Genomic DNA, 457,300 nt, shown 5'->3' with positions numbered 1-457,300 from the left:
GAAGGAGGCCCTGCGGGCGCTCGAAGCGGCCCACCAGGTGCGCCACGGCGACGACGGCTACCGCATCCCCACGCCCGCCGAGGACGACTGGGAGCGCCTGCGCAACGGGATCAGCCCGAAGCCAGGCGACTCGCACCGCCTCTACCAAGAAGTGCTCTTGGGCTTCTGGCAGCCGCAGCCCTCGCACACGCTCTTCGACACCAAGACCTTCAAGGCGGGCCTCGCCATCCACGGCCGCGAGCTCACGGCGGGCGACATGATGTTCCAGGTCCACCTCGCCGAGGACGGGAAGGACTTCGACGGCCTCGCCGCCGAGCTGCGCACGCGCAGCCAGCAGGAGCGCAAGCACGTCTTCTGGGCCATCGCGCTCACCGACTCCATCGACCGCGAGACCGTCGAGCTGTTCCGGTCGAAGGAGATGCTCGCGCGCAAGGAGCGCGAGACCAAGGGTGAGGACACGCCCGCCCTCATCGCCGAGGAGCGCGTTCGCCTGCGCCGCCACGGCGACGAGCTGCGTCGGCTGTTCAAGGCGGCGGCGCTCTCGGGCCGCATCTACTTCCGGGGCAACGACCGCAGCCCCAGCGACCGCGCCGTCGACGTGGGCAAGACGGTCGCCGAGGTGCTCGGCACCGTGCTGCCCGAGGTCTTCGACCGCTTCAAGGAGGCCGCCGCCAAGGCAACGGACGTGAAGAAGGGCACCGACGCGCTCTTCACCGCCGAAAACCTCCAGGGCTTGCCCAGCGTGTTCGGCAGCATCGGCCTGCTCCGCGACGAGAAAGGCAAGACCGTCTTCCGCACCGAGAGCGGCCCGCTCAAGGAGGTGCTCGACCGCATCGAGGAGCGCGCCAACTACGGCGACACCGCGAGCGGTCGCTACCTCACCGACGAGTTCGCCAAGGAGCCGTTTGGCTGGGACTTCGAAGCGGTGCGCCTGCTCGTCCTGTCGCTGCTCCGCGCCGGCAAGATCGAGGCGACCAGCAAGGGGCAGACGCTCGACACTGTCACCGGCATCGAGGCGCGCGACACCTTCTCGAACAACAACCTGTTCCGGCAGGCGTCGTTCCGCCCGAAGAAGGGCATCGAGTTCGAGGAGCTGGTGAAGGCCTCCGAGGCCTTCAAGGACACCTTCGGCAGCGAGGTGAAGGAGCTGAACGCCGGCGCGATTGTCGCTGAGCTGCGCAAGGAGGTCGCGCGCAACGAAGACACCGTCGCCTCGGCGCTCGGCACGCTCACCGCTCATCGACTGCCCGGTGGCGCAGTGCTCGACGGCGCCATCGGCCAGATGAAGGCCATCCTGCGTGGCTCCGAAGACAACGCCATCGCGACCTTCAACACGAGCCACCGCGCCATCAAGGACGCCATCAAGCGCGCCGTCGAGCTGGAGCAGGTGCTGAGCGACCCGCGCCTCCACGACCTCGAGAGCGCGCGCAAGGCGCAGAGCAGCCTGTGGAGCTTTCTGAGCCAGGAGGCGGACATCTCCGACGACCTGCGCACGCGCGCGACCGAGCTCGAAGATCTCTTGCAGCGCGAGACCTTCTTCAAGGAGCTGCCCACCATCGAGCAACACACCAGGGCGCTGGAGACGGAGTACCAGAAGCGATTCGACGAGGCGCTCGACGCCCGCGTTGCCGCGTACACCAAGGCCTTCGACAAGCTCGTGAAGACGCCGGGCTGGACGGAGATCGACGAGGGCCAGCAGCGGCGCCTCGCGGAGCCGTTCGAGCGCGGGCAGAAGCGCGACGAGGGCCGCGTGCCGATCCCGCAGCTCCGTGCCGACCGCGACGCCTGCGGCGGGCGCCTCAGTGCCGCCATCGCCGAGCTGCGACGCATCATCGACGGCGAGCGCGTCGTCACCGTGAGCGTCGGCAGCTATTTCGCCGGAGGCGTCGAGACCGAAGAGCAGCTCGAAGCTGCACTCGACGGGGTACGCGAGGAGTGCGCGCGCCTCATCGGCGCTGGCAAGAAGGTCATCGTTCAATAGGGGCCCGAGAGATGGACAAGGACACACGCAACGCCATCGAACGCGCCACCCAGAAGGCGCGGAAGCTACTCGAGGAGGATTTCTCCGCCCAGCTCGAGGGCGACTTTGATGTCCATCGTGACGGAACTGTCGCGGCGAAGGCGGGGGGGCATCTTTCGGCGAGGCAAGCGTTCGCGCGCGAGCGCATCGTTGCCGCCATCGAGCACAAGCGCTCCGCTGGGATGAATGCCGCGGATTCGGTCGCCGACTACCTGCGCGACGCCGCGTTCACCACGCTCAACCGCTTCGTCGCCCTCAAGATGCTCGAGGCTCGCGAGCTGGTGCAGGAGTGCATCACCAAGGGCGAGCAGTCAGCGGGCTACCGCGAGTTCTGCGGCATGGCGCCGGGCCTGCCGCTCCTGCCCGACAGCGCCGGCTACCGGCTTTACATCGAGTCCCTCTTCGATGAGCTATCGACCGAGGTGAAGGTCCTCTTCGACCGGCGGGATCCCTCGTCGGTGCTTTGGCCCAGGCGCCAAACGTTCGAGTCGCTGCTCGCACTGCTGAACGAGCCCGAATTTGCGCCTGCGTGGAAGGAGGATGAAACGCTCGGTTGGGTTTATCAGTACTTCAACTCGCCCGAAGAGCGGCGTGACATGCGTGAGGAATCGCAGGCCCCGCGCGATTCTCGCGAACTAGCCATCCGCAATCAGTTCTTTACACCCCGGTACGTGGTTGAGTTCCTTGTCGACAACACGTTAGCCCGGCAGTGGGTGGAGATGTACGGTGCCGCGTCGTCGTTGCTCACGAAATGCGGCTACCTCGTTGTTCCTCGCAATGAGCAGTGGGAGCCGCGAGCCGCGAAAGATCCACGAGATATTCGAGTCCTCGATCCCGCGTGTGGGTCGGCCCACTTTCTCCTGTATGCATTTGACATTCTGACAATCATTTACGAGGAGGCCTGGGCGCGCGCAGACTGGGCGCCTGAACTCGGGGGAGCCACCCTCAGAAGCGACTATCCGAACATCGAGGAGCTGCGAGCTGCCGCGCCGGCGCTAATCCTCCGCCGCAATCTTTTCGGCGTTGATATTGATGATCGCTGCGCACAGATCGCAGAGCTCGCCCTTTGGATGCGTGCGCAATCCTGGTGGACGCGCAACGGAGTCCGGCGCGAGTGCCGTGAGCCCATATCTCGCACCAATATTGTCGTGGCAGAACCGATGCCAGGGGAATCGGAGCTGCGCGTCGCGTTTGCGGAGAGCGTCTCGCCGCCTCCGTTGCGGATACTTTTTGAAGCCATCTGTGAACGCCTTGAGCTGGCGTCCGAACTCGGTGTGCTCCTTCGCATCGAGGGAGAGATGCGTCGACTCGTGTCCGATGCTGAGTCGTCCTCGCGGCAGGGGAGACTTTTTGATCAGACCGCGGAGGGCTCGTCGGACTTCTGGCATGTTGCCGAGGAAAGACTCGTTCAGCAGCTCGCAAGCTACTCCGAAGCCGCGGCCGGTCTTGTAGGCACTCGCCGTCGCCTGTTCAGCGAGAACGCAGCTCATGGCGTAGCCCTGATTGACCTCTTGCAGACGCGGTTTGACGTCGCGCTGATGAACCCGCCATTCGGAAAGGCTTCAACCCGCGGGAAGAAGTACTTCGACGATGCGTACTCGAACTTCAAGACGGACATCGGCCTCGCATTTGTTTCGCGAGTGACCGAGCTCCTGGCACCAGGAGGGCTCGTTGGTGCAATCACGTCGCGGAATTTTCTCGCGGTAGACACTTTCAAATGGTTCCGCCAGCATGTTCTGCTCGACGCGGCGCCGCCCGCCGTCTTGCTCGATCTCGGGTACGGGGTCCTTGATGCGGCGATGGTCGAGGCTGCTGCGTTCGTTCTCGAGCCAGGGCGCAGTGGAGAGTCCACTTTCTATCGGGTGCTGGAGTCGCGCGAGAAAGAGACCGCGGTTCGCGCCCACTTTCTCCACCGCGAAGATCGCCGAGACGTCACGAAGTGGACTCACTCGGTAGCGGAGTTTCGGCGAGTTCCACTGCAGGTGCTCTGTTACTGGCTGCCGAAGGCGGTCTTGGAAAAGATTGTTTCGCTTCCGCCTCTGGCTGAGTCCGGCGGGGCGGCACGCCATGGAATGCAGACCACCGATGATTTTCGGTTTCTGCGTCTTCGGTGGGAGGTAATTGGCGGTTCGGCTGGTCGATGGGTCCCGATCGCGAAGGGCGGCGAGTATCAGCCGTTCTGGGAGGATCTCACCCTTACAGTTGATTGGGGAGCGAACGGCTATCTCCTAAAAGCGTACCTGGCTGACAAGCGGCTTCGCCTCCAAGGGTCAGCGGATTGGACGCCCTGGCTCAACCACAGCGAATACTACTTCACCGAGGGTCTCACCTACCCGGAGCGAACAACGAGTGACTTCAGTCCGCGCGTCTTGCCGCCTGGTGCAGCTTTTAGCGGCACGGGCATAGCCATTCAGTGCGCCAGCCGCGAGAAGTGCCTGGCCTATCTCGGCGGTGCTTACACGCGCGTGTTCAAGATGGTGACCGAGAGCTTCGTTGGCTCCGGCGACAACGCCTTCTCGGGCTCGGCTGCGAAGCGATATCGCTCTGGCTTACTGAACCAGATCCCCGCACCCCTGGTAGATGCTGACGACGACACCCTGGCGCGCGTCGTAGAGTCCGCCTCCGTCTACTGGCACCTGGCCTCCATGGACGAAACGGCGGCTACGTTCGCCGGCACATTCGTAGGCAACGCGATCGGCATCCATGAAGCGGCGACAGATCTTGCCCGATGGAAGCTGAACGCCTTCGCCAAGGTTCTGCGGCACAACGAGGCGATCGAGAAGACGGTTCGTACGTACTATTCCCTTGCTGACGAAGAGTCGTCGCTACTGGACGACCTCGTCGGCCCGCACCCGAACTCGTACCCGGTCCTGGAACAGGCGCGTCGCGACGACGCTTTGCGGCTCTATGAAATGAGTCCTGAAGGGCTGATGGAGCGCGCTATTGCCGAGCTTGGTGCGCGCCGGCAGCTCACCAAGAAATCGTACATTTCGGATCGAAAGCTTGAGCTTGTCGCGCACCTTCTGGGCGCCTCGGCGTCGACCGTTGCCGAGGTCCTCAGTACGGACTTGTCGGCAGGCGAGGCCGAGCTCCAGGAGGCTGCGGCCAAGGAGCTGAGCTTTGCGATCGGTATTGCCTTCGCTCGGTGGCGCGCTGATGCGCGCCCCGCGCTCGACAGGACGCTCACGCTCGAAGAGTTGTTCGCGCGTCCGTCCGCAGGAGCTGCACGGCGCGAGGCGAGCAAACCGGTCGTCCTTGTCGATGACGCGGGACATGCGTCAGACATCATCACTGCGATAGAGAACGCGCTAGCCGCCCGCTGGGGTGAGCGCGCCGATCCGGTATTCGAAGAGATTGAGAGGGCGCTCTGCGGACAGGAGCGCGATCTGCGCTCCTGGATCGCGAAGCGCTTCTTCGAGCTTCATGTAAGGCGATACCAAGACGCCCGCAGAAAAGCCCCTGTGTATCTGCAGATGGGCTGCAAGAGCTCCCGGTATTCGGTTTGGCTCTACTACCCGACCATGACCCAGGAAACGCTGTTCGCCGTCTTGCAGGATTTCGTCTCTCCGAAGATCCGGCATGAGGAAGCCGTGCTCGCAGAAAAGCGCAGTTCGGCGGGTGAGAGCGCGCGCCAGCGGCGCGAGCTGCAAGGCCAAGAGAGCTTTCTGGAGGAATTGAAGCAGTTCGCGGAGCAACTGCGGATTGCGGCGAACCTCTGGGCGCCTCACCATGACGATGGGACTGTTGTGGCGTGCGCGCCACTATGGCGTCTGTTTCAAGGCCAGCGCGCGTGGCAGACCGAGTGCCGCGAAGCGTGGCACTCGCTTGAGAGCGGTGAGTTCGACTGGTCCCACACGGCTATGCACGTGTGGCCAGATCGTGTCGTACCGAAATGCGCCAAGGATCGCAGCCTCGCCATCGCCCATGGGCTTGAGGACGTGTTCTGGGTCGAGGGCACCAACGGCAAGTGGACCGCCCGCAAGACGCCGACCAAGAGCGTCGACGAGCTCGTGAAGGAGCGCACGTCGCCCGCCGTGAATTCGGCGCTGAAGAGCCTGCTCGAAGCGCCCGTGGCGAGCGGCAAGAGCACCGGGCGCAAGGGCGGTGGCCGTCGCAAGGCCGCTGCCGCCGCCGAGGGAGGAGACGCCTGATGCACCCGCTTCACGACTACGTGGCCAAGCAGCTCGCCGACAAGCTCAAGGACCGTCGCGTCGTCGTCTGGTACGACGAGCGCGGCGAGTTCCGACCCTTCGTCGATGAGGTGCGCGGTGGGCCGCGCGCGGCGAGCGAGCCCGTGGCGGTGGGCGTCGCCGGCATCAAGGCGAGCCTCGCAGAGTACGCGGGCTCGCTGTTCGAGCTTCGCGCTGTCGTCGAGCCCCTCGTCAGCGGCGACAAGCCCGACGCGCTGGTCGTCTACATCCCCGGCCTCGCCCATGACGCGAAGGCCTCGGTGCTGATGGAGTTGGAGAAGGCCGGTCGCACCTGGAAGCCCGAGCTGAAGCAGCTCGCCAAGAACGTTCTGCTCCAGAAGTACACGCTCGGCGTCGTCGACGAGATGCTGCCCTTCGATCGCAAGGTTTCCTACGAGGACCTCGCGCTCGCTGCGGCGGGCAACTCGGGCGCGGAGCCGCCGTCGATCTTGAAGAGCATCTTCCACGATGCGAGCGGCAACGATGGGCTGCTCACGGCGTGGCTCGTGAGCGACGCGCGCGACGCCGAGATCGTCAGCAAGGAGGCGACGCGCGAACTGACCAAGCTCGTCAAGGCACGCTTGGGCTTGGACCTCGTGGCCGACTCGCCGCTCGCGAAGCTGCGCGCCATCGTGCTGCGCTTCGTGCTCGCAGGCGAGTTCCGCCTCGACCTCTCGTGTGACGCGCCCGCCTCACTCGACAGCGTCGCCAAGCCACCCACGAAGGACGAGGAGTCGGCCGTGCGCGAGCTCGCCCGGCGCCTGCGCACCGGCCACGCCGACACCTACGCGACGCTCGCCGACCGCGTTGAGGAGGAGCTGGGGCTCAAGAACGCCAAGCTACCCCCCGGCGCGCTCGGTTCCATCGACACGTTTCGCTTCGAGGAGCGCGCGCTGCTCCGTCACGCCGGTGATCTCATCGCGAACGGCAAGTTCGAGGGCGCTCTCTCGCTCGTGTCCAAGCGAGAACAGAGCTTCTGGCTTGACCGTGACGTCGCTCGGAAGGCCCAGTGGGAGGCCACTCGGCGCATGGCCGAGCTCGGCCATTTAGCGGTCCAAGTGAAGGCAGCAGTCGGGAAGACCTCGGGAGATGCAGCGGCGTGGCTCGACGCCTACGTCACGCAGTCCGGGTCCGGCTGGTTTCGCCTCGACCAGGCCCAGCGACGTCTCGAGTTCGTCGTCTCGAAGCTCGATGAAGACCCTGATGAGCGCCCGCTCGCGGTCGTGCGCCGCGCCTACGAAGACGCGGTCCACACGATGGCCGAGGGCTTCACCAAGGCCCTCGGCAAGGCCGGGTGGACGGTGCCCAGCGCTCTGCACCAGACGCGCATCTGGAGCGAGGTGGTTAGCGCCAAGCCCAAGCCCGTCGCCTACTTTCTCGTCGACGCCATGCGCTTCGAGATGGGAGTCGAGCTGGCCGAGCGTCTGCCGAAGACCTCTGAGGTCGCTGTGCGTGCGGCGGTAGGCGCGCTCCCAAGCATCACGCCCATCGGCATGGCGGCACTGATGCCCGGGGCCTCGTCGAGCTTTTCGGTCGTCGAGGAGAAGGACAAGCTGGGCGCTCGCATCGACGACGCCTTCCTGCCCGACCTTCTGGCCCGCAAGAAGCACGCTGCCGCGCGTGTGCCGAAGCTGGTCGACCTCGCACTCGACGAGCTGCTGTCGTTGCAGCCGTCGAAGCTGGCGAAGAAGGTCGAGAGCGCGCAGGTCGTCCTCGTGCGGTCCCAGGAGATCGACCACGCAGGCGAGACCGGCTTCACGTTCCAGGCGCGTCAGGTGATGGACAGCGTCATCGACAACCTCAAGCTCGCTATCGGCAAGCTGGCCAAGGCGGGCGTCGAGCACGCGGTGGTGAGTGCCGACCACGGGCATCTGTTCTTCGCCACCGACCGCGACGAGTCGATGCGCACCGACGCGCCAGGCGGCGACAGCGTCGAGTTGCACCGGCGCTGCTGGATCGGGCGCGGCGGTGCGACGTCGGCGGGCTGCGTGCGCGTCTCGGCCACGCAGCTCGGCTATGCCTCGGACCTCGAGCTGGTGTTCCCGGCGGCCACAGGCGTCTTCAAGGCGGGCGGTGACCTGGCCTTCCACCACGGCGGACCGTCCCTGCAGGAGATGGTCATCCCAGTGTTGACCGTGCGCACGAAGACGCGCGACTCGGCGCGCCCGTCGGCAGAGCCGCTCGAGGCCAGCGGTCTGCCCGAGGCGGTGACCAACCGCATCTTCAGCGTCACGTTCATCTACGGCGCGAAGCAGATGCTGCTCGGCGCGACGGGCATCCAGGTCCGGCCGCTGTTGATGGCGGCTGGGAAGCAGGTCGGCGCGGTGGGCATGGCGGTGGACGCTCAGTTCGATCGGGCCACGGGCACCGTGAAGCTCGAGCCGAACAAGCCAGTGACCCTCGCCTTTTTGCTGAGCGACGAGAGTGTTGCCTCGCTGCGCGTCGTGGTGCAGGACCCGACGACCGACGCGGAGCTTTACCGATCGCCCACCGATATCCCGGTTCGACTTGGAGTGTAAGCCATGAGCCACGGAGCAGCTCCGACACGAGATGCGCTCGACGACAAGGTCAACCGCCTGTTCGCCGGGAAGGTGGTGCGCAAGGACCTCGTCCGAAAGGTGAAGGTCGGCGCCAACGTGCCGGTCTTCGTCCTCGAGTTCCTCCTCGGGAAGTACTGCGCATCGAGCGACGAAGTCGCGATCCAGATGGGACTCCAGGTCGTCAACGACACCCTCGCGAACAACTACATCCGCTCCGACGAGTCGATGAAGGCGCAGGCGATGGTGAAGGACCGCGGGCGCCACACCTTCATCGACAAGGTGAAGGTGCGTCTGGTCGACTCGGACTACTGGGCGGAGGTCACGAACTTCGGCCACAAGAACGTCCACGTGCCCGAGCACTACGTGCGCGACTACGAGCGCCTCGTCATGGGCGGCGTCTGGGCGCAGGTCGACATGCGCTTCGAGTACGACGAGGAGTCGAAGGGCAAGAACCCGTTCTGGATCGACAAGCTCACGCCCATCCAGATCGCGACCTTCGACCTCGAGGAGTACCGCCGTGTCCGACGCGAGTTCACGACCGACGAGTGGCTCGACCTCATGATGCGCAGCATGGGCTACGAGCCCAGCGAGATGTCGCGGCGACTGAAACTGCTCTTCCTCGTGCGCCTCATCCCGCTCGCGGAGCGGAACTACAACCTCGTCGAGCTCGGGCCGCGCGGTACGGGCAAGAGCTACGTCGTGCAGGAGGTCTCGCCGTATTCCGCGCTGCTCACCGGCGGCACCACCGTCGCCAACCTCTTCGGCCACATGAGTGGCCGCCAGAAGGGCATGGTGCAGATCTGGGACGTCGTCGGATTCGACGAGGTCGCCGACCTCCAGAAGATGCCGAAGGAGGTCATCACGACGATGAAGACCTACTGCGAGTCGGGCACCTTCCAGCGCGGGCAGGAAGCGGTTTCAGGGGACGCGAGCATCGCGATGTTCGGCAACACGAACCAGCCCGTCGACGTGATGGTGCAGACCGGCCACCTGTTCGCGCCGATGCCGGACATCATCCGCGATGACATGGCGTTCATCGACCGGATGCACTTCTACCTCCCAGGCTGGGAGATCCCAAAGATGCGCAACGAGATGTTCACGAGCCACTACGGCTTCGTCGTGGACTACCTCGCCGAGGCGCTCCGCGAGATGAGGAAGCACAACTTCACCGAGGTCATCGACCGCCACTTCTCGCTCGGCGCGCACCTCAATGCCCGCGACCGCAAGGCGGTGCGCAAGACCGTCTCGGGCCTGATGAAGATCCTCTTCCCGCACGGCGAGATCACGCAGGAGGAACTCGGCGAGATTCTCGAGCTGGCCATCGAAGGCCGCCGCCGCGTGAAGGAGCAGCTCAAGAAGATGGGCTCCTTCGAGTACTACCACACGTCCTTCAGCTACTCGGACAACGCGACCGGCGACGAGAAGTTCGTCGGTGTGCCCGAACAGGGTGGCCGCGATCTCATCTCTACCGATCCGCTCGCCCCTGGCACCGTCTACAGCGCGGGCGTCACAGCCGACGGGACCGTCGGCCTCTATCGGGTCGAGGTCTCCGTTTCGAGCGGCACGGGCAAGTTGAAGCTCGCGGGCGGCGTGGCGGGTGCGATGAAGGAGTCCGTGCAGCGAGCCTTCAGCTTTCTGCAGACGAAGAAGTCGGAGCTGGGGATCGCACGCGACCTCGACGTCTCCGACCTCCATGTCGAGGTCATCGACCTGCTCGCCAACCGCGTCGAGGCCGAGCTCGGCGTCGCCTTCTTCGTTGCGGCCTACTCGGCGCTGCGCAAGGCGCCCGTGAGCCCCGCGCTCCTCATCCTCGGGGACATGAGCGTCCAAGGGAATATCAAGCCCTTGCGCTCGCTCACCGAGCCGCTCCAGGTGGCGAAGGACAACGGCGCGAAGCGCGCCCTCATCCCCATCGAGAACAAGCGGAACTTCCTCGACGTGAGCGCCGACATCATAGAGCACGTCGACCCGATCTTCTTTGGCGACGCGAAGACCGCCGCGATGAAGGTCCTGGGGAGCTGAGTCGTGGAGGAAGCTCTCCGAGGCGCCGTTCGATGGTACCTCGGGCGCCACGAGGAATGGGCCGCCCCATTCTACTGCGACCCCGCGCGCGTCGGCGCCTTCGCGGTCGCGCCCGACGAACTCGCGGCAGGAACTGACGCAGCCATCTTCCGTCTCTTCGTCACGCTCGCGATGTACCAGGCGTTGCGCGACGTGGTGATCATGCGCCGGCAGCGGTCGCTGCCGCATGCGTCGATGCGGATCGTCGCCGATGTGGCCTGCGTGAAGCGAGCCACCACGCGCCACGCGTGCCCGACGCTTGGCTCCGTCAAAGCGTTCGAGAAGGGCTGCGACGTGACGAAGACGGACGAGAGGGTGGATTGCAAGACCTGCCCTGGCGTCCCTTGCCACGTGAAGGACGCCACCGTCGTCTTCAACCGCATGGGCGACATGGGCAAGCTCCCGACCTCGGCATGGCTCCGGCTCTGGAAGGGAGGCGGTGTGAACGTGCTGCTTGAGCGCGTGTGCCAGGTGGAGTCGTCACCCACAGAGCGGGCCGCGCTCCTCGTCGAGCACTTCGCGAGCATCCACCGGGTCGGGAGGAAACTCGCGACTATGTTCGTGAGCGCGCTCTCGACGCCGGCGCTCGCTTCAGGGCTCACGCCGTGGTTCCCAACCGTCGACGGCAACGAGTTGGTCGTGGTCGACACGAACGTCGCGCGCGCGGCCGATGCGCTTCGGGATCCGGGCGCGCCCAGGACGTACGACGCGCGCGAGAGGTGGGTGCGCGAGCAGGCCGCGAAGATCGACCTCCGCGAGTTCCGCGCCGACCTGCCACGTTACTCGCCGAGGTTCGTGCAGCAGGCGCTCTACGTGTTCTGCTCGAAGTCAAACCGTGTGGCTCAAGGGGACGCCTGCGCCGCGCGCACAACGCCTTGCGGGGGCTGCGTGCCTGCGCTGTGCCCCTTCGCGGCGTCGATGGAGAGCGCGGATGCAGTGGCCGGTTAAACGCCAGCGGCGCCGGCCCGCCCAAAGGCCCCCCGCCGTTAAATTCTCTCGGCTTTTCTCTCCCCAGGAGGCCCCAGAGAGCCCACGAAGGCTGTCCACGGACATGCTTCGAGCGCGAGATCGATTCTCTGCGTCTGCGTTGTCCCTGCTCGTCTCACGAGAGGGGAGGAGCAGAACCCGCGGAATCCTTGGGGAAAAGCCAGCAGCCCCGAGGATTGCTCCTCGGGGCCGCTGTTGAAACCCTCGGGCCTGCGTGCTCGCGTGCAGACCCAGGTAGCTCCCCGACGAGGACTCGAACCTCGGACCTAGTGATTAACAGTCACCCGCTCTACCGGCTGAGCTATCGGGGAATATGTCCGCTGCGCGTTGGCCCGTGTGGGCCGCCGCGACAACGAGGTGCTTTCTAAAGAACGGAGTCCGTCCTGTCAACATCCTGTTTTGACCCGCTGTCACGACTTCGCTCGGTTCCCTGGTCGGCGCTCGATGGTCTCGCCTCCACCGCCGCCGAGGCTCTCTCCCTGGTCCTCTCGGGCTCTCCCGCCGAGCGGGTGCTCGATCGGACCCTCCGGGCTCACCGGCTCCTCTCTCGCGAGCAGCGTCAGGCCCTCGCCGAGGTCGTCTTCAACGTCGGCCTCTGGCGCCGCCGGCTTTGCTTCCTGCTCGGCACTCCAGAGGCCACCGCTCCCTCGCTCATCTATGTCTTCCTGCACCGGCTCGCCGGTCTGCCCTCCGGAGATGCGGCCCGGCTCTCCGGGCTCGAGACGCCGCCGGCCCTTGTCTCCGAGGAGCCTCCGTCGCTCGCCCTTCGTTGGTCGCTGCCCGACTGGCTCGCGGCGCACTTCGTCCGTGAGCTCGGCCCCGCCGCCGAGGACTTCTGCGCCCACCTCAATGTCCCCGGTTCCATCACCCTCCGTGTGAATCCGCTGCGGACCACCCGTGAAGCCCTCGGGGAGCGGCTTCGCTCCGAGGGCGTCGAGACCCGGCCCGGTGCGCTCAGTCCCCTCGCGCTCCACGTCGTGGGGCCCAGGCCCAACCTCTATGGGCTCGACTCCCTCCGCGAGGGGCTCTTCGAGGTCCAGGACGAAGGCAGTCAGTTGCTCGGTCTGCTCGTCGAGGCGAGGCCCGGGGAGACGGTGCTCGATCTGTGCTCCGGTGCCGGAGGCAAGACGCTCCAGCTCGGTGCCGCCATGGAGAACCGCGGTCGGCTCCTCGCGTACGACCCGGATGCCGGGCGGCTCGACCGTCTCTTTCAGCGGTGTTCACGGGCGGGGGTCTCCATCGTCCAGGTGCTCCGCTCGCCTCCCGAGGGTGTGCTCGCCGACCGGGTGCTCGTGGATGCCCCATGCTCGGAGCTGGGCTCCCTGCGGCGCGGGCCTGATTCGCGCTTCCGCATCGACCCCTCGTCCCTGTCCGAGCTGCCTCGTGTCCAGCGCGACATCCTCGCGCGGGCGGGTCGTCTCGTGCGCCCCGGGGGCCGGCTGGTCTACGCCACCTGCACGGTGAACCGCGCGGAGAACGAGGACGTGGTCCTCGGGTTCCTGCGCGAGAGTCCCGGGTTCAGGCTCGTGCCTCCCGGGGCGGGGTGGTTGGACCCTTCGTGTGTCCGGGAGGGGTTCTTGTTCTGTGCCCCTCATTCGCACGGGACCGATGGGTTCTTCGCCGCCGTCCTGGAGCGGGCGGACGGGTAGGGGGTGGAACCCGAGGGGGCAGGCACCCTCACCCTGGCCCTCTCCCGGGGGGAGAGGGGAGGTTGTCCCTCGGACATGTCGTGTTCGAAGCTCGGAGACTCTCGCGCACCGGGTGCTATGAAGGCGCCCGTGCGTTGGCTCAAGCCCCTCCCGCTGCGTCCCCGCGACACCGTCCACGTCATCGCCCCCGCCGGCCCCTTCGATCGTCCCAGCTTCGAGGTCGGTCTCGGCGTCATCGGGCAGCGTTATTCGCCCGTCTTCCGGCCCGACCTTTATGAGTCCTGGCGCTACCTCGCCGGCACCGATGCGCGCCGCGCCGAGGAGTTCTCCCGCGCCCTCGTCGACCGTGAGGCCCGCGCCATCTTCTGTGCCCGCGGTGGCTACGGGTGCATGCGTCTGCTGCCCTCGCTCCCGCTCGCCGACATGGCTCCCACGGCGCTCGTCGGCTTCTCCGACGTCACCGCCGTCCACCTGCCGCTCCAGGGGCTCGGCCGTGTCACCATCCACGGGCCCGTGCTCACCCACCTGGGCAAGCAGCCGCCCGAGGTCCAGGAGTACCTCTTCCGTCTGCTCGAATCCCCAGAGCCTCCGCCGCCGCTCCAGGGCAAGGCCACCTTCGTCCCCGGTGTCGTCGAGGGCCCGCTCCTCGGGGGCAACCTCTCCGTCCTGTCCCGGCTGCTGGGCACCCCCTACATGCCATCGCTCGACGGGGCCATCCTGCTGCTCGAGGACGTGGGCGAGCGCCCCTACCGGCTCGACCGCATCTGGACCCATCTGATGCTCGCGGGCGTCTTCGACCGGGTGCGTGGCATCGTGCTCGGCGACTTCACCGACTGCGAGCAGAAGGCCGCTCCCTACAGCAGCGCGGATGTCCTGCGCTCGCTCGCCGAGGAGGCGGGGGTGCCGTGTGCCGCTGGCTTCCCCATCGGCCACGACATCCCCAACTACCCCGTCGCCCTTGGCACCCAGGTGCGGTTGGATGCTGGCGCCGCCCGCCTCACCTTCCTCGAAGGAGCGGTGCAGGCATGAGCAGTCACCCCATCGCGGAGCTCCAGGGTGTTCTCGAGGAGGCCGTCTCACTCGGCATCTTCCCGGCCGCGCAGGCCGTGGTGATGCACCGGGGTGCCCAGGTCTTTGGCGGCGTGGCCGGCAACGTCACCGGAGACACGCGTTTCGACCTGGCCTCCCTCACCAAGGTGCTCTGCACCACCGCGCTCTTCCTCCGCTCCTGGACCGAGGGCAAGGTCGGTCCCGAGACGCCCGTGGCCCGCTTCTACCCGGGCTCGCCCGTGGGGGACGCGGGTGCCACGGTGGCGGACCTGCTCTATCACCGCTCGGGCCTGCCGCCCTTCGTGCCCTTCTTCGCCGAGGCACTCACCTCCACGCCCGAGCTCCTCGAGCCTTCCTGTCCCTCGGCTACCCGCGCCCGAGTCCGTGAGGAGGTCATCCAGGCCGCCGCGCGCACCCCGCTCGTGGCTCCGCTGCGCACCGCCACCGCCTACAGCGACGTGGGCTTCATCCTCCTGGGAGAGATTCTGGCCCGTGCGGGAGGCGCGCCCCTGGACGTCCTCTTCTCGCGCCATGTCGCCGAGCCGCTCGGGCTCTCCGCTCGTTTCCACCGCCTCACGGACTTCCCCACGGATGGCCGCGTGGCGCCCACCGGAGCCACCCGTCCTCGGGAGCCCGCTCCCGGTCAGGACGGGATGTGGGGCGAGCTTCCCTCCCGTGCCTCGATGCCCGGCGAGGTGGATGACGACAACGCCTGGGTGATGGACGGCGTCAGCGGTCACGCGGGCCTCTTCGGCACCGCGGTGGACGTGGCCCGCTTCGGCCAGGCCGTCCTCGCCGGGTGCGCGGGGGAGCCCTCCATCGCTCCCGGTCCGCTCTGGTACCGCGCGCTGGCCAGCGATCCCATCCTGGAGGGCAGCACCCGCTCCATGGGGTTCGACTCGCCCTCCCAGGGCCTGTCCAGCGCGGGCCACTTCATCGGTGACACGCCTCCGGGCGCGGTGGGCCACCTCGGCTTCACCGGCACCAGTCTCTGGGTGGACCTGCGCCGCTCGCTCGTGGTGGCGCTCGTCACCAACCGCGTGGCGCATGGCCGCAAGGAAGTTCGCATCCGCGATTTCCGCCCCGTCTTCCACGATCTCGTCGTGCAGGCCCTCGGCCTCAGCGACCTCACCCCGAAAGCACATGGCTGACGACAACGGCAACGTCCTCGAAACCATCACCCCCGGCGCGGTGCGCCGCATCCACCTCGTCGGCGTGGCCGGAACGGGCATGGGCTCCTTCGCCGGTATGCTCAAGGCCGCTGGCTACGACGTCACCGGCAGCGACGAGAACGTCTACCCGCCCATGAGCGACATGCTCCGCGAGTGGGGCATCCAGGCGCTCACGCCCTACCGTCCGGAGAACCTCGACGTGGCGAAGCCGGACCTGGTCATCATCGGCAACGTCATCCGCCGGGTGAACCCCGAGGCCACCGCCGTGCGCGAGCGCCGCATCGCCCAGATGAGCTTCCCGGCGGCGCTGGGCTCGCTCTTCCTGGACCGGGCGCACTCCGTCGTGGTGGCCGGCACGCACGGCAAGACGACCACGTCCTCGCTGATGGCGCACGTGCTGGTGGAGGCGGGGAAGGATCCGTCCTTCCTCGTGGGCGGCGTCACGCAGAACTACTCGGGCAACTACCGGGTGGGGAAGGGGCCGCACTTCGTCGTCGAGGGCGACGAGTACGACACGGCCTACTGGGACAAGGGCTCCAAGTTCCTTCACTACCGTCCGAAGACGGCCATCCTCACCAGCGTGGAGTTCGACCACGCGGACATCTTCCGGGACTTGCCGCACTACGAGTCCACCTTCGACAAGTTCGTCCGGCTGATTCCCAAGGACGGCCGGCTGGTGGTGTGCGCCGCGTACCCCAACGCCGTGAAGCTGGCGCAAGCGTGCCAGGGCCAGGTCATCACCTACGTGGCGAAGGAGGGCGCCGAGGCGGACTACACCCCGCGCAACGTGCGTTTCGGCCCCGAGGGCGCCCGCTTCGAGGTGGTCGAGCGTGGCACCGTGCTGGGCACCGCGCTGCTGCCGCTCTCCGGCCTGCACAACGTGGAGAACACGCTCAGCGTCATCGCCGCGGCGCGTGGGCTGGGCCTGTCCTTCGAGGAGATCACCAAGGGCCTGGCCACCTTCCGCGGGGTGAAGCGCCGCCAGGAGGTGCGGGCGGAGATTGGCGGCATCCTGGTGGTGGATGACTTCGCGCACCACCCCACGGCGGTGCGGGAGACGATCGCCGCCATCCGCCACCGCTACCCGGAGCGCCGGCTGTGGGCCATCTTCGAGCCGCGCTCGAACACCAGCCGCCGCAACATCCACCAGGAGGACTACGCGCACTCCTTCACCGGGGCCACGAGGGCCAGCCTCAAGGTGCCCGAGCGTCACGACAAGGTGCCCACCGGCGAGGAACTGGACGTGCCCCGTGTCACCGAGGAGCTGAAGTCCCAGGGCATCGCCGCGGATCTCGCCTCGGACGTGCCCACGCTCGTCGAGCGCGTCGCGCGCGAGTCCCAGCCCGGTGACGTGCTGCTCGTCATGAGCAATGGCGCCTTCGGTGGGTTCATCGACAAGTTGCTCGTCGCGCTGCGGGCCCGCTTGGGGGCACAATAAGGCATGCGTCCCTTCCGCCTCGCCCTGGCCGTGCTCGCGCTCTCCGGTTGCGCGCAGAAGATGCCGTCGCTCACGGCTCCCGCGCTGGCCACCTCCCCGGGGGGGCTGGAGTCCGCGCCCACCCCGCTGGAGTTCACCGTCAAGCGCTACCCCGGTGGTGAGCCCTTCTCCATCGCCAGCGACCGGGGCAGCGTGGTGCTGCTCGACGTATGGGCCACCTGGTGCGCGCCCTGCCGCGATGCGCTCCCGATGTACCAGGATTTCGCGAAGCACTACGCCTCGCGGGGCCTGAAGGTGTACGCGCTCAACGTGGATGGGGACACCCGGGGGATTCCCGCCTTCCTCGAGGAGGCGAAGGTGACGCTGCCCGTGCTCCTCGACGCCAACGCCGAGGTGTCGGAGAAGGTGCTGCGGATCCGCGGTATGCCCACCACGGTGCTGCTTGATCGCAAGGGCGTGGTTCGCTACGTGCACGAGGGCTTCGCCGAGGAGTTCCTCTCCAAGTACCAGGCGGAGATCGAGGAACTGCTCGCCGAGCCCGCGAAGTAGACGAAGGAGGGAGGAGCCGTCATGTCGGATGAATCGCCCGCGACCCTGCGCCGCATCGCCGAGGAGGGGGCCCGGCTCGCGGGCCGCGTGCTCGCCGAGCGTTTCCAGGGCGAGCGCACCATCGAGTACAAGGGAGGTATCGATCTGGTCACCGACGCGGACCGGGCGGCCGAGGCGGCGGTGCTCGGCTTCATCCGCCAGCGCTACCCGGGCCATGCGATCCTGGCCGAGGAGAGTGGGGCCTCGAAGGGCTCGGGCCTGCGGTGGATCGTGGATCCCCTGGATGGCACCACCAACTACGCGCACCGGGTGCCGCACTTCTGTGTGAGCGTGGGGGTGGAGGGGCCGGACGGAGTGCTCGCCGGCGCCATCTACAACCCGATGCTGGACGAGCTCTTCTCCGCGGCGCGAGGGGAGGGGGCCACGCTCAACGGTCATCCCCTGAGGGCCTCGGGCACCACGGAGCTGGGGCACGCGCTGCTGTGCACGGGCTTCCCCTATGACGTGCACCAGCGGCCCGAGGGCCCGGTGGGGCTGTTGCGGCGCTTCATCGTCCGGGCGCAGGGCATGCGGCGCACGGGCAGCGCGGCGTTGGATCTGGCCTACGTGGCCGCCGGCCGCTTCGATGGCTTCTTCGAGTTCGGCCTCAAGCCCTGGGACGTGGCCGCGGGCTCGCTGCTGGTGAGCGAGGCGGGCGGGACGATGGTGCGCATCGACGGGGCCCCCTTCCAGGTGGGAATCGGCGACGTGCTCGCCTGCGCGCCGGGGCTGGCCGCGCAGCTCATCTCCGAGTCCCAGGGCTTCCTCGCCGACATCGGCTGGACGCCCCCGGCCCCGCGCGCCTGAGCGCCTAGAAGAAGCTCTCCGGCACGAAGATGATGTCGCCCGGCTGGAGGGGGAAGTTCTTCTCCACGCCGTCGCGGATGTCCTTCACCGGGACGCGAATCTTCAGCTGCTGGCCTTCCATCTGCCGCGCCACCTGGGTGCCGTTGGGCGAGGCCGTCTTGGTGAGGCCGCCGGCCAGGGTGAGCGCCTCGATGACGGTCATCCCCTCCTCGTAGGAGAACGTGCCCGGCTTCTGCACCTCGCCGAAGACGAAGACCTTCTTCGAGTTGTACTCGCGGATGACGACGGACACATCGGGGTGCTTCAGGTAGCGGGCGAGGCACTCGCGCAGCACGTCCGCGGCGGTCCCGGAGGTGCGGCCCGCGAGGTGGATCTTCCCGCACAGCGGGTAGTCGATGGTGCCCTCGGAGGAGACGGCCCAGACACCCGAATGATCGGGCTCCTGGTAGACGCGCACATCCACCAGGTCTCCCGCGCCGAGCGTGCGGCCGGTGTCGGAGGCCACGGGCGCCGAGGGCGGAGGAACGGTGGAGGCGTCGAGCGCCTGGGAGGAAGCGGGAGTGCGGCACGCCGTCAGCGCGCCGAGCAGCAATACGAGCAGGAATGGGGAGCGCATCACGGAGGCCGTCTCAATACACCACGGACACTCGAACATACCCTTCGTGGCGGGAGTAGTTGATTCCGGCGCCGCTCATCGAGGACGAACGGACTCCCAACAGGTAGCCAGCCCCGACGATGAGCCACTTCTCGAACTGGTATTGGGGGCCGATATCCAGCTTGAAGATCGTGTCGCGCCGGTCGCCCTCGAAGCTCAGGCGATCGAACGAGGCGAGTCCCCGCACGGAGAGCCGGCCTCCGAGCAGGGCCTGCGCTTCCATGTACCCGCGGTCATCTCGGAACATGCCCAGGTACGCCACGGGCTCCAGGGTGCGCGAATAGCCGGCCTTGATGCTGGCCGTCTGGCTCAGCAGGTAGTTGGCCTCCAGTTGGGCGAGGAGCGAGCTCGCCGCCACCGTGCCGAAATCCTTGCCCCAGCCCAGCGTGGCGGTCACGGAGATCTTCGGGGTCACCAGTCCCGATAGACCCGCCCGGGCGTGCATCAGCAGGGCGGTCGGAGTCCCGCCCTCGGCGTAGGTGCGCACGTTGAAGTCGGTGTCCATCACCACCGCCGTCTTCGGCAGGAAGCGCCAGCGGGCATTGAGACCCGCCCGCACGTTGCTGTAGTCGAAGGTGCTCACCAGGGCCGGATCGCACTCGGGCCCGTCGCAGCCTATCGGGCGCAGGGCGCCGGTCGCCTTGAAGTGCTCCAATCCCCAGGCCAGCTGGGGCGTCACCTCGAAGGCGCCGCCTCCGGGCCGGATCGGCACCTTCAGCTGCGCCTCGTTGTAGAGCGACAGCACGCCCGCGCCGAGCGCCACGCTGCTCGTCTGGTCCGAGCGCTGGAGGTGGTCCATCAGCTCCACCCCGATGGGTGCTTCCCTGTCGTAGGTGATGCCGAGGTCCGCCAGCGCTTCCACGCGGGACGTGTTGGTCGAGCCCGGAGCGAACAGGCCGGTGTAATGGACGTAGTCGGCGTAGCCCTTGAAGTCCACGTCCAGCCTGGAGCCGGGGAGCTCCAGCTTCAGTCCGGGACGGATGTGCATCACGGCTTCCCCGGAGAGCTGGTCCGACACCGCGGTGGGATCGACGTTACCCGGGGGAGGGAAGTAGCCGGCGGCGCTGTCGTACCGCGTCTCGAAGTCGAAGGTGAGGTGCAGCCGACCGTTACCCACCTTGAGGCCGTTACCGCCTCGCTCCGGGCTTCCCCGGAAGGTCGGAGGTTCCGCCTGTCCGAACGCCGGCCACGAGGCCAGCATCGCCAGCGTTGCCAGCAGGCACCAGGCCCTCGATGTGTTGGCAGGCTGCGTCATGAGACGATCAGTTCCCCGAGCCAGTGCTCATAGCACGCACTTCATCCGTGCTCGAAATGACTTTGCCCAGGCCCCGACGGTCACGGCCGCCTGGGGGGCTGGAAGTCAACCTGGCTGGAATCATCTAACCGCGCTGCTTGGCGGAGGGCGGACGCGGATGTCCTCGAGGGGCCTGGGCTGGGTGGGGTCTCCTCCGGGCAGGCCCTCGGGCTCCTCGACCTCCACCGACATGTTCTCGTCCGCTCGGAAAGCGAGCTGGCCGATGCACTTCTCCGCCTCGGAACGCAGCCCGGACACCTTCTGATGGGCGATCAGGACCTTGGTGTACTCGTGCTCGCTGGAGGTGTTGTCCTTCCTGGCCACCGCCTCCTGGAGCGCCACGTCGGACTGCTCGGAGATGCGCAGCAGGCCCTTGATCTGCGTGAGCTTCTCGTTGACGCAGTTGAGCTTCACCACGTCCCTGGCGCGCCGGGCCTCCTCCAGCTTGGCCAGCACGTCCCGGAGCACCTCCCGCATGGAGGTGAGGGAGTTGTTGCTGCGCTCGAGCTTCGTCACGTCCGGTACGTCGCTGGCCTTCTCCTGCAGGAAGGACGCGGGGCCGGCGGCCGGGGGTGTACGGGGGGTGGACTGGGCCTGCGCGAGCCCACTTGCGAGCACCACCGCTAGCATTCGGATGTAGCGCATGTCCTCTGCTCCAGGGCTGCGGCGAAATGTCCCGACCCTAAGAAAGGCGAGCCGGGGGTGTCAACGCGGGCTGTGGTCTCAGGCTTGCCTGGCCGTGAGGCGGGCATTGGCCTCGCGAACCCGCGCGGACAGGATTCGCGCGATGTTGATGACGACGAAGGTGAAGCCGTCTCGGTGGGTCTGGCGGAAGGTGGCCAGGTGTTGGGTGGTGAGTCGCAGCAGCACAGCCTCCGTGCGCGCCCGCACCGTGGCGGAGCGGTACTCCTTGTCGATGACGCTCATCTCCCCGAAGAAGTCCGGAGCGGTGAGCACGGTGAGCGGCCGGAGCACCCCACCGCCGTCGCCGCGGACCACCTCCACCTCGCCGCGAACGATGACGTAGAGGCTGTCACCCAGCTCTCCCTCCTCGAACACGAGCTCCCCGTCGGCATAGCGCCGCTGCTCGGCCAGCTCGGCCAGATGCGCCAACTCCGTGCTGGAGAGCATCTCGAACAGCGGCGATGCGGAAATGATGGCCAGCTTCTCCATGTCCCCGACCCCCCAGGATGCGGTGCGCTGCTCGGAGTCTACCCCGCGGGCGAGAAGACGAACGGGTAGGCCACCGAAACATCGTCGTCTGGTTTGAAGGGGAACACCCAGCCGCGGATGACCGTCCGGATGCAACTGGCCACCGCGTCATTGCCCAGGGTGTTTTCCTCGATTTCGATCTCCCCCGTCCGCCCGGTGGGCCTGATGCTGAAGCGCACCAGCACCTTGCCCTTGAGGTTGGGGTTGCGCTTGAGCTCCTTCTCGTAGCAGCCCTGGATGGACCGGAGGCGGTTCTTGACGTAGCGGGCGAGCGCGTCCCGGTCCACCTCCGAGCTCTCCACCTCGGGGGCGGAGCTGGTGACGCGGCCGGAGACCTCGACCTCCTTCTTGGAGCCCAGGTCCACCTTGCCGCCGCCGCTGGTGCCGAGGTCGCCGATGCCGGCCACCTTTCCGGTGTCACCTCCGCGGGGCCCGTTCTTGCCCACCGAGGCCTCGGTGGCGACGCCCACTCCGCCCGCGCCCGCCAGCGCCGAGGCGATGTCGCCGCTCCTGGTGCTGCCGCCGAGCACGTCCGCGAACGCGCCTCCGCTGCCACTGCCCGAGGAGCCGAGGATCTTCAACAGGCCCTTGCCCGCCACCTTCTTCGCCACCTCGGCCTTCCGGGCGGCGGCCTCCTCCGCGTTGGCGGGCCTGGAGGCCGTCTCGGCGGGCTTGTCGTCCGGGTTGCTCTCCTTGGGCTTCTTCTCCTCGGGGGCCTCCGCCTGGGCCTTGTCGGCGGCCTGCTGCTTGGGCTCCTCGGGCCTGGGCGGAGGGAGGAACACCCGGGCGAAGCGGTCATCCAGCTGATCCAGCTCCAGCTCGGGCTCGGGGGGCGGCTCGGAGGCGATGATGATCGCCGCGCCGGAGAAGTGGATGAGCAGCGAGGCGGCCAGGATGCCGAAGAACATCCGGTCCATGGTCCGCCACGAGCCGCCCTGGAGGTCCGGGGGAAGCTGCGGCTTCTCGGACTCGGGCGGGGGGGTGATGAACTGGAAGAGGAGGCGGAGATCCTTGTCGAGCTCCACCAGCCCGCGGGCGCTCTCCTGCAGGGGCAGGACGTACTGATCGCCGCGCTCCATGGCCATGCCCTGGGTGCGCAGCGTCTGGAAGTCCACGTCCGAGGAGCCGAGGTTCACCCGGCCCTTCATGTCCTCGTTGAAGACGAGGCTGTACTGGTTGGCCCGGTACTCGAAGACGGGGAAGCTGGCCGGCAGGTCCGGCAGCGGCAGCACGAGGGTGTTCTTGGGATCCTGCCCGACGGTGAAGTCACCGGGCTGGCGCAGGTGACGCTCCTCGAGGATGCGCCCGTCCTGGACGAGGCCGACGCGGAGGATCCTGCTGTGCTGAGGGGAAGCCATGGTTCTTCTCTGGGACCCTTCCTACCCTAGAAAGGTTCCTTCTCCACGCTCTTGACGACCTTGGGCGTGAAGCTCTCGGCCTTGTTGAGCTCGTCGAAGTTCAGGTTGGAGCGGGAGAGGACGTAGAAGGCCTGCGGTTTTTGGATGTGGCCCTCGACGGTGATGGCGTCCAGGCGGATGACCTTCTTCTTCTTGGTGTCCTTGTCCTTGGAGGCCGTGGACGTCGTGGACGAGGCGCCTTCCTGCGCGAGCGCGGGCGTGGCGAGCAGCAGGAGGAGGGCGAGGGCAGGGCGCATGGGCGGGCTCACTTCTTGTCCTCGGCCACTCTACCCGAGCCGGCGGCCTCGGGGGCAGGGGGAGGGGCACCGCCGGCCTTCTTCTTGTCTTCCTCGGCTTTCTGGGCCTTGCGCAGTTGCTCCCGCTTCTCGCGCTCGCGCCGACGCTCTTCCTTCTCGATGCCCTTCCTGGCGTCCTTGACGTAGGTGTCCACCCGCTCGTCCTTGCCGCCCTTCGCGCGGTACTGCTCGAAGTAGGAGAGGCTCGTCTGGAGCCGGACGAGGGTGTCCATGTCCGGGGGCTCGGCGTCGAGGTGGAGGATGGCGAGGTTGAACAGGGTGTCCGGCAGCTCCGGGGCGAGGCGGAGCACGTGCTGGTACTCGGCGAGGGCGCGGGCGAAATCACCCAGGCCGCGGTAGGCGTTGCCGAGGTTGAGCCGGGCGGAGACGAAGTCCGGGGCGGCCTGGACAGCGGCCTCGAGCTCACGGGCGGCGGCCTCGTGGTCCTGGGCCTCGTTGAGGAGGGCGCCGAGGTTGTTGCGCGCCTCGGCGAACTCCGGCTTCAGCTCCGAGGCCTTCTTGAAGGCTTCCAGGGCGGCGGGCTTCGACCCGAGCGCGAGCTGCACCAGCCCCAGGGCGTTGTGCGTGACGGCCTCGCCGGGGGCGAGGGTGCGGGCGTTCTCGAGCACCATCCTGGCCAGCTCGTATTTGCGCTCGCGGTAGTACACCTGGGCGAGCAACTGCATGGCGCGCACGTTGCGTTCCTCGGCCTTGAGGACGCGCTTGGCCTCGGTGGCGGCCGCGTCGAGCTTCTTCTGGCACAGCAGGGCCTGGACGAGCGCGATGCGCGGGGCGACGGCGCCCGGCGTGGCCTGGAGCTGCTCACGCAGCGAGGACTCGGCCTGGGCGGCGCGTCCGGTGCGGCACTGGAGGCGGGTGAGGTTGTCCCAGGCGGCCTGCTGGTCCGGCTTCAGCGTCAGCGCCTGCCGGTAGGAGCGCTCGGCCTCGTCGTTGCGGCCCATGCGCTCCTGGACGATGCCGAGGTTCGTCCATGCGCGGTCGTCCTTCGGGCGGCGCTCGGCCTGGGTCTTGTACGAGGACTCCGCCGCGGGAGGCGCCTTCTTTCCGGTGTCCCGGGTCGGCTGCTTCTCCAACGTGGCGGCCGGTGGGGTGCCCGTGTCCGGGGTGCTCGTGTCCGGGGTGCTCGTGTCCGAGGGTTTCGTGGGCGGGGCGTCCGTCCCGGCCTCCGGGCCGGGCCCGGGCGTGGTGGCGCAGGCCAGCGAGAGCAGCAGCAGGCCCGGGGCGAGCAGTCGGCGCATGCTCACTGTCCACCTTCCAGGGGGCCCTCGGGGTAGAGCAGATCCGAGGCGATGGCGTCCTTGGGCTCCTTGAGCACCGGATACTCCTTGGGCCGGAAGCGGTGGAGCGATTCGAGCGTCTTCTTCGTCCACTCGTTGGAGATACGGCTCTTGCGTGCCTCCTGGAGGGTGGCGGCGTAGCTCTCGACGGCCGCGTCCTCCAGCGTCGCGGTCTGCTGGGAGAGCAGATCCTGGTAGGCGACCACGGCCTCCTCGCCGAGCCGCTTCACGTCGGGTGGGACGGGCGTCTCGATGATGGTGTTGGCGAAGCGCTCCAGGGCGTAGCCACGGCGGTAGAGCGCGGCGAGCGTCCACTCCAGCCGCTTGTAGGGGAAGACGCGGGCGTAGGCGTCATTGACGGACTTCACCGCGGTGCGCTTGGCGGTGAAGCTGCGCTCGAGGGCCTTGCCCTTGCCGCCGATCTTCAGCGCGTCGAACCTGCGCAGCTCCGCCTCGGCGAGGTGGAAGCGGCTGTAGGCGGCGGCGTCCGCGGCGCGCGGGTGGGTGTCCGGCTGGAGCTTGCGGCGGTCGAACTCGTCGGCGGAGGCCGCGTAGGCGCGCAGGGCCTCCTTCTCGTTCTTCTGCTTCGCCCACGCGTCGCCGATGCGGCGCCGGGCCTCCACCACGAGCTCCACCTGCGCGGGCTGGGAGGCGAACTTGCGCACGAAGGACTCCAGCGCGCGGATCTCCCCCTTCCAGTCCTGCTGCTTCTCGAGGATGAGCGCGGCCTGGTACTGGTTGCGCGGGGCGTCCTCGGCCTTGGGGAAGAGCTCGGCGTAGCGTTGGAAGGCGGCGGCGGCCTCGGCGTAGCGCTGCTGACCCTCGAGCAGGCGCGCGGCGTTGAAGAGCGCGGCCTCGCGGTCCTTCGAGGCGGGGTAGTCCTTCACCAGCTTCTGGTAGCTGTCCACCGCCTTGTCGAAGTCGTACGAGTTCTCCGCGTTCACCGCCACGCGGAAGAGGGCTCCGTCGGCGAGCGGCGAGGAGGGGTACTCGCGGAAGATGCGCTCGTAGAGCTTGAGGGCCGAGTCGAAGCGCTGGGTCTTCTCATAGGCCACGGCGGCGTTGTTGAGGGCCTTGTCGGCGAACTCGTGGCGCGGGGCCTCGTCGACGAGCTCGATGTACTTGGCGGCGGCCTCCTCGTACTTCCCCTCGGCGAGGAGCTGGTCGGCGAGCTTGAAGCGGCCGGCGAGCTTGAAGCGGACCAGGTCCTTGTGGAGGTCGCTCGTGGGATCGATGACGTCCTTGTTGTTGGCGAGCTTGCCGCTGACCTCCTCGACGCTCTTCCAGTCCTGGTCGATGAGGAAGCTCTCCACGATGAGGTTGGTGGAGAAGCGGGCCACCTCGTGCTGGGGCCAGGCCTTCACGATGGCCTCGAAGCGCCGGCGCGCCTCGGGGAAGTCGTCGTGGGCGTAGTACAGCTCCGCCGCCTTGTAGGCGAGGGTGGGGTTGCGCTCGCTCGTGGGGAGCTTCGCCACGTGGATGTCCGAGGCGGCCACCAGCTTCGCCTCGAGCGGGGTGAGCGGGGTGGGCGTGACGGCGCGGCCCTCGGGGCGCTCGGTGGAGCGCAGCGGCGTGGGCTCGGGCTGCTTGCCCGCCTTGATGTCCACCTCGAGCTGCTTCTGCCAGGCGAGCACCGCGCTGAAGGCCGACTCGGCGAAGTACTTGTTGCCCAGGGTCGAGTCGCGCACCGCCTCGTAGTGCCGGGCCGCCTCGGCGAACCGCAGCGAGTTGTAGAGACACTCGGCGGCGTAGAACTCGATCTCGTAGGCGTTCTTGCTGCGAGGGAAGCGCTCCAGGTACTTGCCGTAGCCGGTGGCGGCCATCTCGAAGCTCGCCTTGGCCTGGTCGACCTTGCCCTCCTGCTTGAACACGAGCGCCTGCTGGTGGTGGTAGATGGCGCTGGAGTAGAGGCTCTTCTCCGTCAGGTCGTTCGCGGTGGCCAGCACGTCCGGATCGCGCTGGTGCTTCTGGTACCAGGCGGAGCCGGGCGAGTAGAGCTCGGAGAGCTTCTGGGCCTCGGCGGAGGACTCGGTCAGCTTGCGGTCGCGCTCGTACGCCTGGACGATCCTCTGTTGGAGCAGGGGGGCGTCCGGTGCGAGGGGCTCCTTTTCCAGCACCAGCCGCCAGGCCGCGATGGCCGCCTCGTGGTTGGTCTGGTCGAAGTAGACATCCCCCAGGCGCCGATACAGCTCGGGCTCGTAGGGGCGGGGGCCGATCCGCGCGAAGTACGCCCGGGCCTTGTCGAGGCCGCCCCACTGCTCGTCGGCGAAGGAGATGGCCGTGTACTGGAGCGCCTCGGTGCGCAGGTCTCCGCCGGCGTCACTGCCCGTGGCGGCACGCTGGGCCTCATAGAAGTCCACCAGCGCGATGAAGCGATCGACCGCCTCGTCGAAGCGGTCCAGGCGGTAGTACGTCCACCCCAGTTTGTAGAGGGCCCTGTCGTAGAGCGGGTGCGAGGTGTTGCGGATGGCGGCTTCGTACGCCTCGGCCGCCTGGGGGAGCGTGTCCGGGTTGTCGAAGTAGTACTCGCCGATGCGGACCCACGCCTCGGTGGCGAAGCGGCTCTTGGGGTAATGGGTGATGATCTGCTGATAGGCGACGCGGCCCTCTTCGAAGGCCCGCTGCTCCTGCAGGCAGTAGCCGAGCAGGTACCAGGCGCCGTCGTTGAGCCGGTAGTCCGGGAAGCGGGAGAGCAGCTGCCGGTAGAGCGCGATGGACGGGTTGAAGTCCACCTGCGGCTCGGCGGGGGGCTCGGCGTTCTCGGGGAGGGTGCGCAGCTTCTCCTGGTGTTCGCGCATGGCGACGTTGTGCGCGTCGCTGGAGCGCTCGAAGTACAGCTCCGCCAGACGGAACATCACGTCCGGCGTGTAGCGCTGCTCGTCGGGGTAGCGCCGGAGGAACTCCTCGAAGCGCGCGATGGCTTCCTGCCGCTCCTGACGCTCCTGGACCTCCAGGTGCGAGAGCGTCTGCTCGTACGCCTCCGACAGCCGATCGCGCCGCTCCTGGTACTTCTTCTCGATGAGGCGCTGCACCTCGCGCTTGTATTCGCGCGACTCCTCCTCGTAGCGCTGGACGGCCTCGCTGAGCTCCTCCAGCAGCTTCTCCTGCTCGGGCGTGCGGCCCAGGCCCGCGAAGCGCGAGCGCACCGGTTGCTGCTGGGGCGCGGCGGCGGCCGGCTCGGGACGCGCCGGGTCCTGCGCGGCGGCCCGCGCGGTGGCCAACGTCAGGAGGGTGAGCAGCAGGGGGCGGCGCATCTAGTTCACATCCTTGAGGACTTCCTCGAACTCCTTCTCCAGGGAGCGCAGCTCCTCGTCCTTCTGCACGGACAGCTGCTGGATTTCTGTCGTCTTGTCCTGCTTGCGCGTGAAGGCCACGTCCACCAGCCCCACGTCCGCCTTGAGGACCAGGTCATAGAACTGCTTGCGTACCTTCTGGATGCTCTCGAAGGCGATGCGGCCCACCAGGTGGCGCGCGCTGCCCGTCACGCTGGCCACCTCCTGGTGGTAGTCCTGGAGGAGCTTCTGCTCGGCCAGCACCTTGTCGCGGATGACCCTGCCGCGCTGCTCCACCTGGGCACGCAGCACCTGCCGGGCCACCTCCACCCGGGCGCGCAGGGCGTCGGAGCGCTGGCGCGTCTCGTGGGTCCGGGCCACCAGCGCCGCGTCGTCTCCAGACAGCCGCTGCTCGGCCGCGGCCATGAGCGCGTGCTCGCGGCGCAGGGTCTCCCGGTACTGCTCGCGCAGCACGTGCTCTCCCGAGACGTAGGCGTTGGAGGAGGCGCGCTCGTCCGCCAGGCGCGAGCGCAGCCGTTGCAGCTCGTCCTGGAGCGCCCGCGCCGTCTGTTCCTCGTTGCGCAGCTGGGTGAGGAACTCCTTCTCCTCCTCGGGAGTGGCCTGGCTCTCCTCGCGCGTGTCGTCCAGCCACTTGCGCACCGCGGTGGCGATGGCGTTCATGCTCTGCAGCTCGAAGCCCAGCTGGAAGGCCTCGCGGTCCAGCTCGTCCACCCGGTCCTGCATCCGCTGCTGACGTGCCTTCAGCTCCTCCTGGTTGGTGGGAAGGGTGGCCAGGCGTTTGCCCAGGGCCTCCCGCTCGTGGCGCACGCCCTCCAGCGCGGTGCGCTCCTCGGGGGTGAGCTTGTCGCGCAGCACGTCCCCCTCCACCTGCACCAACCACTGCTCCGAGCGCACGAGCGCGCTGTCCACCGCGTCCGCCCGGAGGTAGCCCTCCTGCAATTCGGGGAACACCTCGAGGCCGCGCTCGTCCAGGGCCAGGAGGATGCGCGTGGCGATGGCCTTCGACTCCTCCACGCCCTGCTGGCTGCTGTCGATGTCCTTCTGCATCCGCAGCGCGTCCGCCACCTCCTTCTGCGTGGTGGCGAACTTGAGCGCCATCGGCGGCAGCAGCGTGGTGATGTCCAGGGTGCGCTCGTTGCGCGCCAGCAGGTTGTCGAAGTACGCGATGGGGTCCTGGTTCTCCCTCAGCAGCCCGTCCACCTGGTCGCGCACCGGCTTGTAGGTGCCGATGACGCCCTCATACGTGGAAGTGGCCTCGTCGTAGTTCCTCAGCTTGAGCTGCAGGTGTCCCTGGAGCAGGCGGGCCTCGGGGGCGAGGGTGGACTCGGGCCCCACCAGCAGGAGCATGTCCGTGGCGTTCTTCGCCTTCGCGAAGTCCCCCTTCTTCACGTGCACCCAGGCCATCTCGTAGAGCGAATCCACGAAGGACTCGCTCTCGCGCGGAACCTCCGCGTAGCGGTCGAGCGCCTCGTCGTAGCGGCCCAGCTCGTAGAGCAGCCGCGCCAGCGAAAGACTGGCCAGCTCCTTCAGGCGCACGAGCTCCGGCTGCTCGGGCGTGCCGGCCGCCAGGGGGCGGAACTGCTCCACGGCGCCCGCGTAGTCGCCGGCCTGCACGGACAGCACACCCAGGAAGTACGCGCTCTGCTTCTGGAAGCGTCCACCGGCCGTCCGGGCCAGCGGCTCGAAGGCGGCTCGGGCCCGCTCCCGCCGCTGGTCATCCGGCAGGTCCGTCCGCTTGAAGAGCCACTTGGCGTAGACGTACTCGAGCTCCGGAGGCAGCTGGCCGCCCGACAGGCTCCGGGCCCGTTCGATGTACTCGTCGAGTCCCGTGAACTGGTTGAGCCGACTGGCGACCTCCAGGTAGCGCACGAGCGCTTCCCGGTAGTGGCTCGTGTGGGGGAGCGTGAGCAGCTCGCGCAGGTAGATGCGCGCGGCGATGTAGTTCTGCTGCTGGTAGAGCGAGTCCGAGAGGTAGAAGAGCGCGTCCGGGTAGCGCGGGTTGTCGCGGAACCGGGGGTCTCCCACCAGGTCGTAGAAGAGCACCGACGCGGCGGGCCAGTCGCCCAGCAGGTATTGAATCTCCCCGTCGGAGAAGCGCCGCAGCTGCATCTCCGTCTCACCGGGCTCGGGACGCTGGGTGTACTGCGTCTCGACGAAGCGGAGGTTCTCCTCGGCCGCCTGGAGCTGACCGGACACCTGCTGCAGGCGCGAGGACAGCTCCTTGACGGAGGGGCGGGAGACGGGCGAGGCCTCCGCGGCATGCGCGGAACCAGGAGCCACGAGCGTGGCCGCCGCGAGCAGCAGGGCATGGAGGCGCGACGTACCCAAGGCCGGCCCTCTACTTCGTTTCGGTGGGGGCCGTGGCGGCGGGAGCCGGTGGGGCGGCGTCCGAGGCGGGCGCCGTCTTCTGCTTCCCCGCGTCGCGTGCCGACTCGATGTCGTAGCGTACCGCGGGACGATCCTGCAGGTCCGTGGTCAGGCCCCCCTTCTCGAACCCCACCACGCGCACGGTCGTCACCTTCCCCGGCTCCGCGTTGAAGGTGTAGCTGGATTGCACCTTGAAGCGGTAGCCCTCGAGGTAGCTGAACAGCCCGTAGCCATGGCCCCGGTAGACGAGCCGCACGGCGACCTGGTGCTGGCCCGGCACGATGCGGCCGTTGAAGATCTCCAGCTCCGGGCGGCCGGTCAGGTCCCCGTCCTCGTCCGTGCGGGTGAAGATGGGCGCGCCGTCCAGCGCGTACGCCACCGACTCCAGCACGAACGAGTCTCCCATCTCGTTGCGGTGGACGAGCACCGCGCGCGCTCCGGTGGAGAGGTCTCCGCCCAGCACCGTCTCCTGCAGCACCTGCAGGCGCGCCTTGGAGCGGAAGACCTTCTCCTTCAGGTCGACGACCTGCTCCTCGAGCGTCCTCACCCGGGTGTTGAAGGCCTCGTCGGCCGTCTGGGCCTGGGTGTTGGCGGGAGCGGGCGCCGGGGCCGCGGGGGTGGGCGAAGCGGGCTGTGGCGTGGCAACGGCACCAGGGCCCTGCTGCGCGAACGCAGGGGCCCACAGGGCCGTGCCGACCAGCGCCAGCACTCGGAGGATGGAGGTTGCGGAGCGCACGAAGGAGCGACCTCGTCTGGGGCGGACCCGAGGGCCCGCCACGTGCCTAGCCGCCCTTCTTCAACTCCGTCAACACCAGCTTGGCCACGGCCTTGAGCGTGTCGAAGACGCCCACGCCGGTGGGGGCGACCGCCTGGTACTCGGGGATGTTGCGCGGGTTGAGCGCCTTGCGCATCTCCTCCACGGTCACCGCGTTGGGTAGGTCACGCTTGTTGTACTGGATGACGTAGGGGATCTTGTTCAGATCGTAGCCCTGCTCGGCCAGGTTGACGCGGAGGTTCTCCAACGACTCCATGTTGGCCTCCATGCGCTCCACCTGGCTGTCGGCCACGAACACCACGCCGTCCACGCCCTTGAGGATGAGCTTGCGGCTGGCGTCGTAGAAGACCTGACCCGGCACCGTGTAGAGGTGGAAGCGCGTCTTGAAGCCGCGGATCTCACCCAGCGACAGCGGGAGGAAGTCGAAGAAGAGCGTGCGATCCGTCTCGGTGGAGAGCGAGATGAGCTTGCCCTTCGTTTCCGCGGCGGTCTTGTTGTAGATGTACTGCAGGTTCGTCGTCTTCCCGCACAACCCGGGACCGTAGTAGACGATCTTGCAGTTGATTTCGCGAGACGAGTAGTTGATGAAGGACATGGCTTCCCGGGTTACTCGCTGAAGAGGTTGTCGATATCGTCGTCGGAAATCTCGGCGAACGGCGAGCCGACCCCGGGACCATCCGTCTTCTTCACCAGACTCTCGAAGATCTTGGTCAGCTCGTCGCTGGCCTTCTTGATGCGCAGGCGCACCAGACCGAGACTGGTCCGATTGTCGAAGATGACGACCAGGACCACCCGGCTTCCGACGATGGTCATGTAGAGCGAGTCCTTGGCCCCCTCGTGGAACTGGTGGGGGAACTCGTTCTCGCCAATCAACTTCGCGAGGCCGCCCATCGCCGCCACGTTACCGGCCGTCAGCGAGGCCAGCGAGGTGGTGTCGATGTTCTGCGTCTGTCCCGCGGAGGAGATGAGCTGGCCGTTCTTGTCGACGAGGAACACCACCTTCGCGTTCGCGTCCTTGGTCAGCCGGTCGCAAACCGCGTTGATCTTGGTGAACTCCTCTTCGTACATCACCAATTGCGTGCCCATGGGCGTTTACGCTCCTAAGCGTCTCGCTCGACCTTGTACTTCCGCGGCCCCCGAGGGTTCCCCGTAGGTTTCCGGAATGAATTTCGGAGGTTAGGTGCGGCGCTCCCGACCGGGGGAGCTTTAGCAAAGCCCTTCCAACCCGGCAAGAAGCCACCGCCTTCCGTGGAAGCCCGTGCTCCGGGGGCTGGCGTGCAGGCACGTGCCCACAGTGGTTGCCTGCTCAGGTCCGGCGAGAGTAGGGAGGCGGTCATGCGAGGGGGGACCATCCAGGGCATGGGACCACGGATTTCCATGCGCTTCCAGTTTCCGGGGGCCCTGTCGGGTATTCACTATACTCCGGCCGTGCCGGTTCGCTCGCCCACCTTTTTATCCGCCCTCCTACTTGTGCTCACCCTGCTGGGGCCGATCAGCGCCTCGGCGGGGTCCGAGGACGCGGAGTGGGGTTCGCTGCGACTGCGCTACGGGCTGGCCTTCCGCGAGGGCGCGCAGGAGTCCGTGCCGGCGGTGACGTACGGGGGCCTGACGCCCAATGACGTGGCGCTGTGGGCCGCGGTGTTCGGCGGGGGGTGGTGGGGGGCGTGGGCCGGCGTGCAGCGCGAGGGCCTCGGCTTCTCCCGGGAGACGGAGCTCATCACGAGCGGCGGCCTGCTGCGGGCCTCGGTGGGGCCGGCGGCGCGTGTCTTCCTGGGGCCGGTGCGTGCCGAGCTGAGCGCCGGTTACGGCTTCGCGCAGCTGCCGGCGTTCTCCGGCTCGGGACAGGTGCGGCTCGTGCCCACGGTGCGCCATGCCGCGCTGGTGGGAGCCCGCGTCCTCGTGCCTCTGCCCGGGCATCTGCGCGTGGAGGTGCGCGGCGAGGTGCCCGTGGCACTCGGCTCCACGTCGAGTGGCTTCGCGGCTGGTGGCGCGTTGCTCGTCCCGGTGGTTCGGCGGGACGGGTGGGGTGGGGCGCTGGTGCTCGACTATCAGTATGTGCGCGACGTGCTGACGAGCGCGGAGGGGTGGACGTCCCGACAGGTCATCAGCCGCGCGGGAGTGGCCCTCGAGCTCTCCCTGGGGGGTGGGGATGTCCGCGCGCGGCCGGAGACGGGCGAGCTCTTCCTGTCGGTGGTGGACGCGGACTCCGGCAAGGCCCTGCCCGAGGCCCGGGTGGTGTTGACGGCGGAGGGGGTGGATCAGGCGCCCCGCGTGGCCGGCCTGGACGGGCGGTTGCCGGGTGTGGTGCTGCCTCCGGGCGAGGTGCTCGCGCGGGTGAGCGTGGGTGGCTATCTGCCCGCGGAGGAGCGCTTCACGGTGACGAGCGGTGGGCGCGAGGAGCGGGTGGTGCGCGTGCGCCAGGAGCCGCGCGTGGGCTCCCTGCTCGTGACCGTGGTGGACTCGCGCGGTGGGAAGCCCCTTCCGGGCGCGGCCGTGTCCGTGGGGGGAACCGAGGTGCTCACCGACGCGGAGGGTCGAGCCCGCGTGGAGGGACTCACCCCGGGTCCGCTGTCAGTGGATATCTCCGCCGAGGGTTTTCGAGCCACCCAGGAGGCCGTGGTCATCGTCGCCGGAACGGAGACGGGGTTGCCCGTGTCACTGGCCTCCAGGCAAAAAGCAGCGCTCGCCACCCTGTCGGGACAGGTACGAAGCGTGCGGCGGGGCAGGCCGCTCCGGGCCTGGCTGATCATTCCGGAGGCGAAGCTCCGCCGCCGCACGGATGCCCGGGGGTCTTTCCAGGTCCAGCTCAAGCAAGGTAGGTATCGTCTCGTCTTCTCGGCTCCCGGGCACCTGTCCCAGACCAAGGTCGTCACCGTGCAGGACGGCGAACAAGCCATCTTCAACGTCGATCTCTTCCCCAAGAACCGGTGAGCACCCTCCGCCCTCGACTCCTGTCCGCGCTGTGCCTGCTGCTGGCCACTGGCTGCGGGGAGGAAGAGCCATTGCCTCGCGCACCCGCTCCCTCCGCCGAGGTGGAGAAGCCAGCACGGGCGCAGGTGGTGGACGCGGGCGTGGTGGAGCTCGCGCGGCTCACGACGGTGACGGGCGAGGTGCGGCTCGAGCGCGGAGGGAAGCAGGCGCCCGCGGAGCGGGGCCCGCTGTGGCGCGGTGACGCGTTGGAGACGGGCGCGGACGGAGGCGCCACGGTGCTCTTCGCCGACGGGCGCACGGTGGAGGTGGGGCCGGAGGCGCGCTTCCTGCTCGATGAGGATGCGAGCGGCGTGGTGGTGGCGGTGTCGCGAGGCTTCGTGCTGTCTCGGGTGCCGGCGGAGCGGACGCGGGGAAAGGCGGGCCCGCGGGTACAGCTCACCGTGCTCACGCCCTTCGGCCTCACCCGCACGGGCTCGGAGGAGAGCGAGGTTCGGGTCGAGGTGGGGCAGGACGAGGGCCGTGTGGAGGTGCTGCTCGGCACCGTGGAGGTGGTGGCGAAGAACGGGAAGTCGGTGCGGGCCACGCGGGGGCAGGTGCTGTCGGTGAAGCCCGAGGGCGTGACGACGCGGGTGCTGGAGCTGGCGACCGTCCAGGTGACGGTGCATGCCGGGACGGGCCGTACGGAGTGGCGCCAGAAGGGGAGTGCCCGGTGGCGCGGGGTGGACCGCGACGGCGAGGCGCTGAAGGCCGGAGACAGCGTGCGCGCACGCCAGGGCTCGGCGTTGCTGACACTGGAGGGCTCGGAGTCCACGCTCTCGCTCGGCCCGGGGGGGGAGCTGGTGGTGGAGGGAGTGGAGCGGCGCGGCTCGACGGACGAGGCGCGGTTGGCGCTGCTCAAGGGCGAGCTGGGGCTGATGCTGGCTCCGGGCCGCGCCAGCCGGGTGGTGTTGCCAGGGCTCTCGCTGGAGAGCGACGGGGCGGCGCGGCTCGACGTCCGGCGCACCGGGGATGGCTTCACCGTGGACTCGCGCGCGGGTGACGTGACGCTGGTGCGCGGCGAGGCCCGAGAGTCCCTGCGCGCGGGCGAGCGGGCCACCGTGGCGGGAGCGGCCACCGCGCGTGTCGAGGCCGTGGAGCAGGCCCCTCTCGCGCTGTCCTCGACCGCGGGCCAGCAGGTGTTCCACAAGCGTCCGTCGGAGGTGGCCCTCACGTGGGAGGAGGCCGGCGAGGTGCGGGTGGAGGTGGCCTCGGACGCCGGGTTCAAGAAGCCGGTGCTGGCGGGTGTGGCCCGGCGCGGCTTCGTCAACGTGATGGCTCCCGTGAAGGGCTCGCTGTACTGGCGGGTGCGGCGGCCGGAAGGCGCGGAGGTGGCGCGTGGCAGTGCGTTCTTCGGTCCGGAGCGCTCCGCGAAGGGCGCGCTGGGCCGGCTGCGCAACCGCGTGCCCGAGGGGCCGGAGAAGACGACCATCTTCTTCCAGGACAAGCCCCCGGCCGTCACCTTCACCTGCCAGGCCGAGCCGGGCGCGGCGTCCTACAAGGTCGCGGTGTACCGGAGCGGCGCGCTCGGTCAGCCCGTGGCGGAGCGGTCCGCTTCCGCGCCCCAGGTGCCGCTCGAGGCGGGCGTCCTGAAGGAGGGCAGCTTCGTCTGGTCCATCACCCCGGTGGCGGCGGATGGAAGGCCGGTGCGCGGCGGGAGGATGAGCAAGCTGGAGCTCGTCTTCGACAACTCGGTGCCCACGCTCATCGTCAACGCGCCTCGGGAAGGGCAGCGGGCGGGGCGTCGCGTCCGCGTGTCCGGAGTGGCCCCGGTGGATGCGAAGCTGTTCGTGAACGGACGGCCCCTGTCCCTGGATTCGAAACACCGGTTCGATACCTGGGTATCCTCCGAGGGACGGCCGCCCCGCGTCGTATTCAAGATGTCTCGCCCCGGTGCACCGGACGTGTATTCGGTGCGCACCCTGAAGTGAGGCCCCGCATGACGACCCCCCAAGCCAGGCCGGAGACCGGAGGGAGCACCGAGGCTCAGCCCCGGCCCTATGGTCAGTACGTGCTGGTTCGCAAGCTGGCCGAGGGCGGCATGGCGGAGATCTTCCTCGCCAAGCGGCTCGGGGCGGATGGCTTCGAGCGCAACGTCGTCATCAAGCGGATGCTGGCCAACCTGTCGGGCCTGCCGGACTTCGTGGAGATGTTCCGCGACGAGGCACGGCTGGCGGCGCGGTTGGTGCACCCCAACGTGGTGCAGATCCACGAGCTGGGCTTCGCCGACGGCTGCTACTTCATCTGCATGGAGTACCTGCCGGGGGAGGACTTCTCCACCACGGTGCGCACGGCGAGCTTCCGGGGCGAGTACGTCCCCATTCCGCTGGTGCTGCGCGTGCTCGCCGACGCGGCGCGCGGTCTGCACTACGCCCACGAGTTCACCGACGAGTCGGGCCGGCGATTGAACATCGTCCACCGCGACATCTCACCCTCCAATCTGTACGTGACGTACGAGGGACAGGTGAAGGTGCTGGACTTCGGTATCGCCAAGGCCGAGTCGCGCCTGGCCCACACGCGGACCGGCGTGGTGAAGGGCAAGTACGTCTACATGGCGCCGGAGCAGGCCCGGGGCGCCGAGGTGGATCGACGCGCGGACATCTTCTCGCTGGGCGTGAGCCTCTACGAGGCCCTCACCCACGTGCGGCCCTTCGCCCGGGACAACGATCTGGCGGTGCTCAACGCGTTGATGGAGGGCGACTACCAGCCACCCCGGGCGCTGCGGCCCGAGCTGTCCCCGGAGCTGGAGGCGGTGGTCCTCAAGGCCATGTCGCATGAGCCCGCGCACCGCCACGCCACCGCCGCGGAGTTCGCCGACGACCTGGAGCGCATCCTGGCGCGCGAGCCCCAGCCGACGACCGGAGCCCACCTCGCCGCGTACCTGCGCACCAGCTTCGGAGAGCAGCGCTACGCGGAGAAGACTCGCATCCCCACGCTCGCGACGCTGGGGATGGTGGGGATCCCCGTGTCGCTGTCGTCCGGTTCCTTCCCGACGTACTCCGGGGCCACGCCCACCGCGTCCTTCGAAACCCGGACGAGTGTCGTCCCTTCGCGGTCCGGGACGGGCATCCCGACGGTCCAGCGCTCGCGTCGCGGGGGAGTCGTCGCCGCGCTCGTGGCGGGCTGCCTGCTGCTGGCGGGTGGGGCGTTCGTGGTGGGGCGCGAGCTCGCACCCGTGAGCGCTGCCACTCCGCCGCCGTCGAATCCCGTGCCTTCGGCGAGCCCCGAGGTGCCCGCCGCCGCGTCACCAGGAGCCGCCGTGGCTCCGGCCGCCGTCGCCGAGGCGCGGCCGGTCACCCCGCCGCCCGTGCCGGCGGAACCGGCTCCCACGCCAGAGGCCGTCGTGGCCGCCGCTCCGCCAGAGGTCCAGGCCGAGCCGCCACCTCCGGTGAAGGCATCGGCGCGTAAGACGACGAAGTCGCGCGTGTCACTGGAGGCCGCGGACATCCAACGCGTGGTGTCGCGCAACCGGGCGCGCATCATGACGTGCTTCGAGCAGTACAAGCGCGACCTGCCCGCGGACGAGGGGGATGTGCAGGTGCGTTTCACCATCTACTCCTCGGGCAAGGCGAACGCGGCCACGCAGGGGCCCCTGGCGAAGCGGCCCGTGGGCAGGTGTCTGGAGAAGCAGGTGGAGCGCCTGCGCTTCCCCGCGCACCGGGACAAGGAAGTGACGGTGGTGCTGCCCTTCGGCTACCGCGTCACACGGTAGCCCAGGGGTCTCACAGCTCTCGCCGGGCGCTGAGCGCCTTGGCCAGCGTGGCCTGGTCGGCGTATTCGAGGTCTCCGCCCATGGGCAGGCCCTGGGCGATGCGGCTCACGCGGATGCCCATCGGCTTGAGCAGTCGCGTGAGGTAGAGCGCGGTGGCCTCGCCCTCCACGTCCGGGTTGGTGGCGAGGATGATCTCCTCGACATGCCCGTCTCCCAGACGCGTGAGCAGCTCCTTGATGCGCAGCTGCTCGGGGCCCACGCCGTCCAGGGGCGAGAGCACACCGTGCAGCACGTGGTAGCGCCCCTTGAATTCCCGGGTGCGCTCGAGCGCCATCAGGTCCGCGAACGTCTCCACCACGCACAGGACGCGCTCGTCACGGCGGTTGTCCCGGCAGAAGCCGCACAGCTCCGCATCGGTGAGGGAGAAGCAGCGGGTGCACAGGTGCACCTTCTCCTTCACCTCGCGGATGGCCTGGGACAGCTCCTGGGCGTACTCGCCCGGAGAGCGGAGGATGTGGAACGCCAGACGCTGCGCCGTCTTCTCCCCGATGCCAGGGAGCTTCGCGAGCTGGGCGACCAGGCGGTTGAGCGGATCAGGAGTCATTCGGTATCAAGTAATGCCGGGGATCTTCACGCCGCCGGAGATCTTGCCGAGCTCGCGCTGCATCTTCTCACGGCTGCTCGCCAGGGCAGCGTTGACGCCGGCGGTGACCAGGTCCTCGAGCATGCCCAGGTCGTTGGGGTCCACGAGCGACTTGTCGATCTTGATGCTCTTGATTTCCTGCACGCAGTTGGCGACCACGGTCACCCGGCCGTCACCGGCCTTGGCCTCGACGGTCTCGTCGGCCAGCTCCTTCTTGCGCTGCTCGATCTTCTCCGTGAGCTTGTTGGCCTGACGGATGAAGTAGTTCAGGTCGATGCCGGGCATGAGCTTCCTCGTAGGACGTGCGAGCGGGCATCGGAGACCGCTCGGCTGAGTCGAAGCGCGCACCCTAGCGTCGGGCGCGCCCGTTGTCAGGGGCTCTCGTCAGGGAGGTCGTTCGTCGGGGCGGCCACCGGGCGCACGGGCTGCTCGTACACCTGGATGTGTTCGATCTCCCCCCCCAGGTACTTGAGGGTGGCCCGGAGCGCGGGATGGGAACGTACCCGGCCCTCGGCGCTCTTCTCGTACGCGGCGCGCTCCTGGGCGTCCTGCTCGGCGATGCTGATGAGACCCGTGCCCGGAGCACCCGGTACGTCCGCCGCCGACTTGTCGGCCTCGGCACAGTCCTGCACCACGAGCTTCGTGGGACGACCGAAGTGCTCGGAGAGAGCCTTCTCGACGATGGGGCGCCCGCTACTCCCGGACACCGTTGTCTTGTGGAAGCCCTGGCTCGGAGGGTAGGCGAGCGCCACCTCGCCCTCGCGGATCCACAGCAGGCGTCCGCAGGCGAGCGACTTGGCATGTCGTCCGGACGCCGTGCGCACGGTGTCCACGGCCGCGCGCCACCGCTCCTGGAGGGGTCGCCGGGGGTTGTCGCGGCCCGAGGCGGCCATGGGAGCCGCGGAGCGCGAGGCGTGGTGGACGTCGAAGGGCCGGACGGACTCGGTCTCTGGCTCCGGCTCGGCGAGAGGGACGGGCGGCTCGTCCGGGAGGCACTCGCCGGAGGCACATCCGCCGGCTGGACCCTCCTCGGCGAAGAAACGCTCGTCCTCGACGGGAGGGGGGGGCTGCGTGGGCAGGCGCACGTTCGTCACCCGCACCACGGGCTGGGCGGGGGCGGGAGCCTCGGGTGGACGCGAGACCGGGGCGGCGGGAGCGGGGCCACCTCGGGACATGCCCCACGGAGACGAGGCCGGAGCCGCGGCGGCATTGCGAGGTGCCGGGCCAGGCGGAGCGGACGCCGGACCGGGACCTCGGGCCTCCGCGAGGCGTGACGGGGCCGGAGCCGCCGCCGGAGTCACGGCGGGCTCGGGCGCGCGAGGCGCGGGGGGAGGACGGGCAGGCTCTGGCGGACGCTCAGTGGGCGCGAAAGTTGGGCGAACTGGAGCGACCTCCGGGCGCCCCAGCAGCAACCTTGCGAGCGTCATCGGAACCACCGAGTCCGGCGGCGAGGCGATCCACCCGGGCGAGGAGCTCCGGGATGGAGCCGACCGGCGAGAGCTGGATGGCCTTGAGCAGCGCCATCTCCAGCGCGAGCCGGGGCTGGGCCGCGCGCGACACGTCCCACACGCACCCGTGCACGATGTCGAAGAGGCGGGAGATCTGCGCCGGGTCCGCCTCCTTCGCCAACGCGGTGAGGGCGTTGCGCTCGGACTCGGCGAGCTCCGCGGGGGCCTCGCCCAGCGTCTTGGCCACGAAGAGGTGGCGCAGCTGCAGCGCGAGCTCCTCCGTCAGCCGCTTGAGGTCCGTACCGCGGTTGAAGACCTCCTCCACCCGCTCCAGCACGCGCTTCGCGTCCTTGCGCACCAGCGCCTCGGCGAAGTCCTGCACCACCGTGCGGTCGATGGCGCCCAGCGCGTCGGCCACGGCCTCGTTGGTGGGCTCGGCGCCACAGGCGGAGAAGATCTGATCCAGGAGGCTGAGCGCGTCGCGCATGCCGCCCTCGGACTGGCGTACCACCATGGAGAGCGCGGTCTCCGAGATGGCCACCTTCTCCTGCTCGCAGATGTACTTCAGCCGCTCGAGCATCACCTTCGCGGGGATGCGCCGGAAGTTGTGCCGCTGGCAGCGCGAGAGGATGGTGTCCGGGAGCTTGTGCGCCTCGGTGGTCGCGAAGATGAACTTCACGTGCCCGGGCGGCTCCTCCAGCGTCTTCAGGAGCGCGTTGAACGCCGCCCCCGAGAGCATGTGGACCTCGTCGATGATGTAGATCTTGTGCCGGTCGCGCTGCGGCAGGTACTTGGCGTTCTCGCGAATCTCGCGGACGTTCTCCACGCCGTTGTTGGAGGCACCGTCGATCTCCGCCACGTCCACCGAGGTGCCCGCGGCGATCTCCGTGCAGGCCTGGCAGACGCCGCAGGGATTCGAGGTGGGCCCCTTCTCGCAGTTGAGTGCCTTGGCGAGCAGGCGGGCGGCGGTCGTCTTGCCCACGCCTCTCGGGCCGCAGAACAGGTAGGCGTGCGCCACCCGGTTCATCTTGATGGCGTTGGCGACCGTCCGGACCACGTGCTCCTGGCCGGTCATGTCGTCGAAGGTCTGCGGGCGCCATTTACGGGCGAGGACGAGGTAGCTCATGGGGGGCCGGAATCTAACCACGTAGAACACGCGAGCGCACGAGTTCCATGCGCTGGCCGCTCTACTTTTGAAGTCCTCCCCAGGGAGTCCAGGAAGGGGATGCCAGGAGTCGGGTGCTTCACTCGGCGTCCGATCGCGGCCGGCGTCGTCCATTCGTCGTCTATTGTTGGAACCCGTTCAGATGACCGTGCCCGCGCCCCTTTCCGCTCCTCCGCCCTCCGTCGCTCCCGTTCCCGGGTCGCCACCCACCGTGGCGCGCCGGCGCTGGTCGCACGTCCTGATGTTGGGCGTGGTGGGGCTCGTGCCCGCTGTCGTCGCGGTGGTGCAGCTCGGCCGCATCCACCCGGACGAGGTGTACCAGCTGCTCGAGCCGGCCTGGTTCCGTGCGCATGGCTACGGGGTGCTGGCCTGGGAGTGGCGCGCGGGCCTGCGCAACTGGGCCCTACCCGGAGTGGCCTCGTGGCTGCTGCGGCTGGCGGACGTGCTGGGCCTCACCCATCCGGTGGCGTACCGGGGATTGCTCGCCGTTGCCCAGGCCGTGCTGCATGGGTGGATGCTGTGGTCCGTGTACCGCTTCGCCGAGCGCCGCGCCGGATCCACCGGAGCGCTGTTCTCGGCCCTGGCCGTGGGCCTCTACGGGCCGGTGATCGTCTTCGCGGGGCGGACGCTGGGTGAGTCCCTCTCCACCGCCTTCCTGGTGGTGGCCCTGGAGGCACTGGACCGCACCGAGCGGCCGGTGCGAGCGGGCCTGGTGGGGGGGTTGGCGCTGGGGCTGGCGGTGGTGGCGCGCTACGGCTCGGCGGTGGTGGTGCTGGCGGCGCTCCTCTGGCTGATGGTGGAGCGGCGCTGGCGGGTGCTCGCCTTCACCTGTCTCGCGGGGATGGGCGTCGCGCTCGGCCTGGGCGCGCTCGATTGGGCGACGTGGGGCAAGCCCTTCCACTCCTTCATCGCCTACGTGGACTTCAACGTCCTCTCCGGGCAGGCCGCGAGGCAGTTCGGTGCTTCACCGCCGGGCTTCTACCTGGGGCCCTTCCTCTCCGGACTGCCCCTCTGGATATGGGCGGTGGCTCCCCTGGGACTGCGCTCGCTCCACCAGCGGCGCGCCGTCTCGCTGCCGCTCTCCTGCGCGGTGGCCTACCTCGCGGCGCTCACCGCCACCGCTCACAAGGAGGAACGTTTCCTCTACCCGGGACTGGTCCTCCTCGTCATGGCCGCGGCCCCATCCCTGGCCGCCTTCATGCTGAGCCGGAAGGCGGCCCGCATGCGCCAGGCGGTGGGCTCCCTGGCGTTGATGGCCACGGTGGTGAGCGGGCGCTTCTATCCGCCGGTGGACCTGCGCGGAGACCAGTTCCGAGGCATCGTCGCGGCCACCCGGGACGAGGGCACCCGCGGACTTCTCATCGTCAACGAGGGGCTGTGGGGGGCGGGGGGCTACTTCTACATCGGCAAGAACATCCCCTGGGCGACCTGCGACTGGCCTCGGGACGCCAACTTCCAGGGGGCCATGAGGGACAGGCGCTTCAACCGCGTCGTCACCTTCGAGGGCCGGGCCCTCGCCGAGCTCCAGGCGGCCGGCTTCCGGGTGGTGGGGCAGGTGGGCAGGGAGACGGTGCTCGCGCGCGACTGATACCGGCCAAAAAAAGAAGGAGCCGATTCCCCTTTTCAGGCGAATCGGCTCCTTCACAAGAACGGCCGGGACACACGCGGAGGTGCGCTACCGTTGCTTCCTTCCGGACCTGGCGGGGTTCACGTCCCCACGTTGTCCCGACCACAAGCTCTTCAATGACTGAAACAACTACGGAGAGGGTGGGATTCGAACCCACGATACCCTTTCAGATATACACGCGTTCCAGGCGTGCGCCTTCAACCGCTCGGCCACCTCTCCATGAGACACTCTGCGGAGAGCGTAGGATTCGAACCTACGATACCGTTCCCGGTATGCCTGATTTCGAGTCAGGTGCCTTCGACCACTCGGCCAGCTCTCCAATATTCACTTGTCGCGTTTCTTCTCGCGCAGTCGCTCGAAGAAATCCTTCAGCATCTGGCGGCTCTCGTCCGCCAACACTCCACTCATCACTTGGAGCCGGTGATTGTGCCGGGGCTCCTCGGCCAGGTTGTAGAGCGAGCCAACGGCTCCGGCTTTCGGATCCTTCGTTCCGAAGACCAGACGGGTGACCCTCGACTGGACCAACGCTCCAGCGCACATCGCGCACGGCTCCAGCGTCACATACAGGGTGACACCCGTGAGCCGCCACGCTCCCAGCGCCTTGGAGGCCGCGTCCAGCGCGAAGATCTCCGCGTGGGCCAGAGGGTTCCGGTCTATTTCCCGCCGGTTGAAGCCGACCCCGATGACCTTGCCATCGTGTACGGCGACCGCTCCGACAGGAACTTCCCCGAGCCCAGCGGCTTCCCGCGCGAGCGCGAGCGCCTGCTGCATGAAAGCTTCGTCCAGACTCATGGAGAATGGGGTGAGGGGAAAGGGTGGCGCTCCCTGGAGGATTCGAACCTCCGGCCTTCGGATTCGTAGTCCGACGCTCTATCCAGCTGAGCTAAGGGAGCTTGCCGTTTCCTTTTCACCGCTCTACCACAACCGCAGCCTCTGTACCACAACCTCTTTCGCGCTACCACAACCAAGATGAGTGGCGGAGAGAGAGGGATTCGAACCCTCGATACCCTTTCGAGTATGCAGGTTTAGCAAACCTGTGCCTTCAGCCTCTCGGCCATCTCTCCTCTGCCTTTACTGTCAAAGAACCGCATACCACAAGAACAAAATCGGAGGAGGTAGGATTCGAACCTACGGGAAGCTTGCGCCACCTGCGGTTTTCAAGACCGCTGCCTTCAGCCGCTCGGCCACTCCTCCAACTGCTTGAAGCCGTGCGGACCACCGAACCGCGTGGGCCGCCCTTCTACAACATCCGGGGCCCATTGCAACAACGTTGTGGGGCCCCGGATGCTGACAGCACTCCGGCGACTACATCGGCCGGAGTTCCTTGAGGCCTCCCATGTAGGGCACCAACGCCTCGGGGATGACGACGCTTCCGTCCTCGCGCTGGTAGTTCTCGAGGATGGCGATGCTCGTCCGCCCCACGGCCAGGCCGCTTCCGTTGAGCGTGTGGACGAGCTGGGGCTTGTCCCCCTTCTGGGCGCGGTAGCGGATCTTCGCGCGGCGCGCCTGGAAGTCGCCGCAGTCCGAGCAGGAGGAGATCTCCCGGTACGCTCCCTGGCCGGGCAGCCAGACCTCGATGTCGTAGGTCTTCCGGGAGCCGAAGCCCATGTCTCCGGTGCACAGCAGCATCACCCGGTGGTGCAGCCCCAGGCGCCGGAGGATGTCGCAGGCGTCGTCCGTCATCTTCTCCAGCTCGTCCAGGCTGGACTCCGGAGTGGCGAACTTCACCAGCTCCACCTTGTGGAACTGGTGCTGGCGGATGAGGCCGCGGGTGTCACGGCCCGCCGAGCCGGCCTCGGCCCGGAAGCATGGGCTGAAGGCGCAGTAGCGCCGCGGCAGCGTCTCTCCCTCGAGAATCTCGTCCGAGTGGTAGTTGGTGACGGGCACCTCGGCGGTGGGGATGAGGAAGCGCTCGAACTCACCCGCCGTCTTGAAGGCGTCCTCCTCGAACTTGGGCAGCTGGCCGGTGCCCATCATCGCCTCGCGGAGCACCAGGTAGGGAGGCAGCAGCTCGACGTACCCCTTCTGGGTGTGCACGTCGATCATGAAGGTCACCAGGGCGCGCTCCAGCCGGGCGAGCGCTCCCTTGTAGAAGGTGAAGCGCGAGCCGGACACCTTGGCGGCGCGCTCGAAGTCCAGCATCCCCAGCTTCTCGCCCAGCTCGAAGTGCTGCTTGGGGGTGAAGGGCAGGTTGGGCTTCTCGCCCCAGCTGCGCACCTGGACGTTCTCGTCGGCGCTGGCGCCCACGGGCACGGACTCGTGGGGGATGTTGGGGATGAGGAGCAGGATGCGGCTGAGCTCCTCCTCCACTTCCTTGAGGCGCGCCTCCTTCTCCTTGATGGTCTGGGAGACGGTGCGCATCTCCCCGCGCAACGCCTCGAGCGCGGCCGGGTCCTCCTTGGCCTTGCGCTTCATCTCCTCGTTGGCCGTGTTGCGGCGCGCGGAGAGTGACTCCATGGCCACGTAGAGATCGCGCCGTTCCGACACGAGGCTCTTGAAGGGGCCGAGATCCAGGCTGCCGCCCCGGGACTGAAGCCGGGCGACCACCGCATCGAAGTTCTGCGCGACGTACTTGATATCCAACATGGCGGGGCGGGTTCTAGTCACCCCGCGAGGGCCCGGCAAGGCTGGAAGCACCCGGGCGCCCGGAAACGGACGCCCGGGTGGGGGCAGGTGCCTACTCGAGGAAGCTGATCTCGTCCTCGATTTCCTTGCGGTTCTCGGCCTCGGGCTTGCGCGTCAGGTACTCCTGGAAGGCCTTGAGGGCATCCTTCTTCTTGCCCTTCTCCTTGTAGGCGTAGCCGAGGTCATGCCAGGTGTCGGCGTTGTCCGGCGTGGCGGTGGTGGCCTTCACGAACCACTCGATGGCCTTGGTGTACTGGTTCTGCTCGCTCCAGGCGCGGCCCAGCTTGTAGTAGACGGCGGTGAGGCTCGGGTTCGCCTTGAGGGCCTGCTCGTAGGCGCGGGCGGCCTCCCGCCAGCGCGTGGCGCTGAAGTGCGCGTCACCGATGAGGGCGGAGGCATGGCTGCGCTTGGGATCCGCCTTGAGCGTCGCCTGGAAGGCGGCGATGGCCTGATCGAACTCGTTGCGCTCCAGGTAGGCCCTGCCCAGGGCTTCGTGGGCGTCGGCCATCTTCGGCTCGAGCTTCACGGCCTCCTTCCACTGCTCGATGGCCTCCGGCAGCTGCCTGGCGTCCCGGTAGATGACACCGAAGGCGTAGTGATAGCCGGCGTTGGTGGGGGCTCGCTCCACGGCCGTCTTCATGTTGTCGATGGCCTCGGCGTAGGCGTCGTCCCCGCCCTTGCCAGGGGGCGTCTTGCCCGGATTCACCTTCTGCTGGGCCGCCTTCACCTGGGCCATGTAGAAGTTGGCCTCGGCGTTGGAGGGCTCGCTCTTGAGCGCCAGCATCAGGTTGACCTCGGCCTCCTTGAGGCTGTTGATGGCCCGGGCCGGGTTCTTGTCCTCCGTGGCGGCATTGGCCTTGTCGAAGAAGACGGCGCCCAGGGCGATGGAGATGCCCGCCGAGCGTGGCTCCTCCTGCTTGGCCTGCTGCAGCTCGGTGATGGCCTCGTCCAGCTTGCCCTGACGCCACAGCACGATGCCCCGGTGCAGGCGAGCGCCCTTGAGCGTGTAGGGATCCAGCTCCAGCGCGGTGTCGGCCTGCTTCTGCGCGGTCTCCAGATCTCCGGCGCGCAGCGCCAGCTGGGACAACCCGAAGTGGGCGGCGGCGAGGTTGGCATCCAACGCGACGGCGCGCTCGAACGCCTCGCGGGCCCGGGCATCGTCGTTCTCGGCGAGCGCCAGCTCACCCAGCCCCACGTGGACCAGGGCGTTGTCGGGCGCCTTGACGGCGACCGCCTCGAGCTGCTCCCGGGCCTGATCCGTACGGCGCAGGCGCAGGTGGAAGCGGCCGAGGGCGACGCGGGCCTCGGTGAACTCGGCGTCGGCCTTGAGGGCGCGGGTGTAGTGCTCCTCGGCGGAGATGTTGCTGTCGCGCAACTCGTCGACGCGGCCGTGGAGATACTCGATGCGGGCGTTGTTGGGGAAGGCCTTGACGGCCTCCTGAACGACCCGCTGCGCGTCATCCAGCTTGCCGAGCGTCATCAGGGAGGTGATGTAGCCCTCCGTGGCCTCTCCGTTCTTCGGCTCGGCCTTGGCCACCGCCTCGTAGAGGGGCAGGGCGTCCTTGAACTGGCGCTGGGCGTACAGCACACGCGCCAGGTAGCTCTTGACGAGCAGGGAGCTGTCCTTGTCCATCGCGGCCCGGAGCTCCTGCTCGGCCTCCGGGAGCCTGGCGAGCTGGAAGAGGGCAACGCCCTTGAGGGTGCGAGCGCGGGAGAGCTCCGCCGGCCCCAGCTGCGACTGCTGCTTCTCGTCGAGCGCGCGCTCGGCGGCCTCGAGGCCCTTCTGCGCGTCCTTGCGCAGCATCAGCTCCACGGAGGCCAGCTCCACGGCGGAGACGATGTGGGTGGCGTCCGCCTTGAGCGCGGCCTCGTAGGCCTTGGCGGCCTCGTCCGCCTTGCCGCCGGCCTGGTAGAGGTCGCCCAGGGCATGGTGCGCCTTGGCCAGATCGGATTTCTTCTGCAGCACCCGGTTGAGCGTGTCGATGGCCTTCGCGCTGTCCTTCTTGGCGGCCTGGGCCTCGGCGAGCAGGAGGGCCAGCTCGATGTCCCCCTTGTTGGACTCGCGGCTCCAGGCGTCCTGCAGCAGTTGGAGGGCCTTGCCCGCATCGCGCGAGGCGAGGGCGTTGCCGGCGAGGTACTTGGTGTACTCGACGTTCTTCTCACCCAGCAGCTCCAGGCTCGCCATCTCCGCCTCGGAGCGGCAGCGGCCCAGGTCGGCGCCGTTGGCGGCCGAGTAGCGGCGCTGGAGGTAGAAGACGGCCTGGCACCAGATGGCCCGTACCTCGGGGTACTCGTTGCCGGCCAGCACCTTGCTGGTCAGCGTGTGGGCCTGCTTGTAGCCCTGGAAGGAGTCCTGGAGCAGCGCCTTGCGCGCGGCCTCCACGTCCGCGTAGGCCTGGGAGCCGGGCTTGACCTGGGCGGGGAAGAACTTCTTCATCCCGAAGGCGCCATAGCGCGTGGCGCTGAAGCTGAAGCCCACGCCGAGCACCGCCAACGCCGACGCGGCGGCGATGACCACCGGCAGGCGCTTCTTGACGTGGCCGAGGAAGATCTCCATGCGCGAGGTGCTGTCCACCACGGAGACCTGGGCCATGCGGCCGCCATAGAGCTGGTTCAACCGCTCCATGTTGGCGGCGGTGGCGGCGGGCTGGCCGGCCTTGGAGCCGGACTCGGCGGGAATCGGGGGCGCCGCGGCGGGGACCGCGGGCGTGCCCGGCCCCTCCATCAGCTTCTGGATGGCCGAGGCGAAGATGGACACCGTTCCGATGGGCGCCCACGAGTCACCATCGGTGGAGACGTCCTCGTTGCCCAGGAGCTGGCCGTCCTCGAGCATCTTGACGACGACACCCTCCTCGAACGGGCCGAAGACCTTGCCCGAGCGGCGACGCACGTGGAAGCGGCGCACGTTGGCCTTGGGCTTGTTGCCTCCGTTGTCCTTGGCCGCGTCGTCGATGAAGCTCAACATCTCCAGGCCGTCGGCCGTGCCCGCGGCGGGCGGGGGCGGCAGCGGCGCGGAGAGGTCCGCCTCGAGGTCATCGCCCCCAGGCTGCGCGGGCGCGGAGGGATCGAACTCGAGTGCGTCGGGGATGGAGGGCGCGGGGGTCCCGAAGTCCACGTCGTCGAAGCCCCCGATGGAGGCAGGCGCCATGGGCGCGGCCGGTGGAGGCTCCGAGAAGTCGATGCCAACGTCCACCGTGGCAGGCGCGGCCGCCACGGGAGGCAGGGCGAACGGATCATCCGCCTCGGGAGCGGCGGCGAACGGATCCTCGGCCGGCGCGGGAGGCAGTCCGAACGGATCCTCGGCCGGCGCGGGAGGCAGGGCGAACGGATCCTCGGCCCCAGGAGCGGCGGCGTACGGATCCTCGGCCGGCGCGGGAGGCAGTCCGAACGGATCATCGGCCCCAGGAGCGGCGGCGTACGGATCCTCGGCCGGCGCGGGAGGCAGTCCGAACGGATCCACCTCGGACGTGTTCGGCTGATACGAGCCGAACGCGGCATCTCCCCCGAAGTCGGAGGCGGAGGCGTACGGGTTGCCGGCGGGCGGAGGTGGCAGGGCGATGGCGCCCGCCTGGGGCTCGGCGGCGTACGGGTACGGCTCCTCGGCGCCAGGAGGAGGCGGCGGCAGGGCGATGGCGCCCGCCTGGGACTCGGCGGCGTACGGGTCCTCCGCGTACGGGTTGCCAGCGGGCGGAGGTTGCGTGGCGGCGTACGGGTCCCCACCGCCGTAGTCGAAGTCACCCGCGGTGCCCATGTAGCCATCGGAGGTCCCGCCACTCTGTGGGTACGCGCTGCCCGCGTACGGGTCGCTGGCGCCGGGCAGTGGAATGGCCTCGCCGAGATCCGCCGAGGGCGCGGCGGCGCCGGGCAGCGGGATGGCCGCAGGGGCGGGAGGGGCCACGTTGTCGCGGTAGGCCGCCGTCGGCAGGGGCATGGAGACGACGCGCGTGGTCTCCGCCTCCGGGGGCCGCTGGAAATCATCGTAGGCCGCGTAGGGGTCCGCCCTGGGCACGGCGGTTCCGGGCAGCGGGATGGCGGCGGACTGGGGCGCGGCGGTGCCCGGCAGGGGCACGGCGGCGGGGGTGCTCACCGTCTCGGCGGGCCGGATGGGGAAGGTGTTCTGGCACCGGGCGCACTTGAGCTTCGCGCCGCCCGGGGGGATCCGCTTGTCATCGATGTTGTAGTTCGTCTGGCAAGACGGGCAGGAGACTTTCATGGGTTTCCTTCAGCGGGGGCCATCGGACGCGAGCGGCCGCACTGACCCGCGGCGGGCGCAGGTTATCAGAGGCATTTTCCAGGCGGCAAAGAACGCGACGTCCCGAGTCGACACATCCCCGGCGGCAGGGCAGGCGGGCGGGGGACCGGCTCCCGGCTCATGGCGGTCACGCTCCTGTTGCCCGTCGTAGCGGCGAAGGTGGTAGACCCGGGGCTCCATGGAACCCATCGTCATTCTGGGCGCGGGCCTCGCCGGGCTCTCGGCCGCTCACTTCCTGCAGCGTCCCTGGCGCCTCATCGAGAAGTCCGAGCGGGTGGGTGGCCTCATCAAGACCGAGGCCATCGACGGGTGCTACTTCGACCCCACCGGCCACTGGCTCCACCTCAGGGACCCGGAGATCCAGGAACTGGTGGACACCCGCTGGCTGCCGGGCCAGATGGTGTCCATCCAGCGCAAGGCGGGCATCTACTCGCGGGGCGTCTTCACGCGCTTCCCCTACCAGGTCAACACGCACGGCCTGCCGCCCGAGGTGGTGGCGGAGAACCTCCTGGGTTACGTGGAGGCCGTCTACGGGGAGAAGGGCCGGGAGCTGCGTGAGCGCGAGCCGCGCAACTTCACCGAGTTCATCCTGCGCTACATGGGGGAGGGGTTCGCGAAGAACTTCATGATCCCCTACAACAAGAAGCTGTGGACGGTGGACCCGTCCGAGCTGTCCGCCGCCTGGGTGGGTCGCTTCGTGCCCCGGCCCACGTTGAAGGAGGTGGTGGACGGGGCGTTGGGCGTGGGCAGTGACGCGCTGGGCTACAACGCCTCCTTCCGCTATCCGCGCGAGGGCGGCATCGAGAGCCTCGCCCGCGCCATGCTGGCCCACCTGCGAGGTGGGGAGCTGAGCGTCAACACCGAGCCCACCGCCATCGACTGGAAGGCCCGGCGGGTGACGCTGTCCGACGGGCGCACGCTCGGCTACTCACAGCTCGTCTCCTCCATCTCGTTGCCCGGGCTGGTGCGGCTTCTGGCGAAGGGGGCCTCGGGCGTGCCCGATGAGGTGCTGGCCGCCGCCGGACGTCTGCGCGCCACCACGGTGACGTACGTGTGCGTGGCCGCCCGCGGGAAGAACCGGCAGCCGTGGCATTGGATCTACCTGCCCGAGCCCGAGTTCAAGACGTACCGCATCGGCTCGCCCTCGGCGGTGTACGCGCCGCTGGCCCCTCCGGACACCGCCACCTTCTACGTGGAGTACAGCCACCACGGCGAGCTCTCCATGGCCCAGGCCGAGACGTACGCGGTGGAGGATCTGGTGCGCTCGCACATGGTGCACTCGGCGGACGACATCCTCTTCGCCCATGCACGGGAAATCCCCCACGCCTACGTCCTCTACGATGAGGCGTACGGGCCCGCGAAGACGGAGATCCTCCGCTTCCTGGAGCACGCGGGCATCCTCACCGCGGGACGATACGGGCAGTGGGAGTACTCCTCCATGGAGGACGCCATCCTCGCCGGGCGGGCCTGCGCGCGCAGGTTGAACGGTTGATGGATTGACCGTCGACGGGGCCCTTGGGGGCGTGCTACGTCGCACGTCCGTCCATGGCCCCGTATCTCTCCATCGTCATCCCCGTCTACAACGAGGCCTCCATCGTCGTCTCCGCCGCGGCGGAGCTCACCCAGGGGTTGGATGCTCGCGGGTGGGACTACGAGGTCATCTTCGCGGAGAACGGCTCGCGCGACGCCACGCCGCGAATCCTCGAGGAGATGTGCGCGAAGAACCCGCGCCTGCGCTGGTTCCACTCGGAGCGGCCCAACTATGGCGTGGCGCTCAAGGCCGGCATCGAGAAGGCCCGGGGCACCTACGTCTTCTGCGATGAGATCGACCTGTGCGACCTGACCTTCTATGACACCGCGCTGCCGGTGCTCGAGAAGGGCGGGGCGGACATGGTGGTGGGCTCGAAGGCGGCCAAGGGCGCAAGTGATCAGCGGCCGCTCGTGCGGCGCGTGGCCACGCGGGTGCACAACAAGCTCTTGCGCGTGACGTTGGGCTTCCAGGGCACGGACACGCACGGGCTGAAGGCCTTCCGGCGCGAGGCGCTGCTCCCCGTGGTGGCCCGGTGCGTGGTGGACATGGACGTGTTCGCCAGCGAGTTCGTCATCCGCGCCTGGCGCGAGGGGCTGCGGGTGGTGGAGATCCCCATCAAGCTCCACGAGAAGCGCCAGCCGTCCATCCACCTCTTCAAGCGCGTGCCCAACGTGCTGAAGAACGTGGGCAAGCTGTTCTACGTCATCCGCATCCGCGGCACCTGAGGAGGCGAGGGTGGCGCGGCGGCTCGCATCCATCTCCGTCGATCTCGACTCGCTGCCCCACTACTGCCGCATCCACGGGCTGCCCGAGTCGCTGCTGGACGCTCGGGCGCGAGGGCTCGTCTACACCACGGCGGTGCCCCGGTTCAGGGACCTGCTGGCGTCGGTGGGTGTGCCGGGGACGTTCTTCGCCATTGGCGAGGACGTGGCGGCGGACGCGGGGGCGGCTCGAATGCTGCGCGCCTCGCACGAGGCGGGCGTGGAGGTGGCCAGCCACAGCTTCTCGCACGACTACGCATTGACCCGGCGCCCGCTCGAGAGCATCCGCGAGGACCTGCGGCGCGCGGACGAGGTGCTCGAGGCGGCCACGGGCGTGCGTCCGGTGGGCTTCCGCGCGCCGGGTTACACGCTCAACGCGGCCCTGTACGCTGCGACGGTGGAGCGCGGCTACCGCTACGGCTCGTCCACGTTCCCCGCGGCCCCGTACTACACGGCGAAGGCGGCGGTGATGGGGGCGCTGGCGTTGCTGGGACGTCCCTCGCGGGCGGTGCTGGACTCGCCCCGGGTGTTGCTCGCGCCTCGCACGCCCTACCGGCCCGAGCCGGACCGGCCCTACTCGCGGGGCAGGGGGGCCGTGTTGGAGCTGCCCATGACGGTGACGCCCGGAGTGCGCTTCCCGTTCATCGGCACCTTCGCCACCACGCTGCCGATGCCGGCCGTCCGGGCCTTGTACCGGGCCTGCCTCGGCGAGCCGTTCTTCAACTTCGAGCTGCACGCGGTGGACGTGCTGGGCGCGGAGGACGGAATTCCCCCCGAGCTGGTGCGCCAGCAGCGAGACTTGCGAGTCCCCGTCGCGCACAAGCTGGAGCGTTTGAGGACCCTCTTCGGCTGGCTGAAGTCCGACTACGACGTGGTGACACTGCGCGACGCGGCGTCCCACCTCGCCGTCACCGTGTAGCCCTTCCGGCCCTCAGGGGATGGGCCCCAGGGCGGTCCTGGCGTTCCTGTCCGGGGTGCCCGCGGCTCGTGCCTTCTCCAACACGGGCCGCACCTCGGGGAGCAGATCCGCCGGGGCGAGCTCCAGGGCCTTCTCCAGTCGAGACACGGCCTCGGCGGGTTGGCCCCGGGCCAGCAGGAGCTCCCCCATTCCCAGCAGCCCCTCGGCGTAACCCCGGGGCGAGGGCCTCGACTCCTTCTCCCAGAGCGCCAGTGCCCGCTCCAGCGCGCGTCCGGCCTCGTCCCAGCTCCCGAGTCGCACCAGCGTCCGGCCCAGGCTGTCGAGCGACTCCGCCACCAAGGGGTGCTCGGGTCCCAGCGCCTTCTCGCGCAGGGCCAGCGCCCGCTCGAGCCGGGCCCGTGCCTCCTCGTACTTCTTCATGTCCCGGTTCACGTTGCCCAGCCCATTGAGCGAGACGGCGATGTCGGGGTGCTCGGGTCCCAGTGCCTTCCGCTGGATGGCCAGGGCGCGCAGGTACCGTGACCGGGCCTCCTCGTGCTTCCCCTGGGCTCGGAGCACCTGGCCCAGCTCGTTGAGCGTGCTGGCCACATCCGGGTGCTCGGGGCCCAGCACCTTCTCGCGCAGGGACAGCGCTCGCTCGAGCCGTGCCCGCGCCTCCGGATACCGGCCCAACCCCCGGAGCGCACTGCCCAGGTTGTTGAGGGTGCTGGCGATGTCGGGGTGCTCCGGCTCCAGGAGCTTCTCCCGGATGGCCAGCGCCTGCTCGTACAACGTCACCGCCTCCTCGTACCGGCCCAGTGGGTCCAGCGCCGTTCCCAGGTTCGTGAGCGAGCTGGCGACGTCGGGATGCTCCAGCCCCAGCACCTTCTTGCGGATGGCCAGCGCGTGCTCGAACCAGTCCCGGGCCTCGTCGTACCTGCCCATCGCGCCCAGCGCGGTGCCCAGGTTGCTGTAGGAGAGGGCCACGAGCGGATGATCGGACCCCAGCGCCTTGCGCCGGATGAGCAGGGCGTTCTCGTACGAGGCCCGCGCCTCCTTGTACTTCCCCATCTCCCCGAGCACGGTGCCCAGGTTGTTGAGCGAGGCCGCCACCTTCGCGTGCTCGGGCCCGAGGGCCTTCTTGCGCAGCTCCAGCGAGCGCTCGTACCGGGTCCGGGCCTCCTCGTACCTGCCCATCTCCTGGAACACGATGGCCTCGGTGTTGAGGGCTTCCGCGCGGATCCGATCGTCATCCGCGACCTCCATGGCCGATTCCATCGCCAGCTGCAGGCCCGTCGTCTCCGCGTGGCGAGCCTGCCGCCACACCACCTGACGGAACAGCAGCACCCACGTCTCGGCGACCAGCGCCAGGTTCCTGCTCCGCGCCGCCACGGGGATGGCCTGCCGCGCCAGGGCCTCGGAGCCCGCGTAGTCCCCGGCCAGCTCCTTCAAGTACGAGACCTGGTACAGCGCCTGTGCCAGGAGGGGCTCGTAGCCCACCTTCTCCACCTGCCGCAGCAGCTCCTCGCTGGACGACAGCGCCTCGCGGTACCTCCCGGCCTCCCGCAGCGTGTCCAGCCGGTCCACCTTCTCCTGCAAGGTCGCCACCCTGGCTCGCACCGCCGCATCCTCGGGCGGCGGGACCGTTGCCGTCAGGGCCTTGGCATCCGCACAGGCGTCCAGGGAGGGCAGGGACTGCACCGCCTGCACGGCCTTCGACAGGTTGCCCGCATCGGGGCCCTGGGCGAATACCTCCGTCAGCGCGCGCAGCTGGCCGCGCCGCCGCTCCAGGCAGTACACCTGCAACACCAGCGGATCCTGCGGCGACAGCTCCTGCTCCTGGCCGACCTCGCACGCCTCGGTCCGCATCCGCACCCACGTCCCCGCGTAGCCGTCGAGCAGCGCGGACACGCGCGTGAAGGTGTCCCGCGCGTACGGCAGCCGGGTGTCCAGGAAGGCTTGCTTCATCCGTGCCTTCACCGTGTCGTCCCACGTGCCGGTGAGCCTGCGCTCCAGGTGCGCGCACGCCGACTCCTGCGCCCCGAGCGGGAACCAACTCCAGAGCGTCAGTGCCGTCAGTCCCGTCACCAGCGCCGTCACGGCCATCGCGCGTCGGCGGCTCCGGCGCCGCGCCTCGGGGTCGTCCGCCAGCGCCGCCACCAGCTTCTCCATGGAGGCGGGGCGCCGCGAGGGGTCCGCCCTCAATCCCTGGAGCAGCGTGTTCGCCACCCACGCGGGCACTTCCGTCTCCTCGGGAGGGGGCTTCACCCGGCCCTCGAGCTGGGCCTGGATGGACTCGGCCTGCGTGGCGCCCGAGAACGGGTGTTGCTGGTAGAGCGCCTCGTAGAGGGCCACGCAGAAGGCGAACAGATCGCTGCGCGCGTCGGCGGAGCCGGCCCGTAGCAGCTCGGGAGCCATGTAGCGGGGCGTGCCCAGCAGCGTGCCCTGCAACGTGAGGGGGCTGTCCAGGGCGCCCTGTGGCAGCTGCAACGGTGGAGTCGAGGGCGCGGCCAGGGGAGGGGAGGACTCCGCTCGCGCCAGGCCGAAGTCCGTCACCCGCACCCGCCCGTCGTTCCCCACCAGGACGTTCTCGGGCTTGAAGTCGCGGTGGACGAGGCCCGCTTCGTGCGCGGCCGCCAGCCCGCGTGCGGCGGCCAGGTACACCGTCAGGATCTCCCGCCAGGTGCGTGGGGCCTGCTCGCACCAGCGCCGCAGCGTCTGCCCCTCCACCATCTCCATGGCGATGAAGATGGAGCCGTCCTCGAGCGTGCCGACGTCATAGATGGCCACCACGTTGGGATGCGAGAGGCGGGCCATGGCCTGGGCCTCACGCAACATGCGCGCCTCGAGGTCATCCTGGGACTGGCCGGTGTCCCACTCCCGGCGGAGCAGCTTGAGCGCCACGCGCCGGTCCAGCCGCGAGTCGTAGGCGGCCACCACCTCGCCCATGCCTCCGCGGCCGAGCGGGTTGAGCACGGTGTAACGGCCCGCCAGGGTATTGCCGGGGGCCCTGGGCAGGGGCCCGGTCGCGCGGGGCGTGGAGGAGGTGGGCTCGCGGAAGGGCCGTGGCGCGAGGCTGCGGACCTGGGTGGCGGCGTTCCCCAACTGCTCGAGGTCCTCGCGGGTCTCCGGCGGCGGCGAGGAGAGGCTCCGGACGAGGGTGGGTTCCTCCTCCATGGCGCCGGTGCCCGACTCCTCCTTCGCCCGCGGCTCCATGTCCTTCATGTGCCTGCCTCCCCTGTTGGGTCCTGTCGCCGGGAGGACAGTCATACCTTGGAGGACCTGCGTCTCCAATCCGTCGAGAAGCTGCTGGAGAAGTTCCCTCCCGAGCCGGAGAAGTCGCGGCGGGGCGGGGGCCGGGTGTTCGACGTGTGACGCGGTCTCGTCTCACTGGCGCGCGTGGGCAGGTCGGGTATGTCCCAGGATCCGGTGGCGGCGCTGATCGACGGCTGGGCGCTGTTGGCCCAGCCTTCACGGACCGCTCCGGCGTGGGCCTGCTGGGGGCCACGGCCGCCGCCCTCCAGAACACGCAGGAACTGCTCGCGCGGATGGACCTGTACGCCGGCAGCCTGCCGCGTCAGATGAGATGGAGCGGGCGGTGGACGTGCTGGTGCGCATGGGCGCGGTGCGCACGAGCACCCGGGCGAACCCCACCATTGAAGCAGGAGGGAACTCTCAGTCGCCGATGAAGCCCCTCAGCGTCGCGATCCGCTGCTGGTGGGCCTGGATGACGGGCGAGGTCCTGCTGAGCAACAGGGCGAGGGCTGTGTCGTCGCGGTACTTCTCCAGACCCTGGTCGATGAGCTCCGCGCCCCGCTCCTGGTCCTCCTTCACCTGCTCCAGGAAGGCCTTGTCGAAGTCGCGGCCGCTCAGGCCCGCCAGCTCGTTGCGCTTCTCGAGGAACTGGTTCACCTGCTTGTCGAACTTCTTGTCGTACTTCTCCTCCCCCTGCTCCATCCCCTGCATGACGCCCTCGGCACCCGCACCGCCGATGGCCTGGTCCTGCGTGGACAGGTCCACGGCGGCCAGCGACATGGCCTTGGATTGGGCCAACGTCAGCAGGTCCTGCTGGCTGTTCTGGTGGTTCCGGATGAGATCCTGGGCGAAGGCCTTCACTTCGGGGTGACTGGACTTCATGAGGGCGAGGTGGCCCAGGGCGATCTGCTCCTGGTTCAACAGGGAGAGTTGGTCCGTATAACGGACCTTCTCCGCGAAGGCCTCGCCGATCCTCTCGCCCCGGCTGCGCGCCTGCTTCGCCTCGTCATGGGCACAGCCCGCGCCCATCCCCATGAGCGCCAGCAGCCCCGCGCCCCACAACAATCGCCGCATCCTCATGTCCGCAACCCCCTTGGCCAGATGAACGATGCAAAGCTGATGCGCGGCTCGGAGGCCCGCAAGCGCCGAGGGCGGGCGGCCCGGCGGGGGCCCGGTCCCCACCTGCCCGCTCCCTCCCCCCGCGCCCGGGGACGCACCCGGAACGGCCGCCAGTCGGCACTCGGGCCCCGTTTCCCTCCCGGTGCGGGTCACGATGATATAGACACGCCCCATGCTCGAGCAGCTCGGCGACAAGGTGAAGCAGGAGCTCCGGGAGTGGACGGAGCGCATGGTGGGGCCGGAGCGCAAGGAGCGCCTGCAGGCGCTCGCCCGTTCCGGCAACGAGTACGGGGTGGATCCGTTCGGCTTCAACCTCGACTACAGCCTGTCGGCGCTCGCCCCCTTCTTCTGGCTCTACCGCCACTACCACCGGGTGGAGACCTACGGCATCGAGAAGGTGCCCAAGGGGCGCGTCCTCCTCATCTCCAACCATTCCGGCCAGCTCCCCATGGACGGGGCGATGATCGGCGTGGCGCTGTTGTTGGAGGCGGATCCGCCGCGCGCCATCCGCAGCATGGTGGAGAAGTGGGTGCCCTCGCTGCCCTACGTCTCCACCTTCATGGCGCGGGTGGGGCAGATCGTCGGCACCCCGGAGAACTGCCGGCGCCTGCTGGAGGCGGACGAGGCCATCCTCGTCTTCCCCGAGGGCGTCCGCGGCCTGGGCAAGCTGTGGCCCCAGCGCTACCAGCTCCAGGACTTCGGCCTGGGCTTCATGCGCCTGGCCCTGGAGACGAACACCCCCATCGTCCCCATCGCCGTGGTGGGCGCCGAGGAGCAGGCCCCCGCGCTCATGGACGTGAAGCCCGTGGCGAAGCTGCTCGGCTTCCCCACCTTCCCCGTCACCGTCACCGGGCTGCCCCTGCCGCTGCCCACCAAGTACCGCATCTACTTCGGAGACCCGCTGCGCTTCACCGGCCGCCCGGACGACGAGGACTCCGAGCTGGACAAGAAGGTCCGCACCGTGAAGACCGCCATCCAGACCATGCTCAACCAGGGCCTCAAGGAGCGCCAGGGCGTCTTCTGGTGACGGGCCCGGCACGCGCGCCATGAATCAGGATCCTTCCAAGAGACCGGCCGTCGTCGTCACCGGCATCAGCGGCAACCTGGGCCGGACCCTCGCCAAGCTGCTGCACAAGCACGAGCGCATCATCGGCATCGACCGGCGCCCCTTCGTGGGCCGGCCGAAGGACGTCGAGATGCACCAGTTGGACCTGCGCAAGAAGAAGGCGGAGGACGTCTTCCGCAAGAACGACATCCGCGCGGTCATCCACATGGGCATCATGCACGACCCGCGCATGAGCGAGGAGGAGCACCACTCCTTCAACGTGGTGGGCACCACGCGCCTGCTCGAGTACTGCGCCAAGTACGGCGTGTCCAAGGTGGTGGTCCTCTCGTCCGCCAACGTCTACGGACCCAGCCCGGACAACTCCAACTTCCTCACCGAGGACGCTCCGCTCATGGCGGCCAGCCGCTTCTCGGGCGTGCGCGACCTCATCGAAGTGGACATGCTCGCGCACAGCTTCTTCTGGAAGCACCCCCACATCCAGACGGTCATCCTCCGGCCCGTCCACATCGTGGGCCCCACCATCAAGAACGCTCCCAGCAACTACCTGCGGCTGCGCCGCCCGTGGGTGCTGGCGGGGTTCGATCCCATGGTGCAGCTCATCCACGTGGAGGACGTGGCGCGCGCCATGGTCGAGGCCGCCCTGCGCCCCGAGCCCAAGGGCGTCTACAACGTGGTGGGCCCCGGTGAGGTGCCCCTGTCCGCCATCCACCGCGAGCTCGGCCACAGCCCCATCCCCGTGCCCCACCCCGTGGCCCGGCCGCTGCTCGGCGTCCTCTTCAAGTACCGGCTGGCCAACTTCCCCCCGCCCGAACTGGACCACATCCAGTTCCTCTGCAACGTCGACGGCTCGCGCTGGCAGAAGGACGTGGCCTGGAAGCCCCGCCACTCCATGCGGGAGACGATCCGCTCCGTCGTGGGCGAGTAGGAGCTTCCCCGGGCGCTCGTGTCAGGACCCCCGAACCCCGGGGCTCCGAGGGCGCTCTGACACGGCTGTCAGGGCCCCTGGCTTTTCCGACACACCGCTTCACGGGGGGGGCGCGTTCAACCCCTTGATTTCACGAGGCGGAGCTGGCGCCAGGAGACTGGCACCCGCCTTGCTCAATGGCCGGACATGGTTAGGGGGTTCCATGGGGGAGCCTCCGGCGCCCACCGTCTCGGCCGGCCCCGAGGCGGTGGGCGATTTTTTTGCCCGGCTTGCCTCAGGGCAGCACGCCGTCGAAGGGTCCCCCGAGCTGCCGCTCCAGGAGCCACGTCCCGTTGCGGAAGACGAACTCGGAGGTGACGGTGGCCTTCTGCTCGGATACCGAGGGCAGGCGCGTCCAGCGGATGATGCTGGTGACGATGGCCCGTTGGCCCTCCTCCGCCATCTCGACGTTCTCGATCTCGTAGTCGGTGATGTTCAGGTCCCGCTCGGCCTCGCTCTCCCGGAGGGCCTTCTCGAAATCCTGACGGCGCTCGGGGACGATGTGGCGGGTGGCGAACCGGAAGTCCTTCCAGCGCACACGCTGGTGGAAGGATTCCACCACGGGGCGAAGGCTCTCGATGTCAGTGGTCTTCTTCGTGTGGGCGCAGGCCCCACCAAGAGTGAGGGCGAGGAGCACAGCAAGCAGGCGATTCACCCGGAGGACGGTAGCACCCATCGCGGAGGGGGCGAAACGGGAGCAGTCCCGGTGCTATGGTCCGTGGCCGCATGGCCAAATCGTTGGTGGAGCGCTACGAGCAGCTCCTCGCCCAGGATCCTGCATCGTCGGTATTCGTAGAACTGGCCAAGGCCTTGATCGCCAAGGGCGAGCATGCCCGTGCCATTTCGGTGTGCGAGCAAGGCATTTCCCATCATCCCAACTCGGTCACGGGGCGGGTGCTGTGGGGCAAGGCCCTCATCCTCATGGGTCGCCCCGCGGAGGCGATGGCCCAGTTCGATCAAGCCATCGCGATCGACAAGGAAAACCCACACGCCTACAACCTCATCTCCGAGGTGCTGCTGCAGCGGGGCCTGTTCCGCTCGGCGCTGCCCATCCTGCGCAAGGCCCTGGCCCTGCAGCCCAACGATGGGCGCGTGCGCGGATGGATGGAGCAGGCCCAGGCCGCGCTCGCGGGTGGACCCGCTCCGGCCTTCGGTGAGCTGAACGCGCTCGAGCCCCAGGCCGAGGCCTCCGCGTCGGAAGCTCCTCCCGAGGCGCCCGCGGACGCGGCCCCTGCTTCCGAGGAGCCGGCTCCCGATGCCGAGACCGCCGAGACCCCGGTGGGGCAGGCTCCCCCCGAGGACTCCCAGCCGGTGCTGGCACTGGACACCGGAGAGATCGACGTGGGCGCGTCCCCGGAGGCGCCTCCGGCCGAGGCCTCCGAGGCGGCTCCTTCCGAGGCGGCTCCTTCCGAGGCGGCTCCTTCCGAGGATTCCGGGGAGGGCGTGTCCACCGAGGAGGTGCCGCTGCTCCTGTCGGCGGAGATTCCCATCACGTCGGACGTGGAGGTCTCCGCTCAGGGGGAGGCAGCCTCCGCGGACGAGGGAGGGCTGCTCGCGGATCTTCCTCCCCTGGAGGCGCCCGCCGCGCCCACGGCCGAGGCGCCGCCCGTGGCCGAGGAGCCTCCCACCGTCCTCTCGCCCGCTCACGCCGCGACGGGCTCCCGGCGCGGGTTGCTCGAGGAACTGCCCGAGGCGACCACGGAGAGCGTCGTCCGGGCGCCCGTGCCGGCCGCCGCTCCGGTGAGCCGACTTCCCGCCCAGGACGTGGCGGCCCTCACCGCGGCCTACGAGCGAGAGCTGCGCGAGAAGCTGCTTCCCAAGGGCTCGGATACCTTCTTCTCCGGCCGCACCCTGAAGGTGATGGGCGCGGTGGCCATCGTGGTGGTGCTGCTCGGCGTGCTCCTCGTGGTGCGGGCGAAGCAGGGCGGGCAGGCGCTCGTCGCGGCGCTGGATCGCGTCTCCCGGCAACTCGAGCAGGACACGGAGTCCTCCCGGAAGGAGTCGCTCGCGCTCCTTTCCCACGTGGTGGGGCTGGAGGATGACAACACCCGGGCCTGGGCCCTCTCGGCCTATGCCCATGCCCTGCGGTACGCGGACAATGCCTCCGCCGAGGAGCGCGCGCAGGCGCTCGCCGCGCTGGACCGCCCGGGTGTGCGCGCGGAGCACCCGGTGAGCGCCCTGCTCGTGGACGTGCTGGTGGCCGATGCGAAGGGTCGCGACGCGGCTCGCCGGGCCCTCGTGGGCGCGAAGGTGGAGGCCCCGGAAGCACAGGCGCTGGCTGGCGCCGTCCTGCTCGAGCAGGGCAGGACGAAGGAGGCCCTGGAGCGTCTCGAGCGGGCCCTGAAGGCGTCGCCGCGCAACGTGCGCGCCCTGGTGACGCTGGGTGGTTACTACCGGGACGCGGGTGATCCGGTGAACGCCCTGAAGATGTACACGGCCGCCACGAAGCTGGCCCCCGAGCACCCGGCGGCGCGGCTCGGCGTCGCGGAGAGCCGGCTGGTGCTCGGCCAGGAACTGGAGCAGTTGAAGCAGGCCCTCGCCGACGTGAAGGACCTGGCGGGGGACACGCTGCCGGTCGCCCTGCGCGAGCGCCAGCGCCTGGTGCAGGGCCGGTTGATGACGGCGCTCGGCCAGGCCCCCGACGCGCGGACGCTGCTCGCCGGGGGCACCGAGGGCGCGCTGGCCTATGAGGCCCACCTCGCGCTCGGAGAGGCGAACCGCGCGGCCGGGGACATGGCCGCCGCCCAGCGGGCCTTCGAGGCGGCCCTCAAGCTGAAGCCCGACAGCGAGGACGCGAAGGCGGGCCTGGGCCGGGTGCTGTTGGACCGCGATCGTGAGCGCGAGGTGCTCTCCCGCGTGGATGGCGAGAGCCGTCAGGTGTCGCTGGTGCGGGGCGCGGCGTACGCGAAGCTGGGTGATTGGAAGCGCGCCCGGGTGGAACTGGCCCGCACGAGCGTGGAGGACCGCTACCCCGCCGAGGCCATCATCTACCTGGCCCAGGCCGACATCGCCGAGGGCGAGCGCGACCGGGCGGTGGCCGCGCTGGAGAAGACGCTCGCGGCGACGAAGACGTCCAAGGCCGAGGTGCGCACGGCGCTGGGGCTGCTGCACTGGCAGGACAAGTCCCTGGACAAGGCGAGCTCCCTGCTGGAAGCCGCCGTGGCGGAGGATCCGCGGGACTTCGAGGCCCCGTGCGCGCTGGGCCGGCTCCTCATCTCCCGGGGTCTGCCGGACCTGGCGATGAAGCCGCTGACGCAGGCGGTGGAGCGCAACGGCTCGCATGGCGAGGCACGCGAGGCGCTCGGCCGGGCGCTGCTGGCGCTGGGCCGCACCAAGGAGGCCCTCAAGCAGTTCGAGGAGTGGCAGCTCGACAACCCGGGCGCCCCGTCCGCCCACAAGGGCTTCGCCCTGGCGCTCTTCCACGAGGGCCGGACGAAGGAGGCGGAGGCGGCCTCGGAGCGCGCGGTGAAGCTCATCCCCAATGATCCCGAGGCGCACCGGGTGCGCTCGGACATCCTCTTCGCCCTGGGCGATACCAAGGGGGGCTTCCGCGCCCTGGAGAGCGCCAACAAGCTGGACAGCAAGTCGCCGGAGACCTTCTGCGCCATCGCCTTCGCCTTCATGCGGCAGGGCCTGGTGGCCAACGCGGAGAAGGCCTTCGAGGCGGCGCGGCGCGAGGGACCGGACACTCCCTGCGGCCGGACGGGTGAGCACTGGGTGGAGGACTCGGGCGGCCGGGCCGCGGCGAAGGTGCTGCAGGGCATCGCCGAGAAGGCGCCCACCACGTGGGACAAGGCGTTCGCCCAGGCGGCCATGGCGCGGGTGCTGCTCGCCGCCGGGGCCACGAAGGATGCGCGCGAGGCGGCGGACGAGGCGGTGCGGTTGGCTCCCTTCTCCGGGCGCAACCACCTGGTGCTGGGACAGGTGGCGCTCAAGCAGCGCGACGAGGCCACGGCCCTGAAGGAACTCTCCCGCGCGGTGGAACTGGAGCCCGTGGACGGACTGGCCCGGCTGGCCCTGGCGGACGCGCTCGTGCGCAACCCCGCCGAGACGGCGAAGGCGGTGGAGGCGTACCAGTCCTTCCTGAAGCTGGCGGCGGCCTCTCCCGAGGCGGGCCGGGTGAAGAAGGCCCTGCCGGCGCTGCTACGCAAAGCGGGAGGCAGATGAGCGTGCGGACCCAGACCCCGCCGCCCCTGCCGCTGATGCGCATCATGGGCGGCAATGCCTTCCTGCTGTCCGTGCTCTACCTGCTGGTGGGCATCGTGGTGGAGGGCGCGCAGCGCCTGTGGCCCTCTGTCTTCCTTCAGCGACTCTCCCTGTCACTCGACTCGCTGCCGGCCCGGGCGCTGGAGCTGGTGGGGTTGATGCAGCCGCTGCGTGACGCCTACTACTCCGAACGCCTCTCCGTGTCCGCGGTGCGTCTCGTCTTTGGCGCCACCACCATCGTCATCATCTTCCTGCTCGCGGTGGTGGTGGGGGTGTTCATGGGCTCGCTGCGCAGCCTCCTGTTTCGCAAGGCCTCGCGGAGGTAGCCTTCCGCCCCGCGGGCCTCAGTGGCGGGCGCTCCGGGACTTGCGTACCCGGGGCGGCACGGGGGCCACCGCGACCGGTTCGTGGCCGGCGGCGCGGGCCATGAGGCAGATCTCCACCACCTTGGGTCCGAACCGCTCCCAGCGGCTCTCGCCCGTGCCCTTCACCGTGAGGAAGGACTCGCGATCGATGGGGAGGGCCGCGGCGAGCCCCCGCAGCGTCTCGTCGTTGAAGATGATGAAGGGCGGCACCTCGAGCTCGCGCGCGAGCTCCTTGCGCCAGCGGCGCAGCTCGGTGGCGGCCAGCTCGCTGTAGCCCTCGGGCCGTCCCGGTGCCAGCGTCGGCGTGGCGCGGGGCGCGGTGGAGGAGCGGGCCAGTCCCTCCAGGCGCCTCATCCGGCTCCCGGCGCACGTGTCGCAGTTGCCGCAGGTGGGCTCCACGTCCTGCTGTCCGAAGTACTGGAGGATGAAGGCCCGCCGGCAGCGCTTCGTGTAGGCGTAGTCCGTCATCCGCTTGAGGTGCAGCATGGAGCGCCGCTCCTGCTCGCGCACCTTGCTCAGGTCCACGCCCAGCTCGCGGAAGGGCACCTGCGACAGCGCGCGGATGGTTCGCCCCGAGAAGGGACGGCGCACCCGCAGCGCTCCGGCCCGCTCCAGCAGCTTCAACGCGTGCTGGATTTCATCGCCGGACAGCCCGGTGCGCCGCGCGAGGATGGGGAGCTCGGTGGTGGCGGAGCGCCCCACGGGGAACGTCTCCAACAGCGAGGCCAGCAGGCGCCGGGCATCCGGGGCATGGGGCTGGGTCGTGGAGGCCTTCTCCGTCAGGGTGATGCCGTACTCACCTTCGCCGCGGCTCCCGCGCTCCACCTTGCCCTCGCGCTCGAGGATGCGCAGCGCGGCGGAGATCTCGAACTCGCTGGCGCCCGCCTGGGCGGCCAGGACGTGCAGGCCCTTGTCGTACTCGGGCACGCTCCGCAGCACGTTCCACATGTCCGAGAGCACCGCCTCCGAGGGGTGGTTGCTCTCGATGAGCCGCTCCTGCGTGTAGACGTCCGCGTGGTTGAAGAGGAGCGCGGCGAAGGCCGGCCCCCTGTCGCGGCCCGCGCGGCCGATCTCCTGGTAGTACGCCTCCACCGCCTTGGGGATGTTGGCGTGGGCGACGAAGCGGATGTCCGGCTTGTCGATGCCCATGCCGAAGGCATTGGTGGCCACCGCCACCGCCTCCTTGGCGGACATGAACTCGTCCTGGGCGCGGCGCCGCGCGTCATCGTCCATCCCCGCGTGGTAGAGGATGGCGTTCACCCCCCGCTCGATCAGCGACGCGTGCGTGTTCTCCGCCGACTTACGGGTGGAGCAGTAGATGATGCCGCTGCCTCCCAGCGACGCCAGCCCCGCGCAGGCCCGGCGCTTGTCCTCGTCCCCGCCGACCTCGAACACCTCCAGGAAGAGGTTGGGCCGGTCGAAGCCCTCGGCGAACACCTGCGGATCCTTCATCAGCAGGGAGCGGATGATGTCGTCGCGCACCTCGGGGGTGGCCGTGGCGGTGAGGGCCACGGTGCGCGGCGGACGCAGGCGCTTGCGCACCTGGCCGAGCTGCGCGTAGTCCGGCCGGAAGTCATGGCCCCACTGGGAAATACAGTGGGCCTCGTCCACGGCGAGCAGCTCCACCCCCACCTGCGCCAGCGCGTCCAGGAAGCTGGGGCTGCGGAAGCGCTCGGGCGCCACGTAGATGAGCTTGTACTCGCCCGCCCGCATGCGGCGGAGGCGGTCCGCGCGCTCCATGTCCGACAGGGACGAGTTGATGAACGTGGCGGGGATGCCACGGCCGGTGAGCTGCTCCACCTGATCCTTCATCAGCGCGATGAGGGGGGAGATGACGAGCGTCACTCCGGACAGGAGCAGGGCGGGGAGCTGGTAGCACAGGCTCTTCCCCGCGCCCGTGGGCATCACCACCACGGTGTTGCGCCCACTCAACACGGAGCTGATGACCTGGGCCTGCCCCGGCCTGAACTCGGTCAGCCCGAAATGGCGGACCAGTCCCTCCTGGGCTTGCTCGAAGTAGGGCAGGGCCACCGGCATCCGTCGCATATTCACTGTTCCTTGTTGGCCGTCAACGACCCAGAGGCTCCTGCGTCCAGGTCCAGCCCGTCAGGTACGGGAACAGCCAGGCGCGCCCGCCATTCGGCCACCTCCCGGGCCAGCCGGGCTCCCAGCTCGGCATCCAGGCGGCCCTCCCGTACCACGTCTCCCTCCCGGGCTCCCGGGGGCAGGGTGGAGCGCGGCACCACGTACGCCTTGCCGCCGCCCACGGGCACCACCTGCGCCACCTCGTCCTCCATCACCTCCACCTGAACGGTCCCGCTCGTCCCGCCACATGCCGCTACACCCAATGCACCCAGCATCATCCACGCTCTCCCGCCATGCTCCATGAGCCTTTCGTCTCCCCGCCCAGCAGCGGCAATTCGCCCCGCTCGAGCAGCGAGGTGTACGTCCCGTCTCCCACCACCACGTGATCCAACACCTTGATGCCCAGCACCCGGCCCGCCTCGATGAGCTGCGCGGTGAGGCCCAGATCCTGCCCCGAGGGCTCCGGATCCCCCGACGGGTGGTTGTGGGCCAGCACGATGGCGGAGGCGCGCGAGGTGATGGCCGCGGCGAACACCTCTCGCGGATCCACCGGGCACGCGTTGATGGTGCCCTCGGCCACGCGGGCGTCGTGGAGCAGCACGTTGCGCGCGTTGAAGCACAGCACGTGGAAGACCTCGCGCCGCAGCGCGCTCAGGTTGGGCGCGAGGTACGTGTAGATCTCCCTCGGGGTGCGCAGGCGGGGCCGCCGCTCCGTGACGCGCTGGGCTCGGCGTCCCAGCTCCAGCGCCGCCATCACCTGTGCCGTGCGCACCGGCCCCATTCCGGGACGCGCGCAGAGCTCGCGCGGATCCTGCTGCACGAGTTGCTTGAGCCCCCCTCGCGTGGCGAGCAGCGCCTCCGCCAGGGCCTGTGAGCGCGAGCCCAGCACCACGGAAAGCAGCTCCGGGTCGGTGAGGGCCGCCGCCCCCAACCGGAAGAGACGCTCCCGGGGGCTCTGTGCCTCCGGAAGTTTCTCCCTCACCGACCCATCGCCCGCGGACTCCTCCCACCCCACCGTCGCCAACGCCGCCGTCCGTTCCATCCCGCCCTCCATCCGCGTTGCGTGACAAGAGCAACGCGCGTGCCGGAGGTGCTCCCCTCGGGAGCGTCAGGATTCACCGTCCCGTTGTGCGTGGATCAGCTCTCCACCGAGACGGGCCCATGAGAGGCCGCGGCGCTCCTCACATCCGTTCCGAAGCTCCTCTGTCTTTTCGAAAGCAAAAAGCAGCACGGGCTTCTCGACCCGATCAACGCAACGCATTTCCATACGGAGGAGCACACCATGCCTGTACCTGGTAACTGGACCTTGTTCTACGACTGGGGCTCCGATGGCTCCTACAGCACGACCTCGATGAGGGTGAATGCCAACGGGACCTTCACCACCGGTGGTGGCCTTGGCGGCCTATGGGTCCAGATCGCTGGAATGTTCATGTTCACGTTCAACAACACCGAGACGACCTACGCTGGCACCCTCGCGAGCAGGTCGATCACCGGCATCATGAGTACCTTCTCCGGGTTGAACGGCAGCTTCTACATGCTGCAGCAGGGCGTGCCGACCACGTTCACGGCCGCGCGGGTAGGCTCCAAGCCGAGTGAAACGGGACAGTGAGTGTCCTCGCTACGGCGGGCCTGTGCCGGGCCCGCCGTTGGCGCATGGAGCCAGGATCGGGGTCGGTGAGGCAACACTCCTCACCGACCCCTCTCACTCGGACTTCCCTCCGCACCTTCCTGCACGCCACCCGACACGCCCACTCGCCCTTCGTCCGCGCCGGGATGTGGAGCAACGCGCGTGCCGACCACTCCTGCCTCGGGATTTCCGGGCGGGACCGTCTCATTGTGTGCGGATCGACCCACCGCCGGGATGACGACGGCTGGCGGATCTCCCCGCGCGGTGTCACGTCAGGGATGCGCCTGGCCTCGGCGTCCGTCTGGCGCTCACGCTTCGCACGGGTCCGAGGCCCGGGGGGACCCCGCGCAATCGAGGAGGTACCGATGACCACCGATTCCGAGCAGACGAAGGAGCGCGCGTGGGGGCTCTATCCCTGGCATGGACAATCCGAGGCCGAGCGCCGGCTCGTCCATCCCGATGACCTCGAGCGCCTCACGCTCCTGTGGCCCTACTGCAAGGTCCTCCAGCGGCTCGGCGAGGCCCCGGAGCAGGGCTTCATCGTGCTGCGTTATGGCGAGAGCACCTTTCGCGTCCGGCCGGAGCTCTTCCAACCCGTTGCCCCGCCCGCCTTCGGATTCGGTGGCGAGGTGCGGCTGCGCAGGGATCGCGAGCGGACCGGCGTCATCGTCGCCATCCACTGGCACTACAAACAGGCCCGGCCCTTCTTCCTCATCCGCAGCGGACAGCGGCGAGTCGCCGGGCGCTACTGGGCCGAGGAGCTCCTGCCCCGGGGTTGAGCTCAGCCCTCGATGCGGTTGCCACCCTGGGCCTTGGCCCGGTACAGCCGCTCGTCCGCCACGCGCAGCAGGGTCTCCACGTCGGCGCCGTCCTGGGGCGCCACCGCGAGTCCCGCGCTGAAGGTGACGCGGAAGTGCTCGCCCTTGTCCCCCTCGAAGTCGGCCCGCGCCAGCTCCGCCGCCGTGCGCGCCAGGATGTCGCGAGCGCCCTCCGCCGGTGCGCCCATCAGCGCCACCACGAACTCCTCGCCGCCCCACCGGCACCGAAGATCCTCCTTGCGGAAGCGTGACGTCAGCAGCCGCCCCATCTGCATCAGCACGCGATCTCCCGCCAGGTGCCCGTGCGTGTCGTTCACCTTCTTGAAGCGGTCCACGTCCAGGAAGCCCAGCGACAGCGGCCTGCCCGTCCGTTGCGCCTCGGCCAGCCGCGCGCGCAGGCCCTCCAGGAAGGGACGGCGGAGCAGCAACCCCGTGAGGACATCGCGCTCGGCCCGCTCGCGCGCCAGCCGTGCCCGCTCCAACCGGGACTGCACGCGCGCTCGCAGCTCCTCGCGCATCACCGGCTTGGCCAGGTAGTCGTCCGCTCCCGCCTGGAAGGCCGCTACCCGGAACTCCACCCCCGTGTGCGCGGTGATGAAGAGGATGTGCAGGCCCTGCCACTCGGGCATGGAGCGCACGATGCGGCACAGGTCGAACCCGCTCGGCCCCGGCATCTCCACGTCCAGCAGCAGCAGATCCGGCCGTTGCTCGGCCAGCACGTCCACCAGACGGTAGGGATCTTCCAGTCCCACCACTTCCACCAGCTGGCTGGTCAGGGCCGCGCTCAGGGCGCGCACCGCTTCCGGATCATCGTCCAGCACCAGCACCCGTGAGCGCTCCGGGCGCCGCGCGGACACCATCCGCTCCACCCCCTCCGAGAGCTCCACCGCGGAGAACGGCCGTGGCAGGTAGAGCGACGCGCCGCGGTGGATCGCCGCGATGCGGTAGGTGACGTCCCCCCCGGCGCCGAAGAAGCCCAGGGGCAGCTCCCGCAGCTCCGGCTCGGCGCGCAGCCGCTCCGCCGCGGCGAAGCCTCCCTCCTTGCCTCCCAGGTGGCGTTGGAGACGAGGTTGGTGAGCACCTGGATGAGCCGATCCCTGTCCGCCCGCGCCGTGTCCGCCATGGCCTGCACGCCGCTGAAGGTGGTCTCGATGGCCTCGGAGACCTCCACCGGCTGCAGCTTCAGCTCCAGCTTGCCGGACTCCATCTTCTCCAGGTCGAGGATGTCGTTGATGAGGCGGATGAGGCGCTCGGTGTTGGTGCGGGCGATGCGCACCATGTCCTGGGCCGGAGGGGGCAGCTCGCCCAGGATGCCTCCCTCCAGCAGACCCAGCGAGCCGCGGATGGAGGTGAGGGGCGTGCGCAGCTCGTGGCTGACGGTGGAGACGAACTCGTTCTTCAGCCGCTCCACCTCCTTGCGCTCGGTGATGTCGCGCACGTAGGTGGTGAAGCGCGCGGGGCCGTCGCTGCGCACCCGGAGCAGGGTGAGCTCGGCGGGGAAGGTGCTGCCGTCGATGCGCAGGCAGGACAGCTCCAGGCGGGTGGCGTGGCCAGGCGTGGCATCGGCCCGGAGCGCGCGTCTCACCTTCTCGCGCTGCTCGGCCTTCACGGTGACGGCCAGCTCCAGGGACAGGAAGTCGCGGCCCAGTGCCTGTGCCCGCGGCAGCCGGAAGATGTGCTCCGCGGCGGGATTGAACTCCAGGATGCGGCCCCCCTCGTCCAGGGAGATGATGCCGTCGAGCGAGCTCTCCAGGATGGCGGCCTTGCGATCCTCGCTCTCGCGCAGCCCCGCGTTGGCGGTGGCGAAGGCCGAGGTGCGCTCCTCCACGCGCCGCTCCAGCTCCGCGTTGAGCGTGTCGAGCGCCGCCCCCGTGCGCGCCAGCCGCATCAGCACCATCAACACGAAGGCGACGAGCAGCAGTGAGAAGGCGAAGAGGATGATGCGGAAGCGCTCGGCGCGCGCCAGGGCTCCCTCGTAGAGCTGGAGGTAGGTGGTGATGAGGCGCTCGGCCTCGAGGCTGGCGGGGTGCTCCATCAGCCGCCGGAGCGTGGCGTCGGCTTCCCGCTCCTGGGTGAGGAGGGCCCGGGCACGAGTCTCCAGCTCCGCGCGCGGCGCCTCCAGCTCCGGTCTCCCGGCCGTCTGTTCGTGGAGGCGCGCCAGCAACAGCTCCTCGTCCACCAGCGCGCGGACATAGGCGTCCAGTACCGCGCCCAGGGTGCGCTGCTCCCGCTCCGGCAGCAGGCTCGGGAAGGCGCGCAGCTCCGCCGCCCTCAGGCGCAGCTCGGCCACCTTCTCCGGCGAGGAGCCCTGGGCCTGGGGCAGTCCCAGGTGGGTCCGGAGGGTGTCCTGCTCCAGCTCGGCGCTCTTGACGCGCAGCTGGCGCAGCCGGGTCCGGTAGCTGTCATGCTCGGCGGCCCTCATGGGGCGGCCCAGCGCGAAGAGCACGCAGAGGAGCACGAGCGCCCCCGCGGCGAGCACCACCGAGCGTTTCGAGAGAAGGGTCTTCACGCGTCCTCAGGTGGGCGGCAGCAGCCGCTTGATTTCGGCGGGCAGGGTCATGGGATCGAACGGCTTGCCGATGACGCCCACGGCGCCCAGCTCCAGGTAGCGTGCCACCTCCTGCTTCTGGATATTCGCCGTCATGAAGATGACGGGCGTCTTCGCGGTGGACTCCTGGGCGCGCAGCTGCCCGAGCGTGGTGGGCCCGTCCATGCCCGGCATCATCACGTCCAGGAGGATGAGGTCCGGCTGCTCGGTGGCGGCCTTGGTGAGGGCCTCGGCTCCCGACGCGGCGAGCACCGTCTGCCAGCCTCCCACGCGGCTGAGGCTCAGATGGCCGATGGTCCGGATGTCGTCCTCATCATCCACGAGCAGCACCTTGCGAATCGTCATGGGTCCTCCTGAGCCGGCGAGGGGACTGCGGGGCACTCGGGCAGCTCCACCCATGAGGCCAGGTCCGCGAGCAGCTGGCGCTCCTCGGCGCTGAAGTCGCGTGCCCGGCGATCGAGCAGGCAGGGCGTCCCCACGGGACTGCCGTCGAGGGCGTGGTGGGGCTGGCCCGCGTAGAGGCGCACGTGGGGCTCGCCGGTGACGAGCGGGTTGTCGGCGAAGCGCCGGTCCTCGAGCGCGTCCGGCACCACGAAGGTATGCGGGGTGAGGATGGCGTGACCGCAGAAGGAGATGCCGCGCGCGGTGGAGGAGGCGTCCAGGCCGAGCCGCGCCTTGAACCACTGCCGCGACTCGTCCACCAGCGTCACCAGGGTGATGGGGACGTGGAACATCCGCGCGGCCATCCGGACGATGCGGTCGAAGCGCTCCTCGGCTGGGGTGTCCAGCAGGCCCAGACTCCGGAGGGCCTGGAGACGCCGTGGCTCATCCGGCGGCAGGGGGGCGGAATCATGAGGGGCTCGAACGGAGGCGGGCGGACGCCGAGTGCTAGCGCATCCGAGCCGGTATTGGCGAGGTCTCCCAGGCGGGCACGGGTCACCCCGGCGGGCCCCCATGCCGCCGAGCGGGGAGGGGCTCGGGCCCGGGTGGGGGTGCCCGCCCGTCAGAACCGCGACAGCGCGAGGAAGGTCTTCATCCTCGCGTTCGTCTCGCGCAGACGCACCGACAGGGTGCGCACGAAGGACCACAGCAGCACATAGGCCAGGTCCTTGTCCGTGAACATCAGGTGATCCAGTTGCTCGCGTTCGATGACCCACAGGGTACACGCGGTGTGGGCGAAGGCATCGGCCGAGCGGGGAATGTCCTCGATGACGGACATTTCCCCGAAATATTGGCCCTTTTCCAGGATGGCGAGCGCTTCCTCGCCCATGCCGGGCACCTGCTGGGAGATGCGCACCTTGCCTTCCAGGATGATGAACATTTCCTGGCCGGTATCTCCCTCATGGAACAGGCAGGCGCCCGCCTCGTAGCCCCGGGGACGGGCGATTGACGCCACCCGGTGGAGCTGACTCTGGGTGAGTCCCTCGAAGAGCGCAACCTTCTTGAGGATCGAGGCATCCATGTGGCGCCAGTTCGTACCACGACCCGAGGGGCTCTGGTACGGTGACACCCCACATTCGAGATTACAGAGGAGTGACGACCCGTGGCGGAGAAGATCAACAAGGTGACCATCATCGGCTCGGGGCCCGCGGGTTACACCGCGGCCATCTACGCCGCGCGTGCCAACCTGGAGCCGGTCATGTTCTCCGGCGGTCCCACGCTGGATGACCCGCAGCGCGTGCCCGGCGGCCAGCTCATGGTCACCACCGACGTGGAGAACTACCCCGGCTTCCCCGAGGCGGTGACCGGTCCGGAGCTGATGGAGCGCTTCCAGAAGCAGGCCGAGCGCTTCGGTACCGTCATCCACATGGAGAACGTGGTGAAGTTGGACCTCTCCAAGCGCCCCTTCTTCATCCAGGGCGAGAGCGTGAGCTGCTACTCGGAGACGATCATCATCGCCACGGGGGCGAGCGCGAAGTGGCTGGGCGTGAAGGGCGAGGACCAGTTCAAGAACCGCGGCGTGTCCGCCTGCGCCACGTGCGACGGCGCCTTCTTCAAGAACCAGGACGTGCTGGTGGTGGGTGGCGGTGATACCGCCATGGAGGAGGCCACCTACCTGGCGAAGATCGTCAAGAGCGTCACCGTGGTGCACCGGCGCGACTCTCTGCGCGCCTCGAAGGTGATGCAGGAGCGGGCCCTGAAGAACCCGAAGATCTCCTTCCTGTGGGACAGCGCCATCGACGAGGTGGTGGGTGACCAGAAGGGCATGACGGGCGCGGTGGTGCGCAACCTGAAGACGAACGACACCCGGCTGGTGGCGGCCACGGGCCTGTTCGTGGCCATCGGCCACACGCCCAACACGGCCCTGTTCCAGGGCGTGCTGGAGACGCACCAGGGTGGCTACCTGAAGACGGTGCCGGGCAGCACCCGCACCAACATCGAGGGCGTGTTCGCCTGCGGCGACGTGCAGGACAGCTACTACAGGCAGGCCATCACCGCGGCGGGCACGGGCTGCATGGCGGCCATCGACGCCGAGCGCTGGCTCATCGAGCACGGCGAGTAGGCCCCCCGGCACAGGTTCTTGGAGACCCTGGACACACCATGAGCACGAAGCGGAAGACGGTGGCGGTACACGCGGGCGCGCAACTGACGGGCAGCAGGTCCCAGCCGGTGGTGCCGCCCATCCACGTGTCGGCGGTGAGCTTCTTCGACAACAGCGACGAGCTGGACGCGGCGCTGGATGGCAAGGACTACGTCTACTCGCGCATCGCGGCGCCCAATGCCGCGCTGCTCGAGGAGGCGGTGGCGGCGCTGGAGGGCGCGGAGGCCTGCGTGGCCTACGCGAGCGGTATGGCCGCGCTCCGGGCCGTCTTCGACGTGCTGAATCTCAAACAGGGCGACGTGGTGGTGATGCCGGCGGACGGCTACGGCGTCACCCGGTCGCTCTTCAAGAACCTGGCCGCGCGGATCGGGGCGCGCATCGAGGCGCTCATCCTCTCGGACGCCTCGGCGCCCGAGCGCATCGTCGCGCTGCGTCCCAAGCTGGTCATGGCCGAGAGCGTCACCAACCCGCTGCTGCGCGTGCCGGACATCCGGGCGCTGTCACGGGCGTGCCGGGAGGTGGGCGCGGCGCTCGCGGTGGATGCCACCTTCCCCTCGCCGTACGGGCAGCGCGCGTGCGAGCTGGGGGCGGACTACGCCATCCAGTCCACGACGAAGTGGCTCAACGGGCACAGCGACGCGCTGGGCGGCACGGTGAGCGGCAGCCGCGAGAAGATGGCGGCGCTGCGGGCCGCGCGTCTGCTCGGTGGTGACGTGCTGGGGCCCTTCGAGGCGTGGCTCACGCTGCGCGGGGTGCGCACGTTGCCGGTGCGCATGAAGGCCCACTGCGAGCACGCCCTGCACGTGGCGAAGCGGCTCTCCGAGTCACCGCTCGTCGCGCGCGTCCACTACCCGGGCCTGCCGGAGCACCCGGACCACGCGGTGGCGGAGCAGGTGCTGGAGGGCGGCTTCGGCGGCATGGTGGCCTTCGACATCAAGGACGCGAGCCGGCCGGACTGCTTCCGCTTCCTGGAGAAGGTGAAGCTGGCGCGGGCGGCGCCGTCGCTCGGAGACGTGTGCACGCTGGTGATGCACGCGGCCAGCGCCAGCGCGCGCCGCATGACGCCCGAGGAGCGGCAGGCCGCCGGCATCGGCGAGAGCCTCATCCGCGTCTCGGTGGGCCTGGAAGACCCGGATGACATCGCGGACGATCTGCTCGCCGCGGTGTCGGAGGCGATGAAGCGGTGAAGATGGTGGACGTGGGAGGGAAGGAGAAGACCGAGCGCGTGGCGGTGGCCACCGCTCGGCTGCGCATGCTCCCGGCGACGCTCGAGCGCATCCTCCAGGGGAAGGTGGAGAAGGGGGACGTGTTGGCCGCCGCTCGCCTCGCGGGCGTGATGGCGGCCAAGCGCACGCCGGACATCGTCCCGCTGTGCCACCCCATCGCGCTGTCCGGGGTGGAGGTGCATCTCCAGCCGCTGGAGGACGCACTGGAGATCCGCGTGACGGTGCGGACGGTGGACCGCACGGGCGTGGAGATGGAGGCGCTCACCGCGGCGTGCGCGTCGGCCCTCACGGTCTACGACATGTGCAAGAGCGTGGACCGGGGCATGGTGATGGAGAACGTGCAGCTGGACCACAAGTCCGGCGGCCGCTCCGGCACGTGGGACCGCGCGAGCGAGGCCGGGAAGCCGGCCGGGAAACGGCCGGCGACCCGCTCCCGGCGCAAGACCGCTCGTCCGGCCCGGCGTTAGTTTCGCGCGCTCACCGCGCCCGCCCACCGCTACCGGAACCCCGCGTCCTGCGAATCCGTTCCGTACGATGGGGGTGGCATGAGCCCGGAGCCGCCGAACCCCGCGTCCGTCGAGCCGAAGGGCGAGGGGAAGGTTGGCATCGCGCCGGATCCTCCGGTGCCGGCGTCCATTCCGGTGTCATAGGGAGACGGCTGCGTGGTGGGGACGCTCCCAGGGGGAGGGGAGATCCCCGGCGTCGTCTGGGGGACGCCCGGTGTGGTGGTGGGGGCGCCAGTGGTGGGGTCGAACTGCGCATTGGCGACCGCCAGCGTCAGCATCGAGGCGCCAACCACGGCGCCAGCCAGCATGAGTCGTGTCTTCAGGGTGAGGACCACGTTCCACCTCCTGCCAGGTTCATGGCGTCACGAAAGTGGCCATGTAGGTGCTTTCTGTGCAGCGAGCCCCGCCCCCCCTGTCCGGGGGGGCGGCGTGCAACCGCAAACCCTTGAAATAACTCGGGTTGTGTGCCTTCTGAAGCTTTGCCCTTGACGCCTTGTGTTGGTTCCGGGCATTTACCGACCGGTCGGTAGGTCAGCCGGGAATCATCGGGCTGCCCCCCAAGGAGGAGACACGCGATGCATTCGGGTCGGAGGCAGGATGACGGCGAGCGCTACCGGACGATCCTGGAGACGGCGGCGCGCCTCATCTGCGAGCGCGGCTACGAGGGCACCTCGATGCAGGAGATCGCCGCCGCGTGCCGGATGACGAAGGCGGGGCTCTACCACCACGTGCAGAACAAGGAGCAGCTGCTCTTCGACATCATGAGCTACGGGATGGACGCCTTCGAGCAGCAGGTGCTCGACAAGGTGCGCGACTTCCCGGATCCCGTCGAGCGGCTGCGCGAGTGCATGCGGCTCAACATCCACCTGGTGACGGGCGGGTGCAGCAAGGAGGTCATCATCATCCTCCACGAGCACGCCACGCTCACCGGCGAGGCCCGGGCCTTCATCGACAGCCGCAAGAAGAACTACGTCCGGTTCCTCGAGGACGCGTTCTCCGAGGCCGTGCGCATGGAGCGCATCCGCCCCGTGCAGCCCACGGTGGCCGCGTTCTCGTTCCTCGGCATGGTGCTGTGGATCTACAAGTGGTTCCAGCCCGACGGGCGGCTGTCGGCCGAGCAGGTCGCCAACGAGATGGTGGATCTGCTCTTCACCGGTCTGGTGTCTCCGGTGGTGGCCGCCGCGGGCGCGACGGGTTCTCCCGTGTTGTCCATCGTTCCTCCCAAGGTGGCGGGAGGGGAGTCATGAAGTCCGGTCGCTGGGGCTCGGTATCGGAGCTGGTGGCGTCCATCCCCGACGGGGCCTCGCTGGCCACCGGGGGCTTCATGCTGGGCCGCGCGCCCATGGCGTTGGTGCTGGAGCTGATCGCCCAGGGCCGCAAGAACCTCCAGCTCATCTCGCTGCCCAACCCGCTGCCCGCCGAGTTCCTGGTGGCCGGGGGCTGTCTGTCGCGGGTGGAGCTGCCCTTCGGCGCGCTGAACCTGGAGGGCCGGGTGCGTCCCATGCCCTGCCTCAAGCGGGCCATCGAGCAGGGGAGCATCGTCTGGCGCGAGCATGACGGGTACCGCGTGGTGCAGCGGCTGCGCGCGGCGTCCATGGGGCTGCCCTTCATTCCGGCGCCCGACGCGGACGTGTCCGAGCTGGCCGATGCCGAGCCGCTCCAGGTGGTGGTGGATCCCTTCACGGGGAAGCGGGTGCCGGTCGAGCCGGCCGTCTATCCGGACGTGGCGCTCATCCACGCGCGCGCGGCGGACGAGCGGGGCAACCTCTACATCGAGGACCCCACGACGGATCTGCTGGTGGCGGGCGCCGCTCGCCGGGTGTTGGCGACGGCCGAGGAGCGTGTGACCCGGCTCCCCCGGGTGACGATCCCCGGCTTCCAGGTGGAGCGCGTCGCGCTCTCGCGCGGTGGGGCGCTGCCCACCGGTTGCGTCGGGCTGTACCCGCATGACGACGCGATGCTCGCGGACTACCTCTCGCTGGCCGAGGCCGGGCGCGAGGCGGAGTTCCTCGACTCCCTGCTGCGGCGGACCCGGAGCGCGGCATGAACGTGGAATCGTCCGTGACGCCCGCGGAGGTCGTGGTCTCGCTGCTCGCCCAGGAGATCGACGATGGGGGCGTGGTGGCCACCGGGGTCGCCTCGCCGCTGGCCATCCTCGCCATCGCCGTGGCCCGGGCCACGCACGCGCCCTCGCTGACGTACCTGGCGTGTGTCGGCTCGTTGGATCCGGACCTGCCCTCGTTGCTCCCCTCGTCCGAGGACCTCGGCTACCTGGAGGGGCGCTCGGCGGAGGTCACCATTCCGGACCTCTTCGACCATGCCCGGCGGGGCAGGGTGGACACCGTCTTCTTCGGCGCCGCCGAGGTGGATGCCCGGGGACAGACGAACATGACGGCCTCGGGGAGCCTGGAGCGTCCGCGCACCAAGTTCCCCGGTGTGGCGGGTGCGGCCACGCTGCGGCAGTGGGTGCGTCGGCCGGTGCTGGTGGTGCCTCGCCAGTCGCGCCGCAACCTCGTGCCCGAGGTGCAGGTGGTGACCACGCGGGATGATCGCCGTCCGGTCAAGCTCATCTCCGACCTCGGTGTCTTCGAGCTCGGGGCGGGTGGAGCCCGGCTCCTCTCGCGTCACCCCTGGGCCTCGCTCGACGCCATTCGCGAGCGCACCGGCTTCTCGTTCCACGCGGACGAGGCGCTGCCCGTCACCTCGCTTCCGGATGCACGCACCGTGTCGGCGATCCGGACGATCGATTCCCGCTGCCTCCGCGACCAGCTCGTGGGGGCGTGAGCCACCGTCTTTCCTGTCAGGAGTACCCGGATGAAGGCTGTCGTTCTGCGTCAGTTTGGTGAAGCGAGCAACCTGAAGATGGAGTCCGTGCCCGATCCCCGTCCGGGTCGCGGCGAGGTGCTCATTCGCGTCCACGCTTGCGGCGTCTGCTACCACGACGTCATCAACCGCCGGGGAAACCTGCCGCGTACCCACGTGCCCGCCATCCTCGGCCACGAGGCCGCTGGCGAGGTGGTGGAGGTGGGTCCGGACACGCCGGGATGGAAGGTGGGAGACCGCGTGGCCACGCTGCAGCGGCTCTCGTGCGGCGAGTGCGCCCTGTGCAAGAGCGGCCGCAACAGCCTGTGCAAGAAGGACAACCGCTTCTTCGGAGAGGAGATCTCCGGCGGCTACGCGCAGTACATGACGGCGCCGGTGGCGGGGCTGGGCCGGGTGCCGGCGAACCTGCCCTGGCCGGTGGCGGCCACGGTGTGCTGCACGCTGGGCACCGCCGTCCACACGGTGAGGACGCGCGGACGCGTGCGGGATGGCGAGTCGGTGCTCATCACCGGGGCCAGCGGTGGCGTGGGGCTCGCGGCGGTGCAGCTGGCGAAGCTGGACGGAGCGCGCGTCATCGCGGTGACGTCCGGTGAGGCGAAGGTGCAGGCCCTGCGTGAGGCGGGGGCGGACGAGGTCATCGTCTCGCGCGGGCTGGACTTCGCCGCCGAGGCGCGCAAGCGCACGGGTGGCGAGGGCGTCAACGTGGCCATCGAGATCGTCGGCAGCGCCACCTTCGGCCAGACGCTGAAGGCGATGGCGCCGGGCGGCCGGGTGGTGGTGGTGGGCAACCTGGAGTCGGGCAAGGTGGACCTCAACCCGGGCCTGGTCATCGTCAAGGAGCTGGAGATCCTCGGGGCCTACGCCACCACGCGTGACGAGCTGGACGAGTCGCTCCGGCTGACGGCCGATGGGAAGATCCGTCCCTTCGTGTCGGAGGAAGTCCCTCTGGCCGATGCCGGACGGGCGCACTTCCGTCTGGAGAACCGCGAGATCGCGGGCCGGTTGGTGTTGGTTCCCCCCGAGCTGCAGTAAGCGCACCGCGCGAGGAGCAATTCTATGAAGAAGCAGGTTGGAATCGAAGCGCTGGCCATCGCGGTGCCCCGCCGCTATGTGGACATCGAGGACCTCGCCCGGGCGCGCGGCGTGGATCCCGCCAAGTACACGTCGGGCCTGGGCGCGAAGGAGATGGCGGTGGCGGATCCGGGTGAGGACTCCGTCTCGCTCGCCGCGACGGCCGCGGCGCGGCTCATCCAGAGCAACGGGGTGGACACCTCGCGCGTGGGCATGCTGGTGGTGGGTACCGAGACGGGCGTGGACCACTCGAAGCCCGTGGCCTCGCACGTCCAGGGTCTGCTGAAGCTGCCCAAGACGATGCGCACCTACGACACGCAACACGCGTGCTACGGCGGCACCGCGGGGTTGATGGCGGCCGTGGAGTGGATCGCCTCCGGCGCGGGCGCGGGCCGCTCGGCCATCGTCGTGTGCTCGGACATCGCGCGCTATGGACTCAACACCGCGGGCGAGCCCACCCAGGGTGGCGGAGCGGTGGCCCTGCTCGTGTCGGAGCAGCCGGATCTGCTCGCGCTCGACATCGGGCTGAACGGTGTCTGCACCATGGACGTGTACGACTTCTGGCGGCCGCTCGGCCGGCGGGAGGCGGTGGTGGACGGGCACTACTCCATCAGCTGCTATCTGGATGCGCTGTCGGGTGCGTACCGCGGCTGGCGCGAGCGCGCGCTGGCACACGAGGTGGTACGTTGGGGCGACTCGCTCCCGGGCGAGCAGCTCGCGCGCATCCTGTACCACGTGCCCTTCTGCAAGATGGCGCGCAAGGCCCACACGCAGCTGCGGCTGTGTGACCTGGAGGACGCGCCGAACGCCGCGGCCAGCACTCCGGCGGCGCGCGAGGAGGCCGCGAAGTCCACCGCCAGCTACGATGCGCAGGTGGCGTCGTCCCTGGGGCTCAACGCCCGCATCGGCAACGTGTACACCGCCTCGCTGTACCTGGCGCTCGCGGGTCTGATGAACGGCGAGGGCGCCGCGCTGGCCGGCAAGCGGATCGGCCTGCTGTCCTACGGCAGTGGCTGCGCCGCGGAGTTCTACTCCGGCGTGGTGGGCGAGAAGGCCGCCCAGCGGATGGCCCAGGCGGACGTGGAGTCGGTGCTCGCGAAGCGGGAGCGCGTCACGGTGGAGGAGTACGAGCGCATCATGCGGCTCGCCTCGGACGCGCCGGAGCAGCTGACCCCGGCGCCGGGCGAGTTCCGCCTCGCGGAGATTCGCGACTTCCGCCGCATCTACGCCGCGGGCTGAGCATCCGGCCCAAGTGCCGTAAACCCATCAATGGCTCGATGGAAACCCGAGCCCCATGTTGACAGCGTCGCATGGGGCTTATAGGCCTATCAGCCACTGTTGGTGCGTCAGGCACTTGAACGGAGGAAGTCATGCCATCCACGATGCTCGCAGGGCGTTTCGACCTCACGACGGGGAAGTTTGGAATGGAGACGGTGGCCATTCCGGAGCCCGGTCCGGATGAGGTGCGCATCAAGGTCGCCGCCGCGGGCATCTGCCTGTCCGACATCCACATCATCGACGGCACGCTGCGCCTGGAGCCCCGCGAGGGTCTCACGAAGGTCACGCTGGGGCACGAGGTGTCCGGGGTGATCGAGAAGCTGGGCTCGGCGGTGCCTCCCCTGTGGCAGTTGGGCATGCGAGTGTTGTTGCAGGCGGGACAGAGCTGCGGCGGGTGTCCGTCCTGCGTGGGCCGCCTCGGCCCGTGCGTCAAGCCACTGACCCGCGGCGTGGACTACGACGGCGGTTGGGCGGAATACGCGCTGGCGCGCTTCGACACGCTGGTGGCCGTCCCGGATGAGCTGTCCTCGGAGCAGGCGGCCATCCTCCCCGACGCGGTGTCCACGCCATACGCCGCCATCGTGGAGACGGCCCAGCTCAAGCCCGCCGAGGCGGTGGGTATCTGGGGAGTGGGTGGCCTCGGCGCGCACGCGGTGCAGCTCTGCCGGGCCTTCGGTGCGGCCCCCATCATCGCCATTGATCCGCTGCCCGGTGCGCGGGAGCGCGCGCTGAAGCTCGGCGCGGACGCCGCGTTGGATCCCCGGCAGCCGGATTTCCGCGAGCAGATCAAATCGCTGACGGGCCGCCGTGGTCTCGATGTCGCCCTCGATCTCGCGGGGGTGCAGCAGGTGCGGGAGCAGGCCCGGTCGGTGCTCGGGCCCATGGGCCGGCTGGTGCTCGTGGGGCTCGCGGGAGCCCCGCTGTCGCTCGGCCTGGATGTGCCCTTCTGCTACGCCATGCAGCAGGTGCGCGGCCATTACGGCTCCTACCCACGGCACCTGCACCAGTTGGTGTCCCTCTCCCGCTTCCGTCGTCTGGATTTCTCCGGCTCCATCTCGGACGTCCTTCCTCTGCGGGATGCCCCGCTGGGGGTGGAGCGGCTCATCAAGAAGGAAGGGAATCCCATCCGTCTGATCCTGCGCCCGGGAATCTGAGATCCACCCGGTTTCTTACAGGAGCTACGCCCGTGTCTGCCTCTTCGCATGTCTTCGAGCTCTCCGAGCCCGCGCCGCTCGCGATGGAATTGTTACGCGCCGCCGTGGCCCGCCGCTCCGCTCGCCCCAGTGATGTCCCCCGTCTCGAGGTACGCGTCCGCCACCTCACTCCGGACCCGCGGCAACTCGCACGCTACCGGGAGGTGTGCGACTTCCCGGCGGACGGTCACCTGCCGCTGACCTATCCCCAGGTACTGGCCGCACCGCTTCACCTCTCGCTGCTCAACCGCCCCGAGTTTCCGTATCGGCTGCTGGGCATGATCCACGTGCGCAACCACATCCGTCAGTACCGTCGGCTGACGGAGGACGCCTCGCTGTCCGTGCACGTATGGGTGGAGGGCCAGCGCGAGGCCCGCCAGGGGTGTGAAGTGGACCTGCACACCCGCGTGGAGCAGGACGGGGTGCTCGTGTGGAGCGCCGTCACCACCATGCTGCGCCGTCTGCGTGGCACGGACAAGCGCGCGCGGGGGGAGCGTCCCGCGGGGGCCACGTCCATCGCCACGGAGGAGGACGTGCTCTTCGCCCACAGCCGCCCCGCGCGTTGGTCGGTGTCGGAGGACACGGGCCGGCGCTACGCGCGTGCTTCCGGGGACTACAACCCCATCCACCTGAACGCCCTCACGGCCATTCCCTTCGGTTTCCCGCGCGCCATCGCGCACGGCATGTGGACGGTGGGCCGCTGCGTGGCGGAGATGGGCGAGGCGGCCGAGGCGCCCGCGCTCACCCTCGCCTCGGAGTTCCGCCGTCCGCTGCTGTTGCCCTCTCGCGTGGTGTTCCAGACGACGGCGCTGGGCGGCGGTGGTGTCGCCTACCGCGTGAAGTCCGAGGACGGCCAGCCGCACGTCATCGGCCGGCTGCTGCCCGGGGCGGAGGCGGAGTCCTGAGCCCTTCAGGAAAGCGACAGGCTCCCTCTCCCGAGGGGAGAGGGGAAATGGCCGCGGTTGTCGGCGCATGTTCCCAGGGGCGCTCCTTCGCGGACCTACCCGAAGGGGATTAGAGCCCGGCCACCTTGGAGGAACTGGCCACCGAGTAGGCGAAGGCCAGCTCCTGTTGTGAGCGGGGTGGGGCACCCAGTTCGAAGCGCACGATGCCGTCCTCGCTCACCTTCGCGGGGGCGGGCTTCGTCTGGTCCTGGAGCAGCTTCACCTCCACGGCCTCGACCTCGGACACGGGCATGCGCTCCTCGAGAACCACCTTCTCCGCGCGGGTGCCGGTGTTGGAGAGGAACAGCTTCACCTGGTGGGTCTGGGTCCGCCTGCCGGTGAGGCGCTGGGTGTCCTGCTTCGAGTCCACCAGGCGCGCGATGCGGAGGGTGTCCTCGCTGCCGAAGCCCAGCTTGAGCTTCTCGCCCAGGCCCGTGAACTTGAGCTGGGCCCGGCCCACGTAGCCGCTCGAGCGGACCAGGTCCACCGGGCCGGCCAGCAGCACCGACGGGCCCCGGTTGTCGAAGCGCGCCACCCGGTGCACCAGCGGCGAGTGCTCCGGCTGACCGATGAGCTCGGACGTCGCCGGGGCGGTGAACTGGAACAGCGGCACGCGGTGGGGCGCGCCATCGCTCGGCACGGTGACGCGGTGGGAGGCCCGCAGCGTCAGCGCCTCGCCGCCGTCGTCCAGGCCCGGCATGGACTCGGACGGGGTGGCACCGCCCTCGCCGAGGGTCTGGATGACCTCCTCGCGGATGGACACCTCCACCGAGTGCTTCTCCTGCTCGCTCTTGTCGCGCAGCCGCAGCCAGTCCTCCACGAGCCGGGGTGGCGAGGCGCCCAGGGTGGGGCGGGCCGTGGAGAACAGCAGCTCCACGTCCTTCCACTCCTCCTCGGTGCGCTGCCACACCACGGCCTCGCATTCGAGCGTCACCGCCTCGCCGTTCTCGGCCGGGGCGAGCGTGGCGCGGTACGCCGGCCGCCACACGGCACAGGGCACCAGGTACGTCACGCGCAGCGACACGGTTCCCCCTTGCGGGAGATTCGCGTCCAGCTCCGCGGAGGTGACGAGCCGTTGCTCCGGCTGCTCGCTCTGGGCGAGCACCGCCCGGGCCTCCACCAGCCGCTTCCACGTCGCCTCCACGTGCTTGCGCGCCCGCCGGAGGGCCTCCTCCGTGGAGGCGGACTCCTTGCGTACGGTCTCCAGCTGCTCGTGCCAGGACTCCGGCTTCGCCCGGCCGACGCCCGAGAGCTCGGCGATGGCGCGCAGCACGTCCTCGCGTGCCACATTCACCACCTCCTGGCGGGATTGCAGCCGCTGCGCGTCCGCCTGCGCGCGCTTCAACTCCGTCTCGAGCTCCTCGACGCGGCGGCGCAGCTCAGTCTTCTGTTCGCGCGCGTCCTCGCGGGGCTTTTCCTTCCACGCGCGGCTCACGCGGGCCTGGGCCACGGTGCCTCCGGTGAGCTGGGCCTGGAGCGAGCGGTCCACCGCGAGCGGCGAGAGCCCCTCCACGCACAGCCGCTGGGGCCCCGCGGGCAGCACCACGTCTCCGCGGCGCTCCACCAGCGCGCGGTCCTCGAGGACGGTCACCTTGACGACGGGCAGATGGATGGGGGTACTCATCACGTCCTCCGGTTGCCGCCCACGAGCATCTTGCTCGAGGGAATCCGTACGGCCCACGTCGCGTTCAGCGTCTGCGTCTCACCCGGCTGCAGCGTCACCATCCAGGCCCGCTCGCCCTCCACGGGCATCTCGCCGGGCAGGAGCGTGCGCTTGCTCCAGGCGGGTTTCACCTCGGACTCCTCCACCTTGATGTCCTTCTCCGCCGAGGGCACGGCCGGCACGCGCTCCAGCACCTCCACGGTGACACGTTGCTGCGTCCGGTTGGCCAGCTCGACGCAGACGTGGTGGGTGAGCACGTTGGAGCCGCCGAACACGCCGCCGGAGGCCTCGTCGAAGCGCGTGTTGCGCGACACCTTGATGGACTCCTCGACGCCCAGGCCCAGCTGCTGCGTGGCGCCGGGCGCGAGCGTGGGCAGGGGCGACGTCATCAGGAACTCGTCGCCGAGTGTGATGTCCACGGGGCCCGCGAGCAGCGCGTGCGGTGTACGGTTCTCCACCCTCACGGTGCGGAAGGCGCGCGGCTCCATCGAGGGCACGCAGACGTACCTGGCACTCAGTCCCACCGGCGCGGAGAACACGGGCACGGTGTGCCACACACCGTCCGAGGGCACATCGACGCGCGTCTCCACGTCGAAGCGGTAGTCGAAGTGCGGCGTGGACCTGCGGGGGGGCACGGACCAGGCCGGGAGCGCCACGTGCCGCACGGAGTCCGCCGTGCGCTCGTACTGGGCCACGAGCGCCAGGACATCCACGCGCACGTGGACGCCCATCAACATGAGCTGCTCCCGGGGCATGCCCTTGGGCTGGGGCCGCAAGCGCCCGCGCTGTGCGGGCTGGTCCGCGGCGCCCAGCTCCAGGCTGCCGTAGTCGAGCAGGTCGCTCGCCGGCTCCAGCGCCTCGGCCATCTCGGACGGCTGGCTTCCGTAAGCACCACCACCGCCTTCGCCGAACGACATCGCACCGTCCAGGCCCATGGCTTCGGACTCCGGTGCCTCCTCCTTCGGGGAGGGCTTCCTCATCATCTCCCCGGACGTCGAGAGGTCACCACTCCTCATCATGTTCGCGCTCCTCTTGGACGCTGGAGGTGGCGCGCTTGGAGCAGGGACGGGCGGAGCGCCTCCCGGGGAGCGGAAGGAGCCGGTGGGCCTGGCCGCGGACATGGGAGCGGCGGGCGCGGCCAGGGCGGGCATGGACTGGGATGCGCGCGGCGGAGGCGGAGGGGCGAAGGCGGGGAGTGAGGGCCGTGAGGGGCGCGCGGGCTCCTCCATGACGGCCTGCGGTTGCGCAGTGGGCTCGGGAGGTGGGGACCCGGCCTGGGGGCGCGGCGGACTCGCGGGGCGTACGGTGTCGTAGCCCGCGAACAGCTCGTCGAGTCCGGGCGGTGGCTCGCGCCAACCCGAGCGGGCCGGGGGGGGCTGGCGCCGGCCGATGCGAAGGGCCTTCAGCTCCGGCACATCGGCGCGCCGCTCCAACTGGGCGGTGGACAGGGACACCCGCACGTTGCTCCAGTCCTCACCGGAGCGCTGGATGATGGAGGCGCGCATGCGCAGCGTGCCTCCGTCGAGCGTCCGAGGCAGCCGCAGGTCGTATCCTGGCACCCAGCGGGCTCCGTGCACCGCGTACTCGAGCGCGAGCTGTGCGCCCTCGTGAGTCCCGTCCACCTCCGAGAGCGTGAGGATGGCCGCCCGGTAGAGCTGAGCGCGCTGACCGCGCATCGCGGACGAACCCTCTTCCATCCGGCGTCGGCGCAGCTCCACCTCTTCCATGGCGTCGCGGTGCTGGCGCTCCACTTCGATCTGCCGTGCCAGAAGGGTGGTGAGCTCGGAGTCGACGAAGCTCGCGAGCGAGAGGATGGCCGTGAGGGCCGACTCGCGAGGCTCCTGGAGCACATCCTTCTTGTAGGGAGGGAAGGCGGGCTTGAGCTTCTGGAGGGCCGCGATGTCCCGCTGCACGCGCTCCATCTCGGAGGCGATGCCCGAGAGTTTCTCCTGGGCCTCTTCCAGGGCGCGCTGCGCGGTGGGGATGTCCGTCTCCGGGGGCAGTTGCACGTCGAAGACGGGCCGGATGTCCAGTACCCGGAGCGTGTGGGGGCCCTTCAGCACGGAGGCCCGGAGCGAGCCGGTGCGGAGTCCTGGAGGTAGGCCTTCGATGCGCACCTGTCTGGGAAGTCGGCCGTTGTCGGACGGCACCGCGGCCAGGCGTGTGCAGAGCGCGCCCTCGGCATGAACGGTGACCGCGTCCAATGTGGAAGGTATGACGACCATCGAAGCCCCCTCGGTCGAGACAGCAGCGGAGGGGAGGCTAGCCGGGATGGGGGGTGGACTGCGAGCCCCTCCATGTGCTGGGGAAGACTCATTCGCGGAGGTTCGGATTGATGAGAGACGCGTTGAAACGACCGCTGGTTCTTTTCCTTTGCATCCTGCTGTCCGGCTCCCTGGGCCATGCCGATGAACCCGAGGGCTTTCGCGAGGACGCGCGGTCGATCGAGAAACTGATCAATGAGCATTACGCCTACCTGGACCGTTTCTCGGATGGGCGGATGCCCCTGTCCGCGAAGCTCCGTGCCGAGGCGGAGCAGGTCAGCGACAAGCGCTCGCTGCTTCGCTTCGCCGAGCGAGCACTGCTCACCCTCGCGGATCATCACGCCATCACCGGCAGCTCCTTTCCCGACAGCTGGGCGCTCGTTCCAAGCTATTCCGATCTGTGGATCGAGAAGCGCGGACCTGACTTCAGGGTGGAGGCCGTGCGGCGGAACTCACCCGCCGAGCGCGCGGGGATCAAGGCGGGAGACCGGCTGACCGCGATCGAGGGCATGCCGATAGCGCGAGCGGTCGAGGCTTTCTGGGCGGAGCTCGGCATGGCCTCGACCGAGGAGAGGGCGGGCTTCGCCGCTCGTGTCCTGGCGGCGGGGAAACGGGACCGGCCGCGGAACCTCTCGATTCAGCATGGCCGGGGCAAGCCACAACGGATGGTCCTGCCCAATCTCTATACGGTGACGGCCAATCACCCCCTCGTCTCGGCCAGCACCTCGGGCACCGACCTTCTGATCAAGATCAATGACTCGCTCGGCAATGACGAGACCATCAGGGCCTTCGACGCGGCGATGGAGCAGGCGCGGCCGGAGCAGCGGGTGATCATCGATCTCAGTGAAACGCCGGGCGGCGGCAATACGGTGGTTGCCCGGGCGATCATGGGCTGGTTCGTGACGAAGCCAACCGCCTATCAGGTGCACAACCTTCCCGAGGAGGAGCGGCGGACCGGTATCCCCCGCCAATGGGTGGAGCAGGTGCTGCCGAGGAAAGGCAAGCACCATCCGGGTCCCCTCCTGATTCGCGTCGGGCGCTGGACCGGGAGCATGGGAGAGGGGCTGGCCATCGGCTTCGCCGCGATCGGAGCGGACGTCGTTGGCGAGCCCATGGCGGGGCTGCCTGGCGCCATCTACGATTACAACCTCACCCACTCCGGCCTGCTCCTGAAACTGCCGACGGAGCGGCTCATGACGGTGGACGGGAAGCCGCGCGAACGATTCATGCCTCGCGCTCCCATCGACGCCCCGAGCCGGTAGCCGGGCTCGCGAAGCGTGGATTCGCGGAGGGCCTGGCGTCCCTCATCGGGGTGGCGCCGGTGGAAAGCCGTGACGACTGGAGCGCCAGGCGACCAGCAGCGTTGGGAGCAGCAGGATGACCAGAGCCCAGGGGAAGGAGGCGACGCCGAGCGTTTCGAGGAGGACGCCGCCCAACAGGCCGCCACCGGCGATGGCGATGTTCCACGCGGTGACGATCATCGACTGAGCAACGTCCGCGGCCTCACCCGCCGCGTTGGCGGAGGCTGTCTGGAACAAGGTCGCGGCGCCGCCGAAGGCAAGTCCCCACAGGGTGACCCCCGCATAGAGCACGCCGGGCACGCTTCCCCAGACGCCAAGCGCGATGGACCCCAGAATGAAGAGCGCTGTGCTGAGCAGCACCAGCTCACGCAGCCAGCGGTCGATCAGCATCCCAATGAGCCAGATACCGGCGAGCGCTGCTACGCCGAAGATGAACAAGACGATGTCGATGTCTTCCGCGATGCCCGCGGGGACGAGGAACGGCGCGATGTATGTGTAGAGGACATTGTGGGCGAGCACGAAGGCGAGCGTGACGAAGAGCACCGCCTTCACGCCAGGAATGGCGAATACCTTGGAGATGGGCAGTCGCTTGTCGGTCGCCTGCCCGGGGAAATCGGGAACCTTCCAGAGCACCCAGCCGATCAGGAACAGGGTGAGGATGCTCATGAGCTTGAACGTGTACCGCCAGCCGAGGGCGGCGCCGAGGAAGGTGCCGGCGGGAACACCCAGGGAGAGCGCGAGCGGGGTGCCGACCATCGCGATGGCAATCGCGCGGCCTCTCAACTGGTCCGGGGCCATCCGGCTGGCGTAGCCAGCCAGCAGCGCCCACAGCAATCCGGCGAAGACGCCGGCGAAGAACCGCGCGCCAAGGGTGAGCCCGTAGTGGGTCGAAACCGCCGTGAGGGTGTTGACGACGGCGAACCCGCCTATGGCCGTCAGCAATAACGGGCGCCGCCGCCATCCGCGTGTCGCGGCGGTCAGCGGGATCGCCGCGACCAGTGAGCCGATGGCATAGAGGGTGACGAGTTGCCCGATGAGGGACTCGGAAACGGCGAGGTCCTCGCTCATCCGCGGTAGCAGCCCCGCCGGAAGGGCTTCGGTGAGGATGGTGATGAATCCGGCCGTCGCCAGGGCGAGGAGTCCGGACAGGGGAAGACGATCGGAATCCGGAGCCGTCTTGATTTGGGGTTGGGCTGCGCAGGTGTCGTTCGCTGTCTTGATGGAGAGCATGGGCCGTCCGAGGGGGTGTTCGGGAGGAACTTAAGTTCCCCCTCATGGGCGAAAAACGGGCTACGGTTCCGAATACATCGGACATGGATGTCCGAAATGGTGGGTGACAGGAATGGACAGCCTTGGCGCACTGAGCGCCTTTGTTCAGGCGGCGGAGGCCCGTAGTTTCACGGTCGCGGGGCGGCAGTTGGGCGTCTCGTCGTCGGCGATCGGCAAGGCCATTGCGAGGCTGGAAGAGAAGCTCGGCGTGCGTCTGTTCCACCGCAGCACGCGTAGCATCACGCTGACGCCCGAAGGCTCCCTGTTCCTCGACCGGTGTCGGCGTATCTTCTGCGAGATCGAAGCGGCGGAGCTCGAGCTGTCACAGACCACCGCCGCGCCGCGCGGCAAGCTCCGTGTCAGTCTGCCGCTGGTCGGCATGCTGCTGATGCCGGCGATTGGCGATTTCATGCGGACCCATCCCGAGGTCGAGCTGGACCTCGACTTCACGGATCGGCTCGTGGATGTGATCGACGAAGGATTCGACGCGGTGGTGCGCACGGGAGAGAGCAGTGACTCCCGATTGATGACCCGTACCCTCGGGACGTTCTCCCACCGGGTGGTGGGGTCTCCAGGTTACTTCGCGCGGAAGGGGGTTCCGCGAAAGCCGGAGGACTTGAGCGCCCACGCCTGCCTGCACCATAAATATCCCTCGACCGGCAAGCTGGAGCGCTGGCCGCTTCGCCGGGGGCGCACCGACGTCGAGGTCGACCTTCCCACGACCGCCGTGACGAGCACGCTGGAGCCGTTGATCTACATGGCGGAACAAGGCTTCGGCATCGCCTGCCTGCCGCTCTTCACCGTTCGCCGTCAACTGGACGAAGGCACACTCGTCACCGTGCTCGACGACTACATCCACGACGTCGGCACATTTCGGATCCTGTGGCCGTCGAGCCGGCATCCCTCGCCCAAGGTGAAAGCCTTCGTGGATTTCATGTCGAAGCGGCTGTTCCAGAACGGCACCCCGGGCGCGAAGAAGACCTGACCGCTGATCGGGGCCGCGCCGGGTGGCCTCTCGGATCCATGCGTCCTGGTTGGCGCGGGCCAGGCGGGGCTGCTCCTGGGCTCCGTCGACCCCGCCTTCACCCGCCGATGGAGAGTGAGGGCACCCGCTTCGATATCCTGGGGCCAGACCGGGCCCTCGAGTTTGCCGTCGTCGAGATGCCCTTCAACTTCTGGCAGCGCTACGGGCTCGGTGGTTGGGATTGCGGAAGCCTTCCCGCGCCCACTCTAGTCAGCTGAGAGCCGCCAACGGGAAGGAAGGGTTGAATCGAGGGCTTCTGCGTCTCCACCTGTGCCATGTCTTCGTCTCCTCTCCTGATTTGGTCCTTCCCCGTGTGCTGGTGATGCCCCACGGAGGGACACAGGAATGAGGTGATGATGGCCGTGGGCACCTACAAGTGTGGCTATCTCATGCGTGCGTGCACCGGACCAGCATCAGAGTGAAGGCGCGAAAGGACATGAGGCTCTGTCGGGAGTGCGGGTGCTGCAGGGCTTCTTCGTCGACGGGTGAAAGTTGATGATGCCCGTCTCGGGAATCAATGTGTGGCTTGAGAATCAAAGTCCGGACCCTCTGTTCCCGAGGGCTGGGCAGCAGGGAGGAGGGCATCCCTTCCGCCTCGTCCATCGCCGGCCTGTCCGCGTGCCCTCACTGCGCCGGGACGCCGCGGGGGAGTCCGGCGAGCATGTGCGTCAGCGCACCTGCTCTGCGCCAGACGGCGTGCTGTGCCCCTGCATCTTCTTGCAGCAGTTGCGCTGTTTCTCCCGCACCGCTCTTCTCCGCGGCGGGCACAGCAGGCTTGGCCTGCGCGAAGGCGGCCGAGCAGAGGAGGAGTCCACCAGCAACCAGCATTCCACCGAGCTTCTTCATGAGGTGTCCCTTTTCGGTTGTCCTCCAGGCTTCATCGCCTGGGGAGTAGGGAAGAGCCCGTGCGGTCCGGGGCCATTTCATGAATCGAGGGCAGCACCGCCTTCCGTGACTGGCGGGTGCTGCCCTCCTGGTGTCGTGGACGCTGCGCACCTTCGTGGCTACTGCCGGCGGGGCTTCGCCGCCGGCTGGCGCTTGCCCTCGGTGCCACCGCCCATGCAGTTGGCCATCATCTGCGCGTGCTGCTGCACCTGGGCCACCTTGCTCGGGTCCTTGGTGGTGAGGCGCAGGATGGCGCCGTCCTGGGTTTGCTCCACCTGGACGTCGGCCATCTGGCCCATGTGCTGGCAACCCATGCCACTGCCGCCCATGCCCTCGCCCATCATCATTCCGCCCATCATCCCGTCGTGGCCCATCATCCCCCGCTCGCCCTGCGTGTCCTGGCCACCCCCCATCCCCTGGCCCTCGGCTCCTTTGGCACCAGCACCTCCGGTGCCTTCCCGGGCAGGTGTCTGCTGCGCAGCGGGCGGCTGTTGAGCAGCCTGCTGCTGGCTGGAGCTCTGCTGCGCGAAAGCAAGGGGGCTTGCAAGAAGGCCTGCCGCGGCTACCAGTCCAAGTCTCATCCGCATTCTCTTCTCCTCTCTGTAGTGGGGAGGAGCGGGCCTTGAGCGGCCAGCCCCTTCCGGGTGAATTCGCCTGTGAGGGGAATGTGTGGCGTACCGGGCGGGGCCACCATCCCGCCAGGGTAGTCCTGTCTGGATGCTCCAGGAGGAAGGGGCCTGTCCTGCGCTTCCTGCTACCGCCGTGCCGATGGCCTCGTAAATGGGCTTGCCCCCGCTACGTGGACAGTGGGATTGAGATGCCGACGTCCGGGGTAGGGTCGCAAGCTCAGAATCCACCGGACTGACATAGCCCAGCGATGAGCGTCGCCTCTGGCGGTTGTAGAAGACCTCGATGTACTCGAAGAGGGCCTGCTCGTGTGTGGTGAGGTCGGTGGTGTAGACGAGCTCCAGCTTCAAGCAACTGAGGAATCTCTCCACCCTGGCGTTGTCCCAGCAATTGTCCTTGCGCGACATGCTGCACTGAACAGGGGGTCCACAAAATCGGGGCAGGCCCACTCCAGCCCGCCACCCCTCAACAGGCATTCCATCCTTCCTATGCTCCAACGTTGGTCGTAATGTTACGGCGTTCCGGTGTGCATTGCAGAGTTCGACAAGACAATAAGAAAATGAGAAGACAAGATGCATAGCAAACTGTTTATCGGCGGCTTTGCTGCCTTGCTGCTGGCGGCCAACGCGCACGCTGCGTCAGGCCATTCCTCCGGCTACACCCATCGTGTCAGCAACAGCTCCAGTGTAGTCGCGTCCATCAGCGCCTCCATTTCGGCCAGGTCGAGCAGCTCTTCGTCGTCGAGCAGCAGCTCCAGTACGGCCACATCAAACATCAGTGCCAGCAGCGATCCTTATGTGACTGGATGTGGAACGGAGACCAGCAATCTCGTTGCATCGAAGGTCTACTACGTGACGCCGACGGCGCCCGGCACGGGCAGCGGCACCAGCTTCTCCTCGCCGATGAGCTTCAGTTCCGCACTCTCGGCGGTCCGCGCGGGGCAGATGATCCTGCTGCAACCCGGCACCTACACCGTGCCCTACTCGGCAGGCGCGAAGAACACCATCACCCTGTCGAAATCCGGTAGTGCCAGTGCCCGGATCTACATGGTGGCCGCCAACTGCGGCAAGGCTGTGTTCGACTTCTCCTTCCCGGACCAGAGCTGGGTTCAGGACTCCTACGGCTTCTATCTCACCGGCAGCTACTGGTACTTCAAGGGCATCGAGATCACCCGTGCCGGCTATCAGGGCGCCTATGTCACCGGGGCGCACAACACCTTCGAGAACTGCGCCTTCTACAACAACCGCAACAGCGGACTGGAGATCAACAAGGGTGGCTCCTACACCACCGTGATCAACTCCGACTCCTACCGCAACTATGACCCGAAGAAACTCGGCAGCATGGCGGACGGTTTCGCCTCCAAGCAGACCCAGGGCCCGGGCAATTTCTTCTACGGTTGCCGCGCGTGGGAAAACTCGGATGATGGCTGGGACACTTTCGACAGCACCGAAACCGTAACCATCGAAAAGAGCTGGGCCTTCAACAACGGTGTTGATGTCTGGGGCTACGGTGGCTTCGCCGGCAACGGCAACGGCTTCAAGCTGGGCGGCAATGGTGCCGTGCAGCACAACCGCATCACCCAGTCCGTTGCCTTCGGCCATCCCGGCAAGGGCTTCGACCAGAACAACAACGCCGGCGGTGTTACCCTGATCAGCAACACGTCCTACAAGAACAGGATCAATTACGGCTTCTGTAACCCGGTTGCCTCCGGCGAGAAACACTATTTCCGCAACAACGTGTCCTTGTCGGGTTCGCAAGACATCTGCAATGCCGATGCGAAGTCCAATTCCTGGGATGGCGGCCCCGCGGCCAGCACCGGCGACTTCCTGAGCGTTGACGTGAACCTGGCGCGACGCACCCGGAATGCCGACGGCTCCCTGCCGGATACCTCGCTGTTCCGCCTCGTATCCGGCAGCAAGCTGATCAACGCCGGCGTGAATGCGGGCCTGCCGTATCTCGGTTCGGCCCCCGATCTCGGTGCCTTCGAGCGAGAGTAGATCCATGAAGCGGGGCAAGTCCTCGCCCCGATAGCCCAAAACGCACGCCGAGCCCGGCGTGCGTTTTCTTACGCCAGCGGGTAGCCCGGATGCAGCGCGGTGAATCCGCCCATGTGGCTTGGACTCACGGAACCTCAGGGGGGAAGACATGCAGCCCGTCTTCGCCCAGCGGCAGGGGAACCTCCGACAACACGGCCGACATGGGCAGTGGGCCGTACAGGTGCGGGAACAGTCCCGGGCGGCGGCCGCCCGAGGCCGGCTCCCAACGCAGGGCGGGGCCGAGTGCCGCCGGGTCGACGGCCACCAGCCACAGGTCACGTTCCCCCGAGCGGTGCCTGCGCGCGCTTTCACGTACCTGCTCGGCCGTGGACAGGTGCAGGAAGCCGTCGCGCATGTCGTCGGCCGAGCCGTGATAGGCGCCAATCGTCCTGGCGGCTCGCCAGTCGTCGCCTCTGACGAGCGTATAGATGGGGGCGTTCATGCCCTGGGAAGATATCGCGCGGCCGGCATGTCTTGCGCCGTGAACGTCGTGCCCGTCTCCAGCGCGCACACCTGCCGCGTGGCGGCATCATGTTCTGGCCAGGGCAGCGTCCCGTCGGTCGCGAAATCCACCCGGAGCCGGTGGATGCGATCGGCGAGTGCCTGCGGCGGTGCGGTCCCGGTGAGCCCCTCCGGACCGGTCGTGCACTTCAGCGTGTCGAAGACGATGGGCAGCTCGAGTCCATGGCACGCGCCCAGCCTGCCTCCGCGGGCAGGGGCGCGCCACCCGAACTCGTAGACGTGTGTGCGTCCGTGGTGTGCCGCCGCGAGCTGCCGCGCGGGCCAGCGGAAGACCAGAGCGCTCATGGCCGTACTTCCATCCGTGGATCCTCAGCCGTGCTTCGACCAACATGTCCCGAGGGGCCCCATTCCCTCTTATACTCGGGTCGAGCGCCAGGGCCTTCATGATGTGAAGCACAGGGCTTCCCAGAATCAAGTTCCGTGAATGGCAGGGCTGCCCTATCCATGACCCATGGATGCTGGATGGCGTCAGCGCCTGCCGGCACCCAGGCAGCCGGCTCACTCCTTCGGAACAAGGAACATCGACCATGATCTATTCAACCGCGATGGTGCCCGTGAACCCCGCTGGCGAGCGCCCACTCACCCGCGAGCAGCTCTGGAAGGGCCTCGTGCTCAAGGCGCGTGACGCGCGGCTGTTCCTGCCGCCCGGCGCCTGTACGAAGTGCGACGTGGTCGTCGACGGTGAGGCGTTCATCATCCGCGAGGCCACCATCCTGGGCGACGATGTGTCGGAGATCATCACCTTCGAGCCCCAGACCAAGGTGTCCTTCCACCAGTTCAAGGGGCCTCGCGAGGGCGTGATCGTCAACGAGGTGTTGCAGGGCGACGATGGCTCTCTGTACCTGAAGTTCTACTGCCTGCTGGGCTTGAGGAACGCGGAACCGGGGGGCGAGAAGGAGCGGCTGGAGCAGGCCATGATGGACAGCGAGGAGCGCGGCTACAAGCGGGCCCTGCTCTCGACCCTGGCGCGGACCCGGGCGCTCGTCCAGGAAGGCCGGCTCTGACGGCCGCGGTGGACGGCCGGGGCCACGTGGAGGGGTGGGCCGGCTGGGTTCACCTGGAGGGCTGGAGCCCCGCGGCGCGCACGGCGTCCCGTAGGACTCCCCGGAACCAGAGGTGCTTCGGATCCCGCTCGTGCCCTGGATGCCACGCCAGCTCCATCTTGATGGAGGGCAGCTCGAAGGGAAGGGCTCGCACGACGAGCTCCAGCTCCCGGGTTCGAGCAAGGGCGAAGCCGCGCGGAAGGACCGTGATGCGGTCCGAGGCGATGAGCAGGGGCGTCGCCAGCGCGAACGAGGTCACGACACGTGTGATCCGCCGGGCGAGCCCCCGCGCTTCGAGCAGGTCGTCCACGGCGCTCCGGCGCGACTGCGCCTGGGGCGTGACGAGGAGATGCTCGGCGGCCGCGAATCGCTGAATCGTCCACGCGCCCTTCAGCAGGGGATGTCCCTTGCGGAGCACGCAGACGAAATCCTCCAGGTACAACGGCTCCGTCGAAAGTCCCCGCTCTCGAGCGGTGTCGGGTGTGACGGCAAGGCCACCCTGGTCTCTCAGGAAGGTCGCGACGTCGACCGTCACCGTCCGTACCGTGAGGCTCGCGCGCGGGGCGCGTGCCGTCATCAGACCATCGAGTACTGGTAGGAGGGCTTCGGCCACCCGGTCCGACGTGGTGAGGACGAACTCGCCAGCGTAGCGGTCGGGCTCGAAAGGCGCGCTCTCTTCGAAGAGGCGCTCCGCCGCGGCCAGGACCTCTCGCGCCGGGCCCCTCAGCTGCTCTCCACGCGGGGTCCTCACCAGCGTTCGCCCCGCCCGGACCAGCAGCTCGTCATCGAAGTCACTCCGCAGACGTCGCAGCGCGTTGCTCGCCGCCGCGGGCGTGATTCCCAGCTTCTTCGCGGCCCGGGCGACGTGGGCCTCCTCGAGCAGGAAGTGGAGCGCACGCGCATGGTTCAGGTCGAACGCGGAGACATTCATGGCGTGAAGCATGGAGCTTCCCAGCATCAACCGCCATGAAGGGGATGGCGAACGTATTCCCAGCCACCCGCCCGGCCATCAATTCCGCTCCTGGCCGTCCTGGGGCTTCTCCTCCTCCTGCGTCTGCCGCCCCCTGGCTCCAACCCCACGGGGGAAGCGCACGTCGACCTCCCGCTCCACCCGTGGCGGGCGTGTGACGCCCGGCGGGAGACACTGGGGTTTGATCTCCTCGCGCAACGAGCCGATGGGCGTCTTCACGTTCGTGGTCACCTCCGTCTGCTGCTTGGCGACGACGACCTCTTCCCGGAAGAGGAGGCATTGGTCCTCACCGTAATACCAGGCGGAGTAGGCGTCCTCGAAGAGCTCCGTGCTCGAGGGGGCCCGCTCCATCTTCTCGAGGACCTGCTGCCTCGTCATGCCAGGGTAGATCTGCTTGAACGGGTTGGCACAGCCCCCACACAGGACGAGCAGGGTCAGGGCGGCGGCGGGCTCACGGATGCGCATCGTCACGACTCCATTGCAAGAAGACATCCGCCGAGGAATGGGAGCGCCCGCCTCCCGCCACAATCACCCGCCGGTACGGGGTGACCGTTCCCCGCGGCACATTCGCGGCGCTCGGGGACGGAGGCATGCCGGCATGCGCCTCCGTCCCCCTCCTCCCGCGAGCGCGGGCCCTACGGCGTTAACTGGAAGTAGAGCAGGTCGGCGGAGCCGCGCGGTGTGAAGGTGCGCTCCTCCAGCATGACGGGCGTGGTGAAGTCACTGCCCACCACCACGGAGCCCCCCGGCTGCTGCGCCAGATGGAGCGTGGGCCAGGTTCCGATGCCCTCCATGTTCCTGTCGAAGGCGCGGGACCAGAGGTGCATGCCCGACGACGTGTGGCGCGCCACGAAGGGCGTGGGCCCGAGGGTGGTGTCGATTCCCAGGGGACCGCCGCCCAGGTCGTACTCGTCGCCGTGGCCCGTGAACGTGGCCGTCCCATCGCTCCCCGTGACGAGCTGCCGGACCGTGGTGCTGCCCAGGGGGCGCAGCCACTCGTCCGCGCCCCAGGTGCTCAGCGCGCCGAAGAAGCCGCTCGGCAGGTGCGGCTCATCCACACGGCCCCCGGTGTACGGCAATCCCCCGAAGGTGAAGCTCCCCCGGAGGTTGGCGATGAAGGCCACGTCCGCCGGGCCCAACGGCTGGACTCCCACGATCTCCCCGGAGACGCCAGGCCAGAGCCGCTTCCACACGAGCGTCCCGGCGGCGTCGTACCTCGCGATGAAGGGCGCGGCCGTCCCCACCGGCCCATCCCCGAGGTCGGCGTTGCCGCTCACGCTGCCGCCCACGAAGACGTTGCCGCCGCCATCCGTGGACACGGCCCGCGCCCGGGCGGGCAGGCTGCCCGCCTCGAAGGCCTTGGACCAGAGGTGCTGGCCGTCCCAGGAGAACTTCGCGAGGAAGCCACCGGCGGCCGGAGACGACGAGATGCTGCGGGTGCCCGCGAAGAGCGGCCCCCCTCCGAAGTCCACCTCGCCATGGAAGCCACCGGCGACGATGAGGCTGCCATTGGCGTCAGTGGCCACGGCCTCGGGTGTCACCGGCCAGTAGATGAGCGAGTCCTCGGACGGGCGGACGGAGGTGGCGACGAAGCCATGGGCCCACTCCGTCTGTCCGGTGGGGGAGAACTTCGCGACGAAGAGCGCGCGGAGCAGCGTGTACTCATCCACTGGGGGGACGGCGGGCAGCGGGCCCGTGCCGAGGTCTGGCGAGCCGCTGTAGCTGCCCACCACGAGGATGTTGCCCAGGGGCGTCATGGTGAGAGCGCGCACCTGCACGTCACCGGTGGTCACCTGGCGGGTCCACGAAGGCGTCCCGTCCGCGGTGTAGCGCGCGAGGGCGAAGCCCGTGCCGTTCGGGAAGGGCGCGTTGCCGAAGTGGCCCGCGGCCACGAAACCTCCCTGGGCGTCGGAGGCCAGGGCGTGGAGCCGCTCGGGGCCCAGGCCGCCGTAGTGCCGCGTCCACCCGGTGAGCCCACCCGTCCCCTGGTAGGTGCAGTAGCGCTCCGACTCCAGGGTGAGGCGCAGCCGCGGGCGCAGCGCCACCTCGCTCGAGTCCATCGAGACGAAGTCCACCCCGTTGGTGGAGCCGGGCAGGAGGCCGAAGCCATAGCCGCCGCCGCTCGTCACGGTGCCCGACACGTCGTACTCCACCCAGGTGCCGGGCTCGATGAGGCCAAGGTCTCCCAGCGGACCGCTGACGAGGGCGGGCCGGGTGTTCCAGTCGAAGAGGCCCACCTGCCAGTCATCGCTGGCGCGGTAGAGCAGCGGGCCGTCCGGGGTGTAGTCGGTGGCGTACAGCCGCAGCATCGCCTCGCTCAAATACCACTCGGGGGGAAGGCTGAAGTTGAACTCGAGGAACGTCTCCAGCCGCTCGGGCGCGGCGTCCACCCGCAGCTCCGGCGCGTCCGAGAAGTGGCGCGTGGGCTGGCTCTGGGAGGCGTACCCGTCACGGGTGGGCGAGATGAGGACCGTCTGCGTGTCCGCCCGTGGCATGCAGGAGGAGTCCACGGTGAGCACGAGCTGGGGCCGCAGTTCCTCCCGGTCGTGCTCGCGCGAGGCGAAGTCGGCCCCATTGCCCGACAGGGACACCAGGGCGAAGTCGTACGGGCGGTTGCCGCTCACCACCTCCGTCACGTCGTACTCCACCCACCTGCCGCTGGAGATGGCTCCCGGCTCATCCAGCACACCGCTGAGGGGCGGGTAGGGCCGGTTGTTCCAGGTGATGCCTTCCTCCGTCCAGCCTCCCGAGGAGAGGTAGAGCAGGGGTCCTCGCGAGGTGCCGTCGAGCGCGTACAGCCGCAGCACCGCCCGCGTCACCAGGCCCGTCACCCCGCTGACGTGGAAGCGCAGGAAACTCTCGCTCTGGGGTGACTGGTCCGCCACCAGCTTGCGCTCACGGCCGAAGTTGCGCGTGGGAGACGCAGCCTCCACGCGCGCGTCGAGGCTCGCCGGGAAGGACAGGCGCGTGGTCGCCTCCTGCCGCCGGGTGCCCGGCTCCTCGGGCCTCCCCTCCTCGGAAGTCTGCCCGCCCGCCTCCAGCCCCCCACAGTGGGTCAGTGCCACCAGCGCCGCGAGTCCACCCACGCACCGTCTCGCCCATGTACCCCAATGCTTCATCATTCCCTCCCCGGGTCGTTGCACCACCAGGTATCGGCGTGCATGGGCTGTACCCACCCGCGGACGTCCAGAAGGAGGCACCCTGCCATGACCCCGCCCGGCCGGGGCAGCGCGTCCGTTCCGGAAACAACCCTTTCCCGTCCCCTGGAGGCGCGTCTCGGAAGGCGTCTGTCCTTCGTGTGACAGGCCCTCGTCCATCATGGCTCCAGGTGCTTTCTCGCGCGGAGCCTCCGTGGGTACTGATGGGGTCTTCACCTCTCGAGGGGCCATGGCGAAGAAGATGGAGAAGTTCGAGTCGCCCGGACTCGAACTGAAAGACGAAATCGAGTTCCAGCAGCGCGTCTGGCGCTTGGAGCGCGTCGTCTGGGTGTTCATCGCACTGCTGCTCATCGCGGCGTTGCTGGGCGTGTTCGGAAACGGGCCCCTCAGCCACACGGTGCTCCTGCAGGGCCCTCTGGCGCTGGAATACGAGCGTTTCGAGCGCATCCTCGCCCCCTCCCTCCTGCGCCTCCACCTCCAGCCGGACGCGGCCGAAGGCCGGGTCGAGGTGTGGTTCGAGCGCAAGTACCTGGAGACGTTCCAGGTGCAGCGCATCGTGCCCCTCCCAGAAGAGGAGCGGGCCGAAGCCGACCGGCTGGTGTTCGTCTTCCGCGCCCCGCCGCGCGAGCGGGCGACGGCCGTCAGCTTCTACGTCATCCCGCTGAAGCCCGGCCTCCGGAGGGGCCGCACCGGAGTGGTGGGTGGCCCGGAGCTCTCGTTCTGGCAGTTCGTCCATCCCTGAATGGAGACCGATGAACTCCGTCATCCGCGCCCTGGTCATCTACCTCATCATGATGGTGCTCATCCGCATGACGGGGAAGCGCACCCTGGCGCAGATCAGCACCTTCGACTTCGTGCTGGTGCTCATCATCGGCCAGGCGACACAGCTCGGCCTCATCGGCCAGGACTATTCCCTCGTCAATGTGTTGGTGCTGGTGAGCACCCTCGTTGGCGTGCACCTCGCCCTCTCCCGGCTGGAGTCGCGGTTTCCCACCGCCGCCCGCGTGCTGGACGGAGTGCCACTGCTCATCGTGGAGAATGGCCACCTCATCGAGGAGCGGGTCAACAGGGCAGGCGTGTCGAAGGAGGACATCCTGGACCAGGCGCGCAGCTCCCAGGGGCTCGAGCGGATGGAGCAGATCCGCTACGCCATCCTCGAGCGTGATGGCTCCATCTCCATCATCCCCAAGAAGGAGTAGGTGACCGGCGGCCGGGCCCCGCGTGGCCGCGTCCACCCGGTCCAGGGAGCGCGTCAGCTTCGTGCGCGCGAGGACCTGGTCGCGCTGCCTCGGGTTGAGGCCGTCGCGCGAGACTCCGGGTTTCACCTGGGTCTTCCGCGCTGTGAGCGTGTAGCTTCCGCTCCGTGAAGACCACCGGTATGACGTCACGCGAATCGAGCGTCGCGCCAGCTCCAGAACCCGCCGACGGGCGGACTTTCGTTCACGGGGCGACCGCGAGGTGGCTGGGAGTCATCACGGGCATCGGCTTGCTGATGTGCTGCGCGTTCGGCGGCGCACACGCGGCGGAGCCGGCCCGCTCCATCAAGGACTTTCATCATACCTCGTGGACGCTCAAGGACGGCGCGCCCGCGGGTATCTGGGGCATGGCGCAGACCAAGGACGGTTGGCTCTGGCTGGGCACGTCCGCGGGGCTCTGGCGCTTCGACGGGGTCGTTTTCGAGCGATACGACCTGCTGCCGGAGGAAAGCACGGCGTCGCGCTCCGTCAGCGTTCTGTTCGCCTCCCGGTCGGGTGGATTGTGGGTGAGCTACTCCTACGGTGGCGCCAGCGTCCTCGAGGGCGGCGTGGTGACCCACCATGGCTCCAAGGAAGGCCTTCCTCGGGGCGTGCCGATCGAGGGGTTCGAGGAGGATGGCGACGGGCGGATCTGGGCGGTGACCGCCAAGGGCCTCTACGTGCTCGAGCAGGGCGTCTGGCAGTTGGCCGACGCGCGGTGGGGTTTCTCGATACCCGGCGGCACCTCGCTCGCTCTTGACCGGATGAATACCCTGTGGGCCGCCACCGACGACGGCGTCTATGTGCTTCGCGTCGGTGCGCGGCGCTTCGAACGCGTCGAAACCGACGCACGGCCAGGCGCCTCCTTGTATCGCACGAACGACGGGACTCTTTGGAAGTACGACGACAGGGGGTTCAGTCCGCTTCACGGTCCCGACGTGCCGCCGCGGTCGGCCGCATTCTCCGAAACCACGTCATGGAACTCGCAATCGCGGCTCTTCGACCGCGAGGGAACTCTGTGGATGGTCGCTTGTCCCAGTGCCCTCTGCCGCGTCGAGAACCCCTACGCCTCCGAGTCATCCTTCCACCAGCGGACCTTCTCCGGTGACACGTTCTCGACGGTGAACGGTCTGTCGTCCGATTCCACGATGAGCCTGCTGGAGGATCGAGAAGGCGATATCTGGGTGGGGACGAAACTCGGGCTCGACCGTTTCCGGCGCAATGACGTCACGACCGTCCGGTTTCCCGAGCCTCTGGTGTACTTCGCGCTGCTGCCCGGTGAAGCCGGCGCGATGTGGGCCGGGACGGCGACCCATAGCGGCATGACCGATCGCTGGTGGCGGCTGGAGCCGCGCCCGAGCCCCGTGCCCGGCTTTTCCTCCGAAGTGACGGCGGCCTACCGCGATACCGACGGCAGCTTGCTGCTGGGCGGCCGGGAAGGCTCATGGCGCTTCGCCGACGGGAAGTTCACACCCCTGGCCATTCCGAAGAAGGAGGAGGGCGCCAAGGTGCAGGCCATCACGCGCGACGGTGCCGGGCGACTGTGGATGTCCTTTCGTGCGTCGACCATCTACAGGCTGGATGGTGACACGTGGACGCCGCGCGGTGGTATCGCCGACCTGCCGGAGCTGCATCCCATCCGCGCCGTGACGGACGAGCAGGGGCGCATGTGGTTGGGGTACGGCCAGAACACGCTGGCCATCGTGGAGGGTTCCAGGGCGAGGGTGTTTTCCGAGTCCGACGGATTGCGGACAGGGACCGTGAGCGCGATCCTCCCGGGCCTGGACACGCTCGTGGGCGGTGAGCTGGGAATGGCCGCCTTCGACGGCCGGCGCTTCCGTCCGCTCTCCGCCACGCGGCCGGACGTGCTCACCGGTGTCACGGGCCTGTTGCGGACGCGGGATGGGACGCTCTGGGTGAACGGCAACGCGGGCGCCGTGCGTATCTCGGCGAACGACCTCCACCGGGCGCTCGCCGAGCCGGACTTCCGGATGCCCTTCGAGCTCTTCGACATGCTGGACGGCATGCCGGGCGCCGCGCAGCAGATTCGTCCCCTGCCGACGTTGGTCGAAGGTACGGATGGGAAACTCTGGTTCGCCGCGACGGACGGACTCGCGTGGATCGATCCGGAACGTATCCATCGCAACCCCCTGCCACCGTCCGTCGTGATTCGCTCCATCACCGTCGGCGACCGGCGCTATGCGCCGCGGGCAGGCCTCCGGCTGCCGCCGCGCACGCGCGGCCTGAAGATCGACTACAGCGCGCTCAGTCTCGCCGTACCCGAACGTGTCGCCTTCCGTTACCGCCTCGAGGGCGTGGACGACGGCTGGCAGGACCCGGGAACACGGCGTGAGGCCTTCTATACGAACCTCGGGCCGGGCCACTACCGCTTCCGTGTCATCGCCGCCAACGACGACGGTGTGTGGAACGAGCAGGGCGCGTCGGTCTCGTTCGCGATAGAGCCCACGTTCTTCGAGACCCGGTGGTTCCTGGCACTCTGTGTGCTCGCCGCGTCGGGCCTGTTGTGGCTGCTGTACGTGCTCCGCCTGCGGCAGATGACGGCGCGCGTGCGCCAGCGCCTGGAGGAACGCCATGCCGAGCGCGAGCGGATCGCCCGCGAGCTTCACGACACGCTCTTGCAGGGCATCCAGGGGCTGATACTGCACATCCAGGCCGTCTCCTCGCGTCTGCCGCGGGGCGAGCTCCGCGAGGGAATCGAACGGTCGCTCGACCGCGCGGATGACGTGCTCGTCGAGGGGCGCGATCGGGTGCGGGAGTTGCGCGCGTCGCGTGGCGACATGTCGGACCTCGCCCACGCGTTCACGGCGCTCGTGAGAGAGTTCGGCGAGACTCGAGTCCCGGCCTTTCACGTCCGCGTCGAGGGAGCGGCGAGAGCGTTGGATCCACTCGTCGCCGACGAGCTCTACCGCATCGGCCGCGAGGCACTCTTCAATTCCTTCCAACACGCGGAGGCGAGCGAGATCGAAGCCGGGATTTCGTACGGCGTGGACGAGCTGCGCCTGCGCTTCCGCGACAATGGGAGTGGGATCGATTCGTCGATCCTCGGCGCTGGCCGGGCCGGTCACTGGGGACTTCGTGGCATGCGCGAGCGGGCGGAGAAGGTGGGGGCGCGCCTGGACATCCTGAGCGGCGCCGAATGGGGCACCGAGGTGGCCCTCTCGCTTTCCGCCGACCGGGCCTATGTCCCGCGAGCCGGGGACAGATGGCGGCGCTGGATGCGTCGAGTCTTGCGTCCGCGGGAATAGCCTGCGCTAGATGGCTCCTCCCTCCCCTTTTGGAGACCCTGGCATGACGATCATGGGCGGATGTCGCTGCGGAGCCGTGAACTATACATTGGCGCTCGATGCGCTGCCCGCGACCTACGCCTGCCACTGCCTCGATTGCCAGACGTGGAGTGGAAGCGCGTTCGCTCTGCACGCGATGCTGCCCGAGGCTGTCATCGCCGTGACAGGCCCCGTGGTCCTCTACGCGCACGAGGGGCCCGGCGGTCATACGTCGTGCCAGCGGGTGTGCGGCGTCTGCCACACGCGCATCTACAACACCAACATGGCCGTGCCGGGCATGGTGGTGGTGCGGGCGGGGACGCTCGCGGACAGCCACCTGCTCGACCCCGTCGCGCACATCTGGGTGAAACGGAAGCAGCCCTGGGTGACCATTCCCGACGGCGTGCCGAGCTGGCCCGAAAGCCCGTCTCCGGAGGAGTTCGCGGCGGCGGTACGAAAGGGGTAGGGCCGTAGTCCGGCGGGGCGGGTGAGTCGGGAGCACGCCCGCCTCTCGCTCGAAGGCCTGTCGGTGGGAGACGCGTTCGGGGAGTTCTTCTTCGTGTCCCCAGCCGTCACCCAGTCCATGGCGCGCGAGCCGCTCGACGCGACCTAGGGCGGTGGAGTGGGCGCTGTTCCCTCGGGCTTGTCCGGCGCGAAGCCGAGCACCTTCGCGCCGGCCGCCTTGGCCCCATCCAGCGCGGCCACCAGCTTGCCGTAGCTCGCCTCGTCATCCGCCACGAAGAAGACGACGCGGTCGTCCTGCTTCCGGGTGTCGAGCATCTGGGTGAGGCGCGTGACGTAGTCGGCCGCCGCGATCTTCTCCGTGTTGATGGAGTAGTCCCCAGAGCCGGCAACCCGCACCACGATCTGCGTGTCGTTCGGGTCGGGTGGCGGGTTCTCCTCCACCTCGGTCTCCGGCACGCGCACCTCGATGTCCTTCTCCATCAGCGGCGTCACCACCATGAAGATGATGAGGAGCACGAGCACCACGTCCACCAGCGGGGTGACATTGATTTCCGAGTTGGGCGCCGAGGCGGGTCTGACCCAGGATCTACGAGTCTTGTTATGGGTCATGGTTGGTCCTTCTGCTGTTCGACCCCCAGGGACACGCGTCTGGCCTTGGCCTTGCGCGCCACCTCCATCACCTTGCGCACGTCGGCCACCCGCAGCGAGTTGTCCGCCTTGAGCAGGATTCTGCGGGCGGGGTCCTTGGCGAGCTCCCCGCGCAGCCGGTTCTCCAGGGCCTTCTCGTCCAGTGGATCGTTGTCCAGATAGAGCTTCTTGTCGGGTGTCACCGACAGGATGAGCGCGTTGTCCTTGCCGTCCGTCTTCTTTTCGATCTCCCTTGCCTTGGGCAGCTCCACGCTCTTGCCACGCTGGAGCATGGGGGTGATGACCATGAAGATGATGAGCAGCACGAGCACCACGTCCACCAGCGGGGTGACGTTGATTTCGGCCTTGGGGCCCCCGGAAGGGCCCCCGACTGACATTCCCATGAGTGCACCTGGGTTTCTGGAAGGGTTGGACTCAGGAGTGCGAGCCGCCGACGCGCCGGGCCACCATGTCCAGGAACTCGTTGGAGGACTCGGAGATGTCCACCGAGCGCGCGTCCACCCAGCCCTGCAGGAAGTTGTAGGCCATCACCGCGGGGATGGCCACCAGCAGGCCGAACGCGGTGGTGATGAGCGCCTCGGCGATACCGGACGAGATGGTGGTCAGACCCCCGGAGCCCGCGGCCGACATGAGCTGGAAGGCGTTCACGATGCCCATCGTGGTGCCGAGCAGACCCACGAACGGGGCCGTGGAGCCCACCGTGGCCAGCACACCCAGGCCGCGCTTGAGGCTCTGCACTTCACGCTGGGCCTGGCGCTCGAGGGCTCGCGCCACGGACTCCACCGCCACGTCCTGGTTGGAGGACGACACCCGGTAGGCAGTCAGGCCTGAGTTGATGACCCTGCCCAGGTGCCCCACGTCCTTGCCTGATTGGGTGTTGGCCGCCGTGTCGAGGTCGTCCTTCGCCAGGATGGCCCCCATCCTGGATGCGAAGCTGCGCGACTCGGAGCGGCTCTTCCGATACACCACCATGCGCTCGACAATGACAACCAGTGAGGTGATCGACATCGCACCCAGCGCGAAGATGATGCAGCGGGCGAACAGGCCCGTGTGCTCCCAGATTCCGGCGATCGTGAATTGCATGGTGTGAGGCGCCCCTCCTTGAGCGTGTGGAGTCGGGCCCCGTGATGCCCGTCCACATGCCGTTCACCCTAAAGTGTGGCGGACGCGCCATGGCCGAGAGACGGCCATTTTTTCGTCATGGTCCTGTCATGGCCGCCGAAGGGCACCGACAGCACGCTCTTCCGGCGGTGCGGTGGCGCGCGCGTCGTGGCGGAAGACCCCTCCCTCAACTCTCTCTCGGGCATGTGCCACGGCCATCGGACGGAGCGGGGGAGCGTCTCCCAACCCTGGACGATGATCGATGAATCCGACGAGTTCATCGCGCGGCGCATCCGGGACACCGGGTGGGCCGTCCAGCTCATCCCCGAGGATGAGGAGGAGCCCGCGTTCGCCTATATGATTGGACTGTTCCGCAACTACGGGCACGCGGAGCGGATCCTCTTCGGGCTCTAGTGGGGTGTCCGACAAGTTTTTCAACATAGTCAGGACAGGTGGCGGTCCACCCACGAGTGCATCTTGGCGCGAGTCCAGGACCAGGTGAAGGGGTGGGCGTAGAGGCGGTTGTACTCGGGCCAGCTGGCATCGAGGTGCTCGATGAGCTCGTCACGGCCGGCCCAGTCCCCTCGTTGCAGGTAGCGCTCGGAGAAGGCGCGTAGCAGCAGCTCCGCCTGATTGAGCCAGGAGGCATGAGCTGGAGTGAAAATCACCCGGACGTGCGGATAGTGGGTGCGAAGGAAGTCGTGCGTCTGCCTGGCGGTGTGACTGGGTGCGTTGTCCCAGATGAGGTGGATGCGCCTGGCGTCGCGATGGTCCCCAAGCAGCTGCGGCAGTACGCCTCGTAGGCAGTCCCCGTTGTTTCTCTCCAAGTTCCAGCTGCGCATGCGGCCGGAGTGCACACCAGCTTGGCCAGGAGGTTCACCGTGCCGCGCCGTACGTACTCGAACTCCCGGCGCTCGATGAGGCCAGGCCGCATGGGCCGCGCGGGTTGCTCGCCGTGCAGCACCTGGATGTTGGGCTTCTCGTCCATGCACAACACCACTTCGTCCCTCTGAGCCAACTGCTGCGCCTGCTCGTAGCACCACAGCACCTGGGCCGCTTTGTGACGGAAGGTGTCGTCCAGGGTGGGCGTCTTCCAGTAACGCGTGCGGTGCGGCTGCAAGTCAGCGTGTGCAGGATGAGCGCCACCGTGGAGTGCGAGATGGTGGGCGCAATGCCCCGCTGACGTGCCACCAGGGCCAGGCTCCGGGTGGACCAGTGCGTCATCTCCAAGCCGACGCCCGCCGGCTCACAACACGCCAACTGCTCTACCTCCACTCGCTGCAGGGGGGGAAAGCTCCCGCGGACGGCCGGAGCGGGGTGCATCCAGCACCACATCGACACCGTACGCTTCGTAGCGACGGCACAAGTTCCAAATGGAGGTGCGCTCCAATTCGAGTCTGTCGGCCAGCTCCGACACGACGATGTCCGGGTCGCTCATGGCCAGCAGCACGCGCGCTCGGCGCGCGACGCGCTGCTCGGTACGTCCGTCCTCCACCAGCGTCTTGAGGTAGGCCACTTCCCCAGGCGAAAGGTGGAGCAGATGCGGCGGTCGTCTCCTCATCCACCCAACTTACCCGCTGGTCTCGACTATGTTGAAAAACTTGTCGGACACTCCACTAGCTGGAGGACATGCACTATGTGCTCACTGCCTGCGCCAGTCGTGTGAAGTCCGGCTGGATGCTCGTGGAGTCTCAGGGGTTGGGAGAGTGAGAGGGAGGGTGGACCGGGATTGTGAATCCTTTCATGGTGGGCCTTGGGCGCATGCCGCTATGCTGCGTCTGGAGTTCATCCGACCATGACGACTCTTCGATTCCTTCTGTTCGCCCTGTTCCTCACCACGGGCTGCCTCGGTGCACCAGACAACGCGGACGTGCGTGCGGACGACTCCTCGTCCCAGGTGCGCGTCCCGGGTCCGGACGACAGGGTGCGGGTGTTCGATACCCTCCAGGCCGAATGGCGAGAGGTGCGCCTGCGTGAAGTCCCGGCCGGAGGCGAAGTCCTCCACGAGGGGCGGCTGCTGCGCGTGCGAACCGGTGCGCGGATCCTCGAGTGGGTGAAGGATGTGGACGTGCGCCTCCTGGCGGAGGCGGATCGCGCCTTCTCGCGAGGACCCCACCTGCGCGATCCCTCGGACACGGACATCGTCCGGGTGCTGGGGGCCCAGACGCGGCACTGCGGCCTGACGGCGGTGCGACCTGGAGAGAACTTCGTCTTCCAGGGTCGGATCTTCCGGACGCGTCTGGCCGCGACGGGGGGGTTGGAGTACGCCAACACCGGTCATACCCTCAGCCGCGTCGCCCGAACCTATACCCGCCCGGCGGACACACTCATCGACCTGTCCGTTCACTACGAGGACGCGGGTGGCGAGAGTGTCATCTCCGGCACGCCCGAGCATCCCTTCTTCGTTCCGGCACGCGGCGAGTACGTGGACATGGGCGAGCTCGAACCGGGCACCGTGCTCCACACGTCGGATGGCTCGCTTGCTCGCGTTGTGGCGTCCTCCAAACGCCATGGCGGGTTCATCGTTCACAACCTCGAGGTGGAGGGCACGCACAACTACCTCATCTCCGCGCCGGACTCCGACACCCCCGCGGTGCTCGTGCACAACACGTGCGGGCCGGGTCAGACGCTCTCTCCGGCGCTGAAGGACAGTCCGTATCACCCCGATGCCGTCGCCGCGCGAGTGAAGCCCGAGTACAGGCCCAGTTCCGCGCATGACCCCAGGAGCCCCAACTTCAACGTCCGCAAGACGCCGGAGCCCGCGGATGCCAGGGAGGTCTATGACAGGTCGGTCCGAACCGACATGGGGGTCTATTTCGGCAAGAACGAGAAGGGGGAGATCTACCGCTTCTCTTCGGACAATACGGGCGGCGTGCACTTCAATGGAATCTTCAAACCCTCCGAGCTTCCAGGCGCCATCGTGCGGCAACTGGGGCAATGACCCAACATGATCATCGGAGATCCATCGCGTTTCGCCGTCGAGTTCGAGCTCGATGAGCACCACGAGCGGGAATGGCTGTTGGGTCGATTCTGCTATTGGGTGGGTGGCGAGCGCGTAGGAGACTACGAATCCGGGACCACCCTGAACGTCGTGCTCTTCCGCCTCACGTCCATCGTCAAGGACTCAGGCAAGCGGGAGCATCCCGAACTGGCGGCGCTCCCCGGGGCGGAATTGTTCCGGCGTTTGAACGCGGCGCTCCACGGAAGCGAGCCATCGCCGGACGAGCAGCGGGCCATGGACGAGATGTGGGCGCGGTTCTACGTCTGCCCGCAGCATGTGGATGTCTTCGATTCCTGGCGGGTCTTCCTCGTGGACGCGGCGTCGACGGCGCGGCTGGTCTTCGGCAGGCCCCAGGGAGGAGACACGGTTCGTGAAGTGAATCTCACCCGGGGAGAGTTCGACCGCGTCCTTCGGGAAGCGTACGAACGGCTCGACCAGCTCTACGAACGAGAACTGAAGACATCTCGCTCGTGAAAGCTCATTGCCTCGACACCTTCTTTCGAGGATGTCTCAAGCATCCAGAGTGAGCTCTTCGACATCCATCGTCAGTCCGCTGCGCTCGTCACACTGCTGCTGCTCACCTCCTGCGGTTCTACTCCCGTGCCCGTCATCGCGGACGTGGACTCGGACTATGACGACATCGTCTCGCTCGCGTACCTGTGCCAGGAGCACAAACGCGGCAGTCTGCGGCTCGCCGCGGTCGCCGTCACCAACAGTGGTGCCGGCTACCCGGGCAAGGCCCTGCGCCACGTGCGCTGCGTGCTCGAGGCCTGCGGACTGAATGACATTCCCGTGGCCGATGCATGCCACGCCCTCCACGCCCAATGCCTTTCCTCTCAGGCTGATGGACAACGTGGACCGTATCCTCTCCAGCATCTTCTCCGAGTGCACCGCCAGCACCGAGTCCACGCAGAAGACGGCCCCGGAGTTGCTGGCCGAGGTGGCCCTGGCCTCGTCAGACTCGACTTTCGCCATTTTGAGGAGGGCGAGCAAGGGAGCGACGGAGCAGAAGGGAAGAGACGGCTACCGGACGGGTTGTGAGGTCGACCAAGACTTCTCCCGTCCAGTACACGATGACCGCCCCTTCCATCAACACGCTGCTGCCGTTACTTCTGCTCCTGCGTCCCGTTTTCACGCAGCCCTCGTTCTGCCGCTTCCTCACCCTGTTTGCTGGCTGGGTGAGCACCCGGGGGGTGCACGCCGTCACCGAGTCCCTGGTGAACGCGGGCGTGTCCGGTGTGCACCACCACGCGGCCTTCCACCGCTTCTTCTCGCGAGCTCGCTGGAGCCTCGACCAGGTGGGTCGCCTGCTCTTGCTGAGGCTGGTGGCACTCACGCCGGGGCCTTTGCTCCTGGCACTCGACGACACCTTGAGCACCCACAAGGGGCCCAAGGTCTTCGGCCTGGGGGTGCACCTCGACCCGGTGCGCTCGACACGACGCAGGGGCGTGCTCGCCTTCGGCCATGTCTGGGTCGTACTGACCGTGCTCGTCCCCGTCCCTTTCTCCGCGAGGCTCTGGGCCCTGCCCGTCCTCATGCGTCTGTACCGGACCCAGGCCGACTGCCAGAAAAGCGGGGACAACCACCTGACGAAGACGCAGTTGGCGCGCCTGTTGGTAGAGCAGGTGTCGCGCTGGTTACCTGACAAGCCGATGGAGTTGGTGGCTGACTCCGCCTATGCCTGCCGGGAGGTACTGCGCCACCTACCACAGGGTGTTGTCTTCGTGGGGGCCATGCGCGCGGATGCTTCGCTGCACCGTCCGCGTATGCGCAAGTGCCGCTCGCCGGTCACAGGACGCCCGCTGACCAAGGACATCCCCCTGCCCAAACCCGAGAAGCTTGCCCGGGACAAAAAACTCCCCTGGCTGTCCATGACGCTCACCCTGTACGGCAAGCCGACGCAGGTGCAGTACAAGGAATTGGTGGCACGCTGGTCTCGTCCCTCTGGGAAAACACTGCTCAAAATCGTCATCGTCAAGGAACTTCGTGGGGAACTGCCCCTGCGCGTCTTCTTCTGCACCGACGCGAGCCGCACCGCTCGTCAGGTCATTGAATGCTATGCCCGCTGTTGGGGCATCGAGGTGCTCTTCCGCGACCTCAAGCAACTGCTGGGCTTCTCCTCCTCGCGAGCGCGTTCTCCCCTGGCGGTGCTGCGAACGGCACCTTGGGTGGCCATGTGCTACACCCTCCTGGTGCTCTGGCACATGGAGGTGGGGTTGGACACCTCTCAGATGGGACTGCCCATCCGTCCCTGGTACCGCACCAAACACACCGTCAGCTTCGCCGACATTCTTCGCCTGGCCCAGCGCACGCTTGCTTCCACGGACTGGGTGAACCCACATCTTCTTCTCGCCAGTTTAAATGAGCCCACTTCACGGCCTCAGCCGAAATCCGCATGAACCGAGCGGCTCGGCCGGCCCAAAATGGCGAAAGTCGAGTCAGAGGCGGCGGCTCGTCCAGCACCGTCAACGCTCCACTGTGTCGCCCATCCCGGTGCCTACCTCCCGGGTGTGTTCCACTTGCCCGGAATCGGTGTTCCACATGGCCGGAATGGGCGTTCCACTTGCTCCGGAATCAGTGTTCCACTTGCCCCGGAATCGGTGTTCCACATGGTCCGGTGCACGCACCCAATCACATTCTCGCTCCACTGGAGCTTTTGGCGACGCCGTCACCAAGCTATTGCCAGGCTCTGCCACTACCGCAAGCGCACCTCTCAGCCCAGGTAGTTGATTTTCAACTGTAGTGAAAAATGGCGAAAGTCGAGTCTGAGTCAAAGATTCTTGACGTCATGTCAAAGATACATTACGTCTTGGACCCGTGGATTTCTTCCGCATGGGGGCGGGCATGACATCCGAAGAGAAGCGCGCGTGGATCATGGCGGTGGTCACGCTCGTCGCGTACTCGGCGTACGTCTTCATCATCGTGGGGCGCTCCGAGAACACTCCGCTCACCGAGGTCGCGTACGTCGCGACGTTGCTGTGGAACATCGGCTCCGCGATCGTGGCGTCGATCGTGCTTCACATCGCGGTCACGATCGTCTCTCCGAAGGAGGCGGGCCAGAAGGACCAGCGCGACAGGGAAATCAATCGGTTCGGCGAGTACGTCGGCCAATCCTTCGTCATCATTGGCGGAGTGGCGGCGCTCGTCATGGCGATGGCCGAGCTGAATCACTTCTGGATCGCCAATGCGATCTACCTGGCGTTCGTCCTGTCATCGCTCCTCGGGTCCGCGACGAAGATCGTGGCCTACCGCCTGGGCTTTCATCCGTGGTGAAGCGAACCCACATCACGAACACCCTGCGCGCGCTCCGATTCGCACACGGGGAGATGACCCAGTCCGAGCTGGCGCAGCGTATCGGCGTGACCCGGCAGACCATCATCGCCATCGAACAAGGCCGCTACTCGCCTTCGCTCGAGATGGCGTTCCAGATCGCGCGGGTATTCAAGGTCCCGCTCGAACAGGTGTTCCAATACTCCGACAGTGAAGGGCAGGAACCATGAAGGCAATCGTCCAGGACACGTATGGCTCGTCCGACGTTCTGCATCTCCGAGACATCGACAAGCCCGTGGTCGGGGAGCGCCAGGTGCTCCTGCGCGTCCACGCGGCCTCTCTCCACATCGGTGACTGGCACCTGATGACCGGAATGCCGTACCTGCTGCGCCTCGGCTTTGGATTGCGTGGTCCGAGAATGTCCGTTCGCGGGATGGACGTCTCGGGGCGCGTCGAGGCGGTCGGCAAGGGCGTGACGCGGTTCCAGCCGGGCGACGAGGTGTTCGGCACCTGCGACGGCGCTCTCGCCGAGTACGCGTGTGCTCGGGAGGACAGGCTCCTGCACAAGCCGTCCAACCTCACGTTCGAGCAGGCCGCGGCCGTCCCCACCTCCGCCATCACCGCCCTGCAGGCGCTGCGCGACCAGGGGAAGGTACGCCCGGGGCAGAAGGTCTTGATCATCGGCGCGGCCGGCGGCGTGGGATTGTTCGCGGTGCAGCTGGCCAAGGCGTTCGGAGCGCATGTCACTGGCGTGTGCAGCACCTCGAAGGTGGAGCTGGTCCGCTCGCTCGGGGCGGACGATGTCATCGACTACACGCGTCAGGACTTCGCGGAGATGGGGCAGCGTTATGAGCTCATCCTCGACACCGCGGGGAACCGTGAGCTGTCTCTTCTCCGTCGTGCGCTCACTCCCAGGGGGACCCTCGTGATCGTTGGAGGAGAAGGAGGAGGGCGGTGGTTCGGAGGTATCGACCGTCAACTCAGGGCGCTCATGCTCGCACCGTTCGTGAGCCACAAGCTTCGAATGTTGGCCTCGGTGGCTCGCAAGGAGGACCTGGAGGTCTTGAAGGAGCTCATCGAGGCCGGCAAGGTCATGCCGATCATCGACAGGAAGTACCCGCTGAGCGAAGGCCGCGAAGCCGTTCGCCATCTCGAAAGCGGTCGCGCACGGGGGAAGATCGTCGTCACCTGCGCCGAGGCGTGAGGGGCGAACACGTCCAACACGAACGTGTTCACCCCTCCGTGGCGCGCCTCCCGATGCCCTCCCTCGGTTGGAACGACGGACGCATTCTTTCAAGGACGGAGAAAGGTGGCGGGCGTCCCACGCGGAGCCGAAAAGAATCAGTCCGCCATGAGTTGACGCAGGCTGACGTCGAGCTGGCTGCGCACCAGGCGCAGCAGGCTGTCCAGCTCATCGGTTGTCAGCCCCAGCCGCGCCGTCAGCTCCTCGCGGGTGAGCGCCAGCAGCCGCTCGCGGGCGCGGGCAATCCAGCGCGCCACGGTGGAGCGGGGTGCCTGGTACGTGGCGCTCACCGCGTCCATGGACAGGCCGTGCACGTGGTGCAGCCGGAGCAGGTTGCGCTCCCGGGCCTCCAGCCGGCCCAGCGCGGCGCGGAAGGCCACGCGGAAGTCCTCCTGGTGCCGCTCGCGGATGAAGGCCAGCTCGGGGTCCGCGCCCAGCCGCTCCGCCAGCGCCACCGGCGCATTCTCCATGGGCAGCTCGCGCGGCGCGGCGCGCTGCCGGTCGATGTGGAGCCGCAGCGCCACGGCCCGCACCCACTGTCCCAGGGGACCGCGCCCGGAGTAGGAGGCCAGCTTGGGGGGGGCCCCGTCCACCGGGACCAGCAGCCGCTGGCGCAACAGCTGCCGCAGCTCGTCCACGAGGGCGGGCTGCTCGCGCGGTAGCCACGTCCCCACCTGGGACAGCACGTGTGTGTCGAGCGCCTCGAGCGCCCGCGCCTCCCCCCGCACGCAGGCGAAGGCGAGGAAGAAATCCTCCGCGCGCAGGCTCGCGAGCACCTCGAGGGCCTCGCCCGTGGAGGGCAGCCGCTCCGCCACGTACGCGAGGAAGGCCCCCGCGTCCATGCCCACCTCCGGCCATGCCTCGCGCGCCTCCCGCACCAGCCCCGCGAGCGCTTCCTCCAGGCCGGGAAGCGCCCGCAGCGCCGGGACGAGCGCGTGCGGCGCCCGCGACAGGAAGGACTCGGTCTGCTCGGACGTCACGCATCACCTCCACCGACAAGCCCACCCACGCGGGCGGGAATGAGCCACGGCGCCCCGGCTCAGGGGGAGCCGTGGGCGGACAGCCAGGACCGCACCTCGCGCGCACGGGGCGTGTAGGCGGGCGCGCTCCGTGCGTAGGCCTCCTGGGCCTCCCGAGCCAGGGCGAGCGCCCGGGGCCGCTCCTCGTGCGACTGCCAGAGGACGCGGGCGAGCGCGAAGTGTGCCCGGGCCAGCTCGGGCGGGGCCAGTTCCACCCGCTTGGAGAGCGCCACCGCCCGCTCCAGTGGCTCGCGGGCCTCGCGCAGTTGGCCACCCTCCACCAGTGCCTCTCCCAGCAGTGCGAGCGTCTGCGCCACCCGGGGGTGCTCCACCCCGAGCGACTGCTCGCGCACCTCCAACGCCCGCCGCAGGTGGACGAGCGCCGGGCGCACCCTGCCCAGGCGCAGCTCCACGTGCCCCAGGTTGTAGAGCGCGCTGGCCACCTTCGGGTGTCCGGGGCCGAGCGTGGCCTCCCACAGCGCGCGTGCCGCCTCGAAGTGGGCGCGCGCGTCGCGCAGGCGGCCCGCGTCCATCGCCACCGAGCCCAGGTTGTTGCGCGACAGGGCCACGTCCGGGTGCCGGGGGCCGAGCCGCGCCTCCTGGAGCGCGAGCGCCTCGCGGTAGGCCGCCTCCGCCCGTGGAAGCTGTCCCAGGTCCACCAAGGCATTGCCCAGGCTCAACAGCACGTTGGCCACCCGCGGCTGCTCGCTGTCTCCGCCCTTGCGCAGGCTGGCCAGGGCGCGCTCGTAGTGGGGCAGCGCCTCCGCCAGCTGACCCTGTCGCGAGAGCGCGTCGCCCAGGTTCACCCGGATCACGCTGGTGCTGGAGTGCTCCGCTCCGAGGACGCGCTCGGCCAGCGCGAGCGCCTCGCCGTAGCGCGCCACCGCCTCGGCCACCTTTCCCTGGAGCCGCAGCGCGGTGGCCACGTTGCTGAGGTGCGCCGCGCGCAGCGGGTTCTCATGGCCGTACACCGCCTCCACCAGCGCGAGGGCGCGCGTATAGTGCCGCTCCGCCTCCGCGTAGCGTCCCAGCGCGTTGAGGGCCATGCCCATGCCGGTCAGGACATCCGCGAGCGCCACGTCCTGGGGCCCTCGCGCCCGCTCCAGCAGGGACAGGGCCTCGCTGGCGTCCGTGAGGGCGCGTGCGTACTCGCCCTGCCGGTAGCTGAGGCTGCTGCGGACGCGGCGCAGCTCCGCGGCCACCTCCAGGGAGGCCTCGGGCCCCAGCCGTTCCAGGGCCGCCTCCGCCATGCGCGCGGTGCGCTGGGCCTCCTTCGCCAGGCCCATGCCCTGGACTTCCGTATAGAGGAGGCGATTCCACGCGCGCGCGGCCGTCTCGTCGTCGTGCCCGGCCTCCGCCACGCGCACCGCCTCCTCCAGCACCTCGCGCGCCTCGGCGAAGCTCCCGGAGGTGCCCCGCAGCTCGCCCAACAGGAGCAGGGCCCACGCCAGCGTGGGCCGGTGCCCCAGCTCCCTCAGTGCCGCCACCACCTCTTCCAGCCGGGGGAGTACGCGCGCATGGAACCCGGCCGAGCCCCGCACGCGCAGCCCGTCCAGCTCCCGGCGCAGCGCCGCCAGCTCCCGCCGGGCCTCGGGGGCTTCCGGCAGTGGGTCCACGCGGGCGAGCGCGTCCCGGTCCGCGCACGCGGCCAGGGAGGGGAGCTGCCGCGCGGCTTCGGACGCCCGCGTGAGTGCCTCCCGCTCGCCTCCCTCCAGCAGCTCCACCAGGTCGTGCAATGCCTGGCGCCGGCCATCCAGGCACGCGGCGCGCAGGTCCATCAGCCGCTCGGACTGCGCCTGCCGCACGCGTGTGTCCTCGCAGGACTGCCGCTCCTGGGCCACCAGCGCCTGGGCATAGGCGTCCAGCGCCCGCGCGGTGGACTCGAAGGCGTCCCCCCGCACCGGCGGGGAGTCCTGACGGAAGCGCTGCTCCAGCCGGGCCCGGCGCGCCGCGTCCCAGGTGCCCTCCAGCCGGGCCTCGAAGCCGGTGCACACCTGCGCGGCGTCACCCCGTGCCAGGCCGAAGCCCGCGGCGGCGCTGGCCGCCACGCCCATGGCCAGCGCCGCCGCCCAGCGCCAGCGGCGCGCGCGAGAGCCGGACTCGAGCCGGGCGAGAAGCGCGTCCAGGGTAGGGTGGCGCGAGGCCGGCTCGGCGGCCAGGCCCCGCAGCACGGCGTCTCGTACGGCGCCGGGCACGCCCGAACCGCGGGGCGGCGGCGTCACCCGTCCCTCGCGCAGGGCCCGGGCTCGCTCCTCCACCGTGTCACCCGCGAAGGGCCGCTGGCCGAAGAGGGCCTCGTACAGCGCGACGCAGAAGCTGAACTGGTCGCTGCGCGCGTCCGCGCGCAGGCCCCGCCACTGCTCCGGGGACATGTACGCGGGCGTGCCCAGCCGGACGCCGGTGAGGGTGTCGCCTCCCCGCGGTGGGGGAGGGGTCTCCCGGGCGGGGTCCTCCCCGGCCCATGGCTCCGGTGGGGCCAGGGGCGTGGGCCCCGCGCGCGCGAGGCCGAAGTCGGTGACGCGCACCTGGCCGTCGTCGCCCAGCAGCACGTTGTCCGGCTTGAAGTCGCGGTGCACCAGCCCCACCGCGTGCGCTGCGGCCAGCCCCTGGCCCGCCAGGAGGAAGCGGGAGAGCACCTCGCGCCACGGCCGCGGTGCCTCCGCGAGCCAGTGGCGCAGCGTCCGCCCTCGCACCAGCTCCATGGCGAGGAAGACGGTGTCGTCGTCCTGGCCCACGTCATGCACGATGACGACGTTCGGATGGGACAGCCGGGCCAGCGCCTGGGCCTCGCGCACCAGCCGCCCGCGCGCCTCCGCGTCCGCCACCGCCCCGGGCTTGAGCAGCTTGAGCGCCACCTCCCGGGCCAGGTCCGGGTCATACGCGGCGAAGACGACCCCCATGCCCCCCTCGCCCACGCGGCGCAGCAGCACGTAGCGCCCCACGCGCTCCCCGGGCCCCGGCGGACCGAGCGGCGCCAGGGGCTCCAGGCCCTCCGCGGACAGGGCCCCTCCACTCCTGAGTCCCGCCACCACCGTGCTGCATGCCGCGCACCCATCCAGGTGGGCCTCGAGCCGGGCCACGGCGTCCGCGGACAGGCGCCCCTGCTCCCACTCCAGCAGCTCGTTCTCGTCAGGGCACGGAGTCATGCGAATAACCGTAAGGCCGCAGAAATCCGTAAATATACTTCACCCGAAGACCCGGTTGAAACGAGGAAGGCGGGTTGGCGAGGGGGCGGGGAAGCGGCGAGGAGTGGTTGCCGGGGGCATCAAGGTCGCGCGCCGCACGGCGGGCTTCGAACTCATGCCCCGTCCCCATGGGAAGGACCTCACCTCATTGACGAGGTGGCGGTTGCGCGCATCAAGGCGCGAGGCGCTCCCGGGATGGTGATTGTCGCGTTGTGGCAAGAAAGGAAGGCCGTCCATGTCGAAGTGGACGCAATGGGGCCTTGCCATTTGTCTCGCGTTGGGAGGGGAACTCGAGGTGTCGAATTGCCTGACACGTCTTGTTGGATGGCGTTTGTCGGACCTGCCTTGCGAGATACCGTCAATCACTTGCACTTTCGGCGGCGGTTTCGATTCCCGCCGCCTCCAATAGGTGCGGCGGGTCTGAGGGGCCTCTTACGATGCGAGGCGCGGGGACGAGGCGTCCTCCTCCCGCGGATTCAGGAGCACGAGCCGCGAGGCTTCCCCGGCCCGCCCCCGGAGCGGCTGGCTGACCTCCATGACGGGGAGCCCATGAGCCGCACGCCGAGCCGGCGCAGAAGCCTTTCATCTCCAGCAGACACACGCCAGCCCAGCCCAGCCGCATTCCCAGGAGGGGCGCGGCAGGTGCCTGGCTCTCTTGGCTGGCTGTGGCGGCTTGAGCTTCAACACCACGAGGCGTGGAGGGGCCCGCGCGCCGGGGCCAGCCTCACACCTGCCGTGGGCAGGCCCAGGTTCTTCACAATCGCTCTCACCCCTCCTGCTCCCTTCACGTACGCCAACACCCGCCGCCTGCCTCCACACCTCAAGCACGCGAACACATCCAGGGCGAACGTCCTTTTCAGCCATCGCTGGGGTCGACACGCGGGGGCGCGTGCTCCTCCTGCTGCGGGAGCCCGGGCGCGACACCTGGGTAGGGCAGTGGCTGCGGCAAGACGGAGATGCGCTCACCGAGCCCTTCGCGGTGCCGGTTCCCGCGAACGCGCCTTCCCTGGTCCTCGAGCCGCTGGTGGGGGGCGGATTGGCGCTTCGTGTCGAAGGGGAGTGGGTGCTGTGGTTCCCCGGTGGGGAGTCGGAGGCGCTTCCAGCCCCGGCGTGGCTGGCGGCTCATCCCGGCTCCGACCTGTACCGCATCCGCAATGGCCGGGCCTACGCCCTGGTGCCACCGCCCACGCTCGTCGAGGGCTCTGGCTGCCGGGAGTCCATCCGGCTCTTCTCCAGTGATGGGACGGACTGTGGCGAGCTCACGCTGCCCTTCGGCGCGGGCACTTGCCTCAGTCGGCCCGGCATTGCCCTGGATGGGACGGTCATCCAGCAGCTCCAACTGGCCATCCCCGCCGCGGATCAGTGCGCCTGGCGCTGGTGGCCGCGGCTGTTGAGGTAGCGGGGAAGGGGAGCGAGGGAGTTTCGAGCACCTGGGGTTGCTTGCAGCAGCCGGTGGAGGAGTTGAGGTCTCAGCGCAACCGCACCTCGAGGCGCACCGGATCCTCCCTCGTGGCCTCCTGGAGCTGCTCGCACGCGGTGCCCGCGAAGCGCAATCCCTCGCTCGTCAGGCTCCACGTGGACCCGCCCGGCGCAAGCTCCACCCCATCCAGGAAGACCCTGAGCGACTCCTGTGTGTAGGCGCCCGGGTCATTGAGCGGGAGGAGACAGGATCACGACCCTTTCGCCCTCGGGGCCACGGGAATCAGCCTGGCGCTGTGGAGTGCCCGGCGCGGGCAGCTCGCGAAGGAGTAAAGCTTGACACGATCGTGACGGTTCCCGTCGTAACCTTTCAAAACGCGCGCTTCTGAAGACGGTGCAAACCCCAACAGAGGTCGGTGCCTTGCACCGTCCTCTCATCGAGGCACCCATGGAAGCTGGTCGTAGGTCTCATTCGTTCCGCGTGCTGTTACTCTGTGGACTGTTATTCGCGGGTTGTGTCGTGCAACCCCGTCCACCCGATGGAGGCTCTTCCTCTCCTGACGCAGGCGCTCCGGTGGATGCGGGCGCTCCGGTGGATGCGGGCGCTCCGGTGGATGCGGGCGGCCCTGCCCCTGATGCAGGGGAATCCTTCTGTGGGGCTCGTTCACCGGACGGAGGCGCCTCGGCACCTGATGGAGGTTCCGGCGGAGCGTGGTGCCCTTCGTCCAACCCCAGCACCCGCCTCCCGCCACTTGCGGCCCGGGGGACAGCGGAAGGTGGCAACGCGGACGGCGTCCATGACTGCGGGGAGGGGCGCTATAGCCACTACGAGCACCGCAGCGGGGAGGGACCGCAGCTCCACATCATCTATGCTCATAAGGGTGTAGAGGGAACGGATGGTAAGCAGCGCGTGCAGGTGCGGGTCAAGCGCTCTGGTTCCTCGGTGCTCGTGCTGGCCGCCTACAATGAAACCTCATGGACCGTGCAGGTCGAGCCGGGGGCCACCGTGGAGCGCATCGTCGTGAGTGGATACCATGTGCAGACCGTCACGGCCCCCGCGGGCATCCCCGTGGAGATCCTCAGCCATGAGCAGACGGGAAGCTATCTTGGCGCCTTTGGCTATGAGTGGCCGGCCTATACGACGACCCAGCTCGTGGATGCCGTCGAGGCTCACGTGGGCCGTGAACTCACGTCTTTCCGCGGCTGCTCTGAGGCGGCCAGCTTCGAGGTGGACGAGCCAGGGGCGGTGCGGCCTCCGCACACGGTGTCGGACCGCCAGGAGCCCATGCTGCCCGCGGCTTGCGCTGAGTTCGCCTCGGAGTCGGCGTACTGCCTGACCCTGAACGGCGGCATGCCCACCGTGCTCGGTCTCGACAGCGGACGGATCTGCTCCTCCGGCGTGCCAGCCCAGCTCTCGAATCTCTCCTCCGTCTCTTCATGGGCATGGCAGGGCGATTACACCTACGCCTGTATCCGCGAGCGAGGCCTGGCCCGCGTCTCCCTCGTGGATGGTAGCGTGGACATTGCCCCCATCGCGTGTCAGGCCGTCTCCACCCACCGGGAAGGGCTCCTGCTCCTGCTCGACTACGACGGCAAGAATACTTCTCTGCTGGGGGCACTCGCCCAGTTCGATTCCTTCGAAGCCGCGGCCCGGCGTGAGGCCTCGTGCCTGCTGGACACCCGGCTCCATGCGAGCCACATGGCGGTGCGGGGTGACCAGGGGTACTTCGCCCGGCATGTGGCAGGGGAGATCCTGACGGCCCGGCTGGGCCAGGCGGAAGCGCCGCAAGAGCTTCCACTCCAGGGATACGATGATTGGATTCAAGGCATGCATGCCACCGACGATGGTCGCCTCATCATCCTGGGGCCGGACCGTGCCACGAACACGACCCGGCTGTTCCTCTTCGAGCTCTCGTCAGGTGAAGCGCTCGGCCTCCATCCCATGGAAGCCATCGGCAGTGGGCTCATGTGTCGGAGCCCGGGCGGCGGGACGTGCCGGTAGGAGCCCTCTGCAAGGGAGGAAGCCCGAGATGGTGTCAAAGAACTCGAAAGAGATAAAAAATGGGTAAGCTCGAATACGAGTCCTTTGACACCTTCAGCGGCTCAGAAGCAGCGCGAGCGGGCCTGGACGCTGTTCTGGGCGGATCTGCCACCCAGGAACCAGTAGCCGTCACTCTGGGAGATGGAGATCTGCTCGCCTCCGCCCTGGAACCTGCCGGACACGAACGTCAGCGCGCAGGAGCGGGCGGACGTGGTGCCCATGTTCGTGGAGAGCTGCCCCTGGTACCAGGAATACTCGTTGCTGTAGGACGAGACATTCACGCAGCGCGCGCTCGCTGACAGCCCATGCTGCTCCGAGCTGCCGGTGAGGTACCAGGAGCCGCCGCTGGTGTAGACGTGCACCCACTCGCCCGCGCCCTCGAACTTGCCCGCCACACGCGTCAGGAAGCACACCCTGCCAGTGGCGGACCCCAGGTACGTCGGATAGCTCTGGTCCTGGCTCCAGGAGTATTCGCCCGAGTACGAGCCGCTGGAGGTATACGCGCAGTGGGCCGAGCCGGAGACCTCCTTTTGGGCGGAACTGCCCGCCAGGTACCAGGAGCCACCAGACACGAACGCATGGAGATACTCCAGCTCGCCCTCGAAGTTGCCCGTCATCCGCGACAGATAGCAGACACGATCCGCAGAGGAGCCCATCGGGGTCGCAACCCAGCCCTGGCTCCAGTCGAAGGCGCCGCTGCTGTTCAGCGCCTGCTCACTGACGGCCAGCGGCGCTGCCTCCGGGGACTCCTCAACCGCCTCCTCTGGACCGCAGCCCCACAGCGACACGGCCCCCACCGACAGCAACATCAGCCCCTTGCGAAGTTCCAGCATTTCTTGCTCCTCAAAAAACAGGGTTTATGCGTCGTGCGCCGGACGACATGCGCTCCGAAGCCATCCAGCGCTCCGCGCCCTGGATGTATGGAACATCCCCGCCGGACGCGCCGCATCTGCGCCGTGAGATGCTCCGCCGATGCAGTGAACCGGCCTTTGGTGCCCGTGAACCGTCAGGGGTCGTGAAAGAAGCTCTGGAGCACGGGGTGGCCAGTCTCATCGGCCCGCCCGCCCGACATATGCCTTGAAGAACCTGGAGATCACCGCCAGCGCCTCCTGCGCCTCGGGCAGGTCGGTGTTGAGATGGAAGGCATGGCCCATCCCGTCCCAGACGTGGAGGCGGGCCTCCACGCCGAGCGCGGTCAGACGCGAATGGGTGTGGGCGGCGGCACTGAGCTCCGCCGCGCGCGTGCCGGTGATGAAGAGCGTCGGAGGGAACTTCGCCAGCACGCCTTTCGAGAAGAGCGGCGAGATCAGCGGGTCGGCGAGGTCCGCCTGGCCGTAGTAGAGCTCCTCCATGATGGGAAGGCTGCCGTCCGGCTTCGGCATCGGCGCATTGTTCACGGCCGCGACCACATAGCGCGCGTCGCCCCCGTAGCGCGCGTCGGCGCTCGCGCAGAACACGCCCGCCGCCGCCGGCATGGGGAGCTTCTCCTTCTGGAACCAGGCGAGCGCCTCCGCCGTCAACACCCCGCCCGACGAGCAGCCGAACAGGCCTATGTCACCCGGACGATGGCGCTTGAGCGCCTCGCGATACACGGCGGCGACATCCTCGCTCGCCGCGGGATATCGGTGCTCCGGGCCCAGGCGGTAATCCACCGCCACCACCCTCATGCCCGTCATGGCCGCGACCGGAATTGCCTCCAGCATGCCGAGCGTGCCCGCCGAGCCGAAGATGAAGCCGCCGCCGTGCAGTTCGATCAGCAAACCGCGCGCGACCGGTACCTTCGGCGTCACGATGGTGACCGGTACCCCGCTCCACTTCTCCTGGCGGAGCGACACGCCGTAGCGCTGTCGAAGCGCCTCGACGCGCGGTGCGATCGACATGTCCACGCTGGCGCGGATCTGCTGGATGTTCCGGGCCAACTCCTCGTTGCTCATGTGCGCGAGCGGATCGCCCTCGGCGATCTCCACGCGCGCCGCGGCCTGAGCCTCTGGGCTTATGTAAGGCGAGAGGGGAAGGTCGAAGGCGGGAACGTGCCGGATGCCGTCCCCCTCCCTGGCCGCGGCTTGCTGCGCGGCCACCAGCGCTACCAAGAAGCAGAAGCCACGCAAGAAGGGTCCGATGACGCTTGTGTCGTGCATGGGTGGGCAAGCTAGCTCATCCAGGTCTTCGGCTGGTCGTCTCGATCATTTCTCCCACAGCGAGAAGGAGGCGGCGTACCACATGGCGTAGGTGACGGACGTGGCGTACTGGAAGGGGGCGGAGGTCGTCGGCAGAGAGAGGAAGTACGAGCCGGAGAGACAGGCGAAGCCCGTGGCCGACGTGAGCCCTCCCCCGTTCAGGTCCAGCATCGGGCGTACACCAGCGTTGAGCGTCAGCAGCAGATTGCCGAAGCTCCGGGTGGCGTGCAGTTCCGGAGAAACCACGAGGGACTGCCCCGGCGTGTAGTGGATGCGAGGCGTGAGGGCCAGCTCGGGGGTCGCGAGGTAGCGAACACTGACATCCACCAGCCCGAAGCTGGCGGACGCGGGGCTCAGCCCGAAGACACCCGAGGTACCGGCGATGACGTCGAAGCGCTCGGACAGGCCAACAGCGCCATACAGATAGGGATTGAGTGTCTTTCCGTCGCCCGAGACGAAGAGGGACGGGATGACCATGCCGGTGCCTGGCGGGGCGAACGGGCTCGTCCACAGCAGGAGGGGGTAGGCGCGCGCTGGGCGGGGAACGGCCAGCAGCAGGCCCACGACAACCAAGGTGAGAAAGGACGCGAGGCGCTTCGGGAGCCTGGTCCGTGGCAGCGCCCCGCTCGGGAACCAGCGTCACCACCAGAGAACCGTCCGCCAGCAACTCCACCCGTGCGCCGTATGAGGCATTCGTACAGCACGCAGCCAAGGGAGAAGATGTCGGCGCTGGGCGGAATCTCGGATTGGCCGAAGACCTGCTCCGGCGCCATGTAGCCCGGAGCGCCAAGTACCATGTTGCTCCCCGTCACCTTCAGGGTCGGCACGACATGGCGGGCCAGACCAAAACTCGGAGGGAGAGGAAACGGCATGCAGCAGCTTGAGGGCGTGTGGCCGGTGTGCAGGTCGGCAGCGCGGAGCATAGGAAGGACAGGAGCCCGCTTGGGCGTAGAGGGCGGGAGCAGAGCGGGAGGTGAGGGACGCTGAGGGGGAGCCCATGAGCCGCACGCCGAGCCGGCGCAGAAGCCATTCATCTCCAGCAGACACACGCCTGCCCAGCCCAGCCGCATTCCCAGGAGGGGCGCGGCAGGTGCCTGGCTCTCATGGCTGGCTGTGGCGGCTTGAGCTTCAACACCACGCGCGCTGGGGCGGCCCTCGCGCAGGGGCCAGGTGCGCACGCGCCGTGGGCAACCCCAGGTGCTCCAGAATCGCTCTCACCCCTCCTGCTCCCTTCACGTACGCCAACACCCGCCGCCTGCCTCCACACCTCAAGCAGACGAACACGTCGAAGTCGAACGTCCTTTTGAGCAACTCTGCCCAATCCACTCGCGGCGTCCTCTCCTTCATCCGCTCCTTCCTGGCCGCTACCTCAAGCCTCGCGCTCGCCTCCTCCGCACCTGCTTGAGGGAGTGCCTGTCTGCGGGGCATCCTCTTCATCCTCCGGACGGACCTGCCCTGGGAGTGGCTGCCCCAGGAGGTATTTGGTGTCAGTGGGGTGGCGTGCTGGCGACGGCTGCGGGAATGGGCACAGGCCGGTGTCCTGGAAGCCCTCCAGCAGACGTTGCCGGACGAGTTGGGAGAGAAGGGCTGCCTGGACTGGAGCCGTGCCGCTGTGGACTCCTTCAGCGTGCCGGCAAAAAAGGGGGGCCTCTTACCGGCCCGAATCCTACGGACAGGGGAAAGAAGGGCTCCAAGCACCACCTGGTGGTAGACGGCCAGGGGCTGCCCCTGGCGCAGTCGCTGACGGCCGCCGACGTTAACGACTGCAAGGAAGCGCTGCCGCTGCTCGACGGCATCCGCCCGGTGAGGAGTCCGCGGGGCCGCCCTCGCAAGCGCCCCGCCAGGCTTCACGCCGACAAGGCGTATGACCATCGCTTCATCCGTCGAGGGCTGCGCCTGCGTCACATCCAGCCGCGCATCGCCCGCCGAGGTATTGACTCCTGCCAGCGCTTCGGACGTCACCGCTGGAAGGCGGAGCGCATGGCTGCGCCGCATGCGCCGACTCACCATCCGCTATGAGCGGCGCGATGACATCCACTACGCTCTCCTCCAACTCGGCTGTTGCACCATTCTCTTCAATGCCCTCATGCACTGGCTTTGAAAGGCGCTTCAATCCGGAATTTCGTGGCCGAAGAAGTAGCGAACACCCTCTTTGTATTTCGCTGCCTCCGGGCTGTTGAGCAAGGCCTCGGCAATCCGAGCCGCCGCGAGCGGCTGGAAGACCTTATCTACATACATGTCGTGACAATCAATCCCAGTTGATGCCTCAAAACGGCGACGAAGCTCGAGCTTCAAGTGCCACGCCTCGTCCATATCGTGCGCCAGAATGTTGGCATAGCTCTTCACGCCTGACTGCTTACCCTGGAATAGCAGAATATTTCCTCCTTCGTATTGGGAGCAAAGAGCCTCATGGCGTTGAAGGATGAGCCCCAAATACTCCTCCAAGCCATCGTCAGGCGGCTCCGTTGAGATGATGCTCACCTCTCGCTCCATTATCGTTGATAATAGCGCCGGGAACAGTCGGATATCTGTTACCTTGTTGCTGCGAAGCGTGAGGTAGTGGTCTACAATTACAGGCACGGCATCAAGAAGCCCCCAAGTGGCGAATGCGTCACAGAAGTCAAGAGCCATGTCGCGATAGTCATACATCGCATCCTGAGTTCGCGTCTCCCTCGCGGCCCTTTGCATTCTCTCGAGGTCCTCGCGCATCTGCTGGAAACAGTCAAAGGTGGCGGCGTCCCCCAGAAGGGTGCAAATGGTGGCCCGAAGGAGTCCATCTCTCGCGGAATGGTAGATGGACAAGATCTCCTGCAGGTGCTCAAAGCGCCCAGCCTTGAGAAATTCAAAGATTTCCTCAGTGCGGAGCCAGAGCTTCCTATCCTCATTGCGTAGCAGCTCTGGATGATTGGCGGGAGTGGGGACTGGAAAGTAACCGTCTCTCTGGGGGTTAAGTCTGTTTTCGTAGAATGTCAGGCGTCTTTGGGGCATGGTTTTCGCGTCCGTGACGTGTGAGGCCTATTGCTTTTTTGGCTTCATCCAAGATGGCGGGGAGATACTTCTGAGCCTTGACCTGTTGGCACCAGAGCTTCGGAAGCGCTCGTGGAACCCTTCAGGCTTGTCCGCCTGCCAAGCAGTGAACACGTCGTCGATGGTCTTGCAGACTTTGCATAGGAGGTCATGCGGCTGAAGGTTCCCTGGGTTTATTGGGCAGCCTCCAGCAGTCTTGGGGGTGAGGTGGTCTACTTTCTTGAATCCGCCGCTGCGGCGTGGTGGCTCCTCTCGAGGGTTCCTGGCGACAAATCGCTCGATGATGCCCGGATTCTTGGAAAGAAATTCCGCCTGATAGACTAGGGAAATAGATACACGCTTGCCGGTGCGTGCGTCCTCTAATTCGCCTTTCCACGCAGTTTCGATAGAGCCCGTTGAAACAACACCCTTAGCACGAAAGACGTCGCACGGCGGGGTGGGGAAGACTCGCCCTTCGCAGGTGCACTCTTTCTCCTTCATCGCGCGCATGGTGGCCAAAATGTCGCTGCGACGTTTAGCTCTGGGCGTGGGATTTCCCCTTTCGTCCTTTTCATTCACTCCGTAGAAGTCCTCGAGCGACAGAGGCTCATCGCCTTCGCGGAAGGCTGCTGGGCAGCCCGGCTCTCCACAGCAGGGGCACTGCTTGAGCTTGATGCGCTGGTGGGCCAGCAGTTGACTGGATGAAAGATTTGGGTACGGAGGGGTAGAGCCCGGGTAGCTTGCGTGATTCGAGGTGGTGAGGTCGATATGGCGGGTGACATTTTTCCTTCCATGAGCACATCCATGGACCAGGAGGTGAAGTATGTCTTTCCGGTGATGGTGTGCGTCACTAGGCTGCCACCAAAGTTGCGTGTAGCCGCCTCGTTCCCGAGAGGAGAGGTGGCATAGAACGATTGGTCGCGTAGCATGACGGGCTTCCCATTAATCGTTACGCGCTTCGTGCCCTGCTTCATGTCCCGGGAGAACGAAGTATTCGGGTAAGGCACCGGCACCGGCCCGGCTGGCGGGGGAGGAGGACTCATGCAGACGTCTGGGAAGGCCGCCACTACCTTTCCGTCCCCGTCAGCACAGGCGACTTCATTGCCATTGGCAAATACCTTCATCAGGGCATCCCTCGTGGTGTGTAGGTGTCAGGTCCGCGCAAGACGGCCGCTGCTCTTCCTCCGGCTTCATCGGATGTGGTTACGAGCGCCCGGGGCCCGGGCGCATAGCCGTGGCGCATGGCCACGGAGGCCCAAGCCAGGGCCACGAGGCCTGAAGCCGCGCCTATCTCGCCCAGGGACTCTGCGGGAAGCCACAGTGGCATCGTCTCTCTGCGCGTCCTCAATAGCCTGGAGAGCGCCAGGGAAAGCTCCTTGAATCCATAGCCCTCTCCTGAAGCGTCAGCGATACGGAAGTCTACATCCGCCATGTCCAGCTTGCCTTCCGCAAAGGCCGTGCGGCAGGCCTGGGCGAGGCCCAGGCCCCGGAGTGTTACCGCGCAGCGTAGATGGGGGAGATCGGCCCGGAATCGGACCGACTGGATGATGGAAAGGGGGCCCGGGTCGTGGTGCGCCCCATCACCCAACAGGTTCGGGTCAGCGCCTGACGGCCGAAGTAGGAGGAGCCGAGGAGGGCGGAGCTGAAACGGCATGAAGCCGTCCCCGACGGCCCGGCGAGGGAGGGGGAAGAGAAACAGGGGCAGGTACAGGCCAAGGCCCCAGGCTCCGCCAGAGGCGATGGAGAAGCAGACAGCAGGCCGTCAGCAGCTGGTGCGTAGTCGGGTGGGAGTGGACAGGTGGGCAAAGGCCCTGCCGAGCGTGGAAGCGGCACGGCCGGGGCAATGCCCGAGGTGTGGAGCGGCCAGCCGGCCGGTGGGGGGCGGCATGGTGTTGCAGGGGCATGGCACGCGCAGCCGTCAGGTGCGAGGCCCTGCCCAACCCGGGCAGCAGGCGCAGGTGCGGGTGGTGCAGGTGCGGCGCTACCGCTGCCTGGCGTGCGGTGGCACGTGCACGGTGGTGCCTTGGGAAGTGACGTGGCGGCGGCTGTACTCGGTGGCGGCCATGGCGTGGGCCCTGGCGCTATGGGGGCTGCTGGGGATGGGGCTGGAAGCCGTGCGCCGCCTGGTCAACCCCTGGAATCACACAGGCGCCAGTGAAGCCGGGCGCTGGCGCACGCCGCTGCGCTGGCTGCAGGCCGTGCACCAGGGGCAGCTGCTCGCACAGGTGCACGCCATGCGCCCCTGGCCGCCGCACTGGCGCCCGCGTCAGGCTGCCGCCCACGTCGCCAGCGTCGTGGCCGGCTACGCCCCGCCCGCCGCTCCCTCCCCACCGCTGAGTGTGCTGGCGTTCATGGGCGCCGCGCGCGCTCAGTGAGGGACAGGCCCCAGGCCCAGGGCTCGACAGCTTCACCCACCCGACAAGTCCCCTTCCCGGTCCGCTCCCGGCCGGGCACGCTGGAGGTATGCCCTGCCCCCAGGCCCTGTCGGCCCTGGGGCCGACAGGGCCTCACCGGAGGCAGCACATGCGCTCGACCCTCACGGCATGGAGTCTGACTCGTGCTCCGCGGTCTGCGGCCGCTGCCCGCCCCCTGGCTGGCGGGAGCGCCTGACGGCACCGGCCGGTGCCACGGCCTGAACGATACGCCGAGGCCGTCGGCCCCAAGCCGGTGCGAGCCCAACGCCAGAAGCAGCGCACCAGATGGACTCGCCCTGGCCACAGCCCCTCATCAGCCGTGTCCTCCCCGCGCGCATGCAACATGATGGCTCCATCACCGAGCCTGCTCCATGTCCGCTCATCCTCGTTGATGTCCATCAAGCAGCCTGCTCCGGACCCGCTCATCTTCGTCGATGCCCATCAACCAGCCGGTCCAAATCTCCATCAACAAGCGTGCGCGGTAACAACTGTTCGAGTATTTCGCGACTTGATGGAGCGTCCGCTTCACTCTTGGGGCAGGTTGGTGTGTGAATATCACACAGGCTGCGGGCTGCCCCACCGGCGGGCCTGAGGGTGGCTCAGGACCAGTTCCAACCACTCCGGCCCATTTCGCGGGTCCCCCGCTCCGCTTGCCACGTCGTGGCGCAGCTTTGACGCGCGCATGGTGAGCCCTCGAATTTGGGTAGGCACAGGTGGCGCCACCGGGTTCCACCCCGCCACAGCCACCCCCTGTCCGGCTTCTGCGCCAGCCCGGTGGACCGCGAGAAGCCCTCCGCCTTCGGCATCAGCGTGGACGCGCGCAACGTGTACGTGGGCACCGGCTGCGGCGTGGCCATACCGCGGAAGCACCATTCCAGGGGCCGGGCTTCTCCCGCGCGCCCGTCGCGCGGCGCACGCCGCTGGAGTGGAAGGAGCACCGCCGGCCAGGACACTGCTCCTCCGCCCGTGCCCCCGACGCGCCGAGGCCGGAGCAGGCGGCCGGCCTCCGGGCGCGGCCGGCGGGCTCAAACTTGACGTTGACGTCAAGGTTGAGACGTGGGATTCTCTGCCCCAGCTTGAGGGTGAGATGAGGATTGGAGACCTGGCCAGGGAAGCGGGCGTCACGCCGCGCACCATCCGCTACTATGAGTCCATGGGACTCATGGAGGAGAGTCCCCGTTCGCCCGGCGCCTTCCGCCGCTACACGCAGCAGGACGTCGAGCGGCTCCGAAAAATCGACGCGCTCAAGAAGCTGGGGCTCGACCTGGAGGAAATCCGGAGCGTCATCGGCCTCTACTTCTCGGACCCCACCGGCATCCGCGGCAAGGAGAAGGTGCTCGCCATCCTCCACAAGCACCTGGAGGAGGTGGACTCGAAGCTGGCCGCGCTCAAGGGCTTCCGCAAGGACCTCCTGAGCAACATCGAGCGGATGGAAGAGCTGCTGCGCAAGGCGAATGCGGGCGGGTAGGGCGCGGGCGCCGGCAGCGGACCGCGGCCTTCCGCACGCCCTAAGTTGACGTTTACGTTGACGTTGGAGGATGAAAGTGGAGAGGAATCGGGAAGCGCTGGTGCTGGTGGAGTTCCAGAACGAGTGGCTCCACCCGGCCGGCAAGCTGCGCGGCCTCGTCGAGGACGTGGCCCAGTTGGAGGCAGCCATCGCGGCGGGGAAGCGGACGCTGGAGGCGGCCCGGCGGCAGGGCCTCCGGGTGGTACACGTCCCCTGCGGCCCGTTCGAGCGGGGCTACCCGGAGCTGGGCCCGGGACTGATGGGCCTGCGCCGCGCCATCCCTCGCGCGGGCACCTGGCAGAAGGAGGGGCCGGGCGCCGCCTTCGCGCAGGGCTTCGAGCCCCGGGAAGGGGAGCTCGTCGTCGCCGGGCGCATTGGCGCGAGTGCCTTCGCGCACTCCAACCTGGACGCGCTGCTGCGGGCCCAGGGAGTCACGCACTTCTATCTGGCGGGCTTCGCGCTGCACGTCTGCATCGAGTCCACGCTCCGGCAGGCGCATGACCTGGGCTATGCCGTGACGCTCCTGTCCGACGGCTGCGCGGCCTTCACGGCGGCGCAGCGGGAGCACGTGCTTGCCCATGTCGTCCACCACTTCGGAGAGGCCCTCACCACCCCGGCCTTCCTGGCCCACCTCCAGGGGGCGGCATGAGCGCCGCGCGAGGGCAGGGCGCTGGGCGGAGGAGCGCGCCGGGCGGAACACGGAGCTGGCCGGGGTTCGGAGCGGTGGTGCTCCTGGCCGTGGCCGTGACAGGTTGCACCGCGCCGCAGGGCGCACACAGGAGGCAGGACATGCTGGAGTTCATCCACCCGCCGGGCCCGAGCATCCCCGGCATCTCGCCCGCCGTGGTGATACGCGCCGGGCAGCCGGTGTTCCTGTCCGGGCACGTCCCCACGCGCGAGGACGGCACGCTGGAGACCGGTGGGCTCGAGGCCCAGCTGGACGCGGCGTTCCGCGCCCTGCATCACACGCTGCGCGCGGCGGGCCTGGGGTCCGAGTCCCTGGTGCGCATCACGCTCTACGTGCGCGACTACCAGCCGGCGGAGCTGCCCGTGATTCGCGCGGTGCGAGACCGCTACGTCTCCATGGAGCGGCCTCCCGCCAGCGCGCTCATCGGCGTGTCGAGCCTGTTCGCGGAGGGCGTGCGCGTCGAGGTCGACGCCGTGGCCGTCCGCCCCTCGCCTGGCGGCAGCGCGGAATGACGGTTCCTTCCGGCGCGACGGCCTGACGGCGCCCCGGGAAGGCCACCGCCGCGCACCCGTCCACCGCGCGGCGGTCGCGGAACGAGCCTTCCGTGGGCCCGTTGTCCGCGAGGGTGGCGGGCCAGCCCCACGCGGCCGCTGTGGCTACCGGATATTCGGGTCCGGTGACGAGCGTGCGTCAGCGAACGCGTCATTGCATGCACAGTCCTCCAGATGGGGGTCCGAAGAATGCCGGGGATGGAAGGGTTGAAGGTGGGTGAGCGTTCGCAGGCGTCTCTGTGAGGCCATGCAGCTCGTGACGGGGTACGGCAGAATTCTGGCCTGCTGGCTACGGCCGGCAAGAATGGCGAGATGCGGGTCTTCGTGAAGGCGCTGGTCGAGACGATGCGCTCGGCCCTGCGGAGCCGTTCGGAGCTGGTGCTGGAGAACCTGGCTCTTCGTCAGCAACTCGCCGTCTTCCGTGAGAAGCGCGCATCACCGCGGCTTGCGCGGGGCGACCGCCTCTTCTGGGTGGTTCTCCAACGCCTCTGGCAGGGTTGGCGGAGGCCTCTGTGCTTGGTGCAGCCGGCGACAGTGGTGAAGTGGCATCGGATGGGCTTTCGGCTCTTCTGGCGCTGGAAGTCCCGGAGTCGGGTGGGGCGGCCTCGGGCAACTCCGGAACTGCGCGCGTTGATTCGGCGCCTGGCCGAAGCCAACCCGACATGGGGTGCCCCGCGCATTCACGGGGAGTTGTTGAAGCTGGGGATGGAAGTAGGCCAGACAACGGTCGCTCGGTACATGCGCAGACGAGGAAGGGGAGCGCCGGAACCATCGCCCTCATGGAGAAGCTTCAGGCGCTTGCATCTGGCGGAGTCCGCGGGAATGGACTTCTTTGTCATTCCGACGGCGACGTTTGGGGTGCTACTGGGATTCGTGGTGGTGAGTCACCGGGACAGGCGAATCCTCCACCTCAACGTGACAGCGCACCCGACGGAGGAATGGACGAAACAGCAGTTGCGAGAGGCCTTTCCCTGGGCCAGCGCTCCGAGGTACTTGCACCGGGATAGGGACAAGCTCTACACCGAACGTGTTCGCGCCACGCTCTCCCATCTGGGGGCTCAAGAGGTACTGAGTGCAGCACGTTGTCCGTGGCAGAACCCCTATGCCGAGAGAGTCATCGGCTCAATTCGTCGAGAGCTGCTGGACCATGTCGTCGTCCTGAACGAAGCCCACGCTCGGCGCCTGCTTCGCGAGTACCAGCGCTACTACAACGCGAGCCGGACGCACCTGTCGCTCGGCAAGGATACGCCCGAGAGGCGTGAGGTGCAGGGCCCGGAGCGCGGAGCCAAGGTGATAGAGCTGCGGGAAGTCTTCGGGCTCCACCACCGGTACGAGCGCCGAGCGGCATAGAATCTCGGCCCCTCCAGCAACGGCCTTACGGACCAGCGCCTGCCGCACCACCCTGCCTACCTTCGGAGGGAGGGAGTGGTGTGCCCACACGCAGGCAGAGAGGGGCTGAGACGTCTGGTTCGGGCGTAATTCCGACCCCTATCGAGCAGGACAGGAGGGCTCGACGGCCCGTTGGGCGCGTCGCTCACCCGTCATGACGCGAATTTTGACGCAGCCTGGACGCACCCATGGCACAGCGACCAAATTTTGGATAGGCACAGGGGCCTCAAGAAGCTTCGACCAGGTTATCCGCACTTCTGCACCTCAAGGTCACACCGGGCCATGAAGAGCGTGTCCTGACACGCCAGGCAGGAAGGCACAGTCTCCTCCGACTTGCGTCGCATGGCAACGAAGGCTCGCCACTTCTCCCGTCATGATGCAGTAACGCATGGACGCTTCCAGTCGCGTCCCGAAAGGCTGGGGCATACCGCGCGAGAATGCGCTTCCACCCATTCCTCGCCGCCGCGGCCTTGCGGACGAGTTCCACCGCCTCGGCCACCGACGGGCGCTCGTCGGCCGGCGCAGCGCAGGCCGCGTACTCCTTGCCGGTGGGAAGGCTTAATGACAACGCCTACCTCGTGACGATGCCCTTCAGTCCCGTTTTCATCTCGAAATCCCGTGCTAGCCGCTCCGCCTCCGCTGCGTCCTCGCAGCCAACCACGAAGGAGAAGGTGGGCTGTGTTGGGTGCCGGTAGAGTGAAATCGCGGCGTCTCCTCGCTCGAAAAGCGCGCAGTGCTCAGCGGGGGGAATTCGCTTGAAGCCTTTCTCCTCGGCCAGCGCAGTCACTGAATCCGAGCGGTAGCCAGCTGCGGCCTTGACATCCTCAGGCGTGGAGAATTTCCGTCGGAAGGGCAGTTGCGACATTCGGACCTCCTTGAAGGCCTCGTAGTAGAGGAATTCCTCCAGGCCCACGTACATCGGGTGGCTGCCCTGGGGAGGGTAGTTTTCTTCCAACAGCCTATTGACGACCAAGCAATCATCGGCTCCATGGGGACTTGCCCGATCAAGGAACCAGTGCCATCCAGTAACTCCATTGTCTCCTGCAAAAAAAATGTACCGGCCACCTTGAAGCCAAGCCAAGGTGTAGGCGCCGAGTGCTCCGTCAATGGAAAGGGAGGCGTCGGCAAGCTCAAGGCCACCCATATTTGCTCCCATTTTCTCCAAGAAGCGACGGTAGAAACCAGGAAGAGGGCCAGCGCGCTTCTCCAGGACTCTTATGTCGTATTCATCCGCAGGAAAAATTTCCTCGGAGAATCCAGGGCGGTATTTCTCAACAAACTCGACAAACGCTTCCATTGAATCTCCAGAATCTAGGCGCAATGCGCCTTGCAATACATGGCAGGGAGCTTTGCCTGGCATTCGGAATACGATGGCACGTCTTCACCATTTTTGAAGACCTGTTCACACTCCTCTGGCTCGGAGAGCTTCTTTGTGTTCAAATCCTCCACTCGAACATTGAACTTAATCCTCGGACCCCTATCAGGCTTGATGCTCTCGACTGCCGGATAAAACAGGCGCTCGATAAGCTGCCTCGGCTTGTGCCCTCCGTGGTTCTGTATGATTTGCTTTGCGGCGCACATCCATTTTTCCTCCGGAGCCCCTGAGCCGACAGGTGAATTCACGCACTCAAAGCCCGTGTCTTTCGTGGCCTCCAAGAAGCCCGGAGGCGCATGACCAGAGCATGCCACGAGTTTTGTTTTTTTACAGACACAGACCATGGCGCCAATCATATATCCCTTGGTGTGCGAATTTGTGTTTGAGTCATGGCGAAGCACGGCATTCGCCTTGAAGAACCCGTCAAGGGCATCAATCTGTTCCCCGAGGGCCGCAATCTCACCCGGCAATGCCGCCAGTTCTTCTCGCTGCTTCGGGTTTAGCCCCTTCCCTTTCCTCCGGTTCTCCTCCGTGTTGCGGTCTTCCAGTTGACCAAGAAGCTTTTCCTTCTGGTTCTTCTCCTTGGCCAGCTTGTTGCGCTGGAGAATCTGCTGCTTCTGTGCGTCGAGCGCTTGCTGCACCCGCTCAAACACGGCAGAAATCGCCGTCTGCGTCTCCTCTCCTGCCTCCAGCGGGTGCGTGTTCCCGCAGAGTCCGCACGGCAAGTCGTCACCGTAGATGACTGCCATGACTCCGGAGGCCTGGATGATGCCCGTCATCGTAGCGGCATTGGCGGGGCTGCCGGAGGGGCCGCAGTTGTTGAGCATGGGGTCGCCCAGCAACTGGACGTTCTTCCCCTCGATTTTGACGTTCATCGAGCCGGGGCCCAGAAATTTCGTGGGGCCATGGGTATTGCTGGAGATGAGGCCTCCACCCATTCCCTTGCTGGCCATGTCGCCCTGGCTGCCGAAGCTGGCGCCGGTGATGGCGACGGCGTTCCCGTCAATGGTCACCGTCTTGGAGTAGCCCTGAGGAGAGTCGCCGCTCTTACCAATATTCGGTAGTGGCGTAGGGACGAAAGGAGCTGGCGGACCCGGCATTTTACAGACGTTGGGAAGCGTGGCTGCTGCGACGCCAGAGCTACCCTTGGTGACGGGCGTCTTTGGAAAATTGACGGTGACCTTGGTCATTGGATTCCTCCGACTCTACTCCCGGTCTGCGGCTCTTCCAGTAGCGCCGCGGCTCTCAACCCCGCTTCCGAGCTTCCCCAGAGTAGCGCACGGGGGCCGCGCGCGTACCGACGCCGCCAGGCCTGCGCGCACAGGACGAGGTTCAGCGCCCCCGATGCGGCGCCCACCTCGCCGCAGCTGCTCACGGGCGTGAATACGGCCGAGGCATCGTGGAACGCGGCTCCCAGCCTGAGTGCCACGAAGCCCCACTCCTCGGAGCGGTAACGCTCGCCGTTGATGTCGCTGTGGATGTTCTCCACCCGCGCTTGCGTGCCGCTCAGTGGCGCGAGCGACTCACCTACCGCAGCCGTCAGCCCTTCGCCCAGGTTGATGTCATCGGTGTGGATGAGTCGTGCCTCACGGGCCGTGGCGACGGCACGTACCGTGGCGTGGGGTGCCAGTCCCCACCGGCGCGCATCCGGCGGGGCCATGACCGCCACGAAGGCGGCGGCCTCGCCAGGGGCGAAGCCGGTACGCGCCCCCGCCTCGAGCCACTGGTTGCGCTCTCTCAGTCACGCAAGCGTCTGGATGTCATGGTAGCTGTCGATGCCTCCCACTATCGCCAGTGAGGTGCCTCCGGCACGGCTCACGCGCCTCATCGCCTCCTGCAAGCACTCCAATGCCGAAGCGTGGCCCGCCAGTCGTGGCTCCACCCGCAGACGGAGACGCTCACTCCCGAGGGCTGCAAGTGCGGCGACGACTCTCGCGGCATCCGCCGACTTCCAGCCCGGGCGCTCCTCGGGCAGCCCCACCAGTACCGGAACTTCGACAGTTCCCCGTGGAAGCGCTGGCGCCACCTTCCCAAGGACCTCTTCAAGTGCCGCAGCTCCTAGTGCCGCCATGCGCGCCGCACCACTCCATTCCTGCGGGTCCAGCAATGCGTCCCGCGCAAGGAAGGAGGCTGCCTGGCGCCCCAGCTCTGGCACCGGGAGGCGTCGCACGCGGCTGATTCCCGCCCGCACAGCCGCCGCCACGCTCTCGGCTGTCGTGCTGTTGATGGTCACCAGGAAGCGCGGATTCCTGGTCATGGGTCGCCGGGGGGGACGCGTGCTGCTGGTGGATGACAACGAGGGCATGCGCAGCTACTTGCGGAGCCTGCTGGAAGAGGCCGGCTATACGGTCGAGGCCGTCGCGGACGGGACGAGGGCCCTGGAGGCCATTCGGCTCCGGCGCCCGGAGCTGGTGCTGTCGGACGTGATGATGCCGGGGCTGGATGGCTTCGCGTTGATCTCCGAGCTGAAGGCCGACCCACGCACCGCCAGCACCCCCGTCATCCTCCTGTCGGCCCGCGCGGGCGAGGAGGCCACGGTGGAGGGACTCGCGGCGGGAGCCTATGACTACCTGGTCAAGCCGTTCTAAGCGCGCGAGCTGCTCGCGCGGGTGGAGGGCACCTTGAAGGCGGCCCGGGCCCGGGCGGACCTCGACGCCTTCGCGGGCCGCATCGCCCATGACATGCACAACCTGCTCACCCCCCTGTCCATGATTGGTGCCCAGGTGCGCACCTCGCCCGACGCGGGAATGAAGCGCGCGGGCGAGCGCCTGGAGCGCACCACCCGCCGGGCCTTCAACCTGCTTGATGGCATGCTCGCGTTCTCGCGCACGGCCAACGCGGGGTATGTGTCCACCTCGGAGCTCACTCCGGTGCCCTTCGTCGTCGCGGACGTGGCGGAGGATCTCCAGGGCTTGCGTGAGCAGATCCAGGCCGAGCTGGATCTCAACGGCGTGGAGAACGTGTGCGTGGCGCTTCCCCGGGGATTGCTCTACGTCTTGCTGCTCAACCTCATGTCCAACGCGTTCAAGTTCATGCTGGGCCGCGCCACCCGGCGGGTCGAGGTGTTGGCGCACGCCTCCGGAGACAGGTGCGAGCTGGTCGTCCGGGACACGGGGCCTGGCATGTCACCCGAGGTGTGCGCGCACATCTTCGAGGCTTTCTACAGGGCGCCGGGCTCGAAGGCCTCGGGCAGTGGCATCGGGTTGGCCACCGTGCAGCGCATCGTCCACGCCTACGGTGGCACGGTCGTCGTCGAGTCGGTCCCTGGTCAGGGCTCGGCCTTCACGGTGCGACTGCCCCTGGGCGATCCCCGCTGAGCCACCAAGAACAAACCGCGCCTCCTGGCAGCAGGAGATGCGGCTCGCCGTGACGGGAGCAGCTCGTCCAGTCGGGTTGTGAGGAGGGACCGCATCCGCGTGAGGACGTCCGCGAGGGGGGAAGGATGGCCGAGTGGGGCTCGGTCGAGGACGTAGAATCCCCCGGCCGCGCCTCGGACGCATTGCTACGGCACGCGAGGCCGCTACAGCGCGAGCCTCACCGTCACGGACTGGACCGGCGCTCGGAACGAGGATCAGCTCACCATCACCGTCCGCTGAGAAGGCGGACGGCTGCCGATGGAGGCGTTCGTGATGAGGTTTTCAGGTCTCGTGCTGATGCTGATCTCGCTGTGTGGGGGGGCGGCCTGTCGTGCAACCAGAACCACCGGACCGTCCTGCCCTGACGACGCGCGGGAGGACGACGACACGCTGGAGCAAGGGCTGGCCGTCACTCCCGTCCACCACGTCTTCAACCAGGGGCCGTTGAGGCTCGAGGGCGTGGCGTGCCCCGGGGACGCGGATTGGATTCACTCCCATGCGGACTGCTGCAACCCGGCCGGCGCGGTCGTGCGCTGGGATGCTTCCCGGGGGCCGTTGGAGGTGGAGCTCCTCGACGACAAGGGCGCACCACTTCCGCTCAGCGCGCCCGGCGACATCCTCCAGCGCCAACCGGGTGGGGTGCACCTGCTTCGGGCCGAGCACGGAGGTCCCTTCCTCGTCCGCGTTCGTGCCGGTGGCGAGACGGCGGTGCCGTACTCCGTCGAACTGTCCGCGCCCGTGTTCGTCCGGTAGGCCGGAGGCCGGAAGAAGCGGATCCACCCCCGCCGACCCGGGTGATACGGTCCGGCGCCGCTTCCGTTGTCTCCAACCGAGGGTTTCAAGCCATGACGAACCGTCGACTCATGTCGCACCTGAGCATCTCCTCCCTGGCCGCGCTCCTCTTCCTCGTGGCCTCGCCCGCCCTGGCGCAGAAGACCATTCCGCCCGCGAAGGCTCCCGTCAGCCCGCTCCAGATGGCGGCGAAGAAGCTGGACGACACCACGTACGTGAAGGTGACGTACGGCTCGCCCCGCATCCAGGATCCGAAGTCGGGCCAGAAGCGCGTCATCTTCGGCAAGCTGGTGCCCTATGGCGAGGTGTGGCGCCTGGGCGCGAACGCCGCCACGGAAATCACCACGACCGGCGACATCGAGCTCGCGGGCAAGCGGCTCCCGGCCGGCACCTACGCGCTCTTCGCCATCCCCCAGGCCGACAAGTGGACCTTCATCGTCAGCAAGGACGTCGGTCAGTGGGGCGCCTACAAGTACAACAAGGACAATGACGTCCTGCGCGTGGACGTGCCGGCGAAGAAGATCGCGGACACCTACGAGGCCCTCACGATCGCCTTCAACGAGAAGGGCACCGCGCTGGACTTCTCGTGGGAGAACACGCAGGTCTCCGTGCCCGTGAGCCCGGCCAAGAAGGGCTAGGCGTCGAACGTCAGACGGCCTCGCGCGTCCTCATCGCCTCGGGCTGGGGTGCTTCGGCCCCCGCCGTCAGGAGCTTGGGGGCGCGCGAGAACTCCATCGTGCCATCGTCGACCCTGCCGAAGCGCAGCGTGAAGAGATCGAGCAGGTAGTTCTGGTAGAGCCGCCACGGCCTCTTCGAGCCCTGCTTCGGCATCAGGTCGAGCGCCCGCTGGACGTAGCCCGCCGAGAAGTCGAGGAACGGCCGCTCCTCCACCGAGGGATCCCGGCGCGGCATGCAGGTCGTGGCTCCGTACCGCTCCATGTGGTTGAGCAGCCGGCAGACGTATTCGCTGGTGAGGTCCGCCTTCAGCGTCCACGACGCGTTGGTGTAGCCGAACGTGTAGGCGAGGTTCGGCACGTCACTGAACATCATGGCCTTGTAGCTGAGGCACTTCGACAGATCGCGCCGCTCGCCGTCGATGCTGAACTCGACGTCGCTCAGGAGTTGCAGCTCGAGACCCGTGGCGGTCACGACGATGTCCGCCTCGAGCTGCTGGCCGGAGCGGAGCGCGAGCCCCTTCTCCGTGAACGTCTCGATCTGATCGGTGACGACCGAGGCGCGGCCCCGCTTGAGCGCATCGAACATGTCGGCGTCCGGAACGAGGCAGACACGCTGATCCCACGGGTTGTAGCGCGGCGTGAAGTGGGTGCCGACGTCGTAGTCGTGGCCGAGATGCTCGCGCACCTGGCTGATGAGGAGCTTCTTCACCCGCTCGGGCATCTTCCGCGCCAGCTTGTAGAAGAGCTGGCCGAGCAGCACGTTCTTCCACCGCGTGATTCCATAGGCGAGCTTCGCCGGCAGGATGCGGCGCAACGCATTGGCGATGCGGTCCTCGGCCGGCCGGGAGACGACATAGGTCGGCGAGCGTTGCAGCATGGTGACGTGCGCGGCCTTCCGGGCCATCTCGGGCACGAGGGTGACGGCGGTCGCGCCGCTGCCGATCACGACGACGCGCTTGTTCTCGTAGTCCAGGTCCTCCGGCCAGAACTGCGGATGGACGAGGGTGCCCTGGAAGCGCGCCTCACCGGGGAACTCGGGCCGGTGGCCTTTGGCGTAGTTGTAGTACCCGCTGCACATGAGCAGGAAGTTGCAGGTGATGCGCACGGGCTCCTTGTCGGGACCGCGCAGGGCCTCGACCGTCCAGCGCGCCTCCGCGGATGACCAGGAGGCCTTCTTGACGTGGTGGCCGAAGCGGATGTGCGGGTCGATCCCATACTCGCGCGCCGTCTCACGCACGTAGCGGAGGATCGACGGCCCGTCGGCGATCGCCTTCGCTTCGGTCCACGGCCGGAACGAGTAGCCCAGCGTGTGCATGTCCGAGTCCGAGCGGATTCCCGGATAGCGGAACAGATCCCAGGTTCCGCCGATCGCGTCGCGACCCTCGAGAATCGCGTAGGTCCTGGTCGGGCAGTTGGCCTGCAGGTGATATGCCGCGCCGATGCCGGACAGTCCCGCCCCGACGATGATCACGTCGTAGTGCGCTGCCGGTGTTTCCGTCCGCGCGGCCGAACCGCCAGACGCCTGTTCGACAAGTTCCGTCCGGTAAGCCATTGATGCGATCTCCCGTGCACCGGCATCGGTGACACGACACGTTGTCAAACTGGATCTGACAACGCATCATGTCAACAGGAGTCGTATGGCTACCCCTCCCATGGCTAACCGGCGCTATCGCGGATCCTCGGCCGAGGAGCGTCGAGCCCAACGACGCGAGCAGTTCCTCGAGGCGGCCATCCGGGTCTATGGGGAGCGGGGCTATCGCAGCGCGACGGTGAAGGCCGTCTGCGAGGCGGCCGGGCTGACCGAGCGCTACTTCTACGAGTCGTTCTCCAACAGTGAGGAGTTGCTCGTCGCCTCGTTCCGGGCCGTGACGGACTTCGTCCTGGGTGAGTTGGAGAAGGCGGGGGCCGGGGCTCCGGACCGTCCGGTCGAGCGGGCTCGCGCGATGCTCAGCGCCTATTACGAGGCGCTCAAGAATCATCCCCCGTCGGCGAGGGTGTTCCTCGTCGAGATCTCGGGCGTGAGCCCCGCCGTCGACCAGGTCTTCGAGGCGTTCCTCCGTGCCTTCGGGGAGCTGCTCGCGCGGACGCTCGATCCCCACGGGAAGAGCGGCGCGGCGGGCGAGCCGCTGCTGCGCGCGGGCGTGGTCGGTGGCGTCATCCACATCGCCCTGAGTTGGATCGCGAGCGGTTACTCGCGACCGATTCACGAGGTCGTCGACGCCGCCCTGCGCCTCTGCCTCGTCCTCCGCGGAGATTGAGCCCGCTACTTCAGCACCCCGAGTGCCTCCAGCTTGTCGAAGAGCTCCTCCCGCCGCGGGCGCGGGGGAGGGTGGGCCTCCAGGAAGGACTGGATGGTCTGCACCTCGTCGTAGCGGAAGGTGAAGCCGGTGGCCTGCTGGAAGGCGCGCGCGTCCACCACGATGGGGTACTGCAGGTGGTAGAGCGCTCCGGGGGGCAGCCGTGGCAGCCCGAAGCGGCCGATGAGCTGGCGCAGCACCATCATGGGCAGCGGCACCGGCTGGCGCTGGGCGTGGCGGATGATGACGGACAGCGGCAGCGGCTGCGGTCCCGCCACGTTGAAGACGCCTCGCACGCGCTTGTCCACCGTGAGCGCGATGGCCGCCGCCACGTCGTCCTCGTGCATGAACTGGAAGAGCGGATCATACCCCGCCACCATGGGCACCCGCCGGCCCCTCAGGAAGGTGGCCAGCGTGCCCTGCGCCGAGGGCCCCAGCGTGTAGCTCACGCGCAGCACCGACGTGGTCAGCTCCGGGTAGCGCCACAGCGCCGTGGAGGCGTACAGGTCCGCGGCCACCAGGTCCCCCAGCTCCGGGAAGGAGGCCAGCTCCTTCGGGGGCTCGTCCTCGGTGTGGTACAGCGCCGAGTCCGGTGCCGCTCCGTAGAAGGTGTGCCGGCCCACGAAGATGGCGTGCTTCACCCCGTAGGCGCGGCAGTGCTCGAACACCACGCGCGTGCCGCCCAGGTTGATGCGGTGGCGCTCCTCGCCCTGCACGCGCAGCGACGTCACCGTGGCCATGTGCACCACCGCCTCGGGCCGCCGCGTGCGGAACACGTCCTCCGCCGCCCGCTTGCGCAGGTCCACCTCGTGCACTTCGACATCCGCGGGCGCGTCCTCCCACGGCCGGGTGTCGATGCCCATCACCGTGTGTCCGCTGTCCCGCAGCCGCAACGCCACGCGCTGCGCCACCGCTCCGCCAATACCGAGGATGAGGACCTTCATGGCTCAACGCCCCTCCAGCGCTCGTGCCGGCGCTTCTCGACGATGCCCGCGATGCGCTCCTTCACCTGCTCCACATAGCCCAGGATGACCGAGTCCTCCTCGTTGCCCGTGCCCTCGAAGTGCATCGGCTCGCCATAGTGGATTTCCAGCGGCACGGGGAGGGGCACCGGCAGCACGTAGGGCGTGACGGGCACGTACGGCATTCCGAGCGCCCGGCCCAGGCCGTAGAGGTTGGCGATCGTCGGAATGGCCGCTCCGCCTCCCAGGAAGCCGAACGGGATGATGGGGGTGCGCGTCTTGAGCGCCAGGCGCATGAAGCCCGTGCCGAACTCCACCAGATCATAGCGCTGCGGGTAGAGCTTCGCGGTGCCGCGCGCGCCCTCGGGGAAGATCATCAGCAGCCGGTCCTCCTCCAGGAGGCGTATCGCGTGCTCGGGCAGGCCGGGGAACTGGCCGCAGCGGCTGGCCCACGTGGAGGCCACCGGCATGGCGTTGATGAACTTCTCCGCCATTCCCTGCGCCAGCCGCGGGGGCTCCATCTCCAGGAAGGCCGAGGTGATGACCATGGCCCCGTCCACCGCCACGCCTCCCGAGTGGTTGCCCACCACCATGGCTCTTCCCCGCGCGGGGATGTGTTCGATCCCATGGCAGCGCACCCGGAAGTAGTTCCGGTAGAAGAAGGCCATCACCTCGAAGAAGACGCGCAGGTGCTTCTTGGAGACACCGTAGGGGTCCACCCCATACGCATTGAACGGCAACTCCATCCGCTCCAGCCGCTCCCTCACCGACTCTTCTTGCTTCACGCCTTCTCCCCCTCCGCATCCTGGGGCGACCATCGTGTCAGATTCCGCATGGCCCCGGGGAAATGCGTTGTCTTCCCGCCACGCGCCGCCCTCGCGAGCGGATGTGCACCTCCCGTCACGCGATGCTTTATGTGAAAAGTAATTTTCATTGGATCTGTACGATATCCAGGAATATCAGAACCATCTATAATTGAATGTAATTCAATTTTTCTTGGAATCCGTGGGAGTGAGGAGCGATATGAGGCGGATGATGCGTTTCATGGGCGTTTGGATGGCGCTGGTGCTGGGGTTGGCGCTGGCGTTGCCGGGCACGGCTGGGGCCTGGGGCTCACGAGACGTGAAGGTGGAGCGGCGGGAGTTCCCGGTGCGGCTGTCCGATGGGAACACCTATACGGTGGTGGGCTACCTCTACTACCAGGGCAGCTTGAAGCACCGCCCGGTGCAGATCCTCACGCACGGCATCACCTACAACCACGAGTACTGGGACCTGCCGGAGATCGACGGCCGGGACTACTCGTACGCGCGGTACATGGCCCGCAGGGGCTACGCGGTGCTCGCGGTGGATCTGCCGGGCACGGGTGAGAGCGACAGGCCGGACGGGGACTTCATCAACCTGGCGGAGTCGGCGAGCGCCCTGCACCAGGTGGCGCGGCACCTCCGGGCCACCGCGCCGAGGCACACCTGCGAGAAGCTCATCTACGTGGGGCACTCCAACGGGGCGCTCATCTCCACCTTCGCGCAGGCGCTGTATGGCGACGCGCAGGCCCTGGTGATGACGGGCTGGCTGAACACCCTGCACTCCGTGCCGGTGGACGAGGCGACCATCGGTGCCCTCCTGGCGCAGGGCCCGTACGTCCGCGTCCCGGATGAGCTGCGCACCGCGCTCTTCTACGACGTGGCGAACGCGGACCCGGACGTCATCGCCTACGACAACCAGGTGGCGGACACCGTGACGCGCGGCCAGCTGACGGATCTGCTGACCATGCTGGCCTCGCCGGAGTCCATCCCGGTTGAGCGCATCACCGTGCCCCTGCTGGTGCAGCTGGGGGAGAACGACGTGGTGGCGAACGCGTCCTACGCCCGGAACGAGGCGAGGGCCTACCCCCGCTCCCCCTTCTTGTGGGTGGACACGCTTCCCGACATCGGACACGCCGTCAACGGCCACACCACCCGGCTGCGCAGCTGGGCGGGGATCGAGCTGTTCCTGCGCCTCGTGGTCCGGTGAGGCTCAGGAAGCGGAGGTGAGCTCGCCGAGGATGCGCGCCACCTCCACCGCGGCGGCCTCGGGGCGCAGGCTGGTGTCGGAGATGCCGGCCACCACCCGGGTGATGTTGTGGTCCACCGCGCCCGGACTGGCCCAGACACGGGCCTGGGGCGCGGTGACGTAGGCGGAGAAGCTGTGGTGCCCGGAGCCCGGGCGCTCGCCGATGACGTGGATGAGGGCCCGGGGCCCCTCCAGCGTCGGGTCTCCGAAGAGCAGCTCTCCCGCGCGGTAGCCGGCCCGCACGCGCCCGAGCGTCAGCACGAGGTGCTCGGGAGCCACGCGGTGTCCGGCGGCCTCCAGCCGGGCGCGCAGCGTGGTGAGGAAGGGCCGCAGGTGGCCCTCGTCCATGAGCGAGCGCGCGTCCAGGCCATCCGAGATGACGAGCTGCACGTCATATCGGCCGGCGTGGCGCGCGCGCAGCGCCTCCAGCACGCGCTCGGAGGAGGGCTCCAGCTGCTCGCCCGCGGGTGGGCGGAGGATGTAGTCGCGGCGGGTGGAGACCCGGGTGCGCAGGCGCACGGCGTCGGGGAGGGTCGCGACGAAGTCCGGGGAGAGGTCGGACCAGAGGCCGGCCTTGGCGTCGTCGTAGAGCTGGCGGATCTCCCGCTCGAGCGTGGGCTCCATGTCCCAGGGCTGCGCGCCATGCCCCACCGCGAGGGGCACGCCGCGGGCGTGGACCTCGGCCATCTGCCGCGCGGCCTCGGCGAGCACGTCGGCGTCCGGGCGCGTGTCTCCCTTGTGGCGGCGGTACTGGAGGTACACCCAGGCCGGGTCGCCGAAGTGCTCGGTGGGCTGGCCTTCCGCGTCGATGACACCCAGCCGCTGGAAGAAGGCCCACATCCGGTCATCCACCTTGTAGCCGAACTTCTGGCGCAGCCGGACGTGGTCCTGGAAGGCCGTGGTCAGGTAGCTGAGCATCGGATCATTCCGGGTGGGCAGCGCCATGAGGTAGCCGGGGTTGGCCGGCATGAGCTGCTCCAGGCACCAGCCCAGGTCGTCCAGCGAGACGTCCATGTGCAGGGTGGAGCAGACGTCCAGGCCGATCGTCAGGCCGTGCAGCTTGCCCATGACGATGTCCTCGAGGCAGCAGCGCACCAGCTGCTCGCGGGTGCGGAACACCTCGGGGCCGATGAAGCCGGCCACGTCGTTGACGATGACCCAGGGGGCGGGCTCGGCGACGCCAGCGCGGGCCTGCGCGGCGCCGACGCGCTGCTTGAGGGCGCGCGAGAAGCCGTACTTGCGCGACTCGTGCACCACCATGTCCACGCCAGCGGCATGGCCGTTGGTGGCGTCGGCGCCCTGGCCCGTCTCGAAGTACATGCCCCAGCGCCCGGTGCGCGCGGCGGCGTGGGCCTCCATCTTCTCCAGGGTGACGTCGAAGGTGCGGTTGGCGGCCTCGGTGCTGCCCAGGCTCTGGAACCAGACACCCGTGGTGCCCGGCTGCATGGCCTCCACCACCGCCTGCACGTCCACGTGCGCCAGCACGCAGTGCGGCATCACGTCCTGGAGCCCGAACGTCACCAGAATCTCGTGCAGGGCGGACTCCACGGCGGCCACGGACTCGGGCGCCGAGGACACGGGGTTGGTGCCGAGCACCACGTCCCCCACGGCGAAGCTCCACCCGTTGAAGACCTGCCAGCGGATGTCGTCCGGGTGGTCCGTGGGCGAGTTGGGCTGGATGCGCGCGCCCAGGTAGCCCTTCGCGCCCACCTTGCCGCCGGGCAGCGGATTGAAGACCTTGCGCCCCACCGCGGCGAGCTCCTCGTTGGACATGAGCTTCACGACACAACCGATGGCGTCGCTGCTCAGCCCGTCGATGATGTCGTGGATGTCCTCCTCGCCCGCCGACAGCAGGAAGGCCTTGAGCCCGCCCAGCGTCCAGCTCGCGGTGCGCGCCTGCGCCGACGGCTCGAGCGCCCCCTGCATGTACGAATAGAGCCGCTCCTGGATGAGCGGGTGGGCGTCCAGGTCTCCCAGTCGCGTGCGCGCGAGCAGCTCGCGGGCATTGCGGCGGGACACCTCGTCGGCCGCGGCCACGCCGATGGCCACGTCGCCTTCCTTGAGCTCGTTGGCCGCCCCCACCACCTGCTGGTACAGCCGGGGCTCGAAGCCGCCGCGGACGCGCCGCACGTAGGCGAACACGTCCTCGTCCGGGAGGATGTCGGGGATGGAGACGCGGACCGGGGCGCTCTCGTGGGAACGAGCGGCCTCATGGCCCGCGCCGGAGGGAAGGGAGACGGGGAGCTGCTCGGGGTGCTGCTCCTCGCGGGGCTGCGTCAGGCTTTCCGCCATGGCGAACTCACCTCGTGGGCAGAGGCTAGTGCTGCCCGGAGTACATGTCACGGGGGGGGAGGCCCGGGAGTGGGTCTCCTGTGTGACGCTGGCGTCAAACGCGGCTGCGCACCCGACAATTTCAGCGGGGGCCCGGGGCCTCGGCGTGCAGTCGCTCCAGGAAGAAGGCCACCACCACCAGCGAGTGGGAGATGGCCCCACTTTGGAGCAGCTGCGTCACCGACGAGCGCGGGTGCAGCTCCACGGCGATGTCCTCGCCCTCGTCCTGTTTACCCTCGTGCTGTTTCACGCAGTCGAGCGCCAGGTAGCTGTGACAGACGTTGTTCTGGATGGCGGGGTTGGGGTGCACCTGCCCGAGCCTCACCACGCGGCCCGGCACGTACCCCGTTTCCTCCTCCAACTCGCGCGCGGCGGCCGCCTCGGGGTCCTCTCCGGGCTCCACCATGCCGCCGGGAATCTCCAGCGTCGTCTGCTCGGTGCCGAAGCGGTACTGGCGGATGAGGACGAGCTGCTCGTCCTTCGTCACCGCGATGACGTTCACCCAGTCCGGGCAGTCGATGAGGACGCGCGGGTGCTCGTGGCCGGTGCGCGGGTCCGCCACCACGTCCTGGCGGACCTTGAGGACGCGGTAGTCATGCTCCAGGCCCCGGCGCAGGCGGAGCCACGGTTTGATGGGACTCATCGGCTCAGTTCAACAGAGAGGCGCGCTCGCGCAACTCCCGGGCCGTCAGTTCCAGCCGCTCCCGGTCCGGCGCGTCTGGCGACAGCTCCATGCAGCGCTCCACGTCCTTGAGGGCCGCCCGGTAGGCCCCCAGGTTGGCGAGCAGCGCCGCCCGCGTCCGCAGCTCGCCCGGATGGTTGGGGGCCAGCATCAGCAGCAGGTCCACCACGGCCAGCCCCCGCTCGTAGTCCTCGCGCTCCAGGTACACCCGCCGCAGGTTGGAGAGCATCCGGTAGGTGATGAGCTCCACCGGCGCGGGCGCCAGCATGGACGGCGTGAACTTGAGCTGCGGCGCCACGCGCTCCAGCAGCTCCTTGCAGCCCTCCTCCGTGAGGATTTCTCCCCCGTGGAACGGGTCCACCACCAGCTTGTGGTCCCCGGCGCTGCAGGCCACCAGGAAGTGCCCGGGGAGGGGCACCCCATAGAGGGGAATGCCCGCCCGCCGTGCCACCTCCAGGTACACCACCGAGAGCGTGATGGGCAGGCCCACCTTCCGCTCCAGCACCAGGTCCAGGAAGCTGTTGTCCGGGGCCTGATAGTCGTCCTCGTTGCCGCGGAAGCCCTCGATGTCCGCCAGCACGTGACGCAGCGCGGTGAGGCCCGCCATCACCTCACCATGGCCCGCGTGCCGCTCCATCTCCAGTTGGACCCGGCAGGCGAGGGCATCCAGCGTGTGCAGGCACGCCGCGGCGTCCAGCTCCGGCTGATTGATGGTGGCGATGGCGATGGCCGCCAGGTCCAACCGCGGGGGATCGGCCGCGAGCGCGGACAGGAGGCGTTCGCGGGCGAGCGGCGGACTCAAGGTCGAGGTGATACTCACGGCGGAAGGACTAACCCACGGGAAGGCGGACGGCAAAGGCAGGCAGGCAGTCAGCTCTGGGGAGGTTCGGGGGGCAACAGGCGGCCCTTGATTTCCGCGTTGAGCGCCACCTGCGCGGAGATGAGCCCCGAGAGCAGCCCGTCCTCGAATTCGAAGGTGGGGTGTTCCTTGAGTTTTGGGAAATCATGTGGGTTGCGCAGCTCCTCGGGGGTGATGTTGGGGACCACCTCTCGGGCCAGGCGGAGGACCTTGGCCTGCTGCTGGGAAATCATCCGCTCATAGAGCTTGCCGGCAATCTCCAGCATCTCCAGTCCGCTCTCTTCCGTCATGTGTCTCCTCGCTCACTGCTGGGCGATGTCCCACTTCACCCGGCGCCAGGTGCGCCGGAAGGCCGTCACGTCTCCCTCCACCGCATCCCGCTCCTGCTCGCGTCCGTCGAGGAACGCAACGAAATCCAGCTGCCGCTCCTCGGGGCTGTCGTACTCGGAGTCGAAGAGGCGGACGAACTCGTTGGCGGGCAGGGTACGCCGGCCGGCCACGTCCACCAGCTCCACGCGCACGCCCTTCGTCTCCTGGGAGGGGACGTAGGACTTGTAGACGAGCTCGGTGCACACGAGGGTGGAGTCGGAGAAGAAGTCGAAGTTGAAGTCGTAGGGCCGGCCCTGGAGGTGGAAGGCGCGGGCGATGGCACGGGCCTTGTCCACGGGCCGCAGGCGCGGGCGCATGACGCCGAGGTAGTCCACGCGCATGCCGTGCTCGGGGCCGGTGAAGGACACGCCCTCGCTAATGGATTCGATGATGCGCAGCGCGTCTCCGTGGCTGTCCGGGGTGCCGTAGGCGGCCCACTTGGCGGGGTATTCGCGCGCCAGGTGCTCGGCGAGCGTCTTCGGTGAACCGGGCAGGGTCTCCAGCCAGGCCCGCACCTCGGCGTCGCCGTCGAAGGCGGAGACCCAGTCCTGGGGCGTCCCCACGTACAGCTCGGCATGCGGCCAGAAGCCCGGCAGGCCGATGTTGGAGAGGTACCAGTTCTGCCTCGCCACGATGATGTCGCCCGGCTGCAGGCGGGCCAGCAGGGCGAGTGCCTGCTCGCGCTTGATGAGCGGCTGGCCGATGCGCTTCACCCGGGTGTCGCCCATCCACTCGGCCACCGAGCGCTGCACGGGGAAGACGGCGCGGCTGGTGGCGTCCTTGAGCACGTCCGCGCCGGCCTTGGCGAACAAGGTGGGTCCACGCTCGAGCAGCTTGCCCCGGGCCACCTTGGAGTTCTGCCGCATCTCCTGGATGAGCCACACCGCGCGGCGCACGTTGAGGATGCCCGTCTTCTTCAGCAGGGGCCGGAGCTGCTCGGCGTAGGCGTCCCCCGTCACGAGCTGGGTGGAGGTGGAGACGTGGATGGCCTTCTGCTTGAAGCGGGCGAAGGTGCGCGCGGGCAGGCCGTACTCCTCGGCGGGCTCGTCCAGGATGACCTCGAGCTGCTTGCGGCCGTTGGTGAGCTCCGCGTACGTCAGCCCGTGGGCCAGCTGCGTGGTGAGCGCTCCGTGGGTGAGCAGGAAGCCCCAGGCGTGCTTCGTGTCCTGGGTGCGCTTGGGCATCTCGAGGAAGTCCCAGTAGCGCTGGCGGAGGAGCTCGAGCGCGGCGAAGTAGTCGGAGAAGGCCGCCCAGGTGGTGAGCAGGGTGCGCTTCTCCTCGGGCGTGTAGGGGATGTCCTGCTCGCGCGTGTAGAGGCCACGCGTCTGGGCGATCCGCTCCTGCAGGGCCCGCAGGCCCTGGGCGTGGCGCTCGAGGAGCTCCAGATCCCGAAGGGCCTGGTCCACGAAGGCCCCATCCTCCAGCGAGTAGACACTCGTGGCATCGGCGCCGGGGCCCTCGGCCTCGGTGCTCTGGGGGAGGGGAGTGGGGGTGGCGAACGCGAGCCAGGTGACGAGCAGCGGGGTGGAGAGCATCGGGAGTCCCGAAAGGGGTCTGGGAACCAGCAATCTACCCTGGCCCTGGCCGGTTGGCTGCCCAGGGGACGCGAACGGAGGGGGCATCGCGAGGTGGCCCGCCGGACATTCCATCCCCAGGTTGAAGCCGAAGCCCCGGGAGAGGGAGGCAGGCCCGGGCGGAAAGGCAGAGGACACGATGGCATTCGGATTTGCGGAGAACCCAGCGCTCTCCATCACGCCGCACCTGGACTCCGTGGACTACCCCGCGACCCGCGAGCAGATCGTCGCCGCCGCGGAGGACAACGGCGCCTACATGGACATCATCAACGTCCTCAAGTCGCTGCCGCAGGAGGAGTACCAGTCCCGGGAAGACGTGATGAGGGACCTGGCGGAGGCCGCGCGCCGGTTCGCGCTGGGTGGCCGCCGGTACGACGATGACGGGGTGGATCGGGATCGGCGCAACATCGGCCGGGACCTGGTGGAGAACGCCCCGGACGGGAACCAGCGGCATCCGTAGCGACAAGGGGCTGAGCAACAGGTGAGGCGCTCGCGGGCGCCGGCCAGGGGGGGCCGGTCCTCGTGGGCGTCTGGTGTTTCAATCCCTGTCAGGAGACCGGGCTGGCGGCGACGAGTCGGAGGTACTCGTGCACGGAGCCGGAGGATGGGTGTTGGGTGATCAGCCCGATGTAGCCATCCGGACGGACCAGCACGAGTGCGTTGCCATCGAGGTCGTAGGCCGCACGCGCGTGCCGGTGGCTATCGACGAGCGTGTTCGCGCCGGTGGGTGCTCCCGGTTCGGCAACGGTGTACGCGCGCACGAGCGGACCATACCGGGCGTTGACGTGGGCGACCGTGTCCGCGTGGACCGCGCCGAAGGCCAGCAACGTGAAGTGGGGGCCGCGGAACGTCTCGAACAGTCGCACGGGTGTGCCGGCCGCGTCGTGACAGGGCGCGTCGGGAGCGCGGTCTCCAGCTCGAACGCGTCCATGCGAGTCCCGCTCGTCGCGGGCGAGCCGGCTGTCCCGGTAGTGGAGTCCGAGCTGTTGTGTCTCCTTACCCCGCCGGTGCGCATCCGGCTCTCCCCGGACGGTCTTTTGGTGCAGCTTCGTGCTGATGCCGAGCACGTCCGCGGCGATGGGCAGCCGTTCCTCCTCGTAGCTGTCCAGCAGGGCCCGGGGGGCTCCCGCGAGCACCTGACCGAGCTTCCAGCCGAGGTTGTAGGCGTCCTGGATGCCGGTGTTCAGGCCCTGCCCTCCCTCTGGAGAGTGCACGTGCGCGGCGTCGCCGGCCAGGAACACCCGGCCCACCCGGTACCGATCCACCATGCGGATGTTGACCCGGTACACGGACATCCAGCTCGGGTCGTGAAGCCGCACGTCGGAGCGGCTGGACCCCTCGTCGAAAATCCTCTGGAAGGCGTTCAACGACAGCTCGGGGACGGCGTCCGGGGCGAGCGGCGCCACGAACTGGAAGACGTTCGTGCCGGGCAGTGGGCACATCATGACCCTGGGCGTGCGTGTCTCGGGGTTCACCCAGGCGTGCCAGTGCTCGCGGTCCAGCCCGTCGGCCTGGACGTCGCCGATCAGCATCCGATCCGTCTCGTACGTCTCGCCCGCGAAGCTCACGCCGAGCTGTTTGCGCACGAAGCTGTGCCCGCCGTCGGCGCCGACGAGGTAGCTGGCCCGGACCCGCTCGGTCCTGCCCGCGTGGACGAGCGTGGCGGTCACTCCCTCCTCGTCCTGTTCGAAGCCGGTCAGCTCCGTGGCGAGCTCCACGCGGACGCCATATCCGGCGAGCCGGGTGCGCAAGATCTCCTCCGTCCGCCACTGCGGGATCATCCAGCCGTTGGGGTAGGGCACGTCCGGCATCGGCTCGCGGGGCTCGTGCATGCGACCTTCCCAGACGACCTTCTCCCCGGCGTAGGCGCGCATCAGCGGATACAGCGCGCCCGAGGCCAACACCGCGTCGAGCACCCCGAGATCCTCGAACACCTCCATGCTGCGCGGTTGCAGACCCTTGCCCCGGGAACCGGAGAAGGGCTCCAGCGCCTTCTCGACGAGCCGGCATGCCACGCCACGGCGGGCCAGCTCACACGCGAGCGTGAGTCCCGTCGGCCCGCCACCCACGATGAGAACCGGAACATCCACGTGCTGCTCCATGTGCTTCCTCCTTCGCCAGGGAGGCGAGTTTAACGGCGTTAAGGATGCATTTAACGGCGTTAAGCTGTCAAGCTCCGAGCCGGACCGAGGTGGTGATGGGACTGGATCGCGAGCTCGTGGTGCGCACGGCGCTGCGGGTGCTGAACGAGGAAGGGCTGGAGGGGCTGACGCTGCGGCGGATCGCGCGCGAGCTCGAGGTGCAGGCGCCCGCGCTGTACTGGCACTTCAAGAACAAGGACGAGCTGCTCGACGAGATGGCCACCACGATGCTCAGGGATATGGTGGGGGCGACGAAGCATCCTGGTGCCAGACAGTCCTGGGAGGAGTTCCTGGCCGAGACCGCCCGGGGCCTCCGGCGGATGATGCTCGGTTACCGGGATGGCGCGAAGGTCTTCAGTGGCACGCGCCTCACCGATGAAACGTTGTACGCGGCGATGGACACCATTCTCCGGAAGCTCGTCGACGCCGGGTTCTCGCTTCGCGACGCGGTGTGTGGCTTTTCCACGGTCTACAACTACACGGTGGGGTTCACCATCGAGGAGCAGGCCGTGAATCCGCTGCCGGGCCAACACAACGAGGAGTACGACCCGGAGCGGCGAGCCCAACGAGTCGATGGCAAACGTTTCCCGCTCGCCTTGGCCGCGGGCGAGGAGATGTTCACGAAATTCGATGATCGCTTCGAGCGAGGGCTGAAGTTGATCCTCGGTGGGATGGAGCAGTTGCTCCCGCGTGAGCGGTGAGACTCGCGGGCACCGGCCGCATAGGACCGGTGTTGGTGGGTGCTCGGTTTTCTCTCCTGTGTGAGCTGGATTCACTCGGAGGGTGGGACCTATGCTGTTGCCTCCGAGCGCTTCCCGCGCTCAGGGGGGCCGGGTTGATGAAGCGCGTGCTCGTGATGGCAGGGCTGCTGGTGCTGATGCTCGGGACCGGGTGTCCCGTAGGGGGCGAGGCGGGTGTTCTGCGTCAGGCATTGCTCAGGGACGAAATCAAAAGAATGGTCCGTGGGGGTTGCCAGCCTGCGGCCATCAGGGCCAGGTGTGCTCCTGATGACTACGACGCCTGCATGGAGGTCTGCGTTCAGGAGATGGAAGTGAGGGACTGGCAGTGAGGGGGCGCGCGTGGCCTGTCATCCTGTTGGCCGTTCTGCTGCCGCTTCCTTTGATGTGGGCCTCGAGCAGGCTGCTGGGGGGGGTCCCTGTATCCTCCTCGCGCGAGGAGGGCCGCGGGTTCGTCCCCATCCTCGCGCCAGAGGAGGCGAGACGGCTGCTCTCGTTCGAAAGGACCTGTCAGGGCGATGAGGACTGTGACGACCCACTCGTCTGTCTGCCGGCCCAGCTCATGTTCAGGAGAGCTTGTGTGGCGAGCACCTGTACAACGGATGCGGATTGTAGCGGGGGCCTCTCCTGCCATTCGATTGCGGCGGGCGAGCGCGTGGTGCGCTTGTGTGGTGCTCCAGGTGAGGTCGCGGAGGGGCAGCTTTGCATGGAGTTGCCCCTCCTGCGGAGCCTGGCGTGCGCGCCGGGCCTGGCGTGTACTCACACCAAATGCCGCCGCCCCTGCCAGCCCCAGCAGCCCCGGAGTTGTCCGGAGGGTTTCTACTGCCATGCGGCGGACTCGAAGGGCTCCGTGTGTCTGCCGACCTGCGAGGGGCGCTCCTGCCCCGAGGGGCAACGATGCGTGGCATTGGAGTACGGTGTATCGATTTGCGCGCGGGTCAAGGGAACGGATTGTCAGCTCCATCCCTGCCCGGCGGGCAAGGTCTGCGAAATCGTGGCCCGCGAGTCCCAGAATCGCGTGGGGATGACGTGTCTGCTCTCGTGCGACTCCCAGACGCCAGTGTGTCCCGAAGGCTTCTCGTGCATGGGTGATCGCTGCATCCAGCACTGCGAGTCAGATGAGCCGGGCACCTGCGGGCCGCTGGAAGAATGCGCGGGGGCATCGGAGGGCAAACCCGGATTGTGCCTGTTCGACCTCGACAAGTGAGGCACGTGCCCTGCCCGGCCTGCCTCCCGGAGACACGCGGCGCACGCAGCGCCGCTGTCTCGTCAGGCCCGAACGGAAGGTCTCAGCGCCAGTCCGGCGGGGCCATGTTGACGCGGGGCATGTAGTAGCCCTCGGGTCCCTGCAACACCGTCTCGAAGCGTGGGTCGTTGAGCACCACGCTGCCGGGACTCTTGTCTACACGGGCCGGGTCCACCTTGGCCCCACGCATGGGCAGCCTCGCGTACGTTGGGATGCCGTACTCGTGCAAGCCATCCACGGCCACTCCACAGATGGGATACGAGGTGCCGTCCGGCAGGTACAAACGGTCGAACTGGATGTAGACACGATTGGGGGTCGTCACGGCCTCGCCGGTGATTCTCACGTACAACTCCTGTCCTTTCATGTTCACGAACATGGAGGCGGAGATGGGGCCGGGCTTGAGGTTGAGGGAGCCTCCATCCTCGATGGATTCATCCGATGCTGGAGTGCCGGATTCCGGATCGATGAAGGAACCTTGCTCGTCGGGCACGATGCCCAGCTTGACGGGAGTGGCGCGAGCCTCGGGTGAGCAACTCGCGAGGTATCCGATGGGATCGGGCCGGACGGGAGCGGTGGCACACCCGGCGAGTTGCGCGGCGGCCACTCCCAGCACGCTGGTGAGCAGCACGCACAGGCGTGAGTTTGCCTGGGTCGGGGTAGGGGAAGAGAGGAAGGCTTCGGAGTTGGGAGCGGAGGACACGGACTGCGTTCCTTTGTCGGAATGCACCGGACTGGCCGGCGCGGTGGGCTCCGCACGCCAGCCACCCTCTGGAGGAGTCGCCTGTGCGACGCGGAGGAGCGTCCACCCTATCCCGAGCAACCCCAGCCCGAGTGTCAGCGCGACGAATCGCCGCGTCCGCCTTCCCGCTGGCCCTGTGCGCGCGGGTTGCGGGATCTCCTGGGATGGAGGGGCGGCGGCGGGTTGCTCCGGCTCCTGTGCTTCCTCCCGCGACTCCTCCAGCATGTCCACGTCCGGGAAGAGCGTCCTCAACCCCGTGCATTCGGAAGGCCGCTTCGCGGGAGCCTGCCAGGACTCGGTGTGCCCTTCTTCTCCACGCAGCCGCTCCAGTTCCTCGCGCACGGCGCGGGCGCTTGGGGGCCGGTGTTCAGGGTCCTTCGCCAGGAGCGACAGGGTCAGTGCGCACAGGGAGGTAGGCGCAGTAGGGGCGAGCTGCTGGGGATGCAGGGGGGAGGTGGTGGCGATGGCCACCAGGGATTGCTCCAGCGACAGCCGGGTGCTGAGGGGACGGCAGTTGGTGAGGGTTTCGTATAGCAGGACGCCAATGGCATACAGGTCGGCGGCGGGACGCGCCTCCAGTCGCGAACCCGGGCGCGTGGCGTCGAACAGCACGAAGGCGATGGCCTCGGGAGGCTGGCAGTAGAGGGTTCCGGGAGCCAGCCCTTCCGTCAGGGGGCGCGCCCAGGGCAGGTGCGCCGAGCCGAAGTCGATGAGGAACGGACTGTCATCTCCCTGGCGCACCAGGAGGTTGTCCGCCTTGACGTCCCGGTGGCACACGCCGCGCTCATGCAGTGTCTCCAGCGTCTTCAGGAACTCGCACAGCACGCCCACCGCGCGGTGGAGCGATGCACGTTCGCGCCAGCGCCACACGTGGAACGTACTCCCCGAGACGTAGGGGGTGACGAACCAGGCGTAACCCCTTTCCGGATCGGGCCACCGGCCCCACTCGAGTACTGGCAGCAGGTGGGGGTTGTCGAGGTACTCCAGCGAGGCGACCTCGCGGCGCATCCATGCATCCACCTGGTCCTCATCCTCCGCCGAGGGAGGCCGGGCCGCCATCTTCATCGAGTACTGGCGCCCTCCACGTGCCACCTGGAAGACGAAGGAGAATCCTCCGATACCCAGTTGGCGCACGATGTGGAAGTCCCTCACGCGGTCCCCCGCGCGGAGTTGGTTGGGATGGATGGGCGGGCTCATGGGCGGGTCGGCACTTCCTCCATGGGAAGGCGTTGGTAGGCTCCGGGTGAGTCCTGTCCGTCCAGTGCCAGCTCCAGCCTCGAGGCTCCTTCTGGGAGAAGGTCGGTCACGATGTAGCGCTGACGGATGGGGCTTGCTGTTCCAGAAGTCAGGTGCGCGGGCCATTCCAGGAGGGTTCCATCCGGGAGCGTTGCCCGCAGGCGTGCTTGAACCAGTCTCCAGGGTGGTGCGCCCTTTTTACGGCTGTGCACGGTCACGGTGGCGAAGAAGCGCCGCCCCATCCAGAGCAGGGATTGGACCTGTCCCCGTGACTCCCTTGGATCGGAGTTCACCGTTTCTCGTGGGACGGCGAGCGTTGCGCGGGCATCCGGCGCGGCAAGGAGGTTCCGGGCCATGGACTCCGCCTCCGCCCCATCGTCGGACACCTGTCCGAGCACCACGCGCACCTGTACATCCACCGTGTCGTGCCGGGTGATGAGCACGAAGCGGAGGGGCCTGGCACCGGGCCCGGCCTCCACGATGAGCGGGATCTGTTCACCCTCGGCCAGGTTCGTGGTGGAGATGATGATCAGTGTCTCGTCGTTCATCCGGACGAGCTGGATGCGCTCCTCGTGTGCCGGATGCCTCATGGCTCCGAGCCGCAAGGGGGCCTCGAACCGGACGAGCGTGGCCACTCCGGCGCGAATGTGTAGCTCCAGGGGAGGAACCTCGTCGGGCCTGGCGGGAGCCACGAGCGTGCGCCATTGGAACGCCTGTTCATTGGGCGGGTCCTGCGCGGAAGCCAGGGTGGAGAGCAGCAGCGACAGCAGGAGGAGCCAGGGACCAGGGCGCACGGGGGCCTCGACGAACAGGCGCGCAGGGTAGGGGAGGGCCATCCGAGGGGACAAGCGCAAAACCACTCGCGCGGTCACCCTGCTGGAAATGACTCTGGAGATGGTGCATGGGCTGGAGACGAGCCCCTCCTGGTCGCTCTACCCTCCGTTCAGGTTGGCATGGGCCCGAGGCTCGCTCCCTGATGCTCGCGCCGGGCGTGTCCATGGAAGAGGCATGGACTGTTCCTCCGACGTGGTCGTCCTGGGAGCGGGGGCCTCGGGGCTCGCCGCCGCGGACCGGCTGACCCGCGCGGGCCTGCGCATCGTCGTGCTGGAGGCCCGTGACCGCCCTGGAGGCCGGGTGGACACCGTGCGTGACGCGCTCGATGGCACCCCCCTGGAACTGGGCGCGGAGTTCTTCCACGGCAAGCCCCGCCTCCTCCAGAAACTGGCCCGGAGCGCCCGGGTGAAGGTGGGCACGTGCAACGACTCGCACGCCCTGCTCTGGCGCGGGAGGCTTCGGGACGGAGACGCGGACTTCGACTTCGTGGAAGACCTCGCCAGCGCCGAGCCCCCGGACCGACCCGTGGGCCAGCTGCTCTCCGAGCACGCCCGCTCCGGGCTCTGGTCCGAGCGCAAGGTCCTTCTGGCCCGCGCCTACGTGGAGGGCTTCTACGCGGCCACCGTGGACACGGCCAGCTCGCTCGCCATCGCCCGCATGGAGCGCGCCGCGGAAGCGCTCGGAGGCATCGCGCCCTCTCGCGCGCTCCAGGGGTATGATCGGGTGTTGGCGCCGCTCGTCCGGGGGCTGATGCGCCGGCCCCAGACGCTCTTCTTCAATGCCGTCGCCGAGCAGGTGAGGTGGTCGCCTCGGGGCGTGGAGGTGCGCGCTCGCACGCGCGAGGGCTCTCCTCTTGGCATCTTCCGCGCCCGGCGGGCCGTGGTGTCGCTACCCCTGGGCGTGCTGAAGGCCGCGCCTCCCGAGCCCGGCGCGGTACGGTTCCTCCCTCGCCTTCCGGAGAAGGAGCGTGCGATGGCCCGGCTCGAGATGGGGCCCCTCGTGAAGGTGCTCCTGCGCTTCCGCTCGCCCTTCTGGGAGGAGCGCGAGGACACCCGGCGCCATGGCTTCTTCCATGCCCCACGGCTCTCCATCCCCACCTGGTGGACGCTCTCGCCCCTGCGCTCGCGCTACCTCGTGGGCTGGACGGGTGGCCCCGCCGCCGAGGCGCTCTCCCGGCTTCGCGAGCAGGAGGTGTTCCGGCACGCGGTGGAGTCGCTCGGGCGCATCTTCAAACTCCCCCGGCGCGCGCTCGAGGAGCAGGTCGAGAGCTGGCGGGTCCAGGACTGGCAGCGGGAGCCCTTCAGCCGGGGCGGGTACTGCGTCATTCCGGCCGGGGCCGTGGATGCCATGGATGCCCTGGCCCGGCCCGTTCAGGGCACCCTGTTCTTCGCCGGCGAGGCCACCCACCTCGAGGGCGAGGAGGGCACCGTCCATGGCGCGCTCGCGACCGGGCTTCGCGCGGCTCGCGAGCTCCTGGGGAACGAAGCGCTCGCGAGCAGGGGTGCTTTCTGACAGCGTGCGCGGACGTCATGCGACTCCTTCGTTCGTGCTCCCTGGTGCTCCTCGTGGCCTCGGCCACCGCGTGCAGCCGCAAGGTCCTTCCTCCGGTGCCCGAGCCGACCACGCCTCGTCCTCTTCGGCTCGAGTTCCGGCCCCCCGAGGACTCGCTCCTCACGGAGACGGTGAAGAGCACCCTGCGACGCAGTGGCGCTCCGGGTTCGCAGGAGGCGGCGCTGACGACCGTCACGCGCTTCACGCGCGAGCAGGGCGGCTGGCTCCTCACGCAGCGGGTGACGGAGGCGCGCTACTCGCTGAACGGGGCTCCGGTGGAGACGCTGGTGGATGATGTCCTCACGCGCTTCGTCCTTCGCGTGCGGCTCGCGGCGGATGGCGCCTACGTGGAGGTGGTGGAGCCGGAGGCCGCGCTGGCGGCGCTCGAGGCGGTGGCTCCGCCTGGCCAGGACGTCTCCCTCCTGGAGGACTTCTTCGCTCCGGACGCGCTGGAGGCGCGCACGCGCGGCGAGTGGGAGGTGGCGTACGGGGGCATCTACGGGGGGACGTTGGCTCCCGGGCAACGCAGCTACGCGGTGGGCACGGTGCGCCTGGGCGGGCACGAGGTGGCGTATCTGCTGGAGCGCACCTTCCATGGCACGCGGCCCACCGAGCAGGGCGAGGCGCTGGTGTTCACGCTGCGCTGCCTGGAGGCGCCGGGAGAAGAGGCCTCCCAGGAGGTGCGCGAGACGCTGGTCATGGCGGGGAACCCGACGCTGACGCCAGGGGTTGAGTGTGAGGGAGAACAGTTGCTCGGGAGGGGCCGCTTCCTGCCGGTGCGGCGCGAGCTCACCCTGAAGGCGACGTTGGACGGAGAGACCTGGACGTGGGCGACGCGGTCGGCGCTGGAGTCGCCGCGCGCGCCCGAGGAGGAGCGGCGATGAGCTACGAGCAGAACCTCATCAGCGACGAGGCGGGCATCCGCGCGGTGGTGCAGGGCAGCAGGCGCGTGGCGGTGCTGGGCATCAAGACGGAGCAGCAGGACGGCCAGCCGGCCTTCTACGTGCCGCGGTACCTGGCCGACGCGGGCGTGGACGTGGTACCGGTGCCCGTCTACTACCCGGACGTGACGCACATCCTCGGCAGGCCGGTGTTCCGGCGGCTGGTGGACATCCCGGGGGAGATCGATCTGGTGGACGTGTTCCGGCGGCCACGGGACATCGACCAGCACGTGGACGACATCCTCGCCAAGAAGCCGAAGGCGGTGTGGTTCCAGTCGGGCATCCGCAACGACGCGGCGGCCCGGCGGCTGGCCGAGGCGGGCATCAAGGTGGTGCAGGACCGCTGCCTGATGGTGGACCACCGGCGCTACGGACGCTGAACGCCCCTCATTTGAATCAGGCCTCCTCGAAGGGGACGGGAGGCCGGGCCATGGCGCGCTCGGCGCTGAGCTTCGCCTGGTGCAGCGCATCGAAGCCGCGCTCCATCTGCGTCGGGGACACCGGCGGCAGGTTGGACACCACCACGTAGACGGGGAAGCCGCGCTCCCTGAGCAGTGAGAGCTGCAGCCGGAAGTGATCGTGCCGCAGCGCCGCCGAGCCCGCGGCGATGCCCTGGGCATACGCCATGGGGCCGCCGAGCATCTTGCGCGTACGGCTCGGCAGGTAGTGCACGAGGATGGCGTCGAGGTCCTTGCCGAAGGCGCTCTCCCTCATGAAAAGCGCGGGCGCCTTGTCCACCAGTCCGCCGTCCCAGTACAGGTCGCGGCCCAGGCGCACCGCTCGGAACAGGCCCGGGTAGGCGCACGTGGCGTGCACCCGGGGCGCCAGCTCGCCCGAGGTGAAGATCTCGTGCGTCCCCTGCGAGAGGTTGGCGCTCGCGAGCAGCAGCGGGTACGGCAGCTCCTCGAAGCTCTGCACCGGCAGCGTCCGCTCCAGCAGCTTGCGGAAGCGCTCGCCCTTGAGCAGGCCCGTGGCCCCATGGCCATCACCGGGGAACCCGTTCATCACCGCCCCGATGGGGTCCGGATCCCAGAAGGCCTGCCGCGTCTGCTTGAGGACCAGCTCCTCGATGAAGGGCACGCTCGCTCCCGCGGCGGCGTACGCGGCGACCAGGCCCCCGGCGCTCGTCCCGGCATACGCGGTGGGCTTCAGGCCCGTGGCCGCCAGCCCCTTGAGGAAGCCGGCGTGTCCGTAGAAGCCGAAGTACCCGGCGGAGAGGACGAGTCCGAAACGTTTGCCTTCGAGAAGTTGGCGCAGGGAGGGAGCGGGCATGTCCCGTCTCTAGATGACCCTTCCACACATGGCAACGCGCCGCGTCGATTCTGGGCGTGCTCCCTCTGGTCTTTCACGGCGTATCGACATATGTAGATTCGACGATATGGAGGAACTCTCCCAATCCTTCCGGGCCCTGGGTGACCCGACGCGGCTGCGCATCCTTCGCCTGGTGGCGCGGGCGCCGCTGAACGTGTCGGAGCTGGTGTCCCTGGTGGGGGTGGCGCAGTCCTCGGTGTCGCACCACCTGGGGAAGCTCAAGGGGCTGGGGCTCATCCGCGAGGAGCGGCAGGCGGGCTTCACCTACTACTCGTTGGCGCTGGAGCCGACGGACTCCCGGTGGCCCCTCATCCGTCTGGCACGCGAGGCCGCGGACGAGGAGGGAGACTCGGCGAGGCTCGAGGACCTGCTGCGGCAGCGCGAGGATCGGCAGGCCCTCAACGAGCGGTTGCTGGAGCCGGGGCAGTCCTGGTTCCTGTGGGCGGGAGCCCTGGCCTCGCTGCTGCCGGCGCTGGACGTGGCGGACTTCGGGTGTGGCACGGGCGTGCTGTCGGTGGCCATCGCGCGATGGGCGTCGCGGGTGTGGGCCATCGACCAGAGCGCCGCCGCGCTGGCGCAGGCCCGGGAGCGCGCCGCTCGCGAGGGCCGCTCGAACATCACCTTCCTTCGAGAGGATCTGCACCGGTTGTCGCTGCCCTCGGGCGAGCGCGACCTGGTGGTCATCTCCCAGAGCCTCCATCACGTGGAGTCCCCCCCGGCGGTGTTGGCCGAGGCCGCCCGCATCCTCAAGCCCGGGGGCAAGCTGGTGTTGTTGGAGTTGATGCCGCACGACGAGCGGTGGGTGCTGGAGCGGTTGGGCCACCGGCACCTCGGTTTCGCGCCGGAGACGCTCGAGACCTCCCTGCGCGAGGTGGGCTTTGGCGCCCTCACGCGCGAAACGCATGCACGCGAGGGGGCGAGTCCCTTCCGCGTCTTCCTCATCACTGGAGTCAAGAAATGAGCAGCCACCTTCCCACCCCTCTTCCTCTTCCTCCGGGTGAGCATGGCCGCCGCGTGGAGGCCCTGCGGGCCGCGATGCGCGAGCGCGTGCTGGTGCTGGACGGGGCCATGGGCACGCTGCTGCAGCAGAAGAACCTCAAGGCGGCGGACTTCGGCGGGGCCGAGTACGAGGGCTGCAACGAGCACCTCGTCCTCACGCGGCCGGACGTCATCAAGAGCATCCACGAGACGTACCTCGCCTCGGGCGCGGACGTGACGGAGACGGACAGCTTCGGCGGCACGCCGCTGGTGCTGGGCGAGTTCGGCCTGTCGCACAAGGCGGTGGAGATCAACGTCGCGGCGTCGAAGCTGGCGCTCGAGGCGGCGCTGGAGGCCGAGGCCCGGGATGGGCGGATGCGCTGGGTGGCGGGCTCCATCGGCCCCACCACGAAGGCCATCAGCGTGACGGGTGGCATCACCTTCGAGGAGCTGGTGCACAACTTCGCCGTGCAGGCGGAGGCGCTGGCGCTGGGCGGCTCGGACTACCTGTTGCTCGAGACGTGCCAGGACACGCGCAACGTGAAGGCGGCGCTGCTCGGGTGCGAGCGGGCCTTCGTCAAGCTGGGGTGGAAGCTGCCGGTGGCGGTATCCGGCACCATCGAGCCCATGGGCACCATGCTGGCGGGCCAGTCCGTGGAGGCGCTGGCGGTGTCGCTGGAGCACGTGGAGCTGCTGTACCTGGGCCTCAACTGCGCCACGGGCCCCGAGTTCATGACGGACCACATCCGCTCCCTGGCCTCCATGAGCCCCTTCGCGGTGTCGTGCGTGCCCAACGCGGGCCTGCCCGACGAGAACGGGCACTACCTGGAGACGCCCGAGATGCTGGCGCGCTCGCTGCGCCGCTTCTGTGAGCAGGGCTGGCTCAACGTGGTGGGGGGCTGTTGTGGCACGCACACGGGCCACGTGCGCGCCATCGCCGACGCGGTGAAGGGCCTCGAGCCCCGCCGCGACGTGCCGCCGCCGCGCTCCACGCTCTCCGGAGTGGACTTCCTGGAGGTGCGCGACGAGGAGCGCCCGGTCATCGTCGGCGAGCGCACCAACGTCATCGGCAGCAAGAAGTTCAAGGAGCTCATCGTCGCGGGCCAGCTCGAGGACGCGTCGGAGATCGCCCGGGCCCAGGTGAAGCGCGGGGCGCAGGTCATCGACGTCTGCCTGGCCAACCCGGACCGGGACGAGCTCGAGGACATGCGCAACTTCCTGGAGGTGGTCGTCAAGAAGGTGCGCGTGCCCTTGATGATCGACTCCACGGACGAGCGCGTCATCGCGATGGCGCTCACGTACTCGCAGGGCAAGGCCATCATCAACTCGGTGAACCTGGAGGATGGCGAGGAGCGCTTCGAGAAGGTGGTGCCGCTGGCGCGCCAGTACGGCGCGGCGCTGGTGGTGGGCTGCATCGACGAGAAGGGCATGGCCGTCACCCGTCAGCGCAAGCTGGAGGTGGCCGAGCGCTCCTTCGAGCTGCTCACCGGCAAGTACGGGATGAAGGCGGAGGACCTGTACTTCGATCCGCTCGTGTTCCCGTGCGCCTCGGGTGATGCGCAGTACACGGGCAGCGCGGTGGAGACCATCGAGGGCGTGCGCCTCATCAAGCAGCGCTTCCCCCAGTGCAGGACGGTGCTGGGCATCTCCAACGTGTCCTTCGGCCTGCCCACCGCGGGCCGCGAGGTGCTCAACTCGGTGTTCCTCTACCACTGCGTCCAGGCGGGCCTGGACATGGCGCTCGTCAACTCGGAGAAGCTCGAGCGCTACCCGTCGCTGCCGCAGGAGGAGCGCCAGCTGTCCGAGGACCTGCTCTACAACCGGGGTACGGATCCGGTGACGCCCTTCGCCGCGCACTTCCGAGAGCGCAAGCCGAAGAAGGCGGACGTGAGCACGCTGCCGCTCGAGGAGCGCCTGCAGCGCTACATCATCGAGGGCAGCCGCGACGGCCTGCACGCGGACCTGGAGCTGGCGATGGAGAAGTACGCGCCGTTGGAGATCATCAACGGCCCGCTGATGAAGGGCATGGACGAGGTGGGCCGGCTCTTCGGCGCCAACGAGCTCATCGTCGCGGAGGTGCTCCAGAGCGCCGAGGCGATGAAGGCCGCGGTGAGCTACCTGGAGCCGAGGATGAGCAAGGCCCAGGCGGCCTCGCGCGGGAAGATCGTGCTCGCCACGGTGAAGGGCGACGTGCACGACATCGGCAAGAACCTGGTGGAGATCATCCTCGCCAACAACGGCTTCCAGGTGGTGAACCTGGGCATCAAGGTGCCGCCCGAGCAGCTCGTGATGGCGGTGCGCGAGCACGGCCCGGACATCGTCGGACTGAGCGGCCTGCTGGTGAAGAGCGCGCACCAGATGGTGGCCACGGCGGAGGACCTGAAGCGCCAGGGCGTGGACGTGCCCATCCTGGTGGGTGGTGCCGCGCTGAGCCGCAACTTCGTGGACCGCAACATCGCTCCGGCCTACGGCGGCACGGTGGCGTACGCGCAGGACGCGATGAGCGGCCTGGAGCTGGCCAAGCAGCTCGTCGACCCGGCCGCGCACGAGAAGCTCAAGGGCGAGCTGGCCGAGCGCCGCACGAAGCTGGCGCAGCAGGACAAGGATCGGCCCAAGCCTGGTGCCCCGGTGGCGGCGGCGCGCAGCCCCGAGGTGTCCATCCTGGAGCAGGTGCCTCCGGCGCCGGACTACACGCGCCACGTGCTGGCGAACACGCCGCTGGACACCATCTGGCGCTTCGTGAACCCGGTGATGCTCTACGGGCGGCACCTGGGCCTGCGCACGGCGTCTCGCGCGCTGGGCACTCCCGCCGAGGCGGAGCTGGCGAAGACGGAGGAGGGCCGCAAGGCGCTCGCGCTCAAGGAGCAGGTGGAGTCCATCAAGGGCGAGCTGCGCGGCGGGCGCATGCAGGCCAGGGCCGTGTTCCAGTTCTTCAAGGTGGGCAGCGAGGGCAACCGCATCCACCTCTTCGACGGGGAGTCGGGCCGGCCCGTCGTGGTGTTCGATCTGCCGCGTCAGGAGAAGGCGGGCGGACTGTGCCTGGCCGACTTCGTGAAGCCGCTGGAGAACGGCGAGCCGCGCGACAACATGGCCATGTTCGTGGTGACGGCGGGGCAGGGCATCCGCGAGCTGAGCGAGGAGTTCAAGGCGAAGGGCGAGTTCCTGAAGATGCATGCGGTGCAGGCGCTCGCGCTCGAGACGGCCGAGGCCTACGCGGAGATGCTGCACACCCAGCTGCGCAGCATGTGGGGCTTCCCGGACAAGCCCGACATGACGATGCTCGAGCGCTTCCGCGCCGAGTACCAGGGCAAGCGCTACTCGTTCGGCTACCCGGCGTGCCCCCGGCTGGAGGATCAGACGCTGCTGTTCCAGGCCCTTCGCCCCGAGGACATCGGCGTGCAGCTCACCGACGGCTGCATGATGGAGCCGGAGGCCAGCGTGTCCGCGCTCGTCTTCCACCACCCGCAGGCGCACTACTTCGCGGTGACCTGAGCGGCTCCCGGGCCGGCTCCCTGAAGGTGGTCTCATGTGGGTGAGGTGCATGCGTGCGCCCGCCCGGTGAGTCACCTGCTACCCAGAGGTGGGTCAGGGAGATACAGAAAATTGCGGAATCATGGTAGAAGTCCAGGAACACTGGTTGCGCACGTTGCGCAGCCACGCTCCTGGAGACCGCCCCCATGAGTACGCAGAACTTGGAAGGCAAACATTTCGGAGTCGTTCGGGAGCTTCAGAACCAGTACGCGGAGGCCAAGACCCCGGGCATTCCGAAGGAGCTCCTCGAGCGCGTGCAGGCGCGGGTGAAGGAGCTCATGCCGGGGGTGATGGCGTGGCGGGAGCGCTTCCCGGCCATCGCGGCCTCGCGGCTCAAGGCGGCCACGATGGGGTGTGTCGCCTCGGAGCCCGGAGCGACGCTGGAGCAGCACCTGCTCATCTCCAAGGTGGGGCTGCTGGTGTTCGCCGTGGACGACATCGCGGACGGGGAGATCGGCGCGCTCTCGGACGATGACATCCACAAGGTGCTCGCGCGCTACGCGGAGACGGCGCGCGCGCCCGAGTCCCAGTCGTGGACGGGCGTTGGCGAGGCCGAGTCCGTGGGCGGTGCGGTGCAGGACGTGGCGCGCTCGCTCCACGCACTTCCCGGCGCGAAGCGCTTCCTGGCGCTCTGGCAGGAGCACTTCCGGCGGATGTGCGAGGCCCACTCGACGGAGTTGAAGGACAAGCGCCGCGCGCAGCAGGACGGCACGCTGCCCACGCTGGAGCACTACCTGGACGTGTCGCGGTGGACCTGCGGCGCGCCCATGTACCACGCCGCGGCGCTCGTGGTGCTCGGGCCGGACTTCGCGGGAGATGTCCTCCAGGAGCCGCTCGTCGAGCGCGCCCTCGTGGAGATGGCGCTGCTGGGCCGCTGGATGAATGACGTGCGCAGCCTCGAGCGCGAGCGCGCCGAGGGCAAGGCCAACGGGCTGAGTCTGCTGATCGCCGGAGGCATGTCCGAGGCGGAGGCCGAGAAGTCCGCGGTGGAGCGCGCCGGGCAGCACCTCGAGTCGCTCCAGAAGGTCGTCGGGCAGCTGCCCGAGCCCCTGCGGCCCTGGGGCAAGACGCTGGTCGCGACGGGCCACTTCAGCCGGATGTTCTACATGCAGCGCGAATTCCACCATGCCGAGTCCGGTGGGTAGGCGCGCCCCCGCTGAAGTCCTCCTGAAACCTCCCCCCTGAAGTCCCCCCCCCCGAAAAAGGTGTCTGCCTCACAATGAAACGAATCCAGGATGTCTTGGTGGCGGAGCTGCACTCGTTGATCTCCGTCTTGGGCTCGAAGGGTGGGCTGATGAGCCCGTCCGTCTACGACACGGCCCAGATGCTGCGGATCCTCCCTCCGGCGGAGGGGGTCTGGCCGGCGGTGGATTGGCTGTTGTCGAAGCAGCAGTCGGATGGGGGTTGGGGTGACCCCGCCATGCCGCTCCACCGGGACATCCCGACCCTGGCCGCGGTCCTCGCGCTGCGCGAGTACGGCCGCCGCAACGAGACCCGGGTCGCCATCCGGGAGGGCGTGGCCTTCGTCCGCAGGCAGGCGGCGATGTGGTCCACCTCGGCCAGGATGGCCAAGGACGATCTGCCCGTGGGCGGAGAGATCGTCCTCCCCGGCCTGTTGGATCAGCTCGACGCGGCGGGCGAGATGCACATCCCCCGCAAGCCCTACGGTCATCTGCTGGAGTTCGGTGAGCGCAAGCGCAAGTCGGTGGCGAAGCTGCCCGTCATCCCGGGCATGCCCTGGAACCACTGCTGGGAGATCACCGGCACGGAGCCCAACGCGGTGCTCGTCGATGGCTCGGGTGGCATCAGCCACAGCCCGGCGGGGACGGCGGCGTGGGTGAAGGCCGCCTCGAGCAAGCCGGAGCTGGAGGAGACGGTCGTCCGCGCGCGGAGGTACCTGGCCAATGCCGAGCGCGCGTGCGAGATGGGCATTCCGGGTGTCACGTCGACCATCTACCCGTTCGAGCGCTACGAGCAGCTCTTCTCGCTCTACGCCCTGCAGATCGCCGGTCTCCTCAAGGATCCGCGCATCGAGGGCGTGGTGGCCCCGGTGGTCAAGGAGATCGCCGGTGTCCTGGGGTCCAAGGGCATCGCCATGAGCGACTACTTCCTGCAGGACGGCGATGACACGGCGGCGGCCGTGATGCTGCTGCACGAGTTCGGCTACCCGGTGGACCTGTCCATCCTCTACCGCTTCCAGAACGACAACCACTTCGTCGCCTACGCGGGCGAACTGCACCCGTCACCGACGGTGACGGCCCGCTGCATCCACGCCTTGATGGTGATGGGCAAGGACGTGGCACCCTTCCAGAAGTTCCTGCTGGAGCGCCGCGAGCCGGACGGCCGGTGGACGGTGGACAAGTGGAACCGCTCGTGGCTGTACACGACGGGCCACGCCGTCATCGCGCTGATCGGCTCGCCGTACGAGCAGGAGATGCGCGAGGCGGTCGAGGCCGTGCTCGTGTCCCAGCACCGGGATGGGGGGTGGAGCACCCATGGCGCGCCGAACCTGACGGAGACGGCGTATGCCGTGTTGATGCTCGCCTACCTGGAGCGGCAGGGCTTCAACCACCCGGGCATCGGCGCGTCGCTCGACCGGGCCTCCTCGTGGATGCTGGACAACTACCGCCCCTTCGCCCGGCCCGACACCAAGGTGAAGTGCTGGATCGCCAAGGAGCTGTACCGGGTGGACCGCATCGACACCATCTTCGAACTGAGCGCCATGCTCATGCTCGACCAGCGCAAGACGAAGGAGCGCGGCGCCTGAGTCGCGGTTGAGCGGCCCGCTCCCGGTGGGGGACCGGGAGCGGGGGCCGCGGGCGTGGCCTCTACGCCACCTTCGTCTGGGGGGCGTCGCTGCCGCGGCGCTTCACCCGCATCTTGTACGCGGAGGGGCGCAGCGACACCGTGAGCACCTGGGGCTTGACCTGCTCACCCGCGGGCAGCTCGAGATCCAACTGCTGGAGCATCGTCGCCATGATGAGCTGCGTCTCCATCATCGCGAAGTGGCTGCCGATGCAGGTGTGGGGGCCGGAGCCGAAGGGCATGTAGCTCTGCTTGGGGCGGCTCTTCTCGCGCTCGGGCTCGAAGCGCTCGGGCTGGAAGCGCTCCGGGTCCGGGAAGTACTCCGGGTTGCGGTGGATGCAGTAGGGCGGAATCAGCACCATCTGCCCCTTGCGGATGGGGTAGCCCTCGATCTCCACGTCGCGCACGGCGGCGCGGGCGATCATGAAGATGGTGGGGTGCAGGCGCAGCGACTCCTTGATGACCTGCTGCAGGTAGCTCAGCCGGGGCAGATCCTCGAAGCCCGGGGTCTTTCCGCCGAGCGCGTCCACTTCCTGCCGGACCCTGGCGTACACCTCGGGGTGGCGGGCCAGCAGCTGCCAGGTCCAGCTCAGGGCAAGGGCGGTCGTCTCGTGCCCGGCGCTGAAGAAGGTCACGATGTGGGCGCGGATCTGCGACTCGTCGATGGGCTGGCCGGCGTCGTTACGCGCCTGCAGCAGCGAGCTCATCATGTCCTTGCGGTCCGTGGCGTCACGGCGCCGCTCGTCGATCATCGCCCGGATGCTGTTGTCGATGGTGGCGATCGCCGCACGGGCCCTCTTGTTGCGGGCGGTCGGCCAGGACAGGGGGATGGGCGCGCTGGAGCTCATGTGATCCAGGTGCTCCAGCGTCACCATCATCGCCTCGCGCAGATCGGACGCCTCGTTCTGGAAGTCCACGTCGAACATGGTCTTCCCGATGATGCGCATGGTCAGGATGGTCATCTCATGGACCATGTCGAGCATCTGCCCGTCCTGCCAACCCGAGGCGGCCTCCTGGGTGTAGCGCGTCATGGACTGGCAGAACTCGGCCAGCCGCTTCGGGTGGAAGCTGGGCGCCAGCAGCTTGCGCTGCTCCCGGTGGGGGGCTCCGTCCTGGAAGATGAGGCTCTTGTCTCCCACCAGCGGCATGAAGATGCGGCCAATGGGGCCTCCGTTGAAGTCCTCCGCATGGCCGACCAGCAGGGAGTTGGCGAGCGTGGCGGAGCTGATCACCACGACCTCGACGGGGCCGATACGGAAGGACCCGATGTCGCCGCACTCCCGGCTCACGCGCAGCAGCAGATCCAGCCGGCTGGCGCGGAACTCGGACAGGTTGCCAATGAGGGGAGCCCCCGAGACGCGGGGGATGGACTTGGAGGGCTGGGAAGCTTCCATAGAGATCGTGACTGCGCGGGGGGCGGGGGGAACCGGCGCCACACGTGTGGCGCCGGTGGTGCTACCTGGCCGAGCCGGGGGGGGCGGCTCCAGGCCGTGTGCTGCTCTAGGCCGTGGGCTCGGAACGGGAGACGGTGGCCTGCTTGGCCAGCTCCTCGCTCTCCCACTCGTACTCGCCCACGAAACCGGTGACGCGCTCGACCACGCCCTGGACGACGTTCATCGCCTCCTCCGAGGAGCGCAGCCGCGTCATGGTCTGATCCATCATCGTGGACAGCTCGTTGACGGCCTGGAAGATCTGGCTGATGCCCGCGTTCTGCTGGGCGACCGCGGCGGAGATCTGCCGGACCGAGGCGGCGTTCTCCCGGACGATGCCCGACAGCTGGCGGATGTTGTTTCCGAACTCGCGCACCTGACCGAGGCTGCTGTCGATCCTCGCCGAACCGCGCTCGGTGATCTCCACCGTGGTGCGGATGGCGGTGCTGATGTCCTGGAGCAGCTCGCGCACGTTGCGCGTGGCCTTGATGGACTGGTCGGCCAGCATGCGGATTTCACGGGCCACGACGGCGAAGCCCTTGCCGTGCTCGCCCGAGCGCACGGCCTCGATGGCGGCGTTGAGCGCGAGCATGTTGGACTGGTCGGCCAGGTCCTTCACCGTGGTGGTGATGTTGCCGATCTGCCGCGTTCTTCCGTCCAGCTCCTTGATGCGCCGGGCCATCTCCATCACCTGCTGGCGGATGCTCTCCAGGCCGCTGAGGCTCTGCTCGAGGACCTCCTCGCCGGAGCGGCTGATGGCGTCGGCGCGCTCGGTCTCCTTGAGGACGTTCTCGGCCTTCTGGAAGGCCAGGGTGGAGGTCTCCTTGATCTCCTGGGCGGTGACCTGGGTCTCCTGGAGCGCGGCGGCCTGACGGGAGAGCACCTCGGTCTGCTTCGTGGTGGACATGCCCAGCTCCTGGGCCGAGCTGCCCAGGCTCTGCGCGGACTCCTTCAGGGCGAGCGAGAGCGCGCGGAGCTTCGCGAAGGCCTTGCTCGTCGCCTGCGCCAGATCGCCGATCTCATCCGTGCTCACCCACGCCGGCAGCCTGGGCGTACCGGACACCAGGGCCTCGATGGACTCCTGGACGGCCCGGGCGCCCTCCACCTGGTGGCGCGCCACGCGCCACGCGGAGCTGGCGGCGTTGAGCAGGATGTACACGCCGACGACCACCAGCGGCACCATCAGCTGCCTGGCCAGCATGCCCAGGCTCTGCTTCAGGTAGCCCTCGAGCTGCTCGGACGACATGCCGCTCATGTTGGCGGCCATCTCCGGCATCATGCCTTCGGCGCTCTTGAAGATGATGGTGAGCATCGTCGCCACGGTGCAGGCAATGAAGATGCCGAACGCGTAGGGGAGGAACCACTCCTGGCGCGGCCAGAGGTAGCCCCTGTCCTTGATGTTCGGCGACGGGATGCGATGGAACTCCTTCATCGCGTACGGACGCAGATAGCTCTCGATGGAGAGCCGCACCTGGATCCACATGAGCGAGTTGATGAGGTACATCAACGTGAGGCCCCAGGGGATCGACAGGACGCTCTTGTCGAACATGATGACGAGCGTCGAGATGTAGGCGGCCGCGAAGGCCAGGAGCGCGCCCAGGATCTTCCACTCGAGGATGCGGGGGACCTTGAGGAGCAGCCGCAGCCGGGTCTCGGGATCGGTCGGTTCGAAAGCCTTCTTGAGCTCGGAGCTCGTGACCAGGTTGGGAACGACGCCGAACACCGCGGAGATGATGCCCGCCAGGATGATGGCGGTCGTCGTCTCCTTCCCCGACTTGATTCCGAGGAGGATGGCGAACGTGAGGACCAACGGAGCCGCCCCCAGCATGTTGTTCACCTGGTAGGCGTTGTAGATCTTCTTGGTGAGGCTTTTGATTTCGTCCGATTGCATGGTGGCGTCTACCGACGTGTCTCTGGGAGCGAGCGGTTCCAGCCTAGCTGGATGAAGGGGGGAGATTGAAGACGTTCGGGAACCAGCCCGGGCTGGCCGCTATCCGCCTACGTGAGCATCCGTTCGTCGGAGTCAGGAGCAGTTGATTCGATGGCCATCAAGGATTCTCCCTCGACTGCACTGATGGAGAGCCTACACCGCATGTGCACGGTGGGCCAAATACCCGGGCCCGCTCGTGGAGCGGGCAGGCGCACGTAGGGTTCTGGGCTCCTACCCGCCTGGGAACCTACCCGCACTGAAGGCCCAGCCAGGCCCGGTCGAACCGGCGGGCACGCAGGTCCGCGTCCCGGATGAGGAGGTACAGGTTGCCCATATCTCCCCACATGAAGCCGGACGCGTCGTCGGAGCCGATCTGCCACAGCAGGCTCCAGTCGTTGGCGCCGGGCTCCAGCCGCCGGGCCTGGGGCGAGTCGTAGCCGCGTGAGTCGCCGCAGTACAGGCCATGGGTGACGAGCTGGGCCTCCAGGCGCGCGTCGCTCTGGATCCACCAGGGGTGGCCTCCGACCTGGTGGGCGTGCTCGCCGCCCGTGAGGCGCTCGCGCAGCACGGTGTAGTCATCCGCCGGGTCCTGACCCCACTCGTCCACGGGGAGGGTCGCGCGGCGATCCCAGGGGTCCGGCAGGGACAGGCCGAGCCGGGGCGTGAGCTTCAGGGGAAGGTCGAAGGCCAGGCCCGCCTCCTCCAACTCACGAGGCGGGGCGAGCGCCACCGCGTCCGCGCTTCGTGGCGTCCAGAGGAGCTTCGAGGAGGCGGCGTCCTTCGGATCGAACCCCCAGGGCTGCTCCTGGACGTCATAGAAGAGGGCGAGGACACCGTCGCGGGGCAGGTCTGGCAGGGCCTCGCCCCGGCACGAGGCCAGCTCGGCGAAATCGAGCTGACCCACGAAGGAGAGCGGGCCGCGGGGAGAGTGGGGCCACTGCGTCCCCGGCGGGACGAGCGGGTGTCCTCCGTAGCGGCACCCGGGCATGTCCGGATCCTCCTCGTCCCGGGTGGTGAAGAGGACGCAGGGCGCGAGGGCGGTCTCGATGCGCTCGCGCCAGGCATCCAGCGAGGGGGGCAGGGGGGGCAGCTCGGGCATGTGTACGGCAGGCTACCCGACTCGCCGACAGCGTCCAGCACCGGCCACCGGGCGGCCCATTCCCTCCTGGGACGTGGTAGGGAGGAGGTGATGATCACGCGCACACTCGATCTTGGCGGACCCGTTCACTACATGGACTTCGGTGGCTCCGGGCCGACGATGGTGCTGGTGCACGGGCTGGGTGGCTCGCACCACAACTGGATGATGGTGGGGGAGAAGCTGGCCCGGCGCGCGCGGGTGCTGGCGTTGGATTTGACGGGCTTCGGCCTGACGCCGCTCGCGGGACGCTCGGCGAGTGTCCACGCCAACCAGGCGCTGCTGGACGCCTTCATCCAGGCCGTGTCCCCCTCCGAGCCGGTCCTGCTGATGGGCAACTCGATGGGCGGGGCTCTCTCGGTGATGGAGGCGGCCCGCCAGCCCCAGCGGGTATCCGGGCTGGTGCTGGTGAACCCCGCGCAGCCGAGCGCCGAGAACACCCGGATGGAGCGGGCCGTGTTCATGATGTTCGCCCTCTACGCGATCCCGGGGGTGGGCGAGTTCTTCGTGAAGCGGCGCTCGGCCCGGTATGGGCCCGAGAAGCTGGCGCGGGGCATGCTCCAGCTGTGCTGCCGGGACCTGAGCCGCTTCCCGGAGGAGGTGGTACGGGCGCATGTGGAGTTCGCCCGCGAGCGGTACGAGCGGATGCCCTGGTCCGACGAGGCCTTCGTCGAGGCGGCGCGCTCGCTGGTGATGATGCTGCTGCGCAAGAAGAAGTTCCGCGAGATGGAGACGGCGATTCGCGTCCCCACGTTGCTCATCCAGGGCACCGAGGATCGGCTGGTGCCGGTGGCCAACTCGCGCGAGCTGGCCCGGGTGCGGCCGGATTGGACGTACGTGGAATACCAGGGGGTCGGCCACACGCCGATGCTGGAGATTCCGGAGGAGTTCCTCTCCACGGTGGAACGGTGGCTCGACAGCCAGGGCCTGGCGACGGTGGGGGATGGGGTGAAGGTGGCTTAGATTGGGGGAACCATGAGCGCGCCGAACATCCGCCGTGCCGTTCAGCTGCTACCCACCTGTGCCACCACCGGCATCGGGAGTCTTCCACACACCCAGCTCGAGATGGGCCTGCAGGCCGCGCTCGCGCTGGACATTCCCTTCCTGCCCCAGTTGCCCATCGGGCGGCCCTCGGAGTTCATGATTCCGCAGGCGCTCGAGGGGCTGCCAGGTCTGCGGTGGGACGACGAGGGCCTGTGCACGGTGGACCTGGAGGCGTGGGCCAGCGCGCGCGGGGACTTCGAGGAGCGGCTGGAGGCGGCGCTGTCCTCGGGCGCGGTGGAGGCCTTCGAGCCCTCGCTGGAGGGGTGCCGGGCGTGGCGGCCGTTCCTCTGGGAGGTGGAGAACCGGAAGCTGGCCTTCGCGAAGGCGCAGCTGGCGGGGCCCTTCACGGTGCGCTCGGTGGCTCGCACGAGCGAGGGGCGGGCGGCCCTGGACGAGCCGGGGTTGGACGAGGCCATGTTCCGGCTGATGCTGGCGCGCTCGCTGGCGATGGTGAAGGCGCTGCGCCGGGCGGGGACGACGCCCCTCTTCTTCCTGGACGAGCCAGGGTTGTACGCCTTCGAGCGCTCCAACCCGAGGCACCTGCTGGCCATGCAGGAGCTGCGGCTGCTGGTGGTGGCGCTGCAGCGCGAGGGCGCGCTGGTGGGCGTGCATTGCTGCGGCAACACGCACTGGGCGAGCCTGCTGGAGGCGGGGCTGGACGTGCTGTCGCTGGATGTGCGGCTGTCGCTGGACGCGGTGCTGGAGGAGTCGAGTGCGTTCGCGCGCTTCCTGGACTCGGGGGCCACGTTGAGTCTGGGCATCATCCCCACGGATCTGACCTCCACGTACGAGGTGGGGGAGCTGGTGGACGCGGTGGAGGTGTCGCTCGAGGCGGCCCTGCCACCGGGTTACGACTTCACGCGGGTGGGCGCGCAGGTGCTGCTGACGCCGGCGTGCGGCCTGGCGATGCGCACGGTGGTGGATGCCGAGCATGTCCTCGAGCAGCTCAAGCAGGCTCAGCGGCGGCTCCGGGAGGCGCTGGTGGCGGAGCCCGCCTCGGAGCGGCCACCGTACGCCAGCTGAGCTTCACCGTCGCCATCGCCGGGCACTTCGAGGAGGCACGGCTCGCGAGGGAGAAGGACCTCGAGCGCACGACCATCGCCGACCTGGTGCGGGAGGTGGGGACGCTCGCGCGCTGGGGCGTTCAGCGTCCGAGCCTCAGCTCGCGCTCGGCCTGGAGCCAGTCGTCCTCATGACGGCCGTGGCTACCGCCGCGCGCGAGGTAGAGCTCATAGGCACGCCGGGCGATCTGCTCCTGGGTAGGCCCGGGGCGGCTGGTGTTGGTATTGGCGGCGCCGCGCGGGGTCTCCGTCACCTGCTTCTGGGGAGACGTGTTCTGGGTCTGGGTCGCCTTGGCTTGTGCACGTGCCATGTGTGAGGGCTCCTTCGGGGGCAAAAGGAAAGACTGCTCCCTGCAACATCAGCACCCTCATCGGACCAGGGAAATTGGACCCGAGGCCCTGCGTTCTCGGAGCAACATGCCAGAGCGGAAGCTGTCCGTTGCCGGACAGTTTCAGGCGCGGAGTGCTCCGGCGGCGATAGCGGCCTCGAGGGCCTTGTGCATCGCGGTGCTCATGCCGAGCGAGGAGGCCTCGTCCGGGGTGCACCAGCGCAGCTCGCGGAAGGAGGGCGCGTGGGTGGGGTGCGTGGGTCCCGTCACGCGCAGGAGCCGGAGCGAGAGGGCGCGGTGGGTGAGCTGCCGGCGCACGGTGCCGAGGTGTCCCCGTACGGTGATGTCCGCGCCGAGTGCCTTGGCCAGGCGGGAGGCGGACTCCGTGTCGGGCGTGTCGTCGTCCACCTCCGCGGCGGGCAGCTCCCACAGTCCACCGAAGAGGCCCTTCTCCGCGCGGCGCGCGAGCAGCAGCCGGCCCTCATGGGCCCAGACGGCCACGGCGAGTGTCATCCGCTTGGGCGCGGCGCGAACCCTGGCCGGGGGCAGCTCGTCCACGCGGCCGTGGCGGTAGGCGAGACACTCCTCGCGCACGGGACACAGGAGGCACAGGGGGCTCTCCGGACGGCACACGGTGGCGCCGTGTTCCATGAGGGCCTGGTTGAAGTCGCCGGGCCGCTCGCCGTGGACGAGCTCCGTGGCGAGCGCCCACAGCCGGGCCTCGCGGGCGCGGTCTCCCGGGGCTCCCTCCACCTCGAAGACGCGGGAGAGGACGCGGGCCACGTTGCCATCCACCAGCGGGGCGGGCTCGCCGAAGGCGATGGAGGCCACGGCCCCCGCGGTGTAGCGGCCGAAGCCGGGGAGGGTGAGCAGCTCGGCGGCGGTGGGGGGCAGCCTGCCGCCGAAGCGGGCCACCACCTCCTGGGCGGCGCCGTGCAGGTTGCGCGCGCGCGAGTAGTAGCCGAGCCCCCGCCACAGGGCGAGCACGTCCGGCAGCGGCGCGGCGGCCAGGGACTCCACCGTGGGGAAGCGCTGGAGGAATCGCTCCCAGTAGGGGATGACGGTGGCCACCTGGGTCTGCTGGAGCATCACCTCGCTGAGCCAGATGGCGTAGGGGTCGCGCGTGCGGCGCCAGGGCAGGTCGCGCTTCTGCCGGTCGTACCACTCGAGCAGCCGCGTGCGCAGCGACTCGCGGCGTCCGGGCTCGACGAGTCGCTCGGCGGAGGACTCCTTGCGCTTGCGCGGAGGGCTCATGGCTTCCTGGCGGGATTCACGACGCGGCGGGCGACACGGTCGAAGAGCCCCGGCATCCACCGGTTGGCGAGCACCATGACGCGACCGGGCAGGGTGAGCACTGTCTCCCGGCGCTTGCGGCGGCTGGCGCGCACCATGGCGGTGGCCACGGCCTCGGAGCTCATCGCGTTCAGGGGGATGGCGTCCTGCTTCCAGCCCTCGGCGTTGAGGCGGGAGTCGCGGAACTCCGTCTCGGTGAGGCCCGGGGAGACGAGCAGCACGGAGATGCCCTCGGCGGCGAGCTCGGCGCGCAGGGACTCGGTGAGGAGGTTCACCGCGGCCTTGGAGGAGCCATAGCCACCGAGCAGGGGCAGGCCCCGGTGTCCGAGCACGGAGCTGACGTTGACCACCTGCGAGCCGGGAGCGCGCTTGCGCAGCAGGGGCAGGGCGGCGCGGGTGACGCGCACGAGGCCGAAGAAGTTGATCTCGAAGACCTGGCGCAGCTGCGCCTCGCTGAAGCCCTCGACGGGCCCATAGAGCCCGAGCCCCGCGTTGTTGACGAGGATGTCCAACCCGCCGAACGCGCTCTCCGTCTCGAGCACCAGCCGCGTCACGTCCTCCTCGCTCGTGACGTCGCAGCGCACGGGGAGTGCCCGCACGCCGAGTGCCTCCACTTCACGCGCGGTGTCCCGCAGGTGGGATTCACGACGCGCGGCGAGCACGAGGTGGGCCCCCTGCGCGGCGTAGGCCCTGGCGGCTGCCCGTCCGATGCCGCTGGAGGCACCGGTGATGAGCACCACCTTCTCCTGGAAAGCTTTGGTTGCCATGGCGGCGCGCACCTTAGCCGCTCGCCCGTGTCGGAAAAGGACCTGCCGGGGTGTGCCTGCTCGCCTGTACCTCTTTCAAGTTGGGCGAGGCCCTATCTAGGATGCGCGGCTTCCATGCGGCGCACGTCCTTCACCAACGACTTCTCCTGGTCCAAGAGCCGTCACGAGAAGCTCCAGGAATGCCAGCGGGCCTACTACTTCTACTACTACCGCTCCTGGGGAGGCTGGGAGTCGGGCGCGCCCAGGGAGGTGCGCGAGCTGTACGTGCTCAAGAAGCTGGGCAACCGCTACACCTGGGCGGGCAGCGTGGTGCACGACGCCATCCGGGACGCGCTGCTGGACTGGCGGGCGGGGCGCGAGGTGGATCCGGCGAAGGTGGAGAAGCGGGCGCTCGAGCTGATGCGGGAGGACTTCCGGTACTCGCGCGGCAAGTCGTACTGGACGCAGAAGTACCGCAAGACGTTCTCCGGCCTGGTGGAGCACGAGTACGACGAGGCCGTGCCGGACGAGGCCTGGAAGCAGAACGCGGAGACGGTGCGCTCGGCGCTCGGCTGGTTCTTCAACTCGAGCTGGCCGGCGCTGGTGCGGGCGCTGAAGCCCGCGCAGTGGCTGGAGGTGGACGCGGGCGCGGACTTCTCCACCTTCACGCTGGACGGGGTGAAGGTCTTCGCCATTCCGGACTTCGCCTTCGTGGACGCGGAGGGCTCGCCGGTGGTGGTGGACTGGAAGACGGGGAAGGCGCGGGACGGCTACGACGAGCAGGTACTGGGCTACGCGCTCTACGTGTCGCAGCGCTACCGGCTGCCCCTGGAGAAGGTGCGCGCGTCGCTGGTGTACCTGAACGACGGGGTGGAGCAGCAGGTGCAGGTGGACCGCGACGCGGTGGAGGGCTTCAAGTCCCGCTTCGCGCAGAGCGTGGCGCGGATGCGCGAGCTGCTGGAGGACCCGGCCACCAACACGCCCAAGGGCGAGTCCGCCTTCGCGCAGACGGACAACCTGGCCGCGTGCGCCCGCTGCGCCTTCCGCCGCCCCTGTGGCCGCGAGCAGGCGGCGGCGAAGGTGGCCTGAGTCTCAGGCCGTCAAAGTCTTGCCGCCATCCACGGCCAGGACCCAGAGTGTCCGAATGAAACCCTCAGATACTTGGACAAGGCTCCTTACCCCCATCCTCCTCGTATTGCTGACTTCCTGTGGCGCCACTCATCATGCGGCCCCTGCCAGCCCCAGAGAGCTCATGGGTCTCGTGCTCCTCATCGAGGAGACGCCCCATGGGCAGGTGACTCACTCCTGGCGGCGCGTCGAGGATCTCGACCTCTCGCATTATCGCCAGCCATTGGGTGCTGGCAGGCCTACCGGGACTGCGAGGAACTGCAGGAGTTGCGAGGGCGTCAGACCCATGAATTCACCGCGACAGAGAGCGCCGTTGAATGGCTGAAGCGCAATCGCAAGGCGATTCTGGTTGGAAGCGTCGTCGTCATCGCGGGGGTGGTCTTCGTCGTGGCTTCCGCTGGGGCTGGGGCTCTCGTGCTCGCGCCTGTCGTACTGCTGACCTCGGCAGGAGTCCCTGATGGCTCGCACCTCACGACGGTGTCTCCATGAACATGCATGAGCTCCTTCCCAAAGTGCAGGAGTTGCTCGTACGCCTTAGGACAACTGCTTCCTCCGAAGAGAAGGAACTGCTGGCGGTTGCCTATTTCGCTTTGGACTTCATCGAGGTGACGGGCAACTTCTACCCATTCGAGGCGTTCCTCCAGAGCTGGAACAGCCCGGATGGCACTCTCCCCACGGTGGCGTCCTTCGGCTCGCTCGAGGAGGCGGAGACCTGGTTGAAGGAGCACCCCGAGCCGCCGCATGGAGCCTATGTCCTGGTTTCCGGCCAGCCCTACTCCGTCTTCCACTTCCGCCACCTCGACAGGAGGCTGCTACTCCCGGCCCGCTCTCCTGGGACACGCGCGTCGGAGTGAAACCCTCAAGTCGTTCCTCGACGATACCGCGTGGCGACAGTTGAGGATGACCTGGGGAACCAGAGGCACCAGGGGAGTGCTCCTTCCGCCGCCCCTGTGGCCGCGAGCAGGCGGGGGCGAAGGTGGCCTGAGGCGGGCGGCCTACCGTCCCAGCGAGAGGCGCCGCACCACGACGCCCGCCGCGTTCATGCCGAACACGGAGGTGACGAAGGCCACGCTGCCGTCGATCTGGTTGCGGTGCTCGCAGGAGTGGAAGTCGTTGTCGTTGGGGCACACGCAGGTGAAGCCGTCGTCGGCGTCGTAGCGCAGGGACACGGGCTGGCGGCGCGTCTCGATGGAGTAGACGGCGGTGATGCCCGTGGGCCGGTCGGTGTTCACCGCGTACTTGCGCTTGAGCAGCTTGCGGATGTCCTTGGCGAAGGGATCCATGTGCGTCTCGCACAGGTCCTCCACTCGGATGGCCGTGGGATCCAACCGGGCCGCCGCGCCCATGGAGCTCACCACCGGGATGCCCAGGCTGACGCAGCGGTGGAGCAGGTGCAGCTTCGCCTTCACGTTGTCGATGGCGTCCACCACGTAGTCGTAGCTGCCCGGGGCGAGCAACTGGTCGGCCAGCTCGTCGCGGTAGAACTCGCGCAGGGCCTCGACGTGGGCGTCGGGGTTGATCTCCTTGCAGCGCTGCGCCATCAGCTCCGCCTTGGGCTTGCCCACCGTCTTCGCGGTGGCGTGGAGCTGCCGGTTGGCGTTGGTGACGCACACGGTGTCGAAGTCCACCAGCGTGAGGTGGCCAATCCCGCTGCGCACCAGTCCCTCGGCGGCGTAGCTGCCCACGCCACCCAGGCCGAACACCACGACGCGGGCCTTGGACAGCCGCTCCATCGCCGAATCACCGAGCAGGCGGCCGGTGCGATCGAAGCGCCGGTGCAGCTTGAAGGGCTTGGGCTCCGAGGGGGCGGGGGTGCCAGGGGCGGCGGGGATGGTCTCGGGGGGAGGGGGCTGCGGATTCATGGTTTGCCTCTATAACGCGACGGCATCCCTACCGCGAAGACGTGGGAAAGGCTTCCCGGAACAGGCGGCGGGCATTCTCGGTCGTCCGCTGGGCGAGCACCTCCACCGGCTCCCCCAGGACCCGGGCCATGCCCTCGATGATGCGCGGCAGGTAGCCGGGCTCCGAGCGTTGCCCCCGGTGGGGCGTGGGGGCCTGGTCCGGGGCGTCCGTCTCGGCCATCAACCGGTCGGGGGGGATGACGCGCAGGGCGTCCAGGGGCTTGCGCGCCTCGGCCCAGGTGACGGGGCCCGCGAAGGAGAAATAGCAGCCCTTCTGGATGTAGAAGCGCGCCAGGTCCGCGCCCCCTCCGTAGCTGTGCATGAGCACGCCGGCCTCGGGCAGGGGCTCCTGCTTGAAGAGCTCGATGAGCGCGGGGTGGGCCCGGAAGCAGTGCATGAGCACCGGCAGGCCGTGCTTGCGCGCGAGCTCCAGGTGCCGCCGCAACACCGCCACCTGCCGCTCCAGGGGAGCCCCCGCGGTGGAGGGCCCGTCCAGGCCGCACTCGCCCACGGCGATGGCACCCCCTCGAGCGAGGAGCGCGTCCAGACGCTCGAGGTGTTCCCCGTCTTCCTCGGGGGGGATGTCCGGGAGCAGCTGCGGGTGGATGCCGAGCCCCACCTGGAGGCGCGGCTCGGCGCGGGACATGGCCAGCAGCGGCTCCCAGTTCTCCGGGCCCACGCCCGGCACGAGGATGCCGTGCAGTCCAGCGGCCCAGGCCCGGGTGAGCACTTCGTCGCGGTCCGGATCGAAACGCGGTGCGTCGAGATGGCAGTGGGTGTCAATCATCGGAAAGGTCCGGTGGCGCTTCGTTCGTCCGTCGTTCAGCCCGCGACAACGGGCACGGTGTGGGTGCCCGAATCCCCCTCCCGGTGGTTCGGGGCGAGCCTATACGCACGCGGCGGTTTCGGAGGGTCCATATGACCAAGCGTGTTGTCATCAGTGCGCTCGCGGGCGCTCTGATGGTGGTGGCGACAGGCTGTTCTTCTGAGGAGTGCGTCGACCAATTCGATTGTCTCAACGACAGGGGTGCCCCAGCCGAGGGCCTGCAGTGGGTCTGCATCGCCAACAAGTGCGAGGAGCGGGCAACCCAACCTCCCTCCGGCGAGGACGCGGGCACGGAGATGGACGCGGGCACGGAGACGGACGCCGGTACGGAGACGGACGCGGGCACGGATGCCGGGACGATGACCGTCGACAAGGGTGGGGCCTGCACCGCCTCCGCGGAGTGCATGGCGGGCCTGCGCTGCGAGAGCGCCGGGGGGGGCAGGACGTGCCAGCCGCTCCACATCGCGGTGACCGCCTCCCTGAACGGTGGGACTGGCCCCATCGAGGCGGTGGCGGTGTCCGCTGAGTCGGGCGCCACCGCGTTCGAGCTCAGCGAGGTCGCGGGCCCGAGCCGTTTCCCGCGCTGGAACACGGACGGCTCCGCCGTGGCATTCGTGGAGGAGGAGACCGCTGGCGATCCGGCGCTCGTCTCCCGGAGCATTCCGCGCACCGCGGGGGCGAAGACGCCCCTCACCACCGCCGGCACCGCTGGCACCGAGGACTTCCGGCACCTGGAGTGGGAGCCGTCGTCCAGCGTCACCTGGGTCAAGAAGGCCGGGACGAGCATCTCGGGCATCTACGCCATCCCCGGCGAGGGGGGGGGCGCCGTCGAGGAACTCTCCCCCAACGGCGGGTTCCCGTCGTGGAAGAACGCGCAGACCTTCGCCTACAGCGCCAAGGGGCTGGGTCTGCAGACCCGGACGATCGGTGCGGAGTCCCAGGCGGTGCCCGGTGGCGAGGCGGGCGAGCAGCCCAAGTACAACAGGGTGAACGACTTCCTGCTCTATCTGGCCAGCAAGGGGTCCGACACCTTCTCGGGGGGTGAGGAACAACCCCTGTACGAGCTTTTTACCCTCCCCGCTGCCGGGGCGTCCTCCAACCCCATTGCCAGCCTGAGCGCGCCGACGCCCGCGACGGACGGCGAGGTCAAGTCGTTCATCACGGCCCACAACTGGGCACCGGACGGGACGTACGTCACCTACGTCCGGGCCTTCTATTACGATCCGGCTGACACCACTGCCCAGGCCATCATCTGCGGCAATCCGGGTGCGCAGTGTGGGGACCAGGCGGGCCCCAACGTCTACCTGCAGCGCACCAATCCCGAGAATGGCCAGGTGGTGGGCGATCCGATCCTCGTGGCGAGCAATGCCACGCTGCCGGCGGTCTCCCCGGACGGGTATTTCGTGGCCTACGTGCAGGGACAGCGGCTCTACATGAAGCGCATCAACCCCACGGATTGGAACCTCGGGGAGGCTGTCGTGCTCACCCCGGATACGATGAAGGTGCAGACCAACCTCGGCGACGACCACCGTCCTCGCTGGCAGCCCCGGTAGTCCTCTGTAGAGCGCGGTAGGGGCTGACGCCCGCGTCCCGGAAGTCACGGGGCGCGGGCGTTTCCATGTAGACACTCCCTCGCGTTCGAGGACTTGCCTCCCGGCGCGAAGCGACGTACGCAGGCGCCCCCTGTTTCCCGCTCCGCGGGCGCTCTCGATTGGGAGGACTCTGGATGAAGCTCCACGCCGCGCTCATTCTGCTGGCCCTGGTTGGCTGTGCGACCGTTTCGTCGTCGCGCTCCAGTGATGCCGAGCCCCTGGCCGGCAGCGGTGGCCCCGGGGGAGACGTGCGTGGCGGCTCCGAGCCGGTGCGCATGGAGACGCCCGCGGGGACCTTCCTCGTGCACCCCAACAACGCCGAGGACTTCGCGAAGCTGCTCGCGGGCGAGCCCACCGACAAGCAGTACATGTCCGTCTCGGACGTGCCCTGAGGGCCTCCGAGCGGGCTCACCCGGGAAGGGGAGTCTCAGCGCACCAGGACGATGCGTCGTCCCAGGGCCCGGGTCATCTGGGGCGAGGTGACCAGCTTGAGCACCTCGAGGCGCTCTCCGCCAGCCGTGTCATAGGCCGCCGCGATGAGCTCCCCCACCGTCAGCGCCGGAGCCGCCTTGCGTTGGGTGGCCCGCCGCGGTGCCGGCATGACGCGCCGTCCCTGCCGCTTGACCGAACCGCCCTTGCGTGTCGCCGTCTTGGCCATGGTGTGTCCTCCTACCCGCACCTCTGGGGTTGATGGACTGATACGGCCAAATCAGATGCATGCAGCGTGCCAGGGGGCCGTCCGTCTGCCTCCTGGGCGCCCCCATGGGATATCAGGTATTTACAATCAGCACTTGTCTCGGACCGTGGGGCGGGATTCCAAATTTCGTTCACTCTTCCAGGGACAGTGGCTCGTTTCGTCGAGTCTTTTCGTCCACATCTGACACGCGAGTCAGGTAAGGCCAGCCCATGAACGTCCAGGTTCTGTTCCACGACAGTTGCTTCGACGGGGCCGCGAGCGCGGCGGTCTTCAGCCGCTTCTATCGCGAGCGCGTCCGGCCGGATGCCCGCTTCAGCTACCGGGGCTTGTCCCACCAGGCGGGGGGGGCGGCCATCGATCCGTCCGTCTTCACCGGGGACGAGAACGTCATCGTCGACTTCCGCTACAGCCAGGATCCGCGGCTGTCCTGGTGGTTCGACCACCACGTCTCCGCCTTCCAGCAACCCGGTGACGAGGCCCATTTCCGCGCCGACACCAGCGGGCACAAGTTCCATGATCCGCACCGCAAGAGCTGCACCTGCTATCTCGCGGACGTGGCGCGCGAGCGCTTCGGGTGGGATCCCTCGCCCATGGCGGACCTCCTGCACTGGGCGGAGATCATCGACGGCGCGCTCTTCCCCAACCCGGAGATGGCCGTGGCGTTGGAGGAGCCCGCCCTGCGCATCATGACGGTGCTCGAGGCCAACAAGGACCCCGCGCTCATCCCCCAGGTGATTGAACGGATGCAGGGCGAGTCGCTGGCGTCCATCGCCGCCTCTCCCCTCATCTCCGGGCCGCTCGCGCCGCTGCTCGAGCGCCACCGGCGCCACATCGACCTGGTGCGCGCCAAGGCCCGCTACGACAAGGGCGTCGTCTCCTTCGATCTCGTGGAGGAGGGAGTCGACAGCCTCAACAAGTTCATCGCCTACGCGCTCTACCCCGAGGCCCGCTACACCCTCTGGGTGGGGCAGGGCCCCTCGCGCGCCAAGGTGTCGCTCGGCTCCAACCCGTGGCGCCCCCAGGAGCGGCGGCATGACCTGGCCGCCATCGCCTCTCGCTACGGTGGAGGGGGGCACCCCGTGGTGGCCGCCATCAGCTTCAAGGCCGGCGAGACCGCTCGCGCCCGTTCCGCCTACCTGGAAATCCTGTCCGAGCTGTCCGGGTAGGCACGGCCACTACATTTTGCGAGCCTCGCAAATTTTGCGAGGTTCCAGGCCGCAACACATGCAGTGCCATTTCTCCGACACTCGTCGTTTCAGGGGGTTGGCAGGCGGCCTGCCGTTTGCTGGTCGTCCCGCGCGTGAACGCCTCCCTCCCGAAATTCCAGTGTCATCAGAATGCATTACGTATTCCTGATCCGATGGTCCGTGAGGGCACAAGCAACCTGGCGCCGGCCTGCCCGATAATGGACGTGCTCGGGTTTTCCTGTGATTTTCCCATCGCGGGAGTCGGGTCCGGGTCCGGTCGGGTGCGTGTCGTGGGCCGGTTTGCGTCTGCTCGGAGCAGTGAGGGACCCTCTCCCCGCGAGAGGACTCACGGGGTGGGGCGGCGTGCTTCCTGCGCGGTGTCGGGTTCCGGACGTTCGATGGTCTGAGAATACTTTGTCTTTTCTGTAAGACCGGGTACTGTGCACTCCCGTATAGAGTTGGTGGAATGAACGACCACGTAAATCCAGCGAATCCGGGGCGGCGCGCCGGTGGCTTCACCCTCGTCGAGGTGATGATGGTCGTGGCGATCCTGGGCGTGCTGATCGCGATGACCCTGGTGGCCTTCGACGCGATGGGCCGGCGTGGAGCGCTGCAGAATGTCGCCTTCGATCTACAGGGAGTGCTGACCACGGCGCGTGCCCAGGCGAGCTCGCGCGGCCATCCGGTATGGGTCGTCGTGTACACGACGGCCAGCCGCGAGGATCGGTTGGCGACGACGGGACAGGGCGCGTTCGCCCTGGTCGAGGATCCGGATGGCCGGTTCGTGCGTGCGCCCGCCGATCTCTTCGCGCTGCCCATCGACAAGACGTCGGCGGACGTGTCGGCGACGTACTTCCTGGAGGACTACAGCAAGCAGGTGCGCTTCGCGGCGCTGACTCCAGGTCAAGAGGGCCAGTATGGCCCTCCCTTCGCCGCGCTCAAGGTCCAGACCTGCAGCTTCTGTTCGGTGGATGCACCCGTGCGTGGCGCCATCGTCTTCCGTGCGGATGGGAGCGCCCGTTTCGTCGACGGGCAGGGCGAGCACAAGGACGGTGCGAACCAGGCGCTGGCCCTGAGCACGGTGGACCGCACGAACCAGTACCTCTTCGCCATCTCTGGCCCCTCGGCCTACGTGGCGACCTTCTCCCCCTGATGCCGACCGGAGGATCTGCCATGGACCTCGCTTCCCGACGCCGTCTCCGCCGTATGGGTTCCGCTCCTCGTGGGGTGTCGCTCATCGAAGGAATGGTCGCTTCCGTGGTGTTCCTCATCGGTCTGGTGGGGGTGTTCCAGGGCATCATGGTGGCCAGCGAGCAGAACGCGATGGCCAACCACGTCAACCGTGCTTCTGGCATCGCCTCCCAGGTCCGCATGGCGCTGGACTCGCTGGGCCATGATCGGGTGATCGGCGTGCCGGCGGGAAACGGGGGCCTGCTCTCTGGCGATTGCAACCCGGGCGCGGACGTGCAGGCGCTCGCCGGAGGGATGGAGAACCTGGATCCCGACGACGGTGAGAACTGGAACATCCGGTGCATCTTCGACCTCGATGCCTACGAGCAGAACGTGGCGCCCGGCGCCAGGCTGCTTCCCGGCTATTCGGAGGCGGACGCGGGCCGCTTCCGTCGCGTCCTGGTGTGGGTGTCGCGGTTGGATGCGGTCTCCCAGGTCCGTATCGATGAGGTGGCGATCGTCGTGTCGTGGAAGGAGATGGGCCGGCGGCGCTTCGTGCGTCAGATCATTGGCTTCTACGACGCGAGCGCCTTCGGCAACGCGACCAACGTCGAAATCTGAGTGGTCCCCATGCCCCGTTCGAAATCCCCCCTGCCTCACGCGCCGCGCGGCTTCACGCTGGTCGAACTGCTGGTTGGCGCGGTCGCCACCAGCATCATCCTCTTTGGCGTGGCGTTCACCGTCGCGGCGGTGCAGGGCTCGTATCAGGCCGAGTCGCGCATCAAGGTGGCGGTGGAGGGGGTGCGCACGGCGAGCACCTTCATCGAGCAACGGCTGCGTCTGGCCGGCTACGGGGTGGATCCTCGCTTCGCGTTCGACTTCGATCCCGCCCCGTTGGCTGGCAGGTTGAAGAGCAACGACGTGGTCGACCTGGGGGCCGGGGTCCCCGTGGCCGTGACGGATGATCTGGCCTTCCGTTACCGGGATCCCTCGTGGTTGCGCCGGGGCACCTACAACGACGAGGACGGTCTGGCGCTCGAGAACGAGGACACCTTCGGCAGGGACTTCCGCGAGGGCCAGCGCTTCATCGTCTCGTGCGTGGGCGGGAGTGAATACGTGGTGCTGCGGGGGCGCGAGGGCCTGGCGAAGGGCGCCAGCGGCTCGAGCAACTTCGATGTGGACGCGGGCCTCTCTTCCGTGGGCGCGGACGCCGGGTGTCTGCGCCGGGAGGGAAGCAATGCGCCCTACGTCATGATGCTGCACGAGCTGCGCATCCGCATCATGAACATGGGGGGCCGTCCATTCCTGATGGCCTTCCAGGGGCTCGACACGCTGGATGAGGCCACCGCCGTCCCGCTGGCCGCGGACGTGGAGTCGTTCCAGGTGGCCTATGTGATGAACCGGCCGCCGCCGGCCACGCCCTTCGTGCTCGAGCCCGTGGACAAGGCCTCCGTGCCCGTGAACTGGGTGCTGGGTGACGTGGGCAGCGCGGACACGGAGCGCATCCCCAATGAGTCCGTCCTCCCGGCCCCCATGTACCAGACGGCCTACGACGACCCGGCACGCTTCAACGCGCATCCCGCGAACATCCGGGCCGTGCGCGTGACCATCGGCGTGCGCTCGACGCGCCCCGAATCCAGCGGGCGCCGTGCCTTCAATCGCGCGGACCTGGAGGACTCGGAAGAGGGTGACGAGCCCGGGGCTCCAGCGGATGGCTACTACCGGACCAACATGACCACGACGGTGCGCGTGCCGAACATGCTGTCGCGCTCCGCCTTCAATCCCGAGGTGGGCACCTCGCCCGCCGATATCGCGTGGGGAGGCTGACCCATCATGAAGCTGCCGAGGACCAGGGTCCCCCGAGGCAATGCCCTGTTGCTCACCATCATCGCCATCGCCGTGCTGATGGTGTTGGTGGGAGGAGCCATCCAGTTCACCAACCGCAACCGCGAGGCGTCCGCCGAGAAGCTGCGGGGTGATCGTGTCAACCTCTGCGCGGAGGCGGCGCGCCGCCACCTCCTGTCCCGCCTGTCGCTGTTCCAGGCGACGGGGACGCTGCAGATCCTCGACACGAAGCTCATCGATGATCCGGATCCGGAAGCGCGCTCGCGAATGATGACCGGGCACTACGGTGATGGCCCGGTTGCCACGGTGAAGACCGTGGATGCAGTGACGATGGGTGCCGCGGGCCGCCAGGCCTTTGGCATCGAGAATTCCGTTCCCACCTCCACCACGCTGGGTGGGCAGTACTACCGGGTGGTGGTCAAGTGCGAGGAGCCCTCGGGGAGCGGTCGCGAGTCCGAGGTCGAGTTCCTCTTCCGTTACGGCCTGTGAGGGAAGGCGCCATGTTCCGCAAGCTGACGTTATGTCTCGTTGCCCTGCTGGTGGTGGTGCTCCGGGCGGATACCGCAGTCGCCATTGATCAGGCGGCCTGCTGTCTGCCGACCACGTCCCGGTTGGATTCGTTGATGAACCCGGTGCAGGGCGGAGACGAGAAGTTCTTCTCCCGCCCGGGCGGGCCCCCCAACATCCTCTTCATCATCGACACCTCCGGCTCGATGCACGCCTGGCCGATGACGTGGCCGACCAGCAAGGGGTGCTCGCACGATCAGATCAACAACCTGGGCTACAACGAGGAGGAGACGTACCCACGCCTGTGGACGGGGCTCAAGACCCAGTCCGACGACTGGTTCGCCACGAACAAGTACTACGACGCACCCGCGGGCGGTTACGGCTACAACTTCAAGGGGGCCCCGTCCGCCAACTCGTGGACGAGCCCGGCCGACGCGTGCGGCGCCATGCCCAAGGCGGACCGGTCGCTCTGCCAGCAGTGCCTCGACACCCGGGGCTACTACGTCCAGAACAACTCGATGCGGCGGGTGAAGGGCAACTTCCTCAACTTCTACGCGCCGCGTGACTCCGGTGCCGTCAAGGTGCTGGCCGACGTCATCCGCGACCTGCGCGAGGTGCGCTTCGGGGTGATGGGCTTCCAGACCGCCAACACGAACGCGTGCTGGGGCAGGAAGTCGAACAACTACAACGCCCAGTGCCTCTGCATCTCCCAGAGCGTTGGACCCACGTGCGACAAGTCCTACCCGCTGGACTCCAGCTCGGTGGAGAGCAACCGCAACAGCGTCCTCAACACCCTCACCAACCACGGGGGTGATTCGGGCAAGGGGCTGGCGTGGGACGCGTGCAACACGCCGCTCGCGGATGCGCTCTACGCGGCGGGTTACTACTTCCAGTCCAAGGCGTCCCCCACGCCCTTCACCACCTACTTCGGCCCCTCCCACGCGAAGCCGTCGAACAACAACGACTTCGCGAACACGGACGGTATCTGCTTCGAGTGCGGCTTCAACGCCATCATCCTCCTGACGGACGGCGAGCCCTATGACGAGGGCAAGGTGGTCACCCTGCCTACCGCCATCACGAAGGACACGACGGAGTGCGTCGGCTGCAACACCTCCAGCCATCTGCACAAGGTGGCCAGGTTCCTGTGGAACAACGACCTGCGCTCGGACAAGGAGGGCGTGCAGAGCGTGGCCACGTACACCATCGGTTTCTCCGAGGACGTGGCCTCCAGCAAGCTGCTGCAGGAGACGGCGCGGCTGGGCGGTGGCGCGTTCTTCCCGGCCCGGAGCACCAGCGAGCTCAAGCAGGCCATCCTCGACATCCTGGACAACATCAACGCGCGCAACAACGCCTTCTCCTCGGCGGCCGTCAACAGCCTGCAGTCGCAGACCTCGTCGCAGCTGGCGGTCATCCCGCGCATGTTCCCCACGCGCAACAAGGGCTGGTTGGGCAAGCTCTACCGCTACGAGCAGTTCAACGAGTTCGTCCTGGACGAGGACCTGAACGGCGACAAGGACCGCCAGGATGTCTTCCTGACCGACAAGGATGGGAACGTCGTCGCGGAGGACGAGGAGGGCGTGTTCCGCAAGGTGGTGGGCTTCAGCGACTCGTCGGGCGGCAAGACGACGTTCGGCGACGTCGCCCAGCCGTATTGGGAAGCGGGCGAGCAGATCGAGAAGGACGGGCACGTCAGCCGGAAGATCTACACGGTGACCGACAACGGCAGGTTGAAGGGCGGCAAGGACGGGCTGTTCAATCAGGATGACGCGCTCGTCAGCTTCGACCTCAAGAACCTCGAGGAGCTCCGTCAGTACCTGGCCGTGAGCGGGGCGCCGCTGTGCCCCACCGGCTCCGGCGTCAACTACAAGCCGGGGTACATCCTGGACAAGATGGAGTACACCCCCGCGCAGGCCTCGGCGCTGTTGAACGACCGCGCGGGTGTGGGCGCGGTGTTGGTGGCCAACCCCACGACCCAGGTCGAGTTCGACAAGCTGTGCGCGGCGCTGGTCATCCAGTACGTGCGCGGACAGGACCTGTTCGACGAGGACAAGGATGATTCGCGCTGGGACACCCGGCCGTCCGCGCTGGGCGACATCTTCCACTCGTCGCCCGTGGTGGTGAGCCCGCCGGTGGACAAGTTCCTGTGTGACATGGGTGTCAGCACCCAGTGCGCGCGTACGCTCTACGCCAACTCGAAGCAGCTCGGCGTTCCGGCCACCGAGTTCGTGCCCGAGAACCTCACCATCCCCTCGTCGTGCAAGGCGGACGCCGTGCCGAAGCCGGTGGATGGGTACGACTACTACCACCACAAGCAGGGCATGCGGGAGCGGCTCATCCTCGTGGGCGCCAATGACGGCATGCTGCACGCCTTCAGCGACGGGGTCGGCTCGCAAGACTCCACCTCGTGCAACATCTCGTACGACCCGAAGACGTCGACCGGCAGGGAGGTGTGGGCCTTCATTCCGTCGGACCTGCTGCCGCGGCTGCAGGATCTGCTGCAGGGCCACGCCTACTACGTCGACGGTGACATCATGGTCCGCGACATCTGGGCGGACGAGGACAACAACGGCATGAAGTCCGCCAACGAGTTCCACACGGTGGCCGTGGTGGCCGAGGGCCGGGGTGGCACGCACTACTTCGCCCTGGAGCTGCAGTGGACCGCGGACGAGAAGCCGGCGGCGGTGGCGCCCAGGTTCCGCTGGATGTTCCCGCAGCCGTGCACGGACGAAGCGCAGCGCTTCGGCAAGACGCTCTTCAGCCTCAGCCCCAAGGCGCCACCCATCGGGCCCATCCTGCTCGAGGCGGGCGCGTCGAATGGCGTGGCGCGGGATCCATCGCAGCCGGAGAAGTACTCCGCCGAGCGTTGGGTGACGATGCTGTCCGGTGGCTGGTCTCCCGCCGGGGAGAAGGGCCGCGGCATCTACATGGTGGACGTGTGGAACGGCAGGGTGGACAAGCGTCGTGACAACCTGCTGTGGAAGTGGGAGTACGCGCCGCCGGGGAAGACCTCGGGTGACGCGGAGAAGCCGCGCGAGTACCTGAAGTATGGCTTCGTGGCGCCGGTGGCCATGGCGGACTACGGCTCCAACGACAGGCCGCGTCTCGATGGTTTCTTCGACACCGCGGTGGTGGGTGACCTGGGTGGGCAGATCTGGACGCTGCGCTTCCACGTGCCGGGTGTCACGGACAGCTCGGGCCTGGTGACCAATTGGAGCGGTGCGCGTTCCTTCTCCATGGACCGGCAGGATGTGAACCCCTCCGACGAGGAGGACATCTCCCGGCGCGCGCCCATCTACTACATGACCTCCCTGGGTCTGCAGACGGACACGAACGCCCTGCGCGCCTTCGTGGGCTCGGGCAACCGCTATTCGCTGCTGGATGATGGAGTCGGCTCCTGCCGTTACGACAACCCGCAGGCGTGCTCCAAGCTCGGGTGCTCCCAGACGCTGGTCGACTACAAGGTGACGCGTGGTATCTCGGACTACCAGCAGATGACCAATGAGTGGGCCGACGGCATCTACAAGAGCACGAAGTACACCCCGTGGGAGACCCCGTCTTCGTTCAACTACTGTGGCCCGCAGGGCAGCACGTCCTTCATCAAGGCCACGTACGAGAATCGCGACGTGAAGTCCTGCCCCAAGCTCACCGGTGGCAAGGCCGATTACGAGTTCGCCCACACCAGTGTGGAGTGTGGCCAGTACGCGTTGAACGTCTTCGATTGCCGCGTGAAGGCGACGGGCAACACGCTGAACATGGGAGATCTGGACCTCAAGCAGCCGGCGGCCTCGGACACCACGCTCGGCAGGAACCGCTTCTTCGGCATCTGGGCCTACGGCGGCTCCGAGAACCGCGTCTTCGACGAGGATCCGAACAAGTTCTCGTCCAACATGGCCGCCCAGTTCGACGAGCGGCGGCTGACGGATACCGGCGGCGCGCGTGGCACGGGCGACCTCGTCAACGTGACGGATGTCTCCTGCGCGGCCGACGGCACGTGCTCGTGCGCGAGCGGCAGCAAGACGTGCGACGCGGCGAGGCCGTTGGCCCGCTCGGATGACGCGGGTTGGTTCTACGAGTACGAGGGTCTGGAGCACAAGACGGCCAGCGGTTCGTCGCTGTTGGCGAGCTGCTCGATGTGGAACTCCATGCACTCGACCGCCGTCGCGCCGCCGGCCAACGGCAAGAAGTCCGTGGCCTGCTCCGGCTCGTACACGAGCAAGGCCCGCCTCTTCCAGGCGGACTTCATCTCCGGTGCGCCCAACTGCGCGGCGGGCTTCTCCGAGCAGGGCGTGTTCGCGCGCTACCAGGAGCGTGAGGTGATCGCTCCGCCTCCCGATGTCTCCACGTCCATCCAGGTGTCGAAGACGGGCAAGGTGAAGTACAGCACCGTCTTCCTCGAGGCCGGGCCCAACCGGGAGCAGGCCTCCGAGACGCAGGTGGCATCCGGCACCGACGTGCTGCAGTACATCTACGAGCTGCCCGTGTCGCGCGATCTGCATGCCTGCCGCCACGACCAGGAGAACGGCGGCAGGGAGTCCTGCATCCCCTCGGACATGTAGGCAGGGTTCGAAGCGGTGATTCCGGGGCCCGTCCTCGCCACATGGCGGTGACGGGCCCCGTCGTTTTCAGTCAGGGGGGGTGGGCAGGCAGGCACCTGACACCTTCCCGTGGTGCGGGCGATGCCGTAGCCTGCGTCTCCCCATGTCCCGGCGCGGTCCGTTCGCCCTCTGTCTCCTTCTCCTCGGTGCCTGCCAGCGGATGTCCGCTCCGGCCGTGCCCGATGCGGGCTCCCCCGTGGCCACTTCGGCGCCCGCGCCCGCCGCCGTCCCCGTGCCCGAGCCGATTCCCACCTGCCGGGCCGCGGGGGCCGCTCCGCTCGCCGCGGCGCTGGACTACCTCGACAGCGGCAGGTTCCCGGAGGCCCTGTCCTGTGCCGCCCAGGCCTCCGCCCTGGAGCCGGACTCGGCCGCCGCCCACGCGGCGCGGGGTGAGGCACTGGCCGCGCTCAACCGCACGGCGGAGGCGCAGGTGGCCTATGCCCGGGCGCTCGCCATCGACCCCGGCCACCCGGACGCGCTGCTCGGCGCGGCCCACCTCTACGCCGTACAGCTACCCTCCAGCCGCGAGTACGACGAGCTGGGCGCGCTCTACGCCGAGCGCGGGCTCTCCCAGGCCGACGTGTCGCCGGAGTCATTGCCCCGCTTCGCGCTGGTGGCCGCCATGGCGCTCAATGATCTGGGTCAGGCCAGCGAGGCGCTCCAGCGCGCGCAGCTCGTCCTGGCGCGCGAGCCCCACAATCACGAGGCCGCCTACGAGAAGGCCCTGGCCCTCTTCGAGCTGTGCCGCTTCGCCGAGGCCCGGGCGGCCTTCAGCGGCCTGGTGAACGACAAGGAGCGCGGGGCGCACGCGCACTACCACCTCGGCCTGTTGCTGGAGCGCGAGGGCAGGTGGAAGCAGGCACAGACGCACTTCGACAAGGCGCGCGCCCTCTCGCCAGAGGACTTCCCCGTGCCTCCCACCCCCTCGCAGGCCGAGTTCCGCGAGGAGGTGGCCCGCGCGGTGTCGGCCCTCCCCGAGGACATGCGGAGGGATCTCTCCGGCGTGCCGGTGCGCGCCGAGGAGCTGCCCGCGGACGAGGATCTTCTCTCCGGCGATCCGCCCCTGTCCCCCGCCATCCTCGGCCTCTTCCGTGGCCCGCCGCTGGGGGAGCCCTGCGACGGCACGGAGACGCCCTGCCGCTCGGTGGTGCTGTACCGACTCAACCTCGCCCGCGCCGTGCGCTCCCGGGAGGAGCTGCGCGAGCAGATCAAGGTGACGCTGCTCCACGAGGTGGGGCACCTGCGGGGCGAGGACGATCAGGAACTGGCCGCCCGAGGCCTGGAGTGACACGCCCTATGGTCCGTTCCCCATCCCTTCCCATCGCCCGCGTGAGCCTCAAGGGGGCCAAGGCCCTGCGCCGGGGCCACCCCTGGCTGTACCGCACCGAGCTGGTGGAGCTGCCCGATACGCAGGAGCGCGGCGCCGTGGTGGCGGTGGTGGACCCGCAGGGCAACCCCGTGGGCCAGGCCTTCTACGCGCAGCGCTCGCCGCTGGCGCTGCGGCTGTTGACCCGCAGGGGCCCCACCGAGGAGAAGGTGGACGAGGCATGGCTGCGCCACCGCCTGGAGCTGTCCCTCGCGCGGCGCGCGCCGTTGCGTCACCGCGATGGCCTGCGCCTGGTGCACGGCGAGGCGGACCTCCTGCCCGGCCTCTTCGTGGATCGCTACGGCGCGGGCCTGTCGCTGCAGACGCTCTCCGAGGGCATGGACGTGCGCAAGGAGTGGGTGGCGCGCACCCTCGTCGAGCTCACCGGGGCCACCCACGTGGTGTGCCGCGACGATGCCTCCGGCCGCGACTTCGAGGGCCTGACGCGCGAGGTGCGACTGCTGCACGGCGAGGGCGAGGCCCGCTTCAGCTACCACGAGGGGGAGAACCTCCTCGAGGTGGATCTGCTGGGCGACATGAAGACGGGCGCCTTCCTGGACCAGGTGGACAACCACCTGCGCGCCTCCGAGCTGGCCCGGGGCGAGGCGTTGGATCTCTTCAGCTACCATGGGGGCTTCGCGCTGGCGCTGAGCCGGAGCTGTGACTCGGTGCTGGCGGTGGAGCAGGACGCCAAGGCCGCCGAGCGCGCCCGGGCGAACGCCGAGCGCAACGGGCGCTCCCACGTCACGGTGGAGAACGCCAACGCCTTCGACGTGCTGCGCCGCTTCTCCGAGTCCGGCCGCCGCTTCGACACGGTGGTGGTGGATCCTCCGGGGCTGGCCAAGCGGCGCGAGGGTCTGGCCACCGCCCTGCGCGCCTACCACGAGCTCAACCTGCGCGCCCTCAAGTGCCTGCGCCCCGAGGGCCTGCTCGTCACCTGCTCGTGCTCCGGCAAGCTCTCGCGCGAGGCCTTCGAGGAGATGGTGCTCTCGGCCGCCTCGGACGCGAAGCGGCCTGTGCAGATCCTCGAGCGCCGGGGCGCGGGGTTGGATCACCCGGTGCTCGGTGGCCTGACGGAGACCGAGTACCTCAAGGCGTTCTTCGTCCGAGTCCTGTAGTCCCCGGCGGGGTGGGGCGTTTCAGACGCCCAGCTCCTCGCGCAGCCGCTTCACCTGCTTGAAGTACTCGGAGCGGGAGAAGGGCACGTTGAGGATGTGGAAGTCCTTCTTGGAGAGGCCCACGCTGCCGAAGCAGTAGTTGCTGTCGGACATGTTGCGGCACAGCACCAGGTAGGCGCTGCCGGTGCAGTTCTCGCTCTGCACGCAGTAGGCGCATTGGTGGCACTGCTTGCAGTCCACGCAGTGCGTGCAGTTGTTGCACAGCTCGCAGCGGGTGCAGTGGGTGCACTGGTAGCAGCTGTCGCAGTCGCGGCAGAACATGCAGTTGGCGCACCGCTCGCAGCCCTCGCACGCGTAGGAGCCGGGGTTGCCCGGATCCGCCGTGTAGAGCTTGGCCAGCCGCTGGTACTGCTCGAGGAACTCGCGCTTGCCCATGCCGGCCACCTGCTGGCGTGCCTGGGCCTCCTGCTCGAGCACATCCGGTGCGTTCCCCCGCGACCCTCTGTCCTTCACCACGGATGCTCCTTTCATTGATGATCCGCACCACCGGGGGCGCGGTCCAACCGTGCCAGCCCCTCGAGGTCGATGTCACGCGCCACCCGGCGCACCTCCACGGTGCCCGGGTACCCTCGACTGCTCACCGCGACCACGTACCGGTTGCCCACCAGCAGGCTGGCCTCGGCCTGCCCGGTGGACGCGTCGTAGCGTACGAAGCCCACCGCCTCCTTGTCCTTCCAGAAGATGGGGGCGGTGGGATCGTTCTGGGCCCGGTCCCGGCCCTCCTCGGCCGCGGCGCGGATGGCCTGGCCCAGCTTCTTCCCCAGGGTGGTGTCCACGATGCGCACCTTCACTTCCCGCTCCTCACCGTGAGTGAAGCTGCGCTCGGCCTCGCTGACGGACACGTCGCCGTAGCGGCCGGTGGAGCCCCCATCTCCCGCGCGCGTGAGGCCCTCCAGCGTCTCCGGGAGGAAGCGCCGCAAGTCCTCGAAATGCGTGCAGGGGAAGGGGGCCAGGGTGTCCGCGGAGGCACTCTCCGGGACACCCGGTGTCTTCTTTCCACCATCGGTGCAGGCGGTGCTCGCGACGAGCGCGAGGAGAATGAGCCGCCGCGGAAAAGAATAGTCGCGCACGGGGGAATCAAAGGGTATCCCCGGGCCGCGCGCAATGGACCTCTCGAAGCTCAACCCCCCGCAGCGCGAAGCCGTGCTCACCACCGAGGGCCCCCTCCTGGTGCTGGCGGGCGCAGGGAGCGGGAAGACCCGTGTCATCACCAACCGTATCGTCCACCTGCTCGACAAGCGGCCGGGTGGGCTGCTGGCCCGCAACATCCTGGCGGTGACCTTCACCAACAAGGCCGCCACGGAGATGAAGGAGCGCCTGGTCCACATGGCCGGGCCCCGGGCCCAGAACGTGCTGGTGTGCACCTTCCATGCCTTTGGCGCGGAGATGCTCCGCGAGGACATCTACCGGCTGGGCTGGCCCAAGAAGTTCACCATCGCCGATCAGGGCGACCAGGTGGCCATCATCCGGCGGGCCATGAGGGAGCGGCGCATCGATGATCGCTCCTTCGATCCCCGCAAGGTGCTCAACCTCATCTCCAAGGCGAAGAACGCCGGCAAGGTGCCCGAGCCACTCGGGGAGGGGATGGGGGACGACTACGATCTCATCGCCCACATGGTCTACGAGGCCTACCAACTCGCGCTCAAGGCGCAGGGCTCGGTGGACTTCGATGACCTGCTCATCCTCCCGTCGCGGCTGCTGCGCGAGCACGAGGACCTGCGGCAGAAGTACACCCAGCGCTTCCGCTACATCCTGGTGGACGAGTTCCAGGACACCAACCAGGCCCAGTTGGATCTCCTGAAGCTGCTGGCCAGCGGTGAGACGCGCAACGTGTGCGTGGTGGGCGACGACGACCAGTGCATCTACAGCTGGCGCGGCGCCGAGGTGCGCAACATCCTGAGCTTCGACCAGTACTTCCCCGGGGCGAAGGAGGTGCGGCTGGAGCAGAACTACCGCTCCACCCAGGTGGTGCTGGACGCGGCCAACGCCGTCATCGCGAAGAACCCCGAGCGCAAGGCCAAGCAGATGTGGTCCGAGCGCAAGGGCGGTCCGCGCATCAAGGTGGTGACGGCCCCCACCGAGGAGGAGGAGGCGCGGTATGTGGCCAGCGAGATCTCCAGGCTCGTGGCCGGCGGCATCCCCCCGGATGAAATCTCCATCCTCTACCGCGTCAACGGCCAGTCGCGGCCCATCGAGGAGATGCTGCGAGAGAAGAACATCCGCTACGAGGTGGTGTCGGGCAGCGAGTTCTTCGACCGGCGCGAGGTGAAGGACGTCATCGCCTACTTCAAGCTGATCGCCAACCCTCGGGACGAGACGGCGCTCCTGCGCATCATCAACGTGCCGGCGCGGGGCATTGGCGACGTCACCATGGAGCGGCTGGTGGCGCACGCGCGGCGCGACAGCGTGACGCTCTGGGGCGCCATGGAGCGCGCCGCGGGGTACGAGGACCTGCCCAAGGGCGCGGCCGAGAAGGTGAAGGAGTTCCTCCAACTCGTGGAGCGCTACCGGCAGTCGTACGAGCAGGGCAACCTGGCGGCGACGACGCGCAAGCTGCTGGAGGAGATCGGCTACAAGGACGACGCGAAGTCCCTGACCACCTCGCAGGCCAGCGCGGACCGGAAGCTCAAGTCCATCGACCAGGTGATCAACTCCCTGGAGGCCTTCGAGAAGCGCGAGGGCCCCAAGGCCAGCCTGCTCACCTACCTGAACCGGCTCAGCCTCGATACCCGCCAGGAGGAGGAAGAGGTGCCCGGCGGGCAGAAGGCCGTCACCCTGATGACCCTCCATGCCTCCAAGGGCCTGGAGTACCGGGTGGTCTTCTTCATCGGCATGGAGGAGGAGCTGATGCCCCACAAGGGCATGCAGGGCGAGGCGCAGAACCTCGAGGAGGAGCGCCGGCTCTGCTACGTGGGCATCACCCGGGCCAAGGAGATCCTCTACCTCACCCGGTCCGCCATGCGGGTGAAGCGGGGGAAGGAGGTGCCTCGCACCCCCTCGCGCTTCCTGGAGGACATCCCCCCGGAGCTGGTGGAGCTGGTGGACCTGGATGCCCCCCGCAAGGGCCCTCCCACCGCGGAGGAGAAGAACTTCTTCGCCAACCTCAAGGAGCGCTTCAAGGCCCAGGCCGCCTCCCAGGGGGCAGGCGGGGGAGCGCCCTCTCCCGCCACCCCGACTGTTGGGGGGACGGCGGGAGCGGCTCCCGCCCCCACCGGAACGGCGGGTGGGGCACGCTGAACGCAGTGTGACCTTGACTTGCCTCCCGCCCGCCTCTAAGACGGTCGGCCTTTCCGGGCCAGCTTGGAAGTTCTCGGGGTGGACCCGTGGTTGCTACGGCTACAGGCGCTACACGCGCCAACCATGCTTTTGGAGTTCAAACAATGTCGCAGAGGACCTACAGCGCCAAGCCGGCGGACATCAAGCGCGACTGGCACATCATCGACGTGAACGGGAAGGTGCTGGGCCGCGCCGCCAGCCAGATCGCCACGCTGCTCAAGGGCAAGCACAAGGCGATGTACACCCCGTCCATCGACACGGGTGATCACGTCATCGTCATCAACGCCGACAAGGTGCGCGTGACGGGTACGAAGGAGCAGGACAAGATGTACTACCGGCACCCGCGCGCGGGTTTCCCGGGTGCCCTGAAGATCACCAACCTCGAGAAGCTGCGTCAGCGGCACCCCGAGGACATCATCATCAACGCCGTGCGCCGCATGCTGCCGCGCAACGCGCTCGGCCGCCAGATGATGACGAAGCTCAAGGTCTACGCCGGTGACACCCACCCGCACGCCGCCCAGAAGCCGGTGGCGCGCGAGGTCGAGGCGTAAGAGCTCCTTCCTTCCCAACTTTCCGCACCTTTTAGAGAAGAGACGACATGGCTACCGCCACCGAGAAGGGTTTTTATGGCACCGGCCGCCGCAAGGAGGCCACCGCGCGCGTGTGGATCCGCCCGGGCACCGGCGTTGTGATTGTCAACGGCCGCGACATCAACGTGTACTTCGGCCGTGAGACGTCGAAGATGATCCTCAACCAGCCCCTGGACGTCCTCGAGCAGAAGGGCAAGATCGACATCGAGGTCAACGTTCGCGGCGGCGGTCTGAGCGGTCAGGCCGGCGCGATCCGCCACGGTCTGTCCCGCGCGCTGTGCAACTACAACCCGGACTTCCGCCCCGCGCTGAAGAAGGCCGGCTTCCTCACCCGCGATGCCCGCGCCGTCGAGCGCAAGAAGTACGGTCAGCCGGGCGCGCGTCGTCGGTTCCAGTTCTCCAAGCGCTAAGCCGTCTTTCCGGTTTCGCTGGAGTACCCACGCGGCGGGGGTCCCTTCGGGGGGCCTCCGCCGTTGTGTTTTGCGGGTCAGGGCAGGCGATCGAGCCTCGTCCCGGGAGCCCCCTCGTCGGATCCGTTCGACGTGCTAGCATCCAAGACCATCCATGGAACTCAACGAGATCCTCCAGATTGCGCTCCGCGGCGGTGCCTCCGACATCCACCTCAAGGCGGGCCTTCCGCCCATGTTCCGTGTCGACGGCTCGCTGGTGCCGCTGAAGGACGGCAAGCGCCTCCCCCCCGAGGAGGTGGCTCGCATGGTCTTCGGCATCATGAACGAGTTCCAGAAGGAGAAGTTCAAGCAGAGCAACGAGGTGGACCTGGCCTACGGCGTCCCCGGGTTGGGGCGTTTTCGCGTCAACGTGTTCCAGCAGCGCGGCACCATTGGCGCGGTGATGCGTGTCATCCCCACCAAGGTGATGGCCATCAAGGAGCTGATGCTGCCGCCCATCCTGGAGAAGATCTGCCTGGACGAGCGCGGCCTCATCCTCGTCACCGGCACCACGGGTTCGGGTAAGTCCACCACGCTCGCGGCGATGATCGATCACATCAACGCCACCGAGACGAACCACATCATGACGATCGAGGATCCGATCGAGTTCCTCATCCGGGACAAGCGCTCCATCGTGAACCAGCGCGAGGTGGGCGTGGACACGATGTCGTTCGCCCAGGCGCTCAAGAGCGCGCTGCGGCAGGATCCGGACGTCATCCTCGTGGGCGAAATGCGAGACCACGAGACCATCGAGACGGCGCTCGCGGCGGCGGAGACGGGCCACCTGGTGATGTCCACGCTGCACACGCTGGACGCCACGGAGACCATCAACCGCATCGTCTCGGCCTTCCCGCCGTACCAGCAGAAGCAGGTGCGCATCCAATTGGCGAGCGTGCTCAAGGCGGTGGTGAGCCAGCGCCTGATTCCGCGCGCGGATGGCAAGGGCCGCGTGGCCGCGGTGGAAGTGCTGCGCTGCACCGCGCGCGTGAAGGAGCTCATCGAGGACAAGGACCGGACGAAGGAGATTCCGGACGCCATCTCCCAGGGCTTCGACACCTACGGGATGCAGACCTTCGACCAGTCGCTGATGTCGCTGGTGAGGCAGGGGCTCGTCACCTACGAGGAGGCCCACCGGCAGGCCACCAACCCGGACGACTTCGCGCTGCGCTTCTCGGGCATCAGCGCCACCTCGGACTCGAAGTGGGACAACTTCGATGCCAACGGCGCCAAGCCCGTGCCGGGCTCGGCCAGCTTCGGCCAGAACCAGCAGCCCCAGCCCGCGGCGACTCCGCCGCGTCCGGCGCCCGCTCCCGCCGCCGTGGCCCGTCCGGGGGCTCCGTCCTCGGTGCCCCGTCCGGGAATGCCCGCTGTCCCCAACCCCTCGCGCGCGGGGGTTCCGGCGGTGGGTGCGGCCCGTCCCGCGGCTCCGGCGCCAGCCCCGGCGCCCAAGGCTCCGGCGCCGGCACCGGCCGACGACGACTTCCAGATCGAGCGCTTCTAGGCGGAGTGTCCGCGGGAGGCCCCCTCTCCCGCTGGGAGAGGGCTGGGGTGAGGGTATTTCCCCGCTCGGTGTCCCTGAGCACCAGACGTCACGCCGCAATCCTTGCGGCGCCGGGTGTCGTAACCGCACCTCTGCAGACCCCTGACGGAGCTCCGCGAGCGGTGTGGGGGGCTCCCTGGGTGGAACGTCGTTTGCTCCTCGTGGGCTCATGAATCCCGAGCCCCCGTGGTACGCAACCGATGGTGGCACGCGTTGTTGTTCGTGGTGTTGCTCGCGCTGGGCTACCAGCTGCTGGATCGCGTGGAGCGCACCTCCTTCTCGTACTCGGACTTCCGTGAGGCCCTGACGACGGGGAAGGTGCAGGCGGTGACCGTCTCCGAGGATCGTATCAGCGGGACGATGGCGCCCGAGTCCGCGGGTGGCGAGCCGCGGCCCTTCGTCGTGGTCCGCGTGGAGGATCGGACCTGATGCGCGAGCTGATGGCGCACCAGGTGACGGGGACGGTGCCGGGCAACCCATGGGTCCAGCTCGGCCTCTGGCTGCTGCCACTGGGGCTCGTGTTCCTGATGATGCGGCTGCAGGGAGGTCTCCACGGGTGCGCAGGATGATCTGCTGAAGGCCACGGACATCGCCCGGAGCACATGGTGAAGGGGTATGGGATGAGCGACTCGCTGGGCCCGGTGACGTTCGACCTGGAGCGCCGCTCGCCCCTGTACGACGGGAACGTGCCGGGTCCGCGCGGTGACTACAGCGAGGAGCTGGCGCGGCGCATCGACCAGGAGATCCGCGGCCTGCTGGACTCGCAGCACGCGCGGGTGACGCGGGTTCTCAGTGAGCGGATCGACCTGCTCCGGGAGGGAGCGGCGCGGCTGCTGACCCGGGAGGTGATGTCGGGAGAGGAACTGACCGCGCTGGTGGGCTCGGCGGAGGGGAAGGCGGCCGGACCGGAGAAGGACGACGCCTGAGCCCTCCCCTCCACCCGGGGAGGGGGCCGCTACGCCTCCTCGTCCCCGAGCTGGGCGCGCAGGCGCGAGAGCCGCTGGGGGCCGATGAGTCCCTCCCGGGCCAGCACCTGCAGGAAGTCCACGGTGGCGCGCAGGCCTGCCTCCATCTCTTCCTCGGGCTTCTCGGCGATCTCGGCTTCGTAGAGCGCTTCCATGTGCTCGGGGTTGATGGGGGTGGGCCCCTCGCCCCAGGCGGTGTTCACCAGGGCCCGGGAGATGCGCGCGCGGACGTTTCGCTCCGCCTCGTCCCGGCTCGCCTTCTCGAATCCGAGGATGAGGGCATCCACCTGCTCGCGGGTGAGCGCGGCCAGGGCGGGGACCTCGCCGAGCGTCTCCTGCACGTACGTCCGGTCGAAGGACTCCACCTCCTCCTCGTAGCCGAAGGCCTCCTCCAGCAGGATGGAGGCGATGAAGGCGTCCGTCTCGTCCTCACTGGCGCCCTCCTCCTCGAGGGCCTTGCGGGCCTTGGCGGTGGCGGTGGAGAGGGCGGGGTCCTCGGCGATGGCGCGCGCCGCGGCGTAGGCGGCCAGGAAGACGACCGCCGCCTCGGCATCCGAGGAGAGGTGGCGCTTGCCCTTGCCCCCCATCAGCGCATTGCGCTTGTCGGGGTGGGCGGCGGCGGTCTGGGCGAAGAGCCGCTCCTCGGGCTCGAGGGGCGCGCCGTCCTTCTCCTTCTGGAGCGTCTCGCGGGCGGCTTCGGGGCTGAGGTAGCGGGCGATGAGGGGGTGCATGCCGCGCCTGTTACCACATGCTAGAGAGCTGGCGATGGACTCCGAGGATTCCACTCCCGAGGAAGTCAGGCGCGCGACGGACGTGTGCCTGCGACTGTTATCCGCTCGTGCCCGCAGCCGGCACGAGCTGTTGATGGCGCTCGAGCGCAAGGGCTTCTCCGAGCCGGTGTGCGAGAAGGCACTGGCACAGGTGGAGGGTTGGGGTTACCTGGACGACGAGCGCTTCGCCCGGGAGCGGGCGGCGGTGCTGTTGCAGCGGGGCAGGTATGGGCCCCGGGCGGTGCAACAGCGGCTGGAAGCCCATGGGTTGAGCCGCGAGGCGGCGCGCGAGGCGGTGGCCACGGCCAGCGGAGAGGTGGAGTTCGACGCCGAGGCCGCCGCGCGCCAGGTGCTGGAGCGGCGGGGGCTGCTGGGCCGCAAGCTGGAGCCCAAGGAGGCGGCCCGGGCCGGTCGCCTCCTGGCCAGCCGGGGCTTTTCCTCGGACGTCATCCAGCGGGTACTCGGTGACGCAACGCTGGAACCTTCGGTTCCAGAAGATTAGCTTGCCTCCCTACCCATGCGTTTCCTTCGAGCTGTCTGTCTGACTGCCTTCCTGTGCAACGCCGCTGGCTGCGCGGCCCTCTCCACCGGCCAGACGGCGGCGCCGGACTTCACCACCGCCGCCGAAACCAACCTCCAACGCGGCGACGAGGCCCTGGAGCGGAAGGACTTCCTCCAGGCCCAGCAGTATTACGAGCACGTTCGCACCAAGTACCCCTACCTCGAGGTGGCCAACGAGGCCGAGCTGCGGCTGGCGGATCTCGACTTCGCCCAGGAGCAGTTCGCGGAGGCGCGCGAGAAGTTCTCGTCCTTCATCAAGCTCCACCCCACGCATCCCAAGGTGGACTACGCCGCGTACCGCTCGGCCCTCACCCACGTCGAGGACTTCCCCTCGGACTTCTTCCTGCTGCCGCCTTCCACGGAGAAGGACCAGACGGAGGTGGTGGCGGCGCTGAGCGCGCTCAACGACTTCATCCGCCAGTACCCCAACTCGCAGTACGTCCCCGAGGCGAAGCAGAAGATCGAGGAGACGCGCCAGCGGCTGGCCGCGCACGAGAAGTACGTGGCCGACTTCTATGCCCGGCGCAAGCGCTGGAAGGCCGTGGCGCAGCGGTTGGAGGGGTTGCTGAAGAACTACCCGGGCACCTCGCTGGAGGAGGAGGCCCTCTTCGATCTGCATGACGCCTACGTGCAGCTCAACGACGCCGAGCGCGCGAAGCAGACGCTGCAGCGGGTCATCGAGCGCCTGCCGGGGACGCCCGCCGCCGAGCGGGCCCGGAGGATGATGGGCTCGTGAGCAGCTCCGAGGCATGGAGCCGGCTGGGGGGGATCCTCATCGCCGTGCTGGCCGCCGGGGCCGCCATGGTGGTGCTGGTGCCCCGTTGGTTGGGCGTCGCGGCCGGACCGGAGGCGGAGATCATCACCGTCCTCAAGAGCACGGAGCGGCAGGGGCTGTCGTTGGCGCTCCCAGGAGTGGGCGAGCCGCTCACGTCCCGGGAGCACCACTTCGCGCGCATCACCGTCAACGTGGAGCCGGGCGGGGAGCGCGCGGTGGCCTGGGCGACGCTGGACTTCAGTGGCCGGCTGGGTGGCACCTCGGTCAGCTCCCTGGGCGTGGAGCGGGTGCCCTTCGTCCGCCGCGGGCGGGATTGGGTTCCAGAGGGACTGGCCGCGCCCCGGCTGGCGGCGGTGGTCCGGGCGCTGGAGTCCCGGCGCCAGGCGCTGGAGGCGGGCAATCGCGAGGCCCTGGAGGGACTGCTCTCGCGGGGCGGGGCGGCCGACGCGGGGGGAGGGGAGACGGAGCTGGAGCGGGTGATGGCGCTCCAGCGGCGCCGCTACCGCTCGGAGGCGTGGTACCTGCGGCTCGAGCGTGACGATGCCGTGGCCAGCGAGGAATGGCGGTTGGAAGGACAACTGCCCTCCCGTCCCGTGGACGAGAAGGGCCAGCGTCGGCTCTCCTTGGTTCGTAGTGGAGAGGAATTCTTGTTTTCGCCCGGTCTCATGTAGGCTAGGGCGCTATTATCGGCTGACTCAGCTGCGGGGTCGGGTTCAATGGACGGTAGGGTGCTGGGAGCCAGGGCAACACTCATCATCGAGGGCGTAGCACCGTGAGCACTCCGACGCCGGGCAAGACGACGTACGCGCTCAAGTTCATCTCCGGCAAGTACCAGGGCGGTGAGTTCCCGCTGAAGACGGAGAAGCAGATCGTCATCGGCCGCTCCAGCGAGCTCGACATGGTGCTCGTCGAGGACATGGTCTCGCGCAAGCACGCGCGGATCATCGTCAACGGGGCCGGGCAGATCTCCATCGAGGATCTGGGCTCGACCAACGGCACCTTCGTCAACGGCGAGAAGGTGAAGCAGGCGACGCTCAAGGAGGGGGACCGCATCCTCATCGGGACCTCCATCCTCAAGCTCATCCAGCAGGGGGCCGGTGTCGGCGAGGTCGACGACGCCATGGCCAAGCAGAAGCTGGAGGAGGCTGCGGCGGCGCAGGCGGCGCGGACGTCGACGAAGGCCTCGTCGATGACGGGGAAGATCGAGGAGATTCCCCTGCCGGACCTGCTCCAGCTCTTCCACACGTCGAAGAAAAACGGCGTGCTGGTGGTGAGCAACGAGAACGAGGGGAAGATCTACCTGCGCCAGGGCCGCGTCTACTACGCGGTCATCGACGACAACCACAACCTGGGGCCGCAGAAGAGCTTCAACCGCATCATCACCTGGGAGCAGGGCGACTTCGAGCTGCGTCCGGCGGATCCCCAGGAGTTCATGGTGGAGCTGGACTCGTCCACCGAGGCGCTGCTGATGGACGCGCTGAGGCAGCTGGACGAGTACAAGCGCATCCAGAGGGAGCTGCCGGCGACGAGCACGCAGCTGTCGTTGGCGTCTCCCATGACGGCGCCGCTGCGCGAGCTGACGCCGGAGCTGCTGGACGTGCTGCAGGCGGTGCACAACTACGGCTCGCTGGGCGGGGTGCTGGACCACTCGGAGCAGGACGACGTGGTGGCCGCCGAGGCGGTGCTGCAACTCATCAAGCGCGAGTACGTGCGCGCCAGCTAACGAGGCCTTCCGTGTCCGAAGATCAGAAGCCGCGCCGACTGACGGAACTGTCACATTGCGCGGGTTGAGCGGCCAAGATCCGGGCCGCGGACCTGGCGCAGGTCCTGCGCCAACTGAAGACTGCGAAGGACACGAGGGCGCTGGTGGGCTTCAACACCAACGATGATGCGGCCGTGTATCGTGTGGCGCCGGGGATGGCGCTGGTGAGCACGGTGGACTTCTTCCCGCCGGTGGTGGACGACCCGTACCAGTTCGGGGCCATCGCGGCGGCGAACGCGCTGTCGGACATCTACGCCATGGGGGCCAGGCCCCTGTTCGCGCTCAACCTGGTGGGCTTCCCGAAGGATCGCCCCCTGGAGGAGCTGACGAAGATTCTCGCGGGAGGCCAGGCGAAGGCGGACGAGGCGGGCATCCCCATCCTGGGTGGGCACTCGGTGCAGGACCCCGAGCCGAAGTACGGCCTGGCGGTGACGGGACAGGTGCACCCGAAGAAGGTGCTGACGAACGCCGGGGCGAAGCCGGGGGATGTGCTGATGCTGACGAAGCCGCTGGGCTCGGGCATCGCCACCACGGCCATCAAGCGGGGCGTGGCCTCCGAGGAACTGACGGAGCGCGTGGTGGCGCTCATGTCGACGCTGAACAAGAAGGCGGGAGAGGTGTTCGCCTCGGGGAAGTTCAAGGTGAACGCCCTCACGGACGTGACGGGCTACGGCTTGCTGGGGCACCTGCTGGAGATGATGACGGGGGCCAAGGCGAAGGCCTTCCTGGACCTGGAGCGCATCCCCATCATCTCGGAGGTGCCGGCGCTGGCGCAGCAGGGGGTGGTGCCGGGCGGGACGAAGTCGAATCTGGCCCACGTGGCGAAGAAGGTGCGCTTCCCCAAGGGGCTGCCCGAGGACATCCAGTGGGTGCTCGCCGACGCGCAGACGAACGGGGGCCTCCTGGCCTCGGTGCCGGCGCGTGACGCGGCGAAGGCGTACCGGGCGTTGGAGCGGGCCGGGGTGGATGTGGCCCTCATCGGTGAGGTGGGCGAGGGTCGGCCCGGCATCGAAGTCGTTGGTTAGACGGGAGTCCCCGGTCCGGTTGCTCGGCTGCTGGCGCACCTCCGTTTGCCCTCGTACGATCCGCGCCGGCATGACGCTCCGATTCCTCACACTGGCCCGTGTGCTCGTCCTCCTCTGTCTGCCCGCGTCCGCGCTCGCGGCCGAGCGCCCCGCACGCATCGTGGTGGACCCGGGCCACGGCGGCGCCCAGGAGGGCGCGACGAGCCCCACCGGTCTCCTCGAGAAGGAAGTCTCGCTCCAGATCGCCCACCGGGTGCGGGCGCACCTGGAGAAGCAACTCGGGGCGCAGGTGCTGATGACGCGGGACGAGGATCAGTCGATGCCGCTGCCCGAGCGGGTGGAGTTCGCCAACAAGCAGCGGCCGGACCTCTTCCTGTCCATCCACTGCAACGCGATGCCCACCAGGCGCACGCGCGCGCGTGTCCAAGGTATCGAGACGTACTTCCTCTCCGCCAACGCCTCCAACGCCACCGCGAGAGCGGCCGCGGACCGCGAGAACGCCGAGGCTCCGGCGGCGCGGGAGGCGAGGGGAGACTCCACGCTGGCCTTCATCCTCCACGACCTGGCGCGTACCGAGGCGCACCAGGACTCCTCGCGGTTGGCGTACGCCATCCACCAGAAGCTCATCGCCGCCACGGGTGGTTCGGACCGGGGCGTGTTGCAGGCGCCCTTCTACGTCCTCAACGGCGTGGAGGCTCCCGCCGTCCTCATCGAGGTGGGGTACATCTCGCATCCGGAAGAAGGGGCTCGCCTGGGCCGGGCCGAGCACCAGGAGAAGCTCGCCATCGCCATCACCGAGGGAGTGCGCGCCTTCCTGGCCGAGGTGCGCAAGCGCGACGCTCCGAAGCCCGCCAGGGTGGCGGCTCCCGCCACGCCCTGACACGGGACAACACTCTGGACGGACAGCGGGGCCCTTCGTCTGCTAGAGAGGCGGCCCCTATTCCCTTGCCGAGGAGCCTCCCATGCGGTCCTTCAATCGTGGGGCGCTGGACCTGCGCCCCGTTACCCTCACCCCTGGTATCACCCGTCACGCCGAGGGCTCGACCCAGGTGGAGTTCGGCCACACCCGCGTGCTCGTCACCTGCTCGGTGGAGGACAGGGTTCCGCCCCACCTGATGGGCAAGGGCTCCGGCTGGGTGACGGCCGAGTACGGCATGCTGCCGCGCTCCACGCACACCCGCACGCAGCGCGAGGCCGCCAAGGGCAAGCAGACCGGGCGCACGCTCGAAATCCAACGGCTCATCGGCCGCTCCATGCGCGCCGCGGTGGATCTGCCCGGCCTGGGCGTGCGCACCTTCACGCTGGACTGCGACGTCCTCCAGGCGGATGGCGGCACCCGTACCGCCTCCATCACCGGAGCCTACGTGGCCCTGGTGCTCGCCCTGCGCAAGCTGCACAAGGACGGGGTGATGCCGCGCATGCCGAAGCTGACCCCGCTGGCCGCCGTGTCCGTGGGCGTGGTGAAGGGCGAGGTGCGGGTGGACCTCGACTATGACGAGGACTCCACCGCCGACGTGGACCTGAACCTGGTGGCCACCGGCGACGGCCGCATCGTCGAGGTGCAGGGCACCGCCGAGCACCAGCTGTTCGACCGCAAGGCCCTGGATTCCATGCTGGACGCGGGACTGGCCGCCATCCGCCAGCTCATCGAGGCCCAGCAGAAGGCGCTGGGAGGTTCCTGACATGAAGCCCCGCCTGCTCTTCGCCACCACCAACAAGGGCAAGCTGCGCGAGCTGCGTGGCCTCGTGGGAGACGTGGTGGAGGTGCTCGCCCTGAGCGACCTGCCCCCCATCCCCGAGCCCGTCGAGGATGGAGCCACCTTCGAGGAGAACGCCGAGCTCAAGGCTCGCGCCTACGCCGAGGCCACGGGGCTGCCGGCCCTGGCGGATGACTCGGGGTTGTGCGTGGACGCGCTGGATGGCCGTCCCGGCGTCTACTCCGCGCGCTATGCCGAGGGGAGCGACAAGGATCGCTACGAGAAGCTGCTCGGAGAGCTGTCGGGCGTTCCGGACGAGAAGCGCACGGCCGCCTTCGTGTGCGCTCTCTGCCTGGCGTTTCCGGGGAAGGGCCGCGCCTTCATCGAGGTGGGTCGCTGCGAGGGTCGCATCGGCCACGCACCGCGGGGCTCGCACGGCTTCGGCTACGACCCGGTCTTCATCCTGCCGGGGGGCAAGTCGATGGCGGAGCTGACCTCCGAGGAGAAGGCCGGAATCTCGCACCGGGGCGTTGCCTTCCAGAAGATGAAGTCCCATCTGTTGGCCCTGGCCGGCGGCTCACCTGTCGGAGGGTGAGCAGGCGTCAGGAACGTTGGCCTTGCACGTCCGTTCCAGATGGTTCAACAATGTCGGCCTTTATCGGGGCGTAGCGCAGCCTGGTAGCGCACCTGCCTTGGGCGCAGGGGGTCGGAGGTTCGAATCCTCTCGCCCCGATACAGCAGTACCGCGGTAACGGAGTGAACTGGGCGCCAGTAGCTCAGCTGGATAGAGCATCGGCCTTCTAAGCCGAGGGTCGTGGGTTCGAGTCCCGCCTGGCGTACATCTCCAAGGGGCCGGAATCCTTGGGGATCTTCCTCACTGGATTCCGGCCCCTTCGCTGTTCGCCTTCTCGGGTGCCATGCCCGTCGCGGGAGCCGCCCCGTTCTCCGTCCGGACCCCGCCCGGCGTCAGAAGGAAGAGGGCGCGCATGCGTGCGTCCCACTCCAGCGCCCCCGTGGTGGGGTCCATCTCCCACGTCCCCATCCCCATGGCCTCGGTGGCCAGGCGTAGCCGCTCCTCGGCGGCGAGCGCCTCCATCCGCCGGCGCGCCTGGACCAACTCCGTCACGTCCGAGGCGACGGCGATGACGGCCTCCACCTGCCCCCGGAAGATGGCGATGGCGGTGGGGGCCTGCATGAACAGCGAATCCTCGCCCCGGCGGGACAGGCGCACGAAGTCCGTCACGTCCTCCACCCGGTGGAGGAGGTAGAGCACCTCGCCCTCGGGAGAGAGGACGGGGGTGTTGATGGGACTCCAGTAGCGCTCCTCGAAGCCGCCCCCTTCGGCCGCGAGCTGGGAGTGCGGAGCCGCGTCGGAATGGCCCTGCTCGCGCGCCAGCGCGGTATCGTCTTCTCCCCCCGGGCCCGTTGTGACGCTGGAAAGCCATGGGGCCTCCAGCTCGCGGTCACGAGTCCAACCCGTGCTGCTCCTCGTCCAGGGAGCCCGCTCTGGAGCGGCGCGGTGGCGTCAGTTCCTCCCACCGCACCCGGTAGTTGTCGCCCGCCTCCTCCAGGAAACGCTCGAGCTGGCTCAGCGAGAGTGGCCCCGGCATGGGATGGCGCGCCGGTATCTTCCTCAAGTCCGTGTGGTAGCGCACGAGGGCGGCGAAGTCCCTCGGGTGCTTTCTCGGGTCCAGGCCCAGGAAGTCACCCCCTTGGCGCGCCATCCCCAGCAGTTCCCGCCACCGCTCGATGGATGCCAGCCTTGGGCCCTCCGTGCCGTGCTGGAAGAGCATCAGGTGGATGAAGTCGAAGGGCTCCGCGTCCCGCAGGTACGCCTCCAGCGCGTCCGCGGACGTGTCCTCGTTGAAGGTCATCCAGAAGGGCACCGAGCCCGTGCGCAGCGTCCACCACGGCTCCATCGTCATGAAGGACTCCACCAGCAGCCGGCTCACCCTCATCCGTCGCTGCCGGTACCACCAGCGGTACAGGTCCGCTACCAGCGGGCTCAGGTCCCTCGGCTCGGTGTAGACGAGGCGCCGCACCCGGTAGCCCCGCCGCCGCGCGAACTCCTCCACGTCGTCGCGCAGCGCGGGCTCGAAGCCCCACTCCGCCTCGGGCGAGTCTCCGTCCGGCGTGGGCGTGTCCCAGCGCTGCTTGGGAATGCCGTAGCGGCGCAGGTACTCCTCCACGGCCTCGCCGCCGTGCTCGTACTCCTCGGGCGAGAGGCCTCCCACGGCGCCGTGCTGGAAGACGTGGCGCGGCCCCACCCGCCGCGTCGGCCAGCGCCGCTCGCACTCCACCAGGAAGAGCGTGCCTCCGGGCTCCAGTGCGTCCTCGAGGAACTCGGAGAAGGCCCGGCCCAGACCCAGGCGCTTCACCCGGAAGTACGTCATGTGGGCGAGCATCAGCCGGTCCTGCGCCGCGTCGTGCATGTGGTGAAGCACCAGGTCCGGGTTGCCCTCCAGCAGCAGCGGGGCCTTCTCCTCGCCGAAGCGCAGCGCGTGCCGGGGCTCGTCCGGAGAGAAGTGCGCGCGCACGGGGATGAGGAAGGTCTGCGGCAACCACGGAATGCCGAGCGCCGCGCACAGGTGCACCACCGCGCCTCCCGAGGAGCCGATCGCCACCGCCGGGTAGCGCCGCCTCGGGTACTGGTCCACCGTCCAACGCGCCATCTTCTCCGAGCCCACCTGGGTGAGGTGGCGTGCCTGGATGGCCTCGGCCCAGCCGGACCAGGCGTACACCTCCTCGCGCAGCCGGCGGGGCAGGGCGCTGACGAGCCGCACGAGGGGCAGCAGCGCGTTTCCCCCCCGGGCGCCCAGCGCGGGGAAGTCCTTGCCGTGTAGGAAGCGCGAGAGCGCCCGGAGGCAGCCCGTGGAGGAGTCGAAGTCAGCGACGTACTGGGAAGGTTTCATGCGTGCGGGGTCCTCACGGAGTCAGCCCGGAGCTCTCGCAGGAAGGGCTCGACCACGCGGACGAGCTCGAGCGGCGCGGCGAAGTTCAACGTGTGGGTTCCTCCGGGAATCACCACGAGCCGACCTCGCGGCAGCAACTCCGTTACCCGCTCCGCCCAGCGCTGGGGGACGATGGGGTCGCGGCTGCCCCGCACCACCAACGTGGGCGCCTGGACGTGAGGCAGCTTGTCCTCGATACGGTCCTTCAGCGCCATCCGGAAGCTGTCGAGGAAGCGCCGGAGGCCCGCCTCCCAGTAGTCGTGCAGCATGAGGGGGAGCTGCGCGGAGCGCTCCCGCAGCGAGTTGATCAGCCAGCGCCAGACCTGCTCCCGCGCGGAGCGGGCCTCGGCATCCATCGTGGGCCCTTGGAGCACCAGGCCCCCGGTGCGCTCGGGGTAGCGTGCCGCGAAGTCGGCCACGGTCTGGCACCCCAACGAATTGCCCAGGAGGATGGCCCGCTCCAGTCCCGCCGCCTCCATCCAGCCGGCCAGCGCGTCGGCGAGGTCGGACATGCTGTCCGGCGGGCGGTGCGGCTCGTCACTGCGTCCGAAGCCCGGCAGGTCCGGTGCGAGCACCCGGCAGGTGCGGGCGAGCCGCAGCAGGGTGGGGACCATGTAGCGGCTGGAGACGACGAGCCCGTGCACCAGCACCACCGTGGGCGCGTCCGGGGGCACCGGGTGCGTGGAGACGCGCACGTGAACGCGCCGCCCGTCCACGCGCGTCCACCGGCTGGCCACGTGGCCGGAGTATGTCCCGGCATCACCCGCCATGAGCGCATGCTCCCACCGCGTGAGGGCGAGCCCGAGCACCGGGAGTCTCATCTTCGCCATGCACGCCCTCCACCGCGCCCAGGAGGTGTCACGTCCTGGCACGCGCCAGACGTAGGGGCCCCCCGAGGGGATGGGTGGAAGCTGGGGTTGCTTCCCGGGGCCGACAAGGCGGTCAGGAGCATAGGCAAGCACCCGGTTCCTGGCCTGATGGTCAGGCGGGGGGCCTGGCCAGGTTGCCTGATCCACCTCCTTGCCCCTCCAGGTGACCGGTGGTGGAGCTCGCCAGTCCCGCGGCGAGCTCCACCACCGGCCAGATTTTCGGCGTCTCCGACGGCCGCGGCAATCCCCGGGCTCAGGCGCGCGCGATGGGGCGCTCGCCGGGCTTGAGGATGACCTTGGTGTAGCCGTCGCGGCGCTCGTCGAACTTGCGGTAGGCGCTCGCGGCCTCGTCGAGCGGCAGCCGGTGGCTGACGATGAAGCTGGGGCGGGCCCGGCCCGAGATGATGAGGTCGCGCAGGAAGAGGTTGTAGCGCTTCACCGGGCACTGCCCGGTGCCGATGGTGAGGGCCTTGTCGAACACCTTGCCCCAGGGCAGCGGGAACCGTCCCTGCCTGGCGTCCTCATCCGCGGCGCCCGGGTCCGGCGACATGTAGACGCCCACGATGCCCAGGGTGCCGGTGGGGTTGAGGAGCTCGACGAGCTGCTCGAGCACCTGCGTGGGGCGCTCCGGCCCGCCATGCGCGTCGGCGCGGCGGGTGTCGCGTGCCTGGTAGCCCACGGCGTCGATGCCGCACATGACTCCGAGCATCTTCTCCTCGCCCGGGCGCATGGCGCCGGTGATGAGCGGGTTGCGGCGGCGCAGCTCGCGAATCTGCTCCACCGGGTCTCCCTTCGTGAAGTCGATGGGGGTGGCGCCCATCTGCTTCACCTGGGCCAGGCGCTCGGGGACGCTGTCCACCACGTACACCTCGGCCGCCCCGCGCAGCAAGGCGCTGTAGCCGGCCAGCAGGCCCACCGGGCCCGCGCCGAAGACGGCCACGGTGGAGCCGGGCCCCACGCGCGCCAGCTCCGTGGCGTGATAGCCGGTGGGGAAGACGTCGGAGAGCAGGAGGAAGTCGTCCTCCAGCTCGTCGCCCGGCTGGCCCGGTAGCTTGAGGCAGTTGAAGTCCGCGAAGGGCACGCGGAGGAACTCGGCCTGCCCGCCGCGGTAGGGTCCCATCCCCGCGTAGCCGTAGGCGGCGTGCGGCTGCTCCGGGTTGGCCACCAGGCACGAGTGGGTCTCCCCCCGGGCGCAGTTGAAGCAACTGCCACACGAGATGTTGAAGGGGAGCACCACCCGGTCTCCCTTGCGGATGTTCACCACGCCGGGGCCCACCTGCTCCACCACGCCCATGTTCTCGTGGCCCATCACCAGGCCGGGGCCGGCGGCGGTGCGGCCTTCGTACATGTGCAGGTCGCTGCCGCAGATACCCGTGGAGGTGATGCGGACGATGACGTCCGTGGGGCTCTCGATGCGGGGATCCTCCACTTCCTCCACCCGCACCTCGCGGTTCTCCTTCAGCACGACGGCTCGCATGTCGCTACCTCGCTCGTTGAGTTGGGGTTGACGCCGCACACGTTGCCCATGGGCGGCCCAGAGGCACCTGTCAGGCGCTCGGGGGTCGGGAACGAAGCTCGTGGAGGAGGACTCCGGGATCGCCCGATGCAGGGACAGGTGGTGAGGGCCCACCGGCGGATTCCTAGTCGTTCTCGAGGACGCCCTCCCGCTCCTGGATGCCCTCCCGCTCCTGCACGCCCTCCCGCTCCTGGATGCCCTCCCGCTCCTGCACGCCGGGCTCCACCTCCAGGAGGCGCTCCTCCCCCGGCTCCTCACGCAGGCCCGCGCCGCCGATTCCTTCCTGCTCGTCCACGGCCTCCTCGCGCTCGGCCTCGCAAGCGGTCACCAGCAATCCAGACGTCACCAGCATCGACAGCAGAATGAGCCGCTTCATCGTCTTCCTCCGGGCTGAATGGGTTGGACTTGCGACAAAGCAGGTGACGATGGTTCGTGCTTGCAACAAGGGCCTGGCCAACAGCCAGGTGGGGGGCTTCGCCTTCACTCGCGCTCCGGCGGCTCGTGCCCCTTCAGCTTCGCATCGAGGATGCGAAGGATTCGTGGCCCATTCGTGATGGCCCAGTCCCTCACGCTCGGCTCCACCCGGGCCCCGTGGGCCGCTCGGTCCCCGGCCGCGATGAGCTCACTGAGCCCATAGGTCGCTGATCCATCGAGCAAGCCAAGGCCGCGAAGCCCCTCCACGATGTCCGAGAGCGGCTGGGGACCCTGGAGGCCTTTCTTGTCGGCCAGGGTGCGCAACCGCCTCTCGATGTCGATGCGCAATCCCACCAGGGCCAGATTGGGATCCGGGTTGCCCAGGTATCCGGACATGGAATTCGTGCCGGACTCCGCTTGTGGACCGGCGCTCTTCATCAGCTTGTCTCCCGCCTCCTTCACGTCCCGGAACGTGACTCCGAGGCCACCGGGCAGCTTCGCGCTCTTGATGAGCTCCGACAGCCAGGGCAGCGCGGCCAGGATGAACAGCCCCAGGGAGGTCGCATCTATCTTCAGGTCCGGCACGAGGATTCGTAGCAGGAGCAACGCGAGGGCGCCCAGGGAGACGCATACCTTGGCGACCTGGGTCTTCGTACCGGAATCCATTTCAATGACGCGTCCTTCCTGGCTGCACGCGCTTTCGCTCGTGCACGCCCGGGCCGGCGAGAAGGAGCTCGGACATCCGAACCATCAAGTGGTCCGGACGCGATTCATGAGCGGTCGTTCAGGAGGCGCTCCTGCGGCTCTGGATGAGCCGGTACGCCCCGAATCCCGCGGCGGCGATCACGGCCAGTTTCGTCACACCGGTAAATGTCTTCAGGCCCGCGTACCCCTTGAGCGCCTTCTTGCTCGCGCGTTTGAAGTTCATCGTCTGCTCCCCGTGGAGTGTGAGGTGGTTCGGGTGCTGCCCTCCTCAAGCTAGATGCTGGCCGCGCGAGTGGCCGCACGGAGGAAGGGGTTCGGACGCCAGCCCGGCGGGCCGGGGGGGCGCCGGCGCCGGGTCCTGACTTCGGTCAGCCGGCCCAGGTCGAGCTCGCATGGTTTCGCGGAAACTGCGCCCATTGGGCGGCATGCCGGAAACGGGGGCTCGCTGCGCCTGGACCTCGAGGCCGAGCGCCTCGTGCACATCGGCCGCCACGAGGTGGGCCACCACCTCGAGCGACTGGGGGGCGGAGAGGCGCAGGGGCCGGACGGGTGCGCCGCCGCTCGCGGTACCCGAAGCGCGGTGCACGCGGCAGGAGGGTGAGCGCCGAGGGGGGACGAGCCCTCCGAGCGCGCGGGCTTGCCCGGCGAAGGCCTCGCGCATCAGCCGCGCGCGCCTGTCCCCGAGGGGCAGCCCGTCCGCATCCCGGTTGAAGAGGCCGACCACGACGCGCATGGCATCCACCGAGACGAGCTGGGCGTTGCGCGAGGCCTCGACGCGCGCCGCGCCCGCCGGGGGCAGGTGGAGCCGCGGAAGTCCTCGGTTCAGCCCTTCCTGCCGCCTGGCGGCATCCAGCTCTCCGAGCAGATGAAGGGCTGTATCAGCAACTGCATGTCATGCGCGGCCGTGTGCCCGCGGACGGTGACGTACTGTCTTCAGCAGGGCGGCAAGCACGCGGCGCCCGACCACATCCGGCCATGCTCAAGCTGGAGACGGCACCCCCCTGGCAATTCCAGGTCGGGCTGCGCGAGGACCTTGCGTGCGAGCATTTCGGTGGCCGGCTAGCTCATCCAGGAGTGGTGCGTTCTTGCCCGCACGCCGCGACATGGTGATGTTCTTGGGCATGAGAGCGCGCGTGATGATGACGGTGACGGTGACGGGACTTCTGCTCCTGACGTCTCGGACGGCGGCGGCCCTCGAGCTCGAGGTCCAGAGTCAGGGGGGGGTCCTCACGTTTCCAGGGGAGGCGGCGGCGGTGACCACGGCGGGTGCTCAGTGGGGCGTGCTCCTGGGGCTCGCGCCCTGGCCCGCGCTCGGTGTCGAGCTCTCCTATCAGGGGGCCATCTACCGCACGGATGAGGCCCTCTCACCGGTGCAGGACCAGGTCCTCGAGAATGGCGCCCAGGCCGTGGTGAAGGTCGGCCCGCGGTTGGGCCGGTTCGAGCCGTACGCGCTCGGCGGTCTCGCCGTCTCCCACCGCGACGTGCGGGCACGCGAGGGCGGTCCTGGGGTGCTCCAGGACGGCGCCCTCGCCAAGGCGCCGGTCGGTGCTGGTTTCGACGTCCGGATTCCGTTGGCCCGGGTGGCGGTGTTGGGGGAGGTGGGTCCCTCGTTGCTCCTCGGCGCCCGCGGTACCTACCACTTCCTGCTCCGGACGCCCGCCCTTGGCGACGTGGACGGAGGCCGTGGCGCCGATCAGATCGGCGCCAGCGTCAACCTGGGTGCCCGTTTCTGACTTCGCGCGGCGTTCGTCGCGGCCGAACTTGTTGGGGGGCGGGCCTGCCTCGTGGCGATCGCAGCGCACCAGCAGCTCGCGCAGCTTCTGGGGCAACTGCGCCTCCATGTCGCGCGCCTCCTCGCCGAAGATGCGCTGCTCGGAGCCCACAGAGCACCGACACCGCCGCGTTCTCGGCGGCCTGCTCGTTCTGGAACGGGCCCACGTCCTGAAGGTACTTCAGGAACGACTTGTACGTCTGCGACTGGCGCATCTCGCTGCGCTGGCGGCGCCGCTCCTCGCGTGAATCGGCTGCCGTCCGCGTCTGCTGTACTTCCCGTTGCTCGGCCATGCTGGGTGTCCTCCGTGCTTCACGAAGGTGTAGGTTCAGTTGCTCAAGCTGAAGCGCCCGCGCACGCGGGAGAAGGTACGCACTGTTCAGGCGAGGGGACGCGGCTCCGCGATCGACGGCCAGGGCCGGGTGCTTTCGAAGGCCCGCGCCCCCCTGCGCACGAGATCGTCTCGGAGATAGGGAGCGACGATGTGAAGGCCGACGGGCAGTCCAGCCCGGGTCCGGCCGCAGGGCACGGTCGCGGCCGGCTGGAGCGTCAGGTCAAACGGATAGCTACAGGGTGCCCAGGTGAACCACTCATGGCCAAAGCGCCCGTCCGGTGGCGTGTTGTGGCCTGCCTCGAAGGCGGAGGAGGCCACTGTTGGTGTGAGCGGGAATCGTGGCCTTGATGTCGCGGCCAGGCAGGGCAAAGGCGACCAGGCCGGGGTCACAATCGCTCCAGCGCTCTTGTGACACCGCTGAGTTCCGACCACGAGCCGACGCGCCAGAGCAGGCGGATCATCTCAAAAGGTGCTGTCAGCGGTGGGATGCGTTTCCTCTCGCGGGGAGCATGACTTGCGCGGTCATCTTCCCGAACCTACCTTCCGGGTGGGCAACCAGGAGGGAGCGCCAGACGCACGAGTGTCCAAGGCAGGCGCTGTCTCCTCTTGCGTGTGCGGTCCCACGGCTTTGGATGGCGGCGAGGCGCGGCATGAGGTGGAGCAGGCTCGGTGTGCGGTGGACGATCGGCGACGTGAGCGAGCGGGGCTTCGAGGCGCTCCGCCTCTCCATCTGGGGGGCCTGGTGGCTGTGGGGGCGCACGGCCTGCTACGCGGTGTGCGTCAACTCCATCCCGCTCGAGCGGGCGCGTGCGCTCACCGGCCCCGTGCCGGATGAGGTGGAGTGGATGGACGCGTCGGCGCAGGTGCCCGCGTTCCTCCGCGAGCGTTTCGACGCGGGAATGGCGGAGGGCGTGGGCTGGAAGCTCGCCCCGTTACGCGTCTTCCCGGACCGGCACGAGCTCTCGCTCGACAATGACTGCATCCTTTGGGACCTGCCGGTGGGGATGGGGCGGTGGCTCGCCGAGGAGAAGGACGCCGCCTGTCTGATGGCGGAGGACGTGCGCGCCTGTTTCGGCCGCTTCGCCCCGCTCGGCGGGCCCGAGCCGCGCAACCTGGGCATCCGCGGCCTGCCGCCGGGCTTCGATCTGGAGGTGGCGCTGCGCGAGGTGCTGGAGCAGACGCCCGGCATCCTCTCCTCGGAGCTGGATGAGCAGGGCATGCAGGTGGCGGCCCTCTCGCGTCAGCGGCCGGCCCACGTGGTGAGGGTGGAGGAGGTGAGCATCTGCTCGCCCTTCCCACCGCACCTGCCCCAGCTCGGCCGCCGCGGCGCCCACTTCTGCGGCCTCAACGCCAGGCGCTTCCCCTGGCGCTACTACGACAGGCCCGCGGAGGAGTGCGTGCGCGAGCACTGGGAGCGGCACCGCCTTACGCTCTACTCCCTCGTGGGGCTTCCCGTGCCCCAAGAGCCTCCTGGTTCCGAGAGCCCGGTGGTGCATGGGTGAGCGGCCGGGAATTCCCCGCGAGCCTCCTCTCGCGGCTGCGGCCCGCCGCGCGGACATGCCGCTGTTCATCGGCGGGCAGGTGTTCCCCTATCCCGCGCACGAGCAGTATTTCCGCGACACCCTGCACCCGCGGTTGGACCCGTGGCGGCGCTTCCTCGGGCCACTCGGGAGCGCGCGCAAGCGGCGGCTGCTCGCCATGGCGCGCTGCCTGCGCATCCCCAGCCAGTCGCGCGGCTCGAACCCGCTCATGTCGATGCGGTACCTCCGAAGATGGGGATGGGTCTCCCGCTCCAAGGAAGGCGGAATCTCGGGGTGGTGCTTCGGGTGTGATGGGGCACAAGGTAGGTACTGTCTTCGGGTTCGAGGCCCACTTCCGGCGGACACTTCGAGGCAGGCGGCCAGGGAAGGAACCCCGGCGCTACTTGCTCGCCTGGCGGGCCAGAGCACATGTCCGGCTCCACGGCGCCTCCCTGACGAGCGGGTATGCCACTGCGAATCGAAGACTACGCCCTGATTGGAGATACTCAGACCGTGGGCCTGGTGGGGCGTGATGGCTCGCTGGACTGGCTCTGCTTTCCGCGCTTCGACTCGGGCGCGTGCTTCGCGGCCCTCCTGGGCGTGCGGGGCACCGTGGCGGCCATCGAGCACGAGCTGTTGCGCGACGGCTTCGTGCTGCGCTACGCGACCGGGGACCCGGGCAACGTGGATGGGCTTCCCCCCGGCGATGGCGCCTTCCTCGCGTGCTCCTTCCACCCCGGCGGCCGAACGCCCCGGGACGTGAAGCGAGGAGACGCCCATGCGCGCCCTCATCGTCCAGCCCGGCCAGCTCCAGTCGGCGCGCCTCGAGGATGTGCCAGAGCCGCCGCGCGAGGTCGGCCCGGTGCTCGTCCAGACACAGGCCATCCCATCGGGGTGTGCGGCACGGACGTCGAAATCGTCCAGGGCCCGTATGGCCAGGCGCCTCCGGGACAGACCAGCCGTGATGAACGCCTCCACGCTCGCCGGGCCGATGCGGAGGGCCCCTGCCTCGCGGATGAGTCGAAGTAGCCCACGTGAACAGTGCGAGTAGACGGTCGCGGTACAGACCGACAGCCGGGCGGCCACCTCCCGGACGGTGAGGAGCCTCGCTCCAGGGCCCGATGCCACATCTTGCGGCAAGGAGGCAGCAAGAACCTTGGTAGACCTCTGGAGACGGGGGTGGATGTTGGAAGGAGCCAGCAGTCGGAGTCTCAGTGGTTACGGGCGTTTACGAAGGCCTGCTGACCGTTGGAGGATTCACCCCTCCGCCTCCTGAGCCGAGGGCCGCGGGTTCGAGTCCGCCTGGCGTACCAGGCTCCGCTGTGACAAAGGGCTTGAACCGTAACGGTTTCCACGGTAGGGAAGCCGCCACGTTTCAGCGCGGTTGTTCGACGTAACGGCGGCCATAGCTCAACTGGTTAGAGCGCAGGACTGTGACTCCTGAGGTTACCGGTTCGATCCCGGTTGGCCGCCCTCTCTGAATCCCCCGCTTTCTGCGCCCGTAGCTCAACTGGATAGAGCATTGGCCTTCGAAGCCAAGGGTTGGGGGTTCAAGTCCCTCCGGGCGCGCAGCAGCACCCCCTCTCGAGGGTGCCGCCGCGCCGGGGACTTCTTCCTCCCGTCCTGACTAGGCCTTGGCTCCGTCCGCCGCGGGGACGCGGCAGCGCAGCTCGGCCTCGGTCTCGAGCGCCGCGAGGTTCTCGCGCATCGGCCGGGCCCACTTCGCCTTGGGCTGCTCCATCAGCTTCTCGTGAGCCAGGTCGATCGTCTCTGCCAACTCCTCGTCGCCGAGCTCCGAGGCCGTCTTGCCCTTGTGCGGACCGAAGGCCACCACCACGGACGAGCTCTTCAGCTTCGCCGGGGCCTCGGGGGCCGGCTCGGGGGCCGGAGCGGTCTCCTTGACCACGGGCTCCTTGGCCTTGGCCACGGGCTCCTTGGCCGCGGGCTCGCGCACTTCCTTGGCGGACCGGGTCGCGGGCCGCGCCTTCACGGACTCCGCGGCCGGCTCCGGTTCACGCACGGAGTCCCGGGGCGTCTCCTGGGCGTGCATCTGCGCCGGCGCGGGCTCCTTCTCCTCGCGAGCCTCACGAGGTGCCGTGGGCAGGGGAGGGAAGGACGCCTTCACCGGGCCGGGACGCGCGCCGAGCACCTCGTAGCCACCGTGCCCCGTGGAGGGCGCGGGCTCCGGCTGCGGCTCGAACTCCTCGGCCGGCATCTCCTCGCGCACGTACAGGCCGCCGAAGGCCTCGGGGTACGCCTTGCGCAGCGCCGCCACGCGCGCGCACTTCTCGATCATCGTCGTGGGAATCTTGGCCCACAGCGGCGTCTGCTGGACGTAGCCCGCGAAGTCCAGCCACACCACCACGGGCAGCTTGCCCTCGCGCACCACTCGCGCCCAGGCCCCCACCAGGCTGCCCTTGCGCTTGGCCGGGTTGAAGCGGTGCACCACCTCGCCCTTGCCCTGGTCCACGATGATCTCATCCTCGGCGTACACCGCGCTCGCCTGGATGCCCTTGAAGTCCGGGAAGCGCTCCGCGCGCGCCAGCATCCCCGCTTCCGAGGGCTGGAACTCGTAGCGAGTCACCCAGTTGGGTCTCTCCCGGTTGCCCGCGTTCTGCCGGCGGGCCACGCAGAAGGCCTCCTTCAGCAGCGGATCCAACCCGGAGCGTTTGCACTGCTCGATGAAGAGGGCGAACTCGTCTTCCCCGATGCCCTTGGGGCAGATGGTCCGCTTGATGAGTTCCACGCGCTCGGAGCTCCACTGGCCCGACGCTGTTTCCGCCTTGTTGTGTGCTTCCATGCCGCTGCTCTGTTCTCCGCCTTCGAAAAGGGCGGACGACCTCCGTCCGCCCGCACCTCGGGGTTGATTCAACCCTGGACGGATCGCGTTGGCATCCCCCGGACTGAACATCCGTCCAGGCTAGCCCGGAGGGCAGGCGGGCGCGTCAGCGGGGGTTCAGAGGGGTTGCGCGGCTACGCGAAAAAAAGCATTTGACGTGGACGGCGAGGCCTCGTACAAGCCGTCCCCGTCGACGCGCGGTGACGAAGCCGCGACGGCGCACAAGAGTCGGGAGCGTAGCTCAATTGGTAGAGCAATGGACTCTTAATCCATAGGTTGTGGGTTCGATTCCCTCCGCTCTCAACACCGGGGCTCCTTCAGCAATGAGGGAGCCCCGGTTCCTTTTTGGGGTCCTGGATTCGCGTGTGCCGGACTCCGGTTTCGAGGTAGAACGCACGCCGTGTGCCCGGGCGGGTGGCGAAACTGGTAGACGCGCCAGACTTAGGATCTGGTACCGCAAGGTGTGAGGGTTCGAGTCCCTCCTCGCCCATTCCGGCCATTTCGCGTTGACCGGACAGGACCTATCTCCTAAAGGCGCACGTCCCACATTTTCACGTCTTCACCCAACCGACACGCCGGCGTCCACGGTGCGCCCGGCGCGAGCGAGGCATCCCATGAAGGTCCAGGTCGAGGAGCTCTCTCCCATCGAGAAGAAGCTCTCCATTGAGGTCGAGAACGCCCGCGTGGCCGAGGAATTGACGCGTGCGTATTCGGCCCTTGGCAAGCAGGTGAAAATGCCCGGCTTCCGGCAGGGCAAGGTTCCCCGCCGGCTCCTCGAGCAGCGCTACCGGGAGCAGGTGGAGGACGAGGTCATCCAGCGCGTGATGCAGAGCGCCTGGATGGAGGCCGTCCGGGAGCACAAGCTGGAGGCGGTGGCTCCTCCCCAGGTGACCAACAACTCGGGCCTCAAGGCCGACGCCCCCTTCTCCTTCGAGGCCCGCGTCGAGGTGAAGCCCAAGGTGGAGGCCAAGGACTACCAGGGCCTGCCGCTCACCCGCTCCGAGACCCAGGTCGAGGACAAGGAGGTGGACGACCGCCTGGAGCAGCTGCGTCAGGGCATGGCCCGGCTGGAGCCCGTGGAGGGCCGTGACACGGCCCAGATGGGCGACTTCGCCACGGTGGATTACGTGGCCACCGTGGACGACAAGGAGTTCCCCGGCAGCAAGGCCGAGGGCGTGACGGTGGAGCTGGCCCCCGGCGAGCTGGTGGAGTCCAACGTGGCCGCGCTCGAGGGCGCCAAGGTCGGCGAGACCAAGGAAGTCGACTACACCTTCCCGGCCGACTACCGGGTCGAGGACGTCAAGGGCAAGACGGCCCGCTTCAAGTTCACCGTCAAGGGACTGAAGAAGAAGGTTGTCCCCGAGCTCAACGACGAGTTCGCCAAGGAGAGCGGCGAGGCCCAGACGCTCGAGGAGCTGCGCGCCAAGGTCCGCGCGGACCTGGAGACGGGCAAGCGCAACAAGGCCCAGGGCGAGGAGCGCGACGCCATCCTCAAGGGCCTCATCGAGCGCAACGCCTTCGAGGTTCCCCGCGGCATGGTGGACCGCACCATCGACAACATGCTGGAGAACCGGCTGCGCGCCATGGCCCGCATGGGAATGGATCCCCGCCAGCTCAACCTGGACTTCAACCGGCTGCGCGAGGACCTGCGTGAGGAGGCCATCAAGGAAGTGAAGGGCGCGCTCCTCATCGAGGCCATTGCCCAGAAGGAGAACATCCAGGTCTCCGACGAGGACGTGGAGAAGAAGATCGAGGAGCTGGCCAAGGAGGCCAACCAGGCCGTCTCCGTCGTCCGCACGTACTTCAAGGGCCCGGAAGAGCGTCAGGGGTTGAGCCTTCGACTCCGTGAAGAAAAGACGATTGAATTCCTGAAGGGTCAGGCGAAGTATTCCTAGGAGTTCATTCTCCTTAGACCCTTCGCGAGGTTGTCATGCCCTTCATGCCCGTTCCCTACGTCATCGAGCAGACCCACCGCGGGGAGCGCTCGTACGACATCTACAGCCGGCTCCTGAAGGACCGGATCGTCATGTTGGGAACGGAGATCGACGATGACGTCGCCAACGTCATCGTCGCCCAGCTCCTGTTCCTGGAGTCCGAGGACCCGGACAAGGACATCAACCTCTACATCAACTCGCCGGGCGGGTCGGTGACGGCGGGCCTCGCCATCTACGACACCATGCAGTACGTGAAGCCGCAGGTGTCCACCATCTGCGTGGGGCAGGCGGCCTCCATGGGGGCCGTCCTGCTGCTGGCCGGCGCCAAGGGCAAGCGCTACGCCCTGCCCAGCTCGCGCATCATGATCCACCAGCCGCTCGGCGGGGTGCGCGGTCAGGCCACGGACATCGAAATCCAGGCCAAGGAAATCCTCCGCATGCGGGCCAAGCTCAACGAGCTCATCGTCAAGCACACCGGCCAGTCGATCGAGCGTGTGGAGAAGGACACGGATCGCGACTTCTTCATGGGTGCCACCGAGGCCAAGGCCTACGGCATCCTCGACGAGGTGCAGAACCCCCGGAAGGTCCTGGCGCCTCCGGGCGAGCGGAAGTAACGGCCCCCTCGTGGGGCATACGGGCCGGGGCCGCGGGGAATGATGCACCGCGTCTCCGGCTTCTGTTTTCTGCGCTGGATGTTTTGGGGTGTTAAGTACCCCGCAAGCGCGTGGACGCCCCGGAAGGGGGCTGACTAGATTGGCTGTAGGCAGGGGGGGCGGGGCCGGTTGGACAGCGCACCTCCAGGCAGTTGCAGCGAGGGCTTACATGGCGGGTAAGAACGTGGAGAAGCGAGACAACCAGTCCCTCTGCTGTTCGTTCTGCGGCAAGTCGCAGAAAGAGGTGAAGAAGCTCATCGCGGGACCGACGGTCTACATCTGCGACGAGTGCATCGGACTGTGCAACGACATCATCGCGGAGGAGATCGACCGCGAGGAGACCAAGGACACCAAGCTGCGGATCCCGCGGCCCAGTGAGATCAAGGCCATCCTCGACGAGTACGTGGTGGGCCAGGAGCGGGCGAAGAAGACGCTCTCGGTGGCGGTGCACAACCACTACAAGCGCATCGAGTCCAAGGTGGCCATGGACGACGTGGAGCTGCAGAAGAGCAACATCCTTCTGCTCGGCCCCACCGGTAGCGGCAAGACGCTGCTGGCGCAGACGCTCGCGCGCATCCTCAACGTGCCCTTCACCATCGCGGACGCCACGTGCCTCACCGAGGCCGGCTACGTGGGTGAGGACGTCGAGAACATCATCGTCAACCTGCTCCAGGCGGCGGACCACGACATCGAGCGGGCCCAGCGCGGCATCGTCTACATCGACGAGATCGACAAGATCGCCCGCAAGTCGGAGAACCCGTCCATCACCCGCGACGTGTCGGGCGAAGGCGTGCAGCAGGCCCTGCTGAAGATCATCGAGGGCACCATCGCGAACGTGCCGCCCAAGGGGGGCCGCAAGCACCCGCAGCAGGAGTTCCTGCAGGTGGACACGACGAACATCCTGTTCATCTGCGGCGGTGCCTTCGGCGGGCTGGATCAGATCATCGAGCGGCGGCTCGGTGGCCGCAGCCTCGGCTTCGGCGCGGACATCCAGTCCAAGAAGCAGCGCAACCTCACGGAGCTGCTCAAGCACGTGGAGCCGGAGGACCTGCTGAAGTTCGGCATGATTCCGGAGTTCATCGGCCGTCTGCCGATCGTCACGGCGCTCGAGGAGCTGGACGAGCCGGCGCTGGTGAACATCCTGAGCCAGCCGAAGAACGCGCTGACGAAGCAGTACAAGAAGCTCTTCGATCTGGACGGCATCTCGCTGAAGTTCACGGACGGGGCGCTCAGGGCGATCGCCTCCGAGGCCATCCGCCGCAAGGCGGGCGCCCGCGGCCTGCGCTCCATCCTCGAGAGCGCGATGCTGGACGTGATGTACGAGCTGCCCTCCCGGAAGACGGCCCGCGAGGTCGTCATCTCCGAGGAGGTCATCCTCAAGAAGAGCGAGCCGGTGGTGCTCCACTCCCAGGACAACAAGGAAGCGGAGCCCAAGAAGGAGAGCGCGTAATAACCCTCCCTCTCCCCCTGGGAGAGGGTCGGGGTGAGGGTATGTGCCCCCAATCCGGGCCCGTACCCACTGCCCCTCGCGGACGCCCTCGTTCCTCCCACGCTTTTCGTGGGACGGGCGGGGGCGTTGCCTTTATCTGCTGTCCCACCATGGAGACGAAGCGGATGAACTACCCGCCCACGAGGGCCGAGGCGGTGGTGGACACCCTGCACGGGGTGAAGGTGCCGGACCCGTACCGGTGGCTCGAGGACGAGAAGTCCCCCGAGGTCCAGGCGTGGATGAAGGCGCAGGACGCCTTCACCCGGGAGTACCTCTCCCGTTTCCCCGGCCGCGAGGCGCTGCGCAAACGCTTCACCGAGCTCTTCTACGTGGAGTCGATGTCCGCGCCGGCCGTGCGCGGCAACCGCTACTTCTACGTCCGCACCCACAAGGACAAGGAGAAGGCCGTCCTCTACTGGCGCGAGGGGGAGAAGGGGGAGGAGCGGGTGCTGCTCGACCCCAACACCTGGAGCGCGGACGGCACGGTGTCGCTCGGCGTGTGGGCGCCCTCGTGGGACGGCCGGAAGCTGGCCTTCTCGCGCAAGCCCAACGCGGCGGACGAGGCCATCCTCCATGTGCTGGACGTGGACTCGGGGACGTGGAGCGAGGTGGACGTCATCGAGGGGGCCAGGTACGCCTCGCCGAGTTGGACGCCCGACAACGAGTCCTTCTATTACGCGTGGCTGCCCACGGACCCGTCCATCCCCGTGGCCGAGCGGCCCGGCTACACCGAGCTACGCCTGCACCGGTTGGGCACGGACCCTCGCTCCGATCCCCTGGTGCACCCGCGGACCGGAGATCCGAAGACGTTCCTCAATGGAGGCGTCAGCCGGGATGGCAGGTACCTCTTCGTCTACGTCACCCGCGGCTGGAACGAGAACGACGTCTGGTGGAAGCGGGTAGGGGAGAAGGACTTCCGTCTGCTGGTGAAGGGCGAGGGCGCGAAGTACTCGGTCGACGTCTGGGAGGACGGGTTCTATGTCCTCACCGACGAGGGCGCCCCCCTCCAGCGCGTCTTCAAGGTGTCTCCCGAGCGGCCCGAGCGCTCGGCCTGGAGGGAGCTCGTCCCCGAGGACCCCTCGGCGTCGCTGCAGGGCGTCAACATCGTGGGCGGCCACCTGGCGCTGGAATACCTCGAGGACGCCACCACCCGGGTGCGCGTCGTGACGCTGGAGGGCCAGCCGGTGCGCGACGTGGCGCTCCCGGGCGTTGGGGCGGCGAGCAACCTGTACGGCCTGGAGGACCGGGACGAGGCCTGGTTCGTCTTCAGCTCCTTCAGCACCCCGCCGCAGGTCTACAAGGCCTCCGTGTCCACGGGGCAGGTGGAGCTCTGGGCCCGGGTGGAGCTGCCCATCCAGCCGGAGCGCTACACCGTCGAGCAGGCCTTCTTCCGCTCCAAGGACGGCACGCGGGTGCCCCTCTTCCTGGTGCACCGCAAGGACCTGAAGAAGAACGGCGACAACCCGGTGCTGCTCTACGGGTATGGCGGTTTCAACGTGAGCCTGCTGCCGAGCTTCCGCTCCAGCATCTACCCGTGGCTGGACGCGGGGGGCGTGTACGCCGTGGCCAACCTGCGGGGCGGCGGGGAGTACGGCAAGGACTGGCACGACGCCGGACGCCTGCACCGCAAGCAGAACGTCTTCGATGACTTCCACGCGGCGGCCGAGTTCCTCATCCGAGAGGGCTACACCCGGCCCGGCAGGCTGGCCATCGCCGGGGGGAGCAACGGCGGCCTGCTGGTGGGGGCCGCGATGACCCAGCGCCCGGAATTGTACGGCGCGGTGGTGTGCCAGGTGCCCCTGTTGGACATGGTGCGTTATCACCTGTTCGGCAGCGGCAAGACGTGGATTCCCGAGTACGGCTCCGCTGAAAACCCCGAGGATTTCCAGGTGCTTCACGCCTACTCGCCCTACCACCACGTGCGGACCGGCGTGCGCTACCCGGCCCTTCTGATGATGGGCTCGGACCACGACGACCGGGTGGATCCCCTGCATGCGCGCAAGTTCGTGGCGGCCGTGCAGAACACGGGCCAGGAGGCTCCCGCGCTGTTACGTATCGAGGCCAACGCGGGCCACGGCGGTGCGGACCAGGTGGCCAAGGCCATCGAGTCCAGCGTGGACCTCTACGGCTTTCTTTTCGGTGTACTTGGTGTCCAGGCGGACATCATTGCATCCGCTGCGAGCGAAACGCGGGGCCGCTAAAGCACCGGCCGGACACGCGAAGGCCCCAGGGTGTTCCCTTGCTTGCAGGCCAACGTTCCCCATCTTTCACGCGGGGAACGGCCGCGGAAGGGGCCGTGTTATAGAGACCGTCTTCAACCCTGTTCGTGCTCTCGTGGTGCGAGCGGGCAACATTCCAGGGGCTTGCGCCCACGGGTGGCAAGCAGGCAGGTGGCGAATACATGTTCTTCGGACGAGACGACAAGAGGGATGCCCAGAAGCGTGGGAGCACGGTGCCGCTCCTTCCGCTGCGGGACATCATCGTGTTCCCGCACATGGTGGTCCCGCTGTTCGTCGGCCGGGAGAAGTCCATCGCGGCGCTGAAGGACGCGATGGCGCACAAGGGCCCCGACGACAAGGCCGTCATCCTCCTGGCCGCCCAGAAGAAGGCCAAGACGAACGACCCGACGTCGGATGACATCTTCCACTTCGGGACCATCGGTCACGTCATCCAGCTCCTCCCGCTGCCCGACGGCACGGTGAAGGTGCTCGTGGAGGGCGTGCGCCGCGCGAAGGTCAAGCGGTTCATGCCCAACGACGCCTTCTTCATGGTCGAGGTGGAGGACGTCGAGGAGCAGAGCGAGAAGTCCGTCGAGCTCGAGGCGCTCGTGCGCAGCGTGCACTCGGTCTTCGAGGCCTTCGTCAAGCTCAACAAGCGGATTCCCCCCGAGATGCTCATGCAGGTGGCGAGCATCGATGACCCGGCGCGGCTCGCCGACACCATCGTCGCGCACCTGTCGCTCAAGCTGAACGACAAGCAGGCGCTGCTCGAGACCGAGAGCCCGGCCAAGCGGCTGGAGAAGCTCTACGAGCTGATGCAGGGCGAGATCGAGATACTGCAGGTCGAGAAGAAGATCCGCACCCGCGTCAAGAAGCAGATGGAGAAGACCCAGAAGGAGTACTACCTGAATGAGCAGATGCAGGCCATTCAGAAGGAGCTGGGTGAGCGCGACGAGTTCAAGAACGAGATCCAGGAGATCGAGGAGAAGCTCAAGAACAAGCGCATGAGCAAGGAGGCCACGCTCAAGGTCAAGAAGGAGCTCAAGAAGCTCCGGATGATGAGCCCGATGAGCGCCGAGGCCACCGTCGTTCGCAACTACATCGACTGGATCATCAGCCTGCCCTGGTACGAGGAGACCCAGGACCGTCTGGATGTCGTCGAGGCCGAGCGCGTGCTCAACGAGGACCACTACGGCCTCAAGCGCCCCAAGGAGCGCATCCTCGAGTACCTGGCCGTGCAGCAGCTGGTGAAGAAGCTCAAGGGCCCCGTGCTCTGCTTCGTGGGGCCCCCGGGCGTCGGCAAGACGTCGCTGGCGCGCTCCATCGCCCGCGCCACCGGCCGCAAGTTCGTGCGTCTGTCCCTGGGCGGCGTGCGTGACGAGGCCGAAATCCGCGGCCACCGGCGTACGTACATCGGCGCCATGCCGGGCAAGCTCATCCAGTCGCTGAAGAAGGCGGGCAGCAACAACCCCGTCTTCCTGCTCGATGAGATCGACAAGATGTCCACCGACTTCCGCGGCGACCCGAGCGCGGCGCTGCTGGAGGTGCTGGACCCCGAGCAGAACCACAACTTCAACGACCACTACCTCGACCTGGACTACGACCTGTCCAAGGTGATGTTCATCTGCACCGCGAACACGATGCACAACATCCCCGGTCCTCTGCAGGACCGCATGGAGGTCATCCGGATCGCGGGCTACACCGAGCCCGAGAAGCTCAACATCGCCCGGCGCTACCTGATCCCCAAGGAGCAGGAGGCCAACGGCCTGGCCGAGCTGAAGATCGAGATCACCAACGACGCGCTGCGGACCATCATCCACCGCTACACGCGAGAGTCGGGTGTGCGCTCGCTGGAGCGTGAGATCGGCGGCGTGTACCGGAAGATCGCGCGCGACATCCTGAAGAACGGCAAGCGCGACATCGTGGTCGATCGCAAGCAGGCGATGAAGTACCTGGGCACCCCGCGCTTCCGCTACGGCGTGGCCGAGCGCGAGGACCAGGTGGGCATCGTCACGGGTCTGGCCTGGACGGAGATGGGCGGTGAGATCCTCACCACCGAGGCCACCGTCATGCCGGGCAAGGGCAAGCTCATCATCACCGGCAAGCTGGGCGAGGTGATGCAGGAGTCGGCCCAGGCTGCCATGTCGTACGTGCGCTCGCGCGCCGAGCGGTTCGGGATCGACCGCAAGATGTTCGAGAACTACGACATCCACGTGCACCTGCCCGAGGGCGCCATCCCGAAGGACGGTCCGTCGGCCGGTGTGACCATGTGCACCGCGCTCGTGTCCGCGCTCACCCGCGTCAACGTGCGCAAGGACGTGGCCATGACGGGTGAGATCACCCTGCGTGGCCGGGTGCTGCCCATCGGCGGCCTGAAGGAGAAGACCCTGGCCGCCCACCGCGCGGGCATCAAGACGGTCCTCATCCCGAAGGCCAACAAGAAGGACCTGAAGGACATCCCGAAGAAGATCCGCGCCCAGCTGCGCATCGTCCCCGTGGAGTTCGTGGACGAGGTGCTGCGCGAGGCCCTGGTCCTCGAGAAGCCCGAGGAGTTCGGCCGCAAGACGGAGCCGCAGAAGGCTCCCGAGGCCACTCCGGCCGCCGCTCCGGCGTAGTGACGGGATGAGTCGGTGAAGTGATTCGCGGGCCCCGGGGATTTCCCTGGGGCCCTTTTTTCTTCCTTCCCTCTCCCTCCGGGAGAGGGTCAGGGTGAGGGTATCCGGTTCCGTGTTCCCTCTCGGGCCCCACGGTGACGTGAGTCCGGGCCTCCATGGGGACCACCTGGGCAACCAGGGAAGCGAGTTACCCTCACCCCGTCCCTCTCCCGGGGGGCGAGGGGAGGGGGCTCATTCGGGAACCCACGTCCCTGCACTGACGCGGTACAACCCCGTCCCAGTGGCCCCCCTCGTGCGCTCGTCCCGACTCGCCTTGATGCTCGTCCTGGTCCTCGTGGCCGGCGGCTGCCGGTGCGGCTTCCAGCCCGACCCCGGTATCAAGGTCGTCGTCCCCGCGATGCCCACCACGCTCGACTGGAGCTTCTCCGACCCCGTCAGCTGGGCCAACTACCCCATCATGCTCGCCACCCAGCGAGGGCTCACCACGCTCGCGCCGGATCACTCCGTCCAGCCCGGGCTCGCCGAGCGCTGGGAGCGCTCCCTCCGCCCCGATGGTCAGGAGGTCTACACCTTCCACCTCCGCCAGGACGTGCGCTGGTCCGATGGTGTCACCCCGCTCACCGCCCAGGACTTCGTCCTGGGCTGGCACCGTGCCCTCCAGGGCCGCGAGCGCGGCGAGATGGGGGACCTCGCCGGCGCCGAGGAGGTGTTCGCCCTCCAGGAGCAGGGCGCTTCCTCCGAGCAGCTCCAGGCGGCCCTGGCCCGCGTCGGTGTCGAGGCCGTCGATCCGCACACCCTGCGCGTCATCCTGGCCCGGCCCCGCAGCTACTTCCTCGCGCGGCTCGCCAACGTCTACCTGTTCTTCCCCACGCCCTCCGCCGTCCTCGCCGGCAAGTCCGAGGAAGAGGTGCGTGATTACTTCGATCGGCCTCGAGACGGTCACCCCCTGGCGCTCGGTCCGTACCGCGTGGAGAACTGGGATCGCGCCGGCGAGCGCGTGCGGCTCGTCCACAATCCGCACTCCTCCTTCCAGCCGCCGCTCGGACCCGGCGAGCGTCCCGCGCCCGTGCTCACCCTGCTGAAGTCGGAGATCGGTCCCGCCCTCTACGAGCGCGGTCGGGTGGACTTCGTCTTCGTGGACAGCGCCGTGGCCCTCCAGGGCCGCCGTCCCGACGACCTCCAGCGCGAGCCGCTCCTCTCCACCTACTTCCTCGTCTTCAACACCGAGCGCCCTCCGCTCGATCGGCCCGAGGTGCGCCGAGCCATCGCACGGGCGATCGATCGCGGGGCCCTCATGAAGGGCCTGCTGCCCGCCGCGCGCCCCAGCCACGTCCTCCTCCCGCCCGAGCTGCCCGGCGCCGCCACACCCGAGGAGGCGGCGCGCCTGCCCCACTTCGAGCCCGAGCGGGCCCGCGCGGAGCTGGCCGGAGTCCCCGGGTTGGATCGGCCGTTGCGGCTCGTCTACAAGGCGGGTGACTCCTTCGTGCCCGAGGTGGCCATCGCCGAGCGCCTGGCCGCGCAGCTCGCCGCGGTGGGCGTTCGGGTGACGGTGGATGCCCGCTCGGACTTCACCGCCGAGGTGTCCCGCCGCACCGCCGAGGGCCCGCGCGCCTACGATCTCTACCTGCGCCGCCTGGGCGCGGACTACGCGCACCCCAACACCTTCTTCACCCTCTTCGAGCGCACCGGGCTGCACCAGTCGGGCTGGGAGACGCAGAAGGGCGGCGAGCCCATGGACCGCTTCGAGAAGCTGCTGGACGAGGCCGACGCCGAGCCCGACGAGGCCCGCTCGCGCGCCCTCTATGGCCAGGCCCAGGCGGTGCTCCTCGACGAGATGGCCGTCATCGCGCCGCTCTACCACCCGGACCGCTACTTCCGGGCACGGGCCTCCCTGCACGGCGTGGACGTGGACCCCTTCAACTTCCTCTCCCTCAGCGAGCTGCGCCTGGATGGGACCGTAGCGGAGGCTCGCTGAGTCATGTCTCCCGCGCTCGTCCGCCTCGGCCGGCAACTGGTGCTCGTGCCCATCGTCGCGATCGCCTCCTACTTCCTCATGGCCGCGCTGCCGCTCACCACCGCGGACGACGCCAAGCGCCAGGTGGCCCCGGAGGTGCTCGCCTCGTACCGGAGGGACCTCGGCCTGGGACAGCCGTTCGGCTTCCTGCGCCCGTGGGAGAAGCTCTTCCGGGGCGAGCGTCTGGGCACCAGCGCCCAGGGCGTCACCGGTGACGAGCTGCTGTGGAAGCTCTCCGGCAGCGTGGGCGTGGGCCTGGTGGCCCTGGTGCTCGCGCTCGGGTGGGCCCTGGCCTTCGCGCTGCTCCGCTCCCGGTGGAAGCGCGGCCGCCTCTCGCTCCTCGGGGACGCGCTGCCCGCCGTGGCCTTCGGCACCCCCGTGTTCATCCCCGCGCTGCTACTCGCTCCCGCCGTCGTGGAGCGCGGGCACCTGCTGCCCGAGTTGTCCGCCGCGCTCGTCATCTCCGTGTGGCCGGGCATCTTCCTCGGCACCCTGGTGGCGGATGCGCTCGAGACGGAGCTGGCCCGGGACTACGTGCGCACCGCTCGCGGCAAGGGCCTGTCCCCGCGCGCCGTGCTGTGGCGTCACGTGCTGCCCAACGTGCTGCCCGCGCTCCTGGATGCCGTGGGCCCCGTGGCCACCGCGTTGCTCGCCGGCTCCTTCGCCGCCGAGCGCGTCTTCGGCCTGCCGTACTTCGGCCAGCTCTACGTCCTCGCCGTGCTGCAGAAGCAGGTGGCCGTGGTGGTGGTGGCCACCACCGTCTTCGCCTCGCTGCTCGTCGTCGTCGGGCTCGTGGTGGAGCTCGTGCGGCTCCTCGTGGACCCTCGTGCGCGGGAGGCCCGGACATGAGCGCGCGCCGCGTACCCAGGCGGGCCTGGGTGGGACTCGTGCTGCTCGTGGGCCTGGGCCTCGCGAGCTGGCTCGCCGCCCGCGTCTTCCCCGAGGCGCTCGCCCGCACCTGTCCGCTGGGCATGGACCCCACCCACCCCGATCGCACGGTGTGCGAGCTGGCGTTCGGGGGCCTGTGGGTTTCCCTGGCCGTGGGACTGGCCGCCGGTGCGCTCTCCACCCTGCTGGGGCTGGGTGTGGCCATGGCGGCGCGCGCGGCGGGAGGCACGCTGGAGCACCAGTTACTGCGCGTGGTGGACGCCGTCTTCGCGCTGCCGGACGTCCTGGTGGTGATGGTGCTGCAGCTCGCCGGCCAGTCGATGCTGGACGCGGGCCACGCGGGGGGCCTGGGCCCCTTCGGGCTCATGGTGGTGTCCCTGGCCCTGGTGGGCTGGGCGGGCCCGGCGCGCATGTTCCGCAACCGTCTGGCCTCGCTAGAGGGCCAGGAGTTCATCGCCGCCTCACGGGCGCTCGGCGCCGGACGCTGGCACCTGCTGCGCGTGCACCTCTGGCCCGCGCTGCGCCCCTTCGTGCTCGCCGTCTTCCTCAGCCGCCTGCCGACCGCCATCCTCACCGAGTCCACCGTCAGCTTCTTCGGCATCGCGCGGATGGAGCCCATGTCGCTCGGCCGCTACCTCGGCACCAGCTACGCGGCCCTCATCTACGAAGGCGGTTCACGGGTGGTGCTGCCCGCATGGGGACTGCTGGTGTTGCTCGTGCTTGGCGCCTCGCTGGCCTCCCAGGCGCTCGGGGCGGGGACGCGCCGCGTCTGAAGGGGGCGGCGGTTCGCCCTTCCAGCCGATGCGAGTGTGGAATTTCGAGCACGGGTGTGGCCGTTGCCACCACACCAACACCCCTTTCCTACTGAAGGTTGCCATGTCCATCTCCAACGAGGAGCTTCCCATCGCCACGGGTCACGCCCGCTCCAGGACCCGAGAAGACGACAGCCTGAAGCTGGAGCCGGTCCGGGGCTCGGTCCTGATCGTCGAGGACGATCCCGCGCACCGTGAGCTGCTGGTGGAGCTGCTGACCCAGTGGGGCTACGCGCCCCTGCCCGTGGGCAGCGCGGAGGAGGCCGAGTTCGCCGTGCGTAACAAGCGCATGGACGCGGCCATCGTGGACGTCTTCCTGCCCGGACGCAGCGGCACCAACCTGATGGCCCGCCTGCGCGAGAAGTTCCCCCAGTCCGTTCTCATCGGCGTGAGCGCCATGAGCGATGCGTCCATGGCTCGCAAGTGCAAGGGTCTGGGAGCGGATCTGTTCATCGGCAAGCCGCTGGCGCCGGAGAAGCTCGCCCAGGCGCTGCAGTCCCGGCACACCAGCTGGCACTGAGGCGGGAAGCCGTCTGTCAGTGGTCCGAGGCTCGGGTACGAATCGGTTGCGCGGAGGGGACGAAGCGCCGAGACTTCCTCTGTGCAGACACTCGCTCCCGGCCTTCTCGTGGCCATGCCACAACTGACGGACTCCAACTTCCGGCGGTCGGTCATCCTCATGCTCGAGCACGGCGAGTCCGGCTCCATGGGGTTGATCATCAACCGGGGGGCGTCCCTGACGCTGGGGGACCTGGCGAAGAACCAGTCCCTCTCCATCGCCCCCGAGCGCACGAGCCAACCCGTCTTCATGGGCGGCCCCGTGGAGAACCACCGGGGCTTCCTCCTCCACGACAACGAGCGTGTGACGGAGAAGCACGAGGTGGTGCCCGGCCTCTACCTCAGTCTCACACTGGACACGCTCGGGCCCCTGCTGAAGGACCCGGGGGTCCACCTGCGCTTCTGCCTGGGCTACGCCGGCTGGGGCCCCAACCAACTGGAGAGCGAGCTCGCCTCCGGCTCCTGGCTCTATGCCGAGGCGTCCGCCCGGCCCGTGCTAGAAGGCGACCCCGGCCTGCTCTGGGACAACACGCTCAAGAGTATGGGCGTGGATCCCGCGATGCTCCTGAAGGGAAAGGGACTGAACTGATGCTCGATCCGAATGCCATCCACCAGCGGATTCTCGGCGCGCTTCCCGGCTCGGAGGTGGAGGTGCGCGACACCACCGGGACCGGAGACCACTTCGAGGCGCGTGTGGTGAGCCCCTCCTTCGCTGGCAAGTCCATGGTGGAACAGCACCAGATGGTGTACGCGCCGCTCCAGGACTGGCTGAAGACCGGCGAGCTGCACGCGCTCGCGCTCAAGACCTATTCACCCGAGCAGTGGAAGAAGCTCGGGTCTCGCTGACGAGGTAGCTGACGATGACTCCGGAACTCAAGGCTCGTTTCGACAACGACATCCGCAACCACAAGGTCGTCCTCTTCATGAAGGGCAACGCGCTCTTCCCGCAGTGCGGCTTCTCCGCGCGCGCGCTGCAGATCCTGCAGCAGCACGGCGAGGTGCACACGGTGGACGTGCTGGCCGATCCCGAGGTGCGCCAGGGCATCAAGGAGTACAGCAACTGGCCCACGATTCCCCAGGTGTTCATCAACGGGAAGTTCGTGGGGGGCTCGGACATCCTCATGGAGCTGGAAGAGCGCGGCGAGCTGGCGGACCTGATCGCCGGCAAGACGCCGGTCTGAGCTCCCTCTGCCCGAGGTCTTCCCGAGGAGCGCCGCATGTCCGCCGAGGACGAGAAGCTCCAGCGAATCGTGGAGGCGCGTCTGAAGCTGAGGGCGCGCTTCCTGGAGAAGATGGAGCGCACGCCGGGCGTGAGTGACGAGCGCCCTCAGGGAAGCGGCCCGCCCAACCGGCACGGGATGCCCAGGCTTCCGCCGGGGCAGACCGAGACGCGCAAGTGGCCGGTGCTGGATCTGGGCGCGTCGTTCGAGCATCCCACGTTGGAGACGTGGGAGCTGCGCATCAACGGCGCGGTGGAGCAGCCCGTCACGCTGAGCTGGAAGGACTTCCGGGCGCTGCCCCAGCACGAGGACATCAGCGACTTCCACTGCGTCACGGGCTGGAGCCTGATGGACGTGCGGTGGGTGGGGGTGCAGCTGTCCACGCTGGCGGCGCTCGCCCGGCCGCTGCCCGAGGCGGCGTTCATCCTCGCGCACGCCTATGACGGTTACACCACCAACGTGTCGCTCGAGGAGGCCCTCAAGGACGACGTGCTGCTGGTCCACACGTACAATGGGAAGCCGCTGCCGCGCGAGCACGGCGGCCCGGTTCGGATGATCACGCCCCAGCTCTATGCCTGGAAGGGGGCGAAGTGGATCCGCCGCATCGAATTCCTCCGGTACGACTCGCCAGGCTTCTGGGAACGATGTGGCTACAGCAACACCGCGCACCCCTGGAGAGACGACCGCTACGCCTGAGCCGGTGGAGCCGGCCCCGGAGCCCGTGGGTCCGCTCGGCATCGTCTCCGCGCCCGCCGGCATCGCCGCGCCGGACGACCTGATTTCGACGCGGAAGGCGCCCACGCTGAGGGCGCGGGTGAAGGACTTCCGCGCCCGCCACGCGAAGTGGGAGCTGGCGCTCTTCTTCTTCGCGAGCTTCGCCTACGACATCGCCACGCTGCCGCGCATCGACAACCGGTTCGTGCTCACCAAGCAGGGCGTGTACCTGGGAGTGCTGTCGCTGCTGCTGTTGGTGGAGCTGCGCTGGAACTGGCGCGAGGAGCCACCTCGCTGGGTGGCCCGCGTGTGGCGCTTCCGGGAGGACGCGCTGCACTTCTTCCTCGGCGGCCTGTTGAGCCCCTACACGCTCTTCTATTTCAAGAGCGCCTCCGGGCTGACGGCGTTCCTGTTCCTCAGTGGTGTCTTCGGGCTGCTGGTGGCCAACGAGCTGCCGCGCTTCCGGGCGCGGGGGCCCGTGGTGCGCGTGGCGCTCTACAGCTTCTGTGTCACCTCGTACTTCGCGTACCTGCTGCCGGTGCTGCTCGGCTACTACAGCGGGACGTTGTTCATGGCCGCGGCGGGCCTGTCCTGCGCGGCGACCCTGGTCCTCTCGCTGCTGGCGCGGTGGTGGAGCGGGGACGGGCGGAGCACGCTGCGTCACGTGGCGCTGCCGGGCCTCGGCGTCCAGGTGCTGTTGCTCGGGTTGTACCTGCTGAAGGCCATTCCCCCGGTGCCCCTGTCCATGCTGGCCAGCGGCATCTACCACGGCGTGGAGGTGGTGAAGGGCCCGAGGGGCAAGGACTACCGGCTGCTCCACGAGCGCTCCGAGTGGAAGCTGTGGGAGCGCGGGGACCAGGACTTCCGCGCTCGCCCCGGGGACCGCGTCTACTTCTTCGCGAGCGTCTTCGCGCCCACGAGCTTCAAGCCCCAACGCGCGGGAGATCGCGGCACCCGGCTCGTCATCCGCTGGTACCGCGACGACCCGGAGAAGGGCTGGTCGGAGTTCCACGCCTACGACGACCTGTACCTGGAGCAGGGCGGGCGCGAGCGGGGCTTCCGGACCTTCGCGTACGTGACCAACCCGAAGCCCGGGGACTGGCGCGTCTCCATGGAGACCGAGGACGGGCGGGAGATCGGCCGCCTGTCCTTCTCCGTCACGCCGGACAAGAGTACGGCGCAACGCGAGTTCAAGGTGGACGCGGGGTAGGCCTCCGTGGTGCGAGGGTGCGTGATGACGCGTGACTTCTTCCTGGGCCTCACAACCGTGCTCGTGGGGCTCCCGGGTTTCGTGCGAGCCCAACCCGTGACTCCGTACAACCCCCGCGTCGCGGGCGTGCCCGTGTCCTGCTCGTCCCCTGAGGGCGGGCCGGTGGCCTTCGTCCCGAACTCCTCACTCGCGGACGTCGGGCTGTGGTTTCCCTCGTGGCCCGGTGTGCCGGCGCACGTCGAGTACAACCCCGCGTTGCTCGCGCGGCTGCCTCCCCCGGTGCAGCTCTTCTGGTTCGGCCATGCGTGCACGCACGCGGTGCTCGCGAACGGCTCCAACGAGGAGGGCGCGGACTGCGGGGCTCTTCAGCTCTTGAAGCGCCAGGGGCTCGTGTCGCGCGCTCAGGTGGTGGAGATACAGGCGTATCTCCTGGGTGCCCCCGTGGTGCAGTGGGGGCATCGGCCCGGGCCCGCTCGCGTGCAGCGGCTGCTCGGGTGCTACGACCGGGCCCCCGGCTCCCTGAAGTAGGGGCGGGGGCTCACAGGGGGGAATCCGGGGGCTTCGATACCCTCACCCCGGCCCTCTCCCAGGGGGAGAGGGTCTAACGCTTTTCGCTCCAGATCTGCTTCATCCAGGCTTCTACGTCCTTCGACTGGCGCGGGATGTCCTCGGACAGCACCCGGCAGCCTGTTTTCGTCACCAGGACGTCGTCCTCGATTCGCACCCCGATGCCCCGGTACTTCGACGGCACCGTCAGATCGTCCTTCTGGAAGTACAGGCCCGGCTCCACCGTCAGCACCATGCCCGCCTTCAGCTTGCCGTACTTGTATGCCTCCTGCCTCGCCTGCGCGCAGTCATGCACGTCCAGGCCCAGCATGTGGCTGACGTTGTGCAACGAGTAGCGCTTGTAGAACTGGTGCTCGTCCTTCAGCGCCTCCTCCGGCTTCACTTTCAGGATGCCCAGCTCGTACAGGCCCTCGGCCAGCACGCGCATCGCCACCCGGTTCGGCTCCATGAAGTCGTTGCCCGGCTTCACCGCGTCGATGGCCCGCTCCTGCGCCTCCAGCACCAGCTCGTAGATTTCGCGCTGCTCCTTGGAGAACTTCCCGGAGATGGGCAGCGTGCGCGTGATGTCCGCCGTGTAGAGGCTGTTGCCCTCCACTCCCGCGTCCAGCAGCAGCAGCTCCCCCTTCTTGATGTCGCCGTCGTTGCGCGTCCAGTGCAGCACGCACGCGTGGTGGCCCGCCGCGGCGATGGTGCCGTAGCCCACGTCGTTGCCCTCCACCCGCGCGCGCAGGTTGAAGACTCCCTCCACCTCGCGCTCGCTCCGGGCCTGCTTCAGCCGGCGGATGACGTCCTCGAAGCCCCGGTGCGTGGAGTCGATGGCCGCCTCCAGCTCTCGCACCTCCTGCTTGTCCTTGATGAGCCGCATCTCGGACAGCGCCGTGGCCAGTTGCTTGTCGCGCTCGGCGTGCTCGGGCAGTGCGCCGTCCACCTTCGCGGAGTGGCCGCGCAGCACGCGCGTGGGCATCGCCGCCGCGCCCTTCAGGTTCTCCAGGAATCCCGGCAGCTCGGGCAGGCCACGGGCCTCGTGCACGCCGAAGCGCGCCTGGCTCTCCTTCACGCCCAGCCGCGGGCCCACCCACAGCTCGCCCTTCACCCGGTCCGTGAAGAAGGTGGAGTCACTTCGGCCCGGGTTCGGCTCCACGAAGAGGATGTCCGTGTGGCCACCGTCCTCCCTCGGCTGGAGCACCAGCACGCAGTCGGGCTCCATGTTGCCCGTGAGGTAGTAGAAGTCCGTGCCCGGCCGGAAGCGGTAGTAGGTGTCGTTGGCGCGCACCTTCTCGTGGCCGGTGGGAATGACGAGCGTCTCGCCCGGGAAGAGCTTGGAGAGCGCCCGGCGGCGGGCCTCGAAGGCATCCGCGTTCTTCAACTTCGGCGGGGCCTTTTCGCTCTGCGGCTTCCACCCCTGCATCATGAAGTCGAGCAACGCGGGAGGAGGCGCCGTGTCGTGGCTGGCTGGCTTCCCCTTCGCCTCGGACTCGGGAGTCACGAGGGGCTGCTGCTCGGGCGCTTCGTCCTGCTGAGGCGCGTTCACTGCGACGGCTTGGGCTTTGGATCGGGTCGTCTTCGCCATGGGACGACTCTTGAACAACCCAACGAGCCCCTTCAAGCCCGATGCGCTACGTCGTGCGCTCAGTGTCCTCCCGTAGCAGCGCCAACTGTCCGAGGAGGACGGGAACGGCCGTCTCCACCCGGAGGATCCGAGGGCCCAGCGAGAACGGGCGGAAGCCCTGGGCCTCGAGCAATTCCGTCTCGAAGGGCACCCAGCCGCCATCAGGTCCAACCGCCAGCACCACACGCGGTGCGTCATGGACGCCTGCCCGGGTGAGTGGCTGCCGTGCGGGCGGGTGGGGGAGGAGCCGGAGGGCCTCGGTCCCGAAGACGGTGTCCAGCTCGTCCTCGACGAAGGGGCGGAAGCGCTCGCGGACGAGCACCTCCGGGAGCCGGGTGTCGCGCGCCTGCTCGAGCCCTTGGAGGAGGAGCTCCTGGACGAAGTCGGGGGCGAGCACCTTGGAGTCGAAATAGCTCTTCTCCACGCGCGCGGCGTTGACGAGCACCACGCGGTCCACGCCGAGCTGGGCCACGGCGGGCAGCACGCGCTTGAGGGCCTTGGGGCGGGGGATGGCGAGCAGCAGATCCACGCCCGCCCGAGGCGGAGGCGGGTCGGTGAGGGTGACGCGCAGCCGCAGCAGGCCGGGGGTGTTCTCCAGCACCGCACCGGTGCCCACGAGCCCGCCGAGCTTCCCGACGCGGAGGGTCTCCCCGGGCTCGGCGCGGAGCACCTCGCGGGCGTGCTGGGCACGGCGGCCGGTCATCCGCACGGTGCCGTCGGGGAGGAAGTCGGAGTCCTGGAGGAGGAGGAGGTTCAAGCACGCACTCCGGTCATCTCCTGTGCCGTGGCGCCTTCGAGGGCTTCCGGGAAGCGGCCAGCGCCTCCCGAGCCCACTGCTCGTCTTCCTCGCTCCGGATGTCCACCAGGTCGCCGCCACAGCGCGTGCACGCCACGACGCGCCAGCTCTTCACGACCCGCGGACACTGGAGGCAGAGCGCGTAGGGCAGTGGAACGGATGCGAGGGGCTCGTTCGGCTCTTCGCGGCTCACCGGTTCGTTCGAGCCTCCCGTGACGGTGAGCCACAGTCCACCCAGGATGGCCCCCGCTCCGATGAGGATGCCGGCTGCGGCGAACCCGGCGCCGTGGTGCCTGGGGTCTTCCTTCGCATCCTTCGCGAGCGACAGACCCCCGGCCAGGAAGACGGCACCGACCAGGACCGCCACCACGCCTCCTTTGCGGCCCGCGCTGCGAAAGCCCTCGATGAGCTCGGGGAGGAAGTCGTCCACCTTCATGGCTTCTCCTCCATCAGCCTGTCCCGCTCGCCCTGGGCCGCCTCGAGCTTCTTCGCGGCTTCGCGGGCCCGTTCGAGCAATTCCGTGGGATTGGCGAGCCCGGGAGCGTCCAGGGGCCTCTTGGGACTCGGGTCCTTGTTGGCCGCGGGCGCGGAGCCGGGCTCGGAAGGCGTCGTCACTCCGAGTTGCGAGTCCGCCAGCTTCTCCCGGCCGCGTTGGGACTCCTCGAGCTGCTTCACGGTGTCGCGGGCCCTCTCGATGAGCTCGGCGGGCGTGGCGAGCTGGGGATTCTCCAGGGATTTCTTGGGAGCTGGCTCCCTTCCCGCACCGGACGGGGACTGGGGCTCCGGCGTGGGGGCGGAGGACGTCGGCTCCTCTCCCGCGAGGGGGCCGCGCATGGTGAGGACGCCCACCTCGGCTTCCACGCGCATGGCCCGGGCCCGGTAACGGTCCGGAATCTCCTCGCGAGAACCCACGAAATGGACCGTCCCCTTGTCGTCCTTGTACCGGTACATCTCCGCCGATTCGGCGAAGGCCTGCTGCTCCTCGGACGCGGCCGGAAAGCCCCCACCCGTGAAGTCCAGGCGGAACGAGCGCCCGTCCACCGTCTCGAGCTCGACGGCCTTCCCGTCGGAGGTGTAGCGCGGTGGAGCTCCCTCGAGGCCCCCCTGGCCCTTCACCCAGCTGAAGTGGAGGAAGGGCTCCCGCGCCTGGAGGGGGGCGTTGACGAGGGCCCCGGCCTTCGCGCCCTTCATGCGCACGCCGTGCTCATAGAGCGCGGCCACCTCCACGCCCTTCCAGTTTCCCTGGGGGGAGGCGGGGAGCGGCTCGAGCACGAGCACCCGCTTTCCGTCCGGGGAGACGAACTTGAGCTGCTCCCGGGTCGCGATGCAGGTGTTCCACTCCCAGACCACGCTCGGCTCATCACCCGGTGGCGACAACGTCGAGGTGGTCGTGCAGCGTGGGGCCGTCCCGTTCCGGTGCGCGGCCTGCCGGACCTCCGCTCTCCCATCAGCGGAACGCGCCGACCATGTCTGCTCGGGAAGCTCCTCCGCCGCGGAGGGCTGGGGCGCACCGGGAGCTTCCAGCGCGATGGGTTGCGCGCCGGGGTCCTTCTCCTTCCCGGGGCTGGCGGGGTGCCCGGCTTCGTTCACGGGCTCGGGCCGGGCGGACTGCTGACAGCCGCTCAGGAGCAACACCACCGCCAGACACCTCAATCGCATGCATCCCCTCGTGGCTCGCGTCCGGGCCGGGAGCGTACACGACTCCGGGCCGGGCGAGCCCCTCCATCGAGGAGTCGCTGGGTTACAGCTCCACCGGGAGCGTGACCAGATGCATGTTGAGGGGACCCTGCTGCTCCCACACTGGCGAGGCGCCCTTCGCGGGCCGCACGTTGGGGAAGCGCCGCAGCAGCGTCTCGAAGAAGACCTGGGCCTCCAGCCGCGCCAGCGCCGCGCCCAGGCAGTAGAACGAGCCGTACCCGAACGCCACGTGCTTGCCCGGCTTGCGGGTGATGTCGAACCGGTCCGGGTCGGGGAAGAGCGAGGGATCCCGGTTCGCCGCGGCGAGCATCACGTACACCATCTGGTACGGCTGCATCGTCTGGCCGCCGAGCTCCACGGGCGCGACGGTGAGCCGGGTGGTCATGCCCGCCACGTCGCCGTAGCGCAGCATCTCCTCCACCGCCTGGGGAATGAGCGAGGGCTGCTGGCGCAGCATCGCGAGCTGCTCCGGGTGGTCGAAGAGAAGTGCCAGGCCCCGGCTGATGAGCCGCGCGGTGGTCTCATGGCCGGCGAACAGGAGCAGCACGCAGTTGGCGAGGATCTCCTCCTCGGTGACGAGGCCCTCGTCCTGGGCGCGCAGGAAGACCTCGAGGATGTTCTCGCCCGAGGCGCCGCGGCGGTACTGGGAGAGGACCTCGCGCATGTAGTCCATCATCTCCAGGACGCTCTTCTGGCTCTGGAAGAGCTGCTCGGGATTGAAGTTGGTGAAGATGCCCCCCAGATCGCGAGACCAGCGCTGGAGCAGGTACTCGTCGGCGAGCGGCACGCCGAGCATCTCGGCGATGACGTTCGACGGCAGGGGGATGGCGAGGTCCTTCACCATGTCGAAGGAGGAGCCCCGGGCCGCGGCGGCGTCGAGCAACGTGTCGGTGAGGGCCTGGATGCGGGGCCGGAAGTTCTCCACGGTGCGCGGAGTGAAGTAGCGCTTGAGCAGCGCCTGGAAGCGGAGGTGGCCCTCGTTGGTGGTGTGCCCCATCCACATGTTGACGGCGTCGCGCAGGGGCGTGAGCTGCTTGCGGATGTCCTCGGGGAGGCGCTCGAACTGTCCCGTCATGGGCCCGGCGACCAGGCGGGGATCCTTCAGCACCTGGGAGATGTCGGCGTGGCGGGTGAGCACCCATCCGTGGAGCTGGGGGCTCCAGAGGATCGGCTGCTGGGTCCGAAGCGCGTGGTACATCGGGTGCGGGTTCCGGGCGGTCTCGAGGCTGAGGAGATCGAACGTGAGGGGCTGGGGATTGGTGGCCTGTTGCATGGGGCTCCCTGGGCGCGGTGGATGAGAGAGGTCGCGCTCGCCGGCGGCGCAGCATGACAGGGGCCGCACGAGAGGTCGCCAGGGTAGGGAGCAACCCCTTGCTTTCTCGGGTCTCGGTAGACAGTCGGGCCTCCGGGTTCCCCTCATCCACCTTCGAGCGGCTCGTCGCCAGTCCTTGCCGGCTTTCTCGGGGACCGTTAAAGCGGCGGGGTGCGTTCCCTCTGTCTCCGCTGCCTGCGTCCCCAGTCCACGTGCTACTGCGCACGCGTGCCCCAGGTGGACTCGCGCACGCGGCTCGTCTTCCTCCAGCACCCCCGCGAGCGCCGGGTGGCCATCGGCACGGCTCGCATGGCGCACCTGTCCCTGCCCAACTCCGAGCTCCACGTGGGAGTGGACTTCACCGGTCATCGGCGGCTCGCGGAGCTCGCGGCGCGTCCCGAGCGCGTGGCCGTCCTCTTCCCGGGAGAGGAGGCCATCCCCTTGGAGGAGGCGAAGGAGAATCCCCCCGAGACGCTCATCGTGGTGGACGGCACCTGGCCGCTGGCGCGCAAGCTGGTGAAGACGAATCCCCTGCTCGCGGGGTTGCCGCGCATCGGCTTCGTCCCGCGCCGCCCGAGCAACTACCGCATCCGCGCCGAGCCGGCCGAGCACTGCGTCTCCACCATCGAGGCGGTGGTGGAGGTGTTGGGGGCGCTCGAGGGCGAGCAGGAGCGCTTCGACACCATGCTGCGCGCCTTCGAGTACATGGTGGACACGCAGCTCGACTGCCAGGAGAAGCGGACGGAGCCGCCGCGCCGGCGCATCTACAAGTCCGCGTGGCAGCCGCCGCTGGAGCTGCGCGCCATCGCCGAGAGCTTCGAGCACCTCGTGCTCCTCTACGCCGAGGCCAACGCGCACCCCGCGGAGCAGAATCTTCCCTCCGAGCTGGTGCACCTGGTGGCGATGCGCCCGGCCACGGGTGAGCGCTTCGAGGCCATCCTCGCCCCGAGGCAGCCGATGGCGCGCAGCACGCCACTGCACGTGGAGCTCCCGGAGGAGGTTCTGCTGGCGGGCGAGTCCCTGGAGACGGGGCTCGCGCGCTTCCAGGCCTTCCTGCGCCCGGGAGACAAGCTCGCGGTGTGGACGACGTTCGCGCTGGAGCTGCTGCGCAGGGATGGCTTCCCGGTGCCCGAGGCGCTGAACGTGCGGCTCGCGTGCGCGCGGGCGCTCAAGAACAAGACGGGCGGAGTGGAGCAGGGGGCGGAGCAGCTGGGCGCGCGGCTTCCGGAGCGGTGGGCCGGGGGTCGCGCCGGCCGGCGCATCGCGGCCCTGGAGGCGGTGGTCCGTGCCCTGGATGAGCGGGGCCGGGCCACCCAACCTCCGCCCCGCGAGCGCATGGCTTCCTAGCCAGGGCCGCCGGGCGGGGGGGCGGTGGGGCCCCCGCGTCACCCGATGGCGCGCGGGGACAGGTGCTTCACGTCAGGACGGATCCGGCTTCGGGGTCTTCGGGCCGCTGGCCGGCAGCTTCGGCCTGGCGATGTAGCTCTTGGGCAGCTCGCCGGTGAGCGAGTCGAGGAAGGTGACGATCGACTTCGCGTCGGCATCGGAGATCTGCTTGCCGAACTGGTGCTGGGCCATCAGCTTCACGGCCGTCTGCAGCTCCTTCACCGAGCCGTCGTGGAAGTACGGCGCCGTCTTGGTCACGTTGCGCAGGGTGGGGACGCGGAACATCATCCGGTCCGACTCCTTCTTGGTGAGATCGAAGCGACCCTGATCCTTGGACTGGAAGGGCACCACGAGCCCCAGTTTCTGCATCGAGCCACCGATGGCGGGGCCGTTGTGGCAGGTCTGGCAGCCCTGCTCGAGGAACTTCTGGAGGCCGACCTTCTCCGCCGCGCTCAGCGCCTTGTCGTCACCGGCGAGGAACTTGTCGAAGCGCGAGGGGGTGACGAGCTGGCGCTCGAACGCGCCAATGGCCTTGGCCAGGTTGTCGTACGTCACCGGGTCCGCCTCGCCCGGGAAGGCCTTCTGGAAGGCCGTCACATAGCCGGGGATGGACTTCACCGTCTCCACGACGCGCTCCTCGCTGGGCATCGCCATTTCGACGGGGTTGAGGATGGGGCCCTTGGCCTGCTCCTCCAGGTTGGCGGCGCGGCCGTCCCAGAACTGCAGGAGGTGGCCACCGGAGTTGTACACGGTGGGCGAGTTACGGCCGCCGAGCTGCTTCTTGTGGCCCGTGGAGAAGGGCTTGCCGTCCACGCCGAACTTGTTCAGGTCGTGGCAGCTGTTGCAGGACACGTCCTGGTTCTTCGACAGGCGGGTATCGAAGTACAGCATCCGCCCCAGCTCCACCTTCTCCGGGGTGATGGGGTTCTTCGGATCCTCGAAGCGGGTCGGCAGGACCTTGAACGCCTTGAGCAGGGCGCGGTCGATGACGACGTTCTGGGCGGCGGTGGTGGGGGCGGCCGGAGCAGCAGCGGTGGGCTTCGCCGCCTGGGCGAATGCCGCGGTACCCGCGGTGACAGCGACCAGGAACAAGGGACGAACAAGCGAGTTGAATTTCATGAGGCTGTACTTTCACTGTGCTTCGCGGCCGGGGACCCGTTCGGGTCTGAGTGGGGGGGGAGGCCGGAAGCGTCAGGAAATTAGCAGTCTCTCGGGTGTGGAGGGAAACGCTGTGGAGCGCCGCGTCACTCGGCCTCGTGGGCGGGGACGCGGCACCGGGTGCGGCGGCTAGTCGCCGTACACCATGACGCAGTACTTCGCGTAGAGGCCGAGGATGTTCTCGAACTTGTGATCGATGTGGGTGACGCGGTTGATGCCGGCCTTGCGCGCGGCCTCGGTGGCGGTGGCGTCACCGGTGGTGACGATGCCGAGGATGGACGTCACGCAGCCCTCGCCGCTCTTCGTGCCGAGCCTCGTCTGCTCGTTGATGAACTCGGTGGCGGAGGTGGCGGCGTAGAGGGTGGTGGTGCCGATGACGGGACGGCCGATGAAGGCCGCGCCCGCGCAGCCCGACAGGCCCATGGAGAGGACGGCGATGACGGAGAGCTTCTGCAGCAGATGCATGTTTCCTCGTTTGCTCGGATTGTGAGGGAGAGAGGTGCGCATCTAGCGCACGCGCAGGTGCGGTGTAAATGCTCCACCCACGTCAGGTGCGTTGGCCGGAGCGCAGCGCGGCGCCGTCGATGGGCACGGGGCGGGCGCGCCACTTCGTGGTGTCCGAGGCGCGGCGGCCCCCGCGGATCAGCTTCGCCAGACGGGCGATGGCGTAGCACACCGCGAGCAGTCCCAGGCCCACACCCAGGGCGGGCACCAGCCCCAGCGTGGGCCCCACGCGTCCGGCCAGGCCCGCCGTCCCGGCCCAGCCGTACACCACCGGCAGGTGCAGCACGTAGAGCCAGAGGGACGCGCGGCCCAGGGGCGCCAGCAGGCGCGAGAGCACCTGGGGCACCAGGTTGACGGCGCCCAGCACCAGGAGGCCCTCGCCCACGCGGAAGGCGACGAGCCACGCGCTGGTGGGGCTCCAGTCCGCGGGCAGCCGCCCGGTGAGCAGCACCAGCCCCCCACCGAGCGCCACGAGGGCCAGGCCCTGGGGCCAGCCGGGCCGCAGCAACCGCAGCAGGTGGGCCGCGAGCGCCCCGGCGAAGAAGAAGCCCGCCCAGGGGAAGAGCGGGAAGCGCGCGCCCGGCATGCCCACCGCCTGCCGCAGCTCGATGGGCCAGCCCGTGGCGGCGTTCCACATCCAGGTGCTCGCCAGGGGGATGCCCACGGCCAGCGCGGCGAGCACCACGGCCCGCGTCCAGGTTCCGCGCGCCAGCACCAGCACCGCCGCGCCCACCAGCAGGCTCACGCCAATGCTCTGCAACGCATCGAAGGAGAAGACGAGCGAGCGCAGCTCCTCGCCCCAGCCGAGCGCATGCGCCGTGTCCCAGCCCGGCCAGTGCACCAGGTAGCCGAGGAAGAGGAGCAGCAGCGCGCGCCGCAACCGGCGGCCGAAGGACTGGCCCGCGCTCTCCTGGGAGGTTCCGAGCGCGGCCACCACCGCGAAGCCCGCCACCAGCAGGAAGAGGGGTGCGGTGATGCCGCGCAGCTCCCAGTACCGCTGCACCCACGGGTGGGCGCGCCACTCCGGTGCGAGCAGCGCGTCCAGTGTGTGCCCCAACACCATCGCCACCACGGCCAGGCCTCGTGCCCCGTCAAGTCCAGGATGACGGGAGGAGGGCTTGCTGAGATCGAAGAGCGAGGCGCCGGGTCGGGTCACGGAGCCCGAGCATACGTGCAAGCTGGCCCTGCGTCTCGAAAACCGACGCGACAGGTATTCCAGACCCCTCCCCGCGAGGCGTCCGCGACCCGGGTGCTGACGCAGGCCCCGAGTGGTGGTGTCATGCCGCGCCATGACTGCCCGTGAAATCCCGTGGTTCGTGTTGTGTCTGTCGTTGCTCGCGCCGCTCCCGGCTCGGAGCGAGGTGCGTGAGATTCCCTCCCGGGATGACTGGTTCGGTCGGGACAAGGCGCTGCACTTCGGCGTCAGCGCGGGTCTGGCCGGCGCGGGATATGCCGGCGGAGCGCTCTTCTTCGAGGCGCGCGAGGCGCGGTGGCTCACCGGCTCGGGGGTGGCGCTCGGGGCGGGGGTGGCCAAGGAAATCTACGACGCCGGGCGCGGGAGCTTCTTCTCGGTGAAGGACCTGACCTGGGACGTGCTGGGGACGGCCACCGGGCTCGCCCTGTCCTGGGCCGTCGACCGGCTCTTCTTCCAACGGGAGGCTTCCGCCCGGACGCCCGCACTCCAGCGCTCCCCCCTGGCCTTCTCCCTCAACTCGGGGGGTCATCCCCAAGGAGTGCCGGGTAATGGTAGGAATATGCCCGTGATGTTGTTCCTCTCGGGAGGTTGGTAGATGAAGCAGTATCGGCTCTGGCTCGGCGCGGGACTGGTATCCCTGGGCGCCGTTTCTTCCTCGTGCAGCAAGGAGTCTCCGCCGCCCGAGCCCAAGCCGGCCGCCGTGGCCGCCGCACCCGCCCCCGCTCCCGAGCCGCCGAAGCCGAGGATGAGCCACGAGAAGCTCGTCTCCTTCTTCCGCCTGTCCGCCGCCGCGAAGGCGGCCGAGGCTCCGGTGGACACGCCGGCGCAGATCGCGCTCGGGCGCATGCTCTTCTTCGAGACGCGCCTGTCGAAGAACCACGACATCTCCTGCAACAGCTGCCACGACCTGGCCACCTTCGGCGTGGACGGCAAGACCACCTCCGAGGGCCACAAGGGCCAGAAGGGCAGCCGCAACGCGCCCACCGTCTTCCACGCCGCGGGCCACGTCGCCCAGTTCTGGGATGGCCGCGCCTCCTCGCTCGAGGAGCAGGCCGCGGGCCCGATGCTGAACCCGACGGAGATGGCCATGCCGGACGAGAAGCGCATCCTGGCCACGCTCAACTCCATTCCGCAGTACGTGAAGGCCTTCAAGGAGTCCTTCCCCCGCGACAAGAAGCCCGTGAGCGTGAGCAACGCCGCGCGCTCCATCGCCGCCTTCGAGCGCAAGCTCTTCACCACCGCGCGCTTCGACAAGTTCCTCGCGGGTGACGAGTCGGCCCTCACCGAGCAGGAGCGGCGCGGCCTGGAGTTGTTCGCCAGCTCCGGCTGCACCACGTGCCACAACGGCCCGTCGGTGGGCGGCACCTCGTTCCAGAAGCTGGGCCTCATCGAGGAGTACCCCACCAATGACAAGGGCCGCTTCGACGTGACGAAGAACGAGGAGGACCTGCACAAGTTCCGCGTGCCCACGCTGCGCAACGTGGAGAAGACGGGCCCCTGGTTCCACGACGGCTCCGTGAAGGAGCTGCCCACGGCCGTGCGTCTCATGGCCAAGCACCAGCTCGGCATGTCCTTCTCCGACGCCGAGGTGGACGACATCGTGGCCTTCCTCAAGAGCCTCACCGGCGAGCTGCCCGGGCCGGAGGTGCTCACGCCCCCCGAGCTCCCGCCCAGCTCGCGCACCACGCCGAAGCCGGACCCGACGTAGCGGTCCGCTCGCGCCCCGGGATGGCAGCGGCGCGCCCGCTGTCATCCCGGACTCCCAGGGCCGGAGCGCCTACTCGGGGCGCCGGACCTTGAAGATGAAGGCATCCCCGAAGCGCTGCTCCTCGTAATCCACGAAGCCGGCCCGGGAGAGCGCCGCGGGCAGTCCCGGGAGATCCGTGCGCCGGATGCCCGTCATCCGCACCCCCAGGTGCCCCAGCGGGCGCGGGGACTCGGCGAAGGTGCTGGCCACGTAGGTGCCCCCGGGCTGGAGCAACCGGAAGATCTCCCGGTAGGCCGCGTCCGGATCCGCGTACAGGTGCAGCGAGCCCGCGTTGAGGACGCCCGAGAACGTCCCCTCCCGGAAGGGCAGGGCCCTCGCGTCTCCCCGCAGCAGCGCCACGTTGCGCATGCCGGCGAGCTGCTTCGCGGCCTTCTCCAGCATCGCGTCCGAGAGATCGATCCCCACCACGTGCTGGCCCTTCGCGGACCGCACCAGGCTCTGCGTGTAGAAGCCGGCGCCACACGACAGATCCAGCCACGGGCCTCCACGAGCCGGCACGTCCAGCCACCGCTCATAGATGGCGTACTCGCCCTCGGGCCGGGGCACTCCGGCGTCCGGGCCCGCGAAGATGCGCACGAAGATGGGGCGCATGACGTGCTCGTACAGGGATACGAACACCTCGCTCTCCATCAACTGCTGCGCCACGGTGGGAGGCCGCGGCCGGGACTTCCCGCCGGCCTCCAACATGTCCGTGTAGCCGCCGGCTTCCGGTGCGTGCGTCCGCCCGCATCCGCCACAGTGGAAGGTGTTGCGCTCCACGGTGAACTCCTCGCCGCCGCAGGGCACGCAGCGCAGCAGCGACGCCACGAGATTGGCATCCATCATCATTATTGTCAGACTCCTCGAAGGCTCATCGGCGGGGACCGCCGTTACTCGTCCGGCTCCAGGTCCGCTCCTGGCAGGGGGCGGTTCACCGGCGAGAGGGGAGCTCCGGCCACGTACACCGCCAGGCCGACATATAGGCGAAATGGGTTGTCTGGTGTTGGGAACCTCGAGGCGTGCGCGGGGCGCGACTGACAGTGAGAGGAATTCTCCTGTTCGTCGCTGCGTGGGCGGCCACGGCATCGGGATTCATTTGTGAATTACGGCATGAGGGAAGTTACTGCTACGAAACATGCGGTCTCATGTCACGGGTTGTATGGGCGAACGAATGCGAGACGTTGATTGGCCCGGGCTTGTGTCAGATGCGTGTGCTTTGGTGCGGCGCGTTGAGACTCGAATGCCTGGAGGACGAGAAAATTGAACTTTCTTTGCTTGTCAGTTCGGGGGGGACTGATGCATAAGAAGCATCGTCCCGTCGGTCCTTGCCTTCTTATCGAGCGATCTTGTCGGGACATGCATGACGCCGTTCCGGCCCGTCCGGGTTCGGGGTGGCTCCAGGGGATACCCGTTCAATCACGACACCGAGCGCTCACGAGAGCGCCTGGTCTGTCTTTGTCCGCCCCGAGAACCCGCCGCCTGTCCGCGTATCCTTATGTCTGAACCCATCATCTCGCCCCACCTCGAGAAGTGCTGGTATCCCATCGCGTGGTCGCATGAGCTGGAGCGGAAGCCGCTGAAGGCCCGGATCCTGGGTCGGCAACTCGTCGCGTTTCGTGGCAGACAGGGGACGCCCATCGTCCTCGAGGATCGCTGCCCGCACCGGGGCGTCGAGCTCTCCGCGGGGGACGTCGTGGATGGGTGTATTCGCTGTCCCTACCATGGCTGGCGTTTCGGAGAGCAGGGGAAGTGCGTCCAGATACCCACGCTCGAGGCCGGGGATGCCATTCCCAACGTGTCCGCGCGCTGCCATCGCGTCCATGAGGCGGAGGGGGCCGTCTGGGTCTGTCTTTCCCAGGAGCCCTACACGGCCGAGCCCCAGGCGTGGCAATACCCCCGGCATCAGGCCTTCACCACGGTGCTCGACATCGAGTGTGACTACATCCGCGTCATGGAGAACCTGGTGGATGCCTCTCATGCCGGCTATCTGCACGCCGGCCTGCTGCGAGGCGAGCCCCAGACGGCCGTCGTGGCGGAGGTCAACGCCACTCCCACGGGAGTCCATATCCAGACCCGCGGGGAGAAGGCGAGGAGCAGCTTCCTCTACCGGCTCTTCGGACGTGAGGAGCAGGATGTGTTCCACGCCGAGGAGCTCGTCGTCCCCCACGTCGTCAAACTCATCTATCGCACGGGGAGCAATCTCTCCACGTCCCAGTTCGTATGTGTCCCGGTCGATGAGCACAAGACACGCATGTTCTGCCGGATCACCGCGGATTTCTCCCTGGGTACGCCTCTTCTCTTCCCCGTGTTCAAGCGGGTGATTCAAAAGATCCTCGTCCAGGACAAGGCCATCATGGAGAACACGTCCAAGATGGCGAGGCTGTACCCGGACGAGAAGCTGACCTCCACCAAGGCGGATGTCCCTTCCCTCTGGTTGGCACGCGCGGCCAGGGCCTTCGCCTTGGAAGGGCCGGCGGCGGAGATGCCCAAGCAGGTCTCCGTGGGGTTCCGTCTGTAATTCCTGGCCCCCTCGCCAGGGCGGCGAACTCTCGTATTCCTCGAAGGACGTGCGCGTCAACGGGTGGGGTCTGTCCTTGGGGGACGGGCCCTCCGGTGGATTGCCACGGGTTGAGCCAAGAAACCGGGATGGTATGGACACGCTACTGATTACGCAGCAGGACCTGAAGCAGATCGTCGCCAGGGTCGGAATCCATGCGCTGATGGATGGCCTCCTGCACTCCCTGGAAAGGGCGTTGCAAGAGTTCGACGAGACGCAGACCGAGGTCCGCAAGCGCGAGGGTTTCCTGCTCGAGGCCCCCCAGCCGGGAGTCCTGGAGTGGATGCCGGTGATGCGCAAGGGGGACTCGGTCACCTTGAAGATTGTCAGCTATGCCCCCGCCAATCCCCGGCGCTTCGGCATCCCGACCATCATCGCCAACAACAGCCTCTATGACGTCCAGACCGGCCACCTGAGGGCGCTGGTGGACGGCGTGCTGGCCACCGCGCTGAGGACGGGGGCCGCTTCGGCGATCGCCAGCAAGTACCTGGCCCACCCGGACAGCCGCGTGGTGGGGCTGGTGGGCTGCGGGGCCCAGGCCGTCACCCAGTTGCACGCCCTGTCGCGCGTCTTCGGCATCGAGCGCGTCCTCGCCTACGACATCGACCCGGACGTCCAGAAGTCCCTCCCCGCGCGGGTGGCCTTCCTCGGACTGGAGGTGCTGCCGGCTCCACTGGAGGTGGTGGAGGCCCAGGCGGACATCCTCTGCACGGCCACCTCCGTCGAGGTGGGGGCCGGCCCCGTCATCCGTGGCACGGCGTTGAAGCCCCACGTCCACATCAACGCGGTGGGCTCGGATCTGCCCGGGAAGATCGAGCTGCCGCTGGCCGTGCTCGAGCGCAGCCTGGTGTGCCCGGACTTCCTGGCGCAGGCGCTCGTCGAGGGGGAGTGTCAGCAGCTCTCCCCGGAGAAGATCGGCCCCCACCTGGTCGAGCTGGCCAAGGAGCCGGCGCGCTTCCAGGCGTGGCGCCAGCGCGGCACGGTGTTCGATTCAACGGGCTTCGCGCTGGAGGACCAGGTCGTCACCGAGGTGCTGCTCCAGCACGCGCTCGCGCTCGGGCTGGGGACCGTCGTCCAGCTCGAGAACATCAATGGCAGTGCGTTGGATCCGTACGGCTACGTCTTCCCACGCCCCGGCCTCGAAGTGGCTGCCTAGCCAGACGTCTCACCCCGACAACCGAAAGGCAATCGTCATGCAATACATGATCCTCGCGCGGTACAAGGCCGAAGTCCTCAAGAACCTCCTGCAGAATCCCGACAGCCTGGAGGGACGCGAGGATTACGCGCAGAAGTTCTACGGCTCGGTGGGCGGCAAGGTGATGCACTCGTACTTCATCCGGGGTGCGAAGTGGCACTTCCTGGTCATCGTCGACTTCCCGGACGCGGAGGCCGCCCATACCGCCGTCATGGTGGGCTACGCCTCGGGGGCCTTCGAGGAGGGCGAGCTGCACCACCTGGCGACCATGGACGAGGCGGTGAGCGCCCTGAGGCGGGCGTCCGCTGGCGGCGTGGTCTACTTCCCGCCCAAGTAGTCACCAGGCGGTGACGTGACGTCCTCGCGCCGGGCCGTGGTGGTGGCGCCGGCGGCTCGTGCGCGGGGCGAATACCCGACAGCTTCGTTTCCTTCCCCGCGGCGGCGGTACGGCACCGGTGTGCCCCGCGAGGAATTCCTTCGATGGCATTGATGCAGGTGGGGCATGACCGCAGGCTTTGAAGGCTCTCCAGGCATGAAGGATGTCTCGACGTTGGTGGACCTGTTGCGCCTCCGGGCGACGGTCCAGCCCGAGGCATGGGCCTACACCTTCCTGCAGGACGGGGAGAACGAGTCGGGCCGGCTGACCTTCCTGGAGCTGGACAGGCAGGCCCGGGCGATCGCCGCCCTCATCCAGTCCCAGGTGCCCGCCGGGGAGCGGGCGCTGCTCCTGTACCAGCCGGGCCTGGAGTTCGTGACCGCCTTCTTCGGCTGCCTGTACGCCGGAGTGCTGGCCGTGCCCGCCTATCCGCCTCGGGCGGACAAGAACCTCACCCGCCTGCAGGCCATCGTCACCGATGCCGAGGCGAAGGTGGTGCTCACCACCGAGACCCTCCGGCCCCTCCTGATGGAGCAGGGCGCCCAGAACGCGGTGATGTCCTCGCTGCTGTGGCTGGGGACGGATCGCGTGGACCCGGCGCGGGCCTCGGAGTGGCGGGCGCCCGCCATCCATGGGGAGACGGTGGCCTTCCTCCAGTACACCTCCGGCTCCACCGGGGCGCCCAAGGGGGTGATGGTCAGCCACCGCAACCTCCTGCACAACTCGGAGCTGCTCAAGCGGGGCATGGCGGACGCGGAGGAGAGCATCCACGTGGGGTGGCTGCCCCTGTTCCACGACATGGGGCTGATCGCCATGATGCTCCAGTCGCTCTACCGCGGGCGCCCCGGTGTGTTGATGCCGCCCGCCGCCTTCCTCCAGGCCCCCATCCGCTGGCTCCGGGCCCTCTCCCACTACCGGGCGACCATCACCGGCGCACCCAACTTCGCCTATGACCTGTGTGTCCGGCGCACCACTCCGGAGCAGCGCGCGGGGCTGGACCTGAGCCACCTGCGGATCGCCTTCAACGGCGCCGAGCCCATCCGGCTCCAGACGCTGGAGCGCTTCGCGGAGACCTTCGCCCCCTACGGCTTCCGGAAGGAGGCCTTCTACCCGTGCTACGGCCTGGCCGAGTCCACGGTGTTCGTCGCCGGTGGGCTCGCGGCCGAGCCGCCCGTGGTGGAGTGGGTGGACGGGGCCGCGCTCGAGCAGCACGAGGTGCGGCCCGTCCCCTCCGTGCACCTCGAGGCCCATCCCCTGGTGGGCTGCGGGCGGGCGTGGATGGATCAGCGCTTCCTCGTCGTCGACCCGCGGACCCTCGAGCCCTGCTCGCCGGGCGCGGTGGGTGAGCTCTGGGTGCGCGGCCCGAGCGTGGCCCAGGGTTATTGGAACCGGCCGCGGGAGACGGAGGAGACCTTCGGCGCCCGGCTGGCGGGCTCCGCTGAGGGCCCGTTCCTTCGCACCGGCGATCTCGCCTTCCTGCGCGGCGAGGAGCTGTTCATCACCGGCCGCCTCAAGGATCTGATCATCATCCGGGGCCGCAACCACTACCCGCAGGACATCGAGCTGGCCGCGGAGGAGAGCCATCCCGCGCTCCGGCGTGGCTGCAGCGCCGCGTTCCCGGTGGACGTGGAGGGGGAGGAGCGGCTCGCGCTCGTGCTTGAGGTGGAGAAGGGCTCCCAGGAGAAGCTGCCCGCCCCCGAGGTGATGGCGCGTATCCGCGAGGCCGTCCTGGCCCGGCATGAGTTGCAGGTCCACGCCATCGCGTTGATCCGCACGGGCACCATCCCGAAGACGTCCAGCGGGAAGATTCAGCGCCGCGCCTGCCGCGCCGGCCTGCTGAACGGGACGCTGGAGGTGCTGGCGCAGTGGCGCGAGGGCACGGACGCCACGAAGTCCTCAGGGAGTGTCCGAGCGGGGGAGGAGCGTGCCCCGGCGCACCGGTTGTCCGCGGCGGCGGAGGCCATCCGGGGCTGGCTGGTGGCGCGGCTCTCCGAGCGGCTGAAGGTGGGGCCCCAGTCCATTGATTCGCGAGAGCCCTTCTCCCGCTACGGGCTGGACTCGGCGGCGGCGGTGGGGTTGTCCGGGGAGCTCCAGGAGTGGCTGGGCCGGCCGGTGTCTCCCACGCTGGTGTACGACCATCCCTCCATCGACGCCGTTGCCCTGCACCTGGCGGGGGGCGTTTCCCGGGTCTCCACGCCGCGTCTGGAGCAGGCGGGCCGGGACGAGCCCATCGCCATCATCGGCATGGGTTGCCGCCTCCCCGGGGCGGAGTCGCCGGAGGCCTTCTGGTCGCTCCTTCACGGGGGGCGGGACGTCATCCGCGAGGTTCCCCCGGAGCGCTGGGACGTGGAGTCCTTCTACGCGGCCACTCCGGCCACGCCCGGGAAGATGAGCACGCGGTGGGGCGGCTTCCTCGAGCAGGTGGACCGCTTCGACCCGGGTTTCTTCGGCATCTCCCCGCGCGAGGCCCGGGGCATCGATCCCCAGCAGCGGCTGCTGTTGGAGGTGGGCTGGGAGGCCCTGGAGAACGCGGGTTACGCGCCCACGTCGCTCGCCGGGAGCCGGACGGGCGTCTTCATCGGCATCAGCAGCAGCGACTACGCGCAGCTCCAGTTCTCGCGGACCGGGGCGCTCGATGCCTACTCCGGTACCGGCGGGGCGCTCAGCATCGCCGCCAACCGGCTCTCCTATCTGATGGACTGGCACGGCCCGAGCATGGCCGTGGATACCGCCTGCTCCTCCTCGCTGGTGGCGCTGCACCAGGCCTGCCAGAGCCTGCGCCGCGGAGAGTGCTCGCTGGCCCTGGCCGGCGGGGTGAACCTGCTCCTGGCCCCCCACCTGACCGTCACCTTCTCCCAGGCCCGCATGATGGCCTCGGACGGCCGCTGCAAGACGTTCGACGCCAGCGCCGATGGCTACGTGCGCTCCGAGGGCGCCGGCGTGGTGGTGCTGAAGCGGCTCTCGGACGCGCTCCGGGATGGCGACACCGTCCTCGCCCTGGTGCGGGGCAGCGCGGTCAACCAGGATGGGCGCAGCAACGGGCTGACCGCCCCCAACGGACCCGCTCAGCAGGAGGTCATCCGGCAGGCCCTGGCGGATGCCGGCGTGGACGCCACCCGCATCGGCTACGTCGAGGCCCACGGCACCGGTACGCCCCTGGGGGATCCGATCGAGCTGCACTCGCTCCGGGATGTGCTGATGCCGGGCCGCTCGCCGGAGCAACGCTGCTGGGTCGGCTCCGTGAAGACCAACGTCGGCCACCTGGAGGCGGCGGCGGGCATCACGGGAGTGCTCAAGGTGGTGCTGTCGCTCAAGCACCAGGAGATCCCCGCGCACCTGCACTTCGAGAAGCTCAATCCGCACATCTCCATCGAGGGCGTCCCGCTGGCCATCCCCGCCGAGCGCCAGCCCTGGCCCTCGGGTCGGACGCCGCGCCTGGCGGGGGTGAGCTCCTTCGGGTTCGGTGGCACCAACGCCCACGTCATCCTGGAGGAGGCTCCCGCTCCAGCGGCGGCTCCGGCGCGGGCGTCGGAGGAGCGTCCGCTGCACGTGCTCGGCCTCTCCGCCCGGAGCGAGTCCGCCCTGCGGGAGCTGGCGCGGCGCCATGCCACCTGGCTGGCGGCGCACCCGGAGCTCTCCGTGGCGGATGTCTGCTTCAGCGCCAACACCGGGCGCTCGCGGTTCGAGCACCGGCTGGCTGCGGTGGCGGAGACGGGCACGGAGTTGCGCGCGCGGCTCGAGGACTTCGCCGCGGGTCGACAGGCCTCCACGGTGTGGAGCCGCTCGCTCGCGGGGCGGCGTGTCCCCAAGGTGGCCTTCCTGTTCACCGGGCAGGGCTCGCAGTATGTGGGCATGGGCCGGCGGCTCCACGAGACCCAGCCCGTCTTCCGGCGTGCCCTGGAGCGGTGCGACGAGGTGCTGCGTCCGCTGTTGGAGCAGCCGCTCCTGTCGGTGCTGTTCTCCGGCCCCGAGGAGGGGGCGCTGCTGCACGAGACGGCCTACACCCAGCCCGCCCTCTTCGCACTGGAGTACGCCCTGGCCACCCTGTGGCGCTCCTGGGGCATCGAGCCGGCGTGCGTGATGGGTCACAGCGTGGGCGAGTACGTGGCGGCCTGCGTCGCCGGGGTCTTCAGCCTGGAGGACGGTCTGAAGCTGATCGCCACCCGCGGCCGTCTGATGCAGGCGCTGCCTCGGGATGGCGGGATGGTGACGGTGTTCGCCTCCGAGGCCCGGGTGGCCGAGGCGCTCCGTCCCCATGCCCGCGAGGTGTCGATCGCGGCGATCAACGGGCCGGAGAGCATCGTCCTCTCCGGGCGGCGCGAGGCCGTGCGTTCCGTCGTCGGAGCCCTCGAGGCCGAGGGGGTGAAGACGCGGGCGTTGAATGTCTCGCACGCCTTCCACTCGCCGCTGATGGAGCCGGTGCTGGACGCGTTCCAGCAGGTGGCCGCTGGCGTGAGCTACGCGCCGTCCCGGGTGCCGTTGATCTCCAACCTCACCGGCAAGCCGCTCGACGCGGGAGAGCTGAACGCCCACTACTGGAGCCGGCACCTGCGGGAGCCGGTGCGGTTCCTGGCCGGCATGGAGACGCTGCGGGCCCAGGGCTGCGAGGTGTTCCTGGAGGTGGGGCCGGCCCCGACGCTGCTGGGGCTGGGGCGCCGCTGCCTGCCCGAGGTGGAGGAGGGGTGGCTTCCCAGTCTCAGGCCCGGGCAGCCGGACTGGCAGCCCCTGTCGTCGAGCCTGGCGGAGCTGTATGTGCGCGGGGTGGCGGTGGACTGGGCGGGCTTCGACGCGGAGTTCGCGCGCCGCCGGGTGGCACTGCCCACCTATCCGTTCCAGCGCGAGCGCTACTGGTTGGAGCCCGGCGAGCAGGCCGCGTCCTCCGGCACTCCGGTGGTGGGCGTGCCCAATGGCCGGGGACATCCGCTGCTGGGCCGGCGCCTGCCGGAGCTCGCGCACCTGCCCGGGCACCACGTCTGGGCCACCGAGCTGGCTCAGCGGCACCTGACCTTCATCAATGATCACCGCATCCAGGGCGCGGTGGTGGTGCCCGGAGTGGTCTACCTGGAACTGGCCCTGGCCGCGGCGGCCGAGGCGTTCGGGTCCAGGCCATTGGTGCTCGGCGAGGTCGAGTACAACAAGGTGCTGTTCGTCCCGGATACCGGGGCTCAGTCGGTCCAGGTGAGCCTGACGGGCAGTCCGGACAAGGACCTGTCCTTCCACATCCACAGTCGACCGGCGGAGCGCGCGTCCGAGCCCTGGACGCTGCACGCCCGTGGTCGGCTCATCCCCGGTTGACGCGCCGTCGAGGAGTGCTGCCATGCATTTCGGACTGATGTTCTTCGCCAGCGACGAGACGGCGCTGAGCGGCAACGACAAGTATCGTCTGGTCATCGAGAGCGCCCGCTTCGGCGATCAGCACGGCTTCTCCAGCGTGTGGGTGCCGGAGCGGCACTTCACTCCGCTGGGGTGCCTCTACCCGAACCCGGCCGTGCTCCACGCGGCGCTGGCTCGGGAGACGCGCCGCATCCGCCTGAACGCGGGCAGCGTGGTGCTCCCGCTGCACAACCCCCTGCGCGTGGCCGAGGAGTGGGCCGTCGTGGACAACCTCTCCGGAGGCCGCGTCGGAATCTCCTTCGCGTCCGGGTGGAATCCCGATGACTTCGCCTTCTTCCCCGAGCGCTACAAGGACCGCTCGGCGCAGATGTACGCGAGCCTGGAGACGGTGCGGCGTCTGTGGCGCGGTGGCACCGTCGAGGTGACGAGCGGCAACGGCAAGCAGGTCTCGCTGCGGACGTACCCGGCGCCCGTCCAGCGGGAGCTGCCGGTGTGGCTCACCGCCGCGAGCAACCCGGAGACCTTCATCCAGGCGGGCGAGCGCGGCACCCACCTGCTCACCCACCTGTTGGATCAGGGCGTGGAGCAGCTCGCGGAGAAGATCGCCCTCTACCGGCAGGCGCGGGCCCGGCGCGGTTTCGATCCGGAGGCGGGCACTGTCACCCTCATGCTGCACACCTACGTCGGAGAGGACTTCGACACGGTGTGCCAGCAGGCGCGCGGACCCTACTGCGAATACCTCAAGGCCAACATCGGGCTGCTGAAGGGGCTGGCGCAGAGCCGCGTCCGGGAGGTCGACGTCACCCGGCTCTCGCCCGCGGAGCTCGACGAGTTCGTCGGCTTCCTCTTCGAGCGCTTCGTCTCCACCCGGGCGCTGATCGGCACGCCCTCGTCCTGCATGGAGCTGGTGCGTCAGCTCCAGGGAAGCGGAGTGGATGAGATCGCCTGTCTGCTCGACTTCGGCCCGCCGCAGGAGCGGGTGCTGGAGAACCTGGTCCACCTCGAGCGGCTGAAGGAGCGCAGCCAGGCCGAGCTCCCCGCGACGAGGCCCTCCGCGCTGGCACGTCCGGCCGCTCCCGAGGTGGCGCCGGTGTCCGAGACTCCGGTGTCCGGGGCGCCGGAGCAGGTCCAGGCCCGCTGCCCGGTGAGCGTGGAGGGGTCGGACTTCTACCTCCAGGTGGCCGCCTCCGGGGCGGAGTACGGGCCCCACATGCGGGCCATCGAGCGGCTCTGGTTGGGGGAGGGCGAGGTGCTGGGACGGCTGAGCCTGGCCGAGGCGCTCGCGCCCGAGTCGAAGGCCTACGGCTTCCACCCCGCGCTGCTGGACAACTGCTTCCTGCTGCTCGGGGCGCTGGCGCCGGACAGTCTGGATGGGGCGGGCCGGCTGCTCGCCCTGCCCACTGGGATGCGGCGCTTCCGGATCCACCGGCAGCCCGAGGGACAGGTGTGGAGCCATGTCATCCGATCGAGCAAGGCCGGCAATCGGGAGCTGCTCGAGGGAGACGTGCGAATCCTCGACGCGTCCGGGGCATTGATCGCCGAGGCCAGCGGCCTGCGCATCCAGCTCGTGGATCGCGCGGGTCCGGCGCCGGCCGACAGGGGCGTGGGCCAGCTGCTCTATCAGGTACGGTGGCAGCTCCAGGCGCGGCAGGAGGCACCGGCTCCGGCGGCCCCTTCGGGGGGGTGGGTGCTCTTCTCCGATGGGAAGGGCATCGGGCAGCGGTTGGCCGCGCTGCTGGCCGACCGGGGCGAGCACGTCACGCAGGTGTTCGCGGGTGAGTCCTTCGTGGAACTGGGGCAGGACCGGTACCAGCTTCGTCCGGACGATCCCGAGCAACTGCGGCGGTTGATGGGCCGGCTGTTGGAGGCGGAGGTTCCTCCGCGCGCGGTGGTGCACCTCTGGAGCCTGGATACCCGGAGCTGGGAGGAGACGACCGCGGCGACGCTGGAGCGGGACGAGGCGCTGGGGCTCGGCAGTGCCTTGCGCCTGGTACAGGCCCTGGTGGGCGGCGCGAGGGCCGAGTCGTCCCGGTTGTGGCTCGTCACCCGGGGCGCTCAGCCCGCGGGCGAGGAGTCCGCGCCACTCGCGCCGGTGCAGGCTCCGGTGTGGGGTCTGGGCCGGGTCATCGGAGCCGAGCACCCGGGGTTGTGGGGGGGACTGGTCGATCTGGATCCCCGGGACTCCGTCGAGCTGTCCGCCCGGCAACTGCTGGAGGTGCTCTCCTCGCCCGGTGGGGAAGATCAGCTCGCCCTGCGCGGAGGAGAGCGGCGCGTGCCCCGTCTGGTGCGCGCCAGCGAGGAGGCCCGGCCCGGCGCCAGGGTCCAGCTCCGCCCGGACGCCAGCTACCTCATCACGGGCGGGCTCGGTGACCTGGCCCTGTGCGTGGCCCGCTGGATGGTGGAGCGGGGGGCCCGTCATCTGGTGTTGCTGGGACGGACGCCCCTGCCACCGCGCTCGTCATGGGAGCGCCTCGAGCCGGGGAGCCGGCTGGCGCACCAGGTCTCCAGTATCCAGGCGATGGAGGCGCTGGGGGCCCGCGTCCACGTGGCCTCGGTGGACATCGCGGACGAGGCGAAGCTGTCCGCCTTCTTGAAGGTGTTCCACGACGAGGGCTGGCCCGCCCTGCGTGGCGTGATGCACACCGCGGGCGTCATCCACGGCGGAACGCTGGTCAACCTCGATGCGCGCTCGCTCGCCGAGGTGCTGCGTCCGAAGGTGACGGGGACGTGGCTGCTCCACCGGTTGCTCGAGGGCACCCCGCTGGACTTCTTCGCGCTCTTCTCGGCCATCCCGGCATTGGTGGGGTGGATTGGCTCGGGCGCGGCGAACTACTCGGCGGCCAATGCCTTCCTGGACACGCTGGCCCACTCCCTGCGGCGGCAGGGGCGGCCGGTGGTCAGCATCAACTATGGACCCTGGAACCAGATCGGCCTCGCCGTCCGCGAGGGAGGCCTGGAGCAGCTCGGCCGGCAGGGCATCGGCAGCATGACGCCGGAGCAGGGCGTGGAGGCGCTGGAGGCCATCCTCTCCGGCGGCCTGTCCCAGCTCGCGGTGGCCTCGCTCGACTGGCGGCGCTTCTTCCTGGCCTTCCCCCAGGCGGTGTCCTCTCCGATGCTCTCGGAGCTCGCCCGCGAGCAGGCCTCGGCGGCGTCCGGTGGGCAGGGCGCGGAGGCGGGCCGGGTGCGTGCCACCCTCCTGGAGGCGGAACCCTCGGCGCGCCCCCGGTTGCTGGAGGACTACCTGCGCCAGCAGGTGGGCCGGGTGCTCGCGCTGCCCGAGGCCTCGATGGACGTCCACCAGTCCCTGCTGAACCTGGGCCTGGACTCGCTGATGTCCATTGATTTGAGGAACCGGCTCGAGGCCGATCTCGGCGTGGTCATTCCCATGGTGACCCTGCTGCAGGGTCCCAGCATCTCCCGGTTGGTCATCGACGTGCTCCCGGAGCTGAGCCCGGCCGTCGATGCGAACGGGTCTCCTGAAGAGATGGAAGAGGTTGTCCTGTGAGCCCAGAGCAATTCCTGGCGGAGCTGTCCGCCCGAGGCATCAAGCTGCGCGCGGAGGGAGCGCAGCTCCGTATCTCCGCACCCAAGGGCGCGTTGACGCCCGAGCTGCGTGACGAGCTGGCCCGCCGCAAGGCGGAGATGCTGGCGCTGCTCGGCCGTGGCGGAGACGCCGGTGCCCAGGGGCTGTCCCCGGTCCCCCGGGAGGGGAACCTGCCGCTCTCCTTCTCGCAGCAGGGGCTGTGGCTCATCGACCGCCTCGAGGGCGGCAATGCCACCTACAACCTCCCGAGCGCGGTGCGGCTGCGGGGTCCGCTCCAGGTGGACGTGCTGGAGCGCTGCCTGACGGAGATCGTCCGGCGCCACGAGTCCCTGCGCACCGTCTTCCCGATGGTGGAGGGAGCGGCCCGGCAGGTGATTGCTCCGCCCACGCCCGTGCACCTCCCGGTGGTGGAGCTGCGGGCCTTGCCGGAGTCGGAACGTGAGGCGGAGGCGGAGCGGTTGGCGGCGGCCGAGGCCCAGCGTCCGTTCGATCTGGCCCGGGGCCCGCTGCTGCGGCTCACCCTGCTGCGCCTGGAGGAGCGCTCGCACCTGTTGCTGGTGACCATGCACCACATCATCTCGGATGCGTGGTCGTTGGGGCTCTTCCTGCGGGAGCTGATCTCGCTCTATGAGGCCTTCTCCGCGGGCAAGCCCTCACCGCTCCCGGAGCAGGGGCTGCACTACGCCGACTTCGCCGCGTGGCAGCGCCAGCACCTGGAGGGGCCGGTGCTCGAGTCGCAGCTCGGCTATTGGAAGCAGCAGCTCGCCGGGGTGCCGCCGCAGCTCTCCCTGATGACGGATCGGCCGAGGCCTCCGGTCCAGAGCTTCCGGGGCGCGACCCATCGCTTCCAGTTCGATGCCGGGCTCGCCCGTGGCTTGAAGGCGGTGGGCCAGCAGGCGGGGGCCACCCTGTACATGGTGCTGCTGGGGGCCTTCTCCACCCTGCTGTACCGCCTGAGCGGGCAGGAGGACATCCCCATCGGCTCGCCGTTCGCCAGCCGCAAGCGCCGGGAGACCGAGTCCATCATCGGCTTCTTCGTCAACACGCTGGTGATGCGTGCGCGGATGGAGGGGGACCCCACCTTCACCGAGCTGCTCGGCCGGGTGCGGCAGGTGTGCCTGGACGCGTTCGCGCACCAGGACGTGCCTTTCGAGAAGGTGGTGGAGGCCCTGCAGCCGGCGCGCGGCCTGAGCCACAGCCCGCTCTTCCAAGCGATGTTCGTCATGCACAACGCGCCGGGCGGGCCTCTGCCGATGGCCGACCTGACGGCGACGCCGCTGGAGCAGGAGAGCGGCACGTCGAAGTTCGATCTGACGCTGACCCTGGAGGACAAGGAGCAGGGGCTCAAGGGCAGCATCGAGTACAGCACCGACCTGTTCGACGCGGCCACCATCTCCCGGATGGAGGGACAGCTCCGGCTCCTGCTGGAGGGCATCGTCGCCAATCCCCAGGAGCGCCTCTCCCGCTTCCCGCTGCTCACCCCGGCCGAGCGGCACGTGCTCGTGGCGGAGTGGAACCAGACGCGCGCGGAGTACTCGCGTGAGGTGCGGATGCACCACCTGCTGGAGGCCCAGGCCGAGCGCACTCCGGATGCGGTGGCATTGGTGATGGACGCGCGCCAGCTCACCTACCGGGAGCTGAACACCCGGGCCAACCAGCTCGCGCGCTACCTGCGTGGCAGGGGCGTGGGGCCCGAGGTGCGGGTGGGCATCTGCCTGGAGCGCTCGCCGGAGATGATGGTGGGCCTGCTGGGCATCCTCAAGGCGGGCGGCGCCTACGTGGCGTTGGATCCCGCCACGCCCCGCGAGCGCCTGTCCTTCATGATGGAGGACGCCGACATCCAGCTCCTCCTCACCACGGAGCCGTTGCTGGCGCTGTTCCCCGACAGCCACGTGCGAGCCGTCCGCGTGGACACGGACCGGGAGGAGATCGCCCGGGAGAGTGGCTCCAACCTCCACGTTCCGGTGTCCGAGGACAACCTCGCCTACGTCATCTACACCTCCGGCTCGACGGGGCGGCCCAAGGGCATCGCCATGCGGCACCAGCCCATGTCGAACATGATCGCTTGGACGCTGCGGACCTCCCCGTTCCAACCCGGGGACAGGACGCTGCAGTTCGCTCCGCTGAGCTTCGACATCTCCGTACAGGAGAGCTTCTGCACCTGGGCCACGGGCGGCACGCTGGTGCTGCTCTCGGAGGAGGTGCGCCGGGACGCGGTGTCCCTGCTGCGCCTGCTGGTGGACCAGTCCATCCACCGGCTGTTCCTGCCCTTCGTGGTGTTCCAGCAGCTCACCGAGGTGTCCAGGGCCTTCGGGCTGCTGCCCACGGAGATGAAGGAGGTCTACACGGCGGGCGAGCAGTTGGTGATCTCCCCCGCGGTGGCGGAGTTCTTCCAGAAGCTGCCGGGGTGCCTGTTGCACAACCACTATGGGCCCTCGGAGGCGCATGTCATCAGCGCGTACACGCTGCGGGGTCCCGTGAGCGGATGGCCCACCCGGCCGCCCGTGGGCAAGCCGCTGTCGAATACGGAAATCTACCTGCTGGACCGGCACATGCGGCCGGTGCCCGTGGGAGTACCCGGAGAGGTGTACGTGGGCGGTGACGGCCTGGCGCGGGGCTACCTGAAGCGGCCGGAGCTGACGGCGGAGCGCTTCATCCCGGATCCGTTCAGTGGCCGGCCGGGTGCGCGTCTGTACCGGACCGGAGACCTGGCTCGCCATCTGCCAGGGGGGAACCTCGAGTTCCTCGGCCGGATCGACAACCAGGTGAAGGTGCGCGGCTTCCGCATCGAGCTGGAAGAGGTGGAGGCGGTGCTGGGCCAGCACTCCGATGTACGCGAGGTGGTGGCCATGGTCCGCGAGGACAAGCCCGGCGACAAGCGGCTGGTGGCGTACGTGGCGCCGAAGCCGGAACGGGAGCTGACGGTGTCTGGCCTGCGCCATTTCCTCCGGGAGAAGCTGCCGGAGTACATGGTGCCGTCCATCTTCGTCATCCTGGAGGCGCTGCCCCTGACGCTGGCCGGGAAGGTGGAGCGCCGGGCGCTGCCGGTGCCGGAGGCGACGCGGAGCGCGCAGCAGGCGGACTTCGTTCCACCCTCCACGCCCACGGAGAAGACGCTGGCGGCCATCTGGGCCGAGGTGCTGGGCGTCAAGCAGGTGGGGCTGCACGACAACTTCTTCGAGCTGGGTGGACACTCGCTGCTCGCCACCCGCGTCAGCTTCCGGGTGAACGAGGCCTTCCAGGTGGAGCTGCCGCTGCGCGGTCTCTTCGAGGAGCCCACCGTCGCCGGATTGAGCCGCCGCATCGAGACGATCCGCTGGGCCGCGCAGGGGATGCGGACACCCGCCTCCGGGACACCGGATGCGGAGCGGGACATGGGGGCGCTGTGAGGACGATCGACGCACTGTTGTCCGAGCTCCGGAGCCTGGATGTGCGGCTCTGGGTGGAGGGGGAGCTGCTGCGCTACAGCGCTCCCAAGGGCGCGCTGTCGCCAGCGCTGCTCTCCGAGGTGCGGGCGCGCAAGGAGGAGATCCTCGCGTTCCTGCGGCAGGCCGCCATGGCGACGCGCTCGGGGCCGCCTCCGATCCAGCCCGCCCCGAGGACGGGCGAGTCGCTGCCGCTGTCCTTCGCGCAGCAGCGGCTGTGGTTCCTCACCCAGCTCCAGTCCGACGCGAGCGCCAATGCCAGCTACAACATGCCGGGGGCGTTGCGCCTGGAGGGGCCGCTCGACGTGGCCGCGCTGGAGCGGAGCCTGTCGGAGATCCTCCGGCGCCACGAGACGTTGCGGACCACCTTCCCGGTGGTGAGTGGGACGGCGGTCCAGGCGATCGCACCCGCCCAGCCGATCCGCGTCCCCCTGGTGGACCTGACGGCGCATCCCGAGGCGGAGCGGGAGACGGAAGTGCGCCGGCTCGCGGCCGAGGAGGCGCTGCGTCCCTTCGAGCTGACGGTGGACGCCCTGCTGCGCTGCACCCTGCTGCGGCTGGCGCCCCAGTCCCACGTCCTGTTGATCACCCTGCACCACATCACGGCGGATGCGTGGTCCATCGCCATCCTGTTCAAGGAGCTGGTGACGCTCTACGAGGCCTTCTCGGCGGGGCGGCCCTCGCCGCTGCCGGAGCTGCCCATCCAGTACGCCGACTTCGCCTGGTGGCAGCGCCGGCACCTGGAGGGAGAGGCGCTGGCACGGCACGTGGAGTACTGGAAGCAGCAGCTCGCCGGGGCGCCGCCCCTGTTGGAGCTGCCGTCGGATCATCCGCGGCCGCCCGCCCAGACCTTCCGGGGCGGCTCGGTGCCCTTCCAGCTCGACGCGGGGCTGAGCCGCAAGCTGAAGCAACTGGGTGAGCAGGCGGGGGCGACGCCCTTCATGACCCTGCTGGCGGCCTGGAGCGTCCTGCTCTCCCGCTACAGCGGACAGGAGGACATCGTCGTCGGCTCGCCCATCGCCAACCGGACGCGCAAGGAGCTCGAGCCGCTCATCGGCTTCTTCGTCAACACGCTGGTGCTGCGCACCCGGTTGGACGGAGCGCCGTCCTTCCTGGAGCTGCTGGGCCGGGTGAAGCAGGTGGCCCTGGATGCCTACGCCCACCAGGACGCGCCCTTCGAGCACCTGGTGGAGGCCCTCCAGCCCGAGCGCAACCTGAGCCATCCGCCGCTGTTCCAGGTGATGTTCATGCTCCAGAACGCGCCCGTGGAGCGGCTGGAGCTGGCGGGGCTGCGCGTCTCGCTGGCGGAGACGGAGAGCGCCACGGCGAAGTTCGACCTCACCCTCTCCCTGGAGGAGACCGCCGCCGGATTCAAGGGCGGCCTCGAGTACAGCGCCGATCTGTTCGAGCGGCCGACCATCGTCCGGATGGTGGAGCACCTCCGGGTGCTGCTGGAGGGAATCGTGGCGGCGCCCCACCAGCCGGTCTCCGCGCTGCCCCTGCTGGGGCCCGCCGAGACCTCGCGGCTGCTGCGCGAGTGGAACGACACCGGGAAGGACTTCCTGCGGGAGCGCTGCATCCACGAGCTGTTCGAGGCCCAGGCCGCCCGGACTCCCGAGGCCGTGGCGGTGGTGTTCGAGGACGAGCAGCTCACCTACCGGGAGCTGAATGCCCGGGCCAACCAGCTCGCGCGCCACCTGCGTGCTCAGGGGGTGGGGCCGGAGACGCTGGTGGGCATCTGCGTGGAGCGCTCGCTGGAGATGGTGGTGGGCCTGCTGGGCATCCTCAAGGCGGGCGGCGCCTATCTGCCCCTGGACCCGGCCACGCCGAGGGAGCGCCTGGCCTTCATGCTCGAGGATGCTCGTGCCCCGGTGCTGCTGCTCCAGCGGCGGCTGGCGGGAGAGCTGCCCGCGCACGAGGCCCGCGCGGTGTATGTGGATGACGACTGGGGGACGATCTCCACCCACGCGCGGGAGGACCTGGGGCCGACGGCCTCGCCGAACAACCGGGCCTACGTCATCTACACCTCCGGCTCCACGGGCCGGCCCAAGGGGGTGATGATCGAGCACCGCCAGGTGATGAACTTCTTCACCGCGATGGACGAGCGCATCGGCGGCGGGGAGCCCGGGACCTGGCTGGCCGTCACCACCATCTCCTTCGACATTTCCGTGCTGGAGCTGCTGTGGACGCTGGCCCGGGGCTTCCGGGTGGTGGTCCAGGGGGAGCAGGGCGGCTTCATCTCCTCCAAGAGCGCGACCACGCGGGTGGCGGACAAGGAGCTGGACTTCAGCCTCTTCTACTTCGCGAGCGCCACGGGGGGAGCTCCCGCCGCGGACAAGTACCGGCTGCTGCTGGAGGGCGCGCGATTCGCGGACGAGCACGGCTTCAGCGCCGTCTGGACGCCCGAGCGCCACTTCCACGTCTTCGGTGGCCTGTACCCCAACCCCTCGGTGACGAGCGCGGCGCTGGCGACGATGACGCGCCGGGTGCAGCTCCGGGCGGGCAGCGTGGTGTTGCCCTTGCACCATCCGCTGCGGGTGGCCGAGGAGTGGTCCGTCGTGGACAACCTGTCCAACGGCCGGGTGGGCCTGTCCTTCGCCTCCGGCTGGCAGGCCAACGACTTCGTGCTCGCTCCCGGGAACTACGCCTCCCGCAAGGAACTGCTGCGCCAGGGCATCGAGACGGTGCGCCGGCTGTGGCGGGGCGAGTCCCTCCGCTTGCCGGACGGAGCCGGGAAGGAGATCGACGTCCAGGTACTTCCCCGGCCCATCCAGCGGGAGCTGCCCGTCTGGGTCACCGCGGCCGGGACTCCGGAGACGTTCCGGCAGGCCGGCGAGCTGGGCGCCCGGGTGCTCACGCACCTGCTGGGGCAGAGCGTGGAGCAACTGGCGGAGAAGATCGCCCTCTACCGGGAGGCCTGGCGGCAGCACGGGCACGGCCCCGGGCCGGGTCACGTGACATTGATGCTCCACACCTTCGTGGGCACCGACGAGGCCGCCGTCCGCGAGACGGTGCGCGGACCCTTCACCGAGTACCTGCGCAGCTCGTTCGATCTATTGAAGAACCTGGCGCAGAGCCTGGGCCAGGACATCCGGGACCTGAGCGAGGCGGACATGGAGGCGCTGCTGGCCCATGCCTTCGAGCGCTTCTATGACACCGCGGGCCTGTTCGGCACGCCCGAGAGCTGCCAGCGGATGATCGAGCGGCTGAAGGCGATCGGTGTCGACGAGGTCGCGTGTCTGATCGACTTCGGGGTGGACACGGACGCGGTGCTGGCCAGCCTGCACCACCTGAACACGTTGAAGGAGCGTTGCCGGCCGGAGCGGCGCGAGTCCCGTCCGGACTACTCGCTCCCCGCCCAGGTGATGCGCCACCGGGCCACCCACCTGCAATGCACTCCGTCATTGGCCCGGATGCTGCTCGGCACCACCGAGGGGAGAGAGGCGCTCGGCGTGCTGCGCAAGCTGATGGTGGGCGGGGAGGAGCTGCCCGTGCCACTGGCCCGGCAACTCGTGGAGGTGATGTCCGGCGAGCTCCACAACATGTACGGGCCCACCGAGACCACCGTCTGGTCGCTGACGCACCGGGTGGAGGCGTCCTGCCAGTCCATGCCCATTGGGCGGCCGATCGCGAACACCCGCCTCTACATCCTGGATGGCCACCGCCAGCTGGTGCCGGTGGGCGTGCCCGGCGAGCTGTACATCGGCGGCGAGGGCGTGGTGCGTGGTTACCTGAACCGTCCCGAGCTGACGGCGGAGCGGTTCATCCAGAGCCCGTTCGGGGAAGGGGAGCGGCTCTACCGGACGGGCGATCTGGCCCGGTACCGGCGGGATGGGAACGTCGAGTTCCTCGGGCGCGCGGACAACCAGGTGAAGATCCGCGGTTTCCGCATCGAGCTGGGGGAGATCGACGCGGTGCTGGGACGGCACGCGAAGGTGCGCCAGGCGGTGGTGGCGGCCCGCGAGGACACCCCGGGCGACAAGCGGCTGGTGGCCTATGTGGTGGCGGCCCCGGGCGAGTCCCCCTCCGTGGCCGAGCTGCGCCACTTCCTGGGTGAGAAGCTGCCCGAGTACATGCTCCCGGCGGCCTTCGTGATGCTGGAGAAGCTGCCGCAGACACCGAACGGCAAGGTGGACAGGAAGGCGCTGCCCGCGCCGGACCTGTCCGGCCAGCACAAGGGGGCGGGCTTCGTCGCGCCTCGCGACAGCATGGAGCTGCAACTGGCGGCCATCTGGGAGTCGGTGCTGAAGGTGCAACCGGTGGGCGTGCGGGACAGCTTCTTCCAACTGGGGGGCCACTCCCTGCTGGCCGTCCAGCTGATGGCCCGCATCGAGCGGCAGTTCGGCAAGCGGTTGCCGCTGGCCACGCTCTTCCGGGCACCGACGATCGAGCAGCTCGCGATCCTGCTCACCCGCTCCTCGTCAGATCCGCTCCAGAGGTCCTCGCTGGTGGAAATCCAGCAGGGGGACGCCTCCTCACCCCCACTCTTCTGTGTGCCGGGCGCGGGCGGCAACCTCATCTACTTCTACGACCTGGTCCGGCACATGGGGGGCAACCGCACGGTGTACGGGTTGCAGCCCGTGTACTCGGAGGACTCGCGGGGTGAGGGAACGCTGGTGGAGGAGATGGCGGCGCACTACCTGGAGGCGCTGCGCTCCGTCCAGCCGCACGGCCCGTACCTGCTCGTGGGCCACTCCTTTGGTGGCCACGTGGCGCTGGAGATGTCCCGGCGGCTGCGCCAACAGGGCGAGGAGGTGGCGCTGTTGGCGGTGCTGGACAGCCTCGCGCCGCTGCCGAGGAGCAGGCCGCTGGGTGCGGACTGGGATGACGCCGAGTGGGTGCGCGTCCTGGCCAGCACGTTGGATCGCCTGTACCAGAAGAACCTGGCTGTCACTCGGGAGGAGCTCGTGAATCTCCCGGCGGAGCAGCAGGTGGAGTTGCTGATGGAGCGGATGAAGGCACGCAACCTGCTGCCGCCCGAGGCGGACGCGACGCAGTTCCGCGGCTTCGTGCGGACGTACAAGGCGGACCAGCAGAGCGCGTACACCCCGGCCTCTCCCTATCCGGGGCGGATCACCTTCCTGCGGGCCAGCGTGCTTCACCCGGACAACGTGCCCATCGAGGAACTGCGGTGGACGGTGGAGGATCCGGCCATGGGCTGGGGCCGCTTCTCCACGCAGGCGGTGGAGGTGCACCAGGTCCCGGGAGATCACCTGTCGATGATGACCGAGCCCCATGTCCGGAGCGTGGCCGGGTGCTTGAAGGAGTGCATCGACAAGGCCCTGGCGGGGCTGGAGCGGACGGAAACTCTCGCCTCTGGAATGGGGCGGAGATAGGACAGCACTCCCATGAGACCACTCTTCTATGCCCACTCCGGGCTGCGTTACCTCGTCCTCCTGATGGGGCTGATCGCCGTCGCGTACTTCGCCTTCGGACTCGCCACGAAGCGGCCCGTGGACAAGTCGGTCCGCATCATCGGCTCCAGCTTCGCGGGCCTGCTCGACACGCAGGTCCTCCTGGGGGTCATCCTGCTGGGGGCGGGTTGGCCCTTCTACCCGGCGCTTTGGGGCCACATCGTCATGATGGTGGCCGCGGCGGTGCTGGCGCACGTGATGCTGGTGATGAACCGCAAGCGCCCGAACCCCGGCTACCTGCTGCCGCTCATCGGGGTGGGCGGGGCGTTGCTGCTCATCCTCGGTGGCATCATGGCCATCGGCCGGAGCCCGTTCGCCACCACCTCCCTCGGCGGGTGAGGACGTACCCTTCCGGTTGTGAAATGACGGAGGCGTGCTTCTCCGCTTCTTGAATCGAGAAGCCGCCCTCCGTTCCCTTCCTCCAGGTCAGGCCCCTTTCCCGAGCGCGCGGAAAATGCTGCGCGTCGGGAATGCGCGAGGCGCAAATGCTGCGCACCTGACACTTCGTGTGGAGCGGGCTTCCCCTCGGAGCAGAACCCGATCGGCTGGCTGGCCCCCTGGTTGCACTGCGGCGCGCTGAACCGAGCGAGGGGCTCGGGGTCTCCGAGAGGAGGGGCACGCCGCGATGCGTACACACGTCCCTGGCCGACGCCAGCTGCGAGCACTGGCCATTGCCGCCTTGCCGATGCTGGTGTTGCTCGTTTCTCCGCTCGCTGCGGCGCAGGGGGTTCCCGAGGGCTCTCAGCTCTTCTCCCAGCGCTGTGCGAGCTGCCACACCGTGGGCCAGGGGGACAGGGTTGGTCCGGATCTGATGGGCGTGCTGACGCGCCGCGAGGAGTCCTGGGTCACCACGTTCCTCGAGAGCCCGGGAGCGATGATCGACGGCGGCGATCCGGTCGCCAACGAGCTCCTGACGAAGTTCAACGGCATCCGGATGCCGGACCAGCAGCTCTCCGACGATGAGCGCAAGGGGCTGTTCGCGTTCCTCCGGGACTGTGCCGACAAGGGCAGCTGCCAGCCGGGAGCCTCCGGGCCGAAGCTGGCCTCGGATGCCTCGCCCGAGGAGATCGAACACGGGCGGCAGCTCTTCGAGGGGCGGGTGGCGTTGGCCAATGGGGGCCCGCCCTGCATCGGCTGCCACAACGTGCGTGACATCGGCGTGGTGGGCGGAGGGACGCTGGCGCGAGACCTGACCTTCTCCTTCGCCCGGCTGGGCGAGCGGAAGATGACGCCCGCTCTGAAGGAGATGGATTTCCCTCTGATGAAGGAACTCTACGGGAAGGCGCCGCTGACGGACGCGGAGCAGTACGAGCTCAAGGCCTATCTGGCGCAGGTCTCGCGGGACGGCACGCCGCCGCGCAAGGACCGGGACTTCTTCTACCTGGGCTTCGTGGGGTTGGGCGTCGCCCTGGGTTTCATTGGCATCGTCCTGGGCGGCCATGGCCGCGCGAAGGACTGAGAGAGCGAGGCGACACGTGAGCGACACGTTCCTCTACGATTCCCTTCCCTACGTGGTGCTGGCGCTCGCCGTGGGCGTGCCGGCCTGGCTGCGCAACCGAGAGCGACTCTCCGTCTGGATGAGGCGGTGGGTGGAGCGAGAGGGGACCGGCTCGGCCGCGGTGTCCCTGCTGGTGGGCGCCCTGATCATGCTGCTGTGGCACGCGGCCTGTTTCCTCCTGCCGCACCCGGTGCAGCTCTTCATCCGCTCGCCCATGCGCCTCTTCCTCCTGGAGGTGGTGGGGCTCATCGGCGGGATGATGCTGGCCTGGGGCCTGGTGGCGAGCATCACCCATCGGCTCTCCAGCCGCGAGCCCGGCTCCCGCGCCTGGTTGCCCTTCCAGGTGCTGCTGCTGGCCGAGGTGATCAACGGCCTCTACATCGCCGTGGCGTACCGTTGGGCCTCGGCCTGGTACGTGAGCGTGGTGGTGCCGTACCTGCGCTCGCTGGTGACGCTGCAGCCGGACGCGACGCTCGTGGCCCAGCTGCCGCTGACCGTGCGGATGCACCTCTTCGGTGTGTTGGCGCTGCTGCTCGCCTGGCCCATCACCCGCTGGCTGGCTTCGACGCCCGCGCACCCCCTCGTGTCCAACCGGCGGGAGACCGCCGCCCAGGGCGGGATTGTCACCCCATGATCGACTCGACTCGAGCCTCGCTGCTTTCCGGTGTGCTGGCCGCGCTCGCGATGGGCGGTTGTGACACCACGCCGGTGAACAACAACCAGAACTACATGCCCGCGCAGCCCATCGCGTTCTCGCACGCGGTGCACGCCGGCCACTATGAGATCGACTGTCAGTACTGCCACGTGGGCGCGGAGAAGAGCCGGCATGCCGGCATTCCCCACGCGGGCGTGTGCATGAACTGCCACACCCAGGTGAAGACGGACTCGCCGGAGATCCAGAAGCTCACCCGGGCGGTGAAGGAGAACAAGCCCATCGAGTGGGTGCGGGTGCACCGGCTGCCGGACCACGCGTATTTCAACCACGCGAACCACGTGACGGCCGGGCTGGAGTGCCAGAAGTGCCACGGCCCGGTGCAGGAGATGGTGCGGCTGGAGCAGGTGGAGCCCATGACGATGGGCTGGTGCCTGGACTGCCACCGCCAGACACAGGAGTCGCAGGCCCAGGCGCCGGTGCCGCCGTTGGCATCCGGTGTGCTGATGGCCTCCGCGTCGGGAGTGGCCAGGGCGACCGCGCCCGTCACTCCGGCGCCTCGCTCCCTGAATCCTCCCACCGATTGCTCCGCCTGCCACCGCTGAGGAACGCGCACCATGTCCGAGACGACACCCAAGTATTGGCAGAGCCTGGCCGCGCGGGCGGGAGAGCCGGCGCTGCTCGAACGGTCCCGCGATGAGTTCGCCGAGGAGCTCCCCGTGGGCGTGGCGGCCCAGGCGCCGGACCAGAGCTCGCGCCGTGACTTCTTCAAGGTGATGGGCCTGAGCGCCGCGGCGGCCATGGTGGCCTGCCAGCGCGCCCCGGTGCAGAAGGCGGTGCCCTTCATCGCGAAGCCGGACGAGCTCACCCCGGGCCTGGCCCTCTGGTACGCGTCCACCTGCGGTGCGTGCAGCGCCCAATGCGGCGTGTTGCTGAAGACGCGCGATGGGCGCCCCATCAAGGTGGAGGGCAACGAGGAGCACCCGGTGTCCCGTGGCGGCGTGTGCGCCGTGGGCCAGGCGTCGGTGCTGTCCCTGTATGACGCCAACCGCTCCCGCTGGCCGTCCGTGGGGGGCAGCCGGGCCGCGTGGGCGGACCTGGACAAGGCCGTGACGGAGGGGCTGCGGAAGCTGGCGGGGGAGGGGAGGGCGATCCGGCTCGTCCTGCCCTGGGTGATGGGGCCCACCGCCGAGGCCGCCGTGGCGCGTTTCCTGTCCGCCTTCCCCACCGCGCGCACGGTGCGCTTCGACGCCACGGGGGAGCTGGAGGCCATCGCCGAGGCATACCGCCTCACGCACGGCACCCGGCTGGTGCCGGACTACCGCTTCGACCAGGCGAAGGTCATCGCCAGCTTCGGCGCCGACTTCCTGGGCACCTGGGTGTCTCCGGTGGCCTTCACCCGCCAGTACACCTCGGCCCGGGACGCGGCGGGCAAGCGGGAGATGGCGCGGCACTGGCAGCTCGAGCCGCTGATGTCGCTGACGGGCGCGAGCGCCGACCGGCGTGTCCCGGTGGCCCCTTCGGACCTGGTGCCCGCGCTGGCGGGGCTGGTGAAGCGGCTGGCGGAGAAGGCGGGCCGTGACGTGGCCGGCCTCACGGGAGTGCCCGAGGCGCGGGTATCCACCGACGTGCTGGACATGCTGGCCGGCGAGCTGTGGGCCGCGAAGGAGAAGGCGCTGGTGGTGTGCGGAGGAGACGAGCCCGCCGCCTACGTGCTGGCCAACGTGGCCAACGAGCTGCTGGGCAACGCCGGCACCACGGTCTCCATCTCCGGGGGACTCACCCTGGACGAGGGGGCGATGTCCTTTGGCGAGCTGCTCGGCGAGCTGGAGGCGAAGCAGGTGGGCGCCGTCCTCTTCCACGGCGTCAACCCGGCCTATGCGCACCCGAAGGGCGAGGCGCTGGCGGGCCTGCTGAAGGACGTGGCGGTGACGGTGGCCACGAATGATCGGCTCGACGAGACGGCCTCGCTGGTGGGCTTCCACGCGCCGGATCACACGCCGCTGGAGTCCTGGGGCGATGCCGAGCCCCGGCGCGGTGTGCTGGGCCTGCGCCAGCCGGTGGTGTCTCCGCTGTACGAGACGCGTGGCGCGATGGAGTCCCTGCTGAGGTGGGCGGGGGTGGAGCAGCCGTATGACGACTTCCTGCGTGCACGCTGGGAGGCCGAGGTCTTCCCGCGCGCGAACGTGGCGACGGGCTTCCAGTCCTTCTGGGACGAGTCGGTGCGTCAGGGCGTGGTGGTGGTGTTGCCGCGGACGACGACCGAGGCGCCCGCGTTCCGCCCCGAGAGCGTGGCGGCGGCGCTGAGGGGCTCGGCCGTGACGGCGGGGGAGCTCGAGTTGGTTCTGTATCAAAAGGTGGGCTTGAGGGACGGCGCGCTGGCCAACAACGGCTGGCTGCACGAGATGCCGGATCCGATCTCCAAGGCCACCTGGGGCAACTACCTCTGTGTGGCGCCCTCCACGGCCTCGAAGCTGGGCATCAGCGACGGGCAGGTGGTGGAGGTGGGCATTGGAGGGAGGACGCTCGCGGTGCCGGCGCTGGTTCAGCCGGGCACGCATCCGCGGGCGCTGGGCCTCGCCATGGGTTACGGCCGGACGAAGGTGGGACGTATCGGGAACGATGTGGGGGAGAACGCCTTCGGCCTGGCCTCTTTGACGAACGGGAAGGTGCGCCGCGCGGCGCTCGGCGGGGTGCGGCTGCGGGTGACGCCCGAGCACAAGCCGCTGGCCCTGTCCCAGATACACGCGTCCATGGAGGGGCGCGGGCTCGTGCGCGAGGCGGAGCTGGCGGAGTTCCTCGCCAACCCGAGCGCGGGCAATGAGAAGGAGGAGGGCCACGGAGGCGGCCACCCGCTCTCCATCTGGTCCGGCCACGAGTACAAGGGGCACAAGTGGGCGCTGGCGGTGGACCTGAGCGCGTGCACGGGCTGCTCGGCGTGCGTGGTGTCCTGCCAGGCGGAGAACAACATCCCCATCGTGGGAGAGGACGAGGCGCGGCGGCAGCGCGAGATGCACTGGATGCGCATCGACCGGTACTACGAGGGCGAGCCGGACGCGCCGCGGGTGGTGCACCAGCCGATGATGTGCCAGCACTGCGAGAACGCCCCGTGCGAGACGGTGTGCCCGGTGCTCGCGACGGTGCACTCGAGCGAGGGCCTCAACCAGCAGGTCTACAACCGGTGCGTGGGCACGCGGTACTGCGCCAACAACTGCCCCACGAAGGTCCGCCGCTTCAATTGGTTCGACTACAAGCACGACGAGCCCATCGAGCGCATGGTGCTCAACCCGGACGTGGTGGTGCGCACGCGTGGCGTGATGGAGAAGTGCTCGCTGTGCGTGCAGCGCGTGCAGGAGGGCAAGGCCCTGGCGAAGCGCGAGGGGCGGGAGCTGCGTGACGGAGACATCCGCACCGCGTGTCAGCAGAGCTGCCCGGCCCGGGCCATCCACTTCGGCGACATCAACGACCCGAACAGCGATGTGGCGAAGCTGGCGAAGAGCGGGCGCGCCTACCGGCTGCTGGAGGAACTGAACATCGGACCGGCCGTGACGTACCTCACGAAGGTGCGCAACACCGGGAACGGGAGCGCGACATGAGCAACCAGCACACTTCCCCCCTGCGGGTGCCGCTCGTCAGCGAGGAGCGCACCCTCGGACAGCTCACCGAGGAGATCTGCGCCCCCATGGAGCGCAAGCCCACCACGAAATGGTGGGTGGCCTTCGCCCTGGCGGTCGTCACGCTCGCGGTGGGCGTGGGGATGGTCTCCTACGAGGTCGCCACCGGTATCGGTGTGTGGGGTCTGAACAAGACCATCGGCTGGGCCTTCGACATCACCAACTTCGTGTTCTGGGTGGGCATCGGCCACGCGGGCACGCTCATCTCCGCCATCCTCTTCCTCTTCCGGCAGAAGTGGCGAACGAGCATCAACCGCGCCGCGGAGGCGATGACGCTCTTCGCCGTCATGTGCGCGGCGCTCTTCCCGGTCATCCACATGGGGCGGCCGTGGAACGCGTTCTGGGTGCTGCCGTACCCCAACAGCCGAGGCACCCTGTGGGTGAACTTCCGCTCGCCGCTGCTGTGGGACGTGTTCGCCATCAGCACGTACTTCACCATCTCGGCGGTGTTCTGGTACTTCGGCCTCATCCCCGACCTGGCCACCGTGCGTGACAGGGCGAAGGGGCTGAAGAAGCGCATCTTCAAGGCGCTGTCGTTCGGGTGGAACGGCTCGTCGCGCACCTGGCACCGCTACGAGACGGTGTACCTGCTGCTGGCGGGTCTGGCGACGCCGTTGGTGCTCAGCGTGCACACCATCGTGTCGTTCGACTTCGCGACGTCGGTCATCCCGGGTTGGCACACCACCATCTTCCCGCCCTACTTCGTCGCCGGCGCGGTGTTCAGCGGCTTCGCGATGGTGTTGACGCTGATGATCATCACCCGCGAGGTCCTCGGCTTCCAGCACCTCATCACCATTCGCCACCTCGAGAACATGACGAAGGTCATCATCGTCACGGGTGGCATCGTGTCGCTGGCCTACGGGACGGAGTTCTTCATCGCCTGGTACTCGGGCAACCCGTACGAGAAGTTCACGTTCATGAACCGGGCCTTCGGACCGTACGCATGGGCGTACTGGACGATGGTGACGTGCAACGTGGTGTCGCCGCACCTGTTCTGGTTCAAGAAGGTGCGCACGTCGCCGGCGGCCATCTTCGTGCTGTCGCTGGTCATCAACGTGGGCATGTGGTTCGAGCGCTTCGTCATCATCGTGACGTCGCTGCACCGGGACTTCCTGCCCTCGAGCTGGTCCATGTACACGCCCACGGTCGTCGAGGTGGGTACCTTCGTGGGCACGTTCGGCCTCTTCTTCACGCTGTTCCTGCTGTTCACCCGCGTGTTGCCCATCATCTCCATCGGAGAGGTGAAGAGCGTGGCGGCCTTCGCCCGCGGGGGCCATGCCCCGGCGCAGGCCGGACAGGCGGCCCATGGCTCCGAGACTCCGCACGAGCACCCGGCCGAGGAGCCGGTGCAGATGCCCGCGCCGGCCCTGGCGGCGGTGGCGGTGCGAAAGGACATGCCGGTATGAACCAGTCCGTCCTTCTCAGCTACTTCGACAGCGAGGAGCACATCCTCGACGCCACCCGGGCCGCTCGCGAGGCCGGGTACGCGGTGCACGATGTCTACACGCCGTACGCGATTCACGGCATGGACGAGGCCATGGGGTTGAAGTCCTCGCGTCTCACCTGGGTGTGCTTCGGGGCGGGGCTGCTGGGGACCACGTCGGCGCTGTCGCTGCAGTACTACACGTCGGTGGTGAGCTGGCCGCTCAACGTGGGTGGCAAGCCCTTCAACTCCTTCCCGGCGTTCATCCCCGTGGCCTTCGAGCTCACCGTGCTGTTCGCGGGCCTGTTCACCGTGGCGGCCTTCCTGCTGCGCACGAAGAGCTTCCCTGGCAGCACGCGGGAGGCGCTGCCCCGGGTGACGGATGACCGTTTCGTCCTGGCACTGCGCGCGGACGAAACGGACGCGAAGGTGAAGGACCTGCTCCAGCGCCATGGAGCGCTGGAGGTGGAGCAGATGGAGGTGGCGTCGTGAAGCGGCTCCTCGTCGGTACCGGTGTGCTCGCCGCGGCCCTTCAGTGGGGCTGCGAGCGGGACGTGTCCCAGCCCAACCTCGAGTACGCGCCGGACATGTACAGCTCCGTGCCGTATGACAGCTACGCACCCAACCCCAACACCCGTGACGGCAAGACGCTGATGGCGCCCGCGCCGGGCAGCATTCCCCGAGGCTACTCGCCCCTGCGCTACGGCCCGGGTCCCGAGGAGGCCACCCGCGCCGCCGCGGAGCTGAAGAATCCTTTCGAGGCCTCGGAGCCCGTGCTGACGCGCGGCAAGGTGGCCTTCAATCGCTACTGTTCGCACTGCCATGGCGGGGGCGGACTCGGGGACGGCCTGGTGGCCGCGCGCTTCCCCCGGCCTCCATCGCTGTTGGCCGAGCACGCCCGTGGCCTCGCCGACGGGCAGCTCTTCCACATCATCACCCAGGGACAGGGGTTGATGCCGGCCCACGGTTCTCAGGTGGCGCAGGAGGATCGCTGGAAGATCGTCCACTACATCCGGTCGTTGCAGTCTCCGGCTCAGACCGCGCGGAAGGACATTCCATGAGCTCCTCGGGAATCGACGTCGGCCCCAACCTCCGCCGGGCCAGCCTTGTCGTGGCGGCGCTCGGCCTGCTCGGGCTGGGCGCGGGCCTGGCGCTGGAACCCACCCGCGGCTTCTCCAGCCTGCTGACCAACGGCTTCTTCTTCCTCACGCTCGCGCTGGGCGGCGCGGTGTTCCTCGCGCTCAACGCCGTGGCCAACGCGGGCTGGTACACCGTCCTCAAGCGCGTCCCCGAGGCCTTCTCCTCCTACGTCCCGGTGGGTGCGGCGAGCCTGCTGGTGGTGCTCGCGGGCCTGCCCTCGCTGTACCTGTGGGCTCGCCCCGGGGTGATGGAGGCGGACCACCTGCTACACAAGAAGGCCGCCTTCCTCAACGCACCGGGCTTCGCCATCCGCATGGCGGTGATGTTGGCCCTCTGGGCCTTCTTCACCTGGCGGCTGCGGAAGAACTCACTGGCCCAGGACGCGGAGTCCTCGGCCGAGCCCACGCGGCGCAACGTCGCCACGTCAGCGCTCTTCCTGGTGCTGTTCGCGCTCACCTTCTGCCTGGCCAGCTTCGACTGGCTGATGAGCCTGGAGCCGCACTGGTTCAGCACCATCTACGGGCTCTACAACATCGCGGGGATGTTGGAGTCGAGCGTGGCGGCCATCGCCGTGGCCGTCATCCTGCTGAAGCGCGCGGGGCTGATGAAGGAGGTCAACACCAGCCACCTGCACGACCTGGGCAAGCTGATGTTCGGCTTCGCCACGTTGTGGGCGTACCTGTGGTTCTCCCAATTCCTGCTCATCTGGTACGCGAACATCCCGGAGGAGACCGTCTACTTCATCCAGCGGATGAACCATGGCTGGGGGGCGCCGTTCTTCATGAACGTCGTGCTCAACTGGGCCCTGCCGTTCGTGCTGCTGCTACCGAAGCCCGCCAAGCGCAACCCGGCCCACCTGTGCTTCGTCGCCGGCGTCATGCTGACGGGGCGGTGGTTGGACCTGCACCTGATGATCGCCCCGGCCAACATGCCCGAATACGCCGGCATCGGCGTGTGGGACGTGGCGGGCCTGCTGGGCCTGGGGGCGCTGTTCGTGCTGACGGTGACGAGGACGGTGGGCGCGGTGCCGCTGATTCCGCGCAACGATCCGTACCTCGTGGAGAGCCTGCACCACCACACGTAGCCGCGGGGCTCACTCCCAGGAGAACTCGCACAGGCTGTCGAGCCGGCCCGTCTGCCGGCCGCTCACCTTCGCCCTGCTCGCGCCCACCACCTCGAGCAGCAGCTCCACCATGCCCGCATGGAACGCATGCGGCAGGAACTCGCGCTTGAGGACGACGCGGCCGCTCTTCGGCCCGGTCCATTCGATGCTCTGCGCCCCGTAGCTCACCGACGCCTTGTAGGCCGAGGGCAGGCTGCTCAGCAGTCGCTTCGGGTCCCTCTTCGCCAGCGTCAGCATCATCCTGCCCGCCGGGGACGCCAGGAAGTCCATGGCCGCGCGCCGGCCGAAGTACCGGAGGACCCGCTCGGAGCTGCCGCACCGCGTCAGCAGCTCCGGCATGGCCATGGACATCATCCGCAGCTGGATGCTGATGGAGTAGCTGAAGCCATCCACGAACCGCTCGTGCCCGCAGGCCGCGAGGCAGTCCGCCGCCAGCGAGTCGCCTCCGAGCGTGCGGATGGCCTGCAGCGTTCCGTTCAAGAACGTCCCTCGAACGGTGTCCTGGGCACCCACATGCACCAACCTCATCTCGCAGTCGTGCTTCCAGTCATACGACTCCGCGTTCCACGTCGAAGCCTGGCTCTCCATGACGTCCCCCCACAAGCAATGACAACAGCACACACATCCAGCTGCGCCTCATGGTTATACGGCGCCACTTCGCGCGTGGCTGTGAAGCGGCTCACAGGTTCTCAGGGTTCAGAGCGCTCGAATAATTCGAGGGCTGTTTCAATATTTTCGCTTGGGGAACAGCGTAACTTTCCTTTTAGATGAATTAGTCGGCCTTCCTGTCCAGCGAGGGGTGGGCAATGGCCGGCGAGGGAGATTTCTCGATGAAGACGAGAGTGAAGGGCTGGAGCTCACGGCGCGCGGGGATGTCGCTGTCGCTGATGGTGCTGGCCGCCTGCAGCCAGGTGCGGAACGAGGAGCAGCAGGCTCCAACACCGAGCGCCGAGGCGCTCATCCGCGGTACGCCGAACCAGTCCCTGACGTCCATGGCCGCCAGTCTCACGCCGGAGCTTCAGTGGGCATGGACGGGCAGCTCGGTGTTGCCTGCGCACAAGCAGGTGATGATGACGCCCGTGGTGGTGGACGTGAACGGGGACGGCACTCCGGACATCGTCTTCAGCACCTTCGACGGTGAGTACTTCAACCGCACCAACGAAGAGGGCGGTAACGGCAACAGCAATGGCGTGCTCCGGGCCGTCAGTGGCGACGATGGACGCGAGTTGTGGGCCGCGACGGATCCATCGGCCCGGGTGAAGCCCGCGGCCAGCATCGCCGCCGGTGACATCGATGGCGACGGCAAGGTGGAGATCTGCGGCATTCCGGAGAACGGCCGCGGCATCATCTGCTTCGAGAACGACGGCACCTTCAAGTTCCGCTCGGCCCCGGACGCGTACGACTTCAACGAGTGGGGTGGCCCCTCCCTGGCGGACCTGGAGGGCGACGGCACCGTGGAGATCCTCGACGGCAACCGCGTCTACAGCAACACGGGCGCGCTGAAGTGGGTGGGCTCCGACGGCATGGGCGGCGCCCTCTACACCGGCCCCATCTCCTTCGCGGCGGACATCGACCAGGACGGCACGCAGGAGGTCATCAACGGCCGCTCCGTCTACAATGCCGACGGCAGCCTCAAGTGCGCGAACACGGAGATTCCGCACGGCTTCGCGGGCGTGGCCAACTTCGATGAGGACCCGGCCGCGGAGATCGCCGTCGCGGGCCATGGCTCGGTGAGCCTGCTCGACGACAACTGCGATCTCCTGTGGACCCGCGAGGTCCACTACACCGACCCGGGACAGCCCTTCCCCACCTGGCGTGGCCACGGTGGTGCGCCCAACATCGCGGACTTCGATGGTGACGGGCAGGTGGAGATCGGCCTGGCAGGTGATTGGAACTACACCGTCTACGGGGCCGATGGCTCCGTGAAGTGGACCACCTCCATCCAGGAGTACAGCTCCGGCAAGACGACCTCCACCACCTTCGACTTCGAGGGCGATGGCAGGGCCGAGGTCATCTACGCCGACGAGATCTCGCTGCGCGTGCTCGATGGTGTCACGGGCGAGGTGCGCTGGCAGACCCGTCACAGCTCGGGCACCACGCACGAGCTCCCGCTCGTCGTGGACGTGGACGCGGACGGCAGCGCGGAGATCATCGTGGTGGAGAACAACCACGTGGGCGGCGTTGGCTTCAACGGCATCCGCGTGTTCCGCGATCGTGCCGACGAGTGGGTGGGGACGCGCGGCATCTGGAACCAGCACGCCTACTCCATCACCAACATCAATGACGACGGCACCATCCCCGCGCACCCGGCGGCCAACTGGCTCACCCCGGGCCTCAACAACTTCCGCTCCAATGCTCCGGGCACCCGCGTCGGCGTCTGCCGCGTGAAGGGCACCTGGGAGAACACCGGCAGCCTGGCGCTGCCGCGCATGCTGCACACGGCCGCGCTGCTGCAGGACGGGCGCGTGCTGGTGGCGGGCGGCTTCAACACCACCTCGGAGCTGTATGACGCGGCCACGGGCACCTGGACGCGCACCGGTGACACGCTGGCCACGCACCACTACCACACGATGACGCGGCTGCTCGACGGGCGCGTGCTGATCGCTGGCGGCGGGCAGTGCCCCCTCACGCTCGCCACCGCCGAGCTGTACTACCCGTCCTTCGGCCGGTGGCGGGCCACCGGGAGCCTGGTGGTATTCCGCACGCACCACACGGCCACGCTGCTGCCCAATGGCAAGGTGCTGATCACGGGCGGCGAGGACACCTCGGGTGTCGCGCTGTCCTCGATCGAACTGTACGACCCGGAGAGCGGCACCTTCTCGCTCGCGGGCAACATGGGCACGGCCCGCCGCGACCACACGGCCACGCTGCTGCCCGACGGCAAGGTGCTGGTGGCGGGTGGTGGCAATGACGCCAGCGCCACCCTGAATTCGGCGGAGCTGTACGACCCGGAGAGTGGCACCTGGACTCCGGTGGGCAGCATGGGCACGGCGCGCCGCTTCCACACGATGTCGCTGCTGGCGAATGGCAAGGTGCTGGTGGCGGGTGGTGGGAGCTGGGACGTGGCCAGCAGCACCTCGGCCGAGCTGTATGACCCGGCCACGAAGAGCTGGAAGGCCACCGGCAGCATGAGCACGCCGCGCCGTTACCACACGGCCACGCTGCTGCCCAATGGCCGGGTGCTGGCCACCGCCGGCTACCACGAGGCCACCGGCATCCTGAAGGCCGCGGAGCTGTACGATCCGGCCACCGGGACCTGGTGCCCCGCGGGCAACCTGAACGTGGACCGCTACGGTCAGACGGCCACGCTGCTCGATGACGGCCGGGTGCTGGCGACCGCTGGCGTCAGCAACACCGATACGTCCTCCGCCGAGCTGTTCAGCATCGACGGCGACAAGTAGTCGCGGTCTCGCGAGAGTCGAGGCCCCGGGCCGGTGCACCGTTCGCCGCGCCCGGGGTCGTTCTCGAGCTCCTTTCAACGCCACGACCCATGGCCCGCTGCCCGCTCCGTTCCCGCGCGGTGAGGTGGTAGACGTGACGTGAAAGGACTCACTCGCATGAAGCGCTGTCGATCGTTTCCGCTCCTGTTCCTGCTGATCCTGGTGTCCTGGGCCGGGCTGGCCCGAGCCTCCGAGGTGGTGGTGTGGCACGGCTACCGTGCCTCCGAGCGCACCGCACTGGAGAAAATCGTCGCCGCCTACAACGCGGCCCATCCACAGTCCGGCGTGCAGGTGAGGCTGCTGGCCATTCCCTCGGATGCCTTCACGGACAAGATCTCCGCGACGCTATCGCGCGGGGTGGGTCCCGATGTCTTCGTCTTCCCGCAGGATCGGCTCGGGGGCTGGGTGGAGGGGGGAGGGCTGCTCGAGCCGCTCGACTTCTTCCTCGAGCCCTCCGTGCGGCAACGCTACGTGCCGGGGACGCTGGAGGCGATGACCTATCGGGGCTCCGTCTATGCGCTGCCCCTGAACTTCAAGGCCATCACGCTCATCTACAACAAGAAGCTGATGGAGAAGCCGCCTCGGACCACGGGCGAGATGCTGGCCATGTGCAAGGCACTGCGCGCCAGGACGGCGGAGAAGGACCGGGTCTGCCTCGCCTATCCCTACACGGACTTCTACTACCACGCGGCGTTGATGCACGCCTTCGGTGGCCGCGTGTTCGATCCAGGTCCCCGGGTGCGGTTGGACGCGCCGGAGAACGTCAAGTCCCTGGAGCAGTTGTTGCGGTGGGTGGGCCAGGAGGGATTGATGCCCGCCGAGCCGTCCACGGCGCTCGTCACGTCGTTGTTCAACGAAGGCAAGGCGGCGATGGTCTTCTCCGGCCCCTGGTTCATCGGGGAGATCGCCCCGGGCATCGATTATGGATTGGCCCCGCTGCCCACGGTGGACGAGGCGGGCGGCAAACCCCTGAAGCCGTGGATGACGGTGGAGGGCGTGGGCATCTCCGCGCACTCCAAGCACAAGGACGCCGCCTACGACTTCGTGCGCTACCTCACCGGCCCCGAGGGGGCTCGCGTCATGGCGCTGCAGGGACGGCAGAACCCCGCGCTCGCCCAGATCTACGAAGAGCCGGCCATCGCCTCGGACCCGGTGCTGTCGGCGATCCGCGAGCAGGCCGAGGTGGCCCTTCCCATGCCCAACCTTCCGGAGATGACCATGGTCTGGTCTCCAGCGACCTCGGCCATGAATGCCGTCCTCCACCGGCTCGCCACGCCCAAGGCCGCGTTGAGCGAGGCCCAGAAGGCGGTCCAGAAGGACGTGGCCGGCCTGCGGCGGGGGGCCAGGCCCGCCTCCGCTGCTCCAGCGAAGAGCCCGTAGGAGGGGCCTCGGTGGTGGGCGGGGAGCGGGGTGGACCCGCTCCCCACGGCTCAGCCCTTCACCGCTCCCGCGGTGAGACCCGAGACGATCCGGCGCTGGAAGATGAGCACCAGGATGATGAGCGGCACGGTGACGATCACCGAGGCCGCCATGATGAGGCCCCACGGCAGCTCGTACTGGCTCGCTCCACTCAGCAGCGCGATGGCCACGGGCACCGTCCGCTTGTCCTGACCCAGCGTGAAGGTCAGCGCGAAGATGAACTCGTTCCACGCCGAGATGAAGGCCAGGAGTCCCGTCGTCACCAGCGCGGGCTTGAGCAGCGGCAGGAACACCTTCGTGCAGATGACCCACGGCGAGGCCCCGTCCATCACCGCGGCCTCCTCCAGCTCCTTGGGCAGCTCCCGCATGAACGTCGTCAGCACCCACACCGTGAAGGGCAGGGTGAGCAGGAGGTACGAGAGCGTCAGCCCCGGCAGCTGGTTGTAGAGCCCCAGCCAGCGGATGAGCTCGAACATGCCCGAGAGCACGGCGATCTGCGGGAACATCGACACGCCGAGGATCATCAGCATCAGCGGGGTACGTCCCCGGAAGCGGATGCGCGCCAGCGCGAAGGATGCCGTGACCGCCAGGAAGAGCGACACCAGCACCACCGACCCGGCCACCAGCACCGAGTTGAGCAGGTTCTCCCCGAAGGGCTGCTCGCTGAACACCAGCCGGTAGTTCTCCCACGCCGGTTGCGCGGGCCACGCCTCCACCTCGAAGAGAGCGCTGCCCTTCTTCAGCGAGGACACCACCGCCCAGTAGAACGGGAAGAGGGTGTAGACGGTGATGAGGGCCACCAGCAGCCAGAAGCCGATCTTCCCCAAGACGTGGTAGAGCTTCCTCATGCGCCTTCCTCCGCGGTCACCCGCGCCAACGAGAGGTAGGCCACGGTGAAGAGCGCGATGACCGCGAACAGCAGCGAGGCCGCCGCCGCACCCAACCCCAGATCCTGGAACTCGAACATCTGCTGCCGCGCGTAGACGGCCATGGACATGGATTCGCTGCTGTTGGTGGTGAGGACGTAGAACAGGTCGAACACCCGCAGTGCGTCCAGCACGCGGAAGATGATGGCCACCAGCATGGGCCCGCGGATGAGCGGCAGGGTGATCTGGAAGAAGACGCGCACCCGGTTCGCCCCGTCCAACTTCGCGGCCTCGTAGATCTCCTCCGGCAGCATCTGCAGCGCCGCCAGCAGCAACAGGGCCATGAACGGCGTGGTCTTCCACACGTCCACCGCGATGATCGCCGCCATGGACAATTCGGGATCCGCCGTCCAGGCCATGGGCTGGGAGAGCAGCCCCACGCTCAGCAGCATCGCGTTGATGACGCCGTAGATGTCATGAAACATCCAGCCCCACATCCGGGCGGACACCACTGTGGGAATGGCCCACGGCACCAGCACCGCCGCCCGCATGATGCCGCGCCCCGGGAAGCGGGTGTTCAGCGTGAGGGCGATGAGCATCCCCAACACCGTCTCCAGGGCCACCGACACGCCGGTGAAGCGGAAGGTGTTCCACACCGAGCGCCACCAGGTGGGGTCCTCCATCACGAGGATGAAGTTGTCCACGCCGACGTACTGGGCGGCCTCCAGGTCGGACAGGTTCGCGTCCGTGAAGGCGAACCAGAAGGTCCGCAGCAGCGGCCAGCCGGCCACCCCGGCCAGCACCACCAGCGTGGGCAGGAGGAACATCCACGCCGAGCGGACGCGCTGCCGCTCCAGGAGCGAGCTCCGGGAAGGAGGGCGGGTCTCCTTCTTCAGTGTTTCGGCTCCGGCGGGCGAGGCGGGTGTGATGGGAACGGGAGCTCCGGGTGCGCTCACCACTTCCCCCTGCGGCTCAGGCGCTCGAGCTTCGTCTGCAGCTTCTTCAATTGCTCCTCCGGCTTGCCCCGGCCGGACAGCACGGTGTGCACGGCGTTTCGGAAGTCGGCGCTCACCCGGCTGTACTTGGGCCCCGTCACCTTCGAGGGCCTCGCCACCGCGTTCGTGAAGGTCTCCAGCAGGGTGGCGTAGAACGGGTTGGCCTTGAGCAGATCGGGATCCTTGTAGAGCGAGATGAGGGTGGGGTTGAAGGAGGCCTCGAGCGCGCGCCGCTTCTGCTCCTCGGGGCTCGTCAGGTACTTCACCAGGTCCGCCGCGATGGCCGGGTTCTTGGAGTATTTCGACACCGAGAGCTGCCAGCCCCCCAGCGTGCCCGTGTGCTTGCCGTCCTTGCCTCCCTTGGGCAGCGCCATCACCGCCACCTTGCCCTTCACCGGGCTGTCCGGCGCGTTGGCCAGCGCCCACGCATACGGCCAGTTGCGCATGAACACCGCGTTGCCCGACTGGAAGACGCCGCGCGCGTCCTCTTCCTCGTAGCTGAGCACCCCCTTGGGCGCGATGGTGTCGATCCACGAGGCCGCCGTCCTCAGCGCCTCCACCGCCTTCGGGTTGTTGATCGTCACCTTGCCTTCATCCGAGACGATCGTCCCTCCGCGGAAGGAGTCGACCCACTCCAGCGCGTTGCACGTGAGCGTCTCCGCCGCCTTGGCCTGGAAGACGAAGCCCACCATCTTCGTGTTGCCGGCCTTGCGCTCGGCGTCCTGCACCAGCTTCGCCACCTCGGCCAGTTCCTGCCACGTCGTGGGCGGCTTCTGGCCGTGCTTCTCCAGCAGATCCTGCCGGTAGTAGAGAAGGCCCGCGTCCGTGAACCACGGCATGGCGACCAGCTTCCCCTCCACTGTGTTGTTCTGGACGATTGCGGGGAAATGCTGCGACAACACCTCCGCTGGAATGTAGGGCTTCAAGTCGATGAAGTGCGCCCCGAGGATGCCCGGCCACACCACGTCCACGCGGTAGACGTCGATCTCCGACGCGCCCGCCGACAGCTGCTGCTGGAAGACCGTGAGCTGCTCGCTCGCGTCCGTGGGCCCGCTCTCCACCTTGACCTGATGTCCCGCCTTCTTGGCCCAGGCCTCCGCTCCCTTCCTGCATTGCTCGAACTCCTGGCCCACGGTGCCACACGAGATGGTGACCGTCGCGGCCTCGGCCCGGTTGTGGGTGACCAGGGCCCCGGCGAGGGCGAGCCCCATCAAGGTATTGCGCAGTGCGTCGCGAAAGGCGTTGCGCAGTGCGTTGTCCATTCATTCCTCCAATGCGTGTTGGTTTCCGGACATGGCTTCATTCCCAGAACTGCTCGTCAAAGCAGACAAGGGCGAGGACAAAATATAACGTCGTGTTGACTCCCCAGTCACTTACCCGTTTGGAGGTTCACTTGGTGACATCTGGTAGTCCCCTTCTTCCCGTGCGCGCGGCCTGGCGCACGTGCCTGACGTTGTGTGCCCTCGTGCTCCTGGCTGCTCCCGCCTCCGCCCGGGCGAGCCTGTTCGCGGACCGGTTGGAGATCTCCATGTACGGCCGCGTCGGTCTGGCGTGGTCGCCCGTGACGGGAAAGTTCATCCAGGGCAGGACGATGAACCTCACGGGGAGCGCGCAGGGCGGACGTTTGGAGGAGGGCGACTACCTGGAGCCCACCATCCGCTTCCACCTCATGGAGCCCGTGAAGGATGATCCGACGGCGGCCTACGCGGATGTGGTGCTGACGCCGGCCATGTTCGCCAACAACGGCCTGTTCATCGGCACCTTCGGCAACAGGAACGCCCAGACGCTGCAGATCGAGCTGTTCCAGGCCTACGCCGAGGCGGGCAACATCCTCGCGCCGGGGCTGAAGCTGTGGGCCGGCGCCCGCTTCTACCGCGGCACGGACGTGCACATCGCGGACTACTTCTACTTCAACAACCTGACCGGGCAGGGCGTGGGCGTGGCGTACGGTCCGCTCGATGTGGCCGTGCTGCTGCATACGTCCGCGTCCACCACGGGCGATGTGTACAACTTCGACTCGGACGGGGACGGGAGGGCGGACCTGCGCCGCCAGCGCACCATGCTGGTGGGACAGTACGTGCACAAGCTGGAGGCCGGGCACTCGTTCCACCTGCTGGGCGAGTTCCACCTGCTGCCGGAGCTCCAGGGGGCGCGCCTGGCGGACGGTACGCAGCGCGACCTGCCGGCGGACTTCGGCTGGGTGGCGGGCATCAAGGGTCACTTCAGCCTGGGCGCCGACAACTTCAATGACGTGTCGGTGCGCTACGGCAGCCGCATCGCCTCGGGCAGCCGCGCTGGCTCGCAGACGTGGGACGTGCTGGGGCCCCCGGGCGACAACCGCCTGTACGCGGATGCCGCGGGCCTGGAGGTGGTGGACCACTTCCTCTACAACGTCAGCCCCCTCCTCAGCCTCAATGCCTACGGCATCCTCCACTGGAACCAGGGCACGGAGCGGACCCTCGAGGTGCCCGGCGCTCCCGCGTCGACCGTGACGGATCGCTGGTTCGATTACTCGGTGGGCGCCCGCAGCACCCTGTACCTGTCCGACTACTTCCACCTCGTCAACGAGGCGACCTACCAGGGTCTGCGCGTGGGCAACGGTCCCATGTCCAATGCGCTGAAGCTCTCGATCGTGCCCACCATCGTCCCCACGGGGCAGCGCAGCGTCTGGGCCCGCCCCCACCTGCGGCTCTTCTACACCATCGCCTTCTACGACGAGGACGCGGTGGCGGGGCTCGTCTCGCCCTACCTGCAGACCATGGGGGGCGGTAGCTCCATCGGCCACTACGTGGGCGCTCGTGCGGAGTGGTGGTTCTGATACGCCCCGCCGGCACCTTGTGCTGGCGGGATTTTTCCCAGAATCCCAAATAGTGAGAAGCGTTGGAGTTTGAACCTCCATGCCCCCGACCGCGAGAGAGCGATCCATCTGCGTGGATGGCGACTATTCTCGCGGCGCTTTCGACCCCCGGTTTTCGACCCCCGATACCGAAAGGAAGTTCCCAGATGAATACGCGTTTCGCGAAACACCTCCTCCACAACCGTGTGACGGTGGTTGCCCTGGCGACGGCCCTGCTGTCCTCCGCCTGCAAGAGCGACAAGAAGCCCGAAGGAGAGGCGGGCGCTCCCTCGGCCCCGGCGGCGAAGAAGATCGCCCTGCTGCTGCCCGAGTCGAAGACCTCCCGGTACGAGTCCCACGACCGGCCGATCTTCGAGCGCAAGGTGAAGGAGCTCTGCTCCGAGTGTGAGGTCATCTATAGCAACGCGGATCAGGATGCCTCCAAGCAGCAGAACCAGGCCGAGGCGGCCCTGACCAACGGCGCCAGCGTGCTGGTGCTGGATCCCGTGGACTCGGCTTCGGCGTCGGCCATCGTGGCGCGCGCGAAGCAGTCCAAGGTGCAGGTCATCAGCTATGACCGTCTGGTCGTCAACTCGGACGTCGACTACTACATTTCGTTCGATAACCAGAAGGTCGGCCAGCTCCAGGCCCAGGCGCTGGTGGACAAGCTCAAGGCGGACGGCAAGACCAGCGGGACGCTGGTGATGATCAACGGCTCGCCCACCGACAACAACGCGAAGCTCTTCAAGGCCGGTGCGCACTCGGTCATCGACGGGAGCGGCTTCACGATCGGGGCGGAGTACGACACGCCGGACTGGAGCCCGGACAAGGCCCAGCAGCAGATGGAGCAGGCCATCACCCGGCTCGGCAAGTCGGAGATCATCGGCGTCTACGCGGCCAACGACGGCACGGCCGGTGGTGCCATCGCCGCGATGAAGGCGGCTGGCGTCAACCCGCTCCCGCCCGTGACGGGCCAGGACGCGGAGCTGGCGGCCATCCAGCGCATCGTCGCCGGTGAGCAGTTCATGACCGTGTACAAGGCCATCAAGCCCGAGGCGGAGACCGCCGCCGAGCTCGCCGTCACGCTGGTGCGTGGCCAGAAGCCCGACGCGTCGAAGATCAACGGCCAGGTCAACAACAACAAGAAGGACGTGCCCTCCATCCTGCTCTCCCCGGTGGCGGTGAACCGGGAGAACGTGAAGAGCACCGTGATGGCTGACGGCTTCTGGACGAGCGAGCAGGTGTGCTCGGGCTCCTACCAGCAGGCCTGCGCGACCGCGCAGCTGCAGTGACCTGGGGAGTAGATGCGATGCCATCGACCGCACTGCTGGAGCTGAAGGGGATTTCCAAGCGTTTCGGAGCCGTCCAGGCGCTCAGCCAGGTGGACTTCGAGACCTATCCGGGGGAGGTCGTCGCCCTGGTCGGAGACAACGGGGCCGGGAAGTCGACCCTCATCAAGATCATCTCCGGCATCCTCCCCATTGACGAGGGGCAGGCCTTCTTCGAGGGCAAGCCCGTGACACTGGACGGACCGAAGAGCGCCTCGGGGCTCGGGATCGCGACCGTGTACCAGGACCTCGCGCTTTGCGACAACCTGGACGTGGTGGGCAACCTGTTCCTGGGCCGCGAGCTCAAGTCCAGGGGTCTGGGAGGGATGCTGGGCTGGTTGGATGAGACGGCCATGGAGCAGGAGGCGACGGAGCTGCTCCAGAAGCTGGCGGTGAGCATCCCCAGCGTGCGGACCCAGGTGGCGGCGCTGTCCGGTGGACAGCGGCAGTCCATCGCGGTGGCTCGCTCGATGATGGGCTCGCCCAAGATGGTGTTGTTGGACGAGCCCACCGCCGCACTCGGTGTGGCGCAGACCCGTCAGGTGCTGGATCTCATCCGCCGGCTCCGCGAGCAGGGGCTCGGCGTGGTGGTCATCAGCCACAACCTGGCGGATGTGTTCTCGGTGGCCGACCGCATCATCGTGATGCGGCTCGGCCGTCGGGTGGCGACGTTCGATGTGAAGAGCGCGAAGGAAGTGGAAGTCGTCTCGGCGATCACCGGCCTGCGTGCGGCCGAGGTGTCCCATTCCGTGGCAAAGGAGGCGCGATGAGCACCAACACGGTCGGTCAGTACGCCAGGGATCCTCGGCTCATCGCCGATGCCCCTGGTCTCAAGGGGGTCGTGGATTCCTACCGGCGCCGGTTGTCGCAGGGTGAGCTGGGCAGCCTGCCCGTCATGGTGGGCCTGGTCGTCATCTGGCTCATCTTCTACCTGTCCAACGAGCGGTTCCTCTCTCCGGTCAACCTCACCAACCTGATGCTGCAGATCTCCGCCATGGGCACCATCTCGGTGGGCCTGGTGCTGGTGCTGCTGCTGGGGGAGATCGACCTGTCGGCCGGCGCGGTGAGCGGGCTGGCGGCGGCGGTGATGGCCATGCTCAGCGTCAAGCACCAGCTGCCGGGCGTGCCCTCGCTGCTGGTGGGGCTCGGCGCGGGAGCGGCGGTGGGCTTGTTCCACGGCCTGTGGTTCACGCGGATGCGCGTGCCCACCTTCGTGGTCACCCTGGCGGGCCAGCTCGGATGGCAGGGCGCGCTGCTGTACGTGCTGGGGGACACGGGCACGGTCAACCTCAATGACGATCTGATCGTCTCCCTGACGGGGACCTTCTTCTCGCCGGGCATCGCCTGGGCGCTGACGGTCCTGGCCATCGGTGTCCTGGCTGCGGTGATGCTGAACGGCCGGCGGCGCCGGGCGAAGGCGGGGCTGCCCCTTGCTCCCTGGCGTTCCACGCTGGTCGCCGTGGGGGCCCCCTCCGCGGTGCTGGTGGCGGCGATGACGGTGTTCACGATGGACCGCGGGCTGCCGCTGGCCGTGGTCATCTTCGTGGGACTGGTGCTGATGCTGGAGCTGATGCTGCGGAACACGCGCTTCGGGCGTCACACCTTCGCGGTGGGTGGTAACGCGGAGGCCGCGCGCCGGGCGGGCATCTCGGTGCCGGGCATCCGGACGACCATCTTCATGCTGGCCTCGAGCCTGGCCGCTTGTGGAGGCATCCTGGCGGCCTCCCGCCTCATGGCGGTCAACCAGTCCTCGGGCAGCGGAGACGTCCTGCTGAACGCCATCGCGGCGGCGGTCATCGGCGGAACCAGCCTCTTCGGCGGGCGCGGCTCGGCGTGGTCGGCCCTGCTGGGCGCGCTGGTCATCGGCTCCATTTCCAACGGAATGGATCTGCTCGCGCTCTCGTCCTCCGTGAAGTTCATGGTGACGGGCGGCGTGCTGCTGGTGGCCGCGTCCATCGACGCGCTCTCCCGCAAGGGACGGCAGGCGTCGGGTCGGGCGTAGTCGTACTTCCGCGCCCGGCGGTTCTCTCCCGCCGGGCGCGAGGCCTGCGCCTAGTACTTCGGCAGCTCGGGCAGGCTCTGGTTGCAGTTGCTGGTGATGCCGAGGATCTGGCAGACCTTCTGGCCGGTGGCGTTCACCGTGGCCGCGCCCGCGGGCGGAGTGGCGTGGACGCGCTCCTTCCAGATCTGCCACACCATCATTCCGTCGGTGGGCTTGCCCTTGTTCTTGATGTACGTGGCGAGCGTCTCGACGTTGTAATACTTCGTCGCCATGTTGTTCTGCCCCGTGAGCATCTCGGCGTCGTAGACGGTGCCGGGCTCCGCGTTGAGCTTCAACGTCGCGCCACCCGCGCCCTCCGGGGCGATCTCCAGTCCCATGGCGATGGGCCCGCTGTAGATGGCCCGGTAGGACTCATAGCCTTCACGGGGGTCGTAGTAGTCGCCGCCGTCGTAGGACATGAGGTTGATGTGGTGGAGCTTGTTCCCGTGGTTCTTCACCACGTTGTACATCGTTCCGCCGAAGGGCGAGCCCCACTGCACCTTGCCCTCCTCGAACGGCGTCCCCGCCACGTAGTAGGCGCCCGTCGACCAGCCCGCGATCGAGATTCCCAGCTTCAGGCCCCGGGCCCGGATGGTGCTGTCCAGGCTCGTGATGATGTTGGCGATCTCCCCATCCTTGCTGCAGCTGAACTGAGCCGCCGGGAGCTTGTTGCAGCTGCTCCCGCTCGACTCCCAATCGATGTCGATTCCATCGACCTCGAGGTCCTGCGCCAGGTCGACGACGTGCGGCGCGCTGAACTCCGCCCACTGGCTGCCCTGGCTGTAGCTCCATCCTCCAACCGAGAGCCACACCTGCGTTCCACGTGCGCGCAGCGCCCGGATGTTGTTGATGAGCGTCCGCGCCTGCTCCGGGGTGAACTTCTTCTGCCCGGTGTTCGTCGTGGCGCCCTCGAAGAACTCGAGACCCGCCACGGCCTGATCGAACTCGTACGAGCCCCTCTGGTAGGCCGTGTTCGGCCGCACGAAGGAGAGGTTCAGGTGCGTGTAGTAGCTGGGGATGTTCGCGGTCGTCAGATCGTTGATGCTCGTGTTCCAGCTGCTGGCATACCCGATGTACATCCTCCCTCCGGGAGGAGGCGGCTCGCCGGTGATGTTGACGGTGACGTTCGCCACGCTGGAGGTGGTGGTGTTCCCCGCGGCGTCATAGGCCCTGGCCGTATAGCCATAGGTGCCATTCTGGGTGCTGGAGTTGAACGCGTCCGAGGCGCTGAAGGGGCTGGAGGTATCCGTGCTCAGCAGGGTGCCATTCCTGTAGAACTCGACCTTGGCCACGCCCACGTTGTCGCTCGCCGGAGCCGAAAGGCTCACGCTGCCCGCGCTCGTGAGGTTGGTCGGGCTGGCCGAGAGACCGACCGTGGGAGGCGTGGTGTCGTCGCCGGGATGAGGCTGGCTTCCATCACAGGCATACCCGTTGATGGTGCAGCTGCTCACCCCCGTGTAGGTCCCCGTCCCCGAGAAGGTCACGGTCACGCTGCCGTTGGCGGGCACGACATTGCCGCCCCAGGTGTTGGGGAGGAGGGTCCATGAGCCGTCGCTCCCCCGGGTGGCGGAGCCGCCAGCGCCCCAGGGGGAGCCACTGATCGCGGCGTTGCCGTTGAACTTGAGGGTGACGGCCCAGTCCGTAATCGGACTGCTGGTGGTGTTCTTGATCGTCACCACCCCATTGAAGCCACCCTCCCAGCTGGAGCTGGCGTTGAGGGTGGCCGTCAATCCGGCGGCGGAGGCCGCGAGCTCCTGGCTCTGGGTATTGCTCGACGTCTGCGGCTCCTGGCCGCCACAGGCGACCAGAGAGCCCAACAGGGCACTGACAAAGAACTTCCTCGACTGACGCATGCTTCCTCCGGGCAAAAGGACTGGGAATCGAGACGCTCTGTCTGGATAGAGCGTCAGGCCCGGAACTTCGGGTCATGCCGTCCTTGCCGGAGGGCGGAACGCAGTGCGTCAGGGGAGCTGCACCGGGTTGGCGTAGTACTCCTGGATGCGAGTGATCCAATAGTAGTTATCGGTCGGCTGATCCTCGGGATAGCTCCCTGGCTGGGGAATGCCTCGGGTGCTGATGCCGACACCCGCGCCCATGAGGATGGCGACGACACCCGCGTTGGCGGCCTCCGACAGGTGCGAGCCCCACGTGACCGTGTTGCCGTTCACCGAGACCTTGGGATCATTCCACACGTTCTTCGAGAAGTAGGCCAGCCGGTTACCCGAGAGCGTCAAGGTATCGCCAAAGAGGTACGGGGACGCCGAGTCCTCGTAGCGCTGTACGGTATTGGGCAGGTCCGGGAAGGTGCCGGAGGCGTTGTACGCCGTGGGGCTGCGGCGCGTGGTGCCGTTGATGTGCCCGGTGGGGATCTGCCAGAGCACCACGGGCAACCCGAGCGTCTCCTTCAGTGTCCGGACGAACAGCAGGTAGTTGTTCCAGAGGTCCGCGTTCCAGAACCACAGCGAGCTCGCTGGATCGTTCGGGTTCGCGCCGGTCGCGATGGCGCCGTCCAGACCGTACTTGTCGATGGAGATGAACTCGGCACCGCCATACTGAACCCCAGCCTTCTGGGCGAAGCTCGCGTTGGCGCGTGCGTTCTCCTGGATGCGGAGCTTGCCAGCCTCGAAACCATACACCTCGGTCGCGTGAACGATGCCGGTGCTGGGCGCCCCCGGCGCCGCCCAGAGGTTGAGCTGCCAGCCGAGGAAGGCCCTCGAGGTGTACTTGCGCAGCGTGTAGTTGATGCTCTGGACGAGCCCGGTCAGCGTATTGGGGAAGAGCGGATCCCTATCACGCTGGAGCACTCCCGAGTCGTAGACGGCATGGGTGGCGGCGGGGATCTTCGAGGGATCATTGCCATACTGCGATGCGTATTGCTGCTGGATGTAGCCCAGGGTGTCGGGCTCGATGATGTAGCCGATCCGGCCCGTTCCCATGATCTCCGACGCGGTCCGGCCCACGTCGGCCAGGGCCTGGAAGTACTGCGAGAGGAAGCTGGCGCTCTGCAGGTTGTTCCATACGGCCGAGTGGCTGTCGGTGTTGCCTCCAATCCCATACACCACGAAGATGGGCGTCATGCCCTGTTCCTTGCTCTTCGTGGCCAGCCGCACGGCACGCGAATGCCACTCGCTGATCTGCGAGCCTCCATTGAGGTACAGATAGCCGTAGTCGAGCCGCTTGCCCGCGGGGAAGAGCGGGTTGACCTTGGAGAAGAACGCGTCGGTGCCCGTGAAGGGCTCGTAGACGGTACCGAGCGCGAGGTAGCTCGGATGCCACGAGCCGTCGGGGTTGCCTCCCGTCCCATCGGGATTCGTGGTCACCGACACAGTGCTGCTCGCCACCGACACGTTGCCCGCGGCATCGCGCGCCTTGATGACATAGCCGTACTGGGCCGAAGGAGAGAGACCACTGTCCGTGAAGGTGGTCCCCGTCGTCGTGCCGACCTGTGTGCCATTGCGGAACACGAGATAGCCGGTGACGCCGACGTTGTCCGTTGCCGCGTTCCACGCCAGGGATACCTGGGTGCTGGTGACGCCGGTGGAGCGCAGGCCCGTCACCTGAGAGGGCGCGGTGGTGTCACCCCCGGTACCGCCGTCGCCGCAGGAGCCAATGAGCTTGTACCAGCCGCTGGCGGTGCCCAGGACGGGGTCGGCCGTCCAGATGGCCACCAGGGCCTCGTACAGGTTGCTCTTGTAGACGACTCGATCGCCCGGGTTGTAGATGGTGCTGGCGTTCCACTCGGGGACTCCGATGCAGCTCACCAGCTCCGAGCGGGCCGCTCCGGAAATGTCCGAGGCAATCGGCTCGCCGCTCTCGTCGGAGGACGTCCCCGGCTGGCAGGCTGTGGACATCACGAAAACGAGGGACAGGAGTCCTGTCCAGCTCGTGGCACTTCGATATGGGGTATGCATTCAGGCCTTCCTTTGGGTACGGCGATACCCGTGGAGAGGCCTGGGCGCTTTTTTCCGGGTCAATCCATGTTCCGGGGGCTCGGTCGCCTGCCAGGCAGCCGACTCGAACCGGGATGGACCGGATGCTTCATTTCCTCTCAGCTTCACCGCCAGGCTCTCGCGCGCCGGGGGCACGCTCCACGCGGAGAACCGCTCCGAGGGAGGTGCCCGCTTCGTCCTGCGGTTGCCCGTGGAACCGGCGCGCGCGGAGCTCAACCCTCCATCGCGGGCTCGGCGCTGAGCGGGGCCTGCGCGGGGGCGCTGGCCTCCGTGGGAGCCGCCTCGCGAGACGGCAGGCTGGGGCTGCCCATGGCGATACCGGAGTGGTAGGCGCGCTCGCCGTGGACGTGGAGATCCAACCCCTCGAACTCGGCCTCGGCATCCACGCGGAGGCCCATCACCGCCTGCACCACCTTGAGGATGACGAAGGTGAGGAGCCCGGAGAAGGCCGCCACCGCCACGATGCTGAGCGCCTGCTTGCCGAGCAGGGCCCAGTTGCCGGCCGCGAGGACACCATCGGCTCCGGCCGGGTTGACGGCCACGGTGGCGAACACTCCGGTGAGCAGCGCCCCGAGCGCGCCGCCCACGCCATGCACACCGACGACATCCAGGGCATCGTCGTAGTTCAGGTGCTCCTTGAGGAGGACGCCGCCGTAGCACACCGCGCCGGCCAGGAGGCCGATGGCCAACGCGCCCATGGGCGAGACGAAGCCGGCCGCCGGGGTGATGCCCACCAGACCCGCCACGAGTCCGCTGGCGGCGCCCAGCGCGGTCACCTTCTTCAGGCGCACCAGGTCCACGATGCCCCAGGCCACCGCGCCGGACGCGGCCGCCAGGTGGGTGTTGGTCGCGGCGAGCGCGGCCAGCTCATTGGCCGCCAGCGCACTGCCCGCGTTGAAGCCGAACCAGCCGAACCAGAGGAGCCCCGCGCCCAGCAGGGTGAAGGTGAGGTTGTGCGGAGGCTGACGCGCGCCCTTGCGGCGACCCACCACGAGCGCCACCACGAGCGCCGAGACACCACTGGTGAGGTGCACCACGGCACCACCGGCGAAGTCGAGCGCGCCCAGCTTCAGCAGCCAGCCCTCCGGAGCCCACACCCAGTGCGCCACGGGCGCGTACACGAACGTCGCCCACAGCACCGTGAAGAGGAGGAAGGCGGAGAACTTGAGCCGCTCGGCGTACGCACCGCTGATGAGCGCGGGCGTGATGGCGGCGAAGGTACCCTGGAAGAGGAAGAAGAGGGTGTGCGGCAGCGTGCCCTTGGCCTCCAGTCCCACTCCCTTCATGAACAGGTGCGTGGTGCCTCCGAGGAGGCCTCCCTGCGTCTCCCCGAAGGCAAGTGAGTAGCCCCAGAGCGCCCACACCACCGTCACCACCGCCAGGGCGCCGAAGCTGTGCATGAGGGTGGAGAGCACGTTCTTGCCCTGCACCATGCCCCCATAGAAGAGCGCCAGTCCCGGGACCATCAGCATCACCAGGGCGCACGAGACCAGCACCCACGCCACATCGGCTCCGACGATTCCTGCCGACATCATCACCTCTCACGCAATGGGCCGCATGGGCCCGCTCTCGTTGGAGCCAGTGCAACTGGGGGGCCAGCACCTCCATCCACCGAGGGGGGATGCATCTTCTTGAAATCACGAGGGATTCTGGCTGGAAGCGGCCTGCCAGGCAGGCAGGCGCAGGCCGTCTCCAGGCCTACGAATTTGTAGGTTCGCTCCTGGAAACCGACAATTTCGTAGGCACAGGATGGGCGGGGTACGGCCAGCGGGAGGTGCCTGGAGCCACGCGGTCCTACATTTTTGTCTCCAGAGGGGCGAGTTCCTACAAAATCGTAGGATGTCGCGGGCTCCTCCCTCGGAGGGGTGAGAAGTAAAAAGGGGGCCGCGACACAGCGCGGCCCCCCGAGATGTACTCGAGTCCGGATCAGAGGGACTGCAAGAAGCGGATCAGGGCGGCCCTGTCGGTGCTGGACATGTTGACGAAGGCCTTCTTGGACGACTCCGCCTCACCCCCATGCCAGAGAATGGCCTCCGACAGGTTGCGCGCCCGGCCATCGTGCAGGTAGGCCTCGCCACCGCTGACACCGGCCGTCAGGCCAATGCCCCACAGCGGCGGTGTACGCCACTCCGAACCCGAGGCGTTGCCCTCCGGCAGGTTGTCGGCCAGTCCAGGGCCCATGTCATGCAGCAGCAGGTCCGTGTAGGGGTGGATCGTCTGGCCGCGCAGCTCCGCGTGCGGGTGATAGGGGCTCGTGGTCAGCGTGGCTCTGTGGCAGTTGGCACACCCCGCGCTCTGGAAGAGGGACTCACCCCGCACGGCCTGCGCGTCGTTCAGGTTGCGGCGGGCCGGGACACCCAGCAGGGCGATGTACCTGACGATCTTGTCGAGGTCCTGATCGCTCAGCTCCGTGCTGGAGCCCGAGCAGCCGGTCTGCGCCGAGCCACAATCCAGGGTCTTGTAGACGGAGCTCGTGACCCCCATGTCTCCGTTGAAGGCATCGGCGACCTGATGCCGCAGGCGCGCCAGGCCCGCCTTCCAGCCGAAGCGGCCCAGGCGGGTCTCACCCGTCTGGGGATCCGCCACGGTCCTCATGCGGCCGGAGATGCCGTCACCGTTGCCGTCATTCGGATCGGCCAGGGCGGCGATGGCGCTCTCGGGCACGGCTTCCAGCAGGCCCAGGCCGACCAGCTGCGGGGTGGCACGCGCCGAGTAGTGGGTGGGAATGACATTGAGGAAGCTGTAGGCCGGCTTGCGCAGCCGATAGGTCGTGCCGTCGCTGAACTGACCGCTGCTCTCATCCCACCGGGTGATGCGGGCATCCGCCTCGCGAGTGCCACTGGTGCTGAACGGTTGCAGCTTCGCGCCCAGCTGCGGATCCGCGGCGCCATTGCTCTGCCCCACCTTGACCACCATGTTGTTCAACGTGGTGTTGATGGCGGGAGGCAGGCCCCGTCCGTTGTTCTTGTGACAGGCGACGCAGGAGCGCGCGATGTAGTTCGGCCCCAGCTTGTTCTGCTGCTCCGTGAAGACGGGGTTGCCCGACTCGGAATGGCTGCCATCCCCGAAGTCGGTGTGATGGATGCGCCGCCCCTCGACGAACGTCTGCGTGTTCACCGGCGCAATGTTCAACGCCATCTGCATGAAGCGCTCGGCGGGCTCGTTCGAGTACGGCTGGTTCAGCGTGGTCCGGCCGCCGCTCCATGCGGCCTCCGGCATCGGATACGAGTCCAGGGTGGCGCCAACGCCCTCGAAGGGGACGATGCCGCCGCTGCCCACGATGTAGAGCCATGCACGCGCGTAGTAGTTGAAGCGCCCTTCCACCGGCCGTTGCAGGAAGACGCCCACTTCCATCTCCATGCGATCGCCAACCCGGATCGCCCGGCCTTCCTTGGCGTTGTAGCTGACGCTGGCCGTATAGAGATGGTCATTCACGCGGGAGAAGGTCCCGTTGTGCCAGTACTCCGCCACCGTGTTGATGCCCCGGAAGAAGGCCCGGAAGTTCGTGCCATCATGGGGATGGGTCGTATGCAGGTTGACCGTGATCTGGTTTCCTCCCTTGGCGACCTGGTCCACGATCTCGACGTAGAACGTCCGGTTCACGAAGTACAGCGGCAGGAAGTGGTCGTACGCCTGGAATTCCGATTCACGTGCATGACGGTCGCGTACCCGCTCACCGACGCGAGTGATCAGGGCCTGAGGCGTGTCCTCCACCAGGGCTGGTTCCAGGGGCGTGCCGCTGTTGAAGAGGGGCACGATGTTGGCGATGCCACCGCCGTCCGTACCGGCATCGGTCGTGCCGCCGTCCGTACCGGCGTCGGTCGTGCCGCCGTCCGTACCGGCATCGCCCGTTCCTCCATCGACAACGGTGCCGTGGGTGTACCTGGCCGCGGGCGTATCGCGAGCACAGTTACAAGACACGTCCCAGTAGGTGAAGTTGTAATCGATGATGCTCCCACTGGTCAGGTTGCTCACCGTGTACTGATTTCTTCCATTGGTGACGGTCATCCTGACGTTGAGCTGCCCCCCGTTGTTGAGGCGGTAATGAATGTCCGCCCAGGAGGTGGTGTCGACGTAGAAGATGGCGGATGAACCTGACGGCTGCACACCGTAGGTGGCGGCAAGGGCATCACCTGCCATCAGGCTGGCGACCAGTAATGTGACTGCCATTCCGGTTGTCTTGTTGAGCATGGGGGGCTTTGGGTTTCCTTATGGAACACTGCTCGATCCGGCCGTGCAGGCCTGGACGGATAGTGAAGAAAAACTGGGACGTCGTGTTAGTCGAGGTGATGGTTTGTTGGGTGCTCGACGGTCCTGATCGCCGGGGCTGGACTCTGACGCGGCGAGTCGAACGGCTCGAACGGGTTTGCAAACGCAACTGTGTTGCGATAACTGGGAGCCATCGAAGGAGGATGGACGATGTCCAAGGTGTGTCAGGTCTCGGGAAAGCGCCCACTGGTGGGCAACAATGTCAGTCACGCGAACAACAAGACGAAGACCCGCTCACTGCCGAATCTGCAGTACCACCGGTACTGGGTGCCGAGCCTGAACCGCTTCGTCCGGCTGCGTGTCAGCACTCACGGTATCCGCATCATCAACAAGCGCGGCATCGACCGGGTGGTGGCGGAGCTGCTCGCGAGGGGCGAGCGCTTCTGACTCCCCGGCGTGCCGCCGACAGGGCGGGCACGCCAGCTCATGGACTCGAGAGGAGGGTTCACACGTGGTGGACGAGACGATGAGGAAAGAGGAGCGGGGGAGCCGGTTCCGGGAACCCCTCAGGAGAGACGACGATGAGCGCCGCTCCTCGCGTGGCGGACCGGGACGCCGCAAACCCAATCCACTCGGGGCGGCCCGGAGCGTGGACTTCAAGGACGTGCAGCTCCTCAAGTACTTCGTGACGGAGCGTGGGAAGCTCATTCCTCGCCGGATCACCGGAGTGACGGCCCAGCAGCAGCGCCAGGTGGCCCGGGCGGTGAAGCGCGCGCGAATGCTCGGGCTGCTGCCCTACGTCCATCATGGCTCCTGAGCAGGTGGGAGTGGACGCTTGAGCGTGGTGCGTGCCGTGGAGCCATCGACCGAGCCGCTTGTCTGAGCTGGGCGGTGCGAGGGGTCCTGTTATCATCGGCGGACGTATGCTCTCCCTGGATTCTCCTGAGTGGTCGATGTTGCAGCACGCCTACGGAGCCGCGAGTGACATCCCGGAGCTGCTCACGCGGCTCCGGGTGCAACCCGACGACGAGCTCTGGGATGAGCTCTGGTGCTGTCTCTGCCACCAGTACACGACGTACAGCGCCACCTACGCCGCGCTGCCTCACCTCGCGGACATCGCACGCTCGCAACCGCCCTCGGCCCGGGAGCGATTCCTGAACTTCGCCGGTGTCGTCGCCGCGTGGACGGAGGAGGAGGCGGTGCCCGCGCCCTATCGGGCCGACGTCGCCCGTGCCGTGGAGTCGTTCCGAGCGCTCGCGGGCGAAGCCCTCCTGCTCCATCGGTATGAGCAGTCGGCGTTCATCTACCTGCTCGAGGCGTTCGCGGCACTGCATGGATTACGCAAGCTGGGGCGGCAGTTGTCCCGGTTGGATGATGGAGAGCTCGAGTGTCTCTGCCCGCGTTGCGAGGCGCACCTCTTGATCCTCGTGGAAACGCCGGCCTTCCGGGTGACCACCGAGGAGCCCAACCTCCCTCCGCACGCGAAGAAGACGACCGTGGCGCCCTCGTCATCGAGCGCCCCACCCTGGACACCCTCCCTGCTGAATCACGTCGACGTGGCCTCCCTGCGGGCCTTGGCCACGCATGTGGGGCACCTCCAGGTGGCGGAATGGTTGCGGCAGCTGGAGGGCTCGGCTTGCTGTCCCTCGTGCGGAGAGCGCTTCGAGTTGCTTTCCGCGCTTTCGTGGTGAGGATCAGCGGGAGGGCGCGAGCACCCGCACCAGCCATTCGAGCACCGCGTTGACGCGAGCGCTGTGGCGCAGGTCCGGATGGGTGACTGCCCACAGCTCTCCGGTGGGGAGCCCGGTGGCGCGTGGAAGGACGGGCACCAGGCGTGGCTCACGGGCGGCGAGCAGCTCCGGTACCATGGCCAGCCCATGTCCCTCGGCACAGGCGGTCATGAGGAGGGTGGTGGCACTGGTGCGCACCACGATCCGGCCTCCGGAGGCATTCCGGCGCCGCCATACCTCGTGGGGCGAGGACTCCTGCGCGGCGTCGGGCACCACCCAGTCGTGTTGGGACAGGTCGCGTAGGCTCGAGGGCCGCCCGCGCCGCGCGAAGTAGGGCTCGCTGCCGTACACGCGGAAGGGAAAGGGGACGAGCCGCCGCGCCAGCAGCGATGGCTCTCGGGGTCGGAACGCGCGGACCGCCACGTCCGCCTCCCGGCGCGATAGATCCAACACGCGAGGATCGGCGCGCAGCTCCACCTCCAGGTCCGGGTGCTTCGCCCGTAGCTCCAGCAGCCGGGGCGTGAGCACGTACACGGCCAGGCCGTCCCCCGACGTGAGGCGCACCGGACCCGCCACGCGTTGGTCCTCGCCGGTCAGCTCCCGCTCGGAGGCGAGCACCTCGGCCTCCACGCGCTCGGCATGGGCACGCAGCCGCTCTCCGGCCTCCGTGGGAACCAGTCCGCCCGGCGTGCGCCGTAGCAGCTTCACTCCGAGCTCCGTTTCGAGTGCCCCGAGCCGCCGGCCGATGGTGGTAGCGGCGACACGCAGCGCTCGCCCGGCCGCCGCATGGGTGCCATGGCGGTAAACGGCGAGGAAGTAACGCAGATCATCCCAGGCCAACATGCCGTGCATTCTCGCACGTCCAGCCTGCACGAACGTTCGTTTCCGCAGCCCCCATCCCCATGCATCCTTGAGGGGCATGAAGATCTACACACTGGAAAGCGGAAGCGGTTTCGACGCCCTCCAACCCTCCCAGAGGCCGGACCCGGAGCCGGGCCCGCATGAAGTGCTGCTGCGGCTGCGCGCCGTGTCGCTGAACTACCGAGACCTCGCCATCCTGAGGGGCACCTATGGGAATTTCCCTCGTCCGCTGGTGCCCGTCTCGGACGGGGTGGGTGAAGTCGTGGCGGTGGGGCCGGAGGTGCGCCGCTTCAAGGTGGGGGACCGCGTGATTCCGGCGTATGTGCCGGACTGGGTTCGCGGCGGTCCCACCGCGGAAACCTCACGTCGGCGGCTGGGTGGTCCGCTGGACGGATTGCTGCGCGAGTACGCCTGCGTGCACGAGGATGCGGCCATCGCAGCGCCCGCGCACCTGACGGACGCGGAGGCTGCGACGCTGCCCATCGCCGGGGTCACCGCATGGCACTCGCTCTTCACCCAGGGGCGCGTGGGTCCGGGAGACACGGTGGTGGTGCAGGGCACGGGTGGGGTGTCGCTGTACGCGCTTCAACTCGCACGGCTGGCGGGGGCGCGGGTCATCGTCACCTCCCGCGGTGGGGACAAGCTGGATCGCGCGGTGGGACTGGGCGCGGCGCATGGCATCCACACGCGGGAACACCCGGACTGGGCGGTGCGCGTCCTGCTGCTCACGGGGGGGCGCGGGGCGGACCATGTGCTGGATGTGGTGGGAGGGGAGGGCGTCGAGCGTTCCATCGAGGCCACGCGCATGGGCGGGACGGTGAGCCTGGTGGGCTTCCTGGAGAGCCCCGCGGTGCGGTTCGACCTGCGGCGCGCTTTGCAGAAGGTGGTGCGGCTCCAGGCGATATCGGCGGGAAGCCGCGAGGATCTGGAGTCGCTAGGGCGGGCGCTCGCCGAGCACGGGGCGCGGCCGGTGGTGGACCGTATCTTTCCGTTCAGCGAGACGAGAGCCGCGTTCGAGTACCTCGCCAGCGGGGCTCAGTTCGGAAAGGTGGTCATCGCCGTCTCATGAGTGAAACACGACTCCTGGGCTCGTCATGGCGCGCAGTACAGACGTCCATTACTGAGAGTGTTTGTTGTGAGAGATTGGAGCCGCGCTGTGGGGGCTGCGGCGCTTCATGACAGTCACCTCGCTTCGCGGTGTGGTTGCTGAGCCTCTCGGGCTCTTGAAGCGCCACGGGCCGTGTCTGGTATTCCAGACACGGCCCGTTCATGGATGAATGGGCTGATCGCCCGCGTCTACCTGCTCAGTTTTCGCACACCACCTGCGGGCAGCCGCCACCCGCCGGGGCGCAGGTACCACAGCTCGCGTTGCAGCAGAAGTAGCCCTTGCCGCAGTAGTTCGAGCCGCAGGGGCCTCCGATTCCGATGGAGATGTCCGCGGCGGGCTCCTCCTGCTTCGGCTCGGCCTTCACCGTGGGCTCCTCACACATCACGTCGGGACATGCGCCACCCTTGGGGGCGCAGATGCCACAGCTCGGGTTGCAGCAATAGGTGCCCGCACCGCACACGTTCTCGCCGCACTGCGTGCCGCCGATCGCCAGCGCTTCTTCCACGCTCGCGGGGGCCTGCTCCTGCCCCTGCTGTACCGGGCTACCGCATGCCGCCACCAGGGAGACCAGGGCCACCACCATCAGATGCATCTTCATGATTCGCTCACTCCTCAATCGAGGTTGGGGGGGTCCGTCCATGCCTATCAAATCATGAGAGGCGTGAGCAACGGGGATGCCACGGATCCATGACGACCCGGTCCACACTGCTCGATTTCTTGAGGTAGGAGAAAGATGTGATTCGAGCGAAACAAGTGATGCGCTTAAAGCAGGGATGTGTAAAAATACGCTTAAAACCAGCTTGGAGTGACATGAACCGACTCAAATTGCTGTCCATCGTCGGCCTGATGACCCTGGTGTGGTCATCGGCGGCCCACGCCCTGGTCTATGGAGTGAACATCCACCCGCCGCACGTCAGCACGGTGGATAAAGCCAGGCAGATGGCACTTGTCCTGAGCCAGAGGAACGTTCGTTCCGTCCGGTTGGACATCTCTCCCAATTCGAACATCACCTGGCTCACGCAGGTCGTTACCGCTTTCAAGGAGCGGAACGTCGAAGTGGAAGCCATGCTGTATGATCCGAAGAACAACAATTATACCTGTGGGACCCAGGCCACGGAACAGCAGGCCTATGATGCCACGAAGAACATCGTCAATCAGATGAAGCATCTGATTACGGTTTGGGAGCTCCAGAACGAGCGGCAGCTGAAGATCGCGCCCGGCTCGTCCGCCATGGATGCCTCTCCCTACAACAATGATTGTGGCCGGCGTGAGGCCGCCGTCAACCGCGGCATGGCCCGGGCCATCAAGGATGTCAGGGCGAGCTCCGGGATTCCCCTGCGAATCGTTCTGGGGTTCATCGGCCGGGCCTATGGATTCATCGACTTCATGATCTCCCAAGGCGTGGAGTTCGATGTCCTGGGTTATCATATCTACCCTTGGGAGGAGCAGGCGAACCCGGATACGGATCCCTGGTTTGGTTCCGGTGGGCTTTTCGCCAATATGGCTCGCTTCAACAGGCCCGTTAAGATCAACGAGTTCAACTGCGCGGAGATCTACGCGGGAGATCCCAACACCCCTTACGGTGATAGGACCCTGTATGAGAACCTCGCCGGAAAGCCGATGACCGAGGCCTGTTTCAGGGGCATCACGAGGCATCTGAAGATCATCTTGTCCCAGACGAAGGTCAACGTCGAGTCGATGCATTTCTACGAGCTTCTGGATCAGCCCGAGCTCGATTCTCTGTCCGAGAGCCGCTTCGGGTTGATGTATGACATCAACACTCCGAAGATCCACCTCTTCCTGGTCTCCGCTTTCGCCGGGGGAGACCTCAGCACGGCGGAAAGGACCGCGATCACGAGCCGCGGGTTGCTGACCAATGCGCAGATCGACGCGTATCGAGACGCGGCGGGTGGGGGCGGTGAGCCTCCTCCCTCGGATGAGGAGCCTCCCGAGGTCCACGACTCGATGACGCATGCCGACTATGTGAAGTACCTCTATGAGATCCTGCTGGGCCGGGTGGGCGATTCAGGCGGGCTGACGACCTGGACCAACGCGCTCCTGAATGGCTCGATGACCCGTATCGAGCTGCAGATCGCCTTCCTCGAGTCCAATGAGTACAAGGTCAACAGGCTCGCCACGGGCAACTATGCTCCCGCCTCGACGATGAACGCGATGTCCAACACGTACTTCGTGTCCTATGCGTACGCCGTCTTGTTGGGGCGGGATCCCGATGCCTCCGGGCTCGCCACCTATGTCGACGCGCTGCAGTCGGGAGCGACTCGCGGCGACGTGGTGGAGTCCCTCATCAACAGCGCCGAGTACAAGGCCCGGTACGGGTTGTAGGCGCTCGGTGATGGCCCCGGCTCAGGTCACACTGACGCCGGGGTACCGGCCCGGTGGGTTGGCGGGCTCGATGATGCGCCGCTTGTCGCCCAGGGAGGGTGTCCCGGCCGGTCCGGCGTCGGGGTTCATCACGGGTACGGAGCGCGTGGGCTGCTCGTCCTCCTCCGACCCCGCCTCCCTCTCACGCTCGGGGGGAGTGGGAGCCAAGGGGACCTTCAACACGTCTTTCTCGCTCATGTTTTCTCTCCCAAGGATGTCCCCTCAACATGAGGGTGCCCCGGACGAAGGGCACCTGGTGCCAGGATGGCCGCCTGCTCGACGGGCTGCCCTGGGAGGCTCAGTGGCAGCTTGGGTGGCCCGCGCTGACGCCCACCGCCCGATAGATGAGCACCGCCGCGGCCAGCAGAGGCACCGCGCGTTTCAGCGCGAACTCCGCCATGCGCGGTTTCCGTTGCCATAAGCCCGTCTGGAGCTGGGCCCCCAGCAGCGCCGGGAGCCCGCCCAGCGCGAACGCTCCCATCAACAGGGCTCCGCCTCCAAAGGAGCCGCTCGCCAAGGCCGCCGCGTACACGCCGTAGAGCAGGCCGCACGGCAGGAGCGGGGTTACCGCACCCATTGCGCCCGATTTGCTCAAAAGCGAAAACTTTGCGCTCGCCCGGGTGACGGCACCGGCCAGGTAGGACAGCCCCGGGAGGGGGCGCAGCCGCTTGCCCAATTCCAGCGCCGAGGCCACCAGCGCCGCCGCCATCACCCACGGCAGATAGGGCCGCGTCGAGACCGCGAGGGCCTGGGTCACCCCTCCTCCCAACGCCCCCAGCAGCCCGCCCACCAGTGCGTACGAGCCCACTCGGGCGCTCTGGTAGGCGAGCACCGCGCGCCACCGCTCCGGGCCCTTCACCCCCGGCAGTCCCGCGCACGCCAGCGGCCCGCACATCAGAAGGCAGTGCACGCTGCCGGTGATGCCCACCACCAGGGCTCCCACCGCGCCCGTCCATACGCTTTCGAGAAAGGGAAATGCCGGGGTCATGCCCCGGTGCATGGCAATGGGCATGCCGTTCGCAAGGGGCCCGGTCCGATGCCGGCCTCCCAGCCAGCAGAGCAGCCCTCGGCCTCGTGCCGTCACTGCGGCAGCCCCGTCCCCGAGGGCGCGTCGCTGAAGGACTTCTGCTGCGCGGGCTGCGAGGCCGTCCACCGTCTCCTCGTGGACCAGGGTCTGACCCGGTACTACTCGCTGGCCGATGGCAAGGCGGCCCCGGCGCCCGAACCCAAGCAGGACCGGGGTTTCGCCTGGCTGGAGCCGCTCGTGGCCCGCGCCGAGTCCTCCACCGGCTCCGTCTGTGCGCTCGAGCTGGATGTGCAGGGCATCCACTGCGCCGCATGTGTCTGGCTGATGAACGAGCTGTTCCGCCGTCAGCCCGGTGGGGCCTCGCTCACCGTGAATCCGGCGCTCGGCAAGGTGCGGCTCGCGTGGCGCAAGGGCGCCCTCGACGTGGCCGCCTTCCTCCGCTCCGTCGAGGGCTTCGGCTACCTCTTCGGCCCCAGCCGCAAGCGCTCCGAGTCCGCCTCGCACGACCTGCCCATCCGGCTCGGCATCTGCGCCGCCATCACGATGAACGTGATGCTCTTCTCGGTGAGCTTCTACGTGGGGCTCACGCCCGCCGACGGCGAGGTCTTCTCCCTCTTCAGCCAGCTCAGCGTGTGGCTCTCCACCGGCGTGGTGCTGGTGGGCGGCTGGCCCTTCTTCCGTTCGGCCTGGCGCGGGCTGCGCAGCGGCGTGCTCCACCTGGACCTGCCCATCGCCCTGGGCATCCTGCTCGTCTTCGCCACCTCGCTGCTGAAGGCGCGGGATGGCCGGGGGGACCTCGCCTACTTCGACACGCTCAACACCTTCGTCACCCTGATGTTGGTGGGCCGCTGGCTTCAACAGCGCGTCCTCGAGCGCAACCGCCGCTTCCTCCTGGAGGATGATGGCGCGGACGGCCTCTTCACCCGCAGGCAGGAGGGGGACAGGCTCGTCACCGTGCGCGCCGCCGAGCTGCGCGCGGGGGATGTGCTCGTCATCGCCCCGGGCGAGCTGGTGCCCGTGGACGCCGAGCTGCTCGACGCACGCGCCAGCTTCTCCACCGACTGGGTGACGGGTGAGCCCGATGTGCGCGCGGTGGAGAGGGGAGGGGAGGTGCCCGCCGGGGCCTTCAACGCGGCCCGTGCCGCCGCCCACCTGCGTGCCCGAACGGACTTCCAGGACTCTCCGCTGGTGGCCCTGCTTCGCCAGACGCCCGCCGCGCCCGGCCGGGTGCCCGCGCATGCGCGCTTCTGGAACGCGGTGTCCCGCCGCTGGGTGCTCTCCGTGTTGCTCGTCTCCGGGCTGGGGCTCGCGCTCTGGCTGCCCCAGGGTCAGGACAAGGCGCTGCAGGTGGCGGTGGCCCTCCTCGTGGTGACGTGCCCCTGCGCCATCGGCATCGCCGTGCCGCTCGCCTACGAGCTCACCCAGACGCGCCTGCGCCGGCTCGGCCTCTTCGTGCGCAGCCAGGATCTACTGGACCGGCTTCCCCGCGTGCGCAAGGTGCTCTTCGACAAGACGGGGACGTTGACGCTCGGCCGGCTCGAGCTGGTGGACCGCGAGGCCGTGAACGCGCTCGCGCCCGGGACTCGCGACGTGGCCTTCGACATGGCCGCGCGCAGCAACCACCCGGTGAGCCGTTGTCTCGCCGCGGCCCTCTCCCGCACGGGCGCGCGCTTCTCCGCCGGCGCTCAGGTGACGGAGCACCCCGGGCAGGGCCTGGAGTTGCTCCGGGAGGATGGGACGTGGCGGTTGGGTGCTCCCGCGTGGGCGGCACCTGGGGCCACGGGGTTGGAGGGGACCGTCCTTGCTCGCGAGGGCCAGCCGCTGGCCACCTTCGCCCTGCGCGAGTCCGTGCGTGCCGATGCGCGCCGGGAGATTCAAGCGCTGAGCGAGGCGGGCCAGGAGGTGTGGCTCATCTCCGGCGACGCGCCCGAGCGGGTGCGTGCCATGGCCGGGGCGCTGGGCGTACCGGTGGAGCACGCGCTCGGTGGCCAGCGTCCCGAGGACAAGGCCGAGGCGGTGGCGCGAATCGAGCAGGCGGACACGCTCTACCTGGGCGATGGCGTCAATGACAGCCTCGCCTTCGAGCGCGCCTTCTGCGCGGGTACGCCCGCCATCGACCGGCCGGTGCTGCCGGGCAAGTCCGACTTCTTCCTCATGGGCGAGGGGCTCTCGTCCATCCGCGAGGCGTTGGAGCTCTCGGGCCGGCTGCGCCAGGTGGTGCGCCGGATCATCGGCGTCTCCCTGGTCTACAACGTGGTGACGGTGTCGGTGAGTCTCGCGGGTCTGATGACTCCCCTGCGCGCGGCGGTGGTCATGCCGCTCAGCTCCCTCTCCCTCATCCTCTTCACCCTCGCGAGCCTCTCCGCCAGCCGCCAGCACGCGGCCAGCGAGAAGCCGCGGGCGCTGAAGGAGGTGCCCGCATGAATGTCATCGTCTTGCAGGTCTTCGTCAGCCTGATGCTCGTGGTGGGCTCGGTGCTGCTCTACGCCTTCAGCGTGCGGCACCGGGACTACGAGCACTCCGACCGCCTGGCCCTCTTCCCGCTCGAGGACGACACCGCCCGCCCCTCCCGGGCGGAGTCCTCCGACTCCACGCCGCAGCAATGAATGTCCCGAGGTGATCTCGTGCAACAGCAACGCATCGTCTACGACGACACCACCACCCGGCGGTTCATCACCGCGTCGATCCTGTTCGGCGTGGTGGGCATGCTGGTGGGCTGTATCGTCGCCGCCCAGCTGGCCTGGTGGCAGCTCAACTTCGGCGTTCCCTACCTGACCTTCTCTCGCCTGCGCCCGCTGCACACCAACGCGGTCATCTTCGCGTTCGTGGGCAACATGATGTTCGCCGGCGTCTACTACTCCACCCAGCGCCTGCTGAAGACGCGGATGGCGTCCGATCTCCTCTCGAAGATCCACTTCTGGGGGTGGCAGGCCATCATCGTCGCGGCGGCCGTGACGCTGCCTCTGGGTATCTCCACCTCGAAGGAGTACGCCGAGCTCGAGTGGCCCATCGACATCGCCATCGCGCTCATCTGGGTGGTGTTCGCCATCAACTTCTTCTGGACGCTGGCGAAGCGCAACGAGAAGAACCTCTACGTCGCCATCTGGTTCTACATCGCCACCATCATCACCGTGGCGGTGCTGCACATCGTCAACAGCCTGGCGCTGCCACTCAGCCCGCTGAAGAGCTACTCCGTCTTCGCCGGTGTGCAGGACGCGCTGGTGCAGTGGTGGTACGGCCACAACGCCGTCGCCTTCTTCCTGACCACGCCCATCCTGGGCATCATGTATTACTTCCTGCCCAAGGCGGCCGAGCGCCCGGTCTACTCGTACCGGCTCTCCATCATCCACTTCTGGGCCCTGGTCTTCATCTACATCTGGGCCGGTCCGCACCACCTGCTGTACACCGCGCTGCCCGACTGGGCGCAGTCGCTGGGGATGATCTTCAGCGTCATGCTATGGGCCCCCTCCTGGGGCGGCATGCTCAACGGCCTGCTCACCCTGCGCGGCGCGTGGCACAAGCTGCGTGAGGAGCCCGTCATCAAGTTCCTCATCGCCGGTGTCACCTTCTACGGCATGGCCACCTTCGAGGGCCCGCTGCTCTCCATCAAGTCGGTGAGCGCGCTCGGCCACTACACGGATTGGATCATCGGCCACGTGCACGGTGGCGCCCTGGGCTGGAACGGCCTCATGGCGGCCGGCATGTTCTACTGGCTGGTGCCCAGGCTGTACGGCACGAAGCTGCACTCGGTGAAGGCCGCGGACCTGCACTTCTGGACGGCCACGGTGGGCATCCTGCTCTACATGGTCGCGATGTGGGCCTCGGGCATCAACCAGGGCCTCATGTGGCGCGCCACCAACCCGGACGGGACGCTGCTCTACCCGAGCTTCGTGGAGACGCTGATCGCCATCCGGCCCATGTACATCGTCCGCTTCCTCGGTGGCTCGCTCTACCTGCTCGGCTTCTTCCTGATGGTGTGGAACCTCTGGAAGACGGCCCACTCCGGCCAGGCCGTGGACGGTGAGACCACGGTGGTGGTGGAGGAGAAGGCTCCCGAGTCCGTGGTCGCGGGCAAGCCCGCCTGGGTGGCCGTGGTCACCGGTTGGCCGCTCCTGTTCGCGCTGGCCATCATCGGCATCAGCGTCTTCCTGGGCTGGTCCGGCCCGGTGCGCTCCATCGCCATCATGGGCGCCATCGTGGCGCTGGGTGAGTTCGCGTGGATCATCGCCCGCCGCAACCGCGAGTCCGGTGGGCCCTCCTGGTTCGCCCTCATCGAGGGCCGGCCGCTGGCCTTCACCGTGCTCACCCTGCTCGCCATCCTCATCGGCGGTGTGGCGGAGTTGCTGCCCACCATCCTCGTCAAGCAGGCGGTCCCGGCTCACGGCGAGGCGCAGCAGCCGTACTCCCCGCTGGAACTGCAGGGGCGTGACCTGTACGTGCGCGAGGGCTGCTACGTCTGCCACTCGCAGATGATCCGTCCCTTCCTCGCCGAGTCGCAGCGCTATGGCGACGTGTCCCGGGCGGAGGAGTTCATCTTCGATCACCCGTTCCAGTGGGGCAGCAAGCGCACCGGTCCGGATCTGCACCGCGTGGGCGGCAAGTACCCCAACCTCTGGCACTACACGCACCTGATGGATCCGCGCGCCACCAGCCCCGGCTCCAACATGCCGTCGTACGCGTGGCTCGCGGACAACAGGATCGACGTGAAGCTGGCGCCCAAGAAGCTGGCGCTGATGCAGAAGCTCGGTGTGCCGTACACCAACACCGACGTCGATGGGGCCGAGGCGCGTCAGAAGGCCCAGGCGGAGACCATCGTCGCGGACCTGGCCAGCCAGGGCATCGAGGTGACGTGGGACTCGGAGATGGTGGCCATCATCTCCTACCTGCAGCGGCTCGGACGCGGGCCCCAGGACATCCAGCAGGCTCCGGGCGGTATCAAGACGGCCTCGACGGTGGGAGGGACTCCCTGATGTGGCGCCAATTCTACGAGGGCATGGACCTGGTCCATCTCCCGCTCTTCACCCTTCTTCTCTTCTTCGCTGTTTTCCTCGGCGTGACGGCGTGGGTGATGCTCGCGCGTCGAGGGCAGGACTACGACGCGCTCGCGCGGCTGCCGCTGGCCGAGCCGGGCGCGGTGACTTCCGACTCTCGCGGCGGGAGGAGCCACCATGAGCTCGAGTGACAAGCCGGGCGTTCTCCACATCTATGACGGCATCGAGGAGATGGACAACCACCTGCCCCGGTGGTGGTTGTTCATCCTCTGGACCACCATCGTCTTCGCCTTCGGCTACTGGTTCTACTACCACGTGAGCGGCACGGGCCCCGGCTCCCTCGAGGTGTACAAGGCCGAAGCCGCCGAGGCCGCGCGCAAGGCCGCCTCCGGCAAGCCCACGTCCGACGAGACGCTGCTCGCGCTGATGCAGGATCCCCTGGCGGTGGACCAGGGCAAGACGCAGTTCACGCAGCAGTGCGCGGCCTGCCATGGCCAGAAGGGCGAGGGGCTCATCGGCCCCAACCTCACGGACGAGTTCTGGCTGCACGGCGGCAAGCCGATGGACATCCACAGGACGGTGGCCGAGGGCGTGGTGGCCAAGGGCATGCCCGCCTGGGAGCGGACGCTGGGCGCCGAGCGCGTGCGCTCCATCGTCGCCTACGTGCTGACACTCAAGAACACCCGCGTGCCCGGCAAGGCTCCCCAGGGCGAGCCGGAGCAGTAGGGGAGGGCGTATGCAACCTCGAGCTCCAGGGCCGGATACCGGGCACCTCTCCTCCATCCGGTCGGATGGCTCGCGCGTGGCCATCCACCCCTCGGATGTGCGAGGCCGCTTCGTCCACTGGCGGCGCATCGTCTATGCGGTGCTGATCGCCATCTATGTCGTGCTGCCGTTCATCCGGGTGGGCGGCCATCCCGCCGTGCACCTGGACGTGGCCGCGCGCCGCTTCTACCTCTTCGGGGGCACCTTCAACGCGCAGGACTTCTGGATCGTCCTCTTCCTGCTCACCACCGCCGGCTTCTCCCTGCTCTTCGCCACGGCGTGGCTCGGCCGGGTGTGGTGCGGCTGGGCCTGTCCCCAGACGGTGTTCCTCGAGGGCGTCTACCGACGGGTAGAACGGTGGATCGACGGGCCCCGCGAGCGCCGGCTGCGGATGGCCGCCGGGCCGTGGACGCCGGAGTGGGTGATACGCGCGGTGGCGAAGCACGGGGCCTTCCTCCTCGTGTCGTGGCTGTTGGCGCACGTGGCGCTGGCGCTCTTCGTCTCCGTGAAGGACCTGGATACCATGGTGCGCGAGGGGCCGGGCGGGCATGGCGTCCCCTTCGCCTGGGCCATGGCCGTCACGGGCGCGCTGTACTTCAACTTCGCCTGGTTCCGCGAGCAACTGTGCGTGGTGCTCTGCCCCTACGGGCGCCTGCAGTCGGCCATGCAGGACAGGGACTCGCTCATCATCGGCTACGACATTGCCCGCGGTGAGCCCCGTGGCCGGCTGGTGAAGGCGAAGCTCGGGGCTCCGGAGGCCCCGCGCCAGGGCGACTGCGTGGACTGTCGCAAGTGCGTCACCGCCTGTCCCACCGGCATCGACATCCGCAATGGCCTGCAGATGGACTGCATCGCCTGTGCGCAGTGCGTGGACGCCTGTGACGAGGTGATGGAGAAGCTGGGTCGTCCCAAGGGCCTCGTTCGCTACGACTCGCTCAACGGGCTGGCGGGGCAGCAGCGGCGGGTCATCCGCCCGCGTCTGCTCCTCTACGGGGGCCTGCTGTTGGTCTCCGCCATCGCGCTCACTGTGGGCCTGGTGGGCCGCACGCCCTTCGAGGCCAACCTGCTGCGTTTCCAGGGCCTGCCCTACTTCCTGGAGGGCACCACGGTGCGCAATCAGTTCGAGCTGCACCTGGTGAACAAGAATCCCCTCGAGTCCACCTTCACGGTGCGGGTCGACAGCCCGGTACCGGCCTCCGTGGTGGTGGCACAGCAGGAGGTGAAGCTCGGCTCCCTGGAGAGCTTCCGGCTGCCCCTCTTCGTCACCGTGGAGCGGGGGCTGCGCTTCCCCTTCACCTTCCAGATCCAGGTCACAGACCAGGCGTCCGGGCAGGTGAAGCAGCTGGAAGCCCGCTTCCTGGGGCCTCCCACTCCGGGCCGGTAGCCGGGCGAATGGTTGTTTGAAGCGCAACGCTTGCGTCCGGGCGCAGCCCTTGCGCCCGGAAACGCAGTCGGAATGGGGGGGGCCGAGGGCTCGGCGCTGGCACGGTGCTTGGAATGGCAGGGTGCTCGATGGTCGCGCCCCTGCAAATCCCTACTCCCTCCGAAGAGTTGATGCGCCGGTATGACGTCGCCGGTCCGCGTTACACCAGCTACCCCACCGCCCCCGAGTGGAAGCACGACTTCGGCACCGAGCACTACGCCGAGCGGCTCGACGTGGCGGGCGCCGCTGGCGCCGAAGAGCCCCTCTCCCTGTACGTCCACCTGCCGTTCTGCCGCAGCCTCTGCTGGTACTGCGGGTGCAACGTGGTCATCTCCCAGGACCGGAGCGCCGCGGACGTCTACATCGACCACGTCCTCCGGGAGCTGGACCAGGTGGTGGAGCGGCTGGGCCACCGGCGCAAGCTGTCCCAGGTCCACTGGGGCGGCGGCACGCCCACGTTCCTCTCCGAGGCGCAGCTCGAGCGTCTGTGGAGCGGGCTCAACCGGCACCTCTCCCTGCTGCCGGACGCGGAGGTGGCCATCGAGGTGCACCCGGCCGTCACCTCGAAAGATCAACTCTCCCTGCTGAGGGACCTCGGCTTCAACCGCGTCTCCATGGGGTTGCAGGACTTCAACCCGAAGGTGCAGGAGGTGACCAACCGCCACCAGCCCTTCGAGCAGACCCGGGGCCTGCTGGAGCACGCCCGCGAGCTGGGCTTCTCCGGGGTGAACTTCGATCTCATCTACGGGCTGCCGTACCAGACCCCGGAGAGCTGGGCGCACACGCTGCGGCAGGTGCTGTCGCTGCGGCCGGACCGGCTGGCGGTGTACTCCTTCGCCTTCATCCCGGACGTGCTGAAGCACCAGAAGCGCATGCCGGCCGAGGCCCTGCCGGACGCGCGCACCAAGCTGGGGCTGTTCCGCTCCGCCTGGGCCGCCTTCGTGGACGCGGGCTACCGGCCCATCGGCATGGACCACTTCGCCGTCCCCGAGGACGAGCTGTCCCGAGCCCAGGAGCGGCGCTCGCTGGGGCGCAACTTCCAGGGCTACACGGTGAAGGCGGCCTCGGACGTGGTGGCGCTCGGGGCCACCGGCATCAGTGACGTGGGCGGCGCGTACGCGCAGAACGTCCGCGCCCTGCCGTACTACTACGAGCGGGTCCGCAAGGGCCGCTTCGCCACCGAGCGGGGCATCCAGCTCACCGAGGACGACCGGCGCCGCCGCGCCCTCATCACCCAGCTCATGTGCAACTTCTGGGTGGACCTGGGCGAGGACGGCACGCGCGACTTCGCGCTGGAATTGGAGCGGCTCGCGCCGCTGGAAGATGACGGGTTGGTGCGCCGGGAAGGCAGCCAGCTTGAGGTGACTCCCCTGGGGCGGTTGTTCGTGCGCAACGTGGCGATGGTGTTCGACGCCTACCTGCGCCGGGCCGAGCGGTCCCGCTTCTCTCGGACGGTGTGAACATGGACGCCATCGACATCCTGGTGAACGAGCATCGCCACATCGAGCGCGTCATGGACGTACTCGATCGGGCCGTGGCACATGGGCGCGGAGGCGGGGCCGTGTCCCCGGTGCTCTTCGAGCGCGCCGCGCACTTCCTGCTCAAGTTCGTGGATGGGAGCCACGACGCGAAGGAGGGCGAGGTCTTCCAGGCCCTCATCGCACGGGGGCTGCCGTCGGGCGCGGGCATGTTGGCGGGGCTCTCCGCGCAGCATGAGGTGGGGCGCGAGCTGGCGGGGGAGTTGCTCGAGGTGGCGCGCGGGGTGACACGGAGGGAGAGGGAACCCGAGGAGCTCTACGCGCTCGCGGAGCGCTACGTGCGCCTGCACCGGGGCCATACAGAGGCGGAGGAGGGGCGTTTCTTCCCCATGGTGCGGCGGCTGCTCCCGGTGGACGTGATGGAGCGGGTACGGGCGAAGTTCGCGCGCATCGAGGCGGCGCACGGCTCGCTGGCCGAGGCGGCGGATGCGCTGGAGCTGGCCTTTCCCCTGCCGGCGGCCCCCGTGCGTCGCGCGGGAGGCATGCGTCCTCAACCCTGGGTCGCGAGGTGAGCGCCATGAAGCGCATCCTGGTGGTGGATGGTGAGCCGGCGGCGATGGGCGCGCTGTGCGATCTGCTGTTGATGGATGGCTACTCCGCGGTGGGCTCGTGCGAGACGGAAGCGGCCGTGCAGCGCCTGCGGAGCGAGTATTTCGACGCGGTCATCACGGACGTGGAGCTGCCCGGAGGGCATGGGTTGGACGTGATTCGCACCGCCCGGAGCGAGCGGCCGGACGCGCCGGTGCTGGTGGTGACGGGGCAGGTGAACTCGCTGGCGTCCGAGGCCGCGCGGTCGCTGGGCGCGTACCGCGTGCTGGGCAAGCCGCTGCGCTACGAGACGCTCATCACCGAGCTGCAGCGCTGCATCCAGGGCCGCTGAGGCCCGTTCAGGAGAGGAAGGCGTCAACGCGCACTGGCACCCCGCAGGCGGGGGCCAGGGTGACGCCTCGGCGCGCCACGTCGGGCATATGGTTCGTGGTTGCCCGGAGCCTCACCCGCCTCAGCACCTCGGCGAAGACGATCTTCATCTCGTAGGTGGCGAAGGCCATGCCCAGGCAGCGCCGCGCCCCACCTCCGAAGGGGAAGTATTCGTAGGGGCTGACCCGCCTGCCCACGAAGCGCTCCGGATTGAATCGTCCGGGCTCCGGCCACAGGTCCGAACGGTGCTGGGTGAGATAGATGCTCGGGAGCACGACGACACCCGCCGGCAACTCCCACCGCCCTATCTTCATGGGCCGTTGAAGGACCCGCCCCACGACAGGGGCGACGGGCAGCAGGCGCATCGTCTCCTTCAGGGTCGCGTCCACGTACTCCAGCCGGTTCACCTGCCCGGGTGCCAGAGGCTCCGTTCCGGCGACCTCGTTGATTTCCGCCCGGAGCTTCTCCTCCACGTCCGGCCGCTGGAGGACCTGGTGGAACGTCCAGGCGAGCGTGGCCGCGGAGGTCTCGTGCCCGGCGATCAGGAGGGTCATCACCTCGTCGCGCAACTCCTGGTCTGGTCGGACATGGGCCGGCCGTCCTCGTCACGTGCCTGCATGAGCATCGACAGGATGTCCTCTCGGCCCTCGACTCCCACGGCCCGGCGCCAGGCCATTTCGGCGAAGAGGGAAGTGTTCACCTCCTGGGTGAGACGGCTCAGCCGGGTCCACGGCATGGCTTGGCTCATATCGGCCTTCAACGGACCCAACCGGAGGGGTTTGCTTCCCAGCGACAACAGCTTGTGCATCCTCTCCGCTGGGAGCAGGGCGCTCAGGAACAGCAAGGATGGGTGCGTGCTCAGCTTCAGCATCCGCACGAGCAACTTCCGAAAGCGCTCGAGTGACTCGACCTCGGACAGGCCGAGGACCGTCTTGAGGATGACGTCCAGGGTGATGTCCTGGAACTGCGCGTGGAGGGAGAACGGCCTCCCCACCGGCCAGCGATCGATGACACGGTCGGCTGATTCCCTCATGGACAATCCATAGGAGAGCATCCGCTCTCCGTGGAAGGAGGGCGTCATCATTCGCCGCTCGTGGATGTGCTCCTTCCCATCGAGCAGCAGCAGCGAGTTCTTCCCCACCACGAACTCCGCCAACCGGTTCGCCTCTCCAGCGTGGAGATCCTCCGGTTTGCCCGTGAAGAGCTGGCGGATCATCTCCGGGTCGCTGGTGAAGACGACCGGTGGACTCTTGGGAAAGCGTGCCAGGAAGCAGTCGCCATGGCGCTCGGTTGCCTTTTTCATGAACCCGATGGGGTGGGCGGTCCACTGGAAGAGTTGGAAGAGGGCGGGACGGGGGATGCGTGGCGGAAGCATGAGCAGGTCCTCGAGCTGTCAGGGGGATGGAGTGGACCCGCAGCGGATGTGATGCGTGGCGGAGTGCTCATACGCCCGCCTTATTCTCCGCTTCCACCCTCGTTCGGATGGGCCAGGGCCATCCTTGGGAATCGCGGACACCGGACCTGGTGTAGAGAGACGGCATGGCCGACAAGCGGCGCTTCGAGCTCTTCGCCCAGTTCATCACCGAGCGGTTCCCCGCTCCGCGCATCTACGACATCGCCGGAGGGCAGGGCCGGCTGAACGAGGCCCTGTCCCGGCTGGGGCGCACGGTCACCACCTTCGACCTGCGTCACAAGCACCTGCCCGTGCGCTACGCCCAGCGCATGTTCACGCTGGAGGAGCCGTGCGAGTGCGACCTGCTCGTGGGCATGCACCCGGACGGGGCGACGCGGATCATCATCGAGTACGCGGCGAAGCACCGGCTGCCCTTCGCCGTGGTGCCCTGCTGCTCGGACAACAGCATGCCGTACAACCCGTGGCGGCGGTACCTGGCGGACCTGGCGCGCGAGCTCGGTTTCCCCTCCGTGGAGGAGCATGAGCTGCCCATGGAGGGCCGGTCCCGCGTCGTCCTCGGGGACTTCTCCCGCTCTCCTGACGCTGGCTCACACGGATAGGGACTGGGGCATCTCGAAGGTGGCGTCGTTCCCACCCAGCCCCATCGAGACGGCTCGCCGCCAGTAGGTCATCCCCGCGCTCAGCGCCAGCATGTCCACACCCGGTACCCGCCGTATCAGCTGGCTGGTGCCCGACAGCAGCACCCGCAGCAGCGGTGCCACGAAACGCCAGGCACTCTGGGGGTAGCCCAGCGCGTCCGCGGCCTCGTCACCGATGAGGTAGCGGGAGATGCCGTAACCGAACTCGATGGCCCGCTCCGCCCTGAAGACCTCCTCGGGTGTGTGTGCCTGGAGTCGAGGGCTCTGGATGAGCGCCTCGGCCAGTGCCGCCGAGTCCTCGTCCGGTGGGGCCTGCGTGGTCGTGATCAGCTCCCAGAGGGCGCGTGCCTCGTGTTCGGTGGCGGAGAGCAGCTCCTCGCGCACGCCCATCACGTACCCGTTGTAGCGCCACAGGTGCATCAGGTCTTCCGATTCGTCCGGTGAGAGCTGCACCCCGAGACGCCGCAGCCCATCCACCGCCACGAGGCTGAAGAGGAGCATCGTGCCCGCCATGTCGAGCTGGTTGATGGGGGTGCCCCATGCTCGAGCATTCCACCGCGGCGAGCCCGAGAGGAGGCGTCGGACCTGTGCGTGCATCAGCCGCACCCGTACGGTCGACGCGAAGCCGGGCGCGCCCGGTCGCATCCCTCCTGGCAGGCACACCGCCTCCACGAAGCGGCCCGTTTCGGAGAGCCGGCGCGGCGCGGACGTCGTGAGCCGGCCCGAGAAGGTGAGGGGTTTGTTGCCCGCGGGAGAGCAGTAGCCCATCACGAGAGACCGGAACGCGAGCACGAAGCCACCGAAGAGGCCCGTGCGCAGGAAGGCCGCTCCCCCCCGGTCGCAGCGCTCGTCATCCACCCAGAAGGGAACGTGGTGGACGTGAGCGAAGAAGCGGGTCACCGCCTCGGGTGCCGAGGAGGGCCTGTCGCCCGCTGTCATCCGGCGAATCAGCTCCTCCCTCCGCCGGGGCGAGAGTGTGGAGAGGGCCGCCGCGGCCTCGTCGGCGAGCGGATCTCCCTCGTCGAGCATGGCACCAAGGCGGCCTACCCGGCTTCCGAACAGGCGGTGGGTCTCTTCTGTGTGGATGTAGCGCTCGGGAAACATGGTCCCGGAAGACTAACCATTGCCCGAAAGGGGCCGCCCGCTGAGGTCCCCCGGCTGGTGCGTCAGGCATCACATCGCACGCGTCATGTTGACCCAGCTCTCTTCCTCGCCGCCGCTGAGGCGAGCCCTCGTTCCCTGGTCCACCCGGTATCTTGACGGACGTATCCGGATTTACGTGTGATTCGGAGCGACGGCTTTCAGGCCGCGTCACTTCCCGAGGTGCGACGTGTCCACCCATCTTCCTGGCGCTCGCACGACATGCGCACGGCTGGGCCCCTGCTTTGGTGTCTGGAGCCTGATTGTCCTCTTCCAATTTGCGTGTGCCACGGGCGCCCCACGGGGCAGCTTCCTCCCGAGCCATCACTCGCGCGCGCCACCGTCGGCGGCGAAAGAGCGTGCGGCCGTTACATGGGCGTCCGGTCTCGAATTCTCCACCGCGTACGTCGTGGACTTCATGGAGCCCGGCGCCGTCGCCATCCGGCCGGTGCCCATTTCCAGGGCCGAGTTCCAGCAGTCCTTCCTGCACCTCTCCCGAGACGTGCGGCTGAAGCAGGAGACGCCACGGGAGGCCGCTCACGAGTTGCTGAGCCTGCTGGAGACGCAACCAGACGCCCTCCGGGTGGCGGCGACAGGCGACTGGAAGCTGGAGCAGTATCGCGGCGAGGGCCTCACCTTCATTCCCGAGCGACAGGAGGGCCCGGTTGTCCTCACCCCCGAGGCCGAAGCAGCCCTGGAGGAGAAGTACCTCCGGTGGTGAGTGCACCGGGGCGGCGGCGACTGCCTGGGCCTGCTGGATGATGGGCCCTACCTGCGCACCGATGATCGTCGCACGCTGGCTCTGGCCCTGGCCTTCGGCACCGTGCTCGACGAGACGCGCGCGGCCCTCGTGGGCGAGTTGTTGGACGTGCGGGCACTCGTGTCCCTGGTCGTCTGGACGGTGGCCCTCTACTGCATGATGTGGGCGGTGCCCGAGCCGACGACCAAGGCCCTGGCCGCCGGCGTGACCCTCCTTCTGATGGGCTACCTGGGCCTCGAGACGGTGTACGGGCTGATGGACGGGTGGGCCCGTATGGCCGACACGGCGCACCACGCCACCACCTTCGGGGAACTGCGCGCGGCGGGTGAGGAATTCGGCAAGGTGCTGGGCGAGGATGCGGCACGGGCCCTGATTCTCGCGGTGGCAACGCTCAGCGGGCACACGCTCGGGCAGGTACTGCCTCGGGTGAAGTCGCTTCCGGGCTTCAACCTCGCGGGAGCACGGTTCGAGGCTCAGGGTGGCGCCGCCATCATGGCGCGCGTGGAGGTCGTGGAGACGGCGCTCGCGACGGACGGGGCCCTGGCCAAGGCCGTGGCGACGGTGGAGATGGTGGCCACCTCACCACAGGGCCCCATGGCCGTGGTCATGCTCAAGAAGGGGCAGGGCTCTGGGGCAGGCAGGGCTTCTGGAGGCCGCTCCGCGCAAATGCTCATCCGGCATCGGGGCGGCAACCGGCAGGTGGAACTCAGCGATGGCCAGCGCTGGCACTTGCCACGTGGCAAGTCGGCCGCGGACATTCCCGCCGAGGACAAGGTAGGGGACATGCTCCAGGAGGCCGTCACCCAGGCCGCGAAGGAGTGGGGGCCCGATAAGCTCTCGGCTGAGGAATTCGCCGCCATCCAAAGAGCCGAGAACCAGGGCGAATACTGGCTGGCACGGCTGTTGGAACGCGAAGCCCGGGGTCGCTGGGTCGAAGGTCGGGTGTCCCGCCAGTTCAAGCACCTTTACAACTTCAGTCGGAGCAAGGGCGTCGATGTGGAAGTCCCTGGAGGCTATAAGTACGAGATTCTCTCGGGTACGGAGTCGAACCTGGCGCGGCATGGCCGGCGCATGGCGAGCGAATTCTTCCGGATGCTCACCTTCTGAGAGGGCGGCGGATGCTCTACAAAAAGGTCTTCTACGAGGACCGGGAAATCGAAAACGAGCGGCTGGAGCTGACAGATAAGGGCTCGCTCTACTTCTTTGGCTCCAATGTGACGTTCAGGAATTGCACCCTCGTCCTGAAGGTCTCCGGCAGGAACCTGATCTTCGACCAGGGAACCCGGTTCGTCGACTGTACCTTCGAGGTGAAGCAGGAGTTGAAGAACCATCAGCAATGGGTGTTCGCCTCCCTCAAGGGGTGCCGATTCAAGGGGCGCCTGACGGGGTGCGACTTCGGGCATTGGCCCAATTACTCCAAGGGCGCGGAGCATGGGTCCATTGAGGACTGCGACTTCTCCGAGGCCCGTCTGGGCGCCTGCCGCATCATGGGCTCTGACCCAGCTACCATTCGCTTTCCCAAGTGGCCCTGCTTCACCATCCTGGACCCCATCGGCCGAGCCCCCGAGCTCCGCGACCTCACGTGGCCAGGTCCTTTGGGTGAACTCATTAGGGATATGCTTCCCAAGCACCCACCCAATACCAGGGCCTTGACCTATTACGCCCCCTCGGCCGCCAAGCTGGTCGAGACCACACCCGAAGAGATCCGGGCCGTCATCGAGAAGTTCGACTGCATCGTCTACTGACGGGGTCTCCGCCGATGGCCAGGGCGTAACCGCCTCGGGAGCTTCTCACGACACTCTTGTCAACCTGACAGGGCAGGTGCCCCCCTGATGACGCGTGACAGAGGGTGACATTAGGCTCTCTGGCGTACTTCTCGAAAGGGCCTGTCCATGAAGGCTTCCTATACGCTCAGCCGTCCCGTGCTTCCCGTCGGTACCTCGTCCAAGGTCGACCTGCTGGTGACGTTCAAGGCGGAGGCTTCGGAGGCATCCGCGAAGCGCTCGCTCAATCTCAGCCTCGTCATCGATCGCTCGGGTTCCATGGCGGGCGTCCCGCTGAAGCACGCCCTGCAGGCCTCGCGGCAGCTCGTGGAGCGGATGGGTCCCGAGGACTGGCTCTCCATCGTCACCTATGACGACGCGGTGCACTCGGTCCTCATGCCCACGCGCGTCACGGACAAGGCCGCCATCGGCTCGGTGCTCTCCCAGGTTCGCGCTGGCGGGTGCACCAACCTCAGCGGTGGTTGGTTGAAGGGGGTGGAGCACGTGAGCGCCAACAAGGCCAGCGAGCGCATCAACCGCGTGCTGCTGCTCACGGACGGCCAGGCCAACATGGGTATCACCGACCCGAAGACGCTCGTCTCCACGGCCCGGGAGAAGTCCGCCGCTGGCGTCATCACCACCACGCTTGGCTTTGGCGCCAACTTCAACGAGGACCTGCTCATCGGCATGGCCAACGCCGGCGAGGGGCATTTCTATTACATCCAGACTCCGGAGGACGCCGGGGGCGTGTTCGGCATCGAGATGGAGGGCCTGGGCTCCATCGTCGCGCAGAACCTGGAGGTGACGCTCAAGCCGGCGCCCACGGTGAAGGTGGCGAGCGTGCTCAATCGCTACCGCTTCGAGTCCCGCGGCCAGGAGGTGGAGGTGGGGCTGGGCGATGTGTACTCCACGGAGGAGCGGCAGCTCGCGGCGGAGCTGTCCGTGGACGCGGGGGCGGAGGGCGGTGCTGTAACGCTGGCCACTCTGGTGTACCGGGCGCAGACGGTGGTGGACGGGGCCATCCGGGAGATTTCAGGTGAGGTTCCCATCGTCGCCACCCTGGCGGCGGCCTCGGAGTCGGCGGCGGTGTCGGCGGACAAGAACGTGCTGGCCCAGACGAACCGCCTGCGCATCGCGCGCGTCAAGGACCAGGCCGTCGAGCTCGCCGACAAGGGAGACTTCACCATGGCCTCGCAGCGGCTGCGGCAGGTCATCGCCGAGCTCTCCACCCACCTGGACAAGGCCTCCTATGACATCGCCGAGGAGGTGGAGCAGCTCGCGCACTACGCGCAGCGTCTGGAGTCGAGGAAGTACGATCCCGTCATCCGCAAGGAGCTGAGGGATCAGTCCTACCAGGCGGGCACGCGCAGCCGTGGGGACCTGGCGCTGCGTGGGACGGCGGGCGGTTCGGCGGACGGCCTGGAGGCGGTGTCCAGCGCGGGCACGGGCATCGTCCTCGAGTGCGTGCGCGAGGGTGGCAAGCTGCGCATCCACGCCGCCTCCGAGGGCTACGATCCGAGCTTCAACGTGCAGTTCCCCCGGAGCGTGCGCGAGGAGGGGGTGACGTACGTGGTGGACAAGCTGGAGCCCTCGGGAGATGGCACCTTCTACCGCGTGGTGGGCTCCATCAAGCGGCTGGTCCGGCCGGGACAGGAGCGCGCGGCGCGGGCCTCGGACGCGACTCCCGCGAAGAAGAGCAAGCCCACGGCGTCGAAGGTGACGGCGGGCTCGGCGGCGGACCTGCCCACCACGAACAGCGTGGGCACGGGCGTCATCGTCCAGTGCATCAAGGAGGGCAGCAAGCTGCGCGCCCGCGTGGTGTCGGACGGTTACGATCCCGATCTCAACATCCGCTTCCCCCGCGACATCCGCGAGGAGAACGTGCTGTACGTGGTGGACGAGATCATCACGACCGGCAACGGCGGCTCGTACATCGCCTGCGGGGACATCCGCCGGCTCGTCCAGTAGCGCCGGGGGGAGCGGAACCCGCGGGCTCCGCTCCCTCGTCGGCTCAACCGCGGGCGGCGCGCGCCAGCTGAACCTTCGTGGCCTTGGGGGCCTCGTCCTCGCCCTTCATCCAGCTCTTCATCGCCGGGACGACCTTCTTGCTCCAGTTGCGGCTCGCGCGCACCTCGAGGAAGGCCTGCACCAGGGTGTCCACCATCGCGGAGAGCTGCTCGGTGAGGTAGAGCCGCTCCTGCAGCCGGTCATCCTCCTCCTCGGTCATCAGCTCCGGCAGCTTCGCCGCGCGGATGTCGAGGAACTCGGCGTCCAGCGTCACCTCGTAGGCCTTCTCGCCGTGGGTGAAGCGCAGCCGCGCCTGGTGGATGAGCAGGCCGCGGTCCAGCGAGTGCTTCACCTGCTCCGAGTAGGGCGCGAGCGCTCCCCGGGCGGACATCTCGGTGACGTCGCCGTTGATGCCGCGCAGGGTGCACCGGCCGGTGTAGAGGACGATCAGCCCGGTGCCCTCGAAGTCCACCAGCGCGTCGCCCGACTCCGAGCGCCACAGCAGCCACGTGAGGAACTCGCGGCCCAGGTAGGCCCGCCCGCGCAGCAGTTGCTCGCGCGCTTTGTCGCGTTCGACTTCGGCCTCGTCTCGCGTCTCCTCCTCGGTGGCGGCACCGTCCACACCGGTGTCGCCCCGCATGAAGGCCGCTTCGATCCGGGCCTGCTCACGCTTCCCCATGGGTCACCTCGCTGCTGGGAATCTCGCTGTTGGAAATCTCCACGCCGATGAGCTCGGGCGTGGGAATGAGGGCGTCGTCGGCGATGCCGGCGAGCGCCGCCAGGGACGCGGGCACCAGCGGCTGGAGCTTCACCTCGAAGGCCGTCTCGATGGCCAGGAGGATCTCATCCACCGCCTTGCGCGAGGCGGCCCAGATCTGCACCTGGCTCGTCTTCAGGTTCCAGCTCACGTCGTGCACCTTGGTGCTCGGCACGGCGCGCTGGCGCAGCATGTGGCGCAGGGAGGCGCGGTTCTCGGCCTTCTCGCCCCGGGTGGGCTGGCGGCCGTTCTGCTTCTCGAAGGCCTTGGCCCACTTCTCCAGCTCGGCCTTCAACACGGCCGCGGGCAGCTTGACGGTGTCGATACGGAAGCCGAACAGCGCGTACTCGCCATAGAGGACGCTGCCGGTGGAGAAGTCCACGGAGTCATGGTTCTCCAGCTCCACGAAGCCCGCCGCCCGCTCGTCCTCGGTCTTCTTGAGATCGATGGGCTCGAAGGCTCCGGACTTCAGGCCCTTGGCGAGCCAGCGTTTCGTATCGGAAGGGGCGTTTCCGGCCGGTTCGGCCCGGAAGCGCGAGAAGGTCACTGCACCGCTCAGGACTGGCATGAAGCCCGGCAAATTGGACAAGCCGGGGCCCGCCGTCAAGGCACTGGTGGTGCGCCTGGAAGTCTGGAGTCTCTGCTGGTAGATGGCGGGATCCACCCACGCAGGAGCCCGTCCCCATGCCCCAGATGCTCGACAGCCTGCCGGTCCTCTACAGGGGCCTTCTTCCTGATTTCTTCCAGAAGGAGATTCCCGTCGAGACGAAGGCCACGTGCGCCTCGTGCGCCATGTGTCCGTCCTCGGCCTCGGAGACGGTCGAATCCGTGGACGGGGTGAGCCGTCTGTTCCGGCCGGACACCAAGTGCTGCACGTACTACCCCAAGCTGCCGAACTACCTGGTGGGCGCGCTCCTGTCCGACACGCGTGACGAGCTGGACGAGGGGCGCCGGCGGGTGGGGGAGAAGATCTCCAGCCGCGTGGGCGTGACACCGCAGTGGGTGCGGCCGTCGGCCCGGTACAACCTGCTCTACCGCAACTCGCGCCAGTTCTTCGGCAAGGCCGCCTCCATGCGCTGCCCGTACTACGAGCTGGATCACGGCGGCTGCACCATCTGGCCCTACCGCGAGGCCGTGTGCTCCACGTTCTTCTGCAAGTACGTGGCGGGGGCGGATGGGCGGAAGCTCTGGATGACGTTCAAGACGTACCTGGCGCTCGCGGAGATCCAGCTCTCGCGTTACGCGGTGCTCCAGCTCATGCCCGAGTACATCCTGGCCGGCCGGGACAAGCCGGACCCCTCGGAGACGCCGACCGTCGAGGATCTGGACGACAAGCCCCTGCCCCAGAAGGAGTACGCCGCGCTGTGGCGTCAGTGGGCGGGCCGTGAGCGCGATTTCTACCGGGGCTGCTACGAGGCCGTCCGGGCGCTGTCTCCGGAGCAGGTCGAGAAGATCCTCGGCCTGGATGGGGTCATCGAGCTGAAGGTGCTGGAGAAGAGCCTCCGGGACGCGGTCGCGCCCGAGCTGCCGAAGGTGCTCAAGCTCAACCCCGAGGCCACCGTGAAGTGGCTCGCGGATGGGAGCGTCGCACTGGGGGCCTACAGCGAGTACGACGCCGTCGCGCTGCCCGGGGTGGCCTACTCGCTCCTCGTGGAATTCACCGGCCGCGAGCCGGTCGCGGCGGTGCGCGAGCGCCTGCGCAAGGAGAAGCAGGCGGACCTGCACGAGGACATCCTGCTGGAGCTCTACAGGCACCGTATCCTGATGGAGGCCTGAGCCTTCGTCACGGGGCTCCCGGAGGGGCGGGCCGGGTGACCTGACGCAGGATCTCCAGGGGTCCCAGCTCCTGGAGCTTCTGGAGCTGCTCGGGCGTCTTGACGAGCAGCGAGCCGGCGAACCCCATGGCGTTGACGTTGATGCCGTGGGTCTCCGCGCACGCGCGGGGCACGAGCAGCATCCAGTCCCGCGTGGCGAGCAGGTTGTACGGCGGCAGGGGCTCTCCCATCCCGAGCGCCGCCATCAGGGACTGGTAGGCCTCCAGCATGCGCGCCCCGTCCTTCTGGGGCGAATTCTCCCAGGCTCCGAGCCCGGTCACCGCGTGGAGGAAGCCCAGGGTGGGCAGCGTGGTGGTGGGGCCTCGCGCGGGTGGGGGGGACAGCAGCTTCTCCACGGGAGCGCGGAGCCCCTCGGGGCCGAGCGGCGGGATGAGCTGCAGGTGCTTGTGCCGCTGGCTGGCTCCGGCCATCTCGCCGGAGTTGTAGAAGGCCAGCCCATCCAGGCCGCTCATGCAGAGCGCGAGCGCCTCGAAGTCCGCGGCCGTGAGCAGGGACTCCTGCTCCTCGAAGACGCGCGTCACGAGCAGCAGGTGGTGCTCGACGACGTTGAACTTGTTGAGCAGGCACACGTGCGTGGGCGAGGGCTCCCCGACCACCATGTCCGGCTCCGGGTTCTCGAAGGGATTGAACGGCGCCGCGCGGGGCCTCTCGCGTTTGGTCCGCTCATCCTTGAGGTGTGCCCGGCCGAGCAGTCGCACCTGGAAGGGGATGCCCTGGTGCTCCAGGGTCCGGCAATCGGTGGCGATCGGCTGCAGGGCTCCGGAGGCCAGCGCGTTCCGGGTCGTGCTGACGATGCGAGGCCACAGGTCCTCGGGTCGCAGCAGGGGCCGATGGGAGGCGGGGGTCGTGCTCATCACGGCGCAGATTACCGCAGCGCAATCGTTCCGAGGACCGCTCGTATAGGTGCTCGACATGCGACACTCCGCGTCCCTCACCGTCCTGCTGGCCCTGCTGGGAACCTCGCCCGCCGCCCTCGCCGGGGCTCCGGCCGCCACGCCCGGTCCGCTCAAGAAGATCTCCGTCGTCGAGTCCACCAACCTCAAATTGGACGACCGTTACCGCACCCTGAAGCTGCCCGAGAGCCTCGATACTCCCGAGCTCCAGCAGCTGCGGGAGTATGTCCTGAAGCAGGTGGACCTCTCGCGCGGCTCGGACCCGGAGATCATCCTCGCGGCGCTCGAGTGGGTGAGCATCCAGTGGGACCATGACGGGATGAACGAGCCCCCCGAGGGGACGTCGTCGTACCAGATCCTCCAGAACGTGAAGCAGGGGCAGCGCTACCGGTGCGTGGAGTACGGCACGGTGGTGTCGGATCTGTTGCTGTCGCTGGGCTACCCGTCGCGCCCTCTCGGCATCAAGACCGCGGATGCCGCCTACGGGGGCTTCGGGCAGGGCCACGTGGTGTCCGAGGTCTGGTCCAACACGCAGGACAAGTGGATCTTCATCGACCCGCAGTTCAGCGTGTACGCGACCCATCAGGGGCGCTACCTGAACTTCTACGAGATGTACCAGCTCAAGCGCGAGGGCCGGTTCGGTGAGATCCGCTTCGTCCCGTCCGCGCGCTACCTGGAGCGCCACAAGAAGGGGCCGAAGGATCTGGCGGAGCTCGACAAGCAGTACCGGGGCTTCATCAGCCGGTACTTCGGCTACATGAACATCCCCTACGTGCGGGACGGGAAGAAGGCCACGCTGACGCTGCCGTTGGAGGGGAAGGGCCAGTTCGCGACCTTCCAGGGGTTCCACAACGACGACCTGCTCTTCACCGACGACCCGCGGGACTTCTACTTCCCGCTCAACCACACCCAGGTGCTGTTCGCGTACAAGGACGCGCGCCAGCCCATCGAGCTCATCAAGGAGCACGGCATCACCACCGAGGAGGAGTTCCTGCGCAAGCGGCCGTTGTTCGCCGCCCGGCCGGACTACACGCTCACGCTCCAGCACGGCATGCCCTGGTTCGACCATTACGAGCTGCGCGTCGACGGCAAGGAGTGGAAGCGGCTGCCGGGAGACACGGTGTCCGTGAAGCTCCACGATGGGCTCAACACGCTCGAGGCCCGGGCCGTGAGTCAGGCGGGGGTCGCCGGTCCCATCAACCGGATGAAGATCCGGTACGCGGCGGACCCCTGATCGGCGCTGCCGCGGGCCTCAGCCCTTCAGCAGCCGCTCCACGAGCGCCACGTACTGCTGCATGGCCGCTTCACGGCCCAGGCCCTTGCGGCTGGCCCAGGCGTCGTACTTGGCGCGTCCCTTGAGATCGAGCATTCCCGGGCGCTTGCCCTGGACGTCGCCCTCGGTGGCCTGCTTGAAGAGCGAATACAGCTCCAGCAGCGTGTCGTTGGAGGGGCGGGTGGTGAGCGTCTTCACCCGCTCCTGCGCGGAGCGGAAGTCATCCTCGAGTGCCATGGGGTGTCTCCTCTATTATCGGGTCAGTTCTTCCAGCCAGCGGGCGAAGGGCTCCGAGGCCACGATGGGGGTCAGGCGATCGCGCAGCGCTTCCTGGCCCATCTTCTGGAAGGTGTCGAGCAGGCCGAGCGTTCCGAGCACCTCGCGCACCGGGCGCTTGCCGTCGCGCTCCATCGCCCGGGTGAGCCAGCCCTCCAGCTCCGCGGTGGCATTGCTCGAGGCGAGCCACTGGGAGAGGGACTTGCGGACCACCACCGCGCCACCGGGGACATCCGCGCGGGACAGCTCGCGCCCGAGCCGCTCCAGGGGGAGGCCCAGCACGCCCTCCAGGAGGGCCACGCGCATCTCCGCCTGCTCCGAGGCCCGGCTCGGATCCGTGAGCGCGTCGGCGAGCTGTTGGAAGATGCCGGACAACGCCGATTCGGTGAAGTCGCGGGCGCGCTTCTCCACCTGGCGCTCGATCTCATCGGAGAGCGCGCTGGCGATGCCGCCCAGTGTTCCGCCGGAGCTCCTGGCCTGCTCGGTCGCGAACCGCGCCAGGCCGGAGAATCCCTTGGCGATGCGGTTCTCCGTCACGGGGGCGCTCACCTTGCGGCTGAACTCGATGAGCACGTTGAGCAGCAGCCCGCGCGCCAGCGCGCGGACGGGGGGCCGATCCAGTACCGAGAGCACCAGCGTCCGGTCCGGCGAGTAGCGGCGGGCGGCCAGCTCCGCCAGTCCCTTGGAGAGCTCCGGCGGCAGGGCCTCGCGCACGGTGCGTTTGTCCTGGGTGAGCTGCTCGTGGAGGTGGTCGATGGCGGAGGCGAGCTCGCGATCGGCGGTGTCGGAGCCGAGCCAGCCCTCGAGGGCCGCCTTCAACGCGCGCGCCAGGAGGGGCGGCGGAAAGAGCGTTTCGAGGGGCTGGGAGAGCTCGTGTTCCACGACGAGCGCGGCGAGGCGATCCAACGGACCCTGGGGAGAGGTGTCCTGGAGTCGGGCGAGGAGTTCCTGGGCATTCATGGCTGCACCACGGCGGGAGTCGTCATGTTGACGGGGCGGGCAGTATGGCGCGACCTGCGGCGCCCGCGTGTCCGAAAGAGCGGTGGGTCCGGGGTTCAGTGCGGCGCGCCGGTGAGCGGCGGAGGAGGCGGGCCGGCGGGGGGTTTCCCCTGGCCGAGGCGTGAATGCTTGTGGCCATAACCGAAGTAGATGGCGAGCCCGAGCCCCATCCAGATCATGAGCCGCAACCACGTCGCCGGCCCCAGGCCGATCATGAGGGTCCCGCAGACGAGGATGCCGAGGAGCGGCACCAGGGGGACGAGGGGGGTGCGGAAGGGACGGGGTATCTCCGGCCGCCGGTAGCGCAGCAGGAGGATGCCCCCGCAGACGACGATGAAGGCGAACAGGGTGCCGATGGAGACCAGCTCTCCCAGCAGGCCGATGGGGAACAGTCCCGCCACCACCATGGACACCACGCCGGTGATGAGGGTGGCGACGTAGGGGGTGCGGAAGCGCGGGTGCACCCGGCCGAAGAAGTGGGGGAGGAGGCCGTCGCGCGCCATCGCGAAGAAGATGCGCGGCTGCGCCATCAGCATGACGAGCACCACCGAGGCCAGGCCGGCGATGGCTCCCAGGCTGACGATGGGCCCCAGCCAGGACAGCGCCGGCCCCGCGCGGGAGATGGCCACGTAGACGGGCTCGGGGACGTTGAGCTCGCTGTAGTGCGCCAGGCCCGTCATCACCAGCGCCATGGACATGTACAGCACGGTGCAGATGGCGAGCGAGCCCAGGATGCCCACGGGCAGATCCTTCTGCGGGTTGCGTGTCTCCTGCGCGGCGGTGGAGACGGCGTCGAAGCCGATGTAGGCGAAGAAGATGACGCCCGCTCCCGAGAGGATGCCGCTCCAGCCGTAATGACCGAAGGTGCCCGTGTTCTCCGGGATGAAGGGCTTCCAGTTGTCGGGCTGCACGTAGGCCACGCCGAAGCCGATGACGAGCAGGACGACGCCCACCTTCAAGAAGACGATGATGTTGTTGATGCGCGCCGACTCGTTGATGCCGACGATGAGCAGCCCGGTCATGAGCGCCACCAGCAGCACGGCCGGCAGGTTGATGAGGGCTCCGGTGGCGTGGGGGATGTGCGAGCCCGGCCGCACGTCGAAGGGCGCGCTCGTCAGCTCCATGGGGAGCTGCCAGTGCAGGTAGTCGCGCACGAAGGCGGTGAAGTAGCCGGACCAGCCCACCGCCACCGTGGAGGAGGCGAAGAGGTACTCGAGGATGAGATCCCACCCGATGATCCACGCGACCAGCTCGCCGAGGGTGGCGTAGCCGTAGGTGTAGGCGCTGCCGGCCACGGGGATCATCGCCGCGAACTCGGCGTAGCACAGCCCCGCGAAGAGGCAGCCCACCCCCGCCAGGACGAAGGACAGGATGATGGCGGGCCCCGCGTGTTGGGCCGCCGCCGTGCCCGTCACCACGAAGATGCCCGCGCCAATGATGGCTCCAACGCCCAGCAACATCAGGTGGAAACCCGTGAGCGTGCGGTGCAGCTCGTGCGTCGCTCCTTCCTCGTCCTGCAGCTGGGCAATGCTCTTCTTCGACCAGATACTCATAGGGGCGGCAGTCAACGATGCTCCAACCGCTCGGGAAAGGAGAACCGCGCTGTCGCCCCACCGAATGTCGCCCGGCGAGCGGATGCCTTCGATTCAACTCCTGGTGCGGGGAGGTTCCACAATTCGGGGCGGGCCCCCTTCTCATGTGATACAGGGGGGCGCAGTGCTCCGGTTCTGGCTCTTCCTCAGCATCCTGCTGTTCGCCCCGGTAGGGGGTGCCCTGCTGCCGCCCATTGGCTCGGGTGAGGTGTGCGTGCAGCGCTGCCAGGATGATGACGAGCAAGGGCGATGTGCCCCGGACTGCGTCGATTGCACCTGCTGCTCCCACGTGCGCCTGGTCGTCGTGGCACCCACGGTCTCGACCATTCCGATGGCGCCGTGGTCTCCACTCACCGTCGAACACGACGAGGACGAGCCGTCATCCGTCAATGTGGGTGACATCCAGCACGTCCCAATAGCACCCCTCGCGTAAGGCCCTGTTCGTCCATCTGTCTCGAGCGTCATCAGGAGAGGTGCATCCCGGTCGTCCCGGGTGGCGTCGCTCTCGGGATGCTCGCGTACCTTCGCGAGGTTTCTCATGTTCCCCCGTCTGGCGACGGTGGCCCTCGGGCTCGTCGCCGTATTGCTCTGGCCGCGCCCGGGTGCGGCCGAATCATCCGAGCTCACCCTGGAGGAGGCCCTGGCCCTGGCCCGCCAGCGTGCTCCCGCTTTGTTGGAGGCCGCGGGCCGCGTGGCCGAAGCGCGAGGCCCCGTCGCTGGTGCCTCCCCCTTGCTGCACGGCAATCCCACGCTGGAGGTCGAAGCGGGCCCACGCACCCAGGCCACGGGGGCGCGGACGGCCGACATCGCCGTGGGCCTCTCTCAACCCTTCGAGCTGGGAGGCAAGCGGGGCGGGCGCCTCGAGGTGGCCCGCGCCGGACTCGCCAGGGAGACGGCCCAACAGCGGGACACGGAGCGACGGGTGCTCGGGGAGGTGGCGGACACCTTCCTGCGAGCGCTGCACGCCCGGGAGCGGCTGCGCCTGGCTCGAGCGGCGGAAGAGGCCGCCCGGGACGTCGCCCATGCCACTCAGCGGCGATTCGAGGCCGGGGACGTGCCCGTGGTGGACGTCAACCTGGCGCGCGTGGCCCTGGTGCGTGCCCGCGCGGACGTGCTGGGGGCGGAGGGAGGGGTCGCGGCGCTCCTGGGCGAGCTGTACGTGTTGCTCGGCCTGCCCACGGATGCGGAGCTCGGGATTCGCGGTGACCTGCGCGAGCTGGCCGCCCAACCCGTCGAGGCTCCGTCTTCCCAGACGGAGCGTCCGGACATCACCGCCCTGGTGGCGGAGCTGGAGGAGGCCAGGGCGGAGCGGAGCCAGGGAGCGCGCGCCGCCTGGCCTGACCTCAACGTGGGGGTCCGCTATGAGAGCGAGGGAAATGAGCGCGTGCTCCTCGGTGCCCTGGGCGTGACCCTGCCTCTCTTCGCCCGGGGCCAGTCCGCTCGGGTGAGCGGCGAGGCTCGTGTCCAGCGTCTCCAGGTGGCCCTGGAGGCCGCCCGCCGGGCGCAGACCGTCCAGGTGCGGGCCGCCACCGCTCAGTACCTCAAGGAACGCGAGGCGGTGGAGTTGCTGGCGCGCGAGGTCCTTCCGTTGCTCGCGGACAACGAGCAGCTGGCCCGCAGGTCCTACGAGGCCGGGGAGATGGCGCTGGCCGAGTTCCTCCTCGTGCGCCGTGAAGTCCTCGAGGCCCGCGCCGAGTATCTCGATCGTCTCCTGCGTGCCGCCCTCTCCCGTGTCCACCTCGCCGTCCAGGCCGGAGCCCTTCGATGAAATCCATCCACGTCCTCCTGCTCTGTCTGCTCGGGGTGTGCGCCTGCAAGCGCGAGACGTCTCCGCACGACGAGGCCCGGACCCACGAGAAGGAAGCCGGGGCTCACGCCCATGAAGAGGGTGAAGACGAGCGCATCATCCACATCGGCCCGGAGATGCTGAGGGATTTGCGCGTCACCACGGCTCCGGTGCAGGAGCGCCCCGGAGGCGAAGGGGTGACCGCGTTGGGCGAGCTGGGGGTGAACGAGAACGCCTATGCCGAGGTGGCTTCACCCATCCCCGCCCGGGTGATCGCCTTGCTGGCCTCGCCGGGCCAGCAGGTGAAGAAGGGCCAGCCGCTCGTGGAGCTCCAGAGCCCCGAGCTGGGGAAGGCTCGCGCTGCCTTCCAGTCCTCCCAGGCCCGGGCCACTGCCGCCCGGCAGGCCGCCGAGCGCAAGCGCTCCCTGGGGGCCGAGCGCATCGTGGCCGAGAAGGAGGTGCAGGCCGCCGAAGCCGAAGCGGCCGTCGCCGAGGCGGAACTGGTGGCGGCACGGTCGGAGTTGCTGGCGCTCGGCGTGGATGCCCAGGAGGCGGCGAGTGGCCGGGGCTTCGCGGGCTTCACCCTGCGCTCCCCGTTGGAGGGCACGGTCATCGAGCGCAGCGCCGTGGTGGGGCAGGTGGCGGACCCGTCCCGAGCCCTCTTCCACATCGGAGACCTGTCGCGCCTGTGGCTCACGGTCCATGCCTTCGAGCGGGACGCGGTGCGCATCCAGCGGGAAGCCCCGGCGCGTGTCACCTTCGCCGCCCTTCCGGGCAGGGACTTCGCCGCGAAGGTGGGTTTCATCGGCCAGCGGGTGGATCCCGCCTCGCGCACCATCCCCGTGCGGCTGGAGCTGGACAACCCGGAGGGGGTGCTGAGGCCGGGCATGTCCGCCTCGGCCTTCATCCCGCTGGGGATGCAGGGCGCCACCGTCACCACCGTGCCGGCGGCGGCGCTCCAGCGGTTGGAGGACGGCTGGTTCGCCTTCCTTCCCAAGGATGGGGGGACCTTCGAACGGCGAGCGGTGGGGCGTGGCCGCACCCTCGGGGGAGACGTGGAGGTGCTCTCGGGCCTGAAGTCCGGTGAGCAGGTGGTGGTGGACGGGGCCTTCCTCCTCAAGGCCGAGGTGGAGAAGTCACGGGGCGTGGGTGATGAGCATGGGCACTGAAAGGAGCCGCTCGTGATTTCGCGAATCCTCGAGGCGTCCTTCTCGCGTCCTGGCCTCACCCTGGTGCTGGCCCTGGCGCTCTCGGCTTTCGGCGTGGTGGCCTTCAAGGGCCTGCGCCGCGACGTCTTCCCGGACCTGTCCGCCCCCATCTTCAACGTCATCGTCCAGAACCCGGCCATGGGCGCGGAGGAGTTGGAGACGGCCGTGGCCATTCCCATGGAGGTGGCGCTCGCGGGCCTGCCGGAGGTGCGCCGCATCCGTTCCACCTCGCAGCTCGGCGTCACGCAGGTGACGGTGGAGTTCGAGCCGGACGCGGACTACTTCCGAAGCCGTCAGTTCGTCGCGGAGCGCGTGGCGGCGGCCTCCGGCGAGCTTCCACCCGGCACGGAGACACCGCTCGTCTCCAGCCTCACCGGCCGGCTCAACGAGGTGTTCGAGTTCACCCTGGAAGCGGACCCGGGAGCAGCGGACCTGATGGCCCTGCGCGACCTGGCCGAATTCGAGGTGAAGAACCGGTTGCTCGCGGTGCCCGGGGTGGCGGGCGTGGAGCGGCTGGGCGGCTACCTGCGCCAGTTCCAGGTGCAGATCGACACGGACCAGATGGTGGCCCGAGGCATCACCCTGAACGAGGTGGAGCACGCCCTGGAGGGTGCCAACCTCAACGCCTCGGGGGGCTTCGTGGTGCAGGGGCCCCTGGAGTGGACGGTGCGAGCGGTCGGGAGGGCCCAGTCGCTGGAGGACCTGCGCGGCACGGTGGTGGCCCTGCGAGGCGGGAGGCCCGTGCTGCTCGGGGACGTGGCCGACGTGCGAGAGGCTCCCGCCATCCGCCGGGGCATGGCCCACCGGCTCGAGGGCGAGGTGGTGAGCTGCCGTATCAGCAAGCAGTTCGGCGCGGACACCATGCAGGTGGCGGAGGGCGTGCGCCGGGCCATCGACGAAGTGCAGGCGAGTCTCCCGCCGGGTGTCCACCTGCGCGTCGTGTATGACCAGTCCGAGCTGGTGTCCTCCTCGCTGGGAGGCGTCAGCCGGGCCATCCTCATCGGCGCCTTCCTGGTGGTGCTCGTCCTCTTCGGCCTCCTGGGAGACATCCGCGCCGCGGCCATCGTCACCCTGACCTTGCCGCTGTCCCTGGCGCTCGCGGGCCTGCTGCTGAAGGCCGCCGGCATTGGCATCAACACCATGACGCTCGGTGGGCTGGCCATCGCGGTGGGGTTGCTGGTGGACGCCGCCATCATCGTCACCGAGAACATCGTCCACCGGCTCCGGGCCGGAGGCGACGAGGCCTCCCGGAAGGCCCAGGCGCTGAACGCGGCGCGGGAAGTGGGGCGGCCCATCACCTTCGCCACCCTCATCGTCGTCTCCGTCTTCATCCCCCTCTTCGCCATGACGGGCATCGAGGGGCGCATGTACCAGCCGCTCGCCGCGGCGGTGGTGGCGTGCCTCGCCGCCTCGCTGCTCCTGGCCCTCACGCTGGTGCCAGTGGCCTCGGCCCTCTTTCTCCGGCCTCGGGAGCGGGAGCAGCCGGAAGACGTGTGGCTCATCCGGAAGGTGAAGGAGCTGTATGCCCCGCTGCTCGACGCCTGCCTGCGGAGGGCGGGACTCGTGCGCGTGGTGGCGCTCGCCATCACCGTTCCTGCCCTGGGGCTCGCCTTCGCCGTGGGCAGCGACTTCATGCCCAAGCTGGACGAGGGGGCGCTCCTCCTGCAGACCCTGTTGCCGCCCGAGGCCTCGCTCGAGGAGGTGGATCGGCTCAACCACCGCATGGAGGACGTGCTGCGCAAGTTCCCTGAGGTGGAGGACGTGGTCCGCCGCACGGGGCGCGCCGAGCGCACCGAGGACCCGATGCCCCACACCGTCTCCGACGTGCTGGTGGTGTTGAAGAAGGACAGGTCCCGAGGCCTGGAAGCCCTGGAGGAGGACATGCGCGAGGCGGTGGCGAAGGTGCCCGGCCTGTCCGTGCTCTTCACCACGCCGCTGGGCATGCGGATCGACGAGGGGCTGGGGGGAAGTCCCGCCGACGTGTCGGTGCGCATCTTCGGCCCGGATCTGGAGCAGCTCGCGCAGCTCGGGGAGCGGGCCCGAGACGTCATGGCTCGGGTGAGGGGAGTGGAGGATCTGCGCGTGGAGAAGCTCAGCGGGCTGCCCCAACTGCGCATCGACGTGAACCGCGCCGCCGTGGCCCGGGTGGGGCTCACCCCCGGTGACGTCATCCGGGCGGTGCGCGTGGGTCTCGTGGGAGAGGAGTCATCCCAGGTGTGGCAGGGCCAGCGCCGGTTCGACCTCGTGTTGCGCCTGGCGGACCACCACCGGGGGGACGTCAACGCCATCCGCGACCTGCTGGTGGATGGGCATGACGGCTCCCGGATTCCCCTCAGTCAGCTCGCAACCATCGAGGAGACGACCGGGGCGGGAAGCGTGCGCCGGGAAGCGGGGAGCCGCCGCATCGCCATCGAGGCGAGCGTGGCGGGGCGCGACCTGGGAAGCACGGCGGCGGAGGTGCGAGAGCGGCTGGCGGCCGAGCTGAAGCTGCCCACGGGCTACTTCCTCGACGTCGGGGGCCGGGTGGAGACCCAGGAGCGGGCCGCGCAGTCGCTGATCCTCGCCATCGCGGTGGCGCTGCTCGCCGTTTTCCTCCTGTTGTACCTGGCGCTGGGCTCGTTGGCCGAGACGCTCGTCATCCTCGCCACCCTGCCGGATGCCTTCGTGGGAGGAATCCTCGCGCTGTTGCTGGCCGGGGAGACGTGGAACGTGTCCAGCCTCGTGGGCCTCATCGGCCTGTTCGGCATCGCGGTGCAGAATGGCCTGGTGCTGGTGGCGCAGACGAAGGGACTCATGGCGGAAGGCAAGCCCTTCCCGGAGGCCGTGCGCGAGGCAAGTATTGGCCGGGTACGGCCCAAGCTGATGACGGCGGGGACGGCCATTCTCGGCCTCCTGCCCCTGCTGGTGCTTCCGCTGCACGGCACGGAGATCGAGCGTCCCCTGGCCGTGGTGATGGTGGGCGGCCTGCTCACCTCGACACTCTTCACGCTGCTGGCCCTGCCTACCTTCTACGCGCTCGTGCATGGCGTGCGGGATCGAATGGGCCAGCGCCTCGCGGCCCGGAGGTGAACGGCGGCGGGTTCGATTCCCGCCGCCTCCACTTTGTGCGCCCGGCATGGGCATCGATATGGAGGTGGAAGTCCTCCCGGAAGCAGGTCACCGCGAACGAAGGGAACCGCAGAGCGCCGGACCGCGAGGCCGACGTGAAGGAAGCGGGGAACGAAACCGCGGGGCGACGAACAGGAACCGGCTGCGAGGCGGCACCGAGCGGGGCGAGCGGGCAAAGATTCGCGAAGCCCCGGTGACCAAGGCGAGGTGACGTAGAGCCGGCGCTCGTGCGGTGAAGGTCGATGTTCTTACCCGGGGAGAGCTCGCCTCGTGCCTGAAAGGGCGACGCCGAGAGGCGGAGCGAGCAGTCAGCAGAGGCCGTAGTAGCGGCGAGCGGACCGGCAGGGATGGCGTGGAAGCCTCACCGGAGCCGGGGAGAGGACGAGCCGCGAAGGGCCGAACGATAGGAAGGGAGTCACGAACGTGAGTCTCGAAGGTGCCAGGCGCCAGAAGTCTCTGCAGGGGGAGCTCCCGCTGGGGCATAGGGGTGAAGCCCCGAAGGACCAGCGCAGCGGCGAAGCACTGAGGGCGGCAACCGAAACCGGACACCCAGGAGACGACCGCCTGATGGAGCGGGTGGTCGAGCGCGGCAACGTCAAGGCGGCGTTGAAGCGAGTGAAGCAGAACAAGGGCAGCCCCGGCATCGATGGAATGCGTGTGGAAGAGCTGGGCCCGTGGCTGATGGACAACTGGGAGAGCGTCCGGGCGGAGTTGCTGGACGGCAGCTACCAGCCCCAACCAGTGCGGGAGCAGGAGATACCCAAGAGTGGCGGAGGAGTCCGGAAGCTGGGGATTCCGACGGTACTCGACCGGCTCATCCAGCAGAGCATCCTGCAAGTGCTGCAACCGATGTTCGACCCCACCTTCTCGGAGCACAGCTACGGTTTCCGGCCCGGACGCAGCGCACACGACGCGGTGTGCGAGGCCCAGCGCTACATACAGGAGGGTCGGAGCTGGGTGGTGGACGTGGACCTGGAGAAATTCTTCGACCGCGTCAACCACGACGTGCTGATGGGAAGGCTGGAGAAGAGAATCGGGGACAAGCGGGTGCTGAGGCTGATTCGCCGCTACCTGGAGGCCGGAATCATGGCCAACGGGGTGGTGATGGAGCGGTACGAGGGGACGCCGCAAGGGGGCCCTCTCTCGCCGCTGCTGGCCAACGTGCTCCTCGACGAAGTGGATGAGGAGCTGGAGAAGCGCGGGCTGTGCTTCGTGCGCTACGCCGACGACTGCAACGTGTACGTGAAGTCGTGGCGTGCGGCGGAGGATGCCATGCGGACGCTCAGGCGGCTGTACGCGGGACTCCGGCTACGAGACGAAGAGCGCGGTGGCGCGCCCGTGGGAGCGGCGGTTCCTGGGCTACAGTTTCTGGGTAGCCAAGGGGCGGCAGGTGAAACGACGCGTGTCACCCAAGGCCCTGGACGCTGGCGGGGGCGGCGCTGGTGGACTCGGCGGGGGAACAGGTGGAGCTTGCCCGTTGGCCACTGGCGCCCATCCCGGCGAATGGTGCCGGTGCCGTCGTGGTAGGCATCAAGGGGGAGCGCGCGCAGCTCGGCTGCCCCTGCACCCTCAAGCTGTGGGAAGCACAGGGGCCCCGTACTGTCACCCTCGGGAGCGTCACCTTCCCGGTGAGCCAGCAGTCGGGGCCCTGAGCACGGCCAGCGCGAGCCGTGCCGAGCCTCAAGGGGTAAGCGCGCCCGCCAATCTCCGGGAAGCGCTCGTAGGCCCGTTTAAGCGCGTCCAGGTGGGCCGGGTTGTCCAGGTCGAGCGGCGTGCCCGTGAGCCCGAGGCGCACGACCTCCGTTCTACAACGGCATGCGGTCCTTCGCTCCTCCGAGCAACTCGAACGCGGCGTCCCACGTCTGGGAATCGGATTCAGCGCGTGGCGGCAGACGGTAGTGGGCGGGTCGACCGTCCTCGTCCGGGGCCTTCGGATCGGCGCCCGCGTCGAGAAGCAGCTTGATCATCGGAAGGTCCAGCCGGCGTGCCGCGTGCCCGAGCGCGGTGTATCCGGTCAGCCCTCCCCAGTCGTTGATCGTCCGAGTCGCCCCCGCGCCCAGGAGGAGCGAGGCCATGTCCAGATTGCCAACCTCCGCAGACGTCCGCAGCGGCGTGATGCCGTCGCGGCTGCACACGTTGGGATCGGCCCCCGCCTTCACGAGCGCTTCGACTGCCGCCAATTCGTCTTCGCAGGCCGCTACCAACAAGGGGGTCCTGTCCCGCTCGACATCCCACGCGTTGACGTCCGCGCCGTGCTCAAGGAGCGCCAGGAGCACGTCGAGTTCGCCCCCATCGGAGAGTTCGTAAATGGCCACTTGCAGCGGACGCAACCCCGGCGGCTCCGGCTGCGGCTCGTTCGGATCGGCCCCCGCAGCCAGCAGCGCCTTGACCCGGGACGTATCGTGCTGCTCGATCGCTGTGAAGAGTTCTTTCGACATGACTCACAATTCCGACATTGGATGACCCGGGGCGCAATTCTTCGCTTCAAGAGCCTTGATATCCGCAAGGCCATCTTCGAGTTGGATCATCGCTGTGTTGTGGCCCGGATCGGGCTTGCCTCCAAAGCATTTTTTCTGAATCTCCCACCGCTTCTCCAAAACTTTCTTCACGGCGTCAAGACGCAGCCGGATCCTGGAGCACGGCACCTTGTCCAGCTTCTTTTTGTTCTTCGTGTTGGGCACCTTCGGATTGTAGCGAGGGATTTCGTTGGTGAGCTGATCCTTCTCCGCTTCAAGCTTGTCGAGCAGGCTGTTCTTGCAGGTCTGGTTCGGGTAACGCGGAATCCGGTCATACTCCTCCACACTGGTGTAGGGCTTGCCCGTCGCCGGATTGGTCTCAGTCCGCCAAGAGGTGGGAACCTTGACCGCCGCAACCGGATCCAAATCAAAGTCCGGCACGACCTCCTCTGCATCCTGACGCTCAAATTCCTCCATGAGCCGCCGCGACTCCTCCGCCACCTCCCGCAGACGGGCCTCGTACTCCCCTTGAGCGTCGACCCACTCCGGGCGACGGTCGATGTCTGGCCCGGCGGTGCTGGAGGGGTAGAGCAGGACGAGGCCCACGAGCAACGGGCCCACCCGGGGGAGGAATTCAGCCAACGTCCTGGCGCGTCCCGCCTGCGCGACGCCCTCCGCCCCCCTCACCACCTTGGCGGCGTGCCCGCTCGCTTTCGCGGCGCGCGAGAAGCGCTCGAAGGCCCGTTCCGCTGCGGTGAGCTTGCGGTTCAACTGTTCCCATTGACGCGGCTCGATGTCTTGGCGTGCCCGAGATAGCAGTGCCCTGGCCTTGTCCAGGTCCGGCTTTCCAATCCACGACCGTTCCGGTGTCGGTTCCATCGGCGCGGAAACGAGCCGGATGCGCGGGCCCGAGGTGGGAGTCGACGCGAAGGCATGGGGCCGTGGCATCGACTGCGGGGCGGGCGCGCTAGCGCAGGCTGAGGCCAAGAGCAGAAGTACAAGGCAGGCTCGGAAACGCATGGGAGAGTCCTCCATTCTAAGCCAGTTGGAGTAAGTCCTGTCAGGGGGGGAGCATCGCCGCTTGTCCACGTGGGTGGGAAGGAGCGGCGATGTGGGCCCTGAGCGACAGAAACTGACCCTGACGCCCTCCGAGCGCAAACGCCTCCAGCGTGCACTGCATCAGCAGGAGCACGCGGGGGTGGCATTGCGAGCAGCCATCGTGCTGTGGAGTGCGCAGGGCCAGAGCGCCACCAGCATCGCGCGTACCCTGGGAATCACCCCGCGCACCGTGCACCGTTGTCGGCAACGCTGGCGGAACATGGGGATGGAGGGGCTGGCCGACTCGCCCCGTCCTGGCCGTCCTCCTCGCGTCAGCCCCGAATATCTCGAGCTTCTGCTGCGCACGGTGGAAACAGACCCCAGGCAGTTGGGCTTCGTCTTCTCCCGCTGGACATGTGCGCGCCTGGCCTCCTACTTGGAGCAACGCACCCAGGTGGCCATCAGTCCCTGGTGGGTCAACGAGTTGTTGCACTGCCACGGTTTCGCCTGGCGCCGCACCAAGCTCACCACCCAGCATCTGGCGGACGAGGGGGAAAAAAGGGATCTTCTGTAGCTGAGATGGGCGCTCGTCGGTGGACGGAGGGTCTCCGGTGAGAGACAGGAGAGGGGCAGTGCGGAGAGGTGGCTGTCACTCTCGCAAGAGCCCTGGTCGCGGAGTTGCAGTGCGTGCCGCCGCTGCGAGTGCTGGCGGGAAGGCGGGGAGTGGCGGGGCCGAGTGTGGGGGAGGTGATGGGGCGCGTGCTGCGCATCCAGGGGATGAGCGTGCGCGGGGTGCAGATGGGGCCCGGGGGACTGGTGGTGGTGCAGGTGCGCCCCCGCCAGCGCAAGCCGCGCTGTGGAGTGTGCGGCCGGCCCGCCCCAGGCTACGACACGAAACCTGGGCGACTGTGGCGGCACCTGGCGCTGGGAGAAACCATCTTCTGGCTGCGGTACGCCCCGCGCCGGGTGCGCTGCCGGGAGCATGGAGTGAGGGTGGAGCGGGTGGCGTGGGCGGCGCACGGCTCGAGCTTCACGCACGCCTTCGAGGAGCTGGTGGCCTGGCAGGCGCAACGTCTGGACAAGTCGTCCATCTGCCGGTTGCTGGGCATCAACTGGCGCACGGTGGGCACCATCATCGAGCGACTGGTGGAGGAGCGCCTGTCGCCTGGGCGCCTGGCGGGGCTGCAAGTCATTGGGGTGGACGAGCTGGGCTGGCGCGCCGGGCACCAGTACGTGAGTCTGGTGGTGGACCACCTGCGCTCGCGAGTCGTCTGGGTGGCGGAGGGGAAGAACGAAGAGACGCTCAACGGCTTCTTCGACGAGCTGGGAGAGGAGAGGACGAAGGAGTTGACGCATGCGACGATGGACCTGTCGGCGGCCTTCAGCAAGGCGGTGGGCAACCGGGCTCCACACGTGCGCAAGGTGTTCGACCGCTTCCACGTGCAGAAGCTGGCGAACGAAGCGCTGGACACGGTGCGCCGGCAGCAGGTGCGGGAGCAGGCGGGGAGCCAGGAGGGCAAGGCGCTCAAGCACAGCCGCTGGGCGCTGCTGAAGAATCCGTGGAACCTGACGGTGCGCCAGGGAGAGAAGCTCAGCGAGTTGAAGAAGACGAACCAGACGCTCTACCGGGCCTATCTGCTCAAGGAGAGCCTGGCACGGGGCATGGACTACGTGCAGCCCAAGCGGGCCTCGGAGCACCTGGACAAGTGGTGTCAGTGGGCCAGCCACTCCAGGCTCGCCCCCTTCGCGAAGCTGGCGAAGACAGTCCAGCGGCACAAGGACGGCATTCTCGCCTATGTCGAGACGGGGCTGAGCAACGGAGTGGTGGAGGGAATCAACAACAAGATTCGAGCCCTCATCCGTCGCGCCTATGGCTTCCGCAATCCCAAGGCATTCAGGGCGATGATACTGCTGTGCTGCGGAGGCATGGAGTTCACTCCGCCCCTGCCAGTAGCGGCGTAGCCCCTCGCAGTAGAAGCAGGCAGCTGGGGACCGAGCTCCGGAGCGCCGACAGATTCGACTGCAACCCGGCCAGCAGGGCAGCGGAGCCAGGCGCCCTGTCATGCACAGCCGCGGCTTTCTGGCACCCCAGGTCGTGCCCCTGTCTCATTCATGCCTCGAACTCTCGCGGGGACTTGCGTCCCATGGCCATCGCGCGGCTCCGCACACCCTTGAACCCCAAGTCCTCCCCGTGCGCACGGCCTCGGTTCCTCGACCCTGCCCACTCGACGTACCGAAGACCCACGCGAAACCGGAAGCGGACACAGCCCCTATGCAGTGAGAGTACAGACAAAACCTAGCAGCTCGGCTCCCTCACAGCATCTACGGGCACACTCCCGATCATCGCTCTCCAATGCTGTTTCACCCAAGCCAGCCAGTCGGTCAGCCAAGCGGCCTGCCTCATCCACCGAGAGGCCACCATCCACCGAGAGCAAGTGAACCAGAGATTCCCGATTCGCGTTGGGTCTCAGGCCAGTGAAATAGAGCTTCGGTCCCTTCACGGCTGCATAGAGTCCGATACCTGCACCGAGTTCGCGCACCCGTTTCGCGACCATTTCATTGGAGACCTCGACCATCTCCACTGGCCGAGCAACAATAGAATCCACGATCCGCTTGGAAGCACCAAGCGATAGCTTGAGTTCACGACGAAGAAGATGAACGAGGTCCACCGAGCGCGGATCGTCCTTCCAGCCAGAGAATACGAGTTGAATGGGGCTCATTTCACACGGACTCGAATTGGGCGAGGCGTGTGACCGGGGCGCGCTCCGGTCGTTCGCGTCGCACCTTGAATGATGACTTCGCTTGCACCACGTGATCGCCCGAACTCACGGATAATCTCACCCATTTCCTTCAAACCGCTTGTTCCGGCGCCCTGACCTTGAATGTGGGCCTGCTCAAGCGTGATCGTCCCCTCATTGATTTCGATGTTGCCCATGATTCGATTTTCGCCATTCTCGCCTTCTGCAACGATCTCAATCACCCCCTCCTCTTCCGTGACCTCAGTAATCCTCGGTCCAATCTTCGCATCTTCCTGCTCCTTGGTGTTCTCATTGAACAGCGACGTGAACGATTCAGTTTCAGGCACGGGCCGCGTTTCAGGCACGGGCCTTACCTGGGGACGGCCCCTCTTCACCGCGTAGGTATCCAACGCCTCTTTGATGGCGAAGCCCACCACCACCACGCCCGCGACGATCACCGCCCCCACGATGATCTCCGGCGCCGCGAGGACGCAGACTCCGAGGCCCATGGCTGCGGCGCCCGTAGAGGCCACTGCGCATCGTCCCGTAGTGTCGCGAAACTCGATCCGGTCATGGTCGAGGGCATGAAAGCACCGCTCCGCCAGCACGGGCCAGAGATCGGAAGCTTCGCGGACGGCGCAACGCCCCCGTCCGTCCACGGCAGCGTCGCCGCTCGCTGGAAATTGGCGAGCCTCGGGTCCTGGGCCGCTGACCTTCCTGGGCTCGGCGCTGACGTAGCGCAGGCTGAGACAAAGAGCAGAAGTGCGATGCACGCTCGAAAACGCATGATTACGTCCTCCAATCGATTCAGGACCTGAAGGGTCCTGGCGGGTCGGATCGGAGTATGAAAGCCGCTCCGACAGCCGTGGACGCACGCAAGGGGATCGTTGTGCAGAGACAGGGCGACCGCTTGCCCGTAGCTGGAGGGGGGCCCGGTATCCATGCCGCTCCCGCCTCGACTGGTCCCTCCGGCATCGCCCCGGTTGAGCCCTCGCAGCCGGTGTAGAGCCGATGCCCCCTGCCGCAGCAGCCCCGGCACAGGAACCCGGCAGCGGGAGCGAGCTGCACGTTCAGGACGGCCCCAGCAGCGGCGAGCCACACTGCCCGGGAGGGCCCAACGACGGGAGGTGGGCAGCCCCCGCCATGTTGCACGTATGTCGCAGGAGCCTGCGGAATGACCGGGAACAGGACGGGACACCAGGGGACGCGGCGGGATGACGACTCCCAGGCGTTCCGGGCGGTTACGAGGTAAGGGCGCGATTCCGCTGGGAGCCTCGCACCGCCCGGCGCGGGTTCGATTCCCTCCGCCTCACGGATTCCCACGGCGAAGACACGGATGAGGCCAACGGCCGTCATCGGCTGGTCAGCCCCTCATGGTTCCCTCCCCAACATTCCACCGCACCGGGAGGAGCATGTTGGACATGCAAAACAGTGGAAGCAGGACAAGTAGCACCTTGGGGCTGGCGGGTTTTCTCCTGATGCTCGTGGCGGCTCTCGGCGCCCAGGCGGAGCCGCCCTCCTCCACGCTCCCTGGCCGTACGCCGGACTCGAAGGAGCCCTGGGCGCTTTTCTGGGCAGGGCCGCGCGTTACGCCATTGGCCAGGAGTACCGTGTGCGGCACCCTTCCAACCGCGTCTTCCTCAACACCGCCAGTCTCTCCAGAATCGTGAATGAGGGGAAGTTGGGGGACCCCAAGCGTCTTTCGGAGTTCGTGAGGCCCTTGCGCCCGGACATCACCGATACCCGCCTCCTCGTGCTGTTCGAGCTCAAGCCGGACAATGAGGAGTCGCGCGTGGACGGGAGAGAGCAGGTGTTACCGCGCAGCTTGGATGGAGGAGAGCGGCCCGAAATCGGACCGGCTGAATGATGGGAAGGGGGCTCGGGTCGTGAGGCGCCCCATCACCCAGCGTACATGTTCGGGGCGTCGTCAACCCGGCAACGTCAGCCGAGTCGACGACTTCCCTGACACAGGGGCATCGCCCGGCGTCGTGCGGAGGGGATGGCTTCGTCTCAGTAGGAGATGACCACCGTACCGCCGCAGCTGCTATCGGCGTAGCAGCCCGCGCGAATCACATATGCACCGGGAGTCCGCGCCACGAAGGAGAAGTTGGACCCGAATCCCTTGCACCCGTCGTCATTGGACGCCACCTCCTGGCCTGTCGGGTCCACCAGCCGCAGGTAGGTGTCTCCATTGGTCGAGGCCCCCGGCACACCGCAGGTACCGAAGGTGACGAGCTGGCCGGCCTGGAGCTCGATGGGCTGATCCACCGTGTTCTCCCGGGCGCTGCGCGTCCCCGTGGCGGTGAAGCTGAAGCTCTGGGTGGAGCCCTCGTTTGCCCGCTCGCAGATGAAGTACGCCTCGAGCCAGCACACCGCGTCGTTCCACGCACCGTCCCCCCAGTTGTCCACGGCGCAGGCCTCGACACCGTCGGCGTTGTTGGGCTCGCCAGGGCTCCAGTTGGTATAGGCCGCGGGCACGTCCTGCTCAGGCCACACCCAGAGGTCCTCATCCGTCTTGTGCAGGCCCACCCACCAGGGCTGGCCGCCGCGCAGGATCTCCTCTTTGTGCAGCCACTCCTCTTCGTCGGGGTCGTCGATGGTGACCAGATCGTACCCTCGGCTCCTGCAGCTCTGCCGGGCCTCGTGCCAGGACCGCGGCGAGAGCACGAACAGGTAATCGTGCCTGTCGCGGCTCACGGCCTGTGTCTCGGTGATGACGTCCTTGGGGCCCGTGGTCTCCTGGCCCTCGGCTGGCGCCTCCAGCCCCGCGCCACACCCGGCACCGGCCGCCACCACCGCGGCCAGCAGCCCCGCCCGCCAGGCCCGTTCCATCCTCCCCACCGCGCTCCTACGCCCCCTCGTGTGATTGTCATTCTTCATCTGGATACCCCCTTGGCTTCGCAGCTGTCGCCGGCCCCTGCGCCGGCCTCGGTGCCACGGCTCATTCCGGTGCGCACCGCGACCCGAGGCCAGAGCAAGCGATGTGCCGTGTCGTCCGGGGGAGGCGGTGCCTCGGTGCCACGAGGGCGTGGCGGGCCGCGGCTCTCCGTGCGCGGACCGGCGAGACGCGGTTGCGTGTTCCCGGAGTGCGCTGGGGCACAAGCCGGGTGAAGCAGGTGGACAGCAGGTGCACGAAAACGGCGAGGGCGCCCCCCTGGCGGGAAGCGCCCTCACCGAAGCCTCCAAGAAGAAGCGGAACGTGCTCTCCTGGGGCGATTACTGCCGCGTCCCCAGCGCCGAGCACGTGGCTTTCTGGACGAGCTGAACGTTGTCGATGAACCCGCCAAACGAGTCCGAGTAACTCGGGTCCTCGAACTCGAGCGAGTACGAGTAGGCGGTCGCGGTCACGGGAATGGAGACAGTGGTCCAGTGGGTGTCGTTGAGACCCACCCCGCTCTGGTTGAGCTCCGCCACCACGACGCCGCCCCACCGCACGCGGATCCGGTTGTCGGCGATGCCCGGGCGGGGTGAGTACGCGAAGGACAACTGGTACTGGGCTCCCGGCGTGGTGGAGAGTGATTGGGCGACGGTGGTGGAGCAATAGGAATCCAACTCCAGGAGTTGATTCCCGCTTTCGGCCTTCCAGCCAGCCTCATGATTCTGGAGCTCGATGGCGCAGCCTCGAATGGGACTCCAACCAGGGATGGAGTCGAGGTAGCTGTACGAGCCATGGGGCAAAGCCGGGCTCTCGAAGCTCCCATTGACGATGAGGTTTTCCTGCGCGAAAGCCTGGCTCGCGAGGAGCATCACCGCGCAGCTGACAATCCACCCGTTCTTGTTTCCCATTGTCTCTCTCCGCTTCACTTGACTGCTGGTCGAACAATCCATTGCTTCGGTCTGGGGTGCTCGCCATCCGTCCGGCGCCCCACCGAGGACATCTGCAATCGATTGGCCAGCACGGTCATCCGGGGAGACTCCTTCGGAGGGACCACTGGGAAGTCGCTCGGGCCCAGGCGGCTCGCTGCTGCGGAAGACGCAGGCGCGGCCCTCGCGTCCGCCGCGGTGTGACTCCGCCCCGCGGGGTTACGTGGATTCCCTGCCCGAGGGCCCGGTTTCCTCTTGCAGCTCCGGGAAGGGCAGGGGCTGCTCGATTCCCAACGCCCTGCCCAGCGCTTCGATCTTCTCGAGCTCCCGGCGGAGTGCTCGGTGATGGTTGCGGGTGGCCACCAGCTTCTCGCGACCGAAGCGCTTGAAGGCTTCCTCTCGCCCGAGCCGTTGGCTGGCCACGCCCAGCACGAAGCCGCGGAACGCATCGGTCAGGTCCAGGTCCACGGGCTCGCCCTCGTGCCGCTCCACCGCGTCCACGAGCGCCTCGGCCGCCGCGCGCAGCCGCTCCATCACGGGCGCCCGCGAGCCGGTGGCCGCGTCGTAGCTCAGCGCCTGGGCCACGTGCCGCTCCTCGATGCGCACCTCGCGCACGTCCTCTCCCTGACAGGAGAGGGCCAGCGCGTAGGCCCGACGGATGATGTTGTCGAGCTGCCGCAGGTTGCCAGGCCACGAGGCGGAGGCCAGCCCGCGCTCCGCCTCGGGCGTCAACAGCGCGGTACCGTCCGGCACCCGTTGGCGGTGCCGCCGGCCGGCCATGTACCGCGCCCACAGCGGCACTTCGTCCCGGCGCTCATCCAGGGCCGGCAACCGGATGGGCAGCACGTTGAGCCGGTAGTACAGGTCCTCCCGGAAGCGGCCCTCGCGCACGGCCCCCTTCAGGTCCGCGTTGGTACCAATGATGAAGCGCACGTTGGCGTGCCGCTCCCGCGAGTCCTCGCCCAGCATCCGGTACGTCCGCTCCTCCAGGACGTGCAGCATCGCCGCCTGGGTCCTCAGCGACAGCTTGTCGATTTCATCGATGAACAGCGTCCCTCCCTCGGCACGAGCCACCGCGCCCACGTTGTCCCGCACCGCCCCGGTGAACGCGCCCTTCTTCCAGCCGAAGAGCTCCGCGGCCTGGAGCTCCTCGGGCACGGTCATCAAGTCCAGCACCTCGAAGGGGCCCTGCTTCTGCCTCGAGTTCTCGTGGCACCACCGCGCGAGCCGTGACTTGCCGGCACCGGTGGGGCCGCTGATGAGGAGCGTCTCGTCCTGGCGCGCGAAGACGCGCATCACCGGCAGCAGGTGGCCCATGGCCGCGCCCACCACGGGGAGGAACTCGTCCGCCGTCGCGGCCTCCGCCGGACGCACCGGCAGGTTCACCAGGTAGGGCGCCGCCACGTCGGCCAGCCATTGGAGCGGCTCGGCCAGCTCCCGCCAGATGAAGTCCGTGCCCATGGCGGCTGGGCAGTCCGCCTCCAGGGAGATGAGCCCGTCGATGGCGCCGCCGGGCACTCTCAGTGGAAGGACGAGGACGTGCGAGGCTCGCCGGCCGAGCATGCGCTGACGGCTCTCCGGGCTGTGGAACTCGGAGGCGGGCAGGTTCACCTCACGCGGATCATCGGTGGCAGCGCCGGTGGCGAGGGGTTGCACGGTGCCCGCGTTGACGTCGATCGAAACGGCACCGCGGTGCGTTACCACCGAGCGCCACGCGGTGGTCGAGGTCAGCAGGGTGAGCTCCACGTCCTCGTCGCCCGCCGGGGGCCGCCCCGGGCCCGTCCGCGCGTCCCTCGCCGCGAGCCGGAGGTAACCCTCTCCGGGCCGCAGGTGGACCGTGCCGCGCAGGACGCGGCCGCGCCGCGCGTAGGGGCTGGCGTCGAGCGCCTCCTCCGCGGACCGCAGCATGGACTCGAGCACCGCGTTCGCGGCCTCCTCGAAGTCACCGCACTTCAGAAGGGAGAGCAGCAGCTGCTGGATTCCATCCTGCATCGACGGGGGAGGTTAACAGCGCCCGTCCGCCCGCGACACCCGAGGCTCCCCGAGGGTCAACTGGAAGGCCCTTCCCCAGTTCTCTAGAATCCAGAGCGCGTCCGAGCCGGGGGGGCTATGAGCGCTACATCACAGAGAGCGAAAGTCCCGGGGGGCGGGAGTGCCTCGCCTCCGCTGGAGGTGGCTTCCCTGGGGCCCTATCGGTTGCTGGAGGTGCTCGGCCAGGGCGGCATGGGCGTGGTGTACCGCGCGGTGCATCGCGACACGGGTGAGGCCGTGGCGGTGAAGACGGTCCGGGTCGCGGCCGAGTCCATGCTGGCCGGGCTCCGGCGGGAGATTCACGCGCTCGGCCGGCTCCACCACCCGGGGGTGGTGCGCATCCTCGACCAGGGCCTGCACGACGGGCGGCCCTGGTACGCAATGGAGCTGCTCCAGGGGCAGACGCTGCGCGGCCACCTGGACGCGCTCCGGGCGCGGCGCGAGGCGGGCGTCGCACCTCCGCTGGGCCCCACGCTCACGGTGCTGCGCCGGCTGTGCGCGCCGCTGGCCTTCCTGCACGGCAACGGCATCGTTCACCGAGACCTCAAGCCGGAGAACATCTTCCTGCGGCCGGATGGCGCGCCGGTGTTGGTGGACTTCGGATTCGCGGCGCAGGTGGGTGCCTCCCGTGGGCGCGAGGTGCTCGAGGTCGGCGGCGGCATCGTCGGCAGCGAGGCGTACATGGCGCCGGAGCAGATCCGCGGGGAGTTCGTGGACGCACGGACGGACCTCTACGCGCTCGGGTGCGTCCTCTACGAGGTGGTCACCGGGCAGCCGCCCTTCACGGACCCGAGGGCCGGGAAGATCGTCTTCCAGCACGTCCAACGCCGGCCCGTACCGCCCTCGCGGCGAGTGGCGGGGCTGCCCGAGGGGCTGGACGCGCTCGTGCTCCGGCTGTTGGAGAAGCGCCCCGAGGACCGCCTGGGCTACGCCGAGGACGTGGCGGCGGCCCTGGCGTCGCTGGGCGCGGAGGGTGAGGCGTCCGCCGTGACGCCCCGTTCTCCCACCTACCTCTATCGCCCCGGCTTCTCGGGACGGGCCGAGGCGCTGCGGGTCCTGCGCCGGGGCATCGACGAGGCGCGGGATGGGCGGGGAGGCTGCATCTACCTCGGCGGCGAGAGCGGCGTGGGCAAGACGCGCCTGGCCCTGGAGGCGGCCACCGAGGCGGCCTGGGCGGGGCTCGCGGTGGTGACGGGGGAGTGCATGCCGCTGGATGCGGGAGGGGGCGACACGCGTGGTGCGCCGCTGCACCCCTTCCGTCCCCTGCTGCTCGCCGTGGCGGACCGCTGCCGCGAGCAGGGCGCGGAGGAGACGGCGCGGCTGCTGGGCCCCCGGGGCAAGGTGCTGGCCGCGTTCGAGCCGGGCCTCGCGGACCTTCCCGGCCTGGGGGCGCTGCCGGAGCCGCCTCCGCTGGCCGTTCCCGCCGCGCGTGCCCGCCTCCTGGACGCGCTCCGGGACACCCTGCTGGCCTTCGCCCGCGTCCAGCCGTTGCTGCTCGTCCTGGACGACCTGCAGTGGGCGGACGAGCTCTCCCTGGCCTTCCTCCAGTCGCTGCGGCCCGAGCGCCTGGAGGGCCACGGCGTCCTCGTGGTGGGCACCTGGCGCCTGGAGGAGATGGGCGAGGCGCTGGGGGAGCTGGCCGGGGCTCCGGGCGCGGTGAGCCTCTCCCTGCAACGGCTGGAGGCGGGGAGCGTGGGCGAGATGGTGCGCGGCATGCTGGCGCTGCGCGAGCCCCCGGCGGCGCTGGTGGACTTCCTCGTGCGTCACTCCAGTGGCAACCCCTTCTTCATCGCCGAGTACCTGCGCACGGCGATGGGCGAGGGCATGCTCTTCCGGGACGGGGACGGGGTGTGGCGGCTCCAGCCGCGCGGCGAGAGGGCAGGGGGGCTCGAGGAGGTGCTGCCCCATCCCCGCTCGCTGGCGGAGCTGCTGGAGCGGCGGTTGGGCAACCTCGGCGTGGAGGCGCGGGCGCTGGCACAGCGGGCCGCGGTGCTCGGGCGCGAGTTCGAGCCGGACCTGCTGAAGGACACGGCCGGCCTGGACGACACGGCGGCGATGGAGACGGTGGAGGTGCTGCGCCTGCGGCAGGTGCTGGAGGACGGGGAGGGCGGCCGGCTGCGCTTCGTCCACGACAAGCTGCGCGAGGCGGCCTACGCGCGGCTACCGGAGGAGGAGGCTCTCGCGCTGCACCACCGCGCGGCGGAGGCCCTCGAGGCGCGGTACGCGGCGGCACCCGACGCCGCGCGCCACTCCCCGGTGCTTGGACACCACTGGGCCCGCGCGAAGGTGCACGACCGCGCCGCCACGTGGTTGTCCCGTGCGGCCGAGCGGGCCCGGGCGGCGTACGCGACGAACGAGGCCCTCGGCTTCTACCGCTCCGTGCTCGACGAGCTGCGCCAGCTTCCACCGGAGACGTTGGCACCGGCGCTGCGCGAGACGGAGGCGCGCGCGTACGAGGGCCTGGGCGAGCTGCTGGCCCTCACCGGCCGTCACGAGGAGGCCCGGAGTGCCTTCGCGCGGGCGCTGGCCCGGGTACCCGAGTCCCAGCACCTCGCGCGGGCGCGCGTGCATCTCGGCGTGGGCAGGTCCTGGGAGGCCCAGCACCGCCAGGAGGAGGCCCTGCACGCGCTCGATGCGGCGGAGGCGGCCCTGGGCCCGGTACCGGAGGTGGGGGGCTCACCGGAGTGGTGGCACGTCTGGGTCCAGGTGCAGACCGAGCGTGTCTCCGTCCACTACTGGCGCGCCCGCACGGACGAGGGCGCCGCGCTGCTCCAGCGGGTGCGGCCGGTGGTGGAGGAGCGCGGCACCCCGCTCCAGCGCGCCCACTTCTTTCGCGCGCTCTTCCAGACGGAGGTGCGCCGGGAGCGCTACCGCTTCACTCCCGAGATGATGGGGCACGTGCGCGCCTACCTGGCTGGCTGCGAGGAGGCCGGTGACGAGGCGGAGGTGTGCGTGGCCCGCTCCGGGCTCGCCATCGCGCTGGTGCTCTCCAACGAGCTGGACGAGGCGGAGACGCACCTGCGGCTCATCCTCCGCCTGGCGGAGCGGACGGAGGACGCGATGCTGCGGGCCCGCGGCCTGGGCTACCTGGCGCTGCTCCACCGGATGCGCGCGCGGCCGGAGGAGACGCGGCGCGTGGGCGCCCAGGCCCTCGCGGTGGCCGAGGGGAACAAGATGCTCGACTACACCGGGCTGGCTCGCGCCAACCTCGCCTGGGTGGACTTGCACGAGGGCCGCGCCGCCGAGGCCGAGCAGGGCTTTCGCGCCGCCCTCACCTGCTGGCAGCCGCCCGCCTATGTCTTCCCCTTCCAATGGGTGGCGCTCCTGCCGCTGCTGAGGATGGCCCTGGAGCGGAACCTCCTGGAGGAGGCGGTGGGGCATGCGCGCGTCCTGCTCGGGGGCCGGCTCCAGCGCCTGCCGGATGACGTGGCTCGCCCGTTCGAGCTCGCCTGTGAGGGCTGGGAGCGCGGTGATGTGTCCCGGGTCCGCGAAACCCTCGACCAGGCGCTCACGTCCGCCCGGGTACATGGCTTGCAGTGAAGCCCTCCGCTGTCACGACGCCTCCCCTCACCCCAGGAGAAACAGGATGTCCTCCGAACCTGTCATCACCCTCAAGCTCCAAGGCACCAGTGGTGGGGCTGCTCTCCCGGAACCCAACGAGGCTGCCGTTTTCGAGAACGAGCCGGTGCGCTTCGAGCTGGACCCTCCACCTCCCGCCGGCTTCACACCGGTGTTCTTTCACGAGACCGAGGAGGACGGCGTCACCATCGATTGGGAGCAGCGAACGCTCACCGCGAGCAAGCGGGGCATGGCGAGGATCAGATGCTCCTGGTCCGGTATAGGCATCTCATACGTGGGTCGCTGCTGGCTGGTGGTCCTGCCCACGACCGCCCGTCCCGCCGAGGGAGTCAATGTCATCCGGCACCTGCTCGTCATAGGCCCCGACAAGGATTTCTACCTCTTCAGTCCCCACCAGCCGCAGTGGCCGGTGACTCCGTTCATGCCCGCAAGCCAGGCCGTGCTCTTTGACGGGTTTTGGGGGGGCGGGGAGTTCTTGTTGTCGGTGTCCGAAACCGCTGGCGTCCCCGACGCTTTGTTCGTCATCATTTTCAAGCAAGCGGATGGAACCCAGCACTCCTTCTTCATCATCAACCTCCCGTACCTCCTGTTGATGCTCAAGACGTCGCACCGCGAATACGAGTTCCGCTCGCTGCTTCTCGGCGGCCCCGATCATCGCGGCTACCTCATCCCCTGGACGGGAGAGGGGCACCCCATGGTGTGGCCCACGGTCCCCACGTCCATGGCCAGCAACCCGTTCGTTCCCAGGGAGAATGGGGCGTCCGTCGAGCGGTATCTCCAGGCCAAGGTCCACGACGACCAGCTTGGCGACGTCCTGGCGTATGACCTTGCCGAGCTGCTCCTCCTGCTCAATCGGGAGGATGGCCCCCGAGTGGTGGCCAGTCTGTATTCCAGGTCGGACCAGGGCGCCTACTCGTATCGGTTCTTCCAGGTGGGGAGTCTCGGCATTCAGGCCCTGGATGAAGACATCCAGCAGGACGAGCTGTGGGACTATCAGGGGGGAGCGTTGCGAGCCGGTGTGCTGTGCTCGCGCGTGAGCACGAGCACTCGCGACACCTATCTGTACAACATCAATTCCTACGCCGACGCCGCGGAAGCATGGGCGCCCAGCCATGATTTGCGGAATGAGTTGCTCGTCCGTACGCCCGGGCCCCAGGCCGGGTACGGCTATTACTACTGTTTCTTCAACGAGGGCCACGACGACAACTGGGGGGACTCCGCCGCGGGTGGCAATACCGATATGGCTCAACACCTGGTGGATTCGAGCAAGATTCCTTTCAGCATCCTTCTAAGAGTCAATAGTGGCCTCGCGACCGGAATGATCCTGGATATTGCGTCCTCGGAGCCCGCGCTGCGCGCGGATGTCACTTCTGAGTTCATCAGCTGCTATCTGCTCAACCTCTCCACCCTGCTGCCCAGGCTTGATTCAAAGTCCCACGGGAGAGGTCATCCCACCCGGGCCTACGGCTGAAGTATAGTCCCGCCTACAGGCGCCCACCGGAGGCGAGCAGCCGCGGGCAGATCGCGAGGGGGAGCGCCAGCACAGAGCCGGAGACGGGCCGGACAGGTCCGGGGAGAAGAAGGATGAGTGGGAAGAAAAACCGGGGCGGGAGGACTGGCGGGCCCTCCACCCCCCAAGCGGGAAACGGGAAGGGGAAGAAGGACGAGCAGGAAACCCCCTCCCGCGTGCAGAGGATGATGGCGAGCCTGGGGCTGACATTCAAGGAGGTAAAGGACCCCCGGGCCCGCCGGGGACAGAGGCACCCGCTGGCGGCGATGTTGATGCTGCTGGTGCAGGCGCTGGCGGTGGGGCGGCGGGTGTTGAGGCATGCCGAGGCGCTGGGGGAGGACATGCTGCGCGAAGGCACGGCGCCCGAGGGGCTGAAGCGGCCGGTGTCCGACACGACGTTGGATAGGCTGCTGGGGAAGTTGGAGCCAGAGGGGTTGGAGCAGGAGGTGCACCAGATGGTGCACCGAGGCCTGGAAGTGGGGCTGATACGCCATGAGCTCTTCGCCCGGGGCGTCGTCAGCATTGACGGGAAGGCAGGGGAGAGCACGCCGGGGCAGCCGCCGTGCGAGCCGAGCCACACGACGAAGGATGAGCAGGGGCGGGAGTACTGGTACCCGTACGCGCTGCGCGCCAGTCTCACCAGCAGCGCGGCCCAGCCGGTGCTCGACCAGAAGTTGCTGGAAGGCAAGCAGGGAGAGGCGACGGCGTTCCCGGAGTTGTTCAAACGGGTGGTGGAGAAGTTCGGGCGGCATTTCGAGTACGTGACAGTGGACGCGGGAATGACGAGCGCGGCCAATGCGCGGGTGGTGAGGGAGGCGGGCAAGCACTACCTGATGGCGCTCAAGGAGAACTTCCACCGGCTACATGACAAGGCGTGGGTGGCGCTGGCGGTGGCGCCAGTGAAGGTGCGCACGCGCGAGCGGACGAGCGGGGAGTGGGTGGAGAGGGAGTTGAGGGTGGTGGACAAGCCGCCAGAGGAGGACTTTCCCGGCGCCCAGCAATGGGTATGGGTGAGGCAGACGCGAACCAGAGACGGCGAGCTGCCGAAGGTGGAGACGCGGCTGTTCCTCACCTCCATTCCCACAGGGCAACTGTCCCCGGAGCGGATGCTGACGTTGGTACGCCGGCACTGGGGGATTGAGAACGGGCCCAACTGGACAGCGGACGTGGTGCTGGAGGAGGACAGCGCCTCGCCCAGCCTGCGAGGCAATGCACCCCTGGTACTCAGCTGGCTGCGTTTGCTGGCCTACAACCTGCTGGCCCTGGTGCGCACGCACCTGCCGACTCGCGACAAACGGCCCCAAAGCTTCGCACGCACCATGGAGGTGCTCTACCAGGGCCTGTTGGGTCTGGCCGTGCTGCCCGAGAGTCTGGCCACACTTGCCTGAGCGCCCGCCAGCTGCTCCCGCTCCGGCCTTCCCGCGCCTCTTCTCCCCTGGCTGTTCGGCCTGTGTACCTTCACTCCTGTCCTTCCACGGCGCCCCTCTTTCAGGCGCCGTCCGGAGGGATGCTCCCTCTTTGCCTGTGAATGTCTGGACTTGCTCTCCGCCTCTTCAAAACCTCTCCTACGGACTTTGGATCAATCCTGACCCTGCTGCCGCGGTAGCCGCGAGCTGCCGGAGGAGTATGTTCATGAATCCAGCCACCCGCGCTCCACGGGCAGCGGCCGTCAAACGGTTCCATGCCGGGACGCACCGGATCATCCCGCCCGAGGAGACGCTGGAGCGTCTGCGCCCGCTGCTGCCAGCCATGGGCATCACCCGCATCGCCAACGTCACCGGGCTGGACACGCTCGGCATCCCGGTGGTGATGGTGTGCCGGCCCAACTCGCGCTCCCTCTCCGTCTCCCAGGGGAAGGGGCTGGACCTGGCCGCCGCGAAGGCCTCCGGCATCATGGAGTCGGTGGAGCTCTTCCACGCCGAGCGCGTCGCGGCGCCGCTGCTGCTCGGCGGCCTCCGCGAGCTGAGGGGCTCCCGGCCGCTCATCGACCTGGACGGGCTTCCCCGGCTGTCGGTGAGTGGCTTCCACGACGCGCTGCAGATGCTGTGGTGCGAGGGCTTCGACCTGGTGGGCGGAGGGCGGCTGTGGCTGCCATTCGAGCTGGTGCACATGAACTACACCGTCCCGCTGCCCCCGGGCAGCGGCTCGTTCCTCATGAGCTCTCGAGGGCTGGCCTCCGGCAACCACCCGCTGGAGGCGGTGAGCCACGGGCTGTGTGAGCTGGTGGAGCACGACGCCGCCACCCTGTGGCGTCGTCGGGACGAGGTGGCGCGGGCGCGCACCCGGTTGGAGCTGGGCACGGTGGACGACGCGGGCTGCCGGGAGCTGCTGGAGCGGTACGCGCGCGCGGGTGTCGAGGTGGCTGTCTGGGAATCGACCTCGGACATTGGTCTCGCCAGCTTCATCTGCACCATCGACGAGCGTGAGCCTGACCCGGCGCGCCCCATTCCCCCCATGACCGGCATGGGCTGCCACCCGGCGCGCGAGGTGGCGCTGATGCGGGCGCTGACGGAGGCCGCCCAGAGCCGCCTCACCTTCATCGCCGGCTCGCGGGACGACGTGCTGCACGGGGCCTATGCGAGCGGGAGGGACTCGGACGCCCTTCGCCACTGGCGCGAGCGGACGCGGGGGGAGCGGCCCACGCGCCACTTCCACGAGGCTCCCACCCATCGCGCGGAGACGTTCGAGGAGGATGTGGATTGGGAGTTGAAGCGGCTCGTGGCCGCGGGGCTGACGCAGGTGGTGGCGGTGGACCTCTCCCGGCCCGAGTTCCGCGTCGCGGTCTCCCGGGTGGTCATCCCCGGGCTGGAGCCGCTCGATGACACGCCGGGGTACATTCCGGGCCCGCGCGTCCGGCGGATGAGGGAGTGTGGCGCATGAGTGTGTATGTCTTCACTGGGCCCACGCTTCCGGCGGAGGAGGCCCGCGCCGAGCTGGACGCCGTCTATCTCCCGCCCGCCGCTCAGGGAGACGTGTACCGCGCCGCGCTGGAGAAGCCCCGGGCCATCGGCATCATCGACGGGTACTTCGAGCGCATGCCCTCCATCTGGCACAAGGAGATCCTCTGGGCCATGTCCCAGGGCATCCCCGTCTTCGGCGCCTCCAGCATGGGCGCGCTGCGGGCCGCGGAGCTGGCGGCGTTCGGCATGGTGGGTGTGGGCAATATCTTCGAGGCCTTCCACCGGGGCGAGCTGGAGGACGATGACGAGGTGGCGGTGGTGCACGCGCCGGCCGAGGACGGCTTCCGTCCGCTCTCCGAGGCGATGGTCAACATCCGCGCCACGCTGAGGGCCGCCGAGGCACAGGGGCTCATCGGACCCCCGCTGCGCGAGATGCTGGAGCGGATGGCCAAGGGGCTGTTCTATCCGGACCGCGTCTGGCCGGGCCTGCTCGCGCGGGCGGCCGGGGCGGGGGGCTCGCGGGAGGAGCTGGACGCGCTGCGAGCCTGGCTGCCGCGGGGGAGGGTGGAGCAGAAGAAGCGGGACGCGCTCGCGCTGCTGCGGGCGATGCGGGCGCACCTGGAGGCTCCGCCGGAGCCCCCGCGCGTGCGGTACACCTTCGAGCGGACGGATGCCTGGGTGGCGTTGGAGAATCGCACGGAGCGGCAGCCGCTCGGAGGGAGCGGGACGGCGGACCCGGGCTCGATGGAGTCCCTGTTGGACGAGCTGCGGCTCTCGGGGCGCCTCACGCCCGCGCAGGAGGGAGCGCTGGGCCGTGCGCTGGCGCTGGAGCTGACCCGGAGGATGGGGCGTGCCGTCCCGCCGGAGGTGCTGCGGCAGACGGCCGAGGACTTCCGGCGTGAACGGGGCCTCCTCGAGGTGGCCGAGCTCCAGCACTGGCTCGAGACGCAGCGGGTGGCGGCGCCCGAGCCCTTCTTCCAGGACGAGGCCCGGGTGCGGTGGGTGCGGACGATGTTCGCCTCGGACGTGGCGCGGTGCCTCGCGGACCACCTGCGCGCGACGGGGGAGCTGGGCCCACTGCTGGCGCGCGCGGAGGACAAGCAGCGGGTGCTGGTGGCACGAGGCCTGGAGGAGCCGGGGCTGACCGAGGCCGGACTCACCGAGGAAGCGCTGTGGCGCTGGTACTTCGAGGAGCACCTGCGCACTCCCGTCCCCTCGGAGCTCGCCCGGCACGCGCGCTCCGCTGGCTTCGAGAGCATGGCCCTGCTGCGGCGCGCGGCACTGCGCGAGTACGTCTACGCCCGCGAGTGCGTGCCCGCTGCTTCCGCGTCCGCATCCGCGTCCGCGCGGGACGCGGGCCCCGCCTCCGTGGACAGTGCCTCCGAGGAAGGGGAGCGGCCGCGGCGGGTTGGCGCATGACTTGCTCATCGTCCGCTGGCCTTCCCACCCCACTTCGTGGAGCCACGGATGACCGCGAAAGTCTCGAGACACCTCCTCTCGTTGCACCGCGCTCCGGGCGCGAATCTCCGGCCATTGCTCCCCCACGCAGGAGCGGAGGAGTCGAGCGTGGAGCTCGAGGCAGCGGCCAGGAAGGCGCCGATGACGCAGAGGAATCCGCGAGTGGACCGGGCAGAGTAGCAGAAGAGGATGTTCGACTTTGACGGAGTATAGAGGAGATGACGCAGCTTGGCAGCCACGGGCGCGGAGACCCATTGTTGCCTGGCCTCATCCTCAATGGGCCCGGCCCGCGTCAGTCTGCCCCGTGGGCGCAAGCCGGTGATTGCACCGTCATCGCACTGAGCCTCCCACGAGGCCCACCCCGTGTGAGTTCCTTCACAGCTCGACGCGGGTGCCGTCGAAGCGGGCCCAGCGTCGCCAGCGAGTTCACGAAGCTGCGGCGGCTCCTGGCCGGCCCGGCGCGCTTCTTCACCGGGCCGGCGCTCCCCGCTCGTGCTTGGCGACGAACGCGCGTACGGTCTCGTTGCGGATTTCGAAGACGTCGAACACGCCAAGGGCCCGGAGCGCGGGCAAGAGTTCGACGATGTGCCGCTCCGCTTCCGTGCGCGCCTCTTCCGAGGCAGCCGGATCACTCAGCACGCGAGCGTTGGCCATGAACGCGGCCACCGAGCCCTTCCGCGCGAGAATTCCACCAAGCCGGACTTCGTTCACGTCGTCGGGTAGGATGTCCTGTGGGCGCATCGTCTGCTCCTGGATGGGTTGTAGACGCGGGCATGCTATCTCCCGCGGATTGGCCCGGCTGACGGCTCCGGGACAATCCGCATCGAGAATGGGCCATGAACACACCGCTCATACCCAGGGAGCTCGCCAATCAGTCCGAGGGACCCGAGATCATCGCCGCACGCCGCAAGAGCGAGCCGGACCGCGAGACGCAATGGCATCGGCACGCACGCGCCCAGCTCTTCGCCACCCTCTCCGGTTTGATGACGGTGCGCACGAACGCGGGCCGGTGGGTGATGCCACCGGGCCGGGCGGTATGGATTCCACCGGACTGCCGTCATGCCGTCCGATTCCATGGAGTCATCGACGGATGGGCCGTGTACGTGACACCTCGCGCGTGCGGCTCGCTCCCCGACACGCCTCGCGTCGTCGCCATCTCGGGCCTTCTGCGTGAGGCGATCTGCCGCGCGGCGACCTGGTCTCCGAAAAGCGCTCCGCTCGATGCACGGCAGGCACGGATCGCCCGTGTGATTCTCGACGAGCTCTCCGAGGCCATCGAGGAACCGCTCCACCTGCCGATGCCTCGCAGCCCGGGACTCGCGAAGATCGCTCACGCCATCGCGAGCAATCCGGCGGACCGCCGGACCCTGGACGACTGGGCCCGCTTCGGGAACATGACGAAGCGAACGCTGACGAGGCGATTCTTCGCCGAAACGGGAATGACCGTGGCCGAATGGCGAACGCGCGCCCGGCTCCTCGTGGCACTCGAGCGCCTGGTGGCGGGAGAGGCCGTCACCTCCATTGCCCTGGATCTGGGCTACGAGAGCGTCAGCGCCTTCATCGCCATGTTCCGTCGAACGTTCTCGACAACGCCAAAGAAGTTCCTGATGGCCGACAGCCCGTGATCGTGTGGCTCTGTCGCTTGCGTCGCCGGACTACGGGTGGGTGGACGAGGTGCTCGGCCGGGCCCTGCTCGACCCCTGAGCGACATCCGACCTTGCCGCAGTATCCGGCTCCTTCTGGGGCTCCGTGCACGCACCGAGCACCATCAGGATTCCGGTGACGCAAGCTCGCACTCCGATGCGACGAGCGCTCATTCCACTACCCTCCAGATGAGACAGCCTGGACACCAGGAGAGTGGGGCGTGCCGGAGAGTTCGCGTTCAGCCAGGTCTTCACACCTACGTCTACATCGTGAATTTGTGCTCCTCTTCGAGGCCGCAGGCACTATTCACGAGCGCCAGATGGCTGAACGCCTGGGAGATGCCATCCCGCAGCGCGGCGTTCTCACTCGCGGACGCGCACCTCGATGCCGTTCACCATCGGCTGATCCTTCGATCCGCGCGAAAAGTCCACGTTGATGGTGCCGTTGGCGTCCGCACTCACGGAGTACAGCAGAGTCGTTGCCCTGAACGGGCCGCCCGCGAGAGAAACGACATCGATGTCGGTATACACCGTACCATTGAGGGACACATTGAACCGGCGCTGACCCGGCGTCGAGAAGTACAGCTCCGCGAAGTGGAGAACCACGGCGTAAACGCCCCGCGGATTCAGCCCCGTGAACGAGTAGCCAAACTCACTACCCTGGCGCGCATCCGAGTAGATCTCGGGCGGCCCCGCGAGCCACACACCCGTGGTGTTCACGGGCTGTGAGACGTTCGAGAACACGTCGCCTTGCGTGAAGTAGTCATCTGCGGTGAAGCCACCCACCGCGTCACCGCCAGCGTTCACCGCGTAGACATCATGCGGCGGCAGCACTGCGAGCTCCACGCTGGCGCCGTCGGTCACAGCCGCCGCGGTCTCCGAGAGTGCGGCGTCTGTCTGACCGCTCGGCTCCTCTGGCGAGAGGCAGCCAGTAACACCGACCGAGAACAACAGCGAGATGAGAAATTGATATACAACCTTCATGATCGAACTCCTTGAATATGAATGACGAATCGATGTGGGGCGCGCTCGTCGCGTCGTGGCTAACACGGCTCGCGTGGACGGCGCAACTCGCAACGCATGCCATGGCAAGCAATACAGCCGCGCCTCAGAATTCTACGCTCATCTCGTCATGACGGTGTACGCAAAATGACAGGCAATTTGCTTTTGGTAGATGGCGGGTCGCTCTCGTCGATGTTGTCCTCGACCTTCCCAAGGAGCCGTCCGGTGCTCAGGTCCACCAGAGCGCCCTGGATGTAGGGTGGCGACGTCCATGAACCACAGCCGCCTGGTGGAGTCCGCCTCGGAGGACTGGACCACCAGGGCGCGAGTGCCCTCGGTGTAGTTCACCTCTCCCTCCACGGGCACCGGGTGCACGGTGGCGTATAGAAGCCCGGCCTGGTCCAATCGTGGTGTGCGCTGCTCCTCCAGGCGCCGGACTTCGCGGCCGTCAGCGCGCAGTCGGCGACCTCGCGCACGTTCCAGCTCAGCCCCGGCCTGCTCGCGGTGAGCCAGGATGCTTCGCCGCGAGTAGCGCTCTCATCACTCCTCCGTCATCTCATGGCGGCCTCACCGATGACGGGCCGCAGAACTCCTACCTGGAGTAAATATTCCACCGAGGTGCTGCCACTGTGCATAGGCGGGAGAGAAGCCATGTGGAGGGAGAGGGCTGGAGGGGAGGGCCGAGAAGGGCCTGTGCCGGGGTCAGCAAGGCCGCGCGCACCCCAGCGGAGGCCGTCACATACGCCAACACCTTTCGCCTGCCTCCACACAGCGGACAGGCGAACACGTGTGTCCTCGGGTCCTCCGCACCCCACCACGGTGTGGATATCCGTCACCGTGGGCGGGAAGACCGCGTTCTTCGGCGTGGTCATGCCCGACTGGAACAACAGCACGCGGCCGAACTCGTCCCGTCCCGCTTGTAATTACTGTACGAGCGCCCCACGCTTGCCGCCTCAGGCGGCGGACCCGCCTCTTGCGGATTCAACTCCGCTCCCGCTCGAGGGAGCCCTGAAATCCTCTCGTCCGAGGATCCGGTCGATCTCCTGCATCTGCCGCGGGGTCAGTGGTCCGAATTCCAGAGCGCGGGCATTTTCCTCCGCCTGCGCCACCGTGCGGAATCCCGGAATCGGCAGGGTCACCGGGCTGTGTGCCCACAGCCAGGCCAGTGCGCCCTGGGCAGGGGTCCGGCCCTGGGAGGTGAGGATGTCCTTCACCTGCTCCAGGCGGGCAAGCCATTCAGGATTGGGCTGACCGTTCTGGAAGTACTTCATCCATGGTACGTTGGCACCGCGAATGTCGGTGGAGTCGAAGCGTGCACCCCTGGCGTATTTTCCGGTCAGCAGGCCCATTGCCAGAGGACCCCGGTTGATGCTGGCCATGCCCATCTCCTCGCAGAGCCTGAGCATTTCAGGATTGTCCTCGAAGATGTTGAGCTGGTGCTGGATGGCCGCACAGTGCTTTCCGGCGGTGAAAGCCCTGGCCCGCACCGGATCATCGGTGCTCCATCCATAGGCGCGGATGTGGCCCTCCGCCACCAGGGATTCCAGGGTGTCCAGCACCTCATCCACCTGATCCGCGGGATGGTCGCCCACATGGAACTGGAACAGGTCGATGTATTCCGTACCCAACCTGCGCAGGCTGGCCTCGCAGGAGCGGCGGATGGCTTCCTGATGGACCTCCGGACCGTCTACCAGCTTCTGGTCGTCCAGCACCCGGTAGCCGAACTTCGTGGCGATCACCACGCTGGACCTGTGACTGCCGAGGGCCTTTCCTAGAATCCTCTCACTGTGTCCAGCCCCATAATTGGCAGCGGTGTCGAAGAAGGTCACGCCCAGGTCGACCGCCCTCTGGATCGCCTGGATGGATTCCCGGTCGTCCACCGGTCCGTAACCCCATTCGTCGGTGCCGCCCCGGAAGGGGCCTCCGATGGTCCATCCGCCCAGTCCGAGGGCGCTGACCTGAATGCCTGTGTTTCCCAGCTTGCGTTTAGACATGACTCCTCCTTGGCCTCGCTTCTGGCGAAACCTCTTGCGTGGGTTTTCTGTTGTTGTGCGGGAGTGGTGTTTCCTGGCTCAGCGGATCAGCCAGGCCACCTCGGTGCGGTAATCGGCGGTGTCGTCGGTGTTGCTCTGTTCGAACAGGTACACCTCATAGGGGGGGCCCTGGGTTTCGTGGCCGTGTTCCCGGATCCAGTTCCAGACCGCTTCATAGGCTCCCTGCAGCCCGAAATCCCCGCCGCACTCCCCCCCATGCACCGTGTAGGCCGCCGTTCCTCCCGGGAGGGTCAGCACATCGAACCCTTCTGGAAGCAGCAGGGGTCCATCGATCGTAAAGGGCTGGCAGACCTCCACATCCCAGGTGTCCTCCCCCTCGCTCTCGAAGTACCGCACGATTCCTGACCCGGCCGGGTGGGCTCCCGCCTCTCTGAGAGCCGTGAGCAGCGCTGGCTGTGTGGCATCAATGAAGGCACAGGAATGCTCGGGGACGCAGCGGGCACGCCGGGTGATGCAGCGCTGGGGCAGTACTTTTTTGGTGTCCACCTGATACAGGGACCGCTCGGTCTGTATGAAGGCCCGCAGGTCGCTCAGGACCCGCTGGATGTCCTCCTGCTGGGCCTGCAGCTTTCGCTGCTGCTGCTGGAGCAGGCTGGAGAGCTCGGGTGCATGCCATGCCCTCAGGGCTTCCCGGATGTCCTCCAGAGACATGTTGAAGTCCCTCAGCCGGGTGATTCTGCGGGCGTCTTCCAGTTGGCTGAAGCTGTAGTAGTGGTAGCCCGAGAGGGGATCGGTATGCACCGGACGGAGCAGCCCCTGCTCGGCGTACACCCGCAGCGCCTTGCGGGTCAGGCGGGCTATCTGGGCGAAACGCCCACTGCGAATCAGGTCGCGCATACCGAATCTCTCCTGAATGCAGGCTAAGCGTGGCCCCAGGGGCCAGCTCAAGGCCCTTGTGCTCCCTCTTGTTCCTTCGGCGCTGCCCCCCCCCACTCGATTCCCGCCGCCTCCACTCATCACGAGGGGCGGCTGCCCTTCGCATGTCCGTGAGGCGAGTTCGATGAGGACCCGCAGTTGCCCGTGCTCCAACGGCGCGCGTTGGCCTATCTGGAGCGCGTCTCGGGTCCCCGGGGAGAGACCGTCCTGCGCGCCCTCTCCCGGGCTCGTGGCCTGTCCTTCATCGCCGTGCATGAAAGGAGGGCGGATGCGCGCGGGGCGCTCGCACGCGCTCCTGCTTCCGGGGGGGGCTTCGAGACGCGGCTGTCCTCGCCGACGCCCCGAACCGGCCCGATCAGCTCTCCTTCTTGATCTGCTGGGCGAGGTAGTTCGTCTCGCCTACCTGCTTCATCAGCTCGAGCTGGGCCTCGAGCCAGTCGATGTGCTCCTCGGTATCCTCGAGGATCGTCTCCAGCAGCTCGCGGCTGCCGTTGTCAGCCAACGAGCGGCACATCTCGATGCCCTCGTTGAGGCGCTTCTGCGAGCCGAGCTCCAGGTCCAGATCCAGGCGGAGCATCTCCGGGATGTTCTCGCCCACGTTCACCTTGCCCAGGCGCTGCAGGTTGGGCAGGCCATCGAGGAACAGGATGCGTTGGACGAGCCGGTCGGCGTGCTTCATCTCGCCAATCGACTCTTCGTAGATCTTCTTTCCGAGCCGCTCGTACCCCCAGTTGCTCGCGATGCGCGCGTGCAGGAAGTACTCGTTGATCGCCGTCAGCTCGGTGGTGAGGATGTCGTTGAGGAGGTCGATGACCTGGGGGTGGCCTTTCATAGAACCGCGGACACTAACGGGAGGGGGATGCCCGAACAATCCTCACGAGCAGCGGACCTGGCACAGGCCTCCTGCCGGGTCTCCTTGAGCAGCTGCGCCAGCTGGCCCTTACACCCGCCACACCCGGTTCCAGCTCCACACGCGCGTCCCAGGTCATCCACGGTCCGCACTCCCTCGGAAATCCGGGCTCGAATGGTCCGATCCGACACGACATGGCACAGGCACACGATCATACGAGGCTCGACTCACGACTGACCGCGACAAGCGGCGCTCATTCAAATGAGAATGATAATAAGTTTCAAAAACGCCCCGGTCAAGCCGCGCCCGGGGAGGGCTCCGACCAGGAGCGCACACCTGCGCCTTCATGGCCGCCGGCCCGGCTGGAGAGCAGGCGGCCCTGACAGCGCCAACGGCTCCACAGGGGCCCGTCCCCGCTCCGGGGGCCGTCAGGTGTGCCCCGTGAGCCCCCTCAGCACGCGGAGAGCTGCCGGGCCAGGCCCTGGCGTTTGAACGAGTCGAGGATGAAGTCCACGAACACGCGCGTCTTCGCCGGCAGCTGCTTGTGCCCTGCGTAGTAGAGCGAAATCGGGCCGATGTCGGCGTGCCAGTCCGGCAGCAGCCGCACCAGCCTCCCCGCCTGCAGGTGCGGCAGCGCGTTCAGCGTCGCGGTGAAGGTGATGCCCAGCCCCATCACCGCGCAGTGGGTGCACGCCTCCGGGTCATTGAGGAGCATGCGCGGGCGCATCTCGACGGCGACCTGCTCGCCCGCGCGGTTGCGCAACGGCCAGGAGCGGATGCGTCCGGTCTGCGGTGAGCGCATCAGGATGCCTTCGAAGTCCTTGAGGTCCGCGGGCTTCCGGGGCGGCTTGATCTTCGCCACATAGGAGGGCGCGGCCACCGCGATGATGTGCGCCCGGGCCAGCTCCCGAGCGGCCAGCCCCGTGGGTAGATCGAAGCCACCACCAATCGCCGCGTCGAAGCCCTCGTTGATGATGTCCACCGGCCGGTTGTCGAAGTGCCAGTCCGGGACGACGCCGGGATGGCGCGTGAGGAAGTCTCCTATCAGGGGCAGCACGAAGTTCTGTCCGAAGGCGGGAGACATGCTCACCTTCAGCGTCCCCGCGGGTTGTCCCGCCGTCATCGCCACGTTGGCGATGGCCGTCTGGAGCACTTCCAGCCCGCTGCTGGCCTCGCGCAGCAGGCGCTCTCCCGACTCCGTCAGGGTCAGCCCCCGCGTGCTGCGCTGGAACAGGCGCACGCCCAGGTTCGTCTCCAGCCGGGCGACGTTCTGGCTGACGGCCGCGGGCGTCAGCCCCAGCGTGCGTGCCGCGGCGGAAAAGCTGGAGGATTGGGCGCTGCGGATGAACGATTCCAGGGTGACGAGCGTCTCCATGGAGTGGGACCTTAAAGGCCACCCGGTTCGCTTTGAAGATCATCTTTAAAGTGATTCAGCGGACTGCCCGCTACTGCGGTGAGCGGCCCGTCGGCATTGTTCTCTCCATCAGCAACCCGGCGCGGTGCTGACGCCGAAACGCAGAGCCGCAGGTCCGCCCGTTGGCGCGGGCCGCGGCCTCCGCGATGACCAAACCCCGCTGTCACTGGAGAGTCACCATGAACGCCCCCCGTAACCCGAAGGCCGGTATCGACGCCCTGCTCTCGCCCGACAACTGCGCGCTGATCCTCATCGATCATCAGCCCTTCCAGTTCGCCGGCCTGCGCAGCCACGATTCCCAGACCGTCATCAACAACGTCGTGGGCCTGGCCCGTGGCGCGAAGCTGTTCAACGTGCCGACGCTGCTGACCACGGTGGTCGAGGAGCGCGGCGGGCTCCTCCTCAAGCAGCTCCAGGACGTCTTCCCGGAGCAGAAGCCCATCAACCGCACCTTCATCAACACCTGGGAGGACCCCCGCGTCATCGACTGGGTGAAGAAGACGGGCCGCAAGAAGATTGTCATGGCCGCGCTGTGGACGGAGATCTGCCTGGCGATGCCGGCCATCCACGCGCTCGGCGATGGCTACGAGGTCTACATCGTCACCGACGCCTCGGGCGGCGTTTCCCTCGAGGCGCACGAGGTGGCCATCCAGCGCATGGTCCAGGCCGGCGCGGTGCCCATCACCTGGACGGTCTTCACCTCGGAGCTCCAGCGGGACTGGGCGCGCGAGTCCACCGTGCCCGGCCTGGCGAAGCTGCTGGTGGACCACATGGGCAACGTCGGCACCAGCTTCACGTGGGAGCAGCAGTTGCTCAACACGCCGCATTCCAAGAGCTGAGGCGCGGCATCCCGGGGGCGCCCTGTGCGGCGAACGCCAGGGGCCCCGAAGGAGAACCGGACCATGTCCTTCACCCCGCTGAACGGGCTGCATTCCTTCGTCATGGTGGCGCGGCGGCGTGGCTTCTCGGCGGCGGCCCGGGAGCTGGGTGTCTCCGTGGCGGCGGTGAGCCAGTCGGTCCGGAGCCTGGAGTCCCGGCTGGGCGTGACGCTGCTGTACCGCACCACCCGCAGTGTCGCTCCCACCGAGGCGGGGCAGCGGCTGCTGGAGCGGAGCGGGGCGGCCCTGGAGCATGCACTCGACGGTTTGCGCGCGCTGGAAGCGCGAGGCGATGAGGTGGCGGGCACGGTGCGGCTGGCGGTGCCCTCGCTGGCGATGGAGCAGGCCCTCGCACCCGTCGTGTCCCGCTTCCTCGAGGCGTACCCGAAGGTGTCGCTGGACATCCAGGTGGACAACCGGCGCGTGGACATCGTGCGCGAGGGTTTCGACGGGGGAGTGCGGAGGGACGCCATTCCCCAGGACATGGCGCGGGTGCGCCTGGGAGAGCGCTTCCGCTTCCTGGTGGTGGGCGCGCCCGCGTACCTCGCCCGGCGCGGCGAGCCCAGGACTCCGGAAGACCTCCTCCTCCACGCCTGCCTGGGTATGCGCGAGGAAGCGACGGGCGCGGTCTCCCGCTGGAACCTGGAGTCCGGGAAACGCTCGTGGCGGCTTCCTGTCGTACCGATGCTGGTGTGCAACGACCGCCGGGCCCGGGTGGCCATGGCGGAGGCCGGCATGGGGCTCACGTACGAGCCCGAGCCGGGCGTCCTCTCCCAGCTCGAGCACGGCACCTTGCGAATCGTCCTGGAGAAGTACGCGGCCTGGGTGCCCGGCTTCTTCCTCTACTTCCCCAGCCGCGAGCAGGCGTCGCCCGCGTTCAGGGCTTTCATCGACATGGTGGACGCCCAACCCCCGCCCACCCGGGCTCGGTAGCGCCAGGGACTCAGGCGCGGCCAGCGAAGGCCCCGCCGCCCTGCGCGAGCATCTGCCGCGGCTCGTACTTCATGCACGGCCAGACGGCCCGGAGGTTGGTGTCCAGGACGGAGTCCCACTCCTCCTCGTCGAATTCGTGGAGGGCTTTCGGTGCGTTGGTGGTGCCCGCGTTGTTGAAGGCGAGGTCCAGCCGGCCGTAGTGCTCGACGGTGCCGCGCACGAGCGCCTCGACCTTCGAGGCCTTCGGTCACGTCCGTGCGGAGGGCGATGGCCTCACCGCCTTCCTGGAGGAGCAGCTCCACCGTCTCCGCGTTGAGGTACTGGGGGGCCCGGGCGTCGCGAAAAAGTGTGTTACAGCTCCGGTCGGCTGTCGTCCTCCTCGGGGAAACCTTTTCCTGGAGTGACGAACCCATGCGTACCGACAACCCGCCGCGGCTCCCCGCGCGCTTCGCTCCCCACCGGCGCCTCGCCGGCGGGACTCTTCTCCTCGCGCTGCTGTTCGCGTGTTCGCCCACCGAGGACTCCGGCCGTCCAGCGCCTTCCGACGGCCAGGATGCCGGTTCATCGTTCACCTGTGCCGAAGCCTGCGAGAAGGCCGTGGAGACCTGTCGGATCCCGCCGCTGGACGTCAAGGCATGCACCAACTTCTGCAATGGGCTCCCCGACTCCGAGCGCAACCTGGAGTGCATGCGCACCTCCACCTGCGAGGAGATCAAGGGCGGCAAGTGCGCCGTCGATGTCCAGGAGCCGTTCACCTGTGCCGAAGCCTGCGAGAAGGCAGTGGAGACCTGTCGGATTCCGCCGCTGGACGTCGCGGCATGCACCAACTTCTGCAATGGGCTCCCCGACTCCGAGCGCAACCTGGAGTGCATGCGCACCTCCACCTGCGAGGAGCTCGAGGGCGGAAAGTGCGCTCCGGCATGCACGCCGAGCTGCCAGGACAAGGTGTGTGGAGACGATGGCTGCGGTGGCTCCTGCGGCAGCTGTGGGTCCGGCTCCACGTGCGTCGACGGACAGTGCCAATCCACCTGCCCCGTGGGGAGCAGCCCGCAGGGGGGGCGCTGCGTGTGTGATCCGGGTTACATCCCGGGAGAGGACTGCTCCGGCTGTGTGCTCGATCCGGAGAACGACGGTTGTCCCGCTCATGCCTCACGCGTGAATGGCCAGTGCGCTTGCGACAAGGGCTACATGCTGAACGAGTCCGGCTGCGGGTGCGTCCCCCTGCCGCGCTGCACCAACCTGTATCGCTGCGCCTACAAGCATGTGCATTACGCGGACGGCAGCGGCGTCTCCTACAACGAGTTCACCTGGCTCGATCCCGTCCAGGCCCATGAGTCCGCGTATCAGGCCTGCCTGGTTCGCGAGCGTTATGGCGAGGTCTCCAATGTTCCCCCGGAGCAGCGCTGCCTCTTCCAGGGCTGCGCGAATGTCTTCTCCGAGTCCAGCTGCGCTGGCGCCAATCTCTTCACCTGCAGGTACAAGCACCAGCATTACGCGGACGGCAGTGGCATCGTCTACATCGAGAAGACGAGCAGCTCGCTGATGACCAGCCTGCGGGAGGCCTACGACACCTGCGTGAGCCACCAGATGTACGGGACGTCGACCGAGCTGCCGCCCCAGGAGGCCTGCAGGCTGATGGAGTGCCGGGTCTCCGGCTAGCGGGGCTCAGTCACCCTGGGTGCGCAGCACCCGCTCGAGGCTCAGGTCCACTCCGCTCTGGGCCATCCGCAGGATGCTGTCGAGCTGGGAGCCCTCCAGCTTCAACCGTTGGGAGAGCACGCTCCGGGTGCCTTCGAGCACCTGGCGGCGGGCGTCGGCGAGCCAGCGGGCGACGGAGACCCGGTGCACCCGGTAGAGCTGGGCGAGCTCCGCCGCGCTGAGCCCGTGGACGTACGTCTGGCGCAGCAGGTTGCGCTCCCGGGGGCCAAGCGCCTTCAGGGCCTCGCGGAAGGCGTCATTGAAGTGCGACCGGTAGAGCGACTTGAGGTGGGCCAGCTCGGGATCCTCCTCCGGGCTGGCCGCCTCCCAGGCCTCTCCCAGCTCCTCCAGCCGCTCGGGAGCTCCCGCGGCGCGGCGGACCCGGACCGCGTCGAGCATCTCTCGAAGGGCCACCATGCGAATCCAGTTCCGCAGCTCTCCGCGGCCCGCGTACTCGTGGATTCCCGGCCGCTGCTCCGGCCGCGCCACCAGCAACTTCTGCCATACGCGCTGGCGCAGATCCTCCCGGGACAGCTTGCCCTCGCCCGTCCGCGCCCACGCGGCGTCCACTTCGCGCCCATGGTGCTGCTCGAGCAGCGCGACGGCCTGGGCGTTCCCCATCGCGCATCCGCTGGCGAGGTAGAGATCGGCCGCCCGCAGCGAGTCCAGCGCTCGCGCGTCGGTCTCTTCCGACAGGCATTGGGCGACGTGCGCGAGGAAGTTCCCGGGGTCGAGCGAGAGGGTGGGCCAGGTGCTCTGGGCGGCCCGGAGCCATTCCCCCACGCACCGTTCGAGCTCCACCGTGGCGGGCAGCCCCTCGCGCAAGGAGGGTGGAAGCCGAGCGACGAAGCTCCGAACCAGGCTCTCGAGCGTGTCCATGCCGTCTACCGCTGTTCCTCCAGGCGCGCCGTGCCGGATGGCTATACCATCCCCGGCATCAGGGGGCGAGGCGCCGAATCCCCCCACGGCGTCTCCTCCCACACTGCCCATGTCCACCTGCCCCGACGAGAACCGCTGGGTCGAATTCACGGAAGGTCTGCTCGGTGAGCGCGAGTGCCGGGAGCTCGAGGATCATCTCGACCTCTGTCCCCGGTGTACCTCCCTCCTGGCGCTCTTCGCCCGGAAATCCGAGGCGAAGGAGCCCGGGCCTCTTCCCGAGCCAGACCTCCCCTCCGCCGGTGTGCCCTCGGAGGACGCCCTGCTCCCCGGAGGACGCGTGGGCCGCTTCGTGCTTCTCGAGCGGGTGGGCACGGGCGGGATGGGCATCGTCTACGCGGCCCATGATCCCCGGTTGGACCGCAAGGTCGCGCTGAAGCTCCTCCATCCCGCGCTCCTCGGCCAGGCCCGTGGCGGCTCCGGTCCGTCCCGGATGCTTCGGGAGGCCCAGGCCGCCGCGCGCCTCGCGCACCCCCATGTGATCACCGTCCATGAAGTCGGCTCGGTGGGCGATCAGGTCTTCGTGGCCATGGAGTTCGTCGACGGTGGCACCCTGTCGCGCTGGCAGCGCGAGGCGCCGCGCCGCTGGGAGGAGCTCACCGGGAAGTACCTCCAGGCGGGGCAGGGGCTCGCGGCCGCCCACCGGGCAGGCCTGGTGCACCGGGACTTCAAGCCCGACAACGTGCTGCTGGGACGGGACGGGCGTGTCCGCGTGGCGGACTTCGGTCTGGCGCGCGGCACCTTCCCGGACGTGCCGTCAGGGCCCGCTGGAGCACTCCATCCCCCCGTGTCGGGGCCGCTCACCCGTACGGGAGCGCTCCTCGGGACTCCCGCCTATATGTCCCCGGAACAGCACCAGGGGCGCGAGGTGGGCGCGCCTTCCGATCAATTCAGTTTCTGCGTCGCCTTCTACGAGGCCCTCCACGGAGAGCGTCCCTTCTCCGGGAGTGACTCCCCGGCGTTGCTGGAGGAGATGTCGCACGGGCGGATCCGGCCTCCTCCCCGGGGGACGGCCGTTCCGTCCTGGCTGCGGCAGGTGCTCCTTCGCGGACTGAGCTTCTCTCCCGAGCAGCGCTTCCCCTCCATGGAGGCCCTGTTGACGGCGGTCGAGCAGGGCCGCAAGCGGCGCGGGCGCCGGATGGCCCTCGCCCTGGGCTCGCTCGCGCTGGTGGCCGTGATCGCCGGAGGGGCCTGGGTCCGCACCCGTGCGGCGGCGCAATGCCAGGGCCTGGAGGCGCGGCTCCAGGGCATCTGGGACGCCGAGCGCAAAGCGCGCATCCGCGAACGTTTCCTCGCGGTGGGAAAGATCTTCGCCCAGAGCGCGTGGAGCCGTGTGGAACAGACGCTCGATGGCTACAGCGATACCTGGCTCGCGCTCCAGCGGCAGACCTGCGAGGCCCCAGCCCGGGATCGGACGGAGTGGGGCGAGTTCCTCGGAGCCCAGCGGGTCTGCCTCCGCGAGCGCCTGTCCGAGCTCGGGGCGCTCACCACCGTGCTGGCCGGGGCCGATGAGGAGACCGTCGTGAACGCGGTGCGCAGTGCCCTGTCGCTGGGACGCCTGGACAGCTGCACCGATGCCCGCACCCTCACGTCCTGGGTGAGGCCTCCTCGGGAGCCGGAACGGGCGGCGGCGGTGGAGTCGCTCCGGGGCGAGCTCGCCGAGGTGAAGGCCCTGCTGGACGTGGGCAGGTTCCACGCGGGGACGCCTCGGGCCGAGGCGGCCGTCGCTCGGGCCCGCTCGCTCGAGTATCGGCCCGTGCTGGCGGAGGCGTTGTTCCTGCTCGGGGTGGGCCAGGGCAACCTGGGCGACTTCCCGCGCGCCGAGGAGACGCTCACCCAGGCCGTGCTGGCGGCGCTGGCCGGAGGACACGACCGGGAGGCGGCCCGGGCCTGGACGTTGCTGGCCTTCATCGTGGGCAAGGGCGCCGAGCGCGACACCGCCCGTGCCCGCCTGCTGCTGCGCCACGCGGAGGCGGCCGGTGAGCGCTTCGGCGGAGATCCGGAGCTCACCGCTCGCCGGCTCACCTACGAAGGGGAGCTCGCCTTCGTGGATGGACGTTTCGAGGAGACGCTCGAGCGCTACCAGAAGGCGCTTGAGCTCCGCCGGCGATTCCTCCCGTCCCATCACCCGGACATCGGCACCTCCCTCACCGACATGGCCGGGATTCTCGGTCAGCTCGGCCGCTACGAAGAGGCCGTGGCGCTGTCCCGGAGCGCGCTCGCCAACCTGGAAGCGGCGCTGGGCCCCCATCATCCCGACGTGGCGTACGCGCTTCAGTCCCTCGGGTCCGCCGAGGCCGAGCTGGGCCGGAGCGAGGAAGCCCTCGCGTTCCACCAGCGTGCGCTGGAGATTTTCGAGAGCGTGTACGGCGCGGAGAGTCACACCGTGGCCGTTGCGCTGACGTATGTGGGAATCCAGAAAGGCAACCTGGGCCGCCACGAGGAGGCCTTGAAGGCTCACCGGCGCTCGCTGGCCCTCTGGGAGAAGCTGGTGGGTCCCGAGCACCCGGACGTGGCCACCTGCCTGCAGATGTTCGGGGGCGCCCTGCGCGAGGCGGGACGGCCCGGCGAAGCGCTGGAGGTGCTGCGCCGCTCGCTCCGCATCCGGCAGCGGAGCCTGCCCGAGCATGATCCGCAGTGGGGGATGCTCAACCAGGAGCTGGCCGCGACGCTGGTGGCGCTCGGCCGCCCTTCCGAGGCGCTCGAGGTCTACCGGAGCGCGCTCGGGGACCTCGAGCGGGCCTTGGGTCCTGAGCACCCGGACGTCGGCCGTGCCTTGACGGGACAGGGACGCGCACTGCTGGCGATGAAGGAGCCCCGTGCGGCGCTCGGTCCGCTGGAGCGGGCAGTGGCCCTCTGGGAGCGCACGAAGGGCAACCCGGGCCGGGTCGAGGCGGCCCACGCGCGTTTCGCGCTCGCCCGGGCGCTCACCGAGAGCGGGGGTGATACCCGTCGCGCCATCCTCCTGGCCCGGCAGGCCCGGGAGCTCTTCGCCGCACGAGCTCCGGCCGAACGTCACCCCCTGGAGGAAATCACCGGGTGGTTGCGCCAGCACGGGGAATCCATACCCTGAGTCATTCCCACGGGAGAGGGGTGCCCCGTGCCATCTACACGCGTGGCATGACCCGGGATGGGTTTGCGTGTCCTGGCGGTCCCTTTACTCGCTGAGAACCTGGCAGGACAGCCAGCATCTCCAGGCGGCACTCCGATGGCATGTTTCCTCGGCAGCGCTCCGGGGGCACGTCACGGGTGTCCTTTCCCGATCGAAGCGCGCCCACCCCCGAACGGATACGCTCCCGCGATCTGGCGCGGCGATGTCGTGGAGACCGCTTCTCGCCGACAAGGACACTCCTCGACAAGGACACTCCTCATGTTGAACATCCCGGGCTACAGGGTTGTTGGAACCATCCGAGCGACGGGCTCGAACGCGCTGTTCCAGGCCGTGCGCGAGGCCGATGGCCTCCCCGTCATCATCAAGACGCCGATGACTCCCTCGCCCGGCCCCAGCGAGAGCGAGAGGTACCGGCGGGAGTTCGCCATCCTGCAACGACTGCGAAACGTGCGCGGGGTGGCCACGCCCTACGCCTGTGAGCGGCTTCGCGACAGGCCCCTGCTGCTGCTGGAGCGGGTGCAAGGCGAGACCTTGTCCGAGGCCACGGGCCAGCCGATGGAGGTCTCCCGGTTCCTGGGTCTGGCCTTCTCGCTGGTCTCCACCCTGGGCGAGGTCCACTGCCGCAACGTCATCCACAAGGACATCAAACCCTCCAACATCATCGTGGAGCCCTCGGGTGAGCCGCGGCTCATCGACTTCGGCGTGGCCACGTTGCAGCAGGTGGAGCACCTGGATGCGGCCCCGACGAACTTGATCGAGGGGACGCTGGCCTACATGTCTCCGGAGCAGACGGGGCGCATGAACCGCACGGTGGACTACCGTACGGACTTCTACTCGTTGGGCGTGACGTTCTACGAGCTGTTGACCGGGCAGCGCCCCTTCCAGGCGAACGATGCGCTCGCGTGGTTCCACGCGCACATGACGCGGACGCCACGGCCACCGCACGAGCTGAACCCTCGGGTGCCGCTGGCCCTCTCCGCCCTCGTGCTCAAGCTGCTGGCGAAGGTGGCCGAGGATCGCTACCAGAGCGCCGAGGGACTCCTGGCGGACCTGGAGCGCTGCCGCCAGGCGCTGAGCCGGAACGAACAGGAGGTGTTCTCGCTGGGCACGCAGGACACGCCCAACCGATTCCAACTGCCGCAACGACTCTACGGGCGTGAAGCGCAGGTGTCCGCCCTGCTCGAGGGCTTCGAGCGCGTGGCGCGCACGGGCAGGCCGGAGCTGTTCCTGGTCAGCGGATACTCGGGGATTGGCAAGTCCTCGGTGGTGCACGAGTTGCACAAGCCCGTGGTGCAACGGCGCGGCTTCTTCCTGAGCGGCAAGTTCGACCAGTTCCAGCGGGACATTCCGTACACGGCACTGGCGCAGGCCCTCCGCGGACTGGTGCAGCAACTGCTCGCGGGGAGTGACGAGGAGCTCGCGCGGTGGCGTGAGCGGGTGAACCAGGCCTGGGAGGGGCAGGGCCAGCTGCTCGTGGACCTGGTGCCCCAGTTGGAAGTGCTGGTGGGCCCGCAGCCCGCGCTCCAGGAGGTGCCCCCCAGCGAGGCGCAGAACCGTTTCTACCGGGTGGTCCGCCAGTTCACGTCCGTGTTCGCCACGAAGGAGCATCCGCTGGTGGTGTTCCTGGATGATCTGCAGTGGGCGGACCTGGCCAGCCTGCGGTTGCTCGAACAATTACTCCTACAGCCGGAGAGCCCACCGGTGCTGTGGATGGGTGCCTACCGGGATAACGAGGTGAGCCCCTCGCACCCGTTGATATCGGTGCTGGAGGAGGTGCGCAAGGCAGGCGCGCGGATGACGGAGCTCCGCCTGGAGCCACTGAGCGTGGCGCAGTTGGAGCAGTTGGTGGACGATACGCTGCCGGTCGCGGACAGGGAGGTGGTCGTTCCCCTCGCGGCGCTGGTGCACGAAAAGACGGGTGGCAATCCCTTCTTCCTGCTGCAGTTCCTGGTGACACTCCACCAGGATGGCCTGCTGGTGCGCATGCCCGGCGGAGGCTGGCGGTGGGATGTCGAAGGCGTGCAGGCCCGGGGGTACTCGGAGAACATCGTCGACTTCATGGTGGGGAGGCTGCTCCAGCTCCCTCCTGGCACACAGCACCAGCTGCGGCTGGCGGCGTGCGCGGGCAATGCCTTCTCCCTCCAGCTGTTGGGTACCCTCTCCCAGACCGAGGTGGAGGTGGTGGAGCAGGAGCTCGAGCCCGCGCTCCTGGAAGGCATGTTGGTGCGCACAGGTCCGGAGCAGTACCGCTTCCTTCACGACCGCATCCAACAGGCGGCCCATTCCCTCCTCTCCGAGGCCGAGCGCAAGGCCGTCCACCTGCGCATCGGCCGGTTGCTGCTGAAGAGCCTGTCGCAGGAGGAAGTGCGCGAGTCGCTCTTCGACGTGGTGAGCCAGCTCAACGTGGGTGCGGACCTGCTCGAGGAGCCCTCGGAGCGCCACCACCTCGCGCGATTGAACGCCGAGGCAGGGCGGAAAGCGGAGAGCGCGGTGGCGCTCGGCCCCGCCATCACCTACTTCACGACGGCCTTCGCGCTCATTCCTGGAGACCCCTGGGAAACGGACTACGAGCTGACCTTCAAGGTGCTGTTCGCGCGAGCGAAGTGCGCGCACTTGAGCAGGAACATCGCCGATGCGCACCAACTGATAGAAGAGCTCATCTCCCGGGCGCGGACCCGCGCGGACACCGTGGCCGCCTACTGCCTGAGGAGTGACATCGGTCTCGTCACGGGCGACATCCAGGGGGCCCTCACCTGCCTGCTGAAATGCCTCAACGTGTTAGGCATGCCGCTCTCGCGGCACCCCACCTGGGAGGAGGCGATGGCCGCCCATGAGGAGGTGTGGGCGCTGCTGGGAAATCGTTCCATCGAGAGCCTCATCGACCTGCCACCCATGACCGATCCGGACATGAAGCTGGTGATGAGCGTCCTTGCCATGCTCTTCGGTCCGGCCTACTTCAGCGACAACCACCTGCTCATCATCAATCTCAGCAGGGTGGTTTCCCTCACCCTCCGCCACGGCATCACGGAGGCAGCGCTGGTAGGAATTTGTTGGTTCGGGGTGACGACCGGCGCTTTCTTCAAGCGGTACCGGGAAGGCGAGGCCCTGGGCATGCTCGCCTGTGAGTTCGTCGATCGGTACAACCTGTCCGACCGTCGGTCGAGGGTGGTCTATGGGCTGCTGGTCAGCTGTTACTGGGCCCGGCCTCTCCCCGCCGTGCATGAAATCACCCTCAGATGCTTCCAACACGCGCTCCAGGAAGGGGATTTGCTGAACGCGGGTTTCCTCTGCAGCACGCTCATCCAGAACCGCCTCGCCATGGGGAACAACCTGGAGGAGGTCTACCTGGAGTCGGTCGCGCACGGCGAGTTCTTGAGCAGGACCGGAATCCTGGATCCGATGGACATGCTCCTCTGCTGCCAGGCCTACGTGCAGCAGATGCGCGGGCACTCGCTCGCATTCAGCACGCTGAGCAGGGACGGCTTCGATACGCGGGCATTCGAGGCCAGGCTGACGCCTGATCGCATGGCCCTCATGCGGTGCATCTATTGGATCATCAAGCTCCAGTCGTGCTTCATGTGCGGCGCCCATGAGGAGGCCCGGGAAGCAGCGGACACGGCGGCCGAGCTGGTCTGGTCCATGATAGGCGGGATCTTTCTCAGGGAATACGGGCTCTATCGCGCCTTGACCCTGGCCGCGTGCTTCGAGAAGGCAACGCCGCGGGAGCAGCAGCGGCTCCTCGAGGACATCCGGCGTCACCAACAGCAGCTCGCGGAGTGGGCGGAGAACTGCCCCGAGAACTTCCACGCGCACGAGCGGCTGGTCTCCGCGGAGCTGGCCCGCCTCGAGGGACGGCCAGATGAGGCGACGCGCGCCTACGAGGAGGCCATCCGCTCGGCTCGCGAGAACGGTGCCACCCATTACATGGGACTGGCCTGTGAGCTCGCGGCGAACTACTGGCACACGCGGCAGGCCCCCATCGTCGCCCATGCCTTCGCACGCGAGGCCCATGCGGCCTACAAGCAGTGGGGCGCCCTGGGCAAGGTCCAGCACCTGGAGTCCCAGTGGCCGCACCTCGCATTCTCGGAATCCCCCAAGGATGCGCAGACCACCAGCAGTACGAACTCGACCCGGATCGACGCGCTCACCATCGTCAAGGCCCAGCAGGCCGTCTCCAGCGAGATCGTCTTGGAGAAGCTGGTGACGACGCTGCTGGGGGCCGCGATCGAGAACGCGGGAGCCCAGAGAGGAGCTCTGCTGCTGCCGGACGGGGAAACACTCTCCGTGGCGGCCATCTCCGATGCCTCGCCGGACGGTGAGCTTCCATGGACGCTCCTCGCCTACGTCCGGCGCACACGGGAGCACGTGCTCATTGGCGATGCCTCCAAGCCCCATCCCTTCTCGTCCGATGAGTACCTGAAGCGCGGCGGCTCGCGCTCGGTGCTGTGCCTGCCGCTGCTCAGACAGGAGCAATTCTCCGGAGCGCTCTACCTGGAGAACAACCTGGCCACCAACGCCTTCAGCCCGGCGCGCCTGGCACTCCTGGGGCACATCGCCTCGCAGGCGGCCATCTCCATCGAGAACGCGCGGCTGTATGCGGACGTGCAGCGCGCCAGGATGGAGCTGCGTCAGGCCAATGACGCCTTGGAGCAACGGGTGGAGGAGCGCACGCGTGAGCTCCAGCAGGCCCAGGCCCGGCTCGTGGACACCGCCCGCGAGGTGGGAATGGCCGAGATCGCCTCCAACGTGCTGCACAACGTGGGCAATGTGCTCACCAGTGCCGTCATCAACCTCGAGATGATGCGCAAGGCCGTGGGCAGCTCGCGCGTGGGCCGGTTGAAGCAGGCCTCGGCCCTGCTGCTGGAGAACAGAGAGGGATTGGCGGACTTCCTGACGAAGGATCCGCGTGGCAGCCGCCTGCCGGACTACCTGTCGGCGGTGGCTGACGAGATGATGCGTGAGCAGATGCGATTGATGGAAGACATGGATGCGATGGGCCAGCACGTCGAGCACATCCGCGCCATCGTCCAGGTGCAGCAGACCTACGCCAGGACCTCGCTGATGACGGAGGAGTGCGACCTGGCCCGGCTCATCGACGACGCGCTGAGAATCCAGCTGCCGGCGCTGCAGCGCCACGGAGTCACCGTCCATCGCACGCTATCGCCGGTGCCCAGGGTGCACGTGGACAAGCACAAGGTGCTGCAGATCCTCATCAATCTGATCAGCAACGCGAAGCACGCGCTGGACGGAGTACCCGAGGGGAAGCGCAACATGTGGGTGAGGCTGGCGGCGGAAGGGGGAATGGCGCGCATCCAGGTGGTGGATGATGGGGTGGGATTCGCACCGGAGATGAAGGGGAAGTTGTTCGCGCACGGCTTCACCACGCGCAAGGACGGCCACGGCTTCGGGCTGCACTCGAGCGCGTTGGCGGCGCAGCTCTTGAGCGGAAGCCTCATGCTGGAGAGCGAGGGTCCCGGCAAGGGCGCCGTGGCCACACTGGAGCTTCCGTTCACCGAGGCGTGTCGTGCACGGCAAGGCGCACACCTCACGGGGTCGGAAACAGGATGACGATGAGCACATCCCTCGGGGAGTGAGCCCGTGGTATCGAGCGTCGAGAGCAGGTCAATACCCAGAGGAGACCCTGCGTGCTCGATGAAAGGCTCATCCACGCGCTCAAGGAGACCGAGCGCAAGCTCGATGACGAGGGAAAGCTCCATTCGCGGGCACAGCTCGAGGGGTTCTACGCGCTCTTCCGGGAGCGCTTCGGTCCGGAGCGGCTGCGCAACCTGGACGGGGATGAGCTGCTGTCGCTGATGCACGACCACGGTCGGCGCGACGGGCTGGTGTACTGGCTCGAGTTCAAGGACGACGAGGAGTTTCCGGCCATCTTCGGGAGCATCGCCGGGGGGAGCGCGCTCAAGTTCGGCATCTACCGGCGAAAGGAGACGGGCGCCTGGATGACGGGCAGCCCCCACAACCAGCGAGAGCTCTCCCAGTCCGAGGCGATCCGGATCGCGCAGCGGCACCGCGATCAACTCCTCCTCGGCGCCAGGCTGCTCGAGCGGTTTCCGTCCGACGGGAGCGACTCGGACTATCTCCGGCTCCAGGAGCAGCTCGAGGCCGCGGCACCCGAGCTCGGCGACCTGTCCTGGAGTCACAAGTACTGGAGCCTGCTGTTTCCCGACAAGCTCGACGACTACCACAACGCCGACTACCAGCGGTTCCACCTGATGAAGCTCCTCCAGATTCCGCCTGGAGGCGAGGGGCGGTACGTGTGCGCGGGCCGTTTCGTCGCCCTCGCGAAGGAGCTCGACGTTCCCATGAACACCGCGACCCGTTTGCTCAAGTCGCGCAATGGCAGCCCGCACCGGTATTGGTGCCTCGGCACGTTGGGCGGGAGCGGGCCCACCGCGCACTGGCCCATGATGCGGGAGGGGAACTGCGTCGCGGTGGAAGGGCGGGCGCTGGGAGATCTCTCGGAGATGACCCCCGATCGGGATGGCTTGAAGCGACTGGGGGCCCTCCTGGGGAGCCACGGAGGACTGGCTCCGCGGCAGGGGACGGTGTCCAAGCAGCTCTTCTCCTTCGTGGTGAAGGTGCTCGAGGGGGACTTCGTTCTCGCCACGAGGGGAGAGCGGGTCCTGGGCGTGGGACGCGTCGAGGGGCGCTACTCCTATGAGCCCTCGTCGGACTTCGCCCACCGCCATCGCGTCAAGTGGTTGTCCCTGGACGGGTTTCAGCTCCCCGAGGGCATTGGCGCCGACTCGCAGACCCTGCTTCGCGAGGTGGACTCCTCCGAGAGCATCGTCGCCATCGAGAAGCACCTGTTGAGCTCCTCGGCGCCAGCCTCCACCCCCACGCCCAGGCCCGTGCCCAGGAGCGCGCAGGGCGGGTACCCGACCCCCAGCCTCCCCGGTATACACGGTCGTATCCAGGCCGTGCTGGAGCGCAAGGGGCAGGTCATCCTCTATGGACCACCGGGCACGGGGAAGACCTATCTCGCCGAGCAGACGGTGCGGGACCTGTCCGCGCACGCGGCCTTCGGGGCGCCCTTCGTGGCCCTCAACGCCGAGCAGCAGGACGCCATCACGAAGGGGACGGAGGCGGAGGGCCCGCTGGTCCGCATGTGCTGCTTCCACCCCTCGTATGGCTACGAGGAGTTCCTCGAGGGCTACCGGCCTCGGGATGATGGCTCGGGTGGGCCGATGCGCTTCGTGCTGCGCGACGGCATCTTCAAACGTCTGTGCCTGGATGCACAGCGCCGGCCCCACCTGCGCTTCTACCTCATCATCGATGAGATCAACCGGGGCGACATCCCGCGCATCATGGGCGAGCTGCTCACGGTGATGGAGAAGAGCAAGCGGGGCAAGCCCATCCTCCTGCCGATGAGCGGTGCTCCGTTCCAGGTGCCGGAGAACGTCTACCTCGTGGGCACGATGAACACGGCGGATCGCTCCATCGCGCTGCTCGACACGGCGTTGCGGCGCCGGTTCGGCTTCCTGGAGTTGATGCCGGACTTCACGCGACTCGGGAATGCCATGGTGGAGGGTATCCCGCTCGGCCCGTGGCTGAAGGCGCTCAACGCGCGCATCTGCGAGCACGTCGGGCGTGACGGGCGCAACCTGCAGGTCGGCCATGCCTACCTCATGGAGCGCGGAGAGCCCCTCACGGACTTCCACCCGTTCTCGCGCGTGGTGCAGGAGGATCTCATTCCGCTGCTGGAGGAGTACTGCTACGAGGACTGGGCCGCCCTGGAGAAGATTCTTGGCAACGGCCTGGTGAGCCGCAAGGAGCAGCGGGTGCGTCACGAGTTGTTCGATCCAGCCCGGCAGCCGGAGCTGATCCAGGCGCTCCTCGCTCCGAGCCCGGAGATCGGCTCGTCGGCGCCGGTGATCGCCTCGGAGGCGAGCGCCCGGGACCTCATGGAGGACGAGGATGGCGTCGGCACGGAGCCTGACGAGCCATGAGCCCCGCCGAGCTCTCGGAATGGCGGAGCTGGCCTCCGGAGGGCGGTCCGCGCGGGGCTCCCATCCATCTGGACGACGAGCCCGAGGTGCGCGAGCTGGCGGAGTACCTCGACCGGTGCCGCATGCTCCGGGTGTGGGATTTCAAGACGGGCCTGCGCCTCGAGGCGACGTCCTATGTGGGAACCCTCCGGCTCGGGAGCCTGCCCGTCATCATCCGCCCCAAGTTGCAGGGGGCGCAGCTCCTCTCGCTGCTGCGCTACGCCTACGGATTGCGGAACCTCAAGCTCTTCTCGGGACTGGAGCAGGGGACCTCCACCTGGGCGTTCCAGGATCTCCTCATCCATCAGCTCGAGGCGGAGACCCAGGAGCTCATCCGCCGGGGCCTGCATCGTGGGTATGTGCGCCGGGAGGAGGAGCTCGCGAGTCCCCGGGGAAGGATCGACCTGGGCTGGTGGATGCGGCACGCCGGCTCGGGCCGGGCGGCGCTGCGCTGCTCGCACCATCCCCGGCTGGAGGACCACCCGCTCAACCAGGTGCTGCGTGCGGGGCTCTTCCTGGCCCTGCGGCTCACGGACGACGTGGGGCTCCGGACCCGGCTCCACCTGCTCGATGCGCTGCTTCAGGGTGTTCAGCGCGTGACGCTGTATCCGTCGCTCCTGGAGCGGATCATCCGCGAGACCGACCGGATGACGGCTGCCTACCGGCCGGCGCTGTCCATCATCGGGGTGCTGCTCGACGCGCAGGGGACGACCCAGGAGGCGTCTTCGCGCGAGGTGGAGATCCCGGGGTTCCTCTTCGACATGAACCGCTTCTTCCAAGCGCTCCTGTCGCGGTTCTTGAGGGAGAACCTGCGAGACCTCACCGTGCGCGATGAGTTCCGCCTCGATGGGATGATGGCCTATGCCGCGACCCACAATCCCCGGAGGCGTCAGCCGCCCGCTCCGAGGCCCGACTTCGCCATCCTGCGGGGGCAGCGTGTGCTCGCACTGCTCGATGCGAAATACCGAGACCTGTGGGAGACGCAGCTCCCACGGAACATGCTCTACCAGCTCGCCATCTACGCGCTGAGTCAGGGCTCCACGGGGAGCGCGGCCATCCTCTATCCGACCATGGCCTCGAAGGCCCGGGAGCAGGTCGTCGAGATCAACGATGTCGTCCAGGGCGGCCGCCGGGCCACGGTGGTCCTCAGGCCCGTCCACCTCCACGAGCTGGCGGACCTGGTGAACCCACGTGAAGGCGTGGACGCCGAGCGTGAACGTGAAGCCTTCGCGCGCTGGCTGGCGCTGGGCGAACCGCGCGCGGCTTGAAGGGGGCCGCGCATGGCTGCTCTTCCGCCGCGAGGAGGGCGAGGTCCAGCGGCCTAGCGCAGGCCCTTGTTGGGATTGATCAGGTACTTCTTGCCGGTGGCGCGCTTGCTGTAGACGGCGATCATGTCGAGCCGCAGCGCCTCGGCCAGCGAGAGCTCCGCGGCGTAATGACTGGCGAAGGTGGTTTTCAGCTCGGCTGCCACCCGGTCACGCAGCTTTTGTGCGGCCTGAGGTCCGATCTTCTCCAGGAACGGTGTCAGCAGCCAGCCGCCCACGCCCCAGGCCATGCCGAAGTTGCCCCCGAGCTCTATCGGGCGTGGATCGAGCTTGCCGTAGATATAGACCTGCTTGTGGATCGTTGACCCGTAAGGACTGTAGGTGGTGGCGGTGCGGTTGGCTGCGGCCTCCATGCAGGCCAGGATCTGCCCGGCGAGCTGCCCGCCACCGGTGGCGTCGAACGCGAGCGTGGCGCCGGTCTCCACCAGGGCCCTGGTCAGATCCTCGGTGAACGTGGACGAGGTGCTGTCATACACATGGACCGCACCGAGGTCGCGCAGGAGCGCCACCTGTTCCGGGTTCCGGACGATGTTCACCAACCCGATGCCGTCCGCGAGGCAGATCTTGTTCAGCATCTGCCCGAGGTTGGAGGCGGCGGCCGTGTGCACCAGCGCCTTGTGGCCCTCTCGACGCATGGTCTCGACCATCCCCAGCGCCGTCAGCGGGTTGACGAAGCTGGAGGCACCCTCGGCCGGGGTCGCGTCTTCCGGCAGGACCAGGCAATGGGACGCCTTGAGCACCCGGTACTGGGAGTACATGCCACCGGCCAGCGCGGCCACGGTCCTGCCGAGCAGTTCCCGGGCATTGGCTCCCGCCTTGATCACCACGCCGGCGCCCTCGTTGCCCACGGGCAGGGACTTGTCCAGACGCGGCGCCAGGGCCTTCAGCAGCGGCTGCGGAATGGTCGCCGTGACAACGGGGCTTTCCGCCGTTCCTCCGGCCCGGGCCGTGGACATGTCGGCCGGGCCCAGCAGCAGGCCCAGGTCCGAGGGGTTGATCGGCGAGGCTTCGACGCGGATGACGACTTCGTCGGGAGCGGGGTCCGGGATCGCGACCCGCGCCAGCGACAACTCCAATTCTCCCTGGGAGCTCACCCGCGAGCGAAGTGCGAGCCCCTGTTCCTGCTTCTGGGTGTTCATCTGGATCTCCTCGTCTTGTTCATCGGAAGACGCTTCGTGGCGGACACCTTGGATGCGTCCGTCTCTTGTCGAGGGGGCCAGGTGAAATCAAGCGAGAGTCCGCTGGAGAGCCGCGATGGGCTCCCTCCCGGGCGGGCCCCGGGGTAGCCTGCCGGTGCAATGAGCCTCGTCACCCAGGGCCGCGAGCCGCGGCAGCAGATGGTGCTCCGGCCCCAGCCCGGATCGAAGCAGGTCGTCATCGCCACCCACTCCTCCGCCGTCACTGTCGAGACGGGTGGGCGCTCCGAGCCCGCGCCCCAGGTGCCCTCCACGCGGATGACGTTCATCATCCACGTCCAATCCATCACCCCCGAGGGCGATGTCCGTTACGACTTCACCCTCGACGCGGTGGACCTGCTCGTGGAGCCCGGCACCCTCCAGCGGAGTGTGGACGCGCTCCGCGCCAGCCTCGCCTTCATGCCCGGCCTCACCGGCAAGGGCACGGCGGGGCGGCGCGGCAACACGCTCGACCTCCACCTGCCCTCCAGCCTGGATCCCGCGCGCCGCAAGGAATTGATGGACCTGACCCGCGCGCTCCAGTTCGTCGGCAACGCGCTCCCCACCGAGCCCCTTGGCGTCGGCGCCCGCTGGGAGCAGCCCCTCTACGGCTCCGGCCCGGTGGCGGCCAGCGGCACCGCCAGCTTCGAGCTGGCCTCCATCCACGGAGACCGCGTCACCACCCGTTTCCTCATCCAGCAGACCTCGCGCGACCAACCCGTGCCCGCGGAGTACAAGACCCGAAGCGCTGGTGAGGAACGGATGCTGCTGCGCTCCCAGAGCAAGGGCGAGACGGTCTTCCGGCTGGACCGGTTGTGGCCGGCGCGCTGCGACATGGAGATGCGCGTCCAGGCCGACCTGTCCGCCCAGAAGGAGGACCCACCCCGGAGGCTGCGCCTCATCACCGACATGCGGTTGCGCCTGGAGGAGCAACCGGGCTGATAATTCTTCGATAATCTCCACCGCGAGACATATGGGCCGCACCTGGAGTGCGTCCGTGTATTCAAAGGTCCGCCACAACGAACCGTGCGCGGAGCTGGGGGCATATGCGAGTCAACGACGGCGCTTCTCGGACAGCAGGGGCAGGCGGGGCGGGACAGAGTTCGGCGGCGGCGGCGGCGGCACAGCGTGCGGCGGAAGAGGCCCGGCGTGCGGCGGAAGCGGCCCGTAGGGCGGCGGAGGAGGCCCGGCGCGCGGCGGCCGAGGCGGCTCGCGCCCAGGGACTGCAGGCGGCCCAGGCCCAGCAGCGCGCGGACGCCGCGGCGCGGAGTGCGCAGGAGGCCCAGCAGAAGGCGCAGGCGGCGCTCGGCGAGGCCCGCAAGCACAACCTCCCCCAGAACGAGCTGAGGGCCGTGGAGCAGTCGGCGGCGCAGGCGGCCACGTCGGCCCGTGACGCGATGGCGTCGGCCCGGGGCGCGAACAGCCGCACGTCCTCGACCAGCTCCTTCGTCCCCGCGTCCACGACGCAGCGCCCCATGGGCCCGCCGGCGCCGGCCACCACCCCCGGCTACACCCGTGAGCAGGCCGCCAGGGACGCCACGGAAATCTACCGTGCCACGAAGGGGGGCCTCACCGGCTGGGGCACCGAAGAGGACAAGATCTTCAAGACGCTGGAAGGGCGCAACCCGGCCGACATCGCGCTCATCCGCCAGTCCTTCAAGGAGCACTACAACCTCGACATGGACAAGGTCCTGCGCGAGGAGCTCGGCGGCGACGACCTCACCCGCGTCAACGGCATGCTGGCCGGCAACAAGGGCAACGCGGGCGCGGCCGCCATCCAGCAGCAGACGGGTTGGTTCGGCGACAAGGACGCCATCATCAGGACGCTCCAGCAGGCCACCCCCTCCGAGCGTCAGTCCATCGCCCGCTCCTTCCAGCAGATGTACGCGGAGGATCACCGCGACATCCAGGCCGCCACGCCCGAGGAGTTCATGAAGAAGGCGCTCGCCTCCGACCTGGACGGCGCGCAGGAGGCCCAGCTCGACAGCCTGCTGGCCACCACCCAGGCCACCGCGCCCGCGCAGGTGGCGCAGCTCGAGGCCAGCGCCGCGCGCAGCAAGGTGCATGACTCGCTCCAGGGCTTCTTCGGCCCCGACAGCCAGAGGGTGTTCGACACCCTCGAGGACCTGCCGCCCGAGCAGAAGGAGATCCTCCTGGCGGACACCGCCCTCCAGGCGGAGATGCAGCAGAAGCTGTCGAAGGAGGACTACACGCGCGCCCGCGGTCTGCTGGAGGGCAACTCCGCCGCCGCCAGCGCCGCTCAGATCAACAGCGCCACGCAGGGCTGGTTCGGCGCGGACAAGGACGCCATCCTCGACGTCCTCGAGAACACGAAGCCCGAGGACATGCCCGCCCTGAAGGCGGAGTTCCAACGGCAGACGAACCGCTCGCTGGAGTCCGAGGTGCGCGGCTGGGGTGGCGACGATGCCGCCGTGGGCCTGCGCTACCTCAACCCACCGGCCGCCAATGATCGGATGGGCCAGGCCCGCGCGGACGCCGAGCGGCTGCACCGCGCCATGGACGGCCTGGGCACCGATGAGGCCGCCCTGCGCGAGGTGCTGGGCAACAAGTCCAAGGCGCAGATCAACGACATCACCACGGCCTATCGCGAGCTCTACAAGAAGGACCTGCGCGCGGACCTCGACTCGGAGCTGGGTGGCCGCGACGAGTTCGAGGTCCTCGAGCAGATGTATGACCAGGGGGCCATCGACCCGAACGCCCCGGACGCGGCGCAGCAGCAATTGCAGCGGCTGCGCGAGCAGCAGCAGTTCGAGCAGAGCGGCGGCCTGGGCGTCATCAACACCCTCCAGACCTGGACGAAGGGCGAGTCGGACGCGGCGAGGTTGGATCGCAACCTGAACGCGGCGGAGGCGGCCATCTCTTCCGGCAACACGGACGCGGCCAACCGCCGGCTGGGCTACTCCACCGACGACGTCAAGGACGTGCAGGAGACGAAGGACAGCACCGCGGACATGGCGGCCACGGCCGCGGTGGCGGTGGTGACGACGGCGGCGGTGGTGGCCACGGGTGGCGCGGCGACGCCGCTGGCCGTGGGTGCCTACGCGGCGCTGGGCGCGGGCACCCGCATGGCGACGCAGGCCTACTTCAAGGGCGACGCGCTGGGCACCGACGGCCTGCTGCACCAGGGCGCGTTGGGCGCGGTGGAGGGTGGCACCGCCGTCATCCCTCTGCCCAAGGGACTGGGTGGTACGGGCACCGCCGTCGCCGCCAGCGAGGTCACCGAGCAGGCCGTCAAGCAGACAGTGGCCCAGCGGCTGCGCGGCACGGCCATCCAGGGCGCTTGGGAAGGTGGCGTCGGCGGCGCTACCTCCGGCGCGCTGGATCAGGCCATGCAGAGCGAGACGTGGCGCAACGGCGTGATGTCGGGCCTGTCGCAGGTGGGCCAGCGCGCGGTGGTGGACGGCACCGTGGGCTCGGTGTTCGGCGCGGGTGGCGGTGCGGCCATGGACGGCGTCATGCAGGGCGCGTCGCGGCTGGCGCAGCCGAGGGAAGTCCCCGTGGTGCGCAATCCCACGCTGGAGGGGAGCACCGTCCGCGTGCGCTACGGCGATGGTGGGCGCGTCCAGATTGAAGCCGGCCCCAGGGCCACGTCCGCGCAGATTCAAGCACACATGGAAACGGCCCGGACGCTGCAGAAGTACGAGGGACCGCTGGGACAGGTCCGCCAGCTCCGGGACCGCGCCATGCAGGCCCTCACCCGCCAGCCGGGCTATGGCACGCAGGGCTTCGAGTCACAGCTGGAGGTGAAGAAGCTCAAGTCCCTCATCAGCGAGCTGGAGGGCGTGCAGCGGAAGATCGACACCCGTCTGCACAGTCTGGACAACAGCACCCGGGTGCCGACGGCGGCGCAGCGCGCGGACATGGAGCGCGAGCTGGAGAGCCTGCGCAAGCAGCTGGCGACGCACGAGCAGCAGGTCAACTCGCTCGACCCGGCCCGCGGCTTCGTCGCCGCCGAGGATCTCAGCAAGAAGCTCGAGGGTATCAAGACCGAGCTGGCCCAGCGTCTGCCCGCCGAGCGGGCCAACGCGATGGTCAAGATCTCCGGCAAGATGGACTTCGAGGGCAATGCAGCGCCCCTCAAGGAAATCGAAGACGCCTGGAGCAAGGCCTATAGCCAGGCCTACGAGGAAGCGCGCCGGGCTGGGGACGCGCCGAAGGCCGCGGGGAATGCCGCTCGCCAGAAGGCGAAGGAGGCCGCGACCGTAGTCGCGAACGACGTCGCGACCAGGGCGGCCCGAACCCGTGCCGACAAGGCCCTGGCCGATCCGAGCACGTGGAACCTCCGCCCCGAGGACCAGCGCGCGCTGAACGCCTTCACGAGCGGGAGCCGCGGCATGGCCGCGAAGCAGCTCTCACCGCAGCTGAGCGGACTCCCGGTCGCGCAGATCGAGGCGCGGATGATGGCGGATGTCTCGGCGGGCCGCGCGACGCGCCTGCCCGACACGACGCTCCCCAACGGCAAGCCGCAGCAGGCCTACCAGTACAGCGATGGCACGCTCGTCCGGGTGAAGCCACAAGGCGACCAGTTCACCTCGGAGCCGAGCTACAGCATCGAGGTCCTCGCCGACGGGGTCCACACGGCGGTCGACCAGAACAGCGTGGCGTTCAAGCTCGACGCCAAGGGGCAGGCCGTCCCCAAGGGACCGGGAGTCGTGCCGAACCCGTACGACCGTGGTACGAACCCGATCCAGGCCAAGGCGTTCGAGCTGAGAATCGTCGAGGCCGGTCACCTGCGGTCCACCGAACCGTCCCCCACCAGCGGAGGCACCTGACGTGAAGTTCGAGAGCGCATGGCTCACCCGCACCGACGCTCCGCTCGACGTCTCGGCGATCGAGGCGCACCTCGAGTCCCTACCCTGGGCGTGGCGTGATCCGGTGAACGGCAAGGAGTTCTTCCTCGCCGATCGTGTCCGGAGCGCCCGCGACGCGCGCGAGTGGCGCATCGCCCACCCCACCGAATTCCCGGTCCACGGGGTGCTGGTCGCGGTCTACCCGGACGGTGTGAGAATCGACCAGCGGGGCTACGCCGATTCGATGGCACGCGCGCGCGACTTCCTCACCTGGCTCCTGCGAACCGGCCGGTGGCGCGCGCGCACCGAGCTCATGCCCGAGCGGCCCCTCACCTCGGTCGCGGGCCTGTACCCCGAGCCCCTCCCGTCCGCGGCCGAACTGGTTGACGACCCGCACCTGTCGCCAGTCCTCGAGGGCGCGCTCACCCGGTGGACGGTCGGAGGACGCACCCTGTCGGTGCACTCGAGCGGAGCGGTCCGGCTCCAGCTTCCGGGTGGGGGAGTCGTCGACGCGCAGCTGTCGCCCGGGGCGCTCGAGGACTGGAACCGCGTGGCGGACCTGGATCCCGAGGACCTGGACTCCAACCCGGCGGACACCGCGACCACCGTGGCGCTCGACCGGGAGACCCCCGAGGGCGAGAAGGTCGCATGGTTCGACAAGGGGCGGGTTCCGGAGCAGGTGGCCCCCCTGGCGCGAGCGGTGGTGACGCTCTGGAGCTCCCTGGAGGGCTGGACGCCCGGGAAGCCACTCCCTCCTGGCCTCGTGTCCATCAGGCGAAAGAGCCCGGCCGCGTGACACGGGTGGCCCCGGAGTCCAAGCGGGCCGAGTAGGGCCAGTCATTGGCCACCATCGCGGTGTTCCCCTGCATCGCGAAGGCGCCCCGGCGTGCCAGTACCCCTCGAGCGCGCTGGCACACGTGTGCCGGGCGCCGCGCGGAGGGGGAACTCGTAACCTCCCATGGGGTGATGCCCCGAAAGGGGCTACTCCGTTCTCTGTTTCTTGCTCAGGGGCTCCGTCGCATCCGGCTTGGGATCGTTCTCCCTCAAGGTCTGCGGGCCCCACTTCTGGGTGGTCACGGTGATGGCGTCCTTTCCGTAACCGTCCTTGTTGGCATAGCGATTATGGAAGGAGTCCTGATTGTCGCCCACCCGGTACACGTCCATGGTCGGGTAGGTGTTCCGACTCTTGGCATCCGAGGTTCCCGCGGTCTGCTCCGCGGTGATGGTCTGGTTTCCATCCCTGGCCACGACGGGCGCGAAGTGGAAGGGCGACTGGCCGTTCCTCGGCTCGTGTTGCCGGATGATGCCATAGGACTCGCCAGGCTGGGGATTCGCGTTGTGATTGACGGCGTTGGGGTTCGTCTTCCTGGCCTGCTTGGACACCTCGATGTTGTCTTCGTGGGAATAACCAAACACCTGGCCCGTCACCTTCTCCTTGCTGGCGAGGGTGAACTCATTGTCCGCGTGTTTGGCGGGCGGTAGCAATGGCTTGCCGTGCTGGACCTCCTCGGCGTTGTGCGCGCAGTCCTTCACTCCCTTCTGGAACTGGTAGCGCTCGAAGGTGTCCGTTCCGTGGGCGTAGGTCGTGGGACTCTGCGTCTCATTCCCGATGCCTTGGAATTTGGGGGGCGGGACGTTGGTGTTGACGAAGAGCGAGGCCCCGGTCTTCTTGTCCACGTTCGCGCTATCCAGGTAGACGCCATACTTCTGGTTGTCCGTGCGCGTGACCGCATCCGGTAGGGGCTTGTTGTTACCCGTGAGCTGGGAGGTGGACGGTGACGGTGGCGGTGAGGGCTTGCGGTTGACTCTGGGCATGGTGTGGATTCGCTTTCTTGTCGCCGGAAAGGCGGACAGGGTCCCTGACAAGGGTAGAACCGGTGCCCGACAACCTGTCAGAACTGACGTTGTGTGACAATGGTGAGCGATTGCTCCCCCTTTTGGGGGGGCCGGACTCGCTCCTCCGGCCCCGGCTACCTCCTAGCGAACCCAGGAGACGTTGCTGACGGTGAACTTCGAGCCGTCCTGCTTCTCCGCGTTCGTGTAGGGCGAGTACACGCGCGTGGAGAAGGTGTTCGCGGCGGTGTCGATCTCGAGCAGCCGCGTCGGGTTCGTCTTCGAGTCATGGTAGGTCGTCAGGATCTGGTGGATCTCGTTGCCCTGGACACCGGTTGTCTTGCGATAGGCCGAGGAGCCCACATGGCCGGAGAAGATGAACCGCACGTTGGGGTACTGCTTGAGCGCGTTGTCGAACACGTACTGGGGGCTGTTGTTGCCATAGCCACCATTGCTCTGCTCGATGCCGCCGCTGCTCGTCTGGTGCGAGTGGGTGATGACGATGACGTTGTGGTGGGGATGCTGGGCCAGCACCGTCTTCGCCCAATTGACCGCGCCCGTGCGGGCCCACAACTCCAGGTTGAGCACGAGCCAGTTCAGGCCACCCGCCGTGAACGTGTGATAGGCGTTGTCGCACTTCCCCGTCTCGTACACGCCAGTGAGCGCCTTGAACCGCGTCGTCGGGAAGTACGTGTTGAACGTGGTGGTGTTGCGCAGGTTGGCGTTTACGTTGCCGGGGCAGGCACCGCCGCCCGTGCAGGTGGCCGCCGTGTCATGGTTTCCAATGGCGAGCGCGTAGGGAATCCCGGCGGCCTCCAGTCGCTCGAGTGCATTGCTGGCGCGCTCGTACTGGATGTGGTCGGGCGTGTCCCAGTTCATCATGTCGCCGGTCTGCATCACGAAGCGGATGTCGAGCGCGGACTTGTTGTCGGCGAGCCACTGCATGCGGTGGTCGATGAGGGTCGAGTTGTTGACGACCTCGTTCTGCGTGTCCGGGATGACGACGAGGGTGAACTTCGTGTCGACGGGCTGGGTGGAGGCGGGCGCGGCGTAGAGCTTGATGCCCTCGTCGATCCACCCGGCGGCGCTCAGGCTGTTGCGCTCGGCCTCGGTGGTGGCGAAGCGGTGCTTCCTGAGCGACGTGTGGGAGTAGCGGTACACGGGGACGAGGCACGGATCCGCCGTCTTCGAGGCGTAGAAGCCGATGCCCTCGTCGGTGGTGAAGCCTCCCGTGCTCACGAGGTTCTGCTTTTCCGTCGCGTCGATGGTCCAGAAGTGCTCGCCCCGGCTCGGGCTGTAGATGCGGTAGACGGGGGACAACCCCGTCCCCGTGGCACGGGCGGCGTGGAAGGCCACGCCGCGGTCTTCGGTGTAGCCGTAGGTCGTATCGGCGTTGGCCGCCTCGTTCGCGTTGGTCGTGTAGAGGCTGTCACCCGACGTCGGCCGGATGCGGTGATACACGGGGGCACTCAGGGCGGCGCAGTCCAGCGAGGACTCGACGGAGTCGAGCTCGAGAGCCTCGGCCGGGGCTCCGTCGCCACAGGCGGAAAGCGCGCCTGCCAGTGCCAGGGATGTGACGAATCTCAGGATCCTCATGGGTGTCTCCTTCCAGGGGGGGGTCAGGCGGGAGAGGGACCGGCCCGGCCACCATCTCAAAAAAGAAGGGCCGCCAACGGATTTCTCGAGCGCCGTGCCCGCTACTCTCGCGGCATCCGGATATCCGGGGGCGCTGGTTCCAGCCGCGCCTTGAGTGCTTTCACCCGGCTCCGGCCCACGGGAAGCTGGAGGCCACTCTTCAGCTCCACGGTCGTGCGCGAGCCCTCCAGTGTCCACAGGCGGGCCACGTCCTGGAGGGGAACCAGATACGAGCGGTGGATGCGCACGAAATCGGTGGGGAGCAGTACCTCCAGCCGGTCCAGACTCTTCTCGCTCAGCTCGGTGCCGCCATCGCGGAGCACCAGCTCCGCGTAGTCCCCGGCGCCCTGGATGTAGGCCACGGTCTCCAGGGGCACGCGGAGGATGCCACCGCCCTTGCGCACGGCCAGCGTCCGCAACGGGCCCGCGCCACGGCCCCGGACGCGCGCGAGCGCCTTCTCCAGGCGCTCCCGCGTGTAGGGCTTGGCCACGAAGTCCAGCACCCCGAACTCGAAGGCGCGCAGGGCCTGGTCCGTGTTCGCCGACACCACCACCGTGTGGAAGGAACCGGCCGCGACCTCTTCCAGCAGCTGGAAGCCGTCCTCTCCCGAGAGGTCCAGGTCCAGCAGCACCAGGTCCACGGTGCGCTCGGCCAGGACCTCTCGCGCATCCGCGAGGCTCGCGCGTACGAGGGGCGGCGGCAGGCCCTGTCCCAGCAGCTCCCGGCAAAGTCGCTCCAGGCGCCGGGCCGCCATGGGCTCATCCTCCACGATGAGCACCTTCACGCGGGAATCTCCATCACCGTGGTCCACCCCGTCTCCGTGGGTTCCTGCACCAGACTCCAGGCGCCAGGGAAGGTCTCATCCAGCCTCGCCTCGAGGTAGCGGGTACCCGTCCCCTCGCCCACGCGAGGCGTGGCGCCCGTGCCGGCGGGCGCGCTGAAGACGTAGCGCCTGCGGCCTCCCGCGTGTCCCTCCTGGAGGTGGAAGGTGACTGGCGTCGTGTAGCGATTGTGGCTGAAGGCGTTCTCCAGCAGGGTGTGGAGCACCGCTGGAGGCACGATCGCCTCACCATCGACGCCCGGGGCCTCCAGCGTGAAGGCGAGGCCATGGCGGAAGCCCATGACCTCCAGATAGGCACGACACAGCTCCAGCTCCCGGGCGAGCGGGATGGCCCGCTCTCCCGAGATGCTCAGCAGGTGCCGGTACACCGCGCCCAGGGACTCGATGAAGCGCACGGCCTGGGCGGGTTCCGTCTCCACCCATTCGCTCATGGCGCCCAGGGTGTTCATCAGGAAGTGGGGCTGGATGCTGCGCTTGAGCAGCTCCAGTTGGAGGCGCTCCGAGGCACGCGTGGCGGACTCCAACCGCTGCTGCTGGCGGCGGAGCTGATGGGCGTGCACCGCGCCCAGGTACAGCAGCAACCCTCCGAAGGCGATGAAGAAGCCGCGCTCTGGAAAGTCCAGGGGGCCCGTGAGGTAGAGCGCCAGGGCAAGGCCGAGTCCTCCCAGGGCGGCCCACGCGCCCGGTTCCCGCCGCCGCCGGGCTCGCAGCGCGATGAGGAGGGAGGCGCCCAGGGAGAGCCCCAGGGCCACCGCGTTCCTGCCATCGAAGCCAGGGACCGCGCTGAGGCCCATCAGGCTCACGGCCAGCGCGCCCCACCAGGGGGCCCGGCGGGGTTCGCGGAAGGCCGCGTGCAGGGTCGTGGGGAGGAGGACGGCCACCGTCAACGTGGAGGCGGACAGGAGCCAGAGCCGGACGATGTGCAGGGGATAGGGATAGTTCGCGAGCCCTCGCCACGCCTCGAGGAGCAGCTGCGCCGAGGCAGCGAGGCAGAGCAGTCCCAGCAACAGGGTGGCGCGGCCGCGGCGCTCCATGAAGTACCGCGCGAGGTAGTGCGAGCCCATCAGCACCAGCGCGCCCAGGAGGGCCAGGGAGGGCACGAGCCAGAGCAGGCGGGCCCGGGCGAGCTGGGAGGCTGCGCCTACCTGGAGACGGTGGAGCGTGCCGACGGGCTCGAAACCGAGATGGTGCGCGGAGGCCCGGATGACCAGCAGGTGCGGGCCCGCCGTGGCGTGCTCGGGCGGAAGGGGGAGCAGCACGTCCACGTGGCCCGGGAGCTCCTCTTCAGGCGTCCGTCCCACGTGGCCATTGCGCCCCAGGAGCGCTCCATCCCACCAGGCCTCCCATGAGCCCAGAAGGGAGAGGGCCAGGACGGGCGTGGGGGCCCCTGGCGCTCGCGGAGGCACCTGGACCCATGTGCGAATCCAGAAGGGCGCCGGCCCCTCGGCGACTCGCGATGGTGGGACGGTGCGCCAGCCCTCACCACCGGGGGTCAGGGCACGTTCCACGGAGAGGTCTTCCGCGTGGACCTCCACCGTGCGCTCCACGCTCTGGGCGAGCGGCGCCTGGGCCGGCGGCAGGACTCCCAGGCACCCGATGAGCAGCCAGCAACGCATGACGCCAGCATACGCACTCCGGCGCGGCCCGCCTGCATCCGGGCGACGCCATGAGACGTTGGGCGATGTCCTCCGAGCCGAGGCCCCGGTGGCTCATAATCTCAGGGCGCACCCACTGGAGGACATCCATGCGAGCCGTGCTGCTCTTCACCCTGCTCATCCCCCTGGCCGTGGCGAATGCCGCGAACCTTCGACTGGAACCCCACACCTTCCGCGCCCGGGATGGCAGGACGGTGGAGACCGAGCTGGGCAGCCTGACGGTCCCCCTCAGGCACGCCCGGCCCGAAGGCGCGTCACTGACCCTGCGTTTCGTCCGCTTCAAGAGCACGAATTCCCAGCCGGGAGCCCCCATCGTGTACCTGGCGGGGGGGCCGGGCGGCTCGGGCATCGAGGCCGCGAGAGGCGTCCGCCATGAGCTCTTCCTCGCGCTTCGCGAGGTGGCGGATGTCATCGCACTGGACCAGCGAGGGACGGGACAATCCACCTTCCACCCCGAGCTGAGCCGACCCTGGTCGGTCCCCTTGGACCAACCCATGGATGAGGCTCTGCTGACCGCGACGCTGAAGAAGGCCACCACCGAGGCCGCCAGGGCGTGGGCCGAGGCGGGCGTGGACCTCGGCGCCTACACCACGGTGGAGAGCGCGGAGGACCTGGAGTCCCTGCGCGAGGCCCTGGGCGTGCCCCGCTTGAACCTCTGGGGCATCAGCTATGGCACGCACCTGGGGCTGGCGTACCTGAGGCGCCATGCCGACAGGGTGGACCACGCCATCCTGGCTGGAGTGGAGGGGCCGGACGACACCTGGAAGCGCCCCGTCCATGCCGAGGCATTGCTGGACCGATGGGATGCGTTGCTGCGTGCCCGGGACGCGAAGGACAAGGGCCTGCGGGTCCGCCTGCGGGCCCTGATGGATGCGCTGGGGCGCCGCCCACGCACCGTGAAGTTCACCGACGAGAAGACGGGCACCGAGCAGACGTGGGTGGCAACCCGGTTCGATCTGCAGCGGGCGGTGTTCGAGTCGATGCGAGATCCCGCCTTCTTCGAGCGCTTCCTGGCGCTGCTCCCGGCGCTGGAGGCGGGCCACTTCGATGCGATGGCCCCCTTCGCGTCGCTCCTCCGGAACGGAGAGCTGGAGCCCATGTCGATGGCCATGGATGCCGCCTCCGGCATCAGCCCTGCTCGTCGCGCACGGATTGCCCGTGAGGCACGCACGGCCCTGTTGGGGGGAGCCGTCAACGCGGGCGCGGTCGAGGCCGCCTGGGTTCCCGGGGTGGTGGACGTGGGCCAGGACTTCCGGGGCCCGCTGAAGGCGCGGTCCCCTGTGTTGATGATCAGCGGCACACTCGATGGCCGCACGGCGCCCGACAACGCGGAGGCCCTGCGCCCCGGGTTGTCCAGGGCCGTGCATCTGGTGCTGGAGGGCGCGGGCCATGACGGGCTCTTCCAGTCGGACCCGCGCATCCTGGAGCGCATGAAGGCCTTCCTGCGGGGAGAGCCGCTGGCCGACGAGCGCCTCCAGGTCACCCGGGCGCCCTGAGCCGCACCTGAAAGGGGCGCGGCGCGGTATCATGCCCGCGATCGTGAATCCCTCCGCGCTCGATACCTGGTTGGACCGCTGGTTCCGGTGGCTGCTGCTCGTGGGCCTCCTGCTCAACCTGAGCGGTCTGACCCTCACCCTCATGGAACCGGATGCGACCCTGTACGGGACCATTGCCCGGAACATGGCCGAGAGTGGCGACTTCGTCGATCTGATTGCCGATGGCGGCGACTGGTTGGACAAGCCCCACTTCCCCTTCTGGCTCACGGCGCTCAGCTTCCGGCTGTTGGGGGTGAACGAGGTCGCCTACAAGCTGCCGGGCCTGCTGTTCTGGGGCCTGGGGCTCGTCTACACGTACCTGTTCGCCCGGCACTTCTACTCACGTTCCGTGGCCCGGCTGGCCGTCCTCTTCCTGCTCACGGCCCAGCACCTGGTCATGTCCAACAACGACGTGAGGGCGGAGCCCTATCTCGTCGGGCTGATCATCGGTGCCGTCTACCATTACGTCCGGGCCGGGGAGCATCGGTTCAGCCACCACCTGATCTGGGGCTCGCTGCTGGCGGCGTGCGCGATGATGACCAAGGGTCCGTTCGTGCTGCTGACCGTGGGCGGGGGGCTGGTGGTCCATTGGGTGATGCACAGGCAGTGGTCCGAGCTCTGGCATCCCCGGTGGTGGGTGGCCCTGCTGCTGGTGGGCGTGTTCATCCTCCCGGAGCTGTACTGCCTGTACCAGCAGTTCGACCTGCACCCCGAGAAGGTCGTCTTCGGGCGCACGGGCGTGTCCGGCGTGAGGTTCTTCTTCTGGGACAGCCAGTTTGGCCGCTTCTTCAACACGGGCCCCATCCGGGGGAAGGGCAATCCCTTCTTCTTCCTCCACACCGTGCTCTGGGCCTTCCTGCCCTGGTCGCTCTGGCTGTACGGGGCGGTGCTCGGTGGGCTGGCCGGGTGGAGGAAGCGGACCGGGGAGGCGAGGGAGTATGTGACCTGGGGAGCCGCGGGGCTCTCCTTCCTCGTCTTCTCCCTCTCGCGCTTCCAGCTGCCGCACTATCTGAACATCCTCTTTCCCTTCTTCAGCATCATCATCGCGGGTTGGGTCTGCCAGCCGAGGGACGAGTCCCGGCTGCGGTGGGTGGCGGGAGTCCAGTGGCTGGCGACCGTGGCGATGATGCTCCTGGCTCCGTTCCTGTTGTGGCTCGCCCGGCCCCAGCAGCTCGTGCCGGCGCTCCTCTGGTGTGTCCTGGCGCTGGGCCTCTCCCTGTGGATCTTCAGGGGACGCGGGTTGCCGGAGCTGGTGGGAAGGAGCTTCGGGGCATCCGTGGCCTTCAACATCCTGCTCAACGTGTTCCTGTATCCGGAGCTGCTGCTCTACCAGGGGGGCAGTGAAGCGGCCTTCTTCGTCAACGCACAGCCGCCGCGGACCGTGGGCACCTACGGCGACAAGTCCTATGCGTTCGAGCTGTATAGCCATGCGCCCGTGCACCGGTGGGACCTCGCGGCCCTGAAGGAGGCCGCCAGTACCCGGCCGGTCTACCTGTACGTCGCCCGGGAGCGCGTCGCCGAGCTGGAGCAGGCGGGCCTGTCCGTCTCCCCCCTGCGGACGTTCGACCAGTTCCGCGTCACGCGCCTGACCGGTCGCTTCCTGAACCCCGCCACCCGGCCGGGCGTCGTGCGGCCGATGCTGGTGGCGGAGGTGGGCGTGGCGCCGTCCTCCCAGGAGGCCCACGCGGCCGAGGCGAATTGAGCGGACGGGAGCGACTCGGGGTGCTCCGGACGCCCGCGACCCGATTTTCGCGGTCAGGTCCGAAAATGGCCAGACAGGGGCGGGCCTCCAGGCTACGAAAGCCCCGTGATGAACACGCTGGAATCCGAAACCTGCTACCGGGCCCTGTCCGCGCGAGACCGGCGCTTCGATGGGCTCTTCTTCGTCGGAGTGTCGACGACGGGCATCTACTGCCGGCCGGTGTGCTCGGCGAGGACGCCCCGCCAGGAGCGATGCGCCTTCTACCGGACGGCCGCCGAGGCCGAATGCGCGGGCTTCCGCGCGTGTCTCCTGTGTCGTCCCGAGCTCGCTCCGGGCAGCGCTCCGGTGGACTCCGTGCCGAGGCTCGTGGCGGCCGCGGTCTCCCGCATCGAGGGGGGATTCCTCAACGAGTCCTCGATCGATGAGCTCGCATCGGAGCTGGGCGTCACCAGCCGGCACCTGCGCCGGGCGATGGAGGCCGAGCTCGGCGTCTCACCCGTGGAGTTGGCCCAATCGAAGAGGCTCGCGCTGGCCAAGCAGCTCCTGCAGGACACCTCGCTCCCCCTGGCGGAGATCGCTTTCGCCAGTGGCTTCCAGAGCGTCCGGCGCTTCAACGCGCTCTTTCAGTCGCGCTTCGGCAGGTCGCCCTCGGAGCTGCGGCGCAAGGGGGGAGAAGGGGAGGGGGCGCGCTCGCTCGTCCTCCGGCTGGACTACCGCCCACCGCTCGATTGGGAGCAGCTCCTGGGGTTCCTTCGTGGACGCGCCATTCCGGGTGTCGAGTACGTGGGGGACTCCGACTACCGGCGCACGGTGCGCCTGGGTGGAAGAACGGGCTGGCTCGTGGTCCGGCACGATCCGAAGCGCCCCGCGCTGCTGGCCGAGGTCTCGCTCTCGCTGGCGGGCGTGCTGATGCAGGTGGCCGCGCGGCTGCGTGCGCTCTTCGACCTCGATGCGCAGCCGGAGGTCATCGCGGAGTGTCTCGGGCGCGACGCGCTGCTCGGAAAATGGGTGCGGGTCCACCCGGGGCTGCGTGTCTTGGGGGCCTTCGATCCCTTCGAGATGACGGTGCGAGCCATTCTCGGACAGCAGGTATCCGTCCGGGCGGCGACCACGCTGAGCGGGAGGCTCGTGGCGCGCTTCGGCGAGCCCGTCGACAGTCCTCATGTGGAGTGCTCGCGGCTCTTCCCTCCGCCCCAGACGCTGGCGGCGGCGACGGAGGATGACGTGGCGACGCTGGGAATGCCCGGAGCGCGTGCGCGGAGCCTCCTGGCGGTGGCGCGGGCCGTCGCCGAGGGCTCCGTGCGGCTGGAGCGGCACGCCGACGTCGAAGAGACGATGGCGGGCCTCGAGGCGCTGCCGGGCATCGGGGCCTGGACGGCGCACTACGTCGCGATGCGGGCCCTGCGCTGGCCCGATGCCTTCCCCGCGAGCGATCTCGGGATTCGCAAGGCGCTCGGGGGGGTGACGGCGAAGGAGGCCGCCGAGCGTGCCGAGGCCTGGCGGCCCTGGCGCTCCTACGCGGCGATACACCTCTGGACTTCTCTCTCCGAAGGAGCGGGCGGATGACGCTGTTCACCACGACGATGAAGAGCCCCGTGGGCCCCCTGCGGCTCTACGCCACGGAAGGCGCGCTCACGGGCATCTACATGGAGAACCACAAGGGAGCGCCGGTGCTCGTCGCGAGCGAGCGGGAGGACCATCCGGTGCTCCTGGCCGCGCGACGCCAGCTGGAGGAGTACTTCGCGGGCGAGCGCGTCTCCTTCGATGTGCCGTTGGAGCCGGTCGGGACGCCCTTTCAGAAGAGCGTCTGGGCGGTGCTCCGGGAGATTCCGTTGGGCGTCACCTGGTCCTACGGGGAGCTCGCACGCCGCCTCGGGCGGGCGAGCGCGGCGCGGGCCGTGGGGGCCGCGAACGGGAGGAACCCCATCTCCATCATCGTCCCGTGCCATCGGGTCGTGGGCACGGACGGGAAGCTCACCGGGTACGCGGGGGGCGTGCCCACCAAGCAATGGCTGCTCGAACACGAGCGGCGCATCCAGGCCCGGCCCGGGCTCGTGGTTGGGTGAGGGGAGGGCGGAAAAGAGAAGGGCCCGGAACCGGCGCGCGGCTCCGAGCCCTCTGTCTCGAAAACTCCGAGCCCGTGGGCTCAGATGTTCCAGCGGATCATGCCCTGGAGCACGTTCTCGTTCTTGTTCTGGATGAGGTAGCGGTTGAAGGCGAGCTGGTACTCGGCGCCGATGAGCAGCTTGTCCGGGGTGAAGGTGATGGTCTTGCCGAGGTCCCACAGGAGCTGGGGCTGGGCGAGGAAGAAGCGGTTGCCCCTCTGCGTGGGATCGCGCCGGTGCACGCCCTCACCGAAGAGGCCGAGCGAGAAGAAGCCGAGGAACTTGAAGTCCTGGCTCCCGAGGGAGAAGGACTTCTGCCAGGCCGCGCCCACCTGGAAGTCCACGCCGCGGAACATGTAGTCATCGCGGACCACCGTGGTGGCCGTCACGAAGTCCATGCCAGGCACGGCGAGGTCCCACTGAATGCCGTAGTAGCTCAGCATGCCGAACTTGGCGACGTGCTCCGCCTCGTACTTGAACGAGACGTTGGTGAGCGGGCCCCAGTCCAGCTGCCGCTGCAGGAGCCGCTCGCTGAAGAACTTGCCCGACAGCGTCAGCGTGATGCCTCCGAAGAAACCGCCCTTCTCGTTGAGGCTCGTCACATCGGCGATGGCGCTGCTGAAGGGGCCGGTGATGTCGTAATACAGGAACATCGTCCCGAACTCCCACGCCTGGAACGCCTTGATGCTCAGCGTGGTGCGGGAACCCCCACCGTTGAAGTCCTTGTTGAAGCAGTCGACGGAGCCCCGGTACCGGCCGATCGTTCCGTTGTCATGGGCGATGTTGCTCTCGTCGCCCGTCCAGCAGGGGGCGTGTAGGAGCTCGAACCACACTCCTGCGGAGGCGTTGGACGACGACAGCAGGACGGCGAGAACGGCGATGAGGAACAGCGGCTTACGCGTCATGAGGCTCCCCTCTGGTACGCTCGCGTTCTCGATTGTCCGGTAGCCGTCAGTCAAGTCTGGAGTTCTTCGCCTCCGCTCCGGGCACTCCGGCCCTCAGGGCACGGCCATGTTGAGCATGAAGTAGATGCCCTGGAGATATCGGTTCAGGGCCGACATCAGCATCGGGATGACCGTGATGATGCTCACGCCACCGGCGAGCGCGAGGAAGAAGACGATGGCCGAGTACTCGACCATCGCCTGGCCCCTTCGGAGCAGGCGGCCTGGAGCCATGAACGCCGGAGCGCGCCTGACGCGCTCGTTTCTTGGATGGGAGTTCGTGGTCATTCGTCCCTGACCTTCACGCCCGGGGGCGCCTTGGGCACCTTGATGTGCTCCATCATGTACTTCTCGTCGATCTTCCCCTTGCTCTTGCAGCTTCCGTTACACGTGCTGGCCATCTGGGTGCAGTTGTTCTTGCACGCCGCCTTGGCCGGCTCGTTGTTCTTGATCTTGTTGCAGGGGTCCGCGCAGAAGGTGTTGAGGAGCTCGCACTGATCCGCACACGTCTTGGGAACCTTGGTGACGGCGGGCTTGGGTGGGGTCGGCTTGGCGTCCTTCTTCTTGGGCGACTCGGCGGAGGCCAGCCCGGCGGCGAGCAGCAGCCCCAGCACGGCGGTGCGCAAAGAGGTGGAGTACACGGTTTTTCCTCTCACTGATCGAGCCACAGGATGCCCACGGCCACGGCCGTTGGATCCGAATGGGGTTTCGCGGAAATGGACAGCAGGGTGCTGCCCTTCTGGTAGCTCTCCATCCCCGGCAATCCGTCCTGCACGGTGACGGGAACGAACCCTCGCCGGGTCAATTCTTCGCGATAGAACGCCTGGATCTTCTGCACCGAGCTGTCCCGCACCACGAAGAGGCTGCTGCGCGATGCCAGGCCGGGCTCCATCTGCTGGATGGCCGTGGGCATCTCCGCGTTGGGCGGCAGGGGCACGTCCCGCGGAAGGGGCGGGCGCCCCTGGATCAACTCCTCCGGATTGCCCACGGACGCCAGGATGACCGTCCCCGCGCCATGCGGCACGAGGGTGACCGTCTTCATGTTCTGGCTCCCAGCGGGCCGGAAGCTCAGGTACGTCATTCCTGGCACTTCATCCACCCGGCCGACGATGTAGTGGAGGCCCGCCTTCACCATGGCTTCCCGGTAGAAGTTCATCACCATGTGCGGTGGATCCTCGACGATGAGCGTGGCGATATCCATCCGAGCGCCGTTGATGAGCGTCTGGCTGCCCATGGGCTCGGGGCGGACTCCGCGGTACACGCTGAAGGCGAAGGGATCCGCATCCGGCGGCTCCGCCTCGGGCTCGGGCTCCTCCTCGTACACCTTGCGCACGAACTCCCGCCACGTCTCCTCCGAGGCCAGGGGACTCGGCGCATCGGTGTCGGAGTGGAGCGCGTCATGCGCGGGTTGCGTGGCGCTTCCACACGAGCCACCGCCGGACCCATCGCAGCATGAACCCCCGGAAGCGGAGTCGGCCGGCTTGTTGGTCGCGGCGAGCGTCCTGGCGATGGCCTTGTCCGTCTTCCCCGCCGCGAGGCCGGGCGCCGCCCAGGCCAGGACGGCGATGAAGACAACGGCTCTCAAGGACATTTATCCTTCTCCGCTTGCTTGCAACCCATGTAGTGCACGCCTCGCTTGTTGTAGGCGTTCACGTACTTGTTGTTGACGCCGCTATAGGGCGTGGACTGGTAGCCCTTGCCACCGATGAAGTCCTGCGGGCTCTGCTGCTTCTGCCCGGGACTCTGGGGCTTGTAACGGGCGACCAGGAAGGTTCCGGCCATGTTGGGCAGTCCGGCCACCTCCCGTGTCCGCGCTCCCGCGGTGACGGCGGTCATCAGGTCCGTCGACATGGCCTTGGACGTGAAGTTGGCCGAGGCGGCCGTCACCGCGGCGTACGAGGGAATGTCCGAGTAGGTGGCCACCACGCGATCATAGAAGGGGCCCTCGACATTCTGGGGATCCCCACCGCCCTCGCGCGCGCCGATGTCCGTCTTCTCGTCGAGCCTGCCGGTCTCCGAGCCGGTGCGCAGCGCCCACGTGTTGAAGAAGAGGGAGCCTCTCTCCTTGGCGATGATGTTGTTGCCCTGGCCCTGGTAGGCGTGCGAGTCCGAGCCGGTGCCACGCTTGGTCAGATCCGACATCTTCACCTCCGTGAACTCGGTGAAGAGCTTCTCCGGGAGGAGGTAGTTGTAGATGTAGCCGGTGGCCTCGCACACGACCTGGCCGCCCGCGTTGTAGCGGGAGTTGGCGAACGTCGGCAGCACGTTGGTGACGTCGTTGGCCCAGCTCGAGTCCTCCTTGACCGTGCACTTGAACTGGGTGTCCGGACCCACGTTGGCGTCGAAGCGGAAGGTGTACTGGGCCGCGAAGTAGATCTTGTGGTGCTTCTGGTGGTCGTGGTTGCCCCGGATGCGGCTCGTGTCGCCGTACCCGGGGGCGTCCACTTCCGCTCCATCGTCGAACGCGGAGGTGTGGTCCGAGTACGTGGCGCGCACGGCCCGTGACGTCAGCGCCAGCTCGTCCAGGCGCTCGTTGTCCTTCTTGCCCGCTTCGCGGTTGCGGGTGGAGAAGTCCCAGAGGCCCGACACGACCGTCTCCTGCAGGTCCAGCTTCATGTACGCCGCGTCCATGAGGAAGATGGCGTAGAGCAGCAGGGGGATGAGGACCAGCATCAGCAGCGCGGTTTCCACCAGCGCGGCGCCACGCCGGCGTCCGTGGGGTCTGGATGCGGTGTTCATTGGATGTTCACTCCCTTCCCACCGCTGTGGGGCGCGCCGCTCGCGGCGCCAGCCACGGTGGCGGCATTCGTGTCGATGGTGGCCAGCGTCGCCATGTCCGTCTGGGTCAGCGGGTGGAGCTTGGCACGCCAGTAGGGATTGAAGAGGTTGGGGTAGTCGGACCAGTCGCCGATGCGGTGGTAGTAGACCAGGGCCTTGGAGAAGGCCTTGGTGCGCTCGTTGTTGGTGAGCGTGATCTCCCCGTCCTGCGAGCCCACCTTCCCGATGCGGAGGGTTCCCGTGCCGTCCTTGGCCACTTCGTAGGGACCCCGGATGCCGAACTCATTGACGCGGCCGTCCGTGCTCACCGCGGCGAAGACGGCGGGCTGGTTGAAGGGAGCGTTCGCGTCGATGTTGAACTCCATGAAGCGCTCCATCTTGATCTGCGGGGAGCTGTGCTGGCTGCCCGAATGCGGCCGGTTGAAGAAGTCGAGGAAACCTCCCGTGTGGCGCGCGCTCTGGCCGCTCACCATTTCGCCAGCACTGATGGGTCCGAGCATGGGGAGTTGGCCCACCCCGGCGCCGTGCCGCCACGTGCCGGTGAGCGTGCCCCAGTCGAACGAGCTGATGCTCTGTCCACGCGTCGAGGACGGCTGGCTGTCCTGGGTCATGAAGACCATGCCTCCGGACTGACCCGGGAAGTTCCCGTCCGTGGCGCCCGTGCGGCCGTTGACGCCTCCGGGCGATTGGAGGACGGCCCAGGTGCCGTTGGGCCCCATCCACAGGGATGCCTTGATGAGCTTGGCGAGCTGGGGGAAGAGCACCGGCTGGACGAGGGGCGAGCCCTTCCGGTTCCAGGCGAAGTCCTGCCGGGTGGCGTTCACCGTCTCCGCCATGATGCGCTGCTTCTGCTGGGTGTTGCTGAAGAAGACCTGGTTCCACTGCTGGGTGTTGAAGATGTTCACCGCGTTCTCGTCCTGGGTGACACCCGCGGCCTTCTGCATGTTCTCCTGCATCAGCGAGCCCAGGTTGCCCTGCATCAGCGTGGCGGTCACGCCGAGCCGCACCGCCTGCTGCGAGCCGTTCAACATGGTGACGTGGGCATCCAGGGCGCGCATGAGGTTCATGGCGGGCTGATCCAGCTGGCGGATCTTCTGCCCCATCCTGCCGCTGACCCAGTCGATGAGCAGCCCGATGGAGTTGATGTTCGCCTCCATTCCGTGGATGCAATGACTGAAGCAGCAGGGCCCGGCCCAGCAGCAGTAGCACTCGGCGTATTCGATCCCCGAGATGATGCCCATGACCGAGGACGCGGCCATCTTCAGGTCGACCAGCATGGCCGCCTCGGACATATAGGCGTGCACGTTGGCCATGCCGACGTAGGACGAGGCGATGGCGCGGTTGGTGTAGGCGAAGTGGTTGAGGGCGCGGGCCTCGACCACGGCCAGGGAGAAGGCCTTGGCATCGGCGTAGTTCTGCAGCCGGATCTTCTGCTGCACCGACACCGTCACGTTGAAGGTGATGAACACCACCAGCGCGAGGATCAGCAGCGTCACCACGCCCAGGATCATGGCCTGGCCACGGGTGCGCGAGACTCGGAAGAGTTTTTTCATGGGGGATCTCTTCAAGGCGTATCCGAGGGCGCTCCTTGGCTCAGGGCGCGTAGTGGTAGCACTCGTTCCTATCGGGCAGTTTGAAGCGGTTGAGGAAGAAGTTGCTCTGCATCCGCATCGCGTAGCTGACGTTGATGGGGATGGTGTAGATGCGCTGGTTGAGCAACGCGCGGACGGGGATGGCCTGGTCCTTCGTCCTCTCCTTGAGGGTCTCGCCCTTCCGGGTCATCATCAGCACCGAGGGCAGCGAGAGACCCAGATACGTGCGGGTCATGATCCAGTTGGCGAAGGGAATGGGCATCCGGTACAGCAGCTGGAGCTGCACACGCAGACGCAGGCGGTTGTAGCGGCGCATCTCATCGCCCCCCAGACCCGTGGAGCCATCGTCGTCCGGATTGTCCGAACTCGAGACCTCTCCGTTGAGCACCAGCTCCGGATCGTCGAAGTCCACCTCGTTGCGGCTGCCCCGGCCTCCGCGGGATTGCTGGTCCGCCGGCGACAGCGCGTCCCTTCCGGTGCCACGCAGCTCGGAGATCGTGGGCCCGCAGATGACGACCTTCACCTGCTTGGAGCCCGCCGCCAGACGGGTCGTGTTCTCCGTCAGTGCGCGGGTGTACTTGCTGATGACCTCGCTGCTGCTGCCGGTCGGGAGGATCGTTCCCTGCTCGGTGGCGAGCACGGGCAGCAGATGGAAGACGGCCGCCGCCTCCATGGCCTCCACGCTGGCGTGGTTCATCGCCCCCACGCGCGCCGCCCGGTAGGCGGCGTACTTGGCCATCACTCGAGCCTGGGCCATCAACCCAAGTTGTAGGACTCCGAGAATCAGGAACACGAAGAGCGGAATGATCAGGGCCGTTTCGACCGCGACCTGACCTGACTCCCGGCGCACGTGACCGCTGCGTTGGATGAGGGCCATAGATGCTGCCACATTAGAGGTGCGTGTAGTTGCAGACTATCGGTCAACTTGCCGCACCGACTTTGGGGTATTAGGGCTCTCCAGGAGGATAACTGATGCGCAAAACGTGGTGGACTCTGGGATCCGTGGTCGCTCTGTCGCTCGCTGCGTGCGGCGGCAACAACGGTGGCGGCAACAACGGTGGCGGCAATGACGCGGGAACCGGTACCGAGGTCGTCTGCACCGGCACCTTCAGCGGCGCCGTGACAGGGAAGGTGAAATTTTGCAGTCTGGAGGCGGCGACGCTGGCCAACGGGCAGCTCCAGTACAGCCTCCAGATCGAGCCCGAGGAGGGCAGCGGCACCATCGAGAGCAGCGACACCCTGCTGCTCTTCATGTCGGGTGATCCCAAGACCGGTACCTACAGTGCTGGGAACGGCATCACGCAGGCCCTGGGCGGCGTCGAGTCGACGGACGGGAAGCGGTACTCCGTGCAGCTGAGCTCCGGCAGTGGCATCGGCGCGGTGACGCTGACGATCGACTCGGTGCCCGCCGGGAAGGATTCCGGTGGGAATACGCTGTATGAGTGGTTTGGCGGGAAGGCGCAGATCCAGTACGCGCCCCCCGAGGGGTCGGATTACTCCGGCACGGTGAACCTGTCGCTGGACTTCAAGCCCCAGTCGTAGCCCGTTCGCGCGGACCGGCCCGCTGCGGGGTACCGGCGGGCCTCCGTTGCGATGCGGAGCGAGGGGATGGGTGGAAGGACGAAGGGCCCGGAACCGACTCGCGATTCCGGGCCCTTCTATTGGCGAGGAGTACGGGACTTGAACCCGTGGCCTCCGGCGTGACAGGCCGGCGTTCTAACCAACTGAACTAACTCCCCACGACACTTCGCTTCACCTACCACGACTGCTGCTTGGGCGGAACAGGGATTGAACCTGTGACCCTCGCCTTGTAAGGGCGACGCTCTACCGCTGAGCTATCCGCCCCTCGCTTGCGTCACCGCGTTGCGACGGGGCGGCCTTGTATCGGCCACCACCTTCACTGTCAAGCATACGTTTTGGAGGGACGGATCATTCCGCACCGCCCTGACAGGGTCGTTGACCCTGGCGACCGCACCTGACAACCCTCACCCCCCGCCCGCTCCCCGAGGGAGAGGGGGCAGACACGGAGCCCGACCCTTGAACGACCGCCTCCTTCGAGCCGCTCGCCGTCAGCCCACCGACACCACGCCGGTGTGGCTGATGCGCCAGGCTGGCCGCTACCTCCCCGAGTACCGCGCCGTGCGCGGCACCATCGGCTTCCTGGACCTGTGCAAGAACCCGGATCTCGCCGCGGAGGTGACGGTCCAGCCCATCACCCGGCTGGGTGTGGATGCCGCCATCATCTTCTCGGACATCCTCATTCCCGTGGAGGCCATGGGCATCGAGCTGGAGCTCGGGGACAAGGGGCCGCACTTCCCCAACCCCGTGCGCACCGCCGCGGACATCGAGCGCCTGGGCGTGCCCGACCCCGTCCAGGGGACCGGCTTCGTCGCCGAGGCCATCCGCCGCACCCGGCGCGCGCTCAACGACTCGGTGCCCGTGATCGGCTTCTGCGGCGCGCCCTTCACGCTGGCCGCGTACATGGTCGAGGGCGGCGGCTCCAAGAGCTACATCCTCATCAAGCGGCTCCTCTTCGAGCAGCCGAAGCTGGCGCATACACTCTTCCAGAAGCTGACCGACACGCTGATTCCCTACCTGCAGATGCAGGTGGAGGCGGGCGCGAGCATCGTCCAGATCTTCGACTCGTGGGGGGGTGAGCTGTCGCCCTGGGACTACGAGCGCTTCTGCGTCCCGTACCTCACGCGCATGGTGAAGGAGGTGCAGGCCAGGGGAGTGCCCGTCATCGTCTTCGGTACGGGGATGTCCAACCACCTGCCGTTGCTCAAGCGCACTGGCGCCGACGTCATCGGGCAGGACTGGCGCACGCCGATCGACGAGGCGCGGCGCGTGCTCGGGCCCGACGTGGCCGTGCAGGGCAACCTGGATCCACTCCACCTCTTCCTGCCGCGCGAGGAGCTGGAGCAGCGCGTGGTGGACATCCTCCGCCGCGCGGGGCCCGTGGGGCACATCTTCAACCTCGGTCACGGCATCCTTCCGCCCACGGATCCGGACGCCGCGAAGTTCATGGTCGAGGCCGTGCACAAGCACGGCGCCGCGCTCCGCCAGGGCACCTGAGTACATGACCCCGTGAGTTGACCGGGGATGTCAGGGGCACCCGGTAGGGTGGTGCGAGTGGGGCAGGGGAAGGGGACGGGGTCGTGACGGACGAGGGCAGGAGCAGCGAGTACCAGCGCAGGGTGCTCGCGCTCGAGCATGAGGAGTTGCTGAAGCTGTGGAGGGCTCTCCTGGCGGGTGTCACGCCCGCCGATTGGCCCGGCGGTGTGCTGCTGGAGTACCTCATCCTGAGGGCCTTCCAATTGGAAGGCGCCGAGGTGACCTGGCCGTATCGGGTCTACCGGAAGGGTGTCCTCCTGGAGCAGATCGATGGGGTGGTCTATTTCGATGGGGTGTCCTGTCTGGTAGAGTTCAAGGACATGACCAGACCGGTAGATACCGTGACCATCGTCAAGCTGAAGTCTCAGATCCTGCGTCGGCCGCGAGCCACCATCGGAGCGATGTTCTGCACGGGCGAGGTTTCATCGGCTGCGTCCATGCTGGTGGAGATGTTGCCTCCGCCGGATGTGCTTCTGTGGGAGGGGGATGAGATCGACGTGGCGCTCAGGGGGCATCGGCTCCTCGATGGCATGAGAAGGAAGCTGCGGCATGCCGTGGAGACGGGGTTCGCGGATTTGAGCCTGCTGACCAGGAGCGATTTCTGATGAGTGCGTTCATCGTGACCCCCGGACTCGTTGCTGGGAAGCTCATGCGGCGTCTGGTGGACGGTCATCCCCTCCTTCGCGATCGAGGAATCCGAATCCGGGCGGCCAATAGCAATGGTGGGGCCTCGAGAGCCGCGCGGGAAATCCTCTTCTGGGGGAGGGCGCCCGTGGCGGTGGTGCTTGATTCGCATACGCTCTCGCCAGACCTGTTGGCGGAGCAGTGTGGCTGGGTTCAATTGATGCTGGAGCAGGTGGCGCCTTCGAGTGAATGGCGGATCCTGGCGATCGCACCCGAGGTCGCGGTGCTCCTGTTCCGGGACGAGCAACTGCTGCGTTCCCTGCTACCGGTGAGCCCCTCGTTCGAGCAACTCATCCGGGGCCGTTACGAGCCCAACCGGGTTCTCGCCGAGCTCTTCGCTCAGGCGGGTGAACAACCCTTTCCCGAGTCCCTGGTGCGCCGCATCGAGCAGGCCGAGCTGTCCTCGCTATGGGCCGCCCCGGAGCTCCGTCCCCTGGAGGAGTTCCTTCTCGAGAAGTCGGCTGCTCAACAGTCTGGCACCGCACCCTGAGCCCGCCCTCCGAGGGGGCGGAGGAGGCCTTGGCCCTCTTGTTGACTCCGGAGTCAATCTCCCGTTGACGCGATGCGCAACGGCTCATTAGATGCGCCTCACCACGCAGTGAAGGTGAGGAACACATGGCACGCGAGAAGCAGCGCAACGGCCACCGGCGAGTGGCCATCGTCCGCGGATTGCGGACGCCCTTCGTGAAGGCGGGAACCGACTTCGCGAAGCTCACCGCGCTGGACCTGGGCCGCATGGTGGTCCAGGAGCTGGTGCAGCGAGCGGAGATCGATCCCAACGAGATCGACCAGGTGGTGTTCGGCCAGGTCGTCCCCACGCTCACCGCGCCGTCCATCGCGCGCGAGGTGGTGCTAGCCGCGGGGCTGCCGAAGAAGATCGAGGCGTTCACCGTGGCGCGCGCCTGTGCCACGTCCATCCAGGCGATGACGGCCGCGGCCAATGCCATCGCCGTGGGTGAGGCGGAGGTGGCCATCGCCGGTGGTACCGAGTCCATGTCGGATGCGCCCATCTTCACCAGCCGTCCGCTGGCCCAGGCGCTGGTAGCGGCCTCCAAGGCCCGCAGCCTCACGGAGAAGCTCAGGGCCTTCCAGGCCCTCAAGCCGCGCGACCTCGTCCCGGTGCCCCCGGCCATCGCCGAGTACTCCACGGGCCTCACCATGGGTGAGAGCGCGGAGAAGATGGCCAAGGAGAACGGCATCTCCCGCCAGGAGCAGGACGGCATCGCGCTCGCCTCGCACCACAACGCCGCTCGCGCCTGGAAGGACGGTTTCTTCGACTCCCAGGTGATGCACGTGGTGGTGCCGCCGAAGTACGAGAAGGTGTCGCAGAAGGACAACATCGTCCGCGAGGACACGAGCCTGGAGGCGCTCTCCCAGCTCAAGCCCGTGTTCGATCGCAAGTACGGCACCGTCACCGCCGGCAACGCCTCGCCGCTCACCGATGGTGCCGCCGCGCTGCTGCTGATGAGCGAGGAGAAGGCGAAGGCGCTCGGCCTGGAGCCGCTCGGCTACCTGCTCGCCCACGCCTATGCCGCCACCGACCCGGGAGACCAGCTCCTCCAGGGCCCGGCCTACGCGGCGCCCATCGCGCTGCAGCGCGCGGGCATGAAGCTCGCCGACATCGACCTCGTGGAGATGCACGAGGCCTTCGCCGCCCAGGTGGCGAGCAACATCCAGGCGCTGGCCTCCAAGGACTTCGCCCGGAAGGCCGGCTGGAGCGCGCCGGTGGGCGAGGTGGACCGCACCCGCCTCAACCTGTCGGGTGGTTCCATCTCCCTCGGCCATCCCTTCGGGGCCACGGGTGCGCGCATCGTCACCCAGGCCCTTCATGAGCTGAAGCGTCAGAACAAGAACACGGTGCTGTGCACCGTCTGCGCCGCCGGTGGCCTCGGAGCCGCGGTGGTCCTGGAGCGTGCGTGATGGCTGCGATGATGGCTCAGGAGCTCGAGGCGAAGCAGGGCTTCACCTATCACGTCGAGGACGGTGTCGCGGTCCTCGTGTTCGACCTGCCGGGAGAGTCGGTGAACACGCTCTCCCCCGAGACGGGCGAGGTGTTCGCGTCGCTGCTGTCCCGCGCGGAGAAGGAGCCCACGGTGAAGGCGGTCGTCTTCATCTCCGGCAAGAAGGACAGCTTCGTGGCCGGAGCGAAGATCGACTTCCTCCAGACCATCAAGACGGCCGCGGAGGCCACCGCTGCCTCGCGTCAGGGACAGCAGGGCTTCGACCAGCTGGACGCGTTCCCCAAGCCGGTGGTGGCGGCCATCCATGGCGCGTGTCTGGGCGGGGGCCTGGAGTGGGCGCTCGCCTGTGACTACCGCATCGCCACCGACAGCCCGAAGACGACGCTCGGGTTGCCCGAGGTGCAGCTCGGCCTCATCCCCGGCGCGGGTGGTACCCAGCGGTTGCCGGCGCTCATCGGCGTGCAGGCCGCGTTGGATCTCATCCTCACCGGCAAGAACGTGAAGCCCTCCAAGGCGAAGAAGCTGGGCCTGGTGGACGAGGTGGTGCCCGCGCCCATCCTTCGGGAGCTGGCCGTGCGGCGCGCCCGCGAGCTGGCCGAGGGCATGCTGAAGGTGGAGCGCCCCCGGGGTCAGGGCCTCAAGGCGGTGGCGCAGCAGGGCAAGAAGGGCCTGGGTGGACTCCTGCAGGGGTTGACCAACAAGGAGCTGTGGGCCGAGGTCGCGCTCGAGGACAACCCGGTGGGCCGGAAGATCCTCTTCGATCAGGCGCGCAAGCAGCTGCGCAAGAAGACGCGCGGCAAGTACCCGGCGCCGGAAAGGGCGCTCGAGGCTGTTCGCATCGGCGTGGAGTCCGGCCGTGCGGCGGGTCTGGAGGCCGAGGCCCGGTTCTTCGGCGAGCTGGTGGTGTCCGACGTCTCCAAGCGGCTGGTGGAGATCTTCTTCGCCACCACCGCGCTCAAGAAGGAGAACGGCACGGCCAACGCGGACGTGAAGCCGCGCGAGGTGAAGAAGGTGGGCGTGCTCGGCGGCGGTCTGATGGGCGGAGGCATCGCCTACGTCAGCTCGGCGCTGCAGGGCGTGCCGGTTCGCGTGAAGGACAAGGACGACGCGGGCGTGGGCCGCGCCCTCAAGCAGGTGCAGGGCATCTACGACGAGCGGGTGAAGAAGCGCTCGCTCACGTGGCGGGAGGCGGCCGCGAAGATGGCGCTCGTCACCGGTGGCACCGGCTACGAGGGCTTCAAGAACGTGGACGTGGTCATCGAGGCCGTCTTCGAGGACCTGGCCCTCAAGCACCGCATCATCGGCGAGGTGGAGGCCGTCACCCACGCCGACTGCATCTTCGCCTCCAACACCTCCAGCATCCCCATCACCGAGCTGGCCAAGGGCTCGCGGCGGCCCGCGCAGGTCATCGGCATGCATTACTTCAGCCCGGTGCACAAGATGCCGCTGCTGGAGATCATCACCCACAAGGGCACCGCCGACTGGGTGACGGCCACCTGCGTGGAGGTGGGCAAGAGGCAGGGCAAGACGGTCATCGTCGTCAACGACGGGCCGGGCTTCTACACCTCGCGCATCCTCGCGCCGTACATGAACGAGGCCGCGCACCTGCTGGCGGATGGGGCCGACATCGCGGAGCTGGACAAGGCGCTCGTCGAGTTCGGCTTCCCCGTGGGTCCCATCACCCTGCTGGACGAGGTGGGCATCGACGTGGCCCAGAAGGTGGGCCCCATCATGGAGGCCGCCTTCGGCAAGCGCATGTCCGCGCCCCGCGCCCTGGAGAAGGTGGTGGCCGAGGGCCGCCTGGGCCGCAAGAACAAGAAGGGCTTCTATACCTACGACGGCAAGAAGAAGAAGAAGGAGGTGGACGTCACCGTCTACGATCTTCTTCCGCATGGCAGGAACCGCAAGCAGCTCGACTCGCGCGAGATGGCCGAGCGGTGCGCCCTGCAGATGGTGAACGAGGCCGTGCGCTGCCTGGGTGAGGGGATTCTGCGCAGCGCGCGTGACGGCGACGTGGGCGCCATCTTCGGCCTCGGCTTCCCGCCGTTCCTCGGAGGCCCCTTCCGTTACGCGGACAGCCTCGGCCCCGCCGAGCTGCTGCGCCGCCTGGAGCACTTCCAGGACAAGTACGGCGAGCGCTTCACCCCCGCGCCGTCGCTCGTGGAGATGGTGAAGGCGGGCAAGACGTTCTACCCGCGCTAGTCACCCGCTCCGGCAGGGGAGGCAGGAGGCTCCGGACGAGGGGCCTCCCGCTTCTCCGGCCCGCGTCAGTCGTCCACCGCGGGCAGCACGCCCACCTTGAGCGAGCTCGGGTGGGCCGCCGAGCGGTACACGCGGTGGAAGGCGCGCACGAAGTCCTCTTCCTTCGCCTCGAAGATGTTGGGCACGAAGGTCTGCGGGTTCCGATCGATGAAGGGGAACCAGCTCGACTGCACCTGGATCATCACCCGGTGCCCTCGCTTGAAGGTGTGGAAGACGTCGTTGATGACGAAGCGCACCTTCGTCACCTCGCCCGGCTTGAAGGGCTTGGGCTCGCTGTAGCTGTCGCGGAAGCGGCCGCGGAACGGCTCGCCGCGCACCAGCGTCTGCTGGTGGCCCCGGTTACGTTTGCCCTCCTCGTCGTCGCCACCCCTCGGGCCACCGGGCATCTTGCCCGGATTGACGTCCACGAGCTTCACCACCCAGTCCGCGTCGGTGCCGGTGGTGGAGACCCACAGCTCCGCCTCCAGTGGGCCCGCCAGCGTGAGATCCTTCTCCAGCGGCGCCGTCTCATAGACGAGCACGTCGGGACGGCGCGCGGCGAAGCGCTGATCCTCGGTCATGTAGCTCTTGGCCCAGCCCGTCGTGAGCTCCATGGTGTAGGGGACGGGCTTGTTCGGGTCGCTCACGTACTCGTCGAAGGACTCCTCGGTGCTCGCGGGCGGCGAGTACGAGAGGCCCCCCTTGGGCTGGAAGTAGAGTCGCGCCTCGCGCACCTGCTTCGGCGGCCACGTGTCGAAGCGCCGCCAGCGGTTGGCACCCGTCTCGAACACCAGGGCCTCGGGCAGGTCGGGCTTCTCGCCTCCCTTGAGGTGGTGCTTGAAGAAGGCGAACTCCAGTTCCTGGTAGATGGCGGCCGTCTTGAAGCCGAAATCGGCGTCACCCAGCGAGGAGCCGTCCGTGCGCATCCAACCGCCATGCGGCCAGGGACCCATGACCAGCGTGTTGGAGGTGCCCGGGTTCTGCTTCTCGATGGTGGCGTAGGTGCGCAGGGGCCCGTACAGGTCCTCGGTGTCGTACCAGCCGCCCACCACCAGCATGGCGGCCTTGATGTTCTTCAGGTGCGGCAGGAGGTTCCTCGACTGCCAGAAGGCGTCGTAGTTGGGATGCGCGGAGAGATCCTTCCAGAACGCGATGTCGCCCTTGAAGTAACGCGCGTCCGCGTTGCTCAGCGGCCCCAGGTCGAGGAAGAACTGGTAGCCGTCCGGGGTGCCGTGGTCGAAGCGCTTCCAATCCTCGCTGTCGGTCGGCTGCGGCCGAGGCCTGCCGAAGCTCGAGAAGAAGTTGAATGCCATCGTCAGGTTGAAGGCGCCGTGCCGGTGGAAGTCGTCCCAGAACCAGTCGGCGATGGGTGCTTGCGGTGACGCCGCCTTGAGCGCCGGGTGCGAGTCGATGGCGCCCGCCGACGTGTAGTAGCCGGGATAGGAGATACCCCACTGTCCCACGCGGCCGTTGTTGCCCGGCACGTTCTTCACCAGCCAGTCGATGGTGTCGTAGGTGTCGGTGCTCTCGTCGATGTCCCTGGGCCCGCTCTTCTTCGCGCGGTGCGGGCGCATGTTGACGAACTCGCCCTCGGACATGTGCTGGCCGCGCACGTCCTGGAAGGCGAAGATGAAGCCGTCCTTCTCGTACTGCGGGTTGGGCCCGAGCCTGCGCGCGTACCGGTCCAGCCCGTAGGGCGCCACCGTGTAGGGCGTGCGCGTGAGCAGGACGGGGTAGCGCTTGCCGGGGCTCGCGTCGTTGGGGACGTAGACGGCGGTGAACAGCTTCGTGCCGTCTCGCATGGGGATGCGGTACTCGAACTTGGTGTAGTGCGAGCGGATGTACTCGGCGCGCTCGGACTCGGCGGTGGGCTGCTGGGGCTTCGCGGCCTGGGCCCTCGCGGGTCCGGCGAGCGCGACAAGCACGAGCACCATGAGGCCGCGGAACGTGATGGGCATGCACTCTCCTGGTGGGGAGGCGGCATTGTCGGTGAACGGTGGCGGTGCGGAAAGCACCGTGTGATGCCCGCGGGGCGGGCGCGGGTGCACCCGCACCCCAGGTCCAGGCCTATTCCCCTCGGAGCTTGACCCTGGCGGGGTTCTGGAAGGAGCCTGCGCCGCATGCGTCTCTTCGTGTCGCGTACCCTGGCTCTCGTCATCCTGACCGCCGTCATCGCCTGCGCGGCGGCGGCGGGGGCCGGTGCCTGGCGTTTCCACCACAAGAATCCACAAGCCCCGGTGGTGCGGCTCGACGAGTACGTGGTGATGGGCTGGGTGGGGTGGGACTCGAGCTGGTACATGCGCATCGCCCAGGAGGGGTACCAGTACGTGCCCGGAGCGCAGAGCTCGGTGGCCTTCTTCCCGCTCTATCCGTTGGCCATCCGCGCCGTCGAGCAGCTGGGCCCGAACGTGTACCAGGCGGGGGTCCTCGTCACCCTGCTCTGTGGTCCGCTCGCGCTCCTGCTCTTCTCGCGATGGGCACGCCTTCGCGTGAAGGACGAGACCACCGCGCTCCAGGCGGGGTTGCTCCTCGCCCTGTATCCCTTCACCTTCTTCCTCTATGGAGTGATGTACTCCGACGCGCTCTTCCTCCTGCTGGTGGTGGGCGCCTTTGGAGAAGGGGCACCTGGTGCCGGCGGTCCTGCTGGGCGCGATGGCGACAGCGGCGCGGCCGGTGGCGCCCGCGGTGGTGCTGGGGCTGGTGGCCCGCCGGCTCGAGTGGAAGCGCGAGCGGGGTGAGCGCTGGAGTGCCCTCGACTTCTTGCCGGTCCTGTCCTCGCTCGGCTTCGTCCTCTCGCCTTCGTCGACGCCCAGGTCGGCTGGGGACAGACGCCCGGCTGGGAGTCGTGGCTGAAGCTGTACTGGTTCAAGACCGTCTTCTCACCCGAGTCCAACGCCGAGACCGTTCTGCGGCTGTGCCTCCACGCGCTGTTGACCGTGGCGGCGCTCGCGTTGGTGTGGCCCACGTTTCGGCGGCTGGGGTGGGGGTATGGCGTGTTCTGCGCCGCCCTCGTGGGCATCCCCACCCTGTCGACCAAGGACTTCATGGGCATGGGGCGCTACCTCATCTCCGCCTTTCCCCTCTTCCTCACCCTCGCGCTGCTGCTGCGCGACCACCCGCGCGTGCGCCACGGACTGCTCGCCGCGGGGGCGGTGGGGCTCGTCCTCCTGTCCGCCGCCTTCGGCCTGGACCACTACGTCTCGTGAATGCTCCCCTCCCGCCAGCTCTCGCGTTGTTCTCCCACTTCCCCCCGGCCGAGCGCTTCCACGTGCATGCCCGGGCCTTCTCCGCGCCGCTCGAGGCCGTTGCCGCCCGTGTACCCACAGGTGGGTCCGTGGCCGACGTGGGCTGCGGCCATGGACTGCTCTCCGCGCTCCTCGCCCTGGGGGACTCCCGTCGCATCGTGCATGGGGTCGATCCCGACCCACGTAAAATCGAATGGGCCCGGCGGGGTCCTGGTCGTCTCCCCAACGTGAGGGCGGAGGTGGGGACCGTGGAGTCGCTCGCCGAGCGGCTGCCCGGCCACTTCGACGCGGTGGTGGTGAGCGATGTCCTCTACCTGCTCCCGGTGGAGCGTGGTGGAGTCGATGCTGCGCCAGGCCGGCTTCACCCCGCTCGAGATGGCGGATCCTCCGGCACGTGGGGTCGGCCCTCGCCCGGGTGGCAGCCCAGCTCGAAGTCTCCTTCCGGCAGGGACTCCAGCAGCGCGAGCAGGGCGGACTCGGTGAGCTGGCCCGCCTCGAAGATGCCGCCCGCGCTCACCCGCCGCACTCCGGGCTGGGGCCGTGGCGCGATCCGGGCCAGCAGCGAGAGCAGCGACGTCTTCACCGCCGGCCCGGGGGCCCGCAGCCAGGACACGCGGGGCAGCCGATCCGGCCAGCGCAGGGGCAGTCCTTCCCGCCGAGCCAGGGCCTCCACCACCGGCCGCACGCCCGGCAGCAGGTGCAGGTGTTGGTGTGCGTCCAGGTGGTCCACCTCCACGCCGAGGGCCCGCGCACGTTCCACCTGCGCGGCGAGCTCCAACTCCAGCTCTTCCCGGCGCACCTGTCCGGTGAGCCACGCGCGCGCGAAGTCCGCCCAGCTCGCGCGCAGGCGCCCACCCGGGGGCCACCGTGGGCACGTGCGAGGCGGGCGCCGCCGGGGGCAGCCGGGTGGAGAGGGCCAGGTGGACTCCCAGGGCGAGTCCCTGCGCCCGGGCCCGGCCCACCGCTTCGGGCGCGTCGGGGCCCATCACCAGCACGGTCGCGCTGGTGACGATACCCTCGCGGTGTGCCCGGAGGATACCCGCATCCAGGGCCGGATGCAGCCCGAGCTCGTCCGCGTTGACGACGAGGCGCGTGCGAGCCACCGCTCTACCCGTGGCCGCGCGTCCGCTCTCGCTCGCGTGACGGGCCGTGCAGCGGGGCCACCGAGGGCGGCAACCGCACCGGACGCTTCGTCGCCCGGGGCCAGCGCGTCTGCGGGTACAGCTTCGCCAGCTCCCGCACCATCTTCACGATGACGGCGGGCGAGGACAGTGTGGACACCCCGCGCGTGCGCGGGAAGTAGTCCACCCCCATCTGGAACACGCGGAAGCCCTGGTGGATGGCCTTCACCACCAGCTCCGCGTCGATGAAGGAGCCCTGGCTGTTGAGCTCCACCGCCTCCAGCACCCGCCGGTGCATCACCTTGAAGCTGAAGTTGATGTCCTTCACGTGGACACCGAACAGCGTGCGGATGAGCAGGTTGTAGGCGAACGAGTAGGCGATGCGCTGGGGTCCCTCGCTGGTGCGGTCGAACCGGAAGGCGCAGATCATGTCCGCCTCCAGGTAGTTCATCAGATGCAACGCCCGCTCCAGCTCGTTCAGGTCGAACGGCAGGCCGATGTCCGAGTAGACCACCACGTCCTTGGTGGACGCGGACAGGCCCGTGCGCAAGGCGCCGCCCAGCTTCAGATTGACCGGGTGGGTGATGACCCGGACCTGGGGGATGCGCGCGGCCAGCTGCTCGCAGATTTCCTGCGTGCGGTCCGTGGAGGCGTCGTTGACGATGATGATCTCGAAGTCATCCGTGAGCCGGGGAAGAACGTCCATGGCGCGCGCCACGGACCGCTCGACGTAGTCCTCCTCGTTCCACGCGGGGAAGAAGAGGCTGATGCTGGGGGATTTGCCCACGATGAAACCTCGGCGCTACGCCAGGGTGACTGAGGTTGCGTGATGGGGCTGGCTATCAAACATTGCTGGGCGATCGCAATCCAACGGTCGCTCCGCTTCACCCGGCCGTGGTAGCGTGGGTGCTTGGGCTTGGTTTCGGGGAACGATGTGGGAGACAGGCGCCTCATTCTGCTGGTGGACGAGTTGCCGGAGCGGCACGCCGAGCTGGCGAGCACGCTGGAGCAGGAGGGTTTTTCCGTCAGGCTCGTGGCGGCGGGCCCGGAGGCCCAGCGCCGCATCGACGAGGCCCAGCTGGTGCTGCTCGGCCTGGGTCCCGCCGGGGGGCCTTCGCGCGCGTTGTTGCAGCACCTGATGGCCCGGGACGACGAGGGGAAGGGCCCCCCCATCGTCGCGCTCGTGCCGGCGGAGGAGCGCGCGGCGGTGCTGGCCGTGCTGCGGCTGGGCGCCGAGGTGGTGTGCACGCCGGTGGACTCCGAGGAGCTGCTGGCCCGCATGGCTCGCTGCATCCAGGAGCGCGAGCGTCTCAACTCGCTCATCACCCGCGTGGCCGCCCTGGAGCGCCTCTCCATCACGGACGGACTCACCGGCGTCCACAACCACCGCTACTTCCAGGATCGGCTGCGCGAGGAGTTCCGGCGCGCCCAGCGCTACGACGATCCGCTGTCGCTCATCCTCATCGACCTGGACCACTTCAAGGCCTTCAACGACGACCATGGCCACCAGGTGGGCGACATCGTGCTGTGCGACGTGGCCGCCTCGCTCCAGCGCAGCGTGCGTGAGACGGACCTGCTCGCCCGCTATGGAGGCGAGGAGTTCGCCATCCTCCTGCCGCGCACACCTCTGGCCGGCGCCCTCACCGTGGCCGAGCGCGTCTGGCGCGAGCTGGGCGCCCTGCACACCGGCCCCCAGCGGACGTTGCGCGTCACCGCCTCGCTGGGCGTCTCCGCCTTTCCCCACCACGCCGTCAACAACGCCGAGCAGCTGGTGCGCTCCGCCGACCAGGCCCTCTACCGGGCCAAGGACGAGGGCCGCAACCGCATCTGCGTCCACATCTCGCCCATGCCGCTCACCGGCCTCGCCTCCCGCTAGCCTGCCTGGGTTCGCGTCCTGGGTCAACATTGACCCGATTCATGGGTCGGGGTATTGAGGGACCCAGGGTGGGCGTGAGCCCCGGGTGTGGAAGCACCCGGTATCAGGGGGCTTTGCGAGGCGGTGGATGTTGGCAGCGTCATTGCAAACGCTCGGGTCTCGGACCCAGGACGAGGTTGCCACTGGAACTGGCGCAGACACAGGGAGTGGTGCCACGCGGACGGCTGCTGCTGGTGGACGACGAGGAGTACATCCTGAAGTCCATCCGGCGGGTGCTCCGTCGCGGCGATTGGCAGATCGAGACGGCCTCCGATGCGGAGGAGGGCCTCAAGGCCCTCGAACGCTTCACGCCGGAGGTGGTCATCTCCGACTTCAGGATGCCGGGCATGAACGGCGTGGAGTTCCTCAGCCGGGTGAAGGCGCAGGTCCCACGGGCCCAGCGCATCATGCTCACCGGTCAGGCCGATCAGCAGGCGATCGAGGAAGCCATCAACCGCTCGGAGATCTTCCGTTTCATCTCCAAGCCGTGGAACGACAGCCACCTGGTGCTCACGGTCAAGAGCGCCTTCGAGCAGTACGCGCTCCAGGCGGAGAACGAGCGGCTGCTCCGGGTGACGCAGCAGCAGAACGAGGAGCTGCGGCGGCTCAACGCGGAGTTGGAGACCCGCGTGGCGCTGCGCACGCACCTGCTGAGCCAGGCCAAGCGCGAGTGGGAGTTGTCGTTCGACTCCATGGACACGCCGCTGGCCGTGGTGCGCCGCGATTACGGCGTGCGCCGGGCCAACAAGGCGTACACGGTGCTGGCGGGTGAGCGGCTCCAGGGGACGCTGTCCGAGGAGGGCAGTGATCAGCTCTGCCACAAGCTGCTGTTCGATCGGGACACCCCCTGCCCGGGCTGTCCGCTGCCCGAGGCGCTCGAGGCCGGCAAGGGCGTGCGCGCGGAGATCAGCCAGCGCGGACGCACCTACGCCATGGCCGCCTACCCGCTGACGGGCGAGGGGCGCGCGGTGTGTGCCTACCGCGACATCAGCGACGAGCGCGAGATGACGCGCCGGCTCATCGAGACGGAGAAGATGGCGGCGGTGGGTCAGCTCGCCGGCGGTGTGGCGCATGAGATCAACAACCCGCTGGGGGGCATCCTCGCCTTCGCGCAGTTGATGAAGCGCGACGAGGGCCGCAGCGCCTCCGACATGGAGTCGTTGGAGCTCATCGAGGAGAGCGCGCTGCGCTGCAAGCGCATCGTGGAGAGCCTGCTGAAGTTCAGCCGTCACAGCAAGACGGAGGATCGCCGCACCTTCCAGCTCAACAAGTGCGCGGAGGACTCGGCGGTGCTCTTCGGGGCCCAGCTCAAGGCCTACCCCAAGGTGCGGCTGGAGCTGCGCCTGACGCCGGATCTCCCGGATCTGTTCGGCGATCCGGGACAGTTGTCGCAGGTGATGCTCAACCTGCTGCAGAACGGACTGCACGCGCTGCCGCCCTCGGGCGGGGTGCTGACCCTGGAGACGGGCAAGGACGGCGACCGCTGCTTCTTCCGGGTCATCGACACGGGCAGTGGCATCGATGAACGCTACGTGGCGCGCATCTTCGAGCCGTCCTTCACGACGAAGCCTCCCGGCCAGGGCACCGGCCTGGGTCTGTCGATCGCCTACCGGATCGTCGAGGACCACGGCGGCATCTTCAAGGTGGACACCCACATGGGTGAGGGTTCGCGCTTCACCGTCTACATCCCCATTCCCCTGCAGCTCGAGAGGTTGCCGTGAACCCGCAGTCGTCCAGCGCCATGAAGCGCGCCAAGATCCTGGTCGTGGATGACGATCAGATCGTCCTCAAGGCGGTCACGTCCATCCTCAGCCGCGAGGGCTACCAGGTCGTTTCCATCGACGACGCCGTGGAGGGACTGACCGCGGCGAAGGACCCGTCCATCGACGTGGCCGTGTTGGACATCAAGATGCCCAACCTGTCCGGCATGGATCTGCTGCGCGGCATCAAGGCGGCGCGGCCGGACGTGGAGGTCATCATGATGACCGCCTTCGCCACCGTGGAGACGGCGGTGGAGGCGGTGAAGTCCGGGGCGTACGACTACCTCACCAAGCCCTTCGAGAACATCGACGAAGTGAGCATGACGGTGGCCAAGGCCGCCGAGCGCAAGGCCCTGAGGGACCGGGCGCGCGCGCTGGAGGAGGCGCTCACCGCTCGCAACCAGTTCGAGGAGCTGATCGGCCAGTCGTCGCAGATGCGCGCCGTCTTCAAGCTGGTGGAGACGGTGAGCCACTCCACGGCCACGGTGCTCATCCAGGGCGAGAGCGGCACGGGCAAGGAGCTGGTGGCGCGGGCCATCCACTACCGCAGCGCGCGCAAGGACAAGCCCTTCGTGGCGGTCAACTGCTCGGCGCTGACGGACACGCTGCTGGAGAGTGAGCTCTTCGGCCACGTGAAGGGCAGCTTCACCGGAGCCACCTCCAACAAGAAGGGCCTCTTCGAGGCCGCGGACGGCGGCACCATCTTCCTCGACGAGATTGGCGACGTGCCTCCCGCCACCCAGGTCCGCCTGCTGCGCGTGCTGCAGGAGGGCGAGGTGAAGCGCGTGGGCGCCAACGAGCCGGTGAAGGTGGACGTGCGCGTCATCGCCGCCACGCACGTGGACCTGAGCCGGGCCAAGGAGCAGGGCAAGTTCCGCGAGGACCTGTTCTACCGGCTCAACGTCATCACCATCGACCTGCCGCCGCTGCGAGACCGCCCCGAGGACGTGCCGCTGCTGGCGCACCACTTCCTCAAGCTGTACACGGCGAAGGTGGGCAAGCGGGTGACGGGCTTCACGCCGCGCGCCATGGAGGCGCTCACCTGCAACCGGTGGACGGGCAACGTGCGCGAGCTGGAGAACGTCATCGAGCGCGCGGTGGTGCTCACCTCCAAGGAGGTGTTGGACGTCGACGACCTGCCGCCGGGCTTCCAGGACGCGCCGCAGGCCGGGGCCCAGGTGGAGGTGTTCAGCCTCGCGCACCTGCCGTATGCCCAGGCCAAGCGTCTGGCCATGCGCGCCTTCGAGCGGCGCTACCTCACCGCGCTGCTCGAGAAGCACAACCACAACGTCTCCAGCGCCGCGCGCGCCGCGGGCGTGGATCGCTCCAACTTCCGCCGCCTGCTCAAGCAGTACGAGGTGGCGGGGCGCTCCATGAAGCGCTCCAAGGAGGACGATGACGCCCTCGAGGTGGCGTCCTAGCCTTCCTCTCCCGGCTCGCGGGTTCGGCCCGCGAGCTGGCGTTGGATGTCCTCGTAGCGCTCGGCCAGCTCCTGCTCGAGCCCGTTGCGCGAGGGCTGGTAGAAGCGCCGGCCGCGCAGGGCCTCGGGGAGGTAGTCCTCGGGGACGTAGTGGCCCTCGAAGTTGTGCGGATATTTGTAGCCGGCGCCGTACCCGAGCGACTTCATCAGCTTCGTGGGCGCGTTGCGCAGGTGCATGGGGACGGGCAGGGGCCCTCCCTCGGTGACGGCGGCGCGGGCCGCGGCGTACGCGGTGAGCACCGCGTTCGACTTGGGCGCCAGCGCCAGGTACGTCACCGCCTGGGTGAGGGGCAGGGTGCCCTCGGGCAGGCCCACCAGCTCGAAGGCCCGCAGCGCGTCCACCGCCACGCCCAGCGCCCGTGGGTCCGCGTTGCCGATGTCCTCCGAGGCGAAGATGACCATGCGCCGGAAGATGAAGACGGGGTCCTCGCCCGCCTCCAGCATGCGCGTCATCCAGTAGAGCGCGGCGTCCACGTCCGAGCCCCGCATGGATTTGATGAAGGCGCTGACGACGTTGTAGTGCTCCTCGCCGGCCTTGTCGTAGAGCAGCGCCTTGTGTTGCAGGGTCTCCTCGGCGATGGCCTTGTCCACCCGGGGGCCGCCGTGCGCGGCCGCCGCCTCCAGTGCGGTGAGGGCCCGGCGCGCGTCTCCCCCCGAGGCCTGGACGATGAAGGTCAGGGCTTCGTCGTCCACCTCCACCTTGCCACCCAGCCCCCTGGGGTCGGCCACCGCCCGGCGCAGCAGCGCCACGAGCTCCTCCTCCTCCAGCCCACGCAGGGTGACGACGCGCGCTCGGGACAGGAGGGCGGCGTTCACCTCGAAGGAGGGGTTCTCCGTGGTGGCGCCGATCAAGGTGACGGTGCCCTTCTCCACGTGGGGCAGCAGCGCGTCCTGCTGCGCCTTGTTGAAGCGGTGGATCTCATCCACGAAGAGAAGGGTGCGCTGGCGGTGCAGCCTCCAGCGCTCCTGGGCGCGGGCCACCGTCTCCCGGATGTCCTTCACGCCGGAGAGCACGGCGGAGAGGGACTCGAAGGCGGCGCCGGTGGAGCGGGCGATGACGTGGGCGAGCGTCGTCTTTCCCGTCCCCGGGGGCCCCCAGAGGATGAGCGAGGGCACCTGATCCTGCTGGATGGCCCGGTGCAGGAAGCGCCCCTCACCCGTCAGGTGCTCCTGCCCGACGAATTCCTCCAGGCGGGTGGGGCGCATCCGTTCCGCCAGGGGGGCCAGCAAGGCCTCGTCCTTCCGGCTGGCATGCTCGAAGAGGTCCATGGAGAAAACCTGCGGTCCGGGTACCACGTGTCACAGGATCATCGGAGGGTCCATTTCGTCCAGCGCTCTCCTGTCCGTCTGGATTAGAACCCTTCTTCATCGTGCAGACCCTGGTGCTCGTAGCGAAGAAGGACAAGCCCGAGGCGGCGGAGCTCGCCGCGCGAATCCGTGAACGCTATCCCGCGCTGGAGGTGCTGGGCGACCGGCTCCTGGCGCATACGCTCGGATGGCAGAAGGTGGACGACCGGGAGCTGGCGGCTCGGGCGGACCTGGTGGTGGTGCTGGGCGGGGATGGCACCCTCATCCACGCGGCCCGGCTGCTCGACGGAAGCCCCAAGCCCATCCTCGGGGTGAACCTGGGCAGCCTGGGCTTCATGACGGAGATCCCCGTCGATGGGCTGTTCTCCGCCCTGGATGATGTGCTCGCCGGCCGCTTCAAGGTGGACTCCCGGATGAAACTCACGTGCCGGCTGATCCGTGAGGGCAAGGTGGTGGTGCAGGACGAGGTCCTCAACGACGTGGTCATCAACAAGGGCGCGCTGGCGCGCATCGCGGACCACGAGGTGTCCATCGAGGACGTGCCCATCGCCACGTACAAGGCGGATGGCGTCATCCTGTCCACGCCCACCGGCTCCACGGCGTACGCGCTGTCCGCGGGGGGTCCCATCGTCCACCCGTCGGTGGATTGCACGGTGCTCGCGCCCATCTGCTCGCACGCGCTCACGCACCGTCCCATCATCGTTCCCGCGGACCGCACCATCCGGGTCGCCCTGCGGAGCGAGACGGCGGACACCTTCCTCACCCTGGACGGGCAGACGGGTCACAGCCTGCGGTGCGAGGACATCATCGAGGTGGTGCGCTCGCCCAACCGGGTGTCCCTGGTGCGCAATCCTCGCGTGGGCTACTTCACCATCCTCCGGCAGAAGCTCCACTGGGGCGAGCGGTAGCACGGCGTGTTCGTCTTCCTGTCGAAGCTGTTGGATCTGCTCCTCTCTCCGCTCTCCTGGGGATTGCTCCTGGGGGTGGCGGGCCTCGTGGTGCGCCGGAGGAGGGCGAGGCTCGCGGCGTGGCTGCAGGGGCTCGGGCTGCTGGTGCTGTACCTCTTCTCGACCCAGCCCGTGGCCACCGGACTGCAGCGTTGGGTGGAGGCGGGCGTGGTGTCCACGTACCGGCCGGAGGAGGTCTACGACGCCGTCATCGTGCTGGGAGGAGCGGTGGACTCGTCCGCCACCGAGCGCTCGGGCCTCCCCGAGTACAATCAACCAGTGGAGCGCATCCTCCGCGGTTTCGAGCTGCTGCGGAGCGGACATGCGCGCAATGTGCTGCTCGCGGCGGGCACACTGGACATGAGGCCAGAGGCGCTGGTGGAGGCCGACGTGCTGGCGAGGCAGTTGCGGATGTGGGGCATCGAGCCCGAGCGCATCTTCACCGAGAAGCGGAGCCGGAACACGCGGGAGAACGCGGTGGAGTCGGAGCGCATCATCCGGAAGCAGGGGTGGACGCGGCTGGTGCTGGTGACGAGCGCGGCGCACATGCCGCGGGCACTGGGCACCTTCGAGGCGGTGGGGCTGAAGCCGGACACGCTGGCGGTGGACGTGCGAGCGCACGAGTGGGATCTGCACAGCGCATCATGGCAGCCGAGGGCGTCCAACCTCTCCGCGGGGACGGACGCGCTGCGAGAGCTCTTCGGCCGCCTCGTCTACCGGCTGCGCGGCTGGGCCTGAATTCCCTCTCCCCCTGGGAGAGGGCCAGGGTGAGGGTATTCGCTCCTGTCACTGTTCCACCCTGGGAACAGTGATTTGCCCGACTGGAGCTGGTGCAACGCCGGGTCGCCGAGCATGATCTCCTGACTCGCGAGCACCATTCATGTCCCCCTACCGACCTGGCCGACGCAGTGTCCTCAAGGCCGCCGCACTCGGCGCTGCGACCCTTCCATTCCTGGGCTGTCGCGATTCGGCTCGCGCCGAGCGTCCGGTCCAGGAGGGGAGCTCCACCATGACCACCTCTTCTTCCGGATCCCGCCTGCCGGTGCTCTTCATCGGGCACGGCTCCCCCATGAACGCCATCGAGGACAACACCTGGACGCGAAGCTTCAAGTCGCTCGCCGGGCAGCTGCCCAAGCCGAAGGCGGTCCTCGCGATCTCCGCACACTGGTTCCTTCCCGGCACCTTCGTCACCGGGAACGAGCGCCCGCCCACCATCCACGACTTCGGGGGCTTCCCTCGCGCGCTCTACGAGATGCAGTACCCGGCCGCTGGCAGCGTCGAGCTCGCGCGGCGGGTGGTGGAGCTCCTGGGACCCTCTCGCGCGTCGATCCAGAACGACTGGGGCCTGGACCATGGCTCCTGGACCGTGCTCCACCACCTGCGTCCCGCGGCGGATGTCCCGGTCGTGCAGCTCAGCATCGACGCGCGGCTCGCGCCCTCCGAGCACCTCGCGCTGGGCCGCGCGCTGGCCGGGCTCCGCGACGAAGGCATCCTGGTGATGGGCAGCGGCAACGTGACGCACAACCTGCGCCATGCCTTCAGGAGCATGCAGTCGGGCGAGAGCACGCCCCCGAAATGGGCCACGAGCTTCGACGAGGACGTGGCGAGGGCGCTCGAGCAGCACGACGGCGCGTTCCTCTCGCGCGTCATCGAGACCGAGGCGGGGCGCATGTCGCACCCGAGCATCGATCACTTCCTCCCGCTGCTGTACGCCGCCGGCGCCGCCAGCGACCGGGATCCGGTGCGCTTCCCCATCACCGGATTCGATCTCGGCTCGCTGTCGATGCGCTCCGTGCTCTTCGGCTGAGGCGGGTGCCGAGGCCCAATCCCCCGCGGCTCAGCCCGCGTTGGGATGGGCCGAGAGCGGCCGTCCCTCGAGGAAGTCGAGCAGGAAGTCGCGAAAGGCGGACACCTTCCTCGGGACGTGCTGGGTCCTCGGGTACAACAGCACGAGCGTCGTCGACCGTTGCGTATAGCGCGGCAGCACACGGACGAGCTGCCCGGACGTCACGTCCGCCTGTGCGAGGAACGTGGGGAGGCTGGCGATGCCAACGCCCGCCTTCACCGCCTCGCGCATGAAGAGCATGTCGTCGGCGAGCACGCGCGCGTTCTTCTCCGAGAGGCCCAGCTCGTCCAGGTATTTGCGCCCCCGGAACGCGACGAAGTCGTGGTGGGCCAGGTCCTCGGGCGTGCGAGGCGTCCCGCGTCGTGCGAGGTACGTGGGCGAGGCGAACAGCTGCACGTCGATCGTCCCGAGCCGCCGCACCATCAGCGATGAGTCCGCCAGCTTCGCTCCAGAGGCGCGGAGCGCGAGATCGAACCCCTCCGCCACCAGGTCCACGTTCAGGTTCGTCAGGCGGCAGTCGACGATCACCGAGGGATAGCGCGCGGTGAAGCGCGCGATGACCTCTGGCAGGAAGGTGGCTCCCATGTCATTCGGCGCGGTGATCCGAAGCTTGCCCGAAGGGGCCTCCTCCCGCTCGGGCAGGGTCCCGACCGCTTCCCGCAGCGAGGCGAGCAGCGGCGCCGCTCGCTCATACAGTGCCGCGCCGGCGGTGCTCAGCGAGACGTGCCTCGTCGTGCGGTGGAGCAGCTGCGCACCGACCGAGGCCTCGAGACTCGCCACGCCCCTGCTCACGGACGACTTGGGCAGCCCCAACTTCCGGGCCGCCGCCGAGAAGCTACCGGTCTCCGCGACGGCCACGAAGAGTCCGAGGAGGTTCAGATCCATGGGCCGCGGACGAACGCGCCTACTGCGCGGCCTGGGCAGCGGCCGCCGGGCAGGTGGGGGCGTTCGGGTCGTCCATCTTCGCCAGGTCGCGCGCGCCACCGCGCAGCCGCTCGATGCGGCCGTCCGTGACCGGGGCGATGGCCTCGGCGGAGGCGAAGGCGTCGCGCAGCACGTCCTGCGTGGTCTTCCCCTTCTGGGGCGATACCAGGTACTTCGCGCCCTTGAACATGGTGTACCCGTCACCGCCCTCGGCCATGTACGAGTTGGTGGCGAGCGTGTACGTCCGCTTCGGCTCGAGCGGCTCGCCATTCACGGTGACGCGCACGATGCGGTCACCCGCGGGCCGGCACACGTCGAAGGCGTAGTGGATGCCGGAGACCTGGGGGAAGCGGCCCGGGTCCGCCTCCTCGGCGCTGCGGCTGACACCCTGCTCGAGCGCCTGGCGCAGCACCGCGCCCGTGACCTCGATGCTCACCACCGAGCCCGGATAGGGGTGGATGGCCAGCACGTCGCGCCGCAGGAGCGGACCGGGCCTCAGCACCGAGTCCGAGCGGATGGAGCCCCCGTTGATGATCGCCACCTCCGCGCCGGTGGCCTTGCGGTAGGCGTCCGCGACGAAGGAGGCCAGGTTCGTCTCACGGGTGCGGTTGGCCTCCTCGCTGGCGTCCAGGGTCACGGCGGTGCGGCCCACGGGCTGGGAGAGTTCGGCCGTCAACGCGTCGTACTCGCGCATGGCGGCGGCGAAGGCCGGATCCTCCGGAACCTCGGGCGTGATCGGCATCACGTCGAAGTCCATGCTCTTGAGCTTGTGGCTCCGGGTGCCCACGTGCAGGGTGACGCGCCCCAGCTCCCGCGCCTCGGAGGACATCTTCACGATGGGCGTGCCGTTGGACACCGCCTGCATCATCACGTGCTCGTGGCCTCCGATGATGAGATCGATGGGCGCGCAGCGGGCGAGCACCTTGTCCTCCGCCACGAACAGGTGGGTGAGCCCGATGATGATCTGCGCGCCCTGCTTGCGCATCTGCGGCACCAGCTCGCGCGCCTTGGCGCACGTGTCCGTGAAGTACACGTCCGGTCCCGGCTTTGAGCTGTACTTCGTCTTGCCCAGCAGCACGCCGAAGATGCCCACCTTCACGCCGCCCACGTCGCGGATGACGAAGGGCGGGGTGTCCCCGAAGGTGCGGCCCGTCTTCTTGTCCATCACGTTGGCGCCCAGCCAGGTGAAGTGGGACTCCTTCATGCGCTGGCGCATCACGTCGGGGCCGAAGTCGAACTCGTGATTGCCCAGCACCGCGTAGTCCAGACCGAGCGCGTTCCACGCGTCGATCATCTGCTTGCCCTTGTGGAAGGTGGACTCCACCGAGGGCCCCAGCGTGTCACCGGCCATCAGGAACAGCGTGTTCGGGGACTCGGCGAGCACCTGCTTGCGCAGCGTGGACAGCCGCCCCAGACCACCGCGCTCCCCGAAGTCCACCGGGGTGAACTGGTACACGTCGTTGACGTGCAACAGCGTGAGGGTGACGGTGGGCTCGTCGTCCTGCGAGGGCTCGGGAGCCGCGCTCGTGACGGGCGCTGGCGCGCTCCCCGATAGCGAAGCACAACCAGCGAGGAGCAGGGCAGCCAGGGAGGAGGCCAGGGGGCTCGACAGGCGGGACGGATGGGACATGGGATGTTCGTTGGGGCCGCGAATCTCCCACGTCCGGCGCGCGCGTGCATCTTTCGCGTGACGCACACGTGACGCGCCGTGGCGGCGGAGGCGGAGCGGAGTACCGCCCGACCGCTCGGTAGGTGAGCTCTACACGCTGTAGCGGCGCCCCTGGGCGAGCGGCTCGATGTTGCTCGCCCGGAGGTCGAAGTCATCCGGGTAGTGGATGAGCCGCATCCTCGCGCGCAGGGGGGCGGGTAGGGCGGCCAGCTTCGCGTAGGGCGTGTGCACGCCGTAATTCGTCTCGTGCACCACGAGGTCCGCCTCGGAGAGCCAGGCGATGAGTCCCTCGTCGTAGGCGGTGTCCGCGCTGTAGCCCAGGCATCGCCCTCCCGCGCGGATGCGCAGGGCCGTGGTGGGGACGTGGTGGTACGTCATGCGGCTCTCGATGGAGAAGGGCCCGAAGCGCACGGGCTCCTTGGTGGAGAGCGCGAGGGGCTCGAAGTAGTCCTCGAAGCCGTGGCGCTCGGGTGCGCCTCCGGGCTTGCGGATGAGATCCTCCATGCCCGCGGCGAGGTGTCCCTCCCAGAGCCGGCGCGTCACGTCCGGGTGGGCGAGCAGCCGCAGCTTCCGCTTCAGCACGAAGAAGGAGAAGTAGCCGAGCCCCTCCACGCCCGAGCTGTGGTCCGCGTGCAGGTGGGTGAGGACGAGGCCCGACACCCGGTCCGCGTCCAGCTCCACGCCCGAGGAGAGGCTGGCCTCGCGCATCATCTTGCGGATGGGGTGCGGACAATCCAGGAGCAACACCTGGCCCTCGGCCTCGAGCGCCAGGCACGAGGAGTAGTGCAGCGCGGAGAAGGCATCCCCTACGCCGAGGGTGACGAAGGACAGGCTCATCGAGGGCTCCGGTGGGTGGGGGGGTTCATCCGTTGGCGCAGCTTCGCCGCGACGGCGGGCGGGCAGAAGTCCGAAACGTCCTCGCCGCGCTCCAGCTTCTCCTTGAGCGCGCTGCTGCTCACCGCTGCGAGGTGGGCCTCGGCGGGGAGGAAGAGGGTGGACAGGTCTGGTGCCAGGGCGCGGTTGGCCTGGGCCAGCGTCGTCTCGAATTGCGCATCCGTGGCGCCCCGTACGCCACGGAGCAACACGCTCGCGCCGATGGCCCGTGCGTAGTCCACGATGAGCCCCTCGGTGCTGGACACGGTGACGTTGGGGTGGAGCGCCACCACCTCGCGCAGCAGCTCCACGCGCTCGGCCACGGTGAGGAGGGTGCGCTTGTCCGGGTTGATGGCCACCACCACGACGACGTGGCCGAAGAGCCGAGCGGCCTGGCGGATGACGGACAGGTGGCCGGCGGTCACCGGGTCGAAGCTGCCGGCATAGACGGCGATGGTCATCACGACACCTCCGGTTGTTCCCCGGACACGAGCGTTCGGGGCGGATGAAAGGTGAGCGCCACCCAGGCCACGGCCACGGCGCACAGGGCCGCCGCGAGCGTGAAGTGCCACGCGTAGCCGAGCGTCTGGGCGCTGAAGCCACTCACGGCCGCGGCGCCTCCGGTGGCCAACACGACGAGCGAGGCCTGCACCGTGTAGTCGGACGCGGCGTGCTCCGGGCGGCAGATGTCCATCATCACCGTGAAGAGGGCCGCGGTCGCCATGCCGCTCGTGAGGTGCTCCACGCCGCAGACGACCGCGAGCACCGGAAGGGAGTTGGCCCCGTGCGCGGCCAGCGCGTAGAGGAGCACCGCTCCCGCTTGCAGGACGCCGAAGACGAGCAGCGCGCGTCGCTGGCCCAGCCGGTTGACGAGCGCCCCTCCCGCGAGCGCGCCGAGCAGCCCGGTGGTGAAGCCCACGAACCCGAGCATCCATCCGACTTGAGACAGGCTCAGCCCCACGTCGACCAGGAAGGTGCGCAGCATTCCCGTCGCCAGGTTCTCACCCGCCTTGAAGAGGACGAGCAGGGTGAGCCACGTGCCCGTGCCGGGGCGGCGAACCCAGTACAGCAGGGACTCGCGGAGCCAACGCCCCATGCCCACGTGTTCGCCTCGGGGGATGGGGGAGGGGGGCTCGCGGAAGAGCGCCACCGGCACCGTGGCCACGAGCAGCAGCAGCCCCAGGCTCAGCAGGGTGGGGCGCCAGCCCAGCGCATCGAAGAGGATGAGCATGAGCCCTCCACCGAGGATCATCCCCACCCGGTAGCCGGCCACCTGGACGCCGTTGCCCCAACCGAGCTCCTCGGGCTCGAGCAGGTCCACCGCGAGCCCGTCCGTGGCCACGTCCTGCGTCGCCGCCAGCAGGTTGACGAGCAGCACGGCCACCAGGAGCGTCGTCACGCTCACGGTCCCCTCGGGAAGGGAGAGCCCCAGGAGCAGCGCCGCCGAGAGGAGCTGCAACGGGAGGATGTAGCCACGCCGCCGTCCGAGCCTCTCCGAGCCGTGGCGATCCATCACCGGGGCCCAGAGGAACTTCAGCGCCCAGGGCAGCGCGAGCAGGTGCGTGAGCCCGATGGCTGGCAGCGACAGGCCCTGCTTGCGCAGCAGCACCGGGAGCGCCTGGGTGAAGAATCCGAAGGGCAGACCCTGCGACAGGTAGAGGCTCGTGAGCAGCCCGAGCTTCAGCGGCGTCTTCAGCGCGGTCTTCATGAGCCCTCCGAGGCGTCCGCCGCGTCGAGCAGCCCCGCGGCCATGCGCTTCACCGTGCTCGCGGCGGAACCTGGAGGGATGAGCCCCGGGGCCGCCGCGGCCAGGACGAAGTAGCCCTGCACCGTTGCGAAGAGACCCGCCGCCACCGCGCGCGAGCGTCTGCGCCCGATGCGCGTGGCGACCAGCTCCTCCAGGAACTCCAGGTCCGAGCGGACCACCTTCTCGTAGGCCGCGCGTACCTCGGGCTGCCGCACCGCCTCCGCGCTGATGGTCACCCACGCCGCCACCGAGGCTGGATCCGCGTCGTCACCCGTGGCCAGGTACGCATCGATGAAGGCATCCACCTGCGCTCGGGCGCCGCTCCTCACCCGCTCCACCCGCGCCTTCACCCGCTCGCGCACCCGCCCCGCGAGCTGCTCCACCAGCGTCAGGAGGATCTCCTGCTTCTCCGTGAAGTGGTAGTGCACCAGCCCCGGGCTCAGCCCCGCCGCCCTGGCGATCTCCGAGATGGACGCGCGCTCGTAGCCTCGCTCGGCCATGACGCGCAGCATCCCCTCGACGATCTGCTGCCGGCGTTCCTCCGTATTCGATGGGCGGGCCATCCGCGGCTCCATTTATAGGTTGGTTGACCAACTTATATGGCCGTGGAGGCGCGGCGTCAACCCGAGCCCGGTTCCGGGTGGTGTCGGTGGGTTGAGCCCCCTATGCGCAGACAACCGCGACCATTTCCCCTCTCCCAAGGGGAGAGGGGAGAGCAGGCTCAGGGCTTGTGGAGGATGGCGGAGTCTCCCACGAGCCACACGTCGGACGTGGAGGCGGCCCATAGCCCTCGCAGGGCGCGGCCGGTGCCGGTGTGCTCGGAGGTCCACCGCGAGCCGTCGTAGCGCAGCAGCGTGCCGTTCTCGCCCGTGGCCCACACCGAGGACGAGGACGTCCCCCAGAGCGCGGTCAGGTTGGTCGTGGTGCCACTCGTCGAGCTGGACCAGGCATTGCCGTCATGGTGCAGCAGCGTGCCGTTGGCTCCCACGGCCCAGATGTCCGAGGGCCCGCTGCCCCAGACTCCGTGGAGGTCCGCGCCGGTGCCGGAGCTCATCCTGGACCAGGCGTTGCCATCCCAGCGCACGATGGTGCCCGAGTCGCCCACGGCGATGGCCAGTGAGGGACCCTGGACCCAGACATCGTTGAGCGCCTTGCCCACTCCGGTGGGCTGGCAGGCCCACCCGGAGCCGGTGTTGTGCAGGGCCAGTCCGGCTCTGCCCACGGCCCAGACGTCCGTCTCCGAGCTACCGTGGACCGCGAGCAGCCCCTGGGGATGCGAGGAGAGCTCCTCCGTGTAACCCGTGCCGTTCCACCGGTAGATGCGGTTGGAGCTGGTGTCACTCCCTGAAGTGACGATCCAGACGGCGTTGGCCGAGGCCGCGTAGAGGCCAGAGGCCGAACTGGAGCCGTAGCTGGGGAGCTGGTACCAACCGCCGCCATTCCAGTGCATCAACCGGGAACCCACCGCCCAGAGGTTGGTGGCGCTGATGCCATGCACGTCCTGGAGGGAGTCACCCAACGCGCGGGCGGGTGCCTGCCTGGTCCATGCGCTGCCGTTCCAACGTTCGACGTGACCCTCCTCTCCCAGCAGCCACATGTCGTTCGAGCTGCTGCCGGCGAGCGCACCATCCCTGCCGGAGCCCACCTTCTTCCATCCCGTACCGTTCCATTGGTAGCGCAGGCTCTCGCCCACGGTGAACAGGGCGGAAGAGTCGACGGAGTGCACGTGGAAGAGCTGGTCGTCGATGCGAAGGCTCTCGGAGAGGCCGCCGGGCGTAACGCGGTAGACGATGCCGTAGTCGTTGCAGAAGAAGCAGGGGTCCTCGGAGGTGACGGCCCAGACGTCGTTGGGGCCGGCGCCCGTCACCTCGTAGAGGGGCAGGGTGGTGCCCGCGTCGATGGCGGCGAAGGTGGTGCCATCGTAGTGACGCAGGGTGCCGCCGTTACCCACGACCCAGACGTCGTTCGGGCCACTGCCCCACACGTCGTTGAGCTTCTGGGTGGTGCTTGAGGTCACGGGCTTGAAGCCGCTGCCCTGGTTGCGCAGCACGGTGCCAGAGTTGCCCACGGTCCAGACGTCATTCGACCCGGAGGCCCAGAGGGCGGAGAGGTTCTGGGTCGTGCCGGAAGAGACGGGAGAGAAGGCCGCGCCCGAGAAGCGCAGCACGGTGCCAGAGCTGCCCACCGTCCACACGTCCGTGGCGGACACGGCGTGGACGTCGTTGAGGTCGCTGGTCGTGCCGCTGGACACACGCGACCACTTCGTACCGTCCCAGTGCTGGATGTGGCCGCCCTTGCCCACGGCCCAGCCATCATTCGTAGCGCGGAAGTGGGCTCCATTCAGGGCGTAACCATGGGGAAGAGGGGCCTCCCAGCACCAGCCGTCCTCGTTGCACCAACGCTCGGCGGCGGGGATGGCGCAGGTGTTGGCCCGGCCTCTGCCACCGCATACCTCCGGGGCGGTGCACGTGCCGCAGGAGAGCGTTCCACCGCACCCATTGGATGGTTCGCCGCAGTTGGCCTCGAGTTGCTCGCACGTCAGGGGTTGGCAGCCCGCGTCGGGAGCGCTACCCGCGTCGGGCGTGCTACCCGCATCCGGTCGAAGGATCTCCCCCGGACGGGTGCAGAGCTCGACAAAGGGTTCCTCGGCGGGCGTGCCCGAATCAGCGGGGTCCGATGGCGACGAGGGCGGATCGTCTCCGCAGGCCGGGAGCAATGTGAGCGTGACGAGTGCGAGCAGGAGCATGCTCCTGCGCTGGCCCTCGTGGGCCGCTCGTATCGAGAAGGCGGGGTCGTGTGTCATGGATTCTTTCAGGGAGAGGTCGTGAGGGAAGGGAGAGAGGCGGACTTCAGGGCTTGTGGAGGATGGCGGAGTCGCCCATGAGCCACACGTCGGACGCGGAGGCGGCCCACAGCCCTCGCAGGGAGTGGAGGGTGCCTGTGCGCTCGGGCGTCCACTTCGTGCCGTCGAAGCGCAGCAGCGTGCCCTTGTCTCCCGTGGCCCACACCGCCGTCGGGGAGACGCCCCAGAGGGCATTCAAGGTGCTCGAGGTGCCGCTCGCCACGGGACTCCAGTTGATGCCGTTGTAGCGCAGCAACGTGCCGTTGGCGCCCGAGGCCCAGATGTCCTTCGGCCCGCTGCCCCATACGCTCTCGAGCGCCGCGCTGGTGCCGGAGCTCATCGTGGACCAGGCGGTACCGTTCCACATCTGGATGGTGCCCGCGCCTCCCACGGCGATGGCGAGCGAAGGTCCATGGACCCAGATGTCGTTGAGCGCCGCCGTCGCGCCCGTGGGCTGATGTGTCCAGCGGGTGCCATCGAAGTGGATGGCCTCGCCGGAGGTGCCCACGGCCCAGACGTCCGTCTCCGAGCTGCCGTGCACCGCGAGCAACCCCTGGGCGTTGGACGCGAGCTCCTGCACGAAGCTCGTCCCATTCCAGCGGTAGATATGGTTGTAGTCGCTGTCGCTATTCCCGAAGGAGTCGTAGGAAGATTCGAGGGTGATCATCCAGACTGCGGTGGGTGAAGCCGCGTAGACGCCCCGGGTCTGGATGAACGACGAGTCGTAGGGGGCGGTCCGCTCCAACCAACCGCCGCCGTTCCAGTTCTGTATCTGGCCTCGACTCCCCACCGCCCACACGTTGCTCGCGGCACTGCCGTGCACGTCCTGGACGTTCATCGACAAGCGGACCGACGTCTGTATGGACCACTGCGTTCCGTTCCATCGCTCGACGTAGCCGTAGTCGTCCAGGAGCCACACATCGTTGGGGTCGCTGCTCGCGAGGATTCCTCCGCTACGTCCGGAGATCGCGCGCCAACCCGTGCCATTCCAGAGGTAGTGCGAGCCATCACCCATGGCGAACGTGGTGGAGGGGCCAGCGGAGTACACGTGGAAGAGCTGGTCGTCGATGTGGAGGCTCTCGGAGAGGCCGCCGGGCGTGACGCGGTAGACGATGCCGTAGTCGTTGCAGAAGAGGCACGGGTCCTCGGAGGTGACGGCCCAGACGTCGTTGGGACCGGAGCCCGTCACCTCGTAGAGGGGCAGGGGGGTGCCCGCGTCGATGGCGGCGAAGGTGGAGCCATCGTGGTGACGCAGGGTGCCGCCGTTACCCACGACCCAGACGTCGTTCGGGCCACTGCCCCACACGTCGTTGAGCTTCTGGGTGGTGCTTGAGGTCACGGGCTTGAAGCCGCTGCCCTGGTTGCGCAGCACGGTGCCAGAGTTGCCCACGGTCCAGACGTCATTCGACCCGGAGGCCCAGAGGGCGGAGAGGTTCTGGGTCGTGCCGGAAGAGACGGGAGAGAAGGCCGCGCCCGAGAAGCGCAGCACGGTGCCAGAGCTGCCCACCGTCCACACGTCCGTGGCGGACACGGCGTGGACGTCGTTGAGGTCGCTGGTCGTGCCGCTGGACACACGCGACCACTTCGTACCGTCCCAGTGCTGGATGTGGCCGCCCTTGCCCACGGCCCAGCCATCATTCGTAGCGCGGAAGTGGGCTCCATTCAGGGCGTAACCATGGGGAAGAGGGGCCTCCCAGCACCAGCCGTCCTCGTTGCACCAACGCTCGGCGGCGGGGATGGCGCAGGTGTTGGCCTGACCACGGCCACCGCACACCTCCGGGGCGGTGCACGTGCCGCAGGAGACGACGCCCCCACAGCCATCGGGCGCGACGCCGCATTCACCTTCGGCGGGCTCGCATTGCTTGCGCGGGGTGCAGCCGCACACGTTGGCTCTGCCTCCGCCGCCGCACGTGGTGGGTGCGGTGCAGCTTCCACAGGACAGCGTTCCTCCGCACCCGTCGGACACCTCGCCGCAATCGGTTCCGAGCTGTGCGCACGTGCGCGGGGTGCAACCGCAGGTGTAACTCTCTCCGCCACCGCCGCACGTGGACGGCGCGTCGCAGCTTCCACAGGACAGTGTTCCTCCACATCCATCGGACGGCGTGCCGCAGGTGGCCCCGAGCTGCTCGCAGGTTTTCGGAGTGCAGGGTTCTTCGTCGGATTCGTCCCAGAAGAGTGGGATGCAGCAACCGGTGAACGAGATGCTGGCGGCGATGGTGGCCGTCAGAAGGAATGTGACGCTGCGTGTCATGATGGCTCCCCCGGGCGCATGACCGCTGCCGGAATTCCCGGTGCCGCGAAACTCTCGAGCGCCCCTTGAGTGTGGAATTGCGAGCAATGGGCTTTGGTGGATCGCCCGCCCTCCCGGATCCAGTGCGGGTGCCATGTTTCAGACTAGCCGTTGTCATTCAGCGGACGGCTCGTGGGCCCGTACGGCCCCATTCCTTCGCGATCAGCGTATTTTCAGCGGCGACGATTGCGTTGTCTTCCCGGGGGGGATGGCCGTGAAACAGACCGCCTTGAAGGAAGTGACCATTGCGGGAGCCCGTCTCCAGCACTTCCATATCGCCGCGTTCTTCCGCTCGCGTGAGGAAGAGTTCGAGGTGCTTCGCTCCTATATCCGAGAGGGAATCGACTCCGGCGAGAAGGCCGTCCACATCTGCGATCCCAGCCAGAAACAGGATCACCTGAGGCGCCTCGAGGCGATGGGAGTGCCCACCAGCAACTGCCTGAGGACGGGGCAACTCGAGGTGCTGGGGTGGAACGACGCCTACCTCAAGGAGGGTCGATTCGACGGCGATACGATGATGGCGCTCCTCGAGGAGCTGGTGATGACGAGCCGGGCCGAGGGCTTCTCGCGCGTTCGGATGATGGGCCACATGGAGTGGGTGCTCGAGGAGAAGCCTGGAGTGGCGCGCTTCATCGACTACGAATCGCGCGTCAACCTCCTGCTCAACCGGCTGAAGCAGCCCGCGATCTGCGTCTACGATGTCAGCCGGTTCAGTGGCGCGACCATCATGGACGTGCTGCGGACCCACCCCTACGCCCTCGTCGATGGAGTGGTCCGCGAGAACCCGTTCTATGTCCCGCCCGAGGTGCTTCTCGGCTCCTCCCCGACGGACGAATGAGACTGATCCAGGAAGGCCGTTCATTTGATTCGTGAGGGGACAGTCTTCCGGCTGTCGGATCTCGCCGAGTTGGGAGCGCTCGCGCTTCGCCGGCAGGTCAATGACCTGTTCGCGCTGCTCGAGCTACCTTCCGTCTGGCAGGGCAGGGGACCGGGGGAGATCGCCGCGAGCGGTCTCGACGTCCTGGTCGACCTGCTCCGTCTCGACGTGGCCCTCCTGCGGCTTCACGGTCCGGAGGGGGGGCTCGAGCACCGCTTTCCGGCGGAGCTGGACCGCGAGGCGCTCCTGTCCGTGGGGCGTGGTGCGAGCCCGGACTCGCCGGTGAGCTTCGAGCTGCCACGGCCGAACACCGTGGGCCGGACCACCGTGCGCGTGGTCGCGGTCCCAACACTGGGCGGGTCGGGCACGGTCATCGCCGGCTCGTGGCGCGCGAACTTCCCCACCGCGCACGAGCGTCACCTGCTCCAGACGATCGCGAACCAGGTGGCGCTCGCGATGCAGTCGAGCCGAGAGGCGCGCGCGCGGCGTGAGCTCGCCGAGGAGCGGGTTCGCCTCGCCCGGGTGAACGCCGTGCTCGCGACGCTCCACGCCGTCTCGGATGAGCTTTCCCGTACCCATACCTTTCCGCGAGTCGCGGACGTGATCCTTTCCCGGGGATTGGCCGCCTTGGGCGCCCACGCGGGGCTCATGTTCCTGGCGGATGAATCCGGGACCGAGCTGCGGCTGCTCCGCGGTGTGGGCTACTCCGTGACGCTCCTGCGCGGCTACCAACGCATTCCGGCGAACGCCGACCTGCCGATCGCGGAGGCCTTTCGCCGGAAGCATGGCATCTTCCGAGGTGATGCACCCCCTCCCTCCAGGGGCTTCGCCGCCGTGCCCCTGGTGGTCGACGAGCAGTGTCTCGGTGTCCTCTGCTTCGGCTTCTCCGAGCCCCAACGCTTCGTGGACGATGAGCGCGCGTTCATCCATGCGATCGCCCAGCAAGCGGCACAGGCGTGTGAGCGCGCGCGGTTGCTCGAGGCCGAGCGGTGTGCCCGGCTCATGGCGGAAGCAAGGCAGCAGCGGGCGGATCTCCTGTCGGAGACGAGCGCCATCCTCGGCTCCTCGCTCGATCTGGGAATGTCCCTCACCCGGGTTGCCCATCTGCTGGTGCCTCAGGTGGCCGACTGGGTCGTGATGCGGGTGGAGCAGCGCTCACCGTCCGGTGCCGACGAGACGAAGACGGTGGCCGTGCACCGCGACCCGGGCCGGGTCGGGATGGCGTGTGCGTTGGCGCGCTCCCTGCTCGCGACGGGGGACGCGCCGCTTTCGTGTGTCACGAACAACTCGGTCCTCGCTCCGATCTCCGTTCGGGATCGAGCCCTGGGAGCCATCGTCCTGGGGTCGGAGGACACGGGTTGTTACGACAACGAATCCCTGGAGCTCGTCGAGGAGCTGGGGCTTCGAGTGGGAATGGCGCTCGACAATGCCCGCCTCTATCAGGAGGCGAGGGAGGCGGACCGCCGGAAGGACGAGTTTCTCGCGATGCTCGGTCATGAGCTCCGCAATCCGCTCGCGCCGATGATCACGGCGCTCCACTTGATGCGCATGAAGGAGGGGGGCGGCTTCGAGCGCGAGCGGACGATCATCTCCCGGCAGGTCGAACACCTCGTTCGCCTCGTGGATGACCTCCTCGACGTCTCGCGCATCACGCGCGGCAAGATCCAGCTCAAGCGGAGCCGCATCGATCTGATGACTGTCGTGGTCAAGGCCGTCGAGATGGCCAGTCCCCTGTTGGAACAGCGGTCGCATCACCTGGAACTGCCCCAGGCGAGGGAACCCCTCTTCGTCGATGGAGATCCGGCCCGGCTCGCCCAGGTCCTGGCGAACCTCCTCAACAACGCCGCGAAGTACACCGATCCCGGTGGGCGTATCGTCGTCACCGCGGCGTGTGAGGGAGGACAGGCCGTGCTCCGGGTTCGGGACAACGGGGCGGGCATCGCACCCGACGTGCTACCGAAGGTCTTCGACATGTTCGTCCAGGAGGGCCGGTCCCTGGACCGTTCCCAGGGAGGACTGGGTCTGGGCCTGGCGATCGTTCGCAGCTTGATCGAGCTCCATGGCGGTACGGTGTCGGCGTGGAGCGAGGGCCTGGGCCGTGGGAGCGAATTCGTGGTCCGTCTGCCGCTCGTCGCGCCGCTCACCCCAGCGGCTGACGAGCACCGGAGCCCTTCCCCCGAAGCGTCCGTCCAGGGGGCGGCGAGCTCCGTGCGACTCCTGGTCGTGGACGACAATCGAGACGCGGCCGAGCTGCTCACCGAGCTGCTGGACTCGAGGGGCTACGTCGCGCGGATGGCCTTCGATGGTCCCGCCGGGCTCGCGGAGGCCTGCGCGTTCCGGCCGCACATCGCGCTGTTGGATGTCGGCCTTCCGGTGATGGACGGTTACGAGCTCGCGTCGAGGATCCGCCAGGAGCCCACCCTCGTGGGCATCAAACTGGTGGCTGTCACCGGCTACGGTCAGGACTCCGACTGCCGCCGCGCGCTCGCGGCGGGGTTCGATGTGCACATGGTCAAACCCATTGACCCCGGCCAGTTGCTTCGTGTCATCCGAGACCTGGTGGGTGTTCCGGAGGATGCATCCCATGTCTCCCCAGAAGGAGGGGAGGGGATGTCTCAATAGGAGAGCAGCGCGCAGACCTTCTCGGGGCCCAGCCGCTCGCGCCCGGGCAGGAAGTCCAGCGAGATGAGGAAGCTGAAGCCCACCACCTCACCTCCCAGCCGCGTCACCAGCTTCGCCGTGGCCTCCGCGGTGCCACCCGTGGCCAGCAGGTCGTCCACGATGAGCACCCGGTCCCCACTGCTCACCGCGTCCTCGTGGAGCTGCAGGCCGTCGTCGCCGTATTCCAGCGCGTAGCGCTCCGTCACCGTCTTGTAGGGCAGCTTCCCGGGCTTGCGCGCCGGCGCGAAGCCCGCGTGGAGCGCGAGGGCGACGGGCGCTCCCACCAGGAAGCCGCGCGCCTCCATGCCCACCACCCTGGTGATGTGCCGGCCGCGAAAGGGCGCCGCCATCGCGTTCACCACCCGCCCGAAGAGGTGCGGATCCGCCAGGAGCGGCGTCACATCCTTGAAGAGGATTCCCGGCTTCGGGAAGTCCGGCACGTCACGGATGCGTGCCTTCACGTCCTCGAGCAGGGTGGAGTCGTGGCCGGGAACGAACAGGGAGGATTTGTTGCTCATGTGAAGAGCTCCGGGTTGACGCAGTGAGGTGGTTTTCGCCCTTCCAGCGCGGCGAGGAGATTGTCGACCGCCATGGGACAGTCCGGCGGCAGCGGTTCCGGAGCCGTCACATCCAACGCGGCGCCCCCAGGTGCCCGCTCGCCAGGGCTTCGAGCGGGGCGGGCCACGTTGCTGATGGCTCGCAGATGGGGGGCTGCGCCGAGCAGGGCCCCATCCACCCGGTCGGTCAGCAAGGTGATAAGCCCCCCTACTTCCAGCGTTTCCGCCAGCAACACTTCTCGTGGGGGAGGTGGCTGCTCCTCCCACACCCTGCGTGAGACCCGAGCGGCCAGCCGGGCGAGGGCGTCGCCGGGAAGTTGTCGCGTGACGAAAACTCGGGGCCGTGTGGGGCGTTCCATTTCGACTGTCGATGCTCGCACACCCGCGAGCCGTGCGGTGGAAGACCGAGCGACCATCGCCCGGCCACCGCCCTTCATTTTTCCCGCGACGGAGCCCGCCCCGTCTGTGGTAATCGAATGGATTCCCCTCGTACCGGGGGGAAGGGACTTGAGAGAACGTGCCCTCCACCGCCGACACCCGAGAAGCCTCTTTCCCGCTTGATGGCCAGTGGCTACGCGCCCTCAAGGCGGAGGTTCAGCCCACCACCTTCAAGAAGGGCCGCGAGGTGGCCGAGACGCGCCGTGTCTTCGGCCTCCAACGGGAAGGCAACCGCATCCGCGCCCAGGTGGCTGGTTCCTCCTCGCCCGAGGAGCGCTACGAGGTCGCCCTCGAGGTGGGTGACGGCAAGGCCACCTCCAGGTGCACCTGCCCGTCCTGGAACGTCTACGGGCCGCACTGCAAGCACGTGGTGGCCGCGGCGCTCGTCTTCGCCGCCCGCCTGCGCGCCTCGATGATCGCCTCGAGCGCGACCGCCGCCGCTGCCGCCGCCGCGTCCGCCGCCGCGCCAGCCGCCGCTGTCTCTCCCGTGCGGGAGGCGGCCGAGGCCCCGCCAGAGGGTGAGGCGGAGGCCGACTCCGAGGTGCCCGTTCCCATGGCGGAGGACTCGGCCGTGATGGACCCGGTGAGTCTCCCCGCGCTCGCCAAGGTGGAGAGCTGGCTGGGCCTCTCCGCCCTGCCAGACTACGAGTTCCTCTACCGGCTCACCCCCTCCAACACGGGCCCCGGCGGCCGGCATTGGCTGGTGGACGTGCGCCGCCAGGACGCCCAGATGAAGGGGCCCGTGCATGTGAAGCGCATGCTCCAGGCCGGCACCCGCATCGCCCCGGCTGACGAGCGCATCTTCATCGTGCTCGCCCGGCACGAGCAGCGGTACGACTCGCGTGTCGTCCTCTCCGACGAGGACCTGTGCGAGCTGTTCGACTTCCTGCGCCAGCGCCGCGTCATCTATCGCGGCACCGCGCTCCTCTTCTCGGATCAGCCGGTGCGGCCGCAGATCCACCTCGAGTCCCGTCCGGACGGAGCCACCGCTCGCATCGAGCTGCTCATGCCGGACGAGACGAGCGTGTCCCTCAAGGACGTCATCCTGCTGGCGGGCATGCGCACCTGGATCATCTCCGGGCAGTCGCTCTACCCGGTGGAGCCGGACCTGCCACCACGCCTGGTGCGCAAGTGGATGCTGGAGCCCACCATGGCCTTCCCGGTGGGTCAGCTGGACCGGGTGCTCACGTTCTTCGCCGCCCACCTGCCGCGCTTCCGCATGGCGCTCAAGGCGGATGACATCGACGTGGACGAGTCCGTGGAGCCGCGCTTCCTCCTCACGTTCGAGGGCTCCGCCGAGCGCGTGAAGGTGCAGCTCGCCGCGCGCTACGGGCAGACGACCGTCCCCGTGTCTCCCAACGCCGCGCACCTCGGCTACGCCAGTGGCGTGGGCTCGGAGGGTCGCAAGTTGTACCGGCGCCGTGAGGAGCTCGAGCGCGCCGCGGGCAAGCGCCTGCAGGAGTTGGGGTTGCGCTACGACGGCCACACCCACGCCTACGAGGCCAGCGGGGATGGAGCCATCGAGTTCTGGGCGCGTGGCCTCGCGTCACTGCCCGACGACTGGGAGCGCTACGGCGTGCAGGCCCCCAAGGTGCGCCTGCGGCCCAAGCTGCGTCCGCGCATCCGCGTGGGGATGAGCGGGGTGAGCTGGTTCGACCTGGATGCCGAGTTCATCACCGATGATCAGGCGGTGGACCTGGGCGCGGTGCGCATGTGGCTCGACTCGGGCCGGCGCTTCGTGCCCCTCAAGGACGGCACCTACGCCGAGGCGGACATCGCGGAGCTCAAGCGCGCCGCGGACCTCCTGGAGGAGGCCGGCGCCATGCCCGGCCGCACCCGCACGCGCCTGCCGCTGCATCAGGCCGTCGCGCTGGATCTGCTCGTCGAGCTCGGTGAGTTCACCGAGGTGGAGACCAAGGCGCGCAAGGCCATGACGGAGCTGCGCGACACCAACGGCGTGCCCAAGGTGGCGCTGCCCGAGGGGCTCAACGCCACGCTGCGCCACTACCAGGAGGCGGGTCTGTCCTGGCTGTGGTTCCTCCACCGGCACGGGCTGTCCGGCATCCTCGCGGACGACATGGGTCTCGGAAAGACGATCCAGTCCCTGAGCCTCCTGCAGAAGGTGGCCAACGAGGAGGGCCGCAAGCCGTCGCTCGTGGTGGCGCCCACCAGCGTGCTCGCCAACTGGGAGCGCGAGGCCGAGCGCTTCACCCCGAGCCTCAAGACCGTCGTCTGGCACGGACAGGATCGCAAGGAGCGCGTCGAGGATCTCAAGGGCGCGGACCTCGTGCTCACCTCGTACGCGCTGGTGCGGCGCGATCTGGACGCGCTCAGCCAGGTGGGCTTCCGCTATGTCATCCTCGACGAGGCGCAGAACATCAAGAACGCGGACAGCGCCACGGCGCAGGCGTGCAAGTCGCTGCCGAGCGACACGCGGCTCGCGCTCACCGGTACGCCGCTGGAGAACCGGCTCAGCGAGCTGTGGAGCCTCTTCGATTTCCTCATGCCGGGCTTCCTCGGCAGCGCGGAGGGGTTCAGCGACCGCTTCGAGCAGCCCATCCAGGTGGCCAATGACACCGCGGTGCGCGACCGCCTGCGCCGCCGCATCCAGCCCTTCATCCTGCGCCGCCTGAAGACGGAGGTGGCCAAGGATCTGCCGCCCAAGACGGAGAGCGTGGCCTGGTGCGAGATGGAGCCCGGTCAGGCGGCGCTCTACCGTGAGGTGCTCGAGGAGAGCCGCCGCAAGGTGAACGAGTCCATCGAGAAGATGGGCTTCAAGCGCAGCCGCGTCTCCATCCTCGCGGCCCTCATGCGCCTGCGCCAGGTGTGCTGCGATCCACGCCTGCTCAAGATGCCGCCCGGCACGCTGCTGCCCGGCAGCGCGAAGCTGGAGCGCTTCGGTCAGCTCGTGGACGACCTCGTCGCCGAGGGCCACCGCGCGCTCGTCTTCAGCCAGTTCACCGAGATGCTGGAACTGCTCAAGGGCGAGGCGGAGCGGCGGGGCCTGAGCTACCTCTACCTGGACGGCCGGACGAAGGACCGTATGGGCAAGGTGGACGAGTTCAACCGTCCCGACGGGCCGCCGCTCTTCTTCATCAGCCTCAAGGCGGGCGGCACCGGTCTCAACCTCACCGCGGCCGACTACGTCATCCACTACGATCCCTGGTGGAACCCCGCCGTGGAGGACCAGGCCACGGACCGTACCCACCGCATCGGCCAGACGCGCGCCGTCATCAGCTACAAGCTCATCACCCGCGGCACCGTGGAGGAGAAGATTCTCAGTCTCCAGAAACGCAAGAAGGACCTGGCCGCGGGTGTGCTCAGCGCGGATGCCGACTTCGGCAAGCTCCTGACCGAGCAGGATCTCGTCGACCTCTTCCAGGGCGAGTAACCCGGGAGGACTACACGAGAGTCCGACCGCTCACATCACCCTCCGTGCATGCAAGCTGCCGCACGAGCCACGGGACGGAACGCTTGTGCAGTGTCAGAGCCCACTGCTAGGTTGTTCAGGTACGGTCCGAATGGCGAAGGAGGGCACCGTGCTGCTGGGCTTGCGCATTTCGAATGTGGCGGTGATCGAGGAGGTGGAGGTGACGTTCGGGGCCGGCCTGACCGTGCTCACGGGCGAAACGGGAGCGGGCAAGTCCATCCTGGTTGATGCGCTCGGGTTGCTGCTGGGCGGCCGGTCGGATGCGGACGCCATCCGCGCGGGCTGCGAGGAGGCCTCGGTGGAGGGGGTCTTCGAGCGCACCCCGGTGCTGGCCGCGCGTATGGAGGAACTGGGGGTGCCGGACCTCGGTGAGGAGGTGCTGGTGCGCCGGGTGGTGGGCCGCAATGGCCGGGCCAAGGCCTACATCAACGGCTCCCTGGTGACGGTGGGCGTGCTCGCCCGCTTCATGCGTGGCGCGGTGGACATCGCCGGCCAGCACGAGCACGTGAGCCTCTTCGACGCCGGGCTGCACCGGGTGCTGTTGGACCGCTACGGGCGGCTGGAGGAGCAGCTCGCCGCCTACGGGCGGGACTACGCGGCCGTGGCGGAGGTGGTGGCGCGTATGGAGGCGCTGGGCGGGGACGAGTCCCGTCTGCGCGAGCGTGCCGAGTTCCTCCGCTTCCAATTGGAGGAGATCACCCGCCTGGATCCGGAGCCGGGCGAGGACGCGCGGCTGGATGCCGAGCGGCGCCGGCTGGCGGGCTCGGAGAAGCTCAAGCGGCAGGGGGCCGAGGCGGAGCTGTTGCTCGGCGGCGAGGAGTCGAGCGCGGTGGAGACGGTGGGCCGCGCGTTGGGGCTGGTGAACGAGGCGACGAAGTGCGACGCCTCTTTGGCCCCGGTGGCCGAGGCCCTGGGCTCGGCCCTGTCGGAGCTGGAGGAGGCGCAGCGCCGGCTCAACCGGTACGTGGAGGGTCTGGAGTCCGACCCGGCCCGGTTGGGTGAGGTGGAGGATCGCCTGGATGCCCTCAAGCGGTTGTGCCGCAAGCACGCCACCAACCTGGAGGGCGTGCTGCAGAAGCGCGACGCGCTGGAGACGGAGCTGTCCACGCTGGACAACCGGCAGGAAGTGCTGGAGCAGCTCGCCCGCGAGCGCAAGGCGGTCGAGGAGCGTGCGCGCCGTAGTGGCGAGGCCCTCTCGCGGGCGCGCATCGCGTGCGCCGGTACTTTTGGAGCCCAGGTGCGCGAGGGCCTGGCGCAGCTGGCGCTGGGCAAGGCGGCCTTCGAGGTGCGCGTGACGCCCGGTACCCAGCTCAAGGCCGAGGGCCTGGACGAGGTGGAGTTCTTCTTCAGCGCCAACCCGGGCGAGCCTGCCCGGCCGCTGGCCAGGGTGGCGTCGGGTGGTGAGGCCTCGCGCCTCCTGCTGGCCCTCAAGCGTGCGTTGGCGGACAGTGACGGCTGTGGCTGTTACATCCTGGACGAGGCGGACTCCGGGGTGAGCGGCGCCATCGCCGACGTGGTGGGTCGGATGATCAAGGATGTCAGCGGGCACCGGCAGGTGCTGTGCATCACCCACCTGCCGCAGGTGGCGGCGTACGCGGACGCCCACCTGCTCATCCGCAAGGGGCTCAAGGGCGAGCGCACCGTCTCCGAGGTGGTGCCGCTGGAGGCGGGGACCGAGCGTACCCAGGAGCTGGCGCGCATGATGTCCGGAGTAGAGGTGACGCGCGAGGCGCTGGGGGCGGCCGAGGCCCTGGTTCGTTCGGCCCATCGAGTGTCCGGACCCCCTCGGGCCAGGCGGGAACCCACTCCGGATGGCGGGTCCCGGAGCCGGCTGCGCCGCACCGCCTAGCCGGGTACGTGCAACGCCTCCTTGCTCCGATAAGGTCCCTCACATAGCATCCACGCCGTGTCTAGAACCGCAGGGCAGACCGCGGCTCCCCGCATGAAGGTCGTCTCGGCCGGCCTCACGGACGTGGGGCGTAAGCGCAACCACAACGAAGACAGCTTCCTCATCGACGACGAGCTCCAGCTCTATGTCGTCGCGGATGGCATGGGTGGCCATGCTGGGGGCGGTACCGCCTCCCGCATCGCCGTCGAGACCATCGACAAGGAACTGAGACGGGCCCGGGACAGCCGGGACAACCCGTTCGTCACCAGTCCCAACCTGCAGGACGCGCTCCTGCCGGATGCCTTACGCACGGCGGTGGAGAAGGCCTGTCTGGCCATCTTCACCACCGCGCAGGAGGATCCGCGCCTGTCGGGCATGGGCACCACGGTCATCTCGCTCGTCGTGCGCGACAACCACGCGTTCTTCGCGCACGTGGGTGACAGCCGGGCCTACCTCGTCCGGGGTTCCCTCATCCAGCAGATCTCCGAGGACCACTCGCTGGTCAACGAGCAGATCAAGGCCGGGATGATCACCCCCGAGGAGGCCAAGCACTCCCGCTACAAGAACATCATCACGCGCTCCGTGGGCTTCGAGGAGGAGGTCCAGGTGGACGTGATGGGCGTGGTGGCGGAGGCGGGAGACGTCTTCCTGCTGTGCTCGGATGGTCTCGCCAACATGGTGGAGGACCGGGAGATCCACGAGGTGGTGCAGGCCACCTCCAATCTCGCGGACATCCCCAAGCGCCTCATCGACCTGGCGAACGAGCGCGGTGGCGACGACAACATCTCGGTCATCGTGGTGCAGATGACGGCCTGAATCGGTCGCCCGGATTGGGCGACTGGAATTGTTCCACGGAGATGTACGTGGAGCGTCGGGTGTCGTGTGTCCCAGCTTGACACCCTCGGAAGTCGAGTGATAGCTGCCCAAACGATTACCGTGACTTGAGAGTCATGGTAGTCGACGGAGAGCTGGGCTGCAGGGCGTGGGGGAGATGAAACGCGCTCGGGGACGACCTAACCTCTCGCCCCGGGTCCGCACGCCGAAGCGCAGAGGCGCAAAGGGAGCTGGAATTGGCGAAGGCGAAAAAGTCCTACACCCTGATGTTGATCGCGGACCATAACTCCCCGGTCAGGCGGTTCAACGTCTCGAGGTCGCTCATCCTCCAGGTGGGTGGCGGGGTGTTGTTGATGGCGGGTCTGGCCCTGGGGGCCACCGTCCACTACTTCCAGGTGGCCCGGGACGCGGCGGAGAATCGCATTCTCCGTGAGGAGAACCTGACGCTGCGGGGCCAGTTGAAGACGGTGCGCGAGCGCATCGAGCACATCGGCTCCACGCTGGACCGCGTGGAGCGCTTCGACCAGAAGCTGCGCTCCATCACGCTGCTGTCGGATCCGCAGCGCAACCTGGCCATGGGCCCGGTGGAGCAGGCGCCCGGTGTGGGAGCGCCCGCCGCGGAGACGCAGTTCACCGAGTTGACCAGCATGGAGTCCCCGAAGGCGCTGGTGGGGAAGTTGGATCGGCTGAGCGCCGAGGCGACCCGTCAGGAGCAGAGCCTTCAGGAGATGCAGGCCTACTTCCAGGATCAGAAGTCGCTGCTGGCCTCCACCCCGTCCATCTGGCCCACGCGCGGTTGGGTGACGAGTGACTTCGGTCAGCGGTTGGATCCATACACGGCGGAGCGGGTGACGCACGCGGGTATGGACATCGCGGCCCCGCACGGCAAGGAGGTCAGCGCGCCGTCGGATGGCACGGTGGTGTTCGCGGGGCTCGAGGGCGGTTACGGCAACGTGATCGTCATCGACCACGGCTACGGCATCAAGACGCGCTTCGGCCACCTGTCGAAGATCCTGGTGAAGGCGGGCGACCGCGTGAAGCGCGGCGTGCCGATCGCGGCCGTGGGCAACACCGGCCGCTCCACCGGTCCGCACCTGCACTACGAGGTGCGCGTCAACGGGATTCCCCAGAACCCGCGCAAGTTCATCCTCGAGGAGTAGGACACACCTTCCGCGAGAGCGCTGGGGTGGGGGTCGATGGCCCTCACCCCTTTCGCGTTTTCAGGGCTCGGAGCGGCCGGGCACGAAGCCGCCGAGCTGCAGTCGTCGGCGCTGGAGGCCTCCGGCGGTGCCCATCCGCTCCAGGGTGTAGGCGCGCTCGAGCTCGCCCCACACGAGGGGTCCCAGCACCTGCCAGTGGGTGGGTTGCTCGATGGTGAGCTCCAGCAGCGCGATCGTGAAGTCCGGAGGCTCGGCGCCTTCGGGCAGCGCGGCTCGCGCGTCCGCCACGAGCCGGGAGCGGGTGGAGGCACGGAGCTCTTCCGTCACCGAGAGCCCCGAGGTGGGCACCAGCAACGCGGCGAAGTTGTCTCCCTGCAGCCGCACCACCTTCGCCCCGGGGAACCGGGCCCGCAGGGACTCCACCACGCCGCGCAGCATCGCGTCCCCCACGGGGAAGCCGTGGCGTGCATTGAAGTGGATCATCCCCTTCACGTCCGCGATGAGCGCGCCCACCGTCCAGCCCGAGTGGTGCGCGTGCGTGGAGAGATCGAACTCCTCCTTGAGCAGCGTCCCCTGCGTGAGGGCGAGCGGGTTGAGCGCGCCCGTTGCGTCCGGCACGCCTCGGCGCGCGTGTTCCTCGTCGAGCAGGCGTTGGAGCGCCACCTTCACGGGCTCGGGCGAGCGCTGCACGAGTCGTGGGTAAAGGGTCACCAGCGCGGTGGCCATGGCTTCATCGATGGCGTAGGGCATGGCCGCTCTTTAGCGCGGGCGGCGGAGCCGCGCAGGGGGTCCGTGATGGCGGGCGGGTAGACCCTCACCCTGGCCCTCTCCCAGGGGGGAGAGGGGATTCACACCGAGGGCGGGCTTACAGGCCCCGGTGGGCGGTGACGGTGACCTCGTCCCGGTCATGGTAGAGCTGACGCATGGTCAGTCCCTGCCAGCCTCCGTCCTGCGTGAGGATGTGACGCACCCGCACGAGGATGGGGTTCTTGTCCTTCATGGGGAGCTTGATGTTGGCCACCATGTGGGTGGCCCAGCCGCGCCGGCCCCACTTGGCCAACAGCTGAGCCACCTCGAGCGGACGCCAGGCCATGTCACAGAAGAGCCAATCGGCCGGCTCCTCCGGCGTGTAGGAGAAGGCGCTCTCCTGCACGTGCTCCACGCGCGGTTGCCTGGCCAGCTCCGGCATCAGTTTCGCCGGGTCCACGGCAATCACCCGCGCCCCACGCGCCACCAGCCGCTGCGTCCAGCCGCCCGGAGCCGCGCCGAGGTCCACGCAGACCTCGCCCCGGCCCGGTTCGAAGGGCAGGCTGACCAGCGCCTCCTCCAGCTTCATCGCCGCGCGCGAGGGGGAATCTCCCGAGCGCCGCATCCGCTGGCGGCCACCCGGAGCGAGCGATAGCGCCTCCCTCGCGGGCACCGCGCCCACCATCACCACCCCGGGGGCGACGCACAGCTCCACGAGCATCGCGCCTGCCTCACGGGCACGCCACGTCTCCTCCAGCAGCCGGTCGGCGGGCAGGCGCGTGCGCACTGCTTCCAGCAGGGCATCCGCCTCGTCCGCCAGCCGGTTGCCAGCCGGACTGTCCGGGAGGAAGGCCTGTAGGACGAGCGAGCCCGCAGGCGCGGCCTCGGCCGTCCGGGCGGCGATGGCCTCGGCCAGCTGCTCGGGTGCCTGTTCCGTCGGGAACGAGGCCAGCACGCGGATGCCCGTCCGGGCGAAGACAGGGGGCTCCGCCGGGCGCTTCTCGCTCTCCACGAGCACCTCTCCGAGCATCCGGGGGGATGCCCCCGCCCATGCCAACTCCTCGAACAGGTGCGGCTCGAAACCGGCGCGGCAGGTCCACAGCCACCGCCCGGGTTGTGCGGGGAGGGTGTCCGCCGGAATGGGGGGTGGTTTCACCCGCGGCGGAATGGAGGGAAACGGGGGAGGCGATGGCTTCGCGCTCCGAGAAGAGGTAGTGCCCTTCTGCGGACGGGGAGCAGGACGCCTGACTGGACGATGGGCTTCTTTTCGACGAGAGGGCATTGCGTGGCCTCGGTTCCGCTTTACTCTGTCCTGCCGCTCGCGCGGCGGCCAACCAAGTGGAATGACTCGGGGGAAACCCGTGGTTTCCTTCCTACATCCCACCTACAATCCAGGGATTTCCCTTCACTCGCCGCGTTCCTTCGAGGATTCTCCGGCGAGAGAGTCAGAATCGCATGATCGAATGGACGCTGAAGAAGATCATCGGGACGAAGAATGAGCGCGAGCTCAGGAAGGCGCTCCCGAAGGTAGCCCGCATCAATGAGCTCGAGAGCAAGATGCGGGCGCTCAAGGATGAGGATTTCGCCGCCGCCACCGCCCGGATGAAGCAGGAGGTGCAGAACGGCCGCCCGCTGGACGACCTGCTGTTCGATGCGTTCGCGCTGGTCCGTGAGGCCGCTCGCCGGGTGATCGGCCAGCGGCACTATGACGTGCAGATGATCGGCGGCATGTTCCTCCACCAGGGCTGCATCGCGGAGATGCGCACCGGTGAGGGCAAGACGCTCACCGCCACGCTGCCGTCGTACCTCAACGCCCTGTCCAGCCGCGGTGTGCACGTGGTGACGGTGAACGACTACCTGGCCCGGCGCGACGCCGAGTGGATGGGGCGCGTGCACCGCTTCCTGGGCATGACCACCGGCTGCATCCTCCACGAGCTGAACGACCGGCAGCGTCAGGAGGCCTACCGGGCGGACATCACCTACGGGCAGAACAACGAGTTCGGCTTCGACTACCTGCGCGACAACATGAAGTTCCGTCTGCAGGACTACGTCCAGCGTGAGCTCAACTACGCCATCGTCGACGAGGTGGACTCCATCCTCATCGACGAGGCGCGTACCCCCCTCATCATCTCCGGTCCCACCGAGGACACCACCGACAAGTACTACATTGTCGACAAGGTGATCCCCGGACTCGTTCCGGACCAGGACTACATCCTGGACGAGAAGCACAAATCGGTTTCCCTCACGGACTCCGGCATCGAGAAGATTCAGCAGCGCCTCAAGATCGGCAACCTCTACGATCCCAGCGAGATCGAAACGCTCCACCACGTGGAGCAGGCGCTGCGCGCCCACACGCTCTACAAGCGTGACCGCGACTACGTGGTGCGTGACGGCGAGGTGATGATCGTCGACGAGTTCACGGGCCGCCTGATGGCGGGCCGCCGCTGGTCGGATGGCCTCCACCAGGCCGTCGAGGCCAAGGAAGGCGTGAAGATCGAGAACGAGAACCAGACGCTGGCCACCATCTCGTTCCAGAACTACTTCCGCATGTATTCCAAGCTCTCGGGCATGACCGGCACCGCCGACACCGAGGCCGAGGAGTTCGCGAAGATCTACAACCTGGAGGTCCGGGTGGTGCCCACCAACCGGCCGATGATCCGCAAGGACCAGGACGACGTCGTCTACAAGACGGAGCGCGAGAAGTTCGAGGCGGTGGCCAAGGACATCGTCGAGCTGCACAAGAAGGGCCAGCCGGTGCTGGTGGGTACGGTGTCCATCGCCAAGAGCGAGGTGGTGGCCAACTTCCTCAAGAAGCAGGGCATCCCCCACAACGTGCTCAACGCCAAGCAGCACGAGCGCGAGGCGGACATCGTCGCGCAGGCGGGCCGCAAGGGCGCCGTCACCATCTCCACCAACATGGCCGGCCGCGGTACGGACATCCTCCTGGGCGGCAACGCCGAGGTGATGGCCAAGGCCGAGGTGGGTCCCGAGCCCGTGCCGCCGCCGCCGAGCGCGGACGGGCAGCCGGTGGACATGACCGCGTACCAGCAGGCGCTCGAGGAGCACAAGCAGCGCTTCGAGGCGGCGCTGGCGAAGTACAAGGAGCAGACGGCGAAGGAGCGCGAGGAGGTGGTGGCCGCCGGTGGCCTCTACATCATCGGTACCGAGCGCCACGAGTCGCGCCGCATCGACAACCAGCTGCGTGGCCGCGCGGGCCGCCAGGGTGACCCGGGTGGCAGCCGCTTCTACCTGTCGCTCGAGGACGACCTGATGCGCATCTTCGGGTCCGAGCGCATCTCGGGCCTGATGGAGCGCCTGGGCATGGAGGAGGGCGAGGTCATCGAGCACGTGTGGCTCAGCCGCGCCATCGAGAGCGCCCAGCGGCGTGTCGAGGGTCACAACTTCGACATCCGCAAGAACCTGCTCGAGTACGACGACGTGATGAACCAGCAGCGGCGCACCATCTACAAGCTGCGCCGCAAGGTGCTGGCCGCCGGCGCCGGCATCCCGCTGGTGGAGTACGACGAGGACAAGAAGACCCGCACC

The 457,300-nt window shown here is 68.4% G+C and carries 381 protein-coding genes, 14 tRNA genes, 1 other RNA gene and 9 pseudogenes (2 of these 405 only partly in view); 226 read left to right on the top strand and 179 right to left on the bottom strand.

The genetic code is table 11. The features are described 5' to 3' along the window. The 5 genes in view from brxC to JQX13_RS52970 are tightly spaced (at most 11 nt apart) and all read left to right on the top strand, a layout consistent with a single transcriptional unit that may run on beyond the window. Positions 1–1,981, top strand: the 3' portion of a protein-coding gene (brxC, locus tag JQX13_RS52990; protein WP_239014411.1) for a BREX system P-loop protein BrxC. Its footprint begins 1,559 nt before the window's first position; 1,981 of the gene's 3,540 nt are visible here — the last part of the coding sequence; its start codon lies off the left edge, out of view; its stop codon occupies positions 1,979–1,981. A gap of 11 nt (positions 1,982–1,992) precedes the next feature. Continuing rightward, on the top strand, positions 1,993–6,171 hold the full coding sequence (gene pglX / locus JQX13_RS52985; protein WP_203406939.1) for a BREX-1 system adenine-specific DNA-methyltransferase PglX: 4,179 nt from the start codon (positions 1,993–1,995) through the stop codon (positions 6,169–6,171). Further along, on the top strand, positions 6,171–8,729 hold the full coding sequence (locus JQX13_RS52980) for a PglZ domain-containing protein (protein ID WP_203406938.1): 2,559 nt from the start codon (positions 6,171–6,173) through the stop codon (positions 8,727–8,729). Before pglX ends, JQX13_RS52980 begins: the two co-directional genes overlap by 1 nt. A 3-nt stretch (positions 8,730–8,732) precedes the next feature. After that, positions 8,733–10,772: a protease Lon-related BREX system protein BrxL gene (gene brxL, locus JQX13_RS52975; RefSeq protein ID WP_203406937.1), complete on the top strand. Its 2,040-nt coding sequence runs from the start codon at positions 8,733–8,735 to the stop codon at positions 10,770–10,772. A gap of 3 nt (positions 10,773–10,775) precedes the next feature. Continuing rightward, positions 10,776–11,759 (top strand): hypothetical protein, encoded by a 984-nt coding sequence (locus JQX13_RS52970; RefSeq protein WP_203406936.1) that lies wholly within the window; start codon positions 10,776–10,778, stop codon positions 11,757–11,759. Positions 11,760–12,036: 277 nt separating this feature from the next. Here the strand turns inward: JQX13_RS52970 and JQX13_RS52965 are convergent. Beyond that, positions 12,037–12,109 (bottom strand) — tRNA-Asn (locus JQX13_RS52965). A gap of 198 nt (positions 12,110–12,307) precedes the next feature. On the opposite strand from JQX13_RS52965, the gene JQX13_RS52960 reads away from it, so the two are divergent. The 6 genes from JQX13_RS52960 (at position 12,308) to JQX13_RS52935 (ending at position 18,502) form a co-directional block, all read left to right on the top strand. Further along, entirely contained in the window at positions 12,308–13,447 is a 1,140-nt protein-coding gene (locus JQX13_RS52960; protein WP_239014410.1) for an RsmB/NOP family class I SAM-dependent RNA methyltransferase, read from the top strand. 117 nt (positions 13,448–13,564) lie between these two features. Further along, positions 13,565–14,476 (top strand): S66 peptidase family protein, encoded by a 912-nt coding sequence (locus JQX13_RS52955; protein WP_203406935.1) that lies wholly within the window; start codon positions 13,565–13,567, stop codon positions 14,474–14,476. Continuing rightward, entirely contained in the window at positions 14,473–15,648 is a 1,176-nt protein-coding gene (locus tag JQX13_RS52950; protein ID WP_203406934.1) for a serine hydrolase domain-containing protein, read from the top strand. The genes JQX13_RS52955 and JQX13_RS52950 overlap by 4 nt, the downstream gene beginning before the upstream one ends. Next, positions 15,641–17,107, top strand: a complete 1,467-nt coding sequence (gene mpl / locus JQX13_RS52945) for a UDP-N-acetylmuramate:L-alanyl-gamma-D-glutamyl-meso-diaminopimelate ligase (protein ID WP_203406933.1) — start codon at positions 15,641–15,643, stop codon at positions 17,105–17,107. Before JQX13_RS52950 ends, mpl begins: the two co-directional genes overlap by 8 nt. Before the next feature lie 3 nt (positions 17,108–17,110). Beyond that, a complete protein-coding gene (locus JQX13_RS52940) occupies positions 17,111–17,656 on the top strand; it encodes a TlpA family protein disulfide reductase (protein ID WP_203406932.1) in 546 nt (181 codons plus the stop codon). Positions 17,657–17,677: 21 nt separating this feature from the next. Then, entirely contained in the window at positions 17,678–18,502 is an 825-nt protein-coding gene (locus JQX13_RS52935; RefSeq protein ID WP_203406931.1) for an inositol monophosphatase family protein, read from the top strand. Positions 18,503–18,506: 4 nt separating this feature from the next. Here JQX13_RS52935 and JQX13_RS52930 read toward each other — a convergent pair whose 3' ends face one another. The 12 genes from JQX13_RS52930 to mglB all read right to left on the bottom strand — a co-directional run bounded on the left by JQX13_RS52930 (position 18,507) and on the right by mglB (position 32,175). After that, positions 18,507–19,118, bottom strand: a complete 612-nt coding sequence (locus tag JQX13_RS52930; protein WP_203412621.1) for a polysaccharide biosynthesis/export family protein — start codon at positions 19,116–19,118, stop codon at positions 18,507–18,509. A gap of 13 nt (positions 19,119–19,131) precedes the next feature. Then, positions 19,132–20,412 carry a hypothetical protein gene (locus JQX13_RS52925; RefSeq protein ID WP_203406930.1) on the bottom strand — a complete coding sequence of 427 codons (1,281 nt, stop codon included), beginning with the start codon at positions 20,410–20,412 and terminating at the stop codon, positions 19,132–19,134. Between the two features lie 120 nt (positions 20,413–20,532). Further along, positions 20,533–21,096 (bottom strand): hypothetical protein, encoded by a 564-nt coding sequence (locus JQX13_RS52920; protein ID WP_203406929.1) that lies wholly within the window; start codon positions 21,094–21,096, stop codon positions 20,533–20,535. A 78-nt stretch (positions 21,097–21,174) separates the two neighbouring features. After that, entirely contained in the window at positions 21,175–21,624 is a 450-nt protein-coding gene (locus JQX13_RS52915) for a cyclic nucleotide-binding domain-containing protein (RefSeq protein WP_203406928.1), read from the bottom strand. A 38-nt stretch (positions 21,625–21,662) separates the two neighbouring features. Continuing rightward, entirely contained in the window at positions 21,663–23,021 is a 1,359-nt protein-coding gene (locus tag JQX13_RS52910; protein ID WP_203406927.1) for an AgmX/PglI C-terminal domain-containing protein, read from the bottom strand. 26 nt (positions 23,022–23,047) lie between these two features. Beyond that, positions 23,048–23,317 carry a hypothetical protein gene (locus tag JQX13_RS52905; RefSeq protein WP_203406926.1) on the bottom strand — a complete coding sequence of 90 codons (270 nt, stop codon included), beginning with the start codon at positions 23,315–23,317 and terminating at the stop codon, positions 23,048–23,050. Between the two features lie 8 nt (positions 23,318–23,325). Next, the gene (locus JQX13_RS52900; protein WP_203406925.1) at positions 23,326–24,615 is read right to left on the bottom strand and encodes a tetratricopeptide repeat protein; all 1,290 of its coding nucleotides are present in this window, start codon (positions 24,613–24,615) and stop codon (positions 23,326–23,328) included. Positions 24,616–24,617: 2 nt separating this feature from the next. Next, positions 24,618–27,908 (bottom strand): tetratricopeptide repeat protein, encoded by a 3,291-nt coding sequence (locus JQX13_RS52895; RefSeq protein WP_203406924.1) that lies wholly within the window; start codon positions 27,906–27,908, stop codon positions 24,618–24,620. Continuing rightward, on the bottom strand, positions 27,909–30,275 hold the full coding sequence (locus JQX13_RS52890; RefSeq protein WP_203406923.1) for a tetratricopeptide repeat protein: 2,367 nt from the start codon (positions 30,273–30,275) through the stop codon (positions 27,909–27,911). A gap of 10 nt (positions 30,276–30,285) precedes the next feature. Next, on the bottom strand, positions 30,286–31,050 hold the full coding sequence (locus tag JQX13_RS52885; RefSeq protein ID WP_203406922.1) for a dihydrolipoamide acetyltransferase: 765 nt from the start codon (positions 31,048–31,050) through the stop codon (positions 30,286–30,288). 46 nt (positions 31,051–31,096) lie between these two features. Continuing rightward, a complete protein-coding gene (gene mglA / locus JQX13_RS52880) occupies positions 31,097–31,684 on the bottom strand; it encodes a gliding-motility regulator Ras-like GTPase MglA (RefSeq protein ID WP_203406921.1) in 588 nt (195 codons plus the stop codon). Between the two features lie 11 nt (positions 31,685–31,695). Continuing rightward, positions 31,696–32,175, bottom strand: a complete 480-nt coding sequence (gene mglB / locus JQX13_RS52875) for a gliding-motility regulator GTPase-activating protein MglB (protein WP_002626753.1) — start codon at positions 32,173–32,175, stop codon at positions 31,696–31,698. A 249-nt stretch (positions 32,176–32,424) separates the two neighbouring features. Between mglB and JQX13_RS52870 the strand changes: the two genes are divergently transcribed. From JQX13_RS52870 to JQX13_RS52860, 3 genes are read left to right on the top strand one after another with little or no spacing between them, the layout of a single operon-like run. After that, positions 32,425–34,020 carry an MSCRAMM family protein gene (locus tag JQX13_RS52870; RefSeq protein WP_239014409.1) on the top strand — a complete coding sequence of 532 codons (1,596 nt, stop codon included), beginning with the start codon at positions 32,425–32,427 and terminating at the stop codon, positions 34,018–34,020. Further along, positions 34,017–35,987, top strand: a complete 1,971-nt coding sequence (locus JQX13_RS52865; protein WP_203406920.1) for a FecR domain-containing protein — start codon at positions 34,017–34,019, stop codon at positions 35,985–35,987. Before JQX13_RS52870 ends, JQX13_RS52865 begins: the two co-directional genes overlap by 4 nt. Before the next feature lie 8 nt (positions 35,988–35,995). Next, positions 35,996–37,768, top strand: a complete 1,773-nt coding sequence (locus JQX13_RS52860) for a protein kinase domain-containing protein (RefSeq protein ID WP_203406919.1) — start codon at positions 35,996–35,998, stop codon at positions 37,766–37,768. Positions 37,769–37,778: 10 nt separating this feature from the next. Here the strand turns inward: JQX13_RS52860 and recR are convergent, their stop codons facing one another. From recR to dnaX, 4 genes are all read right to left on the bottom strand, one after another. Further along, positions 37,779–38,372, bottom strand: coding sequence for a recombination mediator RecR (recR, locus tag JQX13_RS52855; protein ID WP_203406918.1), 594 nt, complete (start codon positions 38,370–38,372; stop codon positions 37,779–37,781). Positions 38,373–38,378: 6 nt separating this feature from the next. After that, positions 38,379–38,696, bottom strand: coding sequence for a YbaB/EbfC family nucleoid-associated protein (locus tag JQX13_RS52850; protein ID WP_203406917.1), 318 nt, complete (start codon positions 38,694–38,696; stop codon positions 38,379–38,381). 86 nt (positions 38,697–38,782) lie between these two features. After that, a complete protein-coding gene (locus JQX13_RS52845; protein WP_203406916.1) occupies positions 38,783–39,586 on the bottom strand; it encodes a DNA polymerase III subunit gamma/tau in 804 nt (267 codons plus the stop codon). A gap of 181 nt (positions 39,587–39,767) precedes the next feature. Next, on the bottom strand, positions 39,768–40,985 hold the full coding sequence (gene dnaX, locus JQX13_RS52840) for a DNA polymerase III subunit gamma/tau (protein WP_203406915.1): 1,218 nt from the start codon (positions 40,983–40,985) through the stop codon (positions 39,768–39,770). Positions 40,986–41,166: 181 nt separating this feature from the next. Between dnaX and JQX13_RS52835 the strand changes: the two genes are divergently transcribed. Beyond that, positions 41,167–42,612, top strand: coding sequence for a glycosyltransferase family 39 protein (locus tag JQX13_RS52835; protein WP_239014408.1), 1,446 nt, complete (start codon positions 41,167–41,169; stop codon positions 42,610–42,612). Positions 42,613–42,667: 55 nt separating this feature from the next. Here the strand turns inward: JQX13_RS52835 and ffs are convergent. The 9 genes from ffs to JQX13_RS52790 form a co-directional block, all read right to left on the bottom strand. Then, positions 42,668–42,760, bottom strand: an RNA gene (gene ffs, locus JQX13_RS52830) — signal recognition particle sRNA small type. A gap of 23 nt (positions 42,761–42,783) precedes the next feature. Then, positions 42,784–42,870 (bottom strand) — tRNA-Ser (locus tag JQX13_RS52825). 13 nt (positions 42,871–42,883) lie between these two features. Further along, positions 42,884–42,970: transfer RNA gene (locus JQX13_RS52820), tRNA-Ser, on the bottom strand. Positions 42,971–42,975: 5 nt separating this feature from the next. After that, a complete protein-coding gene (gene tadA, locus JQX13_RS52815; protein WP_430384141.1) occupies positions 42,976–43,422 on the bottom strand; it encodes a tRNA adenosine(34) deaminase TadA in 447 nt (148 codons plus the stop codon). Between the two features lie 45 nt (positions 43,423–43,467). After that, positions 43,468–43,544, bottom strand: a tRNA-Arg gene (locus JQX13_RS52810). A gap of 81 nt (positions 43,545–43,625) precedes the next feature. Then, positions 43,626–43,715: transfer RNA gene (locus JQX13_RS52805), tRNA-Ser, on the bottom strand. 43 nt (positions 43,716–43,758) lie between these two features. Next, positions 43,759–43,845: transfer RNA gene (locus JQX13_RS52800), tRNA-Ser, on the bottom strand. A gap of 111 nt (positions 43,846–43,956) precedes the next feature. Continuing rightward, positions 43,957–45,237: a serine--tRNA ligase gene (gene serS, locus JQX13_RS52795; RefSeq protein ID WP_203406913.1), complete on the bottom strand. Its 1,281-nt coding sequence runs from the start codon at positions 45,235–45,237 to the stop codon at positions 43,957–43,959. Positions 45,238–45,328: 91 nt separating this feature from the next. Then, entirely contained in the window at positions 45,329–49,489 is a 4,161-nt protein-coding gene (locus JQX13_RS52790) for a tetratricopeptide repeat protein (RefSeq protein WP_203406912.1), read from the bottom strand. Positions 49,490–49,706: 217 nt separating this feature from the next. On the opposite strand from JQX13_RS52790, the gene JQX13_RS52785 reads away from it, so the two are divergent. Genes JQX13_RS52785 through JQX13_RS52775 form a run of 3 tightly spaced genes read left to right on the top strand, consistent with a single transcriptional unit; the run spans position 49,707 to position 52,739 of the window. Next, positions 49,707–51,020, top strand: coding sequence for a protoporphyrinogen/coproporphyrinogen oxidase (locus JQX13_RS52785; RefSeq protein WP_203406911.1), 1,314 nt, complete (start codon positions 49,707–49,709; stop codon positions 51,018–51,020). A gap of 53 nt (positions 51,021–51,073) precedes the next feature. Further along, positions 51,074–51,784 carry a glycosyltransferase family 2 protein gene (locus JQX13_RS52780; protein ID WP_203406910.1) on the top strand — a complete coding sequence of 237 codons (711 nt, stop codon included), beginning with the start codon at positions 51,074–51,076 and terminating at the stop codon, positions 51,782–51,784. A 10-nt stretch (positions 51,785–51,794) separates the two neighbouring features. Next, positions 51,795–52,739 (top strand): polysaccharide deacetylase family protein, encoded by a 945-nt coding sequence (locus JQX13_RS52775; RefSeq protein ID WP_203406909.1) that lies wholly within the window; start codon positions 51,795–51,797, stop codon positions 52,737–52,739. Positions 52,740–52,751: 12 nt separating this feature from the next. Here JQX13_RS52775 and JQX13_RS52770 read toward each other — a convergent pair whose 3' ends face one another. Then, on the bottom strand, positions 52,752–55,943 hold the full coding sequence (locus JQX13_RS52770; protein WP_203406908.1) for a serine/threonine-protein kinase: 3,192 nt from the start codon (positions 55,941–55,943) through the stop codon (positions 52,752–52,754). A gap of 450 nt (positions 55,944–56,393) precedes the next feature. Next, positions 56,394–57,053: a DUF4142 domain-containing protein gene (locus JQX13_RS52765; RefSeq protein WP_203406907.1), complete on the bottom strand. Its 660-nt coding sequence runs from the start codon at positions 57,051–57,053 to the stop codon at positions 56,394–56,396. Between the two features lie 211 nt (positions 57,054–57,264). On the opposite strand from JQX13_RS52765, the gene JQX13_RS52760 reads away from it, so the two are divergent. Continuing rightward, the gene (locus JQX13_RS52760; RefSeq protein WP_203406906.1) at positions 57,265–58,119 is read left to right on the top strand and encodes a lysophospholipid acyltransferase family protein; all 855 of its coding nucleotides are present in this window, start codon (positions 57,265–57,267) and stop codon (positions 58,117–58,119) included. A 19-nt stretch (positions 58,120–58,138) separates the two neighbouring features. Beyond that, entirely contained in the window at positions 58,139–59,083 is a 945-nt protein-coding gene (locus JQX13_RS52755) for an SDR family oxidoreductase (RefSeq protein WP_203406905.1), read from the top strand. Positions 59,084–59,357: 274 nt separating this feature from the next. On the opposite strand, the gene JQX13_RS52750 is transcribed toward JQX13_RS52755, so the two are convergent. Further along, entirely contained in the window at positions 59,358–59,684 is a 327-nt protein-coding gene (locus JQX13_RS52750) for a hypothetical protein (RefSeq protein ID WP_239014407.1), read from the bottom strand. A gap of 164 nt (positions 59,685–59,848) precedes the next feature. Between JQX13_RS52750 and JQX13_RS52745 the strand changes: the two genes are divergently transcribed. Both JQX13_RS52745 and JQX13_RS52740 read left to right on the top strand, forming a co-directional pair. Continuing rightward, entirely contained in the window at positions 59,849–63,289 is a 3,441-nt protein-coding gene (locus JQX13_RS52745) for a tetratricopeptide repeat protein (protein WP_203406903.1), read from the top strand. 2 nt (positions 63,290–63,291) lie between these two features. Then, positions 63,292–63,654, top strand: coding sequence for a hypothetical protein (locus tag JQX13_RS52740; RefSeq protein ID WP_430384140.1), 363 nt, complete (start codon positions 63,292–63,294; stop codon positions 63,652–63,654). A gap of 18 nt (positions 63,655–63,672) precedes the next feature. Here JQX13_RS52740 and JQX13_RS52735 read toward each other — a convergent pair whose 3' ends face one another. The 3 genes from JQX13_RS52735 to radC are packed head-to-tail and all read right to left on the bottom strand — an operon-like array spanning position 63,673 to position 66,820. Next, positions 63,673–65,739, bottom strand: a complete 2,067-nt coding sequence (locus tag JQX13_RS52735) for a RecQ family ATP-dependent DNA helicase (RefSeq protein WP_203406901.1) — start codon at positions 65,737–65,739, stop codon at positions 63,673–63,675. Between the two features lie 2 nt (positions 65,740–65,741). Then, the gene (locus JQX13_RS52730; protein ID WP_203406900.1) at positions 65,742–66,056 is read right to left on the bottom strand and encodes a DUF3006 domain-containing protein; all 315 of its coding nucleotides are present in this window, start codon (positions 66,054–66,056) and stop codon (positions 65,742–65,744) included. Continuing rightward, positions 66,053–66,820 (bottom strand): RadC family protein, encoded by a 768-nt coding sequence (gene radC / locus JQX13_RS52725; protein WP_203406899.1) that lies wholly within the window; start codon positions 66,818–66,820, stop codon positions 66,053–66,055. Before radC ends, JQX13_RS52730 begins: the two co-directional genes overlap by 4 nt. Before the next feature lie 240 nt (positions 66,821–67,060). On the opposite strand from radC, the gene JQX13_RS52720 reads away from it, so the two are divergent. Both JQX13_RS52720 and JQX13_RS52715 read left to right on the top strand, forming a co-directional pair. After that, the gene (locus JQX13_RS52720; RefSeq protein ID WP_203406898.1) at positions 67,061–67,387 is read left to right on the top strand and encodes a hypothetical protein; all 327 of its coding nucleotides are present in this window, start codon (positions 67,061–67,063) and stop codon (positions 67,385–67,387) included. Between the two features lie 383 nt (positions 67,388–67,770). After that, entirely contained in the window at positions 67,771–68,184 is a 414-nt protein-coding gene (locus JQX13_RS52715; RefSeq protein ID WP_203406897.1) for a DUF6960 family protein, read from the top strand. 2 nt (positions 68,185–68,186) lie between these two features. Here JQX13_RS52715 and JQX13_RS56765 read toward each other — a convergent pair whose 3' ends face one another. The 5 genes from JQX13_RS56765 to JQX13_RS52695 all read right to left on the bottom strand — a co-directional run bounded on the left by JQX13_RS56765 (position 68,187) and on the right by JQX13_RS52695 (position 72,233). Then, the gene (locus tag JQX13_RS56765; RefSeq protein WP_430384139.1) at positions 68,187–69,083 is read right to left on the bottom strand and encodes a GGDEF domain-containing response regulator; all 897 of its coding nucleotides are present in this window, start codon (positions 69,081–69,083) and stop codon (positions 68,187–68,189) included. Continuing rightward, on the bottom strand, positions 69,008–70,732 hold the full coding sequence (locus tag JQX13_RS55200; RefSeq protein ID WP_430384138.1) for a histidine kinase dimerization/phospho-acceptor domain-containing protein: 1,725 nt from the start codon (positions 70,730–70,732) through the stop codon (positions 69,008–69,010). The genes JQX13_RS56765 and JQX13_RS55200 overlap by 76 nt, the downstream gene beginning before the upstream one ends. 6 nt (positions 70,733–70,738) lie before the next feature. Next, on the bottom strand, positions 70,739–71,116 hold the full coding sequence (locus JQX13_RS52705; protein WP_203406896.1) for a response regulator: 378 nt from the start codon (positions 71,114–71,116) through the stop codon (positions 70,739–70,741). Continuing rightward, positions 71,113–71,505 (bottom strand): GAF domain-containing protein, encoded by a 393-nt coding sequence (locus JQX13_RS55195; RefSeq protein WP_239014406.1) that lies wholly within the window; start codon positions 71,503–71,505, stop codon positions 71,113–71,115. Before JQX13_RS55195 ends, JQX13_RS52705 begins: the two co-directional genes overlap by 4 nt. A gap of 269 nt (positions 71,506–71,774) precedes the next feature. Further along, positions 71,775–72,233: a cyclic nucleotide-binding domain-containing protein gene (locus JQX13_RS52695; RefSeq protein ID WP_203406895.1), complete on the bottom strand. Its 459-nt coding sequence runs from the start codon at positions 72,231–72,233 to the stop codon at positions 71,775–71,777. Between the two features lie 81 nt (positions 72,234–72,314). Here JQX13_RS52695 and trxB point away from each other — a divergent pair, with 81 nt between their 5' ends. The 3 genes from trxB to moaC are packed head-to-tail and all read left to right on the top strand — an operon-like array spanning position 72,315 to position 75,006. After that, the gene (gene trxB / locus JQX13_RS52690; protein WP_203406894.1) at positions 72,315–73,274 is read left to right on the top strand and encodes a thioredoxin-disulfide reductase; all 960 of its coding nucleotides are present in this window, start codon (positions 72,315–72,317) and stop codon (positions 73,272–73,274) included. A 38-nt stretch (positions 73,275–73,312) separates the two neighbouring features. After that, positions 73,313–74,500 carry a trans-sulfuration enzyme family protein gene (locus tag JQX13_RS52685; protein WP_203406893.1) on the top strand — a complete coding sequence of 396 codons (1,188 nt, stop codon included), beginning with the start codon at positions 73,313–73,315 and terminating at the stop codon, positions 74,498–74,500. Beyond that, the gene (gene moaC, locus JQX13_RS52680) at positions 74,497–75,006 is read left to right on the top strand and encodes a cyclic pyranopterin monophosphate synthase MoaC (RefSeq protein ID WP_203406892.1); all 510 of its coding nucleotides are present in this window, start codon (positions 74,497–74,499) and stop codon (positions 75,004–75,006) included. Before JQX13_RS52685 ends, moaC begins: the two co-directional genes overlap by 4 nt. Positions 75,007–75,035: 29 nt before the next feature. On the opposite strand, the gene JQX13_RS52675 is transcribed toward moaC, so the two are convergent. After that, the gene (locus JQX13_RS52675; RefSeq protein WP_203406891.1) at positions 75,036–75,380 is read right to left on the bottom strand and encodes a hypothetical protein; all 345 of its coding nucleotides are present in this window, start codon (positions 75,378–75,380) and stop codon (positions 75,036–75,038) included. Between the two features lie 240 nt (positions 75,381–75,620). Between JQX13_RS52675 and JQX13_RS52670 the strand changes: the two genes are divergently transcribed. The 7 genes from JQX13_RS52670 (at position 75,621) to JQX13_RS52640 (ending at position 82,315) form a co-directional block, all read left to right on the top strand. Then, positions 75,621–76,292 carry a TetR/AcrR family transcriptional regulator gene (locus JQX13_RS52670; RefSeq protein WP_203406890.1) on the top strand — a complete coding sequence of 224 codons (672 nt, stop codon included), beginning with the start codon at positions 75,621–75,623 and terminating at the stop codon, positions 76,290–76,292. Then, the gene (locus JQX13_RS52665; protein ID WP_203406889.1) at positions 76,289–77,092 is read left to right on the top strand and encodes a CoA transferase subunit A; all 804 of its coding nucleotides are present in this window, start codon (positions 76,289–76,291) and stop codon (positions 77,090–77,092) included. The genes JQX13_RS52670 and JQX13_RS52665 overlap by 4 nt, the downstream gene beginning before the upstream one ends. Beyond that, positions 77,089–77,829 carry a CoA-transferase subunit beta gene (locus JQX13_RS52660; protein WP_203406888.1) on the top strand — a complete coding sequence of 247 codons (741 nt, stop codon included), beginning with the start codon at positions 77,089–77,091 and terminating at the stop codon, positions 77,827–77,829. The genes JQX13_RS52665 and JQX13_RS52660 overlap by 4 nt, the downstream gene beginning before the upstream one ends. A gap of 30 nt (positions 77,830–77,859) precedes the next feature. Beyond that, positions 77,860–78,900 carry an alcohol dehydrogenase catalytic domain-containing protein gene (locus tag JQX13_RS52655; RefSeq protein ID WP_203406887.1) on the top strand — a complete coding sequence of 347 codons (1,041 nt, stop codon included), beginning with the start codon at positions 77,860–77,862 and terminating at the stop codon, positions 78,898–78,900. Positions 78,901–78,924: 24 nt separating this feature from the next. Continuing rightward, positions 78,925–80,178 (top strand): hydroxymethylglutaryl-CoA synthase family protein, encoded by a 1,254-nt coding sequence (locus tag JQX13_RS52650; protein WP_203406886.1) that lies wholly within the window; start codon positions 78,925–78,927, stop codon positions 80,176–80,178. Between the two features lie 131 nt (positions 80,179–80,309). After that, complete coding sequence (locus tag JQX13_RS52645; RefSeq protein WP_203406885.1) at positions 80,310–81,371, top strand: zinc-binding dehydrogenase; 1,062 nt, start codon at positions 80,310–80,312, stop codon at positions 81,369–81,371. Positions 81,372–81,454: 83 nt separating this feature from the next. Next, positions 81,455–82,315 carry a MaoC family dehydratase gene (locus tag JQX13_RS52640; protein ID WP_430384239.1) on the top strand — a complete coding sequence of 287 codons (861 nt, stop codon included), beginning with the start codon at positions 81,455–81,457 and terminating at the stop codon, positions 82,313–82,315. A gap of 109 nt (positions 82,316–82,424) precedes the next feature. On the opposite strand, the gene JQX13_RS52635 is transcribed toward JQX13_RS52640, so the two are convergent. Together JQX13_RS52635 and JQX13_RS52630 are read right to left on the bottom strand one after the other, a co-directional pair. Next, entirely contained in the window at positions 82,425–83,978 is a 1,554-nt protein-coding gene (locus tag JQX13_RS52635; RefSeq protein ID WP_203406883.1) for a DUF4139 domain-containing protein, read from the bottom strand. Next, positions 83,978–86,242, bottom strand: a complete 2,265-nt coding sequence (locus JQX13_RS52630; RefSeq protein WP_203406882.1) for a DUF4139 domain-containing protein — start codon at positions 86,240–86,242, stop codon at positions 83,978–83,980. The genes JQX13_RS52635 and JQX13_RS52630 overlap by 1 nt, the downstream gene beginning before the upstream one ends. 122 nt (positions 86,243–86,364) lie before the next feature. Here JQX13_RS52630 and JQX13_RS52625 point away from each other — a divergent pair, with 122 nt between their 5' ends. Beyond that, complete coding sequence (locus JQX13_RS52625; protein WP_203406881.1) at positions 86,365–87,543, top strand: S41 family peptidase; 1,179 nt, start codon at positions 86,365–86,367, stop codon at positions 87,541–87,543. 42 nt (positions 87,544–87,585) lie between these two features. On the opposite strand, the gene JQX13_RS52620 is transcribed toward JQX13_RS52625, so the two are convergent. After that, positions 87,586–88,812, bottom strand: a complete 1,227-nt coding sequence (locus JQX13_RS52620) for an MFS transporter (RefSeq protein WP_203406880.1) — start codon at positions 88,810–88,812, stop codon at positions 87,586–87,588. A 112-nt stretch (positions 88,813–88,924) separates the two neighbouring features. Between JQX13_RS52620 and JQX13_RS52615 the strand changes: the two genes are divergently transcribed. Continuing rightward, the gene (locus JQX13_RS52615; RefSeq protein WP_203406879.1) at positions 88,925–89,836 is read left to right on the top strand and encodes a LysR family transcriptional regulator; all 912 of its coding nucleotides are present in this window, start codon (positions 88,925–88,927) and stop codon (positions 89,834–89,836) included. A gap of 663 nt (positions 89,837–90,499) precedes the next feature. On the opposite strand, the gene JQX13_RS52610 is transcribed toward JQX13_RS52615, so the two are convergent. The 3 genes and pseudogenes from JQX13_RS52610 to JQX13_RS52600 all read right to left on the bottom strand — a co-directional run. Further along, positions 90,500–90,721: a hypothetical protein gene (locus tag JQX13_RS52610; protein WP_203406878.1), complete on the bottom strand. Its 222-nt coding sequence runs from the start codon at positions 90,719–90,721 to the stop codon at positions 90,500–90,502. 158 nt (positions 90,722–90,879) lie between these two features. Next, the gene (locus tag JQX13_RS52605; protein WP_203412646.1) at positions 90,880–91,173 is read right to left on the bottom strand and encodes a hypothetical protein; all 294 of its coding nucleotides are present in this window, start codon (positions 91,171–91,173) and stop codon (positions 90,880–90,882) included. Positions 91,174–91,605: 432 nt separating this feature from the next. Further along, positions 91,606–91,806, bottom strand: a pseudogene (locus tag JQX13_RS52600) (IS3 family transposase); the annotation flags it as partial. A gap of 153 nt (positions 91,807–91,959) precedes the next feature. On the opposite strand from JQX13_RS52600, the gene JQX13_RS52595 reads away from it, so the two are divergent. Continuing rightward, positions 91,960–93,384, top strand: a complete 1,425-nt coding sequence (locus JQX13_RS52595) for a right-handed parallel beta-helix repeat-containing protein (protein WP_203406877.1) — start codon at positions 91,960–91,962, stop codon at positions 93,382–93,384. A 124-nt stretch (positions 93,385–93,508) separates the two neighbouring features. Here the strand turns inward: JQX13_RS52595 and JQX13_RS52590 are convergent, their stop codons facing one another. Together JQX13_RS52590 and JQX13_RS52585 are read right to left on the bottom strand one after the other, a co-directional pair. Next, on the bottom strand, positions 93,509–93,865 hold the full coding sequence (locus JQX13_RS52590; RefSeq protein WP_203406876.1) for a DUF952 domain-containing protein: 357 nt from the start codon (positions 93,863–93,865) through the stop codon (positions 93,509–93,511). Continuing rightward, positions 93,862–94,230, bottom strand: a complete 369-nt coding sequence (locus JQX13_RS52585; RefSeq protein ID WP_203406875.1) for a hypothetical protein — start codon at positions 94,228–94,230, stop codon at positions 93,862–93,864. Before JQX13_RS52585 ends, JQX13_RS52590 begins: the two co-directional genes overlap by 4 nt. A gap of 242 nt (positions 94,231–94,472) precedes the next feature. Between JQX13_RS52585 and JQX13_RS52580 the strand changes: the two genes are divergently transcribed. Next, a complete protein-coding gene (locus tag JQX13_RS52580; protein WP_203406874.1) occupies positions 94,473–94,949 on the top strand; it encodes an AtaL-like protein in 477 nt (158 codons plus the stop codon). Between the two features lie 49 nt (positions 94,950–94,998). On the opposite strand, the gene JQX13_RS52575 is transcribed toward JQX13_RS52580, so the two are convergent. The 3 genes from JQX13_RS52575 to JQX13_RS52565 form a co-directional block, all read right to left on the bottom strand. Continuing rightward, entirely contained in the window at positions 94,999–95,931 is a 933-nt protein-coding gene (locus JQX13_RS52575; protein ID WP_203406873.1) for a LysR family transcriptional regulator, read from the bottom strand. 66 nt (positions 95,932–95,997) lie between these two features. Further along, entirely contained in the window at positions 95,998–96,423 is a 426-nt protein-coding gene (locus JQX13_RS52570; protein ID WP_203406872.1) for a hypothetical protein, read from the bottom strand. A 170-nt stretch (positions 96,424–96,593) separates the two neighbouring features. Next, the gene (locus tag JQX13_RS52565; protein WP_203406871.1) at positions 96,594–99,044 is read right to left on the bottom strand and encodes a DUF7594 domain-containing protein; all 2,451 of its coding nucleotides are present in this window, start codon (positions 99,042–99,044) and stop codon (positions 96,594–96,596) included. A 301-nt stretch (positions 99,045–99,345) separates the two neighbouring features. On the opposite strand from JQX13_RS52565, the gene JQX13_RS52560 reads away from it, so the two are divergent. The 5 genes from JQX13_RS52560 to JQX13_RS55810 all read left to right on the top strand — a co-directional run bounded on the left by JQX13_RS52560 (position 99,346) and on the right by JQX13_RS55810 (position 104,248). Then, entirely contained in the window at positions 99,346–99,858 is a 513-nt protein-coding gene (locus tag JQX13_RS52560) for a hypothetical protein (protein WP_203406870.1), read from the top strand. A gap of 10 nt (positions 99,859–99,868) precedes the next feature. Beyond that, positions 99,869–100,315 carry a DUF421 domain-containing protein gene (locus tag JQX13_RS52555; RefSeq protein ID WP_203406869.1) on the top strand — a complete coding sequence of 149 codons (447 nt, stop codon included), beginning with the start codon at positions 99,869–99,871 and terminating at the stop codon, positions 100,313–100,315. Positions 100,316–100,494: 179 nt separating this feature from the next. Further along, entirely contained in the window at positions 100,495–103,617 is a 3,123-nt protein-coding gene (locus JQX13_RS52550; RefSeq protein ID WP_203406868.1) for a sensor histidine kinase, read from the top strand. Between the two features lie 76 nt (positions 103,618–103,693). Beyond that, positions 103,694–104,101 carry a GFA family protein gene (locus JQX13_RS52545; protein WP_203406867.1) on the top strand — a complete coding sequence of 136 codons (408 nt, stop codon included), beginning with the start codon at positions 103,694–103,696 and terminating at the stop codon, positions 104,099–104,101. Between the two features lie 21 nt (positions 104,102–104,122). After that, on the top strand, positions 104,123–104,248 hold the full coding sequence (locus tag JQX13_RS55810; protein ID WP_275424973.1) for a hypothetical protein: 126 nt from the start codon (positions 104,123–104,125) through the stop codon (positions 104,246–104,248). Here the strand turns inward: JQX13_RS55810 and JQX13_RS52540 are convergent. Genes JQX13_RS52540 through JQX13_RS52530 form a run of 3 tightly spaced genes read right to left on the bottom strand, consistent with a single transcriptional unit; the run spans position 104,245 to position 105,831 of the window. Then, a complete protein-coding gene (locus JQX13_RS52540) occupies positions 104,245–104,709 on the bottom strand; it encodes an ExbD/TolR family protein (RefSeq protein WP_203406866.1) in 465 nt (154 codons plus the stop codon). The two genes, JQX13_RS55810 and JQX13_RS52540, sit on opposite strands and share 4 nt — an antisense overlap. Then, complete coding sequence (locus tag JQX13_RS52535; RefSeq protein WP_203406865.1) at positions 104,706–105,131, bottom strand: ExbD/TolR family protein; 426 nt, start codon at positions 105,129–105,131, stop codon at positions 104,706–104,708. The genes JQX13_RS52540 and JQX13_RS52535 overlap by 4 nt, the downstream gene beginning before the upstream one ends. Positions 105,132–105,162: 31 nt before the next feature. Continuing rightward, the gene (locus JQX13_RS52530) at positions 105,163–105,831 is read right to left on the bottom strand and encodes a MotA/TolQ/ExbB proton channel family protein (protein WP_203406864.1); all 669 of its coding nucleotides are present in this window, start codon (positions 105,829–105,831) and stop codon (positions 105,163–105,165) included. Between the two features lie 117 nt (positions 105,832–105,948). On the opposite strand from JQX13_RS52530, the gene JQX13_RS52525 reads away from it, so the two are divergent. Next, complete coding sequence (locus JQX13_RS52525; RefSeq protein WP_203406863.1) at positions 105,949–106,263, top strand: DUF4262 domain-containing protein; 315 nt, start codon at positions 105,949–105,951, stop codon at positions 106,261–106,263. A 29-nt stretch (positions 106,264–106,292) separates the two neighbouring features. Here the strand turns inward: JQX13_RS52525 and JQX13_RS55190 are convergent, their stop codons facing one another. Both JQX13_RS55190 and JQX13_RS52515 read right to left on the bottom strand, forming a co-directional pair. Beyond that, positions 106,293–106,691, bottom strand: coding sequence for a transposase (locus tag JQX13_RS55190; protein ID WP_239014405.1), 399 nt, complete (start codon positions 106,689–106,691; stop codon positions 106,293–106,295). A 404-nt stretch (positions 106,692–107,095) separates the two neighbouring features. Continuing rightward, positions 107,096–107,365 (bottom strand): helix-turn-helix domain-containing protein, encoded by a 270-nt coding sequence (locus JQX13_RS52515; protein WP_239014404.1) that lies wholly within the window; start codon positions 107,363–107,365, stop codon positions 107,096–107,098. Positions 107,366–107,644: 279 nt separating this feature from the next. Between JQX13_RS52515 and JQX13_RS52510 the strand changes: the two genes are divergently transcribed. Together JQX13_RS52510 and JQX13_RS52505 are read left to right on the top strand one after the other, a co-directional pair. Beyond that, the gene (locus JQX13_RS52510) at positions 107,645–108,790 is read left to right on the top strand and encodes a polymorphic toxin-type HINT domain-containing protein (RefSeq protein WP_203406862.1); all 1,146 of its coding nucleotides are present in this window, start codon (positions 107,645–107,647) and stop codon (positions 108,788–108,790) included. A 6-nt stretch (positions 108,791–108,796) separates the two neighbouring features. Then, positions 108,797–109,324, top strand: coding sequence for an immunity 42 family protein (locus tag JQX13_RS52505; RefSeq protein WP_203406861.1), 528 nt, complete (start codon positions 108,797–108,799; stop codon positions 109,322–109,324). A gap of 36 nt (positions 109,325–109,360) precedes the next feature. Here the strand turns inward: JQX13_RS52505 and JQX13_RS55185 are convergent, their stop codons facing one another. Next, positions 109,361–109,843 carry a hypothetical protein gene (locus JQX13_RS55185; RefSeq protein ID WP_239014403.1) on the bottom strand — a complete coding sequence of 161 codons (483 nt, stop codon included), beginning with the start codon at positions 109,841–109,843 and terminating at the stop codon, positions 109,361–109,363. An 80-nt stretch (positions 109,844–109,923) separates the two neighbouring features. Here JQX13_RS55185 and JQX13_RS52495 point away from each other — a divergent pair, with 80 nt between their 5' ends. From JQX13_RS52495 to JQX13_RS52480, 4 genes are all read left to right on the top strand, one after another. Next, positions 109,924–111,249, top strand: a complete 1,326-nt coding sequence (locus JQX13_RS52495; protein WP_203406859.1) for an IS701 family transposase — start codon at positions 109,924–109,926, stop codon at positions 111,247–111,249. Positions 111,250–111,694: 445 nt separating this feature from the next. Next, positions 111,695–112,123: a hypothetical protein gene (locus tag JQX13_RS52490; RefSeq protein ID WP_203406858.1), complete on the top strand. Its 429-nt coding sequence runs from the start codon at positions 111,695–111,697 to the stop codon at positions 112,121–112,123. Beyond that, entirely contained in the window at positions 112,117–112,350 is a 234-nt protein-coding gene (locus tag JQX13_RS52485; protein ID WP_275424972.1) for a helix-turn-helix transcriptional regulator, read from the top strand. The genes JQX13_RS52490 and JQX13_RS52485 overlap by 7 nt, the downstream gene beginning before the upstream one ends. Next, positions 112,347–113,324 (top strand): NAD(P)-dependent alcohol dehydrogenase, encoded by a 978-nt coding sequence (locus JQX13_RS52480; protein ID WP_203406857.1) that lies wholly within the window; start codon positions 112,347–112,349, stop codon positions 113,322–113,324. The genes JQX13_RS52485 and JQX13_RS52480 overlap by 4 nt, the downstream gene beginning before the upstream one ends. A 137-nt stretch (positions 113,325–113,461) precedes the next feature. Here JQX13_RS52480 and JQX13_RS52475 read toward each other — a convergent pair whose 3' ends face one another. Beyond that, entirely contained in the window at positions 113,462–114,343 is an 882-nt protein-coding gene (locus JQX13_RS52475; protein WP_203406856.1) for a sigma factor-like helix-turn-helix DNA-binding protein, read from the bottom strand. A 59-nt stretch (positions 114,344–114,402) separates the two neighbouring features. Beyond that, positions 114,403–117,528 carry a tetratricopeptide repeat protein gene (locus JQX13_RS52470; protein ID WP_203406855.1) on the bottom strand — a complete coding sequence of 1,042 codons (3,126 nt, stop codon included), beginning with the start codon at positions 117,526–117,528 and terminating at the stop codon, positions 114,403–114,405. 928 nt (positions 117,529–118,456) lie between these two features. On the opposite strand from JQX13_RS52470, the gene JQX13_RS52465 reads away from it, so the two are divergent. Beyond that, positions 118,457–118,966 (top strand): hypothetical protein, encoded by a 510-nt coding sequence (locus JQX13_RS52465; RefSeq protein WP_203406854.1) that lies wholly within the window; start codon positions 118,457–118,459, stop codon positions 118,964–118,966. Positions 118,967–119,036: 70 nt separating this feature from the next. Here the strand turns inward: JQX13_RS52465 and JQX13_RS55805 are convergent, their stop codons facing one another. Further along, on the bottom strand, positions 119,037–119,168 hold the full coding sequence (locus JQX13_RS55805; protein ID WP_275424971.1) for a hypothetical protein: 132 nt from the start codon (positions 119,166–119,168) through the stop codon (positions 119,037–119,039). 728 nt (positions 119,169–119,896) lie between these two features. Between JQX13_RS55805 and JQX13_RS52460 the strand changes: the two genes are divergently transcribed. Continuing rightward, positions 119,897–120,988, top strand: coding sequence for a hypothetical protein (locus tag JQX13_RS52460; protein WP_203406853.1), 1,092 nt, complete (start codon positions 119,897–119,899; stop codon positions 120,986–120,988). A gap of 101 nt (positions 120,989–121,089) precedes the next feature. Here JQX13_RS52460 and JQX13_RS52455 read toward each other — a convergent pair whose 3' ends face one another. The 4 genes and pseudogenes from JQX13_RS52455 to JQX13_RS56760 form a co-directional block, all read right to left on the bottom strand. Beyond that, positions 121,090–121,860: a hypothetical protein gene (locus JQX13_RS52455; RefSeq protein ID WP_203406852.1), complete on the bottom strand. Its 771-nt coding sequence runs from the start codon at positions 121,858–121,860 to the stop codon at positions 121,090–121,092. A 216-nt stretch (positions 121,861–122,076) separates the two neighbouring features. Continuing rightward, positions 122,077–123,165, bottom strand: coding sequence for an alpha/beta hydrolase (locus tag JQX13_RS52450; RefSeq protein WP_203406851.1), 1,089 nt, complete (start codon positions 123,163–123,165; stop codon positions 122,077–122,079). Positions 123,166–123,210: 45 nt separating this feature from the next. Continuing rightward, on the bottom strand, positions 123,211–123,768 hold the full coding sequence (locus JQX13_RS55180; protein WP_239014402.1) for a hypothetical protein: 558 nt from the start codon (positions 123,766–123,768) through the stop codon (positions 123,211–123,213). A gap of 173 nt (positions 123,769–123,941) precedes the next feature. Beyond that, a pseudogene (locus tag JQX13_RS56760) lies at positions 123,942–124,001 on the bottom strand (hypothetical protein); the annotation flags it as partial. Positions 124,002–124,621: 620 nt separating this feature from the next. Between JQX13_RS56760 and JQX13_RS56755 the strand changes: the two are divergent. Beyond that, on the top strand, positions 124,622–124,915 hold the full coding sequence (locus JQX13_RS56755) for a transposase (RefSeq protein WP_430384238.1): 294 nt from the start codon (positions 124,622–124,624) through the stop codon (positions 124,913–124,915). Beyond that, positions 124,909–125,223: a transposase gene (locus JQX13_RS56750; RefSeq protein WP_430384137.1), complete on the top strand. Its 315-nt coding sequence runs from the start codon at positions 124,909–124,911 to the stop codon at positions 125,221–125,223. Before JQX13_RS56755 ends, JQX13_RS56750 begins: the two co-directional genes overlap by 7 nt. Before the next feature lie 90 nt (positions 125,224–125,313). Here the strand turns inward: JQX13_RS56750 and JQX13_RS52430 are convergent, their stop codons facing one another. From JQX13_RS52430 to JQX13_RS56745, 3 genes are read right to left on the bottom strand one after another with little or no spacing between them, the layout of a single operon-like run. Further along, positions 125,314–126,192 carry a hypothetical protein gene (locus JQX13_RS52430; RefSeq protein WP_203406847.1) on the bottom strand — a complete coding sequence of 293 codons (879 nt, stop codon included), beginning with the start codon at positions 126,190–126,192 and terminating at the stop codon, positions 125,314–125,316. 27 nt (positions 126,193–126,219) lie between these two features. Beyond that, complete coding sequence (locus tag JQX13_RS52425) at positions 126,220–126,789, bottom strand: hypothetical protein (protein ID WP_203406846.1); 570 nt, start codon at positions 126,787–126,789, stop codon at positions 126,220–126,222. After that, positions 126,786–127,253 (bottom strand): PAAR-like domain-containing protein, encoded by a 468-nt coding sequence (locus JQX13_RS56745; protein WP_430384237.1) that lies wholly within the window; start codon positions 127,251–127,253, stop codon positions 126,786–126,788. Before JQX13_RS56745 ends, JQX13_RS52425 begins: the two co-directional genes overlap by 4 nt. Positions 127,254–127,949: 696 nt before the next feature. Here JQX13_RS56745 and JQX13_RS52415 point away from each other — a divergent pair. From JQX13_RS52415 to JQX13_RS52395, 6 genes and pseudogenes are all read left to right on the top strand, one after another. Next, positions 127,950–128,585, top strand: coding sequence for a hypothetical protein (locus JQX13_RS52415; protein ID WP_203406844.1), 636 nt, complete (start codon positions 127,950–127,952; stop codon positions 128,583–128,585). A 1,126-nt stretch (positions 128,586–129,711) separates the two neighbouring features. Further along, on the top strand, positions 129,712–130,092 hold the full coding sequence (locus JQX13_RS52410) for a MerR family transcriptional regulator (protein WP_203406843.1): 381 nt from the start codon (positions 129,712–129,714) through the stop codon (positions 130,090–130,092). A gap of 70 nt (positions 130,093–130,162) precedes the next feature. Beyond that, a complete protein-coding gene (locus JQX13_RS52405) occupies positions 130,163–130,780 on the top strand; it encodes a cysteine hydrolase (RefSeq protein ID WP_203406842.1) in 618 nt (205 codons plus the stop codon). Positions 130,781–130,920: 140 nt separating this feature from the next. Next, complete coding sequence (locus JQX13_RS52400; RefSeq protein ID WP_203406841.1) at positions 130,921–131,331, top strand: RidA family protein; 411 nt, start codon at positions 130,921–130,923, stop codon at positions 131,329–131,331. A 351-nt stretch (positions 131,332–131,682) separates the two neighbouring features. Further along, positions 131,683–132,063: pseudogene (locus JQX13_RS56740) on the top strand (hypothetical protein); the annotation flags it as partial. A 129-nt stretch (positions 132,064–132,192) separates the two neighbouring features. Next, positions 132,193–132,720, top strand: coding sequence for an integrase core domain-containing protein (locus JQX13_RS52395; RefSeq protein WP_239014401.1), 528 nt, complete (start codon positions 132,193–132,195; stop codon positions 132,718–132,720). Between the two features lie 610 nt (positions 132,721–133,330). On the opposite strand, the gene JQX13_RS55175 is transcribed toward JQX13_RS52395, so the two are convergent. From JQX13_RS55175 to JQX13_RS55170, 3 genes are read right to left on the bottom strand one after another with little or no spacing between them, the layout of a single operon-like run. Next, the gene (locus tag JQX13_RS55175) at positions 133,331–134,056 is read right to left on the bottom strand and encodes a hypothetical protein (RefSeq protein ID WP_239014400.1); all 726 of its coding nucleotides are present in this window, start codon (positions 134,054–134,056) and stop codon (positions 133,331–133,333) included. A gap of 14 nt (positions 134,057–134,070) precedes the next feature. After that, the gene (locus JQX13_RS52385) at positions 134,071–135,324 is read right to left on the bottom strand and encodes a PAAR-like domain-containing protein (RefSeq protein WP_203406839.1); all 1,254 of its coding nucleotides are present in this window, start codon (positions 135,322–135,324) and stop codon (positions 134,071–134,073) included. Then, a complete protein-coding gene (locus tag JQX13_RS55170; RefSeq protein WP_239014399.1) occupies positions 135,321–135,794 on the bottom strand; it encodes a hypothetical protein in 474 nt (157 codons plus the stop codon). The genes JQX13_RS52385 and JQX13_RS55170 overlap by 4 nt, the downstream gene beginning before the upstream one ends. Positions 135,795–135,992: 198 nt before the next feature. Here JQX13_RS55170 and JQX13_RS55165 point away from each other — a divergent pair, with 198 nt between their 5' ends. The 6 genes and pseudogenes from JQX13_RS55165 to JQX13_RS52360 all read left to right on the top strand — a co-directional run bounded on the left by JQX13_RS55165 (position 135,993) and on the right by JQX13_RS52360 (position 138,920). Next, positions 135,993–136,196, top strand: a complete 204-nt coding sequence (locus JQX13_RS55165) for a hypothetical protein (protein WP_239014398.1) — start codon at positions 135,993–135,995, stop codon at positions 136,194–136,196. A gap of 193 nt (positions 136,197–136,389) precedes the next feature. Then, the gene (locus JQX13_RS52375; RefSeq protein ID WP_203406838.1) at positions 136,390–136,722 is read left to right on the top strand and encodes a response regulator; all 333 of its coding nucleotides are present in this window, start codon (positions 136,390–136,392) and stop codon (positions 136,720–136,722) included. A 33-nt stretch (positions 136,723–136,755) separates the two neighbouring features. Beyond that, positions 136,756–137,451 (top strand): sensor histidine kinase, encoded by a 696-nt coding sequence (locus JQX13_RS52370; protein ID WP_203406837.1) that lies wholly within the window; start codon positions 136,756–136,758, stop codon positions 137,449–137,451. Between the two features lie 222 nt (positions 137,452–137,673). After that, positions 137,674–137,730, top strand: a pseudogene (locus tag JQX13_RS56735) (hypothetical protein); the annotation flags it as partial. A gap of 33 nt (positions 137,731–137,763) precedes the next feature. Then, complete coding sequence (locus JQX13_RS52365; RefSeq protein ID WP_203406836.1) at positions 137,764–138,243, top strand: hypothetical protein; 480 nt, start codon at positions 137,764–137,766, stop codon at positions 138,241–138,243. 92 nt (positions 138,244–138,335) lie between these two features. Beyond that, positions 138,336–138,920 carry a DUF2911 domain-containing protein gene (locus tag JQX13_RS52360; RefSeq protein WP_203406835.1) on the top strand — a complete coding sequence of 195 codons (585 nt, stop codon included), beginning with the start codon at positions 138,336–138,338 and terminating at the stop codon, positions 138,918–138,920. A gap of 10 nt (positions 138,921–138,930) precedes the next feature. On the opposite strand, the gene JQX13_RS52355 is transcribed toward JQX13_RS52360, so the two are convergent. Next, positions 138,931–140,511 carry a flavin-containing monooxygenase gene (locus JQX13_RS52355; protein ID WP_203406834.1) on the bottom strand — a complete coding sequence of 527 codons (1,581 nt, stop codon included), beginning with the start codon at positions 140,509–140,511 and terminating at the stop codon, positions 138,931–138,933. Between the two features lie 85 nt (positions 140,512–140,596). Here JQX13_RS52355 and JQX13_RS52350 point away from each other — a divergent pair, with 85 nt between their 5' ends. Next, complete coding sequence (locus tag JQX13_RS52350) at positions 140,597–141,217, top strand: TetR/AcrR family transcriptional regulator (RefSeq protein WP_239014397.1); 621 nt, start codon at positions 140,597–140,599, stop codon at positions 141,215–141,217. A 5-nt stretch (positions 141,218–141,222) separates the two neighbouring features. On the opposite strand, the gene JQX13_RS52345 is transcribed toward JQX13_RS52350, so the two are convergent. Together JQX13_RS52345 and JQX13_RS52340 are read right to left on the bottom strand one after the other, a co-directional pair. Continuing rightward, complete coding sequence (locus tag JQX13_RS52345; protein WP_203406833.1) at positions 141,223–142,200, bottom strand: SDR family oxidoreductase; 978 nt, start codon at positions 142,198–142,200, stop codon at positions 141,223–141,225. After that, the gene (locus tag JQX13_RS52340; RefSeq protein WP_203412613.1) at positions 142,197–142,964 is read right to left on the bottom strand and encodes a lysophospholipid acyltransferase family protein; all 768 of its coding nucleotides are present in this window, start codon (positions 142,962–142,964) and stop codon (positions 142,197–142,199) included. Before JQX13_RS52340 ends, JQX13_RS52345 begins: the two co-directional genes overlap by 4 nt. Positions 142,965–143,250: 286 nt before the next feature. On the opposite strand from JQX13_RS52340, the gene JQX13_RS52335 reads away from it, so the two are divergent. After that, complete coding sequence (locus JQX13_RS52335; RefSeq protein WP_203406832.1) at positions 143,251–144,228, top strand: alpha/beta hydrolase; 978 nt, start codon at positions 143,251–143,253, stop codon at positions 144,226–144,228. Between the two features lie 3 nt (positions 144,229–144,231). Here the strand turns inward: JQX13_RS52335 and eutB are convergent, their stop codons facing one another. The 5 genes from eutB to JQX13_RS52310 form a co-directional block, all read right to left on the bottom strand. Then, positions 144,232–146,559: an ethanolamine ammonia-lyase subunit EutB gene (gene eutB / locus JQX13_RS52330; protein WP_203406831.1), complete on the bottom strand. Its 2,328-nt coding sequence runs from the start codon at positions 146,557–146,559 to the stop codon at positions 144,232–144,234. 121 nt (positions 146,560–146,680) lie between these two features. Beyond that, entirely contained in the window at positions 146,681–147,241 is a 561-nt protein-coding gene (locus JQX13_RS52325) for an NUDIX hydrolase (protein WP_203406830.1), read from the bottom strand. Positions 147,242–147,245: 4 nt separating this feature from the next. After that, positions 147,246–148,100 (bottom strand): SirB1 family protein, encoded by an 855-nt coding sequence (locus tag JQX13_RS52320; protein WP_203406829.1) that lies wholly within the window; start codon positions 148,098–148,100, stop codon positions 147,246–147,248. A gap of 50 nt (positions 148,101–148,150) precedes the next feature. Further along, positions 148,151–148,429 carry a hypothetical protein gene (locus JQX13_RS52315; RefSeq protein ID WP_203406828.1) on the bottom strand — a complete coding sequence of 93 codons (279 nt, stop codon included), beginning with the start codon at positions 148,427–148,429 and terminating at the stop codon, positions 148,151–148,153. A 12-nt stretch (positions 148,430–148,441) separates the two neighbouring features. Then, positions 148,442–150,043: a YiiX/YebB-like N1pC/P60 family cysteine hydrolase gene (locus JQX13_RS52310; RefSeq protein ID WP_203406827.1), complete on the bottom strand. Its 1,602-nt coding sequence runs from the start codon at positions 150,041–150,043 to the stop codon at positions 148,442–148,444. 178 nt (positions 150,044–150,221) lie between these two features. Here JQX13_RS52310 and JQX13_RS52305 point away from each other — a divergent pair, with 178 nt between their 5' ends. Further along, positions 150,222–150,542, top strand: coding sequence for a DUF2795 domain-containing protein (locus JQX13_RS52305; protein WP_203406826.1), 321 nt, complete (start codon positions 150,222–150,224; stop codon positions 150,540–150,542). Positions 150,543–150,630: 88 nt separating this feature from the next. On the opposite strand, the gene JQX13_RS52300 is transcribed toward JQX13_RS52305, so the two are convergent. Continuing rightward, positions 150,631–152,184, bottom strand: a complete 1,554-nt coding sequence (locus JQX13_RS52300; RefSeq protein WP_203406825.1) for an FAD-dependent oxidoreductase — start codon at positions 152,182–152,184, stop codon at positions 150,631–150,633. A gap of 95 nt (positions 152,185–152,279) precedes the next feature. Here JQX13_RS52300 and JQX13_RS52295 point away from each other — a divergent pair, with 95 nt between their 5' ends. Further along, positions 152,280–152,924, top strand: a complete 645-nt coding sequence (locus JQX13_RS52295) for a TetR/AcrR family transcriptional regulator C-terminal domain-containing protein (protein WP_203406824.1) — start codon at positions 152,280–152,282, stop codon at positions 152,922–152,924. Between the two features lie 137 nt (positions 152,925–153,061). After that, positions 153,062–153,292 carry a hypothetical protein gene (locus JQX13_RS52290; RefSeq protein WP_203406823.1) on the top strand — a complete coding sequence of 77 codons (231 nt, stop codon included), beginning with the start codon at positions 153,062–153,064 and terminating at the stop codon, positions 153,290–153,292. Positions 153,293–154,249: 957 nt separating this feature from the next. Here the strand turns inward: JQX13_RS52290 and JQX13_RS52285 are convergent. Then, a complete protein-coding gene (locus tag JQX13_RS52285; protein WP_203406822.1) occupies positions 154,250–156,142 on the bottom strand; it encodes a protein kinase domain-containing protein in 1,893 nt (630 codons plus the stop codon). Then, the gene (locus tag JQX13_RS52280) at positions 156,139–156,975 is read right to left on the bottom strand and encodes a DUF2381 family protein (RefSeq protein WP_203406821.1); all 837 of its coding nucleotides are present in this window, start codon (positions 156,973–156,975) and stop codon (positions 156,139–156,141) included. The genes JQX13_RS52285 and JQX13_RS52280 overlap by 4 nt, the downstream gene beginning before the upstream one ends. 214 nt (positions 156,976–157,189) lie before the next feature. Between JQX13_RS52280 and JQX13_RS52275 the strand changes: the two genes are divergently transcribed. The 3 genes from JQX13_RS52275 to JQX13_RS52265 are packed head-to-tail and all read left to right on the top strand — an operon-like array spanning position 157,190 to position 159,887. Further along, positions 157,190–158,527, top strand: a complete 1,338-nt coding sequence (locus JQX13_RS52275) for a flavin monoamine oxidase family protein (RefSeq protein WP_203406820.1) — start codon at positions 157,190–157,192, stop codon at positions 158,525–158,527. A gap of 17 nt (positions 158,528–158,544) precedes the next feature. Next, a complete protein-coding gene (locus JQX13_RS52270; RefSeq protein ID WP_203406819.1) occupies positions 158,545–159,450 on the top strand; it encodes a hypothetical protein in 906 nt (301 codons plus the stop codon). Beyond that, positions 159,447–159,887, top strand: a complete 441-nt coding sequence (locus tag JQX13_RS52265) for a CoA-binding protein (RefSeq protein WP_203406818.1) — start codon at positions 159,447–159,449, stop codon at positions 159,885–159,887. Before JQX13_RS52270 ends, JQX13_RS52265 begins: the two co-directional genes overlap by 4 nt. A 16-nt stretch (positions 159,888–159,903) precedes the next feature. Here the strand turns inward: JQX13_RS52265 and JQX13_RS52260 are convergent, their stop codons facing one another. Then, positions 159,904–160,779, bottom strand: a complete 876-nt coding sequence (locus tag JQX13_RS52260) for a patatin-like phospholipase family protein (RefSeq protein ID WP_203406817.1) — start codon at positions 160,777–160,779, stop codon at positions 159,904–159,906. Positions 160,780–160,885: 106 nt separating this feature from the next. Between JQX13_RS52260 and JQX13_RS52255 the strand changes: the two genes are divergently transcribed. The 4 genes from JQX13_RS52255 to JQX13_RS52240 all read left to right on the top strand — a co-directional run bounded on the left by JQX13_RS52255 (position 160,886) and on the right by JQX13_RS52240 (position 168,094). Further along, the gene (locus tag JQX13_RS52255) at positions 160,886–161,779 is read left to right on the top strand and encodes an ArsR/SmtB family transcription factor (RefSeq protein WP_203406816.1); all 894 of its coding nucleotides are present in this window, start codon (positions 160,886–160,888) and stop codon (positions 161,777–161,779) included. Beyond that, positions 161,776–165,288, top strand: a complete 3,513-nt coding sequence (gene metH / locus JQX13_RS52250) for a methionine synthase (RefSeq protein WP_203406815.1) — start codon at positions 161,776–161,778, stop codon at positions 165,286–165,288. The genes JQX13_RS52255 and metH overlap by 4 nt, the downstream gene beginning before the upstream one ends. A 185-nt stretch (positions 165,289–165,473) precedes the next feature. Beyond that, complete coding sequence (locus JQX13_RS52245; protein WP_203406814.1) at positions 165,474–166,472, top strand: terpene synthase family protein; 999 nt, start codon at positions 165,474–165,476, stop codon at positions 166,470–166,472. 74 nt (positions 166,473–166,546) lie between these two features. Then, positions 166,547–168,094 carry a prenyltransferase/squalene oxidase repeat-containing protein gene (locus tag JQX13_RS52240; RefSeq protein ID WP_203406813.1) on the top strand — a complete coding sequence of 516 codons (1,548 nt, stop codon included), beginning with the start codon at positions 166,547–166,549 and terminating at the stop codon, positions 168,092–168,094. A 61-nt stretch (positions 168,095–168,155) separates the two neighbouring features. On the opposite strand, the gene JQX13_RS52235 is transcribed toward JQX13_RS52240, so the two are convergent. The 3 genes from JQX13_RS52235 to JQX13_RS52225 form a co-directional block, all read right to left on the bottom strand. Then, positions 168,156–169,526, bottom strand: coding sequence for a cytochrome P450 (locus JQX13_RS52235; protein ID WP_203406812.1), 1,371 nt, complete (start codon positions 169,524–169,526; stop codon positions 168,156–168,158). Between the two features lie 106 nt (positions 169,527–169,632). After that, positions 169,633–171,453 carry a methyl-accepting chemotaxis protein gene (locus JQX13_RS52230; protein ID WP_239014396.1) on the bottom strand — a complete coding sequence of 607 codons (1,821 nt, stop codon included), beginning with the start codon at positions 171,451–171,453 and terminating at the stop codon, positions 169,633–169,635. Positions 171,454–171,739: 286 nt separating this feature from the next. Further along, positions 171,740–172,591 carry a YwqG family protein gene (locus JQX13_RS52225; RefSeq protein ID WP_203406811.1) on the bottom strand — a complete coding sequence of 284 codons (852 nt, stop codon included), beginning with the start codon at positions 172,589–172,591 and terminating at the stop codon, positions 171,740–171,742. Positions 172,592–172,681: 90 nt separating this feature from the next. Here JQX13_RS52225 and JQX13_RS52220 point away from each other — a divergent pair, with 90 nt between their 5' ends. Together JQX13_RS52220 and JQX13_RS52215 are read left to right on the top strand one after the other, a co-directional pair. Beyond that, on the top strand, positions 172,682–173,590 hold the full coding sequence (locus JQX13_RS52220) for an alpha/beta fold hydrolase (protein WP_203406810.1): 909 nt from the start codon (positions 172,682–172,684) through the stop codon (positions 173,588–173,590). Between the two features lie 12 nt (positions 173,591–173,602). Further along, positions 173,603–174,694: a hypothetical protein gene (locus JQX13_RS52215; protein WP_203406809.1), complete on the top strand. Its 1,092-nt coding sequence runs from the start codon at positions 173,603–173,605 to the stop codon at positions 174,692–174,694. A gap of 121 nt (positions 174,695–174,815) precedes the next feature. Here the strand turns inward: JQX13_RS52215 and JQX13_RS52210 are convergent, their stop codons facing one another. From JQX13_RS52210 to JQX13_RS52200, 3 genes are all read right to left on the bottom strand, one after another. Next, positions 174,816–175,043: a DUF2934 domain-containing protein gene (locus JQX13_RS52210; RefSeq protein WP_203406808.1), complete on the bottom strand. Its 228-nt coding sequence runs from the start codon at positions 175,041–175,043 to the stop codon at positions 174,816–174,818. Between the two features lie 141 nt (positions 175,044–175,184). Then, positions 175,185–176,315, bottom strand: coding sequence for an A/G-specific adenine glycosylase (mutY, locus tag JQX13_RS52205; RefSeq protein WP_203406807.1), 1,131 nt, complete (start codon positions 176,313–176,315; stop codon positions 175,185–175,187). After that, complete coding sequence (locus JQX13_RS52200) at positions 176,312–177,121, bottom strand: SDR family oxidoreductase (protein WP_203406806.1); 810 nt, start codon at positions 177,119–177,121, stop codon at positions 176,312–176,314. The genes mutY and JQX13_RS52200 overlap by 4 nt, the downstream gene beginning before the upstream one ends. 114 nt (positions 177,122–177,235) lie before the next feature. Here JQX13_RS52200 and JQX13_RS52195 point away from each other — a divergent pair, with 114 nt between their 5' ends. Further along, a complete protein-coding gene (locus JQX13_RS52195; protein WP_203406805.1) occupies positions 177,236–178,189 on the top strand; it encodes a PD-(D/E)XK nuclease family protein in 954 nt (317 codons plus the stop codon). A gap of 524 nt (positions 178,190–178,713) precedes the next feature. Further along, entirely contained in the window at positions 178,714–179,082 is a 369-nt protein-coding gene (locus JQX13_RS52190) for a hypothetical protein (RefSeq protein ID WP_203406804.1), read from the top strand. A gap of 141 nt (positions 179,083–179,223) precedes the next feature. On the opposite strand, the gene JQX13_RS52185 is transcribed toward JQX13_RS52190, so the two are convergent. Continuing rightward, complete coding sequence (locus JQX13_RS52185; protein ID WP_203406803.1) at positions 179,224–180,090, bottom strand: tRNA threonylcarbamoyladenosine dehydratase; 867 nt, start codon at positions 180,088–180,090, stop codon at positions 179,224–179,226. Between the two features lie 28 nt (positions 180,091–180,118). Then, complete coding sequence (locus JQX13_RS52180; RefSeq protein ID WP_203406802.1) at positions 180,119–180,916, bottom strand: TatD family hydrolase; 798 nt, start codon at positions 180,914–180,916, stop codon at positions 180,119–180,121. A gap of 131 nt (positions 180,917–181,047) precedes the next feature. Here JQX13_RS52180 and JQX13_RS52175 point away from each other — a divergent pair, with 131 nt between their 5' ends. Next, positions 181,048–182,508, top strand: coding sequence for a hypothetical protein (locus JQX13_RS52175; protein WP_203412645.1), 1,461 nt, complete (start codon positions 181,048–181,050; stop codon positions 182,506–182,508). Positions 182,509–182,681: 173 nt separating this feature from the next. Beyond that, a complete protein-coding gene (locus JQX13_RS52170; protein ID WP_203406801.1) occupies positions 182,682–182,939 on the top strand; it encodes a hypothetical protein in 258 nt (85 codons plus the stop codon). A 35-nt stretch (positions 182,940–182,974) separates the two neighbouring features. Here the strand turns inward: JQX13_RS52170 and JQX13_RS52165 are convergent, their stop codons facing one another. After that, positions 182,975–183,205, bottom strand: a complete 231-nt coding sequence (locus tag JQX13_RS52165; protein WP_203406800.1) for a hypothetical protein — start codon at positions 183,203–183,205, stop codon at positions 182,975–182,977. A gap of 248 nt (positions 183,206–183,453) precedes the next feature. Here JQX13_RS52165 and JQX13_RS52160 point away from each other — a divergent pair, with 248 nt between their 5' ends. The 8 genes from JQX13_RS52160 to JQX13_RS52125 all read left to right on the top strand — a co-directional run bounded on the left by JQX13_RS52160 (position 183,454) and on the right by JQX13_RS52125 (position 195,032). Next, a complete protein-coding gene (locus JQX13_RS52160) occupies positions 183,454–184,410 on the top strand; it encodes a hypothetical protein (protein WP_203406799.1) in 957 nt (318 codons plus the stop codon). A 487-nt stretch (positions 184,411–184,897) separates the two neighbouring features. Continuing rightward, positions 184,898–185,584 (top strand): prepilin-type N-terminal cleavage/methylation domain-containing protein, encoded by a 687-nt coding sequence (locus JQX13_RS52155; RefSeq protein WP_203406798.1) that lies wholly within the window; start codon positions 184,898–184,900, stop codon positions 185,582–185,584. A 92-nt stretch (positions 185,585–185,676) separates the two neighbouring features. Next, on the top strand, positions 185,677–186,222 hold the full coding sequence (locus tag JQX13_RS52150) for a hypothetical protein (RefSeq protein WP_203406797.1): 546 nt from the start codon (positions 185,677–185,679) through the stop codon (positions 186,220–186,222). Between the two features lie 9 nt (positions 186,223–186,231). Beyond that, positions 186,232–187,428 (top strand): PilW family protein, encoded by a 1,197-nt coding sequence (locus JQX13_RS52145; RefSeq protein ID WP_203406796.1) that lies wholly within the window; start codon positions 186,232–186,234, stop codon positions 187,426–187,428. A gap of 6 nt (positions 187,429–187,434) precedes the next feature. After that, positions 187,435–187,935 (top strand): hypothetical protein, encoded by a 501-nt coding sequence (locus JQX13_RS52140; protein ID WP_203406795.1) that lies wholly within the window; start codon positions 187,435–187,437, stop codon positions 187,933–187,935. An 11-nt stretch (positions 187,936–187,946) separates the two neighbouring features. Beyond that, the gene (locus tag JQX13_RS52135; protein ID WP_203406794.1) at positions 187,947–192,509 is read left to right on the top strand and encodes a PilC/PilY family type IV pilus protein; all 4,563 of its coding nucleotides are present in this window, start codon (positions 187,947–187,949) and stop codon (positions 192,507–192,509) included. Between the two features lie 142 nt (positions 192,510–192,651). Next, positions 192,652–193,836, top strand: a complete 1,185-nt coding sequence (locus JQX13_RS52130) for a metallopeptidase family protein (RefSeq protein WP_203406793.1) — start codon at positions 192,652–192,654, stop codon at positions 193,834–193,836. Between the two features lie 8 nt (positions 193,837–193,844). Next, a complete protein-coding gene (locus JQX13_RS52125; protein ID WP_203406792.1) occupies positions 193,845–195,032 on the top strand; it encodes a class I SAM-dependent rRNA methyltransferase in 1,188 nt (395 codons plus the stop codon). A 21-nt stretch (positions 195,033–195,053) separates the two neighbouring features. On the opposite strand, the gene JQX13_RS52120 is transcribed toward JQX13_RS52125, so the two are convergent. Both JQX13_RS52120 and JQX13_RS52115 read right to left on the bottom strand, forming a co-directional pair. Further along, positions 195,054–195,548: a caib/baif family protein gene (locus JQX13_RS52120; RefSeq protein WP_239014395.1), complete on the bottom strand. Its 495-nt coding sequence runs from the start codon at positions 195,546–195,548 to the stop codon at positions 195,054–195,056. Positions 195,549–195,559: 11 nt separating this feature from the next. After that, entirely contained in the window at positions 195,560–196,162 is a 603-nt protein-coding gene (locus JQX13_RS52115; RefSeq protein WP_203406790.1) for a hypothetical protein, read from the bottom strand. A 34-nt stretch (positions 196,163–196,196) separates the two neighbouring features. Here JQX13_RS52115 and JQX13_RS52110 point away from each other — a divergent pair, with 34 nt between their 5' ends. The 7 genes from JQX13_RS52110 (at position 196,197) to JQX13_RS52080 (ending at position 201,873) form a co-directional block, all read left to right on the top strand. Continuing rightward, entirely contained in the window at positions 196,197–198,329 is a 2,133-nt protein-coding gene (locus tag JQX13_RS52110) for an ATP-dependent helicase (RefSeq protein ID WP_203406789.1), read from the top strand. Positions 198,330–198,472: 143 nt separating this feature from the next. Beyond that, positions 198,473–198,919, top strand: a complete 447-nt coding sequence (rplM, locus tag JQX13_RS52105; RefSeq protein WP_203406788.1) for a 50S ribosomal protein L13 — start codon at positions 198,473–198,475, stop codon at positions 198,917–198,919. A gap of 47 nt (positions 198,920–198,966) precedes the next feature. Then, entirely contained in the window at positions 198,967–199,368 is a 402-nt protein-coding gene (rpsI, locus tag JQX13_RS52100; RefSeq protein ID WP_203406787.1) for a 30S ribosomal protein S9, read from the top strand. Positions 199,369–199,522: 154 nt separating this feature from the next. Beyond that, positions 199,523–200,908: a type IV pilus twitching motility protein PilT gene (locus JQX13_RS52095; protein ID WP_203406786.1), complete on the top strand. Its 1,386-nt coding sequence runs from the start codon at positions 199,523–199,525 to the stop codon at positions 200,906–200,908. A gap of 225 nt (positions 200,909–201,133) precedes the next feature. Beyond that, the gene (locus JQX13_RS52090; RefSeq protein WP_203406785.1) at positions 201,134–201,376 is read left to right on the top strand and encodes an ATP-dependent metallopeptidase FtsH/Yme1/Tma family protein; all 243 of its coding nucleotides are present in this window, start codon (positions 201,134–201,136) and stop codon (positions 201,374–201,376) included. Further along, positions 201,376–201,516 carry a hypothetical protein gene (locus JQX13_RS52085; protein WP_203406784.1) on the top strand — a complete coding sequence of 47 codons (141 nt, stop codon included), beginning with the start codon at positions 201,376–201,378 and terminating at the stop codon, positions 201,514–201,516. Before JQX13_RS52090 ends, JQX13_RS52085 begins: the two co-directional genes overlap by 1 nt. Before the next feature lie 51 nt (positions 201,517–201,567). Beyond that, positions 201,568–201,873 (top strand): hypothetical protein, encoded by a 306-nt coding sequence (locus JQX13_RS52080; protein WP_203406783.1) that lies wholly within the window; start codon positions 201,568–201,570, stop codon positions 201,871–201,873. A gap of 29 nt (positions 201,874–201,902) precedes the next feature. On the opposite strand, the gene JQX13_RS52075 is transcribed toward JQX13_RS52080, so the two are convergent. Beyond that, entirely contained in the window at positions 201,903–202,643 is a 741-nt protein-coding gene (locus JQX13_RS52075) for a hypothetical protein (RefSeq protein ID WP_203406782.1), read from the bottom strand. Positions 202,644–202,677: 34 nt separating this feature from the next. Between JQX13_RS52075 and JQX13_RS52070 the strand changes: the two genes are divergently transcribed. The 10 genes from JQX13_RS52070 (at position 202,678) to JQX13_RS52025 (ending at position 209,341) form a co-directional block, all read left to right on the top strand. Then, complete coding sequence (locus JQX13_RS52070; RefSeq protein ID WP_203406781.1) at positions 202,678–203,184, top strand: regulatory protein RecX; 507 nt, start codon at positions 202,678–202,680, stop codon at positions 203,182–203,184. A 15-nt stretch (positions 203,185–203,199) separates the two neighbouring features. After that, positions 203,200–203,979: an outer membrane protein assembly factor BamD gene (locus tag JQX13_RS52065; protein WP_203406780.1), complete on the top strand. Its 780-nt coding sequence runs from the start codon at positions 203,200–203,202 to the stop codon at positions 203,977–203,979. Next, complete coding sequence (locus tag JQX13_RS52060; protein ID WP_203406779.1) at positions 203,976–204,689, top strand: hypothetical protein; 714 nt, start codon at positions 203,976–203,978, stop codon at positions 204,687–204,689. The genes JQX13_RS52065 and JQX13_RS52060 overlap by 4 nt, the downstream gene beginning before the upstream one ends. A gap of 101 nt (positions 204,690–204,790) precedes the next feature. Beyond that, entirely contained in the window at positions 204,791–205,741 is a 951-nt protein-coding gene (locus tag JQX13_RS52055; RefSeq protein ID WP_203406778.1) for a DUF4388 domain-containing protein, read from the top strand. 11 nt (positions 205,742–205,752) lie between these two features. Beyond that, complete coding sequence (gene selD / locus JQX13_RS52050) at positions 205,753–206,805, top strand: selenide, water dikinase SelD (protein WP_203406777.1); 1,053 nt, start codon at positions 205,753–205,755, stop codon at positions 206,803–206,805. Positions 206,806–206,875: 70 nt separating this feature from the next. Next, on the top strand, positions 206,876–207,685 hold the full coding sequence (locus JQX13_RS52045) for an N-acetylmuramoyl-L-alanine amidase family protein (protein ID WP_203406776.1): 810 nt from the start codon (positions 206,876–206,878) through the stop codon (positions 207,683–207,685). A gap of 82 nt (positions 207,686–207,767) precedes the next feature. Then, entirely contained in the window at positions 207,768–208,487 is a 720-nt protein-coding gene (gene rph, locus JQX13_RS52040) for a ribonuclease PH (protein ID WP_203406775.1), read from the top strand. A gap of 1 nt (position 208,488) precedes the next feature. Further along, complete coding sequence (gene rdgB, locus JQX13_RS52035; protein ID WP_203406774.1) at positions 208,489–209,097, top strand: RdgB/HAM1 family non-canonical purine NTP pyrophosphatase; 609 nt, start codon at positions 208,489–208,491, stop codon at positions 209,095–209,097. 64 nt (positions 209,098–209,161) lie between these two features. Further along, positions 209,162–209,235: transfer RNA gene (locus JQX13_RS52030), tRNA-Pro, on the top strand. A gap of 32 nt (positions 209,236–209,267) precedes the next feature. Next, positions 209,268–209,341: transfer RNA gene (locus JQX13_RS52025), tRNA-Arg, on the top strand. A gap of 35 nt (positions 209,342–209,376) precedes the next feature. On the opposite strand, the gene JQX13_RS52020 is transcribed toward JQX13_RS52025, so the two are convergent. The 7 genes from JQX13_RS52020 to JQX13_RS51990 all read right to left on the bottom strand — a co-directional run bounded on the left by JQX13_RS52020 (position 209,377) and on the right by JQX13_RS51990 (position 215,180). Then, positions 209,377–209,775, bottom strand: coding sequence for a hypothetical protein (locus JQX13_RS52020; protein WP_203406773.1), 399 nt, complete (start codon positions 209,773–209,775; stop codon positions 209,377–209,379). Positions 209,776–209,965: 190 nt separating this feature from the next. Next, complete coding sequence (locus JQX13_RS52015) at positions 209,966–211,414, bottom strand: hypothetical protein (protein WP_203406772.1); 1,449 nt, start codon at positions 211,412–211,414, stop codon at positions 209,966–209,968. Next, positions 211,411–212,283: an alpha/beta fold hydrolase gene (locus JQX13_RS52010; RefSeq protein ID WP_203406771.1), complete on the bottom strand. Its 873-nt coding sequence runs from the start codon at positions 212,281–212,283 to the stop codon at positions 211,411–211,413. Before JQX13_RS52010 ends, JQX13_RS52015 begins: the two co-directional genes overlap by 4 nt. 292 nt (positions 212,284–212,575) lie before the next feature. Further along, positions 212,576–213,799, bottom strand: coding sequence for a glutathione-independent formaldehyde dehydrogenase (locus JQX13_RS52005; protein WP_203406770.1), 1,224 nt, complete (start codon positions 213,797–213,799; stop codon positions 212,576–212,578). A gap of 163 nt (positions 213,800–213,962) precedes the next feature. Continuing rightward, the gene (locus tag JQX13_RS52000; RefSeq protein ID WP_203406769.1) at positions 213,963–214,214 is read right to left on the bottom strand and encodes a hypothetical protein; all 252 of its coding nucleotides are present in this window, start codon (positions 214,212–214,214) and stop codon (positions 213,963–213,965) included. 104 nt (positions 214,215–214,318) lie between these two features. Continuing rightward, entirely contained in the window at positions 214,319–214,918 is a 600-nt protein-coding gene (locus JQX13_RS51995; RefSeq protein WP_203406768.1) for a hypothetical protein, read from the bottom strand. Positions 214,919–215,036: 118 nt separating this feature from the next. Continuing rightward, on the bottom strand, positions 215,037–215,180 hold the full coding sequence (locus JQX13_RS51990) for a hypothetical protein (RefSeq protein WP_203406767.1): 144 nt from the start codon (positions 215,178–215,180) through the stop codon (positions 215,037–215,039). Positions 215,181–216,078: 898 nt separating this feature from the next. Here JQX13_RS51990 and JQX13_RS51985 point away from each other — a divergent pair. Further along, on the top strand, positions 216,079–216,690 hold the full coding sequence (locus JQX13_RS51985) for a hypothetical protein (protein WP_203406766.1): 612 nt from the start codon (positions 216,079–216,081) through the stop codon (positions 216,688–216,690). Between the two features lie 417 nt (positions 216,691–217,107). Here the strand turns inward: JQX13_RS51985 and JQX13_RS56730 are convergent, their stop codons facing one another. Further along, a complete protein-coding gene (locus JQX13_RS56730) occupies positions 217,108–217,380 on the bottom strand; it encodes a hypothetical protein (protein ID WP_430384236.1) in 273 nt (90 codons plus the stop codon). Positions 217,381–217,712: 332 nt separating this feature from the next. On the opposite strand from JQX13_RS56730, the gene JQX13_RS51975 reads away from it, so the two are divergent. The 4 genes and pseudogenes from JQX13_RS51975 to JQX13_RS51955 all read left to right on the top strand — a co-directional run bounded on the left by JQX13_RS51975 (position 217,713) and on the right by JQX13_RS51955 (position 220,151). Further along, on the top strand, positions 217,713–218,564 hold the full coding sequence (locus JQX13_RS51975; RefSeq protein WP_203406764.1) for a hypothetical protein: 852 nt from the start codon (positions 217,713–217,715) through the stop codon (positions 218,562–218,564). Positions 218,565–219,047: 483 nt separating this feature from the next. Then, positions 219,048–219,182: pseudogene (locus JQX13_RS55160) on the top strand (trehalase-like domain-containing protein); the annotation flags it as partial. A gap of 799 nt (positions 219,183–219,981) precedes the next feature. Then, a tRNA-His gene (locus tag JQX13_RS51960) sits at positions 219,982–220,055 on the top strand. A 22-nt stretch (positions 220,056–220,077) separates the two neighbouring features. Continuing rightward, positions 220,078–220,151 (top strand) — tRNA-Arg (locus tag JQX13_RS51955). A gap of 58 nt (positions 220,152–220,209) precedes the next feature. On the opposite strand, the gene bet is transcribed toward JQX13_RS51955, so the two are convergent. Next, entirely contained in the window at positions 220,210–221,382 is a 1,173-nt protein-coding gene (gene bet / locus JQX13_RS51950; protein ID WP_203406763.1) for a phage recombination protein Bet, read from the bottom strand. Positions 221,383–221,651: 269 nt separating this feature from the next. Here bet and JQX13_RS51945 point away from each other — a divergent pair. The 17 genes from JQX13_RS51945 to JQX13_RS51865 all read left to right on the top strand — a co-directional run bounded on the left by JQX13_RS51945 (position 221,652) and on the right by JQX13_RS51865 (position 238,275). Then, a tRNA-Lys gene (locus JQX13_RS51945) sits at positions 221,652–221,724 on the top strand. Between the two features lie 105 nt (positions 221,725–221,829). Next, a tRNA-Leu gene (locus JQX13_RS51940) sits at positions 221,830–221,911 on the top strand. Positions 221,912–222,035: 124 nt separating this feature from the next. Further along, positions 222,036–223,316 carry a trigger factor gene (gene tig, locus JQX13_RS51935; protein WP_203406762.1) on the top strand — a complete coding sequence of 427 codons (1,281 nt, stop codon included), beginning with the start codon at positions 222,036–222,038 and terminating at the stop codon, positions 223,314–223,316. A 35-nt stretch (positions 223,317–223,351) separates the two neighbouring features. After that, positions 223,352–223,969 carry an ATP-dependent Clp endopeptidase proteolytic subunit ClpP gene (gene clpP / locus JQX13_RS51930; RefSeq protein ID WP_203406761.1) on the top strand — a complete coding sequence of 206 codons (618 nt, stop codon included), beginning with the start codon at positions 223,352–223,354 and terminating at the stop codon, positions 223,967–223,969. Positions 223,970–224,177: 208 nt separating this feature from the next. Further along, positions 224,178–225,458 (top strand): ATP-dependent Clp protease ATP-binding subunit ClpX, encoded by a 1,281-nt coding sequence (gene clpX, locus JQX13_RS51925; RefSeq protein ID WP_203406760.1) that lies wholly within the window; start codon positions 224,178–224,180, stop codon positions 225,456–225,458. A 164-nt stretch (positions 225,459–225,622) separates the two neighbouring features. Next, positions 225,623–227,698, top strand: coding sequence for a prolyl oligopeptidase family serine peptidase (locus JQX13_RS51920; RefSeq protein ID WP_203406759.1), 2,076 nt, complete (start codon positions 225,623–225,625; stop codon positions 227,696–227,698). 200 nt (positions 227,699–227,898) lie between these two features. Next, complete coding sequence (lon, locus tag JQX13_RS51915) at positions 227,899–230,331, top strand: endopeptidase La (RefSeq protein ID WP_203406758.1); 2,433 nt, start codon at positions 227,899–227,901, stop codon at positions 230,329–230,331. A gap of 316 nt (positions 230,332–230,647) precedes the next feature. Continuing rightward, positions 230,648–232,306: a peptide ABC transporter substrate-binding protein gene (locus JQX13_RS51910; protein ID WP_203412611.1), complete on the top strand. Its 1,659-nt coding sequence runs from the start codon at positions 230,648–230,650 to the stop codon at positions 232,304–232,306. 3 nt (positions 232,307–232,309) lie between these two features. Further along, positions 232,310–233,194 (top strand): ABC transporter permease subunit, encoded by an 885-nt coding sequence (locus JQX13_RS51905; protein WP_203406757.1) that lies wholly within the window; start codon positions 232,310–232,312, stop codon positions 233,192–233,194. Continuing rightward, positions 233,191–234,006 carry an ABC transporter permease gene (locus JQX13_RS51900; RefSeq protein ID WP_203406756.1) on the top strand — a complete coding sequence of 272 codons (816 nt, stop codon included), beginning with the start codon at positions 233,191–233,193 and terminating at the stop codon, positions 234,004–234,006. Before JQX13_RS51905 ends, JQX13_RS51900 begins: the two co-directional genes overlap by 4 nt. A 103-nt stretch (positions 234,007–234,109) precedes the next feature. Continuing rightward, on the top strand, positions 234,110–234,565 hold the full coding sequence (locus JQX13_RS51895; RefSeq protein WP_203406755.1) for a response regulator: 456 nt from the start codon (positions 234,110–234,112) through the stop codon (positions 234,563–234,565). An 81-nt stretch (positions 234,566–234,646) separates the two neighbouring features. Then, positions 234,647–235,192: a YqgE/AlgH family protein gene (locus tag JQX13_RS51890; RefSeq protein ID WP_203406754.1), complete on the top strand. Its 546-nt coding sequence runs from the start codon at positions 234,647–234,649 to the stop codon at positions 235,190–235,192. Next, positions 235,192–235,449, top strand: coding sequence for a BolA family protein (locus JQX13_RS51885; protein WP_203406753.1), 258 nt, complete (start codon positions 235,192–235,194; stop codon positions 235,447–235,449). Before JQX13_RS51890 ends, JQX13_RS51885 begins: the two co-directional genes overlap by 1 nt. Before the next feature lie 14 nt (positions 235,450–235,463). Continuing rightward, a complete protein-coding gene (grxD, locus tag JQX13_RS51880) occupies positions 235,464–235,784 on the top strand; it encodes a Grx4 family monothiol glutaredoxin (protein ID WP_203406752.1) in 321 nt (106 codons plus the stop codon). Positions 235,785–235,820: 36 nt separating this feature from the next. Continuing rightward, positions 235,821–236,519 carry a sulfite oxidase-like oxidoreductase gene (locus tag JQX13_RS51875; protein ID WP_203406751.1) on the top strand — a complete coding sequence of 233 codons (699 nt, stop codon included), beginning with the start codon at positions 235,821–235,823 and terminating at the stop codon, positions 236,517–236,519. A gap of 25 nt (positions 236,520–236,544) precedes the next feature. After that, positions 236,545–237,747: a DUF2914 domain-containing protein gene (locus JQX13_RS51870; RefSeq protein ID WP_203406750.1), complete on the top strand. Its 1,203-nt coding sequence runs from the start codon at positions 236,545–236,547 to the stop codon at positions 237,745–237,747. Between the two features lie 21 nt (positions 237,748–237,768). Beyond that, positions 237,769–238,275, top strand: a complete 507-nt coding sequence (locus JQX13_RS51865; protein WP_203406749.1) for a hypothetical protein — start codon at positions 237,769–237,771, stop codon at positions 238,273–238,275. Between the two features lie 73 nt (positions 238,276–238,348). On the opposite strand, the gene JQX13_RS51860 is transcribed toward JQX13_RS51865, so the two are convergent. From JQX13_RS51860 to JQX13_RS51840, 5 genes are all read right to left on the bottom strand, one after another. Further along, entirely contained in the window at positions 238,349–239,884 is a 1,536-nt protein-coding gene (locus tag JQX13_RS51860; protein ID WP_203406748.1) for an aminopeptidase P family protein, read from the bottom strand. 46 nt (positions 239,885–239,930) lie between these two features. After that, entirely contained in the window at positions 239,931–240,680 is a 750-nt protein-coding gene (locus tag JQX13_RS51855) for a 16S rRNA (uracil(1498)-N(3))-methyltransferase (protein WP_203406747.1), read from the bottom strand. A 13-nt stretch (positions 240,681–240,693) separates the two neighbouring features. Next, complete coding sequence (locus JQX13_RS51850) at positions 240,694–241,155, bottom strand: hypothetical protein (RefSeq protein WP_203406746.1); 462 nt, start codon at positions 241,153–241,155, stop codon at positions 240,694–240,696. After that, positions 241,152–242,378 (bottom strand): hypothetical protein, encoded by a 1,227-nt coding sequence (locus JQX13_RS51845; RefSeq protein WP_203406745.1) that lies wholly within the window; start codon positions 242,376–242,378, stop codon positions 241,152–241,154. The genes JQX13_RS51850 and JQX13_RS51845 overlap by 4 nt, the downstream gene beginning before the upstream one ends. Before the next feature lie 82 nt (positions 242,379–242,460). Beyond that, entirely contained in the window at positions 242,461–243,690 is a 1,230-nt protein-coding gene (locus tag JQX13_RS51840) for a cytochrome P450 (protein WP_203406744.1), read from the bottom strand. A gap of 210 nt (positions 243,691–243,900) precedes the next feature. Between JQX13_RS51840 and JQX13_RS51835 the strand changes: the two genes are divergently transcribed. Continuing rightward, entirely contained in the window at positions 243,901–245,076 is a 1,176-nt protein-coding gene (locus JQX13_RS51835; protein WP_203406743.1) for a tRNA-uridine aminocarboxypropyltransferase, read from the top strand. A gap of 72 nt (positions 245,077–245,148) precedes the next feature. Here JQX13_RS51835 and JQX13_RS51830 read toward each other — a convergent pair whose 3' ends face one another. The 3 genes from JQX13_RS51830 to JQX13_RS51820 form a co-directional block, all read right to left on the bottom strand. Continuing rightward, positions 245,149–246,234, bottom strand: a complete 1,086-nt coding sequence (locus JQX13_RS51830) for a cytochrome-c peroxidase (RefSeq protein WP_203406742.1) — start codon at positions 246,232–246,234, stop codon at positions 245,149–245,151. A gap of 168 nt (positions 246,235–246,402) precedes the next feature. Continuing rightward, on the bottom strand, positions 246,403–246,738 hold the full coding sequence (locus tag JQX13_RS51825) for a TRL-like family protein (protein WP_203406741.1): 336 nt from the start codon (positions 246,736–246,738) through the stop codon (positions 246,403–246,405). An 82-nt stretch (positions 246,739–246,820) separates the two neighbouring features. Next, entirely contained in the window at positions 246,821–247,933 is a 1,113-nt protein-coding gene (locus JQX13_RS51820; RefSeq protein WP_239014394.1) for an acyltransferase family protein, read from the bottom strand. Between the two features lie 133 nt (positions 247,934–248,066). Here JQX13_RS51820 and JQX13_RS51815 point away from each other — a divergent pair, with 133 nt between their 5' ends. Together JQX13_RS51815 and JQX13_RS51810 are read left to right on the top strand one after the other, a co-directional pair. Continuing rightward, positions 248,067–248,567, top strand: a complete 501-nt coding sequence (locus tag JQX13_RS51815; RefSeq protein WP_203406739.1) for a YfiM family protein — start codon at positions 248,067–248,069, stop codon at positions 248,565–248,567. After that, positions 248,568–249,680 carry a cytochrome-c peroxidase gene (locus JQX13_RS51810; RefSeq protein WP_203406738.1) on the top strand — a complete coding sequence of 371 codons (1,113 nt, stop codon included), beginning with the start codon at positions 248,568–248,570 and terminating at the stop codon, positions 249,678–249,680. Positions 249,681–249,749: 69 nt separating this feature from the next. On the opposite strand, the gene JQX13_RS51805 is transcribed toward JQX13_RS51810, so the two are convergent. Beyond that, positions 249,750–250,568 carry a class I SAM-dependent methyltransferase gene (locus JQX13_RS51805; protein WP_203406737.1) on the bottom strand — a complete coding sequence of 273 codons (819 nt, stop codon included), beginning with the start codon at positions 250,566–250,568 and terminating at the stop codon, positions 249,750–249,752. Between the two features lie 646 nt (positions 250,569–251,214). Between JQX13_RS51805 and JQX13_RS51800 the strand changes: the two genes are divergently transcribed. The 16 genes from JQX13_RS51800 to JQX13_RS51725 all read left to right on the top strand — a co-directional run bounded on the left by JQX13_RS51800 (position 251,215) and on the right by JQX13_RS51725 (position 281,035). Then, positions 251,215–252,237, top strand: a complete 1,023-nt coding sequence (locus tag JQX13_RS51800; protein WP_203406736.1) for an aromatic ring-hydroxylating oxygenase subunit alpha — start codon at positions 251,215–251,217, stop codon at positions 252,235–252,237. Between the two features lie 133 nt (positions 252,238–252,370). Then, on the top strand, positions 252,371–253,432 hold the full coding sequence (locus JQX13_RS51795; protein WP_203406735.1) for an ornithine cyclodeaminase family protein: 1,062 nt from the start codon (positions 252,371–252,373) through the stop codon (positions 253,430–253,432). Positions 253,433–253,469: 37 nt separating this feature from the next. Further along, on the top strand, positions 253,470–253,808 hold the full coding sequence (locus JQX13_RS51790; RefSeq protein WP_203406734.1) for a GYD domain-containing protein: 339 nt from the start codon (positions 253,470–253,472) through the stop codon (positions 253,806–253,808). A gap of 195 nt (positions 253,809–254,003) precedes the next feature. Continuing rightward, positions 254,004–259,142, top strand: a complete 5,139-nt coding sequence (locus tag JQX13_RS51785) for a type I polyketide synthase (RefSeq protein WP_203406733.1) — start codon at positions 254,004–254,006, stop codon at positions 259,140–259,142. A gap of 22 nt (positions 259,143–259,164) precedes the next feature. Continuing rightward, positions 259,165–262,686: a type I polyketide synthase gene (locus JQX13_RS51780; RefSeq protein WP_203406732.1), complete on the top strand. Its 3,522-nt coding sequence runs from the start codon at positions 259,165–259,167 to the stop codon at positions 262,684–262,686. Then, positions 262,683–266,114, top strand: coding sequence for a non-ribosomal peptide synthetase (locus JQX13_RS51775; protein WP_203406731.1), 3,432 nt, complete (start codon positions 262,683–262,685; stop codon positions 266,112–266,114). Before JQX13_RS51780 ends, JQX13_RS51775 begins: the two co-directional genes overlap by 4 nt. Beyond that, on the top strand, positions 266,111–271,486 hold the full coding sequence (locus tag JQX13_RS51770) for a MupA/Atu3671 family FMN-dependent luciferase-like monooxygenase (protein ID WP_239014393.1): 5,376 nt from the start codon (positions 266,111–266,113) through the stop codon (positions 271,484–271,486). Before JQX13_RS51775 ends, JQX13_RS51770 begins: the two co-directional genes overlap by 4 nt. A 12-nt stretch (positions 271,487–271,498) precedes the next feature. Continuing rightward, positions 271,499–271,903: a hypothetical protein gene (locus JQX13_RS51765; protein WP_203406730.1), complete on the top strand. Its 405-nt coding sequence runs from the start codon at positions 271,499–271,501 to the stop codon at positions 271,901–271,903. 286 nt (positions 271,904–272,189) lie between these two features. Continuing rightward, positions 272,190–273,023, top strand: a complete 834-nt coding sequence (locus tag JQX13_RS51760; protein ID WP_203406729.1) for a c-type cytochrome — start codon at positions 272,190–272,192, stop codon at positions 273,021–273,023. Between the two features lie 16 nt (positions 273,024–273,039). After that, on the top strand, positions 273,040–273,696 hold the full coding sequence (locus JQX13_RS51755) for a respiratory nitrate reductase subunit gamma (RefSeq protein WP_203406728.1): 657 nt from the start codon (positions 273,040–273,042) through the stop codon (positions 273,694–273,696). Further along, on the top strand, positions 273,693–274,319 hold the full coding sequence (locus JQX13_RS51750) for a cytochrome c3 family protein (protein WP_203406727.1): 627 nt from the start codon (positions 273,693–273,695) through the stop codon (positions 274,317–274,319). The genes JQX13_RS51755 and JQX13_RS51750 overlap by 4 nt, the downstream gene beginning before the upstream one ends. Positions 274,320–274,331: 12 nt before the next feature. After that, positions 274,332–277,310 carry a TAT-variant-translocated molybdopterin oxidoreductase gene (locus JQX13_RS51745; protein ID WP_203406726.1) on the top strand — a complete coding sequence of 993 codons (2,979 nt, stop codon included), beginning with the start codon at positions 274,332–274,334 and terminating at the stop codon, positions 277,308–277,310. After that, positions 277,307–278,794, top strand: a complete 1,488-nt coding sequence (gene nrfD, locus JQX13_RS51740) for an NrfD/PsrC family molybdoenzyme membrane anchor subunit (protein ID WP_203406725.1) — start codon at positions 277,307–277,309, stop codon at positions 278,792–278,794. The genes JQX13_RS51745 and nrfD overlap by 4 nt, the downstream gene beginning before the upstream one ends. Beyond that, on the top strand, positions 278,791–279,303 hold the full coding sequence (locus tag JQX13_RS51735) for a DUF3341 domain-containing protein (RefSeq protein ID WP_203406724.1): 513 nt from the start codon (positions 278,791–278,793) through the stop codon (positions 279,301–279,303). The genes nrfD and JQX13_RS51735 overlap by 4 nt, the downstream gene beginning before the upstream one ends. Next, complete coding sequence (locus tag JQX13_RS51730; RefSeq protein WP_203406723.1) at positions 279,300–279,872, top strand: c-type cytochrome; 573 nt, start codon at positions 279,300–279,302, stop codon at positions 279,870–279,872. Before JQX13_RS51735 ends, JQX13_RS51730 begins: the two co-directional genes overlap by 4 nt. Beyond that, positions 279,869–281,035, top strand: a complete 1,167-nt coding sequence (locus JQX13_RS51725; protein ID WP_203406722.1) for a hypothetical protein — start codon at positions 279,869–279,871, stop codon at positions 281,033–281,035. Before JQX13_RS51730 ends, JQX13_RS51725 begins: the two co-directional genes overlap by 4 nt. A gap of 9 nt (positions 281,036–281,044) precedes the next feature. On the opposite strand, the gene JQX13_RS51720 is transcribed toward JQX13_RS51725, so the two are convergent. Next, the gene (locus JQX13_RS51720; protein WP_203406721.1) at positions 281,045–281,662 is read right to left on the bottom strand and encodes a TIGR02265 family protein; all 618 of its coding nucleotides are present in this window, start codon (positions 281,660–281,662) and stop codon (positions 281,045–281,047) included. A 242-nt stretch (positions 281,663–281,904) separates the two neighbouring features. Between JQX13_RS51720 and JQX13_RS51715 the strand changes: the two genes are divergently transcribed. Together JQX13_RS51715 and JQX13_RS51710 are read left to right on the top strand one after the other, a co-directional pair. Then, positions 281,905–284,475, top strand: a complete 2,571-nt coding sequence (locus JQX13_RS51715) for a kelch repeat-containing protein (RefSeq protein ID WP_203406720.1) — start codon at positions 281,905–281,907, stop codon at positions 284,473–284,475. Between the two features lie 156 nt (positions 284,476–284,631). Beyond that, positions 284,632–285,894 carry an extracellular solute-binding protein gene (locus tag JQX13_RS51710; protein WP_203406719.1) on the top strand — a complete coding sequence of 421 codons (1,263 nt, stop codon included), beginning with the start codon at positions 284,632–284,634 and terminating at the stop codon, positions 285,892–285,894. 50 nt (positions 285,895–285,944) lie between these two features. On the opposite strand, the gene JQX13_RS51705 is transcribed toward JQX13_RS51710, so the two are convergent. Genes JQX13_RS51705 through JQX13_RS51695 form a run of 3 tightly spaced genes read right to left on the bottom strand, consistent with a single transcriptional unit; the run spans position 285,945 to position 289,056 of the window. Further along, entirely contained in the window at positions 285,945–286,781 is an 837-nt protein-coding gene (locus JQX13_RS51705; RefSeq protein WP_203406718.1) for a carbohydrate ABC transporter permease, read from the bottom strand. After that, positions 286,778–287,755 carry a carbohydrate ABC transporter permease gene (locus JQX13_RS51700; RefSeq protein ID WP_239014392.1) on the bottom strand — a complete coding sequence of 326 codons (978 nt, stop codon included), beginning with the start codon at positions 287,753–287,755 and terminating at the stop codon, positions 286,778–286,780. Before JQX13_RS51700 ends, JQX13_RS51705 begins: the two co-directional genes overlap by 4 nt. Beyond that, a complete protein-coding gene (locus JQX13_RS51695; protein ID WP_239014391.1) occupies positions 287,752–289,056 on the bottom strand; it encodes an ABC transporter substrate-binding protein in 1,305 nt (434 codons plus the stop codon). Before JQX13_RS51695 ends, JQX13_RS51700 begins: the two co-directional genes overlap by 4 nt. 134 nt (positions 289,057–289,190) lie before the next feature. Between JQX13_RS51695 and JQX13_RS51690 the strand changes: the two genes are divergently transcribed. From JQX13_RS51690 to JQX13_RS51675, 4 genes are all read left to right on the top strand, one after another. Then, the gene (locus tag JQX13_RS51690; RefSeq protein WP_239015533.1) at positions 289,191–290,612 is read left to right on the top strand and encodes a carbohydrate porin; all 1,422 of its coding nucleotides are present in this window, start codon (positions 289,191–289,193) and stop codon (positions 290,610–290,612) included. Positions 290,613–290,797: 185 nt separating this feature from the next. After that, positions 290,798–291,922: an ABC transporter substrate-binding protein gene (locus JQX13_RS51685; RefSeq protein WP_203406716.1), complete on the top strand. Its 1,125-nt coding sequence runs from the start codon at positions 290,798–290,800 to the stop codon at positions 291,920–291,922. 17 nt (positions 291,923–291,939) lie between these two features. Then, complete coding sequence (locus JQX13_RS51680) at positions 291,940–292,728, top strand: ATP-binding cassette domain-containing protein (protein ID WP_203406715.1); 789 nt, start codon at positions 291,940–291,942, stop codon at positions 292,726–292,728. Next, positions 292,725–293,960, top strand: coding sequence for a sugar ABC transporter permease (locus JQX13_RS51675; protein ID WP_203406714.1), 1,236 nt, complete (start codon positions 292,725–292,727; stop codon positions 293,958–293,960). Before JQX13_RS51680 ends, JQX13_RS51675 begins: the two co-directional genes overlap by 4 nt. Positions 293,961–294,010: 50 nt before the next feature. Here the strand turns inward: JQX13_RS51675 and JQX13_RS51670 are convergent, their stop codons facing one another. From JQX13_RS51670 to JQX13_RS51655, 4 genes are all read right to left on the bottom strand, one after another. Continuing rightward, positions 294,011–295,852, bottom strand: a complete 1,842-nt coding sequence (locus tag JQX13_RS51670; RefSeq protein WP_203406713.1) for a glycosyl hydrolase family 18 protein — start codon at positions 295,850–295,852, stop codon at positions 294,011–294,013. Between the two features lie 108 nt (positions 295,853–295,960). Beyond that, complete coding sequence (locus tag JQX13_RS55800) at positions 295,961–297,850, bottom strand: fibronectin type III domain-containing protein (protein WP_275424970.1); 1,890 nt, start codon at positions 297,848–297,850, stop codon at positions 295,961–295,963. A gap of 311 nt (positions 297,851–298,161) precedes the next feature. After that, positions 298,162–299,484, bottom strand: a complete 1,323-nt coding sequence (locus tag JQX13_RS51660) for an ammonium transporter (RefSeq protein ID WP_239014390.1) — start codon at positions 299,482–299,484, stop codon at positions 298,162–298,164. Between the two features lie 391 nt (positions 299,485–299,875). Then, positions 299,876–302,140 carry a di-heme oxidoredictase family protein gene (locus tag JQX13_RS51655; RefSeq protein ID WP_203406711.1) on the bottom strand — a complete coding sequence of 755 codons (2,265 nt, stop codon included), beginning with the start codon at positions 302,138–302,140 and terminating at the stop codon, positions 299,876–299,878. A 228-nt stretch (positions 302,141–302,368) separates the two neighbouring features. Here JQX13_RS51655 and rpmB point away from each other — a divergent pair, with 228 nt between their 5' ends. The 3 genes from rpmB (at position 302,369) to JQX13_RS51640 (ending at position 303,849) form a co-directional block, all read left to right on the top strand. Then, positions 302,369–302,605: a 50S ribosomal protein L28 gene (gene rpmB / locus JQX13_RS51650; RefSeq protein WP_203406710.1), complete on the top strand. Its 237-nt coding sequence runs from the start codon at positions 302,369–302,371 to the stop codon at positions 302,603–302,605. A gap of 64 nt (positions 302,606–302,669) precedes the next feature. After that, positions 302,670–302,975 (top strand): 30S ribosomal protein S18, encoded by a 306-nt coding sequence (gene rpsR, locus JQX13_RS51645; RefSeq protein WP_239014389.1) that lies wholly within the window; start codon positions 302,670–302,672, stop codon positions 302,973–302,975. Positions 302,976–303,111: 136 nt separating this feature from the next. Then, the gene (locus JQX13_RS51640; protein ID WP_203406709.1) at positions 303,112–303,849 is read left to right on the top strand and encodes a hypothetical protein; all 738 of its coding nucleotides are present in this window, start codon (positions 303,112–303,114) and stop codon (positions 303,847–303,849) included. Between the two features lie 3 nt (positions 303,850–303,852). On the opposite strand, the gene JQX13_RS51635 is transcribed toward JQX13_RS51640, so the two are convergent. Then, positions 303,853–304,740, bottom strand: coding sequence for a LysR family transcriptional regulator (locus tag JQX13_RS51635; RefSeq protein WP_203406708.1), 888 nt, complete (start codon positions 304,738–304,740; stop codon positions 303,853–303,855). A 67-nt stretch (positions 304,741–304,807) separates the two neighbouring features. Between JQX13_RS51635 and JQX13_RS51630 the strand changes: the two genes are divergently transcribed. Then, complete coding sequence (locus JQX13_RS51630; protein ID WP_203406707.1) at positions 304,808–305,818, top strand: zinc-dependent alcohol dehydrogenase family protein; 1,011 nt, start codon at positions 304,808–304,810, stop codon at positions 305,816–305,818. 235 nt (positions 305,819–306,053) lie between these two features. On the opposite strand, the gene JQX13_RS51625 is transcribed toward JQX13_RS51630, so the two are convergent. Further along, the gene (locus JQX13_RS51625) at positions 306,054–306,455 is read right to left on the bottom strand and encodes a hypothetical protein (protein WP_203406706.1); all 402 of its coding nucleotides are present in this window, start codon (positions 306,453–306,455) and stop codon (positions 306,054–306,056) included. A 212-nt stretch (positions 306,456–306,667) separates the two neighbouring features. Between JQX13_RS51625 and JQX13_RS51620 the strand changes: the two genes are divergently transcribed. Continuing rightward, entirely contained in the window at positions 306,668–308,200 is a 1,533-nt protein-coding gene (locus JQX13_RS51620) for a DUF4214 domain-containing protein (protein WP_203406705.1), read from the top strand. Positions 308,201–308,221: 21 nt separating this feature from the next. Here the strand turns inward: JQX13_RS51620 and JQX13_RS51615 are convergent, their stop codons facing one another. Next, positions 308,222–308,437, bottom strand: a complete 216-nt coding sequence (locus tag JQX13_RS51615) for a hypothetical protein (RefSeq protein ID WP_203406704.1) — start codon at positions 308,435–308,437, stop codon at positions 308,222–308,224. A 100-nt stretch (positions 308,438–308,537) separates the two neighbouring features. Then, the gene (locus JQX13_RS51610) at positions 308,538–309,182 is read right to left on the bottom strand and encodes a sulfite exporter TauE/SafE family protein (RefSeq protein WP_239014388.1); all 645 of its coding nucleotides are present in this window, start codon (positions 309,180–309,182) and stop codon (positions 308,538–308,540) included. 93 nt (positions 309,183–309,275) lie between these two features. On the opposite strand from JQX13_RS51610, the gene JQX13_RS51605 reads away from it, so the two are divergent. The 9 genes from JQX13_RS51605 (at position 309,276) to JQX13_RS51565 (ending at position 318,863) form a co-directional block, all read left to right on the top strand. Beyond that, on the top strand, positions 309,276–311,690 hold the full coding sequence (locus JQX13_RS51605) for a heavy metal translocating P-type ATPase (RefSeq protein ID WP_203406702.1): 2,415 nt from the start codon (positions 309,276–309,278) through the stop codon (positions 311,688–311,690). Beyond that, positions 311,687–311,872 (top strand): cytochrome oxidase, encoded by a 186-nt coding sequence (locus tag JQX13_RS51600; RefSeq protein WP_203406701.1) that lies wholly within the window; start codon positions 311,687–311,689, stop codon positions 311,870–311,872. Before JQX13_RS51605 ends, JQX13_RS51600 begins: the two co-directional genes overlap by 4 nt. Positions 311,873–311,890: 18 nt before the next feature. Continuing rightward, positions 311,891–314,236, top strand: coding sequence for a cytochrome-c oxidase, cbb3-type subunit I (gene ccoN, locus JQX13_RS51595; protein WP_239014387.1), 2,346 nt, complete (start codon positions 311,891–311,893; stop codon positions 314,234–314,236). Continuing rightward, positions 314,236–314,448: a CcoQ/FixQ family Cbb3-type cytochrome c oxidase assembly chaperone gene (locus JQX13_RS51590; protein ID WP_203406699.1), complete on the top strand. Its 213-nt coding sequence runs from the start codon at positions 314,236–314,238 to the stop codon at positions 314,446–314,448. Before ccoN ends, JQX13_RS51590 begins: the two co-directional genes overlap by 1 nt. After that, complete coding sequence (locus tag JQX13_RS51585) at positions 314,435–314,983, top strand: cbb3-type cytochrome c oxidase N-terminal domain-containing protein (protein ID WP_203406698.1); 549 nt, start codon at positions 314,435–314,437, stop codon at positions 314,981–314,983. The genes JQX13_RS51590 and JQX13_RS51585 overlap by 14 nt, the downstream gene beginning before the upstream one ends. Before the next feature lie 10 nt (positions 314,984–314,993). Continuing rightward, a complete protein-coding gene (gene ccoG / locus JQX13_RS51580) occupies positions 314,994–316,406 on the top strand; it encodes a cytochrome c oxidase accessory protein CcoG (RefSeq protein WP_203406697.1) in 1,413 nt (470 codons plus the stop codon). A 170-nt stretch (positions 316,407–316,576) separates the two neighbouring features. Further along, positions 316,577–317,905 carry an oxygen-independent coproporphyrinogen III oxidase gene (gene hemN, locus JQX13_RS51575; RefSeq protein ID WP_239014386.1) on the top strand — a complete coding sequence of 443 codons (1,329 nt, stop codon included), beginning with the start codon at positions 316,577–316,579 and terminating at the stop codon, positions 317,903–317,905. A 2-nt stretch (positions 317,906–317,907) separates the two neighbouring features. Beyond that, positions 317,908–318,495, top strand: coding sequence for a hemerythrin domain-containing protein (locus tag JQX13_RS51570; protein ID WP_203406695.1), 588 nt, complete (start codon positions 317,908–317,910; stop codon positions 318,493–318,495). Between the two features lie 5 nt (positions 318,496–318,500). Further along, positions 318,501–318,863 (top strand): response regulator, encoded by a 363-nt coding sequence (locus JQX13_RS51565; RefSeq protein WP_203406694.1) that lies wholly within the window; start codon positions 318,501–318,503, stop codon positions 318,861–318,863. Positions 318,864–318,870: 7 nt separating this feature from the next. Here JQX13_RS51565 and JQX13_RS51560 read toward each other — a convergent pair whose 3' ends face one another. Next, a complete protein-coding gene (locus JQX13_RS51560; protein WP_239015531.1) occupies positions 318,871–319,455 on the bottom strand; it encodes a cytochrome P450 in 585 nt (194 codons plus the stop codon). Further along, on the bottom strand, positions 319,455–320,276 hold the full coding sequence (locus JQX13_RS51555; RefSeq protein WP_203406692.1) for a cytochrome P450: 822 nt from the start codon (positions 320,274–320,276) through the stop codon (positions 319,455–319,457). The genes JQX13_RS51560 and JQX13_RS51555 overlap by 1 nt, the downstream gene beginning before the upstream one ends. A 164-nt stretch (positions 320,277–320,440) precedes the next feature. On the opposite strand from JQX13_RS51555, the gene JQX13_RS51550 reads away from it, so the two are divergent. Beyond that, positions 320,441–320,914, top strand: coding sequence for a hypothetical protein (locus JQX13_RS51550; RefSeq protein ID WP_203406691.1), 474 nt, complete (start codon positions 320,441–320,443; stop codon positions 320,912–320,914). On the opposite strand, the gene JQX13_RS51545 is transcribed toward JQX13_RS51550, so the two are convergent. Further along, positions 320,903–321,982 (bottom strand): oxygenase MpaB family protein, encoded by a 1,080-nt coding sequence (locus JQX13_RS51545; RefSeq protein ID WP_203406690.1) that lies wholly within the window; start codon positions 321,980–321,982, stop codon positions 320,903–320,905. The genes JQX13_RS51550 and JQX13_RS51545 overlap by 12 nt on opposite strands. A gap of 301 nt (positions 321,983–322,283) precedes the next feature. On the opposite strand from JQX13_RS51545, the pseudogene sitA5 reads away from it, so the two are divergent. The 3 genes and pseudogenes from sitA5 (at position 322,284) to JQX13_RS51530 (ending at position 326,584) form a co-directional block, all read left to right on the top strand. Then, positions 322,284–323,960, top strand: a pseudogene (gene sitA5 / locus JQX13_RS51540) (SitA5 family polymorphic toxin). Positions 323,961–323,971: 11 nt separating this feature from the next. Continuing rightward, the gene (locus tag JQX13_RS51535; protein WP_203406689.1) at positions 323,972–324,598 is read left to right on the top strand and encodes a hypothetical protein; all 627 of its coding nucleotides are present in this window, start codon (positions 323,972–323,974) and stop codon (positions 324,596–324,598) included. A gap of 147 nt (positions 324,599–324,745) precedes the next feature. Beyond that, on the top strand, positions 324,746–326,584 hold the full coding sequence (locus JQX13_RS51530; protein ID WP_203406688.1) for a vWA domain-containing protein: 1,839 nt from the start codon (positions 324,746–324,748) through the stop codon (positions 326,582–326,584). A 43-nt stretch (positions 326,585–326,627) separates the two neighbouring features. Here the strand turns inward: JQX13_RS51530 and JQX13_RS51525 are convergent, their stop codons facing one another. Together JQX13_RS51525 and rdgC are read right to left on the bottom strand one after the other, a co-directional pair. Next, positions 326,628–327,302 carry a hypothetical protein gene (locus tag JQX13_RS51525; RefSeq protein ID WP_203406687.1) on the bottom strand — a complete coding sequence of 225 codons (675 nt, stop codon included), beginning with the start codon at positions 327,300–327,302 and terminating at the stop codon, positions 326,628–326,630. After that, positions 327,289–327,948 carry a recombination-associated protein RdgC gene (gene rdgC, locus JQX13_RS51520; protein ID WP_203406686.1) on the bottom strand — a complete coding sequence of 220 codons (660 nt, stop codon included), beginning with the start codon at positions 327,946–327,948 and terminating at the stop codon, positions 327,289–327,291. Before rdgC ends, JQX13_RS51525 begins: the two co-directional genes overlap by 14 nt. Positions 327,949–328,064: 116 nt before the next feature. Here rdgC and JQX13_RS51515 point away from each other — a divergent pair, with 116 nt between their 5' ends. Then, entirely contained in the window at positions 328,065–329,156 is a 1,092-nt protein-coding gene (locus JQX13_RS51515) for a hypothetical protein (protein WP_203406685.1), read from the top strand. A gap of 7 nt (positions 329,157–329,163) precedes the next feature. On the opposite strand, the gene JQX13_RS51510 is transcribed toward JQX13_RS51515, so the two are convergent. After that, on the bottom strand, positions 329,164–330,069 hold the full coding sequence (locus tag JQX13_RS51510) for an ATP adenylyltransferase family protein (protein ID WP_203406684.1): 906 nt from the start codon (positions 330,067–330,069) through the stop codon (positions 329,164–329,166). A gap of 58 nt (positions 330,070–330,127) precedes the next feature. On the opposite strand from JQX13_RS51510, the gene JQX13_RS51505 reads away from it, so the two are divergent. Beyond that, the gene (locus JQX13_RS51505) at positions 330,128–331,342 is read left to right on the top strand and encodes a transglutaminase-like domain-containing protein (protein WP_203406683.1); all 1,215 of its coding nucleotides are present in this window, start codon (positions 330,128–330,130) and stop codon (positions 331,340–331,342) included. Between the two features lie 18 nt (positions 331,343–331,360). Here JQX13_RS51505 and JQX13_RS51500 read toward each other — a convergent pair whose 3' ends face one another. The 3 genes from JQX13_RS51500 to JQX13_RS51490 all read right to left on the bottom strand — a co-directional run bounded on the left by JQX13_RS51500 (position 331,361) and on the right by JQX13_RS51490 (position 334,209). Next, a complete protein-coding gene (locus JQX13_RS51500; protein WP_203406682.1) occupies positions 331,361–331,618 on the bottom strand; it encodes an acyl-CoA-binding protein in 258 nt (85 codons plus the stop codon). Between the two features lie 15 nt (positions 331,619–331,633). Continuing rightward, entirely contained in the window at positions 331,634–332,617 is a 984-nt protein-coding gene (locus JQX13_RS51495) for a hypothetical protein (protein ID WP_203406681.1), read from the bottom strand. A gap of 95 nt (positions 332,618–332,712) precedes the next feature. Further along, positions 332,713–334,209 (bottom strand): amino acid permease, encoded by a 1,497-nt coding sequence (locus JQX13_RS51490; protein ID WP_203406680.1) that lies wholly within the window; start codon positions 334,207–334,209, stop codon positions 332,713–332,715. 163 nt (positions 334,210–334,372) lie between these two features. Here JQX13_RS51490 and JQX13_RS51485 point away from each other — a divergent pair, with 163 nt between their 5' ends. From JQX13_RS51485 to ltrA, 5 genes are all read left to right on the top strand, one after another. Beyond that, on the top strand, positions 334,373–334,681 hold the full coding sequence (locus JQX13_RS51485; protein WP_203406679.1) for a hypothetical protein: 309 nt from the start codon (positions 334,373–334,375) through the stop codon (positions 334,679–334,681). Between the two features lie 105 nt (positions 334,682–334,786). Further along, positions 334,787–336,016, top strand: coding sequence for a TolC family protein (locus JQX13_RS51480; protein WP_203406678.1), 1,230 nt, complete (start codon positions 334,787–334,789; stop codon positions 336,014–336,016). Then, positions 336,013–337,203 carry an efflux RND transporter periplasmic adaptor subunit gene (locus JQX13_RS51475; protein WP_203406677.1) on the top strand — a complete coding sequence of 397 codons (1,191 nt, stop codon included), beginning with the start codon at positions 336,013–336,015 and terminating at the stop codon, positions 337,201–337,203. Before JQX13_RS51480 ends, JQX13_RS51475 begins: the two co-directional genes overlap by 4 nt. Positions 337,204–337,215: 12 nt before the next feature. Next, positions 337,216–340,311, top strand: coding sequence for an efflux RND transporter permease subunit (locus tag JQX13_RS51470; protein WP_239014383.1), 3,096 nt, complete (start codon positions 337,216–337,218; stop codon positions 340,309–340,311). Positions 340,312–340,917: 606 nt separating this feature from the next. Next, a complete protein-coding gene (ltrA, locus tag JQX13_RS51465) occupies positions 340,918–341,877 on the top strand; it encodes a group II intron reverse transcriptase/maturase (RefSeq protein ID WP_239014382.1) in 960 nt (319 codons plus the stop codon). Between the two features lie 223 nt (positions 341,878–342,100). Here ltrA and JQX13_RS55140 read toward each other — a convergent pair. The 3 genes and pseudogenes from JQX13_RS55140 to JQX13_RS51450 all read right to left on the bottom strand — a co-directional run. Beyond that, positions 342,101–342,145 (bottom strand): annotated as a pseudogene (locus JQX13_RS55140) (hypothetical protein); the annotation flags it as partial. 10 nt (positions 342,146–342,155) lie between these two features. Next, entirely contained in the window at positions 342,156–342,788 is a 633-nt protein-coding gene (locus JQX13_RS51455) for an ankyrin repeat domain-containing protein (RefSeq protein WP_203406675.1), read from the bottom strand. Between the two features lie 3 nt (positions 342,789–342,791). Next, positions 342,792–343,577, bottom strand: a complete 786-nt coding sequence (locus tag JQX13_RS51450; protein ID WP_203406674.1) for a hypothetical protein — start codon at positions 343,575–343,577, stop codon at positions 342,792–342,794. 427 nt (positions 343,578–344,004) lie between these two features. Between JQX13_RS51450 and JQX13_RS51445 the strand changes: the two genes are divergently transcribed. Both JQX13_RS51445 and JQX13_RS51440 read left to right on the top strand, forming a co-directional pair. After that, complete coding sequence (locus tag JQX13_RS51445) at positions 344,005–344,418, top strand: IS630 family transposase (protein ID WP_203406673.1); 414 nt, start codon at positions 344,005–344,007, stop codon at positions 344,416–344,418. Positions 344,419–344,531: 113 nt separating this feature from the next. Continuing rightward, positions 344,532–345,806, top strand: a complete 1,275-nt coding sequence (locus JQX13_RS51440) for an ISL3 family transposase (RefSeq protein WP_203406672.1) — start codon at positions 344,532–344,534, stop codon at positions 345,804–345,806. A 308-nt stretch (positions 345,807–346,114) separates the two neighbouring features. Here JQX13_RS51440 and JQX13_RS51435 read toward each other — a convergent pair whose 3' ends face one another. Together JQX13_RS51435 and JQX13_RS56725 are read right to left on the bottom strand one after the other, a co-directional pair. Beyond that, the gene (locus tag JQX13_RS51435) at positions 346,115–346,564 is read right to left on the bottom strand and encodes a hypothetical protein (protein WP_203406671.1); all 450 of its coding nucleotides are present in this window, start codon (positions 346,562–346,564) and stop codon (positions 346,115–346,117) included. Next, positions 346,561–347,457 (bottom strand): hypothetical protein, encoded by an 897-nt coding sequence (locus tag JQX13_RS56725; RefSeq protein WP_430384136.1) that lies wholly within the window; start codon positions 347,455–347,457, stop codon positions 346,561–346,563. The genes JQX13_RS51435 and JQX13_RS56725 overlap by 4 nt, the downstream gene beginning before the upstream one ends. A gap of 737 nt (positions 347,458–348,194) precedes the next feature. Here JQX13_RS56725 and JQX13_RS51425 point away from each other — a divergent pair. After that, positions 348,195–348,449 carry a hypothetical protein gene (locus JQX13_RS51425; protein ID WP_239014381.1) on the top strand — a complete coding sequence of 85 codons (255 nt, stop codon included), beginning with the start codon at positions 348,195–348,197 and terminating at the stop codon, positions 348,447–348,449. A 143-nt stretch (positions 348,450–348,592) separates the two neighbouring features. Here the strand turns inward: JQX13_RS51425 and JQX13_RS51420 are convergent, their stop codons facing one another. The 3 genes from JQX13_RS51420 to JQX13_RS51410 form a co-directional block, all read right to left on the bottom strand. Further along, positions 348,593–349,414 carry a C-type lectin domain-containing protein gene (locus JQX13_RS51420; RefSeq protein WP_203406670.1) on the bottom strand — a complete coding sequence of 274 codons (822 nt, stop codon included), beginning with the start codon at positions 349,412–349,414 and terminating at the stop codon, positions 348,593–348,595. A 384-nt stretch (positions 349,415–349,798) separates the two neighbouring features. Further along, complete coding sequence (locus JQX13_RS51415) at positions 349,799–350,368, bottom strand: DUF642 domain-containing protein (RefSeq protein ID WP_203406669.1); 570 nt, start codon at positions 350,366–350,368, stop codon at positions 349,799–349,801. Positions 350,369–350,605: 237 nt separating this feature from the next. Then, complete coding sequence (locus tag JQX13_RS51410; protein ID WP_203406668.1) at positions 350,606–352,378, bottom strand: sigma-54-dependent transcriptional regulator; 1,773 nt, start codon at positions 352,376–352,378, stop codon at positions 350,606–350,608. Positions 352,379–352,495: 117 nt separating this feature from the next. Between JQX13_RS51410 and JQX13_RS55795 the strand changes: the two genes are divergently transcribed. From JQX13_RS55795 to JQX13_RS51385, 5 genes are all read left to right on the top strand, one after another. Continuing rightward, on the top strand, positions 352,496–355,957 hold the full coding sequence (locus tag JQX13_RS55795) for a serine/threonine-protein kinase PknK (protein ID WP_203406667.1): 3,462 nt from the start codon (positions 352,496–352,498) through the stop codon (positions 355,955–355,957). 46 nt (positions 355,958–356,003) lie between these two features. Continuing rightward, entirely contained in the window at positions 356,004–357,467 is a 1,464-nt protein-coding gene (locus tag JQX13_RS51400) for a hypothetical protein (protein WP_203406666.1), read from the top strand. Positions 357,468–357,580: 113 nt separating this feature from the next. Further along, positions 357,581–358,894, top strand: coding sequence for an ISAs1 family transposase (locus JQX13_RS51395; RefSeq protein ID WP_203405779.1), 1,314 nt, complete (start codon positions 357,581–357,583; stop codon positions 358,892–358,894). Between the two features lie 244 nt (positions 358,895–359,138). Then, positions 359,139–360,386: a YcaO-like family protein gene (locus tag JQX13_RS51390; protein WP_203406665.1), complete on the top strand. Its 1,248-nt coding sequence runs from the start codon at positions 359,139–359,141 to the stop codon at positions 360,384–360,386. Then, entirely contained in the window at positions 360,383–361,825 is a 1,443-nt protein-coding gene (locus tag JQX13_RS51385) for a TfuA-like protein (protein ID WP_203406664.1), read from the top strand. The genes JQX13_RS51390 and JQX13_RS51385 overlap by 4 nt, the downstream gene beginning before the upstream one ends. A 507-nt stretch (positions 361,826–362,332) precedes the next feature. Here the strand turns inward: JQX13_RS51385 and JQX13_RS51380 are convergent. Next, positions 362,333–362,605 (bottom strand): hypothetical protein, encoded by a 273-nt coding sequence (locus JQX13_RS51380; RefSeq protein ID WP_203406663.1) that lies wholly within the window; start codon positions 362,603–362,605, stop codon positions 362,333–362,335. Positions 362,606–362,700: 95 nt separating this feature from the next. Between JQX13_RS51380 and JQX13_RS51375 the strand changes: the two genes are divergently transcribed. Continuing rightward, positions 362,701–363,489: an AraC family transcriptional regulator gene (locus JQX13_RS51375; RefSeq protein ID WP_203406662.1), complete on the top strand. Its 789-nt coding sequence runs from the start codon at positions 362,701–362,703 to the stop codon at positions 363,487–363,489. Between the two features lie 381 nt (positions 363,490–363,870). On the opposite strand, the gene JQX13_RS51370 is transcribed toward JQX13_RS51375, so the two are convergent. From JQX13_RS51370 to JQX13_RS51345, 6 genes are all read right to left on the bottom strand, one after another. Continuing rightward, entirely contained in the window at positions 363,871–364,491 is a 621-nt protein-coding gene (locus tag JQX13_RS51370; protein ID WP_203406661.1) for a malectin domain-containing carbohydrate-binding protein, read from the bottom strand. 971 nt (positions 364,492–365,462) lie between these two features. Continuing rightward, positions 365,463–366,503, bottom strand: a complete 1,041-nt coding sequence (locus tag JQX13_RS51365) for an aldo/keto reductase (protein WP_203406660.1) — start codon at positions 366,501–366,503, stop codon at positions 365,463–365,465. A gap of 78 nt (positions 366,504–366,581) precedes the next feature. Next, on the bottom strand, positions 366,582–367,400 hold the full coding sequence (locus JQX13_RS51360) for a MerR family transcriptional regulator (protein WP_203406659.1): 819 nt from the start codon (positions 367,398–367,400) through the stop codon (positions 366,582–366,584). A gap of 394 nt (positions 367,401–367,794) precedes the next feature. Continuing rightward, complete coding sequence (gene bfr, locus JQX13_RS51355) at positions 367,795–368,271, bottom strand: bacterioferritin (RefSeq protein WP_203406658.1); 477 nt, start codon at positions 368,269–368,271, stop codon at positions 367,795–367,797. Next, positions 368,268–368,504: a (2Fe-2S)-binding protein gene (locus JQX13_RS56720; RefSeq protein WP_203406657.1), complete on the bottom strand. Its 237-nt coding sequence runs from the start codon at positions 368,502–368,504 to the stop codon at positions 368,268–368,270. Before JQX13_RS56720 ends, bfr begins: the two co-directional genes overlap by 4 nt. Before the next feature lie 236 nt (positions 368,505–368,740). Further along, positions 368,741–369,664, bottom strand: coding sequence for a LysR family transcriptional regulator (locus JQX13_RS51345; protein WP_203406656.1), 924 nt, complete (start codon positions 369,662–369,664; stop codon positions 368,741–368,743). 218 nt (positions 369,665–369,882) lie between these two features. Here JQX13_RS51345 and JQX13_RS51340 point away from each other — a divergent pair, with 218 nt between their 5' ends. Together JQX13_RS51340 and JQX13_RS51335 are read left to right on the top strand one after the other, a co-directional pair. After that, the gene (locus tag JQX13_RS51340; RefSeq protein ID WP_203406655.1) at positions 369,883–370,542 is read left to right on the top strand and encodes a hydrolase; all 660 of its coding nucleotides are present in this window, start codon (positions 369,883–369,885) and stop codon (positions 370,540–370,542) included. Between the two features lie 63 nt (positions 370,543–370,605). Beyond that, positions 370,606–371,514 (top strand): LysR substrate-binding domain-containing protein, encoded by a 909-nt coding sequence (locus JQX13_RS51335; RefSeq protein ID WP_203406654.1) that lies wholly within the window; start codon positions 370,606–370,608, stop codon positions 371,512–371,514. 10 nt (positions 371,515–371,524) lie between these two features. Here JQX13_RS51335 and JQX13_RS51330 read toward each other — a convergent pair whose 3' ends face one another. Further along, positions 371,525–371,734: an SDR family NAD(P)-dependent oxidoreductase gene (locus JQX13_RS51330; RefSeq protein ID WP_203406653.1), complete on the bottom strand. Its 210-nt coding sequence runs from the start codon at positions 371,732–371,734 to the stop codon at positions 371,525–371,527. A 191-nt stretch (positions 371,735–371,925) separates the two neighbouring features. Here JQX13_RS51330 and JQX13_RS51325 point away from each other — a divergent pair, with 191 nt between their 5' ends. Further along, the gene (locus JQX13_RS51325; RefSeq protein ID WP_203406652.1) at positions 371,926–373,173 is read left to right on the top strand and encodes a hypothetical protein; all 1,248 of its coding nucleotides are present in this window, start codon (positions 371,926–371,928) and stop codon (positions 373,171–373,173) included. A 6-nt stretch (positions 373,174–373,179) separates the two neighbouring features. On the opposite strand, the gene JQX13_RS51320 is transcribed toward JQX13_RS51325, so the two are convergent. Next, a complete protein-coding gene (locus tag JQX13_RS51320; RefSeq protein ID WP_203406651.1) occupies positions 373,180–374,091 on the bottom strand; it encodes a sigma-70 family RNA polymerase sigma factor in 912 nt (303 codons plus the stop codon). 109 nt (positions 374,092–374,200) lie between these two features. Here JQX13_RS51320 and JQX13_RS51315 point away from each other — a divergent pair, with 109 nt between their 5' ends. From JQX13_RS51315 to JQX13_RS51300, 4 genes are all read left to right on the top strand, one after another. Next, positions 374,201–377,221: a serine/threonine-protein kinase gene (locus JQX13_RS51315; RefSeq protein ID WP_203406650.1), complete on the top strand. Its 3,021-nt coding sequence runs from the start codon at positions 374,201–374,203 to the stop codon at positions 377,219–377,221. A gap of 297 nt (positions 377,222–377,518) precedes the next feature. Beyond that, positions 377,519–382,828, top strand: coding sequence for a trifunctional serine/threonine-protein kinase/ATP-binding protein/sensor histidine kinase (locus JQX13_RS51310; protein ID WP_203406649.1), 5,310 nt, complete (start codon positions 377,519–377,521; stop codon positions 382,826–382,828). Between the two features lie 77 nt (positions 382,829–382,905). After that, positions 382,906–385,227 (top strand): AAA family ATPase, encoded by a 2,322-nt coding sequence (locus JQX13_RS51305; RefSeq protein ID WP_203406648.1) that lies wholly within the window; start codon positions 382,906–382,908, stop codon positions 385,225–385,227. Continuing rightward, entirely contained in the window at positions 385,224–386,534 is a 1,311-nt protein-coding gene (locus JQX13_RS51300; protein ID WP_203406647.1) for an McrC family protein, read from the top strand. Before JQX13_RS51305 ends, JQX13_RS51300 begins: the two co-directional genes overlap by 4 nt. Positions 386,535–386,587: 53 nt before the next feature. Here JQX13_RS51300 and JQX13_RS51295 read toward each other — a convergent pair whose 3' ends face one another. Continuing rightward, positions 386,588–387,730, bottom strand: a complete 1,143-nt coding sequence (locus tag JQX13_RS51295) for a zinc-binding dehydrogenase (protein ID WP_203406646.1) — start codon at positions 387,728–387,730, stop codon at positions 386,588–386,590. A 159-nt stretch (positions 387,731–387,889) separates the two neighbouring features. Here JQX13_RS51295 and JQX13_RS51290 point away from each other — a divergent pair, with 159 nt between their 5' ends. The 3 genes from JQX13_RS51290 (at position 387,890) to JQX13_RS51280 (ending at position 393,373) form a co-directional block, all read left to right on the top strand. Further along, complete coding sequence (locus JQX13_RS51290; protein ID WP_203406645.1) at positions 387,890–388,708, top strand: hypothetical protein; 819 nt, start codon at positions 387,890–387,892, stop codon at positions 388,706–388,708. A gap of 104 nt (positions 388,709–388,812) precedes the next feature. Continuing rightward, entirely contained in the window at positions 388,813–392,559 is a 3,747-nt protein-coding gene (locus JQX13_RS51285; RefSeq protein ID WP_203406644.1) for an annexin, read from the top strand. A gap of 1 nt (position 392,560) precedes the next feature. Continuing rightward, the gene (locus tag JQX13_RS51280) at positions 392,561–393,373 is read left to right on the top strand and encodes a hypothetical protein (RefSeq protein WP_203406643.1); all 813 of its coding nucleotides are present in this window, start codon (positions 392,561–392,563) and stop codon (positions 393,371–393,373) included. Between the two features lie 185 nt (positions 393,374–393,558). Here the strand turns inward: JQX13_RS51280 and JQX13_RS51275 are convergent, their stop codons facing one another. From JQX13_RS51275 to JQX13_RS51260, 4 genes are all read right to left on the bottom strand, one after another. Then, complete coding sequence (locus JQX13_RS51275; RefSeq protein ID WP_203406642.1) at positions 393,559–394,392, bottom strand: hypothetical protein; 834 nt, start codon at positions 394,390–394,392, stop codon at positions 393,559–393,561. 162 nt (positions 394,393–394,554) lie between these two features. Further along, complete coding sequence (locus JQX13_RS51270; RefSeq protein ID WP_203406641.1) at positions 394,555–396,006, bottom strand: metallophosphoesterase; 1,452 nt, start codon at positions 396,004–396,006, stop codon at positions 394,555–394,557. Between the two features lie 101 nt (positions 396,007–396,107). After that, on the bottom strand, positions 396,108–396,830 hold the full coding sequence (locus tag JQX13_RS51265; protein WP_203406640.1) for a LytR/AlgR family response regulator transcription factor: 723 nt from the start codon (positions 396,828–396,830) through the stop codon (positions 396,108–396,110). Next, positions 396,827–398,503, bottom strand: a complete 1,677-nt coding sequence (locus JQX13_RS51260) for a histidine kinase (RefSeq protein WP_203406639.1) — start codon at positions 398,501–398,503, stop codon at positions 396,827–396,829. Before JQX13_RS51260 ends, JQX13_RS51265 begins: the two co-directional genes overlap by 4 nt. 128 nt (positions 398,504–398,631) lie before the next feature. Between JQX13_RS51260 and JQX13_RS51255 the strand changes: the two genes are divergently transcribed. The 4 genes from JQX13_RS51255 (at position 398,632) to JQX13_RS51240 (ending at position 403,845) form a co-directional block, all read left to right on the top strand. Beyond that, on the top strand, positions 398,632–400,038 hold the full coding sequence (locus JQX13_RS51255) for an alpha/beta fold hydrolase (RefSeq protein WP_203406638.1): 1,407 nt from the start codon (positions 398,632–398,634) through the stop codon (positions 400,036–400,038). Positions 400,039–400,069: 31 nt separating this feature from the next. Then, positions 400,070–401,779, top strand: a complete 1,710-nt coding sequence (locus JQX13_RS51250) for an ArnT family glycosyltransferase (protein ID WP_203406637.1) — start codon at positions 400,070–400,072, stop codon at positions 401,777–401,779. A 108-nt stretch (positions 401,780–401,887) separates the two neighbouring features. Continuing rightward, a complete protein-coding gene (locus JQX13_RS51245; protein ID WP_203406636.1) occupies positions 401,888–403,345 on the top strand; it encodes a DNA-3-methyladenine glycosylase 2 family protein in 1,458 nt (485 codons plus the stop codon). Further along, positions 403,342–403,845, top strand: a complete 504-nt coding sequence (locus JQX13_RS51240) for a methylated-DNA--[protein]-cysteine S-methyltransferase (protein WP_203406635.1) — start codon at positions 403,342–403,344, stop codon at positions 403,843–403,845. Before JQX13_RS51245 ends, JQX13_RS51240 begins: the two co-directional genes overlap by 4 nt. An 80-nt stretch (positions 403,846–403,925) precedes the next feature. On the opposite strand, the gene JQX13_RS51235 is transcribed toward JQX13_RS51240, so the two are convergent. The 7 genes from JQX13_RS51235 to JQX13_RS51205 form a co-directional block, all read right to left on the bottom strand. Beyond that, the gene (locus JQX13_RS51235) at positions 403,926–404,789 is read right to left on the bottom strand and encodes a hypothetical protein (RefSeq protein ID WP_203406634.1); all 864 of its coding nucleotides are present in this window, start codon (positions 404,787–404,789) and stop codon (positions 403,926–403,928) included. A 93-nt stretch (positions 404,790–404,882) separates the two neighbouring features. Then, on the bottom strand, positions 404,883–405,113 hold the full coding sequence (locus JQX13_RS51230; protein WP_203406633.1) for a hypothetical protein: 231 nt from the start codon (positions 405,111–405,113) through the stop codon (positions 404,883–404,885). Then, positions 405,110–405,466 (bottom strand): hypothetical protein, encoded by a 357-nt coding sequence (locus JQX13_RS51225; RefSeq protein WP_203406632.1) that lies wholly within the window; start codon positions 405,464–405,466, stop codon positions 405,110–405,112. Before JQX13_RS51225 ends, JQX13_RS51230 begins: the two co-directional genes overlap by 4 nt. 11 nt (positions 405,467–405,477) lie before the next feature. Beyond that, on the bottom strand, positions 405,478–406,416 hold the full coding sequence (locus JQX13_RS51220; RefSeq protein ID WP_203406631.1) for a hypothetical protein: 939 nt from the start codon (positions 406,414–406,416) through the stop codon (positions 405,478–405,480). After that, a complete protein-coding gene (locus JQX13_RS51215; protein ID WP_203406630.1) occupies positions 406,407–407,564 on the bottom strand; it encodes a hypothetical protein in 1,158 nt (385 codons plus the stop codon). Before JQX13_RS51215 ends, JQX13_RS51220 begins: the two co-directional genes overlap by 10 nt. Then, on the bottom strand, positions 407,561–409,156 hold the full coding sequence (locus JQX13_RS51210; RefSeq protein ID WP_203406629.1) for a hypothetical protein: 1,596 nt from the start codon (positions 409,154–409,156) through the stop codon (positions 407,561–407,563). The genes JQX13_RS51215 and JQX13_RS51210 overlap by 4 nt, the downstream gene beginning before the upstream one ends. 40 nt (positions 409,157–409,196) lie before the next feature. After that, complete coding sequence (locus JQX13_RS51205) at positions 409,197–410,072, bottom strand: TadE family protein (protein ID WP_203406628.1); 876 nt, start codon at positions 410,070–410,072, stop codon at positions 409,197–409,199. A 95-nt stretch (positions 410,073–410,167) separates the two neighbouring features. Here JQX13_RS51205 and JQX13_RS51200 point away from each other — a divergent pair, with 95 nt between their 5' ends. Next, on the top strand, positions 410,168–410,737 hold the full coding sequence (locus tag JQX13_RS51200; protein WP_203406627.1) for a hypothetical protein: 570 nt from the start codon (positions 410,168–410,170) through the stop codon (positions 410,735–410,737). Positions 410,738–410,857: 120 nt separating this feature from the next. On the opposite strand, the gene JQX13_RS51195 is transcribed toward JQX13_RS51200, so the two are convergent. Continuing rightward, positions 410,858–410,934, bottom strand: a tRNA-Asp gene (locus JQX13_RS51195). A gap of 34 nt (positions 410,935–410,968) precedes the next feature. Continuing rightward, positions 410,969–411,040 (bottom strand) — tRNA-Val (locus JQX13_RS51190). Between the two features lie 192 nt (positions 411,041–411,232). Here JQX13_RS51190 and hemE point away from each other — a divergent pair. From hemE to fadJ, 5 genes are all read left to right on the top strand, one after another. Next, positions 411,233–412,270 (top strand): uroporphyrinogen decarboxylase, encoded by a 1,038-nt coding sequence (gene hemE, locus JQX13_RS51185; protein ID WP_203406626.1) that lies wholly within the window; start codon positions 411,233–411,235, stop codon positions 412,268–412,270. 83 nt (positions 412,271–412,353) lie between these two features. After that, positions 412,354–412,914, top strand: coding sequence for a hypothetical protein (locus JQX13_RS51180; RefSeq protein WP_203406625.1), 561 nt, complete (start codon positions 412,354–412,356; stop codon positions 412,912–412,914). Continuing rightward, positions 412,914–413,483 (top strand): hypothetical protein, encoded by a 570-nt coding sequence (locus JQX13_RS51175; protein WP_203406624.1) that lies wholly within the window; start codon positions 412,914–412,916, stop codon positions 413,481–413,483. The genes JQX13_RS51180 and JQX13_RS51175 overlap by 1 nt, the downstream gene beginning before the upstream one ends. A 125-nt stretch (positions 413,484–413,608) precedes the next feature. Continuing rightward, on the top strand, positions 413,609–414,913 hold the full coding sequence (fadI, locus tag JQX13_RS51170) for an acetyl-CoA C-acyltransferase FadI (RefSeq protein ID WP_203406623.1): 1,305 nt from the start codon (positions 413,609–413,611) through the stop codon (positions 414,911–414,913). After that, on the top strand, positions 414,913–417,156 hold the full coding sequence (gene fadJ, locus JQX13_RS51165; RefSeq protein WP_203406622.1) for a fatty acid oxidation complex subunit alpha FadJ: 2,244 nt from the start codon (positions 414,913–414,915) through the stop codon (positions 417,154–417,156). Before fadI ends, fadJ begins: the two co-directional genes overlap by 1 nt. Positions 417,157–417,221: 65 nt before the next feature. Here the strand turns inward: fadJ and JQX13_RS51160 are convergent, their stop codons facing one another. Then, positions 417,222–419,153, bottom strand: a complete 1,932-nt coding sequence (locus JQX13_RS51160; protein ID WP_203406621.1) for a CocE/NonD family hydrolase — start codon at positions 419,151–419,153, stop codon at positions 417,222–417,224. Positions 419,154–419,315: 162 nt separating this feature from the next. On the opposite strand from JQX13_RS51160, the gene JQX13_RS55130 reads away from it, so the two are divergent. Then, complete coding sequence (locus JQX13_RS55130) at positions 419,316–419,933, top strand: mannosyltransferase family protein (RefSeq protein WP_239014380.1); 618 nt, start codon at positions 419,316–419,318, stop codon at positions 419,931–419,933. 255 nt (positions 419,934–420,188) lie between these two features. Further along, positions 420,189–420,401, top strand: coding sequence for a hypothetical protein (locus tag JQX13_RS55125; protein WP_239014379.1), 213 nt, complete (start codon positions 420,189–420,191; stop codon positions 420,399–420,401). On the opposite strand, the gene JQX13_RS56715 is transcribed toward JQX13_RS55125, so the two are convergent. Further along, on the bottom strand, positions 420,389–420,604 hold the full coding sequence (locus JQX13_RS56715) for a hypothetical protein (RefSeq protein WP_430384135.1): 216 nt from the start codon (positions 420,602–420,604) through the stop codon (positions 420,389–420,391). The genes JQX13_RS55125 and JQX13_RS56715 overlap by 13 nt on opposite strands. Between JQX13_RS56715 and JQX13_RS56710 the strand changes: the two are divergent. Further along, positions 420,530–420,706: pseudogene (locus JQX13_RS56710) on the top strand (methyltransferase domain-containing protein); the annotation flags it as partial. The gene JQX13_RS56715 and the pseudogene JQX13_RS56710 overlap by 75 nt on opposite strands. A gap of 113 nt (positions 420,707–420,819) precedes the next feature. Here the strand turns inward: JQX13_RS56710 and JQX13_RS51145 are convergent. Continuing rightward, a pseudogene (locus JQX13_RS51145) lies at positions 420,820–421,543 on the bottom strand (ChbG/HpnK family deacetylase); the annotation flags it as partial. 4 nt (positions 421,544–421,547) lie between these two features. Continuing rightward, positions 421,548–422,348 (bottom strand): glycosyltransferase family 2 protein, encoded by an 801-nt coding sequence (locus tag JQX13_RS51140; protein ID WP_203406620.1) that lies wholly within the window; start codon positions 422,346–422,348, stop codon positions 421,548–421,550. Positions 422,349–422,495: 147 nt separating this feature from the next. Here JQX13_RS51140 and JQX13_RS51135 point away from each other — a divergent pair, with 147 nt between their 5' ends. The 3 genes from JQX13_RS51135 to JQX13_RS51125 all read left to right on the top strand — a co-directional run bounded on the left by JQX13_RS51135 (position 422,496) and on the right by JQX13_RS51125 (position 426,657). Continuing rightward, entirely contained in the window at positions 422,496–423,437 is a 942-nt protein-coding gene (locus JQX13_RS51135; protein ID WP_239014378.1) for a GGDEF domain-containing response regulator, read from the top strand. A 182-nt stretch (positions 423,438–423,619) separates the two neighbouring features. Then, complete coding sequence (locus JQX13_RS51130; protein ID WP_430384235.1) at positions 423,620–425,197, top strand: response regulator; 1,578 nt, start codon at positions 423,620–423,622, stop codon at positions 425,195–425,197. A 20-nt stretch (positions 425,198–425,217) separates the two neighbouring features. Further along, entirely contained in the window at positions 425,218–426,657 is a 1,440-nt protein-coding gene (locus JQX13_RS51125; RefSeq protein WP_203412602.1) for a sigma-54-dependent transcriptional regulator, read from the top strand. Here the strand turns inward: JQX13_RS51125 and JQX13_RS51120 are convergent. Beyond that, entirely contained in the window at positions 426,654–427,985 is a 1,332-nt protein-coding gene (locus JQX13_RS51120) for a replication-associated recombination protein A (RefSeq protein ID WP_203406619.1), read from the bottom strand. The genes JQX13_RS51125 and JQX13_RS51120 overlap by 4 nt on opposite strands. A gap of 101 nt (positions 427,986–428,086) precedes the next feature. On the opposite strand from JQX13_RS51120, the gene JQX13_RS51115 reads away from it, so the two are divergent. From JQX13_RS51115 to ygiD, 3 genes are all read left to right on the top strand, one after another. After that, positions 428,087–428,932 (top strand): NAD(+)/NADH kinase, encoded by an 846-nt coding sequence (locus JQX13_RS51115; protein ID WP_203406618.1) that lies wholly within the window; start codon positions 428,087–428,089, stop codon positions 428,930–428,932. 6 nt (positions 428,933–428,938) lie between these two features. Beyond that, entirely contained in the window at positions 428,939–429,709 is a 771-nt protein-coding gene (locus tag JQX13_RS51110) for a YdcF family protein (protein WP_203406617.1), read from the top strand. Positions 429,710–429,980: 271 nt separating this feature from the next. Continuing rightward, positions 429,981–430,778, top strand: coding sequence for a 4,5-DOPA dioxygenase extradiol (gene ygiD / locus JQX13_RS51105; RefSeq protein WP_203406616.1), 798 nt, complete (start codon positions 429,981–429,983; stop codon positions 430,776–430,778). Positions 430,779–430,808: 30 nt separating this feature from the next. Here ygiD and JQX13_RS51100 read toward each other — a convergent pair whose 3' ends face one another. The 8 genes from JQX13_RS51100 to JQX13_RS51065 form a co-directional block, all read right to left on the bottom strand. Further along, on the bottom strand, positions 430,809–431,702 hold the full coding sequence (locus JQX13_RS51100; RefSeq protein ID WP_203406615.1) for a LysR family transcriptional regulator: 894 nt from the start codon (positions 431,700–431,702) through the stop codon (positions 430,809–430,811). A gap of 19 nt (positions 431,703–431,721) precedes the next feature. Continuing rightward, positions 431,722–433,371 (bottom strand): bifunctional metallophosphatase/5'-nucleotidase, encoded by a 1,650-nt coding sequence (locus tag JQX13_RS51095; RefSeq protein WP_203406614.1) that lies wholly within the window; start codon positions 433,369–433,371, stop codon positions 431,722–431,724. Positions 433,372–433,500: 129 nt separating this feature from the next. Continuing rightward, positions 433,501–434,247, bottom strand: a complete 747-nt coding sequence (locus JQX13_RS51090; protein ID WP_203406613.1) for an MBL fold metallo-hydrolase — start codon at positions 434,245–434,247, stop codon at positions 433,501–433,503. Beyond that, positions 434,244–434,744 (bottom strand): pantetheine-phosphate adenylyltransferase, encoded by a 501-nt coding sequence (gene coaD / locus JQX13_RS51085; protein WP_203412601.1) that lies wholly within the window; start codon positions 434,742–434,744, stop codon positions 434,244–434,246. Before coaD ends, JQX13_RS51090 begins: the two co-directional genes overlap by 4 nt. Next, the gene (locus JQX13_RS51080; protein WP_239014376.1) at positions 434,744–435,991 is read right to left on the bottom strand and encodes an MFS transporter; all 1,248 of its coding nucleotides are present in this window, start codon (positions 435,989–435,991) and stop codon (positions 434,744–434,746) included. The genes coaD and JQX13_RS51080 overlap by 1 nt, the downstream gene beginning before the upstream one ends. After that, positions 435,988–436,593 (bottom strand): TetR/AcrR family transcriptional regulator, encoded by a 606-nt coding sequence (locus JQX13_RS51075; RefSeq protein ID WP_203406612.1) that lies wholly within the window; start codon positions 436,591–436,593, stop codon positions 435,988–435,990. Before JQX13_RS51075 ends, JQX13_RS51080 begins: the two co-directional genes overlap by 4 nt. Positions 436,594–436,751: 158 nt before the next feature. Beyond that, positions 436,752–438,833: a hypothetical protein gene (locus tag JQX13_RS51070; RefSeq protein WP_203406611.1), complete on the bottom strand. Its 2,082-nt coding sequence runs from the start codon at positions 438,831–438,833 to the stop codon at positions 436,752–436,754. 46 nt (positions 438,834–438,879) lie between these two features. Then, a complete protein-coding gene (locus tag JQX13_RS51065; protein ID WP_203406610.1) occupies positions 438,880–441,123 on the bottom strand; it encodes a hypothetical protein in 2,244 nt (747 codons plus the stop codon). A gap of 253 nt (positions 441,124–441,376) precedes the next feature. Between JQX13_RS51065 and JQX13_RS51060 the strand changes: the two genes are divergently transcribed. Both JQX13_RS51060 and JQX13_RS51055 read left to right on the top strand, forming a co-directional pair. Beyond that, positions 441,377–442,000: an MEDS domain-containing protein gene (locus JQX13_RS51060; protein ID WP_203406609.1), complete on the top strand. Its 624-nt coding sequence runs from the start codon at positions 441,377–441,379 to the stop codon at positions 441,998–442,000. Between the two features lie 24 nt (positions 442,001–442,024). Then, positions 442,025–444,661: a hybrid sensor histidine kinase/response regulator gene (locus JQX13_RS51055; protein WP_203406608.1), complete on the top strand. Its 2,637-nt coding sequence runs from the start codon at positions 442,025–442,027 to the stop codon at positions 444,659–444,661. Here JQX13_RS51055 and JQX13_RS51050 read toward each other — a convergent pair. Then, positions 444,655–445,218 carry an adenine phosphoribosyltransferase gene (locus JQX13_RS51050; RefSeq protein WP_203406607.1) on the bottom strand — a complete coding sequence of 188 codons (564 nt, stop codon included), beginning with the start codon at positions 445,216–445,218 and terminating at the stop codon, positions 444,655–444,657. The two genes, JQX13_RS51055 and JQX13_RS51050, sit on opposite strands and share 7 nt — an antisense overlap. Next, positions 445,215–445,451, bottom strand: a complete 237-nt coding sequence (locus JQX13_RS55120; protein ID WP_239014375.1) for a hypothetical protein — start codon at positions 445,449–445,451, stop codon at positions 445,215–445,217. Before JQX13_RS55120 ends, JQX13_RS51050 begins: the two co-directional genes overlap by 4 nt. Before the next feature lie 323 nt (positions 445,452–445,774). Between JQX13_RS55120 and JQX13_RS51040 the strand changes: the two genes are divergently transcribed. The 4 genes from JQX13_RS51040 to JQX13_RS51025 all read left to right on the top strand — a co-directional run bounded on the left by JQX13_RS51040 (position 445,775) and on the right by JQX13_RS51025 (position 453,007). Then, entirely contained in the window at positions 445,775–449,086 is a 3,312-nt protein-coding gene (locus JQX13_RS51040; protein WP_203406605.1) for a DEAD/DEAH box helicase, read from the top strand. Positions 449,087–449,234: 148 nt separating this feature from the next. Next, the gene (gene recN, locus JQX13_RS51035) at positions 449,235–450,974 is read left to right on the top strand and encodes a DNA repair protein RecN (RefSeq protein ID WP_203412599.1); all 1,740 of its coding nucleotides are present in this window, start codon (positions 449,235–449,237) and stop codon (positions 450,972–450,974) included. A 93-nt stretch (positions 450,975–451,067) separates the two neighbouring features. Beyond that, positions 451,068–451,829 carry a Stp1/IreP family PP2C-type Ser/Thr phosphatase gene (locus JQX13_RS51030; protein ID WP_203406604.1) on the top strand — a complete coding sequence of 254 codons (762 nt, stop codon included), beginning with the start codon at positions 451,068–451,070 and terminating at the stop codon, positions 451,827–451,829. A gap of 284 nt (positions 451,830–452,113) precedes the next feature. Continuing rightward, positions 452,114–453,007 carry a M23 family metallopeptidase gene (locus JQX13_RS51025; RefSeq protein ID WP_203412598.1) on the top strand — a complete coding sequence of 298 codons (894 nt, stop codon included), beginning with the start codon at positions 452,114–452,116 and terminating at the stop codon, positions 453,005–453,007. 60 nt (positions 453,008–453,067) lie between these two features. On the opposite strand, the gene JQX13_RS51020 is transcribed toward JQX13_RS51025, so the two are convergent. Together JQX13_RS51020 and rlmM are read right to left on the bottom strand one after the other, a co-directional pair. Continuing rightward, positions 453,068–453,757 carry a diguanylate cyclase domain-containing protein gene (locus JQX13_RS51020; protein ID WP_203406603.1) on the bottom strand — a complete coding sequence of 230 codons (690 nt, stop codon included), beginning with the start codon at positions 453,755–453,757 and terminating at the stop codon, positions 453,068–453,070. A 115-nt stretch (positions 453,758–453,872) separates the two neighbouring features. Then, positions 453,873–454,766 carry a 23S rRNA (cytidine(2498)-2'-O)-methyltransferase RlmM gene (gene rlmM / locus JQX13_RS51015; protein WP_239014373.1) on the bottom strand — a complete coding sequence of 298 codons (894 nt, stop codon included), beginning with the start codon at positions 454,764–454,766 and terminating at the stop codon, positions 453,873–453,875. Positions 454,767–455,209: 443 nt separating this feature from the next. Between rlmM and secA the strand changes: the two genes are divergently transcribed. Beyond that, positions 455,210–457,300 carry the 5' portion of a preprotein translocase subunit SecA gene (secA, locus tag JQX13_RS51010; RefSeq protein WP_203406602.1) on the top strand. The gene runs 759 nt beyond the window's last position, so the window shows 2,091 of its 2,850 coding nt (coding positions 1–2,091); it begins with the start codon at positions 455,210–455,212; the stop codon falls past the right edge of the window.

The sequence above is a fragment of the Archangium violaceum genome (genome assembly GCF_016859125.1).
Taxonomy (GTDB): Bacteria; Myxococcota; Myxococcia; order Myxococcales; family Myxococcaceae; genus Archangium; species Archangium violaceum_A.
The sequence above is the reverse complement of the archived record's forward strand: the minus strand, read 5'-3'. Positions and strand labels throughout refer to the sequence as shown.

Excerpts from the sequence above, each read along its gene's own strand:
- JQX13_RS52165 (WP_203406800.1), bottom strand. The coding sequence starts at position 183,205 with ATGGCCAAGACGGCGACACGCAAGGGCGGTTCGGTCAAGCGGCAGGGA.
- JQX13_RS51210 (WP_203406629.1), bottom strand. The coding sequence starts at position 409,156 with ATGAAAAAACTCTTCCGAGTCTCGCGCACCCGTGGCCAGGCCATGATC.
- JQX13_RS52910 (WP_203406927.1), bottom strand. The coding sequence starts at position 23,021 with ATGGCTTCCCCTCAGCACAGCAGGATCCTCCGCGTCGGCCTCGTCCAG.
- JQX13_RS52525 (WP_203406863.1), top strand. The coding sequence starts at position 105,949 with ATGGTCCTGTCATGGCCGCCGAAGGGCACCGACAGCACGCTCTTCCGG.
- JQX13_RS52295 (WP_203406824.1), top strand. The coding sequence starts at position 152,280 with ATGGGACTGGATCGCGAGCTCGTGGTGCGCACGGCGCTGCGGGTGCTG.
- JQX13_RS51760 (WP_203406729.1), top strand. The coding sequence starts at position 272,190 with ATGCGTACACACGTCCCTGGCCGACGCCAGCTGCGAGCACTGGCCATT.
- JQX13_RS52140 (WP_203406795.1), top strand. The coding sequence starts at position 187,435 with ATGAAGCTGCCGAGGACCAGGGTCCCCCGAGGCAATGCCCTGTTGCTC.
- JQX13_RS52185 (WP_203406803.1), bottom strand. The coding sequence starts at position 180,090 with ATGAATCCGCAGCCCCCTCCCCCCGAGACCATCCCCGCCGCCCCTGGC.
- JQX13_RS51415 (WP_203406669.1), bottom strand. The coding sequence starts at position 350,368 with ATGGGAAACAAGAACGGGTGGATTGTCAGCTGCGCGGTGATGCTCCTC.
- JQX13_RS51990 (WP_203406767.1), bottom strand. The coding sequence starts at position 215,180 with ATGAACTTCAAACGCGCGAGCAAGAAGGCGCTCAAGGGGTACGCGGGC.
- rpsI (WP_203406787.1), top strand. The coding sequence starts at position 198,967 with ATGGCTACCGCCACCGAGAAGGGTTTTTATGGCACCGGCCGCCGCAAG.
- JQX13_RS51565 (WP_203406694.1), top strand. The coding sequence starts at position 318,501 with ATGAAGCGCATCCTGGTGGTGGATGGTGAGCCGGCGGCGATGGGCGCG.
- JQX13_RS52360 (WP_203406835.1), top strand. The coding sequence starts at position 138,336 with ATGACGAACCGTCGACTCATGTCGCACCTGAGCATCTCCTCCCTGGCC.
- JQX13_RS52630 (WP_203406882.1), bottom strand. The coding sequence starts at position 86,242 with ATGGTCGTCATACCTTCCACATTGGACGCGGTCACCGTTCATGCCGAG.
- JQX13_RS51720 (WP_203406721.1), bottom strand. The coding sequence starts at position 281,662 with ATGGAGAGCCAGGCTTCGACGTGGAACGCGGAGTCGTATGACTGGAAG.
- JQX13_RS51840 (WP_203406744.1), bottom strand. The coding sequence starts at position 243,690 with ATGCAACAGGCCACCAATCCCCAGCCCCTCACGTTCGATCTCCTCAGC.
- JQX13_RS51685 (WP_203406716.1), top strand. The coding sequence starts at position 290,798 with ATGAATACGCGTTTCGCGAAACACCTCCTCCACAACCGTGTGACGGTG.
- rdgC (WP_203406686.1), bottom strand. The coding sequence starts at position 327,948 with ATGCCAGTCCTGAGCGGTGCAGTGACCTTCTCGCGCTTCCGGGCCGAA.
- ygiD (WP_203406616.1), top strand. The coding sequence starts at position 429,981 with ATGACCACCTCTTCTTCCGGATCCCGCCTGCCGGTGCTCTTCATCGGG.
- JQX13_RS52935 (WP_203406931.1), top strand. The coding sequence starts at position 17,678 with ATGTCGGATGAATCGCCCGCGACCCTGCGCCGCATCGCCGAGGAGGGG.
- JQX13_RS51710 (WP_203406719.1), top strand. The coding sequence starts at position 284,632 with ATGAAGCGCTGTCGATCGTTTCCGCTCCTGTTCCTGCTGATCCTGGTG.
- JQX13_RS52570 (WP_203406872.1), bottom strand. The coding sequence starts at position 96,423 with ATGCGCATCCGTGAGCCCGCCGCCGCCCTGACCCTGCTCGTCCTGTGT.
- JQX13_RS52190 (WP_203406804.1), top strand. The coding sequence starts at position 178,714 with ATGAACATGCATGAGCTCCTTCCCAAAGTGCAGGAGTTGCTCGTACGC.
- JQX13_RS52290 (WP_203406823.1), top strand. The coding sequence starts at position 153,062 with ATGAAGCGCGTGCTCGTGATGGCAGGGCTGCTGGTGCTGATGCTCGGG.
- JQX13_RS52980 (WP_203406938.1), top strand. The coding sequence starts at position 6,171 with ATGCACCCGCTTCACGACTACGTGGCCAAGCAGCTCGCCGACAAGCTC.
- JQX13_RS52645 (WP_203406885.1), top strand. The coding sequence starts at position 80,310 with ATGCCATCCACGATGCTCGCAGGGCGTTTCGACCTCACGACGGGGAAG.
- JQX13_RS52455 (WP_203406852.1), bottom strand. The coding sequence starts at position 121,860 with ATGCTGGAACTTCGCAAGGGGCTGATGTTGCTGTCGGTGGGGGCCGTG.
- JQX13_RS51325 (WP_203406652.1), top strand. The coding sequence starts at position 371,926 with ATGCGTACCGACAACCCGCCGCGGCTCCCCGCGCGCTTCGCTCCCCAC.
- JQX13_RS52180 (WP_203406802.1), bottom strand. The coding sequence starts at position 180,916 with ATGATTGACACCCACTGCCATCTCGACGCACCGCGTTTCGATCCGGAC.
- JQX13_RS52275 (WP_203406820.1), top strand. The coding sequence starts at position 157,190 with ATGGACTGTTCCTCCGACGTGGTCGTCCTGGGAGCGGGGGCCTCGGGG.
- JQX13_RS51390 (WP_203406665.1), top strand. The coding sequence starts at position 359,139 with ATGAATCCAGCCACCCGCGCTCCACGGGCAGCGGCCGTCAAACGGTTC.
- JQX13_RS51455 (WP_203406675.1), bottom strand. The coding sequence starts at position 342,788 with ATGTCGAAAGAACTCTTCACAGCGATCGAGCAGCACGATACGTCCCGG.
- JQX13_RS52930 (WP_203412621.1), bottom strand. The coding sequence starts at position 19,118 with ATGCGCTCCCCATTCCTGCTCGTATTGCTGCTCGGCGCGCTGACGGCG.
- JQX13_RS51655 (WP_203406711.1), bottom strand. The coding sequence starts at position 302,140 with ATGCTCAACAAGACAACCGGAATGGCAGTCACATTACTGGTCGCCAGC.
- JQX13_RS51050 (WP_203406607.1), bottom strand. The coding sequence starts at position 445,218 with ATGAGCAACAAATCCTCCCTGTTCGTTCCCGGCCACGACTCCACCCTG.
- JQX13_RS52595 (WP_203406877.1), top strand. The coding sequence starts at position 91,960 with ATGCATAGCAAACTGTTTATCGGCGGCTTTGCTGCCTTGCTGCTGGCG.
- JQX13_RS51420 (WP_203406670.1), bottom strand. The coding sequence starts at position 349,414 with ATGGAACGGGCCTGGCGGGCGGGGCTGCTGGCCGCGGTGGTGGCGGCC.
- pglX (WP_203406939.1), top strand. The coding sequence starts at position 1,993 with ATGGACAAGGACACACGCAACGCCATCGAACGCGCCACCCAGAAGGCG.
- JQX13_RS52075 (WP_203406782.1), bottom strand. The coding sequence starts at position 202,643 with ATGCACCCCCTCATCGCCCGCTACCTCAGCCCCGAAGCCGCCCGCGAG.
- JQX13_RS51530 (WP_203406688.1), top strand. The coding sequence starts at position 324,746 with ATGAAGGCTTCCTATACGCTCAGCCGTCCCGTGCTTCCCGTCGGTACC.
- JQX13_RS52835 (WP_239014408.1), top strand. The coding sequence starts at position 41,167 with ATGACCGTGCCCGCGCCCCTTTCCGCTCCTCCGCCCTCCGTCGCTCCC.
- JQX13_RS51365 (WP_203406660.1), bottom strand. The coding sequence starts at position 366,503 with ATGTCTAAACGCAAGCTGGGAAACACAGGCATTCAGGTCAGCGCCCTC.
- JQX13_RS52045 (WP_203406776.1), top strand. The coding sequence starts at position 206,876 with ATGACGCTCCGATTCCTCACACTGGCCCGTGTGCTCGTCCTCCTCTGT.
- JQX13_RS52950 (WP_203406934.1), top strand. The coding sequence starts at position 14,473 with ATGAGCAGTCACCCCATCGCGGAGCTCCAGGGTGTTCTCGAGGAGGCC.
- JQX13_RS52760 (WP_203406906.1), top strand. The coding sequence starts at position 57,265 with ATGCTCGAGCAGCTCGGCGACAAGGTGAAGCAGGAGCTCCGGGAGTGG.
- JQX13_RS51235 (WP_203406634.1), bottom strand. The coding sequence starts at position 404,789 with ATGACGCGTAAGCCGCTGTTCCTCATCGCCGTTCTCGCCGTCCTGCTG.
- JQX13_RS52615 (WP_203406879.1), top strand. The coding sequence starts at position 88,925 with ATGGACAGCCTTGGCGCACTGAGCGCCTTTGTTCAGGCGGCGGAGGCC.
- JQX13_RS52490 (WP_203406858.1), top strand. The coding sequence starts at position 111,695 with ATGACATCCGAAGAGAAGCGCGCGTGGATCATGGCGGTGGTCACGCTC.
- JQX13_RS52225 (WP_203406811.1), bottom strand. The coding sequence starts at position 172,591 with ATGCCCGAGCTGCCCCCCCTGCCCCCCTCGCTGGATGCCTGGCGCGAG.
- JQX13_RS52925 (WP_203406930.1), bottom strand. The coding sequence starts at position 20,412 with ATGACGCAGCCTGCCAACACATCGAGGGCCTGGTGCCTGCTGGCAACG.
- dnaX (WP_203406915.1), bottom strand. The coding sequence starts at position 40,985 with ATGAGCTACCTCGTCCTCGCCCGTAAATGGCGCCCGCAGACCTTCGAC.
- JQX13_RS52300 (WP_203406825.1), bottom strand. The coding sequence starts at position 152,184 with ATGGAGCAGCACGTGGATGTTCCGGTTCTCATCGTGGGTGGCGGGCCG.
- JQX13_RS51100 (WP_203406615.1), bottom strand. The coding sequence starts at position 431,702 with ATGGATCTGAACCTCCTCGGACTCTTCGTGGCCGTCGCGGAGACCGGT.
- JQX13_RS51830 (WP_203406742.1), bottom strand. The coding sequence starts at position 246,234 with ATGAAATTCAACTCGCTTGTTCGTCCCTTGTTCCTGGTCGCTGTCACC.
- JQX13_RS52785 (WP_203406911.1), top strand. The coding sequence starts at position 49,707 with ATGGAACCCATCGTCATTCTGGGCGCGGGCCTCGCCGGGCTCTCGGCC.
- JQX13_RS52345 (WP_203406833.1), bottom strand. The coding sequence starts at position 142,200 with ATGAAGGTCCTCATCCTCGGTATTGGCGGAGCGGTGGCGCAGCGCGTG.
- JQX13_RS51670 (WP_203406713.1), bottom strand. The coding sequence starts at position 295,852 with ATGCGTCAGTCGAGGAAGTTCTTTGTCAGTGCCCTGTTGGGCTCTCTG.
- clpX (WP_203406760.1), top strand. The coding sequence starts at position 224,178 with ATGGCGGGTAAGAACGTGGAGAAGCGAGACAACCAGTCCCTCTGCTGT.
- JQX13_RS52195 (WP_203406805.1), top strand. The coding sequence starts at position 177,236 with ATGCGGCGCACGTCCTTCACCAACGACTTCTCCTGGTCCAAGAGCCGT.
- JQX13_RS52065 (WP_203406780.1), top strand. The coding sequence starts at position 203,200 with ATGCGTTTCCTTCGAGCTGTCTGTCTGACTGCCTTCCTGTGCAACGCC.
- JQX13_RS52730 (WP_203406900.1), bottom strand. The coding sequence starts at position 66,056 with ATGATGCTGGGTGCATTGGGTGTAGCGGCATGTGGCGGGACGAGCGGG.
- JQX13_RS52305 (WP_203406826.1), top strand. The coding sequence starts at position 150,222 with ATGGCATTCGGATTTGCGGAGAACCCAGCGCTCTCCATCACGCCGCAC.
- metH (WP_203406815.1), top strand. The coding sequence starts at position 161,776 with ATGAGCAGCCACCTTCCCACCCCTCTTCCTCTTCCTCCGGGTGAGCAT.
- JQX13_RS51825 (WP_203406741.1), bottom strand. The coding sequence starts at position 246,738 with ATGCATCTGCTGCAGAAGCTCTCCGTCATCGCCGTCCTCTCCATGGGC.
- JQX13_RS51545 (WP_203406690.1), bottom strand. The coding sequence starts at position 321,982 with ATGCTCGACGAGGGAGATCCGCTCGCCGACGAGGCCGCGGCGGCCCTC.
- JQX13_RS51500 (WP_203406682.1), bottom strand. The coding sequence starts at position 331,618 with ATGGCACTCGAGGATGACTTCCGCTCCGCGCAGGAGCGGGTGAAGACG.
- JQX13_RS51600 (WP_203406701.1), top strand. The coding sequence starts at position 311,687 with ATGAATGTCATCGTCTTGCAGGTCTTCGTCAGCCTGATGCTCGTGGTG.
- clpP (WP_203406761.1), top strand. The coding sequence starts at position 223,352 with ATGCCCTTCATGCCCGTTCCCTACGTCATCGAGCAGACCCACCGCGGG.
- JQX13_RS52655 (WP_203406887.1), top strand. The coding sequence starts at position 77,860 with ATGAAGGCTGTCGTTCTGCGTCAGTTTGGTGAAGCGAGCAACCTGAAG.
- JQX13_RS55800 (WP_275424970.1), bottom strand. The coding sequence starts at position 297,850 with ATGTCCACAGCCTGCCAGCCGGGGACGTCCTCCGACGAGAGCGGCGAG.
- JQX13_RS51910 (WP_203412611.1), top strand. The coding sequence starts at position 230,648 with ATGCTCGTCCTGGTCCTCGTGGCCGGCGGCTGCCGGTGCGGCTTCCAG.
- JQX13_RS51905 (WP_203406757.1), top strand. The coding sequence starts at position 232,310 with ATGTCTCCCGCGCTCGTCCGCCTCGGCCGGCAACTGGTGCTCGTGCCC.
- JQX13_RS51025 (WP_203412598.1), top strand. The coding sequence starts at position 452,114 with ATGTTGATCGCGGACCATAACTCCCCGGTCAGGCGGTTCAACGTCTCG.
- radC (WP_203406899.1), bottom strand. The coding sequence starts at position 66,820 with ATGGAACGGACGGCGGCGTTGGCGACGGTGGGGTGGGAGGAGTCCGCG.
- JQX13_RS51385 (WP_203406664.1), top strand. The coding sequence starts at position 360,383 with ATGAGTGTGTATGTCTTCACTGGGCCCACGCTTCCGGCGGAGGAGGCC.
- JQX13_RS52895 (WP_203406924.1), bottom strand. The coding sequence starts at position 27,908 with ATGCGCCGCCCCCTGCTGCTCACCCTCCTGACGTTGGCCACCGCGCGG.
- JQX13_RS51640 (WP_203406709.1), top strand. The coding sequence starts at position 303,112 with ATGTTGCAGCACGCCTACGGAGCCGCGAGTGACATCCCGGAGCTGCTC.
- JQX13_RS52410 (WP_203406843.1), top strand. The coding sequence starts at position 129,712 with ATGAGGATTGGAGACCTGGCCAGGGAAGCGGGCGTCACGCCGCGCACC.
- JQX13_RS52400 (WP_203406841.1), top strand. The coding sequence starts at position 130,921 with ATGCTGGAGTTCATCCACCCGCCGGGCCCGAGCATCCCCGGCATCTCG.
- JQX13_RS52510 (WP_203406862.1), top strand. The coding sequence starts at position 107,645 with ATGACGACTCTTCGATTCCTTCTGTTCGCCCTGTTCCTCACCACGGGC.
- bfr (WP_203406658.1), bottom strand. The coding sequence starts at position 368,271 with ATGAAAGGCCACCCCCAGGTCATCGACCTCCTCAACGACATCCTCACC.
- bet (WP_203406763.1), bottom strand. The coding sequence starts at position 221,382 with ATGGAAGCACACAACAAGGCGGAAACAGCGTCGGGCCAGTGGAGCTCC.
- JQX13_RS52385 (WP_203406839.1), bottom strand. The coding sequence starts at position 135,324 with ATGACCAAGGTCACCGTCAATTTTCCAAAGACGCCCGTCACCAAGGGT.
- rdgB (WP_203406774.1), top strand. The coding sequence starts at position 208,489 with ATGAAGCCCCGCCTGCTCTTCGCCACCACCAACAAGGGCAAGCTGCGC.
- tig (WP_203406762.1), top strand. The coding sequence starts at position 222,036 with ATGAAGGTCCAGGTCGAGGAGCTCTCTCCCATCGAGAAGAAGCTCTCC.
- recR (WP_203406918.1), bottom strand. The coding sequence starts at position 38,372 with ATGACTCCTGATCCGCTCAACCGCCTGGTCGCCCAGCTCGCGAAGCTC.
- JQX13_RS51590 (WP_203406699.1), top strand. The coding sequence starts at position 314,236 with ATGTGGCGCCAATTCTACGAGGGCATGGACCTGGTCCATCTCCCGCTC.
- JQX13_RS52920 (WP_203406929.1), bottom strand. The coding sequence starts at position 21,096 with ATGCGCTACATCCGAATGCTAGCGGTGGTGCTCGCAAGTGGGCTCGCG.
- JQX13_RS52530 (WP_203406864.1), bottom strand. The coding sequence starts at position 105,831 with ATGCAATTCACGATCGCCGGAATCTGGGAGCACACGGGCCTGTTCGCC.
- JQX13_RS52415 (WP_203406844.1), top strand. The coding sequence starts at position 127,950 with ATGGAGAAGCAGACAGCAGGCCGTCAGCAGCTGGTGCGTAGTCGGGTG.
- JQX13_RS51285 (WP_203406644.1), top strand. The coding sequence starts at position 388,813 with ATGCGAGTCAACGACGGCGCTTCTCGGACAGCAGGGGCAGGCGGGGCG.
- JQX13_RS56715 (WP_430384135.1), bottom strand. The coding sequence starts at position 420,604 with ATGCACGATGCGACGGGAGTCCCCCAGGGCGAGGAGCGCGGAGAGCAG.
- JQX13_RS51395 (WP_203405779.1), top strand. The coding sequence starts at position 357,581 with ATGAGTGGGAAGAAAAACCGGGGCGGGAGGACTGGCGGGCCCTCCACC.
- JQX13_RS51550 (WP_203406691.1), top strand. The coding sequence starts at position 320,441 with ATGGCCGACAAGCGGCGCTTCGAGCTCTTCGCCCAGTTCATCACCGAG.
- rph (WP_203406775.1), top strand. The coding sequence starts at position 207,768 with ATGCGGTCCTTCAATCGTGGGGCGCTGGACCTGCGCCCCGTTACCCTC.
- JQX13_RS52955 (WP_203406935.1), top strand. The coding sequence starts at position 13,565 with ATGAAGGCGCCCGTGCGTTGGCTCAAGCCCCTCCCGCTGCGTCCCCGC.
- JQX13_RS51220 (WP_203406631.1), bottom strand. The coding sequence starts at position 406,416 with ATGTCCTTGAGAGCCGTTGTCTTCATCGCCGTCCTGGCCTGGGCGGCG.
- JQX13_RS52640 (WP_430384239.1), top strand. The coding sequence starts at position 81,455 with ATGGAATTGTTACGCGCCGCCGTGGCCCGCCGCTCCGCTCGCCCCAGT.
- JQX13_RS51895 (WP_203406755.1), top strand. The coding sequence starts at position 234,110 with ATGTCCATCTCCAACGAGGAGCTTCCCATCGCCACGGGTCACGCCCGC.
- JQX13_RS52540 (WP_203406866.1), bottom strand. The coding sequence starts at position 104,709 with ATGACCCATAACAAGACTCGTAGATCCTGGGTCAGACCCGCCTCGGCG.
- JQX13_RS52405 (WP_203406842.1), top strand. The coding sequence starts at position 130,163 with ATGAAAGTGGAGAGGAATCGGGAAGCGCTGGTGCTGGTGGAGTTCCAG.
- JQX13_RS52080 (WP_203406783.1), top strand. The coding sequence starts at position 201,568 with ATGAGCGACTCGCTGGGCCCGGTGACGTTCGACCTGGAGCGCCGCTCG.
- JQX13_RS52395 (WP_239014401.1), top strand. The coding sequence starts at position 132,193 with ATGGACTTCTTTGTCATTCCGACGGCGACGTTTGGGGTGCTACTGGGA.
- JQX13_RS51995 (WP_203406768.1), bottom strand. The coding sequence starts at position 214,918 with ATGGATTCCGGTACGAAGACCCAGGTCGCCAAGGTATGCGTCTCCCTG.
- JQX13_RS51635 (WP_203406708.1), bottom strand. The coding sequence starts at position 304,740 with ATGCACGGCATGTTGGCCTGGGATGATCTGCGTTACTTCCTCGCCGTT.
- JQX13_RS52150 (WP_203406797.1), top strand. The coding sequence starts at position 185,677 with ATGGTCGCTTCCGTGGTGTTCCTCATCGGTCTGGTGGGGGTGTTCCAG.
- JQX13_RS52220 (WP_203406810.1), top strand. The coding sequence starts at position 172,682 with ATGATCACGCGCACACTCGATCTTGGCGGACCCGTTCACTACATGGAC.
- JQX13_RS51630 (WP_203406707.1), top strand. The coding sequence starts at position 304,808 with ATGAAGATCTACACACTGGAAAGCGGAAGCGGTTTCGACGCCCTCCAA.
- JQX13_RS52255 (WP_203406816.1), top strand. The coding sequence starts at position 160,886 with ATGGAGGAACTCTCCCAATCCTTCCGGGCCCTGGGTGACCCGACGCGG.
- JQX13_RS51505 (WP_203406683.1), top strand. The coding sequence starts at position 330,128 with ATGCGACACTCCGCGTCCCTCACCGTCCTGCTGGCCCTGCTGGGAACC.
- JQX13_RS51785 (WP_203406733.1), top strand. The coding sequence starts at position 254,004 with ATGAAGGATGTCTCGACGTTGGTGGACCTGTTGCGCCTCCGGGCGACG.
- JQX13_RS51230 (WP_203406633.1), bottom strand. The coding sequence starts at position 405,113 with ATGACCACGAACTCCCATCCAAGAAACGAGCGCGTCAGGCGCGCTCCG.
- JQX13_RS52085 (WP_203406784.1), top strand. The coding sequence starts at position 201,376 with ATGCGCGAGCTGATGGCGCACCAGGTGACGGGGACGGTGCCGGGCAAC.
- ccoG (WP_203406697.1), top strand. The coding sequence starts at position 314,994 with ATGCAACCTCGAGCTCCAGGGCCGGATACCGGGCACCTCTCCTCCATC.
- JQX13_RS51260 (WP_203406639.1), bottom strand. The coding sequence starts at position 398,503 with ATGCGTTGCTGGCTGCTCATCGGGTGCCTGGGAGTCCTGCCGCCGGCC.
- JQX13_RS51410 (WP_203406668.1), bottom strand. The coding sequence starts at position 352,378 with ATGCAGGATGGAATCCAGCAGCTGCTGCTCTCCCTTCTGAAGTGCGGT.
- JQX13_RS55175 (WP_239014400.1), bottom strand. The coding sequence starts at position 134,056 with ATGGAAGCGTTTGTCGAGTTTGTTGAGAAATACCGCCCTGGATTCTCC.
- JQX13_RS55170 (WP_239014399.1), bottom strand. The coding sequence starts at position 135,794 with ATGGCCCCGCCGGATGCGCGCCGGTGGGGACTGGCACCCCACGCCACG.
- JQX13_RS52660 (WP_203406888.1), top strand. The coding sequence starts at position 77,089 with ATGAACGTGGAATCGTCCGTGACGCCCGCGGAGGTCGTGGTCTCGCTG.
- JQX13_RS51270 (WP_203406641.1), bottom strand. The coding sequence starts at position 396,006 with ATGAGGATCCTGAGATTCGTCACATCCCTGGCACTGGCAGGCGCGCTT.
- JQX13_RS55130 (WP_239014380.1), top strand. The coding sequence starts at position 419,316 with ATGCGTCTCTTCGTGTCGCGTACCCTGGCTCTCGTCATCCTGACCGCC.
- JQX13_RS56720 (WP_203406657.1), bottom strand. The coding sequence starts at position 368,504 with ATGATCGTGTGCCTGTGCCATGTCGTGTCGGATCGGACCATTCGAGCC.
- JQX13_RS52240 (WP_203406813.1), top strand. The coding sequence starts at position 166,547 with ATGAAACGAATCCAGGATGTCTTGGTGGCGGAGCTGCACTCGTTGATC.
- JQX13_RS51850 (WP_203406746.1), bottom strand. The coding sequence starts at position 241,155 with ATGAAGGTGGACGACTTCCTCCCCGAGCTCATCGAGGGCTTTCGCAGC.
- rpmB (WP_203406710.1), top strand. The coding sequence starts at position 302,369 with ATGTCCAAGGTGTGTCAGGTCTCGGGAAAGCGCCCACTGGTGGGCAAC.
- JQX13_RS51570 (WP_203406695.1), top strand. The coding sequence starts at position 317,908 with ATGGACGCCATCGACATCCTGGTGAACGAGCATCGCCACATCGAGCGC.
- JQX13_RS51715 (WP_203406720.1), top strand. The coding sequence starts at position 281,905 with ATGAAGACGAGAGTGAAGGGCTGGAGCTCACGGCGCGCGGGGATGTCG.
- JQX13_RS52580 (WP_203406874.1), top strand. The coding sequence starts at position 94,473 with ATGATCTATTCAACCGCGATGGTGCCCGTGAACCCCGCTGGCGAGCGC.
- JQX13_RS55795 (WP_203406667.1), top strand. The coding sequence starts at position 352,496 with ATGAGCGCTACATCACAGAGAGCGAAAGTCCCGGGGGGCGGGAGTGCC.
- JQX13_RS52590 (WP_203406876.1), bottom strand. The coding sequence starts at position 93,865 with ATGAACGCCCCCATCTATACGCTCGTCAGAGGCGACGACTGGCGAGCC.
- JQX13_RS52170 (WP_203406801.1), top strand. The coding sequence starts at position 182,682 with ATGAAGCTCCACGCCGCGCTCATTCTGCTGGCCCTGGTTGGCTGTGCG.
- JQX13_RS52665 (WP_203406889.1), top strand. The coding sequence starts at position 76,289 with ATGAAGTCCGGTCGCTGGGGCTCGGTATCGGAGCTGGTGGCGTCCATC.
- JQX13_RS52755 (WP_203406905.1), top strand. The coding sequence starts at position 58,139 with ATGAATCAGGATCCTTCCAAGAGACCGGCCGTCGTCGTCACCGGCATC.
- fadI (WP_203406623.1), top strand. The coding sequence starts at position 413,609 with ATGGCACGCGAGAAGCAGCGCAACGGCCACCGGCGAGTGGCCATCGTC.
- JQX13_RS51615 (WP_203406704.1), bottom strand. The coding sequence starts at position 308,437 with ATGAGCGAGAAAGACGTGTTGAAGGTCCCCTTGGCTCCCACTCCCCCC.
- mutY (WP_203406807.1), bottom strand. The coding sequence starts at position 176,315 with ATGAGCCCTCCGCGCAAGCGCAAGGAGTCCTCCGCCGAGCGACTCGTC.
- JQX13_RS52230 (WP_239014396.1), bottom strand. The coding sequence starts at position 171,453 with ATGCAATCGGACGAAATCAAAAGCCTCACCAAGAAGATCTACAACGCC.
- JQX13_RS51360 (WP_203406659.1), bottom strand. The coding sequence starts at position 367,400 with ATGCGCGACCTGATTCGCAGTGGGCGTTTCGCCCAGATAGCCCGCCTG.
- JQX13_RS51435 (WP_203406671.1), bottom strand. The coding sequence starts at position 346,564 with ATGAGCCCCATTCAACTCGTATTCTCTGGCTGGAAGGACGATCCGCGC.
- JQX13_RS52900 (WP_203406925.1), bottom strand. The coding sequence starts at position 24,615 with ATGCGCCGACTGCTCGCCCCGGGCCTGCTGCTGCTCTCGCTGGCCTGC.
- JQX13_RS51120 (WP_203406619.1), bottom strand. The coding sequence starts at position 427,985 with ATGGACCTCTTCGAGCATGCCAGCCGGAAGGACGAGGCCTTGCTGGCC.
- JQX13_RS51215 (WP_203406630.1), bottom strand. The coding sequence starts at position 407,564 with ATGAACACCGCATCCAGACCCCACGGACGCCGGCGTGGCGCCGCGCTG.
- JQX13_RS51675 (WP_203406714.1), top strand. The coding sequence starts at position 292,725 with ATGAGCACCAACACGGTCGGTCAGTACGCCAGGGATCCTCGGCTCATC.
- fadJ (WP_203406622.1), top strand. The coding sequence starts at position 414,913 with ATGGCTGCGATGATGGCTCAGGAGCTCGAGGCGAAGCAGGGCTTCACC.
- JQX13_RS51490 (WP_203406680.1), bottom strand. The coding sequence starts at position 334,209 with ATGAGTATCTGGTCGAAGAAGAGCATTGCCCAGCTGCAGGACGAGGAA.
- JQX13_RS52765 (WP_203406907.1), bottom strand. The coding sequence starts at position 57,053 with ATGAGGATGCGGCGATTGTTGTGGGGCGCGGGGCTGCTGGCGCTCATG.
- JQX13_RS52790 (WP_203406912.1), bottom strand. The coding sequence starts at position 49,489 with ATGAAAGTCTCCTGCCCGTCTTGCCAGACGAACTACAACATCGATGAC.
- JQX13_RS52860 (WP_203406919.1), top strand. The coding sequence starts at position 35,996 with ATGACGACCCCCCAAGCCAGGCCGGAGACCGGAGGGAGCACCGAGGCT.
- JQX13_RS52070 (WP_203406781.1), top strand. The coding sequence starts at position 202,678 with ATGGACTCCGAGGATTCCACTCCCGAGGAAGTCAGGCGCGCGACGGAC.
- JQX13_RS51075 (WP_203406612.1), bottom strand. The coding sequence starts at position 436,593 with ATGGCCCGCCCATCGAATACGGAGGAACGCCGGCAGCAGATCGTCGAG.
- JQX13_RS51030 (WP_203406604.1), top strand. The coding sequence starts at position 451,068 with ATGAAGGTCGTCTCGGCCGGCCTCACGGACGTGGGGCGTAAGCGCAAC.
- JQX13_RS52135 (WP_203406794.1), top strand. The coding sequence starts at position 187,947 with ATGTTCCGCAAGCTGACGTTATGTCTCGTTGCCCTGCTGGTGGTGGTG.
- JQX13_RS51790 (WP_203406734.1), top strand. The coding sequence starts at position 253,470 with ATGCAATACATGATCCTCGCGCGGTACAAGGCCGAAGTCCTCAAGAAC.
- JQX13_RS51920 (WP_203406759.1), top strand. The coding sequence starts at position 225,623 with ATGAACTACCCGCCCACGAGGGCCGAGGCGGTGGTGGACACCCTGCAC.
- JQX13_RS52670 (WP_203406890.1), top strand. The coding sequence starts at position 75,621 with ATGCATTCGGGTCGGAGGCAGGATGACGGCGAGCGCTACCGGACGATC.
- JQX13_RS52770 (WP_203406908.1), bottom strand. The coding sequence starts at position 55,943 with ATGAAGGACATGGAGCCGCGGGCGAAGGAGGAGTCGGGCACCGGCGCC.
- JQX13_RS51625 (WP_203406706.1), bottom strand. The coding sequence starts at position 306,455 with ATGAAGATGCATCTGATGGTGGTGGCCCTGGTCTCCCTGGTGGCGGCA.
- JQX13_RS51535 (WP_203406689.1), top strand. The coding sequence starts at position 323,972 with ATGCTCTACAAAAAGGTCTTCTACGAGGACCGGGAAATCGAAAACGAG.
- JQX13_RS51900 (WP_203406756.1), top strand. The coding sequence starts at position 233,191 with ATGAGCGCGCGCCGCGTACCCAGGCGGGCCTGGGTGGGACTCGTGCTG.
- JQX13_RS51340 (WP_203406655.1), top strand. The coding sequence starts at position 369,883 with ATGAACGCCCCCCGTAACCCGAAGGCCGGTATCGACGCCCTGCTCTCG.
- JQX13_RS51555 (WP_203406692.1), bottom strand. The coding sequence starts at position 320,276 with ATGCTTCCGCCACGCATCCCCCGTCCCGCCCTCTTCCAACTCTTCCAG.
- JQX13_RS52905 (WP_203406926.1), bottom strand. The coding sequence starts at position 23,317 with ATGCGCCCTGCCCTCGCCCTCCTCCTGCTGCTCGCCACGCCCGCGCTC.
- JQX13_RS51475 (WP_203406677.1), top strand. The coding sequence starts at position 336,013 with ATGAAATCCATCCACGTCCTCCTGCTCTGTCTGCTCGGGGTGTGCGCC.
- JQX13_RS51095 (WP_203406614.1), bottom strand. The coding sequence starts at position 433,371 with ATGTCCCATCCGTCCCGCCTGTCGAGCCCCCTGGCCTCCTCCCTGGCT.
- JQX13_RS52010 (WP_203406771.1), bottom strand. The coding sequence starts at position 212,283 with ATGGCGAAGATGAGACTCCCGGTGCTCGGGCTCGCCCTCACGCGGTGG.
- JQX13_RS52575 (WP_203406873.1), bottom strand. The coding sequence starts at position 95,931 with ATGCTTCACGCCATGAATGTCTCCGCGTTCGACCTGAACCATGCGCGT.
- JQX13_RS51765 (WP_203406730.1), top strand. The coding sequence starts at position 271,499 with ATGAGACCACTCTTCTATGCCCACTCCGGGCTGCGTTACCTCGTCCTC.
- JQX13_RS52495 (WP_203406859.1), top strand. The coding sequence starts at position 109,924 with ATGACCGCCCCTTCCATCAACACGCTGCTGCCGTTACTTCTGCTCCTG.
- nrfD (WP_203406725.1), top strand. The coding sequence starts at position 277,307 with ATGAGCAACCAGCACACTTCCCCCCTGCGGGTGCCGCTCGTCAGCGAG.
- JQX13_RS52870 (WP_239014409.1), top strand. The coding sequence starts at position 32,425 with ATGCGAGGGGGGACCATCCAGGGCATGGGACCACGGATTTCCATGCGC.
- JQX13_RS51620 (WP_203406705.1), top strand. The coding sequence starts at position 306,668 with ATGAACCGACTCAAATTGCTGTCCATCGTCGGCCTGATGACCCTGGTG.
- JQX13_RS52270 (WP_203406819.1), top strand. The coding sequence starts at position 158,545 with ATGCGACTCCTTCGTTCGTGCTCCCTGGTGCTCCTCGTGGCCTCGGCC.
- JQX13_RS52780 (WP_203406910.1), top strand. The coding sequence starts at position 51,074 with ATGGCCCCGTATCTCTCCATCGTCATCCCCGTCTACAACGAGGCCTCC.
- JQX13_RS52245 (WP_203406814.1), top strand. The coding sequence starts at position 165,474 with ATGAGTACGCAGAACTTGGAAGGCAAACATTTCGGAGTCGTTCGGGAG.
- JQX13_RS52125 (WP_203406792.1), top strand. The coding sequence starts at position 193,845 with ATGGTCCGTTCCCCATCCCTTCCCATCGCCCGCGTGAGCCTCAAGGGG.
- JQX13_RS51660 (WP_239014390.1), bottom strand. The coding sequence starts at position 299,484 with ATGATGTCGGCAGGAATCGTCGGAGCCGATGTGGCGTGGGTGCTGGTC.
- JQX13_RS52535 (WP_203406865.1), bottom strand. The coding sequence starts at position 105,131 with ATGGGAATGTCAGTCGGGGGCCCTTCCGGGGGCCCCAAGGCCGAAATC.
- ltrA (WP_239014382.1), top strand. The coding sequence starts at position 340,918 with ATGGAGCGGGTGGTCGAGCGCGGCAACGTCAAGGCGGCGTTGAAGCGA.
- JQX13_RS52620 (WP_203406880.1), bottom strand. The coding sequence starts at position 88,812 with ATGCTCTCCATCAAGACAGCGAACGACACCTGCGCAGCCCAACCCCAA.
- tadA (WP_430384141.1), bottom strand. The coding sequence starts at position 43,422 with ATGCAGCAGGCGCTCGCGCTCGCGCGGGAAGCCGCTGGGCTCGGGGAA.
- JQX13_RS52325 (WP_203406830.1), bottom strand. The coding sequence starts at position 147,241 with ATGAGTCCCATCAAACCGTGGCTCCGCCTGCGCCGGGGCCTGGAGCAT.
- JQX13_RS56765 (WP_430384139.1), bottom strand. The coding sequence starts at position 69,083 with ATGGTGTCCGCGCGGCGCCCGGAGCGCTCACGGGTGCTGGTGCTGGAC.
- JQX13_RS55195 (WP_239014406.1), bottom strand. The coding sequence starts at position 71,505 with ATGTTCCACGTCCCCATCACCCTGGTGACGCTGGTGGACGAGTCGCGG.
- JQX13_RS52350 (WP_239014397.1), top strand. The coding sequence starts at position 140,597 with ATGGCTACCCCTCCCATGGCTAACCGGCGCTATCGCGGATCCTCGGCC.
- JQX13_RS51090 (WP_203406613.1), bottom strand. The coding sequence starts at position 434,247 with ATGAGCCTGTCCTTCGTCACCCTCGGCGTAGGGGATGCCTTCTCCGCG.
- JQX13_RS52265 (WP_203406818.1), top strand. The coding sequence starts at position 159,447 with ATGAGCTACGAGCAGAACCTCATCAGCGACGAGGCGGGCATCCGCGCG.
- JQX13_RS51510 (WP_203406684.1), bottom strand. The coding sequence starts at position 330,069 with ATGAGCACGACCCCCGCCTCCCATCGGCCCCTGCTGCGACCCGAGGAC.
- JQX13_RS52450 (WP_203406851.1), bottom strand. The coding sequence starts at position 123,165 with ATGCACGACACAAGCGTCATCGGACCCTTCTTGCGTGGCTTCTGCTTC.
- JQX13_RS52210 (WP_203406808.1), bottom strand. The coding sequence starts at position 175,043 with ATGGCACGTGCACAAGCCAAGGCGACCCAGACCCAGAACACGTCTCCC.
- JQX13_RS52585 (WP_203406875.1), bottom strand. The coding sequence starts at position 94,230 with ATGAGCGCTCTGGTCTTCCGCTGGCCCGCGCGGCAGCTCGCGGCGGCA.
- JQX13_RS51780 (WP_203406732.1), top strand. The coding sequence starts at position 259,165 with ATGCATTTCGGACTGATGTTCTTCGCCAGCGACGAGACGGCGCTGAGC.
- JQX13_RS51370 (WP_203406661.1), bottom strand. The coding sequence starts at position 364,491 with ATGAAGGTTGTATATCAATTTCTCATCTCGCTGTTGTTCTCGGTCGGT.
- JQX13_RS52430 (WP_203406847.1), bottom strand. The coding sequence starts at position 126,192 with ATGCCCCAAAGACGCCTGACATTCTACGAAAACAGACTTAACCCCCAG.
- mglA (WP_203406921.1), bottom strand. The coding sequence starts at position 31,684 with ATGTCCTTCATCAACTACTCGTCTCGCGAAATCAACTGCAAGATCGTC.
- JQX13_RS51800 (WP_203406736.1), top strand. The coding sequence starts at position 251,215 with ATGTCTGAACCCATCATCTCGCCCCACCTCGAGAAGTGCTGGTATCCC.
- JQX13_RS51320 (WP_203406651.1), bottom strand. The coding sequence starts at position 374,091 with ATGGACACGCTCGAGAGCCTGGTTCGGAGCTTCGTCGCTCGGCTTCCA.
- mpl (WP_203406933.1), top strand. The coding sequence starts at position 15,641 with ATGGCTGACGACAACGGCAACGTCCTCGAAACCATCACCCCCGGCGCG.
- JQX13_RS52285 (WP_203406822.1), bottom strand. The coding sequence starts at position 156,142 with ATGAGCCCGCCCATCCATCCCAACCAACTCCGCGCGGGGGACCGCGTG.
- JQX13_RS52155 (WP_203406798.1), top strand. The coding sequence starts at position 184,898 with ATGAACGACCACGTAAATCCAGCGAATCCGGGGCGGCGCGCCGGTGGC.
- JQX13_RS52160 (WP_203406799.1), top strand. The coding sequence starts at position 183,454 with ATGAACGTCCAGGTTCTGTTCCACGACAGTTGCTTCGACGGGGCCGCG.
- JQX13_RS52735 (WP_203406901.1), bottom strand. The coding sequence starts at position 65,739 with ATGCGACGGATGCCGGTGGCCCTGCCCTACTTCGAGCAAGCCCAGGAG.
- JQX13_RS51065 (WP_203406610.1), bottom strand. The coding sequence starts at position 441,123 with ATGACACGCAGCGTCACATTCCTTCTGACGGCCACCATCGCCGCCAGC.
- JQX13_RS51745 (WP_203406726.1), top strand. The coding sequence starts at position 274,332 with ATGTCCGAGACGACACCCAAGTATTGGCAGAGCCTGGCCGCGCGGGCG.
- JQX13_RS51875 (WP_203406751.1), top strand. The coding sequence starts at position 235,821 with ATGTCCGCCGAGGACGAGAAGCTCCAGCGAATCGTGGAGGCGCGTCTG.
- JQX13_RS51295 (WP_203406646.1), bottom strand. The coding sequence starts at position 387,730 with ATGAACACCCAGAAGCAGGAACAGGGGCTCGCACTTCGCTCGCGGGTG.
- JQX13_RS51175 (WP_203406624.1), top strand. The coding sequence starts at position 412,914 with ATGAGTGCGTTCATCGTGACCCCCGGACTCGTTGCTGGGAAGCTCATG.
- JQX13_RS52550 (WP_203406868.1), top strand. The coding sequence starts at position 100,495 with ATGACGTCACGCGAATCGAGCGTCGCGCCAGCTCCAGAACCCGCCGAC.
- JQX13_RS52200 (WP_203406806.1), bottom strand. The coding sequence starts at position 177,121 with ATGGCAACCAAAGCTTTCCAGGAGAAGGTGGTGCTCATCACCGGTGCC.
- JQX13_RS52705 (WP_203406896.1), bottom strand. The coding sequence starts at position 71,116 with ATGACGATTCGCAAGGTGCTGCTCGTGGATGATGAGGACGACATCCGG.
- JQX13_RS51300 (WP_203406647.1), top strand. The coding sequence starts at position 385,224 with ATGAGCCCCGCCGAGCTCTCGGAATGGCGGAGCTGGCCTCCGGAGGGC.
- eutB (WP_203406831.1), bottom strand. The coding sequence starts at position 146,559 with ATGGCGGAAAGCCTGACGCAGCCCCGCGAGGAGCAGCACCCCGAGCAG.
- JQX13_RS51240 (WP_203406635.1), top strand. The coding sequence starts at position 403,342 with ATGACGCTGTTCACCACGACGATGAAGAGCCCCGTGGGCCCCCTGCGG.
- JQX13_RS52745 (WP_203406903.1), top strand. The coding sequence starts at position 59,849 with ATGGCCAAATCGTTGGTGGAGCGCTACGAGCAGCTCCTCGCCCAGGAT.
- JQX13_RS51735 (WP_203406724.1), top strand. The coding sequence starts at position 278,791 with ATGAACCAGTCCGTCCTTCTCAGCTACTTCGACAGCGAGGAGCACATC.
- JQX13_RS52110 (WP_203406789.1), top strand. The coding sequence starts at position 196,197 with ATGGACCTCTCGAAGCTCAACCCCCCGCAGCGCGAAGCCGTGCTCACC.
- mglB (WP_002626753.1), bottom strand. The coding sequence starts at position 32,175 with ATGGGCACGCAATTGGTGATGTACGAAGAGGAGTTCACCAAGATCAAC.
- JQX13_RS51255 (WP_203406638.1), top strand. The coding sequence starts at position 398,632 with ATGCGAGCCGTGCTGCTCTTCACCCTGCTCATCCCCCTGGCCGTGGCG.
- JQX13_RS51335 (WP_203406654.1), top strand. The coding sequence starts at position 370,606 with ATGTCCTTCACCCCGCTGAACGGGCTGCATTCCTTCGTCATGGTGGCG.
- JQX13_RS51810 (WP_203406738.1), top strand. The coding sequence starts at position 248,568 with ATGAAGCAGTATCGGCTCTGGCTCGGCGCGGGACTGGTATCCCTGGGC.
- JQX13_RS51245 (WP_203406636.1), top strand. The coding sequence starts at position 401,888 with ATGAACACGCTGGAATCCGAAACCTGCTACCGGGCCCTGTCCGCGCGA.
- JQX13_RS52015 (WP_203406772.1), bottom strand. The coding sequence starts at position 211,414 with ATGAAACCTTCCCAGTACGTCGCTGACTTCGACTCCTCCACGGGCTGC.
- JQX13_RS51375 (WP_203406662.1), top strand. The coding sequence starts at position 362,701 with ATGAACACACCGCTCATACCCAGGGAGCTCGCCAATCAGTCCGAGGGA.
- JQX13_RS51290 (WP_203406645.1), top strand. The coding sequence starts at position 387,890 with ATGAGCCTCGTCACCCAGGGCCGCGAGCCGCGGCAGCAGATGGTGCTC.
- JQX13_RS51845 (WP_203406745.1), bottom strand. The coding sequence starts at position 242,378 with ATGCGATTGAGGTGTCTGGCGGTGGTGTTGCTCCTGAGCGGCTGTCAG.
- JQX13_RS51160 (WP_203406621.1), bottom strand. The coding sequence starts at position 419,153 with ATGCCCATCACGTTCCGCGGCCTCATGGTGCTCGTGCTTGTCGCGCTC.
- rplM (WP_203406788.1), top strand. The coding sequence starts at position 198,473 with ATGTCGCAGAGGACCTACAGCGCCAAGCCGGCGGACATCAAGCGCGAC.
- coaD (WP_203412601.1), bottom strand. The coding sequence starts at position 434,744 with ATGACCATCGCCGTCTATGCCGGCAGCTTCGACCCGGTGACCGCCGGC.
- JQX13_RS51515 (WP_203406685.1), top strand. The coding sequence starts at position 328,065 with ATGCCCCAGATGCTCGACAGCCTGCCGGTCCTCTACAGGGGCCTTCTT.
- JQX13_RS51495 (WP_203406681.1), bottom strand. The coding sequence starts at position 332,617 with ATGAATGCCCAGGAACTCCTCGCCCGACTCCAGGACACCTCTCCCCAG.
- JQX13_RS51020 (WP_203406603.1), bottom strand. The coding sequence starts at position 453,757 with ATGCCCTACGCCATCGATGAAGCCATGGCCACCGCGCTGGTGACCCTT.
- JQX13_RS51815 (WP_203406739.1), top strand. The coding sequence starts at position 248,067 with ATGACTGCCCGTGAAATCCCGTGGTTCGTGTTGTGTCTGTCGTTGCTC.
- JQX13_RS52850 (WP_203406917.1), bottom strand. The coding sequence starts at position 38,696 with ATGCCCGGCATCGACCTGAACTACTTCATCCGTCAGGCCAACAAGCTC.
- JQX13_RS51250 (WP_203406637.1), top strand. The coding sequence starts at position 400,070 with ATGCCCGCGATCGTGAATCCCTCCGCGCTCGATACCTGGTTGGACCGC.
- JQX13_RS55190 (WP_239014405.1), bottom strand. The coding sequence starts at position 106,691 with ATGCGCAGCTGGAACTTGGAGAGAAACAACGGGGACTGCCTACGAGGC.
- JQX13_RS52145 (WP_203406796.1), top strand. The coding sequence starts at position 186,232 with ATGCCCCGTTCGAAATCCCCCCTGCCTCACGCGCCGCGCGGCTTCACG.
- brxL (WP_203406937.1), top strand. The coding sequence starts at position 8,733 with ATGAGCCACGGAGCAGCTCCGACACGAGATGCGCTCGACGACAAGGTC.
- JQX13_RS52915 (WP_203406928.1), bottom strand. The coding sequence starts at position 21,624 with ATGGAGAAGCTGGCCATCATTTCCGCATCGCCGCTGTTCGAGATGCTC.
- JQX13_RS52560 (WP_203406870.1), top strand. The coding sequence starts at position 99,346 with ATGGCGAAGAAGATGGAGAAGTTCGAGTCGCCCGGACTCGAACTGAAA.
- JQX13_RS51400 (WP_203406666.1), top strand. The coding sequence starts at position 356,004 with ATGTCCTCCGAACCTGTCATCACCCTCAAGCTCCAAGGCACCAGTGGT.
- grxD (WP_203406752.1), top strand. The coding sequence starts at position 235,464 with ATGACTCCGGAACTCAAGGCTCGTTTCGACAACGACATCCGCAACCAC.
- JQX13_RS51310 (WP_203406649.1), top strand. The coding sequence starts at position 377,519 with ATGTTGAACATCCCGGGCTACAGGGTTGTTGGAACCATCCGAGCGACG.
- JQX13_RS51860 (WP_203406748.1), bottom strand. The coding sequence starts at position 239,884 with ATGGCGAAGACGACCCGATCCAAAGCCCAAGCCGTCGCAGTGAACGCG.
- JQX13_RS52555 (WP_203406869.1), top strand. The coding sequence starts at position 99,869 with ATGAACTCCGTCATCCGCGCCCTGGTCATCTACCTCATCATGATGGTG.
- JQX13_RS51345 (WP_203406656.1), bottom strand. The coding sequence starts at position 369,664 with ATGGAGACGCTCGTCACCCTGGAATCGTTCATCCGCAGCGCCCAATCC.
- JQX13_RS52650 (WP_203406886.1), top strand. The coding sequence starts at position 78,925 with ATGAAGAAGCAGGTTGGAATCGAAGCGCTGGCCATCGCGGTGCCCCGC.
- JQX13_RS52175 (WP_203412645.1), top strand. The coding sequence starts at position 181,048 with ATGACCAAGCGTGTTGTCATCAGTGCGCTCGCGGGCGCTCTGATGGTG.
- JQX13_RS52315 (WP_203406828.1), bottom strand. The coding sequence starts at position 148,429 with ATGACGGAAGAGAGCGGACTGGAGATGCTGGAGATTGCCGGCAAGCTC.
- JQX13_RS52235 (WP_203406812.1), bottom strand. The coding sequence starts at position 169,526 with ATGGAAGCTTCCCAGCCCTCCAAGTCCATCCCCCGCGTCTCGGGGGCT.
- JQX13_RS52845 (WP_203406916.1), bottom strand. The coding sequence starts at position 39,586 with ATGTCCCGAGGTGGCCCCGCTCCCGCCGCCCCGGTCTCGCGTCCACCC.
- JQX13_RS52470 (WP_203406855.1), bottom strand. The coding sequence starts at position 117,528 with ATGACTCCGTGCCCTGACGAGAACGAGCTGCTGGAGTGGGAGCAGGGG.
- JQX13_RS52095 (WP_203406786.1), top strand. The coding sequence starts at position 199,523 with ATGGAACTCAACGAGATCCTCCAGATTGCGCTCCGCGGCGGTGCCTCC.
- JQX13_RS52260 (WP_203406817.1), bottom strand. The coding sequence starts at position 160,779 with ATGCCCGCTCCCTCCCTGCGCCAACTTCTCGAAGGCAAACGTTTCGGA.
- JQX13_RS51585 (WP_203406698.1), top strand. The coding sequence starts at position 314,435 with ATGAGCTCGAGTGACAAGCCGGGCGTTCTCCACATCTATGACGGCATC.
- JQX13_RS52000 (WP_203406769.1), bottom strand. The coding sequence starts at position 214,214 with ATGAAGCGGCTCATTCTGCTGTCGATGCTGGTGACGTCTGGATTGCTG.
- JQX13_RS56745 (WP_430384237.1), bottom strand. The coding sequence starts at position 127,253 with ATGAGTCCTCCTCCCCCGCCAGCCGGGCCGGTGCCGGTGCCTTACCCG.
- JQX13_RS52005 (WP_203406770.1), bottom strand. The coding sequence starts at position 213,799 with ATGCGAGCCGTCGTGCTGAAGGAGAACCGCGAGGTGCGGGTGGAGGAA.
- JQX13_RS51975 (WP_203406764.1), top strand. The coding sequence starts at position 217,713 with ATGAGGTGGAGCAGGCTCGGTGTGCGGTGGACGATCGGCGACGTGAGC.
- hemN (WP_239014386.1), top strand. The coding sequence starts at position 316,577 with ATGCGCCGGTATGACGTCGCCGGTCCGCGTTACACCAGCTACCCCACC.
- JQX13_RS51070 (WP_203406611.1), bottom strand. The coding sequence starts at position 438,833 with ATGACACACGACCCCGCCTTCTCGATACGAGCGGCCCACGAGGGCCAG.
- JQX13_RS52685 (WP_203406893.1), top strand. The coding sequence starts at position 73,313 with ATGAGCACGAAGCGGAAGACGGTGGCGGTACACGCGGGCGCGCAACTG.
- JQX13_RS51480 (WP_203406678.1), top strand. The coding sequence starts at position 334,787 with ATGTTCCCCCGTCTGGCGACGGTGGCCCTCGGGCTCGTCGCCGTATTG.
- JQX13_RS51080 (WP_239014376.1), bottom strand. The coding sequence starts at position 435,991 with ATGAAGACCGCGCTGAAGACGCCGCTGAAGCTCGGGCTGCTCACGAGC.
- JQX13_RS52335 (WP_203406832.1), top strand. The coding sequence starts at position 143,251 with ATGATGCGTTTCATGGGCGTTTGGATGGCGCTGGTGCTGGGGTTGGCG.
- JQX13_RS52480 (WP_203406857.1), top strand. The coding sequence starts at position 112,347 with ATGAAGGCAATCGTCCAGGACACGTATGGCTCGTCCGACGTTCTGCAT.
- JQX13_RS52610 (WP_203406878.1), bottom strand. The coding sequence starts at position 90,721 with ATGAAGAAGCTCGGTGGAATGCTGGTTGCTGGTGGACTCCTCCTCTGC.
- JQX13_RS51560 (WP_239015531.1), bottom strand. The coding sequence starts at position 319,455 with ATGACCCTCCTGATCGCCGGGCACGAGACCTCCGCGGCCACGCTCGCC.
- JQX13_RS51680 (WP_203406715.1), top strand. The coding sequence starts at position 291,940 with ATGCCATCGACCGCACTGCTGGAGCTGAAGGGGATTTCCAAGCGTTTC.
- lon (WP_203406758.1), top strand. The coding sequence starts at position 227,899 with ATGTTCTTCGGACGAGACGACAAGAGGGATGCCCAGAAGCGTGGGAGC.
- JQX13_RS52605 (WP_203412646.1), bottom strand. The coding sequence starts at position 91,173 with ATGGGGGGTGGCCAGGACACGCAGGGCGAGCGGGGGATGATGGGCCAC.
- JQX13_RS51795 (WP_203406735.1), top strand. The coding sequence starts at position 252,371 with ATGGACACGCTACTGATTACGCAGCAGGACCTGAAGCAGATCGTCGCC.
- JQX13_RS52375 (WP_203406838.1), top strand. The coding sequence starts at position 136,390 with ATGGGTCGCCGGGGGGGACGCGTGCTGCTGGTGGATGACAACGAGGGC.
- JQX13_RS51525 (WP_203406687.1), bottom strand. The coding sequence starts at position 327,302 with ATGGGGAAGCGTGAGCAGGCCCGGATCGAAGCGGCCTTCATGCGGGGC.
- JQX13_RS52715 (WP_203406897.1), top strand. The coding sequence starts at position 67,771 with ATGACCACCGATTCCGAGCAGACGAAGGAGCGCGCGTGGGGGCTCTAT.
- JQX13_RS51380 (WP_203406663.1), bottom strand. The coding sequence starts at position 362,605 with ATGCGCCCACAGGACATCCTACCCGACGACGTGAACGAAGTCCGGCTT.
- JQX13_RS51605 (WP_203406702.1), top strand. The coding sequence starts at position 309,276 with ATGCCGGCCTCCCAGCCAGCAGAGCAGCCCTCGGCCTCGTGCCGTCAC.
- JQX13_RS52215 (WP_203406809.1), top strand. The coding sequence starts at position 173,603 with ATGAGCGCGCCGAACATCCGCCGTGCCGTTCAGCTGCTACCCACCTGT.
- JQX13_RS52340 (WP_203412613.1), bottom strand. The coding sequence starts at position 142,964 with ATGGAGTTGCCGTTCAATGCGTATGGGGTGGACCCCTACGGTGTCTCC.
- JQX13_RS51705 (WP_203406718.1), bottom strand. The coding sequence starts at position 286,781 with ATGAGGAAGCTCTACCACGTCTTGGGGAAGATCGGCTTCTGGCTGCTG.
- JQX13_RS51805 (WP_203406737.1), bottom strand. The coding sequence starts at position 250,568 with ATGATGATGGATGCCAATCTCGTGGCGTCGCTGCTGCGCTGCGTGCCC.
- JQX13_RS51885 (WP_203406753.1), top strand. The coding sequence starts at position 235,192 with ATGCTCGATCCGAATGCCATCCACCAGCGGATTCTCGGCGCGCTTCCC.
- JQX13_RS52310 (WP_203406827.1), bottom strand. The coding sequence starts at position 150,043 with ATGCTCTCCACCCCGCTGCTCGTCACCTGGCTCGCGTTCGCCACCCCC.
- JQX13_RS51205 (WP_203406628.1), bottom strand. The coding sequence starts at position 410,072 with ATGGCCCTCATCCAACGCAGCGGTCACGTGCGCCGGGAGTCAGGTCAG.
- JQX13_RS51125 (WP_203412602.1), top strand. The coding sequence starts at position 425,218 with ATGAAGCGCGCCAAGATCCTGGTCGTGGATGACGATCAGATCGTCCTC.
- JQX13_RS51725 (WP_203406722.1), top strand. The coding sequence starts at position 279,869 with ATGAGCTCCTCGGGAATCGACGTCGGCCCCAACCTCCGCCGGGCCAGC.
- JQX13_RS52130 (WP_203406793.1), top strand. The coding sequence starts at position 192,652 with ATGTCCCGGCGCGGTCCGTTCGCCCTCTGTCTCCTTCTCCTCGGTGCC.
- JQX13_RS51200 (WP_203406627.1), top strand. The coding sequence starts at position 410,168 with ATGCGCAAAACGTGGTGGACTCTGGGATCCGTGGTCGCTCTGTCGCTC.
- JQX13_RS52940 (WP_203406932.1), top strand. The coding sequence starts at position 17,111 with ATGCGTCCCTTCCGCCTCGCCCTGGCCGTGCTCGCGCTCTCCGGTTGC.
- JQX13_RS52505 (WP_203406861.1), top strand. The coding sequence starts at position 108,797 with ATGATCATCGGAGATCCATCGCGTTTCGCCGTCGAGTTCGAGCTCGAT.
- JQX13_RS52365 (WP_203406836.1), top strand. The coding sequence starts at position 137,764 with ATGAGGTTTTCAGGTCTCGTGCTGATGCTGATCTCGCTGTGTGGGGGG.
- JQX13_RS51750 (WP_203406727.1), top strand. The coding sequence starts at position 273,693 with ATGATCGACTCGACTCGAGCCTCGCTGCTTTCCGGTGTGCTGGCCGCG.
- JQX13_RS51985 (WP_203406766.1), top strand. The coding sequence starts at position 216,079 with ATGAGAGCGCGCGTGATGATGACGGTGACGGTGACGGGACTTCTGCTC.
- JQX13_RS52720 (WP_203406898.1), top strand. The coding sequence starts at position 67,061 with ATGCCTGTACCTGGTAACTGGACCTTGTTCTACGACTGGGGCTCCGAT.
- JQX13_RS52635 (WP_203406883.1), bottom strand. The coding sequence starts at position 83,978 with ATGAGTACCCCCATCCATCTGCCCGTCGTCAAGGTGACCGTCCTCGAG.
- JQX13_RS51695 (WP_239014391.1), bottom strand. The coding sequence starts at position 289,056 with ATGGACAACGCACTGCGCAACGCCTTTCGCGACGCACTGCGCAATACC.
- JQX13_RS51315 (WP_203406650.1), top strand. The coding sequence starts at position 374,201 with ATGTCCACCTGCCCCGACGAGAACCGCTGGGTCGAATTCACGGAAGGT.
- serS (WP_203406913.1), bottom strand. The coding sequence starts at position 45,237 with ATGTTGGATATCAAGTACGTCGCGCAGAACTTCGATGCGGTGGTCGCC.
- JQX13_RS52355 (WP_203406834.1), bottom strand. The coding sequence starts at position 140,511 with ATGGCTTACCGGACGGAACTTGTCGAACAGGCGTCTGGCGGTTCGGCC.
- JQX13_RS51275 (WP_203406642.1), bottom strand. The coding sequence starts at position 394,392 with ATGCCCAGAGTCAACCGCAAGCCCTCACCGCCACCGTCACCGTCCACC.
- JQX13_RS52695 (WP_203406895.1), bottom strand. The coding sequence starts at position 72,233 with ATGGATGCCTCGATCCTCAAGAAGGTTGCGCTCTTCGAGGGACTCACC.